General features: G+C 67.1%; 278 protein-coding genes, 1 tRNA gene, 2 pseudogenes and 1 CRISPR repeat array. Of the genes and pseudogenes, 132 read left to right on the forward strand and 149 right to left on the reverse strand.

The features are described 5' to 3' along the window. The 6 genes from VGK32_02730 to VGK32_02755 form a co-directional block, all read left to right on the forward strand. On the forward strand, positions 1–1251 hold a 1251-nt coding region (locus tag VGK32_02730), incomplete at its 5' end, for a radical SAM protein (GenBank protein ID HEY3380652.1). A gap of 40 nt (positions 1252–1291) precedes the next feature. Then, on the forward strand, positions 1292–2761 hold the full coding sequence (locus tag VGK32_02735) for a methyltransferase (GenBank protein HEY3380653.1): 1470 nt from the start codon (positions 1292–1294) through the stop codon (positions 2759–2761). Positions 2762–2931: 170 nt separating this feature from the next. Then, positions 2932–3756, forward strand: a complete 825-nt coding sequence (locus tag VGK32_02740; GenBank protein ID HEY3380654.1) for an OmpA family protein — start codon at positions 2932–2934, stop codon at positions 3754–3756. Between the two features lie 13 nt (positions 3757–3769). Then, positions 3770–4534 (forward strand): glycosyltransferase, encoded by a 765-nt coding sequence (locus VGK32_02745; GenBank protein ID HEY3380655.1) that lies wholly within the window; start codon positions 3770–3772, stop codon positions 4532–4534. Between the two features lie 117 nt (positions 4535–4651). Then, entirely contained in the window at positions 4652–5425 is a 774-nt protein-coding gene (locus tag VGK32_02750) for a DUF1080 domain-containing protein (GenBank protein ID HEY3380656.1), read from the forward strand. An 83-nt stretch (positions 5426–5508) separates the two neighbouring features. After that, positions 5509–6327 carry a ThuA domain-containing protein gene (locus VGK32_02755; protein ID HEY3380657.1) on the forward strand — a complete coding sequence of 273 codons (819 nt, stop codon included), beginning with the start codon at positions 5509–5511 and terminating at the stop codon, positions 6325–6327. Here VGK32_02755 and VGK32_02760 read toward each other — a convergent pair. Genes VGK32_02760 through VGK32_02785 form a run of 6 tightly spaced genes read right to left on the reverse strand, consistent with a single transcriptional unit; the run spans position 6317 to position 14104 of the window. After that, positions 6317–7879 (reverse strand): flippase activity-associated protein Agl23, encoded by a 1563-nt coding sequence (locus VGK32_02760; GenBank protein ID HEY3380658.1) that lies wholly within the window; start codon positions 7877–7879, stop codon positions 6317–6319. The genes VGK32_02755 and VGK32_02760 overlap by 11 nt on opposite strands. Beyond that, on the reverse strand, positions 7876–8550 hold the full coding sequence (locus tag VGK32_02765; GenBank protein ID HEY3380659.1) for a hypothetical protein: 675 nt from the start codon (positions 8548–8550) through the stop codon (positions 7876–7878). Before VGK32_02765 ends, VGK32_02760 begins: the two co-directional genes overlap by 4 nt. 8 nt (positions 8551–8558) lie before the next feature. After that, positions 8559–9548, reverse strand: a complete 990-nt coding sequence (locus VGK32_02770; protein ID HEY3380660.1) for a sugar phosphate isomerase/epimerase — start codon at positions 9546–9548, stop codon at positions 8559–8561. 35 nt (positions 9549–9583) lie between these two features. Continuing rightward, on the reverse strand, positions 9584–10759 hold the full coding sequence (locus VGK32_02775) for a Gfo/Idh/MocA family oxidoreductase (protein ID HEY3380661.1): 1176 nt from the start codon (positions 10757–10759) through the stop codon (positions 9584–9586). Between the two features lie 7 nt (positions 10760–10766). Continuing rightward, positions 10767–12767: a HEAT repeat domain-containing protein gene (locus VGK32_02780; GenBank protein ID HEY3380662.1), complete on the reverse strand. Its 2001-nt coding sequence runs from the start codon at positions 12765–12767 to the stop codon at positions 10767–10769. A gap of 14 nt (positions 12768–12781) precedes the next feature. Beyond that, positions 12782–14104: a Gfo/Idh/MocA family oxidoreductase gene (locus VGK32_02785; GenBank protein HEY3380663.1), complete on the reverse strand. Its 1323-nt coding sequence runs from the start codon at positions 14102–14104 to the stop codon at positions 12782–12784. A 165-nt stretch (positions 14105–14269) separates the two neighbouring features. Here VGK32_02785 and VGK32_02790 point away from each other — a divergent pair, with 165 nt between their 5' ends. Together VGK32_02790 and VGK32_02795 are read left to right on the forward strand one after the other, a co-directional pair. Then, a complete protein-coding gene (locus tag VGK32_02790; GenBank protein ID HEY3380664.1) occupies positions 14270–15136 on the forward strand; it encodes a sugar phosphate isomerase/epimerase in 867 nt (288 codons plus the stop codon). A gap of 12 nt (positions 15137–15148) precedes the next feature. Further along, positions 15149–16333, forward strand: coding sequence for an MFS transporter (locus VGK32_02795; GenBank protein ID HEY3380665.1), 1185 nt, complete (start codon positions 15149–15151; stop codon positions 16331–16333). Between the two features lie 67 nt (positions 16334–16400). Here the strand turns inward: VGK32_02795 and VGK32_02800 are convergent, their stop codons facing one another. Genes VGK32_02800 through VGK32_02815 form a run of 4 tightly spaced genes read right to left on the reverse strand, consistent with a single transcriptional unit; the run spans position 16401 to position 22446 of the window. Further along, positions 16401–17816: a Gfo/Idh/MocA family oxidoreductase gene (locus VGK32_02800; GenBank protein ID HEY3380666.1), complete on the reverse strand. Its 1416-nt coding sequence runs from the start codon at positions 17814–17816 to the stop codon at positions 16401–16403. Between the two features lie 15 nt (positions 17817–17831). Continuing rightward, entirely contained in the window at positions 17832–18692 is an 861-nt protein-coding gene (locus VGK32_02805) for an FAD:protein FMN transferase (protein ID HEY3380667.1), read from the reverse strand. Further along, on the reverse strand, positions 18689–21100 hold the full coding sequence (locus VGK32_02810) for a hypothetical protein (GenBank protein HEY3380668.1): 2412 nt from the start codon (positions 21098–21100) through the stop codon (positions 18689–18691). Before VGK32_02810 ends, VGK32_02805 begins: the two co-directional genes overlap by 4 nt. Then, positions 21097–22446 (reverse strand): Gfo/Idh/MocA family oxidoreductase, encoded by a 1350-nt coding sequence (locus tag VGK32_02815; GenBank protein ID HEY3380669.1) that lies wholly within the window; start codon positions 22444–22446, stop codon positions 21097–21099. Before VGK32_02815 ends, VGK32_02810 begins: the two co-directional genes overlap by 4 nt. 196 nt (positions 22447–22642) lie before the next feature. Between VGK32_02815 and VGK32_02820 the strand changes: the two genes are divergently transcribed. Beyond that, positions 22643–26065, forward strand: coding sequence for a S41 family peptidase (locus tag VGK32_02820; protein HEY3380670.1), 3423 nt, complete (start codon positions 22643–22645; stop codon positions 26063–26065). A gap of 48 nt (positions 26066–26113) precedes the next feature. Here the strand turns inward: VGK32_02820 and VGK32_02825 are convergent, their stop codons facing one another. The 3 genes from VGK32_02825 to VGK32_02835 form a co-directional block, all read right to left on the reverse strand. Continuing rightward, positions 26114–28075 carry an SPFH domain-containing protein gene (locus tag VGK32_02825; protein HEY3380671.1) on the reverse strand — a complete coding sequence of 654 codons (1962 nt, stop codon included), beginning with the start codon at positions 28073–28075 and terminating at the stop codon, positions 26114–26116. Positions 28076–28322: 247 nt separating this feature from the next. Then, a complete protein-coding gene (locus VGK32_02830; GenBank protein HEY3380672.1) occupies positions 28323–29435 on the reverse strand; it encodes a hypothetical protein in 1113 nt (370 codons plus the stop codon). 253 nt (positions 29436–29688) lie between these two features. After that, complete coding sequence (locus VGK32_02835) at positions 29689–32196, reverse strand: ATP-binding protein (GenBank protein ID HEY3380673.1); 2508 nt, start codon at positions 32194–32196, stop codon at positions 29689–29691. 327 nt (positions 32197–32523) lie between these two features. Here VGK32_02835 and VGK32_02840 point away from each other — a divergent pair, with 327 nt between their 5' ends. The 5 genes from VGK32_02840 (at position 32524) to VGK32_02860 (ending at position 42628) form a co-directional block, all read left to right on the forward strand. After that, the gene (locus tag VGK32_02840; protein HEY3380674.1) at positions 32524–35316 is read left to right on the forward strand and encodes a family 78 glycoside hydrolase catalytic domain; all 2793 of its coding nucleotides are present in this window, start codon (positions 32524–32526) and stop codon (positions 35314–35316) included. A gap of 62 nt (positions 35317–35378) precedes the next feature. Next, entirely contained in the window at positions 35379–36215 is an 837-nt protein-coding gene (locus VGK32_02845; GenBank protein ID HEY3380675.1) for a class I SAM-dependent methyltransferase, read from the forward strand. A 205-nt stretch (positions 36216–36420) separates the two neighbouring features. Next, positions 36421–38655, forward strand: coding sequence for a butyrate kinase (gene buk, locus VGK32_02850; protein ID HEY3380676.1), 2235 nt, complete (start codon positions 36421–36423; stop codon positions 38653–38655). A gap of 2 nt (positions 38656–38657) precedes the next feature. Next, positions 38658–39074, forward strand: a complete 417-nt coding sequence (gene arfB / locus VGK32_02855; protein HEY3380677.1) for an alternative ribosome rescue aminoacyl-tRNA hydrolase ArfB — start codon at positions 38658–38660, stop codon at positions 39072–39074. 35 nt (positions 39075–39109) lie between these two features. Continuing rightward, a complete protein-coding gene (locus tag VGK32_02860) occupies positions 39110–42628 on the forward strand; it encodes a glycoside hydrolase family 38 C-terminal domain-containing protein (protein HEY3380678.1) in 3519 nt (1172 codons plus the stop codon). A gap of 28 nt (positions 42629–42656) precedes the next feature. On the opposite strand, the gene VGK32_02865 is transcribed toward VGK32_02860, so the two are convergent. The 3 genes from VGK32_02865 to VGK32_02875 all read right to left on the reverse strand — a co-directional run bounded on the left by VGK32_02865 (position 42657) and on the right by VGK32_02875 (position 47381). Beyond that, positions 42657–44609: an ATP-binding cassette domain-containing protein gene (locus tag VGK32_02865; protein HEY3380679.1), complete on the reverse strand. Its 1953-nt coding sequence runs from the start codon at positions 44607–44609 to the stop codon at positions 42657–42659. A gap of 47 nt (positions 44610–44656) precedes the next feature. Beyond that, complete coding sequence (locus VGK32_02870) at positions 44657–45793, reverse strand: glycoside hydrolase family 88 protein (protein ID HEY3380680.1); 1137 nt, start codon at positions 45791–45793, stop codon at positions 44657–44659. Positions 45794–45878: 85 nt separating this feature from the next. After that, the gene (locus VGK32_02875; GenBank protein HEY3380681.1) at positions 45879–47381 is read right to left on the reverse strand and encodes a tagaturonate epimerase family protein; all 1503 of its coding nucleotides are present in this window, start codon (positions 47379–47381) and stop codon (positions 45879–45881) included. Between the two features lie 67 nt (positions 47382–47448). Here VGK32_02875 and VGK32_02880 point away from each other — a divergent pair, with 67 nt between their 5' ends. Next, positions 47449–48276, forward strand: coding sequence for a FadR/GntR family transcriptional regulator (locus tag VGK32_02880; GenBank protein HEY3380682.1), 828 nt, complete (start codon positions 47449–47451; stop codon positions 48274–48276). 27 nt (positions 48277–48303) lie between these two features. Here VGK32_02880 and VGK32_02885 read toward each other — a convergent pair whose 3' ends face one another. The 4 genes from VGK32_02885 to VGK32_02900 form a co-directional block, all read right to left on the reverse strand. Beyond that, positions 48304–49386, reverse strand: coding sequence for a sugar kinase (locus VGK32_02885; GenBank protein ID HEY3380683.1), 1083 nt, complete (start codon positions 49384–49386; stop codon positions 48304–48306). Between the two features lie 64 nt (positions 49387–49450). Further along, a complete protein-coding gene (gndA, locus tag VGK32_02890) occupies positions 49451–50854 on the reverse strand; it encodes an NADP-dependent phosphogluconate dehydrogenase (protein HEY3380684.1) in 1404 nt (467 codons plus the stop codon). Continuing rightward, positions 50844–52133: a lactate racemase domain-containing protein gene (locus tag VGK32_02895; GenBank protein HEY3380685.1), complete on the reverse strand. Its 1290-nt coding sequence runs from the start codon at positions 52131–52133 to the stop codon at positions 50844–50846. Before VGK32_02895 ends, gndA begins: the two co-directional genes overlap by 11 nt. Beyond that, on the reverse strand, positions 52130–52966 hold the full coding sequence (locus VGK32_02900; protein HEY3380686.1) for an SDR family oxidoreductase: 837 nt from the start codon (positions 52964–52966) through the stop codon (positions 52130–52132). The genes VGK32_02895 and VGK32_02900 overlap by 4 nt, the downstream gene beginning before the upstream one ends. A gap of 326 nt (positions 52967–53292) precedes the next feature. Between VGK32_02900 and VGK32_02905 the strand changes: the two genes are divergently transcribed. The 6 genes from VGK32_02905 to VGK32_02930 all read left to right on the forward strand — a co-directional run bounded on the left by VGK32_02905 (position 53293) and on the right by VGK32_02930 (position 64020). Continuing rightward, positions 53293–55806 carry a glycoside hydrolase family 2 TIM barrel-domain containing protein gene (locus VGK32_02905; GenBank protein ID HEY3380687.1) on the forward strand — a complete coding sequence of 838 codons (2514 nt, stop codon included), beginning with the start codon at positions 53293–53295 and terminating at the stop codon, positions 55804–55806. 13 nt (positions 55807–55819) lie between these two features. Then, positions 55820–57001, forward strand: coding sequence for an alginate lyase family protein (locus tag VGK32_02910; protein ID HEY3380688.1), 1182 nt, complete (start codon positions 55820–55822; stop codon positions 56999–57001). 36 nt (positions 57002–57037) lie between these two features. Next, positions 57038–57928, forward strand: a complete 891-nt coding sequence (locus VGK32_02915) for a UTP--glucose-1-phosphate uridylyltransferase (GenBank protein ID HEY3380689.1) — start codon at positions 57038–57040, stop codon at positions 57926–57928. Next, positions 57912–58976: a hypothetical protein gene (locus VGK32_02920; GenBank protein ID HEY3380690.1), complete on the forward strand. Its 1065-nt coding sequence runs from the start codon at positions 57912–57914 to the stop codon at positions 58974–58976. Before VGK32_02915 ends, VGK32_02920 begins: the two co-directional genes overlap by 17 nt. Before the next feature lie 251 nt (positions 58977–59227). Further along, positions 59228–62569 carry a TonB-dependent receptor gene (locus tag VGK32_02925; GenBank protein HEY3380691.1) on the forward strand — a complete coding sequence of 1114 codons (3342 nt, stop codon included), beginning with the start codon at positions 59228–59230 and terminating at the stop codon, positions 62567–62569. 134 nt (positions 62570–62703) lie between these two features. Then, on the forward strand, positions 62704–64020 hold the full coding sequence (locus VGK32_02930) for a Gfo/Idh/MocA family oxidoreductase (GenBank protein HEY3380692.1): 1317 nt from the start codon (positions 62704–62706) through the stop codon (positions 64018–64020). Between the two features lie 19 nt (positions 64021–64039). Here VGK32_02930 and uxaC read toward each other — a convergent pair whose 3' ends face one another. The 4 genes from uxaC to VGK32_02950 all read right to left on the reverse strand — a co-directional run bounded on the left by uxaC (position 64040) and on the right by VGK32_02950 (position 68704). Next, complete coding sequence (uxaC, locus tag VGK32_02935) at positions 64040–65470, reverse strand: glucuronate isomerase (protein ID HEY3380693.1); 1431 nt, start codon at positions 65468–65470, stop codon at positions 64040–64042. A gap of 151 nt (positions 65471–65621) precedes the next feature. Continuing rightward, positions 65622–66623, reverse strand: coding sequence for a sugar phosphate isomerase/epimerase family protein (locus VGK32_02940; GenBank protein ID HEY3380694.1), 1002 nt, complete (start codon positions 66621–66623; stop codon positions 65622–65624). Between the two features lie 4 nt (positions 66624–66627). Next, entirely contained in the window at positions 66628–67989 is a 1362-nt protein-coding gene (locus tag VGK32_02945) for an MFS transporter (protein HEY3380695.1), read from the reverse strand. A 19-nt stretch (positions 67990–68008) separates the two neighbouring features. After that, the gene (locus tag VGK32_02950) at positions 68009–68704 is read right to left on the reverse strand and encodes a FadR/GntR family transcriptional regulator (GenBank protein ID HEY3380696.1); all 696 of its coding nucleotides are present in this window, start codon (positions 68702–68704) and stop codon (positions 68009–68011) included. Positions 68705–68893: 189 nt separating this feature from the next. Between VGK32_02950 and VGK32_02955 the strand changes: the two genes are divergently transcribed. From VGK32_02955 to ggt, 3 genes are read left to right on the forward strand one after another with little or no spacing between them, the layout of a single operon-like run. Beyond that, a complete protein-coding gene (locus VGK32_02955; GenBank protein ID HEY3380697.1) occupies positions 68894–69163 on the forward strand; it encodes a hypothetical protein in 270 nt (89 codons plus the stop codon). Continuing rightward, entirely contained in the window at positions 69160–71349 is a 2190-nt protein-coding gene (locus VGK32_02960; protein HEY3380698.1) for a DPP IV N-terminal domain-containing protein, read from the forward strand. Before VGK32_02955 ends, VGK32_02960 begins: the two co-directional genes overlap by 4 nt. A gap of 37 nt (positions 71350–71386) precedes the next feature. Next, positions 71387–73138, forward strand: coding sequence for a gamma-glutamyltransferase (gene ggt / locus VGK32_02965; GenBank protein ID HEY3380699.1), 1752 nt, complete (start codon positions 71387–71389; stop codon positions 73136–73138). Here the strand turns inward: ggt and VGK32_02970 are convergent. After that, a complete protein-coding gene (locus tag VGK32_02970; protein ID HEY3380700.1) occupies positions 73132–75240 on the reverse strand; it encodes a DUF4965 domain-containing protein in 2109 nt (702 codons plus the stop codon). The two genes, ggt and VGK32_02970, sit on opposite strands and share 7 nt — an antisense overlap. A 176-nt stretch (positions 75241–75416) precedes the next feature. Here VGK32_02970 and VGK32_02975 point away from each other — a divergent pair, with 176 nt between their 5' ends. After that, positions 75417–78458 carry a hypothetical protein gene (locus VGK32_02975; GenBank protein ID HEY3380701.1) on the forward strand — a complete coding sequence of 1014 codons (3042 nt, stop codon included), beginning with the start codon at positions 75417–75419 and terminating at the stop codon, positions 78456–78458. Positions 78459–78473: 15 nt separating this feature from the next. Here the strand turns inward: VGK32_02975 and VGK32_02980 are convergent, their stop codons facing one another. Next, complete coding sequence (locus tag VGK32_02980; protein HEY3380702.1) at positions 78474–81179, reverse strand: ABC transporter permease; 2706 nt, start codon at positions 81177–81179, stop codon at positions 78474–78476. Positions 81180–81200: 21 nt separating this feature from the next. After that, on the reverse strand, positions 81201–81569 hold the full coding sequence (locus tag VGK32_02985; GenBank protein HEY3380703.1) for a PadR family transcriptional regulator: 369 nt from the start codon (positions 81567–81569) through the stop codon (positions 81201–81203). A gap of 334 nt (positions 81570–81903) precedes the next feature. On the opposite strand from VGK32_02985, the gene VGK32_02990 reads away from it, so the two are divergent. Then, positions 81904–83907, forward strand: coding sequence for a M14 family metallopeptidase (locus VGK32_02990; GenBank protein HEY3380704.1), 2004 nt, complete (start codon positions 81904–81906; stop codon positions 83905–83907). A 14-nt stretch (positions 83908–83921) separates the two neighbouring features. Further along, a complete protein-coding gene (locus VGK32_02995; protein ID HEY3380705.1) occupies positions 83922–85754 on the forward strand; it encodes a M14 family metallopeptidase in 1833 nt (610 codons plus the stop codon). A gap of 42 nt (positions 85755–85796) precedes the next feature. Here the strand turns inward: VGK32_02995 and VGK32_03000 are convergent, their stop codons facing one another. Both VGK32_03000 and VGK32_03005 read right to left on the reverse strand, forming a co-directional pair. Next, complete coding sequence (locus tag VGK32_03000) at positions 85797–87110, reverse strand: serine hydrolase domain-containing protein (GenBank protein ID HEY3380706.1); 1314 nt, start codon at positions 87108–87110, stop codon at positions 85797–85799. 68 nt (positions 87111–87178) lie between these two features. Continuing rightward, positions 87179–88759, reverse strand: coding sequence for an L-serine ammonia-lyase, iron-sulfur-dependent, subunit alpha (locus VGK32_03005; GenBank protein ID HEY3380707.1), 1581 nt, complete (start codon positions 88757–88759; stop codon positions 87179–87181). An 88-nt stretch (positions 88760–88847) separates the two neighbouring features. Between VGK32_03005 and VGK32_03010 the strand changes: the two genes are divergently transcribed. Together VGK32_03010 and VGK32_03015 are read left to right on the forward strand one after the other, a co-directional pair. After that, positions 88848–90668 carry a sodium:solute symporter family protein gene (locus tag VGK32_03010; protein HEY3380708.1) on the forward strand — a complete coding sequence of 607 codons (1821 nt, stop codon included), beginning with the start codon at positions 88848–88850 and terminating at the stop codon, positions 90666–90668. Beyond that, positions 90665–91777: an FAD-dependent oxidoreductase gene (locus tag VGK32_03015; protein HEY3380709.1), complete on the forward strand. Its 1113-nt coding sequence runs from the start codon at positions 90665–90667 to the stop codon at positions 91775–91777. The genes VGK32_03010 and VGK32_03015 overlap by 4 nt, the downstream gene beginning before the upstream one ends. A gap of 36 nt (positions 91778–91813) precedes the next feature. Here the strand turns inward: VGK32_03015 and VGK32_03020 are convergent, their stop codons facing one another. Both VGK32_03020 and VGK32_03025 read right to left on the reverse strand, forming a co-directional pair. Next, complete coding sequence (locus VGK32_03020; protein HEY3380710.1) at positions 91814–92362, reverse strand: AAA family ATPase; 549 nt, start codon at positions 92360–92362, stop codon at positions 91814–91816. 14 nt (positions 92363–92376) lie between these two features. After that, on the reverse strand, positions 92377–93342 hold the full coding sequence (locus VGK32_03025) for an RluA family pseudouridine synthase (protein HEY3380711.1): 966 nt from the start codon (positions 93340–93342) through the stop codon (positions 92377–92379). Positions 93343–93519: 177 nt separating this feature from the next. Here VGK32_03025 and VGK32_03030 point away from each other — a divergent pair, with 177 nt between their 5' ends. From VGK32_03030 to VGK32_03050, 5 genes are all read left to right on the forward strand, one after another. After that, positions 93520–94707: a hypothetical protein gene (locus tag VGK32_03030; protein ID HEY3380712.1), complete on the forward strand. Its 1188-nt coding sequence runs from the start codon at positions 93520–93522 to the stop codon at positions 94705–94707. Between the two features lie 294 nt (positions 94708–95001). Then, positions 95002–95451 (forward strand): RNase A-like domain-containing protein, encoded by a 450-nt coding sequence (locus tag VGK32_03035; GenBank protein HEY3380713.1) that lies wholly within the window; start codon positions 95002–95004, stop codon positions 95449–95451. Next, a complete protein-coding gene (locus VGK32_03040) occupies positions 95448–95780 on the forward strand; it encodes a contact-dependent growth inhibition system immunity protein (GenBank protein ID HEY3380714.1) in 333 nt (110 codons plus the stop codon). Before VGK32_03035 ends, VGK32_03040 begins: the two co-directional genes overlap by 4 nt. Next, complete coding sequence (locus tag VGK32_03045; protein ID HEY3380715.1) at positions 95781–97142, forward strand: hypothetical protein; 1362 nt, start codon at positions 95781–95783, stop codon at positions 97140–97142. A gap of 72 nt (positions 97143–97214) precedes the next feature. Continuing rightward, positions 97215–101396: a M14 family metallopeptidase gene (locus VGK32_03050; GenBank protein HEY3380716.1), complete on the forward strand. Its 4182-nt coding sequence runs from the start codon at positions 97215–97217 to the stop codon at positions 101394–101396. Positions 101397–101489: 93 nt separating this feature from the next. Here VGK32_03050 and VGK32_03055 read toward each other — a convergent pair whose 3' ends face one another. Then, the gene (locus VGK32_03055) at positions 101490–102461 is read right to left on the reverse strand and encodes a hypothetical protein (protein HEY3380717.1); all 972 of its coding nucleotides are present in this window, start codon (positions 102459–102461) and stop codon (positions 101490–101492) included. Positions 102462–102510: 49 nt separating this feature from the next. Here VGK32_03055 and VGK32_03060 point away from each other — a divergent pair, with 49 nt between their 5' ends. After that, positions 102511–102645: a DUF190 domain-containing protein gene (locus tag VGK32_03060; GenBank protein HEY3380718.1), complete on the forward strand. Its 135-nt coding sequence runs from the start codon at positions 102511–102513 to the stop codon at positions 102643–102645. An 8-nt stretch (positions 102646–102653) separates the two neighbouring features. Here the strand turns inward: VGK32_03060 and VGK32_03065 are convergent, their stop codons facing one another. Together VGK32_03065 and VGK32_03070 are read right to left on the reverse strand one after the other, a co-directional pair. Further along, positions 102654–103430, reverse strand: a complete 777-nt coding sequence (locus VGK32_03065; GenBank protein ID HEY3380719.1) for a chlorite dismutase family protein — start codon at positions 103428–103430, stop codon at positions 102654–102656. Beyond that, the gene (locus tag VGK32_03070) at positions 103427–103984 is read right to left on the reverse strand and encodes a hypothetical protein (protein ID HEY3380720.1); all 558 of its coding nucleotides are present in this window, start codon (positions 103982–103984) and stop codon (positions 103427–103429) included. The genes VGK32_03065 and VGK32_03070 overlap by 4 nt, the downstream gene beginning before the upstream one ends. Positions 103985–104128: 144 nt before the next feature. On the opposite strand from VGK32_03070, the gene VGK32_03075 reads away from it, so the two are divergent. Beyond that, positions 104129–107137, forward strand: a complete 3009-nt coding sequence (locus tag VGK32_03075) for a glycoside hydrolase domain-containing protein (GenBank protein ID HEY3380721.1) — start codon at positions 104129–104131, stop codon at positions 107135–107137. A 44-nt stretch (positions 107138–107181) separates the two neighbouring features. Here the strand turns inward: VGK32_03075 and VGK32_03080 are convergent, their stop codons facing one another. The 7 genes from VGK32_03080 to VGK32_03110 all read right to left on the reverse strand — a co-directional run bounded on the left by VGK32_03080 (position 107182) and on the right by VGK32_03110 (position 117312). Further along, positions 107182–109218: a family 20 glycosylhydrolase gene (locus VGK32_03080; GenBank protein HEY3380722.1), complete on the reverse strand. Its 2037-nt coding sequence runs from the start codon at positions 109216–109218 to the stop codon at positions 107182–107184. Between the two features lie 62 nt (positions 109219–109280). Continuing rightward, the gene (gene glmM, locus VGK32_03085; protein ID HEY3380723.1) at positions 109281–110636 is read right to left on the reverse strand and encodes a phosphoglucosamine mutase; all 1356 of its coding nucleotides are present in this window, start codon (positions 110634–110636) and stop codon (positions 109281–109283) included. Positions 110637–110653: 17 nt separating this feature from the next. Then, positions 110654–112003, reverse strand: coding sequence for a phosphoglucosamine mutase (glmM, locus tag VGK32_03090; GenBank protein HEY3380724.1), 1350 nt, complete (start codon positions 112001–112003; stop codon positions 110654–110656). Between the two features lie 10 nt (positions 112004–112013). Continuing rightward, positions 112014–112715: a lipid-binding SYLF domain-containing protein gene (locus VGK32_03095; GenBank protein HEY3380725.1), complete on the reverse strand. Its 702-nt coding sequence runs from the start codon at positions 112713–112715 to the stop codon at positions 112014–112016. Between the two features lie 120 nt (positions 112716–112835). Continuing rightward, on the reverse strand, positions 112836–114170 hold the full coding sequence (locus VGK32_03100; GenBank protein HEY3380726.1) for a galactokinase family protein: 1335 nt from the start codon (positions 114168–114170) through the stop codon (positions 112836–112838). Beyond that, positions 114167–115000 (reverse strand): sugar phosphate nucleotidyltransferase, encoded by an 834-nt coding sequence (locus tag VGK32_03105; GenBank protein HEY3380727.1) that lies wholly within the window; start codon positions 114998–115000, stop codon positions 114167–114169. Before VGK32_03105 ends, VGK32_03100 begins: the two co-directional genes overlap by 4 nt. Beyond that, positions 115000–117312, reverse strand: coding sequence for an ATP-binding protein (locus tag VGK32_03110; protein HEY3380728.1), 2313 nt, complete (start codon positions 117310–117312; stop codon positions 115000–115002). Before VGK32_03110 ends, VGK32_03105 begins: the two co-directional genes overlap by 1 nt. A 67-nt stretch (positions 117313–117379) precedes the next feature. Between VGK32_03110 and VGK32_03115 the strand changes: the two genes are divergently transcribed. Next, on the forward strand, positions 117380–117763 hold the full coding sequence (locus VGK32_03115) for a hypothetical protein (GenBank protein ID HEY3380729.1): 384 nt from the start codon (positions 117380–117382) through the stop codon (positions 117761–117763). Positions 117764–117868: 105 nt separating this feature from the next. Further along, the gene (gene meaB, locus VGK32_03120) at positions 117869–118933 is read left to right on the forward strand and encodes a methylmalonyl Co-A mutase-associated GTPase MeaB (GenBank protein ID HEY3380730.1); all 1065 of its coding nucleotides are present in this window, start codon (positions 117869–117871) and stop codon (positions 118931–118933) included. Positions 118934–118955: 22 nt separating this feature from the next. Here meaB and VGK32_03125 read toward each other — a convergent pair whose 3' ends face one another. After that, positions 118956–124586 carry a carboxyl transferase domain-containing protein gene (locus VGK32_03125; protein HEY3380731.1) on the reverse strand — a complete coding sequence of 1877 codons (5631 nt, stop codon included), beginning with the start codon at positions 124584–124586 and terminating at the stop codon, positions 118956–118958. Positions 124587–124949: 363 nt separating this feature from the next. Here VGK32_03125 and VGK32_03130 point away from each other — a divergent pair, with 363 nt between their 5' ends. The 6 genes from VGK32_03130 to VGK32_03155 all read left to right on the forward strand — a co-directional run bounded on the left by VGK32_03130 (position 124950) and on the right by VGK32_03155 (position 135152). Then, complete coding sequence (locus VGK32_03130; protein ID HEY3380732.1) at positions 124950–126467, forward strand: bifunctional UDP-sugar hydrolase/5'-nucleotidase; 1518 nt, start codon at positions 124950–124952, stop codon at positions 126465–126467. A 235-nt stretch (positions 126468–126702) separates the two neighbouring features. Further along, the gene (locus VGK32_03135; protein ID HEY3380733.1) at positions 126703–128238 is read left to right on the forward strand and encodes an MFS transporter; all 1536 of its coding nucleotides are present in this window, start codon (positions 126703–126705) and stop codon (positions 128236–128238) included. A 20-nt stretch (positions 128239–128258) separates the two neighbouring features. Next, positions 128259–131183 (forward strand): pitrilysin family protein, encoded by a 2925-nt coding sequence (locus VGK32_03140; protein HEY3380734.1) that lies wholly within the window; start codon positions 128259–128261, stop codon positions 131181–131183. Between the two features lie 159 nt (positions 131184–131342). Then, complete coding sequence (locus VGK32_03145; GenBank protein ID HEY3380735.1) at positions 131343–131756, forward strand: response regulator; 414 nt, start codon at positions 131343–131345, stop codon at positions 131754–131756. Between the two features lie 38 nt (positions 131757–131794). Continuing rightward, positions 131795–134692, forward strand: a complete 2898-nt coding sequence (locus tag VGK32_03150) for an FAD-binding and (Fe-S)-binding domain-containing protein (protein HEY3380736.1) — start codon at positions 131795–131797, stop codon at positions 134690–134692. A gap of 22 nt (positions 134693–134714) precedes the next feature. Continuing rightward, entirely contained in the window at positions 134715–135152 is a 438-nt protein-coding gene (locus VGK32_03155; protein ID HEY3380737.1) for an FKBP-type peptidyl-prolyl cis-trans isomerase, read from the forward strand. Between the two features lie 39 nt (positions 135153–135191). Here VGK32_03155 and VGK32_03160 read toward each other — a convergent pair whose 3' ends face one another. Further along, a complete protein-coding gene (locus VGK32_03160) occupies positions 135192–135503 on the reverse strand; it encodes a PilZ domain-containing protein (GenBank protein HEY3380738.1) in 312 nt (103 codons plus the stop codon). A gap of 251 nt (positions 135504–135754) precedes the next feature. On the opposite strand from VGK32_03160, the gene VGK32_03165 reads away from it, so the two are divergent. Further along, positions 135755–136513 (forward strand): class I SAM-dependent methyltransferase, encoded by a 759-nt coding sequence (locus VGK32_03165; GenBank protein ID HEY3380739.1) that lies wholly within the window; start codon positions 135755–135757, stop codon positions 136511–136513. 5 nt (positions 136514–136518) lie between these two features. Here the strand turns inward: VGK32_03165 and typA are convergent, their stop codons facing one another. Further along, entirely contained in the window at positions 136519–138363 is a 1845-nt protein-coding gene (typA, locus tag VGK32_03170; GenBank protein HEY3380740.1) for a translational GTPase TypA, read from the reverse strand. A 228-nt stretch (positions 138364–138591) separates the two neighbouring features. Between typA and VGK32_03175 the strand changes: the two genes are divergently transcribed. Beyond that, positions 138592–139368: an aldo/keto reductase gene (locus tag VGK32_03175; GenBank protein ID HEY3380741.1), complete on the forward strand. Its 777-nt coding sequence runs from the start codon at positions 138592–138594 to the stop codon at positions 139366–139368. Positions 139369–139434: 66 nt separating this feature from the next. Further along, the gene (locus VGK32_03180) at positions 139435–140676 is read left to right on the forward strand and encodes an HDOD domain-containing protein (protein ID HEY3380742.1); all 1242 of its coding nucleotides are present in this window, start codon (positions 139435–139437) and stop codon (positions 140674–140676) included. Between the two features lie 67 nt (positions 140677–140743). Here VGK32_03180 and VGK32_03185 read toward each other — a convergent pair whose 3' ends face one another. The 6 genes from VGK32_03185 to VGK32_03210 all read right to left on the reverse strand — a co-directional run bounded on the left by VGK32_03185 (position 140744) and on the right by VGK32_03210 (position 148811). Next, on the reverse strand, positions 140744–142168 hold the full coding sequence (locus VGK32_03185; GenBank protein ID HEY3380743.1) for a M48 family metalloprotease: 1425 nt from the start codon (positions 142166–142168) through the stop codon (positions 140744–140746). Continuing rightward, positions 142153–143763 (reverse strand): hypothetical protein, encoded by a 1611-nt coding sequence (locus VGK32_03190; GenBank protein ID HEY3380744.1) that lies wholly within the window; start codon positions 143761–143763, stop codon positions 142153–142155. Before VGK32_03190 ends, VGK32_03185 begins: the two co-directional genes overlap by 16 nt. 113 nt (positions 143764–143876) lie before the next feature. Then, positions 143877–144845, reverse strand: coding sequence for an aminopeptidase (locus tag VGK32_03195; GenBank protein ID HEY3380745.1), 969 nt, complete (start codon positions 144843–144845; stop codon positions 143877–143879). A gap of 31 nt (positions 144846–144876) precedes the next feature. Next, the gene (locus VGK32_03200) at positions 144877–145848 is read right to left on the reverse strand and encodes a xanthine dehydrogenase family protein subunit M (protein ID HEY3380746.1); all 972 of its coding nucleotides are present in this window, start codon (positions 145846–145848) and stop codon (positions 144877–144879) included. A gap of 3 nt (positions 145849–145851) precedes the next feature. Continuing rightward, positions 145852–148173 (reverse strand): xanthine dehydrogenase family protein molybdopterin-binding subunit, encoded by a 2322-nt coding sequence (locus VGK32_03205; GenBank protein ID HEY3380747.1) that lies wholly within the window; start codon positions 148171–148173, stop codon positions 145852–145854. After that, positions 148170–148811: a (2Fe-2S)-binding protein gene (locus VGK32_03210; GenBank protein ID HEY3380748.1), complete on the reverse strand. Its 642-nt coding sequence runs from the start codon at positions 148809–148811 to the stop codon at positions 148170–148172. The genes VGK32_03205 and VGK32_03210 overlap by 4 nt, the downstream gene beginning before the upstream one ends. A gap of 393 nt (positions 148812–149204) precedes the next feature. On the opposite strand from VGK32_03210, the gene VGK32_03215 reads away from it, so the two are divergent. The 5 genes from VGK32_03215 to VGK32_03235 all read left to right on the forward strand — a co-directional run bounded on the left by VGK32_03215 (position 149205) and on the right by VGK32_03235 (position 158935). Further along, complete coding sequence (locus tag VGK32_03215) at positions 149205–151367, forward strand: M28 family peptidase (GenBank protein ID HEY3380749.1); 2163 nt, start codon at positions 149205–149207, stop codon at positions 151365–151367. A 40-nt stretch (positions 151368–151407) separates the two neighbouring features. Continuing rightward, positions 151408–152859 (forward strand): aminoacyl-histidine dipeptidase, encoded by a 1452-nt coding sequence (locus tag VGK32_03220; GenBank protein ID HEY3380750.1) that lies wholly within the window; start codon positions 151408–151410, stop codon positions 152857–152859. Between the two features lie 136 nt (positions 152860–152995). Continuing rightward, positions 152996–154801, forward strand: a complete 1806-nt coding sequence (locus VGK32_03225) for a sodium:solute symporter family protein (GenBank protein ID HEY3380751.1) — start codon at positions 152996–152998, stop codon at positions 154799–154801. Between the two features lie 73 nt (positions 154802–154874). Continuing rightward, entirely contained in the window at positions 154875–155678 is an 804-nt protein-coding gene (locus tag VGK32_03230) for a hypothetical protein (GenBank protein HEY3380752.1), read from the forward strand. Positions 155679–156028: 350 nt separating this feature from the next. Continuing rightward, complete coding sequence (locus tag VGK32_03235) at positions 156029–158935, forward strand: TonB-dependent receptor (protein HEY3380753.1); 2907 nt, start codon at positions 156029–156031, stop codon at positions 158933–158935. Between the two features lie 184 nt (positions 158936–159119). On the opposite strand, the gene VGK32_03240 is transcribed toward VGK32_03235, so the two are convergent. The 7 genes from VGK32_03240 to VGK32_03270 form a co-directional block, all read right to left on the reverse strand. Then, entirely contained in the window at positions 159120–159305 is a 186-nt protein-coding gene (locus VGK32_03240; GenBank protein ID HEY3380754.1) for a hypothetical protein, read from the reverse strand. A 13-nt stretch (positions 159306–159318) separates the two neighbouring features. Next, entirely contained in the window at positions 159319–160740 is a 1422-nt protein-coding gene (locus VGK32_03245; protein HEY3380755.1) for an aminotransferase class V-fold PLP-dependent enzyme, read from the reverse strand. 129 nt (positions 160741–160869) lie between these two features. Continuing rightward, positions 160870–163686, reverse strand: coding sequence for a M14 metallopeptidase family protein (locus tag VGK32_03250; GenBank protein HEY3380756.1), 2817 nt, complete (start codon positions 163684–163686; stop codon positions 160870–160872). 84 nt (positions 163687–163770) lie between these two features. Further along, complete coding sequence (locus tag VGK32_03255) at positions 163771–164181, reverse strand: hypothetical protein (GenBank protein ID HEY3380757.1); 411 nt, start codon at positions 164179–164181, stop codon at positions 163771–163773. Between the two features lie 68 nt (positions 164182–164249). Beyond that, a complete protein-coding gene (locus tag VGK32_03260) occupies positions 164250–164735 on the reverse strand; it encodes a pyridoxamine 5'-phosphate oxidase family protein (GenBank protein ID HEY3380758.1) in 486 nt (161 codons plus the stop codon). 65 nt (positions 164736–164800) lie between these two features. Beyond that, positions 164801–166522 carry a hypothetical protein gene (locus tag VGK32_03265; GenBank protein ID HEY3380759.1) on the reverse strand — a complete coding sequence of 574 codons (1722 nt, stop codon included), beginning with the start codon at positions 166520–166522 and terminating at the stop codon, positions 164801–164803. A 42-nt stretch (positions 166523–166564) separates the two neighbouring features. Beyond that, positions 166565–167323 (reverse strand): PIG-L deacetylase family protein, encoded by a 759-nt coding sequence (locus VGK32_03270; GenBank protein ID HEY3380760.1) that lies wholly within the window; start codon positions 167321–167323, stop codon positions 166565–166567. 50 nt (positions 167324–167373) lie between these two features. Between VGK32_03270 and VGK32_03275 the strand changes: the two genes are divergently transcribed. Together VGK32_03275 and VGK32_03280 are read left to right on the forward strand one after the other, a co-directional pair. Next, a complete protein-coding gene (locus VGK32_03275; GenBank protein ID HEY3380761.1) occupies positions 167374–167667 on the forward strand; it encodes a YciI family protein in 294 nt (97 codons plus the stop codon). Between the two features lie 33 nt (positions 167668–167700). Continuing rightward, positions 167701–168957 carry a cytosine permease gene (locus VGK32_03280; GenBank protein HEY3380762.1) on the forward strand — a complete coding sequence of 419 codons (1257 nt, stop codon included), beginning with the start codon at positions 167701–167703 and terminating at the stop codon, positions 168955–168957. Between the two features lie 19 nt (positions 168958–168976). Here VGK32_03280 and VGK32_03285 read toward each other — a convergent pair whose 3' ends face one another. Further along, the gene (locus tag VGK32_03285; GenBank protein ID HEY3380763.1) at positions 168977–171898 is read right to left on the reverse strand and encodes a DUF349 domain-containing protein; all 2922 of its coding nucleotides are present in this window, start codon (positions 171896–171898) and stop codon (positions 168977–168979) included. Between the two features lie 136 nt (positions 171899–172034). Between VGK32_03285 and VGK32_03290 the strand changes: the two genes are divergently transcribed. The 3 genes from VGK32_03290 (at position 172035) to VGK32_03300 (ending at position 175822) form a co-directional block, all read left to right on the forward strand. Then, the gene (locus VGK32_03290) at positions 172035–174731 is read left to right on the forward strand and encodes a M14 metallopeptidase family protein (GenBank protein HEY3380764.1); all 2697 of its coding nucleotides are present in this window, start codon (positions 172035–172037) and stop codon (positions 174729–174731) included. A gap of 116 nt (positions 174732–174847) precedes the next feature. Further along, positions 174848–175327, forward strand: a complete 480-nt coding sequence (locus VGK32_03295) for a PaaI family thioesterase (protein ID HEY3380765.1) — start codon at positions 174848–174850, stop codon at positions 175325–175327. 150 nt (positions 175328–175477) lie between these two features. Further along, positions 175478–175822 (forward strand): PAS domain-containing protein, encoded by a 345-nt coding sequence (locus VGK32_03300; protein ID HEY3380766.1) that lies wholly within the window; start codon positions 175478–175480, stop codon positions 175820–175822. Between the two features lie 110 nt (positions 175823–175932). Here the strand turns inward: VGK32_03300 and VGK32_03305 are convergent, their stop codons facing one another. The 3 genes from VGK32_03305 to cas1 all read right to left on the reverse strand — a co-directional run bounded on the left by VGK32_03305 (position 175933) and on the right by cas1 (position 178067). Then, positions 175933–176331, reverse strand: a complete 399-nt coding sequence (locus tag VGK32_03305) for a PIN domain-containing protein (protein ID HEY3380767.1) — start codon at positions 176329–176331, stop codon at positions 175933–175935. Then, positions 176318–176548 (reverse strand): type II toxin-antitoxin system VapB family antitoxin, encoded by a 231-nt coding sequence (locus VGK32_03310; GenBank protein HEY3380768.1) that lies wholly within the window; start codon positions 176546–176548, stop codon positions 176318–176320. Before VGK32_03310 ends, VGK32_03305 begins: the two co-directional genes overlap by 14 nt. A gap of 120 nt (positions 176549–176668) precedes the next feature. After that, positions 176669–177358: a CRISPR direct-repeat array (repeat unit 36 nt; unit sequence GCTTCAATGGGGCCGCGGCTTCGCAGCCGCGGAATC). Between the two features lie 253 nt (positions 177359–177611). Further along, positions 177612–178067, reverse strand: a complete 456-nt coding sequence (cas1, locus tag VGK32_03315; protein HEY3380769.1) for a CRISPR-associated endonuclease Cas1 — start codon at positions 178065–178067, stop codon at positions 177612–177614. Between cas1 and VGK32_03320 the strand changes: the two genes are divergently transcribed. Further along, the gene (locus VGK32_03320) at positions 178000–178581 is read left to right on the forward strand and encodes a hypothetical protein (protein ID HEY3380770.1); all 582 of its coding nucleotides are present in this window, start codon (positions 178000–178002) and stop codon (positions 178579–178581) included. The two genes, cas1 and VGK32_03320, sit on opposite strands and share 68 nt — an antisense overlap. 434 nt (positions 178582–179015) lie before the next feature. Here the strand turns inward: VGK32_03320 and cas2 are convergent, their stop codons facing one another. The 4 genes from cas2 to VGK32_03340 all read right to left on the reverse strand — a co-directional run bounded on the left by cas2 (position 179016) and on the right by VGK32_03340 (position 180940). Continuing rightward, the gene (gene cas2, locus VGK32_03325; GenBank protein HEY3380771.1) at positions 179016–179396 is read right to left on the reverse strand and encodes a CRISPR-associated endonuclease Cas2; all 381 of its coding nucleotides are present in this window, start codon (positions 179394–179396) and stop codon (positions 179016–179018) included. A gap of 66 nt (positions 179397–179462) precedes the next feature. Further along, on the reverse strand, positions 179463–179876 hold the full coding sequence (locus VGK32_03330; GenBank protein HEY3380772.1) for a type II toxin-antitoxin system VapC family toxin: 414 nt from the start codon (positions 179874–179876) through the stop codon (positions 179463–179465). Next, positions 179873–180133: a ribbon-helix-helix protein, CopG family gene (locus VGK32_03335; protein ID HEY3380773.1), complete on the reverse strand. Its 261-nt coding sequence runs from the start codon at positions 180131–180133 to the stop codon at positions 179873–179875. Before VGK32_03335 ends, VGK32_03330 begins: the two co-directional genes overlap by 4 nt. A 285-nt stretch (positions 180134–180418) precedes the next feature. Then, on the reverse strand, positions 180419–180940 hold the full coding sequence (locus VGK32_03340; protein HEY3380774.1) for a hypothetical protein: 522 nt from the start codon (positions 180938–180940) through the stop codon (positions 180419–180421). A 210-nt stretch (positions 180941–181150) separates the two neighbouring features. Between VGK32_03340 and VGK32_03345 the strand changes: the two genes are divergently transcribed. Next, on the forward strand, positions 181151–181369 hold the full coding sequence (locus VGK32_03345; GenBank protein ID HEY3380775.1) for a hypothetical protein: 219 nt from the start codon (positions 181151–181153) through the stop codon (positions 181367–181369). A gap of 42 nt (positions 181370–181411) precedes the next feature. Next, on the forward strand, positions 181412–181759 hold the full coding sequence (locus VGK32_03350) for a hypothetical protein (protein HEY3380776.1): 348 nt from the start codon (positions 181412–181414) through the stop codon (positions 181757–181759). Positions 181760–183169: 1410 nt separating this feature from the next. On the opposite strand, the gene cas7u is transcribed toward VGK32_03350, so the two are convergent. The 8 genes from cas7u to VGK32_03390 all read right to left on the reverse strand — a co-directional run bounded on the left by cas7u (position 183170) and on the right by VGK32_03390 (position 190273). After that, positions 183170–184249, reverse strand: coding sequence for a type I-U CRISPR-associated RAMP protein Csb1/Cas7u (cas7u, locus tag VGK32_03355; GenBank protein HEY3380777.1), 1080 nt, complete (start codon positions 184247–184249; stop codon positions 183170–183172). 14 nt (positions 184250–184263) lie between these two features. Next, positions 184264–185187: a type I-U CRISPR-associated protein Cas8c gene (cas8c, locus tag VGK32_03360; protein HEY3380778.1), complete on the reverse strand. Its 924-nt coding sequence runs from the start codon at positions 185185–185187 to the stop codon at positions 184264–184266. Beyond that, entirely contained in the window at positions 185184–188042 is a 2859-nt protein-coding gene (gene cas3u, locus VGK32_03365) for a type I-U CRISPR-associated helicase/endonuclease Cas3 (GenBank protein HEY3380779.1), read from the reverse strand. Before cas3u ends, cas8c begins: the two co-directional genes overlap by 4 nt. A 299-nt stretch (positions 188043–188341) precedes the next feature. Continuing rightward, positions 188342–188485: a hypothetical protein gene (locus VGK32_03370; protein HEY3380780.1), complete on the reverse strand. Its 144-nt coding sequence runs from the start codon at positions 188483–188485 to the stop codon at positions 188342–188344. 175 nt (positions 188486–188660) lie between these two features. Beyond that, on the reverse strand, positions 188661–188894 hold the full coding sequence (locus tag VGK32_03375; protein ID HEY3380781.1) for a hypothetical protein: 234 nt from the start codon (positions 188892–188894) through the stop codon (positions 188661–188663). Further along, the gene (locus VGK32_03380) at positions 188891–189073 is read right to left on the reverse strand and encodes a hypothetical protein (GenBank protein HEY3380782.1); all 183 of its coding nucleotides are present in this window, start codon (positions 189071–189073) and stop codon (positions 188891–188893) included. The genes VGK32_03375 and VGK32_03380 overlap by 4 nt, the downstream gene beginning before the upstream one ends. A 43-nt stretch (positions 189074–189116) precedes the next feature. Continuing rightward, complete coding sequence (locus VGK32_03385) at positions 189117–189626, reverse strand: ferritin family protein (protein HEY3380783.1); 510 nt, start codon at positions 189624–189626, stop codon at positions 189117–189119. A 161-nt stretch (positions 189627–189787) separates the two neighbouring features. Beyond that, a complete protein-coding gene (locus VGK32_03390) occupies positions 189788–190273 on the reverse strand; it encodes an asparaginase domain-containing protein (protein HEY3380784.1) in 486 nt (161 codons plus the stop codon). Positions 190274–190340: 67 nt separating this feature from the next. Here VGK32_03390 and metH point away from each other — a divergent pair, with 67 nt between their 5' ends. Both metH and VGK32_03400 read left to right on the forward strand, forming a co-directional pair. Continuing rightward, positions 190341–194021, forward strand: coding sequence for a methionine synthase (gene metH, locus VGK32_03395; GenBank protein ID HEY3380785.1), 3681 nt, complete (start codon positions 190341–190343; stop codon positions 194019–194021). A gap of 40 nt (positions 194022–194061) precedes the next feature. Then, positions 194062–194631 carry a DNA-3-methyladenine glycosylase I gene (locus VGK32_03400; protein HEY3380786.1) on the forward strand — a complete coding sequence of 190 codons (570 nt, stop codon included), beginning with the start codon at positions 194062–194064 and terminating at the stop codon, positions 194629–194631. A 39-nt stretch (positions 194632–194670) separates the two neighbouring features. Here VGK32_03400 and VGK32_03405 read toward each other — a convergent pair whose 3' ends face one another. Further along, positions 194671–195075: a hypothetical protein gene (locus VGK32_03405; protein HEY3380787.1), complete on the reverse strand. Its 405-nt coding sequence runs from the start codon at positions 195073–195075 to the stop codon at positions 194671–194673. A gap of 420 nt (positions 195076–195495) precedes the next feature. On the opposite strand from VGK32_03405, the gene VGK32_03410 reads away from it, so the two are divergent. The 4 genes from VGK32_03410 (at position 195496) to VGK32_03425 (ending at position 201444) form a co-directional block, all read left to right on the forward strand. Continuing rightward, positions 195496–196299 carry a sigma-70 family RNA polymerase sigma factor gene (locus VGK32_03410; protein HEY3380788.1) on the forward strand — a complete coding sequence of 268 codons (804 nt, stop codon included), beginning with the start codon at positions 195496–195498 and terminating at the stop codon, positions 196297–196299. Positions 196300–196343: 44 nt separating this feature from the next. Beyond that, complete coding sequence (locus VGK32_03415; GenBank protein HEY3380789.1) at positions 196344–197255, forward strand: zf-HC2 domain-containing protein; 912 nt, start codon at positions 196344–196346, stop codon at positions 197253–197255. Positions 197256–197269: 14 nt separating this feature from the next. Then, positions 197270–200428: a CHAT domain-containing tetratricopeptide repeat protein gene (locus VGK32_03420; protein HEY3380790.1), complete on the forward strand. Its 3159-nt coding sequence runs from the start codon at positions 197270–197272 to the stop codon at positions 200426–200428. A 77-nt stretch (positions 200429–200505) separates the two neighbouring features. Beyond that, complete coding sequence (locus VGK32_03425) at positions 200506–201444, forward strand: hypothetical protein (GenBank protein HEY3380791.1); 939 nt, start codon at positions 200506–200508, stop codon at positions 201442–201444. Positions 201445–201504: 60 nt separating this feature from the next. On the opposite strand, the gene VGK32_03430 is transcribed toward VGK32_03425, so the two are convergent. Further along, on the reverse strand, positions 201505–202620 hold the full coding sequence (locus tag VGK32_03430; GenBank protein ID HEY3380792.1) for a DUF2891 domain-containing protein: 1116 nt from the start codon (positions 202618–202620) through the stop codon (positions 201505–201507). Positions 202621–202645: 25 nt separating this feature from the next. On the opposite strand from VGK32_03430, the gene VGK32_03435 reads away from it, so the two are divergent. Next, the gene (locus VGK32_03435; GenBank protein ID HEY3380793.1) at positions 202646–203131 is read left to right on the forward strand and encodes a DinB family protein; all 486 of its coding nucleotides are present in this window, start codon (positions 202646–202648) and stop codon (positions 203129–203131) included. Between the two features lie 202 nt (positions 203132–203333). On the opposite strand, the gene VGK32_03440 is transcribed toward VGK32_03435, so the two are convergent. Continuing rightward, positions 203334–205982, reverse strand: coding sequence for a PEGA domain-containing protein (locus VGK32_03440; protein ID HEY3380794.1), 2649 nt, complete (start codon positions 205980–205982; stop codon positions 203334–203336). A 275-nt stretch (positions 205983–206257) separates the two neighbouring features. Between VGK32_03440 and VGK32_03445 the strand changes: the two genes are divergently transcribed. After that, positions 206258–206800 carry a peroxiredoxin gene (locus VGK32_03445; GenBank protein HEY3380795.1) on the forward strand — a complete coding sequence of 181 codons (543 nt, stop codon included), beginning with the start codon at positions 206258–206260 and terminating at the stop codon, positions 206798–206800. Here the strand turns inward: VGK32_03445 and VGK32_03450 are convergent. Further along, positions 206787–207404, reverse strand: coding sequence for a CoA pyrophosphatase (locus tag VGK32_03450; GenBank protein HEY3380796.1), 618 nt, complete (start codon positions 207402–207404; stop codon positions 206787–206789). The genes VGK32_03445 and VGK32_03450 overlap by 14 nt on opposite strands. Positions 207405–207483: 79 nt before the next feature. On the opposite strand from VGK32_03450, the gene VGK32_03455 reads away from it, so the two are divergent. Next, positions 207484–208308 carry a cyanophycinase gene (locus VGK32_03455; protein ID HEY3380797.1) on the forward strand — a complete coding sequence of 275 codons (825 nt, stop codon included), beginning with the start codon at positions 207484–207486 and terminating at the stop codon, positions 208306–208308. A gap of 10 nt (positions 208309–208318) precedes the next feature. Here VGK32_03455 and VGK32_03460 read toward each other — a convergent pair whose 3' ends face one another. Beyond that, positions 208319–209383, reverse strand: a complete 1065-nt coding sequence (locus VGK32_03460) for a serine/threonine-protein kinase (protein ID HEY3380798.1) — start codon at positions 209381–209383, stop codon at positions 208319–208321. Positions 209384–209625: 242 nt separating this feature from the next. Between VGK32_03460 and VGK32_03465 the strand changes: the two genes are divergently transcribed. Next, a complete protein-coding gene (locus VGK32_03465) occupies positions 209626–210921 on the forward strand; it encodes a hypothetical protein (protein ID HEY3380799.1) in 1296 nt (431 codons plus the stop codon). A gap of 167 nt (positions 210922–211088) precedes the next feature. Here the strand turns inward: VGK32_03465 and VGK32_03470 are convergent, their stop codons facing one another. The 3 genes from VGK32_03470 to VGK32_03480 all read right to left on the reverse strand — a co-directional run bounded on the left by VGK32_03470 (position 211089) and on the right by VGK32_03480 (position 215558). Further along, complete coding sequence (locus VGK32_03470) at positions 211089–212429, reverse strand: Zn-dependent hydrolase (GenBank protein HEY3380800.1); 1341 nt, start codon at positions 212427–212429, stop codon at positions 211089–211091. A 20-nt stretch (positions 212430–212449) separates the two neighbouring features. Then, positions 212450–213631 carry an aminotransferase class I/II-fold pyridoxal phosphate-dependent enzyme gene (locus tag VGK32_03475; GenBank protein HEY3380801.1) on the reverse strand — a complete coding sequence of 394 codons (1182 nt, stop codon included), beginning with the start codon at positions 213629–213631 and terminating at the stop codon, positions 212450–212452. Positions 213632–213734: 103 nt separating this feature from the next. Continuing rightward, a complete protein-coding gene (locus tag VGK32_03480; protein HEY3380802.1) occupies positions 213735–215558 on the reverse strand; it encodes an ABC transporter ATP-binding protein in 1824 nt (607 codons plus the stop codon). Between the two features lie 57 nt (positions 215559–215615). Between VGK32_03480 and VGK32_03485 the strand changes: the two genes are divergently transcribed. The 3 genes from VGK32_03485 (at position 215616) to VGK32_03495 (ending at position 221012) form a co-directional block, all read left to right on the forward strand. Next, on the forward strand, positions 215616–217907 hold the full coding sequence (locus VGK32_03485) for a radical SAM protein (GenBank protein ID HEY3380803.1): 2292 nt from the start codon (positions 215616–215618) through the stop codon (positions 217905–217907). Positions 217908–217978: 71 nt separating this feature from the next. Continuing rightward, entirely contained in the window at positions 217979–219037 is a 1059-nt protein-coding gene (locus tag VGK32_03490; GenBank protein HEY3380804.1) for a DUF5924 family protein, read from the forward strand. A gap of 58 nt (positions 219038–219095) precedes the next feature. Then, the gene (locus VGK32_03495) at positions 219096–221012 is read left to right on the forward strand and encodes a DNA topoisomerase IV subunit B (GenBank protein ID HEY3380805.1); all 1917 of its coding nucleotides are present in this window, start codon (positions 219096–219098) and stop codon (positions 221010–221012) included. A 14-nt stretch (positions 221013–221026) separates the two neighbouring features. On the opposite strand, the gene VGK32_03500 is transcribed toward VGK32_03495, so the two are convergent. The 3 genes from VGK32_03500 to VGK32_03510 form a co-directional block, all read right to left on the reverse strand. Then, on the reverse strand, positions 221027–221980 hold the full coding sequence (locus VGK32_03500; GenBank protein ID HEY3380806.1) for a PfkB family carbohydrate kinase: 954 nt from the start codon (positions 221978–221980) through the stop codon (positions 221027–221029). Between the two features lie 140 nt (positions 221981–222120). Further along, positions 222121–224562, reverse strand: a complete 2442-nt coding sequence (locus VGK32_03505; GenBank protein HEY3380807.1) for a DNA topoisomerase IV subunit A — start codon at positions 224560–224562, stop codon at positions 222121–222123. A gap of 22 nt (positions 224563–224584) precedes the next feature. Beyond that, on the reverse strand, positions 224585–226069 hold the full coding sequence (locus tag VGK32_03510; GenBank protein HEY3380808.1) for an acyl-CoA synthetase: 1485 nt from the start codon (positions 226067–226069) through the stop codon (positions 224585–224587). Positions 226070–226194: 125 nt separating this feature from the next. Here VGK32_03510 and VGK32_03515 point away from each other — a divergent pair, with 125 nt between their 5' ends. Further along, complete coding sequence (locus tag VGK32_03515; GenBank protein HEY3380809.1) at positions 226195–227085, forward strand: SGNH/GDSL hydrolase family protein; 891 nt, start codon at positions 226195–226197, stop codon at positions 227083–227085. 396 nt (positions 227086–227481) lie between these two features. Further along, on the forward strand, positions 227482–228324 hold the full coding sequence (locus tag VGK32_03520) for an HDOD domain-containing protein (protein ID HEY3380810.1): 843 nt from the start codon (positions 227482–227484) through the stop codon (positions 228322–228324). 42 nt (positions 228325–228366) lie between these two features. Here the strand turns inward: VGK32_03520 and VGK32_03525 are convergent, their stop codons facing one another. Together VGK32_03525 and VGK32_03530 are read right to left on the reverse strand one after the other, a co-directional pair. Then, on the reverse strand, positions 228367–230355 hold the full coding sequence (locus tag VGK32_03525; protein HEY3380811.1) for a tetratricopeptide repeat protein: 1989 nt from the start codon (positions 230353–230355) through the stop codon (positions 228367–228369). 22 nt (positions 230356–230377) lie between these two features. Then, the gene (locus VGK32_03530; protein ID HEY3380812.1) at positions 230378–232342 is read right to left on the reverse strand and encodes a VWA domain-containing protein; all 1965 of its coding nucleotides are present in this window, start codon (positions 232340–232342) and stop codon (positions 230378–230380) included. Between the two features lie 536 nt (positions 232343–232878). On the opposite strand from VGK32_03530, the gene VGK32_03535 reads away from it, so the two are divergent. Further along, complete coding sequence (locus VGK32_03535) at positions 232879–236028, forward strand: carboxypeptidase regulatory-like domain-containing protein (protein ID HEY3380813.1); 3150 nt, start codon at positions 232879–232881, stop codon at positions 236026–236028. 138 nt (positions 236029–236166) lie between these two features. Here the strand turns inward: VGK32_03535 and VGK32_03540 are convergent, their stop codons facing one another. Both VGK32_03540 and VGK32_03545 read right to left on the reverse strand, forming a co-directional pair. Next, positions 236167–237414: a cation:dicarboxylase symporter family transporter gene (locus VGK32_03540; GenBank protein ID HEY3380814.1), complete on the reverse strand. Its 1248-nt coding sequence runs from the start codon at positions 237412–237414 to the stop codon at positions 236167–236169. Between the two features lie 42 nt (positions 237415–237456). Beyond that, positions 237457–238140, reverse strand: a complete 684-nt coding sequence (locus VGK32_03545; protein HEY3380815.1) for a LysE family translocator — start codon at positions 238138–238140, stop codon at positions 237457–237459. A 55-nt stretch (positions 238141–238195) separates the two neighbouring features. On the opposite strand from VGK32_03545, the gene VGK32_03550 reads away from it, so the two are divergent. Next, positions 238196–238339 carry a hypothetical protein gene (locus tag VGK32_03550; GenBank protein HEY3380816.1) on the forward strand — a complete coding sequence of 48 codons (144 nt, stop codon included), beginning with the start codon at positions 238196–238198 and terminating at the stop codon, positions 238337–238339. A 6-nt stretch (positions 238340–238345) separates the two neighbouring features. Here VGK32_03550 and VGK32_03555 read toward each other — a convergent pair whose 3' ends face one another. The 6 genes and pseudogenes from VGK32_03555 to VGK32_03580 all read right to left on the reverse strand — a co-directional run bounded on the left by VGK32_03555 (position 238346) and on the right by VGK32_03580 (position 245844). Continuing rightward, positions 238346–240625, reverse strand: a complete 2280-nt coding sequence (locus VGK32_03555; protein ID HEY3380817.1) for a response regulator — start codon at positions 240623–240625, stop codon at positions 238346–238348. 44 nt (positions 240626–240669) lie between these two features. After that, positions 240670–240915 carry a hypothetical protein gene (locus VGK32_03560; GenBank protein ID HEY3380818.1) on the reverse strand — a complete coding sequence of 82 codons (246 nt, stop codon included), beginning with the start codon at positions 240913–240915 and terminating at the stop codon, positions 240670–240672. Positions 240916–240961: 46 nt separating this feature from the next. Then, positions 240962–242638: a M28 family peptidase gene (locus VGK32_03565; protein ID HEY3380819.1), complete on the reverse strand. Its 1677-nt coding sequence runs from the start codon at positions 242636–242638 to the stop codon at positions 240962–240964. A 78-nt stretch (positions 242639–242716) separates the two neighbouring features. Next, positions 242717–244414, reverse strand: a complete 1698-nt coding sequence (locus VGK32_03570) for a M28 family peptidase (GenBank protein ID HEY3380820.1) — start codon at positions 244412–244414, stop codon at positions 242717–242719. 1053 nt (positions 244415–245467) lie between these two features. Beyond that, positions 245468–245608, reverse strand: a pseudogene (locus VGK32_03575) (IS3 family transposase). Between the two features lie 5 nt (positions 245609–245613). Further along, positions 245614–245844, reverse strand: a pseudogene (locus VGK32_03580) (IS3 family transposase). Positions 245845–246010: 166 nt separating this feature from the next. On the opposite strand from VGK32_03580, the gene VGK32_03585 reads away from it, so the two are divergent. Next, positions 246011–247354, forward strand: a complete 1344-nt coding sequence (locus VGK32_03585) for an MATE family efflux transporter (GenBank protein ID HEY3380821.1) — start codon at positions 246011–246013, stop codon at positions 247352–247354. A 347-nt stretch (positions 247355–247701) separates the two neighbouring features. Continuing rightward, positions 247702–248934, forward strand: coding sequence for a response regulator (locus VGK32_03590; GenBank protein HEY3380822.1), 1233 nt, complete (start codon positions 247702–247704; stop codon positions 248932–248934). 4 nt (positions 248935–248938) lie between these two features. Here the strand turns inward: VGK32_03590 and VGK32_03595 are convergent, their stop codons facing one another. Further along, positions 248939–250912: a CocE/NonD family hydrolase gene (locus tag VGK32_03595; protein HEY3380823.1), complete on the reverse strand. Its 1974-nt coding sequence runs from the start codon at positions 250910–250912 to the stop codon at positions 248939–248941. Between the two features lie 108 nt (positions 250913–251020). Between VGK32_03595 and VGK32_03600 the strand changes: the two genes are divergently transcribed. The 15 genes from VGK32_03600 (at position 251021) to hycI (ending at position 265222) form a co-directional block, all read left to right on the forward strand. Next, positions 251021–252004 carry a DUF362 domain-containing protein gene (locus tag VGK32_03600; protein ID HEY3380824.1) on the forward strand — a complete coding sequence of 328 codons (984 nt, stop codon included), beginning with the start codon at positions 251021–251023 and terminating at the stop codon, positions 252002–252004. Positions 252005–252013: 9 nt separating this feature from the next. Beyond that, positions 252014–253822, forward strand: coding sequence for a 4Fe-4S binding protein (locus VGK32_03605; protein ID HEY3380825.1), 1809 nt, complete (start codon positions 252014–252016; stop codon positions 253820–253822). Positions 253823–253909: 87 nt separating this feature from the next. Beyond that, complete coding sequence (locus VGK32_03610) at positions 253910–255118, forward strand: DUF362 domain-containing protein (protein HEY3380826.1); 1209 nt, start codon at positions 253910–253912, stop codon at positions 255116–255118. 2 nt (positions 255119–255120) lie between these two features. Continuing rightward, positions 255121–256077 carry a DUF6599 family protein gene (locus tag VGK32_03615; protein ID HEY3380827.1) on the forward strand — a complete coding sequence of 319 codons (957 nt, stop codon included), beginning with the start codon at positions 255121–255123 and terminating at the stop codon, positions 256075–256077. A gap of 470 nt (positions 256078–256547) precedes the next feature. After that, the gene (locus tag VGK32_03620; GenBank protein HEY3380828.1) at positions 256548–257036 is read left to right on the forward strand and encodes a hydrogenase subunit MbhD domain-containing protein; all 489 of its coding nucleotides are present in this window, start codon (positions 256548–256550) and stop codon (positions 257034–257036) included. Beyond that, on the forward strand, positions 257036–257347 hold the full coding sequence (locus VGK32_03625) for an NADH-quinone oxidoreductase subunit K (protein HEY3380829.1): 312 nt from the start codon (positions 257036–257038) through the stop codon (positions 257345–257347). The genes VGK32_03620 and VGK32_03625 overlap by 1 nt, the downstream gene beginning before the upstream one ends. 4 nt (positions 257348–257351) lie before the next feature. Next, positions 257352–259106: an NADH-quinone oxidoreductase subunit L gene (locus tag VGK32_03630; GenBank protein HEY3380830.1), complete on the forward strand. Its 1755-nt coding sequence runs from the start codon at positions 257352–257354 to the stop codon at positions 259104–259106. A 4-nt stretch (positions 259107–259110) separates the two neighbouring features. Continuing rightward, a complete protein-coding gene (locus VGK32_03635; protein HEY3380831.1) occupies positions 259111–260637 on the forward strand; it encodes a proton-conducting transporter membrane subunit in 1527 nt (508 codons plus the stop codon). Between the two features lie 33 nt (positions 260638–260670). Further along, entirely contained in the window at positions 260671–260982 is a 312-nt protein-coding gene (locus tag VGK32_03640) for a hypothetical protein (GenBank protein ID HEY3380832.1), read from the forward strand. Positions 260983–260992: 10 nt separating this feature from the next. Next, a complete protein-coding gene (locus VGK32_03645; GenBank protein ID HEY3380833.1) occupies positions 260993–261481 on the forward strand; it encodes an NADH-quinone oxidoreductase subunit B family protein in 489 nt (162 codons plus the stop codon). A 10-nt stretch (positions 261482–261491) separates the two neighbouring features. After that, positions 261492–262007: an NADH-quinone oxidoreductase subunit C gene (locus VGK32_03650; GenBank protein ID HEY3380834.1), complete on the forward strand. Its 516-nt coding sequence runs from the start codon at positions 261492–261494 to the stop codon at positions 262005–262007. A 117-nt stretch (positions 262008–262124) separates the two neighbouring features. Continuing rightward, positions 262125–263309, forward strand: a complete 1185-nt coding sequence (locus VGK32_03655) for a nickel-dependent hydrogenase large subunit (protein ID HEY3380835.1) — start codon at positions 262125–262127, stop codon at positions 263307–263309. Continuing rightward, entirely contained in the window at positions 263306–264223 is a 918-nt protein-coding gene (locus VGK32_03660; protein ID HEY3380836.1) for a complex I subunit 1 family protein, read from the forward strand. The genes VGK32_03655 and VGK32_03660 overlap by 4 nt, the downstream gene beginning before the upstream one ends. Positions 264224–264266: 43 nt before the next feature. Then, positions 264267–264713 carry a 4Fe-4S dicluster domain-containing protein gene (locus VGK32_03665; GenBank protein HEY3380837.1) on the forward strand — a complete coding sequence of 149 codons (447 nt, stop codon included), beginning with the start codon at positions 264267–264269 and terminating at the stop codon, positions 264711–264713. 14 nt (positions 264714–264727) lie between these two features. Continuing rightward, positions 264728–265222, forward strand: coding sequence for a hydrogenase maturation peptidase HycI (hycI, locus tag VGK32_03670; GenBank protein HEY3380838.1), 495 nt, complete (start codon positions 264728–264730; stop codon positions 265220–265222). A gap of 10 nt (positions 265223–265232) precedes the next feature. Here the strand turns inward: hycI and VGK32_03675 are convergent, their stop codons facing one another. The 9 genes from VGK32_03675 to VGK32_03715 all read right to left on the reverse strand — a co-directional run bounded on the left by VGK32_03675 (position 265233) and on the right by VGK32_03715 (position 273777). Further along, positions 265233–266027 (reverse strand): NIPSNAP family protein, encoded by a 795-nt coding sequence (locus VGK32_03675; protein ID HEY3380839.1) that lies wholly within the window; start codon positions 266025–266027, stop codon positions 265233–265235. A 28-nt stretch (positions 266028–266055) separates the two neighbouring features. Then, on the reverse strand, positions 266056–267309 hold the full coding sequence (locus tag VGK32_03680; protein ID HEY3380840.1) for an MFS transporter: 1254 nt from the start codon (positions 267307–267309) through the stop codon (positions 266056–266058). Between the two features lie 403 nt (positions 267310–267712). Further along, positions 267713–269131 carry an argininosuccinate lyase gene (gene argH, locus VGK32_03685; GenBank protein HEY3380841.1) on the reverse strand — a complete coding sequence of 473 codons (1419 nt, stop codon included), beginning with the start codon at positions 269129–269131 and terminating at the stop codon, positions 267713–267715. After that, positions 269128–270423, reverse strand: a complete 1296-nt coding sequence (locus tag VGK32_03690) for an argininosuccinate synthase (protein ID HEY3380842.1) — start codon at positions 270421–270423, stop codon at positions 269128–269130. Before VGK32_03690 ends, argH begins: the two co-directional genes overlap by 4 nt. A 147-nt stretch (positions 270424–270570) precedes the next feature. Continuing rightward, positions 270571–271026, reverse strand: a complete 456-nt coding sequence (locus VGK32_03695; GenBank protein HEY3380843.1) for a hypothetical protein — start codon at positions 271024–271026, stop codon at positions 270571–270573. 47 nt (positions 271027–271073) lie between these two features. Next, the gene (locus VGK32_03700) at positions 271074–272030 is read right to left on the reverse strand and encodes an ArsA family ATPase (protein ID HEY3380844.1); all 957 of its coding nucleotides are present in this window, start codon (positions 272028–272030) and stop codon (positions 271074–271076) included. A gap of 4 nt (positions 272031–272034) precedes the next feature. After that, entirely contained in the window at positions 272035–272292 is a 258-nt protein-coding gene (locus tag VGK32_03705) for a cory-CC-star protein (protein HEY3380845.1), read from the reverse strand. Beyond that, entirely contained in the window at positions 272285–273244 is a 960-nt protein-coding gene (locus VGK32_03710; GenBank protein ID HEY3380846.1) for a methyltransferase, read from the reverse strand. Before VGK32_03710 ends, VGK32_03705 begins: the two co-directional genes overlap by 8 nt. Before the next feature lie 218 nt (positions 273245–273462). After that, positions 273463–273777 (reverse strand): hypothetical protein, encoded by a 315-nt coding sequence (locus VGK32_03715; GenBank protein ID HEY3380847.1) that lies wholly within the window; start codon positions 273775–273777, stop codon positions 273463–273465. Positions 273778–274139: 362 nt separating this feature from the next. Here VGK32_03715 and VGK32_03720 point away from each other — a divergent pair, with 362 nt between their 5' ends. Further along, positions 274140–275111 (forward strand): NADPH:quinone reductase, encoded by a 972-nt coding sequence (locus VGK32_03720; GenBank protein ID HEY3380848.1) that lies wholly within the window; start codon positions 274140–274142, stop codon positions 275109–275111. 70 nt (positions 275112–275181) lie between these two features. Here VGK32_03720 and VGK32_03725 read toward each other — a convergent pair whose 3' ends face one another. After that, positions 275182–278154, reverse strand: coding sequence for a prolyl oligopeptidase family serine peptidase (locus VGK32_03725; GenBank protein ID HEY3380849.1), 2973 nt, complete (start codon positions 278152–278154; stop codon positions 275182–275184). 116 nt (positions 278155–278270) lie between these two features. On the opposite strand from VGK32_03725, the gene VGK32_03730 reads away from it, so the two are divergent. Continuing rightward, positions 278271–279137 (forward strand): rhomboid family intramembrane serine protease, encoded by an 867-nt coding sequence (locus tag VGK32_03730; protein ID HEY3380850.1) that lies wholly within the window; start codon positions 278271–278273, stop codon positions 279135–279137. Between the two features lie 188 nt (positions 279138–279325). After that, the gene (locus VGK32_03735; GenBank protein HEY3380851.1) at positions 279326–279523 is read left to right on the forward strand and encodes a YfhL family 4Fe-4S dicluster ferredoxin; all 198 of its coding nucleotides are present in this window, start codon (positions 279326–279328) and stop codon (positions 279521–279523) included. Between the two features lie 236 nt (positions 279524–279759). On the opposite strand, the gene VGK32_03740 is transcribed toward VGK32_03735, so the two are convergent. The 3 genes from VGK32_03740 to VGK32_03750 are packed head-to-tail and all read right to left on the reverse strand — an operon-like array spanning position 279760 to position 283618. Beyond that, a complete protein-coding gene (locus VGK32_03740) occupies positions 279760–280680 on the reverse strand; it encodes a DmsC/YnfH family molybdoenzyme membrane anchor subunit (protein ID HEY3380852.1) in 921 nt (306 codons plus the stop codon). After that, positions 280677–281297 (reverse strand): DMSO/selenate family reductase complex B subunit, encoded by a 621-nt coding sequence (locus tag VGK32_03745; protein ID HEY3380853.1) that lies wholly within the window; start codon positions 281295–281297, stop codon positions 280677–280679. Before VGK32_03745 ends, VGK32_03740 begins: the two co-directional genes overlap by 4 nt. Next, positions 281294–283618, reverse strand: coding sequence for a DMSO/selenate family reductase complex A subunit (locus tag VGK32_03750; GenBank protein ID HEY3380854.1), 2325 nt, complete (start codon positions 283616–283618; stop codon positions 281294–281296). The genes VGK32_03745 and VGK32_03750 overlap by 4 nt, the downstream gene beginning before the upstream one ends. 182 nt (positions 283619–283800) lie before the next feature. On the opposite strand from VGK32_03750, the gene VGK32_03755 reads away from it, so the two are divergent. Both VGK32_03755 and VGK32_03760 read left to right on the forward strand, forming a co-directional pair. Next, positions 283801–285240, forward strand: a complete 1440-nt coding sequence (locus VGK32_03755) for an IgA Peptidase M64 (GenBank protein ID HEY3380855.1) — start codon at positions 283801–283803, stop codon at positions 285238–285240. 7 nt (positions 285241–285247) lie between these two features. Continuing rightward, positions 285248–287209 (forward strand): oligopeptide transporter, OPT family, encoded by a 1962-nt coding sequence (locus VGK32_03760; protein HEY3380856.1) that lies wholly within the window; start codon positions 285248–285250, stop codon positions 287207–287209. Between the two features lie 175 nt (positions 287210–287384). Here VGK32_03760 and VGK32_03765 read toward each other — a convergent pair whose 3' ends face one another. The 3 genes from VGK32_03765 to VGK32_03775 all read right to left on the reverse strand — a co-directional run bounded on the left by VGK32_03765 (position 287385) and on the right by VGK32_03775 (position 290789). Next, entirely contained in the window at positions 287385–287846 is a 462-nt protein-coding gene (locus VGK32_03765; GenBank protein ID HEY3380857.1) for a DUF4920 domain-containing protein, read from the reverse strand. Between the two features lie 83 nt (positions 287847–287929). Next, complete coding sequence (locus VGK32_03770) at positions 287930–288511, reverse strand: hypothetical protein (GenBank protein HEY3380858.1); 582 nt, start codon at positions 288509–288511, stop codon at positions 287930–287932. Positions 288512–288554: 43 nt separating this feature from the next. Further along, positions 288555–290789, reverse strand: coding sequence for an acyl-CoA dehydrogenase family protein (locus VGK32_03775; GenBank protein ID HEY3380859.1), 2235 nt, complete (start codon positions 290787–290789; stop codon positions 288555–288557). 193 nt (positions 290790–290982) lie between these two features. Here VGK32_03775 and VGK32_03780 point away from each other — a divergent pair, with 193 nt between their 5' ends. Further along, positions 290983–291549: a YqgE/AlgH family protein gene (locus tag VGK32_03780; GenBank protein ID HEY3380860.1), complete on the forward strand. Its 567-nt coding sequence runs from the start codon at positions 290983–290985 to the stop codon at positions 291547–291549. Positions 291550–291567: 18 nt separating this feature from the next. On the opposite strand, the gene VGK32_03785 is transcribed toward VGK32_03780, so the two are convergent. Both VGK32_03785 and VGK32_03790 read right to left on the reverse strand, forming a co-directional pair. Beyond that, on the reverse strand, positions 291568–292614 hold the full coding sequence (locus tag VGK32_03785; protein ID HEY3380861.1) for an ABC transporter permease: 1047 nt from the start codon (positions 292612–292614) through the stop codon (positions 291568–291570). Next, positions 292607–293545 carry an ABC transporter ATP-binding protein gene (locus VGK32_03790; protein HEY3380862.1) on the reverse strand — a complete coding sequence of 313 codons (939 nt, stop codon included), beginning with the start codon at positions 293543–293545 and terminating at the stop codon, positions 292607–292609. The genes VGK32_03785 and VGK32_03790 overlap by 8 nt, the downstream gene beginning before the upstream one ends. 87 nt (positions 293546–293632) lie before the next feature. On the opposite strand from VGK32_03790, the gene VGK32_03795 reads away from it, so the two are divergent. Then, positions 293633–294289, forward strand: coding sequence for a PilZ domain-containing protein (locus tag VGK32_03795; protein HEY3380863.1), 657 nt, complete (start codon positions 293633–293635; stop codon positions 294287–294289). A gap of 45 nt (positions 294290–294334) precedes the next feature. Here the strand turns inward: VGK32_03795 and VGK32_03800 are convergent, their stop codons facing one another. Beyond that, positions 294335–295645 carry an adenylosuccinate synthase gene (locus VGK32_03800; GenBank protein HEY3380864.1) on the reverse strand — a complete coding sequence of 437 codons (1311 nt, stop codon included), beginning with the start codon at positions 295643–295645 and terminating at the stop codon, positions 294335–294337. 201 nt (positions 295646–295846) lie between these two features. Between VGK32_03800 and VGK32_03805 the strand changes: the two genes are divergently transcribed. The 3 genes from VGK32_03805 to VGK32_03815 are packed head-to-tail and all read left to right on the forward strand — an operon-like array spanning position 295847 to position 298871. Next, a complete protein-coding gene (locus tag VGK32_03805; GenBank protein ID HEY3380865.1) occupies positions 295847–296032 on the forward strand; it encodes a hypothetical protein in 186 nt (61 codons plus the stop codon). A gap of 32 nt (positions 296033–296064) precedes the next feature. After that, the gene (hutU, locus tag VGK32_03810; GenBank protein ID HEY3380866.1) at positions 296065–297762 is read left to right on the forward strand and encodes a urocanate hydratase; all 1698 of its coding nucleotides are present in this window, start codon (positions 296065–296067) and stop codon (positions 297760–297762) included. Continuing rightward, on the forward strand, positions 297759–298871 hold the full coding sequence (locus VGK32_03815) for a winged helix-turn-helix domain-containing protein (GenBank protein HEY3380867.1): 1113 nt from the start codon (positions 297759–297761) through the stop codon (positions 298869–298871). The genes hutU and VGK32_03815 overlap by 4 nt, the downstream gene beginning before the upstream one ends. A 12-nt stretch (positions 298872–298883) precedes the next feature. Here the strand turns inward: VGK32_03815 and rnc are convergent, their stop codons facing one another. The 3 genes from rnc to cutA form a co-directional block, all read right to left on the reverse strand. After that, positions 298884–299843 (reverse strand): ribonuclease III, encoded by a 960-nt coding sequence (gene rnc / locus VGK32_03820; GenBank protein HEY3380868.1) that lies wholly within the window; start codon positions 299841–299843, stop codon positions 298884–298886. Next, the gene (locus VGK32_03825; protein ID HEY3380869.1) at positions 299830–302103 is read right to left on the reverse strand and encodes a SpoIIE family protein phosphatase; all 2274 of its coding nucleotides are present in this window, start codon (positions 302101–302103) and stop codon (positions 299830–299832) included. The genes rnc and VGK32_03825 overlap by 14 nt, the downstream gene beginning before the upstream one ends. A gap of 166 nt (positions 302104–302269) precedes the next feature. Continuing rightward, the gene (cutA, locus tag VGK32_03830; protein ID HEY3380870.1) at positions 302270–302617 is read right to left on the reverse strand and encodes a divalent-cation tolerance protein CutA; all 348 of its coding nucleotides are present in this window, start codon (positions 302615–302617) and stop codon (positions 302270–302272) included. A gap of 128 nt (positions 302618–302745) precedes the next feature. Here cutA and VGK32_03835 point away from each other — a divergent pair, with 128 nt between their 5' ends. From VGK32_03835 to VGK32_03845, 3 genes are all read left to right on the forward strand, one after another. Next, positions 302746–303111: a septum formation initiator family protein gene (locus VGK32_03835; GenBank protein ID HEY3380871.1), complete on the forward strand. Its 366-nt coding sequence runs from the start codon at positions 302746–302748 to the stop codon at positions 303109–303111. A gap of 57 nt (positions 303112–303168) precedes the next feature. Then, positions 303169–303245: transfer RNA gene (locus tag VGK32_03840), tRNA-Met, on the forward strand. A gap of 418 nt (positions 303246–303663) precedes the next feature. Beyond that, positions 303664–304173: a hypothetical protein gene (locus VGK32_03845; GenBank protein ID HEY3380872.1), complete on the forward strand. Its 510-nt coding sequence runs from the start codon at positions 303664–303666 to the stop codon at positions 304171–304173. 72 nt (positions 304174–304245) lie between these two features. Here the strand turns inward: VGK32_03845 and VGK32_03850 are convergent, their stop codons facing one another. From VGK32_03850 to VGK32_03860, 3 genes are all read right to left on the reverse strand, one after another. Next, complete coding sequence (locus tag VGK32_03850; protein HEY3380873.1) at positions 304246–304488, reverse strand: recombinase family protein; 243 nt, start codon at positions 304486–304488, stop codon at positions 304246–304248. A 730-nt stretch (positions 304489–305218) separates the two neighbouring features. Beyond that, positions 305219–305515 (reverse strand): hypothetical protein, encoded by a 297-nt coding sequence (locus tag VGK32_03855; GenBank protein ID HEY3380874.1) that lies wholly within the window; start codon positions 305513–305515, stop codon positions 305219–305221. A gap of 427 nt (positions 305516–305942) precedes the next feature. After that, a complete protein-coding gene (locus VGK32_03860) occupies positions 305943–306131 on the reverse strand; it encodes a hypothetical protein (GenBank protein ID HEY3380875.1) in 189 nt (62 codons plus the stop codon). Here VGK32_03860 and VGK32_03865 point away from each other — a divergent pair. The 5 genes from VGK32_03865 to VGK32_03885 all read left to right on the forward strand — a co-directional run bounded on the left by VGK32_03865 (position 306130) and on the right by VGK32_03885 (position 308776). Beyond that, complete coding sequence (locus VGK32_03865; GenBank protein HEY3380876.1) at positions 306130–306558, forward strand: PIN domain-containing protein; 429 nt, start codon at positions 306130–306132, stop codon at positions 306556–306558. The genes VGK32_03860 and VGK32_03865 overlap by 2 nt on opposite strands. 322 nt (positions 306559–306880) lie before the next feature. Further along, positions 306881–307327: a hypothetical protein gene (locus VGK32_03870; GenBank protein HEY3380877.1), complete on the forward strand. Its 447-nt coding sequence runs from the start codon at positions 306881–306883 to the stop codon at positions 307325–307327. Further along, on the forward strand, positions 307324–307839 hold the full coding sequence (locus VGK32_03875) for a nucleotidyl transferase AbiEii/AbiGii toxin family protein (protein HEY3380878.1): 516 nt from the start codon (positions 307324–307326) through the stop codon (positions 307837–307839). The genes VGK32_03870 and VGK32_03875 overlap by 4 nt, the downstream gene beginning before the upstream one ends. A 479-nt stretch (positions 307840–308318) precedes the next feature. Next, positions 308319–308558, forward strand: coding sequence for a hypothetical protein (locus tag VGK32_03880; GenBank protein ID HEY3380879.1), 240 nt, complete (start codon positions 308319–308321; stop codon positions 308556–308558). Further along, on the forward strand, positions 308558–308776 hold the full coding sequence (locus VGK32_03885; GenBank protein ID HEY3380880.1) for a type II toxin-antitoxin system HicA family toxin: 219 nt from the start codon (positions 308558–308560) through the stop codon (positions 308774–308776). The genes VGK32_03880 and VGK32_03885 overlap by 1 nt, the downstream gene beginning before the upstream one ends. A 1104-nt stretch (positions 308777–309880) precedes the next feature. Here VGK32_03885 and VGK32_03890 read toward each other — a convergent pair. After that, positions 309881–310645, reverse strand: coding sequence for a hypothetical protein (locus tag VGK32_03890; protein HEY3380881.1), 765 nt, complete (start codon positions 310643–310645; stop codon positions 309881–309883). Between the two features lie 207 nt (positions 310646–310852). Between VGK32_03890 and VGK32_03895 the strand changes: the two genes are divergently transcribed. After that, the gene (locus tag VGK32_03895; GenBank protein ID HEY3380882.1) at positions 310853–313069 is read left to right on the forward strand and encodes a VWA domain-containing protein; all 2217 of its coding nucleotides are present in this window, start codon (positions 310853–310855) and stop codon (positions 313067–313069) included. A gap of 219 nt (positions 313070–313288) precedes the next feature. Here the strand turns inward: VGK32_03895 and VGK32_03900 are convergent, their stop codons facing one another. Further along, positions 313289–314632, reverse strand: coding sequence for a Xaa-Pro peptidase family protein (locus tag VGK32_03900; GenBank protein ID HEY3380883.1), 1344 nt, complete (start codon positions 314630–314632; stop codon positions 313289–313291). Between the two features lie 41 nt (positions 314633–314673). After that, entirely contained in the window at positions 314674–315174 is a 501-nt protein-coding gene (locus VGK32_03905; protein HEY3380884.1) for a CAP domain-containing protein, read from the reverse strand. A gap of 106 nt (positions 315175–315280) precedes the next feature. Here VGK32_03905 and VGK32_03910 point away from each other — a divergent pair, with 106 nt between their 5' ends. After that, positions 315281–316609 carry an amino acid permease gene (locus tag VGK32_03910; GenBank protein HEY3380885.1) on the forward strand — a complete coding sequence of 443 codons (1329 nt, stop codon included), beginning with the start codon at positions 315281–315283 and terminating at the stop codon, positions 316607–316609. Between the two features lie 108 nt (positions 316610–316717). Next, on the forward strand, positions 316718–317422 hold the full coding sequence (locus VGK32_03915; GenBank protein ID HEY3380886.1) for a putative metalloprotease CJM1_0395 family protein: 705 nt from the start codon (positions 316718–316720) through the stop codon (positions 317420–317422). A 199-nt stretch (positions 317423–317621) separates the two neighbouring features. Here the strand turns inward: VGK32_03915 and VGK32_03920 are convergent, their stop codons facing one another. Together VGK32_03920 and VGK32_03925 are read right to left on the reverse strand one after the other, a co-directional pair. Next, positions 317622–318080, reverse strand: a complete 459-nt coding sequence (locus VGK32_03920) for a hypothetical protein (protein HEY3380887.1) — start codon at positions 318078–318080, stop codon at positions 317622–317624. Between the two features lie 69 nt (positions 318081–318149). Beyond that, a complete protein-coding gene (locus tag VGK32_03925; protein ID HEY3380888.1) occupies positions 318150–319730 on the reverse strand; it encodes a M20/M25/M40 family metallo-hydrolase in 1581 nt (526 codons plus the stop codon). Positions 319731–319850: 120 nt separating this feature from the next. Here VGK32_03925 and VGK32_03930 point away from each other — a divergent pair, with 120 nt between their 5' ends. From VGK32_03930 to VGK32_03950, 5 genes are all read left to right on the forward strand, one after another. After that, positions 319851–321161 (forward strand): aminotransferase class V-fold PLP-dependent enzyme, encoded by a 1311-nt coding sequence (locus VGK32_03930; protein ID HEY3380889.1) that lies wholly within the window; start codon positions 319851–319853, stop codon positions 321159–321161. A gap of 661 nt (positions 321162–321822) precedes the next feature. After that, complete coding sequence (locus tag VGK32_03935; protein ID HEY3380890.1) at positions 321823–323172, forward strand: iron-sulfur cluster-binding domain-containing protein; 1350 nt, start codon at positions 321823–321825, stop codon at positions 323170–323172. A gap of 2 nt (positions 323173–323174) precedes the next feature. Further along, entirely contained in the window at positions 323175–324095 is a 921-nt protein-coding gene (locus tag VGK32_03940) for a hypothetical protein (GenBank protein HEY3380891.1), read from the forward strand. 88 nt (positions 324096–324183) lie between these two features. After that, the gene (locus tag VGK32_03945) at positions 324184–328176 is read left to right on the forward strand and encodes a hypothetical protein (GenBank protein ID HEY3380892.1); all 3993 of its coding nucleotides are present in this window, start codon (positions 324184–324186) and stop codon (positions 328174–328176) included. A 52-nt stretch (positions 328177–328228) separates the two neighbouring features. Continuing rightward, positions 328229–329548, forward strand: coding sequence for a hypothetical protein (locus tag VGK32_03950; protein HEY3380893.1), 1320 nt, complete (start codon positions 328229–328231; stop codon positions 329546–329548). Here VGK32_03950 and VGK32_03955 read toward each other — a convergent pair whose 3' ends face one another. Genes VGK32_03955 through VGK32_03965 form a run of 3 tightly spaced genes read right to left on the reverse strand, consistent with a single transcriptional unit; the run spans position 329549 to position 333664 of the window. Next, positions 329549–330202: a hypothetical protein gene (locus VGK32_03955; GenBank protein ID HEY3380894.1), complete on the reverse strand. Its 654-nt coding sequence runs from the start codon at positions 330200–330202 to the stop codon at positions 329549–329551. Positions 330203–330206: 4 nt separating this feature from the next. After that, complete coding sequence (locus VGK32_03960; GenBank protein HEY3380895.1) at positions 330207–330926, reverse strand: sigma-70 family RNA polymerase sigma factor; 720 nt, start codon at positions 330924–330926, stop codon at positions 330207–330209. 2 nt (positions 330927–330928) lie between these two features. Beyond that, the gene (locus tag VGK32_03965; protein ID HEY3380896.1) at positions 330929–333664 is read right to left on the reverse strand and encodes a protein kinase; all 2736 of its coding nucleotides are present in this window, start codon (positions 333662–333664) and stop codon (positions 330929–330931) included. Between the two features lie 99 nt (positions 333665–333763). Between VGK32_03965 and VGK32_03970 the strand changes: the two genes are divergently transcribed. Continuing rightward, positions 333764–334393 (forward strand): VTT domain-containing protein, encoded by a 630-nt coding sequence (locus VGK32_03970; GenBank protein HEY3380897.1) that lies wholly within the window; start codon positions 333764–333766, stop codon positions 334391–334393. Here VGK32_03970 and VGK32_03975 read toward each other — a convergent pair. Together VGK32_03975 and msrP are read right to left on the reverse strand one after the other, a co-directional pair. Beyond that, positions 334350–334979 (reverse strand): protein-methionine-sulfoxide reductase heme-binding subunit MsrQ, encoded by a 630-nt coding sequence (locus VGK32_03975; protein HEY3380898.1) that lies wholly within the window; start codon positions 334977–334979, stop codon positions 334350–334352. The genes VGK32_03970 and VGK32_03975 overlap by 44 nt on opposite strands. Before the next feature lie 20 nt (positions 334980–334999). Continuing rightward, on the reverse strand, positions 335000–335953 hold the full coding sequence (gene msrP / locus VGK32_03980) for a protein-methionine-sulfoxide reductase catalytic subunit MsrP (protein HEY3380899.1): 954 nt from the start codon (positions 335951–335953) through the stop codon (positions 335000–335002). A 169-nt stretch (positions 335954–336122) separates the two neighbouring features. Between msrP and VGK32_03985 the strand changes: the two genes are divergently transcribed. Genes VGK32_03985 through VGK32_04005 form a run of 5 tightly spaced genes read left to right on the forward strand, consistent with a single transcriptional unit; the run spans position 336123 to position 343703 of the window. Next, a complete protein-coding gene (locus VGK32_03985) occupies positions 336123–336836 on the forward strand; it encodes a HAMP domain-containing sensor histidine kinase (GenBank protein ID HEY3380900.1) in 714 nt (237 codons plus the stop codon). A 28-nt stretch (positions 336837–336864) separates the two neighbouring features. Further along, entirely contained in the window at positions 336865–337587 is a 723-nt protein-coding gene (locus VGK32_03990) for a DUF2461 domain-containing protein (GenBank protein ID HEY3380901.1), read from the forward strand. 1 nt (position 337588) lies between these two features. Further along, complete coding sequence (locus VGK32_03995) at positions 337589–338245, forward strand: DUF1175 family protein (protein ID HEY3380902.1); 657 nt, start codon at positions 337589–337591, stop codon at positions 338243–338245. Beyond that, on the forward strand, positions 338242–342972 hold the full coding sequence (locus tag VGK32_04000; GenBank protein HEY3380903.1) for an MG2 domain-containing protein: 4731 nt from the start codon (positions 338242–338244) through the stop codon (positions 342970–342972). Before VGK32_03995 ends, VGK32_04000 begins: the two co-directional genes overlap by 4 nt. Beyond that, positions 342969–343703: a hypothetical protein gene (locus tag VGK32_04005; protein HEY3380904.1), complete on the forward strand. Its 735-nt coding sequence runs from the start codon at positions 342969–342971 to the stop codon at positions 343701–343703. The genes VGK32_04000 and VGK32_04005 overlap by 4 nt, the downstream gene beginning before the upstream one ends. Positions 343704–343817: 114 nt before the next feature. Here the strand turns inward: VGK32_04005 and VGK32_04010 are convergent, their stop codons facing one another. The 9 genes from VGK32_04010 to VGK32_04050 are packed head-to-tail and all read right to left on the reverse strand — an operon-like array spanning position 343818 to position 359935. Beyond that, the gene (locus VGK32_04010; GenBank protein ID HEY3380905.1) at positions 343818–345620 is read right to left on the reverse strand and encodes a CocE/NonD family hydrolase; all 1803 of its coding nucleotides are present in this window, start codon (positions 345618–345620) and stop codon (positions 343818–343820) included. A 6-nt stretch (positions 345621–345626) separates the two neighbouring features. Beyond that, positions 345627–346625: an SDR family oxidoreductase gene (locus VGK32_04015; protein HEY3380906.1), complete on the reverse strand. Its 999-nt coding sequence runs from the start codon at positions 346623–346625 to the stop codon at positions 345627–345629. Between the two features lie 30 nt (positions 346626–346655). Continuing rightward, positions 346656–348218: a hypothetical protein gene (locus VGK32_04020; GenBank protein HEY3380907.1), complete on the reverse strand. Its 1563-nt coding sequence runs from the start codon at positions 348216–348218 to the stop codon at positions 346656–346658. Between the two features lie 29 nt (positions 348219–348247). Then, on the reverse strand, positions 348248–351535 hold the full coding sequence (locus VGK32_04025) for a DUF5107 domain-containing protein (protein ID HEY3380908.1): 3288 nt from the start codon (positions 351533–351535) through the stop codon (positions 348248–348250). Next, positions 351532–354165 carry a hypothetical protein gene (locus VGK32_04030; GenBank protein ID HEY3380909.1) on the reverse strand — a complete coding sequence of 878 codons (2634 nt, stop codon included), beginning with the start codon at positions 354163–354165 and terminating at the stop codon, positions 351532–351534. Before VGK32_04030 ends, VGK32_04025 begins: the two co-directional genes overlap by 4 nt. Next, entirely contained in the window at positions 354162–355160 is a 999-nt protein-coding gene (locus tag VGK32_04035; GenBank protein ID HEY3380910.1) for a Gfo/Idh/MocA family oxidoreductase, read from the reverse strand. Before VGK32_04035 ends, VGK32_04030 begins: the two co-directional genes overlap by 4 nt. A 10-nt stretch (positions 355161–355170) precedes the next feature. Next, on the reverse strand, positions 355171–356220 hold the full coding sequence (locus VGK32_04040; protein ID HEY3380911.1) for a hypothetical protein: 1050 nt from the start codon (positions 356218–356220) through the stop codon (positions 355171–355173). A gap of 30 nt (positions 356221–356250) precedes the next feature. Beyond that, positions 356251–358632 carry a heparinase II/III family protein gene (locus VGK32_04045; GenBank protein HEY3380912.1) on the reverse strand — a complete coding sequence of 794 codons (2382 nt, stop codon included), beginning with the start codon at positions 358630–358632 and terminating at the stop codon, positions 356251–356253. A 16-nt stretch (positions 358633–358648) separates the two neighbouring features. Next, positions 358649–359935 (reverse strand): MFS transporter, encoded by a 1287-nt coding sequence (locus VGK32_04050; protein HEY3380913.1) that lies wholly within the window; start codon positions 359933–359935, stop codon positions 358649–358651. A 101-nt stretch (positions 359936–360036) separates the two neighbouring features. On the opposite strand from VGK32_04050, the gene VGK32_04055 reads away from it, so the two are divergent. The 4 genes from VGK32_04055 to VGK32_04070 are packed head-to-tail and all read left to right on the forward strand — an operon-like array spanning position 360037 to position 363007. Continuing rightward, a complete protein-coding gene (locus VGK32_04055; GenBank protein HEY3380914.1) occupies positions 360037–360228 on the forward strand; it encodes a hypothetical protein in 192 nt (63 codons plus the stop codon). Positions 360229–360265: 37 nt separating this feature from the next. Further along, positions 360266–360910 carry a GDSL-type esterase/lipase family protein gene (locus VGK32_04060; protein ID HEY3380915.1) on the forward strand — a complete coding sequence of 215 codons (645 nt, stop codon included), beginning with the start codon at positions 360266–360268 and terminating at the stop codon, positions 360908–360910. A 33-nt stretch (positions 360911–360943) separates the two neighbouring features. Beyond that, positions 360944–362143: a DegT/DnrJ/EryC1/StrS family aminotransferase gene (locus VGK32_04065; GenBank protein ID HEY3380916.1), complete on the forward strand. Its 1200-nt coding sequence runs from the start codon at positions 360944–360946 to the stop codon at positions 362141–362143. 3 nt (positions 362144–362146) lie between these two features. Next, positions 362147–363007 carry a creatininase family protein gene (locus tag VGK32_04070; protein ID HEY3380917.1) on the forward strand — a complete coding sequence of 287 codons (861 nt, stop codon included), beginning with the start codon at positions 362147–362149 and terminating at the stop codon, positions 363005–363007. Positions 363008–363134: 127 nt separating this feature from the next. Here VGK32_04070 and VGK32_04075 read toward each other — a convergent pair whose 3' ends face one another. Both VGK32_04075 and VGK32_04080 read right to left on the reverse strand, forming a co-directional pair. Next, entirely contained in the window at positions 363135–364694 is a 1560-nt protein-coding gene (locus VGK32_04075) for a GWxTD domain-containing protein (protein ID HEY3380918.1), read from the reverse strand. Between the two features lie 101 nt (positions 364695–364795). Further along, complete coding sequence (locus VGK32_04080; protein HEY3380919.1) at positions 364796–368227, reverse strand: carboxypeptidase regulatory-like domain-containing protein; 3432 nt, start codon at positions 368225–368227, stop codon at positions 364796–364798. 365 nt (positions 368228–368592) lie between these two features. Here VGK32_04080 and VGK32_04085 point away from each other — a divergent pair, with 365 nt between their 5' ends. Beyond that, positions 368593–370872 carry a sulfatase-like hydrolase/transferase gene (locus tag VGK32_04085; protein ID HEY3380920.1) on the forward strand — a complete coding sequence of 760 codons (2280 nt, stop codon included), beginning with the start codon at positions 368593–368595 and terminating at the stop codon, positions 370870–370872. A 32-nt stretch (positions 370873–370904) separates the two neighbouring features. Here VGK32_04085 and VGK32_04090 read toward each other — a convergent pair whose 3' ends face one another. The 8 genes from VGK32_04090 to VGK32_04125 form a co-directional block, all read right to left on the reverse strand. Then, positions 370905–372740, reverse strand: coding sequence for a glycoside hydrolase domain-containing protein (locus tag VGK32_04090; protein ID HEY3380921.1), 1836 nt, complete (start codon positions 372738–372740; stop codon positions 370905–370907). Positions 372741–372790: 50 nt separating this feature from the next. Then, positions 372791–374506, reverse strand: coding sequence for a hypothetical protein (locus VGK32_04095; GenBank protein ID HEY3380922.1), 1716 nt, complete (start codon positions 374504–374506; stop codon positions 372791–372793). A gap of 78 nt (positions 374507–374584) precedes the next feature. Further along, complete coding sequence (locus tag VGK32_04100; GenBank protein HEY3380923.1) at positions 374585–375430, reverse strand: sugar phosphate isomerase/epimerase family protein; 846 nt, start codon at positions 375428–375430, stop codon at positions 374585–374587. Between the two features lie 10 nt (positions 375431–375440). Further along, positions 375441–376478, reverse strand: a complete 1038-nt coding sequence (locus VGK32_04105; GenBank protein HEY3380924.1) for an NAD(P)-dependent oxidoreductase — start codon at positions 376476–376478, stop codon at positions 375441–375443. Further along, positions 376475–376921 (reverse strand): secondary thiamine-phosphate synthase enzyme YjbQ, encoded by a 447-nt coding sequence (locus VGK32_04110; GenBank protein HEY3380925.1) that lies wholly within the window; start codon positions 376919–376921, stop codon positions 376475–376477. The genes VGK32_04105 and VGK32_04110 overlap by 4 nt, the downstream gene beginning before the upstream one ends. Further along, positions 376918–377772: an amidohydrolase family protein gene (locus VGK32_04115; GenBank protein HEY3380926.1), complete on the reverse strand. Its 855-nt coding sequence runs from the start codon at positions 377770–377772 to the stop codon at positions 376918–376920. The genes VGK32_04110 and VGK32_04115 overlap by 4 nt, the downstream gene beginning before the upstream one ends. Further along, positions 377769–378725, reverse strand: a complete 957-nt coding sequence (locus VGK32_04120; GenBank protein ID HEY3380927.1) for a carbohydrate kinase family protein — start codon at positions 378723–378725, stop codon at positions 377769–377771. Before VGK32_04120 ends, VGK32_04115 begins: the two co-directional genes overlap by 4 nt. A 220-nt stretch (positions 378726–378945) precedes the next feature. Then, the gene (locus tag VGK32_04125; protein HEY3380928.1) at positions 378946–380145 is read right to left on the reverse strand and encodes a hypothetical protein; all 1200 of its coding nucleotides are present in this window, start codon (positions 380143–380145) and stop codon (positions 378946–378948) included. Positions 380146–380340: 195 nt separating this feature from the next. Between VGK32_04125 and VGK32_04130 the strand changes: the two genes are divergently transcribed. Continuing rightward, the coding region (locus VGK32_04130) for a hypothetical protein (GenBank protein ID HEY3380929.1) at positions 380341–381247 on the forward strand (907 nt) is incomplete at its 3' end.

Raw genomic sequence — 381247 nt, forward strand, 5'->3', positions numbered from 1 at the left:
CCGGCCACGTGGCCGGAGATCGAAGGCCTGGCGTTCCGGAAGAACGGCCAGGTGTGCGCCACATCGCCCCGCCGTCTGATTCCCGACCTCGACCTCCTCCCATTCCCGCTTCGAGACCCGAAGGCAGCCACGCACCGCGGCGTCGGCATCCGCTCGCTCGCGGCCAGCAGGGGCTGTTACTACGACTGCACGTTCTGCAGCATCCACGAATTCTACCGGCGAGCTCCGGGAGCCATAAGGCGCACCCGCTCCCCCGAGAACGTCGTGCAGGAGATGGAGAGGCTCTTTTGCGAGTTCGGCGTCAGGATCTTCATCTTCCAGGATGACGATTTCTTCGCGCGTGCCCCTCGCGATCGTCAATGGGCCGAGGGGTTCCTGGCGGCGCTCGAGGCCCGAAAGTTGGCAGGCGAGATCGTCTGGCGCGTCTCGTGTCGCGTGGACGACCTGGACGCGCGGCTGCTGGGCGCGATGAAGGCAGCCGGACTGTCAGGAGTGTACGTTGGTGTCGAGTCGGGGAGCGAGCGGGGGCTCGAGACGTTCAACAAGCACTACGCGCCCGACGACGTGGACGCCGCGCTGGCGCTCCTGCGAGACGTGGGACTGCCGTTCGAGTTCGGCTTCATGATGTTCGAGCCCTACAGCACCATGGAGTCGGTGCGGCAGAACATCGACTTCCTGAAGGGGGTCTGCCAGTACGGCGACCCCCTGGTCCACTTCTGCAAGATGTCACCTTATGCGGGCACCGCGATCGCGCGGCGACTGGCGGCCGAAGGAAGGCTCGAAGGCTCGATCGCCTGCCCGGACTACCGGTTCCTCGACCCGCGCCTCGACCTCCTGCAGGCGTTCTACGCCCAGACCTTCAATTTCAGGAACTTCGACGAGCGGGGACTGGTCGAACGCCTGAGATTCGCGAAGTTCGACTGTGGCGTCGTCGAAAGACTGTTCGCGGGTGCGTACGACGCGAAGGCCTATCGCGAAGCGGTGTCCCAACTGATCCGCGCGAGCAACCAATCGGCCGTGGAGACCATGGGGCTTGCGGCACGCATGATTGAGTCGCGTGATCTGGCGGACATCATCGATCACTGGGAGGTCCTCGAAGACCTGTCCCGGGAAGAGCGGCTGGTCGAGAAGCGCGTGTCCGTGGCGCTGGATCGCCTGATGGTGGAGTACGGATTCGAAGCGTCACCCCGAGCGGATGCGCCACTGACGACGTGCTGGCCCCCGGCGGACTCGGCAGAGGAGTACGCGTGAGGTGGGGGCGTTCGCGCGACCCGCGTGGTAGTGTTCAACGATGCCGTTTGCCTTCGACACGGATCCTGCCTGCTGCGCCGCCGCCCTCGCACGGCTCGCCGCCATCGGGTTCGCGGAGCAGACCGTCCGTGACCGCCTCGGCCTGGAGGACATCAACGACCTCCAGGCCAAGGCCCTTCCCATCTACCGTCAGGAGCAGATCCAGGAGCGGGATCTCCTGGCCTCCGCCATCGATCTGTTCCTCCTCCAGGGCCAGATCCCGTTTTCTGAGCTGGACAGACTGTTCGGCCCGCCGGAACAGGAAGCCCTGTTCAACGCCGGCATCCTGGCGCGAGACGGCGCACGGGTGCACGCCGAGGCCACCCTCTATCCCGTCGGCCAGAACCTGATCTTCTCGGACTATGCGTGGCCGCAGTTGCTGAAGGCCGGCTACTCCACCGTCGCCAGCGATCAGGTCATGTATGTGGGCACCGACAGCCGATGGCTGGCCCGGGCCACGGTGCGCAAGCCTGTCGGCTCTGCCCTCGACCTCTGCTGTGGATCGGGAGTCCAGGCGCTCCTGGCGGCTTCCCATGCCGAACACGTCACGGCCGTGGACGTCAATCCACGAGCCGTCCGGTGCACGGCTTTCAATGCCAGGGCCTGGCGGCTGTCGAACCTCGAGGCCGTCCAGGGCGACCTCTATCAAGCGGTGCGCGACCGGCGGTTCGATCTCATCACGGCCAACCCGCCCTTCGTGCCGGCGCCCGCCCAGGAGGTGGGCTTCCGGGACGGGGGCCCCAGCGGCGAGGAGATTCAGCGACGCATCGTGGAAGGCCTTCCGCGGCATCTGGCCCAGGGAGGCATCGCCCAGATCGTCACGGAACTCGGAGAGCGCGATGAGGAACCGCTCGAGCGTCGCCTTCGCGAATGGCTGGACGGCGCTCCGATGGACATCCACATCCTGCGCCTGCGCCTCCACTCCGCCAAGGTCTACGCCATCGGGCACGCCGACGGGGACGATCACACGGCCATCCTGAACTCGGTGGGACGATGGGCCGCCAACCTCGAGGTTCAACGCTACCGCTCGGTCCGGTCCGTGCTCCTGGCCTTCCAGTGGAGCAAGACCCCCTGGTGCAGGGTCGACGACGCTCTGCCCCCTCAACGCGATGCGGGAGCGGAAGTGGAAGAAGTCTGGTTGGCCGAACGCCTCTCCAGGAGTTCCGAGCTGCGGACCGGCCTGCGGACGGGGCGGGTCGAGCGCACGGGCCCCATCGCCCTCCTGGAAGCCCGGGCCCTGGGCGTCCAGACGCCCCCCACGGTTCAAGCGCGCCTGGCCGGGCAGGCGATGCCGGTGGAGCACGCGTTGGACCTCGTGGAGCGGGATCTTCTCACGTGCCTCGACCAACCCGTGGCCACCGCCGATCTCGTCGCCGCCGCCGACCGGGCTGCCCTGTCCGAAGCAACCGTGCTGGACGCCCTCGTCTCCCTGGTGCGGAAAGGCCTCATCAGGCTGTCGTCCTCTGCGTGACAGGTGAGTCTCGATCGCGATGGCGAGCGACGGCCTCGAAGCCGCACGCCGCGCCAGTTCGATGATACGCTGTCACCATCTGCCGGCGGCAGCGGTACGACGACCACCCGGAGCCTTCCGCGCGGCACGTTGGCTCGAAACAACGCGTTATGCCCCCCAGGAGACGGTCGATGGCGAACACTCGGTTCGTGGTGGCACTCGCGGGCGCCCTGTTGGTCGGCCTGACAGCCACCTCGTCGGCACAGCAGGCCGATGCGGCGAATTGCAAGGACCATCCAATGTTCTCGCGGATGAAGAACTTCGTCATCAACGAGTGCAAGACGGCCTTCGACGAACAGGAGGTCTACCTCGCCGAAGGCTCGAAGACGGTCGAGGGCCGGAAGACCGGGATCTCGTACTCCCTCGTCGAGGGCACCCAGATGCCGAGCCCACTGCAGATCCGGCGCAACTACGGCAACGCGGCCAAGACCCTCGGCGGGACGGTGCTCTACGATCAGGATCGCCACCTGACGGCCAGGGTCGTGACGAAAGCCGGCAAGGAAGTCTGGCTGCGCGTCGAAGCGTTCAACGAGGGCCGGGACTACACGGTGGATGTGATCGAAGTGGAGGCGATGACGCAGGAGGTGGCGGCGAGCGACATGCTCGACGCGCTCAACAAGAATGGCTTCATCGCGCTGTACATCAATTTCGACACCGGCAAGGCGGACATCAAGCCGGAGTCGCAGGCCACGATCGCGCAGATCGTCACGCTGCTGAAGGACAACCCGGCGCTGAGGGTCAGCGTCGAAGGCCACACGGACAACGTCGGCACGGCGGCCGGCAACAAGACGCTGAGCGAACAGCGCGCGAAGTCCGTGGTGGCGGCCGTCGTCAAGGGCGGGATCGCGGCAGGCCGGCTCGGTGCCGTGGGCTGGGGGCAGGAGAAGCCTGTAGCGGACAATCGCAGTGAAGAGGGCCGCGGGAAGAACCGCCGCGTCGAAATCGTGAAGAAATAGCCTTCGCCTGAGGATGCAGCCGCCCACTCTCGTGCTCGTCGTGCCGTGCTACCAGGAAGCCGCCAGGCTGCGCGCGCCGGCGTTTCTCGATTTCAGCGCGAGCCATCCGAACGTCTCCCTGCTCTTCGTGGACGACGGGAGCACCGACGAGACGTGGGCGGCGCTGCAGCGCATCGTGAGTGTCGCGCCAGACCGGATCGCCGCGATCCGGCTCGAGTCCAATCGCGGCAAGGCCGAGGCCGTCCGGGTCGGCACGATCGAGGCGATTGCCCGGCGGCCGACGCTGGTGGGCTTCTGGGACGCGGACCTCGCCACGCCGCTCGACGCGGTGGACGACTTTCTCGCGGTGACCGCAACCCGCCCGGACATCGAGATCGTCCTGGGGTCGCGCGTGATGCTCATGGGGCGGACCATCGCGCGAACGACGCTTCGTCACTACCTCGGACGCGTGTTCGCGACGGCCGCCTCCCTCTCGCTCGACCTTCCCGTCTACGACACCCAGTGCGGCGCCAAGGTATTTCGCGCCACCGACGCGGTCGCCGGCCTGTTCGCCACACCGTTCAAGAGCACGTGGACGTTCGATGTCGAGCTCCTCGCGCGCTATCTGAACACCCCGGCGGAGGACGGACGCCCCATCCGCCAGGCGCGCATCTACGAACTGACGCTACGGACCTGGCACGACATCCCGCGATCGAAGCTTCGCCTGGCGGACGGCGTCCGGTCGATGATCGAACTGATGGCAATCTGGCGCGCCCGCCGCGCTGGCCGGGCCGCCTGATACTGCCAAATACCGCCTCCGCTTTCCCCCTGGTTCGCCGTAGAATCGTCCTGCCATCGGTGACCGCACACAGGTGTCGGACTTGCCGCAGGTGGAGGTGCCGTGAGAACAGGAACCATGATGACCATTCTGGCTGCGACCGCGATTGGACTTCTCGCCGTAGCCGCGTCTGCCCAGACGAACCGACGGCTCGACGAGCTTCGCAAGTGGGCGGTCCACGACGAAACGCGCCCGATGCCCCCGGTGGTCGATCCGGGACCCGCCGGCGGCCCTGGCCCCGTGCCCGCGGACGCGATCGTCCTGTTCGACGGCCGCGACACCTCAGGGTGGACGACGGCGAACGGGACACCGGCCACCTGGCTCGTGCGCGACGGCTACATGGAGGTCGTCAAGAAGTCGGGGTCGATCCGCACGAAGCGTGGGTTCGGCGATTGCCAACTCCACGTGGAGTGGGCCGCTCCCGCGGCAGCAATCGGCACGGGGCAGGATCGGGGCAACAGCGGCGTATTCCTGATGGACACGTACGAGGTCCAGGTCCTCGACTCCTACGATAGTAAAACGTACGCGGACGGCATGGTGGCCGCCATCTACGGGCAATACCCACCGCTCGTCAATGCCAGCCGGAAGCCGGGCGAATGGCAGACCTACGACATCGTGTTTCACGCCCCGCGCTTCGACGGCAGCGGCGCGCTGCAATCGCCGGCTCGCATGACGGTCTTGCACAACGGCATCCTCGTCCAGGACAACGAAGAGCTGACCGGCCCGACGGCGCACAAGGCGCGTCCTCCCTACAAGGCGCACGCGGACAGACTGCCGATCTCGCTTCAGGACCACAGCCACCCCGTCCGCTACCGGAACATCTGGATACGGGAACTGGACGGAGGGCGGTAAGGCAGGATCCGGGGGCCAGGACTGTAAGTACTGGGGGTCAGCGGATCCGGGATCGCGGGTCTGGGGTCGATGCGGAGCAACCCATGAAGGCACATTCCGTCGTGCGGCGTTCGGCGATCGTCGTGTCCCTGCTCGCCGCCGGCTTGCTCATAATGGGAGCCGCCGCACCTGCGCAGAATCCCCTGCCAAAGAAGAAGGTGCTCATCGTATGGGGCGGATGGGAGGGCCACGAACCAAAGCAGTGCGTGGACCTCTTCGCTCCCTGGCTGGCCGAACAGGGCTTCGACGTCGAGATCTCGCACTCGCTCGATTCGTACAGTGACGCGGCGAAGATGAAGGGCCTCGCACTCATCGTGCAGGCGGTCACGATGGGACAGCTCGCGGCTGAACAGCAGAAGGGCCTGCTCGATGCCGTCCGTGGCGGCGTCGGCATCGCCGGCTGGCACGGGGGACTGGCGGATTCCTTCCGCGCCAACCCCGACTACCAGTTCATGATCGGCGGCGCGTGGGCGGCTCATCCGGGCGGGATCGTCGACTTCGCCGTCAACGTGACGAAGCGCCAAGACCCCATCGTGAAAGGCCTGGCAGATTTCCGGATGCACTCCGAGCAGTACTACATGCTCGTCGATCCGAACGTGGAGGTTGTCGCGACGACCACGTTCGGCGGGAAAGCCGCGGAGGCCGCGCCGTGGATCACCGGCGCCGTGATGCCGGTCGTCTGGAAGAAGCTGTATGGCCAGGGCCGAGTCTTCAACACGACGCTCGGACATTCCGCAGCCGACTTCAACGTGCCCGAGGCACGCGAGATCGTCAAGCGCGGGCTGCTCTGGGCTGCGCGGATGCCGGGCGCCGGCGACGATCCGCAACCCACGAACCCGTATCGTCTCGAGGTCAGAAAGTGAGCCCCTGCCGCTTCACGAGAAACCGATCCCACAGCGATCGCTCGATGTAGACCGTCAGCAGCACGCCGGGCCGCAGGCCGTAGAACTCCGATACGTACCGCTCCCCGAGGGCGGCGTCGATCACGGCGGCATGGGCCTGTGACGCCACGATGACCGGGGCGCCGGCGAGCGGTTCCGCGTCGGCCGCCCGCGTCCAGTAACCGACACGTGCCATGCCACGCAGGTACCAGGGCAGCGGCCACTGCTCGTAGGGACCAGCGATCACCTCAATCAACATCCGCTGCCGCTCGGGATGAAGAGCGGCCAGGTCGGTGACCCGCTGCACCAGGCGGAGGAAGTCGGGGCTCGTCTGGGCGTAGGCGTACGGATTCCGCGGGTCCGCCGGATACCGGAAGTTGGCGTGCCAGTCCTGGAGCGCCAGATGGCAGGTGGCGGCCAGGAACACCACGATGATGAGGCTCCGCAGGCCCCGTGTTTGTACGGTCCCGAGGATGGCGGTTGCGCCGTATCCGGCCATCGCGACGAGACCGACATAGAAGGGCAAGACGTTCCACGGCGTCTTGTAGGGAATCGCGGAGAACGCGAGCGCGGTGATCCACGAGTACAGGCAGATGTACCGAGGCCAGAACCGTCCGTGCACGTCGTTTCTGAACGCGAAGATGGAGCCGGCGATCGCGAGAAGCAGGACCAGCGCCTCGGTCCAGACCAGGCCCCCCGACGCTGCGAACCAAAGCAGACGCAGGTAATAGTCCGACGGCTCGGCGTGCGATCCCGCGCCAAGCCCGCGATCCGCGTAGATGGAGAACGCTCGAATGGATTCGAGGAGCCCGGCGGGATGTCGAAGCAGCGACGAGTACAACACGAGAGCGATCGCTAGCGCCGCCGCGCATCCCAGTGCGAAGTGCGCGAGGCGCTTCCCCGGTGTGACGCCGGCTGTTCCGATTGCCGCACCCGTTCCAGCAGTCGCGGCCCGCGCCACCGCGCACGATACGAGCGCGGTGGCGAAGACGATGACCGAGGTCTCCTTGGTCGCATACGCCAGGCCGGCGAAGACTCCCGCGGCCGCGGCCCATCCGGCACGGCCTCGCTCCGCACAGCGCCCAACCGCGATCAGAAACGCGACCGCGAAGAACGCCAACAGCGATTCCTGGATGTAGTAGCGGCTGTAGTAGGTCAGGACGGGCGAGACCGCGACCAGTACGGCGCTCGTTGCCACACTTCCGCGCCCGAGCGGTGCGGCCAGGAGCGGCAGCAGCAGGATCACTCCGGCGCCAAAGAGGGCCGGCACGAGCCTGAGCGTGCGCTCGTCGAGCGAGGCCAGCGTCGTCTGGCCGCGTGCCCATGCGACTGGCAGCGTGAGGTAGTACAGCGACGGGCCGTGATGATCGTTCCGGTCGTACCGATACTCGCCGGTCTCGAGCAGCGTGCCGAACTTGACGGCCTGGTTGGCCTCGTCATGGTGCATCGGCCGTGCGTCCGGCCAGGCCAGGCGGAACGCCAGCGCGAGGGCCACCGCGGCCGTCAGCACGACCCAGAATCGAAGCCTGCTCATGAGAGCGGCGTGCCGTACACCTCCACCTCGACGTAGTGGTTCAAGTCGTTCGTCGTGTTGCCGCTCGAGTAGAACCGGACGTACCGGCCCCTGGCCCCCTTCGGATCGAAGAGGCGGCCCTCGCTCGTCTCGATGTACTCCTTGTTGCGGCCGACGCCGAGACCGGACGTGTTGTCATGGTCGTTGTTGAAGACCGTGGTCACGCCCTTGAGGAAGTCCTTGTCGTCGGACACCTGGACGACGACATCCCGATAGACACGTGCCTGGCTGTGGTAGTGCCAGGCCAGGATGGCGTGGAGCGCGCAGGACGCGCCGAGGTCGATCTGAATCCACTGCTTGCCCGGCCCCAGCTCGACGAAATAGCCGTCGCCGCCGTCCTTCTCGCCGTCGGTCACCATGCTGAGCTCGCCGATGACCGGCTGCATGTCGCTCGACTTCACGGGCCGGTTGAGCGAGAGGAGCTTCGTCCCTTTCGGCACGTAGAAGGGCTCCCGCGGCTTGCCGGTCACCACCTCGAGGTTCGCGCTCTTGATGTTCGTCGGCGTCCCGATGAACATCGGTTTGGGCAGCTGCAGCTTCAGCTCTTCCTTGTCGGGTGCCGCCTGCCGGGCAGCGAGCGGCACGAGCAGGAGACCGAAGAGCGCCGCGAACGCCAGGATGTGCTTGTTCACCGTTGTCCTCACCGTTTCATGTCCTTGTCGAAGGCGACGTCGGACGGTGCGAAGTTGATCCCGCGCACGAAGTCCAGCGACTCGCGCGCGCCGAACTCGCGGTCCATGCCGTTGTCCTCCCACTCGACCGACAGCGGCCCGGCGTAGCCGGCGGCGTTGAGTTCGCGGATGATCTCTTCGAAGTTGACGTCGCCGTGGCCGAGTGACCGGAAGTTCCACCCGCGCCGCAGGTCGCCGAACGGCAGGTGCGAGCCGAGGATGCCGGCCCGGCCGTCGAGCGTCACGCCGACATCCTTCATGTGTACGTGATAGACCCTCGACGCGAACGCGCGGATGAAGAGCTGCGGCTCGAGCCCCTGCCACACGAGGTGGCTCGGATCGAAGTTGAATCCGAGCGTGGGCCTGTCGTCGAACTTCCGCACGAGGCGTTCGGCGGTGTAGAAGTCGAATGCAATCTCCGTCGGGTGGACCTCGAGGGCGAACCGCACGGCACGCCGATCGAACTCGTCGAGCAGCGGCGTCCAGAGTCCGTGAATCTCCTCGAACGCCGCCTCCACCATCTCTTCGGTCGTCGGCGGGAACGCGTACCAGGCGTGCCAGATCGGCGATCCCATGAACCCCGTCACCACGTGGCACCCCATCGCCTCGGCCGCGCGCGCAGTGGCCACCATCTCCTCGGACGCCCACCGACGAAGCGCCTCGGGCTTCCCTCTCGTGTCGGCCGGTGCGAACGCCATCAACCGCTCGTCGTAGCGATCGCCGACGCACTGCCCCGCCAGGTGCGCGCCGAGCGCCCAGCACCCGAGCTTGTGCCTCTCGAGAAGCCTGCGCTTCTCCCTCGCATAGGCCGGATCGGTCGCGGCCTTGCGGACGTCCATGTGGTCTCCCCAGCAGGCGATCTCCAGGCCGTCGTAGCCCCACGCCGAGGCCTTGCGGCAGATCTCCTCGAACGGCAGGTCGGCCCACTGGCCGGTGAACAAGGTGACGGGTCTGCTCATGCTGTGCTCCCAGGGCCTCCACCGAGGCCGGCGGTTCAGAACCTGACCCAGGCGGCGCCCTTTCGCGAGCTGGCGACGCATGCTTCGATGAATCTCACGCCGCGGATGCCCTCGTCCACACCCGGGAAATCCAGGTCTTCAGGCGCCAGCGGCTGGCCGGCGTTCTTCTTGATCAGCGCGCTCACGAACGCGAGGTAGATGTTGGCGAATGCCTCGAAGTAACCTTCGGGATGGCCCGCCGGAACCCGCGACATCCGCTGCGCGGCGGGATGCAGGGTGTCGCGGCCGCGCGACAGCCGCACGGTGGGCTTCCCCAGGTACGCCACCTCGCAATAGTTCGGATTCTCCTGCGACCACTCGAGCGACCCCTTGGTCCCGTAGATCCGCACGCGAAGACCATTGTCCCTGCCGATGGCCACCTGGGACGCCCAGTAGAGTCCCTTCGCGCCGCCCTTGTACTCCACCAGGATGGATGCGTTGTCGTCCAGTGCGCGGCCGGCGACGAAGCGGTCGAGGCGTGCGAGCAGCGTGCGGATTTCGAGTCCGGTGATGTGCGTGACCATGTTCTCGATGTGGCTGCCGATGTCACCCACGCAGTTGGAGATCCCACTCCGACGCGGGTTGGCTCTCCAAGCCGCCTGCTTCTGGCCAGTGCGCTCGAGCGGCGTCGCCAGCCACTCCTGCGGATACTCCGCGGCCACGAAGCGAATGTCGCCGAGTTCGCCTTGCGCGACCATCTCGCGCATGTGCCGAACGATGGGATATCCCGTGTAGGTGTAGGTGACCCCGAACAGCAGCTTCGCCCGCTTCGCCAAAACGCCGAGCGCCCGAGCGTCGGCACTCGAGGTGGCGAGCGGCTTGTCGCACACCACGTGGATGCCGTGCTCGAGGGCGAGCTTCGCAATCGGAGCGTGCAGATAGTTGGGCGTCACGATGACCAGGAAATCGATCCCGTCCACTCGCTTCGCCTCCGCGCGGATCATCGTGCGGTAGTTCTTGTACAGCCGATCCGGCGCCAGGCCCAACGACCCGCCCGTCTCGAGCGTATTCTCGTAGTCTGCGGAGAAGCAACCCGCGGCGAGGTCGGCCAGACCGTCGAACGCGATGGCCTGCCGGTGCACGCTGCCGATGAAGGCGCCCCGCCCGCCGCCCACCATGCCGTACCGAATCCTGCCGCCAGTGGCTGCCGCTGCCCGTCCTTCAATGGTCATGATCGCCTCACGACTCGTTCTTCTTCATGCGTGTCCTGATCTTCTCGATGGCGGCCTCAGCCTCGGCCTTCACCGACGGTTCGCGCAGGAAGCTCGCAGCAAGGTCCAGCGCCTCCCCGCAGGGAAACTGCGTCAGCGCCCCGAGCACGAGCTTCTGCTCCTCCGGCCGCCACGCAAAACCCGCAGCCGATCTCAGGTCAGCGACAGCCGCCTCAGGATCCCGGTAATTGTCCAGTCCGACGGTACGGACCAGGCCATGGATAGCCAGCAGGCGGTGGGTCTCGTTCCGGGAGTCCCGCGCCAGGCGGAAGATGTCGTCGCGCGCGGCGCCCGTCGGCCACGCCGTCAGCGCACGCACCGCGGCGTCATACACCTCCGGATCGGCGTCGCCGAGCGCCCCTCTCACCACCGGCAACGCGCTGGCCTGACCAATCAACGGGAGCACGGCAATGAGTCGCCCCTTGGCCTTGGGATCCTTCTCCGCCGCCAGGCGGGTCGTCACCGCCCTCGACTGGTCGTTGGCGTTCGCCATCTTCCGCGCGAGGACGCCAACCGTCGTTTCCGCTTCCGACAACTCGCGGCCATCGTCGGCTCGGAGCAGCATTTCGAGCACCGCAGGAACGTCAGACGGCGTACCGATCACGCGCAAGGATCTGAGCGCCTGCACCCTCACCCCGGTCGACGGCGAGCCGAGCGCGGCGACCACGACGCGCTCGGCGACGAACATCTGCCGGTCGGCCGCCGCCAACAGCAGTGCCCTCTCGACATCTTCGGTCGGCTTCGTCCCGAGCAACGAGAGGATCTCTTCGTCGACGGCACGGCCGGTCAGCCTTCCGAGCGCGGAACGGGCCGCCCCCTGTTCGGGGCCGCGGGCCTTCGCGGACTTGTCCAACAGGAATCGCACGACTGTGGCGTCGCCCGCCGCAGCCAGCGCGTTGGTCGAGGCGATTCGGACCATTGTCGAATCGCTTCGCGCGGCGAGAAGGACCGTCGGGAGCACCCGTTCTCTCGGGTAGGCGGCCAGCACGCTCAGCAACCGAAGCTGCAACGGCTCCGGAAGGCGAGGCAGGAGCGAACAGATTGGCTGGATCGTGTCGGGCGCCACCACGTCCCTGATCTTCGTGATGGCCGCTTCCTGGAGGCCGGGATCGGATCCACTGAGCAGGTCCATGAGGACCGCTGCTCCACGCGGCCCGCTGGTCGAAATCCTGCCGATGGCGATGGCTCGACGCAGTGGACCAGGCAGCGACGCGTCAGCCCAGAGCGTGTCGTACAGCCGCAGGGCGGCCGCGTCGTTCTTCGCCGCCGCAAAGGACTCCGCGCACGTCATCACGGCCGATGCAAACACCGGCTTGAGATCCGGACGTGCGATCGCGAATGCAGCCGTGAGCGCCTGCGCGGCCGCGTCTCCGCCGATGGCGCCCAGCGCAAAGACAGTCGCCCGGGCGAACTCGGCCTGCGCGAGCAGCGGAGCAAGCGCGGGGACCGCGTCCGCGTCCCGCCGTACTCCGATTGTCGAGATGACGGCAAGCCTCGCCGGGCCTGTCGACGTCGTCAGCGCCTGCACGAGCGCACGGCCAGCCACGCTGCCTGGGATCTGCCGCAGCACGTAGAGCGCCATGTCCACGGATCGCTCGTCCTTCAGCAACGCCTGCAGCGCAGGCACGGCGCTGTCGCCGGCGATCAGTCGCAGGTGACGGCAGGCGGCCATCCTGGCGACCGGCGTCGCCGGCGTCTTGAGAAACGCGAGCAGTCTTACTTCGCATTCCGCGCGCCCTGCGGGATCGTTCATCCGGGCGTGGACGTAGTCGCGGAGCTTCCACAGCGCGGCCGACTCGATGCTTCCCTGGTAGGAGGACACCTCCCGAAGGATCGCGTCGAGAGACTCGGCGGCCACAGACGCCTGCGCCCACAAAGCGCGATCGGCTCCCAGCAGAAGGCCGATCGCGATGAGGAGCACGCCGCAGGCCTTGGATGCGCGTGCCGGGGGCAAGGGGTGATGTGTCATCGTTGCACCTCGGATCACGCGGGAACCTGGTACGGCTTCCGGTAGGATCGCGACAGCAGCCGCTCCGCGCCGGCGTCGCCAATCAGCGTCTCGGTGGCAGGGTCCCATTTGATCTTCCTGCCCGTTTCGATCGCGATCACGCCCAGGTGTCCGACGCTCGCGGACCGGTGCGCGACCTCGGCGGGCGCGATGGTCAGCGCGCCGCTCCTGATGCAGTCGAGGAAGTTCTGCTGGTGATCGCGGCTGTGGTACAACCGAGTCTCGTTCGGTCCGATGACCTCGTTGACCAGGTGCGCAGGCTGGCTCTCGAATCCGCCCCGGTCCACCCACACCCAACCGCGCTCGCCAATCCACTTCGTCCCGCTCTGGATTTCCGGGTAGCCGCCAGCCAGGATGATCGGTGTCCCGTCCGCGTAGAGCGTATCGACCCAGTACCGGGTCGGACTGTTGTAGATGCCGGTTGTCGGGAACTCGGCCCGGCCCGAGACCTCGACGGGCCCGGTGTGATCGAGACCCAGCGCCCAGTGCGCGATGTCGAGGTGGTGGCCGACCCAGTCCATCAACTGGCCACCGCCGAAGTCCATGTTCCAGCGCCAGTTCATGTGCACGCGCGCCCTGCAATACGGCGACCATGGAGCGGGACCCAACCAGGTGTCGTAGTCGAATCCGGACGGAGGGTTCTCGAGCTTCTCCTGCCCAAATGTGCCGGCGAAGTCGTGGTGGCCCGACGGAAGCCCCACCTCAACTCGCTGAACCCTGCCGATTCGCCCGTTGCGGACCAGTTCGCACGCGCGGTGGAAGTTCTCGACCGACCGCTGCCAACTGCCCGTCTGCCACACGCGGCCGTACCGTTCGACCGCGTCGCAAAGCGCGCGTCCTTCGCGCAGGCTGTGCGTGAACGGCTTCTCGCCGAACACGTGCAGGCCGGCCCTGAGCGCCTCGATCGACAGGATTGCGTGCCAGTGGTCGGGAACGGCGATCGACACCGCGTCGAGGTCGCCGCGCGCGTACAGCTTCCGGTAGTCCTTGTAGACCGCGCAGTCAGCCGTGCCGTACGCGGTGTTGACGGTCTCCTGCGCCTTTCGCAGCGGGCCGTCGTCGAGGTCGCAGACCGCCACCCATTGGACCTCGTTCTTGCCGAGAAACGAGCGCATGTTGGACGGCCCCTGCATGCCGAACCCGATGCCGGCCATGACGATGCGGTCGCTGGGCGGAGTGACTCCGTGGCGGCCCAGCACTGACGCCTCGACGATCGTCGGAAATGCCGCGGCACCGGCGATTGCCACGGGTGCCTGCTTCAGGAATTCCCGGCGGGAACACGAAGAGTGCTTGTTCATCGCATCCTTTCCAGGGACATCTGCCGCGGTCGAACATGCCGCCAGGGATGCAACTTCCTGTGTCGGGCGTGGAAGCTGTCCTATAATGCGCGCGATTCTACAACAGGCGTTGGCCGGGCGAATAGGAATGTGCCTGGCGCACCGGCAACCCGAGGAGCGACGACCATGAACCGAAGCCGCGATCTGACACGCCGATCGTTTCTTGGAATGGCCGGCGCCGTGCCGCTGGCCTGGGGACTGGCGAACGCGTCGACGGCTGCGGAGGCCGGCAGGCTCCCGATTGCCCTTCAGCTCTACTCGGTCCGCCGTGACTGCCAGCAGGACTTCGACGGCGCGCTCGAGCAGGTCGCGGCCATGGGCTTCGAGGGCGTGGAGTTCGCCGGCTACTTCGGCTACGCGGACAGGGCGCGCGAGTTGAAGGCGAGGCTCCAGTCCCTCGGGCTGAAGGTGGCGGGCACGCACATCGGCCTCGACACGCTGCAGAACGACGCGCTGAAGCGGACGATCGACTTTCACCAAGCAATCGGTTGCCGTTTCCTGATCGTGCCAAGCAATCCGGCCTTCACGGACCCCGAGAAGAGCAAGGCCCTCGCCGAAACGTTCAATCTGTTGGCGGCCACGTTGAAGCCGCTCGGCATGGCCTGCGGTTTCCACAACCACAAGGCCGAGTTCCAGAAGGACGGCGCCAAGACCTACTGGGACCTCTTCGCCGAGCGCACGAGCCAGGACGTCATCCTCCAGCAGGATTGCGGGTGGACGTGGGCGGCCGGCTTCGACCCAGTGGCCTACGTCCGGAAGTACCCCGGACGCACGAAGACGACCCACTTCAAACCGACCATCCGGCAGGACGACGCCGGAAAGAGAGCCATCCTCGGACAGGACTCGGTGGACTGGAAAGCCGTCTACGCGGCGTGCTCGTCGGTTGGCGGAACGGAGTGGGTTGTCGTGGAGCAGGAAACGTACCCGGACGGCAAGACGCCGATGCAGTGTACCCGGGAATCGCTCGCGGGCCTGAAGGCGCTGATCGGGTAGATGGAGGAGCCAATGGAAGCGACGGTAGCCCGTAGGACGTCCGTTCTCGCGTTGATGGCCGTGTTCGGTCTCGGCATCTCCTTCATCATCATTGGAGCGATCTCCGAGGAACTGAAGAGGGATCTCGGTGTGACGAACGCGGAGATCGGCAACCTGGTTCTCGCGCTGTTCCTCACGAGCGTGGTCGTGCAGCTCATCACCGGCCCGCTGGTGGACCGGTTCGGGCACAAGCCGCTGGCGATCGTCGGGTTCCTGGTCGCGAGCCTGAGCATGTTCCTGATCGGGCTGGCGCCGAACGTCGCCACGGCGTTCGTCGCGTGCATCCTGCTGGGCATCGGCGCCATGTGTCTGAACACCGTGGGCAACACGCTCATCCCCGTGGTGCTCTTCGACGGCAAGGACCCGGCGCGCGCCAGCAACTTCGGCAACGCGTTCTTCGGCCTCGGCTACGTCATCACGCCGTTGCTGTTCTCGCTGATGGCCGGGGCGGGGCTCGGCTACAGGACCGGCGTCTACCTGCTCGGCGGGCTGTTCCTCGTCTTCCTGGTGGCCGCCGTCGGCTCGACGTTCCCGCGCGTGTCCACCGGCTACGAGTTCTCGATGGCGTTCAAGTTGCTCGGCAAACGGGCGGTGCTCGTCGCCGCGCTCGCACTGTTCTGCTACATCTCGCTCGAGATCAGCATGGCCACGTGGAGCAAGCCGTACATGACGGAGTTGTTCGGCGGGGCCGCGAATCCTGGGGCCGTGTCCAGGGCCGGGCTGATCCTGAGCCTGTTTGGCGTGGCCATGATGGTCGGTCGCTTCCTGACATCGATGGTGAAGAACCTGACGACCATCGGCGTCAGACTGATCGCGGCGATGGCCCTGGTGGCGATGGGAGCCATCCTCACGATGATTCTCACAGAGATCCCGGCGCTGGCCGTCGTGGCCGTGGTTGTGACGGGCCTGGTCTTCGCGCCGATCTTCCCGACGATAGTCGGCGTGACGTTCGCCAAGTTCGAACCGAAACTCTACGGCAGCATTTTCGGGATCATCTTCGCCGTCGGGCTCCTCGGTGGCACGTTCGTGCCGCAGATCATCGGGAGCCTGAGCGTCGGCGCGACGATCCAACAGAGCCTCCTCATCGTGCTGGCGATGGCGGCGGCGCTGTTCGTGATCTCGCTGTTCCTCAGGTCGAGATCGGAGTCTGCCTCCTGAAGTCCGGCTCCTGGCTCCCGATCTCGACAGGTCCCCCGGCCACCCCCGCGGGTGTGGCCGGGATCGCCTAGAACGTCCAGCCGCTGCGGTAGTGGTGCTGGACCAAGTCGTTCGCTTCCGGGTGGTTCGTGACCGTCATCCTGGGACCGTCCCACACGAGCTTGACTCCGGGGAACGCGACACCGAGATTGCCGAGCAGCACGGCCTCGGTGAACGGACCGGCGTAGTTGAAATCCGAGACGGCCTTCGTCTTGCCCTTGATCGCGTCAATCCAGTTCTGCTCGTGGCTGCCGACTACTCGCGCGATCGACTTGCGCGGGCGCTTGTAGGCCTGCATGCGCCGCTCGGGAATCAACCGCGGGCTGCCCGAGTACGTCTCGCACATCAGCTTCCCCTTGTCGCCAACGAAGATCGTCCCGCTCTCGGGCAACGTACGATCCGGTTCCAGTTCCTCCGGACGTTCGGGAAGCAGGCCTCCGTCGTACCAGTGAAGCTTCACGGCAGGGTACTTCTTGCCGCGGTCCGGGAAGGTGTAGTGGACGATCGTCGCCGGAGGATAGCTGTCCTTGTACTGCAGCCTCACGTTCGACGTCCCGCCGCCCTCGCGCGGGACCTCGATGACCTGGTAGGCAAGAAACGCGGTCACGCTGGTCGGATATCCGAGTTTCAACGCGGTGTAGGCGGCATCCATGACGTGACACGCCATGTCGCCGAGGGCGCCGCACCCGAAGTCCAGCCACGAGCGCCAACTGAACGGGTGATAGGCCTTGTGGTATGCCCGAAGCGGCGCCGGTCCGAGCCAAAGGTCCCAATCGAGACCGTCGGGCACCGCCGGTGTGTCGGTCGGCCTTGGCATGCCCTGCGGCCAGATCGGTCGATTCGTCCAACAGTGCACCTCGCGGACCTTGCCAATCGCGCCATCGGCAATCCATTCCTCGATGAGCCGCACGCCCTCGCCCGAGTGCCCCTGGTTCCCCATCTGGGTGACGACCTTGTACCGACGCGCGGCCTCGGTCAGCGCCCGCGCTTCCGACACGGTCCGCGTCAGTGGTTTCTGGACGTAGACGTGCTTGCCCAACTGCATGGCGGCGATCGCGATGACGGCGTGGCTGTGGTCGGGAGTGGCGACGATGATCCCGTCGATGTCCTTCTGCTTCTCCAGCATCACGCGGTAGTCGCGGTACCTGGTGGCGTTCGGAAACTCCTCGAACACCTTCGTACGAGCAGCCCGGACGCGTGCCGCGTCGCTGTCGTCCACGTCACAGAGCGCGACGACGTTCTCCGCGGCACACGCCTTGGTGTTGGCCGTCCCCATGCCGTGGACGTACCCGACCGTCGCGATGTTCACGCGGTCGCTCGGCGCCTGGTACCCGGGCCCGCCCAGCACGTGGCGCGGCACGATCATGAATCCGGCGGCGGCCGCCATGCCTCCCACGAACCTGCGACGCGAGATCCCGTTCGCGAGCGTGTTCTGATCGTCCATGTCCGTTCCTCGGGTTCAGGTTGTTGTCCGACTCTCAGGGGTCGGGAAGTGTCTCACCTCGCCCTCGAGGATCCAGGCTTCGAGCCCTGAGTACTGACGACAGCAGCGTTCGATTTCATCGAAGGCGTTCACCATGAACGCGGTTGAGAGCGCATCCGCCACGGCTGCAGCCGACGCCTCGACGCCCGCCACGCGGCAGATGTCCCCAAGGACGCTGCGCGGCGCGGAGACCCAGGCGGCAGGCCTCGATCGCACCGGCGCCCGATCACGCGCATTCCAGATGTGCTCGCCCTTCTGGAGCCCCGACGCGCCGAGCGCCTGCTGTCTGGCCTCGAGTCGCGCGAGAATCACGGTCGGCGTCGCAGGACGGCTGAGGGTCAGCGGCCACCCCCCGAGTCCGGACGGCGGGTCCAGCGCCAGGACCGAACTGTAGCCGGCATCCACGAGGACCTGGGTGACCTCCCAGTCTTCCAGAATCTCCGCCATCCGATCCACCGCGTAGCCCTTGCCGATGGCACCCAGATCGAGGCGCACACCATCGGCCCGCGCCCGCACGAGAAATTCGTCCGGCACCAACTCCAGGCTCTCGAAGCCTGTGCCGACCGACACGTCGAATGCTCCGCGCGTGTCAGCGTAGATGAGATCCGCCAGCCGCAGGCACTGCATCGTTTCGTAGCCGACGACCGTCGATTCCCCGGACGACAGATGGTTGATCCGCGCGATGTCACTGTTCTCGACGAACCGGCTCAGCTGTTGCTCCAGGCGATCGACCGTCTCGAAGGCGGCCCTCGCAGCCTGCCGCGCGTAGCGCTCGTCCGGATGCGCCGACCGGATCTCGAACCGCGTCGCCATGGCCGCGTGCTGGAGCGCGATCATCCCCGGATCTCGTGGTGTCCGCGCATCCACGCCACCAGGGCACAACACGTGAACAGGCCTGAGCATCCGATCAGCGGCCAGACCGCATACCGGTGGACGAAAAACAGGCCGCCCTGCCGGACCGACGCCAGCATCGGGAACATCGCCAGCGTGGCCGACACCGCCGCGGGAATGGCGGCGCTCACCGCCAGCCAGAAGCACAGCTTCCGGCACACCACGACGTAGGGGTTTGCCGCCCGCGATGTTGCCGCGCCGAGGGGCCAGCGCACGCGGTTGACATCCGCGCGGCCGAGGCGATTCCGCTCGGCCCAGAACAGCGTGATCAGCACGGCCCCGGCAATGAAGACCGGCGCCGACGCGACGTGAATCATCAGCCGGTATCCGGTGAGCGCACGCCCTGACAGCAGCGCGGGCCATCCACTGGCCACACTCGCCACGCACGCACTCAGGCCAACCAGATTGATTGCGACCCGCCCGAGTGGTCCTCGTTCGGTCGCTGCCGAGACGCGACCGATGGCCCGCATCACGTACGTCAGCAGGAGCAGCACCAGGACTGTCGCGCCAGCCGTGACGGAGCCCTCGAGCCACGGACGGTAGCGGAACGTGCGAGCGAAGTCGGCGACGTAGCCTGTGTCCAGGCCCTGCTGGAACCGGTTCATCGTCCACGATTCGCCGCGTTCGGACGCCAATGGGGAATCCACTGGCACCCGACTGTAGAAGACCGGCGCGTTCGCGTCATGACAGTCCGTACAGCCTCTTGCGCCGAGAGCCAGGCCAGCCGGTCGGACGTCGTGGGCCATCTGCCACAGATAGGGTTGCGCCGATGGGTGGGCATCCGACGCCATTCGCCCCGATCCGTCCAAACGGTGCAGCCTGCCGCCCGCCACATACACCGGTGTGCCCTCTGCCCTCGGCTCGTCGCGCAGGAGGCCGAGAATCGCCACGACGGTCTGGTTGTCGAGGTTTGGCCAACTCCCGTCGGGCGAGAGACTCAGCTTCACGCGAGCCCTCGACATCACGTTCTTGACGCGGTCGGGCAGAATCGGACGCACCGTGCCGTTCGCCATGCGCCCCCAGAAAGCGGGCCACAACAGCCGGTTCGGCGTCATCACGCCATCGTCGGGCCGAGCGAACACCGGATAGTACAGGTGAGGCAGGACGTCGCCGGACTTGTTGACGTTCAGCCCGCCGAGGCGATGCGACTGGCTGGTCTTGAGCCGACGTGCCGTGGCGCCGGGCGCCGGCCCCGAGTGGCACGCGGTACACGAGAGCTTCGTCAGGTGAATGGGCGGAAGACCCGCGTGCCGTGGATATGGAGCTCCCAGCCGTCCGCGCGCGAACACCCGATCGCCTTCGCCCGCCAGGTGACAACCCCGGCACGACGCAACCGCGGCGCCTGGCCTGCTGGCTGAAGACTCCCCTTCGTACCCACGTGTCATCCCGTGGTCGAGGCCGTTTCGGTGACAATCGACACACGACATGCCGCGCGAGAGGTGAATGTCCTCGTCCGCGTTCCACCGTCCCTGCCCCGTCTGTTCCGTGTCGGCGTTCGAGTGACAGAAGTAGCATCGCCGGGCGGGCACCTCCCGGACGATGTCGAAGACGACCGTGGCGCCAGGGAGGAAGCGCTCCGGCGCGTAGACAACGGCGGGCCGCCTGAGTAGCAACGCGTCCTCGACGAATGGCAGCAGGTAGTCGAAGGTGTTTGGCATCTCCTTCGCGGCACCCGTCACCTGTGCCATGCCGCTCGCGGCCGTGGTCGCCCACCGGAAGTTCTCGAGCGAGAGTTGACGGCCGTACTCGGCGTGATCGTACGCCGGCGACGCGTCGTGACAGGCGAGGCAGTTGGGCTCGAGGTCGCCCGATACCGCCCATCGCGCCATCAACGGCGGATTCGGCTCGCGCTCTCCGGTGATGCCGCCCGGCGTGCGCGCCCCGAACAGCCTGGCGAACGCCCACGGCGTGATGCCGATTTCGTCCGGACCGTATGTGCCCGGCCACCCGTGGTACGACAACGGCAGCTGGGTTCCTGTCTCAGGATCCGCCAGGATCCACGGCTCGCCGCGCCGGCCTGGCATCGGTCCAGGAGTGGCCGTCTTGAAGTGCCAGCCGCGGCTGATGGTCGCCACATCGTGGCAGTCGGACGCGCAGGTTCGAACCGTGGAGAATGGCAGCAGCGGCCGGTCGGAGGGCCGAATCACCTCGCCGTCTGCGTCGCGCAGCTGGATGCGGTGCACGGGGCGTGCGCGGCTGCCGTCGCTCTGGTCGCCCCTCAGCGGGAGCGCGCGCTGCGGCGACGGTGTCGATGCGGGCCGCGTCTGGACCGGGCCCGCGAGGAGCAGGAGGGCCATCGTGAACCCGGCGTCGCGTGCCCACCGCCCGATGCCGGATGCCGCATTCCGGCTCAAGTTCGGACCTCGAAGTCCCCGGGGTCGAAGATCACCGGGCGCCGGAGTTCGACCGCCTCGTTGACCTTCAGCACCGTGACTGCCGTCTCGTATCCCGTGTCGGCCGGACAGGTCAGTTGAGCCCGGCCGCGGACGGCGTCGAAGAAGTTCTCCAGGTGCGGCTGATGATAGAGCTTCTGCGACTGGACGGGAATGGCGTAGCTCGGCGGAGGCGCCGTCTCCCTCACGTCGAGCACCGCCAGCGTCTGCGGCTGCGGCTTCGGCTCGTCTTTCGGCGCCGCCAGAAGGCCGCGCTTCACCAGTGAACCCCAGTCGGGCGCGTTCGCCACGTCGCGGTACACCTTGGCCCTGGCGCCAGATTCGGAGATCTCCAGCGAACCCTGGTCTCCCATGAACAGCTCGAAGTAGCCGCCGAAGCCGTTCGTGGTTCCGGTCTGGTAGAACGCGCGGACCGTGCCCGTCGAGGTCGGGTACTCGTACACCGCCATGACGGTGTCGTACCACTCGTGCGTGTCCGCGCCGTAGTAGTCGGTGCCGCCACTCGCCATTACGCTCCGTGGACGGGCGCCGAGAAACCAGTTGAAGATGTCGATCTGGTGCGACCCGAGGTCCACGATCGGGCCGCCGCCCAGGCCTCGATACCAGCGCCAGTTCAGGAACTGCTCCATCGAGCGGAAGCCATACTTCTCGAGCGTGGCGGGCGGGATCGCGTATTTCGCCGGCATGGTCACGAGGTCCTGCCGGGACCGGTTCCACTGGCCGTTGACCGTGGTGATCCTGCCGAGGAGCGACGCCTCGCGGAGCAGTTTCTGATAGCTGAACCGGTATCGCGGATTGCTGCGGCGCTGGTGTCCGACCTGGACGAGCTTGCCCGATTCTCTCGCCGCGCGCACGATGCGCCGGGCATCCTCCAGCGTGTTCGACATCTCCTTCTCACAGTAGACGTGCAACCCGGCCTTCAGGCAGGCGATCGTGTGATCGGCGTGCCAGAAATCAGGGGTCGCGATGATTGCCGCGTCCAGCCTGCCCTTCTCCTTGTCCAGCATCTCCTGGATGTCGACGTAGGCGGTGTGGACGTGACCGTAGATCCGCAGGCGACCCGAGACGTATTTCTGCCGGTATTCCTTCCAGATATCGCACAGCGCGGTGATGCGGACGTTGGGAATCTTCTGACACGACTCGAGCAGCACCATGCCCTGGTTGCCCGCCCCGACGAGGGCGACCCGCAGGTCGTTGGTGCCGCCGGCGCCCGCGGCCGCCGCGCCCGTGCCCAGCGCCAGTCCTGCTGCCGTGACCTTCAGGAAGTCACGTCGGTCGATTGTCCTGCCGCTGCCGTTCGGGTCCATGATCGTCCATCACTCACCGTGGGCCGCTGCCGACCGTCTCGCGCTTCACCTGCCAAGTGGGGACACTTTAGCGCGGAGCGTCGGCCTTCGCAACGCCGCTAACGGTCGACAACCTCCAGCGGCCCCTTTACATGCCCGCGGTCCGGGCGTAGCATGCGCCCGGACCTGTCCCCCGGAAGACCGCGAGGAAATCATCATGAACAGGAAGACGTGTTGCTTCGTGCTGGCAGCGTCGTTGTCGATCGCGGCCTTTGGGGACGCGGCGCCGGTTCGGCTGGCCAGGACCCCCGATTACCATGCGGGGAAGATCGCGTTCAGCTACCTGGGCGACATCTGGGTGGTGACCGAAGACGGCTCGAACCCAACGCGCATCACCGACAACGCGGGGCGCGACATCAACCCTCGCTTCTCTCCCGACGGACAGTGGATCGCGTTCTCGTCGAACAGGTTCGGCAACTACGACGTCTTCGTGGCGCCGGCCGCCGGGGGATCTGCACGGCGCCTCACGTTCCACACAGGCAACGACGAGGTGCTCGCGTGGACGCGCGACTCGAAGTTCGTGGTATTCCGGGCGTCGCACGGCGACGGCGCGTTCCCCAACACAGCCACGCTCTACAAGGTAGCAGTGGGCGGAGGCCCTGCAGCCCCGCTGCCGGTGGACTGGGGCTGGTGGGGCTCGTTCTCGCCCGACGGCAAGTCCCTCGTCTTCAACCGTCACCCGGCCACCTGGTCGCGCAAGCACTATCGCGGGTCGTACGCGGCCGACATCTGGGTGGCGGACCTGCAGGCCAGGACGTACCGCCAGGTCCTTGCCGGCGAGAGCTACAACCGCTACTGGCCGATGTGGGGGCCGAAAGACGAGATCTACTTCGTCGGCGACCCACTGCCCAATGAGAAGGCGATCAAACCCGGCACGCCCGAGGTGCGGCAGAGCCGCAACAACATCTACAAGATCGCGGCATCTGGCGCCGGCCAGCCGGTGCAGGTGACCAAGCACACCAGCGGCAACGTGTTCTTCCCGTCCATGTCGAGCGACGGAAAGGTGATCGTCTACGAGGGCGATTTCGGCCTTTGGAAACTCGACGTCGCGACCGGCAAGGCCACCGAGGTCAAGGTGGACATCACGACCGAGGAGAAGGAGAACCAGGTCGAGTACGTGACGGTCACCAACGAGGCCGACAGCTTCGACCTGTCGCCTTCGGGCAAACGCGCCGTCATCTCGACCCGAAACCAGATCTTCACGATTGCCACCGATCGCGGCGACATCACCGTGCTGGCCAACGACAAGGGCGCGTCGCGCAATGAGTCGCCCCAGTGGTCGCCCGATGGCAGGACGATCGCGTTCGTCTCCGACCGATCGGGCCGCCAGGAGGTCTACGTCGTCGACGCCAACGGCCGGAATCTCAAGAAGATCACCGACCTCGACACCGACAAGGGACCGATCCTGTGGACGCCGGATTCGAAAGCCGTGCTCTACGGCTCCACCGACAAGAAGCTCTATCTCCACTCGCTGACCGATGCCAAGACAACCGTCGTGACGTCGAGCACGCTGGCCGCGCCACGCGCGCCCTCCATCTCACCCGACGGCAAGTGGGTGACGTTCGTCAAACAGGATCAGACGATGCGAGGCCATGTGTACCTGGCGCCGATCACGGGCGGTGAGGAGAGGCACGTCGCCACCGATGCGCAGGCGTTCAGCGAAACCGGCGCCGCGTGGACCGCAGACGGCAGGTACCTCGTCTTCACGACGTCGGCCGGCACGGGCGGCGGCGTGGCCTCCACCGGCGGGCGTGCGACGACCCAGATGCAGCTCTGGGTATTGGCCCTGCGCGCGCAGGACAAGGATCCGCTGAGCAAGGACATCGACAGCGAGGAGCAGGCCGTGGCGGCCGAGACCGCGGCTCGCGGCAGTCGCGGAGGTGCAGCAGGTGGCGTGCAGCCGGCGCCTGTCGAGGTGAAGATCGAGTGGGAGGGCCTCCTCACGCGCGCCCGGCGCGTGGAGGTTTCCGGCGAGATGATCGGCGGCCTCACGGCGGCGAGGTCTGGAAGCGTCATCGCCTTCACGACGATGGCGGCCCCCAGCACCGGTGCCGCGCCCGCGACGCCCACCATCTATACGCTGAACGTGGCGGATGGCAGCGTTCCAGCACGCGTGCCGGCTGCACCGCCCTCCTCTGCCGTGGACGGCGCCGGACGCGGCACTGGTGGTGGGCGCGGTGCCACGGCAGGCGGCATGGTGTTCTCGCCCGACGGTCGTACGCTCTACTTCCGGTCGGGGCGCAGCATCTACGCTGCACCGGTGGCCGGCGCAAGCAGCGCTGGACCCGCGGCAGGAACCGCCCCGACGGCCGGCGGCCGCGGTGGCCGTGGCGCCACCCCGCCCCCGGCGGCGGGCGCCGCTGAGACATCGGCGAATGCCACGGCCCGCCAGGTGACGTTCACCATCAACACCGAGATCGATCGCAATGCGCTTCGCCACGAAACCTTCACCGAGGGCTGGCGCGTGATGAAGACCCGGTTCTACGACGCGCACATGCACGGCGCCGACTGGAACGCGGCGAAGGCCATTTACGGCGCGCTCCTCGACAACCTCGTCGACCAGGAAGAGCTGCACGCGGTAATGATGCAGATGATCGGCGAGTTGAACGCCTCGCACACCGGCGTGAGCGCCGGCGCGCCCCGTGACGGCGAGCGGCTCCAGCCGCAGACCCGCTATCCCGGCTTCGAACTCGAGGCCGACGCGTCCGGCTTCTACAGGGTGGGGCACATCTGGAAGGACGGTCCCGCCGACAAGGACTTCGTCAGGATCCACGAGGGCGACTTCATCATCGCGATCGACGACCACGAGCTCAAGACCACCGAGGACTACTGGCAGTTCCTCACGCTCGCCGCGGGCCGGAAGTTCCACTTCCTGCTGAACGGCAAGGCGGCGAAGGATGGCGCCTGGGACGTCACGATCGAGCCGATGTCGGGCCAGGCGTACGCCAATGCCCAGTATTCGAAGTGGGTGGCCGATCGAGGCGCCCTCGTCGAGAAGCTGGGCAACGGCGAAATCGGCTATCTCCATATCCGGGCGATGGACGCCCCGTCACTGCGGCAGTTCACGCTCGATCTCGCGGTGAACCGCACGAAGAAGGCGCTCATCATCGACCAGCGCTTCAACGGCGGCGGTGGCATCGACCAGGAGCTGCTGTCGATCCTGGTGGGCCAGAAGTATCAGTACACGCGCGGCCGTGACGCCGGAGCGGACGTGCCGCGGCCGCTCGAGACGTTCTACGGCCCGATGGTGGTCATGCAGAACGAACGCTCGGCGTCGGATGCCGAGATGTTCCCGCAGGGCTTCAAGGACCTGAAGCTCGGCAAGACGATTGGCGTGCCGACGATGGGCGCGGTGATTGGGACCGGATCCTTCACGCTGGCCGACGGCTCGGCGATTCGCACGCCTGGCTCCGGCGTATGGACGGCGAGCGGTGCCAACATGGAGAACTTCGGCGTGAAGCCCGACATCTACGTGGACAATACGCCGGAAGACCTCGTGAAGGGCCGCGACGCCCAGATCGAGAAAGCCGTCGACGTGCTCAGGGCGGAGATCGCTGCGGGCAGGAAGAAAGGACTGTAGTCCGGCGGGCGCAGGGGCCGCGCCTCTGCGCCCACCCTCCGAACGACCTCACGCCGTGGGCGGCGCGGCCTCAGGCGTCCGCGCCACGAGACCCGCCTTGTCGGCGAACAGCTTCGTCAGCGTGGCCGCAAGCCCGTCTACCGAACCGCCGCCGGTGACGAGGACCTGCGGCACGATCTGCATCTGCTTGTCGGACAGCACCGTCGCCACGTTGACGGCCAGCGTGCCGGCTTCGCCGATCGCGTCCTTCTGCGCGCGGAAGCCCTCGGCCTTCGCGAGCCCCTGCGCGCGGATGACGTCGGCCTGCGCCTCACCAGTCTGCTTGGTGAACGCCGCCTGGCCCCGACCCTCCGCGGTCTTCGCGGTCGCGTTGTTGTCGGCGATCGTGATGCCGACCTCCGAGCGCGCCAGGTCCTTCTGCATGTCGGCCTTGCCGGTGGCCGCTTCGGTGTCGATGCGCTGATCCTGGGCTTCCTTCTGCTTCTTGAACGTCTCGATTTCCTGGTTCGCGATCTCGCGCTCGGTCAGCACCTTCACCAGTTCGCTGGGCAGCACGACGTCCTGGATGTAGACGCCCTTGGTCTCGACCTCGTACTTGTCGAGCTGCCGCGAGATGTGCTCGAACGCCTCCTGCTGCACGGCCTGGCGCGTCTCGATGAACTGCGTGGCCTTCATGCCGCCCAGTTTGTCCCGGAACATGTTGCCCACGGCGGCCTGCAACACCTCGTTCACCAGGTTCAGCATCGAGCCGACCATCGAGATGACGCGCGGCGCCTTCGTGTCCGGCACGTGAATGAGCACCTGCAGGTCGATGTTGAACACGAAGCCCTCACGGCTCTTCGCCGTGATCGGATCGAGCCCCTTGTCCAGGTTGTGCGCCTGTGAGGTCGCGCGCGACCAGTTCAGGTTCAGAATCGACGTCGGCACGATCTCGGCCTGATAGATGCGGGGGTTGATCGGGTACTTGCCCGTGCGCAGCGGTTCCTCCCAGATGCCGCGGTGTCCGGGTTTGACGAGACTGCCGAACTTGAACTCGGATCCCGACGTATCCTCCGTCGGCAGGCCAACGTACGACTTGATCACCGCCACCTGCCCCTGCTCGACGACCAGCATCGGCACCTTCTCGACGCGCAGCAGGAACGGATTCAGGTTGTAGGCACCGTAGAGCAGCGGATCGTGCTGCAAGCCGATGCGGCCACCGCGCTCGAGGAACGTCTGGAAGTCCTGGTACGACGCGTGCTCGTTGTTCTTCGACCCCAGAATCGTCTCGATGAGCGCGCCGTTGCTCACGGGCGTCCCCGTCGCTCGCGCCTCGTCCTCGAGGACCTTGATGTCCTGGAAGCCGCCCAGGCGACTGGCGATGTCCCCAGCCGGCAACGCGTCGCCCTCGAGTGCCGTCACGATGCCGACCATGTCGAGCACCCGACCGCTCTCGGTGGCCTTCGGCTCGATGCGCGTGACCTCCAGTTGTTCGGGGCTCAGGCCGAACAGGGAGAAGCTCAACACCCCTTTCCTGTCGCGCAACTCCTCCAGCACCGGTACGCCATAGACACGCGGCTTGGTGATCACGAGGAAGCCGACGGGGTGCACCGGCGCCAGCGTGCCCGGCGACAACACCGGTCGCTGGACACCTTTCTGACCGGCCGCCTTGACGAAGCCCGCCAGGTCGGTGAAGTTCCCGAACTCGGTCTTGTAGACGGCCGACTTCGCACCAATCGGCAGCGGGCGGCCCACCTGTGCGATGACGACCCCAACCTCACCGGCTGGAACCTGCACCCACGGGTGCTTGGTCACGGTGAAGATCGGCAGGAACTTGAACCGCAGGCCCGGCATCAGCAACTCGGCCTGATAGCCGGCTTCACCTACGAACGCGACCGGGTTGTCGCCCGGCAGCTTCCGGCCGAACCGCTTGCGCACCAACCCGACCTCCGTGGGCCCGATCGAGTAGAACGACTGCAGCACCACGGCCACGAACACCAGAAGTACGACACCAGTCAGCGGCCCGAGCATCGATGACTCCTTTCAGGGAACCGCCCCACCGCACATCCACGCCCTCTGAGGGTAATCTGACGAGTGCACACGGCCCACGGTTGCAGGCACCGGCAACCACATGTGTGCGCAGGAGGTTGGCGACGGCGATCTCGGGTGCCGCGTTGGCACGAGATCTGGCAGCCGTCGGTTCGTTGACGCTCGTACGGTTCCGCGCCATCGGTCTACGCGCCCACCGTTGGCAGGCACGGTGGTTCGCCCGCGCGCGTCAGCCGACGCGTTTCTCGTACACTCGGTACGTCTTGTACCGCGTCGCACCGCCGCGCGAGAGCGCGCGGTTGACCGCCTCGTTGTCCTCGAGTGTCCAGGAGCACTCGGCCCATCGCCACCCGATCTTCTTCGCAGCCTGCACCAGGCTGAGCATCAGCAGCGGGAGCACGCCGGTGCCGCGGTAGTCATCGACGACCCCGACGAGGACGATCCGGAATCGGGTCACGATGAACCGGCGCAGCAACAGCCGGATCAGCCCCGACGGCAACAGTCTCCCATCGGTCGGCTTGAGCACCTGGTTGATGTCCGGCAGCGCGACGGCGCAGCCTACCGGACGTCCGTCCACTTCTGCGGCGAGGGCGGCGTCGGGCATCACGATTTGCTTCAAGTCCTTGACGATGTGCGCGAACTCTTCCTTGGTTGGCGGGACGAAGCCCCAGTTGTCCTTCCAGGCCTCGCAATAGACCGCGTGGAGCTTCTCGGTCTCCGACCAGACGTCGTGCGTGTTCAGCGGCCGAATGACGATCTTGTGGCGCCGTCTCAGGCGCTCGGCGAGGGACACGAGGCGCGCTTCGGGGGCCTGCTGCACGTCGAGGAGCCAGCAGTACAAATCCTTGGCCTTGCCGTACCCGGCCCGTTCGACGGCCTCCGGATACTCGGGCGGATTCCACGGCATCATCAGGTACGGATCGGTGTCGAACGCGTCGATCTGGAACCCCGCGCTGTAGTTCAGCGATGGATTGAGCGGGCCGCGCACCGACGTACGACCACGCGCCACGGCCCATTGCTCGACCCGGCCGAGCAGGGCGGACGCGGCTTCGGGGCTTTCGGCTTCGAAGAACCCGAAGGCCCCAATGTTGTCCTTGTGCCGCTCGTTGTGGCGCCGGTCATCGATGGCCGCGACTCTGCCGACCACGCGCTCGCCTTCCCACGCGATGAACAGGTCCATCTCCGCGACCGCGCAGAACGGGTTCTTCTTCTGGCTGAACTGATCCCACTCCGAGAGGCGGAGCGGCGGAACCCAGTGAGTGTGACCTCGGTACAGGCTGTACGGCAGATCGATGAACCTGCGCAGAGAAGAACGATCGGTCACCGGACGCACATCGATCATGCCGGGCCCTCCAGAGGTTCGGTGATGATATCTCACTGGCGTGTGTCTGGCCGCCCCTGCCAAGCCGGCCGACCGACCGGATGCCCACTCACGCGCGAAGCGCCGGAATGCCCCACGCTGAACCGAGGTGCCGCTGGCGCCAGTTGATCGATCATCCTGAAGCCTGGCCCGAGACGTCCGGCACGGGAATGTTCGCCCTCGCGATGATTGATGGAGCCGGCGGCAGATGCACGCGGTGTCGGCAGGATCCCATTCAGTTGACGCCGGCTGTGACGACGCGCATGACGCGATCGATGGCAGCGAAGAGCGCGGCAGGATCGATCGGTTTGGTGACGTACTCGTCCATGCCGGCTTCGAGGCACTTCGCGCGATCGCCAGGCATGGCGTGGGCCGTCATCGCGATGATTGGCAGGTGGCAGCCGGTCGCCCGCTCTCGGGCGCGAATTGTCCTGGTCGCCTCCAGGCCATCGACCTCGGGCATCTGAACGTCCATCACAACGAGGTCCACCCGCTGGCTGGCGAGCAGGTGGAGAGCTTCCCGGCCGTTACCGGCCACACTCACCGCGTGGCCGCGCTTGGCCAGCAGCGCCCGCGCCAGGCGTTGATTCACGGGCGAATCCTCGACGAGCAGAATGCTGAGCACGGGCCGCGCCGACACCGGGCTTGCCGGGGGCGGCGCGTCGGGTTCGCTCGCGGCGACCTCCGGCTCGGCGGTGTCGAACGGCAGGACGAAGCAGAAGGTGCTGCCGCCGCCTGATGTCGCGTCGAGCCAGAGCCGGCCGCCCATCGCCTCGACCAGGCGCGAGCAGATGGCCAGGCCAAGCCCGGTTCCGCCGTACCGGCGAGAGTTCGATCCGTCCGCCTGGGTGAACGGGTCGAAGATCGTCGCTCGCTTGTCGTCCGGAATGCCGATGCCCGTGTCGGTAACGGTGAACTGAAGGTCGGTCTCCCCCGTGGCGCTGGGCGCCCGGGACACCGCCACGCTCACCGAGCCGCGCTCCGTGAATTTCACCGCGTTGCCCACGAGGTTGATGAGGATCTGCCGCAGGCGGTCTGCGTCGCCGATCAGGACGGCGGCGATGTCAGGGTCGATCCGGAGCGCGAGCGTCAGACCCTTCTGGCTGGCCTGGACTGCGAGCAGGCGCAGCGCGTTGCCAAGAACTTCGCGAAGGTCGAATCGCGTCTGCCTGAGCCTGAGCCGTCCGGCCTCGATCGCGGAGAAGTCGAGAATCTCGTTGATGAGGGTGACGAGCGACCCGGCCGATTGCCTGGCGAGTTCAATGTACTCGCGTTGGTCGGGCGTGAGTTCCGTATCGAGCAGCAGTTCGGTCATGCCGACGACGCCGTTCATCGGCGTCCGGATCTCGTGGCTCATGTTGGCGAGGAACTCGCCTTTTGCGCGATTCGCCGCCTCAGCCGCGTTGCGAGCCACCTCGATGTGCCGCGTCTGCCGCGTGACCTGCCTGCGGAGCAGCATCACCCATGTCAGGCACAACAGCGTGGCCGACCCCGTGGCCACTACCACCCAGGCCGCGTGCCGCAGCGTCCACCAGGACGGCGGCCGGAGGATGACCATGTCCGCAGCCGATCGAAGACGGACCTTGAAGCCGGTCGGCTTGGCGTTGTCGTCGAGGTTTTCGACGCACACCCCGACCAACCGGACGCGACTCATCGGCTCGACCTGAATCGGCGGATCGAGATTCTCGAGGTGGCCGTAGAAGACGACGCCGTTGGCCTCGATACTGTAGACGTGCTCGTCGCTGTAACGCGCAATCGCGGTCACGATGCCGTCGAGTTGCACGAGTTCGTCGCCGAACCCACCCTTCATGATGCCAGCAGCGGTCGTCGCTTTCGGCTCCGGCAGTTGCCCGCGTCCAACTACCCGCGCGATCGCGTGTTCGAGTTGCGGTCCCTGGTCGGACCCGAGAAAGCCCACGACGTCGACGAGGTCGCCGGTCCGCAGGCCACTTCTCGCCACGCCCATGACGTACATGGAACTGGTGGCGTCGTGGATGAAATAGGTGCGGCCGGAGCGGGCCAGCAAGACGACGCCGCGCACGTGCACCCGTCGTCCGAACAGGGCCTGCGCCGAATAGTCCGAAAGCGTGGCGATCGGGCGAAGTGGCAGCGAGAATGGATCGGCCGCGCCGGCCTCCTCGACCGCGACGCTGCCGAGACTCGGCGCCAGGATGCGGAATCCGGTCACCTGGTGCCGCTGATTGAGCATGAGGTCGCAGACGCCGCGGATGGTGAGGCGTCCGTCGATATGGCGCTCGATTTCGCGGGCCGACGCGCCGGCCACGACGACCCGGATGACGCCGAAGTCCGTTGCCACGCGCAGTTCGGCCCCACCAGCCAGGTCGGTTGCCGTTCGGCCGACCCCCCGCACGACCACCCACTGGTGCTGTTCGCTGCCGGACAGCACATTCTGATAGCTGAGCGGCACGGCCTCGGGGAGCGGCCCGACACCGATCGTCCGCACGCTGGCTGAGCGAATGTCTGGGCCGAATGCTCCCATGGCGACGACGGCATCCACCCGGATGCGGGAGCCTGGAGCCACAATCGGAGCGCCATCAGTCCCTCCGAAGGCGATGCCGCCCGTACCGTCGTGCAGGAACACCGTTCGCGTTCCCGAATCGACGAACGTGACGATGCCCTCGAGGGTGACAGGCTGTCCTCGACCGGGGCTGGCGGCCGCGAGCGTGCCGAGCGCCCGGATCTCGGTCAGGCCAGTCGCCGCCGCGGGACGGCGCGCGGCCACCCCGGCTTCAAGCGAACCCGGCCACAATCCGAATCCGACGCACAAACACATCGACGCTAGGCGCATTTGCACACACAACGGAGACGCAGCCAACGTTTCGGTAATCGGCAGGCCTGTTCGAGCGCTTGAACGCCCGTAATCGAGGGTGGGTCGGGCCGCACGCCCGACGCTTCCCATCCGAGGACCAGCAGAGGCGCGGCCGGGTGGACTCCACCCGCCTCGTCCGATAGGATCGGCGGCACGAGACATCACACGGGCCACCGGGGACCGGTCGTTCAACCCAGCCACGTCCGATGCTCAACCGTGAGCGCGGCGGAGGAGGTTACCATGCGCACCTCTGCTCTCCTGGTTCCCACGATCGCGAGGCTGGCTGTCGCACTGACGTGGATGGGCCTCTCCAGCGCCACCTCGCTTTCTGCGGTCGCGCCGTTGACGCCACCCGCTGCGACGGATCTGCGGTGCGAGTACATGGTCGACCCGATCGGGATCGACGCCACGCATCCGCGCCTCAGCTGGCGACTTCAATCCACCGAGCGCGGCGCGGTACAGTCGGCTTACCAGATCCAGGTCACGCAGGATGGCAAGCTACGCTGGGACACCGGCCGGGTGGCGTCAGACCGATCGGTACATCTGCCCTACGGCGGGTCGGCGCTCGAATCCTCGCGACGCTATACCTGGCACGTGCGCGTCTGGGATGGCGGTGGAACGGTGTCCGCCTGGAGCGCACCCGCGTCATGGGAGATGGGGCTGCTCAACGCCGAGGATTGGAAGGCCCGCTGGATCGAGCCGGCGGCGAGTGAGGCCTCGACGGCGCCTCAGCCGTCCCCGATGCTGCGAGGCGCGTTCGCGGTGAAGGGCAAGGTGAAATCGGCGCGCGCCTACGTCACCAGCCTGGGTCTCTACGAACTGGAGATCAACGGCACGCGCGTCGGCGACCAGCTGTTCACGCCCGGCTGGACGAGCTATCGGCATCGCGTGCAGTACCAGACGTACGACGTGACGGCGCACGTGCGCGCTGGCGAGAACGCGATCGGTGCCACCCTGGGCGACGGTTGGTACCGCAACAGTCTCGCGTGGGGCAACCGGCGCCACGTCTACGGTGAACGCCTTGCGCTGCTCTGCCAGCTTCGGATCGAGTTCGCGGACGGCAGGATCGAAACGGTCGGATCGGACGGAACGTGGAAGTCGACGACCGGCCCGATTCGGATGTCGGACATCTACATGGGTGAGACCTACGATGCCAGGCTCGAGCGTCCTGGATGGAGCGCACCCGGCTACCCGGACCGCGACTGGCTACCCGTGCGCGTCGTTGATCCGGCGCCACGAACCCTTGTGGCGCCGGCTGGGCCACCCGTCCGGCGGATCGACATCGTGCGGCCCGTCAGGATCCTCGAGACGCCGGCGGGTGACACGGTGTTCGACATGGGGCAGAACATGGTCGGGCACGTGCGCGTGTCGATGCGGGGCCAGGCCGGGACGACGGTCACGCTGCGCCACGCGGAGGTGCTCGACAAGGCCGGCAACGTCTACACCGACAACCTGCGGGCCGCAAGACAGCAGGTCACCTACATCCTGAAGGGCGCTGGCGATGAGGTCTACGAACCGCATTTCACCTTCCAGGGTTTCCGCTATGTGGTCGTCAGCGGCTGGCCAGGCGAGCCCACGCTCGATAGTCTGGTCGGAGTGGTGGTCCACTCGGACATGCGGGTCACCGGGAGCTTCGAGACCTCGAGCCCGTTGCTCAACCAGCTGCAGCACAACATCCGCTGGGGTCAGAAGGGCAACTTCCTCGATGTGCCCACCGACTGCCCGCAGCGCGACGAGCGTCTGGGATGGACCGGAGATGCGCAGGTGTTCGCGCGAACGGCGGCCTTCAACATGGACGTGGCGGGCTTCTTCACGAAGTGGCTCGCCGACGTGGGAGCCGATCAGCAGTCGGACGGTGCCGTTCCGCACGTGGTGCCAGACGTCTTGAGCGAGAAGGGTCGCGGGGCCTCGGCTTCCGCCGCCTGGGCCGACGCAGCGGTCATCATTCCCTGGACAATGTATCTGAATTACGGTGACACGCGCGTGTTGGAGACGCAGTACGCGAGCATGAAGGCGTGGGTTGAGTACATGCGGCGCCAGGCCGGGGACGCGAACCTCTGGAACACCGGCTCGCACTTCGGCGACTGGCTCGCCTTCGCGACGACTGACGCCGACTACCCTGGTGCCACGACCGGCAAGGATCTGATCGCGACCGCGTTCTACGCGCATTCCACCGACCTGCTGAAGCGAACGGCGGCCGTCCTCGGGAAGACAGACGATGAGGCCGTCTACGCGGCGCTCGTGCCGAAGATCAGGGCTGCGTTCGTCCGCGAGTTCGTGACCGCCGCGGGTCGTGTCGGCGAGAACACGCAGACGGCCTACGTGCTCGCCCTGGAGTTCGAGTTGCTCCCCGACGACCTCCGAGCCGAGGCCGCGCGGCGTCTCGCCGCGGACGTGCGCGCGAGAGCCCACCTGACGACGGGCTTCGTCGGCACACCCTATCTCTGCCATGTACTGGCGCGCCACGGCCACCTGGACGTCGCGTACCTGCTTCTGAACCGCCAGCAGTATCCGTCGTGGCTCTATCCGGGAACACAGGGCGCCACGACAATCTGGGAGCGGTGGGACGGAATCAAGCCCGACGGCTCGTTCCAGGATCCCGGCATGAACTCGTTCAATCACTATGCTTACGGCGCCATCGGCGAGTGGATGTATCGCGTCGTGGCGGGGCTCGAAATCGACCCGGAAGAACCCGGCTACAAACACGTCCTCGTACAGCCGCATCCCGGAGGGGGCCTGACGTCCGCTGTGGCACGTCTGCAGACGCTGTACGGCGAAGCGGCGTCCGGCTGGACGCTGGCCGACGGCACCCTGACGGTGTCCGCGACAATACCGCCCAACACGCGCGGCACAGTGTGCCTGCCGGCGGCCACGCTGGCCGGCCTGACCGAGAGCGGCGTTGCCGTGGCGTCGGCCCCGGGCGTGAAGCACGCCGTCCAGCGAGGCGCAGACGTGCTGGTGGAGGTCGGTTCGGGCAGCTACGTGTTCGTGTACCCTGCGGCTCAACTGGAGTCGAAGCCAGTCCGCGAGTGATCGTCGGGATTGAGTCATACTGGGGAGGCTCGATGCCGAACCGCGTCCCCTTGGAGGCCACGATGACTTCAGTGTTGCGCCGGTCGCTGATCGCAGGGTGCCTGATCCTGTTCGCCGCCACGGTTCTCGCGCAGACGCAGACGTCGAGCCAGCAGGAGACGTTCAAGCCGCAGGTCGGCCAGGCGGGCAAGGACGTCATCTGGGTGCCCACTCCCCAGTCGCTCGTGGACAAGATGCTCGACATGGCGCACGTGACACCTCAGGACTACCTGATCGACCTGGGATCGGGCGACGGCCGCACGGTCATCACGGCGGCGAAGCGCGGCGCGCGCGCGCTTGGAATCGAGTACGAACCGCCGATGGTCGAGCTGTCGAAACGGAATGCGGCTGAAGCCGGCGTCAGCGACAGGGCGACATTCGCCAAGGCCGACATCTTCGAAAGCGATTTCTCGCAGGCGACAGTCATCTCGATGTTCCTGCTTCCCAGCATCAACCTGAAGCTGCGACCGAAGATTCTCGAGCTCGCGCCCGGAACCCGAATCGTGTCCAACAGCTTCAACATGGCCGAATGGGAGGCCGACGAAACGGCCACCGTTGGCGACGACTGCACCACCTGGTGCACCGCGCTCCTGTGGATTGTGCCGGCCAAGGTCGAGGGCACCTGGCGGCTGCCGGATGGCGAACTGGAGTTGAAGCAGGAATTCCAGATGGTGACGGGGACACTGAAGACAGGCGGCCAGGTGCTGCCGGTGACCGCGGGTCGCCTGCGCGGCGCGACGCTGAGCTTCAAGGCTGGCGACCTCGAGTACACCGGCCGCGTCACCCCCACCGCGATCGAGGGCACGGCCGCCGCTCTCGGCAAGACCAGGTCGTGGAGCGCGACCAGACCGGGCCGCTGAATGGAAGGCAGGGACTACTGGGCAAAGGATGAAGGAGGAAGGATGAAGGATGAAGGAGGAAGGAGGAAGGCTGAACGCCGGAACCTGCGGGATGGCGATTGCAGCCAACGATTCCGGAATTGACGGACCTAGCCCGAGGGCGTTTCTGACGCATACAATGTAGCGATCGGCGGCCATCCTCATCCAGTTCCCGAGGCCCGGCATCATGTTCAGAATCGAAGAATCGTTGGACAGGCGGATCCTCTCTGCGCAGAAGTACCGCCCGGTCGTCGTGATAACCGAGCCGCTCGATGCCCGCGTCCTCGAGGCCGTGTGCTACCTGACGCGCTACGTCAAGCCGGTGCTCCTTGCCAGTGAGGACGACGTCCGCGCCACGGCTGCGAAGTCGCTCTCCCACGTGGACCGTTCGCGCGTGGAATTCAGCCTCAGCGAGTGCGCGTTCGTGGACATCGCCCAGCAGGCGGACCTGGTCGAGGAATTTGCCACCGATTGCCTCGAGCACCCGCTCTGCCGGAAGGAGGCGCGCGATCTCGACCAGGCGCGCCGCCTGTTGTCGCAGCCGGGCCAGTTTGGCATCTACGCGGTGCACCGCGGCCACGCCGACATGGTCGTCGGCGGCGCTGCTTACAGTCCGAAGAACTTCTTCCGTCCGATGCTCGCCCTTCTCGCCAACCGGCCGGTCGTGTGCGAGGTCGGCATCTTCGTTCTGCCGGACGACTTCCCCGAGGGCTACTACCCGCACAACATCGTCGTGTTCGGCGACGTCGGCGTCAACGCGGTGATGACACCCGAAACGCTTGCCGAGGTCTCCGTCGGCACGTGCGCGGTGGCGCGAGACGTCATCCCGGAGGACGTACTGCCGGAGATTCACGGCGCGATCGTGTCGTATTCGCACAAGGGTTCCGATGAGGGCCCATCGCCCGACATGGTACGAGAGGCGCTGAGGCTGGTGCCGGCGCTGCTCGAGAAGCGCGTCAAGATGGGCTCGCGCTACGCGAGCATTCGCATCACCGGCGAGGTCAAGTTCAGCGCGGCCATCTCACAGCGGTCCGCCGAGCTGTACGGCGTCGAAGGCCTCAGCGGCGGCACGAACGTCATCATCAGCCCGAACATCGACACCGGGAACCTGCTCTACTTCCTCTATGCGGCCCGTTTTCCCACCGCCAAGAAGTTCCCGGTAATCTTCGGCACCGCCTTCCGCTCCGTCGACCTCGCGATGGACTGCACGCCGGAGGACGTGCGCCTCGCGGTGAAGGCCTGCGTACTGCGGCTCCAGCGCGACGGCCGGTGGGGCCGGACCCCCAAGGACACCTTCTTCCGGCGGTACCGCGTCCTGGCGATCAACCCCGGGTCCACGTCGACGAAGATCGCGGTGTTCGAGGGCGACCAGGAAGCCCAGAGCCTGGAGATCGCACATACCCCCGAGGAACTCGCTCCGTTTGCGGGCCGTCGCATCACCGATCAATACGAGTTCCGCAAGGAGGCGGTGTTGGGCGTCCTGAGTGGTTTTGGCCTGAACCTGGCGGACCTCGACGCCATTTGCGGACGCGGCGGTCTCCTCCACCCGATGCCTCACGGGACGTACCGCGTGGGCGAGGCGATGCTCGCCGACCTTCGTGCCGGCGTCGGCGGCGACCACGCGTCGAACCTCGGCGGGCTGATCGCGCACGAACTTGCCGCCCCGGCCGGAAAGCCCGCCTTCATCGTCGATCCGGTCGTCGTGGACGAGGCACCGTCCCGGGTGAAGATCACGGGCGTCAAGGCGATCCGGCGCCGGACGATCAGCCACGCGCTCAACCAGGTGGCGTCGGCGCGGCGCTTCGCCCAGGAGGCCGAGACCTTCTACGAGAAGGTCAACGTGATCGTGTGCCACCTCGGCGGCGGCATCTCGGTTGGCGCGCACCGCATGGGCCGCTACATCGACGTCAACAACGCGCTCGACGGCGAAGGTCCGTTCAGCCCCGAACGATCGGGCAGCCTCCCCCAGGCCCAGCTGGCAGAGATGTGCTTCTCGGGCCGCTACACGCACGCCGACATCAAGAAGCTGATCAAGGGAGCCGGCGGTCTCATCAGCCTGCTCGGCACATCGGACCTGCGAGAGGTCGAGCGCCGCGTGCTGGCCGGTGAGCCCGAAGCGGAAGAGGTGTTCGACGCGATGGCCTACCAGGTCGCCAAGGCGGCCGCTGCCCTTCTCCCCGCCTTCGAGGGCCAGACGCTCGACCGGGTGGTGCTCACGGGCGGCATGGCCCGATGCGTGCCGCTCGTTGAGCGGCTCGAGTACTACCTGTCCGGTCTGCCGTGCGGCGTGACGGTCTACGCGGGCGAGAACGAGATGGTGGCCCTGGCCAAGGGCGCGCTGCGCGTCCTGTACGGCAAGGAAGAGGCGCGCGAATACCACGCCGAGGCATCGGTGCCCGCCCCGGCCACCGCGAGCGCCTGAGCATGATGAGAATCACCGACGCCATCGTCCTCGATGACCGCGACATCGATGAACGGTTCGTCCGCGCGTCGGGTCCCGGCGGCCAGAACGTCAACAAGGTCGCGACCGCGGTCGAACTTCGATTCGACATCCGCGCCTCCTCGCTTCCCGACGAAGTGAAGGCGCGCCTGACGGTGCTCGGCGGCAGGCGTGTGTCTGCCGACGGCGTCCTGCTGATCGACAGCCGCGAGCATCGGACCCAGGCGCAGAACCGCGAGGCTGCGCGGCTCCGCCTGATCGGACTCGTCGGGCGCGCCGCGAAGCGTCCGCGCACGCGGACACCGACCCGGCCGACCCGGGCCGCGAAGGAGAGACGGCTGGCTTCCAAGAAGCGACGCGGCGCGGTCAAGGGCCTGCGCAGGCGGGACGATGAAGGGTGACGGGCGGAACGAATCTTCCTGACAGGAGCGTTGCCATGAAGCATCTTCGACGCGTGGTCCTGGTTCTGATCGGCGTTTGGCTGTGCACGCTCGGCGTCCACACCCAGCAACCGCAGGCGCCACCGGCCGAGGCCGCGAAGCCCACGCTGTATCTCGTCTCCAACTCGCACCTCGACACGCAGTGGAACTGGACGGTCCAGGACACCATTCGCGAGCTGGTGCCCGCCAGCTTCTACGACAACTTCAAGCTGTTCGAGCGGTTCCCGCACTACGTGTTCAACTTCGAGGGCGCCATCCACTACATGTGGTTCAAGGAGTATCACCCGGACGCCTGGCCCACGCTGCAGAAGTACGTCGCCGACGGGCGCTGGAAGCTGTCGGGATCGTGGATCAACGCGGTGGACACCAACGTCCCGTCGCCCGAGGCGCTCATGCGGCAGGCGCTCTACGGCAAGCGGTTCTACCGCCAGGAGTTCAACAAGGTCAGCCAGGATATCTACCTGCCCGACTGCTTTGGCTTCGGCTTCGCGCTGCCCTCGATCGGCGCCCACTCCGGCTTGAAGGCGTTCTCGACCCAGAAGCTGACATGGGGCGCCGCCAAGCCCACGCCGTTTGCCATCGGCTGGTGGAAGGGCGTGGACGGCAACGGCCTGGTCGCCTCGATCAGGCCCGGCGACTACGTCAAAGCCGTCACGACGGACATCTCGACGGACCCGAAGTGGAACAGCGATCTGACGACGCTCGGCGACGGCGCGAAGGTGTCGTTCAAGTACTTCGGCGTCGGTGATCAGGGTGGTGCGCCGGATGCGGCATCGGTGGAATGGGTCGAGCGCGCGATCGCCAACACGCGGGGCGCCGTTCAGGTGCGCAACGTGTCGGCCGATCAGCTCTCGCGCGATCTGACCGACGTCCAGCGCGCCTCACTGCCGACCTACGAGGGGGAACTGCTGCTGAAGACCCACGGCGTCGGCTGCTACACATCGCAGGCGGCGATGAAGACGTGGAATCGCCGCAACGAACTGCTCGCTGACGCGGCCGAGCGTGCCAGCCTCGCCGCCGAGTGGCTGGGCGGACCGGCGTATCCGCGCGATCGCCTGCGGACGGCCTGGACGCGGTTCCTGTGGCACCAGTTCCACGACGATCTCACGGGCACCAGCATTCCGCAGGCCTATCAGTTCTCCTGGAACGACGAGCTGATCTCGCTCAACCAGTTCGCGTCGATCCTCACCGGTGCCGCCGCGTCGGTTGCCAGCGGCCTCGACACCCGGTCGGCAGCGGTCGACGCCCCGGCGACGTCCTCGAGCGGTATCCCGCTCGTCGTCTACAACCCGCTCGCCTTCGCGAGGAAGGACGTGGTCGAGGCGACGGTGCAAATCGCGGGCGCCCCGCTCGCGGCTGTTCGCGTGATCGACCTCGCCTCGGGCCAGGACGTGCCCGCGCAGGTGCTGTCGAGCGCCGCGGGATCAGCGCGCGTCCTGTTCCTCGCCGAGATGTCGCCCGTCAGCTTCAAGGTATTCGAGGCGCGTCGGGCCGCAAAGACCGCGGAGTCGCCCACTCTCAAGGTCGGCGCCACGACACTCGAGAACTCGCGCTATGCGGTGAAGCTCGACGCCAACGGCGACGTTTCATCGATCACCGACAAGGAGTCCGGCACGGAACTGCTGAAGGGGCCGTCACGCCTCGAGTTGTTCGACAACCCTTCGTTCCGGTGGCCGGCCTGGGAGATTCTGTGGGACACGGTCAGCAAGCCGCCGCGCGAGTTCGCCAAGTCGCCAACGGTGCGCATCGTCGAGCGAGGCCCGGCCCGGGTCGCGATCGAGGTCACGCGCAAGGCGGCCGGTTCGACGTTCATCCAGCAGATTCGCCTCGCCGAGGGCGGCGACCGCGTGGACTTCGACACGCGCGTGGACTGGCGGTCGGCCGGCACGCTGCTCAAAGCCTCGTTCCCGCTGGCCGCCACGAACCCGAACGCGACCTACGACCTCGGCCTCGGCACGTTCGAACGAGGGAACGCAACCGCCGGCCTCTACGAGGTGCCGGCGCAGCAGTGGGCTGACCTGACCGACGCGAGCGGGCGGTTCGGCGTGGCGATCCTGAACGACGCCAAATACGGCTGGGACAAGCCGACCGACAATGAGCTGCGCCTCACGCTCATCCACACCCCGATGCCGGGCAAGAACTACGTCTACCAGAGCAGCAACGACATCGGGCACCACCACTTCACCTATTCGGTGGCCGGGCACTCGGCCGGCTGGCGCGAAGGACGCGTGCCACTGCGCGCGGCTCGGCTGAACCAGCCGCTCGTCGCGTTCCAGACCGCGCCCCACGCGGGGCCGCTCGGACGGACCGCCGGGCTCCTCGACATGCCCGACGTGAAGGGCCAGGTCGCCGTCCGCGCGTTCAAGAAAGCGGAGGACACGGACGAGATCGTCCTGCGGGTCCAGGAACTGTACGGCCGCCCCGTGTCAGGTCTCGAGATTGGACTGCCCGCCGGCATCCAGCAGGCACGCGAGATCAACGGAGCCGAGGAGAAGGTCGGCCCTGCCACGGTCAGCGGCGGCAAGCTCGTCGTCAACTTGAAGCCGTATCAGCCCCGGACGTTTGCGCTGACGCCGAAGCCGTCGTCGGCCCGGGTGCCGGCCATCGCCAGCGCCGCGCTCGAACTCCCGTTCAACGTCGATGGCATTTCCACGGAGGCCAAGCGGGCGGACGGGGACTTCGACGGTCACGGCCGCACGTACCCGGCCGAGCAGATGCCTGAGCTGCTCCAGCTCAATGGCGTGACGTTCAAGCTCGGTCCTACGGCCCCAGGCGCGCCGAACACCGTCGCCACCAAGGGCCAGAAGATTTCGCTCCCCGCCGGCAGCTACAACCGGCTTTATCTCGTCGCGTCTGCGGTGGACGGCGATGCGAAGGGTACGGTTACGATCGAACGCAAGGGCGGTTCGCCGGTCCGGGTGCCTCTCAGCGTCCAGGACTGGGCCGGAGCCATCGGACAGTGGGACAGCCGGCTTCGCGACGACCGCATGCTGCGCGAGGTTTTCGTGCCCAGCATCTCGGACGACCAGTCGTGGCCGCTGGCGACCATCGAGTCGCAAATGCTGGCGAAGTTCCTGCCGCCGGCCAGGCCGGCGGACAAACCGGGTGCACCAGCCGGTGGCGCGCCGGGCGCGCCGACCGCAGCGCCAGGCAAGGTGGTGGGACTCGAGCGGATCCGGCCCGGCTACGTCAAGCGCGACGATGTGGCGTGGGTGGCCACTCATCGACACACGCCCGACGGCAACGAGCCGTACATCTTCGGCTACCTGTTCGCGTACGCGATCGATCTGCCGGCCGGTGCCACGGCCGTGGTGCTGCCCGAGAACACCCGGATCCGCATCTTCGCGGCGAGCGTGGCCAGCGACCCGGCGCCCGGCACGCGGCCAGCGGGACCTCTCTACGCGCAGGACCTGGCGTCGCCGGTCCCGGCGGCTGCGCCCGCCGCGAAGCCGGCCACCGCGAACGAGAAGCCGGCCCCGACGGCCGCGAAGCCCGATGCCGTCAAGCAGGATTGAGAACAGGAGGGACGCGTCGCGCTGAGGTCTACTTCCCTCTCGAATCCAACTCGTCCCACCGCGCGTAGGCGGTGTGAAGTTCGTGGTGCAGCGCCTCGAGGCGTGCGAGCGTGTTACGGATGTCGTCGGCGGGCTCCTTGTAGAACTCCGGACCCGCCACGACATCGCTCAGTTGCAGCTGCTCGGCCTCGAGCGTCTCGATTTGGGCAGGCAACTGCTCCAGCTCACGCTGTTCGTTGTAGGACAGGCGTCTCCTGGCCGGCGTGATCCCGTCGCCTGCCGTGGGAGCGGTCACCACCGCCGATGCCGGCGCGCGGGAGGCCGCCGTCCTCGCGGCCAGGGCCGCCGCCGCATCGATCCTCGCTCTCGTCGCCTGCCAATCCGCATACCCTCCCACGAACTCCTGGATCCGTCCGGCGCCCTCGAACACGAGCGTGCTGGTGACCACGTTGTCGAGGAACGCGCGGTCGTGGCTGACGAGCAGCAGCGTCCCCTGCCACTCCGTCAGGTGAGCCTCGAGCAGTTCCAGCGTCTCGAGGTCGAGATCGTTGGTCGGCTCGTCCAGGACGAGCACGTTGGCCGGGCGGGTGAACAGGCGCGCCAGCAGCAGGCGATTGCGCTCCCCGCCCGAGAGCGCCTTCACGGGGGACCGCGCCCGCTCGACCGGAAAGAGGAAGTCCCGGAGGTACCCGTGCACGTGCTTCGGCCGGCCGTGAACCATGACCGTCTCGTTGCCGTCGCCAATCGTGTCGAATACCGTCCGCTCGGGATCGAGCTGCTCGCGCTGCTGGTCGTAGTACGCCACCTGCACGTTCGCGCCGCGGCGCACCTCGCCGCAATCCGGCGGGAGTTCACCGAGCAGCAAGCGCAGCAGCGTCGTCTTGCCAATCCCGTTCGGCCCGATCAAGCCGACGCGATCGCCGCGCATGACGCGAACCCCGAAGTCGTGAACGACCTTGGCGCCCCCCAACGACTTGGAGACGTGCTCCGCCTCGAAGACCATCTTGCCCGGCGGATCCGCCTGCTCGGCGTCGAGGCGGACGCTGCCGAGTTGCGAGCGTCGGGCCGCACGTTCCTCCCGCATCCTCGTCAGGGCTCGCACGCGCCCTTCGTTCCGCGTCCGGCGGGCCTTGACGCCCTGCCGAAGCCAGGCTTCTTCCTCGGCGAGGCGCTTGTCGAACTTCTCCTGCTGTAGCGTCTCGTTGGCCAGCCACTCCTCCTTCTTCCGCAGGAAGGTGGCGTAGTCACCGGGCCAGGACGTGAGGCGCCCGCGATCGAGCTCGAGGATCCGGGTCGCGACGCGCTGGAGAAAGGCGCGGTCGTGCGTCACGAACAGCACCGCGCCGGGGTATTCGCTGAGGAAATCCTCCAGCCACGTGATGGCGGCGATGTCGAGGTGGTTGGTCGGCTCGTCGAGCAGCAACACGTCGGGCTGCGACACCAGCGCCCGCGCCAGCAGGGCGCGCCGCCGCCACCCCCCGGACAGCGTGTCCACCAGGACCTCGGACGGAAGAGAGAGGCGGGAGAGAACCAGTTCGACGCGTTGTTCGAGGCGCCAACCGTCGCGCTCCTCGAGTTCGTGCTGCAGCCGACCCATGCGGTCGAGCAGCGCCGGCGTGGCCGCCTCGGCGACGCCAACCGCCGCGTGATGATACGCAGCCACGAGTTCGCTCAGGTCACCCAAGCCGTCGGCGACGACATCGAACACCGGACGAACGTCGGCGAGGCTCGCGTCCTGTTCGAGCCGTGCCGTGCGCAGGCCGGCCTGCTTCCAGGCCGTTCCCCCGTCCGGGAGCACCTCGCCGGCCACGATTTGCAGGAGCGTGGATTTGCCGGTACCGTTCCGGCCGATCAGACAGACGCGTTCGCCGGCGTCTATCTGCAGATCGACGTGATCGAGCAGTGGGAGATGACCGAACGCGATGGAAACCTGGTCGAGCACGACGAGCGCCATCTGTGGAACGTACCACGACAACGTCATCGAGGTCGAGGCGCCCGCCGCGGACGGGGTGACCGTCCCTGACCGCGCTACTTGCGCGCGAGGACGTGCATTTCGCTTCCGGCGAGCAGGAGGGCACCGACGCCGTAGACCTCAGTCGTCTCCGCGGAGGTCGCCCCCGGCTTGTCGCCGATCCGCTGCACCCAGCCCAGCCTGCCGTCCGGCTGCACGGCGCGCACGAGGGCAGCCCATCCCTTTCGGATGTGCGGGTCATAGGTCGCGCGATCGAGGAGGCCCCGGTTCACGCCCCAGGCCAGCGCGTAGACGAAGAACCCAGACCCGCTGGTCTCGGGGTTCGGCAGGCTGCCCGGATCGAGCAGGCTCGCGCGCCAGTACCCATCCTCGCCTTGCAGCGCGGCAACCCTCGCCGCCATCTCCTTGAAGAGCGTGATCGCGCGACCACGATCCGCACGGTCCGTGGGCATGTCGTCGATCAGGCGAGCCAGCCCCGCGATCACCCACCCGTTGCCGCGGCTCCAGAACACCTTCTTCCCATTCGGCTCGCGCTGTTCGAAGAATCGGCTGTCGCGGAAATAGAGGCGCTCGTCCTTGTCGTAGAGGTACTCGGTCGTCTTCCACCACAGGCGGGTGGCAAGGTCCAGGTACTTGCGGTCGCCGGTCGCTGCCGTGACGGCTGAGAGCGCGGGAGGTCCCATGAACAGCGCGTCGCACCACGCCAGTTCGCGCGTCTCGATCGCATTGCCCCAGGCGAGCGGCTCGTCGTAGGGGCGTGTCACGAGATAGTTGAAGAGGGCCAGCGACGGTCTGAGGAGCTTCGGGTCCTTGTCGATCTGCGCCAGCCCCGCATACGTCGCAATCACGGCGTAGTCGTCGGCATGCCCGGGCCGCAGCCCGGGTCGCCAGGCATTCTTCTCCCCCATGGTCCGCATCGCCGCCAGGTACTTGGGATCGTCGCTGACCCTGGCGAGAGCCATCACGCCGGTATAGAAGGCCGCCTGCGTCCAGTCCCACGCGTCGTGCGCGGACGGGTGCGACAGTTGCCAGTCCGCGGCTCCGGTCATGACACCCAGGATTGCCGCCGGTTCGACGGCTGCGCTGAACCGCGCAGGCGCTGCCGCCGCCACCGGCGCTTGCGGCGCCGCGTGGACCGCGCCGGAACAGGTGATCAGGATCAAGCCGACCAAGCCGATCGCCGAACGTGCCATCGACGCGCCTCCATTGGTTCGAGCCACCCTCGCATGCCCGGCCCCTCTGCGCCACGCCTGTTCCCGGGCCGCTCCGCCTCTACTTCTACGTCGTCAACGCGCCCGCCACGAACGGATCGAGGTGACGCCGGAAGTGAACTTCGAGGTACCTCGAGTACACCTCCGGGTTCCGATCGATGGCCGCCATGAATCGATCGTAGAAGCGCCGTGCACCGTCAGCCGTGATCGCCGTGAGCACCGAGCCGAACGTCACGTGGAAGATCTGGCGGGCGTCGAACTGGTCCACGAGCGCGGGCAGATCGGCCGCGGGCACGGCATCGCCGATCGGCGCGCGATCGAGCCTGGCCGAGACGTGATAGGTTGCCCGGTCCGCGTCGTAGTGATCGCGGGCGAACGCGTACACCTCGCGGAACAGCTCGGGGTCGAGCGCAGCAATCGTGCGGAGCGCCTCCAGGTAGCTGGTGCCGGCCGTCTTCAGGTGGACGTATCCACCGCAGCGGCGCGCGACGATTGGGTAGATCTTGAACTTGTCGGACCCGGAATGGAGGCTCAGCTTGTACGGGCCCAGGGTCCGGGCAATCGCCGCATGAACGGCGATATCGTGATCGAAGGCGGCGAGATCACCGATGTAGTCCACACCCTTCTCGAATCGTCCGACATAGCGCGGCGCCAGCCCGACCCACGACACGCCCAGCCGCTTCAGTTCCGACGCGACGTAGTAGTGCTCGGCGTGCGTGGTCGGCGTGTCCGTTTCATCCACCGACACCTCGAGCTCGAACGCTCCCACCCCCGCCTTCTGGACGAGATGGCGAAACATCGCCACGACGTGCGCGACGGCCGCTCCGTATTTCACGGCCGCCCGCCCGAGCGATACCTCGTCGAAGCGAATCGTCTCATCCTCGACCTCGAAGACCCGTCCGACGTAGCGCCGCAGAAGCGCGGTGCCGCAGTCCTCCAGCCGGTCCCACGGCAGCCGGTCGAACGCCTCGCGCAGCGCTGGCCCCGAAGCGGTGTCGGCTCCGGACTGCACGTGGTCGCCCGGATCGATCGTATAGCAGGTGAATCCAGCGGCCAGGCAGGTGTCGATGTCGAGGGTGCTCTTCAGGTGATCGGCGTCAGCGCCGTACCCGTCGCGCCAGCCCTCCTGGAACACACCCCACATGGCCTCGTCCACGACCGTCTGTGCACTGCGACCGGTCCGCACCATCTCGCGCATCGATTGCTGGGCCACCACAGGCGCAATCCGGCATCCAGTGGCGCGCACGGCGCGCAGGTGTCCGGGCGTCGCCCGCCCGATCCGATCGCCAAAGCCCGCCGACGTTCGCAGGCCGAGCGGCCTTGGACGCAGCCACGAGCAGCGCGACCGCAACGCCGCCGCGTTGCGGGCCGACAGCGGACAGACGAGCGAGGTTCGCCCCTGCCAGGTCGATGCATCGCCCTCGAACTCACTCAACCAGGGCGCCGGCCCCGACGCGAAGACCACCAGCCGGGCACCCTGTGCCTGGCGCACGAGGCCGAACTCCCCGTCCGTCCCCTTGAACACCGACGAGTGAACGACGTCGCCGCCGAGCGAGGTCAGTGCGATCATGCGATTCGGACTCCAGGAACCCAAACCCAATCTTGACACGACGGCCCGTCGCTGTTAGTGATGTCTCGTGCCAACGAATCGTTCTCTCCATGCCCGGCCCGGCCGGCCCGCTCCGCGGGACCCCCTGGCCGATTTCCACGAACCGCCGAAGGACAGCGCCAGTCGCATCGTCGACTACGTCCGCGACCTCGTGGTCCGCGGCGGCCTTCGACCGGGCGATCGTCTGCCGGCCGAACGCGAGCTGGCCATCCAACTCGGGGTCAGCCGCCCGACGATCCGTGCCGGCCTCAAGGGGCTCGCGGCCATGGGCACCGTCACCACCCGTCACGGTGCCGGCACGTTCATCAACCAGTCTCCCGTGCTTCGCAGCGAACCGCTCAACCTGCTCGCGGCGCTGCATGGTTTCACGCGCGAGGAGATGTACGAGACGCGGCGGATGCTCGAGGTCGCGGGTGCCGGTCTCGCCGCCGAACGCGGGACGCCCGCGCACATCTCGATCATCGCCGACGAGGTCACCAGCCTCTTCGCGTCGATGGAGGACCGGCGAACGTTCCTCGTCTACGACATCCGTTTCCACCGCGCGGTCGCAAACGCGTCGGGCAACCCGATTGTCGCCGCCCTCGTGGAGATGGTCTCCGCGCTGTACTACGACCAGCGCCGGACGACGGCGGAACGCGCGACCGGCCCCAATCTGAGAGACGCGGCCGAAGCCCATCGCCGCATCTATCTCGCCATCCGCGCCCGCGACGCCGAAGGGGCACGCGAGGCGATGAACGACCACCTCCAGACATCGGCCGCGTACCAGGCCGCCGAAGAGCATACTGCCCGGCAGCCCCCGCCGGATACGCCGGCACCCGCGTCCACCACCGGAGGCACGCGGCGGAGGAAGAGCTGAGCAGCCGCCCGCCGATCGGGCGGCCCGTTACCGCTGAATTCGTGCGGACCCGCCGCGCGCGAGCGCCCTCACCTGCTCGACGGTCGCCATCGTCGTGTCGCCAGGGAACGTCGTCAGCAGCGCGCCGTGCGCCCAGCCCAGTTTCACGGCGTCCTCCGGCGACTGGTTCGTCAACAGGCCGTAGAAGAACCCCGAGGCGAACCCGTCACCGCCGCCCACACGATCGAGCACGTTGAGTTCGCACGTCGGCGAGCAGTACGTCTGCCCGTTGACCCACGCCACGGCGCCCCAGCTGTGCCGATTCGTCGAGTGCACCTCACGCAGGGTGGTCGCCACGACCTTGACCTGCGGATGCTTCTTCACGACGTCCTTGATCATCGCAAAGAACGTGCTGGGATCGAGCTTCGACTTCGCCGACACTTCCGGACCGGGGATGCCGAGTCCCTTCTGCAGATCCTCCTCGTTGCCGACCAGCACATCCACGTGCTCGACGATGCGCGCCACGACGTCCACGGCGCGCTGCTGTCCCCCCCAGATATTCCAGAGCTTCTCGCGGAAGTTGAGGTCGAACGAGATCACCGCGCCGGCGGCCTTGGCAGCCTTCATCCCTTCGATGATGACCTCTCCTGTGGTTTCCGACAGGGCGGCGAAGATCCCGCCGCTGTGGAACCAGCGAACGCCACCGGCGAAGATGGACGCCCAGTCGAAATCACCGGGCTTCAGCTGCGCCGCGGCTTCGTTCGACCGGTTGTAGAACACGACGGGCGGCCGCACGCCGAAACCGCGGTCGCTGTAGACGGCGGCCATGTTGGGGCCGTTGACGCCGTTGTGCGCGAATCGCTTGTAGAACGGCCGCACGCCCATCGCCTTGACGCGCTCGGCAATCAGCGCGCCGATGGGATAGTCCACCATGGCCGTGGCGATGCCGGTCCGCAGGCCGAAGCAGTCCGAGAGGTTCGCCGCCGCGTTGAACTCGCCGCCGCTCACATGGATGTCGCAGTGCGTGGCCTTGCGGAACGGGACCAGGCCCGGGTCCAGCCGGTGAACCAGCGCCCCGAGCGACACGAAATCGAGCGCACCGTCCTTTGCGATCTCGAGACCACAAGTCATCGTCGTCGTCCTCGCTACTCTCCCGATCGCGGGCCTGAACACCCGTGCCACATTCACCCGGCGCTCACCACTCCGTGTGGAACACCCCCGATTTGTCGACACGGCGGTACGTGTGCGCACCGAAATAGTCCCGCTGCCCCTGCGTCAGGTTCGCCGGCAGGCGCTCGCTGCGGTACGCATCGAAGTACGCCAGCGACGCACTCGTCGCGAGCACCGGAATTCCCATGCCGACGGCCGTCTGGACAACGAGCCTCCACGCGGCTTGCCGTCGCATGACGGCGTCGGCGAACGCGGGGTCGATCAACAGGTTGACCAGCGTCGGATCGCGCCGGAACGCCGCCATGATGTCGCCCAGCAGACTCGCGCGGATGATGCAGCCAGCGCGCCAGATCTTCGCGATGTCCGCCGGCTTGAGGTCGTACTTGTACTCGGCCGACGCGATCCGCAGCAGCGCGAGGCCCTGCGCATACGAGGTGATCTTGCTCGCGTAGAGCGCGTCCCGCGCGGCATCGATCAACTGCTGGCGGTTCCCGGTGTACTTGGGCGACGGTCCATGGAGCACCCGGCTCGCGGCGACACGCTGCGGCTTGAGCGCCGAGATGAGCCGGCTCTCCACCGCCGCGTTGATCGTCGGAATCGCGGCACCGATGTCGAGCGCATTCTGGCTCGTCCACTTCCCCGTGCCCTTCTGCTGCGCCTCGTCGAGGATCACCTCGACGAGCGGACGGCCGGTGTCCGGGTCGGTCTTGGCGAGCACGGCCGCCGTGATCTCGACCAGGTACGACTTCAACTCGCCCTGGTTCCACTCCGCGAAGACGTCGTGCAGTTCGGCCGCCGACAGCCCGAGGCCACGCGACAGGACGTCGTAGGTCTCGGCTATCAACTGCATGTCGCCGTACTCGATCCCGTTGTGGACCATCTTCACGAAGTGGCCGGCTCCGCCCGGGCCCATGTAGTCCACGCACGGCTCGCCGTCATCGGCCTTCGCGGCGATGGCGCGGAGAATGGGCGCGAGCGCGTCCCAGGCCTCGGGCTGCCCGCCTGGCATGATGCTCGGCCCCCAGAGCGCACCCTGCTCGCCGCCAGACACGCCCGTGCCCACGTAGTTGAGGCCGTCAGCCGCCAGGGCCTTGTTCCGGCGCTCCGTGTCCAGGAAGAAGGAGTTCCCGCCGTCGATCAGGATGTCCGCCGCCTCGAGGTGGCCCTTGAGGTGAGCGATCGCGCTGTCCACGGCCGCCCCAGCCGGCACCATCAGCAGCACGCGCCGCGGCTTGTTCAGCATCGCCATCAGCCGATCCGGCGACTCCGCGATCTCGACGTTCTTGCCCGCGGCCGGCCCGGTCACGAACGCCTGCCCCTTCGCGGCGTCGAGGTCGTAGCCTGCCACGCGGAACCCGTGACGCTCCATGTTCAGCGCCAGGTTGCTCCCCATCACGCCGAGTCCGACCACCCCGATATCACACTGCATGGACCTGCTCCATGGTAGCGGGCTGCTTCACCCGGTACAACATCTCCCCGGCACGCGGTACCACCAGCACGCCTTCGTCTTCGCGCCCCGTCCAGTCCTCCAGACGGATCCCGGCCGGATCGCAATAGCCAAGGTTGATCCGCCGGCACCGTTCCTCCGGAATCCCGGTCGCGAGCGTCACCTGCACGCGCGGCGTCTCGATCCCCGTCGCCACATCGTAGCGCCCCAACCCCTTGACGTGCGTCGAGTGCGCGAGGACGCCACCAGGATACCCGGAGAACCGGTTCCACTGCCCAAGGAAGTAGTCACGGCAGTGATACCCGATCTCGTCGATGATCCGGCCGTGCGTGTAGCTCACCTCGGTGATGTGCGGCGCGTAGATGACGACTTCCCCGCCGTCGGCGACCGCGGGCTCGAGCTTGTACATGCCCTTGGCCGCCGTCCACAGATCTTCGTACATCTCCGGCATCACCGACAACACCCGGCGGTACGGGCGGTCGACGTGCACGATGTGCGTTTGCGCCGACAGTGCGGCCGCCGCACGCCACGCCGCCGGAGCGGTCCCGAAATACAGCCCGACCAGGCTCTCATGGGTCACCACGAGCGCGAAGCACGCCACGGGACGGTCGACGAGCTCGGCCGCCCGGTCGATGACGGCCCGCACGGGCGTATATCCGGCGCCGATGACGTGGTAACTGCTGATGAGCGCACCGAGCCAGTGCGTGAAGTTGATGATCTCCGGGCCGGCAATCCCTGGGAACAGGTACTTGTTGCCGCCCGAGAAGCCCACGACCTCATGAGGAAATACCGGTCCGCAGATGATGACCTGGTCGTAGTCGAAGATGAGCTTGTTGAGCGAGACGACCACGTCCCGCGCGAGGCGGCCTTCGGTCAACTCACCGATCTCCGCGGCAGGAATCGTCCCGAGCGTCGCAAACGTGAACGGGTCATCCCACCGGTGATTGAAGACCCGGCTCCGCCCGAAGCCCCCAGCCGTGACAGTCCGGCCGAACAGCCGCGTCAACTGTTCGTCGTTCATCGGCTGATGCGTGCCGAGGGCGACGAGATAGTCGAGGCGAGACACGCGCAGCCCGGCCGCCGCCTCGATCGCCTCGGTCATCAGCGGCAGCGGCATCGTGCGGGTCCCGTCCGGCACGAGAACGAGCAGACGGCGTCCGTCGAGCGGGAGCGAGTCGAGGGCTTCGCGGACGACGCGGTGCACGTCCACATCGGTCAGGTGACTGCCCGCCGTCCCAAGCCCGAAGCAGTCGGAAGTCATACGCCACTGAAGGCGGAGAAGCCGCCGTCGATCGGCAGCACGATGCCGGTGACGAACGACGAAGCCGGCGAGAGCAGCCAGAGCACGGCGCCCAACAGGTCCTCCGGCTTGCCGAATCGGTTCATCGGCGTGTGAGCGAGGATCGTCTGGCCGCGCGCGGTCAGATTCCCCGTCTCCCTGTCGGTCAGCAGGAACTCGTTCTGCCTGGTCCTCAAGAAGCCCGGGGCGATGGCATTGACGCGGATCTTCGGCGAGTACTCCTGCGCCATGTGCACGGCGAGCCACTGCGTGAAGTTGGAGACGGCGGCCTTCGCAGCCGAGTATCCGGGGATGCGTGTGAGCGGGCGGAAGGCGTTCATCGACGAGACGTTGAGAATCACCCCCTCACCGCGTTCGACCATCTGCCGGCCGAACACCTGCGACGGAAGCACGGTCCCGAGCAGGTTCAAGTCGACGATCCACCGCAGCGCGTCGGGGGGAATGTCGAAGAACGACAACTGCGGACCGGTCGTCGCCTCGGCCTTGTTCCCGCCGGCGTTGTTGATGAGCGCATCGGGCGCCCCGAAGCGGTCGGCGACCATATCGGCGACGCGGCGGAGGCTGTCGACATCGAGCACATCGCCGCCGACGGCGACCGCGCGGCACGCCGCCTCCGGCCCCATCAGATCCAGCAGCCCTTTTGCCGGATCGAGGTTGCGGTCGAGCATCACGACGTTGGCGCCGCACCCGACGAGCGCACACGCAAGCTCACCACCGATGACGCCCATCGCCCCGGTGACGATGACGGTGCGTCCCGTGAAGTCGTACTGGCGAGTCAACTCAGCCAAGTTCATAGCAGCGGACCATCCACATCAAGGCCGACACTCTGGTAATACCAGATCGGCGACGACAACCGGACATGCAACGCGCCGACTGAGAGTCTAGCTGTCGTGGCAACGCCTGTCAACGGGTCTCTTACGCGTTACATTTCAACAGTTGGCACGGATGGCCGTCGTCTGGCTCGAGCGCGAAAGCTGACCAATTGGTGTAGGCTGTACGCAGAAATGTAGGCAAATGGACGGACCATTGGAGAACGCTCCGTCGACCGCCCAGACAAGTGCCGCGCACGCTGCCTCAACTCCGGGTATGATTTCCGTCGCCCTCGCCGCGGAGACTTCCGATGCCCAATCCAGCCGGTCTGACCCGCCGGGACCTGCTCAAGTCCGCTGCCGTGGCGACTGCAGCCGCGCTCGGCTGCCCTCCGGCAGGCCTCGGAGCCGTGCAGACCGCTCCGGCCGGCGTGACGGCGATCGACCTTGCCGGCGGGCGGATCCTCGCGGGCTGGGAGCACTACCGCGGGACCCTCGGCGGCTCGTGGGAAATCTGGCGCGGCGACAAGGCCAGCGACAACGTGCCGTGGCGGACCGTGGATCTGCCGCACTGCTTCAACGCGCGCGACGCGGTGGATCCTGACACTATCTACTATCAGGGTCCCGGTTGGTATCGAACCACCATCCCGCTCGATACCGCGGCGGCACCCGGCGGTCGAACGCTGCTCGTCTTCGAAGGGGCGGGCCAGACGACCACGGTGTGGGTCCACACGCAGAAGGTCGGCAGTCATGTCGGCGGCTACGACGAGTGGCGCGTGGACCTGACTGACTGGCTCGCACGGATCCCCGCCGACTACAAGGGCGCGGTACCGGTGGCCGTGTGCTGCGACAACTCCCGCGACCTCGAGCGCATCCCGTCCGCCCTCTCGGACTTCAACCTGTACGGGGGGTTGTACCGGCACGTGCGCCTCGTCCAGGTGCCGGCGATCTCGATCGAACGCATTCACGTGGCCACCGAGGTCACGCCCGGTCAGCCGGCACGGGTGGAAGTGCGGGCGCGCCTCTACAATCCGACGGCGACACAGAGCGACCTGCGGGTGACGGTGCGCCTCACCGACCCGGGCGGCCGGCCGGTCTCGACGACGACCCGCGCGATGACGGCCTGGTCCGGCGAGCAGACGGTCGTGAAGGCAACGCTGGCCTCGCCCGCCCTCTGGTCACCGGAAAGGCCGGCGCTCTACCGCTGCGACGTCACCATCGAGAGCGAGCACGGCACGACGACCGCACAGGAAGCGTTCGGCCTGCGATTCGCCGACTGGGTCGAGCGCGGCCCGTTCCGCCTGAATGGCGAGCGCCTGCTGCTGCGCGGTACACAGCGTCACGAGGACCACGCAGGCCTTGGCGCCGCGCTCACCGACGATCTCGTCCGCCGCGAGCTCCGGATGATCAAGCACATGGGCGCCAACTTCATCCGGCTCGGCCACTACCAGCAGTCGCGGCTCGCGCTGCAGCTCTGCGACGAACTGGGCTTGCTCGTCTGGGAGGAGGTACCGTGGTGCCGGGGCGGCGTCGGCGGCGAGCGATATCGGACGCAGGCCCGTGACATGCTCCGCGCGATGATCGATCTGCACTTCAACCATCCGTCGGTCATCTTGTGGGGGCTCGGCAACGAGAACGACTGGCCCGGCGACTTCGAGACGTTCGATCAGGCCGCCATTCAGTCTTTCATGCGCGAGCTGAACGACCTGGCGCACCAGCTCGACCCGTCGCGCAAGACCGCCATTCGTCGCTGCGACTTCTGCAAGGACATTCCCGACGTCTACTCGCCGTCGATCTGGGCCGGCTGGTATCGCGGCCGCTACACGGAATACAAACCGTCGAGCGAAGAGGAGATGAAGCGGGTCAGGCACTTCTTCCACGCCGAATGGGGCGGCGACAGCCACGCCGGCCGGCACTCGGAGGATCCGGACCGCGTGCTGGCGCGCATCGGCACGGGCCTGGGCACCGACGAACGCGGCCTCGACTATCTCCTCACCGGCGGCCAGACGCGCGCCTCACGCGATGGCGACTGGTCCGAGACCTACATCTGCAATCTCTTCGACTGGCACCTCAAGGAACAGGAGACGATGCCGTGGCTGACGGGCGCGGCGCAGTGGATCTTCAAGGACTTCTCCACGCCGCTGCGGGGCGAGAACCCGGTTCCACGCATGAACCAGAAGGGACTCGTCGAGCGCGACCTGACGCCCAAGGAGGGCTACTACGTCTTCCAGTCCTACTGGGCGGCCGCGCCGATGGTCCACATCTACGGGCATTCGTGGCCCGTGCGATGGGGCGAGCCCGACGAGCAGAAGTTCGTCAAGGTCTATTCGAACTGCGAACAGGTGGAGCTGTTCGTCAACGGCGTGTCGGCCGGCATCCGGACGCGCAACAGCCAGGACTTCCCCGCTGCCGGCTTGCGGTGGCTCGTGCGGCTGCGTGAAGGCGACAACGTGCTTCGGGCCGTCGCGGCCGGTCGCGGCGCTCCACCCGTCAGCGACGAGATCCGTACGACGTACCAGACCGCGCGGTGGGGCGCCCCGGCGCGCCTCACGCTCGCCGAGGGCGCGCGTGACGGCGAGACGGTGCGCGTCGAGACCTCTCTGCAGGACGCCCACGGCGTGGTCTGCCTCGACAGCCGTGCCGTCGTGCGGTTCGGTCTCGCCGGCAGCGGGCGCCTGCTCGACAACCTCGGTACCGTGGGCGGGTCGCGGGTGGTCGAGTTGACGAACGGCCGCGGCCGCATCTCGCTCGTGCGCGCGGGCGGACCGTCCACCATCAGCGTGTCGGCGAAGGGTGTGCCGACGACGTTCCTGCTCGTGCCATGAGGAGCCGCACACGATGAGACCGTTGAAGACGCGCCTGGGGTTCGCCTGCGTGGCCGCGCTCGTGTTCGCCGTCCCGGGGCGTGCCCAGTCGGCCCCGCCCCTCGACATTCGCGCGGCCGAACGCCTCCGCGTCATCCCGCTCGCTGACGCGTTCCTGAAGGAAGCTCCCGAGACGGTGACCGCGAGCCACTCACCGCGCAGCGCGGGCGGCACGCACGACTTCTTCTCCGAGGCCGACTACTGGTGGCCGGACCCGAAGGACCCCGACGGTCCGTACATCCAGCGCGACGGGATGTCGAATCCCGCGAACTTCGTCGGCCATCGCCTGGCCATGATCCGGTTCAGCACTCATGTGGCCGCGCTGACCTCGGCGTACGTCCTCACGCGCGACGAACGGTATGCGGCGCATGCGCTGGCGCACCTGCGTGCCTGGTTCGTGGATTCCGCCACCCGCATGAACCCGAATCTCCAGTTCGCGCAGGCAATCAAAGGACGGGCGACCGGACGCGGCACGGGGATCATCGACACCATTCATCTCGTGGAGGTCGCCAGGGCGGCAGGGATCCTCGCGTCCGCTCATTCCGCACGGCCGGATGAGATGCGCGCCGTCCGGCAGTGGTTTGGCGAGTACCTGACGTGGCTCACCACCCACGAGTACGGGCTGCAGGAACGGGACGCCAGGAACAACCACGGCACGTGCTGGGTCATGCAGGTGGCCGCCTTCGCGCAACTGACCGGCGATGAGGCGCTGCTCGGCGCCTGCCGACGTCGCTACAAGGAGGTGATCGTGCCAGGGCAGATGGCCGCCGACGGGAGTTTCCCGCTCGAGCTGCGGCGAACGAAGCCGTACGGCTACTCGCTGTTCAACCTCGATGCGCTCGCGACGATCTGTCAGCTGCTCTCGACGCCGGACGACAATCTCTGGACGTGGTCGCTGCCCGACGGGCGCGGCATTCGAAAGGCGATGGCCTTCCTGTTTCCGTTCATGGAGGACAAGGCCACCTGGAGCCACCCGAAAGATGTCATGTACTTCGACGAGTGGCCGGTCCGCCAGCCGAGCCTGCTGTTTGCGGGCCGCGCCCTGCACGAGCCGGCGTACCTCGACCTGTGGAGGCGTTTGAACGGAACCCCGACGGCCGGGGAAGTGATCCGCAATCTGCCGGTGCGCCACCCACTCGTCTGGTTCGAGCAATAGATGGAGTTGCCCCAGCCCCGATTCTTGGGAGGTCATGTGAACATCGACAGTGCTGTCGTGCCGGTAGCCGGTCTCGGCACACGACTGCTGCCCGCCACCAAATCGCAACCGAAGGAGATGCTGCCGGTCGGACGCAAACCGGTCGTGCAGTACGTGGTCGAGGAGTTGGCCCGCGTCGGGATGCAGCGCGTGCTGTTCATCACGGGCCCGGGAAAAGCATCCATCGAGAACCATTTCGATCTGAACGGCGAGCTGATCCAGACGCTCCGTGAGACGGGCAAGGAGGAGTTGCTCGCCGAACTGGAGTTCGAGCGTGCCGCGCTCCAGTATTTCTACACGCGGCAGCGGCAGCTCCTCGGGCTCGGCCACGCGGTGCTCTGCGCGCGGTCGTTCGTCGGCCACCAGCCTTTCGTTGTCGCGCTCGGCGACTCGATCATCGGCTTGCACGCCGAGAGCGATGTGGTTGGCCGGATGACGCAGTGCTTCGCCGAGCGGCAGGCCGACGCGGTCATCGCATTCGAGGAGGTCCCGCGGGCCGACGTCCATCGATACGGCATCGCCAAACCGCGCACGTCGGGCGACATCTTCGAGATCGACGATCTGATCGAGAAGCCCTCGATCCACGAGGCACCGAGCACGTTGGCCATCGCCGCGCGCTACGTGTTGTCGCCGTCGATCTTCGACGCGCTCGACCACACGCCACCGGGCAAGGGCGGGGAGATCCAGCTGACCGACGCGATCCGCTCGGTCGTTCGCTCCGGAGGGCGGGCGTATGGCGTGCGCCTCCACGCCCATGAACGCCGCTACGACATCGGCAACTTCCAGGCGTACTTCCGCGCGTTCGTCGAGTTCGCGCTGGCCGACCCCCGGTTTGGCGCGCCGCTCCGCCGCTATCTCGAGGACCTGCTCCATGCTGATCGTACGTAAACGCGCCTTTGCTCGCGCCGGGCTTCTCGGCAACCCGTCGGACGGCTATCACGGCAAGACGATATCCGTCATCGTCCGCAACTTCTGGGCCGAGGTCGTCTTGTACGAGTGGGATTCGGTGGACATCGTCCTGGCCGAGGACGACCGCGCCCGGTTCAGCTCTGTCTATGATCTCGCGCGAGACGTGCGGCTCCACGGCTACTACGGAGGAATCCGCCTGATCAAGGCCACGATCAAACACTTCGTCGAATACTGCCAGGCCCGTGGCGTGACGCTGCACGATCGGAACTTCTCGGTCCGCTACCAGACCACCATTCCGCGGCAGGTGGGCCTGGCCGGATCGAGCGCCATCATCGTCGCCACGCTGCGAACGCTGATGGAGTACTACCAGGTCGAGATCCCGAAGGCTGCCCAGCCAACCTTCGTCCTCCAGGTTGAACAGGAAGAGCTGGGGATCTCCGCGGGACTGCAGGACCGCGTGATCCAGGTGTACGAAGGGGTCGTCTACATGGACTTCGACCGCGCGTGCCGGCAGGAGGTGAACGGCATCCCCTGCTATGCGTACGAGGAACTCGACCCCGGCCTGCTGCCGCCCCTCTACCTGGCCTACCACGACGCGCTCAGCGAACCGACCGAAGTGTTCCACAACAACATCAGGGACCGGTTCAACCGGGGCGACGAGAGCGTCGTGCAGGCGATGCGCCATTTTGCGGCCCTGGCGTGCGCCGGCCGGACAGCGCTCCTCACGGGCGACGCCGATCGGCTGGCCACCCTCATCGACGAGAATTTCGACACCCGACGCCGCATCTACCAGTTGCCGCCATGGCAGATTGAGATGGTCGAAACGGCCCGCCGGGTCGGCGCGAGCGCCAAGTTCGCGGGGTCGGGAGGCGCCATCATCGGCACCTGTCGCACCGCCGCGATGCTGGCCGACCTGAAGGCGGCGCTGGCCGCCGCCGGGTCGCGAACCATCGAGCCGCAGGTCGAGCCTGAGATGACACCTTTCGCCTCCGAAAGTCGCCACACGTCTGACCACTCACCGGAATGACCAGAAGCGCCAATGGACGCGCTTTGGAGACTATTGCTAAATGTTCGCGCCAAACCATCTATGCCGTTGACAGGCGCCGAGACTTCGTGATACTCCATACGTCACCAGATTGGTCAGTCCATTAATCAGAGGGTCGTTCAGCCCCCAAGAGTCTCGTGGTGAAAGCAGCTGGACAAGTCCATCGCCGGATCCGAAGCAATTTCCGGCGGCCCTGCAAGTCGTGATACGTGGAAGCCGAGGAGGACGCGCGTATGGCCAGGTCTCACGGGAAGCTCCTACTCATGGTGGCAGCGATCCTGCTGCTCGCCGTGCCCATCGTCAGTGCCCAGGCCACAACAGGCCGCATTTCGGGCATCGTCAAGGACGCCTCCGGAGGCGTCCTTCCCGGCGTGGCGGTCACCGTGACCGAGACACGCACCGGATTCATCCGCACCGATGTCACCGACTCGCAGGGTGGGTACGTCTTCGTGAACCTGCCGCTCGGTGACTACACGGTGGGCGCCGACCTCCAGGGGTTCAAGAAAGCCCTGAAGAGCGGCTATGTGCTCGTGGCCGACGGCCGGCTGTCCGCCGACTTCGCCCTCGAAGTCGGCGCGTTCTCAGAGGTCGTGCAGGTCACGGTGCAGGCCGAGACCGTGAATACGGTGTCCGGCGAGCTGGCGCGCACGGTCGATCGCGCGCAGGTGCAGGACCTGGCGTTGAACGGCCGCAACTACATGCAGATGGTGACGCTCGTCCCGGGCGCGCCGCTCGTCGACACGACCGCGCCGCTCGACATCATGACCGGCCTCGGCATCAACACGACGGTCAACGGCAGCCGGACCAATGCGAGCCTGCTGACGGTGGACGGCGGCTTCAACATGGATGGCGGCAGCAACAACAGCCAGATCAGCAACGTCGGCATCGACTTCATCGACCAGGTGAGCGTCAAGACGTCGAACTTCTCCGCCGAGTACGGCCGCAATTCAGGGGCAGCCATCAACGTCGTGACGCGCAGCGGCTCCAACATGTTCAAGGGAAGCGTGTTCGAGTACATGCGGCGTAACGCCTGGGATCAGAACGACTACTTCAACAACCTGAAGGGGATCGCCAAGGGGAAGTTGACCTACGACAACCCGGGATTCAGCCTGGGCGGCCCGATCGCGAAGGACAAGATCTTCTTCTTCGGCGGTATGGAGTGGAAGCGGATCCGGCGTCTGACGTCCCCGTCCACTCGAACGCTGCCCACCAGCCTCATGCGCAGCGGCAACTTCAGCCAGTTGACCGCGACGATCAAGGATCCGCTGACCGGCAAGGCGTTTTCGGGCAACGTCATCCCCCCCAACCGGATCACGGCCGACGGTCGCGCCATCGCGAACGTGTACGACGCGATGTCGAAGGTCGCGGCGCAGTACAACGACAACCTCCTGACCAACAACACGGTCTTCCAGGATGACAACCCGTTCGATTTCCGACAGGAGATGTTCCGCGTCGACTACCAGCCGACCGGCTCGCACCGGTTGACCACACGGCTCGTCTTCGACCACTACAACCTCGTCGAGCCCGGGGGCACCTTCATCAACTCGCAGATGCCGACCGTCCCGACCAACCGCCTGCGGCCTGGTCGCAACGTTCAGATCAACCACTACTGGACGCTGAAGAACAACCTCATCAACGAGGCGAAGTTCAACTACTCGGGGAACGGCCAGATCATCCCGCCGGTCGGCGACAGGTGGAAGCGCGGCACGTACGGCTTTGCGTTCCCGCAGATCTACAGCGGCGGCGGCAACTATCCCGACAGCATCCCGGACGTCACCGTTCAGAGCTACGCGAGCTTCAACGGTGCGGCACAGTCGCTGATCTCGCCCACGTGGGACTACTCGTTCTCGGACAACGTGACGTGGCTGAAGGGAAATCACACGCTCAAGGCCGGGATGCTGTACGTCTACAACCAGAAGGACCAGAACGGCCGCTCAGCCTACGACGGAACCGTGAGCTTCTCGACCACGGGCAACACGAACTCGACCGGCAACGCCTTCGCCGACGCGCTCCTCGGCTACTACCGGACCTACCAGGAAGCGCAGCTCGACCCGATGGGCTATTTCCGGTACCACCAGTACGAGGCGTTCGTGTCCGACGCGTGGCGCGTGAGCGATCGATTGAGCGTGGAAGTGGGTCTGCGCTACGCGTGGCAGATGCCGACGATCACGCTGGGCAACAATACGACCAGCTTCGACCCGGCGAAGTACAATTCGGCGCAGGCCGTGACCATCCTCCCGAATGGCACCATCGTTCCCGGCACGGGCAACCGTTACAACGGCCTGACGCGCCCCGGCGAAGTGCCGTCCGGCCAGGTCGCCAACGTCCCGAACGCCACCAACCCGGCGGTGCAGAGCATTCCGATCGCGGCGTCGGACGGCTACTACCAGCGCCAGAACCTGTTGGCGCCGCGCTTCAGCTTCGCGTGGAAGCCGTTCGGGAACGACTCCACGGCCATTCGCGGCGGTGCGGGATTGTTCTACGACCGGCCCGAAGGGAACCTGTATTTTGCATTGGTCAACAACCCGCCGTTCTCGCTGAGTTCCTCCTACGAGAATGGCAACCTGGCGAACCCCGGCGGCGGAACGGCATCCGCGCTGGCGCCCTGGGCCAGCATGAACGCGCTCGATCCGAACCTCAAGATCCCGAGGGTGTGGAACTGGAGCCTTGGCGTGCAGCGCGAGTTGGGGTTCTGGGGCCTGTTCGCTGAAGTCACGTATGTCGGAAACAAGGGCCAGAACCTGATTCGCCAGCCCGACATCAACCGGCCCACCTTCGCGGATCTGCAGGCCAACGCAGTGGGCGCGAAGGCCAACACGAACTACCTCAGGCCGTACAAGGGCTACTCGAACATCCTCATCCGGCTGTCGGACGCCGAGTCGAAGTACAACGCGTTGCAGTTGTTCCTCAGCCGCAGGCGCGGCAGCATCAACTTCACGGTCAACTACACCTATTCGCGTTCCTGGGACAACGGCAGCGGCAACGGGGACAACCTGGACACGGGCGCCGATTGGCGCGACCTCAGCTACAACTGGGGGCCGAGCGATAACGATCGCCGGCATGTCTTTGTCAGCACCTGGACCTACCGCCTGCCCTTCTGGTTGAACCGGAAGGACGTCCTGGGCAGCCTGGTCAGCGGATGGGAGATCTCGGGCATCACGCGCCTGCAGTCGGGCGCCCCGTTCTCGGTGTCCGGCAACACCGCGATTGGCGGCCGGCGCGCCGACTTCAGCGGCGGCAGCGAGCAGGCGTCGGACGTCGGCACGCTCCGCGCCGACAACAGCATTTCCTGGCTCGATCCCACCAAGTTCAGCTCGGCTCCGGAGAGCCGGCTGGGCAACAGCGGCCGCAACGTGTTCTACGGGCCCAGCCTCCAGCAGTGGGACATCTCCCTTCGGAAGCAGTTCCGGCTGAAGGGCAACATGAAGGCGCAGTTCCAGGCGGACTTCTTCAACACCTTCAACAACCTGATCCTCCGCAACCCGGCGACGACGGTGACCAACGCCGGATTCGGAACGATCACGTCGGCGGCGCCGATGCGCAACGTGCAGATCGGCTTCCGGTTCATGTTCTAGTCCGACAGTGGCGGCGGGCACCGGAGCCCGCCGGAGCCCAAGGGCCGGGGAGTTCCCGTGAATTCTCCGGCCCTTCGTCTATAGTTTCCGTGACCGCGCGCAGGTTCAGCGCAGCGGATACCTGGAGGAGGCTCATGAAATCGCGACGCGAGTTCCTAAAGACAGCGGCCGTCGGCACGGCGGGCTGGGCGGTCGGGATGAACGCTTCGAGCTACGCCCGCATCCTCGGCGCCAACGATCGCGTGAACTTCGCCATCGCCGGGCTCCACGGCCGTGGCCTCGCCCACCTGGAGTGCCTGAAGCTCGTTCCGAACGCGATGGTCACGCATATCTGCGACGTGGACCGCCGCGAGTTCCCGAAGTTCGCCGCCGCGGCCCAGGCGGCCTTCAAGCAGGCACCGATCCAGGTGCAGGACTTCCGGAAGGCGCTCGAATCGAAGGACGTGGACGTCATCACCGTCGCGACTCCCGAGCACTGGCATGCCCCGATGGCCATCCTCGGACTGCAGGCGGGCAAGCACGTCTACGTCGAGAAGCCGTCCAGCCACAACCCGCGAGAGGGCGAACTGCTGCTGGAGGCCCAGAAGAAATACGGGAAGCTGGTCCAGTGCGGCAACCAGCAGCGCTCCTCCGCCCACACGATCGAGATCATGGCGAAGATCAAGGAAGGGCTGATTGGCCGGCCGTACTTCGGCAAAGCCTGGTACAGCAACACACGCGGGCCGATCGGTGTCGGCAAGCCGGTGCCCGTCCCGCCTGAACTCGACTGGGATCTCTGGCAGGGCCCGGCGCCGCGCCGGCCGTACAAGGACAACATCCATCCCTACAACTGGCATTGGCTCTGGCACTGGGGGACCGGCGAGACGCTCAACAACGGCACGCACGAAGTGGACCTGTGCCGCTGGGCGCTTGGCGTGGACTACCCGAACCGCGTCTCGGCCGCCGGCGGCCGCTACCACTTCAAGGACGACTGGGAGTTCTACGACACTCTGGTGACCAGCTTCGAGTACGCCGACCAGATGATCACGTGGGAAGGCATGTGCTGCCAGGGCAAGCAGTACTATGGCCGCGGCCGCGGCGCGACCATACACGGCACCAAGGGCACGGTGCTCATCGACCGCGGCGGATACCAGGTCTACGACCTTCACGACAAGCTCCTGACCGAGGTCAAGGCCGAGCGCGGCGGTGAGACGCAGGACCTGCGCAGCATCGACTCGATGACGACCGCGCACTTCAAGAACCTGGTGGACGGGATCCGCTCCGGCGCACCGCTGCGCGCGCCGGTGCGAGATGGTCAGATCGGGGTGACGATGCTGCTGCTGTCGAACATCGCGTGGAAGACGGGCCGCGTGCTGAACCTCGAGGCGACGACCGGCCGGATCCAGAACGACCCGGACGCCATGAAGTTGTGGGGACGCGAGTACGAGACGGGGTGGGAGCCGAAGGTCTAGAAGAAGGCGCCGGGGCCGCCTACACGGCCCCGGCGCGCCCGAGCGGGAATCCGAAGTAGTCGCGGGCGTTGAAGAAGCAGATCTTCTGCACCACTCGTCCGAGCGCCTCGCGATCGTCCGGCAGCAGGCCCCGCCGGACGTCCTCTCCAATCAGGTTGCACAGCAGGCGCCGGAAGTACTCGTGCCGCGAGTACGACAGGAAGCTGCGGGAGTCGGTCACCATCCCGACAAACCGCGCCAGCAGCCCCATGTTCGACAGCGCGTTCATCTGCTGCGTCATGCCGTCGAGCTGATCGAGGAACCACCATGCCGCCCCGTACTGCATCTTGCCGGGCACGCTGCCGTCCTGGAAGTTGCCGGCCATCGTGGCGACCAGAGCGTTGTCGCGCGGGTTGAGGTTGTACAGGATCGTCTTGGCAAGCTGGTTGGTCTCGTCCAGCCTGTCGAGAAAGCGCGCCAACGGGCGCGCTACTTCGAAGTCGCCGATCGAATCGAAGCCCGTGTCGGGCCCGAGCTGGCGGCGCAACCTCGTGTTGTTGTTCCGCAGCGCGCCCAGATGGAACTGCTGCACCCAGCCCCGAGCGTGGTCGAGGAGCGCCAGTTCGTGCACCAGGGCTGATTTCAGCCTCAGCGCGGCCGCGGGCTCGAGCACCCGCCCGGTGCGCACCCGATCGAACGCCGCAGCCACCTCCTCGCGCGTCCAGGCCTCGGCGAACATCGTCTCGAGGCCGTGGTCCGACGCGCGACAACCCATCGCGTGGAAGAAGTCGTGGCGCACCTTCAGTGCCTCGAGGAGGGAATCGAAGCGGCCGCCAACCGCAACGCCGGACGCCTGCTCCAGGTGGCCGACCCAGGCGTTGAGCGCCTGGGGATCCTCGACGGCAAAGACCTTGTCGGGCCGCCACGTCGGGTAGACGCGGGTCTCCGGATCCGGGCGGGCCGCCAACCGTCGGTGCGCGTCGAGCGCGTCCACCGGGTCATCGGTCGTGCAGACGACCGCCACGCGAAAGCCGCGCAGCAGGCCGAGGGCCGTGAATCCATCCTCCAGCAATCGCTCGTTGCAACGATCGAACACCGCCTTCGCCGTCGCCGGCGACAGCAACTCGCCGACGCCGAAGGGCCGGCGCAGTTCCATGTGTGCCCAGTGATAGAGCGGGCTGCGCACGGCATCGGGCACGGTCCGCGCCCATGCCTCGAACTTCTCCCAGTCCGACGCGTCGCCAGTGCAGAAGCGCTCGGGCACGCCGTTGGACCGCATCGCGCGCCACTTGTAGTGATCGCCGTCCAGCCAGATCTCGGTGATCGACCGGAAACGATGGTCCGCTGCCATCTGGTCTGGCGAGAGGTGGCAGTGGTAATCGATGATCGGCATGCCCTCGGCAAAGCGGTGGAACAGGTCCACTGCCACGTCGCTCTCGAGCAGGAAGTCCTCGTTCAGAAACGGTTGCATGCTCGCTCCGTCGGACGCCCGTCTCAGCGGACGACCTCGAATCGGCCCTTGACGCGAATGCCGGCAGCGGAACTGTCCACGCCGAGGACCAGATCCGGGCTGGTGCCCCTCCCGAGCCCGGCGGAAGGCCGGACCGACGGAGGGGCCAGATCTAGAACGCCCGGGCCTCCTGCAACTGGCGCTTCATGCTCGTCCACGCGACGCGCGTCGAGGCCTCCGGAGTGCCGGCGCCGCGCCAGTGCGTTTCGAGCGTGACCGGGCCGTGGTAACCATCCTTCAGCAGGGCCCGGAACTGCGCCGTCCAGTCGATCAGGCCCGTCCCCATCTCGGACCACTCGAATCCGCCGCCGGCCTTGCGAGAAACGTTCTTGCAGTGAACATGACCGATGCGGTCCTTGGGCAGCCGCGCGTAGCCGTCGGGAAAGGCCGCATCACCGCGCATGCCGGCGTTGCCGGGATCCCAGTTCAGTTTGAAGGCGCGCGACCGCACGGCGTCGAGCGTACGGATCGACTCGGCCGACGTCGCGGTGTTGCAGGCGTATTCGTTCTCCAGGACGAGCACGAGGCCCAGCTTCGCCGCCTTGTCCGCCGCCTGTCGGAGCTTGTCGTCCATCGCCGCGCGGTACGGGGCGGGATCGTCGAGGCGCCAGAAGTCGAAGATCCGGATGTGGTCGGTGCCGAGTCTCCTGGCCAGCTCGAACGATCGTTCGAGCACCTCGTCCTGTTGCGCGAAGACGAAATCCGCCTTGTACGAGTCGTCCTTGGACCCGAAGGGCGATCTCGGCGCACCGGGCCAATCGACCTTGAAGACCGGCGACGCGATCGCGCTCACGCGCAGTTGACGGCCTTCGATCAGGCGCTTCGCCTCGGCAATCTCCTTGTCGTCGAGCCGGGTGATGTTCTTGTTCCACAACTCGCGGAGTTCCACCCACCCGAGGCCGAACTCCTGCGTCGCCACCTCGAGCGCGTGGCCGAGGTCCTGGCTGATCTCGTCGGTCAGCACGGAGACCTTGAACGCCGAAGGCGTGGCGTTGGCTGCCGACCGTATCGAGGCGGCGATCACCGAGCGGCCCGCCGCGAGCGACCCCGACGAGGCCGCAGCCACTGCGCCAAGCGTCGTCAGGAACGCGCGCCGAGAGTAATCGGATGCCATGGAGCTACCCCTTCTCCGCCGGCTCCACAATCGCCAGCGGCTCGAGCTTCGGGACCAGGAGATGGTGGATGACGAACGATACGAGGTACGCCGACGCACAGATGGCGAACAGAATTGCGTAGCCGCCGCTCACGTTGCCGGCCGCCTTGAACTGATCGATCAGCCGGCCCGAGAACCACGGGAACAGCACGCCGCCGATCGCCCCCGCCATGCCGCCGAGGCCTGTGATCGTCGCCACGTCCTTCTTGGCGAAGACATCGGACGTCGTCGTGAACAGATTCGCCGACCAGGCTTGGTGCGCCGCACCGGCGAGACCGATGAGCAACACGGCCGGCCAGTCCCCCACTCTGGTCACGAACAGGATGGGAAGCACGCACAGCGCGAAGAGGAACATCCCCGTCTTCCGCGCACGCGTGACGCTCCACCCGCGTGTCTGAAAGTAGCCGGTGAGCCACCCGCCAGCGATGCTCAGCACGGTGACGATGACGTAGATCGTCACCAGGTGGAGCCAGCTCTTCTTGATGTCCAGGCCGCGGGTCTGGAGGAAGTAGGCGGGCAGCCAGATCAGGAAGAACCACCACACCGGGTCCGTCATGAACTTCGCGATGATGAACCCCCACGCCTGGCGGCAGCCCAGGGCCCGCCGCCATCCGATCGGTTTCGCGTTCGCCTCCTCGCTGTCACGGTCGCTGCTGATGTAGGCGAGTTCTTCCCGCGTCACGCGCGTCTGACGTTCGGGCACGTCGTAGAAGGGTATCCAGAGGAGGAGCCAGGCGAACCCCGCCGCGCCGGCGAAGATGAACGCCCAGCGCCAGCCGAGCGTGATGGCGATGGCCGGCACGAGAGCCGGCGCGATGATGGCCCCGACGTTGGTGCCGGAATTGAAGATGGCGGTGGCAAACGCACGTTCGCGCTTTGGAAACCACAATGCGATCGCCTTGATCGCGGCCGGGAAGTTGCCGCCCTCGCTGGCGCCCAGGAAGATGCGTGCCGCAAAGAAGCCCGTCACGGAGCCCACGAGCGCGTGGCTCATCGCCGCCACACTCCAGAGCGTGATCGACACGGTGTACCCGATCTTCGTGCCGTAGCGATCGATGAACCAGCCGAAGACGAACAATCCGACCGCGTACGCGCCCTGAAACGCCGAGTTGACGAGGCCGAACTGCTCGTTGCTCCAGCCCAACTCCTTGTCCAGGAACTCCTTGATCAGAGCGAGGATCTGCCGGTCGACGTAGTTGACCGTGGTCGCCAGGAATATGAGGGCGCAAATGACCCATCGATACGAACCCATCGCCGTCGTCAGGTCGGACGTCCGCGGGTCAGCAGTCTCCCCACCACCGGCATCGCGCGTCGGTTTTCCGGCCACGTTCCCGTCCTTTCTGGCGTTACGTCTCTTCCAGTGCCTGCGTGCGCGCCGCGCGCCGCAGATGGTCTTCCATCGCCCGGCGGGCCCGCTCGGGATCACGCGCGCGGATTGCCTGGTAGATCGCCCGGTGTTCCTCGGCGGCGATCTTCTTGTCCTGGGCGCGGCCGATCGTCTGACGACGAAGCTCGTAGAACATCTTCGCAATCATCTCGACCACGGAGGCGAGAATCGGGTTGTCGGACGCCGCCGCCACCGCCTGGTGAAAACGGATGTCGTGTTCGAGGAAGGTCTCCGGTTCGTCCATCGACGCAAACATCCCGGTCGTCTCGTCGCTCATCGCAATCATCTTGTCCGGCGCGGCGCGCTCGGCCGCGAGCCCGGCCACCGCGACCTCGAGCACCAGACGCGCCTCGAACATCTGCGACCGGCTGAACCCATGGAGGGCGGCGAGAAAGCTGAGCGGCTCGCTACCCAGCACCGGCGGCCCGCCGGTGATGAACGTGCCCGCGCCCTGCCGAATCTGCACGACTCCCATGGCGGCGAGACTCTTGAGCCCGGAGCGAACACTGGGCCGGCTCACACCAAGCTGCTGAGCCAGCTCGCGCTCGGGCGGCAGCCGATCACCGGCCTTGAGCTCTCCCTGCTCGATCGACCCCCGCACTCGACCCACGACCAGTTCCGCAGCGGTCACCTTTTTCGTCGGTCTCGCAGTCATACAGGTATTACCAATCAATCGACGATCGGCCAATTGGAGAAAGAGAGATATCACCAGATCGCCTCGGCTGTCAACTTGAAACACGGCCGTTTTGCCCCCCTATCGAGCCAGTTGCCCGGCGAGGGACGAGCAGCCGGCGGGCGCCGGCCGAAGCCGGCCGCGGTCTGTCGTTGGATTACTCAGGAATAGATGATGGTAAGACCACTGAAGGGCTCCGGGAGCACGAGGCGGGCATCGCGCCTTCACGACCCGCCCCATCGCCTGGCGCAAATCATCTGCACGGGCCGCGGCGCGTTGCAGAACATCGTCGAGGCCTCCGAGACGATGGTGGCGGCTGGCGGTTCGTGTCACGCGCCATTGTCACGCGCCATTGCCACGCGCCCGCAGATCGAGTACAAGCAATCGGACTCGCAGGCCGCCAGACGGCCGTTCGTGCCCCGACCAAGGAGATTCGGATGATGATGCAGCGGAACAGGACCCAGGCGATGTGCCTTGCAGTGGTGGTGATTGCCTCGGTCGGCCTCCTCGGCGCCACCGCGTCGGCGCAGGACCGTCTGAAGTCGATGCCGGGCTACGAGCGATACCAGAAGATGAGCAAGGAGATCCCGTCAGCCTTCAAATCCGGGGCCGTGACGGTGACCTGGAAGGACGGTGGAGCCGCGCTCGAGTATCCGAAGGACGGCAAGATCTATCGGTACGATCTTGCCAGGAAGCAGACCTCCGAGGTCGGACCAGAACCGACGCCGGAGGAAGGTGGCGGACGCGGACGGCCGTCCGGGCCGGAACGCGGCCGGCAGGTGGCCTCCTCACCCTCTCCAAACGGGAAACTCAAGGCCTTCTACCGCGATCGCAACCTGTGGCTGAGCGATGCCGCTGGCGGCAACGACGCCAGGATCACAACCGACGGCAGCGAGCGGGACCGCATCAAATACGGCACTGCCAGTTGGGTGTACGGTGAGGAACTGCGGCAGACGACGGCGATGTGGTGGTCGCCGGACAGCACGAAGGTGGCCTACTACCGTTTCGACGAGAAGCAAGTACCCGACTACCACCTCCAGACGGACCAGACGAAACTCTACAGCCGCGACGATGTGGAGGCCTATCCGAAGGCGGGTCAGCCGAATCCGATCGTCGAGCTGTTCGTCTACGACGTCGCGTCGAAGAAGTCCGTCCGCGTGGACGTGCGCGACGGCAGGCCGTTCGACAACAACGTGGTCGGGCACTACGTCTACAACGTCGCCTGGTCGCCGGATGGGACCGAACTGCTCTTCAACCGCACCAACCGGCGCCAGAACACTCTCGAAGTGATCGCGGCGAACCCGACCACGGGCACCTGCCGAACCGTCATCCACGAGGAATGGCCGACAAGCTGGATCGAGAACAGCCCGACGATGCTGTTTCTCAAGGACGGCAGGCGGTTCGTCTGGGGATCCGAGCGGAACGGCTGGAAGAACTTCTACCTGTACGACATCACCGGCAAGCTGCTGGTCCCGCTCACGACGAGCAGCACCTGCGAGAACGACGCCATCATCAGAATCGATGAGGACGCGAAGCTGATGTTCTACACGGCGCGAGACGGCGACAACTACTTGAAAGTGCAATTGCACCGTGTTGGACTCGATGGCAAGGGCGATGTGCGGCTGACCGACCCCGCGTTCAATCACGCGATCGGCAGTTGTCTGCCGAGATCAGGCGGTCGCGCGCGCGCCGTCCCGGGCGCGCCAGCGTGCAGCCTGTCTCCCGACGGAAGGTACTTCATCGACATCGCGCAGACCCACGACGTGCCGCCCACGACCCGGCTGATGGACATGACCGGCAAGGCCGTCGCCGAACTGGCGGCGAGCGACGTCACGAAGCTGACCGAACTCGGGCTGAGGAAGGCCGAGATGTTCACGTTCAAGGCGGCGGACGGCAAGACCGTTTTGCGCGGCCTCATCAGCTTTCCGTCGAACTTCGACCCGACGAAGAAGTACCCCGCCCTCGTCTCGGTGTACGGCGGGCCAGGTTCGTCCGGCAGCACGGCGCGCGAGACGTTCGTCGCACCGAACTTGTCGGCAGAATACGGGTTTCTCATCCTGAACCTCGACTCTCGATCGGCGCCCGGCATGGGAAAACGCCAGCTCGACACGGTCTACCTGAAGCTCGGACAGGTCGAGATGGACGACATGGCCGAGGGCGTGAAGGCGCTCTGGAGCCGGCCCTATTTCGACAAGGATCGCGTCGGCATGTACGGGACGTCGTATGGCGGGTACTCCTCCTTGATGTGCGTCCTGCGGCATCCGGAGGTGTTCCGCGTGGCGTCGGCGTCGTCGCCGCCGACCGCGTGGTACCACTACGATACGATCTATACCGAACGGTTCATGTGGATTCCGGAAGAGAACAAGGCGGGCTACGAGGCCGGGAGCGCGATGACGTACGCGGACACGCTGAATGGCCGCCTCCTGATCTACTACGGCACCGCGGACAACAATGTCCATCCGACCAATTCCATGCAGCTGATCGCGGCGCTCCAGAAGGCCAACAAGAGCTTCGAGGTGCAGGTCGGGCCCGATGCCGGCCACTCCGGCGTGCGCACCGACCGGATGATGGAGTTCTTCATCGAGAACCTCGTCATCAACAAGCCGCCAGCCGCCGGCGAGCGGTGAGTCGGGATCGAGGCCGTCAAGCAGCAGGATCGAACATATGCGCTATCTCTCTGCGACCGTACTCCTCATCGGCCTGATGTTGGTGCCTGCCGGAGACCACCTGCAAGGCCAGACGGGCCAAGCCGCTTCACCGCGTCCGGCAAACGCCGAACTGGCAACCTTTCCGTCGGCATGGAGCTACAAGCCCGGCGCTCAGGCGCCCGGCGCGCCGAACGGGATGGTGGTGTCCAACTGCGCGCTGGCTACCGACGCCGGCGTCGAGATTCTGAAGGCGGGCGGCAACGCGGTGGATGCCGCCGTCGCGGTCGGCTTCGCCCTTGCCGTCGCCTACCCGGAAGCCGGCAACATCGGGGGTGGTGGCTACTCAGTCGTGCGCTTGGCCGACGGCCGGATGAGCGCGCTCGACTACCGCGAGACGGCTCCGGCCACCTCGTCGCGTGACATGTTCATCGGCGCGAACGGCAAGCCTACGGATCAGAGTCTGATCGGCCACCGTGCGTCGGGCGTGCCCGGCAGCGTCGCAGGCCTGCTCGCGCTGCTCGAGAAGCACGGAAGCCTGCCGCGCGCGAAAGCGCTGGCGCCGGCCATTCGCCTGGCCCGCGACGGCTTCATCGTCGACGAAATCTTCCACATGTCGATCCGGCAGAACGCCACCCTCATCAAGCGTTACGCCGGTGCCGCGCTGTTCCTGCCCGGCGGTCAGCCGCCCGCGATCGGCACGCGGTTCGTCCAGGCCGACCTCGCGCGTACGCTGGAACACATCGCCTCGGACGGCGCCTCGGGCTTCTACAGCGGTCCGGTGGCGGATGCCGTCGTCGCCGAGATGAAGCGGGGCTCCGGCACCATCACCGCTGCCGATCTCGCCGGCTATGCGCCCGCCTGGCGCACGCCGCTCGTCGGGAGCTACCGAGGTCACTCCCTGCTCGCGATGCCGCCGTCCTCCTCAGGCGGCGTCACGGTCGTGGAAACCTTGAACATCTTGGAAACGTGGCCGGACATCGCGCCATGGAACAGCCCAGCCGCTCTCCATCGGCAGGCGGCGGCGTTCCAGCGGGCGTTCGTCGACCGGAACGGGACGCTCGGCGATCCCGACTTCGTGAAGATGCCGCTCGAGCGCCTGGTGAGCAAGGCATACGCCCGGTCACTGGCGGCAGGCATCGGCGCACGCCGGGCGACACCAACGAGCCAGCTGCCGGCGGCCGCGAAGGAAGGCACGAACACGACGAACTACTGCGTCGTGGACCGCGTGGGGAATGCGGTCGTCATCACCACGACCATCAACAGCCTCTACGGCTCGGGCGTCTGGGTACCTGGCGGCGGCTTCTTCCTCAACAACGAGATGGACGACTTCGCGGTGCAGCCCGGCACGCCGAACCAGTTCGGCCTGGTGCAGGGCGAGGCCAACGCGATTGCGCCGGGCAGGCGGATGCTGTCGGCGATGGCACCGACGATCGTGCTCGACCCTGCGGGCCAGGTGCTGATGCTCGTGGGCGGTCGCGGCGGGCCCCGAATCATCACCGCGGTGGTTCAGGCCATCGTCAATCTCATCGATCACCACATGCGGCTGGCCGATGCCGTCGGTGCCCCGCGCATCCACCATCAGGCCCTGCCCGACGTGCTGCAGTACGAGAAGGGCGGCGTGCCACCCGAGGTGGTCGCGGCGCTGACCGCGATGGGCTACAAGACCGAGGCGGGCGCCACGGGCTCGCTCACCGCCATCGCGCGCACGAAAACCGGCTGGGAAGGACTCTTCGATCCGCGCAAGCACGGCCGCGCGGCCGGTTACTGACGCCCGCTCCATTTCCGCCATACCGCGGCGTCGTAGAGAAGCCTGAGGAAGACGCCTCCGACCACCGACCGAGCCTGGAAGCCGGCCTTCGTCGCGTCGTGCGTCCAGTACCAATCGGTCATCGGCACGCGCTGAGGGGTGGCGTTGAGAAACTCGTAGATCGGATCGATGAGCGCGTCGAAGTCGGCGCGGTCACCGGTCAGGGTCGCCGTCCACGTGATCCAGTCGAGTTTCGTATAGAGCCGCCGATCGTCCAGGGCGAGACCGTACCGTCCGATGACGCGCCGGTAGAAGGACATCTCCTTCTTCAGTATCGCGGCCGGAAACAGGTTCAAGCCGAGGACGCGGTCCCACACCAGGTTGTACTTCTGGCTCCACGAACCCGGACGGTCGAACGCGAGGCGGAAGTGATCGCCATCATCGGCTTCCCTCGCCCAGCGCGCCGCGTACTGCTCGGCCAGCGCTCGATACGCCGTCGCATTCGCCGCCTCGCCACGCATCTCGCACAGCCGGGCAAAGGCGCCAAGAGCCACGATCGCCTTCGCGGAGAGATTGACGTTGTGCGCGAGGTGACCGGCGAAGTCGTCGGTGCAGAGCTGGTTTTCGGGGTCGAAACCGCGGTCGCGCAGGTACTCGGCCCACTTGGTGAGAACCGGCCAGTACCGGCCGGCAAAGGCCGCGTTACCCTCCATCTGCGCAATGGCCGTCACGAGGATCAGCATGTTGCCGGTCTCCTCCACCGGCATCTGATCCTCCTCGGTCTTTTCACCGCCACCGTACACCTGCCCGGTCGCGTGCGGATACGTTCCGAGATCGTGCGGCGCGAACGGGAATCGCCACCGCGGCGAGCTCGCATAGTCGAGGTTCGACACCACGAGTGCCTTGGCGAGTGACGGGCCGAATAGCAGGTACTGCGGGGCCATCGGGTAGATCACGTCCACTGTGGCAATGCATCCGTTGCTGAAGTTCTCTTTCGGGAAGAGGAGCGGCTGGCCGTTCTCGTCGGCCACGAGCTTGGTGGCCGCCAGCGTTTGCCTGAATGCCAGCGCCCCGAGTTGCGCATAGCGTTCGCCGCCGGCACCCGTCAGATCGTGCATCAACTCGTCATCGAACGCCGCCGCCTTGGCGTCCAGTTTGACTCGATCGCGCGCCGCGGCGATCAGCGCGCCATCGATCGAGGTCCCGTTGCGCCGCCAGTACGCACGCAGATCGCGCGAGAAGTACCGAATCGCCGAGACATCGTCATAGGCGAGCATCGCCCACCGCTCGGCAGGCGTGACACCGACGGCGCCGAGTTCCCATGCCACGGCCATCGCCAGTCGGGACTCCGAGACCGGCGCCGGACGCGTGGCGTCAGCGGTTGACGCGAGGCGACCTTCAGCGACGAAGGTGCGACGCATCCGACCGCCGTTCCCGCCGGCAACCACGGTTCGCGGATCCGCCGGAGCCGCAAGATATCCGTAGCCCCAGTCGATGCGCACGTCATCGCCCGCCCGGCCCAGGACAGGCTGAGTGACGGTGCCCACCCGCGCCACTGAGAGACCGCTCACAGCCGGGTAGTCGAGTTGGACGACCTGGTCCGGCGTGTTGACCGCGACCTCCGCGCCGCAATCGAAGTAGACCTGCACCTGGTGAGCGTGGCCGTCAATCGACCGGACGCCCCACTGGAGATACGTGACTGGGCGGGACAACAGATCGAGATCCGACGGCAGCGACGGCGTGAGGAATGTCAGCGTGACCTCGACCGTGGCGTTCGCGAAGCGGTAGACGGTGCGGGTTGGCTTCACCGTCAGCGCCTGCTGGAGGAGCGCGGCGGTGTCGGCCGGCGTCGCCCCCATCACGCGAAACGCCTGACCATCGACGCGGACCAACGAGGTCAACGGCTGCGCGCGGCCGGTCCAGTGGACGGTGGCTGCGTCGGTGAGGCGGTCGGCCGGTGACCAGATTGAGAAGTACGGATCGTGCGCGACGAGGGGAACGGCAGGCGGCCGGAAGGCCGGCGCCGCCGGCCCGCCAGCCGCGACGGACGCAGCCGCGGCCTGCCAGACGACAGCCATGATGGCGCTCGCGAAAAGGAGCAGCGGCGATCTCCGACAGAGCATGCGAAGTCTCCTCGATGTGGTACCCGACGAGTGGCGCCATCCGGCCGGGCGAAACCCGGCAACCTGATTGGGGACATTCTGCCGGAAGTGCGGTCTGCACGGAAAGAAAAAGGCGGCTCGGCGGTGGCGGGTGTCAGCCGCTGAAATGACATACACTTCGAGAGTACGAGGTGTTCATGTCGCTACGTCACCTGCTCGCGTTGACTGCCGCTCTCACCGCCCTGTCCCAGGTCCAGCCGATAGCTCAACGCCCCACCGAACCGACGAGCGAGCCGGGGCAGGACGTTCTGACCGCCTGCTGCGGTGCCCTGCGGTACCGGATGATTGGGCCGTTCCGCGGCGGCCGCACGAAGGCGGCAGCGGGTGTCCCCGACGAGCCGAACGTGTTCTACATCGGCGTCTGCAATGGAGGCGTGTGGAAGACGACTGACTATGGCCGGACATGGGCGCCAATCTTCGACGACCAGCCAACCGGCTCCATCGGCGCCATTGCCGTGGCGCCGTCCGATGCGAACATCGTCTACGTCGGGAGCGGTGAAGGGCTGCAGCGCCCCGACCTGTCGGTTGGCGACGGCATCTACAAGTCCACGGACGCCGGGCGCACGTGGCGACACCTGGGCCTGCGTGACGGCCAGCAGATCCCGCAGATCGTCGTGGATCCCAGGAATCCAAGCCGGCTCTGGGTGGCCGTGCTCGGGCACCCGTACGGGCCGAACGACGAACGCGGAATCTTCCGGTCGGTCGACGGCGGAGTGACGTTCCAGAGGGTTCTCTACAAGGACGAGAACACCGGAGGAATCGACGTCGCCATCGACCCGACGAATCCGGAGATCGTCTACGCCGTGCTGTGGGAAGCGCGGCAGGCACCTTGGGAGAACGGCAGCTTCAGGGGGCCTGGCAGTGGCCTCTACAAGTCCGCCGACGGAGGGACCACGTGGCGCCAGGTGACGGCCGGCCTGCCAACGTTCGAGCGTGACGGGCTCGGGCGGATCGGCATCGCCGTGGCACCAAGCAAGCCGGCGCGCCTCTTCGCCACGATCCAGGCGGACCGCAACGGCGGCCTGTATCGCTCCGAGGACGGGGGCGAAACCTGGGGGCGCATCAACGCGAACGAGTTCGTAACCGAACGCGGCGACGATTTCGCGGAGGTGAAAGTCGATCCGCGCAATCCCGACATCGTCTACTCCGCCAGCGTGGTCACATGGAAATCCATGGACGGCGGCAAGACGTTCACCGCGCTACGAGGTGCGCCAGGCGGCGACGACTACCATCGGCTCTGGATCAACCCCCTCCACCCCGAGATCATACTCCTCGCCTCTGACCAGGGAGCCGTCATCACCGTCAACGGCGGCCAGACGTGGAGTTCGTGGTACAACCAGCCCACGGCGCAGTTCTACCACGTCAGCACGGACAACTCATTCCCCTACCGCGTCTGCGGCGGCCAGCAGGAGAGCGGCTCCGCCTGCGTGGCCAGCCGGGGCGACGATGGGCGGATCACGTTCCGCGACTGGCATCCGGTGGGCGTGGACGAGTACGGATACGTGGCGCCGGATCCACTCGACCCGGACGTCGTGTACGGCGGCCGCGTGAGCCGCTACGATCGCCGCAACGGCGAGGTGCAAAACGTGGCCCCAGTCGTCCTGCGTGGCGAAGGCGCGGGCTATCGGGTGCTGCGGACGGCACCGACGCTGTTCTCGCCCATCGATCCAAAGACGCTGTACTTCGCGTCGAACACGGTCTGGAAGACCGCCGACGGCGGACGGCACTGGTCGGCGATGAGCCCCGATCTGACACGCCCCTCGTGGGACGTCCCGACCGTCGTGGGCAAGTACCGCGGAACGCCCGGCGCGACGCCGACTGGTCGAGGCGTCGTGTACACCCTTGCGCCGTCACCACTCGACATCAACACGATGTGGGCCGGCACCGACGACGGGCTGATTCATCTCACGACCGATGGCGGCAAGACGTGGAACAACGTCACGCCGCCCGACGTGACGGCCTGGGCCAAGGTGTCGCTCATCGACGCGTCGCACTTCGACGCGCACACCGCCTACGCGGCGGTCAACACCATTCGTTTGGACGACCTCCGTCCTCACATCTTCCGCACGCGCGACGACGGCCGCACGTGGGCTCCTGTCACAACCGGCATCCGAAGCGGTACGACGGTGAATGCGGTACGCGAGGATCCGAAGCGGCGCGGCCTCCTGTTCGCCGGCACGGAGCAGGAGGTCTACGTGTCGTTCGACGATGGCGATCACTGGCGGTCGCTGCGCCTGAACATGCCGGCCTCGTCGATCCGCGACCTCGTCGTGAAGGACGACGACCTCGTCGTCGCAACGCACGGCCGCGCGTTCTGGATTCTCGACGACATCACACCGCTCCGTCAGGCTGATGCGCAGGCCGTTGCCGCAGACGCCTTTCTCTACAAGCCGCAGGACACGTGGCGCGTCCAGTGGAACAAGAACACCGACACGCCGTTGCCGCCCGATGAGCCTGCCGGCCAGAATCCGCCCGACGGCGCGATCATCAACTACTGGCTGAAGACCGCGCCGCCAGGGCCCGTTCTGATCGAGGTACTCGACGGGGCCGGGCGCCGTATTCGCCGCTTCTCGAGCGCGGAACGGGTCGAACCCGTGAAGGACATCGGCAACTGGCCGGCGTACTGGCTGCGACCGCCGCAGGTACCACCGGCAACGGCAGGGATGCACCGGTTCGTGTGGGACCTGCGCCTCGCGCCGCCGAAGGCCTTCGAGTTCGGCTACCCAATCGCCGCGACGCCTCATGACACGGCGCCCGAACCGAAGGGGCCGTGGGTGCTTCCGGGCCGGTACACGGTGAAGCTGACGGCTGGCGCCGCCGCGCTCTCACAGCCGCTGGTGGTCAGGATGGATCCTCGGGTGAAGACTCCTCAGGAAGACCTCGACCGACAGTTCACGCTGTCGATGCGGCTCTACGACGCGATCGCCCGGGTGCACGACGCCATCGTGACGCTCGAACCTTCCGCACCGGCCCACGTCCGCGGCAACGAGGACCCGGAGCGGCCCGACGGGCGCCCCACGACGCCGGCCGCGCGTCTCCGCGGACTGCACGATCGTCTGCTCGAGATCTACGGCACCATCCAGGAGGTGGACGCCCCGCCCACCGCGGCCGTTCTCTCCGCGGTGGAGACACTGCTGCGGCAGGTGGACGAGTTGGCCGGACCCGCGCCCCGGCAGTAGCCCGCTGTGGGCTGCTCATTCTGCCCGCAAGGCCGTCAGCGGATCGACGCTGGTCGCCCGTCTCGCGGGCAGATAGCTTGCGGCCGCCGCGACGACCAGCAGGGTCACTGCGACGGCCGCGTAGGTGGCCGGATCAACGGCGGTCGTCTGGAACAGCAGCCGACCGAGCAATGATGTCGCTCCGACCGCGAGGGGCAGGCCGACTCCAAGACCCAGCAACGCCAGTCTCACGCCCTGCCGCATCACGGTCCGGCGAACGGTGTCCGCCGGCGCGCCGAGTGCCATGCGGATGCCGATCTCGCGGGTCCGCTGCACCACCGAGTAGCTCAGAACCCCGTGCACTCCTATCGTCGCCAGCCCAAGCGCGACGAAGGCAAACAGACCGATCAATACCGTGGCGAACCGCCGGTCGGACGTCGTCCGACGAACGGTCTGCTGGAGCGTCTCGAGGCCGAACACGGCAAGAGCGGAGTCCTGCTCGCGGACGGCCATCCGGATGGCGGCCGCCAACTCGTTCGTGCCCTCGCGGGACGCCGAGCCAGCCGTCCGCACCAGCAACACTTCCGCCCCTCCGATGGGTGGAGCCTGCGCAATCGGCAAGTACACCGCCAGCGGCGGGTTCTCCGCCAGACCCTGGAAGCGCTCGTTCGCCACGATGCCAACGATCGTACGCTTCACACCCCAGAACGCGACATGCGCGCCAAGTGGTTCCCGCCGGTCGAAGAACCGTCTCGCCGCCGCCTCGTTCATCAGGAGCACTGGCGGACCATCGGTCGTGTCCGTCTCGCGGATCACGCGCCCCGACACCACGGGAAGACCCACCGTCCGGAAGTAGCCGGGTGAGACCATTCGGATTGAGATCTCCGGCCAGGTCCTGGCCTCCGCTTCACGCCCCACGATCGAGAACGAGGTCGTGAAGCCAGGGTCCACTGGATGGCTTCCCGCCACGGCCGCAGCCACGACGCCGGGCAGGCTCGCGGCGCGATCGAGGAGGCGCTGGTTGAACCGGTGGATTTCGCCGAAGTGCGGCCAGTTCGCCAGGCTGGCGGGATAGCGAGCGCCCGGCAGCTGGAATTCCGCTTTCGTGACGCCGGGCGTCTGGAAGCCCGCGTCCACGGCTTCGAGACGCCAGTAGCTCTTGGCCAGGAGTCCAGCGGCCGTGACGAGGACAACGGCCGCGGCAACTTCGACGACCACCAGCGTCGCCCGAAGACGCGAGCCGTCGCGGGTCCCCGACCCCTGTCGCTTCCCGTCTGTCCGCAGGGCGTCCTGCAGGTTCACACGCCAGGCCTGCAGCGTCGGCAGGGTGCCGAAGACGACACCGACCAACGTCGCGACGACGAGCGTCAACAGCAGCACCCTGAGATCGAGCGATGCGGCGTCCATCCGGGGCACACCGCCGGGAGCAATCGCCATCAGGCCGCGCAGGGTCAGATACGCGACGCCGACGCCAACCGCCGCCGCCCCCAGCGACAGCATCAGGCTCTCACTCAGGAATTGCCGCGCCAGCCGGCTCCATGACGCCCCGAGCGAGGTCCGAACCGCGACTTCGTGCACCCGCGTCGCGCCCCGGGCGAGCAGGAGATTCGCCACATTGACGCACGCGACGAGCAACAACAGGCCGACGCCGCCCATGAGCCCGTACAACGTCGGCCGAATCCGTCCGAACACGACGTCGGTCATCGGCTCGACGAACACCCCTCGACCGGAGTTCACCGGATAGGTTCGCTCCAACCGGGAGGCGACCGCCGACAGTACCTCTTGAGCACGCGCGGGTGCGACGCCCGGCTCGAGACGACCGAGCACGAGGATGGGATGCGTCGAGCGCGCGAATCGTCGAGGGTCGGGCCGCAACGGCAACCACACGTCAACACGCGCCGCCGCCTCTCGATCGACGAACGTCCGCCCGTACGCGGCGCCCGCCAGAATCTGCTGCACGCCGAAGTCCGCTACGTCCGGCACGACGCCGACAATCCCGTACGGCACGGAATCGATCGGCAGGGTGGCGCCGACGATATCCGGCCGGCCGCCAAAGGCGCGTCTCCACAGCGACTCGCTGATGAGCGCGACGGGCGTCCCGGCCGGTCCGTCGTCCTCCGGGAGGAACGCCCGCCCCATCACCGGTCTCACGGACAAGACCGGGAAGAGCGTGTGCGTCACGCTGAGGATCGTCAACCGCGTGGCCTCGCCGCCTGGCGGCGTCAGGCTACCCGCACTCCCCATGAAGGCGGCCATTCTCCCCAGCGAGCCGGTCCGTTCCGCAAAATCGAGGTAGTCGGGGACGGACGCCGGTTCGCGCGTCGTCTTGCTGGTGCGGTCGGTTTCCCAGATCATCACGAGCCGGTCGAGGCCCGCGATCGGCGATGGGCGAAGCAGCACGCTGTCGACGACACTGAAGATCGCCGTGTTGGCGCCGATGCCCAGAGCGAGGGTGACGACGATGACCGACGTCAGGCCCGCGTTGGCTCGCATGCCTCGCCACGCATAGGCGAGATCCTGTCGCAACTGTGCGAGGTGTTCACGCGGCGCGGTGCGCGCGATGTCACCGATGAGCTGTGTCCAGAGGCGAACGACACCCAGGCGTCCCTCCTCGCCGCGCGCCGCGCGGCGCTGCTCCTCGAACGTCCGCTCCATCTCGGCGCCGTAGTCCAGTCTGAAGTCGGACGGCAACAGACGGACGAGAATACGGATCGCTGCCCTTGTACGAGATCCCCTCGGCACGACGCTCTCTCCTTCCTGTTCCTATGCGCGCCGCGGCGACGGCACGAGTTGCTTGGCTCTGGCCATGCCGATCAACTGCTCGAGCCGATCGGCCTCCGCGCGAGCCACGTCTCGACCGAAGTCCGTCAGGCGGTAGTACCGCCGGCGCTCATCGTCCAGCGAGGGCGCGGGCCGAATGTCCGACTCCTCGACCACGCCCTCGGCGACGAAGCGCCTGATCAGGGCGTAGAGCGTGCCCGCGCTCAAGCGGAGACGCCCGTCGGTTCGACGGCTGATGTCCTTGATGACCGCGTATCCGTGCATCTCACCGTCGGCCAGCGCAATCAGCACGTGGAACATCGCCGGCGTGAGGGGCAGCAGGGTCTCGGGATCGCGTCGTTTCGATCGCATGACGTCATACTATACCGTTTGTCGATATACTACAACGTCCGCCGTCCGATACCGCCAACCGCCTCGATTCGTCCCGCCGACCGCGCCAGTGCCTGAGATCACCTCAGCCGACCACTTCCGGCAAGGCAGATCTCGACGACGATCGACGAGTATCTCTAGCAGGAAGGTGCCGCGGCCTGATCGTAGAGCGCCCGACCTCGTGCCTGTGATAGCCTCAGCCGATCACCGGACGCTCAGGTCGCTCGGCCGGCCGCTCCCGCCGCGCCTTTCTCCAACGAAGCGCCCGTCGCCACCGGACTGCCCGCACCCCCCAGTTCGAATCAGAGGAGGAGCCGTGTCGATTCCAATCAGGCGGGTGCGCGCGCGATGGACGTGCGCCGCCGCGTTGACCGCCATCCTCGGCTGGCTGGCCGTGCCAGCCGCAGCCGCCACCGACTTCTCGAGGTACCACGACTATCAGCGGCTCACCGCCGAGTTGAAGGCGCTCGTGGCCGCGCACCCGGCGATCGCGAAGATCGTCTCGATCGGCAAGACGCACGACGGACGAGACCTCTGGGCGATTGAGATTGCCAACCCGGCCGGCGTGTCGGTGGATCAGCGGCCGGCGCTGCTCGTGGCCGCCAACCTCGAGGGCGATCACGTCATCGGCAGCGAGTTGGCCCTCTACCTGGTGGACTTCCTGCTGAACGGCTATCCGACGGATGCGGCCATCAGGCAGCGCCTCGACCAGCACGTCATCTACGTGATTCCGCGCGTGAATCCCGATGGCGCCGAGGACATGTTCGCGGCCGTGAAGACCGGGCGGCGTACCAACGCCACGCCATTCGACTCCGACAACGACGGTCGTGTGGATGAAGACGGACCGGAGGATCTGAACAAGGACGGATTCATCACCGTGATGCGGGCGAAGGATCCGAGTGGTGGGTTCATCGTCAGCCCGGACGACCCGCGGCTGATGAGGAGAGCCGATCCGGCCAGGGGCGAGTCGGGCACCTACGCGTTGTACTGGGAGGGCCTCGACAAGGACCAGGACGGGTTCATCGCTGAAGATGGTCCCGGCGGCGTCGACATCAACCGCAACTTCATGCACCAGTATCCGTATTTCGAGCCCGACGCGGGGCGATACATGGCCAGCGAGGCAGAGACCCGGGCGGTGCTCGAATACGTGGTGAAGCACCGGAACATCGCTGCCATCCTCACCTTCGGCGAGAGCGACAACCTCATCGTTCCGCCGAACCGGCGCGGCGAGATCGCCGCCGCGAACCCGGTCAATCTCCTGGAATTCGCGGGCAAAGGCCTGGCCGATGCCCGCAAGGCCGGCATCTTCGCGGATCTCGTCCCGACCGGACGCGGTTTCGGCGGAGGGCGTCCCTTCATGATGGACGACGAGGGCGGGCCAATGGGACGCCCCGGCGGCGCGTCGGCGCAACCCCTCACCGGCCGCGCGGCCATGCCTGCGAGGCGGCCCAATACAACGGTTCAGCCGGGCGACATCGACTACTTCCGCGCAATCAGCGACAAGTACCACGAGGTGACCGGCCTTCGGAGCGCTGGCGTGACCCGCACGCCGGCCGGCGCCTTCTTCGAGTACGGCTACTACCAGTACGGTGTGCCCTCCTTCTCGACTCCGGGCTGGGGCCTCCCGGGCCCCGCGCGTAGTAGCAACCCAACAGCCGGCCCTCCCGCCGACGCCCCGCGCGGAGCGGGCGCGGCGATCGGCGCGGCCATGGGCCAGCGCGGTCGCGGCGTGCAGGGACAGACTGGAGACGACGCCCAACCGGGTGGAGACGCGAGTGCAGAGGGCATCGACCGTCGCCTGCTGCAGTGGATGGACGCGGAGAAGATCGACGGGTTCGTGCAGTGGACGCCGTTCACCCACCCGACCCTCGGCCAGGTGGAGATCGGCGGCTTCAAGCCATATGCGACGACCAACCCGCCTGCGGCCAAGATCGCGGAACTCGGCGCGTCGCACGCGAAGTTCGCCCTCTACCTCTCCTCGTTGTTCTCGAAGGTCCGCATCGCGAAGGCCGAGGTCACGAGCCTGGGCGCCGGGGTCTACCGCGTCAAGGCGGAGGTCGAGAACAGCGGCTACCTGCCAACGGCTCTCGCCCAGGGCGCGGCCGCGCGCGCGGTGAAGCCCGTCATGGTGCAGCTCGGCGTGGCGCCCGACACGATCATCGCGGGCAACGAGAAGACCAATCACATTGCGGCGCTTGCCGGATCCGGAACCAGGCAGGCGTTCGAGTGGGTGATCAAGGGAAAGCCCGGGTCCACGATTGCGCTCAAGGCCGTGTCGCAGAAGAGCGGCTCGGACACCGCCACGCTGACGCTTCAGTAGGCAGGAGGATCATCATGAACACGATGCACAGACTCATGACGACCGCTGCCCTCCTGGTGGTGGCGGCGGCATTGCCCGCATGGTCGGGCCAGACCCGAACCACTTCGCCGACCAAGCCGGCGAAGACGGCCGCAACCGCACCGACACCAACGGCGGGCGCGGAACGGACCTTCACCCTTCGCCTCGATTTCGATCGCTGGCACGACGTCGCCGAACTCCAGGCCGACATGCGTGCACTCGAGAAGGCCTATCCGAAGTTCCTGAAGTACATCTCGCTCGGCAAGAGCTACGGCGGCCGCGACATCGCGGCGATGATCGTCAACAACCCGGACACGGGCACAGACACCTCCAAGCCGGCGATGTACATCGAAGCCAACATCCACGGCAACGAAATCCAGGGCGGTGAGATCTGCATCTACACCCTGTGGTACTTGATGGAGAACTACGGCAAGATCGACCGCATCACGAGGCTCGTCAACGAGCGCGCCTTCTACATCGTCCCCACGGTGAATCCCGACGGCCGCGACTACTTCATGCACGGCACCGGTCAGGGCGCCCGCACCGGCCACATGCCGGTGGACGACGACAACGATTACCAGTTCGACGAGGACGGCCCGGAGGATCTGAACGGCAACGGCGTCATCGAGCAGATTCGCAAGTATGTGCCCGGGCAGGGCACGCACAAGAAGAGCGCTCTCGATCCGCGGATCCTCGAACCCGTCAAGCCGGGCGAGGTTGGCGATTACGTGCTGCTCGGCATGGAAGGCATCGACCACGATGGCGACGGCCGCGTGGGTGAGGACGGCCCTGGCAGCTACGACCCGAACCGCAACTTCGCCGCCGACTGGCAGCCGAACTACATCCAGAGCGGCGCGATGGACTACCCGTTCGAGTTGCCGGAGGCGAAGGCCGTCAACGACTTCCTCCTCGCGCACCCGAACATCGCAGGCCTCCAGACCTACCACAACAACGGCGGCATGATCCTCAGGAGCCCCGGTGCCGAGTGGACCGGCGAGTACCCGGCGAGCGACGTCCGCGCCTACGACGAACTCGGCCGCAACGCGGAACGGATCCTGCCCTTCTACAAGTACATGGTCATCTGGAGCGGCCTCTACACGGTGCACGGCGGCGTCACCGACTGGGGCAACGACGGCCTGGGCATCGTCTCGTTCTCGAACGAACTCTGGAACAACGGCCAGTACTTCACGAGTCCGGAGCTCAAGGATCAGCAGAAGGATCCGAACAGCCCCATCGCTCCGAGGGTCGCCAACTACTTCTTCAACGACTTCGTCGAGTTTGGCGACGAACTGACCGAGTGGAAGGAATTCGACCACCCGCAGTTCGGCAAAGTAGAAATCGGCGGCGCGTTCAAGAAGACGTTCGGCCGGGTACCGCCGCGATTCATGAACGAGGAACTGTGCCACCGCAACATGGCGTGGACGCTGTATCAGGCCGACGAGATGCCGAAGATGCGCGTCGGCGAGACCAAGGTCGAGAAGATCGGGGACGGCGTCTATCGCGTGCTGATCGATCTCGTCAACGAGAAGGCCGCGCCGACCGTCCTCGCCAAGGCCGCGACCAACAACGTCGTGCCGCCCGACATCCTGAGCGTGAACGGCAAGGCGGTCGATGTCCTCTCAGCCAGCTGGGTGCCGAGCAAGTGGCGCCCGGCAGTCGCGCAGGCGATCGATCAGAGAGACCTGAAGCGGATCCTCGTCCGCAACGGGATTGGCGGCCACACGACCAAGACGGTGCAGTACCTGGTGAAAGGCAGCGGCAGCCTGACCGTGACCTACGCGAGCCTGAAGGGCGGCACGGTGACGAAGGAGATCCCACTCCGGCAGTGATTCCGGAAAGCGCGCTCGCCAGTCAGCGGTCGGCCCGATCCGTTACCTGGCCCGCGGTGCGGCCGTCGGCGCCACCGGCACCGGGCCGACGATCGCCTGGTAGACCAGGTAGCGGAACTTGTCCTGAAGGTCGAGTCCACCTGTCGGAGCGAGTTGCGTCAGGAAGACCGCCACGAGCTTCTCCTGCGGATCGACCCAGTACTTCGAGTAGTAGGCGCTGCCCCATCCATAGGCGCCGCGCGAGTCCGGCCGGCCTGCACCGCCAACGTCCTCGGTCGTCTCGAAGCCGAGGCCGAAGCCAAGCGTGCCATCTTCACGGTACAGCTTGCCAATCTGGTTCGACGTCATCATCTCGATCGATTTCGGCCCCAGCACGCGCACGCCGTCCAGTTCGCCGCCGTTGAGCAGCATCTGCAGGAACCGCGCATAGTCGGTGGCGGTCGAGAGGAGGCCCGCCCCGCCGCCGAAACAGGCGCGCGGACCGTCCACGAAATCGCCCTGTCCCGTTCCACCCTCGGCAGACCGGCCGATCTTCCCCTCGGCGCCCGTCGAGTAGACCGTCGCCAGCCGATCCCGCTTCTCCTTCGGCAAAAAGAAGCCGCTATCGACCATCTTCAACGGCTCGAAGATCTTCGTTCGGAAGAACTGGTCGAGCGGCATACCGGACGCCTTCTCGATCACCGCGCCGAGGATGTCGGTGTTGTAGCCGTAGATATACTTCTCGCCCGGCTGCCCGTCGAACGGCAGCGACGCGAGGCGCTCCATCAGCGGCGCGATCGGCTCTTTCTTGTCCGCCAGGTACCAGCCCGACAGCCCGGCCGCTTTGTACTGATCGGCAGCCGGCCCACCGCCATAGGAGATGCCCGACGTGTGCGTCAGCAGGTCCCGGATGGTGATCTCGCGCCTCGCCGGAATGGTTCCATAGCGGCTGCCGGGGCCTGGCGCCGCCACAGCAACGGTCGTCTGACGAAACGCGGGCAGGTACTTCGAGACCGGCTCCGAGAGGCGCAACCGGCCCTCCTCCATGAGGATGACGGCCGCCACTGAGGTAACCGCCTTGCTCATCGATGCCATCCGGAAGATCGTGTCTTTCCGCATGGCGACCTTCTTCTCGACATCCATCTGCCCGATGGGCTCGAAGTACGCCACTTTGCCGGCCCGAAGCACCAGCACGGTGACGCCCGCGATCGTGCCGCGGTCCACGTAGTCGCGCACGACGGACTTCAGTCGGTCGAGGCGGGCGGCAGACAGGCCCACCAACTCGGGCGAGGTCACGGGCAGTGTCTGAGACTGCACGAGCGGGGCGAGGCAGACCACGAGCAGGACGACGGCAAGCCAGGAACGACGGAGTGTCATAGGATCCTCGAGGAAACAACCGTGCAGTCACAGACGGTCAGAAGCGCAGCCATTCTACAGCGAACGGATCATGGACGACGGTGCAGGCTCAGGGCGCTCGGCGTAATGGCCAGGCCGCCCCGCGCGGTGCAGCGGAGTTCGGGCGGCATCATCCGACCGACGTCGTAGACGGCATCGATCGTCTCGTCCAGGCCGATCGGGTTCTGATACCCACCCACGATCAAGTCCGCGCACACGAAGGCCGATGAGGCGCCAACCGCGTTTCGGGTGTGGCAGGGGATTTCCACCACGCCCTGCACGAGGTCGCACACCGAGCCCATCGTGTTCTGGAAGGCAATCGCGGCGGCATCTGCCGCCTGGCGCGGTGTGCCGCCGGCTGTCTCGACGACGGCCGCCGCGGCCATGGCGCCTGCTGCGCCAATTTCAACCTGGCAGCCCGCCACCTCCGCCGCGAACGTGGCCCGGGCCGCGACGATGAGCCCGACTGCTGACGCCGCGAACAAGGCGTACGCGGCCGCCTCGAGCGTCACCCGGCGGTCCTCGACGAGTGATACGAGGACACCGGGCAACACGCCGGCGGAACCGCCGGTCGGCGCCGCGCAGACCACCCCCATCGCCCCGTTGACGTGCATCACGGCCATGGCTCTCGCGGCCGCTCGAGCGTGAAGTCCCCCAACGGGCAGCCGGCCGCCCTGGTCGGCCTCCATCACGTGGCGCGCGGTGGGCGCCAGCAACTGCATCGGCGCGGCCGTTGGGCTCAATCCCTGATTGACCGCGGCACGCATGATTTCGAAGCGCTGCCGCATCTCGGCGACGAGCCGGTCCTCGGGCAGCTCGAGCAACTGCGCCTCGTACGCCAGGGCAGTCCGACCGAGCGACCAGCCCCGCGTCTCGGCCAAACCGACCATCTCGGCAGCGCTCGAGAACAGCGGGCGGCCGCGTTTGGCGAACGCCGTTGGCGGCGCCTCCCGAAGACCGCAGACGCCTTCGACCCCAAGCACGGCGGTCCGCATCGCCTCTGGCAACGCGTCGTGTCGAATGAGGAGGACGAATCGGCTGGACCGGGCGGCGGCCTCGGCTGCGGGCTGCGACTCGACGCGCTCCACCGCCACGCCATCCCCGCCAAGGATCGCGCCGGCGCGTTCGGCGGAGCCCACCTCCACCTCGACGAGCGTGCAGGGCATCTGTCCGGTCAGTCGAACTGGCCAATCCCCGACCCGCGTGATGACGACCGCTCCGCCTCCAACCGATTTCGCGCGGAGGCGCAGTGCACGTCCGTCGCCGGTCGCCACCACGATCTCGACTGTGTTGGGGTGGTCGGCGCCGGAGAGCGGCGCCACGGTGAAGCACAGATCGAGCCCGGCGTCGGGCGCCTGGTCGAGCACTGTCATGAAGCGACCGTCGGTGAGCGGCCATCCGAGCAGGCCCATCGCAAAGGCGCGATCCACACCCTGCTGTCTGTACACCCGCGCGTAGGAACCATCCGGATCGAACGTCAGCTGCGCCCGTGCGACGGCACCTCCTGCGAGCGCGCGCACCAGCGTGGCGATGTGAAACGACCCGGCCGTGTGTGAGCTCGACGGCCCGCGCATGACAGGCCCGAGGATGTCGTTGAAGATTCCGGGAGCGTCCGAGTGACTGTGTGACATTCGTGTCCCGCCTATCCGCCTATCCGCCTATCCGCCTTCCTATGCTATCGTGGGCGGCCAGAAACCAGATCGCGCCGGAGCCGCATCCATGCACCTACAGCTCATCGACTGGGTGATCGTTGTCGTCTCGCTGCTCATCTGCTTCGTGCCTGCGCTGTTCTTCGGCAAGCGCGCCGGCAAGAGCACGTCCGAGTTCTTCGTGTCGGGCCGGGCGGTCCCCTGGTGGCTGGCCGGGCTGTCGATGGTGGCCACGACGTTCAGCAGCGATACGCCCAACCTCGTCACCGATATAGTCCGCCGAAATGGCGTCGCGGGCAACTGGGTGTGGTGGGCGTTTGTGCTGACCGGCGTCGCAACGGTCTTCTTCTACGCGCGGCTGTGGCGGCGATCCGGTGTCATGACCGACCTCGAGTTCTACGAGATCCGTTACTCGGGAGCCGCGGCCGGCGTGGTGCGCGGGTTCCGGTCCGTATACCTCGGCCTGCTGTTCAACTGCATGATCATGGCGACGGTGAACCTCGCGGCCTGCAAGATCGCGGGGGTCCTCTTCGGCCTGCCGCGGTGGCAGACGCTGGCGTTCGTCGGCGGCCTGAACGTGATCTTCGCCACGCACTCCGGCCTGTGGGGCGTGCTCGTCATCGACATGATTCAATTCTTCATCAAGATGACGGCCGTTATCGCCGCCGCGTATTTTGCGGTGGCGCACGTCGGCGGCCTCGGCGTCCTGGTCCAGAAGCTGTCTCAGCCGCACATCGCACCGGACGGCTCCACGATCCACTACCTGAACGTCCTGCCCGACTTCACCAACAACTGGGATATGGCGATCGCGGTCTTCGTGATGCCGATCGCCGTGCAGTGGTGGGCGGTCTGGTATCCGGGCGCCGAGCCCGGCGGCGGCAGCTACATCGCACAGCGGATGCTCGCATCCAAGTCCGAGCGGGATTCGCTCGGTGCGGTGCTGTTCTTCAACGTGGCGCACTACGTGTTGCGCCCGTGGCCATGGATTCTGGTCGGCCTCTGCTCGATTCTGGTCTACCCGGAACTGTCCGACATCCAGAAGGCGTTCCCACACCTCGATCCGAGCCTGATCGGTCATGACATCGCGTATCCGGCGATGCTCAAGTTCCTGCCCGTCGGGTTCATCGGCCTGATGGTGGGTGGCCTCATCGCGGCCAACTCCTCGACGATTCTCACGCACCTGAACTGGGGCGCCTCCTACCTGGTCCACGACTTCTATCGCCGGTTCATTCGCAAGGACGCCAGCGAGAAGCACTACGTTGCCGCGGGGAGGGTGGTCACCGTCATTCTGTTCTTCTGCTCGTCGGGCCTCGTGTTCGTTCTCGACACGGCAAAGGACGCATTCGACGTGATCCTCCAGGTTGGCGCCGGAACCGGACTCCTCTACCTGGTCCGCTGGTTCTGGTGGCGTGTCAACGCGTGGTGCGAGGTCGTCGCGATGGTCAGCTCATTCGCCGTCTCCATCACGCTGCTCGTGCTCGCCAAGTACCACGTGCACCTCAGCACCCACCATGCGCTGCTCCTGACGATCGCGGTCACGACGATCTGCTGGGTGACGACGGCCTACATCGGTCCCGAGACGGACCGGCCGACGCTCATCTCGTTCTATACCAAGGTCCGGCCCTTCGGACCGGGCTGGAACCGGATTCGCCTGGAGGCCGGCCTCGGTCCGCGCCGAAGCGACGAAGCAGGCGACAACATTCCGCTCGCGCTGCTCGGCTGGGTATCGGGATGCACGGTCATCTGGGCGGCGCTCTTCACTGTCGGCAACTTCCTCTACGGCCGGACGGGATACGCCCTCGGTCTGCTCGGCGTCTTCGCCGTCAGCAGCGCGGCGCTTCTCTACGTCGTCCAACGGCTGTGGTCCGACAAGGGCGCACCGGCATCATGAAACCGCCGCCTTCCCATACCCGCGTTGTCATCGTGGGGGCCGGCTATGCCGGCGCCGCCACCGCGTGGGCGATCGGCCGGATCGGTCTCGGCCCGGGTGTCATCCTCGAGCAGGAATCGAGCTACGGTTACCACGCATCGGGACGAAACGCCGCGATCTTTCGCGTGGCCGAAGAGGACCCGACGATTCTCACGCTCGCCCTCAGGTCTCTCGATCACATCCGCCGGCTGGAGTCGTCAGGCGGCCCGTTGCTGAACCCAACCGGGGGGCTGACGCTGGCGGGTGCCGGCGCTGCCGGGGAATTGCACCAACTGGCTTCGAAGCTGAACCAGCGCGGGCTCCACGTCGAACTCCTGACTCTCCCAGTGGCGCGCGACCGCTTTCCACTGCTGAGGCTCGTGCGCTTTCACGAGGCGCTGTGGTGTGAAGAGGAGGCGATCGCCGACATCCACGCGCTGCTCACCTTCTACATTCAGCAGGCCCGGGCCACGGGGTTCGAGCTGCACACGAACTGCCGGGCCGATGACTTGATCGTCAGCCAGGGCCGGGTGACCGGCGTGCGGACGTCCGCGGGCGACATCGCGGCCGACGCGGTGATCGACGCGTCCGGCGCATGGGCTGGACGCCTCGGCCGGGGCGCGGCGCCGCTTCCGCTCCGCGCGCTGCGACGCCACCTGTTCGTGTTCGGGCCGCCGACTGGTGGCCATCACGACTCGCCATTTGCATGGGTGCAGGATGCGGGCTTCTACTTCAGGCCTGAGGGGGACGGCCTGCTCATGTCTCCGTGCGATGAGACGCTGATGGTTCCCTGCGAACCGCCGACCGATCCGGCCGCGGCAGAACTCCTTGCCGAGAAGCTCTCTGCGCACGCTCCGGCCTTCACCGATCTCCCACTCCGTCGCTCCTGGGCCTGCCTGCGAACATTCTCGCCCGACCGGCATCCGTTCATCGGCGCCGACCCGGCACGGCCCGGGCTGTATCACCTCTCAGGGCTGGGAGGCTTCGGTATGACGACGAGCGCGGCTGTCGGGGAGCTGATGGCGGAGATTCTTGCAGGTCGGACACCGGACTGGATCGACGTCGCGCAGATGGCCGTCGGACGGTTCTGAAGCAGGAGCCAAGAGCCAGGAGTCCGGAGCCAGGAGTCAGATGAGCCTGGTGTTGAGTTCCGGGTGCTTCAGCACCACGTTCTTCACGACGTCGATCCACGTGTCACGCTGTCCCTCGGGCAGTTGCTCGAAGGGGTACTTCTTCTCGGCGAGCAGCGTGTCCACGAGCTGGTCGATCGAGCGCATGAAGAACTCGTCGGTGTCCCGCACCCCGTCGGCGGCTGCCTGCCCGAAGATCGGCACCTTGAACAACAGCGTGTAGCTCTTCATCCAGTAGTCCACGAAGCGTTCGATCGCCTTCTGTCGGCCGCAGGCAAACATCAGGTACGCGTAATTGTCCAGCACGCTGCGGTCGCACACCACCACTTCGTGGTGCGCTGCGGAACGGATCTCCTCGGCCACCTGAGTGGTCAGGATCCACGTCTGGGCGTCGAGCGAGGTCTTGCGGTTGATCGGCAGCGGCGACAGCCTCGCCACTTCCTTGACCATGTCCACATTGATGCCCTGGCGCTTCAGCGCGGCAGCCAAGTCGTAGCAGAGCGTGGTCTTTCCAACACCATGGGTTCCGATGAAGGCGAGTTTCATGAGTGGTCGGGAGCCTATCGGCTCGGCTTCGTGGTGTCAAGCCGACCGCCGAGTTGTCGAAGCAGCGACGCGAAATCCTCGGGATATGGACACTCGATGCGCAGCGAACGACCGGAGACTGGATGCGGCAGGGTCAACCGTACGGCGTGCAACATCGCCCGGACGACGCGCGCCCCACCGACTGCGGTCGGCCCGCCATAGCGGCGGTCGCCGAGAATCGGCAGGCCGCACTCGGCCAGGTGCGCGCGGATCTGGTGCTTGCGGCCAGTCAGCGGTCGCGCCTCGACCACGCAGGCGCGCGGCAGTCGCTGTCGCACCACGAAAGACGTCTCGGCCCGCTTCCCTCCGGCTGCCACGCGCGTCATCCGTGCCCGCAGGCCACTTCCGCTCAGCGCCAGCAGGCCCTCGACCCGCCAGGGTCGGCCCGGCACGCGGGCGCCAGGCGTGGTCAGCGCGTGGTACACCTTGTCGACCGCGCGGTCGGCGAATGCCGCCGCGAGTCCTGCATTGGCCGCCGGATCGAGGCTGAAGAGCACCACGCCGGACGTATCCCGGTCGAGGCGGTGATGGACGCCGAGGTACGGCACATTCAGCAGGCGCCTGGTGGCGGAGACGAGGTCGTCGAGACGCGTGTCGGCGGCGGCGTGTGTCTGGAGCCCGGCGGGCTTTGCCACCGACACCAACCATTCGTCGCGGTACAAGACGTGGATCACCGGTGCCAGCGGGCCGGAGCGTGCGGCGGCCTGGGGCCTGAGACGCTCGACATCGACCTGCACGTCCAGCCGCATGCCGCGGGTCAGTCGCAGCCCGGGCCGTCGGGCGACGCGAGCGTCCACGCACACCGCCCCCGCCATGATGAGCCGGCGTACAGCGGACTTCGACAGTGAGTGCCCCACGGCAGCAGGAAGCCAGTGACCGATCAGATCGTCCAGACGTGTACCGGCTTCGCCGTCGGTGGCCGTGCAAGTCAGACGCCGCATGAATGCCCAGATGTCACCGACCGATTATCGCTCAGGGCTTCGACTCGCCACTACGCCATTTGTGCATCGAACGACCCAGCCGTGCCGCTCGCCAGCGCAAGACGACAACCGCCCGCTGGACTTCGATCGAGGTCCCGGCTAGGATGACTCATCCTCTGTTGAAAGGCTCGAATCCCCATGCCCAGTCTGGCGTTTCGTCTGTTGCTGGTTCTGCTGGTCACGTCCTCGTCCATCGCGTCCGCCGCATGCCGCCAGCAGCCCCAGGCGGCCACGGCGTCGACCGCCGTGCCCGCCCAGTCCGAGCCGGCACACGACCGCGGCCTGACCGACACGGCGCGGCTGCTGGCTGGACTCGCGCCCGACGCCGCTGGCCGACTGGCCCCGGTCGCCGCGCGGCCTGAGTGGCAGGCCTGGCAGAGCGAGTTCGACGCTGAATGGACAAAGGCGACGCGCGAGCGATTCGTCCAGATGACCGAGTGGCGCAACCGCGAACTGAACGCCGCGCAGACCCGCGCGTGCGCCACGTTGATGTACCCATTCAGCGGCCCGGACATCCTGAACGCCTGGCTCCTCTTCCCCGACTGCCAGCGCTACGTGCTGTTCGGCCTCGAGCAGCCGGGCTCGCTGCCGCCCCTCGACCGCCTGACCGCCGAGCGCTCGGCCACACTGCTCGACGAAACACGCCACGCGATGAACGACCTGCTTGCGAGGAACTATTTCATCACCCGCCACATGCTGAAGGATACGGCCGCCCCCGAACTGCACGGCACGCTTCCGCTCATGGCCATCTTCCTGGTACGGCTCGATGCCCGCATCGTCAGCGTGCGCGACGTCGAAATCGCGGAGGATGGTCAGCTTCGAGACCGCTCGGCAGCCGTTCGCGAACACAAGGCCGCACCGGCCGTCGAGGTGGCATTCGTTCGCCCGGGACATCAGCCCCAGTCGCTGGTCTACTTCCGCGCGCAGGCCGAAGACCGCGCGATCTCACAGCGCCCCGGGGTCGTCCCCTTCCTGCGGAATCAGGCTCCGTTCGCAACGTTTCTGAAGTCGGCGTCCTATCTCCTCCACGGGACCCAGTTCACGTCCGTGCGCCAGTTGCTCCTGACGCACTCGACGCTGATCCTCGAGGACGACTCGGGCATCCCGCTCCGGTTCCTCAAGCCGGCCGACTGGCAAGTCACGCTGTACGGGCGCTACCAGAAGCCCGTCAAGGACTTCAACTACGGCTACCAGTCCGATCTGGCAAGGGCGTACGCCGTGGAGCGCGGCGTGAAACCGCTCACCTTCTCGTTCGGCTATCACTGGGAAGCCGGCAGCGCGGCCGTGCTCCTCGCGGTGCGCCGGACTCCACCGGCGAGTCACTGAGGCCGGTCCAGTGGGGGCAGGTATTTGTGCCTGCCTGGGACCACGGGCGGGACGCCCGTGCCACTCTGCCTGTGCCACTCTGCCTGTGGCACTCTGCCTGTGGCACTCTGCCTGTGCCACTCTGCCTGTGGCACTCTGCCTGTGGCACTCTGCCTGTGGCACTCTGCCTGTGGCACTCTGCCTGTGGCACTCCGCCCGTGGCACTCCGCCCGTGGCACTCCGCCCGTGGCACTTCGCCCGTGCCACTCGGTCCGTGTCGACGATCGGCGGGCCACAAGGTAGAATGGCGACCGGATGCGACAAGCCTTTGCCCTGCTCGTCTGCTGGCTCTGTGCCTTGACCTGGCTCGGCGCCGCTCGCGATCTGAGCCGCGACGAATCAATGGGCGGCCACACGCTCGCCCGGCACGTCGGGCGAACCGACACCCAACTGCAGGACCGTCTCCAGCGCGAACGTCAGATTTCGGCGGCGTCCACGTACGAAGACCGGGCCACCGCAGAGCGGGTCGTGTCCGACGCACTGGCGCAGTCGAAGGGCCGCCTGGATTCCTGGCTGGCACGCAGCGGCAATCGCCCGAACCTCGCCCTCCACTACCGCGGTCCGCGCGATCGCCCCATCGGTCGCTCGCTCGAACGCGGAACACGCGCGCCGCAGCCGTGTCACGACGCAGTCGTCGTGCTCCGCTGGGACGAACGTCGTCGCGACTACTACGTGCTCACCTCGTACCCGGAGGCACGCCGATGACATCCCGCCCGACACAGAGCGGCCCCGCGCCCGAGCTCCGCGCTGCGGCCTACCCGACGCTCGAGTCGTTCTTCAGCGGATATCTCCACGAGGACTTCGTGTCGGAGCACGGGACGCCGGAGGGCGCGCTGCGGATGTGGCGCATGGACGCGAATGCCAAGGAGAAATCGCGCCTGGGTGCGGAGGCCGCGGCGTTTCTCTCGGTCGCCAGTCAACTGCCGTTCGAGACCGTCGCCGGCTTCGTCCGCCGCGAACTCGGCAGCGCCTGGCGTCCCTCCAGCCTGAAGCGCCTCGAAGATTTGTTCACACCCTCACCGCGCCGGACCTGAATGAACAGCCTCCGGCTCCGCGCGCTCATCGTCGGTCTCGCTGCTGCCTGCGCGATCGGCGTCCCCGCCCTCAGGGGACAGCCGGCGGCCGGTCAACTGGCGTCCGGCCTCGCAAAGGAGGATTCGCTCGGCCGCCTGGCCGACGAAGTGGCTCGCGAGGTCGAGCAGCTGCGTGGCTGGACGTTCAAACGGCGGGTCGACAAGATGCACACGTCGCTCCCCGAGGCGAGATCCGACCTGGAGCGATCGATCCGAAGGGAGTTGCCGCCCGATCGTCTCGCGATGAAGCAGGCTTTTCTCCGTACCGCAGGACTCATTCCCTCCGACTGCGACCTGGTCGCCGCGCAACTCGATGTTCTCGAACAGCAGGTGGCCGGCTACTACGACACCGACAGCCACGTGCTCCATCTGGTCGATCGCCCCGGCACGACGCCCGCGTTCGTCGACCGCATGATTCTCTCGCACGAGCTCACCCACGCACTCGACGACCAATACCTGGACATCACGAGCCTGACGCACCGCGTCCCGCAGACCGAGGATTCGGCTTTTGTCGTCACCGCGCTCGTCGAAGGCTCCGCGACGGCGCTCATGCTCCAGGACATGACGGTGGCACAGAAATCCGGGCGGCTGGATCTCGCCGACCTGGGACCGTACCTGCAGCAGGAGCTGGCGCGGGCCAGGAAGCTCGAGCAACTCCCGCGCTACTTCTCGGCGATGTTCGGCTCGTACATCGTCGGCGCCGCGTTTCTGGCCAAGGGAGACCTCAGCACCGTGTTCAGCATGCCCGACGACCGGCCGATTGGGGAGAACCTCCTGGCTGCGGCGAAGGCGCCGCCGCGGTCCGGTGAACAGGTACTCCACCCCGAGAAGTACTGGAACGCCCAGCGGCCCGATGAACCGATCCTCATCGATGACCGGGCGATCGAACGGTGGCTGGCGCACGACGGCCGATGGATTGTCCACCGCGACACGCTCGGTGAGATGCTGACGGCCGTGTTCACCGAGCCGCACGAGGCTCCGAAGGACATGGCCAAGTTCCAGTCGGCGGCCGCCTGGACCAATCCCGGCGCAATCGGGTGGGGCGGCGATCGCTTCTACCTCCTCGCATCCGGGGCAACGCAGGAAGAGGCCGCCCACCGTCTCGCGGATCTTCAAGGGGTGTGGATCACCGTGTGGGACTCGGCCAAAGAGCGCGAAGAGTTCCTCCGCGCGATCGAGAAGGGCACGCCGCCGCCCCGCTCCCAGACGGCGGCGGTGGGCCGCACGATGGCGGTCGTGTTCATCGGGTTCGAGGACGGGGAACGCCAGGTCCTCCTCTCGCGCCTGAGGGAACTGCCCCTGCCCGTGATCGGGAGTCGTTGACAGCGCCGTCGTCCTGGGATATCTCTGCCATCGAATCTATCCCGCTCCCTGGCAGGATCGGACAATCTCAACATGCGCACTTACCTTCTCTTCGCCAGCATCGTCGTGTTGACCGTTACGATGGCCGGTGAGACTTCGCTCGGACAGCGAGCGCCCGCCGCGCCCCGGCTCGAGTCGTTGGCCGGCGTCTTCAGCGGCAGTGCGGCCGCCGTGCGCGACACCAACGGGGACAATCTCCCCGATGCCGTCGTCGCGCGCATCATCGTGCCGGCGAGCCCGACGGCCGATGACATCGAGGCGGCGACCAACATCGCCGGTCGCCTCGGGTACGAGACGACGGCACTGTCGATGCCCCTGGTGCTGCGCGACAACGAGGTCCGCGCGCCGGCAGACATCGGCCTGCCCATCCTCGTCGGCAGAACCAACGCCTTCGTCAAGCAACTGATCGATCGGGGCGCGCTCGACGTCCGGTCCGTGCAGGCCGGACAGGGCCTCCTGACGCTCGTCCGCTCGCCGCTCGGAGGCCCCGACGGTGTCGTCGTGGTCGGCGGAGACGATGCGGGAACGCTGGCCGCCGGGGTGGAACTCGCAGCCCGGGTGCCGCGGTTGTGGAACATGACCGGCATCACGCTGGGCGGGATCGAGCAGCAGGTGACCCGCTGCCTGGCGGACAAGGGCATGACCGCCTCGGACACCCACGTGACGTCCCTCCTGGTCGATGCCGAACGGCGCGGCATCGCCGTCGTCGGCGTTCGGACGCACCTCGCCAGACAGGACGCCACTCGCGCGGCGGCGGCGCTCGAACAAGTCGACGCCGCCCATCGCCATGGCCTCGAGGAACGGACGCTGAACTTCGCCGAGGCCGCGGCAACGCGCGTGGAGATGCTCACCGACGGGGGACCGCAGACCACGGCCGTGGTCCACAGGGGCGGCATGAACGGCCGAACCCTCACGCCGCCCGTCGATCCAGACGAGTTCGCGCCGGAGCCGAATGCGAGCGGTGTGATCGAGCCGCGACTCGCCCCGGCCAAACCGTTCGATCTCACCAACGCGTATTCCATCGAAGGCTGGTTCGGCGACGCCTACCAGGACCTGATCCCGGACCGTACCGAGACGGCCGTCGTGGTCGGGAGCGCGGACGATTCACTTGGCGCAGCGCACATTGCGGCCCGTCTCGGACTCGAGACGACCGGCATCAGCCTGCCGATCACCAAGCGCGACGACAAGGTCAAGGAGCCCGGCAACGAGGCCAGCCCCATCCTCGTCGGCCGCACGAACGCGCTCGTCCTCCAATTGATCAAGATCGGCAAGACACGTCTGGACGACCTTCACCCTGGCGAAGGTGCCGTGCAGATCGTCCCGCGCGCGTTCGGCAACGCCACCGCGACCGTCGTGGCCGGGGCGGATCCGGCTGGCACGATGGCGGCGAGCCTCTATCTGGCACGCCGCGCACCGTACGTCTGGGATGTCGCCCGCGGCGCCGCGTCGATGGAAGACGTTTCCACAGAAGTGACGCGTTTCCTCGCAGCCAAGAGCAGCGCCGGCCAAGCCGGGCAAGCCGTCCAGGAACTCAAGAGCGTGCTGGACGATCTCAAGGACAAGACGATCGAGTCGTTCGACGCCAAGTTGTTCATCGAGCACGGCGACAAGGCGCTCGACGCGCACGTGGGCTCGCAGATCCGAGCGGCAGTCGGACAGGCCGCGACCGTCACCGTCTCCAGCCAGGGAATCACGGATCCCGCCACGGTGTTCGAAGACAAGATAGACGTGCCGTGGGAGGTCGACGAGTTCTGGGCGAAGCTCCGGTCGGACGTCATCCCGAAGGTCAAACCGGGATCGGCGGTCGAAGTCGAGGCGCGCCTCAGTGAGCCAGACGAGGTCAGGACGGGCCTCGTCGAGCAGGCACGCGCGGAGTTGACGAAGGCGGGCGCTGCGACCGTTCGGGTGCGAGTGCTCTGCGCCTACAAGCAGGGCTACTCGTGGCTGACCGACGAGGTCATCCCCGCGCTCCGCGGCAAGAACGCTCGCGCCGTCCGGATCCGCGTGGCCACGCACAAGCCGGATCTGTCGAAGAAGTTCAAGTTCTACTCCGTTCCGACTCGGTGGCTGCACGAACTCTATCCGGTTGACGAGATCTTCCAGCGCGACCTGGGCATTCCGACGAGCGCCTTCAAGATGGAGCTGACCGACGATGCGAAGGACATCTACGCGCTCGACGCGCTCGATGCCGCAGGCCGCGTCGTGTATCACGGCACGTTCAGCCCGAAGTTCACCGAGCGCGAGTATCTCGACAAGTTCCCCGGCTGGTCGCGGGTCGAGGTGACGACCGGCTGGCTGAGCGCGCGGGTCAACGGCGAGACGGTCGCCGACCTGCGGATCCAAACGGATCCCGAACGCTTTTGGGACTACTACCAGAGCAAGGTGCTTCCGCGGATCTACGACAACGTGATGAAAGTGACCGGCGGGAAGCCGACGGCCGACAAGCAGCCATTCCATCGCGACCTCGACATCGAGGTGTGGATGAGCGAGCCCGACCAGCGAATTGGCATCGACGAGGAACTGGTGTCGTCGCTCGAGGCCCTGCACGAGGACCTGTACTTCGTCACGCTCGACTTCTTCTCGGCCATGGGGCGCACGCTGACGAAGAACCGGCTGAACGCGCCCGGCAAGGTCTTTCCCATCATCCATCCGAGCCGCCCCGGGAAACCCGGACAGGCACGCATCCTCTACGCCGGCAATGCGTCCACCAAGGCGCGCCTCGACGTCACCTACAAGGAGAAGGGCAGCGACAAGCCGACGCAGGTGTCGCGCGATCTGCCGCGCATCGACACCACCGCGCCCAGCGTCGTGCGGGCCGTCGTTCGCGACGATCGCGTGAGCGAGATCGAACTGCAGGTCGACGCGAAGGATGACAAGGAGGCGACGCGGGCCGTGGACGCGGTGGACGGCCTAGTGGCGCTGCAGGCCGCTGGGCTCTTCAGAACGGCCCTCGTCTTCGACCATGTCGATCGCGTCGCGCTGACCGTCGGCCTCAAGGACGCGCGGACGAGGCGCGTCGTGCCGAACACGGGCGTGGCGCGGCCTTCGGCCGTGCGACTGGCGGCCGATCGTCCGAAGGGCCCGATCGTGACGTGGGATCACATCATCGGCCCCGATGAAGCCGAGCAGATCGTCACGAAGCTCGCCGCTTTCCCCGAGGTCCACAGCTACAAGGTCGGCGAGTCGTACCGGGGGCGCCCGATCTCCGCGATGGAGCTGACGCTGCCGACGTCGAGCGAGCTGATCTCGCTGGCGAAGTACACGGCACTCAAGCCGACGATGCTGATGATGGGCCGTCAGCACGCGAACGAGGTGTCCTCGACCAGCCACATTCTGCGACTCGCGGAACTGGTGGCGACCGACCCGGCATACAAGAAGATCCTCGAGAAGGTGAACCTGGTCCTCTGCCCGGTGATGAATCCGGACGGCGCGCAGATGGCCTACGAGCTGCAGAAGCTCACGCCCACCTACATGCTTCACGCCGGGCGCTACAGCGCGCTGGGGATGGACATCACCTCGCGCGCGATCGGCCTGCTGCCGGAAGCGGAGGTCGAGGGCAAGTTGTGGCGGCAGTGGCTGCCGGACATCTACCTGAATCCCCACGGCTATCCGTCACACGAGTGGGTGCAGCCGTTCTCCGGGTACGTCGCGCCCGGTTTCCGTGCCTACTTGAGTTCGCGCGGTTGGTACACGATGCTGAGCGGCCTGCGGGACCCGCGGTACCCGGACCATCCGGTGGCCGTGGCCGCGCTGCGGGAGGCGATCGTGCGGGAAATCAACCGGAACCCGGACGTGCACGCGATGAGCACGCGGCACCAGGAGCGGTATCGCCGCTGGGCATCGGGCTTTGGCCCGCACATCTACGGCGTCGAGATCTACAAGGACACGATGATCTACTACTCGGATCCCGAAACCGGGGAGCCGCGCGGCAGCCGGCGGGCCAGCCCGCCGCCAACAGGGGCCGCCGGCCGACGGGCCGCCATCAGCGCCTGGCCGCAGGTGACCTTCATGAGCGGCATGACCGAGGCGCCCGACGAGACCGCGCAAGGTGAATGGCTGAGCCTCGTGACCAAGGCGGGCTTCTCCTTCCTTATGGCTCACGTGAAGTACCTCGAGGAGGGTCAGTACCGGGTGGAGAGGATCGAGGAAGGCGGCCTGCGCGACGGGGCGGTGCTGACGATGGTGCGGGTGCGGCCGGTGAGGCCGGGCAAGTAGCACGGCCCAAGGGGTGCGGCGGCGTGGCGATCTCGGCACAACTCGATACCTGCGGACTCTGCTGGAGTGGCCTTGAGGAGAGTGATTAGGTTCTCACTTCTCGGCTCCGTCCAGTGGCCCCTGACCCCAATTCTCCGAATCCCGAATCCTGCCCCCTGCCCCCCGCATTCTGTCACCATCCGACCACTGGTCCCCGGCCTCCGCCGACCACCCCAGCGCGCACGCATAGCCCGCGCTCTGAGCCGTCTCGAGGATCTCTGGAACCGTCCGAGCGGAACCGGCCGTCGGAAACTCGCCGAGCCACAGTGGACGGTCGAGCGTCGCGGCAATCGGCGCATCGAGCGGCGCACGTCGCTCGCGGCGGTCGTACCAGTGTACCTGGTAGACGTCGAGCCCGAGCCCCTCGACCAGGATCAAGCCGCGGGTCGAGGCCAGTCCAACCGTGGCGAGATGATTCGTCTCGGCATGGACGCGTGCCGCACATCGCTCGATGAAGGCACGCATGGAGCGGCGGCTGACCGACGTGCACGGGTTCCAGCCGCTGACGCCGAGGGTGACCCACTCCGGCTCGTTGACCACGTCCCACGCCGAGATGGCAGGCTCCCGTCGGCAGCGCTCGAGGATCGGCGTGACCACACCCTCGAGGAGCGCCTCGCGTCGCGCGGCGCTGGTGGTGGCGCGCCGATGTCCACCGCAGGCCACGCCCTCGACCCATCTCCGGCGCTTCCACCACGTGAAGTCGAACAGGACGAACACGACGGAAAGGCCGTGGCGGCCCGCTTCCTCGACACCGACCTCGAGGTCGCGCCAGAAACAGTCGTCGAGCCCGACGGCGGTACCATCGCCGGCAAACCGCACCCCCGCCCGGCCGTCGCACAGCATGAACCAGCGCACCGCGGTCAGGCCGCGGTCGGCAAGCCGCGCAAAGACCTCGGTGAGGCGCCTGCGCCGTTCGGGCTGCGCCACTCCCCCGTCGGCCTGCCACGCATTCGCACCAAAGTCGCAGCCGTACTGCAGCCAGGGCAGGTTGACGCCGACGACAAAGCCCCCGTCCTTCTCCCGCATTCAGACCTGATGGTACACCGCGACGAGTCGCGGAGCATTCCGGAGTGCGATTCCGTTCCAAGTTGAGATCGTGGACGCAGCCAAGCAGATCGAGGCGTTCCTACCGGTGCTCGACCGCATGGTGCACGAAGGGCTCGTCACGCTGGAACGGGCCGAGGTGCTGATGTATCGCGCCTCGAAATAGGGCCGGAATCAGCCGATCTGGCTCTGCCAGATCGCACGGCCGACCAAGAACGGCCCGAGCCGATCCAGGTAGAGCGCGGTCTGCTGCGTCTTGCGCATCGCCTGGACGACGGCCGAGAGCGGGTGCAGGTCCTTCCCGACCAACCCCACCACGAAGTCGTTGTCGTTCGTGTCGAGGCCGTGACACGCCAGCCGGACGTCGTGCGCGAGGTCCGCGGCGCCGAACGACATGCCGATGGCGCCGTGTTCCGCGAGGATCACTCGCTGCTCCTCGGGCGGCAGTTGCGCGAACCGGCCATTGCGGCGCAGCGGGTACCAGACGGCCCAGCGCCAGGCGGGATTCAGCACGGTGCGCGTCGGCCGGTGAAAGAGGACGTCCGCGAGATCGGGCTCGTAGCCGAGCGCGTACGTGCGCCCGATCATCGTGAACTCGGGCTTCCGCACGAGCGGCGCAAACGGCCCGGCGTTGAGCGCCGGCCGCAGCGTGTCCACGAAGAACGAAGGGTCCTTGCTGAGCGACAGGACGGCCACTCCCCGCGGGTCGTTGAGATCCTCGTAGAGGACACCCGTGACACCCGATGCGGCCAGGTGGGCAACGAGAGGCGCCGTATCGAAGCAGCCGCCGAACGCCAGCAACTGCACGAACAGCCGCTCGTCGGACCGCTGGGGCTGGCCACCCTTCAGACCGCCCGTCTCGCTGATATCCGGCGGTTCCGGTCCGCGCCGCGTGGCCCCGGCTGCGCCGGGCGAGACCGGCACCGGACGCTGTCCGTGTGGCTCGCTCATCGCATGTCCCCGGTCGGCACCTCGGCGGCCGGCTCGAGGAGATCGACCAGGCCACCCCAGGTGTCGGAATCCTGCACGATCAACGTCTGGAAGTACAGCTCGACGTCTTCCTTCGGATAGGCCTTCCGAAGCGTCTCCGCAGCCGCGGCGAGCGCCTTCGGCTCGGGTGCCTTCAACTCCTCGACGGTCAGCACGCCGTTGTCGTGCGCAATCCCGACGGCGTCGAGGAAGGCCCCGAGCATCGGACGCTGGTGGGCGAGGTGATAGGCCACGAGCACGCGGCCCGCGATGGTGTCGGATACACCGGGCAGCGCCGCCAGGTAGTGCACCCTCTTTTCGAGCGGTAGCGATCGCACGGTCTTGACGCGAAAGCGGTAGTGCGCGGCGATGGCGAGCAGAGCTTCGGCCTGCTGCTCCATCGACTCCTCTTCGTCCTGCCAGAACGCGGTTGCCGCCTCGATGCGGCGTTCTTGAGGGATGCGCTTCCACAGTCTTCCCGGACCGGCGGGGATGTCCTTGCGACCGGCGACGGGCGGGTGGTACGGATATGCCATCGGTGACTCCTGATGAGACGCGGGAACTTCTGATCGTAGCACAGGCGGCCGCCAGGGGCGCACCACGCTGGCGCAGCTCGTTCATGTCGCGGGCGGAACTCCCCACGTGCGGGCGCGGTGAATCCTGCGATAACATGCGGCAGCATGAGGCCACATCGCTCGCTGCCCGCCGCCCTGTCGCTGCTGCTCCTCCTGCCGCTTGCCGCACCGGCCGAGGAAATCCCGTACACGACCGGCTCCTGGGATGCCGACACGCTGGGCAACCACCGAGTGGTGCTCGAGGTCCGCGCCCAGGCGGGGGCCGTCTGGGCACACGTGCCGTGGAGACGGCGTGACACGAATCCCGAGGCCAAGCACCTCCTCGTCGTGGATGGGCAGACCGGCGCCCGCGTCCTGAACGTCGTCCGTATCGCCGTCGGACGCGAGGCGGGGGACATCGCGTTCCAACCGACATCCGGCGCGGGCCGGTATTTCCTCTACCACCTCCCGAACATCGGCTCAGGCCGATCGAACTACCCGAAGGTCGTCTACCCGGCCCCGGAGGACACCGCGCAGGGCGCGTGGCTGGCGGCAAACCACCTGGCGCCGCAGGATCTCCCAGGCAACGGCTGGAAGTCACTGCCGCAGGTGGCCGTCGTCGAGTTCCAGGCGATCGATGAACTGAACTCCTTCTACCCGATGGAGGTCATCGCCACCGCCGCCGAGACGAGCGCGCTCGTCGGGCAGCATGCGAGCAGCGGATATCTCGTGTTCCCGGAAGACCGGCGCTTCCCGATCCGGATGACGGCCGATCTACCGCACCGGTGGATTGCCGCGGGCGCGAACCGGCCGTTCCGCGGCGAGGCCGCTCGCGGCGAGTTCTACGCGTTCCAGGTCGGACTCTTCGCTGCACGCTCGGCAATCGACGGCCTCGACGTCCGCTTGGGCGACCTGAAGTCGGCAGGACACCTCATCCCCGCGTCCGCGATCCGCTGCTTCAATCTTGGCGGGCGTGACTGGACGAGCAGGACCTTCACCAAGCGCGTGACAGTGGAACAAGGCAGGGTGCAGGCGCTGTGGTTCGGGGTCCAAGTGCCCGAAGACGCAGCGCCGGGCGAATACCAGGGCACCGTGACCATCGCACCGGCCAACGCGCCGCCGACCGGCGTCTCGGTGACACTCGTCGTCACGTCGGCCACCATTCCGGCATCCGGCGACGACGAACCGTGGCGGCACTCGCGGCTTCGCTGGCTCGATTCGACGCTGGCGTTCGATGACGAGATCGTCTCGCCCTACACGCCGGTCGAGGTCAAGGACCGCACCATCAGCATCCTCGGCCGCAGCGTCTCGATCGGCGCCACCGGCTTTCCCGAACAGATCCGAAGCCGCTTCTCGCCCGAGATGACCGGACTCTCCGACCGGCCGCGCGACCTCTTCACCCGACCAGTCAGTCTCGTCGTCGAAAGTCCGGATGCCTCGGTCGGTCGATGGAGCGGCCAGGGTCCACGGTTCACCATGCAGGCCGCGGGCGCGGCCGCGTGGGAGGCGACGAGCACGTCCGGCCCGCTGACCATGAAGACGCGGGCCCGGATGGAGTTCGACGGCACAATCGAGTTCGAGGTCGAGCTGCGCGCAGCGGCTGACGCGGTGCTGAACGACGTGAGGCTCGAGATCCCATTTGCCCGCGACGTCGCCCGATACATGATGGGAATGGGCGTGAAGGGCGGCACCAGGCCGCCAGCGTATCAGTGGGAGTGGAACGTCGAGCACAACCAGGATTCGGCGTGGATCGGCGACGTCAACGCCGGCCTGCAGTTCACCCTCAAGGACGACAAGTACTCGCGGCCGCTCAACACCAACTTCTATCACTCGAAGCCGCTCGTCATGCCGGCGTCGTGGTCGAACGGCGGCCGCGGCGGCTGCCGCTTCTCCGAGTCCGGCCCCACGTTCCTCGTCGGCTGCTACAGCGGGCCGCGCGTGATGCATCAGGGCGAAGCGCAGCGATACGACTTCCGGCTGCTGCTGACGCCTTTCCACCCGATTGACACCAAGGCGCAGTTCACGACCCGGTTCTTCCACGCCTACAAGCCGGTGGCGGAAGCGGCCGCGACCGGCGCGAACACGCTGAACATCCACCACGCGAACGACATCAACCCGTACATCAACTACCCGTTCCTGCGGCCGGCGCAGATGAAGGCGTACATCGACGAGGCACACGCCAGGAACCTGAAGGTGAAGATCTACTACACCGTCCGCGAACTGACGAACCGTGCGCCTGAGCTCTTCGCGCTGCGCAGCCTCGGAGACGAGGTCCTGTCGAACGGGCCAGGCGGCGGCTTTTCGTGGCTGCAGGAGCACCTCGGGTCGGACTACATCGCCGCCTGGTTCGTCCCCGAACTGAAGGATGCCGCCGTCATCAACACCGGTGTCTCCAGGTGGCACAACTACTATGTCGAAGGCCTCAACTGGCTGGCGCGCAATATCGACATCGACGGTCTCTATATCGACGACGTGGCGTTCGACCGGACGACGATGAAGCGCGTGCGGAAGGTGCTCGACCGGGGGCGTCCCGGCGCGTTGATCGACCTCCACTCCGCAAATCAGTTCAACGTGCGCGACGGATTCGCGAGCAGCGCGAACCTCTACCTCGAGCACTTCCCGTTCCTGAACCGCCTGTGGTTCGGGGAGTACTTCGACTACAACTCGTCGCCCGACTACTGGCTCGTGGAAATCTCGGGCATTCCGTTCGGCCTGATGGGCGAGATGCTCCAGGACAACGGCAATCCCTGGCGCGGCATGGTCTTCGGCATGACGGGGCGGCTCCCGTGGGCCGGAGACCCGCGTCCCTTGTGGAAGGTCTGGGACGGTTTTGGCATCGCGGACAGCCGGATGGTGGGTTTCTGGGTGGACAATCGACCGGTGAAGACGGATCGCGCCGACGTGCTCTCGACGAGCTACGTGAAGGACGGAAAGACGATGGTGGCACTGGCGAGCTGGGCCAGGGAGCGGGCGGCAGTCGAGCTGACGATCGACTGGAAGGCGCTCGGCCTCGACCCGACGAGAGCGCGACTGACCGCACCGGCGATCGAAGGGTTCCAGGAGGCGCGGGCGTTCAAGCCCGGCGACCCGATCCCCGTGGAACCCGGAAAGGGCTGGCTGGTGATCATCCAGTAGGCCCCGACGGCCAATTCAACGTGCCGCACTCGGGCCGGGCGGCGTCAGCGGCCGGCCTGGCCGGCCGCGGCGTCCACCAGTTTCTTGATCGGCGGCGCAATCATCAGATGCACCTCGGCGGTCGGCTTGAGACTCCGCTCCAGCGCCTCGCGGTCATCTGCGCCGTAGGCGAGCGGCGCCTTCTTGTCGAGGGCGTCGAGCGCCCGCAGGCCGAGGGCGCACACGGCCTCGATGTTCTTCACGACGGGCCCGGCGTCCTGCAGCAGCGCGCTATCGAGAACGGCCTGGGCGCCCTGTGCCTGCTGTCGCCACACCTGCAGCCACGTCGCAATCACCTCACGATTCGACTGCCTCGCCGGATCTGCCAGTAGCCCGGTCACCAGTTGGGCGAAGTCCCGCGCCTTGTCACTCTCGGGTCTGGCCGCGTCCACCAGGCGGTTCAGCGGCGAGAGGCTCGTATAGGCGACCGCGCGACCGCGATTGTAGTCGCGGACGGGCTCCAGGATGTCCACCACGCCCTCGAGCGCCCCGGTGGGCCGATGATCGGCCAGCCGGTCGAGCATGGGGCCGTAGTTGGCGCGATGTCTGACCCCGGTCGGCTCCAGCCAGCGGCTGATGACCGCCAGCCGCCGGTACATGTCCGGCACGTCCGTCACGGTGGCGGGCGACCAGAGGCGCTCCGCGATGGCGGCCATGCGCGGCCAGATGCGTGAATCGACGGTCTCTGGCGTCACCCACTCGGCCCAGATGCACGCTTCGCCGCCCAGGATTCGAGCCTTCGCCTCGGACGGCAAATCCGCCGCCCTCTTGCCCATCGGGTCCACGAGATAGTGCCGCGAGGCCGGCCAGATCAGGTCGAGGTAGTAGCCATTCGACAGGATGCCGCTGTACCCGCCGAGCGCTGCCTGCGCGAGCGAGTCAGGCCCGCGCCATGAGTGGATCACCGCACTGTTCGGCAGGTTCCCGTGAAGAATCTCGTCCCAGCCGATCACCCGCTTGCCGTGCTTCTTGAGGATCGCCACGACGCGGGTGTTGAAGTGCGCCTGCAGATCTTCGGGCGTCTTCAAGCCGTGCCGCTGCATGAACGCCTGGATCTTCGGGTTGGCCTTCCACTGCACCCCGTTCACTTCGTCGCCGCCGATGTGGAAGTACTCGTCGGGGAACAGCGCCGCCATCTCGCCGAAGAACTTGTCCAGGAACCTGTAGACCTGCTCGTTGGTCGGATCCATCACGGGGTCGAACACGCCCCATTTCCGCTGGATTTCGAAGGGACCAGGCCCCGCCGCCAGTTCCGGATACCCGACGAGCCACGACGAGGAATGCCCGGGCACGTCGAACTCGGGGATGACACGGATTCCGCGTGCCGCCGCGTAGCGGACAATGTCCCGGATCTCTGCCTGAGTGAAGAACAAGCCGTCCGAGCCCATCCCCTGAAGACGCGGAAAGAGCCGGCTCTCGACGCGGAACCCCTGATCCTCCGACAGGTGCCAATGGAAGACGTTCAGTTTCATCGCCGCCATGGCGTCGAGGTTGCGCTTGACGACTTCGGCAGGAATCCAGTGGCGGCAGACGTCGATCATCAGGCCGCGCCAGGGGAATCGCGGGCGGTCCTCGATCGTCGCCGCACGCACGACGAACCCCGAAGGCGACTGCTCGACGAGTTGGAGAAACGTCTCGAGACCGCGCAGGATGCCGTACGGCGTCGGGGCATTCAGCGTGGCGCCATCAGGCGCGACCCTCAGCGCGTAGCTCTCGTCCTCCACCGCTCCCTGGATGCGGTTCACCCCGTGATCGCAGGCGACAACCAGCCGTGGCGTGGCACCGGTCCTGACCAGGAGGACGCCCGTCATGGTCGTGATGCGCTGCAGCGTGCGTTCGACGGCCGCGTCGATCCGCGGGTCCCTGTGCCCCTTGAGCGCCACACCGAATCGCGCGTCGAGCGCCAGGCCGCCGGGCTGCAGCGACACGCTCGACGGCACGGGCATCAGGTTGTGGGGCGAAACGGCTTGTGCGGTCAGCGACGTGGCGACGAGGAGGACCGAGATGACGAGGATGAGTGCACGCACCGATCGCCAGGCCATGTGTCGCCTCCGGGGGGACGGGGAGTTGATGAGTCAGGAGCCAGGAGTCAGGAGCCCAGAGTCTAGAGCCACCCCGAAATCTTGTCACGGATCGTTTCCGCCAGTTCGCGGGCCGCGGTTTCACTCGTCGACTCGGCCACCACCCGCATCACGGGCTCGGTATTCGAGCCGCGCAGCAGGAACCAGGCGTCAGGAAGCATCACCTTGACACCGTCGCGCAGATCCATCGGGCGGTCGCCGAACTCGCGACGCGCCTTCCGGAGGATCTCACCGAGGCGTTGCGACGGGAACGGAAACTGGATCTTGGCGATCTCGAACGCCGGGAGGCTGGCCACGAGGTCCGATACGGTCCGCCCGGAGTCGGTGAGCCTGTGCAGGATCAGGCCCATGCCGACCAGGCTGTCGCGCGCGAAGTTGATCCGCGGATAGATGACGCCGCCGTTACCTTCGCCGCCAACGACGGCGCGATGCCGTTGCATGCCTTCGGTGACATTGGCTTCGCCGACCGGCGTGCGAAACACGGAACAGCCGAAGCGCTGCGCCACCGGCTCGAGCGCATGCGTGGTCGCAAGATTCGCGACGACCGGACCAGGCGTTCGCCCCAACACATGCTCGACGGCCAGCACCAGCGTTCGTTCCTCGCCGATCGGCTCACCGCGTTCGGAGACGATCGCGAGGCGGTCGGCGTCCATATCCTGGGCGAAGCCGATGTCCGCCCGATGCTCCCGGACCGCCGCGCAAAGCGCCTCCAGGTTCTCGGGGGTCGGTTCGGCAGGCCTCGGGAACCGTCCATCCGGCGTCACGTTGATGCCGATGACATCGACGCCCAGCGCCTCCAGCAGGCGAGGCCCGACGAGCGACCCGGCGCCATTGCACGAGTCCAGCACCACCCGCAGGCGACGGCCCGTCTGCGGCAGCGGCCCAACCGCGTCCATCACGGCCTCGATGTGCACGTCCAGGGCCCCGGGCATGGGCTCCACCGCACGCAGTCTCATCGCGCGAGCCTTCGTGTACTCACCCTGATGGTAGATGCCCAGCAACTCGCGGCCGCGGGCCCCGCTGAGGAACAGCGCATCCGGCCCGATGAACTTCAGCGCGTTCCACTCGGGCGGGTTGTGGCTGGCCGTGATCGCGATGCCGCCCTGCGCGCGGAGCCGGCGCACCAGCAACTGCACGGTCGGCGTCGGACAGACGCCGGCATCCACGATCCGGCACCCGGAGGACAACAGTCCGGACACGACGGCCTGCCGAACCATTTCTCCCGACGTCCGCGTGTCGCGGCCAACAACCACGCGGCCGGATCCCATGTAGGTGCCGAACGCCTGGGCAAACCGCGTGAGCAGGTCCGGCGTCAGTGAGTCGCCGATCACGCCCCGCACGCCAGAAATGCTGATCTTCAGCGTTGGAATCGCTCGCATAGCGGGTTTCTCGCGTGCTACCGCCTCAGGCGGTCCCTCGCCCAGTCCATCAGGTCGCCGGCCCGGCCGGCCGCGTCGGCCTCCACGATCACGCGGATCATCGACTCGGTGTTCGATGCGCGCACGTGCACCCACCCGTCCGGGAAACAGACCTTCACGCCATCCGACAGATCGATCTCGGTGCCGGGTTCGTCCTGGACACTGTCGCGGAACTCCTGCAGGGCCGTGTAGATCACGCTCGGCTCGATCGCGACGTGCTCCTTGATCATCGCCAACTGCGGGAGGTCGGCCATCAGCGCCGACAGTGGCGAGGACGACTCGGCGAGATACGACAGGATGAGGCCTGTCGCCGCCGCACTGTCGTGCGACGCCTGCACGCGGGGCACTGCCACGGCGCCGTTTCCTTCGCCGCCGATCACCGCACCGTGTTCGACGATCGCCTCGGAGATGTGCGCCTGCCCGACCGGAGTGCGGATGACCTGCGCCCGGTAGCGCGCGGCAATCCGGTCGACCGCCATGGTGGTCGAGACGTTCGTCACGACCGGCCCGACGCGCTGTCGTAGGGCGATGTCGGTCGCCAGCACCAGCGTCAGTTCCTCGGACAGTGCGCGCCCGGTCTCGTCCACCAGGCCGAGCCGTTCTCCGTCGGCGTCGTACACGAGCCCCAGGTCGGCGTGCCCCGCCTTCACCAGCGCACGCACCTGCCCCATCGTATCCGGCCGCGGTTCCGGCGTGTGCGGGAACGGACTGGCGGGATCATCGTTGATCGCCAGCACCTCGCAACCCATGTCGGCCAGCCACCTCGGCGCGAGCAGCGAGCACGAGCCGTTGCAGCAATCGACGGCCACCCTGAGCCGTCGCGCTCGGAGTGTTGCCAGGTTGAAGCTCGCCGTTAACACGTCCAGATGATGCTGGACCGCTTCGCCGGACTCGACACGCGTCCGGATCTGGTCCCACGTGGCCTTCTCGAAGCGGCCCTGATGGTAGATGTCGAGCAACTCCTCCGCCTGGCCGGGCATGAGGTAGAGCCCGTCGCGGCGGACGAACTTGAGCGCGTTCCATTGGGCGGGGTTGTGGCCGGCGGTGATCGAGATCCCGCCCTGCGCCTCGAGCCACGTGATCGCCAACTGGAGGCTTGGCGTCGGACACACACCGAGATCGATTACGTCGCAGCCGGTGGCCAGCAGGCCGGCCATCACGGCCGACGCCACCATCGGGCCGGACGGCCGGGTATCGCGGCAGACGAGGATGCGGCCCGGGCCGAGGTAGGTACCGAAGGCCTGCGCGAATCCGACGACGAGATCGGGGGTGAGCGTCTCGCCGACGACGCCGCGCACGCCGCTGACGCCTATCTTGAGTGGCTTCATCACCCTGCTGCTATCCGCCGTAGTCGGCGAGCACCTTGCGCAGACGGGCCACCGACGCGGGGAGGTCGGGCTTCGACGACAACTGGTCGATGACTTCCCGGCTCCCGAGCCGCTCGCCGTAGAACCGTTCGTTGGCGTCGCGGTCGGCCCCGAGGTTCGAACCATTGATCGCCACGCCCGCGAACAGGCCGCGGCTGCGCGAATAGCTGAGAATCTTCGCGCGCATCTGGATGTCGGTTGCCGCCTCCAGTGACCGCCCTACCGGGCCGGCCGCCACCGACGCCTCGCCACCAATCTTGAACTCGTTGCTCAGCAGTCGCTGCAGTCCGACACGGTCGATGACGATGAGCACGAGGTCGATCGACTGCGCACCGACCTGCGCGCCGAAGCTCCCTCCTGCAATCGTGATGAAGGCCGGCGCCGACCAAGTGTTGGTCTTGCGGTCGCGGGCCGAGATGACCCCGCGGCCCCACTGCCCGCCGACGGCGAAGCTCGCCCTGAGCACGCCGGGGAAAATGACGACCGCTTCCGCCTTCTGGAGCACGCCTTGCGGAATGCCGCCATCGGGAGCCTGCATGATCTCGGTGAACACCGTCGCCGCGTCTTCCACCCGCGCCTGCTCAGACCGTTGCGCCGAGACGAGCGGACTGATGGCCAGGAGCAGCAACGCAGCAACGATTCCGACTAGCACCACATGCGACTGGGTACGCACGGTGCCCTCCTTTCGGGTGATCGGTGAACCGGGTTAACGACCCGCGACCATTCTACTGCAACCGGGTCGACCGGGATGGCGAAGCGAACAGGGAGACATTCGCCTGCCCACGGGCCCATCTCAATGCGACAACGGCATGGCTGCGGGACCAGGGCGAGTCGTCAGGAACGCAGCCCGTGCGGATGACTCGGGGAACGCGGCACGGTGGCCGCTCTCCCATCGACGGGCGAAGTCGGCAACCAGGCCCTCGGCGACGAGCGCCCAGACGCTCCCGCCAAACCCGGCGCCGAATGCCGAGGCCGCCACGGCGCCCAACTCGCGCGCCGACCGCGCCAGCGCGATGGTCTCCGGTACCTGGTTGCGCAGCGCACGCTCGGCCAGATCCTGGGACCGATCGACGAGCGCACCGAAACGGTCGAGGTCGCCGGCGTCGAGCGCTTCGGTGGCGGCAGGGATGATCTGTTCGCTCTCCGCGACGAACTGATCGAGGCGATCGACCAGCGCGTCGGTCGAGAAGCCGTCCACGGAGGTCCGTCGAAGCACGTCACGCACCGCCTCGGCCCCGGCCACCCTGACCGCGTCCGCCAGCGATGCATCCTGGCGGCCGGATGCCGAGCGCCACACATCGAGAACGGCGCGGACAGCGAGTGACGCACGGTTGTACGCGTCGCGCGCGCCCCCGGTCTTCTCCGCCATCACGCCACTCATCGCCACGACGAATCGATGCCTCGCAGGCCACTCAATCTGGCGTTCGTGCCGAACGGGACAGAATGCGTAGACGCTCAGTTGGTCGGCACGGCAGCAGAGCATCGCGGTGTGATCCTCACTCCCACCGAACGTGCCCACACCGCGATCTCCGGTCAACGCCCCGAAGCTCTGACCGTTTTCCACAGTAGCCAGATAGCCAGACAGGGCCTCGGCGCCGTGCACCTCGCGGACAAAGGAGTCCGCCGACCAGAGGTCGTTGATCTCGGCGATCGCCAGGAACATCGCCACCATGAAGGCACTCGAACTGCTCATGCCGGACGCGAGCGGGAGGTTGCTGAGAAACGCGATGTCCGCGCCCTGGCGGGCGTCCGGAAAATTTCGGGACAGCCGGCGCAGCACCGTCCACGGGTAGCGCGCCCACGACTCGGCGGGCTGGCCCAGCTGTTCATCCAGGCTCAGACGCGCCTCCCGTCCGCGCGCCACGTCGAACACTCGCACGCCACTGTCGCGGCGCGGCGCCGCCGCGACGACGAAGCCCTGCTCCACCGCGCAGACCAGGCTGCGTCCTCCCGCGTAGTCCGTGTGCTTCCCGAGCACCTCGATCCGCCCGGGCACCCAGAAGGCCGCCGCCGGCTTGCCCGCGCCAGCGTCCACGAGTGCTGCCCGCACCAGCCGCGCCTGGCCGTCGACCACCCGGCCGTGTGCCGCCTGCAGACGGCCAGGGGCCAGACGGAATGCCCTCGTCACAACCGCACCTCCACCCGCTCGAGCCGGCTGGCCACCGACAAAATGTCGCCGCGCGTCGACAGGTCGAGCACGCCTGCCCTGACAGGCACGACACGAAACGCCGCCCCCAGACGCGTCATCGCGTATTTCACGGCGTCGGCCAGCTCGAACTCGCCCCGCGGTGATCGCTCGATGCGTCGCGCCGCCTCGAAGATGACCGGGCCGAAGCGCCAGCAGTTCATGCTGATGAGCGCGTCCGGGCCGACGCGCGACCAGGTGTCGGCGTCCGGCTTCTCGATGATGCCGCAGAGCATCCCGCCCGCGTCCACGTCGAGGACCGCATACTTCGCCACCCGTGCGTCATCGACATTGCCATCGCGCACGAGCGCCGCGCGGTTGAAGCCGGCAAGCCCGGTGTGTCCCAGTCGGCGCACGGCGTCGAAGACGGACACCGGATAGTAGTTGTCCGAGTTGATGACGAGGAACTGATCGCGCGCAGCAAACGATTCGGCCGCCGCCACGGCATTCGCCGTCCCAAGCGGCAGTTCCTGGATGGCGAAGTGCACGCGGATGCGCGTCGGCGTGACCTGGCGGGTGTAGTAGTCCCGAACGGTGTCGTGCTCGGGACCGATCACGAGGCATGCATCCGTGAATCCCGCGTCCGCCAACGCGCTCAACACATAGTCGAGAAACGGCCGACCGACCGGAATCATCGCTTTCATGCCGGCGTCCGCGGCCACGGCCTGGTTCTCGTCGATCACGGCGTCCTGCGCCGCGCGGCGCATGCGGGTGCCCAGCCCGCGCGCGAGGACGACCGCCTTGTCGATCACGTCCGCCGTTTCGTAGCCCATCACTCCGCACCCGTCACGGCCTCGACCTGCGCAGCCCCGTCGTCGGGTTCCGGGCCGCCGAATCCTGCGCCGGGGGCCGACACGAGCTGTCGCACGACCTCGACCAGGTCGCGCATCGCAAACGGCTTCTGCAGCAGGACCGGGTCGGCGTCCGCGACCTTCAAGTCGCCCAGCGTATCCGGCGCGTAGCCCGAGATGAAGAGCACGCGCATCTCCGGACGCTCGGGCAGGAGCCGGATGGCCAGTTCACGGCCATTGAGGCCCGGCATGACGACGTCGGTCAGGAGCACATCAATCCGCCCATCGTGCCGGGCAGCCATGTCCAACGCCGCGCGCCCGTCGGCTGCCTCGAGGACGACGAAACCGTCCCGTTCCAGGCACGACTTGATGAGTCGCCGCAGTCCGCGCTCGTCTTCCGCAAGGAGCACGGTCGCGCTCCGCTCCACCGCTGCCGCCGGACGCAGGGGCTCGACGGCAGTCGGCGCGTCCCGGCGTGGGAACAACAGGTGAACGGTCGTGCCTCTCCCCTTCTCACTCTCCACGTGCACATGACCCTCAGACCGCATGGCAATCCCGTACACCAGCGAGAGTCCGAGACCGCGATGCTGGTCGCGCGAGCGGGTCGTGAAGAACGGCTCGAACAGATGCGCCTGCACCTCGTCGTCCATCCCAGTGCCAGTATCGGCCACTCGGATCTCGACGTACGACCCAGGAGGCGCGGTCCCGATCCGCTCGGATCCACCGGCACCGATCTCCACCGCGCGAGTCATGATCGTGAGGACGCCACCCTCGGGCATCGCCTCCTTCGCGTTGGCCGCGAGATTGATGAGGGCGCGCTCCAACTGGTTCGGGTCGGCCATCAGCCACGCGTCTGGCGCGCCGGGCACCACCTTCACCGTGACGTGGCTTCCGGCCAGGCGCCGCAGCAGCGGTTCGCTGCCGGCGATCGCGCGGTCGAGATCGAGCAAGCGACCCCGGTTCGCCTGCCGTTGACTGAATATGGTGAGCTGACGCGTCACGGCCGCCGCACGCTCGCCGGCCTGCCGGATCTGCTCCACGGCGTCCGAGACACCCTCGTCCAGCGTTCGCTGCCCCATCAGCAACTCCGCGTAGCCGAGGATCACCGACAGCAGATTGTTGAAGTCGTGCGCCACTCCGCCGGCCAGCCGGCCGAGCGCTTCCATCTTGCGTGACTGCTGGAGCTGGTCCCGGGCGACGTTCAGGTCCGTTCGCACTTCGCGGTACCGGCGGTCCAGGAGCAGGTGGTGCCCAATCGCGAGCGCACCCAGCACCAGCATCGATCCGAGCACAACCGCTTCGCGGTAGCGATCCGCCGCCGGGTCCAGCAGACCAGCCAGACGGCCCGCCAGGTGCAGCACCGGCAGTGCAAACGCGTACGGCAGCAGTGATGCGAGAATATTTCGACCCCGAAGGCGGTCGGAATCGTCGCCGGACAGGTGGAGATTGTGACGAGAGCCGACCTCGTCGGGCGGGCCGCCGGGCAGCCGTGCGACAATCACATACAGCACGAACTGCGCCGCCCAGACGATGTCCGAGATGTCTCCGGACTGCGGCTTGACGCCGCGGAAGTACGAGAACCACTCGATCCCGTCGGACACGAGCGTGATGGCGAACGACGCGACGACCGTCGCGTAGATCACGCGCCAGGGTCCGCGCCCGGCCGTGCGAACGAGCCAGCCAAATCTCGCCAGCAGCACGACGTCGAGCGTCACGAACAGGGCCAGCGACGGCACCGACGTCGCGTAGACGCTCGGAATCACACGGGCCGGAATCAGGATGAAATACGCGAGGAGACCAAACGCAAACACCGCCGCGCCCGCCCACTCGACCGCCACCCGCCACGACACGGGCTCGGTTTCTGCCGCCGCATGAGCCCTCAGGTCGCTTGCGAGAATGAAGGCGAGATAGAAGAGCAGGAATGCGCAGTCGGTGACCAGAACGAGGCCCCCGCTCCAACTGGATTCGGGGACCGACACGTTGAGCAGCACGACCGCGCCCCAGGACGAGAGGCCGGCGGCGATGAGCGTGCGAAAGCGGCGCCCAGCTACCGTGGACTCTCGCCCGACCGCCCGCCAGGCGGCGTAGAGCGCGAGGCCCATTGTGGGAACGTCGGACCAGGTCGCGAGAAACGCCTTCAGCGGGTCCGACGACGACGCGATCAGGTACACACCCGCAATGCACAGGAAGCACGCGACGGAGAGAATGCAGATGGGATCTCGGCGAAGGGACGCTGGCATCGGCCCCGCAGCATAGCACAGCCGGCCAGTGTCGGTGTTGAAGTCGATTCGCATCGGTTTTGCGCTATAATCGCGCCGGCCACGCGGCCATGACACATCTTCGGCGTTGAAGGAGGCACAGATGGCGAAGAAGGCGACAGGGAAGTCATCCGGGACCCCGAAACGGCGAGCCCCCAAGAAGAAGGCGGCCCCCAAGAAGGCGGCTCCCAAGAAGGTCACGAAGAAGCCGGCCGTCAAGAGGGTGGCCAAGAAGGCATCTCCCAAGAAGGCGGCCAAGAAGGCCGTGAAGAAGGCGGTCGCGAAGAAGCCGGCCGTGAAGAAGCCGGCGCCGAAGAAGCCGGTCGCGAAGAAGCCGGCGCCGAAGAAGAAGGTCCAGCGCAAGGCCGCTCCGAGTCCCGTTCCCCCGGCTCCGGTCGTCGAGGTGGCAGCACCCGCGCCGGCCCCGGCACCCGAACCGGCAGCCGTCGTCGCGGAACCCGCGGCACCTCCGGCGGTCGTCAGCTAGTCCCTCCGGTCCGGAGCCCGGAGCCCCCGCATCGATTGCCGCTGCATCCCGGCGACCGACCTCCGGGATGCGGCGCGTCCTCGTTCCTGTACACTTCACGGTGGCATGCCCACCTCACTGGCTTCGCTCGTCCGCCTGGCGCTCTCCGGCGGCCCCGGTTCGGTCCGCGCCGCCGCGCGCCTGATGTCGGTTGTGGCCGATCAGCCGCAGCGCCTGCCGGAGGTGTACCAGGCCACGGCCGGCCTCGACGGCGGCGAGGCCGCCAGCGTCGGACTCCTCCCCCGCCTGCTCGTCGGCATCACCGGAGCCCCAGGGGCCGGCAAGAGCACCCTGACCGATGCCCTGATCCGTGAGTACCGTTCCCGCCTGCCCGACCGGCGCATTGGCGTGGTCGCCGTGGACCCGTCGTCACCGTTCACCGGGGGAGCCGTGCTGGGTGACCGCGTTCGCATGATGCGCCATGCCATCGACCCGATGGTATTCGTCCGCTCGATGGCCTCCCGAGGCCACCTGGGCGGTCTGGCGCTCGGCGTCAAGGGCGTCGTCAGAATCATGGCGCTCCTCGGATGCGACGTCGTGATCATCGAGACGGTCGGCGTGGGCCAGAGCGAGGTCGAGGTCGCGGGCGTGGCCGATGTCGTCATGATCGTGCTCGCCCCGGGCCAGGGCGACAGCATCCAACTCCTCAAGGCCGGGCTGATGGAAATCGGCGACGTGTTCGTGGTGAACAAGGCGGACCGACCGGACGCGCACCGCCTGCACACGGAACTCCTGGCCACGCTGCGCATCGTGCAGGACACCGCTTCTCCACGGCTCACCCGGCGCCCCGGCCTGGGGACCGATCCGCCGACGTTCCTGGTCAGCGCGGAGGTCGGTCGAGGCGTCGAGGAACTGGTCGATGGGCTGGAGCGCCTCGCCGCCGAACACTCCCCGGCCTGGCAGCAACACCGCCTGGACACGGTTGCGCAGGACGTTCGGGATGCTGTCCTCGAAGAGGCGACGCGTCGCATCCAAGGGACGCTCGGCCGCCTCGACGACGAGGGCCACGCCGTGGCGTCGATTCTGGCGGGAGACCTCACCGTCGGCCAGTTGACCGATCGGCTCCTGGCGGAGACGGTGAGGCGGAGACAGGTGGAAACCGACGCCGCGCGCGAACCGCCGCGCGACTAGAAGTGGGCGGTCCGGGTCGGAACTACTTTCTTTCGAGCTCCTTGGCCATGCCGCGCTCAATTGCGTCGATGAGGTAAGGTCGAAGATCTGCGGCCCGGATAATCCGGTCGAGCGAGCCGACCTGCAGCGCGCGGTGTACGGAGTGGACGGCGTCGAACTCGTCGGCCACCTGTCCCAGCTTTTCCGACCGCACCGAGCGGGTCACTTCGGACAGCTTCGATCGGATGGCAGCCTTGGCCGAATCCGACGCCTGCTCCAGTTCGCGCTGCAGCCCCTGCACGCGGGGGTCCTTCCGCGTCCGCGCATCGACCTCACGCGCGAACACGACGGCCGCAGCCGGCGCGCCCCCGATGACAGACGCGTACGTGCCCTCCAGCGCCACCACTTCCATGTTCTCGTTCAGGGTCTTCGAGAAGACGACGAACGCCCCGCCGTGATAGCGCGAGATGACGCAGAAGATGATCGGCCCCTTGAAGTTGACCACCGCGCGGCCGATCTCGGCACCCCATTCGAGCTGGCGTCGCCGCATCGACTCGGGCGACCCGTCGAAGCCGGAGAGATTCGCGAGGATGACCAGCGGTCGGACTCCGCTCGCGGTGTTGACGAACCGCGCGACCTTCTTCGAGGCCATCGGGAACAGCGTACCGGACGTGAATTGCTCCGGACCATCCGGCGGAACGATGCCGACGCGCGGCACCGCGCGCGACTCGAACCCGAGCAGGGCGACCGGGTACCCCCCGATGTGCGCGTCCCATGTCACGGCGTTCTCGGCGTCGCGCATGTGTGGCCAGCGCTCGAGCGGTTCGTGGTCCTGATCGCTCGCCGCCCGCATCACCTTGCGGATGTCGAACGGCTTCTTGCGGCCCCGGTTCTTCTCGTCCGAGAAGATGTCGCCCACCGTCTCGAACCCGGTGCCCTGCACGTCACCGTGCGGATAGCTTCGGACATCGCGGGCAATTGGATCGCGCGTCACGGCCCGGCGCGGAAAGCGCTCGCCCGGTGCGACGTAGGTGTGGTCGTAGTGTCGCAGCAGGATCTGGCACGCCTCGCCGAGATCGCGGGCCCAGTACTGCGCCTGTCCGTTCGGGCCCATGATGTGCTCGTAGCCGCCGATGCCCTGGTTGTCCTCGGCCGACACCGACCCCGAATAGTCGAGCGCGGTCTTGCCCGTCAGCACCATCGCCCCCTCGGGCGTCATGATGAGGATCCCGCGCGTGTGCAGCAGCATCGTCGCCTCGGCGTTCCAGTAGGGCTGGCCGCCGACGTTGATGCCAATCACGATGATGTTGATCTCGTGGCCGGCCTGCGTGAACTCGATCAGGCGCCGCAGGACCATGGCGATCCAATCCATGTTCTCGGTGCCGCTCTCCATCGAGATCTTCGCGCCGGCCGACAGGGCGAACCATTCGAGCGGCACGCGCATCCGCTCCGCCATGTCGAGGGCCGCCAGGATGCGCGCGCACTCGGGTTCGGCCAGCGACCCGACTTCCTTGCTCGGGTCGCCCAGGATGATGACGCGGGTCATCCCATCCGGGTACTTTTCGGTCACGTTCTCGATCAGTCCGACGACGACGTTCGCGGTGTTCTTGCCGTACGGCCGGTCGACCGGGACGAGCTGGCCGGTGGCGTCGAGGTCGTGTTCGACGAACTCACCCGGTGGCAGGTCCGCCTGCATCGCCTCGCGCGACGGCGTCAGCATGCGGATCAACTCGTACGGATACGTCAGGCCGCGCTGACGCATCCTCACGACCTTCTGGGCGTACTCGGTGAGCGGTCGAATCGGTTCTGCCGACGGCTCGTTGAACTGCAGCGCCATGGCCTGGCCCGCCGAGACCGACACCCGCAGCACGGTGTCGTGCGGCGTCCCGCCCTCGTCCGGAATCTGGGCGCGTACCACGACCTTCTGCAACCCCAACCCCTCGGCCTCGGATCCCATCCGACGCACGACCGCCTCGAGTTCCTCCTTCTTCAGCTGCAATGTCGGACGAACGTACAGCAGCACGCGGTTCCACTGCAGGCGGTCACCCGGCGCGCGCCGCAACTGCACGCGACGAAGCGCGTTCAACGCCTCCATCATCATCCGCTCGAGGTGCGGCACCTGCACCAGCCCGCCGTTGCCATCCCGGATGGCCGTGACATCACGCACTTCGGCAAGGGCGAAGAGTCGCTCGTCCTTCGGATTGTCGCGTGCGACGCCGTGGAAGAGGTACACGTCCTCGACCGACGGCAGCCGATCGACGAAGAAGTTGCGGAGTCTCCAGAGCTCGAGGCGCTTGGCCATCATCGGGTGCATGCCGCGGTAGAGCTTCTGCTCGCGGAAGCCCGCGGGGCCCGGGCGGAACGTGAAGTACTGCGTCTGGCCCGTGGCCGCCTGGACGCCGGGGCCGGACACCATGACGACCACGCGACGTACCGGGCGGTCGAACCGGGCCTGGTCGAGCAGCCCACGCAGTTCTTCGGACGCCGCGTCCGGATTGTCGAGAGCACCGCGGGTCCAGACATGCAGATCCACCACCACGTCGTGATCGCGCGGGAACGACAGCGCGACGCGCTGCACGGTCTCGAGCGCCCTCCGGGCGTCCGGGTCCACCGCGTGGGTCGCGATGACGTGGACCTGCTTGTGCTCGTGCGCATACTCCGCGACCGCCACGCTCCGCTCGCCCGTCTCGAGCGCCGTGAAGCTGGTGAATTCGCGGATGCGGTAGAAGCGCCGCGTCAGCACCTCGAGCATGACCTCGCGCACGACCGGCGGGGCTGCCTCGAACCGCACGGCAAACAACTCCTTCAGCGGCTGCGGACACTCGACGAGCGCCGCAATCCGCGCGCGCCGATCGGCTCCGAACGGATCCCGCGCCATCGTCGCCAGGTGCGCTTCCATCGTCGCGTAGATCGAACGGCGCGACTCCTCGAAGCCGGGGCGGTCGAACGCCCGGTAGCGGACATCGCGCGCGATATCGCTGACGCTCGGGTACCGCTGACGCGACACGGCAATCAGTCGATCGAGCAATCCGAGGAACCCCGGCACATCTGACGCGTCACTGCGCGCGAGGCGCTGCTCCAGCAGCGCGACGACGGCGTCGACCTGCAGGTCGACACGCCGGTGCGACTTGAACATCCACAGCAGACTCTCGCGAAGCGCAGGTGTGGGATCGAGCGAATCGATCCCGTAGTGCGCCAGCGCTCGCTGGAGCTTCTCGAGGAAGGACTTCGGCAGGTCCCCCCCGCGCGTCTCGAGCGTCCGCAAGTAGGTGAACAGATACTCCTCGGCGCTCAGCGAGCCGCCGGACTCGTTACGTTCGGGAGCGGTGTGCCGCGCGAACACGGCCGAGATGTCCACGAAGATCCGCAGCAGATCGTCCTCGGCCCGCCGGCGCCCCGGCTCGATGTCGTCGAGTGCCTGACACGCGCGGACGTACTCGCTGACCAGTCGCTTGGATTCGGCCGGATCCACGTCGAAGCCCAGCATCAGGCGGCGCAGGTTCTGCAGCGCGATTGGGGCCCGGTGAGCGGGTCCGCGCTTCAACTCGCCGAGGCCCGCCTTCACTCCCCGCAGGATGGCGCGGGTCCGGGACACGCGGCGCTCCTGCCGGTCGCGCGACAGCGCCACGCCTTCAAACGTCACCCGTGCACCGGCCCCATCCCCCGTCTTGGCGGCAGTCGCCGCATCCACGTGGACGAGCGGCCCGCCTGCGCCCACCTGCGCGTTGGCCATTACGAGCACCTGTCGGACCACGCCCGAAAACGGTGCGGTGACCGCCAACTCCATCTTCATCGACTCGAGCACGGCGAGCCGATCGCCGGCCGACACGTGGTCCCCCGGCTGCACGCTGACGGACACGACCATCGCCGGCCCCGGCGCCCGCACGATCCCGGCGTCAGCACGTGAGATCCGGTGCGGCACACCATCCACCTCGACCAGGTGCGTGTAACCCTGCGCCACCGACAGCACGCGGTAGCGATGTTCGCCGTGCGTGATCCAGCGCTCACACGGACCGAGGCGTTCGACGTTCAGGTCGATGCGGGTGCCCGCCACGTCGATCCGATACTCCTGCACGCCCTGCCGGTACACCTTGAACTGGTAGCGGTGCCCGAGATACCCGACCTCCACCTGGCGGCCAACGTCCGGCCGGCAGCTCGGACGCATCTTCGCGGCACCGGAGAAGAACTCCTCCAACTCGCCACTCGCCTCGGTGTCGTAGACCTCGATGGCAGCCTGCAGCAGCGCGATCCCGGCGTTCTCCCCCGGTTCGAAGTCGGGGCGCGCGCTCGCACGATCGAGCCATCCCACGTCCACCCGTCCCGCCCGCACTTCCTCCCTGTCCAGCAGTTGCAGCATGAACGTGCGGTTCGTCGTCCCGCCCTTGATGGCAATGGCGCTCTCGGCCAGTGCGCGCTTCAACCGGCCCAGCGCTTCCTCGCGTGTATGGCCGACGGCCGAGAGCTTGGCGAACATCGAACCGAACTCGGCCGGAATGACATCGCCTTCGGCGACGCCCGAATCGACGCGGAGACCAGGGCCGGTCGGCAGGCGGAACAGCTCGATTTCGCCCGGCGCCGCCGCAAAGCCGGAGTCCACGTTCTCGGCGTTCAGACGCACCTCGATCGCGTGCCCTGTCGTCACCGGGGCCTGGCCTTCGAGATGGCCGCCGCGCGCCACGTGCAGCGACAGCTTCACCAGATCCACGCCGGTCGTGTGCTCGGTCACCGGATGCTCGACCTGGAGCCGCGGGTTGACCTCCATCATGAAGAACTGTCGGGTGGACGGATCGAAGAGGAATTCGACAGTCGCGGCGTCCTGGTAGTCGGCGGCACGGCAGAAGCGGATGGCCGCTTCCTTGATCGCCTCGTCCTCGCCGGGCAGCAGCGCCGGCGAGGGGGCCTCGGCCATCAGTTTCTGGAATCGCCGCTGGATGGTGCAGTCCCGCACGCCCACCGCCCAGATGGCACCGTATTGGTCGGCCTGGATCTGGACTTCGACGTGCCGGACGCCCTCCAGCCACCGCTCGACGAATACCGTCGAGTCGCCAAAGGTGCGACCGGCCTCCCGCCGCGCGCTGTCGAATGCCGCCGCCAGTCCCGCCTCGCTCCAGGCGCGCCTGATTCCCCGGCCGCCGGCACCCGCCGACGCCTTCACCACCACCGGGTACCCGAGCCGTTGCGCGTGCACCCAGGCCACATCGAGCGTGGACGCGGCTTCCCCACCCCACGGCGTCACACGAAGACCCGCCTGCTCGGCCAGCCGTTTCCCGGAGATCTTGTCGCCCACCCGCCTGATGGCCAGGGCCGTCGGGCCGATGAACGTGATGCCGAGCCGATCGCAGAGCTCCACGAAATCGGCGCGCTCGGCCACGAATCCCCAGCCGGCCCATACCGCGTCGGCCTGCACCGACACGAGGGCCTGCTCGAGCCGGGCGTAGTCGAGGTAGGTCGGCTTGCGCTGGCCGTCGGCCTCGTCCACGAACGTGGCGGGCCCCAGGTCGAACGACTCGTCCGCCTCGCGGACGAAACGCGCGCGTCGGTCGGGTTCGGTGAACAGGGCGATGGTGCTGATGCCCGTGCCCCGTTCCAGGTTGAACTCGCGGATCGCGTGGATGACGCGCATCGCCGGTTCGCCTCGATTGACAATGGCGACGCGCTGGAAGTCTGCGGACATGAGGACCTCTGTAGGTATCAAGGTGATGACGGGTGCGGTCCCGCCCATCGTCTCGGCGCCACGCCGACGGCCCGACAAAGCCGTCAATTGTACCTCATTGAACGGTGAGACCGACGCGGACGGCGAACACATGGCGAAGGCGTGGCGGACGGCCGCATCGGACCGGCGCAGGCCGTGGTGAGGATCGCCGGGCCGTGGAAACAGGCAGGCCCACGACGCGTGCGCCACCATGCGCATTTCACGAGGCTGTCGCTACCTCATCTGTTCCGCACTTTGCACCTTCGCGAATCGGGCGGGCTGCGTTAGGATGAGGGTCGGCTCACGTCGAGCCCGGTCCAAGCCCAACACGCCGAGGATGGTTTCGTGAAAATACCGACCCGTCGTCTCTGTCTTCTCGCCGCCAGCCTGTTACTGGCCGCCGGCACCGCCGTCGCACAGCCGGTGACGTTGACGATTCTCCACACCAATGACACCCACGGGCATCTCCAGCCGTTCAGCTACCCTGATGCCGCAGCGTCCGGGCGCGAACTACAGGGCCTCCGTCTCTACAAGGACATCGGTGGCATCGCCCGCCGCGCGAGCATCGTGAAGGCAATCCGGTCCGGACTCGCCGGTCAGAAGAGCGAGGCGTGGCTGGTGGACGTCGGGGACTACTCGGACGGCACGCCGTTCTCCATCGAGTATCACGGGGAGGCGGATGTGGCGGCCATGAATGCGACTGGCTACGACTTCGGTACGCTGGGGAACCACGAGTTCAACAACCCGGTTGCGCAGGTCCGCAAGCTGATCGGCATGGCGAAGTATCAGCTGGTCTGCGCCAACGTGACCGATCGGACCACCGGGAAGCCCGCCATGACCCCGTACGTGATCAGGAACGTTGGCCCCGTACGGATTGGCGTCTTCGGTCTGATGACGCGCGAAGCTGCAACCTACCCTGCCGGGAAGGAGGCGTTCGACGTCGCCGACGAGATCGAAAGTGCGCGCAAGACGGTTGCCGCGCTTCGTCCGCAGGCGGACATCATCGTGCTGTTCTCCCACTCGGGCGAAGACGTGGACCAGCGCCTGGCCGAGGCCGTTCCGGAGATCGACGTGATCGTCGGCGGACATTCCCACTCCCGTCTCGCGTCCGGAGAGATGGTGTGGCACTCGGAGGACCTGAAGGCGACCTCGGTGGGCGGCACCGTCATCGTGCAGGCGCATCAATGGGGCGGCGAACTCGGACGCCTCGACCTGCTGTTCCAGAAGGATGGGAAGGGCGTCTGGCAGGTGGAGCGGTACCGGGCCCGGCTCATCCCGGTGACCTCCAACATCAAGGAGGACGCCGGCGTCGCCGCGGTGGTGAACCAGTTCTGGCAGCCCATCGCGCCGCGCTACGGCGAGGTCGTCGGCCAGGCTGACGGAGAATTCAGCGGCCGCGGTGACGACATGGCCGAGTACAACCTGATGGCCGACGCGATCCGCGAGATGTTCAAGACCGACTTTGCCGTGGAGAACCTGGGCGGCGTCAGGGCGCCTCTCCTGCGCGGCGCGGTCACCCGGGGCGACTTGATCACGCTCGATCCGTTCAACAACACCGTGGTGCTCTTCAAGGCGACGGGACGTGAACTTCGGCAGTTGCTCGAGCGCCACGCACCCGCGGTGTCCGGCATCCGCTACAGGCTCCAGAACCGGACGCTGGCCGAAGTGACCATTGGCGGCCGCCCGCTCGAGGACGACCGGACGTACACGGGCGTGACGAATTCCTACTTCGCAAGCGTCGCGCTGAAGGGAATCACCGTTCAGGACACCGGCAAGCCGCGCGTGGACACGCTGATCGAGTACGTCCGGCAGAAGGGGACGATTACGCCAGCCTACGACAGCCGCCGAATCGTCGTCCGGTAGGGGGCCGCCGAGGCGGCCCCGCCCCCCTTTCCTCCTTCATCCTTCCTCCTTCATCCTTCCTCCTTCCTCCTTCCGTCTTCATCCTTCCTTCTTCCGTCTTCCTCCTTCCTCCTTCATCCTTCATCCTTCCTTCTTCCCCCTTCCTCCTTCATCCTTGCCGTGGTAACGCGGTATGATCCCCGCGCTACCGAATCCCGCTACAGGCGAGCGACCTCGCCCGTTCCCAAGGAGTGATATGTCCGGCGTTGTTGACACGCACGCCCCGGCCCGCAGCGGCTTCCCGTCCACGTTCTGGACGGCGAACGTCATGGAGTTGTTCGAGCGGGCCGCGTACTACGGCCTGAACTCCGTCCTGGCGATCTACCTGACGAGCAGCGTCGCGAGCGGAGGGTTGGGGGCCTCGGTTGAGGCAGTCGGCTTCCTGCAGGGCATCGTCTACGCGGCGACCTACGTGCTGCCCATCCTGGGCGGCGCACTCGCCGACCGCTACGGCTACCGGCGGATGTTGCTCGTCGCGTTCTCGCTGCTCGCCACGGGGTACTTTGCCGCCGGCAACATGTCGAGCTACGCGATGGTGTTCCTGGCGCTGCTCGTCATGGCCACGGGCTCCGGCCTGTTCAAGCCCATCATCTCCGGCACCATCGCCCGAACGACCGACGAAACCAACTCGGCGTTCGGATTCGGCATCTACTACTGGATGATCAACGTGGGCGCGTTCCTCGCGCCCTTGATCGTCTCGGTGCTGCGCGGATTCTCGTGGCGGTACGTCTTCATGGCGTCGTCGCTCTACACCGGCCTGATGTTGCTCCCGACGCTGTTCGTCTACAAGGACCCGCCGCGGCCGGAGAACAGCAAGAAACTGAGGGACGTGCTCGTTGGCGCCGTCGAGGTGCTGCGCGACGCGCGCTTCATGTTGATGATCGTCGTGTATTCGGGCTTCTGGATTCTCTACTTCCAGAACTTCGGGACGGTGCTCTACTACCTGCGCGATTTCGTGGACAGAGGGCCGGTCAGCGCGGCCCTCACCTCCTTCTTCCGGTCGATCGGGTTGTCCTGGACGTTCAGTTTCGACGCCGAGCACGTCACGGTCATCAACGCCGGCACGATCATCCTGCTCCAGGTCGTCGTCAGCCGCATCGTCAAGAACCGGCCGGCGCTCGGCACCATGGTCACGGGGATGCTGATTGGCGCGCTCGGGTTCGTGTGCCTGGCGGCCTCGCAGAACCCGTGGGTGTTCATCCTCGGCATCGCCGTGTTCTCGGTCGGCGAGATGACCGCCCACCCGAAGTACTACAGCTTCGTCGGCCTGGTCGCTCCTCCGGACCGCAAGGCCGTCTACATGGGCTACGCCTTCCTGTACGGCGTGTTCGGATCGCTGCTCGGCGCCAACATCGGGTCGTTCCTGTATGCGCGGCTGATGACGCCCGTGATCAACTCGGCGATGGCACCGGCGCGGGCCCGCCTGTTCTGGCTTCTCTTCGCGGCATTGGACATCGTCGCGGCCGCAGGCCTGGTCGTGTTCTCCCGCAAGTTCGGCGAGGACACCCCGGCATCGCGACGGGGCGCATTGATCGCGATGAGGGTCGTGTACGTCGCGATCGGGCTGCTCGGACTCTACTTCCTCTATGCGGCGTACGGCTCGGCGCTGGCGCAGCAGGCCAAGAGCGGCGAATCGCTGCTCTTCCTGATGTTCGCCAACCGGACATCGATCCAGGCCCTCATCTTCCTCGCTCTCGGTGGCCTTGGTCTCATCATGAATCGCGCACGATAGCCGCGCGGGCAGGAGGTTCAATGCGGCGATTCCACCTGTTTCTTGCGTTGCTCCTGGTCTGTGTGGCCACCTCGTTGTTCGCACAGGCCCAGCCGCCGGTGGCGGTGGCGCCAAAGGCGGCGCCCGACATCCTTCCCTTCAAGGCGACCGAGACCACGCTCGCCAACGGCTTGAAGATCATCGTCGTCCCGACGGGCTTCCCCAACATCGTTTCGGTGCAGATTCCGGTCCAGACCGGCTCGCGCAACGAGGTTGAGCCCGGGAAGTCGGGCTTTGCCCATTTCTTCGAGCACCTGATGTTCCGCGGCACGCCGACCTATCCGCCGGAGACGTACCAGCAGATCATGACCAGGGCGGGTGCGCGCGAGAACGCGGGCACGGGCGACGACGTGACGTCGTACTACTGCACGTTCTCGAAGGGCGACCTCGAGACCATGCTCAAGGTGTACGCGGACATGTTCCAGAACCTGGCCTACTCGGAAGCCGACTTCAAGACCGAGTCGCGCGCGATTCTGGGCGAGTACAACAAGAACAACGCGAATCCGCTCGCGCAACTCTTCGAGGTCCAGCGCGACAAGGCCTACTCCGTCCACCCCTACAAACACACGACGATGGGCTTTCTCAAGGACATCGAGGCGATGCCCACGCTGTACGAGTACTCGAAGGTCTTCTTCAACCGTTGGTACCGCCCACAGTTCACCACGCTCGTCGTGGCCGGCGACGTGGATCCCAAGGCGGTGGTGCCAATGGTCGAGAAGTACTGGGGCAAGTGGAAGGGCGGCTCCGCCACGCCGGTGCCCATTCCCCAGGAACCCGCGTCGAAGGGACCGATCTACGCGCACGTACCGTGGGCCACACCGACGGTGCCCTGGGTCAGCGTCGGCTTCCGCGCCCCTGCGTTCTCCGACGCGGACAAGGACTACGCGGCGATGGACATGATCGCGGCGCTCTACTTTGGCAGCACGTCCGATCTCTACAAGAAGCTGGTCGTCGCCGAGCAGAAAGTGGATGAATTCGGCGCCAACAACCCGGGCAACGTGGATCCCGGGCTGTTCACCGTCATCGCGCGCGTGAAGAAGACGGAGGATGCAGTCTACGTGCGCGACGAGGTTCTCAAGACCATCGCGCGTGCCCGCACGGTACCGGTTACCGCGCGTCGCCTCGACGAGGCGAAGTCGGCGAATCGCTATGGCGTCACCCGAGGCCTCGACAGCACCGAACGGATTGCCGGCCTTCTGTCCAGTTTCGTCGCCTACAAGCGCTCGTACACCACGATCAACAACCTGTACCGCGTCTACGAGACGCTCACGCCGTCAGACCTGCAGAACGCCGCGCAGAAGTACTTCACCGATGCCGGCCTGATCGTGACGACGCTGTCGAACGAGGCCCTCCCCACGCAAATGGCCGCACTGCCCCAACTGGCGTCGCTCTCTCCGGCGGCCGGTCACTCGGCCCCGCCAACCACGCCGATCATCAGCCCCCGATCGCTGGCTGTCCCGACCGGCGTCGCGCCGATCGCCGACAGGAAACTCGTCCTGCAGAAATCGGTCACGCCGCAACTCGACATCAAGCTCCTCTTCGCGGTCGGATCTGCCCACGACCCGGCTGGCAAGGAAGGGCTGTCGGCACTTGCGGCCAGCATGATCGCCGACGCCGGTTCGAAGGCCCTCACCACCGATCAGATCAACGCGGTCCTCTACCCGATGGCCGGGTCGTTCGTCCGGCAGGTGGACAAGGAGATGACGACGTTCACGGGCGTCATTCACCGTGACAACTGGCGAAAGTTCGTCAGCACGGTGCTGCCGCAGCTGCTCGAGCCGGGGTTCCGCGACGAGGACTTCAGGCGGATCAAGGAGACCCAGCTGAACGCGCTGACCGAGGACCTCCGATCGAACAATGAGGAAGAACTGGGCAAGGAACGGCTCCAGGCCAATATCTTCCGAGGTACCCCGTATGGTCACCCGGCGGTCGGCACGCTCGAAGGCATCAGGGCCATCACGATCGATGACGTGAAGACGTTCGTGAGGACCGCCTACACCCAGGCGAACCTCACCGTGGGGATGAGCGGCAACCTGCCCGACGAACTGGTCGATCTCCTGAAACAACAGCTCGGACGGCTCCCGGCGGGCCATGCGCGGCCGCGGGTGGCCGTCGCCGGCGCGCGGCCATCCGGCATCGAGGTGGAGATCATCGAAAAGGACACGCGCAGCACGTCCATCTCGTTCGGTCTGCCCATCGCGGTGACGCGCGCGCATCCCGATTTTGCCGCGTTGTCGGTGGCCCGCGTGTGGCTTGGAGAGCACCGCGCGTCGAACGGCCGCCTCTATCAGCGGATCCGCGAGATCCGCGGGATGAACTATGGCGACTACGCCTACATCGAGGTGTTCCCGCGCGGGATGTTCCAGTTCGTCCCCGACCCCAACCTCGCTCGGCAGGCTCAGATCTTCGAACTCTGGATCCGCCCGGTCGTGCCCGAGAACGGCCATCTGGCGCTGCGCATCGCCATCCACGAGCTCGATGAACTCCTGACGAAGGGACTGACGCAGGCCGACTTCGAGGAGGCGCGGGACTACTTGATGAAGAGCGTCTTCGTCATGACCGCGCGCCAGGATGAGCAACTCGGCTACGCGCTCGACTCACTGTGGTACGGCACTGGCGAGTTCACCGAGAGCATGCGGAAGGCGCTGGCCGGCATGACGCTGGAGCAAGTCAACGCAGCGATTCGGAAGCACTGGTCGTCGAAAGATCTGTCGGTCGTGATCGTCACGAAGGACGCGGCCGGCCTCGAGCGGCGCCTTGTCACCGATGAGTTCTCGCCGATCCAGTACGACGGCCAGCGGCCCGCGTCTCTTCTCGAAGAGGACAAGGTGATCGGGAGTCGCAAGCTCGGCATCGACCTGGCCCACGTCCGGATCACACCGGTGGCGGAGGTGTTCGCCAAGTAGTCGGCACGGCTCTCATGAGCCGGCCCGGCGTGCCGATTACCGGTCTGGGTCGGGGTCGATCCTCCTGTGGTGCCCCACAATCCCGGCCTCAATCACCGGCGAGACCGCGCCCGGAGACGGTGGGGCCCCGACGCCGCGTACGCGGCCCGTGAATAGACTATGGCTAGAGTTCTCGTTGTCGATGACGAACCCCAGGTGCGCAGTGTTCTGGTCCAGATGGTCGGAAAACTGGGACACAACGCCGTGACGGCCACCAACGGCAAGCACGCCCTCCAGCAGCTCGAGGCGATGCCCGTGGACCTCGTCATCATGGACCTGATCATGCCGGAGAGCGAGGGCATCGAGACAACCGCCATCGTCAAGCGTCGCTGGCCGGACGTGAAGATCCTCGCGATCTCGGGCGGCGGACGCCACGCGCCTGAACCCTACCTGGCCATGGCCGCGGCCCTGGGCGCTGACGCCACGCTGGCGAAACCCTTTGAATGTGCCGATCTGGCTGCGGCCATCCGTGAGCTGTTGGCTCCCGTGGCTGCCCCGTCGGCGCCTGCTTCCGGCACAGCAGACTGTTCTTGAGTGACGAGGACCCGGTCATCGGGCGCTATACTGCCTGCGTGTCGACTTCCGAATCCCGGCTTCATCAGGACCTGATCGCCCTCCTCGGCCCCTCACGCGTCCTCACTCGGCCGATCGATCTCACTGCCTTCGCCTCCGACGCCAGCGTGTATCGACTGGTCCCGAAGGCCGTGATCCGTCCCGAGTCGATCGACCAGATCCGCGCGCTGTTCGAGGTGTGTCGGAGTCACCGCGTCCCGGTCACGTTTCGCGCCGCCGGCACCAGCCTGTCCGGTCAGGCCGTCACCGAAGGTGTGCTCGCCGACCTCTCACGCGACTGGCGCAGTGTCGAGGTTCTCGACGGAGGTCGCCGCGTACGGGTCCAGCCGGGTGTCATTGGTGCCGCCGTGAACGCGCGCCTGCGACCGTTCGGGGCGAAGATCGGCCCAGACCCCGCCTCGATCCGCGCCTGCATGATGGGCGGCATCCTGGCGAACAACTCGAGCGGGATGTGCTGCGGCGTCGTTCAGAACGCGTATCACACGCTCGAATCGCTCGTCTTCGTGCTGCCGTCGGGAACGGTCGTTGACACCGCGGATCCGGCAGCGGATGACCGACTTCGGGAGTTCGAGCCGGCCCTCGCACAGGGCCTCCTGGACCTGAGGCAGACAATCGCCTCAGACCCCGCACTCACGGACCGCATCCGGCACAAGTACCTGACGAAGAACACGACCGGGTATTCGCTCAACGCGTTCCTCGACTTCGAGCGGCCGGTCGAGATCCTCAGGCATCTTCTCGTCGGCTCCGAGGGCACGCTCGCGTTCATCGCAAGCGCGGTGCTCCGCACCGTTGTCGATCGTCCCGTGAAATACACCGGGCTCCTGCTGTTTCCCACGATCCGGGACGCCTGCGCGGCGATCGTGCCGCTTCGCGACGCCGGTGCGGCCGCGATCGAGGTCATGGATCGCGCCGCGCTGCGGTCGATCGAGCGGCAGCCGGGCGTTCCGCCGGGCATACCCGGCCTTCCCGCAGAGGCAGCCGGCCTCCTCGTGGAGTTCCAGGCCGAGCACGAGTCGGCGCGCGGGCAACTCGAATCCGCGGCGGCGGATGCAACACGGATCCTCGTGCTGCTCGAGCGCGCAACCTTCACGCACGATGCCGTCGAGCAGGCAGCGCTCTGGAAGGTGCGCCAGGGCATGTTCCCGTCAGTCGGCGCGACGCGGAGGCGTGGGACGGCCGTCATCATCGAAGATGTCGCGTTCCCAGTGGACCGCCTGGCAGACGCGGTCGTCGATCTGCAGGCGCTTTTGCGCCGCCACGGGTACGATGACGCCATCATCTTCGGCCACGCACGCGACGGCAACCTGCACTTCGTGTTGACGCAGTCGTTCAACGACCAGCCGGCGATCGATCAATACGCCCGCTTGATGGAGGACGTCGTCACGCTGGTGGTCCGACGGTACGATGGTGCGCTCAAGGCCGAGCACGGTACGGGGCGCAACATCGCGCCCTTCGTCGAGACCGAGTGGGGCCCCGAGGCCTTCGGGATCATGCGCCGGCTCAAGGCGCTCGTCGATCCCGACAACGTGCTCAATCCCGGGGTCATCATCGCCGCGTCGTCGGACGCGCATCTTCTCCACCTGAAGTCGCTTCCGGACGTCGACGAGAGCGTGGACAAGTGCATCGAGTGCGGCTACTGCGAGTGGAGGTGCCCGAGCCGTGACCTCACGCTGACGCCACGGCAGCGCATCGTCGTGCTGCGCGAGCTGGAACGACTGAAAGACGATGAGGCCGGCGCCGAGACCCTTGCCGCCATCGCCATTGATGTCCCGTACGACTCGCTCGACACCTGCGCGGCCGACGGCCTGTGCGCGACGGAATGTCCCGTCGGGATCGACACCGGCTCGCTCACCAAGCAGCTTCGGACGGCGCACCACGTGCCGTTCGGCCACCGCGCGGCTGTCTGGGCCGCCGCGCACTTCTCCACCGTCGAGACGCTTGTCCGGTTCGGCCTGCGGGCGGGCACACTCGTGGAGCGTGTCGCCGGCACGCGCACACTCACCCTGCTCAGCCGGCTGCCGCGTTTGCTCCTGCGTCGAACCACGCCGCTCTGGCTGGCGCCCATGCCTGGCCCTGCGCACGGGCAACGACACAACCCGGGAGCGAACGATCGTGCAACGGCGGCGGCCGTCTATCTCCCGTCCTGCGTCTCGAGGACCATGGGGCCGCTGCCGGGCGAGCGGGCCGAGATGAGCCTGATCGAGGTGATGACCCGACTCGCGGCACGCGCCCAGGCGCCCATCTGGATCCCGGATGACGCTGAGGGGCACTGCTGCGGCGTCCCGTTCTCGTCGAAGGGCTACGTGCGCGCTCACCGGACAACCGTGAATCGAACGGTCAACGCGATGTGGCGCTGGACGGACGGGGGCCGCCTGCCGGTCGTGGTGGACACGAGCCCGTGCACGTTGGGCCTTCGCACCTGTCGGCCGGCTCTCACCGAGGAAAACCAGCGGTGCTTCGACCGGCTGACCATCCTGGACAGCATCGAATTCACCGCCGACACGCTGTTGCCTCGGCTGGAGACACACCGAACGCGCTCGCGCGTCGTCCTGCATCCCGTGTGCTCGGTCGTGAAGATGGGACTCTCGCCGGCGCTCGAGAAGATCGCCAGGACCTGCGCCGATGACGTCGTGGTTCCGCTCGACGCCGGGTGCTGCGCCTTCGCCGGCGACCGTGGATGGCTCGTGCCCGAGTTGACCGCCAGCGCGACTCGCCGCGAGGCGGACGAGGTTCGCCAGGTCGTCGCCGATGGCCACTACTCGAGCAGCCGCACGTGTGAGATCGGCCTCACTCGGGCCACCGGACACGTGTACCATTCGTACCTGTACCTGCTCGAATGGGCGACACGGGAGCCTGCGAAACCGATCGACAGCGCACCTGCGCTACCGATACCATGAAGCGTTGTGAAGGGAGTAGCCGATGAAGCGATCGTTGACGATCCTCGCCGTGGTGGTGGCCGTCGCCGGCCTCAATGCCAGCCAGGCGACGAAGGCGGGAGGCGCCATGGACGAGAAGGTGATCACGACCCCGACGGGCCTGAAATACGTCGACCTCATGGTCGGCACCGGTGCCGAGGCGAAGAAGGGGCAGACCGTGCGGGTGCACTACACGGGTTGGCTGACCGACGGCAAGAAGTTCGATTCCTCGGTTGATCGCAAACAGCCGTTCGAGTTCAATCTCGGTGGCGGACAGGTCATCGCTGGATGGGACCAGGGTGTCGCCGGGATGAAGGTCGGTGGAAAACGAAAGCTGATCATCCCGCCCGCGCTCGGGTACGGCGCCCGCGGAGCCGGGGGAGGCTTGATTCCGCCCAACGCCGAGTTGATCTTCGAAGTGGAATTGCTCGGAATCGTCTAGCGGCACACCGGTCCCCGCCGCCAGGCGGGGACCGGCACCTCACCGGTGTTCTGCGATCAGCCGCTCGATCAACGCCAGACTCTCCGGGGACAGGCCGAGAAAGCGCATGCCCATGCCGAACGACGGCATGCTGTACCGCACCTCGGCCTGGACGGTGATCTCCTTCCCCAGCACGGTGAAACGAAGGCGGGCCACCGATCCACTTGGCAGGACCGTGCGGGCATCCACGAACGCACCCTCAACACTCAAGTCGGCAATCCGCACCTGGAGCCGACTGACGTCAATGCCTTCCAGCTCGGCCTCACAAAAGTACGTGATGCGTGTCGACTTCCGACGGTCCGATTCACTCATGGCTGAAGACCACGCCGAGCCAGGGAAAGGGGGCGCTCTGCCTATCAGAGACTATCAAGCCTCCGCCGAATCGTCCATCCCCGTTTCAATCCCGGCTTCCCCGGACCCGCGGTGGCCAGGCGGAGGTCCGGGGGGGCCGGCAGCGCACGTCAGCGCAGGTCACTGACTCGTCGGCTTGCGATGCCCTCGTTCACGGGCTACAGTGACAGGAAGTCGCCCCGCAGCACGCTCGCCGGGCGTTGGAGGAGGCCGTGGAGGATCGCTACTCGCGCGTGGACTACCGCCGACTGGTCGCCTGGCCACAGCGCATCGACCGGGAGTGGCCGTTCCTCCAGCGGGTGCTGGGAACCGGGGGTCGTGTCCTCGACCTCGGGAGCGGCACCGGCGAACATAGCCGGTTCCTCGCCTCAAAGGGATTCGACGTCATCGGCATCGACTCGTCGCCGACGATGATCGAAAAGGCGATGGACACGCCGTTGCCGGCGAACCTCCGGTTCATCGAAGGCGACATCGCCGATGTCGGGAGCCTGGTGGACGGCACATTCGACGGGGCCATCTGCCTCGGGAACACGCTGCCGCACCTCACGGAGCGCGGCACGATCGAACAACTCGTGTCCGGCCTGCGTCGTCGGCTCCGCCCGGGCGCGGCCTGGTTGCTGCAGGTTCTGAACTACGACAGGGTGTTCGAGAAGGGGCAGCGCTTCCTGCCGCTGAACTTTCGGGAAGATGACGCGGAGCGCGGCGCCGAGACCGTGTTCCTGCGTCTGATGACGCCGCGCGCAGACGGCACGGTTGTCTTCACGCCCTCCACGCTACGATATCGACCGGACGCGGAACCGCCCCTGGAAGTCGTATCCACGAGGAGCGTGTACCTGCACGGCTGGCGGCGGGCCGAACTGGAGGAGATCCTCGCCGCCGGCGGCTTCTCCAACCGGACCGTATTCGGCACGGTTGGTGACGCGCCATTCGTGCCGACCGAGTCGAACGACACGGTCATCGTTGCCAGGTAGCGAGGCTACTGGCCCTCCCAGTGCTTCGGCCGCATGTTCGCCTGCAGGATCTTCTTCCGCAATCGGATCGTCTTCGGAGTCACCTCGACGAGTTCATCGTCTTTGATGAACTCGATCGCCTTCTCGAGACCCAGCACGCGTGGCGGGACCAGGCGGATCGCCTCGTCGGCCGTCGAGGCGCGCATGTTGGTCTGCTTCTTCTCCTTGGTGACGTTGACGTCCATGTCGTTGCTGCGGGCGTTCTCGCCGATGATCATTCCCTCGTACACCGCTGTGCCGGGCGCGATGAAGATCTCCCCTCGTTCCTGCAGGTTCCAGATCGCGTAGGCGGTCGCGCCGCCCAACCGGTCGGCGACCAGGGCTCCAGTCGCCCGCGCCGGGATCGGTCCGTGCCACGCTTCCCACCCCGCGAACAGGTGGTTCATGATCCCGGTGCCCTTCGTGTCGGTCATGAACTGCGATCGCAGTCCGATCAGGCCGCGTGTCGGAATCCGGAACTCGAGGCGGACACGGCCGCTCCCGTGATTCACCATCCGGGTCATCGTGCCCCGGCGCGACCCGACCTGTGCGATGACCACGCCCTGGTAGTCCTCGGGCACGTCGATCACGAGCTCCTCGATCGGCTCCATCACCCGACCGTCCACCTCCCGGGTGACAATCTCCGGTCGCGACACCTGCAGTTCGTAGCCCTCGCGCCGCATCATCTCGATGAGGATCGACAGCTGCAGTTCGCCCCGGCCGACCACCTTGACCTGCTCCGGGGAGTCGGTGTTCTCGACGCGGATCGACACGTTTCCCAGCAACTCCTTCATCAGGCGGTCGCGCAGGTTGCGTGACGTGACGTACTGGCCATCGCGGCCGGCCATCGGGGACGTGTTCACGCCGAACACCATCGAGACCGTGGGCTCGTCCACCGCGATGGGCGGGATGGCCACCCGGTGCTCGGCGTCGGCAATCGTCTCCCCGATCGTGATGTCATCGATCCCGGCCAGGCAGACGATGTCGCCCGCGGCCGCCTCGGTGATATCCACGCGCTTCAGCCCGTCGAAGGCGTAGAGCTTGGTAACCCTGGTCTCCTGGACCCGTGCGTCCAGCTTGCAGACAGCCACCTGGTCCCCGATGCGCACCCGGCCGTTGAACACGCGGCCGATCGCAATCCGTCCCAGGTAGTCGCTCGAATCGAGGTTCGCGACGAGGAGTTGCAGCGGCGCGTCGGCATCCCCCCGCGGCGGCGGCACGTGTTTGACAATCGCGTCGAACAGGGGCCGGAGATCCGGCCCCTGGGTCTCGGCGTCGAGGCTGGAGGTGCCTTCACGCGCGTTCGTGTAGAGAACCGGGAATCCCAGGAGTTCCTCGTTGGCGTCGAGGTCGATGAACAGGTCGTACACCTCGTTGAGCACCGCCTGGGCACGCGCGTCCTGTCGATCGATCTTGTTGATGACGACGATCGGCGGCAGCCTGCGCTCGAGCGCCTTGCGGAGGACGAACCTCGTCTGCGGCAGCGGGCCCTCCGACGCGTCGACGAGCAGCAGCACGCCGTCCACCATCGACAGCGTGCGCTCGACCTCGCCGCCGAAATCGGCGTGGCCCGGCGTATCGACGATATTGATGAGGTAGTCGTGGTACCTGACGGCCGTGTTCTTCGCCAGGATCGTGATCCCGCGCTCGCGCTCGAGATCGGTGTTGTCCATCACGCGTTCGGCGATTCGCTCGTTCGCCCGGAACACCCCACTCTGACGGAGAAGCCCGTCCACGAGCGTGGTCTTGCCGTGGTCGACGTGCGCGATGATGGCAACGTTTCGAAGGAGCGGGTTGGCGATGGGCAACGACGGCTTTCGCGATAAAGGCATCCCACCAGTATAGCGTGCGCCGCCGATTGCCGCTCACCTGACGCCCTCCGAGGCGGTTCAGCGCGTCCGCCGCGAAGCAGCCGCGCCGCCCATCGGGTAAGTAGACCGGGCGCGATTCGGTCGCCGGGTGCGCGACGAGCAGGCGGGCCTGCCCCGCTGTAGAATACTCACCGTCCCACGGGCTGCCCCTTGTTCCCCGGTCCTGGTGCTGCGTCACATGGAGGCGCGATGTTTCAGCCACGAACACTCGGACGCACCAGCCTGTCGGTCGGTGCCCTTGGCATCAGCGCCAGCTACGGTGTACCGGCGACTGCCGTCGAGCGGGCCATCGACGCCGGCATGACGTATGTCTATTGGGGCAGCCGCCGCCGCGGCGCGTTTGCCGAAGCACTGCGGCGGGCTGCATCGCGGTCGCATCCGCACGTGCTGGTCATCCAGTCGTACGCGCCGTTCGGGTGGGCCATCGAACGCAGTCTCGAGGGCGCACTGCGCACGCTCGGACGGGACCATGCCGATGTGCTTCTTCTCGGGATGTGGAATCGCCAGCCGCCACAAAGAGTCCTCGACGCCTGCCAACGGCTGCGCGCGCGCGGCCTCGTCCGGTTCATCGCGGCCTCCACCCACGCCCGCCCGGTTGTCCCGGCTCTGACGAACGGAACCGGCATCGACATCGTACACGTCCGCTACAACGCCGTGCACCGGGGCGCCGAGCGGGATGTCTTCCCCTCGCTGCCCGCCGATCATCGTCCTGGCATCGTGTCGTTCACCGCCACGAGTTGGCGCCAACTGCTCGACCCTCGGCGTGTCCCAAGAGGCGAACGCGTCCCGACCGCGGCCGACTGTTATCGCTTCGTGTTGACCAACCCGGTCGTTGACGTCTGCATGACTGGACCGGCCACAGGGGCACACGTCGAGGATGCCGTCCGGGCGTCGGAACTCGGCCCGATGGACGAGTCGGAACTGGCGTGGATGCGGCGTGTGGGCGACGCGATTTACAACAAGTAGCTGTTTCGCTTCAAGTTCGCTTCCCGGGGTGCCGATTAGTACGGCCGAGAGGAGTCTCGTCGTCGGATGGGTGCCAACCTCACCGCCGCCACCGATGTCTTCGTCGCCCGTCAGCCGATTTTCGACGAGCGGCAGCGCGTCTATGCGTACGAGTTGCTGTTCCGGTCCGGCCCGGAAAACTACTTCGCCACAGGCTTCGATTCAGAGATCCCGACCTCGCGCGTCATCAGCAACGGAATGTCGGTGGGGCTCGGGACCTTGACGGACCAGAAGCCTGCCTTCGTGAACTTCACCCATTCCGCACTCGTCGACGATTTCGCGTTCGCCCTCTCACCCCGCGATGTCGTCATCGAGATCCTCGAATCGGTCGCCGCTGACGAGGCGGCGCTCGCCGCCTGCCGCCGGCTCAAGGTCGCCGGTTACCGCATCGCCCTCGACGACTATGTCGAGGAGCCCGAACGGATGGCGTTCGTCGAGTTCGCCGATTTCATCAAGGTCGACGTGCTGCAGACGCCCGCCGATTCGCGCGGCTCGCTGGCGCGGAAGTACCGGACGGAACGCTGCCACGTACTGGCCGAGAAGGTTGAGACGCGCGCGGCCTTGAACGAAGCCGCGGCACTCGGGTTCCAGTACTTCCAGGGCTACTTCTTCGCTCGTCCGGTCGTCATGGCGTCGAAGGCCATCCCCGGGTTCCGTCTGAATTATCTGCGGCTGCTCCAGGAACTGAACCAGGCCGAGATCGACCTGTCCCGGCTGGAGGACGTCATCAAGCAGGAAGCGTCCATTACCTTCCGGCTGCTGCGCCGCGTCAACTCGGCCGCGTACGGCTTCCGAGTGGAAACCTCGTCGATTCGGCACGCGCTCGTGCTGCTCGGTGAGCGCGAAATCAAAACGTGTGCGACCGTGTGGGCGATGGCCGAAATGGCCCGCGATCAGCCCTTCGAGCTCGTGATTGTCTCGACGCTGCGGGCCCGGTTGTGCGAGATGCTGGCCGCACCTGCGGGACTGGCCGCGCAGGGCAGCGATCTTTTTCTGGTCGGCATGTTTTCGCTGCTCGACGTCATCCTCGAGCAGCCGATGGACAAGATCGTGTCGATGCTGCCCCTGTCGCCCGAGATCAAGCAGGCGCTGCTCGGACAACAGAATCCGTTGCGGGCGGTTCTCGATTGCGTCACGGCGTACGAGCGGGGCCGCTGGGATGAGGCGTGCGCGCTGGCCTCCACCGCCGGTTTCAGTGAGGGTGCGCTGCCGAGTTCCTACCTCGAAGCGATCGATTGGACCCGCAACGTCTTCGAGTGGCCATCGTAGCCGATCGACAGCTGCCTGCACTCCCTCGCGATCCGCGTTCGACCTCCCGCATGCTGCACTTGGGGACTCAGTGCCCTGCCAGCGCCCGATGCTGCGCGGTCGTCAGCGCCCGTTCGAGTTCCACGTAGCCATCGATCAGTGAGACACCTGAAGTCGGCGGCCGTGTGTCGAGGCTCTCGCGCGCCACATCGGCCAGGGTCACACCGAGCGCCGCGAGCCGGTCGACGAGCGCCGGGTGGGTATCCGTCGGATGGGCCAGACCGAGCACGCCCTGGCCCCGCAGGCGATCCGATCCCGCGTTGAGCGCAGAAATCTCCGCGAACAACTCCGCGGCATTGACGTACTGCGTGCCCGCCGCCGCTGCCGCGTCCATGGCGTCGAGTGCGGTTTCCCAGGCCGGGCCAAAGGCGGTCAGCTTGACCAGGGCCGTCGCCAGGGTAGCTGGAGATGTCACGGCAGCCGCCGCCCGATCCGCCTCGAACTCACGCGCCCGCCCGACTTGTCGCTCACCGGCGGCAAACGCGTCGTAGACGAACGACACCAGGCTCAGCACAGGCCACGCAACGATCGACATCAGACCACGCACTCGGTTCCGCAACCCGTCCACGGCCCGGCGGCCGCCCGTGTACAGCGGGTAGAAGCCGGCAGCCAGTTCGCCGTCGCGGCCGTCGAAGTGCGCGAGTTCGTGCGAGACGAACGACCGCCACTCCTCAACCGAGAGGAGGCGGCACGACGCTAGCGACAGATAGAGCGTCCGCCCCCGCAACCGACCATCGAGCGAGACCACGTCCGCCTCGGAGAGGAAGATCCCCGGCGTGAGACCGACCACCACGTGATCGGGAGTCCGGGCGACCGCGTCTGGCATCAGCGCCCTGAGCGCTTCCATCAACCTCGGATGCGCCGACTGAACGAGCTGGCGCCCCAGCACGACCGCGGTCGACCGCCGACTCACGCCGATCACGAGCCAAATCATGGCGACGGCCGCGAGCAGCGCCCCGAGCGCCGCGACAATGACCGACGAACGGGCCCACCTTTCGAACACCACTCTGATCACAAGCCACGCGGCAACAGCCAGCGCGGTGTGCAGCAGGATGAGAAGGACGATCGCCCACGCGGAGATGAGCCGCACTGGGCGAAACACGGCGGAAAGTCGACGGGGATTGGCCCGGCACGCGTACCCGGCGGCCGCGATGCCGCCCAGGAGCAGCAATCCCACACCGGCCACGATGGCGGCGACCGGAACAATCCTCCCGAATAGACTGTAGGGACCGCAGGGCGGGATCTGGCTGGCCGTGCGCCCGTCGTGGCACAGCGTGGCCAGGGAGAAGCGCGCAATCAGTCGTCCGTTCGGACGTTGTCCCTGGCGGACGACCTGCCGGACGAGGTTGGCGTCCCATCGCGCCTCCCACTCGGTCCTGGCCATCAGCGAGAGGACGCCCGCGAGGACGGGAATTGCGAGGACGACGAGCACCGGTTTCAGGAGGCGGACCATCGCTCCCACGCTTCAGGAATCTGCTCACGGAGCGAGGCCACGTGCCCGGCGTCGGCCGCCACCGAGAGCCATCGTCGATACGCTGCCCGATCAGCAGGCGCTCGCAGGCCGACGCCGTCGGGCTCCTCCGGAACCACGGCCGGTGTCGGTGACGGATGCCGCAGCCGTTCGAGGAACTGTAGGTGGATATCGGGATCTGACAGCGTCTCGTCCTCCTCGAGCACGCGCGCAGCCGCAATCTGGGCGTTGACGACCAGGTCGGTCAAAAGATCGAGCGTCATCGCCAGAGACTCGGACGCGAAGACGTATGCCGGCAGTCCGCGCATCAACCAGACGCCACCGCGCCCGTTGGCGCGAAACGCCGCCAGCAACACGTCACCCAACCGCGCGGGTGATTCCGACAGGGGAATCGCCGCCCGAACCTGCGATACGTTTCGGCTCGGGTGGTAGATCGTGTGAACGAGCAGGGAGACGCCTTCGTCGACGAGTGGCGCGACCCGAAGCGTCTGGATCGTCGGGCCGCTGGCGCCCAGCACACCCCACTCCAGCAGCTTACCTTCCTCGCTGTCCCATTCGGGCGTGATCTCGAGCGGAGTCGGCTCGCACAGAAGCGGCTCATCGGGCATGGTCGCGGCACGTGCGGCCGGAGCCGCCGCCCGCAATGCCAGGTCGTAGGCCACCTCGCCGAAGCCCCAGTAGCGAAGCACGTGCGGCATGAGCTGGGGAGGGCGCTCGGCCCGCGCGGCCCGCGACAGTCGCTTGGCGATGGTCGGCCCGTACTCGTCGAGCGTCCACCTGCGTGCGACCGTGAACGGCTGAGTCTCAGGCGCGTCGATCACCGGCAGCGCACGCGTCAACTCGAGCAGGCCGTGTTCGGCCGCGTGGCCGCCCGCCCGCGCCATCGTTGCCGCCACCACACCGAATGTCGCGGAAGCGGGTTGGTTCGACTCGGCCTCCAACCATGCCAACAGGAAGTCGGCCGTGAGCAGGGACAGGCCCCGGAATCCCTGGATGAGCAGCGCCAGTGTCTGGCGGCCGTCCTCGCTGAGCGGTGTCCACCCGTTCTCAACGAGGGGGGCCACGCGCGGATCACCCAACTGCAACAGGCCTGACAGGATGCCCGCCTTCGCATCGTCGCTCGCGACCTGACCGACCAGCGACTGGACGTAGCGCGGGCCTGTCAGCTGATCGCCATCCTCAATCGGCATCAGGACCGCCATCTCGAGGGCGGCGACGCCAACCACGCCGGGGTCGGGGTCTTCGAGGAGGAACGGCAGGAGGCCGTTGGTGCAGCCCGCGCCATCGCGGATGTCGCGCTCGCGATGGACCCGCTCGATTGCACGGGCCACGTGGCGCACGACCTGCAGGCGCACCTCGGCGGGAAGCCGTTCGACGCCGACCTTGTAGAGCGCCATCAGGCGCGGAATCGTCTCGTCTTCGGGGTTGATGCCGTAGGACAGGCACTGGAAGAACAGCAGGTGCCGCATCAGGTCGGGATCGAGCGTCGGCCACCGGTCGGGATCCGCCAGCAGGGCGTCGAGCTCGTCCAGGGACGGCCCCGTCGATTCAGGGGGAAGGCTGCGGCCGTCTTGCACTCGGGCTCCTCGTGATGGACCTGTCCGGGTCGCCACGGACCACGGAGAGACGCGCGGGGACTGGGGGATCTCCGGGAGAACGAATTGAGTATGTCGAACGCGAGGCGCCCGCGTCAATCGAGCAGCAGCCGGCCGTCCTCCATGACCTTCGCGCCATCGAACCACACGGTCGGCTGTTTGACCAACCCGTCGAGATGGCTCGCCACGCGAACGGTCCCGCCCATCGACTTGTTGTCGCCGAAGGCGATGTGGATCGTGCCCATCACCTTCTCGTCCTCGAGGATGACGCCCGTCAGCATGGCCTTGTCGTTGGTACCGATGCCAAACTCGGCGACCGTACGGGCGTCTTTCCCGTGCGGTTCGAGCAGCGCGATGAGCTTCGCGGCCTCCGGCCCGCCCGTGATCTCGGTGGCGAAGCCATGCTCCACCACGATCCGCAACGGCTGCGTCACCATTCCCACACCCGCCATCGAGCCATCGACGACCACCACGCCGTTCGACTGTCCCTCGAGCGGAGCCAGATACGCCTCGCCGGTCGGAAGATTCCCCCACTGCCCCTTGTCGCGGAACAGGCCCGAACTGGCGTGGGCGGGGCGACCTGCGATCGGCATCGTGATGTCGGTCCCCGCTGGGGCGGTCACGCGGACCACACGTGTCTTTCCCAGCCTCTCGCACAGACGGTACGTGCGCGCCGCAATCTGGTGATAGTCGGCGTTCATGCACCGGATCATGATCTCTTCGGTGACACCGGGCAGCGTCGCCACGCGCGCGCCGTGCGCGCTCGCGGCGCGCCGCGAGTCGGTGTGCGTCAGCGATTTCGACGTGGGGCACAGCACGATGTCGGCCTTCAGCATCAGCTCGGCCACGTCGGGCGGCGGCTCCTCGCCGTTCGACTTCCTCGGCAGCATGTCCACCAGGAGCACCTCTGTCTCCAGGTCCTTCGCGGCCCGATGCAGGGCGTACCCTATCTTCCTCATTGGCTCGTCGGTGACGATGAGCACTTTGTCGCCAGCGCGGGCGCCCAGACAGTCGCGGATGGCGATGGCGGAGGCGGAGAGGAGTTCCGGAGAGATCGATATCATGGTCAGGATTCCAGATGGAGATTCGAATCCGTCACGCGAGCCCGAGCAGGGCTTCGATGACGACACCCTTGATGAGAGGCACTTTGTATCCATTCTTCTCGAGCGGCTCGGCGCCCTTGACGGCGGCCTCGCCGGCAGCAGCCGCGACATCCGGCGTGAGGACCTTGCCGATGATGGCCTGTTCAGCGCCCTCCGCTCGCCAGGGCACCGGCGCAACACCGGACAACACCACCCGCGCGCGGGCGACGGTCGTGCCTTTCAAGACGATGGCCAGCGCAACGCCGGCAAGCGCGAAGTCCCAGGCCCCGCGCCCGCGCACCTTGCGGTACGAACTCTTCAAGCCGGGCTCGGGCGGAGGCAGGAGGATTTCGGTCACGACTTCGTGCTTCTCGAGGATCGTCTCTTTCGTCACCTGTGTTGCTGGACCGGCGAAGAAGGTCGCAATCGGCACGACGCGGCTGCCGCCAGGCCCGGCAATCCGCACCCTCGCGCCAAGGGCCATCAGCGCCGGCGCGATGTCCGAGGGATGGACGATGTAGCACTTGTCACCGCCGAACACGGCGTGGTACTGATTCTCTCCCCCGATGGCGTAGCACGTATCGCCGCCCTTGCGCAGGCAGTGGAACTCACCTCTGAAGTACCAGCAGCGGGGACGCTGGCACAGGTTCCCGCCGATCGTACCCTGGTTCCGCAACTGCGGGCTCGCGACCGCAGCCGCGGCCTGTGCGAGCGCGTGGTACTGCGCGTTCACCGTCTTGTCCGCCGCCACCTCCGCGTTGGACGTCAGCGCACCGATGCGCAGTCCCCCGGCCGGCACGGCGCCGATGCCGCGAAGCTCCTTCAGTCCGCTGATGCTGATGACGGTGTCGGCCTTGAAGACGCCGTCACGCAGGCAGCCGAGCACATCGGTTCCCCCCGCGTGCAGCTTCGCCCCGGGGACGGCCAGTTGTCGCACCGCGTCGGCGACCGATTTCGCACGAACGTAGTTGAAGTTCGGCAACATGGCTCATCCTCTCTGCTTCGCGGCCGCCAGCAAGTCGAGCAGCCGCGGCGGGTTGACCGGCGTGTCGGGCGTGCGGACGCCGCACGCATTGTAGATCGCGTTGGCGATCGCCGGCGCCGTCGGAACGGTGGCCGGTTCGCCGATGCCCTTGGCTGCGGTGCTGTTCGCCTCGTAGTCGTGCAAGTCGATTGGCAGCATCACCTGCTCGGCCGGGACGTCGAGCGCCGTCGGGATCTTGTAGTCGTGCCAGTTGCGGTTGACCATCTTGCCGCTCTGGTTCGTATCGAGGATGCGGCCCTCGGTGAGCGCCAGGCCGAGGCCCATCGTGAGACCGCCCTGCACCTGGTTCTCGCAGGTCAGCTCGTTCATGATTCGGCCGCTGTCCTGTGCCGCCAGGAGCCGCAGCACCTTCACCTCGCCCGTTCGGGTGTTGACTTCGACCTCCGCAAAGTGCGCGGCAAACGGGCAGATCGCCTTCCCTTCCGGATTCGGCCCGCGATACCCCACGCCGACGATGAGGCCGCGCCGCCGAAACGCGTTGATCGCCGTGAGGGCCACCTTCTTCGACGGATCGGTCGTCGACACCACCTCCGCGCCTCGCAGCACCAGATCCTGCGCTGGCAACTTCAGCTGTTCGGCGGCCATCGCCAGCACCTGCTGCTTCACGTCGAGCGCCGCCGCGCGGGCGGCCGGTGACTCGGTCGGCACGGTCTTGCTGCCGCCGCTGGCCGTCGCGAACTGCGTCGTCGCCGTGTCGGCCCACTCGACCTGGATCCTGTCGAGCGGCACGCCGAGTTCCTCGGAGACGACCATCGCCATGATCGTCTTGGTCCCGGTGCCGAGATCGCTCGCCCCCATGTTGATGTTCGCGCTGCCGTCGGAGAAGAGCTTCACGATAATGGTGGCCGGCGGACCGCCGCTGCCGCCTTGCCACAACCCCGCGGCGACGCCGACACCGCGCCTGATCACGCCCTCGCCTCTTCCGCGCGTGCGGCCGGCGCTCCAGCCGAAGCGGGCGGCGCCCTCGGCCAGACAGGCCTTCAGGCCGGTGGTCGTGTAAGGCGGATTGCCCTCGCGCGCCTGGCTCACGATCGGCGCATTCTTCAAGCGGAATTCAACCGGATCCATGCCGATCTTCTCCGCCAACTGATCCATCATCTGCTCGAGGGACCACGCGCCCTGGGGGTGCCCGGGGGCGCGAAACGCCCGGCCCGGCCCCGCGTTCGTGAATACGTCGGTCATCTCCGTCTTCACGTTCGGGCACGCGTAGAGGTCCTTCACCAGCCAGTCCACGCCGCCCACGCCGCCACCCGGATACGCACCCCCTGTGCCGAGCGCCGTCATCTGCAGCGCCGTCAGTGTTCCGTCCTTCTTCACGCCCGCCTTGATCGTCATCGTCACGGGCGGCCGGTTGCCGACCGCAAGGAAGCTCTCCTCCCGCGTCAGGTGCAGCTTGACCGGGCGCGCCGTCTTCCTGGCGAGCAGCGCGGCGATGACCGTGTGCTTGCTCACGCTCAGCTTGGCGCCAAAACCGCCGCCCATGTAGTTCCCGATGACGCGCACGCTGGACAGCGGGAGTTTCAGCGTCTGAGCGAGGCCGGCCTGGATCGGATAGACGCCCTGCGTGGAATCCCAGACCACGAGGCGGTTGCCGTCCCACCGCGCGACCGAGGCGTGGGTCTCGGTGGGCACGTGGATCTGGCACGACGTGCTGTATGTCTGCTCGAGGACGAGGTCCGCGGCCGCGAAGCCGGCGGCCACATCCCCGCGCTGATAGCGCACGACGTCGCCCGATCGGTTGCCTGCCTGGTGGATGGCTGGCGCGTTCGGCCCGAGCGCGTCGGCCGGACGGGAGACGTACGGCAGGACCTCGTAGTCCACGGCAATCGCCCGGGCGCCGTCCCACGCCTGGTACGGTGTCGCCGCCGCCACCGCGGCGACTTCCTCGCCCTCGTACCGGCAGTGGGAATCGAACAGGCGGGACAGCGAACCCGCGCGACTGTTGAACCAGGGGATGTCCGTCCCTGGCGATTTGTCGGTGAGGATGGCCGCCACACCCGGCATCTTCTCGGCCTTCGCGGTGTCGATCCGCTTGACGGTCGCGTGGGCGTGCGGGCACCGCAACACCACGGCGTAGAGCATGTCGGGCAGCAGCACGTCGGCGGTGTAGGTGGCGGTGCCGCTGACCCGCTCGTACGCGTCGATCCGCGGGAGACGCTTGCCCACCACCGCCGTCGACGTCCAGGGCTCCGGTGCAAGGGGCGCCGCGGGCTCCGGCGTCTCGGGAGGGACCTCGGTGATGTAGTAGCGATCCTCGGTACTCATCCCCGGGCCCCTTCCTGCTTCTTCAGTTCGGCCGCACGCTGTCCGGCTTTGAAGATGTGGGCGTACGCGCCGCACCGGCAGAGGTTGCCGCTGACACCCTGCCGGATCTCGTCAATCGACGGGCTCGCGTTCGCCCGCAGCAAACCCTCGACCGCCATGACTTGACCGGGCGTGCAATATCCGCACTGGAAGGCATCTTCTTCGACGAAGGCGCGCTGCACGGGACCGAGGTCCTCGCCGTGCATCAGCCCCTCGAGCGTGGTGATCGTCCTCCCCTCGGACTCGACCGCCAGCATCATGCAGGAGTAGCGCGGCTTGTCGTCCACGAGGACCGTGCAGACTCCGCATTCGCCGCGCTCGCAGCCGAGTTTGGTCGCGGTGAGGCCGAGCCGCTCGCGCAACACGTACAGCAATGACCAGCGGGGCTCGACGAGCAGGCGATGCGTGCGCCCGTTGACCGACAGCGTCACGCGCACCATGTCCGGACCATCAGCGATCTCGGTGCCGGGAGCGGCCTCGACCTGATCGACGCCGCCGCCCGCGGCCGCAGCGACCGCTCCGGTACCGATCGTCGCCAGGAAGCCGCGCCTCGTGAAGCCCGTGCCGCGGTTCGACTGATCTTCGGGTTGATCTGACATGAGAACCTCAAAAACGTCATCCAGGAACTGCACGATTGCGAGGGGGCGGAGACGGCCGATTATAGCCCACTCGCGCCCCGAGTGAGCGACTCGGGCTGCCACTCCCTGATGTCAGGAGCGGAGCCTGACCAGTACGGGACCACCCGTGGACTTCGGGACGACGATGAACACGTTCCCGAAGTCGTCATCGGCAATCGGCTCAGCCGGCGCCGCCCCGTGAAGTCGCAGCAGTTCGGGCAGCGTCTTCGAGCGCCCGACTTGCCCTTCTTGCCCATCTTGCCCTACGCTTGCGGCCTGGAAACCACTACGGGAGCGGTCTTCGAGAGAGGTCGGTCCCGGAGTGATGTGTGGACGTCACGGGTGCTTCGAGGGTCCCCAAAGGCAGGAAATCCGATGAAACGTGTGGCGTGGTTGGTCCTGACACTGGTGATGGCGTGCGCGGTTCCGGCTGGCGCCCAGGAGCGGGAAGACCGGACGCTCCTCTCGTGGGACCAGATGAGGGCGATCATCAACGAGGTCTCGGGTGAGCGGGCGCAGCAGACGGTCCTCGAGATGGTCCCGTATCCCCGCGTGCGACCTCGCGCCGAATACGAGGGCCACTTCCGTGAAAGCGAGGTGATGGCACGCCTCGCCCGCGAGTACGGCTTCAGCAACGTCGAGATCGAGACGTTCCCGTCGGGCCAGAAGCTCTGGCAAGCGACGCAGGCCGAACTCTGGCTGGTGAAGCCGGTGCGCCGGAAGCTGTACGACTTCCGGGACGTCGCCGTCTCGATCGCCTCCGGCAGCGAGAACGGCGATGTCACGGCGGACCTCGTCGACGTGGGCTTCGGCGGACGCGCGGAGGACTACGCCGGCAAGGATGTCAAGGGCAAGGTCGTGCTGGGCTTCGCCTCGAGCAGTCAACTCCAGCGCCTGGCTGTCTTCGAGCGAGGCGCCGTTGGTGTCGTCAGCTACGATCCCATCCATCCCGAGGCCGATGCCGATCAGATCGGTTCGCAGAGCGTGTCTGGCACCGCACCGCAGGGCAAGACCCCGGGCTTCGGCTGGTCGGTCTCGCCGCGCGTCGGCCGCGAACTCGCGGGCATGCTCGGCCAGGGCGAGAAACTCACGCTGCGCTCGATCGTGAAGGCCGATTCGTATCCCGGGCGAATGGAAGTGGTGCACGCGGTCATTCCCGGCGACGGCACCTCCCCGCAGGAACTGGCCGTCTCGGGACACCTCTACGAGGGCTACCTCAAGCAGGGCGCGAACGACGACGCCTCCGGGTGCGCAATGACGCTCGAGATGGGCCGCGCGCTGCTGCGGCTCGTCGCCGACGGCCAACTGCCGAAGCCGAAGCGGACGATCCACTTCTTGTGGGTGCCCGAGATCAGCGGCACCGCGGCGTGGCTCCAAGCGCACAAGGACATCGCCAGGAAGCTGATTGCCGATCTGAACTTCGACATGGAGGGCCTCGGACTCGGCGCCCACGGCAGCATGTGGGTGATGCACCGCACTCCCGACAGCTTCCCGTCGTTCCTCAACGACCTCTCGGCCAACGTGCTCGAGACGATCGCCGATCTCAACCGCGAGCGTGTCCGATACCGCGCCGGCGGGTACGGTTTCACGCTGCCAGTCGTTTCGCCCAACGGCAGTCACGACCCGTTCTACATCCTCGTGGACAAGCACTACGGAGCCAGCGACCACGTGGTCTACATGCGGGAGGGGATTCCGTCGGTCATGTTCATCACCTGGCCGGATCCGTTCTACCACTCCTCGCACGACACGCCGGACAAGCTCGACCCGACGCAGTTCAAGCGGGCGGGCGTCGTCGGCCTCGGCGCGCTGACGATCCTCGCGACGGCCGACGAGGCCATGGCGCTGAAAGTCGCGGCCGAGACACTCGCGCGCGGCACCGAACGCGCAGGGCAGGCTCAGCGCAAGGGCGTGGCGTATCTCGCCGATGCGGCGGATGCGGCGGCGGTCACGGAGGCCTACAAGGAAGCCGGCAACGCCGTCCGTCACCAGATCGAGATCGAGAAGGCGACGCTCCGATCGGCCGCCGTGCTCTTCCCCGACATCGCCGATGGACAGAAGAAGCTCGCGGCGCTCGAGCCGTCGATCGATCAGCGCGCGACCGCGCTCCAAGGCGATGTCACCGCGTTCTACAGACTGACCGCCGCGCGTTGGAAGGTCCCGGCGGCCGAGCCCGTGCCGACCGAACTCGAACAGAAGGCGGCACGCACCATCGTCGAACAGGTGGGTGGGGCTGCCGGTGGCGGACGCGGGTTCATGGGCGGCTCCGGCGGCCAGGGCGGCGGTCAGCCAACGCCCGAACGCGAGGCACTCGTGGCCGCGATGCGGAAGATCCCGGGACACATGACCGCCGAACTCGGGGCGCTCGCCCCGAAGAAGATGACGATCCTCGCCATCCGCAATTTCGTCGCAGGCGAGTTCGAGCCGCTGTCCCTCGCCGACCTGCTGTCGTTCTACCAGGCGCAGGAAAAGGCTGGCCTGGTCAGGTTGACCGAGCAGGCGCCCGAACCGGTCAAGGGAAAGCCGGCGAAGAAGAAGTAGTTGTTGGTCGGTAATCGACGGCAGTTCAACAGGAGCCGACATGTCTCACGCAATCGAGGGTCTGAAACCGGCACTCGTCTGGAAGTATTTCGCGGAAATCAGCCTGATTCCGCGAGGTTCGAAGAACGAGGCGGCCATCGGGAAATACCTGGTGGACGCCGGAAAGAAGCTCGGCCTGTGGGCGACGCAGGACGGGGTGGGCAATGTACTCGTCCGCAAGCCGGCATCGGCCGGCCGCGAACTCGTTCCAAGCGTGTGTCTCCAGGGCCACATGGACATGGTCTGCGAGAAGAACAAGGACACAGTCCACGACTTCCTCGAGGATCCGATCGAGCTGGTCCGCAAGGACAACATGATCATGGCCAACGGGACGACCCTCGGCGCCGACAACGGCATCGCGGTGGCGACATGCCTGGCCATCATGGAGGACAGGTCCCTCGAGCACGGGCCGCTCGAGTTCCTCTTCACCGTGGACGAGGAGACGGGGTTGACCGGCGCGAACGCACTGCAGCCTGGCTTCCTCGAGAGCAAGATTCTGATCAACCTCGACTCCGAGGACGAAGGCGAACTCTACGTCGGCTGTTCGGGGGGCCGCGACAACGCGGGCACCTGGGAGCTCCAGTGTGACGATGCGCCGGCGGGCGGCAAGGCGGTGCTGGTGAAGGTCGCCGGCCTCAGAGGCGGACACTCCGGCCTCGAAATCCACCAGGGCCGTGGCAACGCCTTGAAGATCATCAACCGCGTGCTGACCGCCATGGTGGAGGCGGGCGGGCGCCTGGCGAAGGTTGAAGGTGGCAACAAGCGAAACGCGATTCCGCGCGAGGCCGAAGCGCTCGTGTGGTTCCCCAAGGCCAAGGCCGCGGCCGCCAGCTCGATCGTCGACGCGTTCAACCTGACGATCAAAGCCGAGTTCGCCAGTGTCGAACCCGGCCTGGCGATTACCTGCCAGGCGGCAAAGGGCGTCCGCAAGGTCCTCAAGAAGGCCCTGCAGAAAAAGCTCCTCCTCACCCTCGCCGCGCTGCCGCACGGCGTTCTCAAGATGAGCGCTGACATCCCGGGGCTCGTGGAGACATCCTCGAACCTGGCCATCGTCCAGTGGACGAAGAAGAACATCTCCGTTCAGACGAGTCAGCGGAGCTCGGTGGCGTCGGAGATCGAAGAGGCGTCGCAGATGGTGCGGGCTGCCTTCGAACTCGGTGGCGCGCTGGCCACGGGGTCGGACGGCTACCCTGGGTGGAAGCCGGACATCGCCTCGCCGATCCTCAAGCTGGCGCAGACGACGTACCTGCAGTTGTTCCGGAAGGAACCCGCGGTCAAGGCGGTACACGCCGGCCTCGAGTGCGGCATCATCGGCGAGAAGTACCCGGGCATGGACATGGTTTCCTTCGGTCCGACGATGAGGGAGGTGCACTCGCCGAACGAGCACCTGTACATCGACACCGTCGGGAAGTTCTGGCAGTTCCTGCTCGGCATCCTGAAGGCCGTCAAGTAGGGAATCCGGGATCAGGGACCGGGGATCAGGGATCAGGGCAGGAGGGCAGGGGCCGGGGACGGCCTCCCTCCTACCCCTGATTTCCGCCCCTTCTCTGCCTCGGAGGTCCGATCCTGTTCCTCCGCGTCCTTTTCCCATGCGCCTGACCCTCATCGACTGGGCCGTCATCGCCGCGTACTTCCTGATCAACATCGGCATCGGTCTCTGGTATCGGAAGCGGGCGACCGGATCGACCGAGGAGTTCTTCGTCGGCGGACGCAACGTGTCGTGGTGGCTGGCCGGCACCAGCATGGTGGCGACCACGTTTGCCGCCGACACGCCGCTCGCCGTGACCGGCCTGGTCGCCGCGTATGGCATCGCCGGCAACTGGCTCTGGTGGAACATGCTCCTGTCGGGCATGCTCACCGTCTTCTTCTTCGCCCGGCTCTGGCGCCGCGCGGGCGTGCTCACCGACGTCGAGTTCGCGGAAATCCGCTATGCGGGCCGGCCCGCGGCGTTCCTTCGCGGATTCCGCGCCCTCTATCTCGGCCTGCCGGTCAACTGCATCATCCTCGGCTGGGTCAACCTGGCGATGGTCAAGATCCTGTTGATCGTCTTCCCCGATCTGTCGCTGGCCGCCGTCGGCGTCACCGATCCGAAGATCGCCGCGCTCATGGTCGTCTTCCTGATCATGCTGCTCACGGCGCTCATCTCGACCCTGTCCGGCCTGTGGGGCGTGCTCGTCACCGACCTGTTCCAGTTCGTCCTCAAGATGGGGATGGTGGTCGTCCTCGCCTGGTTCTCCGTGCGGGCGGTGGGCGGCATCGACATGCTCACCGCAAAGCTCCGGGCGCTCGACGCGGCGCGCGGTGGGCACGGATCCATCTTGTCGTTCACGCCGGACATCGGGTCCGCGTGGATGCCCATGATCGCGTTCTTCGTCTACCTCGCGGTCTCGTGGTGGGCCACGTGGTACCCGGGCGCCGAGCCGGGCGGTGGCGGGTTCGTCGCGCAGCGCATCTTCTGCGCGAAGAACGAGAAGCACTCGCTGCTGGCGACCCTGTGGTTCACCATTGCGCACTACGCCATCCGGCCGTGGCCGTGGATCCTCACGGCGCTGGCTTCGCTGGTGCTCTACCCCACGCTCGCCGACAAGGAGGCCGGCTTCGTCAAGACCATCGTGGACCCCGCGGTCTTCCCGCCCGCGCTTGCGGGCCTCATGATCGCGGCCTTCGCCGCCGCCTACATGTCCACGATCGCGACCCAGCTCAACTGGGGCGCCTCGTACCTGGTGAACGACGTATACCGCCGGTTCCTCGTGACGGACGCGAGCGACCACCACTACGTCCGCGTCTCGCAGTTGGCCACGGTGGGCCTCATGCTGGTGTCGTCCGTGGTCACGTACTACCAGGACTCGATTGCCGGCGCCTGGAAGTTCCTGCTGGCCATCGGCGCGGGGACAGGCAGCGTCTTCATCCTGCGGTGGTTCTGGTGGCGGATCAACGCATGGAGCGAGGTCGTGGCGATGGCGACCTCATTCGCGGTCTCCCTGGTGCTCCAGTTCGTTGTGAGGCTGGACAGCAACAACCCGACCGAGTTCGCCTGGACCGTGCTGATCACCGTTGCCTGCTCGACCATCGCGTGGCTCACCGCCACGTTCGTCACGGCTCCCGAACCAACCGCCACGCTCCTCGCCTTCTATCGGCGCATTCGGCCCGCCTCCGCCTTGTGGGGCCCGATTGCGCGGCAGGCGAGCGACATCGAACCGCAACGCGACACCCTGTCGAACCTCTTCGACTGGCTGGCGGGTTGCGCGATGGTCTATCTGGCGCTGTTCGGGATCGGGCATCTCGTATTCGGCGCCGTGCCGAGGGGGCTCGCGTTCCTTGCGATATCGGCCCTCTCCGGCGCTGCACTATACTGGAACCTCGATAGGCGCGACTGGAAGGTGATCGACGGCTGACGACGCGCATGCACCGGCGTGCGGCGCAGTGCAGGGGCCGTTCGCGAACGGCACCCACGGTTGGATTGCACCGATGAACAGACCAGCCATCCAATGGACTCTGGCGGTGTTGATCACGCTCATCTCGGCAGTCTGGCAGCGGACGACGGGACCGACGTATCCGGCCGGAGGCACGATCAGGCTGGGTGGACAGGAGATCGCGCTCAGACTCGAGCGATCGCACAGCATCACGGAACGCCAGCCGGTGACCGTTGGCGTAGCCGATGTGGCGGTCACGGGCGTCGTCGAGTGGCGCCGCTACCCGAGCGCCGAGGCGTGGCGCACCGAACCGCTGATCCGCCATGGCGGTGTGCTGCAGGCGTTCTTGCCGCCCGCACCCCTGCCGCTGATGCCTCCTGCCGGCAAGCTCGAATACAGAGTCCGGCTGTCCCGCGGCGCCGAGCAGGCGTCATTTCCGCCTCGTCCGGCGGTCACCCGCTTCAAGGGGGATGTCCCCGCGGGCATCCTGATCCCGCACGTGGTCGCGATGTTCTTCGGGATGCTGTTCTCGAACCGAGCCGCCTTCGCGGCGCTCTGGGGCGGGAATGCCCGCATCGCAAGCTTCGTCACGCTGGCGCTGCTGATGGCCGGCGGATTCGTACTGGGCCCAATCGTCCAGAAGTTCGCGTTCGACGCGTACTGGACCGGCATTCCCTGGGGCTACGACCTCACGGACAACAAGACGCTGATCGCCGGCGCCGCCTGGCTGTTCGCCGCGTGGCAGATGCGGGGCAGGCGCCAGGCCAGGATCGCGATCGTGCTGGCCGCGGCCGTCACGCTGGTCGTTTTTGCGATTCCGCACAGCGTCTGGGGGTCGCAGGTGAAGTGGGGCGCGTAGCCGTTCAACTCCAAATTCGTGGATGCGCGCATCCAACGGTGTGGAACGATCCTGGAGATCCGCGCTCAGCGCCGATTTTCTGGCACCCTCTCGGCCGCTGCTATCAGGGGGAATTGTGGCGGCCGCCGGATTCCCGTCGCGCGTGATTTGGGCATGCCCCTTGCATTTTGTTGAGGCAGGACCGAATCCTTGGGCGTTCGTCGACATCCCTCGTCGTATCGTACCTGCCTGAAGGCTACCCTCATTCGGTTTCCATACCAGCAGCGCCGTCCCGGCGGATTCGACGGACGTGTCTCCTCGTGGTCCGTCGATCGGGCTCGGATACCGCTGCGTCTCAGGAGGACTCGTTCATGCGTTACAGAACTCTGTTCGCGCTGGTGATCTGTCTTGTGATGGCGGTGACCGCCTTCGCACAGAATCCTACCGGCACCATCTCCGGCAAGGTACAGGACCCCGAAGGTCTGGCCATGCCGGGCGTCACGGTGACGGCCACGTCGCCCAACCTGCAAGGCGTCCGCACGGTCGTCACGTCGGAGAACGGCGACTACATCTTCCCGCTGCTGCCGGCGGGGGCCTACACGATCACGTTCGAGCTGTCGGGCTTCCGAACCGTGACCGTCAAGCAGACCGTGGCGGTGGCGCAGGCCCATCCGGTCAATATCAAGATGGAGATCCAGACGGTCAGCGAGACCGTCAACGTGGTGGGCAAGGTCGAGACCATCTCGCAGACCGCACAGGTTGCGAGCACCTACAAGTCGGACCTGATTGCGTCGCTGCCAACCAATCGCACGATGGCAGCGGCGGTGGAACTCGCGCCGGGCGTGGCCGCCACCGGCCCGAGTGGCGCGGTGACGATTTCGGGCTCGCTCTCCTACGAAAGCCTCTATCTCGTGAACGGCGTCGTCGTGAACGAGAACCTCCGCGGGCAGTCGCTCGATCTCTTCATCGAAGACGCGCTGCAGGAGACGACGACCTCGACGGCGGCGGTGTCGGCGGAGTACGGCCGGTTCTCGGGCGGCGTGGTGAACTCCATCACGAAGTCCGGCGGCAACGTGTTCAGCGGCAGCTTCCGCACGTCGCTCACCAACGACAACTGGCGCACCGTGTCGCCCTACAACGAGACGAAGACCGATGCGACCGTGCCGACGTATGAATACACCCTCGGAGGACCGATCCTGCTGAACAAGCTGTGGTTCTTCACCGCGGGCCGATTGACCAAGCCGGAAACGGCGCAGAACCTCTTCTACTCGAAGGTCCCCTACATCTTCAAACGCGATCAGAAGCGGCTCGAGGGCAAGCTGACCTATACGTTCAACCAGAATCACAACATCCGCGGCGCCTACACGTACATCAGCGACAAGCAGTACAACAACACGTACTCCACCGCGATGGACGTTGCCAGCCTCTACGACCGCGAGACACCGCAGAGCCTGATTTCGTTGAACTACAACGCGATCCTGTCGCCCCGATTCTTCATCGAAGCGCAGTTCTCGCAGCGCAAGTTCACGTTCGTGGATTCCGGGTCGAAGTACACCGACCCGATCAAGGGCACGCTGCTCATCGACAACACCAACGGCGGCCGGTTCTGGTCGCCGACCTTCTGCGGCGTGTGCGGCGACGAACGGCGCGACAACCGCAACTTCCTGGTCAAGGGATCGTACTTCCTGTCGACGGCCAGGAGCGGCGCGCACAACATGGTCTTCGGCTACGACATGTTCGACGACCAGCGGTTCGTGAACAACCACCAGTCGGGCAGCGACTACCGTGTCTACCTGACCAAGACCGTCATCGGCGCGAATGGGACGATCTATCCGGTGCTCAACAACGACAACACGACCACCATCCAGTGGAACCCGATCCTCGTCGACGCGCAGACGGCGCAGTTCCGCACGTACTCGCTGTACTTCAATGACGCGTGGCGGCTCAACAACAACTTCACGTTCAATCTCGGCGTTCGCTGGGACAAGAACGCCGGCACCGACTCCAACGGCCAGGAAGTCGTGAAGGACAAGAACTTCAGCCCGCGCCTCCAGGCCAGCTACGACCTGAAGGGCAACGGCAAGACCGTGATCAACGCCAGCTACGCGCGGTACGTCATGTCGGTGGCCAACAGCGTCGGCAACTCGGGCGCGGGCGGCGGACAGCCGGCCACGTTCCAGTACTACTATCAGGGCCCGACCATCAACACCGGCAACGGCCCCTACGTGACCTCCGACGTCGCGTTGCAGCAGATGTGGAACTGGTTCAACAACAACGGCGGGACGAACCGCACGTTCATCTCGGCGTCCGTGCCGGGCGTGGACACGAAGATCTCGAGCAACCTGAAGTCGCCGAACACCAACGAGTTCACGATCGGCATGACCCGCCAGCTCGGCAAGGCCACCGTGCGCGCGGACGTCGTGTATCGCAAGTACCAGGACTTCTACAGCAATCGCGTCGACACGACCACCGGCAAGGCAACCGATCCGAAGACGGGCAAAACCTACGACCTGAACGTCGTGGAGAACACGAACGACGTGAAGCGCAACTACAAGGCCCTGAACCTGCAGGCGGCGTGGCGCCTGAACGATCGGATCAACATCGGCGGCAACTACACGCTGTCCTCGGCCTACGGCAACTTCGAGGGCGAGACGGCCACCAACGGCCCGGTGACCGCCGGCATCTCCAGCTACCCTGAGTACAGGAGCGCGTCGTGGAACTATCCGGCCGGCAACCTCAGCATCGACCAGCGTCACAAGGTCCGCGCCTGGTTCGGCTATGACTTCCCGATGTCACCGGTGGCCGGCAAGCTCAACGTGAGCGGCGTGGTCATGGTGCAGAGCGGCACACCGTACGCCGCGGTCGGCTCGGTGGACGTTCGGCCGTACGTGCCCAGCCCCGGCTACATCACACCGCAGGGCGGCAGTTCGGTCAGCTATTACTTCTCGGCGCGCGACGCGTACAGGACCAATACTCGCAAGCGCTTCGACCTCTCCATCAACTACAGCCACAAGTTGGTGGGTCGCTCGCAGCTGTTCGCGCAGGCGCAGGTCTTGAACGTGTTCAACACGTTCGCACTGGAGTACATCGGTGCCATCAACACGACGGTATTGACGGCTCGCAATGACTCCAAGGCGTACGCGAAGTTCAACCCCTTCACCACGACGCCGGTGCAGGGCGTGAACTACGCTTTCGGACCGCAGTTCGGTCAGGCCATCGGCGCCACGGCCTACACGACGCCGCGGACGTTCCGCTGCTCGTTCGGCGTGCGGTTCTAAATCCTGAGCTCCGGGCTCGAGGCTCGATGCCCTGAGCTCTCGGCCGCGGGATGAGGGGCGAGGGAGGCGACTTCCTCGCCCCTTACTCTGTTTCGAGTCCGCCTTCCTCCTTCATCCTTCCTCCTTCATCCTTCCTCCTTCCTCCTGGCCCCAAACATCCCGGTGTCGTATACCAGGGCGGCACTCACCTGTCCGAGCGCAGTGACATCATGCCGGTGACGTCGACGTGCCGGGTTCTCAGCGCCTCGAACTCGAAGCTCTTGTAGTGGACTTTGTTCTGGCTGAAGGACTGTGCCGCGCCAGCCACAGGCAGACCGATCGCGAGCACGGCGGCGAGCAGGACGCCACGCCATCGACACGCGCGCCTCATGACGACTCTTCTGTTAGACGAGGCGGGCGGCCTCCTCGGTCACGTCCTCGACGCACTGGTCGATCTGGGCCTGTCGCGTCCTGAAGCTGAGCACGCAGATGCGGCCGAGGAACCGGTCACCGACCGTGCATCCCGTCAGCATCACGCGCCCTCGGGCGGTCACCCGTTCGAGGAGCAGGCGCGTGGCGGTATTCTGCTGGTCGATGCTCGCACCCCGTGGCTCGACGTGGAACGCGAAGAGCGACAACTGCGGCGGGGCGTCGATCACGAGCCCGGCCACGCGCGCGAGCCGAGCGGCCGCGTCCAGAGCCAGCGTCCGTTTCTCGGCGATCGCCGCGCGCACCCTCTCGACTCCGAACAGCGTGAGGCACAGCCAGACACGAAGGCCCGGGAAGCCGCGCGAGAGGTCCGGGCCGTGCTGGCTCGGATCGTAGAACTCGTCGGCGTCCGGCATGTCGGGCAGGTAGCCGGCAGTAGCCGAGTGCGCGGCCCTCAGCGCCGCCCCATCACGCACGAGGAGCGCGCCGGTTCCGTACGGGAGGAACAGCCCCTTGTGCGGGTCGAGCGTCAGCGAATCGGCGTCGGGAAGTCCCGCCAACAGCGGGCGCAGGTCGGGGACCGCGTGGAAGAACGCTCCATAGGCCCCGTCGACGTGATGCCAGAGTCGCTCCCTCCTGCACAAGGCATTCAACGCGACCAGCGGATCGACCGCTCCGGTGTTCGTCGTGCCGGCGTTGGACACCAGCATGAACGGCGCCAGGCCCGACTGCCGATCTTCTCGAATCGCCGAGTCGAGCGCTGGCACGCGCATCCGGAAGTCGGCGTCCACGTCGATCTCGCGCACCCGGTCGGGCAGGATGCCCGCCAGTTTCGCCGACTTGAGCACCGAGTGGTGTACGTGCGTGGACGTGTACAGCACGCCGTCGCGGATCCGCGGCCCGAGCAGCCGTTCGCGCGCGCACACGATGGCATTGAAGTTGGCCATCGACCCGCCGGTGGTGAGGAGGCCGCGGGCCGTGGGCGGGAACTGCATCCAGTCCCGGAACCAGTCGAGGACGTTGGCTTCGAGTTGCACGAGCGCGGGCGCCGCCTGCCAGATGCCGGTGAACCGGTTGACGCCGTCGCTGATGAAATCGGCGAGTGCCGCCGGGAAGAGGCCGCCTCCCGGAATGAACGCCAGATATCCAGGGGCCGCCGGGTTGAACGAACGGGGAATGATGTCGGCGAACAGTTCGCCGAGCACGTCCTCGAACGGACGCGCCCGCTCGGGCGCGGGCTGGCGAAGCGCGCGGCACAATGCCTCGGCGTGCACGTCGCCGCACGCGGGCAGTTCCGGCAGGCTGGTGATGAAACCGACCACGCGGTCGAGCGCCGCCTCCCCCATCGCCCGCATCTGCTCGGGGGACAGTTCGAGATTCGGAAGATCGTCCGTCATGAGACACCGGAACCGGAATCGGGGCCGGGACCATCTTCCGAGATCGGCGACAGTCGTGTGCGACACGGCCACCAGCCGAAGAGCGAAGATGAGGCCCGACCCCGGGCGAGCGCGCTCTCGAGCGCTCCCCTACTTGATTGTGGCCAGGTTCACCGGCTTCGCGGCGCCGGCGTACAGGCCGTTGAAGAACAGCTTGAACGTGCCGTGCGGCTGGCCCCGGAAGAGCACCTCGGGCCCGAACAACACGACGCGGCCCTTGCCCAGGATCGACTCCGCGATCGCCACACTGCCATCCAGGTAGTTCTGCCCCCAGGCCCAACCGCTCCGCAGCGGTTCCGCGCCGGAATACCACGCCACCGCCCGCGTGCCGCGCAGCGCCGCGTCCGGCAGCAGCTTGAACGCCGGACTGTTGTCGAAGAACACATCCACCTTGTCACCCATACCGTAGGCAAGCGGGATCGTGCTGTCCACGGTCGCCTGCAAGATCGAGCCTGGGATGTAGAACTTGTCGTTCGGCAGTTTCTTCTCGCCGCCAGTGGGACTTCGCTCGACGATCGCATCGGCCAGCGCCAGGCCGAAGTGCTTCGCCACGATCGTCGAGGTGCCAATCGTGATGAGCGTGCCACCCTCCTCGACGAACTTCTTGAGTTGAGGCACGGTCTTGGCCACCGTCACGTTCCCGACCCAGCCCGTGAACTCGGCGGGAATGTTCGCCGGCGCTTGCTCACCATAAGCGCTCCGCTGACCGTCGCGGTCGGGGATCCCGCCATCGACGAAGACGATCACGTCGTACTTGGCGTTGAGGTTGCCGGCGTCCAGGGTCTGCGCGTACACCACCTCGAACGGGAACTGGAACTGCTCGAGCAGCCAGCGCGTCCACCCGGAGGGCATCGACCCGCCGTACCGGTCCCAGAGCGCAATCCGCACGGGACGCAACATCAGCGCTTCACCGGCCGGCTTCACACCCGTCGCCTCGAAAGTCACACCACATTCCGCCGCCAGCTTGTCCAGCACCGGCCGGGTCGTCGGTCTCGCCGGGACGTAGACCGTCCCCGCGGGGAACGTCTTGCCGTTCGCGGTCAGCGCCGACTTCAGCCAGAGCACCTGCTCTTTGGCGGCCAGCAGCTTGTTGGTGGCGATGAAGCCGTCGTTCACCTGGTGACTCATCAGGAAGCCGACCGGTCTGGCCTTCGTCCCGTCCGTCACGACCCTGCCGGCAGGCGCCTTCGCGAAGCCGACGATCTTCTCGAACGGCCCGTCGAAGCCGTCGAGGATGCGGTCGAACTGCACGCCCATCTGGAACGCCAGGGTGTAGCCGGCGCTGTCGTAGGGCGGACGCGGTGGCCCGCCCGGATACGCGAAATCGTTTGGATGATCCTGCGGCTCGAACATGTCGAGCACGTGCGGACGGAACGACTGCGCGGTCTTGACGACGTAGGATCCGGCCGGGTAGCTCTTGCCGTTGACCTGGAACGCCGCGGTGGCGCGCTGAATTGTGATGCCCGTCTTGACGAGCGTGTTGACGAACTTCGTCGCCGTGAGGAAGTCCGGCTGATCGGACGGCAGGATGTAGCCGCGGGGATCGCGAAGCTTCGGTTCGCGTAGCATGTCGAAGTACTTGGCCGGCACCGATTGCCGCCCGCGCGGCCCGCGCCGACCTTCTTCCGCCGCCACGTCCGGCTTCGGCACGGCGGCCTGCACGGCCGCGACCAGTGCGGGATGGGTCGTCCAGCTGTCGCGGCTGCCGCGTTCGATCGAGTTCTTTCCCATCCGATAGAAGTTGTAGAGGAAGTCCTCGCGGTGCTTCGACGCGATGTCGAGCACCGAGCGATTCGCCGTGATCGAATACTCGATCGACTGGCGGAAGTGCCAGACCTTCTGCGGCGCGATCGGGAACGGCAGATCACCGCTCGGCAGCTGCTTCTGCAGCACGAGCGGGATCTCGACCGGCGTCGGGTTGCCAATCGCCTCGGTGAGCAGGCCGATCATGTTGTGGAAGTAGACCGTGGTCCGGAGGCCGCCGTTCCACCACGTCGAGTAGTTGGCACCCGTCCGCATCGTCGCACCGGGCTTGTTCTCGCCGATGAACCGGGCGTGCATGTTCGCGGCGACGAGATCGAGTTCAATCGGCACCAGCGGATCGAAGTTGTAGTTGAACGGATCACGAAACGGCGGCGCGAACAGCACCGTGCCCTCGGGCCCGGTCTGATGGTGGTTGTACATGATCTGCGGGAACCACTCCTGATACAGGATGCGGCTCATCGCTTCGGTTTCCGGCATCGCCACCATGTACGAGTCGCGGTTGTTGTCGTGGCCGGCGTACTTCTGATAGAGCCGCGGCAGGCCGGCCGTTGACCGTTTGGTCGGATCGGCCTCGCGCATGTACCAGTTCGCAACCAGCTCCTGCCCGTCCGGGTTGGCGGGCACGGCCAGCAGGATCACGTCGTTGAGGAACCGCATCGTCTCCGGGTCGGTGCGGCTCACCATCTGATAGACCATCTCGATCAACTGCTGGGAGCCGAGCACTTCGGTCGCGTGCAGGCCGCCGTCGATCCAGATGACCGCCTTGCCCTCGGCCGCCAGCTTGTGGGCCTCGTCGTCGGTCAGGCCTTCGGCCAGCGCCAGTTTCCGCACGATCTCCTTGTACCGATCGAGCTTCTTCAGGTTCTCGGGTGACGTGATGATCGCCATCACCATCGGCCGACCTTCGGCTGTCTTCCCGATGTCGACCAGTTTCATCCGGTCGGATTCCTTTGCGAGCTTGCCCCAGTACGCCTGGAGTTGTGTGTACGACGCCAGGAAGTAGTCATCGCCGACGTTGAAGCCGAGTGCTTCCTTCGGCGTCGTAATCCGCCCTTGCGTGGCCACGGCGAGCGTGAGGCCGAAGACCAGGATCGGGACCAGCAGCGCGGCGCTCCGCGCGCGGGTCAAGTCGGGTGTCCGCATGATGTCCTCTCGGATGTAGGGGGGCGGCCTACGATAGCTCGCTTTCGGGGGTAGCGGGGAGCAAAATCAGCGGGGACGTCCCGGTCAGTCGGGATTCAGGGGGTCGGTCTGCAGTTCTGCTGACAACCGATGGGCCACGATGACATAATCCGCCACCGGACGCCCAGCGATCAGATGCTCCTGGATGATCCGTTCCAGGACAGGAGGATCGCAGTGGTGGTACCAAGTACCTTCCGGGTACACCACGGCAATGGGTCCCCCGGCGCAGATGCGGAGGCAGTTCGCCCGCGTCCGCAGGACGCTGCCCTGGTCCGACAGGTGCAGCTCGCTCAACCGGCGCTTGAGATACTCCCACGCGTGGGTTCCGCGCTCGAGGTCGCAGCACTTGGGCGTCGTCTGTTCGCAGCACAGGAAGATGTGGCGGCGAGCCAATGGGATGCCCACCGCGTCAGCCTTCGCACGAAGCGGCGCGACATCTTCCTCTTCCTCCTTCATCCTTCCTCCTTCCTCCTTCATCCTTCATCCTTCCTACTTCATCCTTTCTGCTTTCTGCTTCCTCCCTGTCAGAACCCCGTCCCGGGCGCGGCGTCGCGGAACGCGGTGCCGGACTGCACGAAGTCGCTCAGCAGCACCATGCGCCCGGCCTTCGCATCCCAGTACTCGGCCTCTTCGACGCGCACCTTGATGAGCGCAATCGATGCGTCATCCGGACCGCCCGGAAGCCACTGCCTGTAGCTGGCGTGCCAGAGCGCCTTCACCTTGGCTGGGTCGTCCACCACGGCGGCAGTCCCAGACGCCCAGACGTACCGGTTGTCGGCCGGCGACACGAACGTGATGTGGACCGCCTGGCGGTCGCGGATCTCACCGGTCTTGTCCGCCATTCGCGCCGTGAGGAACCACAGGTCGCCATCGAACGCCGCACGTTGCGTCACCATGGGGCGGCTCCGCAGCCTCCCCATCCCGGTGGTCGTCAACATCGCCACGGGGATGTCGTTGATCATGCTGGCGAACCGGCCGATGGTGTCTTCGCGCGTCGGGGTCTCCGCCATCGCTGCTCCTCTCGTGTCACGGGTTCATTCTAGGATACCCGAACACGGCCCGTGCCGGGGGTGCTCTATCCAGCGGGCCACAGCCTGAAGTTCTCCAGAATCGATCCGCCGATGAACTCACGCAGGATGGAGTTGTCGGGCACCGGGTCCGGAGAGGCGGGCAGGAACCACTGCAGGAAGGACAGCAGGCGGTTCGCCTGGATGAATTCGGGGGTGTCGTACCGCACCTGCAGCAGGAGCGGCTCGGCGAGCGGCCGCAGCACGGCCAGTTCGTACACGAGCGCGGAGTTGAACACCGCGTCGCTGTTCTCCTGGAATGGGAAGATGTGTTGCTTCTCTCCGTGCGTCACCGCATCCCACCGCTGCAGCGTCTGGGTGGCGTTGTAGCCGCGCGTGGCGGCGTCCCGCACGATGCGTCGAATCAACCGGCAGTCCGTCGTGTTGACGCGGTTGTGGAGATCCAGGTTCAACTGGGTCAGCGCCGACACGTAGATGCGGTACACGCCCTCCGGCGGCACGTTGGGCACCAGCGCCGGATTCAGGCCATGGATCCCCTCCGCGATGATGATGTTGTCGCGGCTGAGCGTCACGGTCTGGCCCGGCTCCCGGCGGCCCGTCTTGAAGACGTAGTGCGGCAACTGCGTCGGCCGGCCAGCGGCCAGGCTCAGGAGGTGCTCGTTGAACAAGCCGACGTCCACCGCCTGGAGGCACTCGTAGTCGTACTGCCCGTTCGCGTCGCGGGGCGTCAGCTCGCGATCGACGAAGTAGTCGTCGATGCCAATCGGAAACGGTCGCCGCCCATTCGCCAGCAACTGCACCGCGATCCGTTTCGAGAAGGTGGTCTTGCCCGATGACGAGGGGCCGGCAATCAAGACGAGCTTGATCCGATCCCCCAGCGCGGCGATCTCCTGCGCGATGTCCGCAATGCGCGCTTCGTGCAGCGCCTCGGCGACGAGCGAGACCTCAGGGAGCTTGCCGGAGGCCACGGCGTCATTGAGCGCGCCGGCGTTGCGGATCCCGAGGCGGTCCAGCCAGTGCCCCGCTTCCTCGAAGACCTGGAACAGCTTCGGATAGGGCATCAGCGGCCCGATCTCGGTCGGCCGGTTCTGATGCGGGAATTGAAGCATGAACCCCGGTGGGAACGCGTGGAGGGCGAAGTGGGCCAGCGACCCGGTCGACGCGACCATGTACCCCTGGAAGTAGTCCTGGCGTCCGCGCAGCGTGTAGAGCGTCACGGTGTGCTTCTGCCGATGGGCCAGCAGGCGCATCGTCTCCCGCCCGCCCCGCGATCCGAAGAGCGCCATCGCGTCCGGCACAGGCATCGCCGTCTTGACGATCGGCGCGTCGGCCGCCACGATCTCGCGCATCCGCGCTTCGATCTGCCACAACTCGAGCTGCGAGAACGGCTCGTGACCACGCACCTCACAGAAGTAGCCGCCGACGGCGGACGCCGAGTGCTCGATGCCGACCTCGGCGCCAGGGAACACCTCGGCCGCGGCCGTCATCAACAGGAACGCCAGCGATCGCCGGTAGATGCGCACGCCGTCACCGTCGGCAGTGGTCACCGGTGTGAGGGTGCAGTCGCCGTTGATCGCCGAGGTCAATTCCCGCAGCTTCCCATCGACCAGCGCCCCGACGACGGGCGGCGTCGAGGCGTCCGGCGGAGTGATGGCGCGGAACAGGTCGGCGATCAGCGTGCCGATCGGGGCCTCGAAGACACGGCCATCTGTGAACGTCACGACCACGTTGGTGCGCGGCGCCGTCGGCCGAATGGGAGAATCGGGCATCTCTGTCTGTGACATCGCGCGAAAATGATAGGTGGCTTGGGGCTACCGGTCAATCACGCCGGCGATCCCCGCGAAGATGTCGGTCAGCGGTCGGTGCGGGAGCGGCGGTCCCCAGGCCTGGCGAAACAGTTCCGTGCTCAGCAACCTGTCTGCGTCGGGCTGCGAGAAGAAGTTGCGCTCGGCGCTGCGATGCTGGGTGGCGTGCGCTCTGAGCGCGGCAGCCTTCTGGTCGCGCCATTCACCGACATCCACCACGAAATCCACACCAGGTTGCTCGGAGAGATCCTCTCGCCGAACGAGCTCCCACGGACGACGGCCCGGTATCCACAACAGGCGCCGGACGAGGTGTGCGGCCCCGAGCCCGGGAAACCAGCGTGCGTCCGCCGCGGCCGCGATCGCGTCCGACGTGAATCGGCTGATCGCGATGTGATCGGGATGCAGGTTGGCGCCGTTCGGATCGAAGGTCACGACCACCGTCGGCCGCGCGCGCCGAAGCAGCCCGACCAGTTGTTCCCGGATGCGCTCCGGGGGCGCCGCCGCCAGCTCTCGATCCCGATGGCCCAGCAGGTGCAGCTCCGAAATCCCGAGCAGGCGCACCGCGTCCCGCAGCTCTCGCTCGCGCACGGCCGGCAGTTCGTCGGGACGGCAGATGGGCGGGTCACCCGGCTTCCCGGATTCGCCGAGCGTCGCCGTCGCCAGCACCACCTTGATGCCGGCACCCGCGCAGCGCGCCGCAAGCCCGCCGGTCAGAAACGTCTCGTCATCCGGATGCGCAAAGCTGAGAAGAAGCGTCTGCACCATGGCCGCATTGTCGCATGGATGTACAATCCCCTTCTTCATTGGAGGATTGCATGTACGCGCTGGCCGTCATTCGGTACCGCCGCCCGGTAGATGAGGTCGTCGAGCATCACCCCGCGCACCGTGAGTATCTGCAGGGACTGAAGCAGCAAGGACTCCTCGTCTGCTCGGGTCCGCTCGAGCCGCGCTTCGGCGGCGCGCTGCTGCTCCGGTTGCCCGACGATCAGATGCCCGGCATCCTCGACACGATCCGCGACAACGACCCGTACACGAAGGCCCGTGTCGGGCAGTACGAGGTGATGGTGTGGAACGTCATCACCGGCCGGGAGGATCTGGATCGCATCTGATACCCCGGCACCGCGAGCCGAGAGCCCAGAGCCATGAATGCCGTCGATATCGGTCCAATTCCGGCCGAACGGCGCACCCAGTCGGCGTGCGATCTCTTTCTGATCTTCGCCTGCGCCAATATCGTCGCCACGACGTTCCAGACCGGCGCGAGCCTGGTGCCGGCCTTCAGCCTGCGGTCGTCGCTCGGCCTGGTGGCCGTCGGGGGCGTCGCAGGTTCGTTGCTCGTCGCCGCACTCGCGTCGGTTGGTCCCCGGCTCGGCGTCCCGTCGGTCATCGCCGCTCGAGCCGCGCTCGGGCTTCGCGGGGCCGGGCTGGTGGCGCTGCTGCTCTACACGACCAACTTCGCGTGGATTGCCGTCAACAACGTGATTGCGGCTTCGGCGTGCGCGAACCTGTTGGGCGGCCCGGGCTCGCAGCGCATCTGGGCGGTCGGACTCGGCATTCTCTCGACGCTCATCGTCGCAGGCGGCCCGCGCCTGGTCGCGCGCGCCGATCGACTGGCCGTGCCGCTGCTCGCGATCGTCGGCTTCGTGCTGACCGTCGCGTGCCTGCGGCTGCCGAGCGGCATCCTCGCGCGCCCGGGTACCGGCGAGATGCCCTGGATTCGCGGTCTCGACATCGTCATCGGCTACCAGGTGTCGTGGATCCTGATGTTCGCCGACTACTCCCGCTACACCGCGTCGCGACGAAGCGGCAGTCTCGCGGTCTTCGCCGGCCTCGCCGCGACGAGCCTCTGGCTCATGCCGCTTGGTGCGATGGCCGCACGCGCGGCCGCCAGCAGCGATCCGGGCGCGATGTTGCAGGCGCTCGGCCTCGGCGTGTCCGGTGCCGTCCTGATGACGGTCGCGACCGTCACCACCAACTTCGTGAACATCTACATGTCGTCGCTGGCCCTCCGCAGCCTCATGCCAAGGGCCAGCGATCAGGCCGCCGTCTGGTCCACCGGGCTGATCGGGGCAGGGCTCAGCGTCTTCTCAGGAGCCTGGCTCGTCCGGTATGCGAGCTTCATGCTGGTGCTCGGGGGCGTGCTCGTTCCGGTCGGAGGGGTGCTGCTCGCGCGCTTCTTCCTGATGGCGAAGCCGGTGGAGGCGGCGGCGCTCTACGATCGCGCAGGACCGTGTGCCCGCCATGCCGGGTTCGACGTCGCCGGCTTGCTGGGATGGGCGGCTGGGGCGGCCACCTACTACGCGGCCGCCGGCATCGGCGGCACGCTGCCGTCGCTCGTCGTGTCTGTCGTCGTGTGCGTGCTGATCGACCGGCTGCCACACCGCTCGAGCGTACCGGACTGAATGACGATCGTCCCAGGGCCTACCGCGCTGTCGGACCCCGTCGGCCTTGATCGATCCGATCGCCGACGCGCGTGCATGCCCGCTGGAAACGGGCCGAGAGCGACCGTGCGGCGCCTTCCGGAACCGGACCCACCCGTTTCCACGCGGCCTGCACCGTCCGGACCTGGTCGGCCATCGCCTTCCACTTCGCGGAGTCGTCCTGACGGCCGGCAATCGTGTTGGTGGCCAGCGCGTCCCGCAACTGCCTGGCGAGCAGCGTGGCCGGCGTCTCGTCCGCGGACAACGCCGAGGGGGATGGCGCGGACTGCTGCGGGTCGGATGCGAGCATCGCCTCCACCTGCATGCACAACTGTTCGAGCATCCGCACGTTGGCCTCGGGATCCAGATCGGTGCCAACGAAGCGGGCCGGCCAGGTTTCGGCCAGCCGCGCGAGACCGTGCGTGAACCGATCACCCAGGCGGATTGCCCGCTCGCGAGGCAACGCCGCGACGACGCCGGCCCAGCGCGCGCGCAGCGCCGCGACCTGCTCGCCGAGCGTCTCGGGGGCGTCCGGCAGGGCGCCCTCGTCGGGGACCGGTGGCAGGAACGCCTCGAGTTCCTTGCAGATGACCTCGGCGTCGGCGATCACTCCGGATGCGGCCAGGTGCTCCCGCTGCTGATAGCGCTCGAAGAACCGGTCGCACGAGGCGCGGAACCGCTGCCAGATCGCATCGGCCCGCGTCTTGCGGACCGGACCGATGGTCTTCCATTCGGCCTGCAGCCGCTTGAGCTCCTCAATCCCCTTCTGCCACTCAGTCGTCTCCGCCATCGCCTCGGCCTGCGCGCAGAGCGCTTCCTTCTTCGCGAGGTTGGCGTTCCACTCTTCCTTGCGACGCTGCAGGTCGTCGCGGCGACGGGTGAAGAAGGCGTCACAGGCGGCATGGAAGCGGTCCCAGAGCGCCTTCTCGTCCGGGCGCGGCGCACCACCGACCGTCTTCCACTCGGCCTGCAAGGCCTTGATCGCGTCAGCGGTCTTGATCCAGTCGTCCGACGCCGAGAGCGCCTCGGCCTGCTGGCAGAGCGCGTCCTTGCGGGCCCGGTTTGCAGCCTGCTCCTCCGCGAGCTGCGTGAAGTAAACGTCGCAGCGGGCCCGGACCGCGTCGCACGCCGCCTTGAACCTGGTCCAGAGCACCTGCGACTGATCGCGCGGCGCCGTGGCGACCTGTTTCCACTCAGCCTGTGCCTCGCGCAGTTGACGGGCCGCGCTCGCCAGATCCTCGACCTGCATCAGCCCATCGACGCGCTGGCAGAGTTCCTCCTGGACCCCGGCGTTGGCCCACCGCTGCCATTCGTCCATGTCGCGCAGTTCCTGGATGCGCGGGAAGAGCGCCGCGAGCACGCCCTTCAGGCGGGCGCCGATCAGCTCGTGGTCCTGCCGCGACGGCAGTGAACCGGTGTCGTCGAGCGCCGCCCTGGCGTCGCGCAGTGCGCGTTCGCCGCCCTTCAGCGTCAGATCCTTGGCTTTCACCGCTTCTTCCAGCTCGGCACACAGCTTGTCGAGCCGGGCGAGATTCTCCCGCTGCTCGCGCGTCCGTCGTTCGCGCAACTCGGCTTCCCGCGCGCGGATCGCCGTGTCGGCGTCGGTGAACCGGGCGATAGCGACCGCATCGTCGAATCCGGACGCCGTCAGCTCCGCCCAGGCCCGCCGCAGCCCGCCCAGTTCCCCGCGCGCCGGTGCGAACGTCGGCTGAGCCGCCAGGCGCTCGGCCTCGGCGCACACCTGCGCCGCCTTCTCCCGATGCTCACGCTGACGGAGCAGCGTCCGGTAGCGCTCGTCGCAGGCGCGGCACACGTCCGCGAAGCGCTGGTGCCATCTGGTCGTCTCCCCTTCGTCGGTCAGCGGCGCGAGTGCCGCCCACGCCGCGCGTGCCTCGTCGAGGCGTGCCGGCGTCTCTTCCCCGGCGATGACATCGATCTGTTCGCAGACGCCACGGCGCGCGGCGATCCCTTCGGCGTTCGCCTGAAGGCTGCGGGCACGCTCGGCGCGCTCGGCCTGGTGCTCGGCCAATGCCTGTTGCGCCGCCGCCCGCGCACGCTCGAAGCGGGCCACCAGGACCTCGTCCGCGACCTCGCCCAGACCACCCCATCGCCGCTCCATCTCGGCCAGGGCCGAGTCGCCTTCGTCCAGACCGCCCGCTCGCAACGCCTCGAGCTGATCGCAAAGCCCGGCAGCCGCCCGCAACCGCCGTTGCCCCGCCTCGACGACGGGATCGACGACCGCAGCGTGCGCCGGCGTGCGCGCGGCAACCGCAGCGGCCTCAGCATCCATCGTGCGCACCCTGGCTCGGGCCCGCTTGGCTGCCGATTTGTTCTTCGCGCGGTTCGCCGCGTCATCGAGGGCGCCCCGATCCGTCAACCGCTCCACCGCCGCCGTTGACACGTCCTTGAAGTCGCTGCGGACGGCCACGACCGCCAGTTCCGCCTGTCCGGCGATACGCTCCAGCGCCTCGAGCCTGATGGCCGGATTGGTTGCCCGACGCGCGACCGCCCCAAGCCCTGCCTCGTCCTCGATGCGATCGAGCGCCGCCCGGGCCACGGCCTCGCTGCTCGCGCCGCGGGCGACGATCAGCACGTGCTTCTGGTCCGTCAGACCGTCCAACGCCGCCAGGCTTTCCGCCTGATCCGTGCCTTCGAACGCCCCCGTCGCGAGATCGACGAGGAGCGTGACAGCTTCCTCGCGCACGCGCTCCTCGGCATCGGCGCGGCCGATCTCCGCAATCGCGGTCGGGGCGATCACCTTCTTGAGCGCGGCAATCCGCACGTTGGCATCGCGGTCCTCGCGCGCCACAGTGATCAGCGTGTCCTGCTGATCGAGCGGCAGCTCCTCCACCGCCGTCAGGCGGATGGCCGGGCTCGCGTTCTTCCATCGGGGCTGGGCGCGGAATCTGTCGAGAAGACCCATGACGACGTTTGTCTCCAGGAGGTAATCCAGGATGGTGTGGGTAGCGGCCGCAAGTCAGCGGCGGGAAAGGATATAGTCTACTATAGTTCCCGCCGCGCGCCTCCGTGCGCCCTACGACCCCCGAAAGGAACCTGCAATGCGCCCACGCCGTTCCGTGGCTCTCGCTGTCCTGCTGCTGGCCGCCCTATCGAGTCCGCCCGGGATCATCACTCCCGGAGTGGTGTCGGCGGCTCCCCAGCAGGTCGTCACGCCCGAGAAGTTCCTGGGCTTCCCCGTCGGGGCCGACAACAAGCTCGCTCGCTGGGACAAGATCGTCGAGTACATGAAGCTCGCCGGCGCCGGTTCCCCGCGGGTCAAGGTGCGCGAGCTCGGTCGGACGACGAATGACAATCCCCTCATCGTCGTCGAGATCAGCAGCCCGGAGACGATGGCGGCGATCGACCGGTTCAAGCAACTCGAGCGCAAGCTCTACTTCCAGGGCGGCGCCCCGACCGAGGCCGAGCGCGACGAGATCTTCCGCACCGGCAAGGCCGTCGTCGCCGTCACCTGCAACATCCACTCGAGCGAGATTGGATCGTCGCAGATGGTGCTCGAGCTGGTGCACCGGCTTGCCACCGAAGACTCGCCGCTGGTGAAGAAGATCCTCGACCGCGTCATTCTCGTGCTCGTGCCGAGCCTGAACCCGGACGGCCAGATCCTGGTCACCGATTGGTTCAACAAGAACCTCGGCACCGATTTCGAGCCGAGCCCGATGCCGTGGTTGTACCACCCCTACGTCGGCCACGACAACAACCGCGACATGTACATGTTCACGCAGAAGGAGAGCCAGTTGGCCGCGCGCCTGCTGTGGCACGACTGGTTCCCGGCCGTGTGGCTCGACGAGCACCAGCAGGGCAACTCCGGCGCCCGCATCTTCGTCATGCCTGCGACCGACCCGATCAACCCGAACGTCCATCCGCTGGTCTACCGCTGGAACGGGATCTTCGGCCAGGCGCAGGCCGCGGCGCTCGAAGCGGCGGGCAAGGACGGCATCATCTACAACTCCACGTACACCAACTTCTGGCAGGGAGCGATGGCGTGGAGCGGTTGGTGGCACAACCAGGTGGGTCTGCTCACCGAGGTGGCCAGTGCGCGCGTGGCGGCGCCGGTCGATCAACTGAAGGCCACGCCGGGCGTTCGACAGGCCGCAGCGCCGGACGAGGACTTCCAGCGGCAGATGCGCCGGCAGCTGGACAACTGGCGCGAGCCGTTGGCGGCACCGCGCGACATCACCCCTCGCACCGAGTATCCGCGCCCCTGGATGGGGGGCCGCTGGACGCTCCGCGACATCGTCGACTACGAGCTGATCGCGACGATGGGGCTGCTCGAGGCGGCAGCCGATCAGCGAGAAGCCCTGCTGCGGCAGATCTACGAGGTGAACCGCGTCACCGTCGAGAGCGGGCGGCACAACGAGCCGGCGGCCATCCTCATCCCGGTGTCGTCGCAGTTCGAACCGCGGGCGGCCGCGCGACTGACGGAAAAGCTGCAACTGGGAGGTGTCGAGGTGTGGCGCGCCGGCGCGGCATTCGACGCCGACGGCCGGCACTACGCCGAGGGCACGCTCGTCGTGCCGATGGCGCAGGTGTTCGCCCGCTACGCGAAGGACCTGCTCGAGAAGCAGACGTATCCGGAGGTTCGCCGCACTCCCTCGTCGCCGCCCGAGCCGCCGTACGACGTCACGGCGTGGTCGCTCGGCATGCTGATGGGAGCCGACACCGTGTTCGTGAAGAAGCCGGTGCCCGAGAGCGCGCGCCTGACGCAGCTCGATCGCGCGCCAGTGCTTGCGGGCGCCGTCACCGGCACGGGCGCACGCTTCGTCTTCGAGAACAGGGGCCCCGACGTGGCGATCGTCGTCAACCGGTTGCTGAAGGACGGGGCGCGGGTGGCATTCGAGCGCGACGGCACGGGCCAGCCTGGCGCCGGGGGCGTCGCGGCGTGCGGACGGGTGGTCGTGACCGGAACCACGCGGCCGCGCATCGACAAGCTGGCGAACGATTTCGGCCTGCAGGTGCGCGCGGTCGAGGCGTCGAAGGACGCGGTCGGGGTCAAGACCGCAGCGATCGTCGTCAAGGCGCCGCGGGTCGGTCTCTACCAGTCGTGGACCGCGAACATGGACGAGGGGTGGACGCGCTGGGTGCTCGAACAGTGGGAATTCGCGCCCAGGACGCTGCACAACACCGACATCAAGTCGGGCAGGCTGCACGAACGCTTCGACGTGCTCGTCCTCGCCGACCAGCAGCCGCGCGACATCCTCGAGGGCAACGATTCGAAGGCCGTCCGCCCGGAGTATCGCGGGGGGATCGGCGACGAGGGAATGCAGGCGCTGAAGGCGTTCGTGGCCGACGGCGGGACGCTGGTCATGCTGGGCGCGAGTACAGATTTGGGCATCCAGAAATGGCCGATCCCGGTGCGCAACCTCAAGCGGGGTCTGACGCGCGATCAACACTTCGCACCCGGCACGATCCTGCGCGTGCAGGTGGACACCGCCAGTCCGCTCGGCATCGGCATGCCGGCCGACACCTTCGGGTTCTACAACAACAGCCCCTTCTTCGAGGTCTCGGACGGCTTCGCGTCGCAGCGCGCGACGGTCGTCGCTCGCTATCCGAACACGGATCTCGTGGCGTCCGGATGGCTCAAGGGCGAGGAGTCGATGGCCGGGCGCGCGGCCATCGTCCAGGTGGAGATGAACCCGGGTCAACTGGTGCTGTTCGGCCTGCGCCCGCAACACCGCGCGCAGACGCAGGCCACGTTCCCGCTGTTGTTCAACGCGCTGTACATGGCGACGGTGAAGTAGGAGCCAGAGGCAGAAGCGGGAACCGAGCACTGAGAAGGGTGTCGGACGGTTGCAGGAGGCAGAAGGCAGGCTGCACGGGGGGTGCGCGGCCGGACCGAGTTGTGCGACGCTAGGGTATGCCAGACACGGAGACGCGTCTCAGCCTGCAGGATCGCTATGCGCCGCGGAGCATTTGCTTCGGATGCGGCCCCGCGAATGCACGCGGCCTTCGGATCCGCAGCTTTCCCGAGGGGGACGGCCTCGTCACCGAATTCACGCCCGAGCCGCACCAGCAGGCGTTCGAGGGTGCGGTGAACGGCGGGATCATCGGCGTGCTCTTCGACTGCCACTGCAACTGGACGGCAGCGTGGCACCTGATGCAGCAGCGGCGTGCGGTGGCGCCGCCGCCGACCGTGACCGCGGAGTTCTCGGTCCGCTTCAGGCGGCCGACGCCGTCGGGGACGCCGCTCACCCTGCGCTCGCGCGTCGTGGAGTCTCGCGAGGACCGCGCGACCGTCGAGGCGACGATCGAAGCCGATGGTACCGTGTGCGCGACCAGCCGTGGGACGTTCGTGGAGGTGAAGGTCGGACATCCGGCCTATCACAGGTGGGAATGAACTGGGAGCAGTGCGTCGTGCCCGGTGCTACGTGCTCGGTGCGATGGGCAGGTGCCACGTGCCACGCGACGCGCCAGGCGACGAGGGCGCGCGGGCGTGACGTGCCGCGTGCCATGGCGGGTTGACGGGGCCCCTCGAGGAGTGTGACTTGTGGCCGATCAGCAAACATGGAGTGAAGGATTGCCCGTCGCCATCACGGTAACGGACGCGAACGGCACGATCCTGGAGATGAACGCGCGGTCTCGCGAGACGTTCGCGGCCGACGGGGGCGCGGCGCTCATCGGTCAGAACCTGTTCGCGTGCCACCCTGAGCCAGCGCGCACGAAGACGCAGGCGATGTACCAGACTCGAAAGCCGAACCACTACACGATCAGCAGGGCAGGCCAGCGGAAGATGATCCACCAGATGCCGTGGTTCAAGAACGGCGTCTTCGCCGGGTTCGTCGAGATCTCGATACCGATCCCGGACCAACTGGAGCACTTCGATCGCGGATAGCGGCGAGCCAGCCCCCTGACGGCCGGGCATCGAGCGTCGTCCGGCGCTTCTTCGTCGCACGGCAGGCACATTTAGAAAGGCTCCTGCGAGCCGAGTCGCGCGCAGCCGGCTCAGCCGACGGCGATGCGCCGCACGGCCAGGGACGAGACGCGCGCCAGCGCATCGAAGTCGCGGTCGTGGTGGAGCACGGTCAGGCCGTGGCGGATGGCGCACGCCGCGATGAGGCAATCGACGCCGGATCGGACCGTCACTCCGGCGCGGCGCGCCGCGCGATAGAGGTCGACGGCGTCGTCCACAACCACCTGCCCTAGCGGCGATTCGACGATCGGCAGCGCGTGCATCGCCTCGCGGGCGACGAGGAACGCCCGCTCGTCAGCGAAGCCCTGCAGCACCTCCTGCATCACGGGCAGACAGGTGACGACCTCGTCGAAGTCCACGAGCCGTTCGAGTTTCACGCGAGCCGGCTTGCGGAACACCTCGATCCAGACCGAGGTGTCAACGAGAAACACGGCGCTTGGTCCGGTAGATGCCGCGATCCTCGCGAAGCACGGCCAGGTCACCCTCCCACAAGCCCGCGCCCGCCAGGCTCAGGATTCGCTGCGCCTTGGCCCGCTGCACGAAGTCCCTCAATGCTCGCTCGACGGCCCGCGAGTAGGTTCGCTCGCCGCTCAGCCGCGTGGCTTCGTCGAGCAGAGTCTCGTCGAGCACAAGATTCGTACGTTTCATACACACTGAGTGTAGATCCGACGTCTGCGCTGCGCAAGTCACCGGTGCCCCGATGCCCGGGGCCCAGTCGCACACCGGCGCGCACCAGACGTCGAAGGGGAAGGTCGTCGCGTGCGCGAGGCTTCAATGGGGCCGCGGCTTCGCAGCCGCGGAATCCACTTGGTTGGGCCTCATGTGGCGGTGGGCCTCGTGGCTTCAATGGGGCCGCGGCTTCGCAGCCGCGGAATCGGTCACGATCACCGAGAGCGACTGGCCGATCATCGCGCTTCAATGGGGCCGCGGCTTCGCAGCCGCGGAATCAAGCCCGGACGCCCGGCACGCGTATCGCCTTGGTGGCGCTTCAATGGGGCCGCGGCTTCGCAGCCGCGGAATCTCGCACACGCACTCGACGGGCAAGGGGCAGTACATGGGGCTTCAATGGGGCCGCGGCTTCGCAGCCGCGGAATCACGCTGGATCACGCCGGGTTGCTGATCGGGTCTGGGACGCTTCAATGGGGCCGCGGCTTCGCAGCCGCGGAATCGGCCAATGCGGGCGCGGCCGGGATCGTTGGTGGGGCGCTTCAATGGGGCCGCGGCTTCGCAGCCGCGGACTCGTTCCAGACCGCCGAGGAGGTTGAGGCCGAGACAAAGCTTCAATGGGGCCGCGGCTTCGCAGCCGCGGAATCGTCCTCGCGTGATGCGCTCCTGCAGCGCATCCTGCAGCTTCAATGGGGCCGCGGCTTCGCAGCCGCGGAATCGAGGAACCCCACGCCGAAGTGCAAAGCCGTCTCGTCGGCTTCAATGGGGCCGCGGCTTCGCAGCCGCGGAATCAGCCGCCATTCTAACTGTCCTGTTGTCAAAGATCTACCCGGCCTGTTTCGAGCGGCCCTCCTCCGCAGCGTGTCGCTCATCGCCCGCACTCGAACCCGCGCGCCGATCCCTCGCCCCGCCGGTCGTTTACCGGCCGCGAGCGATCCCGGCGGTTTCCGCGTCACCTCACCGCTCGCGCCCGTTGGCGCGACCGTCCACGCAGCCCTCGGTTGTTGGCCGGCCCCTTCCAGACGCCCGGACCGCGCGCCCGTCGCTACCTCGTCTCGAACCCGCGATACGCGGCCACCTCCCCGGTCACGTAGCGGGCCAGCAGTCGCGCCTGGACCTCCAGCACCCGGCGGTAGCTGACACGATAGCCGAACAGAGGGTGCGTCACCAGCGCGTCGATCCGCTGTTCGTATGCGCGGATCAACCCCTTCCTCCCGTTCGGTGTCAGCGACACGGCGTGGCCCACCTTGACGAAGTCGGATGGCGTCACCATCCGTCTGTTGATCGCGGAGAGCACCGCGGAGTCGGCGATCAGCGGACGGAACCCCTCCATCAGATCGAGGGCCAGCGCCGGGCGACCAAATCTCGGTTGATGGTAGTACCCGATGAACGGATCGAATCCAATCGCGTGACAGACGATGGTGAGGTCGCGGGTGCGAGATCTCGTGGAGGCGAACCTCCTGCACGACCTGCTTGCGGTCGCGCACCTGGAGCACCTCACCCGTCTTCCCGATCGTGAACCCGTGCCCGGTCACGTAGAGCGGCCGGAGATCGTCGCGCATCGGCACCAGTCGTCGAACCTCGTCCAGCTTCCCAGGCGATCCGTCCAATGGCCACACCGCCTGCGCGGCCTCGCCGAACAGCGGGAGTTGCTCCGGCTCGCCGTCATCTGCGGGCCAGGCCATTGCTTCGGCGGTTTCGTCCGGCAGACAGATGCCGACGAGCGAACATCCGGGGCACTTCGGGCTGTCCCTGAGGGGTGCCGGCAGCGTGCCCTCCTCCGCCATCGCCCGGGCGGCGCGCATGGCGGCAAGCGTTTCGTCGACGAGAAGCGGGTCGATCGGCACGCGGACGCGCTGCTTGGTCTGGTTGTAGTAGAGCACCGCTTCGTCGCACGTGTAGCCGGCATCGCGGAGAATCAGCGCCTGCACGCAGACCTGCACACGGTCCGACGGCCAGGCTTCGGGACCGTCCATTCCTTCGCGCGGCCGGCCGCGCTTGTAGTCCACCGGTGACACCGCGCCGGCCTGGCCTTCGACGAGGTCGAGCGTGGCGATCAACTTGTGGGTCTCGCTCGACAGTTGGACGGATCGGGAGTGGATGCGCTCTCCCTGCGCCTCACCCGGTTCCGGCAGAGCATCGGCCTTCGTCTCGAGTTTCTCGTGACGCAGGGCGCCTTCGACTGTGTCTGCGCTGTGCGCGAACACGCCGTCCACCCACTCATAGAAGAACAGGCGCGGACAGTAGACGAATTCGTTCAACATTCGGGCGGGGAGGTAATCGGGCAACGGCACGGACCGACACGGACGCGTCACCTGAGGACGGAGACGATTCCAGTCGTCGAGCGAGGGCGCCACGGGTTCAGCGGCAGCGACGGCGGCGTCCACGTCCGACGGCGTGGCGGCGGGGGCGGGGTCGTGACGAAGCGCGGGAGGAAACTGAATACGCATCAGTCGGGCTCCTCGATGACGATGGCCGGCGCGCGCGGAGAAGGTGCCCTGGTCGGTGTTGACGAACGCGGCTCGCGGTCGGGCGCGCGTTCAACGATGATGCACGGGCTGTCGATCGGTGAGTAGGCCTTACCGAGGGCGGTGATGACGCGGTCGCCGCGTCCGTCCGACGGCCCGAGGTCCACGAAGAGAACCTGGTCCTTGCGGTGGTCGATGATCTCGCTGAGGAGGTGGCGACAGCGGACGAGGTCGGTGGGCGTGAGCTGGCACTCGAAGACCGAGTACTGCAGGTGGTCGCCGAACCCGCACATCGTCTTGTGGACGCGCGCGAGGCGCTTGTCGTCGCAGACGTCGTAGGTGACGAGGAAGGTGTTGCGCATCCGGGCTGTCACCGACCCGAGAAACCGTCGCCGCCGTGCGCGATCATCGACTGGTGCCGGCGTCGGTCAGGACGGGGGCCGCCCGCGCCAGTCGACCAGCGCCAGGTCGCCGATGTGCCTGAACTCCGCCGTGTTCGACGTGACGAGCGTCAATCCGCGCCGAAGCGCCGTGGCGCCGATGAGCAGGTCATAGGCACCGACGGGCAATCCCTTGCGCTTCAGGTCGGCCCGCAGCGCCGCCGCCTGGAGCGCGTCCTCGCGCTCGAGCGGCAGAACGGTGACGGCGTCGAAGAACGCCGTCACGACCGCCCGCAGACGCCGCGCCAGCGCCGGGCGCAGTGCGAGCCCGTATTCGACCTCGAGCACGGTGATGGCGGAGACGGCGATCGCGGAGGGTGCGGTCGCCTGGATCCGCGAGAGGACCGGCTGGTCGCCGCGCACGAAGTCGCTGACAACGCACGTATCGAGCAGGTACGTCATGTGCGCCGCCTGCGTCGCGGCAGCACCTCGAACGGGTCGCGCGGCTCGACGAGATCGGTGCGAAGATCTTCGAAGCGGGCCGCGCGCGGCTCTCCCGTGAAGCGGCGGACGATTGTTGGCCACTCCGCGCGCTCAGCGGTGGCGAGCCATGTGCGGATGGCTTCGCGGATGAGGGCGTTCCTCGTTCGCCCGCTCGTCCGGGCGGCGCGCGCGAGCGCCTCAGCGGTCGGCTGGTCGATGTGGATGCTGAAGGTCATGATCTAACATGTTATGTTATGTTCGCTCCAGGCGAGTGTCAACCTTCACACCCAGGCTCGAGACGATCCACTCCCGCCTCCTCCTCCGCGACGAAGAGCCCGAGGCCGAAATGGGATCCGTACCCGAGCGAGATTGGGCCGGTTACCGGGGCGTCGAACCGCAGTCGAACCGCGAAGCCGACGTCGGCCGGCGGGCGCGTGGACGCGGGCCGGGCGTCTGACGTCGCAGACGTCGTAGGTGGCCAGACAGGTCTTGCACACCCGGCTGGAATCGAGCGACCGAGCCTACAACAACCGACCACCAATCGCGGGTGGCACGAGCGTCCGCAGTTCCGGGAACCGCTCCAGCAGTCTCGAGATGTCCGCCAGGTCCTTCTGCCGCTTGCTCGGCCGTCGCTTCTCATCGAGCGCGGCCCACACCTTGCCGCGCAGCACATCGTCCACGGCCGCAACCAGGAACGACACACCAAGCACCAGGCGCCGCTCCGCACGCGCCAGGAACTCGGCGTATCGCGGGTCGGTCTGGATCTGAACGCGGAGATCAGAGCCAGCTTTCGCAAGGTTGACGCTGTATGGGAACCGCTCGATCTGGAAGGACGGCCCGAACAGGTCGTCGATTCTCGAGAGCGCGTCGGCTGCGACGACGAGGTCGAGGTCGAGGCTGACGAGCGGCTCGACGTAGGCGTTGACGGCCTGGCCACCAATCACGCAGTAGTCGACGGGCTCACGCGAGAGGATGGCCACGAGTTCGTCGAGGAACTCTGACTGGTCCACGGTCACCGCCTTCCAGAAATCACGTCCGCGCATTGGGGGTGCCCTCCGTCACGGCGTAGCCGCGCGCCTTGACTCACTCGACACGGCCTGGAACAGGCCGCCGCCAAGGTGCCTTGTCCGGCCAAGGAGTACCGGGCCTTGGAGGGCCGTCTGAAAATCCAGCCGAAGCCAGCCGCAGATTCCGAGTCCAGGCATCACTTCGACTCGGAGGACCGCAATCCGTGGCGTCGGCAGTCCCCGACGATGACATTCACTCAGAACGTCGGCCGCAAGTGCGGCCGCCGCATCCTCGCGTTTCGCATGGCGTGTGACCTGGTACGGGGTCACGGACTCCCAGGCGTTAGCGGAGGCGAGGAGACGATCACGATCGAAGTCGACAACGGCCGGCCGCAGGATGAGCTTGCCAGCCCCCCCGGCGAGAAGCTCGCAGAACCGCTCCATCGCCGAATCCAGAAGCCGTAGGTCCATAACCTCCTGTCGACTCGGAGGTCGTCGTTCCAATAGGTGCGGAGCCACGATGAACAACCGGTGGCGCGGGGCGTCGAACGCAAACGCCAGATGGGGATTCTGCTCGGTGCGAGCGGGCGAGCCATCGTCGTGATGCCCGGTGAAGAACGGCGACAACGTCTGGCGATCTCCCAGGGTCATCTGAACACGGGCGATCACAGCCCTCCGAAGAGCCTTCGTCAGAATCGGGGCTGGGGCCGGGCGGAGGCCACTCTCGATCGAGAACGCCTGAATCTCCTGGACGATATCGACCGGTGCCATGACGCCCAACCCAAGGAACCGTCCATTCCCAAGCGCCAGGGGACCAGACACCGGACCCGCGAACGAAACCTCGACGTGTCGTAGCAAGCGGCTGTCGAATCGCCCATGTCCTCCGAAGGCGGCCGCGCACTCCCCTCTTGACTCGAACGGCTCGCGTTGAACGCGGATGCGCTCGACGCTGTCGCTCAAGCCGGCGTGACGAAGCGCCTGTATTACGCTCCAGGCCGCGCTTGCCTCCGCCACTGACCGATCCTGACCCGTCATGTGGAACGGCCGTGTGTGATCGCCACGACTGCGAAGACGTCCGCGTACGTATGGCAGCGCGGCGGCCGTAACGGTGCGCCAGACGCGGAATCCGTAACCAACTGAGCCGTAGTGTGTGAGTTGCGTCTCATCGTCCGTCGGGACCAGCGTCGTAGTCTCGGAACTGTCTTGAGGCTCCGCGAGTTCCACACCGGAGAAGGCCCAGTGGACGTCGTCAGGACGGAGAGGGCAACACGCTGGGACGTCCACAAGAACGCGCCGGATGCGATGGTCTGCAAAACGGTGACCGATCGATGGGAGTGGTACGATGCGGATCCGAGCGCCGGCCGGAGCCTCGTACTCACCGCTTGACCTGCGTCCCACCAAGAACCGCTCCACCCACTCGACCTGCGCTGGGAGGGCCTGGCGAAGACGATCGGCCGCAACGTCACGAACCAACAGAACTAGTCGCGAAGCAGCCTTGAGCGGCCATGATGCCAACACGTCCGACTGGGAATCACCGCGAAGTTCGTACAGCCTCCGAGACAGAGGGCCGCTGTACGCAACCTGAGAGAATCGCGCTTTCGGCGGCTGCGAGAACAACGTGTGCGACGTCTTGCCCACGGGATTCAGCCGAAACCGCCGTGCGCCCGCGGCGTGGCGCGCCTCGAGACTCGCGAGCGTCCCGACCTGTGGGCAACGGAGGGCTGTTCCGTTGCCCCGCAGAGATGGCCGGTGGACCTGACCGCCGTGGACGGCGAGTTTCTTCTCCAGTTCTGCCTCGTCGATGATCTGGCCGCACGCCCAGGCCATGTCGACGCCTCGCCCAAGCTGATAGAGCCCCAGCGCCAACGCACACACGTCGGAAGCACGTGAACGTTCTTCGGCGGCCAACGACCAGATGTAGTGCACCGGGATGAGTGGATCAAAGAGCCTCGGTCGGATCGATTTCTCGGACCTGATCTCCTCAATCCGCGCGTGATCGCCGCTCACGGTGTCCCAGTCGTTGTCAGGAACGAATACCCGCACAAGTTGCCCGGGCCACGAATGGGGACAAGCCACAATCGGAGCTGGCAGCCGTTCAAGCCAGGCAAGTGACTCGCGAGCCGACTCGGTCAGCGGCCCAATAGCGGCTCCCGCCAGCAACGCCTGGAAGAGCCGCCCGGGTGCAGGAGGCCAGTCTCCATTGCCGTGGTAACGTCCCTCGTAGAAACGGACCGTCAAGATCAGGTGTCCGGGCATGGTCGCACCTCACGGCCTTGGCTTCCGAGAGACCCGCTTCTTGGCGCCGTCGGCCAAGTCTGCCTTGGCGAACTCCTTGTCGAACGCAACGGTCTCAGGACTCTCGATTCCAAATGCCTTCGCGGCCGCCAGTGCGTACGACCATGCCTCGTCGCTCGATATGGTGACGGTATCCCGAACTCCATCACGCCCGACGGCTTGCCATGCACCGGGATGTGCCGGGTCGAGAGTTAGCAGGCAGCCCTGCCGCAGGAATCCGTCGGCTGGCTCAGTTGCGACGACAAGGGCAAGGCCGAGCAGATATCTCCGCACGGTGTCCCCATCGCGCGAACTGTTCAAGCGCCGAAGTGCGACAAGGTTGATAGTCACCGTTCGGATGATGTCACCATGGGCGACAATACCCCCAGGCGACTCGCCGGCCGGCACGTGCACAAATCCCCGCTTCGCGAGCGGACTTTTCGTATCCCCCTCCGCCTTCGCTTTGTCGTCATCGCTGAAGACCTCTAGAGCCGCATAGTCAACCGGCGGAGCGTACACTGCCGATCTCGTGAGAACGTCGACGTTCCATGCCCGGATAACCGCCTGCAGGATCCTCGGCAGCTTTGCGGATGTGTCGCGCGAATCCCAGACCCCAAACACCAGCGAGGTGGGCGCGAGCTTGGCCAACGGCCCCGCGTCACCTCTTTCGAGGAACGCGAGAAACGCTTCACGTGCGGCTTCTTTCAGTCTCGTGGATCGGACAATCGCATCGCCCAGACGATGCCCGGCGTCGAACAATGACACCTCGCGACCATTGCCGAGTACGATCGTGACCTGTGGAACGAGTTCGGCGAGTCGGTGGCCACTAGGCGCCACGCCTGACGACCTCTTGAACAGTGGTTCGAGACGGTTCGCTTGCGAACCAACGCTGTCGATTGTGGCCACCTTCGTGCCGTCGGACATCTGGTCGATGTTGTAGCCGATGTCCTTGTACGTGGGCGGGAAGATGACTCCACCCGGTCCATCGATCGGCAGCAGTTTCTGAATTAGACACAGAGCGACCGGTCCCGCATCGCAATCCGCCCAACCGTTGATGACCGCGTCGCTCACCGACCGTGTGTTTGTCATAAGAACGTCTCCTCGATGACACTTGTGATGCATCGGTCCTTGCCTTCCTCACCAGGCGAGCCTAGAAACATCCGGAAACGCCGGCAGGGCAGACCCAGCGGAGCTCCCCCAAGGCTGGCTCTGACAAGAACAGGGGCGAACAACCCGTGACGGAATGCCTGGTCGGGGCATGCGCCATGCCCAAGAACGGAATACACGTACTCCGACCGGTCGATCTTCTTCGGACGAGCGTGTGTGAGTCCGATGGCAGCCAATATCTCTACCAGTGGAAAGCCAACCGATGTCATCGTGTTCGAATGGCTGTTGAGCGAGAAACCTGCATCGATCGGGATGTAGTCCCTCCGCCAGTCGAGTCGGAAACTGCTGCTCTGCGGCGCCTCGAAACTGAAGGGATCCGCGCGCGCCGACCTGTCGAGAGCCTTCAGGTTCGCGATCGCATCCCGCGCCAGGGCCGCGCCCGGATAGCCGCCAGCGCCACCCCAGAACTTGGCGTTGTCGCGCCCCGTCCTGTCCGTTTGCTCGCCCCAGTAGTCGATGACAATGCGATCGACGGTACCCGTGTGCTTGGAATCTGGACAGGTCAGAACCGCAGGCAGTGTTGCGGGACTCGACGGAACGAGGAAAGGGAACGGCTCTCCGGCCTTCAGAAGTTGCGTGTGCACGTTCCACTTCTCCGTCCTGTGGAGTGACCCGGGCGGAGCGAGCGACTGAACGTGCGAGCCAGCTAGGAAGTCCAAGACCAATTGGACAGCATCGCCGTTGCCACGCGAACGAATCTTGAACCGGGCGCAGGTGGGGTCGTTCCAGTCGAATCCTCCCTCAGCATCACCAACCAGCAGGTCAGCCGCCTCCAGGAATCCGAGGCAGGCAAAGACCTGACCGGGGTTGAACAGGTCCACAGGAATCGATGCTTCGCTCATGCAACGCCTTCCTTCTGTTCAGTCATCCCGCCATCGACCTCTGCGGCCCTCGACGCTTGTTGGTCGGCGGCTCGCAGCAGTGACTCCAGCCAAGCCAGTCCCCATACGCCCCACCGCTTCTGCATTCTGGCAAAACGGAGCGTGATCTCCGCCGCATGTTCCTCGACGACCGACGGAGGCAACTCCTGGCATCCACCGACCGGAATCACAGGCCGAGCAAACCCGTGGTGCGCCGCGATGAGATGCAGGACGGTGTCCTGCAGTTCTGCCGGCAAACGCTTCAGTTCCGCATCCTCGGAGGCAGCGAGTACCGAGCCCAACTCGTGCCGATAGCCATCGAGTAGCGCCACGTCCACGGGCCCAGGTGTCTTCGCGTAGTCCATTCCGTCTCGGGGCGCCCGAAAAGCCCGCTTCCACCGCCACGCCGTCTTCCCGATATCGTGCAACCGGGCGGCCACGCTCAACGCCTGGATCAGTTCGTGGGGCAGCTCGAGGCGCGATGCCAGCGCGACGATCCGTTCCAGGACCCAATCCGAATGCTCGTGTAGGCGTTGCATGCGGCCCACTGCTCTCGCGTCTCCGACCGCGCCTTCTCCCCTCCACCTCTCAACCACAAGCCAAGTGACTGCGTCGCCATCGTCTGAAACGGCTCGGCTGAGTCGGACAGTCTCGCGCCACTGCGGCTCACGAAGCGGCTCCTCATTTGCCTCGACACAGCGGACGCGAAAGGAGATGAGGGGCTCCGGATTCAGCAGGATCTGCTGTCGTGCCGAGTCGAGTTCAGTCAGTGTCCACACTCCGCCGTCGTCAACGGTGCGCGGTAGTGCTCCGGCATCGTCGCAGAGCAGCCCATCCAAGAGTCCGCCAAGCCGGGCATCAACGACCAAGGTCCCCCCGGCCAGGGCTTTGTCGAGCTGGCGGTCCCTACGGCCGCGATCGGACCCAGCTAAGTGCTTCAAGTCGTGAACTCGGAATGCGGCACGCAATTCCCCCGCTGCTGACAGGGCAATGCCGACGACATCGTCTTCGGATGGATGCCAAAGTAGCTCGTTCACTGCCCCATGCGCACCACGGTCGTCGGCCGGGGCCTCGTGTTGCGCTTCAGGAAGTGCGGCGACTCGTGCAACCAACCACTTCTTTACACGAGACGTCTCCATCTCAAGCACCTCACTGGCGTGAGGCGCCGCGGCTTCAAAGAAGTCCTCAACAGCTCTGGCGCTCCAACGTTCTCCCAATTGGCGCACCGGTAGGAACTTGCGCCACAGCACGGATGTCTGCGGTGGGTCTTCGTCGATCCAGCCTCTCAGCCAGGGACCAACCTTCGGGCGACCCGTGTGCTCCTGCAATGAGGTCATCGACCACGCGTCAGCCAGAGGCCGGGAGAGAGGCGGATGAAGCGGCTCAGGCGTTGTCGCGCATTCAATCAGCGTTCGCAGCTCAGTGCTGTCTCTCGCCTCCAGAGCTAGTGTGCGAAGTGAACCAGGGCTCACGTCACAATTCCCTCGGCCAGCCCCGCAGCGCTCCAATAGGGATCGGGTCGCATCCTTCAAGGCCGCATCGGCCAAGACAAGGCGATCTTGGGAACCGAGCGCTTCCTGGGATTCCCCGCCAGCCCTTAGAACGGACGTCGACGGCGAGGTAACCAACACGTGGATCTCAGCCTTCCCGTTTCCTCTCCGATTCACTCGGCCAAACCGCTGGACCATCCGTTCCCACGCAACCACGTCGCAGACCAAGTGGTCGGCGTCGAGATCGACTCCGACCTCTCCGGCAGAAGTGGCGAAGAGGAAGGATGGAGCCACCGAAGCGCTCGACCGACCGGCCAGAAAGCCCAGAGCCTTCAACCGCGCCGCGGCTATCTGTCGTTCGAACACTCGACGGCCACCCACGAAGAGTTCGCATTCCAGAGCCTTGGGCGCGCTGCCGGACCTAGATTCTCGGCCGGCAAGCTGCTGGACGGCGGCAGACGCGGACTCGGCGACGTCCCGCCTGTCGCTGTACACCACGACGCGCACTGGGAGTCTGCCCTCTTCGGTAAGCCCCCAGGCGTGCTCTGCCAGAACCTGAGCAAGATCGGCACCTCCGGGCACCCAGTGCAACGTCAGCCGCTTTGGGGCAGACAGACGTTTCTGCGCAACGGGATGAGCGAGGTCCTCAGAACCGAGTTCGAACGCCCCAGCTCCTGTTACTCGACCTGTTGCCGACAACGTCATCAGCCGCAATCCTCGAATCACAGCCCGCTCGGAATCTCCGCGAGGTCCCAGCTGGCGCTCACACCTCATGATTGCATCAAGGAGCCGCTCAAACGGAGGCACCAAATGCGCCTCGTCCAATACGATGAGAGAGTCGACTCCTAGGAGGCCTGCGTGGAAGGGACGCATCTTCCGGCTGACGCCGTAGCCCTCGAATAGGAGCCGCGATCCGACCATATCGACGGTCCCCACCACGATCGCGGGCGACGCGGGATCGTCCAACCACTCCTTGTTATCAACAAATTGGCCCCTTAGCGTGGAGACTGGAAGAGAACGCGTGCCAAGGCCAAGAGCCCGTTTCAGTTCAGCATCGGCATCGACGAGTTCGCGCAGTTTGACCGCAACCTCGGTTGCCTGGTCGACAACGGCGCGGCGATCGACTACATAGACAAGGCGTCGCGGCAGGCGTGCGCCCATTGCCCGCGCGACCAGCCACAGCGGCATGACCGCAGTCTTCCCGAGGCCGGTCGGGATATCCAGCGCTCGCTCGATCGAGCCACTCTCGAATCGTCGGAGCAGTTCGACCTGCCATGGAAACGGGCTGTCATCATCCGAGAGGCCAAGGGCCTTCCATAGCCATCGGTCAGAGTCGGCGGCCTTCATTGATGGCCTCCCAGCAGGATCGGACATTGGAGTTTCTTCTCTGCCGCGCTCCGTTGTAGCTCACGCATGAGTCCTGACGCAACGTAAAACCCCTGGTGCATCAATCCGGCACGAGGACCCAAGGGGTCCATAAATGGGGATGCTACCCGCCAGATGTGACAGGGCGGGTAACAACTCGGCCGGCGGGTGAGATAATCCGGGGGCACCAATGGCATGGAGAGGAGAGTGAAGCCCTGGAGCGGATGGCGCCGGGGAGGCGGTCACACCAGATCGACAGGCTGGCCTGGCAGTACGTCGCTTTACATGCGTTCGCGGAGGGCTCTGCGCCACGCCGGCGTGCCCATCTCCACGCCCTGCGTATCGAGCGAAGCACCAGCCAACACCTTTGCGCCGTCGAACGTCGCGCACCGCATTGCCATGCGCTCGATGACGGAACCTCTCATCAGCTACCGCCGATGCAACGGCTCCATGGCCGGAGAGGTGTCGGTCATCGCCGCGACTCGGACAGCGGGTCCCCGACGCCGAGCTGGGCTGCCCAGCGATCGAGATACGGTCATCGAGATCGGGGACTGCGCTCAGGCGGATGTGTACCTCGCGCAACTCCAGTTCGGACCGGCCCTAGCGGGCCCAGGCGAGCTTCGACAGAACCAGTTCCTCGGGAGAAATGATCCACGCCAGGAAGTCGCCGAGGTCGACGCGGCGCCTGCGCGAAAACTCCGCGCGCTGGAACGGGGCGTCCTTGACGGGGATGAAATCGACCCTCACGAGCAGGTCGATGATGATGACATTCACCACCCTCCGCGCGGCAACGGTTCGCCGCACAGCGTCGGAGTCGAACTCGAAATCGGTCACAAGAGTGCGTGGAGGGTATCCGTCTGGGCGGGCTCCAAATCGACGACGAGGTCAATATCACGCGTCGTCCGCGGCTGGGCACAGTAGCTCATCGCCATCGCGCCCACGAGCATGTACCTGATGGGCGCTGTCTCGAGCCGGGCGACCACGAACCGCAGGACATCGGGTTGTTTGCTCACGTCCAGGCGCACTCGCAGGCACGGAGGCCAGCGGCCACCTGCCCTACGCCCCTTCCAGCTTGAACTCCGTGTAGTCGAACCAGAAGCCGAGACCCGTCAGCGCGTCGATCTCCGCCTGCACGATGGCCTCGTGGCCGACCTCGATCTCGACGAACCGCGCGAACAACTTCCGCGCCTCGTTCTCGAGTTCGGACACCATCTGCTTGAAGAACGTCGTCGCGTCGATCTCGAGCGCGAGCGCCTTCTTCAGCATCTGCAATTCGACGCCGTAGTCCTGCTCGGCCATCTTCTTCGACAGCTTGCTCAAGGCGCCGTCAATCGCCTCGCGCGACGGGATGGCCGTCTCCAGCGCCGCGGCCGTCACCGCGCCGGTGCGCTCCCACTCCTCCAGCCGGCTCTCGAGATATTGCACGTGCCGGTCCTCTTCATCGGCGAGCACGGTGAAGATCTTCCGCGCGACCGGATCCTTGAACTTCTTCGCGGCCTCCGAATACACGTGCCGCACTTCCAACTCGTACTCGATTCCGGTTTTGATGGCCTGTTCGATCGTCACGCTCGATACCTCCGTGTCAGATCCAGCCGTCACTCTCGCCGTCGCCGACGTCGCACCCGTCCCGCTCCGCGGCCCCTCCGGCCCCCCGTGTCGAACAACGGACCGGCCCGACGGGTGATGTCCAAAGACCTCCCGGCTCCCCTCGGGCTCTGCGCCGCCACTCAGAGCGCCTCGAACACGCCCGTCTCGCGGTTCTTCCTCACCTGGTCCCACCGGAAACACTGCCCGTTCATCGCCAGGTAGACGCCGGGCGACAGCACCTGCACGAACGACAGCGCCGATCCGAGATTGAACATGCCGTCGGAACTGCCGAACGCATACGGGATCATGGCACCCGTCAGGACCACCGTCTTCCCTTCCACCGCCTTCGCCAGCACCGCGGCCGTCTCCACCATCGTGTCGGTGCCGTGCGTGATGACGATCCTCGTCTCCTCGCACTGCCGGCAGTTCTGGACGATCACGTCGCGGTCCGCGTCGGTGATGTCGAGGCTGTCGACCATCATGACCGTGCGCACGTGGATGTCGAGGCGGCACCGGCCCAGTCGGAGCATCTCGGAAAGGTGCGACTCCTTGAACACGAGCCGCGCGTGTATCTCGTCGTACTCCTTGTCGAACGTTCCCCCGGTAATCAGCATGCGAATCGGCATGCTCGAAGTGTACAATTATTCCCAGGCTATCCGCCGCTGAAATTGTCCCGCTCTCCAGGGCCGAACCATGACGATTGCCCGTTCCGCCGCGCTCGCCGACCTGCTCGTCCGCCGCATCCTCGTGCTGGACGGCGCGATGGGGACGATGGTGCAGCGCCGGGGGCTCGAAGAGCCGGACTTCCGCGGCACGCGGTTCGCCTCGCATCCCCGCGATCTCAAGGGCGACAACGACCTGCTCGTGCTGACGCGGCCGGAGGTCATCCGGGGCATTCACGACGAGTACCTCGACGCGGGCGCGGACATCATCGAGACCTGCACGTTCAACGCGACGCGGATCGCGCAGGCCGACTACGGCCTGGAAGCCGCCGTCCACGACATCAACGTGGCTGCCGCCCGCCTCGCGCGTGAGGCGGCCGATGCGTGCACCGCCCGCACGCCCGGTCGTCCGCGGTTCGTCGCTGGCTCGATCGGTCCGACCAACAAGACGCTCTCGCTCTCGCCCGACGTCAACGACCCGTCGTTTCGCGCCGTGACGTTCGACGACGTGCGCGCCGCGTACGCCGAGCAGATCCACGGCCTCGTCGAGGGCGGCTGCGACCTGCTCCTGATCGAGACGATCTTCGACACGCTCAACGCGAAGGCCGCCATCGTGGCCGCGCAGGAGGTGTTCGCGTCCGCTGGCGTCGAGTTGCCCCTCGTCCTCTCGGCCACGATCACCGACAAGAGCGGCCGCACGCTGTCCGGCCAGACCATCGACGCCTTCTGGGTGTCGGTCGCGCACGCGCGCCCGTTGGCCGTCGGCATCAACTGCGCGCTCGGCGCCAGCGAGATGCGTCCCTACCTCGTGGAACTGTCGCGCATCGCGGACACCTGCATCAGCTGCTACCCGAATGCCGGCTTGCCGAACGCGTTCGGCCAGTACGACGAGCAGGCCGGCGAGACGGCGGCGCTCATCCGCGACTTCGCCGAGGCGGGACTGGTCAACATCGTCGGCGGCTGCTGCGGAACGACCCCGGCGCACATCCGCGCCATGACGCACGCGGTGGACGGCCTGGCGCCGCGCAGACGGCCCGAGGCGTCCCTGCACCCGCGCTTCACCCAGTTCGCGGGTCTCGAGACGCTCACGGTCCGCCCCGACAGCAACTTCCAGATGATCGGCGAGCGGACGAACGTGACCGGGTCGGCCAGGTTCAGGCGCCTGATCAAGACCGGTGACTACGCGCAGGCCGCCGACGTGGCCCTCGAACAGGTGCGCGGCGGCGCGAACGTCCTCGACGTCAACATGGACGAGGGGATGCTCGACTCCGAGCAGGCCATGACGCGGTTCCTGAACCTTATCGCGACCGAACCGGAGATCGCCCGCCTGCCGGTGATGATCGATAGCTCGAAGTGGTCGGTCATCGAGGCCGGGCTGAAGTGCGTGCAGGGCAAGCCGATCGTCAACTCGATCAGCCTCAAGGAGGGCGAAGGGGAATTCCTGCGCCGGGCGGCCCTGATCCGCCGCTATGGCGCGGCAGTCGTCGTGATGGCGTTCGACGAGCAGGGCCAGGCCGACACGGCCGAGCGCAAGACCGCCGTGCTGCTGCGCGCCCACCGTCTGCTCGTGGAGCGGGCCGGCTTCGATCCGCTCGACATCGTCTTCGACCCGGCGATCCTCGCCATCGGCACGGGCATCGAGGAGCACAACCGCTACGCGATGGCGTTCATCGAGGCGACCCGCGCGCTGAAGACGGCGTGCCCCGGCGCCAAGATCAGCGGCGGCGTCAGCAACCTGTCGTTCTCGTTCCGCGGCAACGACACGGTGCGCGAGGCGATCCACTCCGCGTTCCTCTACCACGCCATCCGCGCCGGCCTCGACATGGGCATCGTCAATGCCGGACAGCTCGTCGTCTACGAGGACATTCCACCCGAGCTGCTCGAGCGGGTGGAAGATCTCCTCTTCGACCGCCGCCCCGATGCGACCGAGCGGCTCGTGCAGTTCGCGTCGACGGTCGGCGGCGAGACGAAGAAGAAGGAAGCCGACGCCGCCTGGCGGGCGGCCCCGGTCGAGGCGCGGCTCTCGCACGCGCTGGTGCACGGCGTCCTCGATTTCATCGAGCAGGACGTCGAGGAAGCGCGCCTGAAGTTCGCGCGGCCGCTCGAGGTCATCGAGGGGCCGCTCATGGACGGCATGAAGGCCGTGGGCGACCTCTTCGGCTCCGGCAGGATGTTCCTCCCACAGGTGGTCAAGAGCGCCCGCGCGATGAAGAAGGCGGTTTCCTACCTGACGCCCTACCTCGAGGCCGACAAGGCATCGGGCGGACAGCGGGCACAGGGCCGCGTGCTGCTCGCCACGGTGAAGGGTGACGTGCACGACATCGGCAAGAACATCGTCGGCGTCGTCCTCGGGTGCAACAACTACCACGTCATCGACCTGGGCGTCATGGTCCCGGCCTCCCGCATCCTCCAGGTTGCCGAGGACGAGCAGGTGGATATCGTCGGCCTGAGCGGCCTCATCACGCCCTCGCTCGACGAGATGGCGTTCGTGGCTCGTGAGATGGAGCGGCGCGGGCTCACGCTGCCGCTGATCATCGGCGGCGCGACAACGAGCCGGCAGCATACGGCGGTGAAGATCGCTCCCGAGTACGGCGGCCCGACCACCTACGTGCCGGATGCATCGCGCGTCACCGACGTCGTCGCGAGCCTGCTGAACCCGGCCCGGCGCCCGGCGTTCGAGGACGCCAATCGGGCCGAGCAGGAGGCGCTCCGGGCCAGGTACGGCGCGCCACGTGCGCATCGCACCATCCCGTTGGCGGCCGCGAGGGCGAATCACCAGAAGATCGACTGGACGGTCGATCCGCCGGCGGTGCCGTCGTTCATCGGCCGGCGCGCGATCGAGGATCAGCCGCTCGCCGAGCTGGTGCCGTTCATCGACTGGACGTTCTTCTTCGCCGCGTGGCAGGTCAAGGGACGGTTCCCGGCGGTGCTCGATCATCCCGAGCACGGCCAGGCCGCGCGCGAGCTCTACGAGGACGGACGGAAGCTGCTGGACGAGATCGTCAGCGGCCGCCTGCTGACGGCCCGGGCCGTCTACGGTTTCTGGCCGGCCGCGAGCGAGGGCGACGACATCCTCGTCTTTGCGGACGAGGAACGCCACACCGAGCTGACGCGGTTCCCCATGCTCCGCCAGCAGGAGGAGGTCCCCGATCGAGGCCCGAACCGGTCGCTCGCCGACTTCATCGCCCCGCGGCCGAGCGGCCTCGCGGACTACCTTGGTGCATTCGCGCTGACGGCGGGACTTGGCGCCGACGCGCTCGTTGCGCGCTACCAGGCCGATCACGACGACTACCGCGCCATCATGGTGAAGGCCCTCGCGGATCGACTCGCCGAGGCGTTCGCGGAGTGGCTGCACGCTCACGCGCGACGGGACTGGGGCTACGGACGCGGGGAGCGTTTCGCTCCCGACGATCTCCGTGCCGAGAGGTACCGCGGCATCCGTCCGGCAATCGGCTATCCGGCGTGTCCGGACCACAGCGAGAAGCAGCGGCTGTTCGCCCTGCTCGACGCCTTGCCGATCGGCATCAGTCTGACGGAGACGTTTGCAATGTCGCCCGCCGCCAGCGTGAGCGGGCTGTACTTCAGTCACCCGCTGTCGAAATACTTCAGCGTCGGCCGCGTGGGGCGGGATCAGGTCGAGGAGTACGCGCGCCGGAAGAACATGGAGACGACCGAGGCCGAGCGCTGGCTCGCCCAGCACCTCGCGTACTGACACGGAACCGCCCGGAGCCGGGCCCAACAGCCGAGAGCCCATGCCGACCACACCCCGCTGTCCCTGGCCGACCGACCCGCTCTATCTGGCCTACCACGACGAGGAATGGGGCGTCCCATGCCACGACGACCGGCATCTGTTCGAGATGCTGATCCTCGAGGGCGCACAGGCCGGTCTCTCCTGGATCACGATTCTCCGCAAGCGCGACCGCTACCGGCAGGTCTTCGACGGCTTCGATCCGCTGAAGGTGTCGCGCTATGGCGAGCGCAAGGTCGCCACGCTGCTGGCGGACGCCGGCATCGTTCGCAACCGGCTGAAGATCGGGGCGGCCATCGACAATGCCCGGGCGTTCCTCGAGGTGCAACGCGAGTTCGGCAGCTTCGACGCGTATCTCTGGGGCTTCATCGGCGGGCGGCAGAAGGTGAACGCGTGGAGGACGATGAAGGAGGTGCCGGCGAAGACGCTCGAATCGGACGCCCTCAGCCGCGACCTGCAGAAGCGTGGCTTTCGCTTCGTGGGTTCCACGATCTGCTACGCCTACATGCAGGCCGTCGGCCTCGTAAACGACCACTTGACGGGCTGCTATCGGCACGGACGGGTCGGAGGCTAGCGGACAGGCAGGCGGAGAGGCCGGGACCCAGGCGCGCGATCAGTGCGGCCAGCGACGGGCCTTCAGCAGCTCAGACAATGGGTGCGCGAGGACACGCCAGTCGGGAATCATCGCGCCGGCTGCGAGGACGACGAACCCGGCCAGGGCGGCGAGCAACGTTCCCAGTCGCCATGGGAAGCGTTCGGCCGCGCGCGACGCGCCGGCTCGTCGATTGACGCCCCGGTCGCGGGGACCCGCCGAGTCAGCCTTCGCGGGGGTCATCCGCGCCGACTGGGCCGCCCGCCAGGCGTCGAGTTCTGCGGGAAACGCGAAGACGATTTCCCCGCCGGCACGCCCGATACGCCGCACCGGCAATCCGTATTCCTTCTCCCATCTCTGCACCGTCCGGACGCACTTGGCGAGATACTCGGCGATGTCCTTCCAGCCGTTCAGTGGCCGCTGCATTGGCGCGGCGTCGGCGTCCGAGGAGCGCAAGGCTGCCTCGGCAGGGGGGCCGATGGACGAAGGGGACCTGCTCGCGAACGCACGGTCTGGAGCCCGATCGGCCCCGGTGTCGAGCGGGCATCCCGCACAGGCGCGCTCGGTGTCGGGTGCGACGCACCGGGTGCGGTCTGGTGTCCGGCTCGCTCGAGGCGAGATGCCGTCCGATATGGGTGTCAACATGACAACTGCTGCGCCGCCTCGCTCCGAGACCGGGCGTTCCCAGCGGGCCCCCTCATTAGAGACGGCCACGGATCGGAGTATTCCCGGCAGGGCTGCATATTTCCTGCACTGCGCGGTCTGTGGAGCTTTGAATGGACCTGGGCTTCGTGCATAATCCGGAAGCCCAAGCAACATGGTCCTGACCTATCCCGAAGGAGCGGCGTGGTTCCGGTGAGCAACGAGCGGCTTCTCCTCCAGCACCTGGACATGGTCGACCGGGTGGTGGGTTTCGTCTGTCGTCGCCACCACCTGAGCTACACCGAAACCGAGGACTTCGCGTCGAGCGTTCGGTTGAAGCTCGTCGAGAACGACTACGAGGTGCTGCGCAAGTTCGAGGGGCGCAGCAACCTCCAGACCTATCTCACCGTGGTGATCCAGCGGCTGTTCCTCGACTTCCGCATCACCACCTGGGGCAGATGGCGGCCGTCGGCCGAGGCGAAACGCCTGGGCCCGACCGCCGTCCTGCTCGAGCGGCTGACCTCCCGTGACGACATCGGCCTCGACGAGGCGTGCGAGATGCTGCGCGCCAATCATGGGGTCCGACACTCGGATCAGGAACTGCGCGACCTGGCCGCGAAGCTGCCCGTCCGGCTGAAACGGCAGCGTGTCGGCGAGGAGGCTCTCTCGGAGATCGCGAATCCGGTGGAACGAACCGAGTTCGACGCGCTCCGCGCGGCGTACGCCTGCGCGGCCACACGCACGGGTGCCGCACTGGCGGCAGCCATTGGCGCCCTTCCGCCAGAGGACCGGTTGGTGCTCAAGCTTCGGTTCGAGGACAACCTGCACGTCTCGGAAATCGCCCGCGTGCTGGATGTCGATCAGAAGCCGCTCTACCGGCGCATCGAGGCACTGCTCCGGGCTCTTCGTACACGTCTCGAATCGCAGGGCATACGGAGAGACGAGATCTCGGACTGGTTGGGCAGCCCGGCCGTCGAGGTTCCGCGTGCGCCGAGGGCCGCGGTGTGAAAGGCAGAGGGGCGCCCGTCTATATGACTGGAGAGGATCGAGCCATGAGCAACGGCCGCGTTGTGCCCGGTGGCGACGACGGGGGCCGGCGCAGCGGGTGCCCCGACCCTGAGACGCTGGCCGCGTTGATGGACGGCCGAGTCAGCGGCCGACAGCGGCGCCGGGTGGAAAGCCACATCGAGGCGTGTGAGGATTGCCGTGCCGTCGTCGCGGAATCGGTGATCGCCGAGCGCGAACTGGAACTGCGGGCGGCGGATCGATCGGGTACCGAAGCGGTGGACTCCATGTCCGGCACGGTGCGGCGGCCGTGGCTCTGGCCGACCCTCGGCGTGTTGACCGCGGCGGCGGTGCTCATCGTCGCCATCGTCGTACCCTGGCGGCGAGGGCTGCCCTCAGGCAACACAGAGGCGCGCCCGGAGCGTGCGGAACTGGTCGCCGCCGTGGGGCCGCACCGGCCATTCGAGGCGCGGCTGACCGGCGGATTCGCCTTCGGGCCGCTGCAGCCCGTTTTGCGGTCGGGCGAGGGCGAGGCGTCGGCCCCAGCCGAGGTGCGCCTGGCCGCTGCGAAACTGGAGGCTGCGGCGCGCACGCATCGCTCGTCCGAAGCTCAGGCGGCCTTTGCCGCGTCGGAGCTGATCCTCGGACACCTGGACTCGGCCATCGGCCTGCTCGAAGATGCTGCCGCGCGCGCCGCCACGAACCCCGCGTGGTGGAGCGATCTGGCGGCGGCACGCCTGGTGCGAGCCCGGCACGACGACTCCCCCACCAACCTCGATCGCGCGCTCGACGCGGCCGACCGCGCGCTGGCGCTGCGGCCGTCGCTGCCCGAGGCGCTGTTCAACCGCGCGCTGGCGCTCGAGGCCCTCGGGCGATCATCCGACGCTCGCGCCGCGTGGAAGGCGTACCTGGCCGTGGACGCGCACTCGCCGTGGGCCGCCGAGGCGCGGCGTCATTGATCGCCGCGGTGCCCATGACGCGACGTACCTCGATCGGACTTCTCGTCGGCGGGTCGGTTCTCCTGCTGGGCGTCACCGGTGTCTGGTGGTCCCGCGCCACGGGAACGCGATCGACTTCCGAGCCGTACGCACAGCTCCTGGTTGCCGTCGGCTCCACGCGTCCCGTTGAAGGGCGATTGACCGGCGGTCTCCGGCACGTTCCGTGGCGTTCGACACGTGGCCCGTCACCCGTTCGCGAGGCCGACGTCGCCGTGGACCTGCGCATCGCCGGAGCCACGGTCGAGAAGCGCTTCATCGACGACCCGAGCCCGGAACACCAAGCCCAGGCTGGTGTGGCTCGCCTCCTGGTCGGCGACGCGAACGGTGCGGTGACGCTGCTCGAACGCGCCGTGCTCACCCGCCCGACGTCCCACGCGCTGAGCGACCTCTCCGCGGCGTACCTGGCCCGAAGCCGTGCGCGCTCATCGGCGGAGGACACGGTCCGGGCCCTCGACACTGCACTGCGCGCCATCGAGGGCGACGAACTCCTGCCCGAAGCATGGTTCAACGCCGCGCTCACGATGGAGGTGCTCAACTTGCGCGAGCCGGCACGCGGGGCCTGGCTGACGGCCGCGCGGCTCGAGCACGACCGCGAGTGGCAGCGCGAGGCCGGTGACCGGGCAACGGTGGTTCGCGCTCCGCTACGCGAAGATCGAGTCACCGCGCTCGGCAACCAACTGGCGTCCGCCGAGGCGCTGTCCGACGGAGCACTTCAACGCGAACCCGATATCGTGCGCGAGGTGCTCGAACGCGTCGTCCTCACGCAGTGGGCCGGCGCGGTGCTCGCCGGACGCGATGACGATCAGCAGCGATGGATGCGCAAGGCCGTTGCGATCGCCACGCCGCTCTCAGCCCTCACGACCGACGCGCAGCCGGCCGAATCCGTGCGCCTGTTGCGCACGGCTTGCCTCGTCGCGTCGCCCAACTGCCGTAGGACGGCGGCGGCTTACAAGGCCTATGCCGACGGGCGGGACGCATGGGACGCGGAGCGGACGACCGAGGCGTATCGCGCATTTGAAGCGGCGGGACCCGGGCTCGCCGCCGCGGGACATCCCGAAGCCGGCTGGGTGGCGGTACACGAGTCGTTGCGCGAGTACTACGCCGGTCGCTTCAATGCCGCGCGAGCGCGGGCCGTTCCCGTGCTGGCCGATGCTCGTCGTCGTGGGTACGTCGCCCTGGCGTCACGCCTGAATTGGCTGATCGGCCTTCTGTACAACGAGCAGGGGCAGTTCGCCGTCGCCCTCGAATACTACCGACCAGCGCTCGAGGGCTTCGAGCGTTGTCGCGATCGCGAGAGCCAGGGCGCGGTGCACACGCTGCTCGGCGACTACTACCGACTGCTCGGCGAGCCGGCGAAGGGCTGGGAACACCAGATCCAGACCCTCGCCCTACTACCTGCGGCCCGACGGTACAAGCGCCAGCCCTTCCTGTCCGACTCGGCTCGGCTCGCGTCGTCGTCGGGACTGCTTCGCGCCGCCGTGGCCTTCAACCGCGAGAGCGCCCGTGAAATGCGCCTGCTCGGGGCAACGGCGTCGCTGGCCCAGACGCTCAGCGAGGAAGCCGGCGACCTCGCGCGGCTCGGCAGGCGCGATGACGCGCTCCGGACGATTGACGAAGCGCAGACGGCGCTGGCGCAGACATCCGATCCCGATCTCGTGGCCCTGGTGGGCGCCACGGTCGACATCGAACGCGCGAACGTGTTGAAGACACTTGCCCCCGCGCGATCGGCAGAGGCGTTGTCGCGTGCGATCGATTTCTACGGGAGGCATGGAAGCGAGTTCGACCTTCCCGGGCTTCTCCTTGCGCGCGGTCGCGCGTTGGCCGCCACGGGCCGCGTCGCCGAGGCAGAAGTCGACTGGCGTCAGGGGATTACCGTCGCATCCACGCAACGCCGGCGGGCGACATCGGACGCCCAGCGCGTCGAGCTCCACTCGGCGCGCTGGGATCTGTACTCGGCGTTGGCAGAACTCCGGGTGCAGCAGCAGCACGACCCAACGGGCGCCCTCGAGTTGCTGGAACAGGGCCGCGGGGTGAATCTCGGCGAACGGGTGGCGCCGCGATCAGGCCAAGCCGAACCGCCGATCGTGGCGCTCGGCTCGCGCCTTCCACGTGGCACCCTGGCACTGGTCTACGCGACGCTGCCGGCCCGCACGTACCTCTGGGCCCTGGACACGACCGGCGTGCAGTACTTCAGCATCGAACACAGCCTCGAGGACATCGACGGCAAGGTGCGCGCCTACCGCGATGCCATCCAGGATCGTGATGACGCCGCTCGCTGCGTTGAGCTGTCGTCGCAACTCTTCGACCTGCTGCTCGGCCCGGTGCGGTCGCAACTGCGGCACGCCTCGCGGCTGGTCGTCGTCCCCGACGGTCCGCTCCACGACATCCCGTTCGGCAGCCTGCGCGATCGGGTGTCGGGTGCATTCGTCATCGAGCGAGCGTCCGTGCTGGTGACGCCATCACTGCGGTTCGCACTCGGTGCGGGCACGGGGCCGAGGCTCCTGGCGGGCGGCGATGCTGCCGCGCTCGTCGTGGGCAATCCGGCGCGGAGACCAGAGGACGCGAACCTCCCGTCTCTGCCCGGGTCGGCCCGCGAGGCTGAGCTCGTCAGCGATAGATACCCTCGCCACGTGTTCCTGTCCGGTGCGGATGCCACGCGCGATCGCTTCCTCGCGGCAGTGCCAGCGGCCAGCGTCGTGCACTTCGCCGGCCACGCGGTAGCCAACCGCGACAGGCCGGAGCTGTCGCGCCTCGTCCTGGCACCAGCCCCTGGCGACGCGCTCGGCGCGCTGTTCGTGTACGAGCTCGAGGGCGTCCGGCTGCCCAGGACCCGGCTCGTCGTGCTGGCCGCGTGCGAAACCGCCAGAGGCGCCGCGGTCAAGGGCGAAGGTGTGCTCGGCCTGGTTCGCGGCTTTCTCGGAGCGGGCGTGCCGGCGGTCGTCGCCACGCTGTGGCACATCGACGATCGCCTGTCGCCGCCGTTGTTCCAGGCGTTTCACGCATCGTGGGCACGCGGACACGACGCACCGGCGGCATTGCGGGAGGCCCAACTGGCGCTCCTCCGCGACCGCTCGCTGCATGCATCGATCGCCGACTGGGCTGCTCCGATCGTGGTTGGACGCGACATTCGCTGAAAGGCGAACGCCCTGGACAGGAAACCCGTGGCCCCGCCAAGGTTCCGGCGCGACAGCCGCCAGCAAGGAGGTTGAGGATGATCGTCGACATCAAGGCCAAGGGGTTCTTCGCTTACATCATGGGTCCGAATCGGGGCGACCTGCCCGAGCACGACGAGGTCGTTGCGTGCGCGTTGGCCGTGCCGGGCTGGCCCCACGACTACTGGGTGCGGATCCCGGAGAGCGTGCTGAAGGACGTGGAACAACTGCAGGCGCTCGACCCACGGCACATCACCGACGTCGGGAACTACTGGGACGTGTCCCTCGACGGATGGGACGTGCGCATCCGGTTCCCCGGCTCGCTCGCCGGAAAGGTGCGAGAGCGGAGACGGCCGCACGACAAAGAAGGTATCCCTGAGAATCCGACGGAGTGCGACAGCTGGACGGGATTCGAGATGTTGCCCGACTACGAGGACGTTGCGGTGGGCGCGCGACTGTCGTCACAGTGGGAATCACGCCGCCTCCACGTCGGGGTGTTCCGATTCTCGAACGGCGAGGTTGGATCGTGGCCCGATCAGTTCACGACGCACCGTACGTGGGAGTGGTTGGACCGGAACAATGTCCGGCTCGTCCAGCCGATCACCGACACGACGCACTATCGATCCGACACGGTGACGTCGGCTGAACTGGAGTTCGGCCGGGACGGTCGCACCTGGCCAGTGTCGTTCCGGAACGAAGTCGAGATGGTCGAGTTGCAGTTGTGGTCGCAGCCCCATCCAGAATCGAAGAAGGAGGGCGACGTCGGGTATGCGCTCGACACGTATGCGCTGGAGCTGGCCCACATGCACGCGACCCTCCAGTTGTGCGATGTGGATTCGACCGTGGGCTGCGTGATAGAACCGCAGATGCACACGATTCCGGCGGAGCAACAGCCCCGCGACTGTGGCTGGGCCACCAGTCGCTCGTTGCCCGCCGTGTACGGGTACAGGCCGCCCGGCAAGGTGAACTGCGGCACACGGAGGCTGTACTCGATCTGACGTGGCCGGTGACCGGACAGGCGAGTCGGCGGTGTACCCGCCTTCCCGCCTTCCCGCGTGTCAGCGCGACGGCGCGACTGTCGTTCGAAGGCCGCGCTCGGTCGTCAGATACACCGCGAAGCTTCCCAGCCAGTGGCCGCCCTCGTAGTGTGCGCCAGTCACCGAGCGGAGGCCGGCTTCGCGATGCCGTGCCGCGGTCGCCCGAAGCGACGCCACTCGCGCGTCACCCGCCGGCAGGCCGGACGCGATCCCTTCGAGCATCCACGCACGACTCAAATTGAGGCCATCGAGGTGTGCCAGCTTCGGGTCGCCTGGATCGGTCACGACCGCAGGCACGACCCATCCGGCCGAGCCGTCCTTGGGAATGGACGGCAGGAACGCTGTGAGCCAGGCGCCATACTCGGCGGGTGCGAGCACGCGTCGCATGAGGTCGGCTTCCGAGAGGCAGGGCGACAGGAAGTCCTGGCCGGAGGGTTCCCACGTGAACGGGCACCCACGGTCCTGCAGGTAGAAGTCGCGGATTCGGGTCGAGAGCAGATCCGCGGTTGCCCGGTCGCCCGAGGTCCTGGCCCAATCGAGAACGAGGCCGAACGAAAAGGCCGTCTGATCGTGCTCGCCAATGCGAATCGGCCGCGACAGTTTTGGCAACCAGTCCCTCAGCCTCGTCACGGCCGCGTCCTCGAGCGGTTTCAACGTGTCCGACCAGGCCTGTGCCTGTGGGTCGTGCCACTCGCGCAACTCGGCAGCCAGTTGCAGCAGCCAGGCGAGGCCGTACGGACGCTCGAAGCTCGCACGTCCGGCGCCCTTGATGTACGCCACCTCGCCGGCGATGTGCGCGGGCGTGAGGCTCTCGGCGACCGCACCACGGGCCTTCGCTGCGAAGTCAGCGTCTGGAACCGTCCGGGCCAGGCGGACCAGCAGCCAGTGGCCGTGCACGGAGGAGTGCCAGTCGTAGCAGCCGTAGAACGCCGGCGTCAGCACGCTCGGTGCCTGCACGTCGCCCGGGCCGTTCAGCACGTGCGCAATCTTGTTCGGGTATTCCTTGTGCACGCAATCGAGCGCGAGCGCGGCAAACCGCGACGCGGCAGCCCCATCGAACCGGGCGGGCGGCTGCGCGGACGACGAAAGCACACAACTCAGCCATAGACCAACAGCCAGCAGCGCGCGTTTGTTCACGACGGTCCTCCTTGGGGGCGCTATTATGGCACTCATGAACCCCTATCAGGACGATCTTGGCGATCGCGATCCCATTGCCGCACTGGCCGAGACCCCCTGGCGCATCCGCGCGATCGTCTCGGCGCTCACGCCCACGCAACTGCATCGAAGCTATGCGCCGGGCAAATGGACCGCCGCCCAACTGCTCATCCACCTTGCCCACGTCGAGCTCGCGTTCGGCGTTCGCGCCCGCATGGCGCTCACCACGGACCACTACGTCATCCAGCCGTTCGAGCAGGACGCGTGGATGGCGCGAGAACCGATGATCGATGCACGGGCGGCACTGGCCGCGTACGAAGGTCTGCGAGCGATGAACCTGGCGCTCTTTCGCAGTCTCACGCCCGAGGAACGCGCACGCCCAGTCACGCATCCCGAGCGCGGCACGATCACGCCGGCGGACATCTTCGCGGTGATGGCCGGCCACGAACTCCATCACGTGCCGCACTTCGAGTTGATCGCCAGGAACAGCTGAGCGAACCTGCAGCCTCTCGACTGCGCCCTCCGGATCTCGCAGCTACTCCTGGCCGACCTGCGGTTCACTCTGGCTGTTTCTCGACGATCGCGCTGGCGGAGGGCACAGCGTTCGCGGCTCTGCTCAGGGTCTGGCCCGGGGCGGGGGCTGCGTCCTTCGTTGTCCGCCGAGGATGGAGTTCTCGAAAGCTTGCGAGCGGCGACTACTTGCGGAAGGTGACCGTCAGTCCCACCGGTGCGGCCAGCGTGACCATGACGGTGTAGCGCACCTCGCCGTACCTGGGATGGCGAAAGACCACTTCGTGCGGGCCGAGCGGCGTCGGGAGGCTGGCCATCGGCGTCTGGCCGATCACCTTCCCGTCGAGCGTCACCTCGGCGGTCTGGTCGGCGTAGAGATTCATCATGCCGAGCGGCAGTTCCAGCGGAACAATGACGAACTGGCCAGGCGCGACATCGACGAATTGCGGCAGTTTCAAGGCCAGCGCCTGATTGACGAAACTGAACGTGTGCCGGCCGGGCGATACCATGACGGGAGCGTTGCCGGTCGTACCGAGCAACCGCGCCTCTTCGTACACCTTCAGTTCGAACGGCGCGGCCACTTTGATCCACGACACCGTGGGCACGGCAAGCGTCGAGATCTTGCCGGGCTCGACGACGACGTGCACTTCCTGCGTCCCGAGCGAGGTCTCCACGAACATCGCATGGTCACCGGGCTCGAGGTCCGTCACTCGCAGCGGTGTCTGGCCGACGAGGTTGCCGTCCAGGGAGATCTTCCCCGGAATCGGGTAGGTTGTGAGACGCAGGCCGCCCCGTTGATTGCCGCGTGGCAGCGACATCGTCGCGGTGATCTGGCGGTCGGAGACGACCGTGATCCGTTTCGAGCTCACTGACCCGCCGCTGCGCCATTCGAGCTGGTGAGGGCCGGCGCGGAGTACGAGCGTCGTTGGTGTCCGGCCCCGTGGCTCACCATCCACGGCAATCTCGGCACCCGCGGGGTCCGAACCCACCTTCACCGTCCCGAACGACGCGCCTCCGAATCCTTCCCCGTTCCAGAACCGCGGCGCGTAGACGAGGGCCAGGGAGCCGATCAGCACCAGCACGGCGAGCACGAGCAGCTGCCGGATCCGCTTCAGGGCGCCAGCCCCGGTGGGACGCCACTGCATCCGCCGCCGCGGCTCCGGACTCTCGGGACGCGCGACCGGCGCGGGTTCGTCGGAGAATGTCTCGGCGATCCGTTCGGCCTTCGTCGCATGGACGTCGTCGCCGACGGCCAGCACCTCGCCTTCAGCCTCGGTACCGACGAAGGGCGCGGCGTCCCGCTCCAGCCGATGCGCATGGTCGGGCCGTCCGCCCCAACCGTCCGAATCCGTGATGATTTCCACGGTGGCCGGGAGAATGCTGGTCCAGATCGGCGACGGGGACGTTAGGAGCGGAACAGGCTCAGCAGGACGAGGGGCTGGCTCTTCCGCCTTCGCTGGCGGCGGGGCTGCCTCGGCGCGCTGCCAGGCGTTGCTGGCGGGGGTTGCCGGCGTCGACTCCGGCGCGGCGACCAGCGCGGACATCGAGTCCTTCGGTGCCCCCGCACCCTCCGGGTTGAACGCCTCGAGCAATGTAGCCGCGCTCTGCGAGGGCACGGCGACCGGCCAGGGTCCGAACGGGTCGGTCACGAGATCCGCCGGAGACTCGCCCGCAGGAGCGACCATCGGAAGAGTCGGCGATCCCGCATCGACATCCGGCGGCGCGGCGGGCTCAGCAGTGCCACCTCCAGCCGCTGTGGGGCCAGGCTCGGGCGTGCGCCCCACGACAGCCTGCTCCCATTGGTCCGGCCGCAGCATGGCAAGCGCCGATGCAGGCGCGGCTGGTGGGACGGGTGGCGCCGCGTCAACCGGCGGCTTTTCGCGCGCCTCGACTGGCCTGGCGGCGGATGGAGGGCCTGGCGGCGGCGCCGCGGCGGCCGACTCACAATCGAGGACGAACGCCTCCCAGTCGGTCGACGACGGGCTGTCTCGCTGCCCCTCGCTCCAGAGCTGCGCGAGCGCCTTCTGCGCCTCGACGAGCGTATTGAATGCGTTCTTGTCCTTGGCGGACAACATGCGGCCCAGCCAGCCGCGCAGTCCCTGACCGAGCGCCGACGTGACGCCGGTGGCGTCGGTTTCCGTCACGTCGTCGAGCAGGCCGAAAACGCCTTCCGGATACTCGTCCACGCCGATCGGCCGTCCGAGCAACACCGCGAGCACGATCAGGCCGAGTTGGACGAGATCCATGCGCCGACCGAGTTCTCTCGATTCGGTGTCGGTCACGGCCGCCAGGCGGAACTCACGCCACAGGTGGCGGACACCCCAGCTCGGGATCCCCTGCGCGACCACCGACCCGAGGACGTGCTCGGCAATCACGATGCGGCCCGCGCCGGTCAGGACCACCCGTTCGGGGCCGAGGGCGCCGTGGAACACGTCCGGGGCGAAGTCGTGCAGCAGCGCAAGCCCCGCCATCAACTGGCGGGTCAGGTACAGCGCCCCGCCCGCTCGCGGACAAAGACCGGTTCGGCCGGCCACGCTCAGAATCTCGGACAGGCGCGGCCCCGGCACGTGCGCAGAGATGAGCGCAATCCGGTCGTCCCGTTCCGGGAGGTGCTGGGTACCACGGATCCGGGCGTAGGCCGCGTGGCGGAAGTTCGCCAGCCGCATGACACGGTCCTTGAGTGCAGCCTCGAAGAAGGGAGCTCCCGCGAGTTCACGGCGGAAGACGAGGTATTCGAGGAGGGCGCCCGACGGCTGGGCGGCGACGAGGCGCTCACCGAGGGGGTCCGGAAAGCCCGGGACGTCGGTCATCGATTCAGGCACCGACACGGCCATGGTTCATATATCGGTTCGACGCCGATCAAAGTGTTGGGGCTGAGCAGGAATGCTGGCCGCGCGGGCGAAACGGAGCGTGGCCGGTCGCGCGGGACGACGCCCATGTGGCTGCAGGCATGTTTTGGGTCCGGCCGCCAGTCACGCTCCACCCCAGGAATCGGCCATCTCCACCACTTCTTGATGGTGCGTTCGCGACACACCGGGCGCACCCGGCGCCGGTGTAAGATGGATCCTATCCGCACACGTCAGATGTGTCTCCAACCGGAGGTCGCTCCATGAGCGCTTTCAGCGTCGTTTGCACGTCGCTCGGCCTGTTGCTGGCCGTTGCGGCGGCGGTGCAAGCCCAGCCGGTCGGCGAACTGAAGCCGGGCGATGTCGCCCCGGCGTTCGCGCTGCCCGGGTCCGACGGCAAGACCTACAACCTGTCCGATTTCAAGGGCAAGAAGGCCGTGGTGCTCGCCTGGTTCCCCAAGGCGTTCACCGGAGGCTGAACGGCAGAGTGCAAGTCGCTCCGTGAGAGCGGCGACGAGATTCGCAAGTCCGGCGTGGCGTATTTCACCGCGTCGGTCGATTCACCGGACACCAACAAGAAGTTCGCGGAATCCCTCGAGCTCGATTATCCCATCCTGAGCGATCCGGGCAAGGACGTCGCGCGCGCCTACGGCGTGGTGGGAGGCGACAAGGCGTATGCCTCGCGCTGGACGTTCTACATCGGGAGGGACGGGAAGATCCTCTACATCGACAAGAGCGTCAGCCCGGCAGCGCACGGCAAGGATGTCGTCGAGCGGCTGAAGGCTCTGGGGATCACAGGAGGCTGAGGAACTCGGACAGGACCATCGCCGTCGCGCCCCAGAGCATCGTGCCGTGGACATCGAGATACGGGATGTCCACCTCGATGCCCTCGCGGGCGCGGCGGTCGCGCTTGTGGCGAACCCGCGAGAGGTCGAGTGTCCCGATCGGCACCTCCAGAATCTGCTCCACCTCGCTGTCGGCCGGCCGGAGCACGGGCCGATGGTCCGTCACAGCCACGACGACATTCAGCATGAAGCCGCTGACTGGAATGTGGAGCGGGGTCAGCCGCCCGAGCACGCGGACCCCACCAGGATCGAGCCCCACCTCCTCCTGCGCCTCACGCAGCGCGGCAGACTCGAGCGTTTCGCCCGGCTCGAGCGCGCCGCCAGGCAGCGAGACCTGGCCCGCGTGGCTCGGCAACCGGCTGGACCGCACGGTCAGCACAACGTGCGGAACGCCATCGACCGGAAACACGAGCAACAACGCGGCGGCGACACGCGATTCCTCGGGCGACACGCCCGGCACCCACCCCGGCCGCGGCTGGGGGGCCATGCGTAGTTGCGCCTCCGTCCCGGGGAGTGGCCCCGCCAGGCCGACGCGCAATCGTTCTTCGACCTCACGAAACGTCATCGCTCTTGTTGTACCATTCACCTGCGAGTGCGGACCCGGACTGGCTTTCTACTATCTCATTTTCACCGCAGGAGTGGTCATGCGTCGAGTCGTACTCATCGCGTCGGTGGCGCTCGTCTGCAGCGTTGCGTCGGTCATGGCACAGTCGGCACCGGTCACGCCCAAGGGCCACCTGCTCATCGTCGGTGGCGCGCTCGGCACGACCGAGGACATCTTCGAGCGCGCGGTCAGGACGGCCGGCGGGGCCGCCGGGATGGTCGTGGTTCTTCCGCAGGCGTCGGAACTTGCTGATACCGGCCAGAGCAACGTGCAGATGTGGAAGAAGGCCGGATTCGGCAAGGCGGTCTCGATCGACCCGAAGCACTCCGCGGCTGCCCTTGCCGCGATCGAGCAGGCGACGTTCATCTGGTTCCCCGGCGGTGACCAGAACCGGTTGACGAAGGCCTGGGCAGGCACCGGCATCCCGGCGGCCATCCGAGCCCGATATGTCGAGGGCGCGCTCGTGGGTGGATCGAGCGCCGGCGCGGCCGTGATGTCCACCGTCATGATCACCGGCGAGGCCGACCTCCAGAGCATCACCAGCGGCAGGACCAGACTGGCTCCTGGCTTCGCGCTGTGGCCTGGCGTCCTCGTCGATCAGCATTTCCTGAAACGCCAGCGCTCGAACCGGCTGATCAGCGCGGTCCTCGGCCACCCGGATCTCGTCGGCGTCGGCATCGACGAGGCGACGGCTGTGTTCGTGTCAGGACGCGAGTTCGAGGTGCTGGGCAAGAGCAGCGTCGTCGTCGTCGACGCGCGCACGGCAGAGGTCGATCAGACCGGGGCCGGCCAACTCGCCACCGGTCGAAACCTGAAGGTGAGCGTGCTCAAGGCGGGGATGAGGTTCAGCCTCGACCGGGAGTAGGCCGACACGGTCAATGGCGCAGCAGTTTGCGGATCGAACTCACCAGCGATGACGTCGGCGCCTCGGGCTCGCCGGGAAGGCGCGTGGCTTTGACCTCGTCCGGAGGCTCGCCGGACGGGCGCGTGGCCGTGGCGTCGGTCGGCGGTTCATCCGCACACCGCGTGGCCTTCACTCCGGCCGCAGGATCCGTGCCCTCGTCGCGCCGGCCGGACGGCTGGAGGGCGCCCCGCGCGGATTCGCCTCGATCGACGCTTGCGCCGCTCGCGCGCAACCCGGCCCGAAGCGCCTCGCGAAACTCGCGCGCCGTTTGGAACCGGTCCTCCGGTCGCTTTGCCAGCGCCTTCAGCACGGCCGCGTCGAGCCACGGCGGCACGGTCGGGCGCCACCGGCTCGGCGGATCCGGGATCTGCTCGACCTGCGCGCGCATCAGTGTGAATTCGTCCGCTGCATCGAACGGCAGGCGCCCGGTCAACATCTCGTACAACACGATGCCGACCGCATAGACATCGGTGCGACCGTCCACGTCCTTGCCCTGGACCTGCTCCGGGGACATGTAGGCCACCGTGCCCACGATGCCGCCCGCGCGCGTCTGGCGTGCGGTTCCGAGAACTCGAGCGACACCGAAGTCCAGGACCTTGACCTCGCCGTCGGGAGTCAGCACCAGGTTGGCCGGCTTGATATCCCGGTGGACAACGCCCTTCTGGTGGGCATGTTCAACCGCGTCGAGGACCTGCGAGCACCAGTCGGCAGCGGTGAGCGCCTCGATGGCGACCGACCGCGCCAGGATGGTCGCGAGCGAGTCGCCCGGGATGTACTCCATGACCATGAACAGTTCGTCGCCCTCTCGTTCGAGCGCATAGAGGAAGGCGATATTGGGGCGATGGAGCCGCGCGAGGGTCAGCGCCTCCTCGCGGAATCTGGCCTCGAGATCGGGGTTGCCCGCCAGGTCGGGGCGCAGCACCTTGATCGTGACCTCGCGCTCCAGCATCTGGTCGATGGCGCGGTACACCGTACCCATCCCGCCAGAACCGAGGCGTTCGACGATGCGGTAGTGCCCGAGCGTGCGCGGAGTCACCGCGCCTCCGCCCGGATATCGCGCCAGGAGGTGGGCATCACGGAGCCCACAGTACCCGCACCGACTTCCGGCGGTCAAGGGCTCCGACATCCCTGCCCTGGCTTTCGACACCCATGGCCTCGCAACGAACGCGCCCGCAAACACGTAGATCGTCTCAGAGGGCCGCGTGCAGGCGGCCTGTCCATGAAACGAGGCCTTTGAACCCGGCCCTGCCGGGGAACGTACGCGTGGTGGGGAGTGCAATGAACGAGACGATCGGCCGGCTGCGCGATACGTTCGTGGCCATCTGGGATGCGGCGGATCCCGACACGACGATTGATGGTCCGGCCTATGCCCCTGATGTCAAGGCGCGCCATGAGGCCGAGTTGGCGGCGTTGGTGGACGTGCTTGCGGCCGAATCACGCCGCGTGCGGCGCCGGCGGCAGATCGGCGACGACGGCGAGCGACGGGTGCTTGCTGCATTTGGCCGGTTCGCCGGCGGCACACTCGGTTGGAATCGTCAGGCCCTCGAAGGCGAGCTGGGGGTCGGATTCCGCGAAGCGCTTCGTGCCTTCCCCATCCACTCACGCCGATTCGACAGGTCGCTCCCATCCGCCGATATCTACCAGGCGGCGCGCAACGCGTTGACGATGCACTGCCTTCAGGGCCTGCTCGGCGTTCCGATCGAATCGACGCCAGCGGTCCTCGGCTACAGCCTGCTCTATCCCTACACCGACAACCTTCTCGACGATCGGACCCTCGACGTCGCCACCAAACTGGCTTTTGGCCGTCGCCTTGGCCGCCGCCTCCGCGGCGACGATGTCGTCCCTGTCGGCAGTCGCGAGGCGCGGATCTTCCAGTTGGTGGGGATGATTGAAGGTCAGTTCCCTCGCAGCCGCTATCCACGGGTCTTCGACAGCCTGCTGGCGATCCACGACGCGCAGGTCCGAAGCCTGGCGCTGCTCGTTGGACCCACGTCACCGACCCCGCGAACGATGATTGAGATTGCCGTCGAAAAAGGCGGGACCTCCGTGCTGGCGGATGGCTACCTCGTCTCCGGCTCACTGACGCCTGCGCAGGCCGAGTGCATCTTCGGTCTGGGCGTCTTCCTGCAACTGAGGGATGATCTCGAGGACGTGAACGACGACGGGGCCTCGGGCCTTCTCACGGTGTTCTCATCCCATCGCGCCCGGCGGCTCGACGAGCCGACCGCGCGCGCGCTGGCGATTGGCGCCGCCGTGCTCGAACGGCTGCCATGCTTCGACTCGGCTCAGGCGGCTCCGATTCGCGACATCATGGCGCGCAGCCTGCAACTCACCATCGCCGACGCGGCCGCGTCCTTCCCCTCGCTCTACGGCGCGCCCTATTTGCGCGCCTTGGAGCGCCGGTCACCGTTCCGCTTCTCCTGCCTGGCCGAGCAACGCCGACGCCTCTCCCGCGCCAACGGCTCGCTCACGGGTCTCCTCGAACGTTGGATCGAAGAGTCGGCCGCGCCTCCTGCGGCGACCGAACGGCTCTCGGCGCTGGATTTCAATCGAATCGCCCCCGACCGCGCGTGACCCGAGTGGGACAGGCGTCTCGCCTGTCCACAACGACCCGAGTGGGACAGGCGTCTCGCCTGTCCACAACACGGGCGGGACGCCCGTGCCACTCAACATGCCCAGGGCCACTCAACATGCCCAGGCCACTCAACATGCCAGGGCCACTCCACATGCACGGGCGACACTCAGAGGCGATCGACCGCCAATACGCTCCGCAACAGGACGTCGGCGCCGCGGGAGCAGTCGTCCCACGAGGTCCGCTCGCGCGGCGAATGGCTGATGCCGCCGATGGAGGGCACGAAGACCATGCCCATGGGTCCAAGGCGCGCCAGCATCTGGGCGTCGTGACCCGCGCCGCTCGGTAGCGAGACGTGCGCGAAGCCAAGGTCGTCTGCGCTTTGCGCGATCGCCGCCCGCACGCCAGGGTCGGCGAGCGCCGCTTCATGGTGACTGCTCCGCGTCAGCTCGATCGTCGTCCCGGTTGCCGCCGCGATCTCATCCGCGCGGGCACGCACCCCTCCTGCCAGCCGCACGAGCTTCTCCGCCGACAGGTCACGGAGCTCCACCGTCATGCGCACGAGGCCCGGAACGACGTTCGGTGCATTCGGGGTCACGTCGAGCCGGCCCACGGTGCCGACCTGGCGGCCGGGCTCCCTCGTCACGATCTCGTTCACGGCCTGCACGAGCCGCGACGCAGCCAACAACGCATCGTGGCGGTCTGGCATCGGCGTCGTGCCCGCGTGGTTCACGGCACCGCGGACACTGCACTCGTAGCGATCGATCGCGACGATGCCCTCCACGACCCCGATGGGAACGCCGGCCCGGTCCAACACGCCGCCCTGCTCGATGTGCAGTTCCAGATACGCGTGGATCGAACCAGGGGCCCGGCGCGCGTCGGCGATGCGGTCGGGGTCGCCACCGAGTGTCCTGACCGCGTCGGCCTTGCGCACCCCGTTCCACACCTGATCCAACTCGCCGGGCACCAACTCCCCGGCGGCGGCGCGGCTGCCGCACAGCCCGTTGCCGTAGGCGACGCCCTCCTCGTTGGTCCAGGCCACGACCTCGAGTGGATGGCCGGTCGTGAGACCGCGTTCGAACAGCGTCTGCGCGACCTCGATCGCCGCCAGCGTCCCGAGCGGCCCGTCGAAGTTGCCGCCGGACGGGACGGAGTCCACGTGCGACCCGAACACAATCGGCTTCGACGCGGCGCCGGCTCCCGGCCGGCGGCCGATGATGTTCGCGGCGGCGTCGATGCGCGTCTCGAGGCCGGCGGCCTTCATGAGCTGGAGCACATAGCCGCGCCCGGCGAGATCGGCGTCCGAGTAGCCCACCCGCGTCACGCCCTCGGCGAAGCCGCCGCCAGGCGGCCGGCCGAATTCGCTCAGTCGCTCGATGTGTTCGCGCAAACGCGCGGCGTTGACCCGAATGACCGGGGGCGCCGCTCTCGACCACGCTGGCGCGCCGGCAAGTGAGAAGGCGGCCGCGTTGGCCGCTGACAGCAGGAACGTGCGTCGACTGAGGTGCATGATGGGCGCCACTGTTCGCGTCAGACCCTGGCGATGGCCTGCTCGAGGTCGGCGATGAGATCGGCGACGTCCTCGATGCCGACCGAGTACCGGACCAGGCCGTCCGTGATACCACCCTCCAGGCGGTCGGCCTGCGACATGCCCGCGTGGGTCATCGACGCGGGATGCTCGATGAGCGTCTCGACGCCGCCGAGCGAGACCGCGAGCGTGGCCAGGTGCACGCTGTCCATCAGGTTCCGTCCCGCCTCGTAGCCGCCCTTCAACTCGAAGCTGATCATCGAGCCGAAGCCCTTCATCTGCCGCTTCACCAGCTCGTGCTGCGGATGCGACTCCAGCCCGACGTACCGCACCCACTCGACCTTCGGATGCGCCTCGAGCCAGCGCGCGATCTTCATCGCGTTCTCCTGCGCCCGGTCCACCCGCAGGGAGAGCGTCTTCAGGCCGCGGCTGACCAGGTATGCCTGGTGCGGATCCATGTTGCAGCCCAGAATGACCATCATCGCCCGCAACTGCTTGTACACCGCCTGGTCCTTCGCCACGATGATCCCGCCGACGACGTCGGCGTGGCCGTTGATGAATTTCGTCACGGAGTGCAAGACGATGTCGGCACCGAGATCGAGGGGCTTCTGGAGGTACGGGCTCGCGAACGTGTTGTCCACGGCGACCAGGCACCCGTGCTGGTGCGCGAGCGCGGAGACGGCCTGGATGTCGGTCACCAGCATCGCGGGATTCGACGGCGACTCGAGGTACACCAGCTTCGAGTTGGGACGAAGGGCGGCGCGCACGTTCTCGAGATTCGACGTATCCACATAGGTGGACTGGACGCCGAAGCGGCTGAACTGCTTTTCGATCAGGCCGCGCGACGGGCCGTAGACCGATCCCGTGCTGACCAGGTGGGCGCCTTGCGAGAGTAGCGCCATGTAGACGACCGTGACGGCCCCCATCCCGGAAGCCGTCGCGATGCCGTCCACGCCGTTCTCGAGCTCCGCCACGTTCTGTTCGAGCGCCCGGATCGTCGGATTCCCGATCCGCGTGTAGATGAAGCCGTCAGCCCGCCCCGCGAAACGGTCGGCACCGGTCTGGGCGTTGTCGAAGGCGAACGTCGAGGTCTGGTAAATGGGCGTCACGGCGCTGCCGTATGCGTCCTTCTGCATGCCGGCGTGCACCATCTTCGTGTTGAAGCCAAGCTTCTTGGTATCCATATCACTCCAGGAACGAGGGGCGTAGGAAGATCATAGCAGGATGGCGAGCGAACGCATCCGGAACGGAGCACGACGAACGAACGACGGACACGCTGTCCGGGCGTCACTCCCGCCTCTCGGCGCCGGCGGCTTCCGGCGGGAACTCCTCTCCCGGGTTGATGAACCGGTCGAGTTCGAGCTGATATTGCTTGTCGTACAACTGGCGGTAGCGGCCGTTCGCCGCGAGCAGTTCGTCGTGCGTGCCCCGTTCGACGATCTCCCCCGCCTCGATCACGAGGATCTGGTCCGCGCTGCGGATCGTCGAGAGCCGGTGCGCGATGACGAACGTCGTCCTGCCCCGGCGGAGCGACCGGAGTCCGTCCTGGATCAGCGACTCGCTCTCGCTGTCGAGGCTGGAGGTCGCCTCGTCGAGGATCAGGATCCGGGGGTCGGCCAGGATGGCGCGTCCGATCGCGATCCGCTGACGCTGGCCGCCCGACAGCCTGACGCCTCGCTCACCCACGACCGTGTCGTACTTGTCCGGGAACATCTGGATGAACGGGTCGCAGTGTGCGATTCGGCTGACGGCCAGGATCTCCTCACGCGTCGAGCGCGGGCGGGCGTACGCGATGTTCTCCGCAATCGTGCCGTCGAACAGGAAGTTCTCCTGCAGCACCACGCCGAGGTTGGCCCGGTAGTCGCGCAGGCGGATGCTGGCGAGGTCCACGCCATCGACGCGCACGCGGCCTGCCTTGGGCTGGTTGAACGCCATGACGAGGCTGATGATCGTGCTCTTGCCGGATCCACTCGACCCGACCAGCGCGGTCGTGGACCCGGCCGGCGCGGTGAACGTGACGCCGCGAAGCACGGGGACTCCCTCGGTGTATTCGAAGCTCACCTCGTCGAAATCGACCCGGCCGCCGAGCACCGGGAGCGCCTGTCGTCCTTCGTCCTCCTGGCCCTCCGTCGTCATGGTGCGGATCTCACGGATTCGGTCCAGGCCGGCGAAGGCCTCGCTCACCTGCGTGCCGATCGAGGCGATCTGCACGAGCGGTGCCGCCACGAGGCCGATGAAGAACAGGTACATGATGAAATCGCCGAGCGTCATCGTCCCGGCCAGGATCGCGCGTCCGCCAACCACGATCATGATCACGCCGATCGCACCGATGACGACCGTCGAGAACGCCGTAATCGCCGAGACGCCGGTAATCGACCGTGCCACGTTCCGGAACAGCCGGTGCGCGCCGCGCGTGAAGACGATCTCCTCGCGCTTCTCGGCGACGTAGGACTTGACGATCCGGATGCCGCCCAGCGTCTCGCCGAGGCGCCCCGTCACCTCCGCGTTGATCTTGCCGCGCTCACGGAACAGCGGCCGGAGACGCATGAACGCCAGGGCCATCCCTGCGCCGAACGACAGGAGCACGACCAGCGTCAGTGTCGTCAGGCGCCAGTTGAGGTAGAACAGCACGCCGAGCGCGATGGCCGCGGTCACCAGGCCGCCAATCAGCTGCACGAGGCCGTTCCCCACGAGGTTCCGGATCCCCTCGGCGTCGGTCATGATCCGCGAGATGAGCACGCCCGCCTTGGTGGAGTCGAAGTAGTTGATTGGCAGCCGCAGGACGTGCGCCTGCACCGTCCGACGCATGTCGGTGATCGCCCGCTGGGCGGCCACGCCAAGCACCTGCGACAGCGCGAACGACGTGGCGGCCTGGACGACCGTCGCGCTGCCGGCCGCCAGCGCCAGCCCCACGAGCAGGTCACCCCGGTGCTTCCCCACCACATCGTCGATCAGGTACTTCGACGTGGCGGGAAGCACGAGTCCGGCGAGTCGGTTGACGAGCAGCAGTGCGAGGCCGAGCGCGAGGCGCCTTCGATGAGCCCAGACGAGATCGCGGGCTTCACGCCAGACCAGGGACAAGGAAAGCGGCTTCTTGGGAGCGTCGTCCATGGATCCGACTCTACCATCTTTCGTTTTGGTCGCCGTCGGCTGCGGCTCAGGAGTAAGATGAGCGAAACGGACAGTCGTGGAGATTTTGCGGTCATGGGGTACGTGTCGCTTCGTCTGTTGGAGCCCGAGGAGCGCCGCGCGGAGCGGCTCGTCGTGCTGCTCATCCGCCCCTCACGCTACGACGACGAAGGCTACGTGGTGCGTCATTTCCGCGGCACGCTGCCGAGCAACACGCTCAGCTGCCTGAACAGCCTCACCGAGGACGCCGTCCGGCAGGGCGCGTTGGGTGAGGTCGAGACTCAGGTCGAGGTTCTCGACGAGATCGTCACGCGCGTGGACCCCGCCCGCCTCGCCCGTCGGTTCGCGAGGCCCGGCACGCGGATTCTGGTGGGCCTGGCAGGCGTCCAGACCAATCAGTTTCCGCGCGCGATGGACCTGGCGCGCCAGTTTCGAGCGCACGGGTGCGCCGTCATGATTGGCGGGTTCCACGTCAGTGGCTCGATCGCGATGTCAGGCGCGATGCCGCCCGAATGCCAGGCGATGGTCGACGAGGGGGTCACGCTCGTCCTCGGCGAAGTGGAGGGACGATGGGCGGACATCCTGCGCGATGCCGCGTCCGGTCGCCTCCAACCCGTCTACGATTTCCTTCAGAATCGGCCGGACCTCCACGACAAACCGCTGCCACGAGCGTCGCTCCGCACGCAGCGCCAGTTCGTGCTCAAGGGCAGCGGCACGATTGACGCGGGTCGCGGATGTCCGTTCGCCTGCTCGTTCTGCACGATCATCAACGTGCAGGGCCGGAAGATGCGCTGCCGCAGCGCGGAACAGATCCTGGCGCAGATCCGCGAGAACTACACCATCGACGGGCGCCCGGGTGTGCGCCACTACTTCTTCACCGACGACAACTTCTCGCGAAACCCCGAGTGGGAGGCGATCTTCAACGGCCTGATCGCCATGCGCGAGGACGAGGGCATGGCGATCGACTTCATGATGCAGGTGGACGTCCTCGCGCCGCGCGTGCCGCACTTCGTCGAGAAGGCCGCACGGAGCGGCTGCGTGCAGGTGTTCATCGGGATGGAGACGATTCGCGATGACAATCTGGACGCGGGCGGCAAACGCCAGAACAAGGCGGCGGACTACCGCGAGATGATCGCGACCTGGCACGAGGTCGGAGTCGTGTGTCATGTGGGCTATATCATCGGCTTCCCGCACGACACCTACGAGCGGGTGATGGAGGACGTCCGCACGCTGCGCGACGACCTGCTGGTGGACCAGGCGTCGTTCTTCGTCCTCACGCCGCTCCCCGGCTCGGAGGACCACCGTCGTGCGTGCCTGACCGGCGTCGCCATGGATCCGGACTACAACCAGTTCGACTCGTTCCGCCCGACGACGCCACATCCGCTCATGAGCCCGAGCGAGTGGATGCGGGCGTACCGCGACGCGTGGACCGAGTTCTACTCGTTCGACCAGATGCGCCGGACGCTGCTCCGCCAGAACCCGCACACCTACTGGGGCGTGCTGAAGAACCTGATCTGGTATCGCGCCGGGATGAGCGAGCAGGCCCATCCGATGGTGACCGGGTTCTTCAGGCTCAAGGATCGCACGTCGCGACGGGCCACGTTCCCCGTCGAGGGCCGATGGGCGTTCGCGCGCCGCCGGATCGGAGAGGTCGGCCGCCAATTGCGCGACTACGCGAAGATCTATCTCGAGATGCAGGAACTGTGGCTCCTGACGCGCATCCGCCGCGACGACTACGCGTTCCTCGGCGACCTGCGGAAGCTCGCGTCGCGTTCGACGCAGGACGTGAAGATGAACTGGGTTCGTGTGCACGCCGTCGTGTCCGAGCGTCTGGCCTCGGCCCGCGAGTCGCTCGGATCGGTGGCGCCGTTCGACCGCGGTCCGATGCTGGCCAGGCTCGAGACGATGCGCCAGATGATCGGCACACGCGCCGACATGCTGGGCCAACAGGCATCCGCGCTCAGCGCGAGCGTCGGGGGACACGCGGATGTGCTGCGGGCGTCCGTGGGGACGTCCTGGGCTGCGGCCGGCCGGAAGATCACCGCGGGCAAGGACGCGGCTCAGGCAATGCTCGCGGACCTCCACCTGCGGCGCCTGCCGCCGGTCGAGCGCCCCACGCTTCCCCGCCGGATCCTCTCACGCCTGAATGTCCTCTCCATGGAGCGCCTGGAAGCCCACCGGAATCTGCGCGAGTACTGGGAGCGGACGTGGTCGGCCACCCTGCACCTGAAGTTCTGGAAGGTCAACCCGATCGAGGCGAGTTGGCACCTCGCGCGCGACACCAGGCAGGCGTTCATCTTCCTGCTGGCGATGTTGGCGGAGAAATACTGAGAGACGCGCTGGGTGCGAAGCGCTGAGTGCTGGCCCGCCGCCTCCGACCCGGACTATGATCGCCGTCAATCGTGCTCCGCGTTCCCCGACTCCTCTCGCCCGTGTTCGACTTCATTCACCGCCACGAGCACCTGCTCTGGGGGCTTCACAGCCTCTGGGCGCTTGCGCTCGGAATCGGTGTCATGTGGGTGGGCGCACACAACTACGCCTGGCTCCGCGTCACGCTCTTCTACGTGGCGTTCCTGTGGGTCACGAGCCTGTTCGTACCCGCCCTCGTCGATCGCCCCGGGATGGGCACGAAATGGCGCGGCCGCCTGCGCCTCGTCATCAACTACTTCAGCAAGAACTTCTACCAGCAGCTCTTGTTCTTCCTGTTGCCGATCTACTACGCGAGCGCCTCGGCCTGGTCCGCAAACCTGGTGTTCGTCGGCTTTCTCGGTGCTTCAGCGCTCGTCTCCACGCTCGACGTCGTCTACGACCGGCACCTGTCGGTGCGTCGCGGACTGGTGGCAGTCTTCTTCGCGTTCAACCTGTTCGCGTGCATCAACGTGATGCTGCCAACGCTGTGGAGCATCAGCAACCGAACGGCTGTTCCCGTCAGCGCAGGCCTCGCGATCGTGGCGTTCGCCTCGATCCGGTACCGGCTGCGCGAGCTGGCGCCGTTTCACGTCCGGTTGCAGATCGGCCTGGCGGGCATCGTGCTGATTCTGCTCGTGGCGCTCGGCCGCCCGTTGATTCCGCCCGCGCCGCTGCGCCTCCTCCGGACGGACTTCGGCCAGGCGATCGACCGCCGCGCACTGCAGATCGCCAACCCGATGGACGCGGTGCCGCTCGTAGCGACGGGGCGGGTTTACGCATTGACCGCCATCTACGCTCCCCTCGGCCTGCGCGACCGGATGGGCCACCGGTGGTATCAGGACGGGCGTCTCGTCTACGCGTCGCCGTTCTACGAGCTGACTGGCGGACGCAAGGAAGGATTCCGCTTGTGGACGAGCGCTCCGGTGAAGGGCGTGACCGAGGGGACGGTCGTCCGCGTGGATGTGACGACCGAGGCTGGCCAGCTCGTCGGCCGCGCCGAGATTCGAGGCCGGGACGCCGGGGACCCGAACCTGCCCCCGGCTGTGAGATGATGATCTGATTCCGGACGGGCTGGGCGCCCGTCCCACCACACAGGCCCGTCCGACTCAGATGACGACTTCCTACACGGCAAAAGACATCACCGTTCTCGAAGGCCTCGACCCCGTTCGCAAGCGGCCCGGCATGTACATCGGCGGCGTCGGCTCGGCCGGGCTGCACCACCTCGCCTGGGAGATTCTCGACAACGCCATCGACGAGGCAATGAATGGCTACGCCTCGTCCATCCAGGTCACGCTCCATGCCGACGGCTCGTCCATCACGGTGTCGGACGATGGGCGCGGCATCCCGGTGGACAAGCACCCGCAGACGAAGAAGAGCGCGCTCGAGGTGATCTTCACGATGCTCCACGCCGGCGGCAAGTTCGGCCACGGCAACTACAAGACCGCAGGCGGTCTCCACGGCGTCGGCGCGAGCGTCGTCAACGCGCTGTCGAAGGACCTCGTCGCGACGGTCAAGCGCGACGGCGGGCTCTGGGAGCAGCGCTTCAGGCAGGGGAAGCCCGTCGGGCCCCTGAAGCGGCTGGGGGCGGCACGCGGTACCGGAACGACGGTCTACTTCCATCCCGATCCGACGATCTTCCCGAAGATCGACTTCGAGCCGTCGGTCATCCGCGAGCGGCTCGACGTGGCGAGTTACCTCCACAAGGGACTCAAGGTCGACTTCGACGACGAGTCGAACGGGACGAAGGAAGTCTTCGAGCACAGCGAGGGGCTCGTGGACTTCCTGAAGAAAATCATCGCGGACAAGTCGTTCAAGCCGATTCACGAGACGCCGTTCACGTTGTTCAAGGAGAACGGCCTGCGCGGCGAGTTGGTCCTCCAGTGGACCGAGGCGACCGACGAGCTCGTGAAGAGCTACGTGAACGGCATCCCGACGGGATCGGGCGGCACCCACGAAAACGGGCTCCGCGCCGGGCTCGGCAAGGCGGTGCGCAACTACATCGAGACGCACACTCTCTCACCGAAGGGGGTGACGATCAGCGCCGAGGACATCCGCGAGGGCGTGGTCGGCGTGCTCAGCATCTTCATGGAGGAGCCGCAGTTCCAGGGCCAGACGAAGGACCGCCTGAACAACCCCGAGGTGCTCTCGGCGGTGGACTCGATGGTACGGCCCGGGCTCGAATTGTGGCTGAACGAGAATCGAAGCGTGGCGGAGGCCATCGTCGGCCGCATCATCCTGGCCGCCCGGGCGCGCGAGGCCAGCCGCGCCGCGCAGCAGGAAGTCACCCGGAAGAGCGCGACGTCGAACCGTCTCACGCTGCCCGGCAAGCTCAGTGACTGCTCGTCGCCGGCCCGCCCCGACTCCGAGATCTTCATCGTCGAAGGCGATTCAGCCGGCGGCTCGGCCAAGCAGGGACGAGACCGGACGCGGCAGGCGATTCTGCCGCTGCGCGGCAAAGTTCTCAACACCGAGAGCGTGTCGCTCGCGAAAGTGCTCGAGAACAAGGAACTGTCGGACCTCGTCACGGCACTCGGCTGCGGGCTCGGAAAGAACTTCGACATCAGCCGGCTGCGCTACGGCAGGATCATCATCCTTGCCGACGCGGACTCGGACGGCAACCACATCGCCACGCTGCTCCTCACGTTCATCTACCGTCACATGCCGCAGTTGATGGCCCGGGGCCACGTCTTCCTCGCCCAGCCGCCGCTCTACCGGATCGACATCGGCAAGGAGACACACTGGGCGCTCGACGACGCGCAACGGAACAAGATCCTCGCGCAGCACGGCACGCCTGGCCCCGGCAAGGCGACGCCGGAGATCACGCGGTTCAAGGGGCTGGGCGAGATGATGCCGAAGGTCCTGTGGGAGACGACACTCAACCCGAGGACGCGTCGACTGCTACGCGTGGAGATCGCGGACCAGATCGTGACCGACCGCGTGATCAACGAACTGATGGGCCGCGACGCCTCGGCGCGCTTTCGGTTCATCATGGACCGCGCGGAGGAGGCGGAGGAACTGGACGTCTAGCTCGCCGAGGCTCCTCACACCCGCCGCTCTGCGTGGCCGTCTTCCATCATGCGCAACGTCTCGGCCAGCCCGGGCACGCCGTCCAAGGCGCCGAGACGCATGCACTTCACCGCGGCCGCCGCATTGGCGACCTGCAGGATGCGAGCGGTCTCCCAGCCGGCGAGCAGACCGTAGATGAACGCCCCGCGAAAGACGTCGCCAGACCCCGTAGTGTCCACCGCGTCCACCCGGCACGCCGGTGACACGATGAACCGATCGCCGTCGAGCGCAACGGCCCCGCGATCGCCGGCCGTCATGCACAGCAGGCCGTCGTGATGATGCCGCAGCGCCCGCAGCGCTCGTTCGCTGTCGCGGATCCCCGTCAACTGTTCCGTCAACCCTTCCGCGAAGATCGGCACCGTCACGGAGCGGACCAGTTCCTCGGTCCGCTCCGTCATGCGGTCCAGATCGCTCGTGACGGGAATCCCCAGTTCGCGGGCGTGTCGCGCCGCACGAATCGCGGCGGCCTGGTCCACATCGTCCACGTGCAGCAGCCGGGTGGACGCGAGGACCTCGAGCGGCACATCGGCATCCTCGAGCGCCAGGCGCTCATCGCGGTCCCATAGCACGGCGCGCTCGCCCGTCTGCCCGTCGATGAGGATGACGGCGAACTGGGTGGTCGCGTCGTCACGCGTCACGAGGCCCGAGAGGTCAATGCCGCGGCCGCCGAGGGTCTCCCGCACGCGCCGGCCGTGGTCGTCGCGCCCGATCGCCCCGATGTATCTCGCACGCAGGCCGAATGCCGCACATGTCGCCATCGCGGTGGCGGTCTGGCCGCCGCAACAGACGACCTGCCGGGCGATGCGCATCTTCGAATGCCAGCCGGAGGGCTTCGGAAACGCCGGCAGCAGGTGTACGAGGTCCACCGAGTTGGCGCCCAGCCCGATGACGTCCCACGCACGCGAACTGGAGTCTGGAATCACGGCCATGAGTCACCTGCCGGGGAGACTGCCTCGAGCTTCCGGCCGACCTCGCTCCGAGTGTCGCCGGTGCCACGGCTGGGAACACGGGAAGGCGTGCCACAACCGTCCGTGGGCTCCCGGCTCCACCCTTCGGTGCGCGCGCGGTCTCACTGCGGAAACGGCGCAGGAATCTCCGGCGAACCCCAGATGACCCGCGTGAACTGGCCGCGCTGGAGCAACTCGCGTCCACGGCCCCCACGGCTCGTCACCTCGTATTTCGTCGTGCTGACCGTCTGCTCGGCGCCGCGGGACGTCTCAACGGTCAGGAGATCGCGGTCGCCGCTCGACGCGATGAAACCCAGCACGCGGTCCTCGCCGGGTTTGATCTTGATCAGAATGACGCCCCTGCCCGGCCCCGAGAGGTAGTTCACCTCGTCGACCTTGCACAGCATCGCGCGGGCCTGCTCGGTGACCGCAATGATCGTTTCGGTCCCGTGAACGAGCGAAATCCCGACGACATCGACGCCCTCCGCCGGCCGCGCGTACCGCCGACCCGCCCGCGTGCTCGGTTCGACGAGCGCCTCGAGGCCGAAGCGCAGGCTGTATCCGTCGCTCGTCACCGCCAGCGCGTGCGTCCGCGGCACCTCGCCTTCCTCCTCCGCCGCGATGCCCTTCGTCACCCGCGGATCGAGGCTGATGACGGTGACCACTTTCTCGCCGTCCCGGAACTTGAACAGTCGCTGCACCGGCTCGCCGTATCCGGTGGACGCCGGCACGTCGATGATTCGGCACGTGTACGCCACGCCGAAGTTCGTGAAGAACGCGACCGTCGCGCGCGTGCTGCCCGCCGCCACGGTCAGCACCTGGTCGCCCTCGCGCAGCCGGGTCGTCGCCAGGTCTCGGACCTCCTTCTGGCGCTTCACCCACCCGTCCCGTGAGACGATGACGACGTTGTCTTCTTCGACGATGAAGTCGTTCGCGGTGTACTCGACCTCCTCGCCCCCCGGCTCCAGCAGCGTGCGGCGCGGATCCGTCTTCGGGTTGCCGTACTTCTGTCGCAGCTCGTTCAACTCGTCGCGCACGATTTTCCAGCGCGCCGTGTCGTCACGCAGCAACGCGCCGATCTGCCGTACCCGCTTCTGCTTCTCGTCCAGTTCCTTCCGGATGACGAGGATCTCGAGCCGCGCCAGGCGATACAGCTTCAGCTCGAGGATCGCGTCGGTCTGCTCCTCGTCGAGGCCGAACCGCTTGATGATCTGCCGCGCCGCGTCCTGCTTTCCGTCCGACTTCCGGATGATCTTGATGATCTCGTCGAGCGCGTCGAACACCTTGTCGAATCCCTCGAGCACGTGGATCCGCTTCCGAAGCGCGGCCAACTCGTGCTCGAGACGACGCGTGACGACATCGAGCCTGAAATGGAGGAAGTGCCAGAGCATCGACTTGAGGTCGAGGCGCTCCGGCCGACAGACCTCGGGGTTCTCGGTCGGGATCAGGCATGTCAGGTTGACGATGAAGCTGGTCTGGAGCGGTGTGTGCTTGAACAGATACGCCAGCACCATCTTCTCGTCGGCGTCGCGCTTGATCTCGAGCGCGATCCGCACGTCGTCGGCCGACAGATCCTTGACGTCCAGCAGCGCGGCCAGCTTGCGGCTCAATACGACTTCCGCGATTCGCTCGACGAGTTGCGACTTGTTGACCGTGTACGGGACGCTCGTGACGTAGAGCGTCCTGGTCGACCGCGTCGTCGGGCCTTCCGTCCACGTCGCGCGGAGCCGAATCGATCCACTCCCGGTCTTGTAGATCTCCTTCAACTCCTCGGCTGAATTCAGTACTTGCCCGCCCGTCGGGAAGTCCGGGCCCTTGACGTACCGGCAGAGCTGGGTGGTGCTGAGGTCCGGGTTGTCGAGCAGCTTCACGAGAGCGGTGCAGACTTCGGACAGGTTGTGCGGCGGGATGCTCGTCGCCATGCCGACGGCAATGCCCGTGGCACCATTGACGAGCAGGTTGGGCAATCGGGCGGGAAGGACCACGGGCTCGGTCTTCGTGCCGTCGTAGTTCGGCCGGAACGCGACCGTGTCCCGGTCGATCTCCGACAGCATCTCGTCGCTGAGGCGGGCGAGCCGGCACTCGGTGTAGCGCATCGCCGCCGCGGCGTCGCCGTCGAGCGAGCCGAAGTTGCCGGACCCGTCGATGAGCGGATAGCGCAGGGAGAAGGGCTGCGCCATGCGCACCAGCGTTTCGTACAACGCTGAGTCGCCGTGAGGGTGGTAGCTCCCCATCACGTCGCCGACCACCTTCGCGCACTTCCGGTGCTTGGCTGCCGCCGTGAGGTTCTGCTGCCACATCGTGAAGAGGATGCGTCGCTGCACGGGCTTGAGGCCATCGCGCACGTCGGGCAGGGCGCGCGAGGTGATGACCGAGAGCGCGTAGTTCAGGTAGCGCGCCTGGGCCGCCTCGTGCAGTGCCACCGCTTCGCCGCCGCCGTCGCCACCCTTCGACTGCCCCGCCAGCGGCGGCCACGTCGGCGCCTGGCCGGTCGGCGCCTTCACGTACTCCTCGAGTTCGAACAGCGAACGTTCCTCTGGGTCTTGGTCCTTGTCGTTCGACAACCTTCGGTCCCTCCAAAGCGAACTATTGTAGCCGTTTCCGAACCTCTGCCTTCACCACCTTGCCCATTGCGTTGCGCGGCAGCTCGGAGGTGATCGCCAGCCGCGTCGGCAGCTTGTACGTCGCGAGGCGCGGCGCGGCCCACGCGCGCAGAGTGTCGAGCGACAGCGTCTCGCCGGGCCGAAGCACCAGAGCCGCCGCCACACGCTCGCCCCAATCCTCGTCGGCGACGCCGACAACCGCGCATTCCTCCACCGCCGGATGCTCGCGCAGGACTTCCTCGATTTCCAGCGCGGACACCTTGTAGCCGCCGGTCTTGATGATGTCGGCGGACAGCCGACCCAGGATACGGTAGCTGCCGTCTTCGACGATTGCGACATCGCCCGTCCGGAACCAGCCGTCGTGGAACGCGGCTTCGGTCGCGGCCGGCCGATGCCAGTATTCGCGAAACACGCCAGGCCCGCGGACCTCGATCTCACCCGGTGTCCCGGCTGCGACCTCGACGCCGGCGTCGTCCACCAGCCGAATCTCGACACCCGGGAGCGGCGTCCCGACCGAACCCGGACGCCGCGTGCCGACGAGCGGGTTCGACAGGGCCATGCCGATCTCGGTCATGCCGTAGCGTTCGAGCAGCACCTGGCCCGTGGCCGCCCTCCATCGGTTCAACACCGCAACCGGCAGCGCCGCGGAACCGGACACGGTTAGGCGGAGACGGCTGGCCCCATCGGTCCAGCGGCTGCGGGTGATCGGATCGGCGGCATCCCACGCGGCCAGCAGCTTGCTGTAGATCGTCGGAACGGCCATGAAGAGCGTGAACCTGCCCGAGGCCAGGCGTTCCCACGCGGATGCCGCGTCGAACGGGGACAGGAATTCACACGTCGCGCCAGCCCACAGTGCGCAGCACAGGACGTTCACGATGCCATGCACGTGGTTCAACGGCAGAACGTGCAGCACGCGGTCGTCGGCCGTCCAATGCCAGGCGTCGACGAGTGTCGCGATCTGCGCGTCGAGATTCGCGTGCGTCGTCAGGACGCCCTTCGGCCTGCTGCTCGTTCCGCTCGTGTAGAGGATCATCGCCGCGCAGTCGTCGCCAAGATCGGGCAGTGACGCGCCGGTCCCGGCGATGGCCGTCGAGAGACGGAATCGTGCGCCCCGGCTCACCGCGATCGGCCGGAGCGTCGCTTCGAACTCCGGACTCGAGACCACTGTCACCGCTCCGGTATCAGCGACGATGTAGTCCCACTCCGCCACCGCCTGGGACGCGGCGATCGGCACGGCGATGCCACCGGCGCGCCAGATGCCCCACTGCCAGACCACATGGTCGCGCCCTGGCGGGACGAGGAAGACGACCGGTGCGCCCTCCAGATCTGAGCGACCGTCGAGCAAGGCGCCCGCCGTGCCGGCCGACGCCGCCAGCAGGTCGCCGAAACGCACGGCCCCCTCCCGGTCGACCACCGCCACACGGTCCGAAACGCGTTGCGCACCTGCGATAATGTGAGGTTCTGCCATGTGGAAGAATGGTTACGGATCCGAAATACAAGTATGAAAGTCGAAAGGGAACGTAGTCCCGACCCCGTCAACCTCAACAATTATGCCGGCACTGCATTTGCAGACCGGTGTGTTCTCAGATGACCATGCCTCGCCGACTCGTCACGCTCCTCGGGCTGATGATTGCCCTCGCGGCCACCGCAGCCTGCAACAAGACCTCTGACAGCCCGGCCGCCCCGAGCCAGCCGCCTGGTCCAGGCACCACGGTCTACTACACCGCCATTGGCGCCAGCGACGCGTCTGGCGTCGGATCGAGCGTTCCGTGCGCACCATTCGTGACGGATTGTCCGAACGGCATGGGCTACGTGCCGGTCATCGTCCGGCAACTACAAGCGCAAGGCGCCACCGTCACCCTCAGCAATCTCGGAATCCCGGCGACGGTCATCGGCCCGGATTTCCAGGCGCTCGGTGCGCAGTACGGGCGGACCATCCCCGGGAACTTCATCGATCAGGAAGCGCCGTTCGTCCCGCGAAATTCGACGATCGTGACCATCTTCGCGGGCGGCAACGACGTCAACACGGTCGTCGCGGCCGTGGGCGGCGGCGCCGGCGGATCGAACATCCCGGCGTACGTCGATCAACAGATACGCGCGTTCGGCACGGACTACGCGGCGCTGCTCAAGATCATCAGGGACCGGGCACCCTCCGCGCGCATCATCGTGGCCAACCTCCCGAACTTCGCGGGCATTCCGATGACGGCAGGTTACACGCTCGATCGCAGGCAACTGATGCAGAAGGTGTCGGTTGGCTTCGACACACAGGTGGTCAACCCGCTCGCCAGCCAGGGGATTGCCGTCGTCGATCTGCTCTGCAACCCGCGGTTCTCGGATCCGTCGATCTTCTCCTCGGACGGGTTCCATCCGAACGACACGGGCTACGCGATTCTCGCCTCGGAGATGATGAGAGCCATCGCCACCAACGGCTTCCCGGCGCCCAGTTCGAGTTGCTCCCAGATGCAAATCGTGCCGCCGATCTGACCCGGGAACGGACATCCCCGCCCCCGCGCGTCCAGCTGGGTGACCCCCGTCCGGACGATGCGGTCTGCTGGCTGACCGCGGGCAGACCTCTTCGATCATTGCGCGAAACCCCACGTCCGCGTGGCGCCGCCAGGGTGCGGGTCGAACGTGACCGGACGGCCCACCGGTGCGTCGCCGACGGATGAGCGCAGTCCGTAACACATTGAATAAGAACGATATTAGCTCGATTCGGCCAGCTCACACCCCGCCCTCGCCGCTCACCCGAACCCCTTCAGAAAGACGTCGGACAGGCGGAGTGGGGTTATTCTAGTTCCCGATGCCCGTCCGCGTCGCTCATGCCGTCGATTTAGCAGCCGATACCTATAGAGACGTCGTCTTGCGCCGCCGGGAGGCACTGTGATCGATCTGCAGGCATTGACCCGTTCCGCCAACAACCTCGAGGCATTGCCGGCCAGCGTGACGCGTCTGGCGTCCATCGCGGCCAAGGACAGCTGGAACGTGCGCGAGGTCGAGGAGGTGGTGTCACTCGACCAGGCCCTCAGCTTCCAATTGCTGCGGATGGCGAATTCGGCCGCCAGCGCGAGCCTGATGCAGATCGTCACCATCCGGGACGCCGTGGTCCGCCTGGGGATCGGCTCGCTGCTCTCGCTGGCCACGGCGAGCAGCGTGCACACGAAGCTGAATACGGCGATCCCGGAGTACGGCCTGAGCGAAGGCGAGTTGTGGAGGCACTCGGTGGGCACCGCGCTCGCCGCAGAATCGGCGGCGGCCTTCTGCGAGGTGACGTTGCCGCCCGAGGCCTACGCGGCGGCGCTGCTACACGACATCGGCAAGCTGGCCCTGTCGCGGTACCTCGAACCCGAGGTACTCAAGGTCCTGGCGCTGGCGCGCGAGCAGGGGCATCTCTCGAGCATGAAGGCCGAGACCGACGTCCTCGGAGTCCACCACGGCGAACTCGGTGGATTGATTGCCCAGCACTGGAACCTCCCCGACCGAATGGTCCTTGGGATTACTCACCACCACACGCCGGACGACGCGGGAGACCTCGTTGCGGACGTCGTACACGTTGCGAACATCGCAGCCAAGCATGTCGGCGCCGGACACTGGGCGGTCGAGGAGGACAAGGCGCTGAATCCCAACTCGCTGAAACGGCTGCAGTTGACCGACAAGGGGTTCGACGCGATGTGCAAGCAAGTGGCGAAACGCCTCGAACGGGTGCTGGCACAGTACGGAGCCTGACCGGGCGCGACAGCCCTTCTGCCCGGTGGACGGCCCGGCTTCCTAGCGTGGCGGCAGCGCGGCGAGGAACTCGAGGGCACGGCTGTAGTCGGGATTGATGCGAAGCGATTCCTCGGCACGTGCGCGCGCATCGGCCAGCCGTCCGGACTCCGCGTAGAGGATCGCCAGGTTCAGCCGCGCCGTCGCACTCCGCACGTCCAGCTCACACGCAGTCTCCATGGCGGCCACCGCCTCCGTCCCGCGACCCTGGAATGCCAGCGCGAGGCCGCGCGCCTCTTGCGCGTCGGCGTTCCTGGGTTCGGCCTGAACGGCTGCCTGCAGGTGAGGCAGGGCATCGGCTGCACGGCCGACGCCGAGCAGCGACCGACCCAGCCCCAGCTCCAGTTCCGGTCTCCCGGCCGCCAATGACACGGCGCGCTCGAACAGGGGGAGCGCCTGGGCGGCATCACCGCGCGCGAGATACGCGCTCCCGACGCGGTATAGCAGCAGGGACCGGTTCGGGTAGCCGGCCTCCGTCTTCTCCAGCAGCGCCTGCGCCTCGGCGTCCCGCCGCACGCCGATGTCATGAACGATCATCTCGGCGCGCCATGCCGACAGTCCGTTGTCCATACCGACGTTGGCGTTTGTCGCAACGCCGAGCACGGCAATCGACGCGACTGCAACCCCAAACGGCTTCCACTCCCGGGCGCGATACCTGTCCCACACCGTGAGCACGGCGCCGGCCGACGTCACAAAGAGAGGCACCAGGAGCGGCAGCCTGTACCGGCCGGTCACGAAGAACACCGCGACGCCAAGCGCATAGATCGGGATGAACGATACCCAGGGCCACCATAGAGCGCGAAGCATCCCGCCCACATCAGGTTTGGGGCGCGCAATCCACAGCCCGGCAACCCCGAGTGGCAGCAGTAGCCAGGGGCCGACGCACAGCAGGCGCAGCAGCGTGGATTCGTCGGTCGCGTAGTAGGCGTAGCTCTCGTTGAGCGGCAGGTCGATGGCGTTGAAGACGAATGCCACCTTCTTCGCGAGGAGCCGCAGCGCCGTGCCGGGGTGCCCGCCGATCCAAGAGAATGCCTGGCCATAGAACCACGATGACGCTTCGGTGTCGGTCAGCGGATGGCCGGTTGCCTGCTCGGCCACTCGGCGCATGTCGCGCATCTGACCGTCGATCGACGGCGTGATACCCGCGACGAGGCGATAGGCACCGTCTGCCCGCTCGTTGTTGCCGATGTAGAAGTTCAGTCCACCGTGCGACGAGACGACGGCCAGTTCGTGCGCGACCACGTAGTTGCGGATCGCGACGGGCGTGAGGACGAGTGCCAGACCGGCGACCAGCGCCGACGCAGACCAGGCCGCCCGTCGGCCCGCCGGCTTCCCGCCCACCACGGAGCCGGGTCTCAACCCGATCCACAACGTCAGACCCACCGCGGTCACGGCCCAGGCCAGCACGTTTGGCCGGTTGATCGCGTGCGCGCCCAGTGCCGCCCCAGCCGCCAGCAACGTCGTCCACCGTCCGGTCGTCCAGGCCTGGAGAAGGAGCCAGAGGCCCAGCGCCGTGAGGACCGGGTCCACCGCGGATTGCAGAACCAGGACGTCGTTGAAGCAGAGGTAGCCCGTCGCCGTCGCGCAACCTGCAGCCACCCACTCTCCGCGTTCGCCATACCAGAATCGGGCGGTGCGACCAACGAGCGCGACCGCGAGCACGCCGAGCGCAACCTGCACCACCTGCAATGCGGTCACCGATCCGCCTGACACGAACAGGACCAGCGCGACGAAGTAGATGTAGAACGGCGACACGAAGAAGACACGCGTGCCAGCGAGCAGATCCCCGCTTGCCACCTGGCGGGCGAGGTCGAGATAGACCGCGCTATCGAGGCCAGGCCGCGGCTGCAGCAGGGGATGCCCGTGCAGTTGCCACAGCACGGCAAGCTTCAGCGTTCCAGCGACGGCGAGGATCAGCGGCAGCACCCACCAACGCGAAGGGCGGGCGCGAGGGGCGGACGATTGGCGGCCACGACGGGCAGTCTTTTTCACCAGGAGCGGAACTCCACAGCCGCTATCTCGGCGCGACCCGGATCGGACGCGCGGTTCGGGCGACTTCCTTCCCGTCCAGCACGACAACCGCGCGGAGCAGGTACTCCGACGCGGCCACCTTTCCCAGGTCGATCGGCCCCTGCGCCATCAGCCGTCCCGCGGTGTTGGTGTCGGACACCGGCAGACGCGACGTCGCCAGCGACGGCCCTGTTTCGCTGTCAGCGATTTCCAGCCTCACTTCGCCGCGCGCCGATAGCTCCGGATTGCGGGAGTAGATCTCGAGCGAGGCCATGGCCGCGCGGTTGGCGATCCCGCCATCGACGCTCGGCCGCCACGACTTGCCCGCCGGCTGGAGCACCATCAGATCGCCGAGCAGCATATTCTGGCCCGAGGTCAGCCTGGCTTCAAAGCTGTGCTCGACGGTCCCTTGTCTGCCGTCCTTGTCCACGGCCACGAAACGCACTCTGAAGTTGCCTGTCGGGAGTACGGCGGCCCCCATATAGAACGCTGGCCCCGGCACGGGTCCGCCCGGAGCCAGCGTCACCTGCTCGACGGAGTTGCCGGCGACCCTTCCCCGAACGTCGGTGATCACGTAGCCTACCGTCATCGGTTCGGGAGCCGACAGCCCCTGACCAACCTCTGCCGTGAAGATCACGCGCAGCTTGTCACCCGCCGCGTCGCGAATCGTGTGGGTGCCAATCCGCAGCGGGACGTCGCGTCGAATCGATTGACTTCCCAGCAGGGCCGTCACCGTTTGAAGCGGGTTCCTCTTGGTGGCAACCACGGTCTCGGCGGCGGCGAACTCGCGTCGTGCCCTGATCGTGACGCCCGGGTGGGCCACCTTCACATCGATGTTGTGGCGCTTGCCGTCCTGGTCGCTCGGCAGGGGCTCGAAGCCGAGGAGGTAGTAGCCGGACGACTCGAGCGAGATCCGCGTCATGGCGGGCTCGACCGACGAGGACACGAGGAACATCGCGCCGCGCGCCATGCTCGCCAGCGTCTCGAGGCCGTACCCGCGCACCTCGTCGTCCTCGGACGCGGTTTCAGACGCCAGACGTTCCACCGGGCTGTCCTGCCACCGCGCGAGTTTCAGCACGTAGAGACCCACGCGGGACCGGGCCGCCGCCTCGGCCACGTCGCGGGCGTCGCGGGCGAACTCGACGCGCCCGCCGCCGTGACTGGCCGCCGACAACGCCTGCGAGGCAAAGACCAGCGTCTTGGTCCCGTCGAACACCGAGAGCCCCTTGACCAGTTCGCGCAGGGTCGTCACCGCCTGGCGGCTGCGCGACTTGGCGTCGGTGGCGTATTGCTTCGCTTCGGCGATCACCGCCCGCTGGCACGACAACGGGTCCTCGCCAATCGCCATCTTCGCGCACTCGCGGGCGACGACGTTGTTCATGATTTCCTGGTCGTTGGCGTCAATCCCCAAAGCCTCCCACAGTCCAATCGAGTGCATGGTGAGGAACGGCTGCCAGCGCCCAACCACCTTCCGGAGTGCGTTGCGAATCGCAACCCGGTTGGTGGTGAAGTCAATGCTCGGTCCGCCGGGAATGGCAGCCAGGCCCACCAGGTCGTCAGGAGCGAATCGGTCGATGAATCGTCCGATCTCATCGATCTCGGTGCGGGCCATGCCCGACTGGATGTTGTCCTGGTCGATGACGAGCAGCACGACGCGCCGGACCGCGCTCACCACCTCGGGAGCGTTCGTGCTGAAGCCGCGCCGGAGCGTCGCCTTCGCGCCGAGCGTCTGGTCCACCGAGGACACGGCGACGAAGTCGGCGGACACCACGCGACGGGGCTTGCCATCGACGGTCACCGTGAACTGGTCGGTGCGCAGGCCGCGGATTGGCCGACCCTGGTCGTCCACGACGGTGACGTCCACCGCCACGAGATCGACGCCGGCCTTGAATACCGGTGGCTGCTGGCCGGTGGCGGAGGCCGCGGCCGCCAGACCGATGGCGATGCTGAGACCCGCAACGAACCGCATGAGCTTCCTCCTGGATCGCGTAACCACGGAAGGGAGGACATCGTAGCACGGGGAAATCAGGTGCCGGGGTTACCGGCGGTGCTGGGGTGCTGAAGGCGCGTTGCCGAAACTTCGGATGCGGATTCGATTCGCCCTTTGCAGACGTTCGCCGAATTGTCGCGTCGGTCCTGTCGCGTCTGTCCTGTTGCGTCCGTCCTTGACATCGGACGAGAGCTTTACCTAGACTGCCCTCGGCTCGGCTCGGTTGTTCTGCCCCCTGCCGCGTGCGATCTCGGCGCCCCCCGACATCGACGCGGCCCGCAATCATCGTGGACGCGTTCGGCTCGTCGCACGGTTTCCCTTGAGAAAGGGCGATCGATCGGCTCGGTGTCCCATACGGCGAACCCCGAGTGGGTGTGGCGGCAGCGCATCATTCTCCATGCCACCCCCTCGAACGGCGATGGGATCCGTTGTGGCGTCTGCCGCGACTGGCGGCGGCGTTCGGCGCCGGTTCCTCTCGGACGGCGCATGTGTCACTTGCCATGGAGGATGGCTCAATGAAGAGAATGGGTCTGATTCTCGCCCTGTGTCTGATTGCGGGGATGTTCGCCCTGCCGGTCAGCGCGCAGGAACAGACTGGCTCGATCGAAGGCATCGTCAAGGACTCGTCGGGCGCCGTGCTGCCTGGCGTGACCGTCGAAGCGCGCAGCCCGAGGGTCGTCGGCATCAGTACCGCCATGACCGACTCGAAGGGCATCTTCCGCTTCCCCGCGCTTCCGCCGGGAGAGTATGAACTCACCGCGAACCTGCAGGGGTTCAATCCCGCGAAGCAGTCGAACGTGTCGATAGCGCTCGGCCAGTTGATGAAGGTCGACCTGACCTTGTCGGTTGGAGGCGTGCAGGAGAGCGTTCAGGTGACGGCGGAAGCGCCGCTCATCGACACCAAGCAGAACGCGCAGTTCGCGACCGTGCAGCGCGACTCGATCGACAAGCTGCCGAAGGGCCGCGACTTCACGTCGGTCGTTGCCGTCGCGCCCGGAGCCCAGAGCGAACCGTACTCGGGGGGCATCCAGATCGACGGGTCGAGCGGCTCGGAGAACAAGTTCATCGTGGACGGGATGGACACGACGAACCTCCGCAGCGGCACGTCGCGCAATACCGTGCTCGTGGACTTCATCCAGGAAGTCCAGGTGAAGTCGGCCGGGTACAACGCCGAGTACGGCGGTTCCACCGGCGGCGTCATCAGCGCGATCACCAAGTCGGGCAGCAATGCCTACCACGGCGGCGCTGGTCTCTACTACGAGAGCAGCAAGCTCCGGAACCAGAACTTCAACTTCGATCGGATCAACACCTTCTACGATAACGGCGTCATCGACGGCAAGGTGGAATCGACGCAGACGCCGGTTGATCCGCGCAACTACTACAACCCGGTGTTCGACGTCGGCGGCCCGGTGCTGAAGGACAAGGTGTGGTTCTACGCCGGCTACGCGTACACCAACGAGAAGTCCGAGCGCACGGTCAAGTTCCTGAACTCGTCACCGAGCACGGATCCGAACAAGGTCTCGAAGACCTATTCGGACACCACGAAGAACAGCTATCTGAACTGGAACGTGAACACGTCTCTCGGGCCGAACGTCCGCGTGAAGATATCGGGCGCGAATCAGTGGCAGAGTCAGCGGGGGTTGCTGCCCTCCGTCCTGGCGAACGGGTTCACTCTGACGGGCGCGTCGGGCTACGCGCTGGAAGGCCGGAAATCGGACGGCTATTCGCAGGCTGCGTATGACGCCCGTCCGGAGATGCTGAAGTCGTTCTACGACGACCAGGGCTCCGACTACGTCAACAACATGTACTCGGGGAACGTGGACTGGGTCATCACGCCGACCTTCTTCGCGAATATCACCGCCGGCTCGCTGCGGTATGACACGAAGACCCCACCGGAGTACATCGGCTCGACGACCCAGCACTACTTCGGCTCGTCGAACCTGACCTACCTCCCGACCGTCATTCCGAACAACCTGCGGTACGGCTCGGCCTACGTCGATGGCAAACTGTCGTCCGGCACCAACAAGGCGTTATACGGTCGCTTCTTCTTGAATGCCAACTCGATCTGGTACAAGTCGCTCGGTGGCCAGCACACGTTCAAGGCGGGCATGCGCTACGAGCGGCTGAGCCAGGACAACGACAGCGGCAGCACGGGCCTCAAGGCGCCGCGCATCTACCTCTACTGGAACCAGTCGACGACCGACGTGAACGGCGCGAGGGTTCGCGGCACCTACGGCTACTACAAGGTGCGCCAGATCCTCACGAAGGGTGCGGTCCACTCGGACAACTTCTCCTTCTGGCTGCAGGACAGCTGGTCGATCAACCGCAAGTTGACGATCAACGCCGGCGTCCGGGCCGAGAACGAGCATGTGCCGACCTACACGCAGACGTCGGATGCCAAAGGCATCGACTTCGGCTTCGGCGACAAGATCGCTCCGCGCATCGGCTTCGCCTACGACATCAAGGGCGACAGCCGCTGGAAGGTGTACGGCAGCTATGGTCACTTCTTCGACATGACCAAGCTGTCGCTGCCGATGGGCTCGTTCGGCGCGGACAAGTGGACCGACTTCTACTTCACGATGGACACGTACGACTGGCCGACGATCAACTGCACCGACGGCACGACGGGCACCGGCTGCACGGGCGGCAAGCTCATCAAGAGCCGTGACATGCGGTACAACTCGTCGCTCAACGACCCGCGCCTGATTCCGTACTACGGCGCGTCCCGAAGCGCTATCGACCCGACGTTGAAGCCGTACCAGACCCGCGAGTTTACGATGGGGCTGGACCACGAGCTGAATCCGACGATGTCGATCGGCGTTCGCTACGTACACAAGTGGATGGTGAAAGCAATCGAGGACGTGGGCCGTCTGCTGCCGTTCGGCGAGCTGTACTTCATCGCCAACCCCGGGTACGGCGACTCCTACACGATCCTGCCGGACTTCCCCGACAAGCACACGCCGCCGGCGGAACGGAAGTACGACAGCGTGGAAGTTCGCCTGAAGCGACGCCTCCAGAACCGGTGGCAGGCTGAGGTCAGCTACACCTTCAGCCGGCTGTGGGGCAACTACTCGGGCCTTGGCGCCTCCGACGAGGAAGGCCGCACGGACCCGAACAACAACCGTTCGTTCGACTCGCTCTATCAGTCCTTCAACCAGAGTGGCACCTGGGCGTACGGTCCGCTGAAGACCGATCGTCCGCACGTCTTCAAGGTGCAGGGCTCGTACGACATGCCGTGGGGCACGACTGTGGGTCTGTTCGGGATCTTCCAGAGCGGTATCCCGTGGTCGTCGTACCTGAGCTGGGAAGGCTACTCGCCGGTGTTCTTCCAGGACCGCGGCAACATGGGCCGGACGCCGTTCTACACGCGCATCGACCTGTCGCTGTCGCACGAGTTCCGGATCAAGAACAACCGGATCTCGGTCAATGCCAACATCAGCAACCTGCTCAATTCCGACACCGTCACCGACTACTGGGAAAACGTCTGGCGTGACGACATCGCCGGGTATAGCGACCAGCAGTTCTTCGCCGGCTTCGATGCCTACAAGCTCGCGGCCGCTCAGAAGGCCTCTGGTTCGACGCTGCGCGACAACCCGCTGTTCGGGAAGCCCTACGGCCGTCTGGGCGCCCGCTCGGCTCGGTTGAGCGTGCGGCTCTCGTTCTAGATTCGCGACACATCGGGTGGTGTGGCCGCGCGGGGCAACCCGCGCGGCCGTTCTTCTGTACGCGGACAGAAATCAGAGGCATTCCTCCTTCATCCTTCCTCCTTCCTCCTTCCTCCTTCATCCTTCATCCTTCATCCTTCATCCTTCGCCCTTCATCCTTCGCACCAGCACACTCCCCGCGGCGAACCAGCCGGTCACATTGGCGAGCGTCCGGAACATGTCGGGAATCGTGTCCACTCCCATCAGGACCCCGATGCCTTCGGGCGGAACGCCCGCCGCCGCGAGCACCGGCGCCATCGTGATGATCGCGCCGGCGGGAATGCCGGGAATCGTGAACGACGTGACGACGACGGTCACGAGCACCGTCGCCAGTTGAGCGGGCGCCAGCGCGATCCCATACAGGCGGGCGACGAACAGTACGGCGACGGTCTGCGCGATCGCGCCGCCGACCCTGAACATCGACGCTGCCAGCGGCACGAAGAACGCGCTGAAATCCTCGGGCCAGTCCAACCCCTTCCGTACCCCGTCGATGGTGGCCGGCAGGGCGGCCAGCGACGACCGCGACGAGAACGCCACCGCCTGCGCGGGACCGGCAGCTCGCGCGAACCGCCCGAATCGAACGCCGCCCGCGAGCCACGCGACCGGATACAGCACGACCACGATGAACAACCCGCTGACGAGCGACAGCAGGACGATGTAGCTCACCAGTGCGCCGGCGGCCGAGAGCCCCATTCGTGCGCCGAGCGGCAACGCCAGCGCGAACACACCGACCGGCGTTGCCGTCAGCACCCACCGCACCAGGGCCAGCATCGCGTCGGAAACCCCGTGGAAGAAGCCGACGACGATGTCGCGCCGTTTCGAGTCGATGACCGTCAGCGAGAGGCCGAAGGCCAGCGCGAACACGATGAGCGGCAGGATCGCCCCGTCGGCGGCTGCCTTGAGCGCGTTGATCGGCACCAGGTCCACAAGCCACTGTGACCAGGACGCGAGTTGGCGTGCATTGGCAGCGGCCGCCTTCCCCGCATCGGCCGCGCTCGCCCGAAGCCCGGAGGCGACAGCGGGATCGATCGCGAGCCGGCCGAGCAGCGGGTACGCGCACGCCGCGCTGAACGCGGTCGCGGTGCTGATGAGCACGACGAACAGCGCCAGTGCCCTCCCGCCGACCGAACCCACCGATCTCGCGTTGCGCATCGAGGCGGCGCCGACGATGAGGCCCGAGGCGACGAGCGGGATGACGGTCATCCGAATCGCGTTGACGAACAGCAGGCCGATCGGCTCGACGACCCCGGGAATCGACTGCCACCAGCCCGAGCCGGCGCTCGCGATGCCAATTCCGATCGCCAGGCCGGTAGCGAGACCCAGGAGGACGCGGAAGGTGAAGGACATAATCAGAAGTCAGGGATCAGGGACGGAGATCACGGACGGAGATCACGGACGCAGCAGCAGCCGCACGCCGAAGCCCACGAGAATGACACCTGTCAGCCCCTCGAGCGTGCGGCGCACGGCGGGCCTCGCGAATCGGTCGGCGAGCACGCCTAGCGCACTCGCGTAAATCGTCAGCCACACCAGGCTCATCGACACGTGCGTGGCGGCGAGCACGAGAAACCGCGCGAAGAACGGATCCTGCGGCCCGATGAACTGCGGCAGGAACGTCATGTAGAACAGCACCACGGGCGGGTTCAGCAGGTTCGTCAGCACGCCGCGCGTGATGCACGCGAACAGGTCGGACGGCCGCTCCACGTGTTCGGGCAGGGTCATCCGACCGCCCGATGCGGCTGCCCCATCGGGCGTCGGCTCGTGAATGGCATGGGTGTCCCGCCCTTCCACCAACGCCTGCCACACGCCTCGGATCCCCAGATACGTCAGGTACCCCGCGCCGGCGACCTTCACCACCTGCAGCGTCCACGGCCACTGGTGGAAGATGAACGACATCCCGAGCGCCGACCCCAGTGCCAGCGTGGAATTCCCGATGTTGATCCCGAGGACCGTGTAGAGCGCCGCCCGCCGTCCCTCTCCGAGCGTCGCCTCCATGACGACGGCCATCGTCGCGCCAGGGCTGATGACCAGCAGCGCCGAGATCGTCGCATACGCAAGATACCGAGCGTCGAACATCGGGCGATTCTACACAACTCTCACGCCGAACCCCACGACGCTGAGCGATGACCTCGTGAGTCCCGGCCCAGGCGTGGCGCCCGAGCGCATGGTCGAGGACACGTTGGAGGACGAAATGAAGAGCTTCGGTCGCCGAACCCGGCCGACGGCCGTGGACGACGCCACGGAGACGCTGGAGAAGAAGGTCCGACGGATTTGAAAGAAACTACCTGTCCAGCACCTCTCGCACCGTGCGAACCAGCGCCTCGGCGCGGACCGGCTTGAGCAGCGTGGCGTGGGCACCGAGCATCTCGGCGGTCCGCAGGAAGCGGCCCCCGAATGCGCCGGACATCGCGACGATCTTCACGCCGGGGTGGCGCTTGCGCATCTCGCGAATCGTCTCGATCCCTTCCTGCTCGGGCATCACGAGATCGGTGATCACGAGGGACACGCCGCCCCCATCCACCTCGGCGGTCGCCTGTCGGCCGTTCGCGGCCTCGGCCACCCGGTAGCCGGCCGCTTCCAGGAACTGCCGGAGCAACCGCCTGATCTCCACCTCGTCGTCAACCACCAGGATGCAGCCAGCAGGTGTTCGCGCGTCGAGCACCTGCCGCACCTTGCGCGCAAGCCCGTCGGGAGTGAACGGCTTCTGCAAATACTCGGCGTCGGCGGGCATCTGCTCCTGCTGCATCGCCGCGTGATCGGCGTAGCCCGACATGAAGATGATCTTGACGCCGGGCCGCATCGGCGCGACGGTCCTCGCCAGCTCCAGCCCTCCCATTCCCGGCATCACGACGTCGGTCAGCACCAGATCGATGGCGCCGGGCTCCTGCCTGGCCACCTCGATCGCCTGGTTCCCGTCGCCCGCCGACAACACCCGGTAGCCATACATCGTCAGCACCTGCAAGGCGAGCTGGCGGACCTCCGGCTGGTCCTCCACGAGCAACACGGTCTCGCTCCCCTCCACGGTCGTCGTGCGAGGCGATTCCTCCACCACCGGCGTCTCGACAGCATCGACGCGCGGCAGGTAGATCTTGAAACTCGATCCGTGTCCAGGTTCGCTGTACACCCAGATGATGCCGCCGCTCTGTTTGACGACGCCGTACACCGTCGAGAGACCGAGGCCCGTCCCCTTGCCGGGGACCTTGGTCGTGAAGAACGGCTCGAAGATCTGCGCGCGCGTCGCCTCGTCCATGCCGCTGCCCGTGTCCGTCACGCCGAGGAGCACGTATGGTCCCGGCTGGCTGTCCGGATGCCGGCGCGTCATCTCCTCGCTGAGTTCGACGTTCGCCGTCTCGATGATCAGCTTGCCGCCCGATGGCATCGCGTCCCGCGCGTTCACCGCGAGGTTCATCAACACCTGCTGCACCTGGACCGGGTCGGCCTGTACGTGGCCGAGCGCCGTATCGCGTGCGAGCACGAGCTCGATGTCTTCGCCGATCAACCGCCGCAGCATCAGCTCGAGATCGCCGACCACCGCGTTGATGTCGAGCACCTTCGGCTGGAGCACCTGGCGGCGGCTGAAGGCCAGCAACTGCTGCGTCAGGCCGGCCGCCCGGTCGCCGGCCGACTTGATCTCCTGAATGCTGTCGCGGAGGGGATCGCGAGGGTCGAGCAAGCCGAGCGCCAGCTCCGAGTAACCGTTGATGACGGTGAGCAGGTTGTTGAAGTCGTGGGCCACGGCGCCGGCCAGCCGGCCGATGCTCTCGAGACGCTGCGCCTGCAGCAACTGCTCTTCGAGACGCTTCTGCTCGGTCGTGTCCTCGAGAAGCCCAATGACGCCGGTGAGCGTGCCGTCAGGCCCTGTCAGCGGCACGGTGGACAGCCGAACCTGGATGTGGCTGCCGTCCTTGCGAACACACGGCCTGTCCAGCCCGGCCACCACGTCGCCCTTTTCGGTGGCTGCGCGGATCTGCGCGAACTCCCCCAATTTGTCCTCGGGCACGATCGGGAGGCGCGACCCGATCGTCTCCGCGGATGTCCAACCAAACATCCGTTCGGCGGCGGCGTTCCACATGTTGACGCGGCCGTCCATGTCGAGCGCGACGATGGCGACAGGCGCGGAATCGAACAGCACCGACGCCAACTGCGCAACCTCTCGCCTCTCCTCCTGCGCCCGCCGTCGCTCGGTGATGTCGTGCACGAACACACACGCCATCGTCAGATCGCCCTGATGCATCAGGTTTGCGCTGACGGCCACCGGGATCAGGCGGCCGTCCTTGGCCCGTTGCCGCCGCTCCACCGTCCACGCGCCACCATGCTCCAGCATCGCCCAACGTTCCCGCCAGACCTCTGGCGTCAACGCCGGGTCGAGATCGAAACCCGTCATCGAGGCCAGTTCGACCGCCGTGTAGCCGAGCGTGCGGCTGGCCGCCTCGTTGGCGTACAGGATCCGCCCGTTGGCGTCGAGGAAGTAGACCGTGTCGGCCGCCTGCTGGACGGCCAGGCGCATCATCGCGCCGAGATCTTCGGGAGTGAGACGGCCGGAAGTGTTCGTGGCGCTCAACGGAAGACCCTCCATCATCCACTATCTTAAGGCCGACGGTGGGGCTATCTCAGCCAGAAATGCGACGGCAAGGACAGCAGGGCGTACCGAGTGCGAATCTCCGCGACGCGCGCGGCGTAGGTCGATTTTTGAAATTCGCCGCGCAGCAGGGCGGCCCGGAGGCGTTGCAATTCGAATCGATACCAGTCGTGCAGGATCGATCGGAGGCGTTCCGGCGACGTGCTGGCGAGCGGCCGCAGCCCGTGTCGTAGCAGCGCGGTGAGCACCTCGGGGCGATAGCAGTAGACCATCGAGGCGGTCCAACACCGAGTCAGCAGAAGACGCTCAGTTGCAGGCCTACTTCTTCCTCACCGCCGCGTCCCGTTTCGCCTTGAATTCGGCGCCCGGTTTCCATTGGGGGTATGTGTCGGCCTGCGCGACGCGGTAGCCGATGGTGCCGAACAACTGCAGGTCCTGCGCGCCGCCGCTCAGGTCCCAATCCGGTTTCACCGTGTCGGTGGGCTTGTGATAGAGATTCGCGAAGAAATCCTTCCGTACCTCGAGCCCATAGCCGGCCGGCTTGCCGATGTAGTCGTCACCGTGATCCGGCTCGAACGCCGGCACTCCCTGTCGCGCCAACGAGAAGTGGTCGGAGCGGTAGTACATGCCCCGTTCCGGCTCCGGGTCGGGCTTCAACACGCGCCCCTGTTCAGCCGCCGCCACCCGTGCATAGTCATCGAGATCGGACGCGCCCAGGCCGATCACCGTGAGGTCCCTCGTCTTGCCGTGGACGTTCAGCATCTCGAGGTTGATCTCCGCCAGCGTCTTCTCGAGCGGATAGATCGGATGGGTGGCGTAGTACTCGGACCCGAGCATCAGTTGCTCCTCGCTCGTGACGGCCAGAAAGAGGATGCTGCGCTTGGGTGCGGTCGGCAGTGCCGCGAAGGTACGCGCCAACTCCAGCAATCCGCCGACGGCCACCGCGTTGTCCAGGGCGCCATGATAGACAGGATCGCCGTTCAGCGGGGCTCCGATGCCGAAGTGGTCCCAGTGCGCCGTATAGAGCACGTACTCGTGCTTCAACGCCGGGTCGCTGCCCTCGACCCTGCCGATGACGTTTCGCGACGCCAGCGTGCGGATCTTATTGACGAGCCGCATCGACGCGTTCAACCCGAGTGACACGGGCTTGAACTCGAGTGTCGCCGCCTGCTTCTTCAGGGCGTCGAAGTCGCGACCGGCCAGCGCGAACAGCTTCCGCACCTGCTCGAGCCGAATCCACCCCTCGATTGCCGGACGTGTCATGTTCCCGTCCGGCTGAGCAATATCGAACTGTTCGCCCGTCTTCACCTGGACGACCGAGAACGGATACCCGGCCGGCCCGGTCTCGTGGACAATGAGAGCGGCCGCCGCCCCGAGCTTCTGCGCAATCTCGAACTTGTACGTCCAACGGCCGTAGTACGTCATCGCCTTGCCGCCGAACATCTTCGGGTCGAGTTCGGCCGGGTTCGCGCGGTCGGCGACGGGGGGGTCGCCAACCAGCATCACGAGTGTCTTGCCCCTGACGTCGAGGCCCTTGTAGTCATCCCAGCTGAACTCGGGCGCCTGAACGCCGTACCCGACGAACACCATCTCGGAGTTGCCAAGTTCGACCGTCGGCACCGAACGCTTCGTCCACGCGACAATGTCGTCCTTGAACGCGAGGCGAAGGGCCTGAGCGCCGTCCTTCGTCACCGTCATCGCGGTGGCCGGATCGGGCGTGATGCCAACGAGCGGAACATTCTGGAAGTAGGAGTCGGCCGGCGCGCCGGGCTTCAGACCGAACTTGCGGAACTGATCCGCGATGTACGTCACCGTCAGTTCCTCGCCCTTCGTTCCCGGCGCCCGTCCCTCGAACCGATCGGACGACAACGTCATCGCATGCTGGAGCACGGCGTTGGCGTCGATGGCGGGCAACGTCGCCGGCAGTTGGGCGAACACGAATCCCGAGAAGGCGAACAGCAGCCCGAGAGAGGCTGCCAGTGCTCGTGCTGTCATCGAAGTCTCCGCCGACGGGAGGGGCGCCTTCTGAGGCGCCCCTCCCCTGGTTGCCGCCCGCTTCTGCCGCGATGGCGTTTACCGCGCCCGAAGCATCTCGTCCCGTTTCGCCTTGAACTCGGTGCCGGGTTTCCACTGAGGGTATTTCTCGGACTGCGCGATGCGGTAACCGACCATCCAGAAGTACTGCAGGTCCTCGACCGCGCCGCTCATGTCCCAGTCCGGCTTCACCTTGTCGGACGGCTTGTGGTAGTCGTTCGCGATGTAGGCGTCGCTAATCTGCTTGCCCCACCCTTCCGGCTTGCCGATGTACTCGATCCCGCCGCCGCTCGCCAGCGCGGGGACGCCCTGCTTGGCAAACGGGAAGTGATCGGACCGGTAGTAGCCGCCCTTCTCGGGCTCGGGATCCGGCTTGATGACGCGGTGCTGCTCGGCGGCCACGGCCTGCGCGATGTCGTCGAGTTCGGAGTTGCCCAGACCGGTCACCGTGAGGTCGCTCGTGCGGCCGTTCACGTTCAGGCCGTCCATGTTGACGACGCCCAACGTCTTCGCGAGCGGGTACAGCGGGTTGCGTGCGTAGTAGTCGGAGCCGAGCAGTCCCTGCTCCTCCGCGGTGACCGCCAGCATCAGGATCGACCGCTTCGGTGCCACCGGGAGCTTCACGTACGCGCGGCCGAGTTCGATCATGCCGCCGATGCCGGTCGCGTTGTCCTTTGCACCGTGGTAGATCTTGTCGCCGTTGATCTCCGGCCCGATGCCGTAGTGGTCCCAGTGCCCCGTGTAGATCACCCACTCGTTCTTCAGCGTCGGATCGCTGCCCTCGACTTTGCCGACGACGTTGGTCGAATCGATCGTCCGGATCTTGCTGTGCAACGTCATCGAGGCGGTCACGCCAAGAGGCATCGGGGTGAACTCACGCGTCGCGGCGTTCTTCTTCAGCGTATCGAAGTCCTTGCCCGCCATGGCGAACAGCTTCTTCGCCTGGTCCAGCGTGATCCAGCCCTCGATCGCCGCGCGGGACATGTTCTTGTCGGGCGCCACCAGATCGAACTGCTCGACCACCTTGCTCTGGACGACGGAGAACGGGTAGGCAGCGGGCCCGGTCTCGTGGACGATCAGCACACCCGCGGCGCCCATCTTCTGCCCCATCTCGTACTTGTAGCTCCAGCGCCCGTAGTAGGTCATGGCGCGGCCGCCGAAGAACTTCGGGTCGAGCCTGGTCGGGTCTGCGGGATCCGGCAGCGGCGGGTCGTTGATCAGCACGACCATCGTCTTGCCCTTGAGATCGACGTTCTTGTAGTCGTCCCAATTGAACTCGGGTGCCTGGACGCCGTAGCCGACAAATACCATCTCCGACTTGTCGAGGCTGACGGTCTCGGTCACGCGCTTGGTCCAGGCAACCACGTCGTCTTTGAACTTGAGCTTCTGTTGCTTGGCGCCCTTCCGGAAGACGAGCGTCGTCGCGGGGTCAGCGGTGATGCCGACCATCGGCACCTTCTGGATGTAGGTGCCATCCGGATTCCCCGGCTTGAGACCGGCCTTCTTGAACTGGTCGGAGATGTAGGCGACGGTCAGTTCCTCCCCCTTCGTGCCCGGGGCGCGTCCCTCGTATTCGTCGGACGACAGGACCTTCGTGTGTGCGAGGACGGCGTTTCCGTCCACGGCAGGAAACGCAACCGCCGCCGGCGTTGGGGCCGGCGCCGATTTCGATCCGCCACAGGCGGCCGGCCAGACGGCCACCGCCAACAGCAGGGTAACGGCAGACAGACGGTTCATCAGATGGACTCCTCGAGGGCAAGACGGAGGAATTCTATCAGGTGCAGGGGGTGCTGGGGGTGCTGGACGTGCTTCAGGTGCTAGTGCTGGGGGTGCTAGGGGTGCTGGAGGTGCTTCAGGTGCTAGTGCTGGGAGTGCTACAGGTGCTGCGGGTACCAGTGCTGGGGGGTGCTGGGGGTGCCAGTGCTGGGGGTGCTGCGGGTGCCAGTGCTGGGGGTGCTTGCAGCCACGGCACAGTCCGCACGTTCTGCCAACAGCACCAACGCCACCGGATCTTCATTACCCTCAGTGTCTCCGGCACTTCCAGCACCGCACCTTCAGCACCGCACCTTCAGCACCGCACGTTCAGCACCGCACCTTCAGCACCGCACCTTCAGCACCCTCAGCACCGCCAGCACCGCCAGCACCGCACCTTCAGCACCCTCAGCACCTCCAGCACCCCCAGCACCTGATTGGTATCCTTCGTGCACCCATGTGGTCATGGCCAAGCGGTATCAAGACCTCATTGCGTGGCAAATCGCCGATGAATTGCGGCGGGAGATCGTGCAGATCACCGCATCCGGGAACGTGACACGGGACTGCAAATTCTGCAGTCAAATCAGGGACTCATCCCGATCCGTTTCTGCCAACATCGCCGAGGGCTTCGCCAGGTTCTCGCATCGGGACTTCGCCCGATTCCTGGTCATCGCTCGCGGTTCGCTCGTAGAGACGGAAGTGCATCTGCGCGACTGCGTTGACCGCGGGTATCTCGAGCCTGCCGAGCACTCGCGCCTCGCGCTTCTCGCTCGACGGGCGATGGTTGCGCTGACGAGGCTCTTGACGTATTTGAGGACGCACCGAGACAGGTGCTGATGGTGCTAGAAGTGCTGAAGGCGTGCCGGGGGTGCGGTGCAGATGGTGCTTGAGGCTGTCCCGGTTTGGTGAACAGGTTGACGCTTTCGGTCTCCGGATCGGACAAGAATGATGATGAGAGCCTGTGGAAAACCTGTTCTGTGGTTTTCCAAGGAGCGCTGGGCGGCGTCCGCGGCTCCGGCAGTTTCCACAGGCCGCTCGTCACCCGACCGCCTCGGCAGTCTGGTCGACGGCCGAGCGCGCCCAGCCGCCGCCTTGACGTTCGAACTCCACCGGCGAGAGGTAGTCCAAGCCCGAGTGGCGGCGCGTGGGATTGTACCAGCCTTCGATGAAGTCAAACACCGCGAGCCGGCCCACGTCGGAATGTAGGTGATGTCCGCGACCCAGAGCTGATTCGGTCCCGTGGCCACAAACTGACGCTGGACCAAATCCGGCGCCGGCCGCACGTGCTCCGCGCGGATCGTCGTCACCGGCCACTTCCGCCGACTGACGCCCTGCAAGCCCGCCCGCTTCATGAGCCGCGCGACCCGTTTGCGGCCGACGCGCTTCCCGGCGGCCCGCAGATCGCGGTGCTGCTGGTGCTGCGATGGTGCCCAGGCGTGCACCGTCAGCACCTCCAGCACCGCACCTTCAGCACCTTCAGCACCGTCAGCACCTCCAGCACCGCACCTTCAGCACCCCCAGCACCGTCAGCACCTCCAGCACCTCCAGCACCGACTCGCCTCTCCTGTTATATTTCTTCCCGTGACCCTTCGCCGTGAACTCCGACCGATGGTCGCCCTCGCCGGACCCGTGGTCCTGGCCGAGGTCGGCTGGGTGACGATGGCGATCGTGGACACGATCGTGGTCGGACCGATGGGGCCGGCCGCGATCGGGGCCGTCGGCATCGGCAGCATCCTGTTCCAGGCACTCGCCATTTTCGGCATGGGCCTTCTGCTTGGTCTCGACACGCTGGTGTCCCATGCGTACGGTGCGGGTCGGCTCGACGAGTGCCACCGCTGGCTGCTGCACGGCGTACTTCTCAGCCTGCTCGTGGCCGCCCCGATGACCGCCCTCGCCTTTGTCGGCATCTCACTGCTGCCGCTGTGGGGATTCACGCCCGAGGTGCTGCGACTGAGCGTGCCCTACCTGCGGGTCCTCACATGGAGCCTGTTGCCGCTGCTCCTCTACGCGTCCATCCGACGGTATCTCCAGGCGCTCGGGATCGTCGCGCCGATCACCTTCGCCCTGGTGAGCGCGAACGTGATCAACGCAGTTGCCGCCTGGGCGCTCGTCTATGGCCACTTCGGCCTGCCCGCCCTTGGCACGGTCGGATCGGGGCTGGCCACGCTCGTGTCGAGGATCTACCTGGTCGCCATGCTCGTGTGGGCCGTGCTCCGGTACGATCGTCACCATCACACCAGCCTGTTCCAGGTCGCGTGGAAGCCCTCGTCGCGGAAGCTGATGCGCCTGTTCCGCCTCGGGCTCCCTGCGGCGACGCAAGTCACGCTCGAATTGGGCGTCTTCGCGGCGGCCAGCGCGCTCGCCGGCCGGCTCGATTCCGTCTCGCTCGCGTCGCACCAGATCACGCTCAATCTGGCGAGCCTCACATTCATGGTGCCGCTCGGTGTCGCCTCGGCGGGCGCCATCCGCGTCGGCCACGCCGTGGGCCGCCGTGACGCCGCGGGCGCGTCGAGGGCCGGATGGACCGCGCTGGCGCTGGGCGCTTGTTTCATGGGCTCGGCGGCGCTCGCGTTCGTCATCGCGCCGTCCCTCTTGATCCGGCCATTCACGTCCGATCGCGCCGTGCTCGCCCTTGGCGCGCGGCTGCTGCTGGTCGCAGCCATGTTCCAGCTGTTCGACGGCGTGCAGGGCGTCTCGACCGGCATCCTTCGCGGCCTTGGCGACACGCGGACGCCCATGCTGATGAATCTCGCGGGGCACTGGATGCTCGGCTTGCCGATTGGGTACGTGCTGTGCTTCCGGTGGAGTTGGGGCGTCATCGGTCTCTGGACCGGCCTGTCGGTCGGCCTGATTGCCATCGGCTGCGTGCTCCTCCTCACCTGGCGGCATCAGGCAAGGAAGCTCGCCTGCCAATTCGCAACCTGATGTGGCACCTCCAGCACCCCCCAGCACCGCACCTTCCGCACCTCCAGCACCCTCAGCACCCCCAGCACCCCCAGCACCGCACCTTCAGCACCTCCAGCACCCTTGGCACCCCCAGCACCTGACCCACCGCTGAGCTCACGTCCGCCCGATCCGCGCCGATTCCTCGGGTAGGGTGATCTGCGCACCCGGTCGTGTACCAGGCCCGCCGGCCTGATCATGTCCGATCCGGCAGGCCGTTGAGAGAGGCGCGGCCCGGCCGGCTGTCGTCGAATTGAGCCCGGAGAATCCAGCCGTTTTCTGCTCTTTCCGGTTCCCAGTGTTCGTTCTCTCAGGACTGAGAGTCTTGCGTGGTCAGACGCGTGCTGTTTGTCGATGATGACCAGACGGTCCTGCAGGAATTGCAGCGCGCCCTGCGGTCGGTCCGCGGCGAGTGGACCGTGGAGTTCGCCCTCACGCTGCCAGACGCGCTCGCCCAGCTCTCCCACGGCGTCTTCGACGTCGTCGTTGCCGACGTGAACTGGCGCGGCGCCAACGGGGGATCGTTCCTCGATGACGTCGCGTCCCGTCAACCGAATGCGATCCGCTTTCTCCTGTCGGAGAGCGCGGGACGCGGCATGCTGATGCGGGCGGGCGGCTCGGCCCACCAGCACCTCTCAATGCCGCTCCACGCCGAAGCCGTCTTCGCGCGTCTCGGGCAGACACTGGCGCTCGGCGACCTCCTGTCCGACGCCTATTTGAGGGGCCTCGTTGCCCGGCTCAAGTCGGTGCCCAGCCTGCCGTCCATCTACCTGGCCATCATGGCGGAAATCCGACAGGAAGAAGCGTCCGCGCGCAAGGTCGGGGAGCTGGTGGCCCGCGATGCGGGCATGGCTGCGAAGATCCTGCAGTTGGTGAACTCTCCGTTCTTCGGCTTCCGGATGCACGTCTCGGATCCGGCGCAGGCCGTGCAACTGATGGGCCTCGAGACCGTCCGCGCGCTGGTCCTGTCGCTGCACATCTTCGAGCAGTTGCACGAACGCGAGGTGCGTCGGTTCAGGCTCGGCAGGGTCTGGCGGCACTCGCTGGCGACGACGAACTTCGCGCGGCTGATTGCCAGAATGCAGGATGGGAACGCGCAGGTGATGAGCGAGGCCTTCACCGCCGCGCTGCTGCACGACATCGGCAAGCTCGTGCTGGCCGCGTCGCTGCCCGATGAATACGAGGCCGCGGTGACGCTGGCCGAACGCGAGGCGATGCCGCTCTGGCTCGCCGAGAAGGACGTCCTCAAGACCACGCATGCGGAGGTGGGAGCCTACCTCCTGGGGCTGTGGGGCCTGCCCGATCCGATCGTGGAGACGGTTGCCTGGCACCACCGCCCGAGCGATTGTCCTTCGATCCACTTCTGTCCGCTCGGCGCGGTTCACGCCGCCAATGCCATCGAACACGAGATGCACCCCGGGGATGTGGTCGGCCGGGGGACCACGGTGGACGAGGCGTACCTCACCCGCCTCGAGGTGCGATGGCAGTACCCCGCGTGGAAGGCGGTCTGCCTCGACTCGGAGGGTGAAGGGTTGGGCCGCGGGCTGGGGGCGAGGATGTAGGCGACTACTGCAGCACGATCAGATCCACTTTCGACGCCGCACCGCCGCCGCGGTACACGCGCTCGCTGGCCCTCTGAAAGTCCGCCTCCGTCGCTTGCGGGATGTCGACGAACTTCTGGGGATTCAGGTTCACGAGTGGGAACCAACTGCTCTGGATCTGCACCATGATGCGATGGCCGCGACGGAACGTGTGGAAGACGTCGGGCATGCCGTACTCGATCTTCGCGACCGCGTCGGGGACGAACGGCTCCGGCTTCTCGAAGCTGTTGCGGAACTTCCCGCGGAAGACCTCGCCGCGCACCAGTTGCTGGTAGCCACCCATCCGGCTGGGTGTGGCGGCCCCCCGCTCGCCACCGGCTGCTTCGGGCCCTTCCTCCTGGTAGTCGTCCGGATACACATCAATGAGCTTGACGACGAAGTCGGAGTCGGTGCCGCTCGTTGACACGTACAGCGTCGGCGCGATCGGGCCGGCGAGGGTGACGTTCGCCTTCAACACGTCTGTCTGGTAGACGAGCACGTCGGGGCGGCGCGAAGCGAACCGCTGGTCGTCGACCATGTGCTCGCGGGTCATGCCCGTGGCGGTGACGTTGGTGTACGGCACCGGCCGCGCGGGGTCGCTCACATATTCGTCGTACGCCGACGCCGCGTCGGTGGGCGCCTCGAACGACAGCCCACCGTCGCGCTGCAGGTAGATCGATCTGCGCACCGTGTTTCTCGGCGGCCACGCGTCGAAGGTCCGCCACTGGTTGCGGCCAGTCTCGAACACGTAGGCTTCGGGCAGCTTGGGATCCGCCTTGCCCTTCAGGAAGGAGGCAAAGAACGGGAACTCGATCTGCGCACGGAAGAACTCCGCGGTCTTCGCGCCGAACCGCACGTCGCCGATCGATTCGCCCGTCGTGCGTGCCCAACCGCCGTGAGACCAGGGCCCCATGACGAGCGTGTTGTACGCGCCCGGGCTCTGCTTCTCGGTGTTCTTGTAGACGGCCAGGGCCCCGAACAGGTCCTCGGCGTCGAACCATCCGCCCACGGTCATGACAGCCGGCTTGATGTTCTTCAGGTGGGGGCGGAGGTTCCTCGCCTGCCAGAACGCGTCGTACGTCTCGTGCGCCATCAGGTCGTTCCAGAACTGCACCTGGCCATGGAAGTAGCGCTCGTTCACGTGCGAGAGCGGACCGAGCTTCTGGTAGAACTGGTAGCCGTCGAGGGTTCCGTAGTCGAAGCGCGCGAAGCCCGTGCGTGTCGGCTTGGGGCGCGGCCAACCGAACCCGGAGAAGAACCCGAAGGCGTGCGGCAGATAGAGCGCACCGTTGTGGTGGAAGTCGTCGCCGATGAACCAGTCGCTGATCGGCGCCTGTGGAGAGACGGCCTTGAGCGCCGGGTGCGCGTCGATCATCCCGATGGCCGCGTAGAAGCCCGGATACGAGATCCCGTACATCCCCACCTTGCCGCTGTTGTTGGGCACGTGCTTGACGAGCCAGTCGATCGTGTCCCAGGTATCGGTGGCCTCATCGAAGTCGGTCGGGCCGCTCTTGACCGGCTTGTACGGACGCATGTCCACGAATTCACCCTGGGACATCAGCCGGCCCCGCACGTCCTGGTAGACGAAGATGTAGCCGTCGCGCATGAAGAGCCCCGACGGCCCGAGGCTCGACGGATAGTTGTCCACGCCGTACGGCGCGACGCTGTAGGGCGTGCGGTTGAGCAGGATCGGGTACGACTGAGAGCTGTCTCTCGGCACGTAGACCGCCGTGAACAGCTTCACGCCGTCGCGCATCGGGATCTCGTACTCGAACTTCTTGTAGTGGGCCTTCGCGTAGTCTGGAGTCTGATCGGCGGCCACCTGCCCGGTGGGCGCCCGCCCGATGGGCGGCACACGGGATCCCGTCGCGCCGAGCGCGACGAGCGCAGCCAGCCCGACGAGCACGGCCAGCCCGACGAGCACGGCCGGCCAGATGGAGCGACGAATCGTTGATCTCATGGAGCACCTGTGGAACGTGTCTTTGGGTGATTCGTCCCGTGATGCTACCATAGCGCTCTGCCCCGTCTCCGTGTTCTCCATCCCCCTCCGTCACCGGGAGCCTTGAGCATGGTGTTCGATCCGCCGGCGGCGGGCCGCCGCGAATTCCTGCTGCGCGTGCTGCGGGTAGGCGGCGTGAGCGCGGCGACCTTGGGCGGCGCCGCCTGGCTGCGCAGCCGAAGCGACAAGCCGAGGGAATCCGATGTCCTCGTCGCCGATCGCCGCACCGGGGTGCCCACCGACCCCGGCCTGCCGGAGATGGTCGTCGCACAAGGCGAATCGCCGCAGGCGCTCCTCCGCCGGGCGCTCGACGAACTCGGCGGCATCCGCCGCTTCATTGCCAGAGGCGACGTCGTCGTCGTGAAGCCGAACATCGGGTGGGACCGGGGGCCCGAGCAGGCCGCCAATACGAATCCGGTGCTCGTCGCGGAAATCGTGCGCGTGTGCCAGGAGGCGGGCGCGAAGCGGATCGTCGTGACCGACGTCAGCTGCAATGACGCACGGATGTGCTTCGAGCACAGCGGCATCGCGGCGGCGGCGAAGGATGCCGGTGCGGACGTGATCTTGCCCGACGAGCGGCGGTTCCGGGAAGTGAACCTGGGCGGCGACGTCCTCACGACTTGGCCCGTGCTCGAACCGTTCCTCTCGGCGGACAAGATCATCAACGTGCCGATTGCCAAACACCACAGCCTGACCGGCTGCACGGTCGGCATGAAGAACCTCTACGGCATCATCGGCGGACAGCGGAGCCGGCTGCACCAGCGGATCAACGAGAGCCTCGTGGACCTGACGGCCTTCGTACGCCCGACGCTGACCATCGTCGATGCCTATCGCGTGCTGATGCGCGGCGGACCGACGGGCGGCAGCCTGGCGGACGTGGAGTTCAAGAAGACGTTGCTCGCGGGCACCGACCCGGTCGCCCTCGATTCCTACGCGGCCAAGGCCTGGTGGGATCTCGACCACCAGCGACTGCCCTTCCTGCGAATTGCGCAGGCCCGGGGCCTGGGGAAGGCGAACTTCGAAGAGGTGCGGACGAAGATCGTGACGGTGTGAGCCACTCCTATGGCTGTCCTCTCCCAACCGACTCTCGCGCGACTCCGACGCGTCTCACAGGTCGCGTTCGTTGCGGCGTTTCTCTTCCTCCTGTTCAAGTCGGAGTTCACTGGTTCGTTCCGGGGTGCAGTCGGCGACGTCCGCCTCCCATGGCCGGTCTCCCTGTTCCTCGAGGCCGACCCGCTCTCCGCCCTCACCACAGCGCTGTCGACGCGCACGCTGTATCGCGGTCTGTGGTGGAGCCTCGTCGTGCTGGTTCCCACGTTCTTTCTCGGCCGGTTCTTCTGCGGTTGGATCTGTCCGCTCGGCACGCTCAACCACTTCTTCGGCAGCCTGCGCTCGGAGAAGAAGCGCGGCAAGTCGCTCATCGAGTCGAACCGCTACAAGCCCTGGCAGGCGACGAAGTACTACATCCTCGTCGTCGTGCTGGTGGCCGCAGCGTGTGGAACGGCCGTCGCGGGCATCGTCGATCCCATTCCTCTCACCGTTCGTTCGCTGGGCCTGGCGCTCCTCCCGGGCGTCCACTACGCGTTCGGCAGCCTGCTGGACGTGTGGTATCAAAGCCCGGTTCGCTGGGTCCGTGTCGGCGCCGACATCGTCCAGTTCCTGCTCCAGGGCACGCTCGTCACCTTCAGGCAGCCGCACTTCCGCCAGGCCTTCATCCTCGGCGTCATGTTCGTCGGCCTGCTCGCGCTCAATCTCCGTATTACCCGGTTCTGGTGCCGTGCGATCTGCCCGCTGGGTGCGTTGCTGGGCCTCGCTTCGCGCTGGTCGTTCGTGCACCTCGTGAAGGACCAGGCGCGGTGCGACACCTGTAACCGGTGCCTGGTACACTGCCAGGGCGGCGATGATCCGATCCCCGGGCCGAAGTGGAAGAAGGCCGAGTGCCACCTCTGCTTCAACTGCGTGGGGGACTGCCCGACGGGCGGCATCGCCTTCGCCATCGGATCTCCCGTGTCGCTGTCAACGACCGTCGAGGTTCCGCAGGCACAGCGGCGAAAGCTGATCACCGGCGCGGTGGCGGGCGCCGCGCTGGTACCGCTGCTCCGGTCAACGACCGGCCTGAAGGTCGAAGCCGACTCACGTCTCATCCGTCCACCGGGCGCCCTCGACGAACCGCACTTCCTCGAGCGGTGCATCCGCTGCGGCGAATGCATGAAGGTCTGCCCGAACAACGCGCTCCACCCGACGTTCATGGAGGGCGGCCTCGAGGCGATCTGGTCGCCCGTGCTCGTACCACGCGTCGGCTACTGCGAGCCGAGCTGTGTGCTGTGCGGTCAGGCCTGTCCGACCGGCGCCATCTGGGAAATCACCGTCGCGCAGAAACTCGGCAAGCCAAGCGGCATGCAGACCGCGGGCGAGACGCCCGCGCCACTCGCAGCCGGGCCACTCGCAGCCAGACCACTCGCAGCCAGACCACTCGCAGCCGGACCACCCGCAGCCAGACCACTCGCAGCCGGGCCGAGTGGCACAGGCGCCCCGCCTGTGCAGACGGCCAACCCCATCAAGATTGGCACCGCCTTCTACGACCAGGGCCGCTGCCTCCCCTGGGCGATGGCCACCGACTGCATTGTCTGCGAGGAGTGGTGCCCGACATCGCCCAAGGCGATCTACCTGGTGACGACCGACATCACCGACGCCGAGTCGAACTCGAAGTCGGTGCGCCGGCCGTACGTCGATCCCAAGCGCTGCATCGGATGCGGCGCCTGCGAGTACGCCTGCCCGGTGAAGGACCGGCCGGCCGTCTACGTGACGAGCGTCGGCGAGACGCGATCGAAGACGAACCAGTTCATTCTGCCCGCGGCACCGAAACGTTAGGCGGCAAGGGGCGGCCAGAGGCCGGGAGATGGCTTGGGGGATTGGGAGCAGGAACCGGGAATTCATCCGCAGCTGAAAGGCAGTCTTGTGAAAAAGAAATACCGCTCGATGGAAGTGGCGCCAGGGTTCAGCCGTCGGGACTTCGTGAAATCAATTGGTGCCGCGTCGGCCGCGGCCGCCGGCGGCCTCGTTCTCGCCGGCCCGGGCTTCGGCCAGACCGCTCCGCCGCAAGCACCGGTCGAGACCAACATCGCCGACTTCCTGAAGGTGCCGAAGACCGCGCGTTCGCTGCCGGGCCCGTTCCCCGGCAAGGTCGTGAAGGTCACCGACAAGCGGTCGCTCGTGGCGGAGAAGTTCGACGGCAAGGCCATCGGCGAGATGGTCGAGAAGGGGATCACGACACTCACCGGCAAGAACATGAAGGAGTCGTTCAAGCTCCTCATCGACCCCAAGGACGTCGTCGGCATCAAGGTGAACCCGGTCGGGCCTCCGCTCATCCACACGCATCCGGAGGTCGTGGACGCGGTCATCAAGTGGCTGGTGGACAACGGTCTCCCCAAGGGCCAGATCGTCATCTGGGACCGCTTCGACTACATGCTCAAGGACGCGGGCTACACACCAGACCGCTTCCCGGGCATCGCGCTCGAGGGCCTGCAGACGATGGACGAGGAGGGGAACAAGTGGCGGGGACCGGATGGGAACCACGTGTCGATCAACAACTTCGACAAGGACGTCTACTACTTCGCCAAGGGCATCGTCGGCAAGGGCGTAAAGGGCTACAAGGATGACGAGTTCTATCTGAACCAGCACGTCTTCAACGGCGAGTACTCGTACTTCGGGAAGTTGCTGACCAAGAAGCTCACCCGGATCATCAACGTCGCCGCCTACAAGAACACCGGCGCGTCGATCTCGATGGCGACGAAGAACATGGGCTATGCCTCGCTCTGTAACGTCGGCCGGCTGCACGCGCCGCTGGCCTTCAAGGCGAGCACCGAGGTCCTGGCCGCGCCGGTGCTGCGGGACAAACTCGCCCTGAACATCACCGACGGCCTGCGCGGTCAGTACGATGGCGGCCCCGACAAGAACGCCCAGTTCGTCTACGAGAACCACTCGCTCTACTTCGCGACCGATCCGTTTGCCCTGGACATGCTCTGTCACCAGGAAATCAACGCGAAGCGGAAGGAGATGGGCGCGACGGTCAACGAGAGCCCGCGGCTCACCGAGTACCTGCGCTACGCCGAGCAACTCGGCCTCGGCGTGGTGGCGGCGGACAAGATGCAGATTGTGAGGGTGTAGGAATGAGGCGGCTCCTGCTCGCGTTCGTGGCCGTCGCGGTTGGAAGCGCCTGGCAACTGGCGGCCGGCGCCCCGCTCGCACCCGGTCCGGTCGGCTCCGCACCCGGGAACGGCCATCCTGTCAGCCTGGGAACCGCACAGGCGGCAAGGACCTCCGGGGACGCCGCGCTGATGCCTGCCGAAGCGGGTCTCCCCGGTTGGAAGAGGATCGAGAACCAGCGCGTGTTCACCCGTGCGGACCTCTACGGGTACATCGACGGCGGCGCGGAACTGTTCCTGGAGCTTGGGTTCGATCAACTGACGCTCCAGAAATACCGCAACGGATCGAACGACGTCGCCGTGGAGATCTACCGGATGGCGGACGGAGCGGCGGCAACCGGCATCTACCTGATGAAGTGCGGGAAGGAAACGCATGATCCGGCGTTCAAGGAGCGCCACACGATCAACCGTCACCAGTTGATGTTCGCGCGGGATCGTTACTACGTCACGATTAACAACCTGTCCGGCGCGGACACGATGGCGCCGGAGCTCGTTCGGTTCGGATCGCTCGTCGGATCGAAGCTGCCGACCGACCGCCCTCCGGTCGAGCTGCAGCGCCTGCCGGTCGCGGGTCTCGTCGCGGGGTCGCAGCGACTGATCCGGGGCCCGTTTTCACTGCAGGCGCTCTACACCCTCGGTGACGGCGATATTCTGCAACTCGGCGGGAAGCTGACCGCCGTCGCGGGCAACTACAGGGACGCGGGCGGCGCATACACGCTCGTGGCGGTCGCCTATCCGGACGCCGCGGCCGCCAGGAAGGCGCTCGCCAACGTGCAACAGAACCTCGACAAGTACCTGAAATCCGTCAATTCGACGCCGTCGCGACTGGTGTTCAAGGACTACGAGAACAAGTTCGGCAGCCTGACTCTGACCGGGCGGCAGATCGAGATTCGGCTGCACCTGACCCGTCAACCGCAGTAGGTTGGCGACCCGACTCACTCCCGGAGTGGCCTGGCGCGACGGGCACCGGGACGCTTGGCGCCAAGTCGTTCCGAGAGCGGGTCTTGCGGGTGACACAGCCGCCGTGGATTTCAACAGCGCAAATAGTAGACAAAACCGCACTCGTGCTGTGAAATCCCGCGCCGAAAACTCGGCGACACTTTGTGAACAGATTCACAAAAGCCCCTTGTCTGCTTCTCGCTGATCCGTCAGAATATATCGGATCGGACGCGGCCGCAGACCGTGTCGAAGGCCACCAGGCTCATACTCGTCCGTTGACGTCTTCATTCATCGTCGCTCTCGTGGCTCTCGTCGGGGACAGTCTCTCGTCCTGTCGTCTGCTGCCGATCCGAGTTTGGTAACGGCACCGCCATCCTGGCGGCGCGACAAACTGGGTCCCCCTCGGGAAGGCACAGCATTTCCTACCTCATTCTCCATCAAGGGATTTGTCCATGTACGACCTGCTGATCGTGGCGGCAATCCTGGCGTGTGCGTTCCAGGCAGTGCGGGGCACACGTCTGCTGATTGCCGCGCTCTGGCTGGCGGGCGCCTCGGCGCTCACGGCTCTCATGATGTATCGCCTTGGGGCACCCGAGGTGGCGGTCATCGAACTCAGCGTCGGCGCCGGTCTCGTCACCGTGCTGTTCGTGTTCGCCATCAACATTGCCGGGGAGGAGCCACCCGTCACGCTACGGTCCCTCGTCCCGGCGCCCCTCGCGTGGATCGCGGCGCTTGGCGCCGTGGCCCTCGGGGCCTGGATGGCGATCCCGAATCTGCGGGCGGAGGCCGGCCTCGTGCAGCCCGATCGGTTTGCCACCGTGCTCTGGGAGCAACGGCGCCTGGACGTGCTGCTTCAGATCGTGCTCATCATCGGCGGCGTTCTGGCCGTGCTCGGCCTCCTCTCGGAGGGGCGCTCGCACGCCCGGAAGGAGAACCACTAATGTCGCTCTCGCTTCCCCTGCTCTCCGCCGTGGCGGTGCTCGGGCTGCTCGGTATCGGGCTGCTCGGGCTGCTGGTCACGCGCAACCTGATCAAAGTGGTCGTGGGCATGCAGGTCCTGGTCAAGGGGGCGATGCTCGCGCTCGTACTCGCGGGCAAGCTCTCCGGCCAGATTCAGACCGGCCAGACGCTCGCGTTGACCGTGATCGTGGCCGACACGATCGTCTCCGTCGTTGCCCTGGCCTTTGCGGTGCAGGTGCGGCGGCAGTTCGGCACCCTGGATCTCCAGGCGCTGTCGACGCTGCGGAGGTAGGCCCATGCCGACGATTTCAACACTCGCCATTCTCTCGATTGCCGTGCCGTGGCTCGGCGCCGTGGTCATCTGGCTGCTCCGCGACCGCGAGGCGTGGGTTCAGCACGCGCTGGCCGTGGCCTTCGCGCTCGCCGGCGCGGTGGCCGCCGTCGCGATGATCCCGTTGCGGACCGAGTCGAACGTGCTGGACTTCCCGCTCGGCGCGGCGTTCGGCCAGGTGACGTTTCTCCCCGACGGTCTGGCCGTCTTCCTCGCCGTCGTCGCGGCCGTCATCGGCAGCCTGGCGGTCATCTTCTCGGTCGACTACATGAAGGGCGAGAAGCAGCTCGCCCGCTATTACGCCTACGTGCTCTTCTTCATCGGCTCGATGGTGGGCCTGGTGCTCTCGAGCAATCTGCTGGTCGTGTTCGTCTTCTGGGAGATCACCGCGCTCTGTTCCTACGCGCTCATCTCGTTCTACAACGACGACCCGAAGGCCGTGGCTGCGGGCATCAAGGCGCTCATCATCACGCAGGTTGGCGGCATCGGTCTGCTGGCCGGCGCCTTGTTCCTCTTCGTCTATCAGGGAAGCTACGACGTGCCGACGTTCCTGGCGAACGCGGGCAAGATCCCGGCCAACGTCCTCGCCCTGATGGCCTTCGGATTCCTCGTGGCGGCGGCGGCGAAGTCGGCGCAGTTCCCGTTCCAGACCTGGCTGCCGGATGCGATGGAAGCCCCGACGCCGATCAGCGCGCTGATCCACGCCGCGACGATGGTGAACGCGGGCGTGTATCTGCTGGCGCGCTTCTACCCGGCCTTCGAAGCGGTGCCGCACTGGAAGCTCGCGGTGCTGACCGTCGGCGCCGTCACGGCGCTGATGGCCGCGCTGATGGCGGTCGTCTCCAATGACCTGAAGCGGGTGCTCGCGTATTCGACCGTCAGCCAGCTCGGCTACATGGTTTACGCGATCGGTGCCGGCGGCCTGTTTGCGAGCCAGTTCCACCTGCTCAGCCACGCGGTCTTCAAGGCGTTGCTCTTCCTCTCGGCCGGCGCGATCATCCACGCCGCCGGCACGCGCGACATGCGCGAGATGGGGGGCCTCGGCAGGCAGATGCCACTCGTCAGAATCGTGATGATCGTCGGCGGCCTGGCGCTCGCCGGCATCCCGATCCTGAACGGCTTCTGGAGCAAGGAACTGGTGCTCGAGGCCGGGCACGAGGGCGGGCCATATTGGGCCTGGCTGATCATGGTGTTCGGTGCCGGTCTCACCGCGCTCTACACGCTCCGGTTCATCACGATGGTGTTCTACGGCGAGCCGCGTGGAAAGGCCCACGTGCACGACGCCGGTCCCGCGATGAAGGTAGCGCTCGTGCCGCTCGCGCTCGGCACGCTCACGACCTGGCTCATCGCCGGCGAGTTCGGGGCGTTCCTGGGCAAGGCGGTCACGGGCGAGCGGCCGGTCGAATCGACCGCCGCGGTCCTGACGCAGGTCGCCACCGCGCCGCTCACGATGGTGGCCCTGGCCGTCGTCGCGCTGGGGTTGATCGCCTGGTGGCAACACGAGCGGCTGAGCGGCGTGGCGACGGCGCTCGGCGGCATCGGGACGATGGCGAGGAACAGCTTCGGGTTCGAGGCCATCAACCGGGGCGTCATTGCGGCAACGGAAGGCGCGGCCGAATCCCTGCGCGGCACGCAGAACGGCATCCTGAACTGGAACGTGATGGCGATCCTTGTCGGGCTGGTCGTCGTCCTGGCCATCCTGGCACTCGGAGGAGCCTAAGACCATGAATCCGACTTTGGCGTTGACCTGGTTACTCGTCCTGCCCCTGGTGGCCTCGCCGATCATCTACCTGGCGGGTCGAATCAACGTGCGCCTGGGCGCGACGGCCGCCCCCGCGCGCTGGCTGTCGGCGCTGACGCTGGCCGCCGCGGGCATCCCGCTCTGGTATCTCGGTGAAGCGGTGCTCTCCGGCGGTCCGGTCGACATGGGCGTCGGGACGATCAGCCTTCGGATGGACGGTGTCGGCCTGCTGCTGGCGGGAACCGTCACCGTGCTCACCTTTCTCGTGTCAATCTTCTCGATCCCCTACATGGCGGGCGAAGAGGGCGAGGAGAAGTACTACGCGCTGCTCGTGGCGATGGCCGGCGCGATGGTCGGTCTCGGCTGCGCGAACGACCTCTTCAACCTGTGGGTCTGGTTCGAGGTGATGACGGTCACGTCGTTCCTTCTGGTGGCGTTCTATCGCCAACAGCGCGGGGCGCTCGAGGCCGGCGTCAAGTATCTCGTGCAGTCGGCGGTCGGCTCGGCGCTGGTGCTGATCGGCATCGCGTTCGTGTTCGCTCAGACGGGCACGCTCAACCTGCAGCAGGTCCTGGCGGCCTCGACGCACTCGACGCCACAGATGCTGGCGGCCGGCGCGCTGTTCCTCATCGGCTTCGGCGTGAAGACGGCGATGGTGCCACTGCACACCTGGCTGCCGGACGCCCACTCACAGGCCCCGAGCGGCATCAGCGCGATGCTGTCGGGCGTCGTGATCGAAGCGGGCCTCATCGCCATGCTCCGCGCGCTCGGGTGCCTGGCGCCCGTGAGCAGCACCTGGGGCGCGTTCATCCTGGCGTTCGGCGCGTTGAACATGGTTGTCGGCAACCTGATGGCGCTGCGGCAGACGCAGGTCAAGCGGATGTTCGCCTACTCGAGCGTCAGCCACATGGGCTACATGCTCATCGGATTCGGCGTGGCGGTCGGTTACGGGATTGCGAACGGCGCGGCCGGCGGGTTCTTCCACCTCTTCAATCACGCGCTGATGAAGGGCCTGGCCTTCATGGCGGCCGGCGCGCTGCTCTATTCGCTGCACGTGGCGCGGGGCAGCCATGATTCGCTGACACTCGACGATTTGAACGGTGCCGCGAACCGCTACCCGATCACGGCCCTCGCGCTCAGCGTGGCGGTGCTCGCCCTCGGCGGCCTGCCGCCGCTCTCAGGTTTCATGTCGAAGTGGCAGATCTTCGTCGCGGGTTTCGAGACGCGGAACGCGGGCGTGGAGGCACTGGTCATCTTCGCGGCGCTCAACAGCGTGCTGTCGCTGGCGTACTATGCACCGCTCGTCAACCGGATGTACCGGCACGAACCGTCGCCAACGGTTGCAGCCGGCCATAACGTGAGCTTCCTGATGGCCGCGCCGCTGGTGGTGCTGACGCTGGCGGTGATCGTACTGGGATTCTGGCCGGGCCTCATGGACTTCATCACGCACCCGGCGGCCGTGCATTTCGTGTCCATCTTCAGCGGCGGTCCGGCGCTAGCACAGTTCTAGGCTCCGGGCCCGGAGCCTTCTTGCGAGGTATCTATGAATTGGCTCTTGTCGCCTCCGGTTGCGTTTCTCGCGTATATCCCGCTGGTGCTCGTGATCGTCGGGGTCGGCCGCCTGTTGGCCGGCCCCGCGAACACCAGCGCCATGAAGTCGAGTGTCTATGGCAGTGGCGAGGCATCGCCCACGTTCGAGGCGGCCCCGGGCTACCAGCCGTTCTTCCTGATCGCGCTGTTCTTCGCCGTCGTGCACCTGGCGATGCTGGTGCTCGGCGTCGGCAGTCTGCCGGCGCCGGCGGGCATCTACCTCATCGGGCTCTTCATCGCCCTCGTGGCGCTCATTCTCGGATAGGAGCGTAGGTATGGCAAACCAGTCGCTGCTCCAGGCCATCATGAATCCCCTGCGGACCTGGGCGCGCGTGAATTCGCCGTGGGCCATTCACTTCAACAGCGGCTCGTGCAACGGGTGCGACATCGAGATCCTCGCCACGCTCACGCCGCGTTACGACATCGAGCGGTTCGGCATCAAGCTCCAGGGCAGCCCGCGGCACGCGGACGTTCTCATCTGCACCGGTCCAGTCACACGCCAGGCGAAGGACCGCCTGGTGCGGGTCTACGAGCAGATGCCCGACCCGAAATTCGTCGTGGCCGTCGGGTCGTGCGGCATCTCCGGCGGGGCCTTCCAGGGCTGCTACAACATCGTCGGCAGCCTCGCGGATGTCATTCCCGTCAGTGCCTTCGTCCCGGGATGTCCGCCGCGTCCCGAAGCCATCATCTATGGCGTCGTCGCGCTGCTGAACAGCCTGAAGCAACCTGCGCCGGCCGCCGCCAGCGCTGAAGCCGTGGCGTGAGGAGACTGGAATGGACACCGCACAGACATTGACCACGGCACAGACCCTGTTGCAGCCCGTCACGGTGGGAGCGCCGAAGATCGAAGGCCACCGCCTGGATATCCCGGTGAAACGGGAGGACCTCCTGCGCGCCGTCAAGATCCTGGTTGACGCGCACTGGGGCTACCTGTCGGCCATCACGGGCCTCGACCTTCCCTGGCCGAAGCCGAAGCCGGGAATCAAGCCGGCGGAGCCCGCGCCCGAGGCCGGACCGCTCGAGGACGAGCTCGAGGCGCTGTACCACTTTGCGAGCGGCGCGGCCGTCGCGACCATCCGCGTGCGCGTGCCGTATCACGACACCCGCATCCCGAGCATCTGCCCGATCATTCCGTCGGCCACGCTCTACGAGCGCGAGTTGCAGGAGATGCTCGGGTTCATCGTCGAGGGCACGCCGGTGCCCGACAAGCTGTTGCTGCCCGACGATTGGCCGGCGGGGCTGTACCCGCTGCGGAAGTCGTTCACCGGGGCCGAGCTGGCCGGCAAGTAGCACGGACAGCCCGCGCGGGGAACCAACAGGCCGCGGGAAGACACCGGCCTGAACGAAGGGCGGCAAACGAAGATCGGAGAACGTGGGGCCAGGCTTGCGCCTCGCCCGGAGGATACGATGGACACGCAGCAGGAACTCCGCAAGAAATTCGTGGTGCCGATCGGGCCGCAGCATCCGGCCCTGAAGGAACCCGGGCACTTCGAGATCACGGTGGACGGCGAGATCGTGACCGCTGCCTCGGCCCGGCTCGGCTACGTGCACCGCGGCATCGAGAAGGGCGTCGAGAAGGGCAACTGGGCGCAGGGCATGTACATGCTGGAGCGGATCTGCGGGATCTGCTCGCACGTGCACGCCACCGCCTACGCGCTCGGCGTCGAGGCGTTGGCCGGCGTCCAGGCGCCTCCTCGGGCGCAGGCCATCCGTGTCCTGGTCGCCGAACTGGAGCGCGTCCACAGCCACTTCCTGTGGCTTGGCGTCGCGGCGCACGAGGGGGGGTTCGACACGCTGTTCATGTACTCGTGGCGCGACCGCGAGCTCATCATGGACGTCCTCGAGGGCCTGACCGGCAATCGCGTCAACTACTCCTGCAACGTCCTGGGCGGCGTGAAGTTCGACGTGGACGAGACGCAGGCGGACGCGATCAGGAAGGCCATCGACTTCCTCGAGCCGCGCACGCACCACTACCTGAAGGTCGTGACGACCGACGAGACGCTGATCGGCCGCACCCGCGGCGTCGGGAGGCTGAACCAGGAACAGGCCGATGCCCTCGGGGCCGTGGGCCCGACGGCGCGCGCCTCCGGCGTGCCGCGCGACATCCGCGTCGACGCGCCCTACGCCGCCTACCCGGATTTCCCGGTCAAGACGATTACCGCCACGGCCGGCGACCTCGAGGCCAAGTTCGTCTGCCGCCTCCAGGAGCTCTTCGAGAGCTACCGCGTCATCCGCGAGATCCTCGACAAGCTGCCTCCCGGCGACCTCACCGTGAAGGTGAAGCCGCGCGTGCCGGCGGGCGAGACGATCAGCCGCGTCGAAGCGCCCCGCGGTGAACTGTTCTACTACCTGAAGAGCTCGGGCGGGCCGAATCCGGACCGTGTGAAGGTACGGACCCCGAGCCTGTGCAACTGGGGCACGGTGCTCGTGACCGCGCCCGGCCACAAGCTGGCCGACGTCCCGATGCTCATTGCCGGTATCGACCCGTGCTTCTCCTGCAACGACCGCCTCGTCACCATCCATCGTCGCGCGGACGCGGAAACGTGGACGTGGGCCCGGCTGCGCCAATACGGAATCGAGTACTACCGATGACCAACAACCTGCCACCACTCGTCGCGCTGTTGATTCTGCCCGGCGGCCTGTTCCTGCTGTCGGTGAGTACGGTGTACGAATGGGCCGACCGCAAGCTGGTCGCCCGGTTCCAGAACCGAATCGGCCCACGCTGGTTCCAGCCCGTCGCCGACATCGTCAAGCTCCTCGCGAAGGAGGAGATCGTCCCGGACGGCTCGAATCGCGTGCTGTTTCACGGACTGCCGGTCGTGGCGCTCATCGGCACGCTCACTGCCGGGCTCTACGTACCGATGGCGGGGTTGGCACCATCGTACAGCTTCACGGGAGACCTGATCGTCACGCTCTACCTGCTGAGCCTGATGACGTTGTGCATGGGGCTGGCCGGCGCCAATACCATCGACCGCTTCTCGCTCGTCGGCGCCACGCGCGCGCTGACGCAGCTGTTCTCGTACGAGGCGCCGTTCCTGCTCGCGCTGCTCGGCCCGGCGATCGTCGCCAATACCTGGCAGATCAGCGAGGTCAACACCTACGCGGCCAAGCACTGGTGGTTCGTCCTCACGCAGCCGGTGGGCTTCATCGTGGCGATCATTGGCCTGATGGGCAAACTGGAACTGCCGCCGTTCGATTCTCCCGAGGCCGAAACCGAGATCGTCGCCGGCCCGATGACGGAGTACAGCGGCCGCGGGTGGGGCCTCTTCCGTCTCGGCCGCGATGTCGAGTTGTTCGTCGGTCTGACATTACTCGCGGCGTTCTACCTTGGCGGGATCGCCAATCCGATCGAGTTCATCGTGAAGACGGGCGTGCTGCTGCTCGTCACCGCCGGTCTGCAGTCGCTGTTCTGCCGCTTGAGGATCGACCAGACGGTCGGCCTCTGGTGGCGCGTCGGCGTGCTGCTCGCACTCGCGCAATTGCTCGTGCTCGTGTTCATCCGATAGGACCTGTTCGTAGCGCAAGTCTCGTGGCTTGCGAGGAGCGGATATGAGAATCGGCGCAATGCTTGGTGACATCTCGCGGTCGCTGTTCAAGCGCCCGATCACGGAGCGGTACCCGTTCGAACGGAAACCGACTCCCGAACGCCTGCGGGGCCACCTGATGTTCGATCCCTCGAAGTGCACGGGCTGCAAGATCTGCGTGCGCGACTGCCCGGCGCTCGGGATCGAGTTGATGGTGGTGGACAAGGTCAACAAGCGCTTCGTGATGCGCTTCCACACCGACCGCTGCACCTACTGCGCGCAGTGCGTGGTGAGCTGCAACTTCGACGCGCTCGGCATGTCGCACGAGAACTGGGAACTGGCGGCCCTCAGCAAGGAGGCGTTCGAGGTATCACTCGGCCGCGAAGAGGACATCCAGGCGCTGCTGAACCAGGTGTCCTGCGCCCCGACGACGCCGGCGAAGCCGCCGACCCCGCTCCCCTCTCCGGCGTGAGCGTTCGGACCGGCATGTCCCTCGCTCTCCCAACTCCCCGCCCCGCGCGCGTCGCCATCCTCGGCGTCGGCAACGACATGAATGGCGATGATGGCGCAGGGGTCTCGGTCGTGCGGGAACTGGCTGCGCGGATGCCGGCAACGCCGGGCGTGCTGCTGATCGACGGCGGGACCGCCCCCGAGAACTTCACCGGCCCGATCCGCCGGTTTCGCCCCGACCTCGTCATCGAGATCGACGCTGCCGACCAGGGAGAACCTCCGGGAACGGTCGCGTGGATTGACTGGCGGGAGGCCGATGGCATGAGCGCCTCGACGCACACGCTGCCGCCATCGGTGCTCGCCAACTATCTGTCATCTGAACTCGGCTGCCGGGTCGCCCTCGTCGGCATCCAGCCCGAAGGCCTCGAAATGGGCACCCCGCTCTCACCCACCGTGGCTTCCGCCGTTCGCGACCTGGCGGACGCCCTCAGCGGCTGGTTCGCCGATCGCACTCAGGGCATCGCCGAGTGACGAGTCCACGTCAGATCTGCGAGTAGTCGGTCGGGCGCAAGAACACGACCGTCGTCGCGGATACGACATTCGCAAAGGACGGGTCCGCGCTGAGCTGCTTCCACCCGGAGTCGCTCCTGAAAGCCTCCCAGGTCTTCTCGCGGGCCGGCATGTCTGCGTGGACGGTCAGGTAGACCAGGTTTGGCTGCCGCGGGCCGGCCAGCATCTGCCCGAAGAACACCGGTCGCAGGCCGACCCGGTCGAAGATGGCGATTTCGCCGCCCTCGTTGAACATCTCGATCTTCTTCAGCGCCGCCGTCTCGCTGTGGCTCTCGTAGATGCGCAACTCGAAGATGCGCGGCTTGGCGGCCGACGTCTCGGCCGGAACGCGGAGTCGGGGCACGTTCCTGAAAGCGCGGAGCAGCCAGCTCTCGTACCGGGTGTAGGCAGGGTTGTCGATCGACGCGCCCAGATAGCCGGCCGCCGCCTTCCGGTATTCGGCGTCTCCCAATAGCCTGGCGGGCGCCGCCTGGTATGCCTCCAGGTCGGGATGGGGAATCAGCACGTAGAGCAACAGTGCATTCGCCCCGGACAACACCCCGAACACGCCCACCGGCTTGATGCCGATCCGGTTCCACGCCGGTATCGCGGCCTTCGACAGGTAATCGTTGAGAACCGCCTTGCGACTGCCTGTCGGCATCTCGTAGATGCGAAGTTCGTAGAGCTCCCGCGGCGTCTCCGGGACGACGCTCTCCAAGCCGGACCAGCCTGACAGGGCAGCGGCCCCGGTGAGAGAGGACGTCTTGAGGAATTCCCGTCGTTGCATGATCTCCTCCTGAAAACCCCACCCGCGTTCATCCTTCCGTGGTGATTGCCGCCAGGTCACGATGACGCGTTTCGGGAAGCGTCCAGACCCACGTCGCGGTTCCCAGGGCAAGGAACAGTGGCACGCCGAGGCCGCCCGCCAGGCCGTGCGTCGCCACGAAGAAGCTCACGAGAAACGGCGCGAAGAACTGGACGCCCCGTGCGGTGTTGTAGGTGGTCCCCATCGCGAAGTTCCGGATGTCGGTTGGGAACAGCTCGGCGAGCAGCGCGCCGAACCCGGCAGTACAGCCGGAACCGAGACCCAGCGCCAGGAACGCGCCCCAGAACAGGAACGGATGCGGCAGCAGTTGCTGCCAGTGGAACGCCAGCGGGTAGAGCGCAGCCGCCGTCAGCAACGAATAGAGTGTGAACAGCAGTCGCCTGCCGAATCGGTCGGCGAGGTAGCCGAACGCCAGCATCCCGAGGAGTTGGCCAAGCTGCGCCGTGAGCATCCACGTCGCCGATCGGGCGATCGGCTGGTGGAACTCCGTCTGCAGGAACTTGGGCAGCCACGTATAGCACGTCCAGTAGGTGCCCAACTTGAGCACGCCAAGGACGAACCCCTTCAGTGTCGTCCCCACCAGACGACGTCGGACGATGAGCCGGAGGGCTTCGATCGGGGAGAGACGATCGTCCTTCTGCGCCACCCACAGTTGCGACTCCGGGAGGTGCCGTCGGACAAGGAAGGCCACGAGCGCCGTGGCCGAGGACGCGAGGAACACGGCGCGCCAGCCGATCAGCGGCGCAACCAGGAACCCGACGATCGCGGCGAGGCCCACGCCGATTGGTTCGCCGGCCTGCAGCAGCGCCGACGCCCGCCCCCGCATCGCTGGCGGCGAGCTCTCGGCAAGCAGCGCATGACCAACCGCCCACTGCCCGCCCACACCGAGGCCCGTGATCAGGCGAAACAGCAGGACCGTCCAGAATCCAGTGGCAAACGCGGTGAGGGCCGTGCCGATCGAGTACACGAGAATCGTCCACGTCATCACATAGCGGCGACCGCGGAGGTCTGACAGGTAGCCGAACAGGATACCGCCGATGCCCGAGCCGCCCAGCGCAATGCCAAGCAGCGTTGCTTCTTCCGTACCCGAGAGCGCCAGGTCCTTGCCGATTGGGACGAGGAGGAACGAGAACAGCACCAGATCGTAGAAGTCGAACATCCAGCCGGCCAGCGAAATGAGCCAGATGCGAACCGGGAATCGACTGGGAGTCGCGGCAGACAGGGCCTCGGGAGGTTGGGTCATGCGGCGCATCATACCGGAAATCCGCGCACTCCGGCGCGGCGATCGCTCCGGAGGCCGGACGTTCCGCGCACCGTGGTGGACTGGATTCAGCGGCCCTGGGCGGATCGGCGTTGCGCCGTGGCAAATGACGCGCGGACGAGCGTCCGCCCGACCACGTGGGCGGCGAAGGCCGGCCCGAAACGTGTCGCATCCTTCTCGTCGAGGCACGGGCCCTGCGGGTGGCAGCCGAAGCACAGGCACTGCCCGCACGCCGGGCAGGAGTCCAGACTACCCCACGCCTGATTCCGTTTTCCGTTGGTGGCTGACGGTCTGTCGCTCATCGCCCTGCCTCCCGCGCGTCTGCATGAGTATACATCATGCTGCATACGCGCCCAAGCACAAATGAGATGGCCCCGACGCCCTTTCACGTCCGTCCCGCAGGCGCCGCTGCGGCGGCCGTCCGTCCGCCGCGGCCGTCGGCCCAGCGCCGCACGTCGGCAAGGGCTGCCGCGACCGAAGCAGGGTTCGTGGACTGCGGCGTCAGCCTCGCGGTCACCGCAGCCTCCGGCGTGATCGCCTGGATCACATCGAGCCCGAACAGCGGACTGAACCGTTGCCACTCCTCGACGCTCAGCGCCATGAAGTCCCTGCCCTCACCGGACAACTGACGCACCATCGCCCCGACCGTCTCGTGGGCCTCACGGAACGGCATGCCGCGCGCCACGAGGTACTCCGCCACATCAGTTGCCAGCAGCAGCCCTGACGCCGCGCTCCGCGAGCGTGCGCCGTCGACCGCCAGCCCCTCGACGACCGTAGTGGTTGCGGAGAGCGCCCCCTCGAGGGTGGCCTCCGCGTCGAAGACCGCTTCCTTGTCTTCCTGGAGATCCTTGTTGTACCCGCTTGGCAGGCCCTTCATCGTCGTCAGCCACCCGGTGAGGCGTCCGATGACGCGACCCGACTTGCCGCGGACCACCTCGAGAGGGTCGGGGTTCTTCTTCTGCGGCATCAGGCTGCTGCCGGTGGCCACCTCGTCGGACAGAACGAAGTAGCCGAACTCCTCACCCGTGAAGATGACGAGATCCTCGGCGAGGCGGCTGAGGTGCACCATCGTGAGGGCGCAGGCGTGCAGGAAGACCGCGACGAAGTCCCGGTCCGACGAGGCATCGATGCTGTTGGCGGCCACCCGAGAGAAGCCGAGCCGTTGTGCCAGAGCCTCGACGTTCAGGGGGTAGCTGGTGCCGGCGACGGCGCCCGAGCCGAGTGGAAGGCAATCGGCGGCCTGCGCCGCGAACTCGAGGTGTGTGTGATCGCGGCGCAGTGCCGCCACGTGGCCCAGCAGGAAGTGGGCCACCAGCACGGGCTGCGCGCGGCGAAGGTGCGTGTACGCCGGCATCGGCGTCGTGCCGGCGCGTTCGGCCCGGGTGGTGAGAGCCGCGACGAGGCCGACGAGTCGCTGCTGCAGCGCGGCAATCCGACGCCTGAGGTAGAGCCGGAGATCGAGCGAGACCTGCTCGTTGCGAGACCTCCCGGTGTGCAGGCGCTTGCCGGTGACGCCAATCCGCTCGACCAGCTTGCGCTCGACAAAGGCATGCACGTCCTCGTCCGGGCCACTGACGGAGCTCGGATCGCGGCGGGCGTCTTCCAGGATGGCGGCCAGCCCGGCCGCGATCACCGCCGCATCCGCGGCCGTGATCGCGCCGGCTGCCGCAATCGCCTCCACCCAGGCGAGGCTTCCCGTCACGTCATCTTCGAACAGCCGGCAATCGAACGGGAACGAGCGGCCGAATTCGAACACATCGGGGTTCGGCTCGCAGTCGAAGCGGCCGGACCACAACGTTGTCACAGCCCCACCCAGTCGGCCACGACCGCCGGCCGCGCGTGTCCACCGACCGTTGTCCGCACAGGCGCGCCGGCCGGCTGTCCGGCTCGTGCCGCGTGCGCGGCTATCTTCGCAGACTGCCGGGCCACAGTCTCGACCGGCAGCCCCCACAGCTTGATGAACCCCTCGGCGGCGGTGTGGTCGAAGGTGTCGCCTTTGTCGTACGTGGCGAGCGAGTGATCGTAGAGCGCGTAGGGCGAACGGCGTCCGACGACACGACACTCGCCCTTGAAGAGGCGCAGGCGCACCTCGCCGGTGACCTTCGGCTGAATCGTCGCCACGAACGCGTCGATGGCCTGGCGCGTCGGGGTGAACCAGAGGCCGTTGTAGACCAGATCGGCGTACCGGGTGCTCAGCTCGCGCTTCAAGCGGATCAGGTCTTTCGGCGTCACCAGGGACTCGAGTTCGTGGTGGGCCGCGTGCAGCGCGACGGCGGCCGGGGCTTCGTACACCTCGCGTGACTTGATGCCGACCAGGCGGTTCTCCACCATGTCGATGCGACCCACCCCGTGCACGCCGGCAATCGTGGCCACGCTATGGATCAACTCGGTGAGCGGCATGCTGACGCCGTTGACCGCAATCGGGATCCCGCTCTCGAACGTCAGCTCGAGGTGGGCAGGAACGTCCGGGCATCCGCTCCCCGACCGCGTCTGGGAGAACGCATCCTCGGGGGCCTCCACCCATGGGTCCTCGAGAATGCCGCACTCGATCGACCGTCCCCAGAGGTTCTCGTCGGTGCTGTACGGACTCTCCTTGGTGACCGGAACGGGAACGCCACGCTGCTTCGCGTAGTCAATCTCGTCGGCCCGGGTCATTCCCCACACACGGGCCGGCGCAATCACCTTGATCTTCGGGTCGAGGGCGCGCGCCGAGACATCCATGCGGACCTGGTCGTTGCCCTTGCCGGTGCACCCATGGGCAATCGCGCCGGCCATCTCGATGTGGGCAATCTCCACCAACGTCTTCGCGATGAGAGGACGGCCCAGCGCCGTCGCGAGCGGATAGCGATCCTCGTAGAGGGCGCCTGCCTGCAGCGCCGGCAGGATGTACTCCTGCGCGAAAGCGACCTGTGCGTCGATGACGTACGCGTTGACGGCGCCCGTTGCGAGCGCGCGTTCGCGCGTGGCCTCCAGGTTCTCTCCCTGCCCGAGGTCCACCGTCACCGCGATGATCTCGGCGCCGTAGGTCTCGGCCAGCCAGGGAATCGCCACCGAGGTATCCAGCCCGCCCGAATACGCCAACACGATTCGATCCATCTCGCTCGCCTCCCACACGTTGCCGCCGCGCCTCTGCACGTCAGGCGCACAGAGAATGAATATGCACTGTCACTCATACTTATACATTCCCACGCGTCGCACGGCAAGGAGAAAATCGAATCAGGCGTCTCACGGGAAGAAGAAGGCCTATCCCGATGTCAATCGCTCGAGCTCGTCGACAAACGCCGCCGCGTGCCGCGGCCCCGCGGCGATGACCAACACGGTATCGTCCCCGGCAATCGTGCCGACGACCTCCGCGAAGGCGGCGCGATCGATTGCGATCGCGAGGTGCTGCGCCTCGCCGGGAGGCGTGCGCAGGACGACGAGCTGCTCGACGCGGGCGCAGTGCGTGAGCGATCGAACCGCGACGCGGTGGAGGTTGGTGAGCGCCGCCTCCTGGTTGGTGACTTCCCGGCCGGGCCGGCCGTACGCGCCGTCGCCCGCACGCTTCACCAGGCCGAGCTCGGTGAGATCGCGCGAGATCGTCGCCTGGGTGGCGTCGATGCCCTTCGCGTGCAATCGGCGCTGCAGCGTGTCCTGACTCGTGACCTGCTCGTGATCCACCAGTTCCAGGATCAGCGTCTGGCGGCGTGTCTTGGTCATGCGTGCCTCAACCATGCGCAACCGGGATGGGCGTCTGCACACCTATTCTATCTGGCGCGAGCGGGATCGGCCAGCAGGTGTTGCCCGACCCACTCCAGGCCGGCAAGGCCGTGGATATCCGATTCGAATTGCGGAATCGTGACGCGGCGCAGGTTGCCGAAGCGCCGGTCGATTTCGTCCCGGTACGTCCGCTCCTGTGCGCTGCGCGATCGGAAATAGTCGCCGGGAAGACCGTCCGGCAGGACCCGGTTGACCACGACGCCGGCCGGCTGCAGGCCGGCCTCCTCGAGCAGGTGCACCGCGCGCCCGGTCTCCTCGATCGGGAGCCGCTCCGGCACCAGCACCAGCACGACGGCCACACGATCCGCGCAGCACAGCTCGGATCGCATTGCCCGAAGCCGCCCGGCACGCCGCTCGAGAATCTCGAGCACGGGATCGGAGGCCGCACCACCGGCCTCGACCTCGCCGCCAGCCGCCTGTGCGGCCGCCACATCCCGCCGCCGTCGAGCCAGCGCGTCAATCCAGGTGACCATCAGTTCGGGCATCCGCAACAACTGCAGCGCGTGGCCCGTTGGCGCCGTGTCGAACACAACCAGGTCGTACCCGCCGCCGCGCGCCAACACCAGGTCTGTCATGCGGTCGAAGAGCGCGACGTCGGCGACGCCAGGCATTGCCGCGGTGAGCTCGATCTGACGCGCGGCCTCCTTGACCACGGCAGGACTGAACAGCCCCGCCATCCGCGCCTTCGCCTCGTCCAGGTAGCGCCTCGCCTCGTGTGCCGAGTCGATCTCCAGGCCCGCGAGGTTCGGCAGGACCTGCCGTTCTTCTGCTGAGAACGGCTGCTCGAAGATGTCCGAGGTCGAGTGCGCCGGATCGGTCGACACCAGGAGGACCCGTCGTCCGCCGCGTGCGGCCGCCAGCGCGAAGGCCGCCGAGCAGGTGGTCTTTCCGACGCCACCCTTGCCGGCGAAGAACACGACGTGTCGGTCGAGCAGGTGTCGCACGGCGTCAGCAGCAGGACACGTTCGAGAGTGGCGAACGGTCCATGCCCATGCGCCGATGCCACAGGTGGAATTCGTCGAGGAAGTACGGATAGACGTCGAGGAGGTACAGCGCGGCCGGGTTCGGCAGGCCCAGCATCTCCATGAAGCACAGCAGCAGGAAGAGATCCTGCAGAACGATGGCATCGCCGCGCAACTGCCGACGATAGCCCGCGACCGCCATCCCGTGGAAGAACTCCCGCGCGTGCAGCCAGAACTCACTCATGTCGACCGATGACCAGGTTCGTCCCGAAGGAGGTGTCCTTCCGGGCAATGACGCGGCATCCGGCTTCGTGCATCCATGCACGCACTTCGGATTCCGTGTACGTGTCACCTTCCGGCGTACCGACCAGCATGTTCAGCGCGAAGAGCGCAGCGGGCAGCGGCCCGGTCCGGTCCTCGTCCATCAGGAAATCCTGCACGACGAGCTGACCGCCCGGGTTGAGCGCACGAACGCATTTGCCGAACAGGAGCCGGTTGTCGTCGGGTGAGTTGCTGTGAATGACCGCGGACAGGAACACGAGATCGAATCGGTCGCCGATCGGCGCCGTGAGGTAGTCGCCCGTGCTGGTCGTGACCTCCGCCGTCAGGCCTTCTTCCTGGATGTACGTGCGCGTCAGCGGCAGGACGTTCGGCAAATCGAACACCACTGCCGAGATGCCACGCCGTGCGCGCGCGAAGGCCATGGCGTACGCTCCCGACCCGCCACCGACGTCGAGCACGCGCGACACGCCCGTCAGATCCAGAAGGTCGATGATCTCCCCGGCGTTCTGCGTGGCGCGCCAGTGCATCGCCGCGATGAACGGCCGCAACCAGTCGTTTCCCCGATCGTTGGTCGGGGGAAGGTCCTCCGGATGGCCGGCCCGCACGACCTGAGTGAGGTGTCCCCACGTGTCCCACAGATGGCTGGTGTGACCCAGGCCGGCCATGTAGCCCGGCTTCCCTTTCACGAGATACGCGAGCGCCAGCGGGCTATTGCTGAACCGGTCGTGGTCTTTGGCGAGGAGCCCAAGGCCGACCAGCGCGTTCATCAACCGATCGGTCGCACGCGGATCGGTCTCGAGCGCCTCGGCTGTTTCAACCGACGTGCGTGCCTCATCGTTCAGCACGGTGAAAAGGCCCAGGTCGAACGCGGTCAGCAATGGCCGGCTGCGCTGGAATGCGGTGGCGATCTCCATGATCGTTCTGGGAGATGGTCGCTGTGCCGTACCGGCGGTCATACTGCCTCCCTCCCCCGCCTGCGGTGCGGGGTAGAGAGTGATGATAGCTCACTGGCGGGACAGATGGGGCCCGGGGATCATTGGCGACCGACAGGCTATCGAGGAGCAGATTTGTGACCGAGACCGCGACACGGCACACGGACGAGACGGCCGATGCCGGCGATCACCTTGCGCGTTCAATGCGCGGGAATGGTCGCGTACGTCGCGGCCCGGCCCTCGAGGACGAAGTGCATCAGGAGGGATTGGAGGACTGGCTCAGGCTCTGCCTTCGCCTTGCCGATTGGTGCGAAGCCGACGCCGACCAGGCGTCCACGGAGATCCGCAGCCCGCGCGAGCAACGCGCGCAGCTCTGTGTACTCCTCAGTGAGCAAACGCTCCCCTGCCCGCTCGATGACGAGCGTGAAGGCGGCCCCGCGCTCTGAAAAGAAGCAGTGGATGTCTTCGACGAATCCACGAAGCTGCCAGACGACAACGGCGGTCGGCGGAACCATGGGCACCTCTCCGGCTGTTTTCGACCTGTCACGCAAATTGCCAGCCGTACCTGGTAAGGTATTGACTTCACGTGCTTTACTCAATCCTGACAGGTTCAGGACCCCGGGCGGGGCGGCGCTCAATGGACTGCGCCAGGTAGGTTTTACACCATCATCGTCTTTTCAGGCCGAATCCGCTGGTGGCGCGGCGCGATGCGGTGTCCGGGGATGATACAGGAGGCAGGAGCCAGGAGCCAGGAGTCAGGTGCCAGAATCCAGGAGTCGAAAGTGAGAAGTGAGAAGGCTGAGCCGAGAACCGAGAAGTGAGATTAGGATTGTGACGATGGCGCGAGTTCGGGGGGCGGAGAGAAGCAGGAGGCCACGTGAAAGCGATTGTCGTCCGCGAGTTTGGTGACCCACAGGTGATGCGCATCGAGGAGGTGCCGGTGCCGACACCCGCTTCCGAGCAAATCCTCGTGCGTGTCCGCGCCGCCGGTGTGAACCCAGTGGACACGTACATTCGCCGCGGCGCCTACGCTCGCCGGCCGACTCTGCCCTTCACGCCGGGCGCCGATGCGGCGGGGAAAGTGGAGGCCGTGGGCCCCCTCGTCGCGAGGTTTGTCCGAGGAGATCGCGTGTATGTCACGGGCACGATCGCCGGTTCGTACGGCGCATACGCCGAGCTGGCCGTCTGCCATGTCAGCCAGGTCCATCCGCTTCCAGAAAGCGTGTCGTACCAGCAGGGTGCGGCGATCGGCGTCCCCTACGGCACGGCGTACCGCGCGCTCGTCCAGCGTGGCCAGGCGCGCCCCGGTGAGACAGTCCTCGTGCACGGCGCGAGCGGTGGGGTGGGAACAGCGGCGCTCCAACTCTGCCGCGCGTTCGGTCTCGTCGCCTTCGGAACCGCGGGCACGGACCGCGGGCTCGGACTCCTCTCGGAACAGGGGGCCGATCAGGCATTCAACCACCGCTCCCCGGACTACACCGATCAGATCCTCGCGGCCACGGATGGGCGCGGCGTGGACGTCGTGATCGAAATGCTCGCCAACGTCAACCTCGACCGGGATATCGCGCTGCTCGCCCGCGGCGGGCGCGTGGTCATCGTCGGCAATCGCGGGACGGTCGAGATCGACCCGCGCCAGATCATGGCCCGCGACGCGGACGTCCGCGGCATGCTCCTCTTCAACACGCCGCCCGACGCGATGGCGGAGATCCATGCTGCGCTCGGTGCAGGCCTCCGCGCTGGCACACTGAAACCCGTCGTGGGACGCGAGTTCCCGCTCGCCGACGCCCCATTGGCGCACGAAGCCGTGATGTCGCCCGGCGCGCACGGGAAGATCGTGGTGAGGCCCTAGTCCCGAGCTCGAGATGCGCCATCCATCAGGGCCCACCGTCCCGATGCGCGCGGTCGGGACGAGACAGGGGCTACTTCCCGATCAGCTTCGCCCGCTCCCTGAGATGGTCCTCGATGTCCAGACGCGAGACGCCCTGTTTCAGCCAGGCTGGGGCCGTGACGCCCTTCAGATAGTGATCGAAGAACTCCCTCATGCGGACGGTGTAGTCCTGCATGTTGGCCGGCTTCCTCAGGCCGTGGTTCTCGCCGAGGTACTCCAGCATCCACACCGGCTTGCCGATGCGGCGCAACGTATTGAAATACTCGACGCCCTGCGTGAAGTCGACCGCACCGTCCTTGTCGTTGTGCAGAATGACCAGCGGTGTCCTGACGTTGCGCGCGAAGAACACGGGCGAGTTGCGGTAATAGGCGTCCCAGTTGTCCCAGTAGCCGCCGAGGAATCGTCCCTGGCTGCTCTCGAAGATCGCCTGGTTCGTGTTGCCGCTGTTCTTGTAGATGAGACTGTACATGCTGACCATGTCGGTCAGCGGCGCCCCGGCAATCGCGGCCGCAAAGGTGTTGGTCTGCGTCACGAGGAACGCCGTCTGGTAGCCACCCCACGAGTGGCCCTGAAGGCCGACCTTCGTCGCATCCACGACACCGGTGGCCACCGCCGCCTTCACGGCCGGCACCACGCACCACACCGCCGAGCGGCCGGGGTCGTTCAACTTGTAGGTGATGTCGGGCATGAGCACGGCGTAGCCGTTGCTCGTGTAGACGGACTTGTTGAATCCGTTCGCCGTGGGCACGAAGAAGCGGTTGTAGTCCTGCGACAGCCGCTCGTAGATGTAGACGAGCGTCGGATACGGCTTGCCCTTCTGGTAGTCAGCCGGCAGGAACAGCGCGCCCTGCAGTTTCCGATTCCTCATCGTCTTCTCGTCGGGCGTGTATTCGACGAGCATCGACCCGGCTGACCAGCTCACGCGCGCCATCTGCGCGTCGAGCGCCGTCACCTTGCGCCCGACCTTCAGCCACGCGTCGGCAACATAGAGATCCGGCGGCTCCTTGTAGGTCTCTCGCGAGTACACGAACGTCTCGGCGCTCTTCGCCTTCATCACCCGGTTGAATTGCGCATCATCCCAGAGCAACTGCTGGGCGCCGGGCTTGCCGGGTTCGATTCGCGCCACGCCGCCCTTCTTCGTCCATTCGCCGAACGTCGAGACGTAGAGGGCCTGCCCGAGATCGATTCCCTTCTCGTCCCGGTCGAGCACGAGGCGACGCTGATACCGGACCTGCTCCTTCCTGCCCGTCACCGTGAGGTTCGTCGCGGGCCCCATCGACACCGGCACCTGCCAGATGTCCCAACCGTCCGACAGGAGAACGGCCTGGCTGTCGTTCGACCACCCGATCGGCGGGACCGGCGGTTTGGTGACGTTGTGATCGTCGCGGTCGTCGATGAACGACGTCGGCAGCGCGGCCGTGAGATTCGTGGTCTTCCCGGTCGCCGCCTCGTACGCGAAATAGTGACCGTCCTCGAAGTACAGCACGCGGCTCGAATCGGGCGACGGCACGACGCTGCCACGCACCTTGCGCACGGCCAGCCTTCTGTCGCCCGTCTGGAGATCGACGATGTAGACGTCCTGGTAGCGGCGCCCGTCCATACTCGCGCCAAGTTCGTACGGCATCGTGTCGAGGCCGACGGCCCAGCGGCTGCGCGGCGTGGCCTGCACCTCGCGCAGCGTGTCATCGGCCAGGCGCACCAGCTTTCGTGTCGCGGGTCGATAGACCGCGACGAACGAGAACCGCTTGTCGCGGTCTTCTTCGACCTGCTGCTGCGTCTGCAGGCGGCGATCCTGGTAGTGCCACAGCACCAGATCGGGCTTCTCGTCGGGATCCGCCTCCGCTTTCGCGGCATCCGCCTTGTCGTCGGCCGGATGGGCGGCAGGCTTCGCCTCGGCGATGTCGTCCTTCTTCTTGATCGCGTGCAGGCCCAGCACGACCGCGCTCAGATCCTCAGACCATTCCGGGTTGCGGTCGGGACTAATCGTCATTCCCGCCGGGAGACCCTTGTCCCCGACCGGATCGTAGACGACTCTTGCGGGCTTCGCGCCCTCAAAGCCCGTGAACGCCACGAGCGCATAGAGCTTGTCCTTGTAGGCCTTGTCTTCCGTGCCCTTCAACGCCGCGAGGCCATCCCCCTTCTCGGTCCACGTCGGACGCTCGTACCACGCCTTGCCGCCGTCGAGCAGAACCTGCACGCCGGTCTCGAGGTTGCGCGCCGTCACGCCGTTGCCCGACTGGTCCTGCGCGTCGGTCGTCCAGGCAATCCAGCGTCCGGGTTTGTCGAAAGCGAAGTCCGCGACGTTGCCCACGTTCAGTTCGTTGCCGGTCGGGAGTTCGCGCAGGATGAGATCGGCACCCTTGGGCCGATCGCTGGCCGCACTGCCCGACCCAGCCGAAGCGCCGGGACCGCCGGTACCTCCGGCCGCAGAACCGGGCGTCGCACCCGCGCTGCCGCCCGCGTCGGCCTGGTACTTCAGCAGCGCCAGCCATCCGGACCTGCCGCCAGCGAACGCGAACCGCCGCACCCGCGGAAACTGCACATCCTTGCCTGTCGCCAGATCGACGAGCGCCACCCTGTCCTGCAGCGGCTTCCTCTGCTTCCTGAGCTGCGCCGCTTCCTTCTTCGTTGGCGCGACAGAGAATGCGACCCACGCCGAATCGCCGGAGAACGCCAGCGAGTCGCTGCTCCTGCCGCCCGGCCCTGCCGGCCCGCCGGCGCCGCCTGCGACCGCGCTCACGTCACCACAACCGAAGCGGTACTCTTTTTCGCCCTGCGTCTGCCGGACGACAACCTCGCTGTCCCCTTCGGTTGGAGACAACCGGTATGCCAGCCACTTCCCATCGTGCGACAGCACCGGGCCGTTGATGCTCTTCCAGGCAAGGATGTCCGCCATCGTGATCGGAACTTTCGCACCGGGCGGGTCCGGCGCGGCACCGAGCGAGGTGAGTGACAGCAGGCACACGAGGGCCAAGACCAGCGGCGTACGACGGATGTGGCTCATGGAACTCTCCTGACGATCTTCCTGAGCCTGCTGCACGACGCGAGCAGCAGGGCGCGGGCTGCGGTCCAGAACCGTCGGATTATAGCGCCACCCGACAATGAACTATGATCAGCCCGATGTTCAATCGACAACGAACCGGCTCGGTCGTGTGCCCGTCGTGCGGCAACCTGGTCGGCGTCAACGATGCCACCTGCTACACCTGCGGACGCCGCAATCCCGGGCTGTGGGGGTTCGCGCCGATCCTGCGGAGACTGGGCAACGACCTGGGGTTCACGCCCCTCGTCATCGGCGGCTGTTCGGTCCTCTACGTCGCCACGTTGTTGTTCTCAGGCGGCAACATCGGGATGAACGGCCTGTTCTCGCTGCTCTCCCCGAGTATGCCGGCGCTGTTCGTGTTCGGCGCCAGCGGCGCAGTACCGGTCTTTGGCTATGGCCGCTGGTGGACGATTCTGAGCGCGGCGTGGCTGCACGGAAGCCTCCTCCACATCGTGTTCAACATGATGTGGGTGCGCCAACTCGGTCCGGCGACGGCGGGCCTGTTCGGGCCGAGCCGATTGGTCATCATCTATACCGTGGCCGCCGCCGCGGGGTTCCTCGCCAGTTCGACGTTCGGTGTCCTCCTGCCGGGCATTCCGATCCTCGGCGGCGCCAGCTTCACGATTGGCGCATCGGCGCCGATCTTCGGGTTGCTTGGCGCGCTGGTCCGCTATGGTCATCGCACCGGCAGCAGCCTCGTGCGCGGTCAGGCGTGGGGCTACGCGCTGACGCTGTTCGTGTTCGGCCTGATCATGCCGGGCGTGGACAACTGGGCGCACGCGGGCGGCTTCGCCGGCGGCTACCTCGCAGCCCTCTGGCTCGATCCGCTGAAGGCTGAACGCGTGGACCACATGCTGATGGCGCTCGGCTGCCTGCTGCTGACCGTGCTGTCGATTGTCGCTTCGCTGCTGCAGACGCTGAGCATGGCGGGCGGCGGAGCGCGGTGATACCAGACTCGATTGGTCGGGTCGTACGTTCAGCTACCGGCTTCCCGGCACGATCGCCGGGATGTTGTCGTCCGCGCGGGAAGCGCCAACAAAAGCGAGGAGAAACCGCCGATTCCGTCCGGGACCGGCTTTTGCAGTAACATGGATGTCGGCCGATTGTGGCCCCTGTACAACGAGGAGCGGATCCGATGGCGATGATGATCAAGGAAGACTGCATCAGCTGCGGCGCGTGCGAGCCCGAGTGCCCGAACGAGTCGATTACCCAGGGCGATACGATTTACGTCATCGACGCGGTCAAGTGCACGGAGTGCGTTGGCCACTACGATTCGCCGAAGTGCGTCGAGGTGTGCCCCGTCGACGGCTGCATCGTGAAGATCGAAGCCTAGCCTGGTTCGACGCGGCGCTGGCGTGTTCCATTGGACGGTCTCCCGCCTTCCAGCCCGCAATCATTTCCGACAGTCAACGGGGACGCGCTCCCGCAGGGGCAGGGTTATCCTGCCCCGCCGGGCTCACCCGAGACCGTGTGTCCTCGTTGACCACAGTGACGTTCCTCTCCACTACGCGCTCCAGGAACACCAAGACACCAGGCACGCTGCGACCGAGACACAGAGACCCTCGTGCTTCAGACGCCATGGATTGGGCGTTTGGTGTAGAACATCACGCGCCCGAGCAGCGATTCCAGCAGAGCAAGAAGACATGCCGAGGCGAGCATGAACGCGCCGAGCGGCTCCGCGCCCGAGAGGGCGGGCTCGCGGAAGACAAACCACGCGCTGGCTGCCATGGCCGCGCCCACGAGCGCGAGGCGGACGGTAGCGATGCGCTGATGTCGCAGGAGCGAGAGGTCGCTCTCGGGCAGGCTTGCTCGCAGCGAGGCCTTCCGGCGGAGACGCATTTGCCAGGGAATGAGCACGGCTTCGAAGCCGCAGGCAGCCGCCGCGGCCAGTGCCAGCAGCCGCAGCGTGCAATCGAGCGCCAGCACCCGCTCCGGGAACGCGCTCGGTGGTCCGAGCGACGCATAGCCACCCAGCAGGCACGACCCAGCCACAAGCAGCCCGAGCAATGCCGTCGTCACGTAGAAGCCGATGACCGTCGTCACGTGGTTCCACGCAGGGCGCGTTGGCAGCCGGTAGATCTGCCCCATCGCATGCACGAGACCCACGCCGAGACCGGCAGTGATCCCGGCGAGCACCTCGTGGACCGCAGAGGTGGCGATCTCGAGCGTCTCAGCCGAGAGGAAGGCCGTGAGCGCCCCACCAAACGCCACGGCCATCAGGATCTCGATGCTCACCCACGACTCTGCCGCGTGGCACAGCGCGCGCCATGCGGCCAGCGGCCGGCCGAGATGGCCGAGTGAGGCCAGCAGCGAAAGCGCGAACAGACCGCTCACGACGACCAACGGGAGGCGTACGACGCCGGCGACGGCTCCTCCGAGGGCCGGCTGGAGGTGCACGCGGGCGACCCCGATCGCGAGGAAGCCCCCGACGGCTGCTTGCGCCAGCAGCGTGAAGGCGACCAGCGGCCATTCGCGACGACCGGCCGTCATCGCAGGATCTCCTCGTCGTTGGCCAGCTGAACACAGTCCGGCGACAGAGGGGACATGCGGGCGGGCGGGCTGATGACGACCGTCGCGCCCGTCTGCGCACCGTCGGGCAGCGGCGGGAGTTGTGCGAGCGTACCGTGCCGGGCCTGCAGTTGGTCGATCGGTCCCCAGTCGAGCGCGCGGAGCGGACACGCGGAGACACAGGCGGGCGGCCGGCCCGCGTCGCGTTCATCGGCACAGAAGTCGCACTTGCTCATGGTCCCGGTCGCCGCATCGAACTGCGGCGCCCCATACGGACACGCCCAGCCGCAGTAGCGGCAGCCGATGCAGGCGCCGCCGTCCACCGCCACGACACCGTCTGCCCGCTTGACGATCGCCTGCGTCGGGCACGACGTCATGCACGCCGGACGTTCGCAGTGCATGCACGAGAGCGAGATCGTGTAGGCGAAGACGGTCGAGCACCAGGCGTTGCCCTTCCGCGTCCACTCGCCACCTTCCACCTCGACGACGCGCCGCCACAGCCGCCCGGCCTCGAGGCCGTGTGCGTCCTTGCAGGCCAACTGGCACGCCTTGCACCCGCTGCAGGACGACACGTCGATATGGAACGCCAGGCCGGTCATGCGCGCACCTTCTCGACCTGCACGAGGTTCGAGTGCTGCGCATTCCCGCGGGCGCCGGGGGTCGGCCGCTCCGAGGTCAGCACATTCACGTTGCCGCGCTGATCGATTCCCCGTTCGTCGGGTGTCCACCACCCGCCCTGCGGGACGTCCACGAGCCCCGGGATGATGCGGCGGGTCAACCGCGCACGAATCTCGATCGCCCCGCGATCGTTGAATACGCGCACGAGGTCGCCGTTCTCGATGCCGCGCGGCGCGGCGTCGATGGGGTTCATGAAGATCCGCTGGGGCTGCGATTCCTCCAGCCAGTCCACGTTGTCGAAGATCGAGTGCGTCCTCCGCTGGTAGTGCCGGCCGAACGCCTGCAGGGGGTACTTCTCGAAGAGCGGATCCCACGGGCCGCCTTCCCATTCCGGGATGAACCTGGGAATCGGCGGGACGTGCTCGAGCGCCATGTCCGCGAGGCGCTGCGAGTAGATTTCGATCTTGCCGGACGGCGTGGCCAGGGGATGCTCGACGGGGTCCGCCCTGAACTCTCGGAACGCGACGTGCGGACGCTCGTACTTGAAGACGTGCACGCCCCGACGCCGGAACTCGTCGAACGACGGAAACGAGGGGTCGGCCTCGCGCGCCGGCGCGACCATCTGCTCGAGCCAGTCCAGTTCGCTCTTGCCTTCCGTGAACTCGGAGCCCACGCCCAGGCGATCCGCGATCGCCGCGCAGATGTCGTAGTCCGTTCGGCACTCGCCGAGCGGCGCGATCGCCTGGTTCATGAAGATCAGCGAATGGCCGTGGCCCCAGATGCCGCAGATGTCGTTCTTCTCGAACCACGTCACTGCCGGCAGCAGGACGTCTGCGAACCTCGCGCTCGGCGTGATGAACTGATCGATGCCGACGATGAAATCCACGAGCGACGGGTCACCGAGAATGCGAACAGTGCGGTTGACGTTCGCGTGCTGGTTGACCAGCGTGTTGCCGGCCGTATTGAACAGGAACCTCACGTTGGTCCGCAGGCGCGACTGTCCCTCGGGCAGGTTGGTCACGCCGTCGGCTGCCCCCATCTCCGTGCCTCGCACGATGGCGTCGGTCCACGTGAACACGGGGATCGATTCGGGGATTGGATTGCGGCCGCGCGGGAACTCCGCAATGGGCAGCGACCGGCTGATCGAGTACGACACTCCGCCCGGGCTGCCGCCCGGGATCCCGACGTTCCCCGTCATCGCGGCCAGCGTGACCGTACCTCGTACCGGCTGCTCGCCATAGGCGCGCCGATTGAACGACAGCCCCGCGAGGAGCGCCGCGGGTTTGGTGCGTGCGAACTCCCGCGCCAGCGCGACGATACGCTCGGAGGGAATCTGCGTGTAGCCCTCCGCCCAGGCGGGTGTCTTCGGGATCCCGTCGGACAGGCCGAGCACGTAGCTCCTGTACGAGGCGCCGACGGGAGCCCCCGCCGGGAGGTGCTCCTCGTCGAAGCCGACGCAGTAGCGGTCGAGGAACGCCTGGTCCTGCAGCCCCTCGGAAATCGTGACGAACGCCATCGCGTCCATCAGCGCGCTATCCGTCCCGGCACGCAACGGCACCCAGTCATCCGCCAGCGCCTGGGCTGTCGCACTGAAGCGAGGATCGATGACGACGATGCGGGCGCCCGCCCGACGCGCGAGCTTCAGCCGGTAGCTGGTGTTCGTGCCGAAGACGGTCTCGGTCGGGTTGAAGCCCCAGAGCAGGATCAGCCTGGCGTTGACCCAGTCGTCCGGGCTGTGGCCGGCGTCGGCGGTGCCGAGGCTGAAGGGCGTCGCCCACCGGGCCGCGGCCGAGCTGTACGAGTTGTGGTGGTTGAGCTGTCCGCCGAACACGTTCAGCAGGCGCTGTGACATGCGGCTGCCCGCAAACAGGCTGGCGCCGCCGGTGCCGTGCATATTGAGGAACGCCGCCGGTCCGTACCGATCCCGGGCACGAACCATCGCCTGCGCGACCGAGTCGATCGCCTCCTCCCAGGACACCCGCTCGAACCGGGCCTCGCCGCGCGCGCCGACGCGCATCATCGGGTGCAGGAGGCGGTCCGGATGGTAGATTCGGCGAAGATACGATCGTCCACGCGGGCAGGCGCGGAGCTGCGGATCGTCGTCGAGGTCGGGGCGCTCGTCGGTCGTCAGGCGGACGATCCGCCCATCCTTCACCCAGGCCTTCAGGACGCAATGGCCACCGCAGTTGTGTGCGCAGCCGCTGGGGACGACCGTGACGTCGCCCTCGCGGAGGGCGGGCTCCGCTCGAAGCGGCCGACCGCCGACCATGGCGCCGAGCGAGGAGAGAACGCGTGAGAGCATCTGATCTTGCGGGAGCGGCGCGCGCCGTCGGAGCCGCGCACCGCCGATACGAGGCCTCCCGCTGGCGGCCGACAGGTCTCACATGTTCTTGCGACGCTCGTCGCCCTGTCAACACCACTTGCCTCGGATCGCGGCGACAGACTACGCTGAAGGGCCGTCGAGTTGCCCCCCGGAGTGCCGCCATGCCTGTCCGATTCGATGTTCGCTTCCTGCTGTTGGTCGTGTCACTCGCGCTTCTGGCACCAGCGGTGGTCGTCGCCCAGCCCGCCTTCGCCTCGTTCTTCACGGACAAGACGATGCGCGTGGACTACTACCACACCGGCGGCGGCCAGGAGATCTTCGCGCTCGATCAGGTCGTCTCCGATGGCCCGTGGCCGGGCAGTCGAACGAAGCTGCTCGACGACACGAACCTCGGGCCTTACTTCTTCGAGGTCATCGACCGCAAGACGAACCAGCCCATCTTCTCCCGCGGCTTCGCGTCGATGTACGGTGAATGGGAATCGACCGACGAGCCGAAGCAGGGAATTCACCGGTCGTTCCACGAGACGATCCGCTTCCCGTGGCCGGCCGGCCCGGTGCAGGTCGTCGTCAAGAAGCGGGACAAGCTGAACGCGTTCCGTGAGGTGTGGACGACGACGATCGACCCGGCGTCGCGGTTCGTGAACGCCGCAGACCAGAAGCCGATCGGGAAGGTGTGGACGGTGTTCGAGAACGGACCGGCCGCCACCAAGGTCGACCTCCTGGTCCTCGGAGACGGCTACAGCGAAGCCGAACTGCCGAAGTTCCACGCGGACGTCAAGCGTCTCGTGGACAAGTTGTTCGCGACCGAACCGTTCAGGAGCCGCAAGTCTGACTTCAACGTGCGGGCGGTCGATCTGCCGACCGCCAAGAGCGGCGTGAACCGGCCGCGCACGGCCGACTTCCGCCGAACCCCGATTGGCGTCTCGTACAACATCTTCGACTCGGAACGCTACGCGCTCGTCGAGGACAACCGGTCGATGCGTGACATCGCGTCGGCCGCACCGTATGACTTCCTCGAAGTCCTCATCAACGAGAAGCAGTACGGCGGCGGCGGCATCTTCAACGACCACGCGACGGCTGCTGTCGACACCGCGTTCGCCGACTACATCTTCGTCCACGAGTTCGGCCACCATTTCGCCGGCCTGGGTGACGAGTACTACACGTCGGACGTCGCCTACGAGACGGGCGTCCAGGACCGGCCGGAGCCCTGGGAACCGAACGTCACCGCCCTGAAGGACCCGACTGCGTTGAAGTGGAAGGACCTCGTCGAGGCCGGCACACCGCTGCCGACGCCGTGGGAGAAGTCGACGTTCGAGAAGAAGAGCCTCGAGACGCAGGCGCGCCGCCGCGACCTGCGCGCGAAGAACGCGCCGGAGTCGGAGATGAACGCGCTCTTCACCGAGGAGCGCAACTGGGAGACGCCACTGCTCGGCCGGATGCCGTACTCGCACAAGGTCGGCGCGTTCGAGGGGGCGTCCTACGAGGCCACGGGTCTCTTCCGCCCCGAGGCCGACTGCATCATGTTCACGCGAGACGATGTCGGCTTCTGCCGCGTCTGCCAGCGGGCCATCTCGCACATCATCGACATGTACTCAAAGTAGCACCTGCGTGACCACAGAAACCGCGTCATCGGCCTCGGCAGCCCCGCTCGCCGAATTCACCGTCAAGGCAGTCATCACCGGTATCGTCCTGGGAATCGTGTTCGGCGCCGCGAACGCCTACCTGGGATTGCGCGTCGGCATGACCGTGTCGGCCTCGATCCCCGCCGCGGTCATGACCGTCGCGATCTTCCGGCTCGTCGGGCGGAAGGGCACGATCCTCGAGGCCAACATCTCGCAGACGATCGGCTCGGCCTCGACGGCGCTCGCCACGGGCAGCATCTATACGCTGCCGGCGCTCTTCATGTGGGGCATCATTCCGCCGTACATGCAGGTCGTGGCGCTGTGCTTCCTCGGCGGCGTGCTCGGCCTGGCTGCGATGATTCCCCTGCGCCGGCTGCTCATCGTGGAGGCGGCCGCCGAACTCCCCTACCCGGAGGGTACCGCCTGCGCCGAGGTACTGCGCGCGACGGCCGCCGATTCGAGCGGAAGCATCTGGATCTTTCGAGGCATGGCGGTTGGTGCCGCCGTGAAGATCCTGGTGTCGCTCGCGTTCCTGATGCCCTCGTCGGTTCACGCCGCGCTGCCACCCATCCTGCCGAAGGCTGAACTCGCACTGGAACTGGCGCCCGCGCTGTTCGGCGTCGGCTACATCCTCGGGTACCGCCAGTCGGCGATTTGCGTGGCCGGCTCGCTGGTCTCTTCGCTGGCACTCACGCCGCTCATCGCGTGGCTCGGCTCGACCCTTGCGGTCCCGCTCTACCCCGAAACCACGCGGCTCATCTCCGCGATGTCTGCGACCGATATCTGGGCCCGCTATGTCCGGTACATCGGTGCCGGAGCCGTAGCGACGGCCGGCATTCTGACCGTCGCTCGCGGCCTGCCGACCATGGTGAGCGCGTTCGCGGCCGTGGCCAGGGGCATTCGGCAGGGTTCGCACGTACACGGCGCGGGCGCCACCCAGGCCGGTGCCCTGGCGGGCCAGCCAGCTGGTCGCGCGGCCGCCGGCCTCCATGCCCCCGACACCGATCGCGACCTGCCGGGCTCGTTCGTCATCGGCGCAATTGTCCTGGTCGTCGCGGTGGCGGCGCTCGTGCCTGGCGTCTTCGCCGGCAACATGGGTCCGTTGCCTCGCGCCATATGCGCCGCCGGCGTCGGGCTCTTCGGAGTCCTCTTCGTCACCGTCGCCGCCCGCATTGTCGGCATCGTCGGCGTCACCTCACAACCGACGTCCGGCATCGCGCTGATCACCATCCTCGGCGTCGCCTCGGTCTTCGCCGCGATGGGATGGAACGACCCGGGTGCCCGCGCCGCGGTGTTGACCGTCGGCACCATCGTCGCCATTGCCGGATCGAAGGCGGGAGATATCTCGCAGGATCTCAAGACCGGCTACCTGGTCGGCGCCACCCCCGCGCGGCAGCAGTTCGGACAGTTGATCGGCGCCTCGTTCGCCTGCTGGGCCGTGGCCGGCACCGTCATCCTGCTGGGCACCGCCTATACCTTCGGGTCGAGGGAACTGCCCGCGCCGCAGGCCACGCTGATGAAGACGATCGTCGAGGGTGTGCTGTCGGGCGCACTCCCGTGGGGGCTGGTGTTGTCTGGCGGCGGCCTCACGCTCGGGGCGATGCTCTGCGGCGCGTCGGGGCTGGCGTTTGCGATCGGCGTGTATCTGCCCCTGGCCTCGATGGCCGCGCTCTACGTCGGAGGTTGCGTGCGGAAGATCGTCGAGCGGCGGGACGGGACCGCCGGAGGGAACAGCAATCCAGGCGTGCTTGCGGCGTCCGGTCTGGTGGCAGGTGAGGGTCTCGCTGGCGTCCTGGTTGCCGGCTTGGTCGCCTCTGGCCTCGCGCCGAAGTCGATGGCGCCGAGAATCGGCGGTGCCGCCGGCGAACTGGCCGTGGCGCTGGTCATCCTCGCCACGTGCGCGTTCCTGTGGAGAGCCGGAAGGATCAAGGCAGAGGCGGCGCGCTGACGGGGAGCACGGACGCGGCAGGTGCTGAAGGTGTTATGGGTGCCGCGGGTACCAGGGTACCGTGGGAGGCCGCACCTGCCGCACCCGCAGCACCCTCGGCACCCCCAGCACTGGAACCTCCGGCACCCCCAGCACCTTTAGCACCTCCAGCACCCTGAGCAGCCCGTGCCCCTGGCTAGTAGACGACCGCTCCCACCGTCTTGATCTGGAACCCCGGTGCCGCCGTCTTCATCTCGCTGCCGGTCTTGGCTTCCTTGGCGTCGGCAGCGTACTCCTTTGCCATCTCGGCGCTCACGGGCTCGAATACGCCCTCGGCCGATGCTCTCTTGCCCTTGGCGGACACGGGGAACACGATTTCGCCGTCCTTGACCTTCAGACGCAGCGTCCTGCCGGTCTTCGCGTCGGCCTTCTCGTCGCGCAGGTCCATCCAGCAGCCGGCCTTGTCGCACACCGCCGTGATCACGCCGTCAATCCGAACCGTCCTGCCAACGTGGTCCTTCGAGTTGGTCAGCAGCGTCTCGATGGGCGTCGCGGTCGTCAGCTTCACACCCGCGCCGTACTTGGTCCCCTCCGCCGCCGTCACCGTCATCGTTGCCGCCACGCACAGCGCCACGGCCGCTCCGAACAATGCTCGCATGATGAATCCTCCTCTTGAACCCGCAGGGGGGCAGATCGCCCCGAAAGACAACCCGCAATCTTGAGCCGACCGTGTACGGGATGTCAATCTCCAGAGGCTCGCAGCCTGTCGTTGACCTGGGCCATGACCTCGAACGCGTCCGCGACGTACACGACGTCCGCCTTGCCGCGCGCCCGCCCGCAGTTGGGATCCAGGTTCACGGCGCGGCGTTCGTTCACGAACCGCCAGCCGACGACGTGGGGTTCCTCGCCGTGGCAGCAGGTGGCCAGCCCCTTCGGATGGCGCGGAGTGGCGCCGGTCTGGCCGATCTGATTGAGGTGCGACATGAACGGCAGAACCGCGTGCCCCTCTCCGCTGAGATCGACCAGCGACTTGCTGCCGCCTCGGCAACGTGCGGCTGGCCGTCCTGCTGCTCTTCGTCCAGCCTGCCCCGGCCACGAGCAGCAAGGCGCTGTCTGTAGTACCACCGGCTGACGCTCACGCCGGCCCCGTCGACGCTCCCGCCCGATCCACTCGACGATCTCGCGGGCAATCTCGCGTGGCGGCAGGTCTTTGACGATGCGCGTGGCTCGCCGCTGGGCTGGCACCTTGACGAGCGGACCGGCGGCAGGCGTGGACGGCCAGATCTGCACGGTTCCAGCCGCCACCATTGCGTGATCGGCCATCTCTCACGGGCGAAACGCCTCCGGCCGGAGGCCTGAGCCCGCTCTACGCCGGGTAGTCCAGGGCTTCCGGGATCATGACCTTCGTCAGCGCATCCGCCGCGCGGTCCTTGGCCAGTCGTGAGCCGGTCAGGCATCCGTCGAGGCGCGTGCGCAGACGCACGAACTCCTCGAGACCCGCGAACGGCGCACACGGGCCGGCCTTGGGACGGTGGGATCCGTCGATCGCGATTACGTCCGAGTACGAACCCGCCGCGCTCTCGATCCCGGGCATCAGTTGATCGAGCGCGGCCAGATCTTCGGCTCCGTAGCAGCCTGCACAGCCCTCGTCGTCCCACGCCGGGTGCCGGTTGTAGCCGAACACGAGTTCGGCGGCGACGCGACCCACTTCGCCCGCGGCACGGGCGGCCTGCACGTGACAGAGGTCAGTGAAGAACTGCACCATGCCGGCTAGTCCCTCGACGAGCGTCGGGTTGTTCGGCCCCTCGGCCTCGAGTTCGAGTGTGTCGAGGATCTGCGCTCGCGACGCGAGCAGCCAACAGAGCGCGTCGGCCAGGGGGAACGTCACGCCCTGCCTCGCCGCCTGATACAGCGTGTTGCCGGACGCATCGTTCGCCCGCTGCAGGTGGTGCAGCGTCCAAAGCCAGAGTTCCATCGCGCTCGCCACCGCGCACGCGCCCGTCCCCGGCCGTCGCGCGGCCAGGTGCCGCATCTCACTGATCCAGATTTCGAACTGCGTGAGGAACACCTCGTCGATCATCGTGATCGCGAGCTGTCGGCGCTGGACCGACTCCGGCCCCTCGTACGTGGCCTCGAGCTGCGCATCCATCCACTTGTGTCCGAGGAAGCCCGGACAGTCCTCGGTGATGCCGCAGCCGCCCATGAGGCTCACCGCCTCGCGCATCACGGTGGCACCATAACCGGTGTTCCAGAGCTTCCCGGCCGGACACAACACGTCGGCGAGCGAGTTCTGCACCAGGAACCGGACGAGGTCGTCGGACCCGAGCACCTGATAGCGCTCGTCGTTCCGCATGCCTTCGGGCTTCACCGACTCGCGGAGATACTCGACGGCGTCCTTCTGCAGAGCCCTCAACGCGCGGAACTCGGACGCGGGCCCCGCGATCTTCTTCGCGGCGAGCACCTCGTTCTTCCGCTGCTCGAGCGGCTCGAGTTCATCGAAGCAACGCGCGGCGGAAAACCCCAGCGACGCCGCGGCTTCACCGGTGGCCCAGACGTCGATGAGGCGGTGCAGCGCGTCCTCGCGCTGTTGCAGGCCGAGTTCGTACTGGGGCGTGCCGGGCGCGACCGCATCGCCGCCACGGAAACGCCCGCGCTGGTAGCGGAGGATCGGCTCGACCGCCGAGAGCAGCTTGGCCGCGGTCATGGCGCCGACCGTCACCCGCGTGCGCCGGAACACGGCCTCGATGATCTCGCTGTGGCTGTGGCGCGGAACGATGACGCCGTGCCTGACCGTGTAGCCGCCGATGATGCGGCCTGCCGGGATCTTCAGGCTGAAGATCGGATCGTTGGTTGACGACAGTTGATGGACGAGCTTCCTGGTCGGGACGCCGGGGTCGAATACGCCCGGGTCGGTCTTCTCCAGGATCACCATGCAGCTGCCCTGGATCCGCGGATCGCCGGAATCGACGGCCACCGTGACGAAGTCGGCGAACCCCATGTTGGTGATGAACCGGCCCCGCTTGTCCACCTGCAGGATCGGCTCCTCGCCATCCTTCCACTCGGCGACGCGGATCTTCCCGCCCAGCAGGCCGGTTTCGACGCCGACGTAGGGGATCGGCTCGGTGAGGCAGAAGGCACCGCGCATCGGGGGACGGCCGTCGCCGCCCGCCGCCTTGACCATGTAGGCCTCGCGCTGCTCGGGCGTGCCCCGTTCGTGAATGGGCGCGAGCGCGAGATGCTGCGCGAGGCTGCCGGTCGCCGCCCCCGCATCGACCCACGACAGCTCGAACGCGACGAGCGCCAGCGCCAGATTCTTGGGCCCTTCGATCACACCGCCGACGGCCGGCTCGAGAGAAGCGGTGGTGATGCCGGCGCGGTCGAAGTCCTCGAGCAGCGCGTGCTTCTGGGCCGTCCATTCGTGCGTGTTGCGTCCCCCGGCGGCGACCAGACGCGCGACTGGCCCTCGCGCGACGGCGCGCGCCGATTGGACCAGCATCTGCACGTCGTAGCGTCCGACGAACCGCCACATGATCTGCCGGGCGTCGTCGCCGGGCAGCGTGCGCAGCCGCTCGATGGTCATGGCACCCACACTCGTGTCCATCCCCGCATCCTTTCCCTCTCGAGGCGCCGCGCGCCCGAGCCAATCGGCTGACCTGCCACCCAGGTCAGGCCCGGGAAGAGACCACTCCTGTCTGGCGGAAAGTCGGAATTATAGCGTAGGGCCCTGCCGCACGCAGCGGGCGCGCAAGGATCAGCTGGCTGCGCGAAGAACGGAGCCGCTGTATCATGGAGACATGACCGTCTCGGACTCCGCACCCGCCTCGGTGGCCCCGGCACTCCTGCTGTCGATGCCGCAGCTCGACGACCCGAATTTCCGGCGAACGGTTGTCCTGCTGTGCCAGCACACGAGCGACGGCGCGTGGGGCCTCGTGCTCAATCGGCCGACGGGCACGCCGGCTGCGCAGGCGGTTCGACTGGACCCGCCGATCTCGCGCGACAACGGTCTCGAGCTGTGGGTGGGTGGCCCGGTCGAGCCCGAGCGCGGCTGCTTGCTGCTTGGCCAGGACCCGCAGGATCTCGACGCCGTCCAGATCTGCCACAGCATCTACATCTCAGGCTCGGCAGCGCTGCTCCGCCAGCTCCTCGAGCAGGACAAGCCGACCCGCACGCGGCTGCTGATGGGATATGCCGGGTGGGGCCCCGGCCAGCTCGACACCGAGCTTCGACAATCGGCGTGGCTCATCACCCAGGTCGAAGTGGATCTGATCTTCGACGTGCCACCCCCGGAAATGTGGGAGACGGCCATCCGCCGCCTCGGCGCCGAGCCTGGCAGCCTCCAGATGAGCCCCGGCGTTCACTGAGCCACAGAAGCGCCGGGACTATTTCCACCGGAAGATCTTCAGCGCGACGACGAAGCAGAGACCGCCCCATCCGGCCATCACCATCCACTCGTGGGCCAGCGAGGCTGCCGGGGCGCCGTCGAGCATCACGGCGCGCAGCGCGTCGTTCACCGCGGTCAACGGCAGGGCGTGGATGATCGGCTGCATCGGCTTCGGGAAATTGGCCGACGAGAAGAAGACGCCCGACAGGATCCACATCGGCAGCATCGCGAAGTTCATCCAGCCCGACACCGACTCGATGGTCCGCGGACGGCTCGCGATGAGCAGGCTCAGGCCGCCGAACGACAACGTGCCAACCACGGCCACTCCGGCCAACGTGAGCCATGAACCGTTGATCGGGACACCGAACATGAGCCAAGCGAACACGAGCAGTGCCCCGACCTCGAGTGCGAGAAACATCAGGCGCGCGAGGACCTGCGCGAGCAGGAAATGCGCACGTGACATCGGCGTGGCCGCGAGGCGCCTGAGCACCCGCCGCGTCCGCATCTGGACGATCGAAAAGCCGATGCCCCACATGCTCGTGCCCATGATGTTCATACCGAGCAGGCCGGGAATCAGCCAGTCGATGTACCGTGCGCCGATCACATTCAGCCGGTGCTCGCGCGCCGAGAACCGGTCGGTCCGACCGCTCGCCCGCTGCAGCGCGTTGTCGACGACGAGCCGTGCGAGCCGGCTCTCCGGGCGCGTCGGATCGAACTTGTAGGTGGGCGGCGTGCCAGGGATCACGATCACCTGTGCCTCGCCGTCGCGCAGCGCCAAATCGGTCCGGCTCTCGCGTACGATGCGCACCGTGATACCAGGCGTTCCGCGAAGGACTTCTGCGAGTCGCGCGGCCTGCTCTCCCTCGACCACGCCGGCGTACACCGGGTCATCCGCCTTGGTCCGAAACGCAATCCCGAGGGCGAACGCCAGCACGATCGGGAACACGAAGACCCAGAAGACGGCCTCGGGTTCGCGGGCGAACTCCCGGAGCCGGGCGGCCGTCAGTTCGACGAGCGGGTGGGACGTGCCGGAGGCGCTACTCATCGCGGAGATGCCGTCCTGTGAGGGCGACGAAGACGTCCTCGAGCGTCGCCTGGTGGGTCACGAACCGGGAGAGCTTCATCTGCGCGTGATCCAATTCCGCGAGCAGCGCGGCAATCACGAGATGGGCTTCGGCCACGTTCAGGCTCACGGTCCCGGCATCCTCACGAACGTCCTTCACGCCGGGGAGTTGCGCCAGTCGCGAGACGGGAGGCCGGGCTCCGTGGGCCAGGGAGAACTCGATCACGTGGTCCGCCCCCAGCGAATGCACCAGTTCGTGGGGTGTCCCAAGCGCGATCATCCGGCCGTGATCGACGATCGCCACGCGGTCGCACAACGCCTCGGCTTCGTCCATGTAGTGCGTGGTGAGGACGATCGTGCCGCCGCCGGCGCGAAACCTCTCGAGCAGCTCCCAGAGCTGCCTGCGCGACTGCGGGTCGAGGCCGGTCGTCGGCTCGTCGAGGAACAGCAGATCGGGCCGGTTGACGAGCGCACACGCCACCGCCAGCCGCTGCTTCTGGCCGCCCGACAGCTTCCCCACCCAGCTCGCGCGTTTCGGTTCGAGTTCCACCATCGCGAGGACCTCGTCGACCGACGGACCCTGATGGTAGAACGAGCGGAACAACCGGACCGTTTCCCCGACCGTCAGTTTCTCGTTCAGTTGCGTGTCCTGAAGCTGGATGCCGAGACGCTGGCGGAGCGCCTGATCGTCCGCGCCCCAGGTCAGACCCAGCACCCGAACGTCACCCGCGTCCCGATCCAGCAACCCCTCGAGGATCTCGACGGTCGTCGTCTTGCCCGCGCCGTTCGGTCCGAGCAGGCCGAAACACTCTCCGGCGTGCACCTCGAGATCGAGGCCGGCGACCGCCACGACATCGCCGTAGCGTTTCTGCAGGCCTCGGCAGACGACCGCCGGCTCCCTGGGCACAGGCATTTCGCTCACTTCCCGATTCTGACACAGCTCGCGCGCATACTCCCCACTATGGATTTCACGCATCGTCCACGCTAGACTGATGGCCGAATGCCCGACGCTCGACTGATTCTCATTGCGGCCCCCGAGCTGATACCGGCGCTCCGCGAACGGGTCGGCGACCAGGACGTCCAGACGTTTGCCGACTCGGAGCCGCTGCGCGCGCTCGAGGCGATCGTGAGCCTGCGGCCCGCGGTTGTGGCGCTGGAGCGACTGTTTGCCGCGTCGCCGCGCGGTGCAGCGCTCATCGCGCGCATCAAGGCCGACCCCGCGCTGGAAGCATCTGAGATCCGCGTCCTGTCGCACGACACCGACTATCAGCGCGTCTCGCCGCGCCGGAAGAAGGTCCGCGAAGCCGCCCCCGCGGTGAAGCCACAGCCGCCGGCCACGCTCGACCGCGGCACGCGGCGCGCACCGCGCTTCCGCATGCGGTCGGAGGCGCAGTTGACGATCGACGGTCAGGCCGCCCGATTGATCGATCTCTCCCTGTTTGGCGCGCAGGTGCTCTCCTCGGCCGTTCTCAAGCCGGGGCAATCGGTGGCGCTGAAGATGGGCCCCGAGGAGGCCCCGATCGGGGCTTCGGGGAAGATCGTGTGGGCCCGCCTCGAACTGTCACGGACGGGCCCGACGTACCGGGCAGGGATTGAATTCGAGGAACCCGATCAGGGCGCGGTCGGCACCTTCTCCGACATCTATCGGATCGCATAGCGGCGTCGCGCCGCCGGCCGCGTCATCGAGCGCGCGGGCCACGTGCTACATTTCGCACTGTGCGTCCTGGCCGAACCACTGCGCGGCCACCGAATCCTCGCGGAGAACCGTGTCGTCGCGATCCGAGCCGGTCGAGATGATCGCCACCGGCACCCCCGTCACCTCCTCGAGCCGCGCGACGTAGGCGCGGGCTTCGGCCGGAAGGTCGGCGTAGGATCTGGCGCCGCCGGTCGGGCGTGTCCAGCCGGGCAGCCGCTCGTAGACCGGCCGGCAATTCGCGAGCTGCCGCACGTCACTCGGGAACTCGGTGAGCCTCCGATCGCCACACTGGTACGACGTGCACACCTCGATCTCCTTCAGACCGTCGAGCACGTCGAGTTTCGTGAGCGCGATGGCGTCGAGACCGTTCACGCGCGCCGCGTAGCGGACGACGACCGCGTCGTACCAACCACAGCGGCGCGGCCGTCCCGTGGACGCGCCGTACTCCTGACCGGTCTCGCGCAACCGCTCGGCCATCGGTCCCGACAGTTCGGTCGGAAGCGGCCCGCCACCGACGCGCGTGATGTATGCCTTGGCGATCCCGAGCACCTGACCGACCGCCCGAGGTCCGATGCCGAGGCCGGTGCACACGCCGCCCGCGGTCGAGTTCGACGAGGTCACGTACGGATAGGTCCCGTGGTCGATGTCGAGCAGCGTTCCCTGCGCCCCTTCGAAGAGCACCTGTTGTCCCTTGGCCTGAGCCTGCCAGAGGAACACCGAGACATCCTTCACCCACGGGCGCATCCGCTCGCCGAACACGACGAGTCGTTCGAAGAGCGGCTTCCAATCGAGCGCGGCGTCGCCGACGAGCCGGTTGCGCGCCTGCACGTTCTCCCGCACCTGGTCGGCGAGCGACGACGGGTCGGCGAGGTCACCGACGCGGATGCCGCGGCGTCCGATCTTGTCCTCGTACGCCGGCCCGATGCCGCGCGAGGTCGTGCCGATCTTCTGGTCGCCGCGGCGGGCTTCGTGCAGCAGATCCAGGTCGCGATGGTACGGCAGGATGACGTGCGCCTTGTCGCTGATGACCAGCCGGTCGCCCACTTCGATGCCGCATCCGCGCAGCATCTCGATTTCCTGGAACAGCGCCTCGGGGTCCACGACCACGCCGTTACCGATCACGCACGACACGCCCGGATGGAGAATGCCGGAAGGAAGCAGGTGCAGGACGAACTTCGTTCCGTGCACCAGCACCGTGTGCCCCGCGTTGTGGCCACCCTGGTAACGGGCGACAATCGAGAAATGCGGGGTGAGCAGATCCACGATCTTGCCCTTGCCTTCGTCGCCCCACTGCGCACCAATCACGGCAACGTTCATAGTCTTCACGCCTTCCCGGCGGTTGGCCGCGTGCCACACGCCGCCATCTCTGTCACACTGTCAAATCGTAACACAGACGAATCGCGGGATCGGGCTGCCTGCGTCGATCTCCGTGCCGACGCCGGGCAATTCCGGTAGAATGATGCGTTCGCCGCTGGTGGTCCTCGACGGTCTTCGCGACTGGCCTCGTGGTTCTCTTCCATGATCGACTTGGACGGCACATCGCTCACGCTCGATCATCCGACCGCCATCGCAGACACGCACGACGCGATCGCGCGCGGTGATGCGGCGACAACGAGCGTCACCGCGAAACGGGCGGACAGCTGCGATCACGATTCGGTAATCGTAAAAGCGTTGACAACCGTGGGCCAGCTTCATAACGTCTAGGTTCACCGCGGGCTCTGGCCGCTGCATCCATCATGACGACGCTCACTCATCACGTTCGAGCCCCGCGTGGCACGACGCTCTCCTGCAAGGGCTGGCCGCAGGAAGCCGCGCTGCGCATGCTGATGAACAATCTCGATCCCGACGTCGCTGAACGTCCCGACGATCTCATCGTCTACGGCGGGTCGGGAAAGGCGGCGCGCAACTGGGCCTGCTACGAGGCGATCACGCGCGCACTGCGGGCCCTCGAGCACGACGAGACGCTGCTCGTCCAGTCGGGCAAGCCCGTTGGCATCTTCCGCACGCATCCCGGGGCTCCGCGCGTGCTCATCGCCAACTCGCTGCTCGTACCGGCGTGGGCCACGTGGGAGAATTTCCGTCAGCTCGAGCACAAGGGCCTGACGATGTACGGCCAGATGACGGCCGGAAGCTGGATCTACATCGGCACGCAGGGGATCCTGCAGGGCACCTTCGAGACGCTGGCGTCGGTGGCCACGAAGAAGTTCGGCGGCAGTCTCGACGGCCGCCTGTTCGTCTCTGCGGGCCTTGGCGGCATGGGCGGGGCCCAACCGCTCGCCGCCACCATGAACGGAGCCGCCGCCCTCGTCGTCGAGGTCGATCCGCACCGCATCGAACGGCGGCTCGCGACGCGGTACGTGGACGAGGTGTCGACTTCGCTCGACGAGGCGCTCGACTGGGTGCTGACGTGGCAGCGCGAGAAGCGCGCCCGCTCGGTGGCGCTACTCGGCAACGCGGCCGACGTCCTGCCGGAACTCGTGAAACGCGGCCTCACGCCCGACGTGCTCACGGACCAGACCTCTGCCCACGACGCGTTGAACGGGTACGTGCCGAACGGCCTCACATTGGCGGAGGCGGAGTCGCTCAGGTGCGCGAACCCGGATGAATACGTGCGGCGGTCGGTCGCCGCGATGGGCGCGCACGTGAACGCGATGCTCACGCTGCAGCAGCGCGGCGCGGTCACCTTCGACTACGGCAACAACATCCGCGCGCAGGCCGTCAAGGCCGGCGTCGAGCGTGCCTTCGACATCCCCGGTTTCGTGCCCGAGTACATCCGCCCGTTGTTCTGCGAGGGCAAGGGCCCGTTCCGCTGGGCGGCGCTGTCGGGCGATCCCGCCGACATCCGCGCGACCGACGAGGCCGCGCTCGAAATGTTCAGGGACAACGAAGCGCTGTGCCGCTGGGTGCGCCTGGCCGGCGAGCGCGTCGCGTTCCAGGGTCTGCCCGCGCGAATCTTCTGGCTCGGCTACGGCGAGCGCGCCGCGTTCGGCCTGCGCATCAACGAACTCGTGCGAACGGGCGTCGTCAAGGCCCCGATCGTGATCGGCCGCGACCACCTGGACACCGGGTCAGTCGCCTCGCCCAATCGTGAGACCGAGGGCATGAAGGACGGCAGCGATGCGATTGCCGACTGGCCGATCCTGAACGCCCTGCTGAACGCCTCGTCCGGCGCGACCTGGGTGTCTGTGCACCATGGCGGCGGCGTGGGCATCGGGTACTCGCTGCACGCCGGCATGGTCATCGTCGCCGACGGCACGGCGGAAGCCGACGAGAAGCTGCAGCGCGTGCTGACCTGCGACCCGGGAACAGGGGTCGCCCGGCACGCTGATGCGGGCTACGACGAAGCGGTGGCGACGGCGCAATCCAAGGGGGTGCGCATCCCGATGCGCGAGTTCGGCGGCTCCGGACGGCCAGAGGGGAGCGTGGGCCGGTGACCAGCCCCCACCGCCCGACCCTGGATCAGCGGATCAAGACCACACTGACTGAAGACGGCGGGCACATCCCCGTCGTCCTCGGGCTGTGCGGCACCGGGCGCAGCGCCGTCCTGCGGAGGGTCCAGCAGGAGTTGGGTGCCGATCGCTGTCAGTACGTCAACGTCGAACGGACCGCGACCACGCCGGAGCGGTTCCTCGATGCGCTGGTCTCCGGCTCACCGTTCCGCGACAGCCGGCCTGCGAGCCGGCCGACCAGTCCGCGCCAGGCCTTCGACGCGATTCTGGCGTTTCTGTCCGGCGCGCGGCGCTCCGACCAGGGACGGGCGACGTTTCTGCTCGATGAGGTGCTCGAGTTCAGGACGTTCGAGAGCTTCCCCGGCCTGAGGCGTGCGCTCCCCGAGATGCTGGCGGTCATCGCGTCGACGCCGAATCGTTTCGTGCTGACGTCACGCTACGTGTCGCGCACCGAGCGGATCCTCGCCACCTCGTCGCCGCAGTTCGTGATGGTGCCGGTGCACGGGCTCGGAGCCGACGAGATCGCGGCCATGCTGCACGAGACCCGGACGACCGGTACGACCGGCTTCGATCGCGCCCCGGCGGCCGGCGGGCCGATCGACACGGTCTCACGGGTGATCCAGCGGCTGTCGGATGGGAGGACGGTGTACGCCCGCGCGCTCACGGACATGATCGCCAGGATGGAATCCCACGGCGGTACCGATCCGGTGGCGGCGCTGGCGGCGCTTCTCGAGCCCGACGGCCGCCTGTCACTCGTCTGCGGCTTCTACTACGAGCTGCGTCTGCACCGGGCCCGCGGCTACGGCGCGCTCAAGGCGATCCTTGGCATCCTGTCCCAAAAGGAACCGCTCACGCTGACGGAGATCTCCCAACGGCTGGGCCGGACGCCCGGCTCGACGAAGGACTACCTGTCGTGGCTCGAGGATGTCGATCTCGTGGCGGTGAACCAGAAGCGCTACCGCTTCCGCGATCCGCTGCTGCGCGTGTGGGTGAGGCTCCACTGCCGCGCGACGCAGCCGACCACGCAGGAAATCACCGCCGAGGTTCAGCAGTATGCGGCGGCGTGCCTCCCGGAACTCGTGACCGCGCCGTAGGCAATCCCAATCCTACGACTCGGACAGTTTCTCGATCGCACGCCGCGCGGCTTCCTGTTCCGCGGCCTTCTTGCTCGCGCCCCTCGCCGTACCAAGCACGTCGCCCTCCACCCGGACCTCGATGTGGAACACCTTGCGGTGATCGGGGCCGCTCTCGGAGGCCACTGAATACTCCGGCAGCGGCAACTCGCGTGCCTGCACCTGCTCCTGCAGCACCGACTTGTAGTCGCGGCCCCAGAACTCCGGGCTCCGCACGTCCTCGATGTCGTCCTCGAACTCGCGGACGATGAAGGCGCGCGCGGCTTCGATCCCGCCATCCAGGTAGAGCGCGGCAATGACGGCCTCGTAGCCGTCTGCCAGCAACGCCTGCTTCTTGCGCCCGCCCGTCTTCTCTTCGCCCTTGCCGAGCGCCAGGAACTCGCCGAGGCCGAGCCGTCGCGCCAGGGATCCCAGCGTGGCCGTCGAGACGAGCGACGCCTTGATCTTCGATTTCTGCCCCTCGTCGAACTGCGGGAATTCGCGGAAGAGCAGGTCGGCCACCACGAACCCGAGTACCGCATCGCCGAGGAACTCGAGCGACTCGTTGTCCACCGTGCTGCCCGTCGCGTCCTCGTTCGCGCGCGATCGGTGCGTCAGCGCCCGTTCGAGGACGACCGGCTCACCGAACCGGTAGCCGAGTCGCTGCTCGAGGGCCGACAGGTCCCGCACATCCTGCAGCCGCACGATGTCGGTCGCCTCGCATCGCGCCCCCTGCTGAGCAATGATCGCCCGCGCATCGTCGGCCTGCGCCTCCGCCACGGAGATTCTGACTTCTCCCAGCCCGTCGATGGTCAATGGAAACACCGCGTGGGTGAGGTCCGACGACAGCGCGGCGAAGATGCCGTGTGCATCGAGCAGCCCCCGCACGATGCTCGCCTCGATGTCGGACTGAGTGCGAAACACGACGACGAGCGACGGCTCAGGCCTCTCCATCGGCGAACCCCGTTTTGATGGCATCCGCAACGAAGTCATCGATCTTCAGGAGGATCATGGTCATGTCGTCGTGCTGCGCTGCGCCGGCGACGAACGACTCGATTTCGCGCAGGACCCGTTCACGCAGTTCGCTCGCCGGCAGGTGACCGTGTTCGGCGACCAGCTTCGCGAGGCGCGCCTCACCGAACAGGTCCGATTCCGCGTTCATCGCCTCGCTGATGCCGTCGGTGAAGAACACGAAGACATCGCCGCGCGACAGCGGAATCGTGGATTCCTGGAGCAGCCGGGAGAACAGTTCGCCGCCGTCGATCCGCAGGCCGAGCACGAGACCGTCCGGCGTCAGGATCTCCACCGTCGGCTCCGCCGTTCCGCAACCGGTGCGATAGATGAGCGGCGTGTGACCGGCGCGCGCGAAGGTCATCACATGCGCGTCGAGGTCGAGCACCGCATAGCTCATCGTGATGAAGCTGCGGCTGTCGAGGTTGCGCGAGATGATGTCGTTCGCAACGAGCATCAGGTCGCGAGGCGACTGGTGAATGCGGCTCAGCGACAGGATCAGCCCCTTCAGCTCCGCCATGTAGAGCGCGGCCGAGGTGCCCTTGCCCGACACGTCGGCGATCAGGATGCCGAGCCGGTTGTCGCCGAGCGGCAGGAAGTCGTAGTAGTCCCCGCCCACTTCCCGCGCCGGCACGCACAGCGCACTGAGCGAGAGGCCGGGAATCGACACCTGGCCGCGCGGCAGCAGCGACATCTGGATCTCGCGCGCGATGCGCAGTTCTTCCTCGAGGCGCTTCTTCTCCTCCGCCTGACGCAGCAGCTCTTCGATGCTGCCCGTCATCTGGTTGAACGAGTCGGCCAGCTCGCCGAGCTGGTCGCGCGTCTTCACCTCGATGCGGTGGCTGAAATCTCCCATGCGGACGCGCTCGGTCCCGGCGAACAATTCGTGCACCGAACCGGTGATCGATCGGGCGAGCGCCAGTCCCATGACGAGCGCCGCCGCCTCGATGATGAGCAGCAGCACTGCCAGGACCAGCAGCACGATCATCAACCGGCTTCCCAGGCTGGCGGACCCGAGAGGCGCGGTCGACAGCCGGTCGTAGATGTCGGCGAAATTCACCTGGATCGAGACCGTCACGTTGTCCAGGTTGCCGTTGGCCCAATCGGTTCCTTGCAGGAACGCGACCGACGGACGACGGCCGGTCGAGGTCGAGCCTGCGACGCTCTTGTGGCCCGGCAGGAGAGGACGCTGGAAGTGGGTTCTGAGCGAATCGTCCAATACGACGCTCGCATCGCCAATCTTGATGCTGGTTTCGTCGCGCAGGTGCTCGTCGAGACCATCATTCTTCGGGATATCCACCACGACCGCGTACGACGGCGCTTCGGTGTCCGGCAGGCCGACGCCGCGTACGATAATCAGCGCCGGTGCGGTCCGGTCCGTCGCGCCGGCCGGTTTCGGCGACTCGGCCAGCGGCTCGACCACGATGCCCCCGAAACCCGCGCAGCTCACCCAGGTCGGCAACCTGCTCGGCACCGGGATATGTTCCCACGGTCCGGCCGACGCGGGTGTGACCTGTGCGGCCACGGCAGCCGTGCCGAGCGGCGTCGAGGCCAGCACGTGGCGGCTCGCGGCCGACAGCGGCGGCACCTGAGGCCCGGCCGTGGGCCCCCCGACGCACGGATCGTCGCCCTTGGCCGTCAGGACAAACGCCATCGACGCGCCCGGGTACCTCGCCGCGAGGGCGGCCTGCCGCTCTTTGAGGATGGCCGCTGCCGCCTGCGGCCCGGGTCCGCGCTGAATCTCGAGCGCGGTCACGCGTGCCAGGTAGACCGCCTCGCTGGTCACGTTCGCAAACCCGTTCTGCACGAGGAACGACGCGACGTTGAGGAAGAGGATCAGACCCGAGACGACGAAAAACGCGACGATCAGGAATGCCGGAACCACGCCGATGAAGATGTACGAGAGGATCAGCTTGCGTCGAACGCGCCAGAGCAGGCGGCGACGGGCGCGCTGGATGAGGCGATACAGGAAGTAGCCGAGCGCGGCGATGACCGCGATGCTACCGAGCGTGTCGCTGAACGCAAGAACCGACGGCTCGGCCCCCGCCGTCCAACGGATGAGGGCGGCGGCGACCTTCACGAGGACGCCGAGAATCAGGAGCCGACCGGGACGGGTACTGAAGAGCGCCTGACGCGCGAGGGCGAGGCGTCCAGGCGCCGGAAGCAGGGTACCGCCAGATGGCTCGGTGGAACTCGAACTCATGCAACCGTCTCGATCATATCAACTTTGCGGGCAAGCGGGTCGTCGAGCGATCGCGGATGCAATGACACACGGGCCGCGGGCCCGGCATAGTGGCCGCCGGCCACCCGTCTTCGCCAGACGGCGCCGGCGGGGCGAGCCGCGCTCGCGGGCGCGACGATGGAGACATTCAGTCCAGGGACGACGTCTCTCCTCTCACCCAGTCCAGGTACGCCGGCCCGCCGCCGTCGCTCGCCAGCACGACCAACTCCGGCACCTCGTACGGATGGAGTTGGCCCACCCGGGCGATCAGCGCCTCGACCCGCGCCCTGGTCGTCTTGATGATGACCTGCCGCTCGCGCTCGCGCTCCACGCGTCCCCGCCAGCGGTACACCGACTCCATTTCCGGCAACACGTTGACGCACGCCGCCAGTCGCTCCTCGACGAGCGTGCCCGCGAAGGCCGCCGGATCGTGCGCGGCCGGCCAGGTGGTGAGGGCAATCACGACGTCCGTCGCGCCGCGTTCGAGCTGGTCCATTCTCGTCCTCTCCAACTATTTCGGCGGAGATCGCCGTTTTTCTGTTGAGTTTTCCTTAAAGTGCGGTAAAAAGTAACAGCACACTTGCACGCTGGGTGTGGTGTCGGCGCTCAGGAACAATATCAGGCATGGCCAAGACGGTGCGAGACCAGACGGTCGGGACGATGGCGCGGGACGGCGGCCCCGTTCACGCGGCGCCTCGCCACCGGCCTGTCATCGTCTTCGTGCTCCTGTTCCTTGCGGTGGCGTTGGTGCTCGATGGCATCGCGGGTGAGCGGGGCTGGCTGGCGAATCGGCAGGCACAGCAGCAGTTGGATCTGGCGATGCGGGCGCTCGAGCAGGCGCGGCGGCAGAACGAGGAATTGCGGGAGGACGTGCAGAGGCTGCGGACCGATCCCGCGACGATCGAAGAGGTGGCGCGGCGCGATCTGGGCTTCATCAGACCCGGCGAAAAGGTGTTCATCGTCCGCGACGTGCCGAAGCCGACGAAGTGAGGCGAAGGCGTCTGTGCTATGATTGACGGACGCGGTCGTTGAGTGATACCTTTCTGTCGCGGGGTGGAGCAGTCCGGTAGCTCGTTGGGCTCATAACCCAAAGGTCGCAGGTTCAAATCCTGCCCCCGCAACCAACGCTATTTGCAGGGCTGACGGCGATGCCGTCAGCCCTTTCGTCTTTCTGGGGGACCGGGGGCAGGATTTGAACTCCTGTTTGCCGGCAACCACGCCGCCTTCGGCGGCGCGTTGCCTGACTGCCCCCGCAACCAACGCCTTCTCTTGGGCTAACGGCGGCTTCTCCTCCCCCGCGACTCCTTCAGCTGCACCCGAAATCAAGGCTGAATCGGCACCCAGTGTAGAGTCCGTCTGTGCTTCCCGAGCTGGGCAAGCAACGGCTGCGGTCTCGCTTGGCCATTCGACGCTCGCCGCGGCCGAGAGCATTGCCGCCAGATTCCCCTTCAATTCGATTCGGAGCGCCCCGTCGGCCGGATTGAGCACAATCTCGTCGATCAGGCCCCGAAGCGGCTCTGTGGCCTCTGGGCGGATGTCCGGGTGCTCAAGGGGCTGCGCCAGACTCGTGACCTTCTGCCAGTAGAGATCCGCCATCAGGGGATGCAGCAGCGGCGGCGCCTGGCTGCCGGAGGCCAGTTGCCGTTCGACCTCGTCGCGTCGGGTGCCGATCGCGATCAGCCCGTCCTTCACTTCCCTGACCGGCACGCCCTCCATGATCGACTCGACGATCTTCGCGCGGCCCGCCTCGAGTCGCTGGAGTTCGCGCTTGAGCGCGGTCACCTCCGCGCGGTGCTCCATGACGAGCCGGTTCATCTCCCTGGTGAACTCGTCGCAGAACTCCTCGAACAGCTCTTGGCGGAGGAGCTTCTCGGTAAGCGCCTTGAGCACTCGCTGCTCGACCTCGTCGCGCCGAATCGTCAGGTGGTTCGTGCACGTCCCTCGAGACGAGGCCCCGAAGCAGCCGAGGCGGTTGCGGGCGACGGTGATGTAACCGGCGCCGCATTCGCCGCAGCGAGTGAGGTTCGAGAACAGGTAGCGGGGACGCCGTAGGCCAGCAAGCCCAGAGCCGGCCGGCTGCGACAGCTTCTTGCGGGCGCGCTCCTGTCGTTCCTTGGCCGCGGTTTACAGCTCGTCGTCCACGATCCGCAGGCCGGGCACGCTCGTCGTCACCCATTCCGATCGAGGATTCGGTCGCGACACGCGTTTTCCAGTGTCCGGATTCTTGATGTGGCGGAGTCGATTCCAGACGAGGCGGCCGACGTAGAGCTCGTTGTTCAGGATGCCCGTGCCGCGCGCGTGGTGGCCGTGAATTGTGGACGGACTCCATTGGCTGCCGAATGGTCCGGCAACGCCTTCGCGGTTCAACCGCCATCGTCCCCTTGAAGCCGACGCGGAGGTGGCCCACTTCGCCTTCAGCGAGGGTGACAATCCGAACGCCGACAAACGTCAGGCGCTTGAACAGGCCGGCGGTGTCCTCCTGGTCGCGGCTGAAGCGGTCCAGCGATTCGGCGACCACGATGTCGAAGTCGTGCCGGAGCGCGTCTCGCATCAGAGCCTGGAACCCTGGCCGCAACAACGTCGCCCCGGAGACCGCATGGTCCGAGTACTCGCGGGCGGTCGTCCAGCCTTCACGGTGAACCAGGAGCCGACACAGGCGGAACTGGTCGGCGATGGACGCGTCACGCTGGTTGTCCGACGAGTAGCGAGCGTAGAGGGCGACTCTCATCACTGGCCACCTGTAGAAGCATCGCCGCCGCGCGTGGCGGCCGTCCCCCGTTCGAAGCATTCGCGCGCGGCTCGGCTACTCCCGCCGCTCGCCTGGGGAGCGCTATTAGGCGGCGGAGTCGGCACGTGCGTCGGGCTTGGACCGCTGTTTCGGTTAACGAGCACTGCGCCAGCAGTGGTGCTCCGCAGGAGCTAATGTAGCAGTCGTGGAACGTCTTTCCCTGGCCGAGAGACGTTACGGAACGATGCGCGATGGCCGCTCGCCTGTCCAGCTTCGGCGGCTTGCCGAACTTCCCCATCCGTGCGACGGTGGTCACACAGCAGCAGTCGGTGTGCGGCGACAATTAGGAGATCTGCCGGCCGTGTTGCCTCAGAAATCGATCTTACCCGACGTCCTCAGAATCCCTGCTACCAGTGACGTCGCCGGGGCAGACCCCACGACGGAGCTGATGGGCGGTCTTGAGCGTCCAGGCCGCCGAAGCAGGCCGCCCACCCAACAGCGGCCGGCGCAGGCGCCCCCGTGCAGCATCACCGCGACCAGGAAGCGCGTCTGGCGTTCGGTAAAGCCGAAGCTCTTGATTGCCCCCTCGCGGTACTCGGGCGCGGCCGTCCAACTGGGGCGGTCGAATGGACTGGAGAGGAAGACGGAATCGTAGGTTGTTGACATCGTCGCCTCCTTGCAGAGTCGTGCTTTCAGGTTGGGCGGCGAGTTCCGGCGGATGTTCGCGGGAACCGAACCGGGACCGAAGTGCTCATCTCGAGAGCACCTGGCGTGGTGGCAAGACTTCGCAGCCGAGAGGGCGACGAGGTCAGTCCTCGGCGACACCGGGCGGCGCGCTGCTGACGACGGACTCTTCCCTATATATGGCGAGGTCGGATTCGGTGCAAGCTGAACCGTTCAGTAGAAACGCCTGTGTCTCTGGAGATGGGCAGCGAGTCCCCACGGCTCAGGTGCTGGCTATGGCTCCCCGGCGAGGTCGCCGACCCCGACATCGTTGCCAACCGGTCGATGAGCACGTAAAATGGTGCTGCACGTGAGTATCGTGCTAGGACGAAAGATGAAGACTAACGTCACACTGAAACTCGACGCGGACCTACTGCGAGAAGCACGAGTGGTGGCTGCCGAAGAAGGACGGTCCGTCAGCGCCCTTCTGGCCGATCGCCTCGAGGCGATCGTGCGGGAGCGAAAGGCCTTCGACAATGCCCGCCGACGCGCCCTGGCCCGGCTCCGTGAAGGTCTCGATCTTCAATGGACGCCCCCCGAATCGCGGGACGAACTCCATGAGCGGTAGGTACTTCGTCGACACGAACATTCTGATGTACGCGCACGACGCGGCCACGGGCGACAAGCACAAAGTAGCCAGGGCGCTCGTGGAGGAACTGTGGGAGACAAGGTCGGGTGTCGTCAGCACTCAGGTTCTTCAGGAGCTGGCCGTCAACTTGCGCAGAAAAGCGGCGAAGCCTCTCGACGCGAGGACCACTCGTGACGTAGTGTCTGACTACCTTGCCTGGCACGTCGTTGTGAACGATGGGAAATCCGTTTTAGAGGCTCTCGACCTCGAAGAGCGGCATCACGTTTCCTTCTGGGATGCCCTCGTCATTCAGGCTGCGAACGCTTCGGGTTCTGACATCCTCTACTCGGAAGATCTGTCCGATGGGCAACGTTACGGAGCGGCGCGAGTGGTCAATCCGTTTCGAGCCAGAGCGTAGGCGTTGGCCGGCCGAATTCCACAGATGGCAGGTCTCATTGCGGCGCACCGCCGGCGCGATCGCGGCGATCAGCTCGCATCAGGGTGGCGGCCGGCTGGACACTGCCCCCCCGGCCCCTCACGCTGCCCCGAAAGGCAGGGGTATGGAGTTGGTTGCCTCCCCCGCGACGTGCGCTATTGGCAGGCATTACAAAACGTCGGGCCTTGCACACAACTCCCGACGTTTCGTATCATGCTTTCATGCAGCGAATGTCGAGGCCCCATGCGCTCGAAGTCATCAAGGCGAAGGGCTCGTCATTCGACAGTCTCGGGGCCTCTACACTGTGGCAGGCCATGAGCCGACCGCCGAGCACACGCTGGCGCAAGTGGCCAAGCGCGTTCCGGACGGTGTTCTCTGCCTTCTGACCGCTCTCCGGTTCCATGGCCTGACGACCCAATCCCCGGCGGAGGTCTGGCTCGCGCTCCCCGAAAAGGCGCGCCGGCCGCAGCTTGACTACCCGCGCCTGCGAATCGCGCGGTTTTCTGGGGAGGCGTTCACAGAAGGTGTCGAGGAGCGCCGCGCGGAGGGCGTCACCCTGCGCATCTACTCGGCAGCGAAGACGGTCGCCGACTGTCTCAAGTACCGCCACAAGATCGGCATCGACGTGGCCGTGGAGGCGCTGCGCGACTTCAGCCGGAAGTACCGCGGTGGGGCCACCGACCTCGCGCGCTTCGCGCGAGTTTGCAGGGTTGGGCGCATCATGCAGCCCTACCTGGACGCCATCGCGTGACCCGCCATCCCAACCTCGCCGCGTCTGTCGCTGCGCGTCTGCTCAGCCGCGCGAAGGTAACCGGCGACGACTACCAGACGTTGCTCACGACCTATTGCCTGGAGCGCTTTCTCTATCGCCTCGGGACCTCCGATCGCCGCGACCGCTTCATCCTCAAGGGTGCGATGCTCCTTCGGCTCTGGTCGGATCGACCCTACCGCGCCACGCGCGATCTGGACCTCCTGCGTCGTGGCGACGGTGCATCCCACGCGATCAGACACGACCTCGAGGCGATCGTCGCGACACCCGTTCCGACCGGCGCAGATACGCGCGTTCTCGCGACGGACGCACGTTGCGGCCGGAGAGGATTTCGCGGACGAGTGCTCGCGGATCCTCGCCGCGTTTCTCTCGCCTGTGCTCGAGGACCTGCGTACGAATGCCGCGCCTTCGAGGACTTGGCCGCCGGGCGGGCCGTGGCGATGAAGACGGGGGAGCTCCCCACTCCGCCGCAGCCGCGACGCCAATCCCCCTAGCGTATGCCTGCGCGTACCTCGCCAGCACACCGGCGACGGTGGAGGCCCGGCCGGTCGCCTCCGACCTGGCGTCATCTCGCACCTCGGCGTCTGGCCGGGGGACGCCGGCGGCTTGGCGTAGTTCCCAGCAACTCTCGCTCCAGGGCGTCAGCCTCGGCGAGGCCCAAAGCCCCGGTTCGCCGCCCATCGGCGATCGCGGTGCCGACGGTCTCAGTACCAACGTGGCTAGCGTGGGCATCGCGGATGGTCCTCACGGGGGTCGTGACGGGGCGACGAGGTTGGCAGGTCCACCGCGCGTCACAGAACGACCATCTCGAGATAGGGCTGCATGACGCATTGGACGCGAGGTTTCGCTTCGCGCCGGTTGAGGTCGTCGAGGTTCGCCGTTCGGGTGTGTTATCGTCTCCTGGAGCCGGGGGAATCGACGATCGGCACGTCGGCCATGCGGCAGCACGAGGGCGTGGGCCCGGAGTTCGATTGTGATTACCAACTACATCAGCGAGGCGCTGCACAGGGCGCGGTACTCGGTCGTCGACGGCGGGGTGTTCTGTGCGACAGTCCCGGGGCTCCCTGGCGTGATCGCCACCGCCGACAGCCTCGAGAACTGCCGGGATCACCTCGCCGAGGTCGTCGAGGAGTGGGTCCTGGTCCGCGTCTCGCGTGGTCTCTCGGTGCCGCGGCTTGGAACCGCCCGGGTTCAGGTCAGGCGAGCCAGCTGATGCCGCCCTGGGGACCGGTCAGCCGTCGAAAGCTGGTCGCTTCGCTCCGGCGGCTCGGCTTCACGGGTCCGTACTCTGGCGGCCGCCACCAGTTCATGGCTCGCGCGGATCTCGTGCTGACGATACCGAACCCGCACTCTGGGGACATCGGCGTTGGCCTCCTGGCGCTCATCCTTCGCCAGGCGGGCATCACCCGGGCCGCGTGGGAAGACGCGTAGGTATTCGTCATGCGGCCCCGAAAAACATGGGGAAATGGCGTCCGTTGCGTCCCCCCGCAACCAATGAAGCCCTCTGGGTAGACCCAGCGGGCTTTTCCATTTGCGGGGGACAGGATTTGAACCTCCTGTTTGCCGCAACGCTCCCCCACCGCTCACCACCGGGGCCGTGTTGCTTGGCCGACCCCGCAACCACCGTCTGCGGCAGGGACCAACGACGAACCCATCCATCGGCTGCGGCGAACGCCACGCGGAATGACCTACGAACCCGCGCTGAGGATGCGCCCGACGAAGCGACGCACCCGGATGAGCGCCGTCTCGATATCGGTGTCTGGCAAATCGAGTTCAGAGCGAGCAATCATGTAGGCAACCCACGCCCGAACCCGGCCTTCGGCGATGCCAATCTCCCGAGCGTATGCTTGCGCGTACCTCGCCAGCACACCGGCCGACGGTGGAGGCCCGGCCGGTCGCTTCCGGCCTGGCGTCACCTCGCACCTCGGCGTCTGGCCGTGGGACGCCGGCGGCTTGGCGTCGTTCCCAGCAACCCGCAGCGGCGGTGCCGTCAGTCGAAGCACGCGGGTGCCCCGCGGAATGGCGATTTAGACCTCGGACCGCAGCTCTGTGCCGATTCCGTGGAATCGAAGTGCCGAGACGAGGCGCCCGACGTTCTGCTGAAACACCGCAGCGGGCGGCGGTGGACGAAGGACTTCAGCCTTGATCTGCGGGAACCACGTCGTTCACGATCTGAGTGCCGACAATGCGCCAGAACGCCTGTGAACAGGACGCGCACCAGGAGGTGTCCAGCTAGACGCTGCTGCACGCCGACCCGTCGTTCATCCATCAGCATGTGGTCGATGCCTACACCGCCCAACACGTCGATGAGACCACCAAGCCGATTGCCGTCGCGTTCGCGCGCCCCAACACCGAGGCGCTGTCACGGCCATTGACGTCGCGATGGCCACGCCGGACGAACTGCGAGATCGGGCGATCACCAGATGGTGCGCGTCGGTGTGGGATGCGTGGCAGGACAGCGGGACGCAAGCCTCAACCCTGCCCCCCCCGCGACGGGAACGGTGGCGGCCGCGGCGTCCCTCGCCGCTCCAGAGACTACTTCTCGGTCGCGAGCGTCAGGGTGCCGGTCACGTCGAGCGGCTTGAGCAACGCACCGTCCACGGGGGGCAGCATGATCCCGGGACCGCCGGGCCCCGGCCTCACGCCGACCCCGATACCCACCGGCCCGCGTGCTATCGGCGCCGGACCGCGCCACTCGGGCGTCTGCAATTCCACCCGGAGCCGGTCACCCGGCTGAGCCTTGAGCGTGTACCCCGGCCCGCCACCAGACTGGAGCGGCACCTTCAATTCGTAGACGACGAGGTTCCCGTGCACGCCGACGGCAACGCGGATCCCCCCCGTATCGGTCATCGGAGCCCGCTGCACATCGTTTCGCCCAGGACCCAGGATCGCCAGGACGTCTCCAGGATCCGTCTCGACACGCCGGCGCATGGCGTCGACGGGGTACTGAATCCCGAACGTCCGCTTCTTTTCATTCGCGCGATTGAGCCACACGATAAGGCCCTGCCGCTCGATCTGTGTGGCCGTGACGCGGTCTTTGGTCACGATGCAGATGTACAGGGCGTCGGCGTCGTTGACGAAGCCTGCTGCAAACCGCTGCCCCTTGACTGGGACCGTCAGGTCACGCCATTCCTCGTCGACGCCGTCGATCCGGATCTCGCGGTCGCGCCACACGCTCGCGATGTCGCGCGACGTGTCGGCGCGGGCGGCGGCGAACGGAGTGGCCAGCAGGGCGACGACGAATGCGACCGCCAGCGAGGCACCGACTGGGACCGCGACATCGGACAGACTGCGAGGCATCTGAACCTCCACGGAGGACGGGACGAGGATCATCGGCACGGCGTACGGCTCACCCGTGCGCCCGATTGGCAGGAACGGACCCGGCAGGCAATTCCAGTGTAGCGCAGAATCGGCACTCCAGGGCGCGCCCCGTCCCGGAGTACAATGAACGAGCCAGCGCGTCCACGTCTTGGCGCGCACGCCTGCCGGTTGAGCATACACCCCGATATGTTGCATCTTGAGTGCTCGCGTCCAGGTCTGCGACGGTTGGTCACCATCGTCTTCGCGCTCGCGTTGGGAGCGATCGCGGTCGTTTCCGCCCGCCAGGCGGGAACACCGCCATCTGCCGGACAGGCCAAGACGCCATCGGCCACCTACCGCGTGGACATCAACTACGTGGAAATCCCGGCCGTGGTCGTCGACAGCAAGGATCGGTTCGTCGAGACGCTCCAGCAGGGCGACTTCGAGATCTACGAGGACGGCAGGAGGCAGACCCTCTCCGCGTTCTCGGTCGTCAACGCGCCCGTCGAACGGGCGGACGCGCCGCTCGTCACGAACCGTGTGGTCGAAGCCGACGTGCAGACCAACGCGATGCCGTTTCAAGGGCGGCTGTTCGTGATCCTGCTCGACGACCTGCACATCGACGCGGCGGATACCATGCCGACGCGCCGTGCCGCGCGGAGCTTCATCGAGCGACAGATCGGAGCGGACGATCTTGGCGCCGTCGTGTGTGCGAGCGGCAGGTCCGACGTCGCACAGGACTTCACCGCCAACAAGTCACTGCTGGCAGCTGCGGTGGATCGGTTCACGGGCCGCCGCCTGCAGTCGGCTGCCATGAACCGCTTCGAGAACCCGGCCAACCAAGGGGCGCGCGCGGCGGGTGCGAGCCGGAGCGGAGGCCAGGTGTCGGCGGACGACCTCGAGGCCGGCGAGCGCAGCTACAACGCCAGGCTCACGCTGTCGGCCATCCGGCGGCTGTCGGACGGTCTCTCGGCGATCAAGGGACGCCGGAAGGCGCTCGTCCTGTTGAGCGGAGGCATCGACGCGTCGATCGCCAACATCACCGTCGCCGAATCGTCGCTCGAGCGGGGTTCCGAGCCGACACTCACGACGAACCTCCTGCCTGGCGCGGCCGCGGAACTGCAGTCTGACGCAGCCGACGCGATGTCGGCGGCGACCCGCGCCAACGTCAGTATCTATGCGGTGGATCCGCGCGGACTCGTCGGCCCCGGCGGCGCCGACTTTCGCGTCTACACCGAGAAGCTCGACCCGAACCTGAGGATGGGCACCCAGGCGCTGGAGGACGAGATCCGACAGGGACACGACAGCCTCCGGCAGCTGGCCGACAGCACCGGCGGTTTCGCCACGGTGAACACGAACAACCTCGGCGGCGCGTTCGACCGGATCCGCCAGGACAACAGCCGGTATTACCTGCTGGGCTACTACCCCGCCAACGACAAGCGTGACGGGAAGTTCCGGCGCATCGACGTCAAGGTGACCAAGCCCGGCCTGACGGTTCGGGCCCGCCGTGGGTACCTCGCCGCAAGGATCGCCAACAGGGCTCCGAAGACGACGAGTCCGAGCGTCGAGACTGCGGCACCTACCGTGCCCGCGGCGGTCGAGGAGGCGATCAACGCGCCGCTGGCGGTGCCCGGCCTCCGGCTGACCGCGTTCGCCGCGCCGTTTCGCCGGAGCGGTGGCGACTCGTCGGTGACCCTGGTCCTCCAGGTCGACGGCCGCGACCTGCGGTTCAAGGAAGCGAACGGGCGCTTCGACGGCGCACTCGCGCTCTCGGTGATTGCGGTCGCGCCCGACGGCAAGGTGAAGGCGAGCCTGGGCCGGACGATCGCAATGCCGCTCAAACCGGAGTCCTACAAGCAGGTATCAGCGAACGGCATCCGGATCGTCGAGCAGCTCGATCTGCCGCACGGGCGGTATCAACTGCGCATCGGCGCGCAGGATGTCGACAGTCAGCTCGTTGGGTCGGTCCACTACGAACTCGACGTCCCCGATTTCCACGCTGCGCCGATCGCCATGAGCGGCCTCGTGCTGACATCGAGCCTCGCGGGCATGGTGCCGCTGGCGCCGGGCAGCCAACTGGAGCAGCTCCGCAAGCAATTACCGGGCCCCCCGACGGTGTCGCGTCGGTTCCGTGCCGGTGAGTTGCTGGCCGTGATGGCGGAGGTCTACGACCGGGATGCGTCGCTGCACACGATCGACATCGTCACGACCGTGACCGCGACGGACGGGCGGCAGATGTTCCGGCACGACGAGGCGCGATCGAGCGCTGAGCGGGACGCCAACCAGGGCGCGTACGCTTACGCGGCGCGCATTCCGCTGGCGCAACTGCCGCCAGGGCTCTACGTGTTGAAGGTCGAGGCCCGCTCGCGCCTCGACGCCAAGCTCTCCGTGGCGAGGGAAATCCAGTTCGAGATCGTGCCCTAGATATCTTCCTGGGGCCAGAGCGTGACGAATGAAACAAGTTCTCGCGCCTCGCGTTCGCGCCTGGAAGACGTCGAGGACGACGCCGGAGGCGTCGCCCAGAAACAGCGTGGGCGAGCGAGTTCGGCGGCTCGAGGCGAAGCTTCGCTGGGTTTCCGCCGCCCGCCTGGAGTGCCGACCGCCTGCCGACGCCGAGCAGAGGCGTCCTGACCCGGCACCCGCTCACCGCCTCGTCGCCAGCAGCGCCTCGATCTCAGCGATCTCCTTCGGCACGCCGCGCGTCAGCACCTCGCATCCGTCCCGAGTGATCAGGACCGTGTCCTCCACACGGATGCCGATTTGCTTGTCGGGAAAGTACAGGGCCGGCTCGATCGCGAAGACCATCCCTTCGCGGAGCCGATCGATCGCGCCCACGTCGTGCGTCGCGAGACCGACGTGGTGCCCGAAGCCGCCCTCGAGGCCGCCGGCGTCAATCCCCTTCCGCTTCAAGGCGTCGGCCACCGCACGCTTCACGTCCGCCTCGGTCACGCCGGGGCGATAGGCGTCGATGCATGCCTTCTCCACTTCGAGGACCTGCTCGTACACCCTCCGCTGTTCCTGTGTGAACTTCCCCGACACCGGCCACGTCCGCGTGATGTCCATCGTCAGGTGATCGAGCTGGGCCCCGAAGTCCATCAGCACGAGATCCCCCGCCTCGGCCTGGCGGCCGTTGTCGTCGTAGTGCCACACACACGTGTTCGGGCCCGAGCCGACAATCGGCGCGTACGCCGGCCCGCGCGCTCCACGCTTCAGCACGTAGCCCATCGCCGCCGCTTCGATCTCGTACTCGAACACACCGGGTCGAGACGCGAGCATCGCTTGACGCACCCCCTCGGCCGAGATCTGGCCGTTGCGGCGCATGACCGTGATCTCGGCTGGCGTCTTGATCACGCGCATCGCGTCGACGAGCGGCGTGACGTCACGCAGCGTGGCCGCGGGATACCGCTCCCGCAGCTTGACGAGGCGATACTGGTCGATGGGCAGTTGGTCGTTGTAGTGAATGCGGGAACGGCGCGCGACCATCAGGGCCGACTCATACCGCGCACCGGCCACGGTATCGTGCGGCGAGAGGCGCACGTGCAGTTCGAGGCCGTTCGAGACAAGGTTGCGCGCCAGGAACTCGTCGAAGTACGTCAACGGATGAACAGCCGTGACACCGGCCACCTCGGCGGCGTGCGGGTCCTTCAACAGGTTCGCCCCCTCGATCATGATCTCGCGGGGATTCTGCTCGGGCAGGAACAGGAACGACTGGCCGCTCTTTGGCGCCATCACGAGGATCGCATTCGCGTCATCGCGCCCCGTCAGGTAGTAGAAGTCGTTGTCCTGCGCAAAGTGGCCCGCCCCCTCCTGCCGCTCGTTGCCGAATAGCACGACGAGACCGTGGCCGACCTCACGCATCAACGCTTGACGGCGTGCCACCACCTCCTCGATCGGCAGCCCGGTCCGCTGGCCCGCAGGCCTCATCCCGCCAAGCAGCACGACCGCCGCCGACACACACACGAACACGCGAGCGCTCCCCAACGGCATTGGATCCTCCGCCCGGCCGCCCACGTGGCTTTGCAGTACGGTCAGGCCGCAAACAGTTCTGTGATCGTGACGTGACGCCCTTCGACCGCGGCGCCAACGCCCAGGAAGCGAAAGTCGGGCTGGAGAATATTACTCCGGTGGGACTCGGAAGACATCCAGCCGCCGACAATCATCGAGGCGAGTTGCGACGGGTCGGCGGAACCTCCGGTGGACATGAAGATGTTCTCGGCCCAGGCGTCGTACCGGAGTCCCCGTTGGGCGAGACGTTGTGCCGGGCCCACACCCTCCGGTGTCCGGTGATCGAAGAAGTTCCGGGCGAGCATCTCGCGGCTGTGGCCACGCGCCACCTCCGACAGGGGCTCGGACGCCACCAGCGCGGCCAGGTTTCGTGCAGATCGTTGTTGATTTGTGAGGAGAAAGACGTGGAATTCGAGATTGGCCACGGCATCCTCGGCCGCCGTCAGGCCCTGACGCGTGTACAGCAGGATGTACGAACTGCCGAGCACAACCGACGACAGAAAGTGCCGACGGGTGACACGCATAGCCGGTCGTCAGCTCCTCAGACGCGCTTCCGGGCGAGGCCGACGCCGCAGGTCCAGACGGCCTGCGCGGTCGGCGGATCAGGAGTTCGTGCTAAGCTGCGGCGCCATGGCCGAGTTGCGCCGAACCCTCACCCTGTTCGACATGACGATGATCGCCATCGGGGGGACGATCGGGTCCGGGATCTTCCTCACCCCGGCGCTCATTGCCCATGCTCTGCAATCTCCCTTCCTGATCATCGCGGTCTGGTTGGTTGGCGGCCTCATGGCATTGTCCGGAGCATTGACCTTTGCCGAACTTGCGGCGCTGATGCCGCGCGCGGGCGGCCAGTACGTCTATCTCAAGGAGGCCTACGGCGACCTCGTCGGCTTTCTCTTCGGGTGGGCGTACTTCCTGGTGTGCAATGCCGGCGGTCTGGGCGCCCTCAGTGTGGCCTTCGCCACCTACTTCGGCTACTTCGTTCCCCTGGGCCCCGTTGGCACCAAGGCCATTGCGGTCGGGGGTCTGCTGCTGCTCACCTCCATCAACGTCCTGGGGGTCAAGGCGGGGGCCCTGTTCGCCGACGTCTTCACGGTCCTGAAGATCGGCGGCATCGCGTCACTGATCCTCGTGGGGTTCACCCTGGGGTCGAGCCACACGACGACGTTTTCCTGGCCGGTCGCTGCGGTCCCGGGCGGCCTCGGCGGCGCGCTCGCCACCGCCATGGTCGGCGTGCTGTGGTCCACGGGCGGCTGGCAGCATGCGACGTACGCGTCTGCCGAAATCAAGAACCCGCGACGCACCCTGCCCCTCGCGATGGTCATCGGCACGGCCGCGGTGACGCTGCTCTACGTGGCCACCAACGTGGCCTACATGTTCATGCTCTCGCCGCAGGAAATTGCCGAGTCGCCGCGCGTGGCCGCCGACGCGGTCTCCCGCGTCATCGGCCCCATGGGCGGCGGCCTGATCTCCCTGGCCATCTTCATCTCGACGTTCGGCGTCGTCGGCATCTACACGCTCACCGCGCCGCGCATCTATTTTGCCATGGCCAACGACGGCCTGTTCTTCCGGCGCGTCGCCGAGGTGCACCCCCGATTCCGGACCCCGGCCTTCGCCATCGTCGCGCAGTCGCTCTGGGCTGTCGTCCTGATTCTCTTCTGGGGCACGTTCGAGAACCTGATATCGTACGTGGTCTTCACCGACTGGATCTTCTTCGGTCTCACTGCGGCCGCCGTGATGGTCTTCAGACGACGCCTGCCGGACGCGGAACGGCTGGCCCGCGTGCCGCTCTATCCGCTGACGCCGTTGTTCTTCGTCGCGATGTCGGCCTGGTTCGTTGCGATGACGCTCGTCCAGCGGCCCGCTCAGGCGTGGGCCGGCCTGGCCTTCCTCGCGCTCGGCGTTCCCGTCTACTACTACTGGAAGACAGCAAAGCGCGCAGATGGACGCCCCGCCTGAGCTCTGGCACGGCGTTCGCAACGCGGCGATCGAGGCCGATTAAAGTTTCCCCAAGCCCTGCCGATTACGACGTCGAGGCGTAGAAGGCCTCTACGAAGGAGTCGACATATGCGCATCGTCAACGTGGTGGACCCCACCCAGGGTCACGCGCAGGTTCACCATCGGGTGATCCCGCCGCCCACCTCATCGCCTCCGCCGCGGAAAGTCCAGGCCATCAACCAGCACGCCAGCCCGGACGACCCGAACCGCGTTGGCACCGCACCGCCCGACGATGGGATCAGCCTGGCCTTGTCGCCTGAGGCTCGCGAAGCCGCTCGGCAGGCCATGATCGAGGAACTGCGCGCCAGTCAGACGCGGCCGGAGACCGACGACGCCGAAACGAGCGCAGCGGCAGACGACAGAGAAGCGGCCGAGAAGACCGAGCAGCAGCGTGCGGTCCAGCAACTGGAGGAACAGGACCGCAAGGTGCGCTCCCACGAGCAGGCGCACGCCGCGGCGGCCGGCAGCCTCGCGAAGGGTACGGTCTCGTACACGTACCAGCTGGGACCCGACGGGCATCTCTATGCCGTGGGCGGTCAGCTCTCGATCGACACGAGTCCCGTTCCGGGTGATCCGCAGGCCACGCTGCGCAAGGCTGAACAGATCGAGCAGGCGTCGTTCGCGCCCGGCGATTCATCGGCCGCCGATCGCGCGGCAGCGGCGCTCGCGGTCAGTCTGGCGACTCACGCCCGGCAGGAGCTGGCGCGCCAGCAGGAAGAGCAGCAGGCAGAAGCGAAACGCGCCTCCGGCCCGCACGTGAGCGAGAACGGATGATTCGGATGCCGTCGCGCTGAATACGCCACACGACAGCGCACCGCGCGCCGGCCAGGATTCGTGTGCGCCCGCCTGCCGGAATGTCACTCCGGTCCCGCCGATCTGCCACCGAAACGCCACGCCAGCGAACCGAATTCTGCACCTCGCCGAGCTGTCGCTCTGCCAGGGGTGCTGAGCAGGTTCCCCGCTCGCCCCGGCGTCAGTGACTTCGCGTGCCCGGGACGACGAGGCGCCCGAGCTGATCCGTGTCGAAGGCGAGAACCAGGGCCACCAGGTCGGCCACCGTCATGGCTCCGCGGGACGGCTCGAGACCGACCCTGTTCAGATCGTCGGCCGAACACCGGTCCAGGACGCCAATCATCGCCTCCCGCTGCGACGTGAACCGCTCCACACCCGCACCCACCGCCCGGTCGTCTGCTGAGGCCGGCGGAACGGCGGCGAGTGGGGAGAGCTGAGGGCGGTCAGCCGAGAGCATGAGGTGCAGGCTCTCACGGACCCACGCCTCCCGCACCGCCAAGGTCCATACGACATCGCGAGCGACGGCGTCGCCATCCGAGGCACCGACCTCGGCCAGCCACGCCTCGACCCGCTGAACGAGGCGACGCGGCGTGTCTGCCACACCTTTGATCTGAATGACGCATTCGAGCAGGTCAGCCACGCTGCTCTCCTTTGCCCGTCACGCGCCGCCCGGTCGATGGCCGGCGTGGACGATGGCAGCCCGCGCCGCCTACATGGTCAGCACGGCTGCCAGCGTGGCGATGCCGGTGAACAGGTTGCCCATCCGCAGGTTCTCGTTCTCGCCGTGCTGGTTGTTGTCGAAGTTGACGATCGGCACGCTGATCGCCGGGAATCCCATCACGTCGATGAACGGGGCAATGGGCACCGTGCCGCCGCTCGTTCGGATCTGCACCGGCGGCTGGCCGAACGCGCGGGTGAGCGCCGCCACCAGGCGACGCGATTCCGGGGCCAGCGGCGACGTCCGGTAGGCATTCGTGCCCCCGGGTTCCACCTCCAGCTTGACGATTCGCCCGTGAGCCGCACGCGTCGCGTCGTCCGGGTCGCGGTCGATGACGAAGTAGCCCTGGCGGGCGATGTGGGCCTTCAGACGATCGAGCATCGGGCCGGAAGGCGTCTCCTTGACCAGCCGGATGTCGATTGCGGCCACCGCCCGATCCGGGATGATCGTGCGGGCGTTCCCGCCCACGAACGCGCTCGAGAGGCCGCGGATGTTCAGCGATGGACGCTGCACGGCGTCCTGGAGCGACAGGCCCGGCATCTCGGTCTCGGCGATTCCAAACAGCCGCTTCAACGCGGGCGCATCGTCCGGCACGGCGTCGAGCATCGCCCTCTCTTCGGGCGCGAGCGGCTCGAGGCCATCGTAGAACCCCTGCACCAGCACGCGTCCCGCATCGTCCTTCATCGAGGCGAGCAGCCGGACCAGTTCGAACGCCGGATTGCGAACCCAGTTGCCGTAGTGCCCGCTGTGCAAGCCGAACTTCGGTCCGTACACGGTCAGTTCGAGCCCCAGGATGCCGCGTGCGCCGAAGTCGAGCGTCGGGCGGCCGCTTGGGTGCACGGGACCATCAAGGATGACCATCAGGTCCGCCTTGAACAGATCTCGGTGCCGCGAGATCGCCGGGATCATGTCCGGCGAACCCGCCTCCTCGTTGCCGTCGAGCACGACATGGACGTTGGCGGTCGGCGTACGTCCTCCCGCGGTCAGCGCGTCGAGCGCCGCGCACAGCGCCACGATCGGGGACTTGTCGTCTGACGCCGAGCGTGCGTACAGCCGCCAGTCGGGTTCGAAGCGATCGCGGCTCTGCAGTCCTGGCAACTCGCGGGCGCCGTCCTCGAGACGGCCGTCACGGAGGATCGGTGTGAAGGGACTCGGCTGCCGCCAGCCCCTGGGGTCCACCGGCTGGCCGTCGTAGTGCGCGTAGACGAGGACGGTGCGCGTGGCGCCGCGCACGGTCAGTTCGCCGTAGATGAGCGGGTTGCCGGCGGTCGCCAGCGCCTCGGTGCGAAGGCCGCGCCGGGCGAGCATGGCGCGGATGGCCTCGACATTGCGCGCCATGTTCGGGCGATCGGCCGCGACGTTGGGGATCGACAGCAGGTCCACCAACTCGCTGACAATCGCCCGCTGGTGGCCGGATACCCACTTGTCCACGTCGCCGCGCAGATCAGAAGTCTGACCGCCGAGCGCGGCAACCGCACCACCCACGAGCACCACTGCGAGCGACCGCACGTAACGCATGCGTCGAGCCCGGCTCGCGTTTCCAGTCGTTGCGGCCCCGCTGACGTACGCCATCTCGTCCCCTCCTCCGCACCAGCAGTGTTGTCGATCCGGTCAAGGTGCCGCATTGTACTCCTCCTGTCGCCAAGGCCCCCACAACACGTGTAGGATTCGCACCCAGGAGGAAAGATCGAGATGTCCACTCCGAGCTTCGGTCGTCGTAGGTTCGCCAGGCTGCTGGCACTCGGCGGGCCGGCCACCGTTCTGGCTGCACCGCTCCTCGGCAACGGCCGGTCGGGAGACGAGAGACTGCCGGGCGGCCAGGCGCCCGGTGCGCTGCCGCCGACTCCAGCGTCCCCCGATGAGGCCTTCTGGCGCGGCGTGCGGCAGCAGTTCCTGGTCCCGCCGGACCTGGCCATCCTCAACGCGGCGAATCTCTGCCCTTCGTCGGCGCCCGCCATCGAGGCGTTGACGCGTGTGACACAGGATATCGATCGGGATCCCTCGATCGAGAACAGGCGGAAGGCCGGTGAGGGCCGCGAGGCGGCACGCCGCACGATCGCCGACACGCTTCGGGTCAGCCCCGAGGAGATTCTGATCACGCGCAATACGTCAGAGGGCAACAACATCGTCTCGAGCGGCCTCGACCTCAAAGCGGGCGACGAGGTCGTGATCCTGTCGGACAACCACCCGAGCGCCCACGCGGCGTTCCGCGAGAAGGCTCGCCGATCGGGCTTCACGGTCACGGTGGTGCAGATCGTGAGCCCGCACCCCGGCGCGGACTACTACGTTGAAGCGTTTGCCAAGGCGATCACGCCGCGGACGAAGCTCGTCGCGATCACTCATGTCACGGCATCTGCCGGCGACCTGATCCCGGCCAGGGAGATCTGCCGCGTGGCCCGCGAACGCGGAGCGCTCACGCTGGTTGATGCGGCGCAGTCGTTCGGCGTGCTCGACATCGACCTGTCCGACATGCAGCCCGACTTCTTCACGGGCAGCGCGCACAAGTGGCCGTGTGGGCCGCGCGAGGTCGGGGTGCTCTACGTGAACCGCCGGGTGCAGGCGCAGCTCTGGCCGAGCGTCATCAGCCTGTACGCCGGCGCGCTCGGCATCTCGAAGACTCACGGCGGGCTCGGCCAGCGCGACGAGGCGGCGATGATCGGCTTTGCCGAGGCGCTGAGGTTCCAGACGCGGATCGGGCGGACGGTGATCGAGACCCGGTCGCGGCTCCTCGCGCAGCGGCTGATGGCGCAACTGAACGAAGTGGCCGGCGTCACGCTGTGGACTTCGCGCGACCCTGCGAGGTCGGCGGCCATCGTCACGTTCAAGCCGGGGCACCTCGACCCGGCGAAGCTCGCCAGCACGCTCTACGAGAGGGAACGGATTGCATGCACGGCGCGCAGCGGCGCCGACCGGCCCGGCATCCGCCTCTCGCCGCATTTCTACAACCTGGAAGCGGAGGTCGACCGCACCGTGGCGGCAGTGCGGAAGTACATCTCGGCATAGATCGCACCGCACCGCGACCCGATCCGCAGACGGGCCCCGGTCCGCTGCAAGCGAAACGCCCCGCGAGCCTGCTGACCCGCGGGACGTTGGCTCGATCGGACACACGGATCGTCGTCTGCTTGCTGACCTTGTAGGGCCGCATCCTCTCGTTGTCCTGGTGATCGAGGATGTGGCAGTGCCACACGCAGCCTGGTCCCACCGCACGAGGAGACTGGTCACCTGCCCGGGCATCGCATTCGCGGTGTCCTTCCAGCCCGACACAGAGGAGGCGGCTGCCGAGGCCGCGCCGAAAAGGTGCGGACCGACCGCCGGATTGCCGCCCACGACCCCGTGGAGGTGCAGCACGGTCGGCACCGGCCCCCGGTGCGTCTCGCTGCGTGACCGAATACGTTGCCGAACCTGTGAACCGCAGTACCAAGAATCGAGCGATTCAGGACTAAATATGTCCGATATGCCCGCGGTCGCATCGCCTGGGCGCCCTCGTGATGTAACTGTGTAATTGTTACACGCCGCACACACCGAATGTGCACCGCTCCGCCGCCTTGGGCATCGGTCGCGAATGCCCCCCAAACGCCTGCGAGTTCGTGATTCGGCCCGTTGTCCGCTCATCCGGCACCGAGCTTGCAAACCAGCCCGACGGGTCTTCTTGCACAAACAGTCGATGATCGATTCCACGCCGTCGCCGTCGTCGGTGCTCGCATTCGTGACGACGATTCACGCGGGCCTCCTCGTCCTCAGGCTGCATCGGACGCCGGCTCCCGCGGTGTGGCTGATCGCGCTCCCGTCGCTCGCGCTGGCCGCCGCCCCGTGGACGCTGAGTACGCCGGCCGGTCTCGCGGCCGGACTCGCGACTCATCTCCTCTGGTTCGTTGCGTGCGAGAAACTGATCCCGGCCCGCGACGTCGCAGGGGCCCGAGCCGAGACGCCAGGAGCGGTCAGGCAATGCGTCCCCGCTCGCGGCGCTGGTCGCGCGGATCGTCCAGCGTCTCTGGTGACCGCAGTACCGGTGCTGGCCGTCCGCGACGAGACGGAGACGATTCGCACGTTCCGCGTCGGGCGTCCGCCGGGCTTAAGCTTCCAGGCCGGCCAGTTCCTCGCGGTGCAGGTGCAGACGGACGGCCGCACGCAGGTGCGCTGCTATTCGATCAGTTCCTCGCCGGAGACGATCGGCTATCTCGAGATGTCCGTGCGGCGTCAGGGCCAGGTGTCCAACCTGCTCCACGCCACCGTCCGCCCCGGCGCCAGCCTGATCGTGCGCCCGCCGGGCGGCCAGTTCGTCTACCCGGAGGGTGAGGAACGTTCCCTGGTTCTCATCGGCGGCGGTGTGGGAATCACGCCGCTCATGAGCATGCTCCGGCACGCGACGGCCTCCGATCCGACCCGCGCTGTCACGCTGCTCTACTCCGTGCGAACGCACGCCGACATCGCGTTCCGCGACGAGTTGGCGCTCATCGCGCGCCTGCACCCCCAGATCAAGATCGTGATCTCGTTGACCGGCGAAACGACGGTTGATGTGTATCGGCGGGGGCGGATCGACGAAGCGCTGGTGCGGGAGACGGTGGCCGACCCCGCCGGCTCGATCTTCATGCTGTGCGGCCCGCTGGCCATGATCGATGACACGCGCGCGCTGCTCGAGCGCCTCGACGTGCCGGCCGCACAGATTCGAGCGGAAGCCTTCGAGGTAGCCGTCGCGCTGGGCGCGTCGGTCCCGGGCGGAGAAGCTGCGCGTGCCGGCATGCCGGCGCGCACTGGTGGCGGCCGGCTCAGACTCTCGAAGAGCGGGCGGACCGTCCCCGTGCTGGAGGGTCAGTCATTGCTCGAAGCGGCCGAGGACGCGGGCGTGGATATCCCGTCGCTGTGTCGGTCGGGCGTGTGCGGCACATGTCGGACGCGCGTGGTCTCGGGCCGGCCCGTATGCGCATCCGACGCGATGGATCCGGACGATCGGGCCAGGGGCTACGTGCTGCCCTGCGTGACGTGGCTGGACGGCGACTGCGAGGTCGAAGCGTAGCGATGGCGGACGTTGTGACGACACCCCGCGGACGCGCCGATGACTGGTGGCGCCCCTCCGCGATCTTCAACGTCCTCACCGCCAGTGGGCTCGCGGCCCTCGCCGTCGCCGTGTGGGTGCTCTTCGTCGCCGGCGGTTGGGACTACTACGCGACCCCGCTGCGCGTGAGGGCCTACGCGCCGGCCCATCGGATGCTCGACCCGTCGGGGCCGATCGGCCACGTCCTGGGCGTCGTCGGCCTGCTGATGATGCTCGTGCCGGTTGCCTACTCGGTGAGGAAGAAGTGGAAGCGGCTGTCGAATCTGGGGCAGATGAAGCACTGGCTCGACGTGCACGTCTTCTGCGGAACCGTCGGCCCGGTGCTGGTGACGTTTCATGCGGCGATGAAGTTCAACGGGGTCATCTCGGTGGCGTACTGGTCGATGGTGGCGGTGGTGCTGTCGGGATTCGTCGGGCGCTATCTCTACGTCCGTCTGCCGCGAACGATTCGGGGCACGGAACTGAGCTACGACCAGATTCTGACCCGCGCAGTGGGTCTGAGGACGAACCTGGCGGCCACCGGCGTCGATCCGTCGCTGCTCGCGGAGATCGATGCCGCGGAACGCGCCGTGCAGCCGACCTACGACGCGGCCTCGTGGTGGGACTACCTCGTCAGCCCGGTGCGCGACTACGTCCGTCTGCGCGGGGTTCATCGCCGCCTGCGACGCGCCGGGCTCGACCGGCAGCGAGTGCATGAGGTCACGCGTCTTGCAGGCGACCGTGCGCTGCTCCTTCGTCGTCTGGCGTATCTCGACCGGACGCGTCGGCTCTTCGCACTGTGGCACGTGTTCCATCAGCCCCTGGTCTACGTGATGTTCGGGATCGCCCTCGTCCACATCGTGCTGGCGATCTACTTCGGCTACGCCTACCTCCTTCAGGGATGACGCCGAGATGACCAGCTCCACTCCGAGTCGTTGTCGGGCCGCGTGGCGTGTCGTGTGTGCCCTCGTCGTGGCCTTCCTGTGCACTCCGATGCCGGCACGTGCTCAGGCAAGCGCCCTCGTGTCTCCGGGCCCGCTGACAAGAGCGCATGCCCGCCTGGAGGGGCTTGCGAACTGCGAGAAGTGCCACGAGCCGGGGCGCAAGGTCACCGCGAGCCGCTGCCTGACGTGCCACAAGATGGTCGCCGACCGGATCGCCGCACACCGAGGGGTGCACCGCGACGTGCGGAGCGATTGCGCCACGTGCCACGCCGAGCACGCCGGTGTGGACGCGGAACTACGGCCCTTCGATACGCGGCGCTTCAACCACCTCGCCGAAACGGGTTTTGCCCTCAGCGGCAAGCACGAACCCCTGGCGCGCGACTGCGCCAAGTGCCACAAGACCCGGTCGTTCCTGACCGCACAGCCAGCGTGCACGGCCTGCCACGCCGACACTCACCGCGGTTCGCTCGGCCCGAACTGCACGAGTTGCCACTCGACGGCCGTGGCGTTCGCCGGCGCCAGGCAGCAGTTCGACCACTCGCGCGCCAAGTTCCTGCTCGTCGGCGCGCATCGCACGGTGGAGTGCGCACGATGCCACGTGAACAAGGTGTTCGCCGGACTGAAGTTCGCCGCGTGTGTCGACTGCCATCGCCAGCCGCACAGGCAGATGTTCAGTGGCGACTGCACGTCCTGCCACAACAATGACACCTGGCGAACGCGGAAGGTCGATCACGCCCGGACGCCGTTCCCGTTGCGTGGCGCGCACTCGAGCGTCGCCTGCGCGTCGTGTCACGTGAAGTCCGCCGTGCAGGTCCGCCTGAAAGCGGAGCGGTGCGTGGACTGCCATGCCGACGTGCATCGCGGCCAGTTCAAGCAGGACTGCATCAAGTGTCACCAGGAGACCAGCTTCCGAAAGGCGCCCTTCGACCACGGAACGCAGACGCGTTTTGCCCTCACCGGCAAGCATGCCGCACTCGCGTGCGGCAAGTGTCACAAGGCTGCATCGACACTCGCCACCAGCAGCCGGACGGCCGGCCCCGGTGCATCAATCACGAAGGCGGTGCTGTTCACCGGCCTGTCGAGCGCGTGCGCGTCGTGCCACGAGGACATCCACCGCGGCGCGACGGGCCCGGCGTGCCAGACCTGTCACTCCACATCGGACTTCCACGCCGTCACCTACACACACGCGCCCGCGCTCAACGCGTTCTTCGTCGGCCGGCACGGGGCGACAGCCTCCACGTGCGGCGCATGCCACGGGTCGCTGGGTCCTCGGGCCGGGATCTCCCCGACCGCTTCGCCCCTCGCGGTTACGGGCACGCACTCCCCATCGCCTGTCATGCCGATCGGCCGCTGGACGTTCAAGAGCCTCGGCACCGTGTGCGCGACATGCCACGCCGACGCTCACGAGGGGGAATTCGCCGGCTCGTGCGACCGCTGCCACGCGATCGACGAGACCCGGTTCAGTGCCAGTCGCTTCTCGCACGCCAGCACGGGGTTTCCGTTGAACGGCAAGCACAAGGCGGTGGATTGCGCTCGTTGCCACAAGCGCGGGGGCACACCGTCGTCGCCGCCCGGCGCGTCGTTGCCAGGCGGTCCGCCGACGAGGACCAACGGGCCGGCGGTCACCCTGGTCTCGCTGGTGTCACCTCAGACGCTTGCGCCGCCACCGGGCGGCGCGCGCCCGCCGAAGTTCAAGGGCATGGGCAAGGAATGTGCGTCGTGTCACCAGGACGTGCACCTCGGACAGCTCGGAAACCGCTGCGGTTTGTGTCATACCGAGGACACGTTCGCCCTGCCGAAGTACGTCCACCCCGCCCCGATTCGCCCCTTGCTCGTCGGCAGCCACGGCACGCTCGCGTGCCGCGCGTGTCACAAGTCGGAGACCGGGACGTTCCCGGCTGGTCGCGGCGTGGCGGTCCGTTTCAAGGGCTTCGGCACGGCGTGCGCCTCCTGCCACCGGAACGACGATGCGCACCGCGGGGCGCTCGGCGTTGCGTGCGAACAGTGCCACACGCCGCAGCGATGGGAGTCGGCGTCGCGCGCCTTCCACAAGGACGGGATCTTTCCCCTCGAGGGCCGTCACCTCACCGTGCCGTGCGCGAGCTGCCACCTCAACGGCGTCATCAAGGGAACGCCCACCCAGTGCTACGACTGTCATTGGAGCCGGCGCCACGACGACCCCTACCAGACCCGGCTGGGCACGCAGTGCGAGGATTGCCACCGGCCGGTCGCCTGGACGGCTGTCAACTGGAACCACAGCGCGCGCACGGGGTTCGCGCTCAACGTGGCACACCAGGTCCTGCGGTGCGACTCGTGCCACAAGGAACAGCGTTTCGAGGCCACCCGGGGCATGAGCTGCGCCTCCTGCCACCAGGACGCCTACCGGCGAACGACGCAGCCCAATCACGCGGCGGCGGGCTTCCCGCTCGCCTGCGAGGCCTGTCACCAGGCGTCACAGGCGTCCTGGAGCCAGGCGGCCTTCGACCACAACAGCCGCTTCCCGCTGGTCGGCGTGCATGCGTCGCAGGCCTGCGCCTCGTGCCACAAGAACAGCCTCTTCGCTGGCACGCCCCGCGACTGCTTCAGCTGCCATCGGGCCGACTACCAGAAGACGGCCAGCCCCAATCACGCCGCCGCTGGATTCTCGACCACGTGCGAGCAGTGCCACCGCTCGACGGACCCGACCTGGACCAGCGGACAGGGCTTCAACCACAACTCGGTCTTCGCGCTCGTCGGCGTGCACGCAACCCAGGCCTGTGCGGCGTGCCACAAGAACAACGTCTACAAGGGGACGTCGCGCGACTGCGTCGGCTGCCACCTCACCAGCTACCAGAAGACGACCAGCCCGAACCACGTTTCCGCCGGGCTCCCGACCACGTGCGAGCAATGCCACCGCAACACCGATGCGAGCTGGTCGAGCAGCCAGGGCTTCAACCACAACGCGACGTTCCCGCTCGTCGGCGTGCATGCAACGCAGGCCTGCACGGCGTGTCACAAGAACGGCGTCTACAAGGGCACGCCCCGCGACTGCGTCGGCTGCCATCTCGCCGACTACCAGAAGACGACGAGTCCGAATCACGCGTCGGCCGGATTCAGCACGACGTGTGACTCGTGCCACAGGCCGACCGATCCGGCCTGGAAGAACGGCGGCTTCAACCACGCGAGTGTCTTCCCGCTGGTCGGCCTGCACGCGACGCAGGCCTGCACGGCGTGCCACAAGAACGGCGTCTACAAGGGCACGCCCCGCGACTGCGTCGGCTGCCATCTTGCCGCCTATCAGAAGACGACGAACCCGAACCACGCGGCGGCGGGCTTCCCGACCACGTGCGACCAGTGCCACCAGGCCTCCGCCTCGGCCTGGCAGGGTGCCGGGTTCAACCATGCAGCCTTCTTCCCGCTCGTCGGGCTGCACGCCACGCAGATCTGCGCTGCATGCCACAAGAACGGCGTCTACAAGGGCACACCGCGCGACTGCGTCGGCTGCCACCTCGCCAACTACCAGAAGACCACGAACCCGAACCACGCAGCCGCCGGGTTTGCCACCACGTGCGACTCGTGTCATCAGGCGTCGGCCTCAACGTGGTCGTCGAGCTTCGATCACAATCGGTACTGGCCGCTGCTCGGCCGTCATGCACAGCAAACGTGCTCCGCCTGTCACAAGAACAACGTCTACGCCGGCACGTCGACGGCATGCGTGTCGTGCCACCTCACCAACTACCAGCAGACCACGAGCCCGAATCACACGGCCGCCGGTTTCCCGACGACCTGCGACACGTGTCACAAGGTGAGCGACAGCACGTGGCAGCAGGGCACGTTCAACCACAACCGGTTCCCGATTACCTCGGGACCTCACGCAGGGCAGCCGTGCTCTGTCTGTCACAACGTGGCGAACAACTTCGCGACTTTCACGTGCACCGGCTGCCACGACCGGGCGACGACCGACGGTCATCACCGGAGCGTGAACGGCTACCGATACGACTCGGCGGCGTGCTACGCCTGCCACCCCAACGGCCGCGCCGGCATCCCGATGCCGCGACCATGATGGCGACGCTCCTCAACCGTAGGTCCGTGTGCCCCCGGAGAAGGCTAACTGCATGAAGCGCATTGAGGCTCTCATCGTCGCCTTGACGCTCGGCGCCGGGTCGCTGGCGTCGTCGCCGGCCCGCGCCCAGACGCGCCCCGCATGGGGACGCATCGCGCTCTTTGGCAACTCCTCCTCCACGACGCAGGCGGGCGGACAATCGAACACGTTCAACGAGTTGATCGCGAACGTGACGTTCGAGTCGGCGTCGGGCGACGAGGTGGGCTACGAGTACCGGGGCGACATGCGCCTTTCGGGCTATCCTGGTTCGACGGATCGCACCCGACGCGCGTCGGTCTACGACCTCTACGCTTGTATCCGCCTCCGTGACGGGTCGGTGGGCGTGAGATTCGGCCAGATGTGGCTGAACGAACTGGGAGGCCTCGGCTCGGTCGGAGGTGCGATGGTCGAGGTCAGGCAGCGGTCGCAGCCGGGCCGTGGCCGTTGGCGCGCCTCGCTCTTCGGGGGGTTCGAACCGAACATCCTGGATGTCGGCTACGTCAGCCAGGTCAGGAAGTTCGGGGGACTCGTGGCGTACGACGGCCTGGGCGCACGTCGCCACGTGGTCGGCTTCGTCCACGTTCGAGACAGCGGCATGACCGAGCGCTCGGTGCTCGTCTTCACGAACTTCCTGCCGATCGACAAACGGGTCTTTGTCTACCAGGCTGCGGAATACGATGTGCGGGGGCCAGGCGTGACCGGCGCGGGCAGTCTCACCTACTTCTTCACGAACGGCCGCTATGCGCCGAACGACCGAATCGAGTTCCAGGGCCTGTTCCACCGCGGCCGTTCAATCGACTCCCGCTCCCTCGTCCGGGATCAGCTCGACGGACGGCCGATTGATCCGCGTGCGCTCGAGGGCCTGCGCTTCGAGTCGGTGAGCGGGCGAGTGACGGTCCGCCTGGCTCGCAACGTCCGGGTGTTCGGCGGCTACGGTCAGGACCGGAACAACCGGGACGATGCCGTGGCGGGGCGTCTCAACTACGGCCTCTTCGCGTCGAACGTCGGCGGAATCGGCATCGACATCAACGCGTCCGACTCGCGCATCAATCGCGGCACGAGCGGATCCTACGATTCCTGGTACGTGTCGGTCGGCCGGACCTTCGGCGGACACGTCTACCTCTCGGCCGACTACGGGTCGTCGCTCTCGGTCTTTCGGTTCACGGGCTCGGACGGTTTCGTGATCGAGACGCGGCCGCACTCGCGCCGCCTGGCGTTCTCGGGGCTCTTCAATCTGACACACCGGCTGTCGCTGCTGGCCACGGCGGAACGCGTGGACGACGGCACTTCGGTCCAGACGCGCGTCATGTCCGGCATGACCTGCCGCTTCTGATCAGGAAGCGATCTCGTCTTGGATGATGGCGAGCGCGCGCTCATCGTCTGCAGCGGTTGGTGCCGGATGGCACAGGCTGAAACCGGTCACGATGGGACGACTGGATCCCTCTCCACTCCGCACGACGATCCGGTCCATGCGCAACCGTCCGTGCGCCACGCCGTGCTGGTGGGCGTATTCGAGTGCGCCGCGAACCGCGTCAATCAGGTGCTGCCGGTCTCCGGTCGACATCTGCTGGCGATCGCAATGGCGCTTGAGCGGCAGCCCTGCGACATACTCGCACACGATGCAGTAGTCGCCGTCAGGGGTGATTCGGCCCTCCAGCACCGGCGCGATGCCGGGGTGGCAGAGTCGCCGAAGCACGTTGACCCGCTCCGCAAAGACGTCCGGCGTCAGGTTCCCAACAGCCGCCGGGCCTGCAACCTCCAGCGTCACCAGACGTCGACTCCCAGGGGTCTCCGCCAGATACGTCGTGCGGCCGGCCTCCGAGGCCAGGACCGTCACGACCCGATAGACCGTCTCTGGCGCCTCGTCATCGGTCACGTCCAGCGCCAGCCTCATCAAGCACGCCGGGCAGGGCACACCTGTCCCGCCGGATCGCTGACGCGGCGTGCCGCACTCGGGACAAGCGGTGACGGCCGCAGGGTCAGGCATGGATCTACTCGCCCCCTCTCAGCGCCCGAAACAGCTCCCGGATCTCGCCGTCCACGGCGTCCGGCGTGGAAACCGTTTCGCCGATCTCCTCGCGCAGCAGGGCGCCGAACCGCCTTCGCGCTCGGTGCATCGCGACTTTGACCGCGCCTTCCGTCATCCCGAGCCGCTGTGCCAGTTCCGCGTAGGGCAGCGCCTCCTGGTCTCCCGTCAGGTGGCCTTCGAGTCGCCCGAACAGCGCACCCTTGCCGGCTGCGTGAAACTCATCCCGAAGGCGCGCGAGCGCCCGATCCAGCAGCGTGAGCGCCCAGCGCCGCTGATAGATCGATTCGGGAGTCTCGGCGTCCGCCGGCTCGAGACTGTAGCGACCCTCGGCGGTATCGATCTCGAGCGGCACCAGCGTCACGCGTCCGCCGCGTTTCACCGCCGAGATCCGGTCCCGCTCGTTGGCGAGGAAGTGCTTGAGCGAGGCCAGCAGGAAGGAACGAAAGCGGCCGCGGTTCGGGTCGGCGTCACGCAGGTAGTGCCTCTCGATCACGCGCGCGAAGAACTCCTGGGTGAGGTCCTGCGCCTCGTCCGCATCGAAGCCCCATCGCCGCACGTAGGCGTAGAGTGGATACCAGTACGTCTCGCACAACTGCGCGAGCGCCTCGCTCGACGTCGCCGTCGCAGCCTGCCCCGCCGCCACCACCTGCGTCCATCGGGTTGTCGCGAACCGCCCGCCCATCTTCACCCCCGCCTCGAGGCATCTTCGAGTTCGGACAGGAATTGCCAGGCGCTCCCCGTCCGCCGGTCGGCGTCGATCGCGAGCCAATGCTCGAAGAACGGCGCCCAGCGGACGTCGAGTCCGGACGCCGGCTGCATCGACACGCGGACATCAGCCGCCGGGTGTACTCCCGCCGAGAGACCGAGCGAGAGCGCTGCGAAGGGATGGCGCCCGGTGAGCATCTCGTACGTCGTCACCGCCAGCGCCCACAGATCCCACGACGGCTGCGGGTCCTCGCCTCGGAGCTGCTCCGGCGCCATGTACTGCAGCGTCCCGATCGGCCCGCCCACCGTCGTCAGGCCGGTCGCCGCGTCCCGGTTCGCGGGAAGCGCCTTGGCAATACCGAAGTCGAGCACCTTCGGGTGTTCCAGCCCCTCGAGTTGCGCCAGGAAGACGTTCTCGGGCTTGAGGTCGCGGTGCACCAGGTGATGACGGTGCGCGGCATCGACGGCCGAGCAGATCGCCCGCATGATCGTCAACGCTCGCTGGGGATCGATGCGGCCGTTGCGCTCCAGTTCCTCGCGCAGCGTCAGACCTGCGAGCCGCTCCATGACCAGAAACGCCCGGGTGCCAGCCACCACGCCGAAATCGTAGATCGTCACGACGTGCGGGTGGGTGAAGCTGGCCGAGATACGCGCTTCGCGCTCGAACCGGGCCGCCGCGCCAGGGTCAGGAACGAGGTCGTCGCGAAGCAGTTTGACCGCCACCTCCCGGCCAAGCGACAAGTCGGATGCGCCGTACACAACACCCATCCCACCGCGACCGAGGCGTCGGTCGAGACGATAGCGTCCGGCCAGATCACGCGGCAGCCGTACGATCGTCAACTCGCCGCCGTCCTGGGCACACGCCTCGGCCCCGGCATCGAAACAGGCGCCGCAACGCGGGCACTCCCGAAACGTCGGCGCAGGCGGCGCGGCCCGCTGGCGTCCGGCCAGATCCGCAAGACTCTCCGCCACTTCCGCCAGCCATTCCCGGTCATCGGCGCCGTACGGATCCTCCGATCGCCGCGGCCCGAGCACGAGAAATGCGTCCGTGTCCTCACCGCGTCCCACGATGGGCACGATGAGTTCCACGCCGGTTCCCTGCACGAGAGCCGTCTCCTCGGGCGGCAGATGCTCGGAGAGCCACTCCGTGCGGTCGATCGACACATCGAGCGGCGTCCCGAGGACCCGCGCCAGACCGAACACCTTCGCGCTTGCGGGAATCCCAAGCGGCCCGGTGCCGGCCGGTTTCTCGGCTACCTGTTCGAAGGCCTCCTGGACGTCCTGCCGTCTCAGCACGGCGACGAACCGGGGATGCAAGGCGAGTTCGATCTGCTCGACGACCCTGGCAGCGGCACGCTCGAAATCCGGCGCCTCGCGCACCTCGACCGCCACCCGCCGCAGCAGGCGCTGCGCATCGAACCGTTCCCTGAAGAACCGGCGATCGAGCGCATCGAGCCATCGTTGACGGCAGAACTGCGCCAGCACGGCAACACCCGCGATCACGAGATAGAGCGACGCTCGCGCACCGACGAGATCGGAGACCGCGCGATCGCGGTGCAGGTAGACATCGACGGCCAGCACCACGGCGAGCCCCGGCACGATCGACAGCAGCAGGCGCCGGGCGAGCGCGTACCGGACGCCGGCCCTGACGATGAGGCGAACATCGAAGAGCCGATGACGCAGAACCGCGTAGGCAAAGGAGAGCGGTACCGTCAGCAGCAGCAGCGCCGCGATCGCCAGCACGGGCGAGGCGAACAAGCCAGGTTCCGACGCCCGCCAGTACGACAGCACGATGGGTCCGCCGGCAAGGCATCCGACAACGGGACCGAGAAGCAGCACGCGGAGCCGGCGTTGCTCGGCCGCCTCTGCTCGCCGGTAGTTCGCCACGACGGCGAGGGCGACGGCTGCAAGGTAGGCAATTGACACCCCTACCAACCAGTCGAGCCCGTCGGGCGGCAGCGGTTCGACTCCGACACCGTACACAACATGCCATTGGTACCGGGCGTGCACGCCGACGGGCACGGCCATCGGCACCGCAATGAAGCACCAGTGCCACCAGGCTCGGATCCGCCGGATCGGGAAGGAGATGAAGAAGCCGAGCAGCACGGCCGGCAGCGCCAGCGTACTGAGATACGGCAGCCACATCGCCCAACCGATTGCCGCCGGCAACTCTCTCCAGACGGCTGCGATCCGGTACGGCAGGACGACGCAGTAGACACCGAAGGTGAGGAGGAGCCACGCTCCGATGAGCGCGTCGGTGGCTTTCGGCCGCCGCAGGGCCACCACGAGGCCGAGCGCGAGGGCCAGTGCCTGAACCAGACGCACGCTCAGCAGGTAGATCGCCTCCCGCGTCAGCCAGTGTCGCCACGACGCCGGTACGATCTCCACGGCGATCGCCATGCGGCGGTCACGGCGGAGCACCTCGAGTTGAAGCGAGTGGTCGAAATGGAGATTCGCAGACACGGCCATCCACGCGACACGCGAGGAGGTCGGATGCCGGTCGGCCGAGAGGATCTCGTCGCCGGACACGAGACCGGCGCGCTCGGCAGGCGAAGACGGGGCGACGTGCTCGACCACGAGGCCCAGTCGGCCCGACCGCAGCGACACGCCTTCGGACTCGGGCCGCCGCACATCGCAGTAGATGAGCAGCGCGAAGTAACCGAGGAACGCGGCGGCGCACACGAGCACCCACCAGGACACGCGGGATGGACGCACGGGCGCATTATAGCTGCTGGCGCGCCGGACCTCGCGCCATCTCAGGCTATAATCGGTCGCTCGTAATGATGCGGATGGACCCCGACGGGAGCGTGAGGCGTGGAGCTGATCCAGGAGTTCTTCAAGACGATCTACAACGTCCCGCTACTGATCCGGCTCGTCGGACTCTACGGGATGATCTTCATCGTCTTTGCCGAGACCGGGCTGATGGTCGGGTTCTTCCTGCCAGGCGACTCGCTGCTCGTCACGGCAGGACTGTTCGCGGCTCGGGGTGACCTCGACATCTACACGCTCATCATCACCCTGATCGTGGCCGCCATTGTCGGCGACGCCACCGGATACTACCTCGGCCACAAGGCCGGCCAGGCCTTGTACAACCGGCCCAACTCGTTCTTCTTCCGCCGCGAGCACCTGCTCCGTACGCATGAGTTCTACGAGCGTCACGGCGGAAAGACGATCATCATCGCCCGCTTCATGCCGATCGCACGGACGTTCGCCCCGGTGGTCGCCGGCGCCGCCGGCATGACCTACCGTCGCTTCGCCGCGTTCAACATCGTCGGCGGGATCCTCTGGGTCCCGTCGATGTGCCTCACCGGGTTCTTCCTCGGCCGCGCCATCCCCGATCTCGAGAAGCGGATTCACCTCCTCGTCGCGGCCGTCATCTTCCTGTCGCTACTGCCGGGAATCATCGCGTGGCTGCGGTCGAGAGTCGCGAGCGGGGCGAAGTAGGCCGAACCGCGATCCAGACGCGCGCGGCCAGGAGTGCCGCGAGTGTGGCCGCGTAGAGGCGAGGCCGGCTGACGTCGGCCTTCACCAGCCACCAGTAGTGAACCACTCCGGCCGCCGCCGCGAGATACACCACCCGATGCAGCATGCGCCAGTTCCGGCCGCCCAGACGCCGGATCATCCCAGCGGTCGACGTGGCGGCCAGCGGCACCAGTAGCACGAAGGCCGTGAAGCCCACGGTGATGAACGGCCGCTTGGGAATGTCGCGGAGGATCTCGCTCCAGGAAAAGAACTGATCGAACCAGACGTACGTGAGCAGGTGCAGGCTCCCGTAGAAGAACGCAAACAGGCCGAGCATCCGGCGGAACCGGATCACCGCATTCCATCCCGACAGCGCGCGCAGCGGCGTGACGGCGAGCGTCAGCAGAAGGAAGCGGAGCGTCCAGTCGCCGGTGCCGTGCGTCACAGCCTCGAGCGGATTCGCGCCAAGCGTCCCTCGGACGGCGCCGGCCGCAAGCGCGAGGACGGGCAGCAGCGCGAGGGCGAAGACGACGGGCTTCGCCAGGAATCGGATCAGACGGAGGTGCATCAGGACGTGTCCAACCGCTTCTAGAAGTTCTTCCTGAGATCCATGCCCGCGTACAGGCTGGATACCTGGTCTGCGTAGCCGTTGAACATCAGCGTTTTCCGCTTGAAGAACTCACCAAGCCGACGTTCGCTCGCCTGGCTCCATCGGGGGTGGTCGACCTCCGGGTTCACATTGGAGTAGAACCCGTACTCGCGGGAGCTGTACTGCTGCCAGGCCGTCTTGGGCTGCTGGTCGACGAACCGGATCCGGACGATCGACTTAATCCCTTTGAAGCCGTACTTCCACGGCACCACCAGGCGCAGGGGCGCGCCGTTCTGGTTTGGAAGCGCCACGCCGTACACGCCAACAGCGAGAATCGTCAGGGGGTGCATCGCTTCATCGAGTCGAAGCCCTTCGACATACGGCCAGTTGAGCACCCGATCACGCTGGCCAGGCATCTGCCGAGGGTCGTGCAGCGTCGTGAACTCGACAAAACTGGCGCGCGAAGTCGGCTCATGGCGCTTGAGGATGTCCCCGAGCGGGACCCCCACCCAGGGAATCACCATCGACCAACCCTCAACGCAGCGCATGCGGTACACCCGCTCCTCGAGGGCATGCGGCTTGAGCAGATCTTCGACGTGGTAGTCACCAGGCCGGTTGCACTCGCCGTCCACCGTAACGGTCCATGGGTTGGTCTTCAACTGACCGGCTGTCCTCGACGGGGATGCCTTGTCCGTCCCGAACTCGTAGAAGTTGTTGTAGCCGGTCACAGCGTCGTAGGGCGTCAGCGCTTCGGTGGTTCCGAAGGAGCCCTTTCGAACCCCGCTGAGCCTCGGCGGCCGTGACCCGTCGGACTGCGCGTCGAGTTCGAGCCCTCCGGCGGCAAGGCCAATCGTCGCCAGTCCCACGCGCTGCAGGAACTCGCGCCGGCGAACGTAGAGCGCGCGGTCGGTGATCTCGGATTCGGGAATCTCGGCGACCGTTCGGATGAGCATGGTTTCTCCCCTACCAGGGAAACCCGGAGCCACCGCCGAATATTCCATCAGCCCGCCCCCACTCGTCCCTCGCGCGCGCCGGTTCGCGGTCGGGGTGGATCGTCTGCCGGCAGGGCCACCGACGTGTTACGATCCGGCTTTCGCGTTCGAGCTCACCGGAAGAGCCCGTATGATCGAGTCACGCGACCATGGCTCGCGGCTGCTGTCACTTGCCGTCCACGAGCTCCGCACGCCGTTGGCCGTCACCTCCGGCTACCTTCGTCTGCTGCTCCGGCACTTCGGCGACAACCTGACCGACCAGCAGCGCAAGCTCGTGCAGGAGAGCGACAAGTCCTGCGGCCTAATGGCCGGGCTGCTCGACGAGTTGAGTGAGCTCGCCCATTTCGACGAGGTGCAGGCCCGATCGCACCCGACCCCGATTGCCATCGGCGCCCTTCTGAACGAGGTGGCCGCTGGAATCGCGGAGGGGCGCGACCGCGGCGTCCGTCTCGCTGTGTGCGCATTGGTCCCGGATGTCGCGGTGGTGGCCGACCCTGCACGACTCGGCACGGCGCTCGGCACCCTGCTCACAGCCGTGCTGCGCGAGCGGGCGACCACCGGCACCGTTGTTGCGGCCTGCCATGTGACACAACGGGAAGACACGAGCCGGGACGTCGTGATTGTCATCGGCGACGAGGCCACAGCCGATAGTCTGCCCGCAACCCACAACGAGCCCAGTCCTTCGTTCGATGACCTGCGCGGCGGCCTCGGATTCCGGCTGGTGCTCGCCGCGCGGGTGATTGCCGCACTCGGCGGCCACATGGCCTCGCCCATCGCCACCCCGGGCCGGCTTGGCATCGTCGTGTCGCTGCCGGCCGCACCGGACTCGCCGACCGCAGCGTGAGGGCTCGCGCTGCGCTACACTGCGCTCTATGAACACTGCACGCCTGCCTGCGCCTCGTTTCACGCCGCGCACATTGTCGTTTCTGCGGTCGCTGAAGCGTCACAACGACCGTGCCTGGTTTGCCGAGCATCGTGACGCGTATGAGCGGGACGTCCGGGGACCCATGACGGCCCTGGTCGAGCAGCTCGCGATCGACCTGCCACGCTATTCGCCGGAACTCGCCGCCTCGCCGCGGTCCTCGCTCTACCGGATCTACAGGGACACCCGGTTCTCCGGGGACAAGTCCCCGTTCAAGACCCAGGTGGGCGCCATCTTCCCGCACCGGGACCTGCCGCGCCATCGTGGCGCAGGCCTCTACCTGGAGATTGGTCCGGCCCACACGATGATTGCGGGCGGCATCTACGCGCCAGAGACGTCGGACCTGCATGCGCTGCGTCAGCACATCGCCGACAACCATCGCCGATTCCGGGCGCTCGTCGACTCCCCGGGATTTCTGCGCGCGGTCGGACCGGTGAACGGCGATGCGCTGAAGCGCGTTCCGCGCGGCTTCCCGGCCGATCATGCGGCCGCAGAGTACTTGAAGCTCCGACAGTTCCTGTTCGGCCGAACCTATCCCGCCGCATTCGCGCTCGGACCTCGGTTCTATCAACAGGTGCTGGCGTTATTCGAGCGGATGGCTCCGGTGATTCGCTTCCTGAACGAACCGCTCGTCGCTCAACTGGCGCTCCGTGATCCGCTGATCACGCGCTGAGATGCGACCGCTGCTGATCCTGGCTGCCGGCCTGTCGTGCTGGTTCACGTGTGCGTCGGCACAGATCCGCCTCGTGGACGAGTCCGACCGCACGGCCTTTCGTGCGTGGTTCCTCCTCCTCGCCGATGCGCAGTTCTACCGGCCGACGCCGGACGTCACCGACTGCTCGGGCCTCGTCCGTCACGCGGTCCGGGAGGCGCTTCGCCCGCACACCGCGGAATGGCTTCGTCGATACGCCCTTCCGTCAATGCCCATCTATCCGGATGTCAGACGGCCGCCGCGGCCACGCGATGGCGCCTGGCCGTTGTTTCGCGTGTCCGACGACCGGTTCGCCGAGTTCGCCGACGCGCGCACGATCGTCCGATATAATGCCGACGCGCGGGGCCGCTCGCTCGCCGATACCCGGCCTGGAGATCTGCTCTATTTTCACCAGGCCTCCGGATCGACGCCGGACCATCTGATGGTCGTGGTGGGACGATCGGCGTTCGATCGCTCGGCAACAGACTGGATCGTGTACCACACGGGACCCGACGGGGCGTCGGCCGGTGAAGTCCGGAAAGTCCGTCTGGCCGACCTGGTTCGCCACCCTTCGCCCCGCTGGCGGCCGGTGCCGGAGAATCCGATCTTCGTTGGCGTCTTCCGACTGGCGCTCCTATGACCATTCCGCCCGTGCTCCGACGCGGATCGTTCCCGGTTGTCCTGATCGCGCTCCTGGTCTCGTCTGGTCCGGCGACCGCGCAGACCGAAGCGGCCGATACCCGCCCGGCGTTCTCGCTCTCGAGCGGCCACATCGCCACGACCAGGGAGAGGCCCGAAGTGGCGCTTCTCTTCCGACGCGTGCGGTCGCTCGACTTTCGCGTCTACCGGGTGCAGGACCCCCTCAAGTTCTTCGCAGGCCTGCGCGACCCGCACGTGCTCGGCAGTGAGGCGCCAATTGTCGCGCAGGAACAGACGGTGCTCGAGCGAATCGCGCGATGGAAGGCCGATCAGCGGGATGCCGTCCTGACATTCCTTCGCCGACAACTCAGCCACGACTACCGCCAGAAGAGACGCGAGACGGCTGCGCGGGCGCAGATTGCGCTTCGTCAGCCGATCGACGTCCGTCAGTTCTCCCAGGTTCCGGTCCTGAACTCGTCGCAACTGGTGACGTCGTGGCGGGAGTTGCTGCCCCTTGTTCGCGAAACCGAGGCCCGCAGCATCCCGCTCGACATCAAGGGTGAGGGCGTCTACGTCGTCGAGGCCGTGAGCGCGCCCTTCAAGGCCTACACCGTCGTGATCGTCTCCGATCTGGGCCTGGTCACGAAATCGTCGCCCGGGCAGTTGGTGATGTTCGCGGCAAATCGTTTCACCGGCGAACCGGCCTCCGGCTGCGAGGCCCAGGTCCTCGCCAGCCGCCAGGTGGTCGCAACCGGCACCACTGGTGCGGACGGAACCTACGAGGCCGCTGTGCCCGACGCGAAGCCGGAAGACGTCGTGGCCATCGCGCGCTGCGGGCAGCAGGTCGCAGCCACCGACCCGGGCGGCTGGTTCTTCCAGGAGCACACGCGCGACCTCGCGGGCTGGGTCTACACCGACAAGCCAATCTACCGGCCGGGCCACACGGTCAACATCAAGGGCGTCCTGCGCTGGCGCCGGGGGGACGCGCTCGTTCCGTTTGATCGCCCACAGGTCGAGGTCACGGTCGCCGATCCGAACGACAAGGTGCTGCTGCGCCAGACGGCGTTTGTGGACGAATTCGGCGCGGTGCTGGCGTCGTTTCCGGTCCCGCGCGGGGCCGCGCTCGGCTACTACGCCATTCACATCAACAGCCAGGACGACGAAGCCATTGGCAGTTTCGAGGTCCAGGAGTACCGAAAACCGGACTTCGAAGTGATCGTCAGACCCGCCGCCCGGTTCGCGCTCCAGGGCGCGAAGGCGGTCGCCACGGTGACGGCCAGGTACTACTTCGGACAGCCGGTGGCCAACGGCATCGTGAAATACAGCATTCATCGACAGCCCTATTACTCTCCGCTCCGCTGGTCGGATGAAGGCGACGACGAGCCGGGCCGCGATCAGTGGTGGTTTGGGGGTGAGGAGGACCGTCAGGGCACCGCGCGGCTCAACGAGCAAGGCACGGCAGACATCTCGGTGCCGCTCGATGTCAATGACAAGGGGCACGACTATTCAGTGCGGATCGACGCGCGGGTGACCGATGCCAGCAGCCGAGAGGTGTCTGGCAACACCATCGTCCACGCAACCTATGGGCGGTTCATGCTCGTCGCGCGGGCCGACAACTACGTCTATCGTCCCGGCGCTCAGGCCACGCTGACCGTGAAGGCCCTGGACTACGTGGGCGCCGAGCAGCCGACGACCAAGGTCACCGTGGCACTGGAGCGACTCAGGTACGACCAGGGCCGATGGGAGCGGCCGACGCCGACGGGCGTCGCGGAAGGATCTGTGACGACCGATGCCGGCGGCGTGGCCACGTGGACGGTCGCGCTACCGAAGGAGCCGGGCGACTATCAGCTCAAGGCCGAGGCGCAATCGGAGGGACGCGTCATCTCGGATGCCGCATGGGCCTATGTCAGCGGCCGGGCGACAGATCGGGATCTGGGAGACGGCGATCGGGAACTCGAGCTGGTGACCGACAAGAAGAGCTACCTGCCGGGTGATGTCGCGCACCTGAGCATCAGGGGCGAGGCGAAGAGCGCGGCGGTGCTCCTGACCAAGGAGGGGCGCAGCGTGTCGTGGCGCCAGGTGCTTCGGCCATTTCCCGTGGGCTCGATCGACGTCCCGATTACGGATGCGGACATCGGGGACATCTATGTCAACCTCGCCTTCCTGAAGGACGACCGCCTGTTCCGCGCAGAGAAGCGCCTGAAAGTCCCGGCGTCCGCACGGCAGTTGACCGTGACACTTGCCGCGGACCAGGCCGTGGCCAAGCCCCGACAGACTGCCGGCTTCACCGTGAAGGTCGTCGACTCGTCCGGGCAACCCGTCCGAGCTCAAATCAGCCTGGGCGTCATCGACGAAGCGGTCTACGGCGTCAAGCCCGACTCGACGACCGACCCGCTGCGTTTCTTCTACCGGCGTGAGTACAGCCGCGTTGGAACCCAGTTCTCTCGAGAGTATTCCTTCACGGGCTTTTCCGGCACGCAACAGCTCATGCTCGCGCAGCGGCGGCGCCCGATGACGCTCGCCGACTTCAAGGGCGACCGCCCCGCGCAGCCGCAGGTCAGGAAGGAGTTCCCGGATGCCATCTTCTGGATTGGCAACCTCGTCACCGGCGCCGACGGGACGGCCCGCGTGCAGCTCGCGTACCCGGACTCGCTGACCACATGGCGCCTGACCGCACGTGTCGTCACGCGCGATACGCTCGTCGGTACCACCGTGGCGAGGACCACGGTGACCAAGGATCTGATAGTGCGGGTCGTCACACCGCGGTATCTGACCGAAGGTGACGAGGTGGCCATCCCGACGATCGTCCACAACTACCTGCCGGCCGCGAAATCGGTCACCGTGTCGATGAAGGCGGTCGGGGTCGCCAATGCCCCTGGACAGTCGGAGGTGCTGCAGCCGCAGACCGTGGACATCGTCCAGGGCGGTGAGTACAGGCAGGACTGGCGTTTCGTCTCGAACCGCGTCGGCACTGCGGTGTTCACCGGCACGGCCACCACCGACGCCGACAGTGACGCGGTGGAACTGTCGATTCCCGTCCTGCCGTTCGGCCTGAAGCGCCAACTCGGCGCCGCCGGCTCGATGGCTGGTGACGCCGAACGAAGCACGCAGCTGTCGATCCCCGCCACGGCGAACCCTGGCGCGCGCTCGATTCGCGTGTCCCTGGCACCTTCGCTTGCGGGCCCGCTGCTGGGTGCACTCGACTTCCTCACGTCGTACCCGTATGGCTGCACCGAGCAGACGCTGTCGAGCTTCCTCCCGAACCTGCTGGTGACGCGAGCGCTGGAGCAGTTGAAGATCGCGCCGACAGAGCGGCTCCAGTCGCTCGACCGCCAGGTCTCGGAAGGACTGAAGCGTCTCTACGACTACCAGCACGAGGACGGCGGATGGGGCTGGTGGAAGACAGACGAGAACCATCCGTTCATGACGGCGTACGCGCTCTACGGGCTCATCGAGGCGCGTCGCGCCGGCTTCAAGGTGGACGAATGGCGGCTTCGGAACGGCACGCAGGCCTTGCAGCGCCTCTTCGCCGAGTACCCGAAGGCCGTTCCCGATCTCAAGTCGTACATGGCCTACGTGTTGACGCTGGCCTCGACCGCCGGGCAGCGCGAACCGCAGGAACGCGAGCGGGGCGCCGGGGCTCGACAGTCTCTGGAGGCGGCGTGGACGGCGCGCGATCGAATGTCCGCCTACGGTCAGGCACTGCTCCTCCTGTCGCTCGACGCGACGAAGGACCCACGCGCCAGCCAGGTGGCCGACACGCTCTACGCGAGCGCCGAGAAGAAGGGTGACCTGGTCTGGTGGACGGTCGACCGCGATCCGTTGCTCGACGACTACGGCGACACGAGCGTCGAGGCGACCGCGTTCGTCGTGAAGGCGCTCGTTGCGCGCGACGCGCGCAGCCCGTTGCTGGAACCAGCCGTCCGTTGGCTCCTCCTCAACCGCAACTACGGCGCGTGGTGGTCGAGTACCAAGCAGACGGCGATGGTGTTGTACGGCTTGCTCGACTTCATGAAGGCCCGTAGCGAGGGGGCAGCCAACACGACCGTGGAGGTCGTCGTCAACGGCACCTCGCTGGGCAGTCGCACGTTCACCGCGGCATCGCTCACGGCGCCTGATCCCGTCGTCCTCACGGGGCCGGCGAACGCCGGCACCAACACCGTCGTCCTCCGCAAGAAGGGCGGCGGGACGATCTACTGGTCGGCCAGCGCCGAGTACTTCGACACCGCCGGGCCGTTCGAGCGTACGGGATCACGAAAGCTCGCGATCGTGCGCAAGTACTTCTCCCTTGCGCCGGTGAAGACGGCCAGGGGGATCGTCTACCGGGAGACGCCGTTCACGGGCCAGGCGCAACCCGGCGATCTCCTGCTCGTGCGGGTGAACGCCGCCGGGTCGGCCGACTGGCGCTACCTGATGATCGAGGACCCGTTGCCCGCCGGTGTCGAAGCGATCCAGCAGCGCAGCCTCTACGCGCTCGAGCGGCCGCTCCAGTTCTGGGATGGCAGTCGACGCGAGTATCGCGATGACCGCGTCGTCTTCTTCCAGGAGTCGTTCTCGGCCGGACACTACGAGTACGTCTACCTCCTCAAGGTCACGACGCCCGGAACGTTCAGGGCGATGCCGGCGCAGATCTCAGCGATGTACGTGCCGGGAGCAACCGCCTCGAGTGAACCTCAGACGCTGATTGTGACGCCCGAAGCGTCGCGGCCGGCGGGGCCAAGCGAATGATGTCACGCCTGATTGCCGTTGTCGGGTGGCTGGCCGTAGGGCATGCCGCGCTGTTCGGCGTGTTCTGGACACTGTTGCAGGTGCCGGAATCGAACGTGCTGATGCTCGCCGCCTCGGCGCTGCTCACTGTTGCACTGGTGGTGCTCGCAGCATGGATCGAAGGCGTTGGGCTCAATGCCTGGCGGGCCGAGGGCGGGCTCCTGCACTCTGCGCGCGACGGCTGGCGGACCATCCCGGCGGTGCTCGTCGGGCTCTTGCTGTTCTGCGTCATCTGGTGGCTGTGTGGCTGGATGGGCGCGTGGTGGACGGCTCACCGTGGTGAGACGGATGCCTGGTTGATGCTGCACTTCGGCTGGACGCGCACGACGGCCGTGCACCGGGGAATCGACTGGTTCCTCATCTTCATCCGCTATGCGCTCGGGACGTCTCTGGCGCTCGGGCTCGGATGGCAGATCATCGTCAACGGCTTCCACTCGATAGTCAGCACTGGCTGGCTGCGCGCGGCGTTCTCTCCCCGGCAGTTGGCGCTCATCGTCTTCTCGATGACGGTCTTCGTCTGGTTGCCTTGGCAGGCCGCGTACTGGCGGCCGGCGTGGCTGGCCCCGGATTGGCAGGAACCTGGCTTCGCGGCCGTGAAGCTCGGGATGATCTATCTCGTCGCCAACCTCGGCTGGGCGCTCGTCCTCGGGGCAGTTGCCACCCGTGGCCGCTTCACGAGGACGACCGCGTGACCGTCGGCGCGATTGATCCGGACACCGGAACGGCACCGCGCCGCTGCGGTGGTGCGATGTCGGCCGTCACCCTCGACCGGCTGCGAGCCGTCGCGAGGGGGGCTTCGATCCGCGTCAGCGAATGACGGGGAGGAGGAGGGCGGAGGGCCGGGCGGCGTCGTGATACACGTGCTGGCGCGCCGTCACCGCTCGCGTCGCCCCGAGGATCGGCTCGCCCGTGTTCAGGTTCCTGTCGAATCGAGGGAAGTTGCTGCTCGAGACGTAGAGCCTGATCCGGTGGCCTGCCTTGAACACATTGCTCGTCGCCCAGAGGTCGATGGCATACCGGTTCGTCGCGCACGGGACGATCGTCTCGGCCTTCGTCGTCGAGCGCCGGTAGCGGGCGCGGACAATGCCGTCGGCGACCAGCCGCGCCAGGCCCGATGGCTCGACGTCCACCAGCATCGCGGTGAAGTCGGTGTCGACCGCCGAACTCGCCGCGAACAACTCCACCGAGACGTTGCCCGTCACCTCCAGATCGCGATCGAGCGCAGGCGTCGAGTAGACGAGCACGTCCGCGCGCGCCTCGTTCGGACGCTGGTCGGCCGGGCCCGGACGGGTGAACGCGCCGCAGCACAAGCGCCCGCCGATCGTGGGCACCGGGTTCGCCGGATCGTACGTGAAGGTGTCCGGCCTCTCGTCGGATGGCGCTGCGGTGGCGAGCCGCCCGTCGCCCGCGACGCCAGTTGCGCCGCGTTCCGCGTGGAGGTAGTAACGGATCGACTGCGCCCGCGCCGGCGGAAACTCCTGCTCGGCCCGCCACACGTTGTCGCCCATCACGAAGATGCGGACCGGCGGCCCGGTCGCGTAGCGGTTCGCCACGCCCTTGATCGCGAAGTCGAACCAGTCCATCAGGTCCGCGGTCTCGTCGCTCACGGCGGCCTGGCCGAACGCCACATCGCCCACGGAGCCGTCGGGCCGAACGCCCGGATGGGCCCGCGGCCCGATCTCGAGACGCTGGGCGCCGCGTGCACCGGCTGTCGCGGCCTTCGCCCGGAGGCCGTTGAAGTTCTCGATCGCTCCTGCCAGGAAGAGGTCGTACCACCCGGTGGTGTGCAGCGCCGGCACGGTCACCTCGCCATAGTGATCCGACACCTTCCACCGACGCCAGTACTCATCCCGGCGATCGTGTTCGAGCCAGTCGCGGTAATACGGCGCCAGCTGTCGCGCATCGGGCAGATCCAGGACCGGATACGCGTCGATCGGCAGCCGCTGGACCCAGGGCGCGGGCTTCAGTCGATCGAGCGCCTGTCGGTCGAGCGTGTCGACCGCCAGCAGCGACGCCCAGGTGCTCGCAAACCAGTAGGCGAACGCACCACCCTGGTACGTCCAGCCCTCGTAGTACTCGGACCCCGTGACCCCCGGGGCGATGGCCGCAAGATGAGGCGGCTTCGCCACCGCGGCCAACATCTGTGTCGCTCCCACGTAGGACGAACCGTACATGCCGACCCGGCCGTCCGAGTGCGGCAGCGCCGCCGCCCATTCGACCGTGTCGTACCCGTCGTCGCCCTCGTTGCGGAACGGGTAGAACTCCCCCTCCGACCCAAACCGGCCGCGCGTGTCCTGCACGACCACGACGTACCCGCGGGCGGTCAGTTTGCGCGCCTCCGCCGCATCATTCCTGCGGTCGTACGGCGTGCGGGTGACCAGCGTCGGCAGCCGGTCGGCGTCGTGCGGACGGTACACCGTGGCGGCCAGGCGCACGCCGTCCCGCATCCTCACCATCACGGTGTCATCGATGACGATCGCCCGCTGCGGATCCTGGCCAGCCGCGGCAAGAACAACGGCGGCCAGCCCGGCGCAGGCGATGCCAGCGAGCGCGGTCGCGCGAAGGGGGTTCGGCCGTAACGGCGTCGTTGCGTGCGTCGTGTCGGTCATGATCAGCTATCCCGGCCAGCAGGCTTCGTAGCGATCGATGATGGCGTCGATCGTCGCGTTCATCGCCTCGTTCACGATTCGCCGGGCAGGATCCGCGTCGAACCAGGCAACCGAGCGCCGAATGCCCAGCGCGAAGGGCACGGTGGCCCGGAACTCTGGAACGAGCCGCTTGATCTTCGAGTTGTCGAAGACCGCGCTGCACGCCTTGTCGCCCAGCAGGCCGGCTCCGATGTCGGGAGCGCTGGCGTTGATGAAGTCGGACGGGATGTACACCAGGCGTGGTGTGACGCCCGCCGCTGCGCCGATCGCGCCGTAGATCTGGTCCCAGGTGAGCACTTCGTCCGACGTGATGTGGAACGGCTGCCCAATCGCCTGGATGTTCCCGAACAGGCCGACGAAGCCCTTCGCGAAGTCGGTGTTGTGCGTCATCGTCCACAGCGACTGGCCGTCGCCGTGCACGATGATCGGCCGCCCCTTCCGCATGCGGTCGACCACCGTGTAGCCCACACCGCCCACGGCGCAGGGAATCCACGTGTCGCCGTAGGTGAAGGACGGACGGACGATCGTCACGGGAAACGCCTCGTCGCGGTATGCCGCGCCGAGCCGTTCCTCGCACGCGATCTTCTGGCGCGAGTACGCCCAGTACGGGTTTCGGAGCGGCGTCGACTCGGTGATCAGGTAGTGGACCGGCGGCTTCTGGTAGGCCGACGCGGAACTGATGAACACGTACTGCGCCGTCCGGTCGCGGAACAGAGAGAGGTCACGCTCCACGTCGGCCGGCGTGAAAGCGACCCAGTCCACCACCACGTCGAACGCGGTGTCGCCAAGAGCCCGCTCCATCGACGCCCGGTCGTTCACGTCCGCCTGGACGACGGTCGTGCCGGCCGGCGGCTGGAGCGTGCTCCGACCGCGTGTCAGAAGCGTCAGGTCCATGCCGCGTTCGATGGCCAGGCGCGAGCAGGCGGACGAGATGTTGCCCGTTCCGCCAACGAAGAGCACCTTCATCGCTCCCACGGGTCCTCCCTCTCGGTCGTATCAGATTCCCTTCCGCCATGCGGGGTCGCCCCGCCCCAGGAGACGGATCGTCAGCGAGCCGTCGGCGTTCAGCGGCTGCGAACAGGCCCACCGCACGGGCCGCCGCACTTCGCCCGTGTCGAGTTCGGCGCGCAACCGGAGCAACGATCCCTCGACGCCCTCCGGCAACCGCAGCGATAGGTGGCGCAACCTGCCCGCGTGCGGATGCCCGGCATCGAGGCCGCCGCCGACCCGGACCTTTCCGTCCTCGCTTTCCGCGAACACGCAGAGATTCCCCGGCACGCCCGCCACGCCGTCGTTGGCGACCGCGACGATCAACTCCTGGCGGCCCTGCCTCTTCCGCTGCCAGATCCATGAGGGCCGAACCCGGTAGCCCAGGCGCCGGTCGAGCGCGGCAAACGCCTCTGGATGCCTGTCCCGGTAGCGCACCACGTTGTCGGCTTCGGTCCAGAGCGACCAGTAGTTGCCCCCGAGATCGAGGACGTGCAGCATGGTCGTGTCAATCGGGTTGACGGCGCCGCGCGTGTTGACGAATGCAGGCGTGTCGGTCCTGTAATGGCGGTGGTATCCGTCCTCCATCACAGCCGCCAGCCACGGCGGCCGGTTGGACAGTTCGTCGATCTGAATCGGCTCGTCGAGGATCACGCTATCCGAGCGGAGCCAGCATCCGCTGCGGACCGCGAGATCGAGAACGGCGTCGTTGCCGACGCCGCTGATGTCGGGTTGCGTGTTGACGACGAGCGGCGCGCGGCGCCACGTGTTCAGCTGAACCTGGGTCATCTCGACGAACGTGCGCTGAGCAACTCGTTTGTCGGGAAACGGGGCGATCCAGTCACTGGTGTGGCCCTCGCCCCAGAAGCCGTACATCATCAGGTCGACGAACTCGATCAGCGGGCTGTCGTCGATCTCGGCGGCGAGCAATCCCTGCAGTTCGCGGAATGCCCTCTGGAAAGCAGGGTGATCGTACCGCGGCTCGACGCGGATTCCTGCGTCCGGCACCCTCCGCTTCAACTGGACCAGCGGAACCTTCTCCTTCAGGAAGTCCGGAATGGCGAGTCTCGCCGGCTGGATCTCGGGATTCGACATCTGCACGCGGACGCCAACCCGCAGGCCGTGACGCCTCGCTGCGTCGAAGGTGAGCGGCCAGACGCGAGGGAGGTCGAGTCGGCCGGGTCGTGACTGCACGTCGCGCCAGTCGCACCGGATGTAGAGGACGTCGACGAACGGCAGCGCCGCCAGCTTCTCGATCTCGCGATCGAGCGGGGCCGCCCCTGACCGAACCGCCAGCGCGGGCCCGTTCTCTTCCCACGTGTAGCCAACCAGGCCCATGCCGAAGTTCCGGACGCGATCGAGCGATGGCGTGGTCGTCTCGATCGTGAACCAGCCCTCGTCCTGGTCGATGCGAAACGGGCCCTGGTCCAGGCGATCGTGAACCTGCGGCGGCCGAGCGGCGGCGGCCGGTTCGCTGCGGCCGACCTGTTCGCCGCCGGCGGCCCGCGCTCCGAGCCCTGCCATGACCGCCATCGCCGCCCCCGCTTTCACGAACTCCCGTCTTCGCACCATGTGGGCTCCCGCAGCCGGATCCAGTTGGTTCAGCGTGTGACCGACGCGGCCGCCAGCGCCTCGCGGCTCAGGTAGTGCGACATGAGCTGGTCCGGCAACAACAGCGCCTCGCGGAATCGCTCCATCGCCTCATTCTCGCGGCCGAGCGCTCGAAGTATCAGACCGCGGCCGCACGCGTTGGGTCCCGGAAAGTTCGTGCCGATGACCAACCGACGTTCCCACGCGGCGAGCGCCGTCTCGAACCCGCGGCGCGTGGCCGGGTCCATCGTCGTCACACCCTGCTTCCGCTTCGCCTGCCAGCCGAACGCGAGGTGCGGGTAGGGATAGACGTCCTGCGCCGCCGCGGCGCGGTTCAAGCGGTCGCCCGCCGCCACCCGATCGCCACAGGCCGAGAACACATCACTGGCGAGCACGAGCGCACGCGCAGACTCCACGAACGGCGCGAGGCCGCTCTCGGTGAACCGAAGACCGGCCACAGGCTGTTCGAGCCGCTGCACGATGGCAACTGCCTCTTCGCACCGGTGCTGTCGTGCCAGCGCCAGCGCCCGCTGTTCGGCGACCTCGACATGGACCTGCCTGACGTTGGTACCGAACTCCTCGCGCGGGAAGAAGCGACCGGCCAGCATCTTCGCGCTCTCGTCGGCGCGCCCCGCTTCGACGAGGCCGAGGGCCCGCTTGAAGACGAGCGGCGAGGGCAGATTGGCAGGATCAGGATAGCGATCGAGAGCGCGCAGCCTTTCCTCCGCGGGCCGCTGCAGCAGGCTGAGCGCCTGGTCGAGCGCGAGGTAGATGTCCGGGTTCAGCGGGTCCGAGCGCAGGCCCTCGGACAGCACCTCCGCGGCCTGCCGCGGTTGGCCGAGCGCGTAGAGCACCGTCATGCCCATGTTGCGGTGCAGTGTCGGAATCTTCGGATCGAGGCGGCGCGCGACGTCCCATTCGGCCGCGGCGCGGTCGGCCATGCCGCCTGACAGGAACAGTGCCCCGAGAAGGAAATGCGCGGTGGCGTCCTCGCCGTTGGCTTCGATCGCCTTCCTGAGGACGGGCAGCGACCACGCGCGCTGCGGGAACACATACCGCGTGGACAGACGCGACCCGATGTCGAAGTCCTTGCGGCCCGACGCGCCACGCCGCTCGCGACAATAGCCTCGGTAGTAGGCGACCTCCGGATGGCGCTGTGGAGCGACCGCTCCCGGTTCTGAGAAGACCCCGCGGCCAACGGGATACTCGCGCGAGAGGACATCCACCGCGTCGTCCCACGCGCCGAGCTCCATGTAGTCGGTCGCCACGTCGAGCACGCGCTGCGGGTCGCCGGCCAGATGCGCGAGCAGGCCCTCGTCGCGCCGGCCCAGCCGGACGCCCTCGCTTCGGAGCACGGCGTCGATCGGATCGAGAGCCTGCCAGTGCTCGAGCCTCGCCCGCGCCTCCTGCGCGCGCCCGGCGCGCCGCAGCAGGATCACCTCCGCGGCGCCGACACGCGCGGCATCGGGATCCGACCTGATGGCATTCGCGATCCAGTCCAGAGCCTCGGCCGGCCGGTTGTCACGCGCAAGCAGCCGGCCCAGCTGGAACGCTGCGGCCGTACGCCACGATCGCGCGTGCGCGGCTCCCTCGAGCAACTCGCGGGCGTGAGCCGTCTCGCCTTGCGCCGCCAGGGCGCAGCCGAGGTAGTACTGAACCTCCGCGTCGTTGGTCACGCGCGCGAGCGCCAGCTCCAGGCGTGGAACCGCCTCGTCGTAGCGTTTGAGATGGATGGCAAGTCGACCGGCGGCTGTCGCCAGCGCCACACTCGCCGGAAACCGCGCCAGTCCGTCCTGGTACGAAACGTACGCCCGCAGCAGCTTGCCCTCGAGTTCCTGGCCGCGACCGATTTCCAGCATGTCCTCTTCGCGGCGAACCGCGGGCGGCGGCGGCACGTAGGTCGCCTGCGGACCCGTCTTCACCTCGCCGGCGGGCACCACGTCGTAGCGGCCCTCCGTGTGTTCGATCATCGCCCGCCCGCCAGCATCACTGAGCCGGATCGTGTGGGGCGCGCTGCCCCCAGCGGGCCACGCCCGCGTGTAGGTGTCGGCCGGCGTCAGCGTCACGTTCTCATCGGCGATCACGTGGTCGCCCTGCAGGATCTGCAACCGGCCGCCGCGGACCGGTCGCGTCACGTTGATCCCAACGGCCAGTCGGTTGCCGGACCTGTCGTGCGTCCGGGCAACGTTCACGACCGCCTCGGGCGTCGCGCGAGAAATCCCTCCGATCTTGTGGACCGGCATCCAATACTCGGTGAACCCGATCGACTCCTGTGGCTCGAGGAACTGGTACGTCTCCTGGTTGCGGTAGAGTCCCGCCTGGATCTCGGCGACCGCACCGTGGTTGTCGGAGAGCGCCTTCCGCCACTCGAGGCCATCGGCGTCGCATCCCCACGACCACACCTTCTTCGCCGGAAGATTGGAGGGCGATGAGTAATGCACCACACCGGCGCCGGTGCGGGGGTGGTAGATTCCCATGAACGCCTCGCGGCTGCCGTGGCTGAACAGCGAGACGGGCCCAGAGCGGTGATTTCCCGGGCGGCTCAGGTCGACGCCGGCGGCATTGACTGGCCACGTGTCCACGTCGGCAAACCCGTGGCTCGCGGTGTGCGTCTGCGGGTAGACGAGTTGCGAGTCGTCCCACACTTCGACCGCGGCGTTGGTCCACCAGTAGAAGCGGTGCCGGACGTCGGTCCGGTTGTAGAGCGTGGTCCGCTGCTCGATCACCGCGCGTCCGGGACGCAGGATCAACTCGACCCGCCACTGCATGCCGTAGACGCGATCCACATCTCCCACGACGATCGACGCGCTGCCATCGGGATTCGAGCGCGTCGCGAAGTCCACCGGCGACACGCTCACCCAGCTGTGGGACACCGGGAAGTTGAACTCGACCCCGTAGCTGGCCCACGCGCCACGGTATGCCACCTGCGCGAACTTGAGAGATGGGTTCGCGTAGAACATCTCTTTTCCGGTGGTCTTGTCCACCGCGCTCAGGAGGTGCCCGCCCAGATCGGGAATCACTGCCACCGCAAGGTACTCGTTCTCGAGGTGCAGCGTCCGCCACGTCCGCGGCGCGCGCTTCTCGGTGAGCCGCGTGCGCATCGTGTACGGATAGTTGAACCGCGTGCTCGAGAAGAGGTCGAACGGGGGATTCGGATCGGGCGAGCCCTCTTCGTAAGTCTGAATCGTCCGCGTGGCTTCCCACACGCGTACCGTTGAGCCTGCCCGCGGTGCGCACGACAGCGCGATCAGGCCCGCACACACGCAGAGACCGCCGAACACTGGGCCGCGCCAGGTCATCGTGCCTCCTGCCTGCTCGACGCCGCCAGCGTGGCGCCGCGGGCGCCGGCGGCCTTGAAGCCCTGTCCCATGGTCCTGAGCGCGTCGAAGTCTTCGCCGGTCCGGTTCATGAGGACCAGGAGCACCTGGTCCGGCTTCCAGGCGAGAGCATCCCGGTAGAAGCGCGACAGCGTCCGCGCGGTTCCAGGCGCTACCGCGCCCGCAACCCGGACGTTCACCACGTCCTCGGTCGACGAGGGGTCGCCGGCGGCGGGCCCGTGCCACACGCCGCCGCCGAATGTGGTGACGTAGATCCGCGACGGATCGGCCGGGTCGGTGGCGACGCGCTGCCCCCACTTGAAGTTGAAACCGCGAATGCGATGCCACGTTTCCCCGCGGTCCGTGGATCGGTGGACGCCCTGGTCGAATCCGCACGCATACATCAGGTCCGGCGTGCGCAGGTCGATGGTCACATCGTAGACGTGCTGCGCGTCCGTCACCGCGCGCTTCCACGTCTGTCCCGCATCGATGCTCACGAAGATGCCGCCGCCGGTGTCGCCACCTGGTGCCGCCAGCGCCCACGCCGACAGGTACAGGCGATTCGAATCGCGCGGGTCCACCGTGAGGCCGTTCGGTCCGTTGGTACCCCTGGGCAGCGGGAGCGGCGTCCAGTGCGCCGCGCCGTCAGTGGATTTGTAGATCGCCCCGTCGTCCCCGTCGCCGATTCGTCCGCGTTCGCTGCGGCGCGCGACGACCAGGTAAAGCGTCCCGGCCGGATCCATGGTCAGCCGCCAGGCAAAGGGCTGTCGGCGCGGGTCGGGCGCGAGACCGCTGTTCCGGAGCGCCCAGGTCCGGCCGTTGTCGATCGACTTGTAGACGCCACGGCCGAAGGCGGCGGCGTACAATGTACGATTCCCCTTCGGACTGCGCGGGTCGAGGAGGACGTGCGTGATGGCCGACTCCGCCATGCCGGTGTTGGATGGCGTCCAGTGCCGGCCTCCGTCGGTCGACACCGCCACGCCCCCCCGGAAACTCTCCGGGTCGGTGCGCCGGAACATCTTCGGCCGCGGCAGATCGTGCGTGCCGCTGAACGCGCCCCACATCAGGTCCCTGACCTCGGGGTCGAACGCCACCCAGTAGGCGGTGTTCCGCCACGAGCGCGAGACGCCGGTGCTCGATCCGATCCACGAGGCGCCGCGATCCTCGCTCCTGAACAGTCCGATGTCCGTGCTCGGCACGAACACGCGATCGGGGTCGAACGGATCCCACACGAGACCGTAATGGTTGGTGACGTCGAGACCACGGCTCACCCAGGCGCCGTTGCCGGCCGCGGTTGAATTCACCTGCGCCCACGTCCGGCCACCGTCGAGCGTGCGATAGGTGCGGAACAGGTCCGTCACGTAGCAGATACGCGGGTCGGACGGCGCGACCGCAAGGTCGTACGGCGCGTCGAGCCAGACGGAGTGCCCGTCCTCCATCGTGCGCGTCTCGATCCACGACGTGCTGGAGTTCGCCGCGGGCCGGTCGGATTCGCGGTGGACGATGTTCCACGTACGGCCGCCGTCGCCGGTATAGGCAACACCATTGAACGGTTTCGTCTCGCCAACTGGCGACCGAAGGCCGCGCACGCCGACGTAGGCGGACATGCCGTGATTGCCAGACGCGGCGATCGGTCCGAAGTGGGCGCGGGAGCCCTCCGCCGGTCCCCAGGCTTCTCCTTGCGCCGGCCCTCCCATCAGGAACGCCTCCAGGCCGCCGTTCGACGCGCGCCACGATCGCCCGCCGTCGATGGAGGTGTAGATCCCTCCGGGCGATCCGCCCCCCGGCCGCTGCAGTGGCGCCGTCGCGTAGGCGACCGTTCTGCGACTGGCAGCGTCGCGGCCGACACCAGCCGAGTCGAACCGCAGGCCAGGCGGGCTGGCGAGGTGCTGCCAGCTCCCGCCGCGACCCTCGTGAACGCCGCTCTCGCCGAGTGCCCGGACGACGGCGGCCTCGCCGGTCCCTTCCACCCAGATCGAGAAGATCCGCTCGGGCGGGAAGTCAGTCAGGCGCTTCCAGGTGCGACCGCTGTCTGGCGAGACCAGCACGGCCGTGGTCTCTGGCAGCGAACTCCCCGGCGGCCCTGGCCTTCGGGCCTGCATCGCGATGTAGACGTGCGACGGATCGGTCTCATCAACCGCGACCGCGTGGATCGTGACGTCCTGTCCGCTCGGGTACGACGGGTCCTCGGTGGTGTAGATCGTCTCCGCGTGATCGCCCCAGCCGTTCTTGACCGTTCCGCGCGAGGGGTCCGGAAAGACCAACCGCCACGTCCGCCCGGCATCGTCGCTGCGAAACAGGGCGGAGGCGGCTGCGTAGATGACGGCGGCGTCCGCCGGATCGAAGGCGAACGCCGACGGCACCGTGCCCAGGTTGAACATGCGCCAGGACTCGCCGCTGTCGCGCGTGATGTAGGCGCCCGTCATGTCGCAGCCTTCGACGACCACCGCGGCGTCGTGCGGGCTGATGACAGGGTGAACCATCGTCCCACCACCGCCCGGACCGAGGATGCGCCAGGCGTCGAGCCGCCCGGTCGGCCGATCGGCCGCGAGCAGGCCCGCCATGCCGCATGCCAACCCGAGCAGGACTACCCGCGTCGTCTGCGCTCTCATGACTGGTAATCGCTCCTTCGTGCCCGCATCGCCTCGGCGATCTCGACCGACTGCCGCGTGGCCGCCAGTGCTGGTGCCGGTGGCTGAGCGGCACCGAGCGCGCCAAAGAACGCCTGGTATTGGTCGTAGAACCCGCCCAACTCGAACGGCGCGGCGCCGGCGCCTTCACGAGGGCCACGAAGCTCCTCGACCACCGCTCCGCGTTCCAGGTGCGTGAGCCGACCGGGCGTGTCGTAGCCGTTCCACATCGGGACCTCGAGGAACAACGTGTGGTCGCGGGCGTGCACGTCGGCGCGCTCGACCACGACGCCGGCCACCGGGCAGAACGCGAGGTGAGCGGTCGCCCCGCAGGTCATCACGCCGTCCATGAAGATGTTCGCCACGCCGGAACCGAGTTCGGGCCACTCGCGGTAGCGAAACCGAACCGAGGCGAAGTCGCTGGCCATGATGAACCGGACCGCGTCGATCGCGTGGATGGCGGTGGTGGAGAAATCGCGATCGCGGCGGTCCACGCGAACCATCTCGTAGCGGATGTGCTGCAGCGGCCCCGCGATGGCCGCCAGGCGGGCGCGAAGCGCGACCACCAGCGGCACGTGGCGGCGATTGAACGCCACCTGGTGCGGCACGTCCCGACCGTCGCGGCCGCCGGCCCGCGCCGCTGCGGCCAGGCGGTCCACATCGGCGACCGTCTCGCCCGGTGGCTTCTCCAGAAGCAGCGGGAACCCACGCTCCAGGATCCGGCTTCCGATCGGGCACGTGAGCGAAACCGGCACGACGAGGGCCACGGCGTCAGGCCGCTCGGCGTCCAGCATCTCGAACCAGTCGCCGTAGCTGCGCCCGAAGCCAAACCGCTCGCGGAACCGTTCCGCCCGCGCGCGGTCCGAGTCGCAGCACCCGGACAGCTCGAACGCAGGATGCGACGCCGCGTACGCCGCGAGCGCAGGTCCGTGTGAGCTGACGGCGTGATCCCCGCACCCGACCATGCAGAACTTCATGACACGACGCTCACTTCCCTTCAACCGAACGCGCGCCGGTGTCCACCACTTCGAAGTCGGCCCCCTTGACCCGGCTCAGCGTCTCGAGCCCTTTCAACCGCCGGTCGGGCGCAATCGACATGTACCAATCGCTGCCGTTGTCCGCCACGAACATGCCGTATTTCTTCAGGCCCAGGAGGATCGCCTGGACGTGCGGGGGAAACCCGGTGATGTCGAAGTCCTTGCGCAGCCGGAACCGCTCGCCCATTCGCGGCAGCGACGGGTCGAGGCTCGGGCTGGCCCAGTGCGTCGCCGGCAGGACGTACGCCCGCCGAGACTTCCTCACCGTGAAGCGCATGGCGTGCTCGACCATGCCGCGCTCGCACTCGTCGTATCGGACGACGGCCGGGAAGATGGGCAAGCCGGCGGCGTCGGCCGACGTCCAGCGTTCCGGACGGAGCGCGCCGGTCCTCAGATCGAACGTGGCGTTGTTGGACGCCTCCCAGCCGGCATCGGTCTTTCGTGCCTGCCAGAACTCGAAGAGCTTGCCGTTCGTAGGATCGACGACAATCACGTGGCGATCGCCGGTCCCTTCCCGCTGGAGCTGCTCGAGTGTCTGCCCCGGCTTCGGCAGGGCGTGCTCGTCCTCGTTTCGCGTGAGCGGCCAGTTCTCGATGGGCGCGTTGTCGGGAACCGGGTAGGGCCCGGGATCGGACTCGGCCGGGTAGTCGATGAGCTTCACCTTCACCTGCTTCTGGCCGGGCGGCACGATGATGAAGCCCATGTCGAGGTTGTAGGTGAGCGGCTTGTCGGCGCCGATCGACCCGACGATCTTGGCCGAGTCGCGATGCACGGGCACCGACGAGATGTCCTGGTTCCACGCGTTGTCGGGCGGGAACACCTGCAGGGCGGCCAGGATCCGATCGGCCTCGGGGGTGTCGAACATCACGGGCGCCTGGATCGGCGGCATCGGCGGCCGCTGGCGCGAGCCAGGCTGACCGGCCACAACGGCGGTGACAGCGGCGACGCAGGCCAGAACGACGAGGCTCCGTGTGAAAGTCGGGGCGGTCACGAGGTGCATGGACATCTCCTGCTGCGTGCTGTGGGTCCTTCAGTCAATCCGGCGCATCCGCACTCGCACATTGCGCCGTTCCCCAAGTGCCAATCGGACCAGCCCCGCATCACTGGCCCGAGCCGACATCTGCGCGATGGGCGATCCCGGGGCGAAGTTCGACGTGAGCTGGAACGAGTAGGCATGGCCTGGCTCGAGCCCCGCAACGATCACGAAGGGCGATGCCAGGTCGGGCAGCGTCACCTCGCCCTCGACCGGGGGTGTCGCGCTCGTGACGAACAGGGCCGCCGCCTGGCCGGCCACGACGGCGCCAACGAGGTTGTGGCCGTAGACCGGTTCCACGCGACGCTGGGTTGCGTCACGGTCGGCGATGTCCAGGACGTGGAGGAACCGGTCGTCGCGCGCGGCCACCGCGGGCGACACCTCGATCCGCCACGAACCCGGCACGACGGCTCGCCGGTTCGACGGAGACAGCCGGTTGAAATCGGCGCCCCAGAACGTGCGCCACATCTGCTGGAGCGTGGGGTCCGCCGGCAGCGGTCCGCCTTCAGGCGGGTCGAGCGGCCAGTTGACGCCCGATCCCCAAGGGCCGCCGCGGTCGTCGCCTGGAGTCCAGAACTCCCAACCGGGTCCGCCGCGGACGATGAGTTCGCGATCCCGTGGCAGCACGGGATAGACACGCAGGCGGCCCGAGCCGTCCTCGAAGGTCGCAGACGTGGCATTCGTCCACGCCGTGCCGCCCTGCCCGGCGGCCCGGGAGGCACCGCCGGATGCGGCCTCGACCTTCGGCTCGCTCACGCCGTGCAGAAGCCACGCCTTTCGGTAGGCGGCATCAGTCGCGCGCACGTCATCGGACACGACGAGCACGTCGGCGCCGTCGAGCCACAGGAGGTCGCGCACGAAGCGGCTGACTTTCGACGGCTGATACGAGGCCGTCCCGTTGCCGCGCGCGTAGACGAATTCACCGTCCCGGGCCTCGAAGGCCTCGATGCGACCACGGTCCCAGAGGTCGCGGGTTCGCTCCCAATCCTCGAGGCTGCGCACCGAGTTCCAGAATCGCGACGAGTCCATCCGCTGGCCACCGTCGTTGGCGGCTGGCCACAGGTTCTCTCCCCAGAAGAACCGCTCGCCCGGCTGGTAGACGAGCATCGTGTTGTGGGCGACCGTCCGCCGATACTGGTTCAGGTAGTGCGGACTCTCCGTGTCGGTGTAGTCGGCACCCGTGTCGAGCGCCAGGTAGCCCTTGTGGTAGATCGTGAACTGATTGGTGTCGAGGTGGTCGTGCTTGGCGAAGTACGGGCCGCACGTGAACTCGATCCAGGTCGCGCCGGGATTCCAGCCGCTGCGCATCAGGAGGTGCCCGACTCCCGGAAAGAGGCGCTGCCGCGGGAGTTCTTCCGGCCTGGCAAGACCTGGATCGCGCGCCACCACCGAGCGGTCGCTCCAGAGGAACTCGAGCACCGGGAACCGCCACTTTGCCGGTAGCCACCCGCTCTTCTGCAGGAACCACGCGGCGTAGGGGTCCTTGAACCGATGGACCGCGTAGCCCAGCACGATGTCGTCCACCGCGTCGAGGTGCGGATACTCATTGTCGTCGTCGCGCGCGGTCGAGCCGTCCGGGAGGACCTTGTAGAGGTACGTCGGTCCCATGTTCGCGAAGACACCGAAGCGCCGGGCGGGGTCCTCGCCGTTGGTGGTCCGCCGCAGTTCGGCCAGCATCGCGAGCGGCGCGAACGTGATCCGCATGTAGTCCATCGACTCGTGGTAGCTGCCGCGCGGCGCGACCAGTTCGGAGGTCTCGAGCATGTTGTCGAGCGCGCGCCGCATGCGGTCGACGAGCGGCGCCGCCCTGGCGGCCGTCAATGGATGCCCCTCGACGGCGGTGACGGCAAATGTCGCGAGCGCAAGCTCGCGAATCGAGTGGTTGTGATAGGAGGCCTGCGCGGGATCGGCGAGACCCTGCTGTACCGCGATGCGCTCGGCTCCTGCCAGCAATTCTGCCGCCACCTGGTCCTTCAGCGCGGCATCGAAGAGCGGGCAGTCGTACAGCCAGTCGAATGCGAGCGCGCGGCCGACGTAGTCGAGATAGGGGCGTGAATTGGTTGCCTGCGGCAGCCGGACCCGGCGCATCTCGTCGAGGGCCCGGCGGGCATAGGTGGCGTCGCCGCTCACCAGGTACGAAAGGGCCCACCCCGCGAGGTCATCGGCGGGGCGCTCGCCCGCCGCGTACTTGGCCTTGAGCGCCGTCAGGCTGCTGAACGGGTCCGCGCTCGCGATCAGCATGCGCGGGTGCGCCGGGGCGGCGGCTGGAGCCGACGCCGCGCGGGCCGCCTGCGCCGCCAGGGGCCCCGCGGGGCCGAAGGTCCAGGCCGCCAGGCATACACCGATTGCCACCACCATCACGGGAAGGACGCGTCCCATCGCCTGCACCCCTTTCTCACACGACCTTCACGACACCCAGGCCCGATGCGGGGGTGTTGCGGACGAGCGCTCCGACGACCAGGGCCGCGATGAGCGGCACGACGCTCGCGACCACCAGAATCGGCGTGAACGAGAACCGATCGGCGACGATGCCGATCGCGTAGGTGGAGCAGATGGTGCCGAGCCCTGCGGCCGTGCCCGCCATGCCGGCAACCGACGCCACCGCCCGATTCTCGAAGAGGTCCGCGGGCAGCGACAGGGCCATCGTCGACATCGCCGCATAGGAGAACGTGGCCACGGCGAAGCACAAGACCAGCGGCGCCAACGCCGACATGTAGCCGGCCGGGAAGAGCGCCAGTACGCCCACGGCCGAGCCGACGAAGACCGCACGCCGCGCGCGGCCCACCGGCCACCCCCGCCGGATGAGCGCGCTCGATAGACCGCCGCCAAAGAAGTTGCCGAGGTCGGCACCGAGGAACGGCAGCCAGAACCCGGCGACCGAGTCCTCCAACCGGAAGCCCCGGGTGACCAGGTAGATGGCGAACCAGTCCGTGATCATGTACCAGACGGGGTCGGTGAGGCCGCGGGCGAGAATCGCGCCCCACGTCTGGCGGAACGTGAGCAGTCGCCATCCACCAACCGTTCCACTGGTCACGCCGGTCTCCGGGGCACTGAGATGATCCTCGTCCCGGTCGTCGAGGATCACGCGCCGCTCCTCTGCCGAGAGACCCGGGTGGTCCTCGGGTTCGTGATAGAAGCGCCGCCACGCGAATACCCACAGGAAGCCCAGCGCTCCGACGCCGAAGAACGCCGGCCGCCACCCGCCCAGCGTGCGATACAGCCACGGCACGAGCACGACGGCAATCGCCGCGCCGAACGACGAACCGCTGTCGAACAGCGCGACGGCCCAGCCCCGCTCTCGCCTGGGAAACCACTGCCCGACTGCCTTGGTGGCCGCGGGCCAGTTCGCCGCTTCGCCAGCTCCAAGCAGAAACCGGAACCCGCAGAAACTCCGGAGGCCGGTCGCCAGCGGCGTGAGCATCGCCACCAGGGAATAGCCGGTGACCGCCACCGTCAGGCCTCTCCGGACGCCGACCCTGTCGACCAGACGGCCCGACACCGTCTGGCCGACGGCGTACGCGAGGCGGAACGAGATGACGACCAGGGCGAAATCGCTGTTGGACCAGTGAAAATCGGTCTTGAGGTAGGGGGCCAGGACACTGAGCGTCTGGCGGTCGAGATAGTTGATGACCGTCGACGCGAAGAGGAGACCGCCAATCCACCAGCGGACGCGTGATTTCATGAAGGACGCCATGGAGGACAACGAAAGTAAAGAGAGTGTAAACGAAACAGCGAATTCTTGCTATACTTTGTTTTTACTGGATGAGTTCGCAGCCAGACAGGATGGCCGGCGCCACCGAGGAGCCCGGATGTGACATCGCGCGAGCGGGTGCTCAGCCGCGCGACCGCGCCCGCTTCGCGGCCATGCGCGAGGCCGCCCGTCAGGTCGTCGAGGCGGAGCAGCGGGCGCTGGCGATGCGACAGGCGCTTGCGGAGGTTGGTGGTTACGGGGAAGCGGGTGATGGCGATGCCTGACCGGCGACACTGGCCGCGAGGGGGGCGGCGGATCGTGGTGCTCGGAGACAGTATCACCGAGCTTGGCGCCGAACCCGGCGGCTACGTGCGGCTGCTCGAGCGGTGGCTGGGTGAACTCGATCCCGCTCATCCGGCGGAGGTGGTCAACGCGGGGGTGTCCGGGCAGCGGTCGCCGGACATGCTCGCACGATTCGCCGTCGACGTGGTCGAGCGCCGGCCTGACCTGGTGCTGATCAGCGTCGGCACCAACGACGTGTGGCACGCGTTCCGGGACTGGAGCACGAACATGGATCATCCCGCGGGCGACTTGCCGGCTGGTGTTTCGCTGGACGCGTTTGTCGCCTGCCTGGACGCGATGGCGTCGCAGGCGGAGGCGGGTGGCATCGAGGTGGTGCTCGTGTCGCCGGCGGTCATTCACGAGGACCTCGACAGCCCGGAGAATATCCGCCTGGCCAGCTACGTCCGAGCCCAGCATGAACTCGCCGCGGCGCGGGGCTGCCGGTTCGTCGATCTCCACACGCCGTTCGGGCTCGTGATTGGCGCCTGGCGGCGCCACGCCGGACCGGCGATGAACCTCCTGACGACAGACGGCGTTCACCTGAACGCCGCAGGCAACCACCTGATGGCCGAGACGATTCAGCGCGCGCTCGAGGCGGGCGGTCGGGCGGACTGGCCCCAGTGAACGTGTCTTCGAACGCTGAATGAGGAGAAAGACATGGCTGGACCCGGCTTCTACTGGATGGGCGACGAGGAGAAACGGGAGGTGCTCGATGTTCTCGAATCGGGCTACCTGTTCCGGTACGGCCAGCTCGGCGACCCGATGTTCAAGGCCAAGACCTACACGCTCGAGCAGGAGTTCGCGCGGCAGTGTGACGTGGCTCATTGCGTCGCGTGCGCCTCGGGCACATCCGCGCTGTTGATGGCGTTGCAGGCGATCGGCCTCTCTCCCGGCGACGAGGTCATCGTGCCGGCGTACACCTTCGTCGCCACCTACAGCGCGATCGTCTTCGCGGGAGGCATCCCGGTGCTCGCGGAGATCGACGACAGCCTGACTCTCGACCCCGCCGACCTCGAGCGGCGCATCACGCCGAAGACTCGCGCCCTGATGCCCGTGCACATGCTCGGCAACCCGTGCGACATGGACGCCATCATGGACGTGGCCCGGCGGCACGGCCTTCCCGTGATCGAGGACGCGTGCCAGGCGAATGGCGCGACGTACCACGGACGACGTGTCGGGAGCCTCGGCGCGCTTGGGGCGTTTTCGCTGAACATCTTCAAGACCATCAGCTCTGGTGACGGCGGCCTCCTCGTAACCGACGACCGCGAGCTGTACGAGCGCGCGTTCGCGTTCCATGACCAGGGACACACGCCGAACCGCGGCGGCGTCGAGGTCGGCCGCCGCAACACCCTGGGGCTCAACTTCCGGATGAATGAGCTCACGGCGGCGGTCGCCCTCGCGCAGGTGCGGAAGTCGGATCGCCTGGTGGCGACGCTTCGGGAGAAGAAGCGTCGATTTCGCGAGGCTGTCGGCGAGGTGACGGGCATGCGGTATCGGACGCTGCCCGACCCCGAAGGCGAGTGTGCCACGCTGCTGACCGTACTCTTCGATTCCGCCGAACGCGCGGCCAACGTCGCCGCCCGGCTGAACACCACCACCGTCACCGAGAGCGGGTGGCACGTCTACAGCAACATGGAGCACGTCCTCGCATTCCTGCGGGAACACGACCGCCCCCACGCCAGAGGCGCGTATCCCCGGACCGACGACCTCCTGGCCCGCGCCATCAACCTGAGCGTCGGCGTCGTGGACCGCGGCCTCGGGGCCGCGTTTGGCATCGACATTACGTCGACCGATGAGGAGATTCACCGGAAGGCGGCGACGTTCCGCGACGCGGTGGCACCGGTGCAGGCAGGCTGAACCATGACAAACAACGAACCACCGAGCTCATCTGCCCGGCGACCAATCGACGAGGGCGACTGGAACATGGCGTATCTGTTTCCAGCCGAGGTGGCGGCGGCCCGTCGCCGCAGCGGACTCGTAATCCTTCCGGTGGCTCCGATCGAATGGCACGGCCCTCACCTCGCCATGGGCTGCGACAACCTCCTGGCACACGCCTTCGCGCGCCGGCTGGCTCTTGCCCTCGAGTGCCCCTACTATCCCCCACTCTTCGTTGGCACCGAGCGCGAGCGATCTCCCGAGATGCTCGAGGCGATCGGGCTCGACCGCGACGCATTCGTCGAGGGGATGGATTTTCCGCAACACGAGGTGGCCAGCGCCTACTTCCGCGAGGAGGTGTTCGCCACGGTCGTGCGCGAGACGCTGAATGTGCTACTCGGCCGGATGCAATTTCGGCGCGTGCTGATCGTCAACGGTCACGGGGCCGACAATCAAAGGGCCGTGCTGGATCGGCTGTGCCGGGAGTTCAACGCCTCGGTCCCTTCCGGGTGCCGGGTGGTGTGGGTGTACCCTGGCTTCCCTCGTTCGATGATTGCGGGTGCGATCGGCCACGCCGCGTCGGAAGAGGCATCCATGCTGGCCGCGACATTTCCGGCCTGCGTCGATCTCTCCCGGTTGCCGGCGTCAGGACCGCTGCGGAACATCGACCATGGTGTCATCGACGGCGAGACGTTCGATGGGCAGCCGACGCCGGACCGCACCCTTCGTGCCGACCGCGACCCACGGGCGCACACCGACGCGTCGTGGGGCCGGGAGCGGATCGAGTGGGCCGTGGTGGAGACGCTCGAGGAACTCGCGCGCAAATGGCCGGCCGAATCGGCCTAGCAGCGCGTTTATGGACTGCCAGCCACGCTGACCGCGACAATCGGCCCCGGCGCCCCGTCACGAGCCGGGGACGCGCGCATCAGCACGGAGCGAATCGTCGGCCGCCGCAGGACGCGGCTCGGTCTTCCTATTTCCCAGCCGGTGGTGTCACGATGAAGGCGGCCTCGCGCACCACGCGCGTCTTCGTCACGTCGTCATTGACCTCGACCCGCGCCAGGTACTGGCCGGCAGCAAAGTCCGCCAGTGGGATGGGGCCGACCGACGCGGCGGCGCCTGGCGTGTCGAACACCTGTTCCGATCCCCTCGCCACCGGCCTGCCGTCCTTGAGGACCGTAAATGCGGCGCGCAGCGTCGCTTTCTTCGTCTCGGATGAGACCCCCGCGTTCTGGACCAACAGGAGCAGGCGAAGCGAGTCCGCCGGCGCGAGCACGTTGCCTGGCCGCGCATAGAAGTGCTCGCGGCCCACGATGAAGGCCGCGTACGGATCGATTCGTTCCGCGGCTCCCAGGTTGTCCGACTCGGTCAGCACCATGAGTGGACCGATCGCGAGCGGCCCCTTCGCGTAGTCGGGCACGTCGAACGGCACGTGGGCGACGGCGGCCCGTCCGCTCGCCGGCTCGAGAACCGCGACGGCGACGTCGTACGTGCCGGGCGGCAGCGCCAGTCCGACGGTGGTCAGGAACGAACCGTCAGGCTTGGCGACGGCTTGCACGCGGCGGCCCGGAACGGTGACCGGGTCCCCGGAGGCCGGCACCGCGCATGCGGTCACATCGAGGTCCACCGGCCGACCTGGCGTGAACTGCGCCGGCAGGATGGCCCCCGGTTCGCCGCGCAGGATGCCGGCACTGTAGCCCCCCACCGGCGTCGGCACCTGCAGCTTCATCTCGAAGCTCAGGGAAAAGTCGGCCCGCGACCCGTCGAGGAGAGTGGTCGCGCCCGACGAGGTGGGCGCGACCGAGGACAGCGGCCGTAGCAGGCCAGCCGCCGTGAACCTGTAACCGATTTCCGGGTGGATGACGCGCGTGGCGGCCACCCGCGAGAGTTCCTGGATCGTGCGCGGGTTTTCGTCGAACTCGCATCCGTCGTCGAACGAGATACGCAGGTCGCCGCCCGGCAGCTTGAAGGCCCGATCGGGCCGGCTCTTGTAGATCCACGTCTCCGCGCGGCGGGCGCCGTCCTTGGCGGCGGACTGCAGCGCCTGGTCCCGCGCGCTCGGATCACTGTTCCTGGTCGCTGGCGACACGCGCGTGGACCGCGTTTCGAACGTGCTGCGCAGTCCGAGCCCCGTCACCTCGTCTGCATCACCGGCCAGCAGGAACACCTGGCCGCAGCCCGTCTCCGAGCCCTTCCTGCCCGATTCGCCGAACCGCTGATCCGCGATGGCCCGTGCCCGCGTCACACCAGCCTTGACGGGGCTGTCCTTCTGCGCCGGGTCCGGGCTGCGCCGCGCCCAGAAGATCCGTTCGAACTCCTCGAGGTCCGCGGACCCTTTGAGCGCCTTGAGGGCCGTCAACTCCTCGGGCACCAGGAGGAGCCTGTATGTCGCGAGCCAGGCCTGGCGAGGCTTGTCGAGTCTCTGCGCGGTCGCCGTCCCCGCGAGCGTCGCCAGCGTGAGCAGCGCCACGCCGATCGATCCGACGACGCTGCTGAGACGTGGCCCGACAGGAGAGGCCGTGTGGACGTGCATGTCAGCCCCCGGGGCGAGGTGGAGTGGAACGCGGTGCCGAGAAGAAGGGATGACAGGAGGGCCCCCGGCCGACGCGGCCGGGAGCCCACGGTCGTGAAGCGTCAGAACCGCGCCCGGAGCCCGAGTCGTATGACCCGTCCAAACGCGAACCCCTCGACGTTGTTCTGGGCTCCAGCTCCGAGCACGCCCATCGTCCCATTGTCGGGCGTGTCGTTAATCAGGTAGTCGGTCAGGTTCAGGAAGTCGCTCCCCGGATCCGGGAAGAACTGCGCGGTGTTGAACACGTTGTCTATCGTCGCCGTGAACTGCACCTTCACGTTCTTCCGCGAGATGATGTCCTTGTAGAACGCGAGGTTGATGACCCAGTTACCAGGCCCCTCCAGGCTGTTTCGCGGCGTGGTACCCGGGAACTGGCCCTCGCCGGGCAGCGCGTATGCGGCCGGGTTGAAGAAGAGGCCGTTGGGCACGTTGGCCTTCGGGTCGCCCACGAGGTTCGGCTTGTAGGTGTCGCCGGTCCACACGCCGGTCGTGTCGGGGTTGAAGCCGATGTTGTACGGGGTGTACGACGAGTAGCCAAGCGAGAAGAACGGCGTGAGGTTCGCACCACTTCGGGCCTGGAAGATCGTGGAGACCGTCCAGCCGCCAAAGAGCTTGTCGGCCCAGATGGGCATGTCGGAGCCCACCGCGCGATCCTTGCCGACGGGCACGTCCACGGTCGCGTTGATGAGCAGGCGGTGCTTGGCGACGAACGGGTCGGGCCCCCGGTCGGCCTCCAGGTTATAGGGGTCGTACTGGATGACACCCAGGCTCGAGTTCCCGGAGTCGGGGGCGTTGCTGGACGAGTGCGCGAACGTGTAGGACGCGTCGATCGCGAAGCCGCGTTTGAACCGGCGCGAGACCTCGAACTGCAACGCGTGGAACTGCCCCGACCCGGTGTTTTCGATCATGTTCATCCACGCCCCAAAGGCCGGGAAGGGTCGCAGGCGGTTGTCGGCCGAGTCGTAGCTGTTCACGGGCGTCGTGCTGGCGCGCACGCTGTTGTATTCCCGGTTGACGAGGAGCTTCCTCATCGTCGACCCGAGGTAGCTGACGCGCGCGCCGAGCGCCCAGGGCAGCTCGCGCTCGACGGTCAGGTTGTACTGGTAGATATCCGGCGACTGGACGTCGGGCCAGACGCCCTGAGTGCCAATATCCTCGTTGCCCCCGTAGAGGACCGAACCCTGCGAGTAGACGTGCTGGAACGGCCCGGGGCTCCGCTGGATGGAGTAGCGGAACTCGTTGGTCGCCAGTTGGTCACGAATGCCCTGGATGGCCGCCGTCGGGTGGAAGAGCCCGAAGCCGCCCCGGATCACGGTCTTGCCCTGCGGGTCGAGGCGGTAGGCGAAGCCCACCCGGGGACTGAAGTTGTTCTTGTCGGCGTTCACGAGCGTGTCGCCCAGGCCGACCTCGCTCGCGAGCTTCACATGGCTGTACCAGATGCCGTGCGGATCGCTGTATCCGGGCGGCAGTTTGGCCCAGACCTCCTTGTTCGGCACGACAATGTAGCCGTTCCCGGTCGCCTGGAAGTTCGCCAGCAGCAGGCTGTTCTCGTTCCAGGTTCCCGACAACTCGTACCGCAGGCCCAGGAAGAGCGTCAGGTTCTGGCTGACGCGCCAGTCGTCCTGGAAGAAGGCTGCGAAGTCGGTCGAGTGGCCGTTGAGGTCGCCGCGTGTGGAAACCTGCTCGTCAACGCGGTACGGCCGGCCGAGGAGGAAGTCGCCGAAGGCGTTGCCGGTCTTGGTCCCGTTGAAGCGGTAGTTGCCGTGGCTCGAGAGACCGCGGCCGAACCCGTCGACGGCCATGTTCCTCGAGTAGAGCGCGCCCATCCGCATCGAGTGCGCGCCCTTGAGCCACGACAGGTTGTCGGCGATCGAGAACGAGTTCTGATTCTGCGTGCGGTCCGCGTTGCGACCGCCGTCAGAGATGGAGCTCGGCCTGTACGTGGAACTCTGGAACGTGAACGTCGGGAAGCCCGCGACGTCGCCGCCGATGGTCGGGGCCGCCTCGATGCCGAACTGCGACGCGGTCGGCGCCACGAGGTAGTTGCTCTTCTGGGCGTAGTGGTCGTAGTTGTAACCGACCCTGACCTCGTTGACGATGTTGTTGCTGAGGATCGATGTCCAGCCGCCGATGAGCGCGTAGGTCGTCAAGTTGCTGGTCTGGATGGGCAGGTTCGTGAGGGCGTTGCCTGCCTCGAACCGGAACGACCGCGGATCGCGGAGCTGATAGCTCGCGCGCGCGAAGATCGTGTGCTTGTCGCCGGCCTCGTGGTCCACCCGGAAGTCGAACCGCTCGCGCTTCCGCGACTCGGGCACGTATTGCTGGAAGATCCCGTAGCCGCCAGACATCGTGCCCGGCTGGTTCGGCATCGGCCAGAAGAAGTTCATGATCTTCTGGGCGCTGGGGTCGAGCCGGTTGGGCGGGATTGCGTTTCCGGAGAACGGCTGGCCCGTGAGCGGGTCCTTGACCTTGATGTTGGTCCCGGTGAAGTCGCCGTTCCTCATCGCCGCCGTCGGCACGGCCGTTCTGGCTCCCCCCTGGATGGTCTTGTCGCGCAGGCCCTCGTAGTTCGCGAAGAAGAACGTGCGCTTGGCGACCGGCCCTCCGACGCTCATCCCGTAACGGTGCTGGCTGGTCTCCGAGTTCGGATCGTTGCGCGTGACGCCGGTGAGCGTCTGGCCGTAGGTCAGCGAGTTGAGCGCGTTCGAGTTGAAGTCGTAGAAGGCGCCTCCGTGGTATTGCTGCCCGCCACGCTTGGTCGTTACGACGACGCCGGCGAGGCCGCCGTACTCGGCGCTGTAGGAGTTCGAGAGAACCTGCATCTCCTGAATGGCGTCGAGTCCGGGCGCGGAGTTCCCGACCGTCCCGAAGATGGCGTTGGTCGAGGCCTGGCCGTCCTGGATGTAGGACACGCCGTAGGTCCGGCCGCCAAGGAACTGCATGTTGTCGCTGGTTCCGATGACGTTGGGGTTCAGGTACAGAAAGTCCTGGACGTCACGCGAGTTGCGCGGTAGATCGCGGATTTGCTGAGCGTCCATGTTCCGCGTCACCGCCGGGCTGTCCAGCGTGATGTTGACCGGCGCCTCGGCCGTGACGACCACCGTCTCACCGACCGGACCGACCTCGAGCTGGACCGTCACCAGTGTCGCGGCGCCCGTGCTGACCGTGACGCCGGCCCGCTCGAACTTCTTGAAATTGGTGACGATCACCTCGACTCGATACGTGCCGGGCTGCAGGTTCGGCACCGCGAAGTTCCCGCGCCCGTCGGTTTCGAGCGCGTGGGGCGCCCCGGTGGCCTCGTCGGTGATCAGGACGGCCGCCTTCGGGATCACGCCGCCGCCCGGGTCGGTCACGGTCCCGCGGATTGTCCCCAGGACCGACTGCGCGGCAGCCGCACCCACAGCGACAATCACGAGGACAAGGGCCAACAGACCGACGCGCGCCGAGACACGCGGTCGCCACGGCGTGGCGCCAGCGAAACACTGAACTTCCATGGCTTCCTCCTCGCCCGTCAGGCACAACGCCCCGAGCGACGCAGCAACACACCGGTTGAAGGACAAGGGCCGTCTGACCACACAGGTTGAGCGTTCGTGCTGAGCAGCTTCGAAGCGCCGGACCAACACCCACCACGGGGTATCGAGCCGTTGCGTATACGAAGCGACTAAGACATCAAACACAAGCAAACGACAGTAACGTCATTTTCTATTCCTTTTCAACTCGAAAGTCAACAGGTATTTCGACGAGACCACATCACGGCGTCGCGAATCGCTGTTTATGGCCATTTGTCGTCAGAATCATTGACTCTGGCCGTGAGGCACCAGTAGGATTTCTTTTGCTTGCCCTCTCGGATGGTGTGCCAATGGCAACCCGTCGTCGCTCGCGTCCGCCCGCGCAGCCGGTCCCTGCCCCGCGCCTCGCTCGTTCGCGGCAGCGTTGGCCGCTCGTGGCGGGTGCGGCAGTTGCGCTGATCCTCGTGGCTCTGACCGCGTGGTGGCTGCGGCCTGCCACCTCGACCGCCCCCCGAGCCGGCGCGCAGATCAATCTGCTGCTCGTGACGATCGACACCCTGCGGGCCGACCACGTCGGCTGTTATGGCGACGCCGACGCGCAGACGCCGGTCCTCGACGGTCTGGCTGCCCGGGGCGTCCGCTTCGAGACCGCCGTGGCCCACGCGCCGATCACTGGTCCCTCGCACGCGTCGATCCTCACCGGCCTGACCCCGCTCAAGCACGGGGTCCGGAACAACGGCGGCTTTGTCCTGCCCAAGGACGTCCCGACACTCGCAGAAGCGCTCACGCGGGCCGGCTACCAGACCGCCGCCTTCGTCTCCGGGTTCCCGCTCGACAGGCGCTTCGGCTACGGCCGGGGCTTCGGAGTGTACGACGACCGATTCCCCCACGGAAGCGATCCGAGGCGGGCGCCGTACGTGGAGCGGCCCGCCGATCAGACGACGGATGTGGCGCTGCAGTGGCTCGATCGTCGGCCGTCGTCCGCATCCCCGTGGTTCATGTGGATCCACTATTACGATCCGCACTCGCCGTACGAACCGCCGGCCGAGTACGGGAAGCGGTTCGCCACGCACCCCTACGACGGCGAGATCGCCTTCGTGGACGCCCAACTGGGCGTCCTCCTGCGCCGCCTCGAGACGGTCGGCCTCGCGAACCGGACGCTGGTCATCGTGACGTCCGACCACGGCGAGAGCCTCGGTGAGCACGGTGAGGCGACGCACGGCATCTTCCTCTACGATGCGACCTTGAAGGTCCCGTGGATCATGGTCGGCCCCGGCGTGCCTGCCGGGCGTGTCAGCCAGGTCGTCGGCCGGCTGATCGACGTGGCGCCCACGCTGCTCGATTACGCGGGCCAGGCGATCCCGATCGGCATCGAGGGGCGGTCGGTGCGCCCCGCCGTGGAGGGCCGAGCGATGGCCGACGAGCCGGCGTACGCCGAGTCGCTCTTCGCCAACCTGCACCTTCATTGGTCACCGCTCCACGCCTGGCGGACGGCGCGCTGGAAGCTCATCGATGCCCCGCGCCCCGAACTGTTCGACCTCGAGCGCGACGGCGTGGAACTGCACGACCTATCGGATTCCGAGGGGGCGCGCGTCGCGGACATGCGTCGGCCCCTACGTGCAGCGCTCCGAACCAAGACGCCGGATGCCACCAGTTCGGTCGGAGCCGACGCCGCGGAACGGCTGCGGGCGCTTGGATACATCGGCGGCGGCGCACCCTCCTCGGTCGAGGAGGGCGCGACGCTGCGCGATCCGAAGGACGCCCTGCCGCTGTTGAAGAAGCTCGAGCGCGGGATGGAACTCGCCCGCATCGACCCGGCGACCGCGGCTCAGGAACTGTCGGCGGTCCTGCAGGACGCCCCGGACGCCGCGCTGCCCCGCCGGTACCGGGCCGTCGCGCTCGCGGCCGCGGGACACCACCAGGAGGCGATCGCCGACATGCGCATCCTCGAGAAGGCGGGCGCGCTCACGACCGAAGACCTCATCGTCCTCGGTGACAGCCTCCGCCTCGCGGGCCGAACCGCCGAGGCCCTGGAGGCGCTCGACAAGGCATCGGCGCTCCAGCCCCAGTCGCCGCTGCCGTGGCTGACGCGCGCAAACACGCTGCTCGCGTCGGGACGCCACGACGAGGCCGCCCAGGCGTACGACAGGGCGCTCGCCATCGTCCCCGAGCACAGCGAGGCGCTGCGCGGGCTGGGAGATCTCGCCCTGATCCGAGGCGACCTCACGGCTGCGTCCGGGTTCTATGGGCGCGTGCTGGCCGCCGCCCCCAAAGACGCCGGCGCCCTGATGAAGCTGGGGGTCGTACGGATGCGAGCCGGGCAGCGCGACAGCGCCGTAGCCCTCTTCACGAAGGCGATCGACGCCGATCCGGTCAACGGCGAGGCCCTCCTCTACATGGCCGGTGCCATGGCGGCGACCGGCCGCAACGCCGACGCGGTCCCGTACTTCGAGCGGGCGCTGGCGACGGGAATGCGAACGCCCATGGTTCTGACCGGCCTCGGCATGACGCGCCTCGAACTCGGGGACGAAGCGGGAGCGCTCGTGGCGCTTCGGGAATCGCTCGCCAGGGACCCGAAGCAGCAGCAAGTCGCCGATCTCGTCGCCCGCCTGGATCGGCGCAGGCGCTGAGAGGCCGAACACGCCGCCAACACCCTCGGCGTCTATCGTTCGCTGCCCGGCGCGCGGTCAACGCGCCGCCGAGGCTGGCGACGCTGGAACTCGGCGATCGCGCGGCCGATCTTCAGCCGCATCGCCTCGTAGTCGTCACCGACCTCCGAGTAGCCCACCGTGGCGCCGGCGTCCGAAAACACCTTGGGCACCAGCGTTCGCAGCGCCTCATCCACCAGCGCGTCGAGCCCGGCCCGGCGGGCGAGCGTCAGGTAGAGGTGGTCCTGGAGTCCGCGCCGGTAGTTTGCGAGATTCACCGTTGAGATCGGACCTGGAATGCCCCGGTCTTCCTCCGGGTGAAGCCGGTCCTCGCCAGGATAGATGAGGACACCGTCGCCGTAGGCGTAGCCCGTGTCGTCCTTGTGCGGCTGCCCGCGGTTGTCGAACGTGATCGGGTTGGCCCAGACGTTCTGGTTGCGCTCGCCGGGCTTCTGCGCGTTGTGGCGCCAGTGCACGCTGTGCCACGAGAAGAACGTCGCGATGCTCTCCTTGAACGACGCCCACATGACCGAGCGCGGGTCGGCGGCTGGCGCCTCCATGGCCACCACCCCGAGGTAAGGGCGGCTGCCGTTGTACGTCCAGTATTCATGGCCGTGGGCGCGCTCCGCTCTCGCGCGGGCGATGTCGTAGAGTTGCGGAGCCGCGCACCAGATGTCGACCGCGCCGTCGAGTTCCGGAACGTACTCCTTGGTCGCAAAAGTCTTCAGCCGGCGGCCCGGTCCAGGGTTCGAGTGCACATTCTCCGCAATCGCCCGGATCCCCGGGTACTGCGCCGACGACGGCTCGTCCGGCATGTAGACGAAGGTGATCGCGGACGGCACCACGCGGTCGAGAAACGAGATCCACGCGTCGGCCCGGCGCCACGCCGACAACCGATCGTCGAACGCCGTGCCTGGACCGTAGAACGTGGCCGGCACGATCCGGTTGCCCACGCCCTCGCCCGGGCCTTCGTACCCGTTCGCACGCGTGAACGCCTGGCCGGTGAAGCGGCCGATAGCCGCCTGCACCCTGGCTTCGTCGTATGCGTGCACGAGCTCGATGCGGTTCCGGTGCGCGAACCGGTGATACGCGGCGTCGAGGTTGCGGCCCTGATACAACTCGGGTTGCTCGGGCTCGTAGTAGACCATTGCGTTGAGGCTGTTCTCGTCGGGCAGCGTGAAGTCGAGTAACTCGAGTGCCACTGGCAGCGAGGTGCTCTTGCCATCGGCGGTGATCTCAACCGTGCCTTCATAGACGCCCGCGGGTCGTTCGCGACCGGTGTAGATCTCGATCCACAACGCCTGGTTGCGCGACGCCGCCACACGGACCGGGAAGCCTCCGCGGTCCTTCCGTGCATTCTCCGGCACCAACTGCACGGGCTTCCACCCGACGAGGTCGCGTGGCATCGCGGGCGAGCCGGCCTTGTAGATCCAGTCGGCCGTGGCCGGCCCGGGCACGTGCATGTAGTGCACGGCGAAGATCTGAATCGGCCTGCCCACCGAGACGGTCGGGTCCGGTCCAGGCGGGGCGTAGACGATCCGCTCGCTCCCGTTCCGCAACCGCAGGTCGGGGAGTCGGAGCGACAGCGCGCCAATCCCCTCTTTGTCGGACTCGACGATCACCTGGAAGGCCACGACCTCGTTGTGCGCGCCAAAGAGCCGCGCGTGCTGGCCTGTCCATGCCGAGTTCGCGGCAGCCAGCGGGCTGGCCTGGTTGTCCTGTCCGATCTTCTCGGTGTCGTGCACCGCCCAGATCCGCCGCACGCCGGCGTCGGACACGCTTGTCGCGGCCAGCACCATCAGCGCCGCCGCCGCCACCCGCCTCAGCCTCCCTGCGTCTTGCGGTCCCATCGTCGTTCTCCTCGTTGGTCCGCGCTCGGCGCGCGGCCGCCTGCGTTCCGTCAGACTGCGTCGTCCACTCCACCGGCGGCAGGGTGAAGCTGGCTTGCTCCCTTGACGAGCGCCAGCAACCCGGCCACGACGAGAGTGATCGCGCCGTAGAGCACGACCGTGGAGCGCTCGCCCGTGGGCGCAAAGAACAGCAGCAGCAGGCTGATCACGCCCACGCCGGCCGTCGCCCGCGACAGGAACCGGAACACCTCGGTCGTCCGATCGACGCTGTCGCGCAGTTCGCGGTCGCGGTCGATTGGCGTCGCCAGCCGGGCGGCAAGCGCCCGCCGCCCGGGGGCGCCCTCGACGTCACGGACCTCGAACAGGATCGAGCCCAGGAAGACCGCCACCGAGGCCGGGAGCACGCCGAGCACGTTCGCCACAAGGCCCCATCCGAAGCCGAACGTCCCGACGCAGCCGATCACGAGGCCCACGGCGAACGATGCGAGACCTGACCACCGCGGCGTCCGCGTGATGAGAAGGCCGAGCAGCGCCGGCGGGCCGTAGGCCAGCGACATGATCGTGTTCACCGTCAGCATCACGCTGAACACGCTCTGGCCGCTGCTCGCCATCACGAACGCGAGGCCGATGATGCTGGCGCCGACGCCGAAGGTCGCGGCCCACCCGACCTTCAGCAGGTGGCGCTCGCCGTCGCGGCGCGGAAAGAACCACAAGTAGATGTCGCGGACGATGATCGCGGCGTGAAGGTGGAACGTGCCAGACAGGCTCGACATCGTCGAGCTGAACATCGCCGCCAGCATGACGCCGATGAGGCCGTTCGGCAGGAGAGTGAGCGTGGCGAGCGCGTACGACGCCTCGTGCGCGTTCGCGCGGCCGGGCAGGACGACGGCCAGGTCGGGATACAGGATCCGCATCGCCATTGGCGGAACGAACCACAGGAACGACCCGACGAGGAAGAACCCGCAGCAGAGCAGCGACACCTTCTTCGCCGACCGTTCGTCATCGACCGCAAAGTACCGCTGCGCCATGACCGACGTGTTGTAGCCGAAGCTGACCATGATCGCCCAGGCCGCGACGTAGCCCCACCCGAAGTCGCCGGGCAGCGTCAGTGATCGCATCGACACCGGCAGGCTCCTGATGAACGCTCCGGCACCGCCCACGCGCGCGAGCGAGACGACGAAGAGGACCAGGGTGAACGGCATCAGGACGACCGCCTGCAGGAAGTCGGTGATCACGACGGCCCACAGGCCGCCAACGACGCAGTAGGCGAGGATGATCGCTCCGCACGCGATGATGGTCCACCCGATCGGCACGTTGCAGATGGAGCTGACGAAGACGCCGAGGCCGAAGAGCCCGGCGGCAGCGGTGAAGAGATGGAAGACGACCGCGGTCCACGAAAAGACCTGGCGGGTCTGCTCGTCGAACCGCTCCGTCAGGTACTCCATCGTCGTGGAGATGCGGAGCCGCCGCCAGCGTGCGGCGAACAGCCAGTAGCCGAGCATGAAGCTGAGGCCGTTCCCGATGTACATCAGGACGATCACGAGGCCCTGGCGATAGGCGACACCGGCCGCACCGGTGAAGGTCCAGGCGCTGAAGCCGCTCATGAAGGAACTGAGGCCGGCCACGAACCAGGGAATACGGCTGCCGCCGCGGAAGTAGTCCGACGCCCCCTTGTTGAAGCGCATGAAGTAGGCGCCGATACCGACCATGGCGAGCATGTAGAGGGCGATGACGGCGTAGTCGACGGCGGTGACAGACTTGAGCATGGTTGTCCCCGGACACGTGTGGCGGGTCGGCGGGCCGACGTCGACGCGTTCGATCGGCGGCCCTGAGGAGCCGGCGCTTCACTCCCGCCCGGTCGCCTGCCGGAACCAGCGCGCGAAGTGGGGTAACGCGATCTCGGGCGCCTCCAGTTGCGGGTGCCAGCGCTTCTCCCACTCGAACGACACGTGCCCCGCGAAGCCTGCCGCGTCGAGCACGGCGACGGTCTGGCGAAGCGGGAACGTGCCGGTCCCGGTCAGGACAGGTTTCCAGGCCGACGCCCGGATGGCCGTATCCGACGGGTCGCCCGGCCTGATGTCCTTGAGGTGCACGTGGCGCACGAGCCCGCCGAGGATTGCAAGACCCTCTGCGGGCGGCTCGCCCGATTCCGCGTAGGCGTTTGCCGGGTCCCAGATCACGCCGGTGCCGCCGCCTCCGGCGCGCCCGACGATGGCCGCCGTCGCGCGCGCGGGCGCAAAGTCTCCGTGGGTTTCCAGCCACGTCTCGAGCCCGTTGGCGGCGGCCTCGCCGCCGAGCGCGGACAGCGCGTCGGCAATCCAGCCCTCGGTGTCGTCACGGGTCGCACCGGGTTGCACGCGGTCGCCGAAGATCCGGATGCCGGGCGCGCCGAGTGATGCCGCGAGCGCGATCATGCGCCGGCCCTCTTCCAGCGTCCGACGCCGCTCGGCGGCATCCGGGGAGTGGAAGAAGCAACTGGTGTCCACGCACGACACGGCAAGGCCCGCGTCACGGAAAGCCGCGACCGTGCCGACCAGGCCCGCGCCCGTGAATTCGGGCCGCTTCCACAGCGCCGCGTCGCCCTCGATGAACCGCAACTCCACGCCATCGTACAGCTCGCGTCGCGCGAGATCGATGACCTGGCGAAGCGTCCAGACCGGGCAGCCGAGGGTGGAGAATGAGAGTCTCATCGACCCGACCCTACGTCATGGTGGCCAGCATGGCCGGGGTCACGCGGTTCAGTGGCCGCCTGCCGTCGAAGTGGCGTTCGAGCTCGTCGATGACGATGGCCGCCATCTGCCGGCGGACCGCGTCGGCGCCAGCGCCGATGTGCGGCGTCAGGATTGCTCCCGGCGCTCGGCGGAGCGGGTGGTTGCCGGGCAGCGGTTCGACCGGGTCGGTCACATCGAGCGCGCAGCGCAGCCGGCCGGCGCGCACCTGCGCGGTCAGCGCGTCGAGATCGACGATCCCGCCGCGGGCCACGTTGATGACGGACGCGCCGGGACGGAGGCGTGCGAGGCGGCGCCGATCGAGCAGGTTCCGCGTCTCGTCGTTGAGCGCCGCCGCGACGACCAGCAGTCGCGACGCTCCGAGGGCGCGCCCGAGCGTCGCGAACTCCACCCGCGCTCCGAGCGGGACGTCGCGGCGGGCGTACGGGTCGAAGACGACGAACCGGACGCCGAAAGGCACCAGCAACTCGACGAGCGCCCGACCGATGCGGCCGAAGCCGATGAGGCCCACCGTCGCGTCGAGGAGACTCTCGCCCACGACGCCACGCAGGTGGCGTGCGTCGTAGATGGCGTTGGAGGGGTGCTTCAGCTCGGCGCGGTACCGATCGATGTTGCGGGCCTCGTACAGCAGGAAGGCCGCGGCCAGTTCAGCGACGTGACGGGCCATCGGGTCCGCCGCGTTCGTGATCGTGAGGCGCTCGAAGAGCGGCGGGGCGAACCGCGACTTCACTTCCCCGCCGCAGTGCGCGATCATCCGGAGCCGGGGCGCCACGTCGAGCAGTGACTCGTCGAACGCGGGACTGTCCCACGTCGTGACGATCGCGTCTGCCAGGGCGAGTTGCCGGCGTGTCGCCGGCGTGACCCGTCGGCCGCCGACGCGCACCCACCGAGACCGCGAGGCGAGGCGGCGTCGTTCGGCGGCACCGAAGAAGGACGGGAATAACTCGCGTCCGGCCAGCACGACCACGACCGGCTTCCCGCGCTGTGCGGCGTTGGTGGTGAGTGTCATTGGCCGATGACCTGGACGAGCACGGTTCGCGCCAGCGGGCCGTCGTACTCCACGAAGTACACGCGCTGTCGGCTCCCGCGGACGACCACGCCGTTCTCGATGGGGAAGAAGCAGTTCACCCCGCCCAGGATGCTCTTCAGGTGATCGCCGGCGTTGAAGCCCAGGCGGCCGTCGAAGTCCAGGTGGCGGTTGTGCCAGTAACCGTAGGTGCCATCGGGCGGCTGTTTGGGCGCCAGGCGTTCGAGGTGCGCAAGCACGTCGCGCTCGAGGCAGTCGATGCCCTCGGTGACGAGCAGGCCGGACGAGGTGTGGCACGTAAGGACGAGCACGATTCCGTCGCGGGCGCCGCTCGCCGCAACGACGCGGTCCACCTCGGATGTGACGTCGATCATTTCCATGTCCGTGCGGGACTGGACCTCGATGCGTTCGAGTTTGATGATCACGCGGTCTCCCCCAGCAAGGTCTCCGCGTTCGACCTGAATACCAGGTCGAGGCACGCGTCTGAGAGCCCGAGCCCACGCACGGCGCGCGCCATGTTCTTCACCTCCACGCGCGGGTAGTTCGAGCCGAAGACCAACTGCCGCCGCAAGCTGCGCTCGAACACCGACAGCGGCACCTGCACCGTCATCGCGAACCGCAGGAAGTCCGGCGGGTTGTCGAAGTAGAGGGCCGACGTATCGAGGTACACGTTCGGGTACTTCAGCGCCAGCGCCACGGCTTCCATCACCCAGGGCCACGCCAGGTGCGCGAGCACGATGCGCAGGCGCGGGTGGTCGGCGGCCACGCGCTCGAATCGCAGCGGCTGTCCGTAGGCCAGGCGGCTCCCCGGCTCCCAGCTCATGCCGGCGTGAAACAGGATCGGGATGCCGAGCGCTTCAGCGCGCGCGTACAACGGATCGAGGCCCAGGTGGTCGGCGAACACCTGCTGCATGGCTGGCGCCAGCTTCAGGCCGCGCAGGTGCAGGTCGCTGATCGCATGCTCGAGATCGTCGGCCGCCGACGCCCGGCACGGGTCGACGCTGGCGAACCCGATCAGCCGGTCGCTCATCGCGCACAACTCCGCGATCTGCTCGTTCGAATAGACGGCCGTCCCCCGCGTACTGACGGCGTCGATCGGCAGGATCACCGCGCGATCGAGGCCGACGGTATCCAGTTCGAGCAGGAAGGTCTCGAGCGGCTGGAACGTGTTGCCAATCAGGAACGTCTCGCGCGCCGCCTTCGCCAGCCCGGGGTGGCGCTGCACCATCTCGCGCACGAGCAGTGGATGGGTGTGAAAGTCGATGCCGCCCTTCACCGAGGCCCCCCCTCCGCGCCGGCACCCGTGGACCGGAGGAACGCTTCGGCCTGCGCGACGGTCGGCTGACCGGCCGTGCCGCCGAGCCCCCGCGTTGACAGCGCACCGCACGCCGCGCCGAGCGCGAGCGCCTGCTCGAGCGGCCGGCTGGCCAACCAGGCGTGCAGGAACCCCGCGTCGAATGAATCGCCCGCCCCGGTCGTGTCGATGGGCGTCACCGGGAGGGGGGCCTGCGAGATCGGCGCACCGTCGCGGCGTGTCATCGCACCTCGCGCGCCCAGCTTGGCGACCGTCAGCGTCCTGCCGTTCTCGAGCGCAACGAGCCCGCGAGCGGGGTCTGGTTCGCCGGTGATTCCCGCCAACTCCACCTCGTTCGGGAAGAACACATCCACTTCGTTGAGCGTCCCCGACAGCTCCGGACCCCACGTCTCGGCCGGATCGAAGCCCGGGTCGAGCGACGTTGTCAGGCCGTGCGAGCGCGCCCGGCGGAAGAGGTCGCGGCAGCCTGGGCGCAGCCGAGACTGGAGAAAGTACGAGGAGACGTGGAGGTGGTCAACGCCGGCGAACAGCCGATCCTCGACATCGTCCGCCGCGAGCGCAGTGATCGAGCCGAGGTAGGTGACGAGCGCGCGATCGGACGGGGACGTGATCGACACGGTGACCCCGGTCTTCACCGCCGCGTCGATGCGCACTGGAGCGAGGTCGATGCCGGCGGCCCGCATGACACCGAGGCAGTACTCACCCCACACGTCGGCGCCAACGACTCCCGCGAACGCGACCGCCGTGCCCAGCTTCGCCAGCCCCATGGCGCAGATCGCCGAGGCGCTGCCGAGAGCCATGGTGAAGTCGTCCACCAGCACCTCGCGACCCGGCGTCGGGAACGCTCGGTACCCTTGCAGGAGCAGATCCACGTTGATCTCGCCGACCACCAGCACCTTCTTTGCGCTCGTCATCGTCGGTTCTCCGCCTGCGAGCGAGACAGTAGTCGCCCGCGCCCGGCGAAACTCCCTGGCAGCCTGTGGTGAAAGTCCCGCCGGCATTCGGCCGACCCTGCATCCCACCCGGCTGCGTTGCTCCTCCCTCGAATATGGCCCGATATTCTCAGTCGTCGCGCCTGGCCGGCTGGGCGCATCGTCGCCCTCGGTGCTGCGCCGCGACTTCCACCACAGGCTGCTAGCGGTGGATCGTGAACGGCTCGACGACCCGGTTGATGACGCCCGACGCCGACGGCGAATCCGGGCGCAGGCCGAGGTGCAGACAGTGGAAGAACGCCAACAGTTGGCCCACCAGGACGTCCAGGACGGGCGCACCATCATCACCCACCGTAGCCATGCCGGAGCATTCCATCACGACGTCGCCGTCGCCTTCCAGGCCCGCCGGGATCGCCTCGCCGAACAGGATCTTTCCCGTTCCGAGCCCCTTGCGCGTGAGTTCCCTCACCAGGTCAGCTTCGTAGGCTCTCGCCGTCGGGTCCGACGAGAGAAAACACACGACCAGCGTCTTGTCGCGAATGGCGCTCATCGGCCCGTGCCGCAGACCCAGGTACGTCTCGGCGAAGGTCAGCACACGACCGTCGCTCATCTCGGTCATCTTGAGACTGGCCTCGCGGGCGCCGCCGAATCGGCATCCGGCACCAAGGAAGACCACGGCGCGCAGCGGGCGGCGCGCGAGGGACGCCAGGATGCCCACCTGGTGCGCGAGGACGTGCCGGGCCGCACGGGCCTGAACCTCGACCTGTGCCCGGTGGCGGCCGGGGTCCCGCAGCGCTCCGAGGGCACTCGCCGCGATCACCATGTTCGTGAAGCTGCTCGTCATCACGAGGCTGCGGTCGCAGGTCCGCTCGTCCAGCACCACCGGAAATACACGCGGGTCACCGGCGTAGGCCGTCGCCAGGCGGCCGCTGCGGCAGCATGTCACAACCAGGTGCCGGCACTCGGGCTCACGCTCCAGCAACAGATCGATCACCGCGGTGCTCTCGGGGCTGTTCCCGGAGCGTCCGAACGAAACCACCACGCAGGGCCGCGTGGGCGGAAAAGCACGCTCGGGGTGCGTGAGAAGGTCGCCCGCGCCGAGCACGTGCACTGGAATCCCGAGCGCCGCCTGCAACGCGGGCCCGACCGATGCCGCCGCGTACAAGGAACTGCCCGAGCCAGTCAGCACGAGCGCGCCCTCCCGCCCCTCGAACCCGGCGGCCACGAGGAATGACGCCAGGCGCGGGGCGTACGCCTCCACGTCGCTGGCCGTCTGGAGCCACGTCGATGGCTGCTGGCAGATCTCGTGCAACGTGTCGGCCAAGCCCAGGCGTTCCTGGACCTCGGCCGGAGCGTCGACCAGTTCCCTGAGCGGCCCGTCGAGCCCGTCACGTGCCGTCAATCTGCGCGCCTCGCCCGGTGCCGGTTCAGCGAGAGCTCCTCCGGGCCGCTTGCTCGCCGCATCAGCTTGTGTCATATGTTGTTCAGTCAACAAAATCGGTTACGATTCATGTCGAACGCTGTTGACAAAGCCGTCATGTGAGGGTATACAAACAAAGCGAACACAGATTATAGCAATGAAACGAAAGAGTCAACTGTGAACACTGCTACCTCTCGCGCGACGCGCCCATCGCTCTCCTCGCTCTCAATCGGACATGGAAAACGGGCTCGTCTGTGGCGCCTGCTCTATGGTTCGGGACCGGCCAACGGAACGCTGCTCGTCCTTCCGCTGGACCAGGGCCTCGAACACGGACCAACTGATTTCCTTCCGAACCCGGCGGCGCTCGACACGGACTTCCAGTTCCGGCTGGCGCTCGAAGGACGGTACTCGGCCATCGCGCTCGGCGTGGGCCTCGCGGAGAAGTACCTGCGCGACTACAGCGGGCGCGTGCCGCTCATCCTCAAACTGAACGGCAAGACGGACATTCCGGACGATGGCGAGGCCACGTCGCCGGTGCTGGCAAGCGTGGAAGACGCCGTGCGCCTCGGCGCCGATGCGGTGGGCTACACGCTCTACGTCGGGACGCCGCGTCAGGACGACGAGTTCCGTCGCTTCGGGCGAATCCGCCAGGATTGCGAGCGGCTCGGCATGCCGATCGTGTTGTGGGCCTACCCGCGCGGCCGAGCCATCGAGGCCAAGGGCGGCAAGGGCACGCTGTTCGCGATCGATTACGCCGCCCGGGTCGCGGAAGAACTGGGCGCGGACATCGTCAAATTGCACGAGCCCGACGACACGAACGATCGCTGCCCGGAGCCTTACCGGTCGCTGCACGAGCCGCCGGCCGCGCGGCTGCGGCGCGTCGTCCGCTCGGCAGGGAAATGCCTGGTCCTCTTCTCGGGCGGTACGCTCCGCGACGAGGCGGGAGTGGTTGCGAAGGTCGCCGAGTGCATGCAGGCCGGCGCGGCGGGGATCATCTTCGGCCGCAATCTCTGGCAGCGCCCGTTCGACCAGGCGCTGACCCTCACCAGACAGGTTCACGACGTACTGGCTGGGTTCGGTCAGG

The organism is Vicinamibacterales bacterium, from assembly GCA_036504215.1.
Classification (GTDB): Bacteria; Acidobacteriota; Vicinamibacteria; order Vicinamibacterales; family Fen-181; genus FEN-299.

Coding starts and splice junctions, on each gene's coding strand:
- VGK32_03330 (HEY3380772.1), bottom strand. CDS start 179,876: ATGACGTACCTGCTCGATACGTGCGTTGTCAGCGACTTCGTGCGCGGC.
- VGK32_02840 (HEY3380674.1), top strand. CDS start 32,524: ATGCGCACCTCTGCTCTCCTGGTTCCCACGATCGCGAGGCTGGCTGTC.
- VGK32_03530 (HEY3380812.1), bottom strand. CDS start 232,342: ATGCGGTTCGTTGCGGGTCTCAGCATCGCCATCGGTCTGGCGGCCGCG.
- VGK32_03560 (HEY3380818.1), bottom strand. CDS start 240,915: ATGGTCTACTGCTATCGCCCCGAGGTGCTCACCGCGCTGCTACGACAC.
- VGK32_03835 (HEY3380871.1), top strand. CDS start 302,746: ATGGCCAAGACGGTGCGAGACCAGACGGTCGGGACGATGGCGCGGGAC.
- VGK32_03540 (HEY3380814.1), bottom strand. CDS start 237,414: ATGTCCTTCACCTTCCGCGTCCTCCTGGGTCTCGCTACCGGCCTGGCG.
- VGK32_03725 (HEY3380849.1), bottom strand. CDS start 278,154: ATGAGCCACATCCGTCGTACGCCGCTGGTCTTGGCCCTCGTGTGCCTG.
- VGK32_03030 (HEY3380712.1), top strand. CDS start 93,520: ATGCCCAGTCTGGCGTTTCGTCTGTTGCTGGTTCTGCTGGTCACGTCC.
- VGK32_03220 (HEY3380750.1), top strand. CDS start 151,408: ATGTCTCACGCAATCGAGGGTCTGAAACCGGCACTCGTCTGGAAGTAT.
- VGK32_02960 (HEY3380698.1), top strand. CDS start 69,160: ATGATGATGCAGCGGAACAGGACCCAGGCGATGTGCCTTGCAGTGGTG.
- VGK32_03715 (HEY3380847.1), bottom strand. CDS start 273,777: ATGGTTCCGCCGACCGCCGTTGTCGTCTGGCAGCTTCGTGGATTCGTC.
- VGK32_03855 (HEY3380874.1), bottom strand. CDS start 305,515: ATGTCAACAACCTACGATTCCGTCTTCCTCTCCAGTCCATTCGACCGC.
- VGK32_03800 (HEY3380864.1), bottom strand. CDS start 295,645: ATGAACGTTGCCGTGATTGGTGCGCAGTGGGGCGACGAAGGCAAGGGC.
- VGK32_02760 (HEY3380658.1), bottom strand. CDS start 7,879: ATGAGCAGGCTTCGATTCTGGGTCGTGCTGACGGCCGCGGTGGCCCTC.
- VGK32_03795 (HEY3380863.1), top strand. CDS start 293,633: ATGCCCGACGCTCGACTGATTCTCATTGCGGCCCCCGAGCTGATACCG.
- VGK32_03755 (HEY3380855.1), top strand. CDS start 283,801: ATGCCTGTCCGATTCGATGTTCGCTTCCTGCTGTTGGTCGTGTCACTC.
- VGK32_02900 (HEY3380686.1), bottom strand. CDS start 52,966: ATGAACTTGGCTGAGTTGACTCGCCAGTACGACTTCACGGGACGCACC.
- VGK32_03440 (HEY3380794.1), bottom strand. CDS start 205,982: ATGGCCGTGTCGGTGCCTGAATCGATGACCGACGTCCCGGGCTTTCCG.
- VGK32_02795 (HEY3380665.1), top strand. CDS start 15,149: ATGGAAGCGACGGTAGCCCGTAGGACGTCCGTTCTCGCGTTGATGGCC.
- VGK32_02870 (HEY3380680.1), bottom strand. CDS start 45,793: ATGGCACGTTCGGCGATCGGCTTGGTCGGCTTGATCCTGATCACCTGT.
- VGK32_03140 (HEY3380734.1), top strand. CDS start 128,259: ATGCGGCGATTCCACCTGTTTCTTGCGTTGCTCCTGGTCTGTGTGGCC.
- VGK32_03435 (HEY3380793.1), top strand. CDS start 202,646: ATGGCACTCATGAACCCCTATCAGGACGATCTTGGCGATCGCGATCCC.
- VGK32_03055 (HEY3380717.1), bottom strand. CDS start 102,461: ATGCGGGAGAAGGACGGGGGCTTTGTCGTCGGCGTCAACCTGCCCTGG.
- VGK32_03045 (HEY3380715.1), top strand. CDS start 95,781: ATGAACAGCCTCCGGCTCCGCGCGCTCATCGTCGGTCTCGCTGCTGCC.
- VGK32_04035 (HEY3380910.1), bottom strand. CDS start 355,160: ATGAAGTTCTGCATGGTCGGGTGCGGGGATCACGCCGTCAGCTCACAC.
- VGK32_02940 (HEY3380694.1), bottom strand. CDS start 66,623: ATGGCATCCGATTACTCTCGGCGCGCGTTCCTGACGACGCTTGGCGCA.
- VGK32_03010 (HEY3380708.1), top strand. CDS start 88,848: ATGCACCTACAGCTCATCGACTGGGTGATCGTTGTCGTCTCGCTGCTC.
- VGK32_04080 (HEY3380919.1), bottom strand. CDS start 368,227: ATGGAAGTTCAGTGTTTCGCTGGCGCCACGCCGTGGCGACCGCGTGTC.
- VGK32_02735 (HEY3380653.1), top strand. CDS start 1,292: ATGCCGTTTGCCTTCGACACGGATCCTGCCTGCTGCGCCGCCGCCCTC.
- VGK32_04090 (HEY3380921.1), bottom strand. CDS start 372,740: ATGGGACCGCAAGACGCAGGGAGGCTGAGGCGGGTGGCGGCGGCGGCG.
- VGK32_03125 (HEY3380731.1), bottom strand. CDS start 124,586: ATGTCCGCAGACTTCCAGCGCGTCGCCATTGTCAATCGAGGCGAACCG.
- rnc (HEY3380868.1), bottom strand. CDS start 299,843: ATGGAGAGGCCTGAGCCGTCGCTCGTCGTCGTGTTTCGCACTCAGTCC.
- VGK32_03995 (HEY3380902.1), top strand. CDS start 337,589: ATGCGACCGCTGCTGATCCTGGCTGCCGGCCTGTCGTGCTGGTTCACG.
- VGK32_03565 (HEY3380819.1), bottom strand. CDS start 242,638: ATGACAGCACGAGCACTGGCAGCCTCTCTCGGGCTGCTGTTCGCCTTC.
- VGK32_03275 (HEY3380761.1), top strand. CDS start 167,374: ATGTACGCGCTGGCCGTCATTCGGTACCGCCGCCCGGTAGATGAGGTC.
- VGK32_02895 (HEY3380685.1), bottom strand. CDS start 52,133: ATGACTTCCGACTGCTTCGGGCTTGGGACGGCGGGCAGTCACCTGACC.
- VGK32_02995 (HEY3380705.1), top strand. CDS start 83,922: ATGAACACGATGCACAGACTCATGACGACCGCTGCCCTCCTGGTGGTG.
- VGK32_02920 (HEY3380690.1), top strand. CDS start 57,912: ATGCTGATCGTACGTAAACGCGCCTTTGCTCGCGCCGGGCTTCTCGGC.
- VGK32_03705 (HEY3380845.1), bottom strand. CDS start 272,292: ATGAGTGAGTTCTGGCTGCACGCGCGGGAGTTCTTCCACGGGATGGCG.
- VGK32_03785 (HEY3380861.1), bottom strand. CDS start 292,614: ATGAGTAGCGCCTCCGGCACGTCCCACCCGCTCGTCGAACTGACGGCC.
- cas2 (HEY3380771.1), bottom strand. CDS start 179,396: ATGCGCAACACCTTCCTCGTCACCTACGACGTCTGCGACGACAAGCGC.
- VGK32_03885 (HEY3380880.1), top strand. CDS start 308,558: ATGCCGCCCTGGGGACCGGTCAGCCGTCGAAAGCTGGTCGCTTCGCTC.
- VGK32_03985 (HEY3380900.1), top strand. CDS start 336,123: ATGATCGAGTCACGCGACCATGGCTCGCGGCTGCTGTCACTTGCCGTC.
- VGK32_04075 (HEY3380918.1), bottom strand. CDS start 364,694: ATGCACGTCCACACGGCCTCTCCTGTCGGGCCACGTCTCAGCAGCGTC.
- VGK32_03370 (HEY3380780.1), bottom strand. CDS start 188,485: ATGAGAGGTTCCGTCATCGAGCGCATGGCAATGCGGTGCGCGACGTTC.
- arfB (HEY3380677.1), top strand. CDS start 38,658: ATGATGAGAATCACCGACGCCATCGTCCTCGATGACCGCGACATCGAT.
- VGK32_02820 (HEY3380670.1), top strand. CDS start 22,643: ATGAACAGGAAGACGTGTTGCTTCGTGCTGGCAGCGTCGTTGTCGATC.
- VGK32_03750 (HEY3380854.1), bottom strand. CDS start 283,618: ATGCTCTCACGCGTTCTCTCCTCGCTCGGCGCCATGGTCGGCGGTCGG.
- VGK32_03080 (HEY3380722.1), bottom strand. CDS start 109,218: ATGGCCTGGCGATCGGTGCGTGCACTCATCCTCGTCATCTCGGTCCTC.
- VGK32_03145 (HEY3380735.1), top strand. CDS start 131,343: ATGGCTAGAGTTCTCGTTGTCGATGACGAACCCCAGGTGCGCAGTGTT.
- VGK32_03240 (HEY3380754.1), bottom strand. CDS start 159,305: ATGAGGCGCGCGTGTCGATGGCGTGGCGTCCTGCTCGCCGCCGTGCTC.
- VGK32_03310 (HEY3380768.1), bottom strand. CDS start 176,548: ATGAAACGTACGAATCTTGTGCTCGACGAGACTCTGCTCGACGAAGCC.
- VGK32_03265 (HEY3380759.1), bottom strand. CDS start 166,522: ATGCCCGATTCTCCCATTCGGCCGACGGCGCCGCGCACCAACGTGGTC.
- VGK32_03200 (HEY3380746.1), bottom strand. CDS start 145,848: ATGTTGCCGAACTTCAACTACGTTCGTGCGAAATCGGTCGCCGACGCG.
- VGK32_03450 (HEY3380796.1), bottom strand. CDS start 207,404: ATGACGTTTCGTGAGGTCGAAGAACGATTGCGCGTCGGCCTGGCGGGG.
- VGK32_03280 (HEY3380762.1), top strand. CDS start 167,701: ATGAATGCCGTCGATATCGGTCCAATTCCGGCCGAACGGCGCACCCAG.
- VGK32_04085 (HEY3380920.1), top strand. CDS start 368,593: ATGGCAACCCGTCGTCGCTCGCGTCCGCCCGCGCAGCCGGTCCCTGCC.
- VGK32_03650 (HEY3380834.1), top strand. CDS start 261,492: ATGGACACCGCACAGACATTGACCACGGCACAGACCCTGTTGCAGCCC.
- VGK32_03695 (HEY3380843.1), bottom strand. CDS start 271,026: ATGACCAAGACACGCCGCCAGACGCTGATCCTGGAACTGGTGGATCAC.
- VGK32_03070 (HEY3380720.1), bottom strand. CDS start 103,984: ATGGCATATCCGTACCACCCGCCCGTCGCCGGTCGCAAGGACATCCCC.
- VGK32_03195 (HEY3380745.1), bottom strand. CDS start 144,845: ATGATATCGATCTCTCCGGAACTCCTCTCCGCCTCCGCCATCGCCATC.
- VGK32_02865 (HEY3380679.1), bottom strand. CDS start 44,609: ATGACGTTGTCGTGGTACGTTCCACAGATGGCGCTCGTCGTGCTCGAC.
- VGK32_03515 (HEY3380809.1), top strand. CDS start 226,195: ATGCCTCGCCGACTCGTCACGCTCCTCGGGCTGATGATTGCCCTCGCG.
- buk (HEY3380676.1), top strand. CDS start 36,421: ATGTTCAGAATCGAAGAATCGTTGGACAGGCGGATCCTCTCTGCGCAG.
- VGK32_03690 (HEY3380842.1), bottom strand. CDS start 270,423: ATGGATCGAATCGTGTTGGCGTATTCGGGCGGGCTGGATACCTCGGTG.
- VGK32_03925 (HEY3380888.1), bottom strand. CDS start 319,730: ATGGCGTACGTCAGCGGGGCCGCAACGACTGGAAACGCGAGCCGGGCT.
- VGK32_03615 (HEY3380827.1), top strand. CDS start 255,121: ATGAGGCGGCTCCTGCTCGCGTTCGTGGCCGTCGCGGTTGGAAGCGCC.
- VGK32_02955 (HEY3380697.1), top strand. CDS start 68,894: ATGATGGTAAGACCACTGAAGGGCTCCGGGAGCACGAGGCGGGCATCG.
- VGK32_03645 (HEY3380833.1), top strand. CDS start 260,993: ATGGCAAACCAGTCGCTGCTCCAGGCCATCATGAATCCCCTGCGGACC.
- VGK32_02905 (HEY3380687.1), top strand. CDS start 53,293: ATGCCCAATCCAGCCGGTCTGACCCGCCGGGACCTGCTCAAGTCCGCT.
- VGK32_03340 (HEY3380774.1), bottom strand. CDS start 180,940: ATGCGCGGACGTGATTTCTGGAAGGCGGTGACCGTGGACCAGTCAGAG.
- VGK32_03225 (HEY3380751.1), top strand. CDS start 152,996: ATGCGCCTGACCCTCATCGACTGGGCCGTCATCGCCGCGTACTTCCTG.
- VGK32_03420 (HEY3380790.1), top strand. CDS start 197,270: ATGACGCGACGTACCTCGATCGGACTTCTCGTCGGCGGGTCGGTTCTC.
- VGK32_03175 (HEY3380741.1), top strand. CDS start 138,592: ATGTTTCAGCCACGAACACTCGGACGCACCAGCCTGTCGGTCGGTGCC.
- VGK32_03215 (HEY3380749.1), top strand. CDS start 149,205: ATGAAACGTGTGGCGTGGTTGGTCCTGACACTGGTGATGGCGTGCGCG.
- VGK32_03255 (HEY3380757.1), bottom strand. CDS start 164,181: ATGAAGGAGGAAGAGGAAGATGTCGCGCCGCTTCGTGCGAAGGCTGAC.
- VGK32_03495 (HEY3380805.1), top strand. CDS start 219,096: ATGACGACTTCCTACACGGCAAAAGACATCACCGTTCTCGAAGGCCTC.
- VGK32_02950 (HEY3380696.1), bottom strand. CDS start 68,704: ATGACTGCGAGACCGACGAAAAAGGTGACCGCTGCGGAACTGGTCGTG.
- VGK32_03050 (HEY3380716.1), top strand. CDS start 97,215: ATGCGCACTTACCTTCTCTTCGCCAGCATCGTCGTGTTGACCGTTACG.
- VGK32_03955 (HEY3380894.1), bottom strand. CDS start 330,202: ATGCCTGACCCTGCGGCCGTCACCGCTTGTCCCGAGTGCGGCACGCCG.
- VGK32_03825 (HEY3380869.1), bottom strand. CDS start 302,103: ATGAGTTCGAGTTCCACCGAGCCATCTGGCGGTACCCTGCTTCCGGCG.
- typA (HEY3380740.1), bottom strand. CDS start 138,363: ATGCCTTTATCGCGAAAGCCGTCGTTGCCCATCGCCAACCCGCTCCTT.
- VGK32_02805 (HEY3380667.1), bottom strand. CDS start 18,692: ATGATCGCGCTCCAGCACGCGGCCATGGCGACGCGGTTCGAGATCCGG.
- VGK32_03040 (HEY3380714.1), top strand. CDS start 95,448: ATGACATCCCGCCCGACACAGAGCGGCCCCGCGCCCGAGCTCCGCGCT.
- VGK32_03075 (HEY3380721.1), top strand. CDS start 104,129: ATGAGGCCACATCGCTCGCTGCCCGCCGCCCTGTCGCTGCTGCTCCTC.
- VGK32_03895 (HEY3380882.1), top strand. CDS start 310,853: ATGTTGCATCTTGAGTGCTCGCGTCCAGGTCTGCGACGGTTGGTCACC.
- VGK32_03860 (HEY3380875.1), bottom strand. CDS start 306,131: ATGGAGTTCGTCCCGCGATTCGGGGGGCGTCCATTGAAGATCGAGACC.
- VGK32_03765 (HEY3380857.1), bottom strand. CDS start 287,846: ATGCGAGCATTGTTCGGAGCGGCCGTGGCGCTGTGCGTGGCGGCAACG.
- VGK32_03910 (HEY3380885.1), top strand. CDS start 315,281: ATGGCCGAGTTGCGCCGAACCCTCACCCTGTTCGACATGACGATGATC.
- VGK32_02780 (HEY3380662.1), bottom strand. CDS start 12,767: ATGACACATCACCCCTTGCCCCCGGCACGCGCATCCAAGGCCTGCGGC.
- VGK32_03475 (HEY3380801.1), bottom strand. CDS start 213,631: ATGGATACCAAGAAGCTTGGCTTCAACACGAAGATGGTGCACGCCGGC.
- VGK32_03205 (HEY3380747.1), bottom strand. CDS start 148,173: ATGAGTACCGAGGATCGCTACTACATCACCGAGGTCCCTCCCGAGACG.
- VGK32_03640 (HEY3380832.1), top strand. CDS start 260,671: ATGAATTGGCTCTTGTCGCCTCCGGTTGCGTTTCTCGCGTATATCCCG.
- VGK32_02875 (HEY3380681.1), bottom strand. CDS start 47,381: ATGATCGCACTGACCTCGCTCGGCGGCGACGTCGTTCACTCGTCGGTG.
- VGK32_03710 (HEY3380846.1), bottom strand. CDS start 273,244: ATGGAGATCGCCACCGCATTCCAGCGCAGCCGGCCATTGCTGACCGCG.
- VGK32_03425 (HEY3380791.1), top strand. CDS start 200,506: ATGATCGTCGACATCAAGGCCAAGGGGTTCTTCGCTTACATCATGGGT.
- VGK32_03250 (HEY3380756.1), bottom strand. CDS start 163,686: ATGCGGACACCCGACTTGACCCGCGCGCGGAGCGCCGCGCTGCTGGTC.
- VGK32_04120 (HEY3380927.1), bottom strand. CDS start 378,725: ATGACGAGCGCAAAGAAGGTGCTGGTGGTCGGCGAGATCAACGTGGAT.
- VGK32_03110 (HEY3380728.1), bottom strand. CDS start 117,312: ATGCGAATCGACTTCAACACCGACACTGGCCGGCTGTGCTATGCTGCG.
- meaB (HEY3380730.1), top strand. CDS start 117,869: ATGCCCACCTCACTGGCTTCGCTCGTCCGCCTGGCGCTCTCCGGCGGC.
- VGK32_03065 (HEY3380719.1), bottom strand. CDS start 103,430: ATGAGCGAGCCACACGGACAGCGTCCGGTGCCGGTCTCGCCCGGCGCA.
- VGK32_03155 (HEY3380737.1), top strand. CDS start 134,715: ATGAAGCGATCGTTGACGATCCTCGCCGTGGTGGTGGCCGTCGCCGGC.
- VGK32_03415 (HEY3380789.1), top strand. CDS start 196,344: ATGAGCAACGGCCGCGTTGTGCCCGGTGGCGACGACGGGGGCCGGCGC.
- VGK32_03135 (HEY3380733.1), top strand. CDS start 126,703: ATGTCCGGCGTTGTTGACACGCACGCCCCGGCCCGCAGCGGCTTCCCG.
- hycI (HEY3380838.1), top strand. CDS start 264,728: ATGTCCCTCGCTCTCCCAACTCCCCGCCCCGCGCGCGTCGCCATCCTC.
- VGK32_03485 (HEY3380803.1), top strand. CDS start 215,616: ATGAGCGAAACGGACAGTCGTGGAGATTTTGCGGTCATGGGGTACGTG.
- VGK32_04065 (HEY3380916.1), top strand. CDS start 360,944: ATGGCTGGACCCGGCTTCTACTGGATGGGCGACGAGGAGAAACGGGAG.
- VGK32_02740 (HEY3380654.1), top strand. CDS start 2,932: ATGGCGAACACTCGGTTCGTGGTGGCACTCGCGGGCGCCCTGTTGGTC.
- VGK32_03950 (HEY3380893.1), top strand. CDS start 328,229: ATGAAGCGCATTGAGGCTCTCATCGTCGCCTTGACGCTCGGCGCCGGG.
- VGK32_03115 (HEY3380729.1), top strand. CDS start 117,380: ATGGCGAAGAAGGCGACAGGGAAGTCATCCGGGACCCCGAAACGGCGA.
- VGK32_03600 (HEY3380824.1), top strand. CDS start 251,021: ATGGTGTTCGATCCGCCGGCGGCGGGCCGCCGCGAATTCCTGCTGCGC.
- VGK32_02970 (HEY3380700.1), bottom strand. CDS start 75,240: ATGCTCTGTCGGAGATCGCCGCTGCTCCTTTTCGCGAGCGCCATCATG.
- VGK32_04015 (HEY3380906.1), bottom strand. CDS start 346,625: ATGAAGGTGCTCTTCGTTGGCGGAACGGGCAACATCTCGTCCGCCTGC.
- VGK32_03900 (HEY3380883.1), bottom strand. CDS start 314,632: ATGCCGTTGGGGAGCGCTCGCGTGTTCGTGTGTGTGTCGGCGGCGGTC.
- VGK32_03465 (HEY3380799.1), top strand. CDS start 209,626: ATGAACGAGACGATCGGCCGGCTGCGCGATACGTTCGTGGCCATCTGG.
- VGK32_03625 (HEY3380829.1), top strand. CDS start 257,036: ATGTCGCTCTCGCTTCCCCTGCTCTCCGCCGTGGCGGTGCTCGGGCTG.
- VGK32_03975 (HEY3380898.1), bottom strand. CDS start 334,979: ATGCACCTCCGTCTGATCCGATTCCTGGCGAAGCCCGTCGTCTTCGCC.
- VGK32_03235 (HEY3380753.1), top strand. CDS start 156,029: ATGCGTTACAGAACTCTGTTCGCGCTGGTGATCTGTCTTGTGATGGCG.
- VGK32_03105 (HEY3380727.1), bottom strand. CDS start 115,000: ATGGGCTACGAAACGGCGGACGTGATCGACAAGGCGGTCGTCCTCGCG.
- VGK32_03480 (HEY3380802.1), bottom strand. CDS start 215,558: ATGGACGACGCTCCCAAGAAGCCGCTTTCCTTGTCCCTGGTCTGGCGT.
- VGK32_03890 (HEY3380881.1), bottom strand. CDS start 310,645: ATGCCTCGCAGTCTGTCCGATGTCGCGGTCCCAGTCGGTGCCTCGCTG.
- VGK32_04100 (HEY3380923.1), bottom strand. CDS start 375,430: ATGAGACTCTCATTCTCCACCCTCGGCTGCCCGGTCTGGACGCTTCGC.
- cas8c (HEY3380778.1), bottom strand. CDS start 185,187: ATGAGCGAAGCATCGATTCCTGTGGACCTGTTCAACCCCGGTCAGGTC.
- VGK32_03930 (HEY3380889.1), top strand. CDS start 319,851: ATGTCCACTCCGAGCTTCGGTCGTCGTAGGTTCGCCAGGCTGCTGGCA.
- VGK32_03630 (HEY3380830.1), top strand. CDS start 257,352: ATGCCGACGATTTCAACACTCGCCATTCTCTCGATTGCCGTGCCGTGG.
- VGK32_03470 (HEY3380800.1), bottom strand. CDS start 212,429: ATGCACCTCAGTCGACGCACGTTCCTGCTGTCAGCGGCCAACGCGGCC.
- VGK32_03940 (HEY3380891.1), top strand. CDS start 323,175: ATGGCGGACGTTGTGACGACACCCCGCGGACGCGCCGATGACTGGTGG.
- VGK32_04070 (HEY3380917.1), top strand. CDS start 362,147: ATGACAAACAACGAACCACCGAGCTCATCTGCCCGGCGACCAATCGAC.
- VGK32_03335 (HEY3380773.1), bottom strand. CDS start 180,133: ATGACCTTCAGCATCCACATCGACCAGCCGACCGCTGAGGCGCTCGCG.
- VGK32_03805 (HEY3380865.1), top strand. CDS start 295,847: ATGATCGACTTGGACGGCACATCGCTCACGCTCGATCATCCGACCGCC.
- VGK32_03455 (HEY3380797.1), top strand. CDS start 207,484: ATGCGTCGAGTCGTACTCATCGCGTCGGTGGCGCTCGTCTGCAGCGTT.
- VGK32_03510 (HEY3380808.1), bottom strand. CDS start 226,069: ATGGCAGAACCTCACATTATCGCAGGTGCGCAACGCGTTTCGGACCGT.
- VGK32_04025 (HEY3380908.1), bottom strand. CDS start 351,535: ATGACCTGGCGCGGCCCAGTGTTCGGCGGTCTCTGCGTGTGTGCGGGC.
- hutU (HEY3380866.1), top strand. CDS start 296,065: ATGACGACGCTCACTCATCACGTTCGAGCCCCGCGTGGCACGACGCTC.
- VGK32_02830 (HEY3380672.1), bottom strand. CDS start 29,435: ATGATCGATGTGCGTCCGGTGACCGATCGTTCTTCTCTGCGCAGGTTC.
- VGK32_03660 (HEY3380836.1), top strand. CDS start 263,306: ATGACCAACAACCTGCCACCACTCGTCGCGCTGTTGATTCTGCCCGGC.
- VGK32_03635 (HEY3380831.1), top strand. CDS start 259,111: ATGAATCCGACTTTGGCGTTGACCTGGTTACTCGTCCTGCCCCTGGTG.
- VGK32_03005 (HEY3380707.1), bottom strand. CDS start 88,759: ATGTCACACAGTCACTCGGACGCTCCCGGAATCTTCAACGACATCCTC.
- VGK32_04005 (HEY3380904.1), top strand. CDS start 342,969: ATGATGTCACGCCTGATTGCCGTTGTCGGGTGGCTGGCCGTAGGGCAT.
- VGK32_03245 (HEY3380755.1), bottom strand. CDS start 160,740: ATGACGGACGATCTTCCGAATCTCGAACTGTCCCCCGAGCAGATGCGG.
- VGK32_03740 (HEY3380852.1), bottom strand. CDS start 280,680: ATGACGGCCGGTCGTCGCGAATGGCCGCTGGTCGCCTTCACGCTGCTG.
- VGK32_03025 (HEY3380711.1), bottom strand. CDS start 93,342: ATGCGGCGTCTGACTTGCACGGCCACCGACGGCGAAGCCGGTACACGT.
- VGK32_02790 (HEY3380664.1), top strand. CDS start 14,270: ATGAACCGAAGCCGCGATCTGACACGCCGATCGTTTCTTGGAATGGCC.
- VGK32_03915 (HEY3380886.1), top strand. CDS start 316,718: ATGCGCATCGTCAACGTGGTGGACCCCACCCAGGGTCACGCGCAGGTT.
- VGK32_02750 (HEY3380656.1), top strand. CDS start 4,652: ATGATGACCATTCTGGCTGCGACCGCGATTGGACTTCTCGCCGTAGCC.
- VGK32_04045 (HEY3380912.1), bottom strand. CDS start 358,632: ATGGGACGCGTCCTTCCCGTGATGGTGGTGGCAATCGGTGTATGCCTG.
- VGK32_03605 (HEY3380825.1), top strand. CDS start 252,014: ATGGCTGTCCTCTCCCAACCGACTCTCGCGCGACTCCGACGCGTCTCA.
- VGK32_03230 (HEY3380752.1), top strand. CDS start 154,875: ATGAACAGACCAGCCATCCAATGGACTCTGGCGGTGTTGATCACGCTC.
- VGK32_03545 (HEY3380815.1), bottom strand. CDS start 238,140: ATGTTCGACGCTCGGTATCTTGCGTATGCGACGATCTCGGCGCTGCTG.
- VGK32_03780 (HEY3380860.1), top strand. CDS start 290,983: ATGACCGTCTCGGACTCCGCACCCGCCTCGGTGGCCCCGGCACTCCTG.
- VGK32_02815 (HEY3380669.1), bottom strand. CDS start 22,446: ATGGACCCGAACGGCAGCGGCAGGACAATCGACCGACGTGACTTCCTG.
- VGK32_03290 (HEY3380764.1), top strand. CDS start 172,035: ATGCGCCCACGCCGTTCCGTGGCTCTCGCTGTCCTGCTGCTGGCCGCC.
- VGK32_04055 (HEY3380914.1), top strand. CDS start 360,037: ATGGCCGGCGCCACCGAGGAGCCCGGATGTGACATCGCGCGAGCGGGT.
- VGK32_03345 (HEY3380775.1), top strand. CDS start 181,151: ATGACATTCACTCAGAACGTCGGCCGCAAGTGCGGCCGCCGCATCCTC.
- cutA (HEY3380870.1), bottom strand. CDS start 302,617: ATGGACCAGCTCGAACGCGGCGCGACGGACGTCGTGATTGCCCTCACC.
- VGK32_03405 (HEY3380787.1), bottom strand. CDS start 195,075: ATGCAGCGGCCACTGAACGGCTGGAAGGACATCGCCGAGTATCTCGCC.
- VGK32_02745 (HEY3380655.1), top strand. CDS start 3,770: ATGCAGCCGCCCACTCTCGTGCTCGTCGTGCCGTGCTACCAGGAAGCC.
- VGK32_02785 (HEY3380663.1), bottom strand. CDS start 14,104: ATGAACAAGCACTCTTCGTGTTCCCGCCGGGAATTCCTGAAGCAGGCA.
- VGK32_03180 (HEY3380742.1), top strand. CDS start 139,435: ATGGGTGCCAACCTCACCGCCGCCACCGATGTCTTCGTCGCCCGTCAG.
- VGK32_03015 (HEY3380709.1), top strand. CDS start 90,665: ATGAAACCGCCGCCTTCCCATACCCGCGTTGTCATCGTGGGGGCCGGC.
- VGK32_03000 (HEY3380706.1), bottom strand. CDS start 87,110: ATGACACTCCGTCGTTCCTGGCTTGCCGTCGTCCTGCTCGTGGTCTGC.
- VGK32_03285 (HEY3380763.1), bottom strand. CDS start 171,898: ATGGGTCTTCTCGACAGATTCCGCGCCCAGCCCCGATGGAAGAACGCG.
- VGK32_04000 (HEY3380903.1), top strand. CDS start 338,242: ATGACCATTCCGCCCGTGCTCCGACGCGGATCGTTCCCGGTTGTCCTG.
- VGK32_03665 (HEY3380837.1), top strand. CDS start 264,267: ATGAGAATCGGCGCAATGCTTGGTGACATCTCGCGGTCGCTGTTCAAG.
- VGK32_03770 (HEY3380858.1), bottom strand. CDS start 288,511: ATGGCCGATCACGCAATGGTGGCGGCTGGAACCGTGCAGATCTGGCCG.
- ggt (HEY3380699.1), top strand. CDS start 71,387: ATGCGCTATCTCTCTGCGACCGTACTCCTCATCGGCCTGATGTTGGTG.
- VGK32_03905 (HEY3380884.1), bottom strand. CDS start 315,174: ATGCGTGTCACCCGTCGGCACTTTCTGTCGTCGGTTGTGCTCGGCAGT.
- glmM (HEY3380723.1), bottom strand. CDS start 110,636: ATGCGAGCGATTCCAACGCTGAAGATCAGCATTTCTGGCGTGCGGGGC.
- VGK32_03935 (HEY3380890.1), top strand. CDS start 321,823: ATGATCGATTCCACGCCGTCGCCGTCGTCGGTGCTCGCATTCGTGACG.
- VGK32_02775 (HEY3380661.1), bottom strand. CDS start 10,759: ATGACCATTGAAGGACGGGCAGCGGCAGCCACTGGCGGCAGGATTCGG.
- VGK32_03945 (HEY3380892.1), top strand. CDS start 324,184: ATGCCGGCACGTGCTCAGGCAAGCGCCCTCGTGTCTCCGGGCCCGCTG.
- VGK32_02910 (HEY3380688.1), top strand. CDS start 55,820: ATGAGACCGTTGAAGACGCGCCTGGGGTTCGCCTGCGTGGCCGCGCTC.
- VGK32_03570 (HEY3380820.1), bottom strand. CDS start 244,414: ATGAACCGTCTGTCTGCCGTTACCCTGCTGTTGGCGGTGGCCGTCTGG.
- uxaC (HEY3380693.1), bottom strand. CDS start 65,470: ATGCAACCGTTTCTGAACGAGGACTTCCTGCTCGAGAGCGACGTGGCA.
- VGK32_02860 (HEY3380678.1), top strand. CDS start 39,110: ATGAAGCATCTTCGACGCGTGGTCCTGGTTCTGATCGGCGTTTGGCTG.
- metH (HEY3380785.1), top strand. CDS start 190,341: ATGACGATTGCCCGTTCCGCCGCGCTCGCCGACCTGCTCGTCCGCCGC.
- VGK32_04010 (HEY3380905.1), bottom strand. CDS start 345,620: ATGACCGACACGACGCACGCAACGACGCCGTTACGGCCGAACCCCCTT.
- VGK32_03775 (HEY3380859.1), bottom strand. CDS start 290,789: ATGGACACGAGTGTGGGTGCCATGACCATCGAGCGGCTGCGCACGCTG.
- VGK32_03595 (HEY3380823.1), bottom strand. CDS start 250,912: ATGAGATCAACGATTCGTCGCTCCATCTGGCCGGCCGTGCTCGTCGGG.
- VGK32_02930 (HEY3380692.1), top strand. CDS start 62,704: ATGAAATCGCGACGCGAGTTCCTAAAGACAGCGGCCGTCGGCACGGCG.
- VGK32_04040 (HEY3380911.1), bottom strand. CDS start 356,220: ATGCACCTCGTGACCGCCCCGACTTTCACACGGAGCCTCGTCGTTCTG.
- cas3u (HEY3380779.1), bottom strand. CDS start 188,042: ATGAAGGCCGCCGACTCTGACCGATGGCTATGGAAGGCCCTTGGCCTC.
- VGK32_02800 (HEY3380666.1), bottom strand. CDS start 17,816: ATGGACGATCAGAACACGCTCGCGAACGGGATCTCGCGTCGCAGGTTC.
- VGK32_03390 (HEY3380784.1), bottom strand. CDS start 190,273: ATGCCGATTCGCATGCTGATTACCGGGGGAACGTTCGACAAGGAGTAC.
- VGK32_03730 (HEY3380850.1), top strand. CDS start 278,271: ATGTTCAATCGACAACGAACCGGCTCGGTCGTGTGCCCGTCGTGCGGC.
- gndA (HEY3380684.1), bottom strand. CDS start 50,854: ATGCAGTGTGATATCGGGGTGGTCGGACTCGGCGTGATGGGGAGCAAC.
- VGK32_02985 (HEY3380703.1), bottom strand. CDS start 81,569: ATGCGATCGAAACGACGCGATCCCGAGACCCTGCTGCCCCTCACGCCG.
- VGK32_03185 (HEY3380743.1), bottom strand. CDS start 142,168: ATGGTCCGCCTCCTGAAACCGGTGCTCGTCGTCCTCGCAATTCCCGTC.
- VGK32_04105 (HEY3380924.1), bottom strand. CDS start 376,478: ATGACACTCACCACCAACGCCGCACAGCGCGGGAAGCCGGTCGTGGTC.
- msrP (HEY3380899.1), bottom strand. CDS start 335,953: ATGCTCATCCGAACGGTCGCCGAGATTCCCGAATCCGAGATCACCGAC.
- VGK32_02975 (HEY3380701.1), top strand. CDS start 75,417: ATGTCGCTACGTCACCTGCTCGCGTTGACTGCCGCTCTCACCGCCCTG.
- VGK32_03400 (HEY3380786.1), top strand. CDS start 194,062: ATGCCGACCACACCCCGCTGTCCCTGGCCGACCGACCCGCTCTATCTG.
- VGK32_03535 (HEY3380813.1), top strand. CDS start 232,879: ATGAAGAGAATGGGTCTGATTCTCGCCCTGTGTCTGATTGCGGGGATG.
- VGK32_03260 (HEY3380758.1), bottom strand. CDS start 164,735: ATGGCGGAGACCCCGACGCGCGAAGACACCATCGGCCGGTTCGCCAGC.
- VGK32_03990 (HEY3380901.1), top strand. CDS start 336,865: ATGAACACTGCACGCCTGCCTGCGCCTCGTTTCACGCCGCGCACATTG.
- VGK32_03745 (HEY3380853.1), bottom strand. CDS start 281,297: ATGACCGGCCTGGCGTTCCATATCGACGTGTCGTCCTGCAGCGGGTGC.
- VGK32_02845 (HEY3380675.1), top strand. CDS start 35,379: ATGACTTCAGTGTTGCGCCGGTCGCTGATCGCAGGGTGCCTGATCCTG.
- VGK32_02755 (HEY3380657.1), top strand. CDS start 5,509: ATGAAGGCACATTCCGTCGTGCGGCGTTCGGCGATCGTCGTGTCCCTG.
- VGK32_03790 (HEY3380862.1), bottom strand. CDS start 293,545: ATGCCTGTGCCCAGGGAGCCGGCGGTCGTCTGCCGAGGCCTGCAGAAA.
- VGK32_03035 (HEY3380713.1), top strand. CDS start 95,002: ATGCGACAAGCCTTTGCCCTGCTCGTCTGCTGGCTCTGTGCCTTGACC.
- VGK32_03020 (HEY3380710.1), bottom strand. CDS start 92,362: ATGAAACTCGCCTTCATCGGAACCCATGGTGTTGGAAAGACCACGCTC.
- VGK32_02925 (HEY3380691.1), top strand. CDS start 59,228: ATGGCCAGGTCTCACGGGAAGCTCCTACTCATGGTGGCAGCGATCCTG.
- VGK32_02770 (HEY3380660.1), bottom strand. CDS start 9,548: ATGAGCAGACCCGTCACCTTGTTCACCGGCCAGTGGGCCGACCTGCCG.
- VGK32_03295 (HEY3380765.1), top strand. CDS start 174,848: ATGCCAGACACGGAGACGCGTCTCAGCCTGCAGGATCGCTATGCGCCG.
- VGK32_03680 (HEY3380840.1), bottom strand. CDS start 267,309: ATGACCCAACCTCCCGAGGCCCTGTCTGCCGCGACTCCCAGTCGATTC.
- VGK32_03735 (HEY3380851.1), top strand. CDS start 279,326: ATGGCGATGATGATCAAGGAAGACTGCATCAGCTGCGGCGCGTGCGAG.
- VGK32_03960 (HEY3380895.1), bottom strand. CDS start 330,926: ATGGGCGGGCGGTTCGCGACAACCCGATGGACGCAGGTGGTGGCGGCG.
- VGK32_03620 (HEY3380828.1), top strand. CDS start 256,548: ATGTACGACCTGCTGATCGTGGCGGCAATCCTGGCGTGTGCGTTCCAG.
- VGK32_03270 (HEY3380760.1), bottom strand. CDS start 167,323: ATGGTGCAGACGCTTCTTCTCAGCTTTGCGCATCCGGATGACGAGACG.
- VGK32_03675 (HEY3380839.1), bottom strand. CDS start 266,027: ATGCAACGACGGGAATTCCTCAAGACGTCCTCTCTCACCGGGGCCGCT.
- VGK32_03500 (HEY3380806.1), bottom strand. CDS start 221,980: ATGGCCGTGATTCCAGACTCCAGTTCGCGTGCGTGGGACGTCATCGGG.
- glmM (HEY3380724.1), bottom strand. CDS start 112,003: ATGAAGCCACTCAAGATAGGCGTCAGCGGCGTGCGCGGCGTCGTCGGC.
- VGK32_03865 (HEY3380876.1), top strand. CDS start 306,130: ATGAGCGGTAGGTACTTCGTCGACACGAACATTCTGATGTACGCGCAC.
- VGK32_04020 (HEY3380907.1), bottom strand. CDS start 348,218: ATGGTGCGAAGACGGGAGTTCGTGAAAGCGGGGGCGGCGATGGCGGTC.
- VGK32_04050 (HEY3380913.1), bottom strand. CDS start 359,935: ATGAAATCACGCGTCCGCTGGTGGATTGGCGGTCTCCTCTTCGCGTCG.
- VGK32_04030 (HEY3380909.1), bottom strand. CDS start 354,165: ATGAGAGCGCAGACGACGCGGGTAGTCCTGCTCGGGTTGGCATGCGGC.
- VGK32_02825 (HEY3380671.1), bottom strand. CDS start 28,075: ATGCTCGGGCCGCTGACTGGTGTCGTACTTCTGGTGTTCGTGGCCGTG.
- VGK32_04095 (HEY3380922.1), bottom strand. CDS start 374,506: ATGCTCAAGTCTGTCACCGCCGTCGACTACGCCGTCATCGCCCTCTAC.
- VGK32_03160 (HEY3380738.1), bottom strand. CDS start 135,503: ATGAGTGAATCGGACCGTCGGAAGTCGACACGCATCACGTACTTTTGT.
- VGK32_02885 (HEY3380683.1), bottom strand. CDS start 49,386: ATGACTTGTGGTCTCGAGATCGCAAAGGACGGTGCGCTCGATTTCGTG.
- VGK32_03655 (HEY3380835.1), top strand. CDS start 262,125: ATGGACACGCAGCAGGAACTCCGCAAGAAATTCGTGGTGCCGATCGGG.
- VGK32_03210 (HEY3380748.1), bottom strand. CDS start 148,811: ATGTCAGATCAACCCGAAGATCAGTCGAACCGCGGCACGGGCTTCACG.